A 438123-nucleotide genomic window follows, 5' to 3' on the forward strand; every position below is an offset into this window, starting at 1 on the left:
GAGGTGAGGCATGAGCCGCCAACTGACGGTCATCGGCACCGGCGTCATCGGCAACGGCTGGATCGCCCGGGCGCTGGCCCAGGGCTGGGACGTGGTCGCCTTCGACCCCGCGCCGAACGCCGCCGAACGCACCCGCGCCTTCGTCGACAATGCCTGGCCGTCGCTCGAGAAGCTCGGCCTGGCCGAGGGCGCGGCCCCCACGCGACTGACCTTCGTCGACAGCCTCGAGGAAGCCGTGGCCGGCGCCGACCTGATTCAGGAGAACGTGCCGGAGCGCCTCGAACTCAAGCGCGAGATCCTCGCCGCCATCGACGCCGCGGCGGCGCCCGGCGCGATCATCGGCTCCTCCACCTCGGGCTTCAAGCCCAGCGACCTGCAGCGTGACTGCGCCTGGGTGCCGGGCCGGGTGATCGTCGCTCATCCCTTCAACCCGGTCTATCTGCTACCGCTGGTGGAGCTGGTCGGCGGCGAAGCCACCGAGCCCCGCCAGATCGAGCAGGCCCAGGCGCTCTACCAGGCGCTGGCCATGCGGCCGCTGGTGGTGCGTCGCGAGATCGAAGGGCATATCGCCGACCGACTGATGGAGGCGCTGTGGCGCGAGGCCCTGCACCTGGTCAACGACGGCGTGGCCACCACCGAGGAAGTGGATGCCGCCGTGGTCTACGGCTGTGGCCTGCGCTGGTCGCTGATGGGCACCTTCCTGACCTTCCATCTGGCCGGGGGCGAACAGGGCATGCGTCACATGCTTGAGCAGTTCGGCCCGGCGCTGAAACTGCCCTGGACCAAGCTCGAGGCCCCGGAACTCACCGACGAGCTGATCGACAAGGTGGTCGAGGGCTGCGAGTTCCAGGCCGCCGAGCGCCCGGTCGCCGAGCTCGACCGTCGCCGCGACGACTTCCTGGTCGAGCTGCTCGACCTGGTGCAGAAGTACTGGCCCGAGGCCGAAGGCCTGGAAGGACGCATCTGATGGCACTGCTCGAGACCCGCGTCGTCCCGGAATGGGTCGACTACAACGGCCATATGAACGACGCCGAATACGCCCGGGTGTTCTCTCTGGGCGTGGAGGCGCTGATGGACGCCATCGGCCTCGACGAGGCCGGCCGTCGGCGCCATGGCTACACCGTCTATACCCTGGAGACCCATCTCTGCTATCGCCGCGAGGCCCATGAAGGTCAGCCGCTGGCGGTGGACGTGACCGTGCTCGACCGCGACGCCAAACGGCTTCACGTCTTCTTCGAGATGCGCGATACCGAGGGCACCCTGCTGGCCACCAGCGAGCAGATGCTGATGGGCATCGACAGTGAGGCCGGGCGCCCGGCGCCCTTCCCCGACCCCGTCGAGGCGGCCATCGGCGAGCTGCCAATCGCCGCAGCGGATGCCTGGCCGGACGCCGCCGGACGCCGCATCGGGCTGCCCGCCAAGCGCTGACGACGATCGAGCACATGACAACGCTTCTCCGCCCGGTCGATGCCGGGCGGATACGGGATCGCCGGCCCGCGGCCCGGCCCGAGAGGAGAAAAATTATCACCACGCCAACTCCCCCCACCCCACCGACTCGCCGTGCCAGTCATGAGGTGGAGACCTCCACCGACTACATGATCACCGAACTGTCGCAAAATGGTGTCTTCAGCGGCATGCACAAGGGCATGACCATCACCGCGGCCTTGCTGGTGCTGGCATTCGTGCTCTTCACCGGCATGATGCCGGACCTGGCCGGCGGCCTGTTCGGCACCACCCGTGCCTGGATCGAGAGCACCTTCAGCGGCTACTACCTGGTGACCGTGATGCTGCTGATGGCGGTGTGCGCCTTCATCGTGATCAGCCGCTACGGCAGCGTGCGCCTGGGCCCCGACGACAGCCGCCCCGACTTCAGCAACTTCGCCTGGTTCTCGATGCTGTTCTCGGCCGGCATCGGCATCGGCATCCTGTTCTTCGGCGTGGCCGAGCCGGTCTTCTACTTCGACAACGCCGGCGCCTTCGGCTACCCCAACAATCCCCATGCCGACATGGCCGGGGCCACCGCCATGAACCACGAGCGCGCCATCGATGCGCTGCGCGTCTCGGTGTTTCACTGGGGGCTGCACGGCTGGGCGATCTACGTGATCGTCGGCATGTCACTGGCCTACTTCGCCTACCGCAAGGGGCTTCCGCTGGCGCTGCGCTCGGCGCTCTATCCCTTCATCGGCGAACGCATCTTCGGACCGGTCGGCCACTTGGTGGACATCCTCGGCGTACTCGGCTGCGTGTTCGGCGTCGCCACCTCGCTGGGCCTGGGCGTCAGCCAGATGGCAGTGGGCCTGGAGCGTCTGGTCGGCATCGGCGCGGGCCTCGACACCCAGCTGACCCTGATCGCCGTGATCTCGTTGATTTCGATCCTCTCGGTGGTCTCGGGCGTGAAGAAAGGCATCAAGGTGATCTCCGAGCTCAACATCTGGGTCTCGGTGGTGGTCGTTGGTGCCTTCCTGATCGGCGGCCCGACCCTGTGGCTGGTGAGCGCCTTCGGCGAGACGGTGCTCGACTACGCCGTCAACTTCCTTCCCATGGGACTGTGGTTCGCCGACGAGCCCGGCACCACCGAGTGGCAACAGGGGTGGACCATCTTCTACTGGGGCTGGTGGCTGGCCTGGGCACCGTTCGTCGGCCTGTTCATCGCACGCATCTCCCGGGGCCGCACCCTGCGTGAGTTCGTGCTCGGCGTGCTGCTGGTGCCGACCCTGATCATCTTCGTATGGCTGATCATCTTCGGCGGCAACGCCCTCTACCAGGAGCTGCATGCCGCGGGCGGCCCGGGCAGCGGCGGGATCATCGAGCTGGTCAACGCCTGGAACCTGCCGGCCGCGCTGTTCGAGAGCGCCGACGGCATCGCCGGCACCGGCACCCTCGGCTGGGTGCTCTCGGCGTTGATGGTGTTCCTGCTGATGAGCTGGTTCGTCACCTCCTCGGACTCCGGTACCCTGGTGCTGACCACCATCCTGTCGCTGGGCAACGAGGAGCCGCCGCAGCGCTTCCGGGTCTTCTGGGGCGTGGTGATCGGGCTGGTGGCGGCAGCACTGCTGGTGGCCGGCGGCCTCAAGGCGCTGCAGACCGCGTTGATCGCCGCCGCACTGCCGCTGAGCGTGGTCATCCTGGTGATGACCGGCGGGGTGCTGCTCTCGCTGCTGCGCGAGTCGCGTCGCGCGCCTGCATCGGCGGCGAAACGCTAGCACGGTCCTATCGATCACCAGGGCAGGCAACAGGAAGGCCCGATCCGGCATCGCCGGATCGGGCCTTTCATCACGGGGCCAACGCCCCGACATATCTCGCTACGTTCAGTACTGGCCGAGAGTGGCCTCCAGCTTGAACAGGCTGGCGGACAGCTCGCCCGGCGTCATCACCGGCGAGGCGGGCGCCACCACGGACGGCCAGGCCTTCAGCGTGGCGTCATAGGCCGCCATCAGCTCGTCCCGTGTCTCGTCATCATACAGGTCGGCGTGCTGCTCGAGCTGCTCGCGGGCGATCTGCACGAAGCCGAAGCTGTCCTGATATTCCAGCACGTTGACGAACTCGCCGTCGTCGCCGATGGCTTCCTGGTACTCGTGCATGGCCTGGCTCAGCAGCGCCAGCTGGATGCGGCTCTGGAAGGCCACGTCGCCGCGCAGATCGGCGTCGACCGTCTCCAGCGCCCCATCGATGGCATCGAATGCCGCCTCATAGGCCTCGTCATGGCTGCCCCACTCGCCGCCCTCGCGGGTATCGGCGATCAGCGCCTCGAGAGCGGGCTCGACATCGTCGACGCCGCGTTCCTCGAAGGCCGGCGCCATGGGCTCGTAGAGTTCATGGATCGGATGACCGAAGTGCGGCTGGGCAGCGGTCTGCTCGCCTTCCTGGTAGAGCTCGCGCGCCACGGTCAGGTGGCCCTTCATCATGGCGAGGTTGGTGGCATAGACGCCGGGATTGGTGACGTTCATGACGTGGCCGGCTTCGCCGCCTTCACCACCTTCGCCGCCTTCACCACCTTCGCCACCTTCACCACCTTCGCCGCCGGCCGAAGCGTTCAGGTAAGCGAAGACGGCGTAGGGATCGGCCGAGGCACCGGCTTCACCGCCTTCACCGCCTTCACCGCCTTCACCGCCTTCACCGCCATGATGGCCGGATTCACCACCTTCGCCGCCGTGATGGCCGGATTCTCCACCCTCGCCACCTTCGCCGCCGTGATGGCCGGATTCACCACCCTCGCCGCCTTCACCGCCATGATGGCCGGATTCGCCACCCTCGCCGCCTTCGCCGCCGTCATGGTGACCGCTTTCGCCACCCTCGCCGCCTTCACCGCCATCGTGGTGACCGCTTTCGCCACCCTCGCCACCTTCGCCGCCGTGATGGCCGTATTCGCCGCCTTCATCGCCATGGTCGGCGTGTGCCAGCATCGGCTGGTCGGGGCCTTGGGTGAACGCCGCCGAAGCATCGGGCTCCGCCCCACTGGCGGTGCCGGCCCCCAGCAGGACAGTGGTACCAACGCCGACCCAGAGCTTGGTTCGAGTAGAGTGAGACATGGACGCTTCCTTTTGATGTTGTGATTGCCGGGACACGCGGCCCTGAGGCCGACTCAAGCGGCCATAGGGTGCTACCTCGGGAAGTGTAATGCAAACGATTCACAGTCGTTTATAATCCGCGACACATCCTCAGCTCCCGGAGCACCGACCGTGATCCTCTGCATCGACCAGACCATCCCTTCCGAGCTGCTGTCCCGCGTGTGCGCCACGCTGGCCGGCAGCGAATTCCGCGACGGACGCGAGACCGCCGGCTGGCACGCACGCACGGTCAAGCAGAACCAGCAGGCCGACGGCCGTCACCCCGACATCGCCGAACTGCGCCAGGAGGTCACCAAGGCCCTCCACGACCATCCGCTGTTCCAGATGGCGGCGCGCCCGAAGCAAATGAAGCCGCTGATGTTCAGCCGCTACCAGGAAGGCATGACCTACGGCAACCACGTCGACGATGCGGTGATGGCCACGCCCCAGGGCGCCATGCGCACCGACCTGTCGTTCACCCTCTTCCTCAACGATCCGGACAGCTATGACGGCGGCGAGCTGCTGATGGACACCCCCGCCGGCGAGCAGACCTACAAGCTGCCGGCCGGCGGACTGATCCTCTATCCCTCCTCGACCCTGCATCGCGTCGAACCGGTCACCCGCGGCGAGCGCCTTGCCGCGGTGGGCTGGGCCCAGAGCCAGGTCCGCGACCCGCAGCAGCGCGAGATCCTCTTCGACCTGGATACCACTCGCCGCCAGGAGTTCGACGCCAACGGCAAGACCCTGACCTTCGACATGCTGTCCAAGAGCCTGGCGAATCTGCTGAGAATGTGGGCGGAGGTGTAGTCGACCGCCTCAGCCTCGCCGCACCTCCCGCGGCGAGGCACCGAAGTGCTGGCGAAAGGCCCGCGAGAAGCTGGAACTCGAGGTGAAGCCACAGGCCAGGGCCACGCCGAGCACCTCGAGGTCCGTTTCCTCCAGCAGCTGACGCGCCCGGGCCAGGCGCAGCGCCAGGTACCAGTCACGGGGCGAGCGTCCCAGCTCGCGCTCGAACAGCCGCTGCAGCTGTCGTAGCGAGACGCCGCTGCGGCTCGCCACGTCCTCCAGCGTCAGCGGCGTTTCCAGGTGGCGCTCCATCAGTTCGACGGCCTCCGCCAGCCGTGGGCTATGCGTGGCCAGGCGCCGCGCCTGGGTCATGCGCTGTGAATCGTGACGGGTGCGCATGCGCTCGTGAATCAGCTGTTCGGACACGTCGACAGCCAGCCGCTGCCCGTGACGCCGGGCGATCACGTCCAGCGCCATGTCCATGGCCGCCGCCCCGCCGGCGCAGGAGAAGCGCCGCTCGCCCAGCTCGAACAGCTCGTCGGAGGTCTCGATCGCCGGGAAGCGCTCGCGGAAGGCCGGCAGGCTCTCCCAGTGCAGGGTCACCCGCTCGCCCTCCAGCAGCCCCGCCGCGGCCAGCAGGAAACCGCCGGTATCGAGCCCGCCCAACGCGCAGCCGGCCCCGTCCAGCCGATGCAGCCAGCGCATCAGCCCACGGCTCAGGTAACGCTCGGGATCGAAACCGCTGCAGACCGCCAGCGACGCGGGATGATAGCGCGCCTCGATGTCCTGATCGGCCAGCAGCGTCATGCCGTTGGAAGCCGTGACCGGCCCGCCGTCCTCACTGATCAGCGTCCACTCGAACAGCGGCCGACCGCTGATGCGATTGGCGATGCGCAGAGGCTCCACGGCCGAGAAGAAGGCCATCATCGAGAAACGGGGCAGCAGGAGGAACCCGATCGGCTCGGGCAGCGGGCCGGCATAGTCGAGGCGCATGGCAGCGGATGTACGGCAAGGAAAGGGCCGACATGATGACCGGCCCCAGGTGAAGGAACAAGCCTGCCGGGCGGTCACCGCTCGACATTGCATCCCCCGGCGCCGGCTCTACAATCGTGGTGCACCCTACCCCGCTGCCGCCACGAGGCCCATGAGACTGACGCCCAACGTCCCCGCACCGGAGCGGATCGACTTCCTGCTGCTGCCGCGCTTCGCCATGGTGGCGTTCTTCTCGGCGATCGAACCGCTGCGCATCGCCAATCGCATCAGCGGTCGGCCGCTGTTCGAGTGGCGGCTGATCGGCCGCGACGGCGAGCCGGTGGTCGCCTCCAACGGCATGACCCTGGCGGTCGATCACGCCCTGGATGAGGCCCCGCTCGCGCCCAGCCTGGCGGTGTGCGCCAGCTTCGAGCCGGAAGCCGCCATCGACCAGACGCTGGTCGACTGGCTGCGCGAGCGCGCCGCGGCGGGCTGCCGGCTTGGCGGCATGGACACGGGCTGCTTCGTGCTGGCCACCGCCGGCCTGCTCGACGACCAGACGGTGACGCTGCACTGGGAATCGCTGCCCGAGTTCCGTGCCCGCTTTCCCGGCATCGACGCGGTGGAGTCACTCTACGAGGTGACGCCGGAGGGTTTTTCCTGCGCCGGTGGCAGTTCGTCCATCGACATGAGTCTCGACCTGATCCGACGACGCCACGGCCGCGAGCTGGCCGAGCGGGTCCGCGACCAGCTGCTGCACGACCAGGGCCGACGCCCGGCCAGCCGCCAGCGTGACCCTGCCGCCCCCGAGGATCCGACACTCCACCGCGCCCTCGACCTGATGGACGCCAATCTGGACACGCCGCTGGAGATTCGCCGACTGGCCGACGAGCTCGACCTCTCCTGGCGGCGGCTGGATCGTCTGTTCGCCCGTCATCTGGGCACGTCGCCGCAGCGGGCCTACCTGGCGCGTCGGCTGGACCACGCCCGGCGGCTGCTGCAGGAGACCCGGCATTCCGTGATGGACGTCGCTCTGGCCAGCGGCTTCGCCTCCGCCTCCAGCTTCACCCGCGCCTTCCGCCAACGGCATGGCATGACGCCCAGCGAACTTCGACAGCGACGCTGAGCCCCGATACCCGGCCTCCGACACCTGAACTCCGATACCCCAGGACGTTCGCCGCGTTGACACACGGATGCCCATACGGTTTCACTTGAAACCAAATGAACCGTGATCAGAGGAACCCCATCATGACAGCCGCCTGGCAGCAGTACCGCAGCGCCCCACCCTTCGGCACCCGCGTCGCACCCGCCATCGATCTGCCCGAGCACGGACACCTGAGCCTGACCGTGGAGAGCGAGCGCGGCCGCTTTCCGCTGCTGGTGGTGCGCCTCGCCGACGATGCCCTGGTCGCCTACGTCAACGCCTGCCCGCACCAGTACCTGCCCCTCGACCAGCGCGGCAACCGCCTGCTCAGCGACGACGGCGAGACACTGCGCTGCACCAACCACGACGCCGCCTTCGCCACGCGCAGCGGCGAAGGCGTAGGCGGCCTGGGGACGGGCTGCGCCCTGGACCCGGTGCCGGTGCATGTGGAGGACGACTGGCTGGTCATCGGCAACGTTTCGTAAAACGCCTCGCCTAGCGCCTATCTGTCGAATCGTGCACAGTCGGCGTCGAATCATGACGCTAGCCCACGGGACTGCGCTGGCATCCTGAGCCGGAACATACATCGCTCGGGAGACTAGCCCATGACCGACGCCGCACTGCCCCTCACCCCCGACTACGACGCCTGGCCGATCGACGCCGACCTCGATGCCGTCTCCTTCACCTCGCGCCTGGTCACGGTGCGCTGGAGCGACGGCCGCGTCAGCCGCTATCACGGCATCTGGCTGCGCGAGAACGCCGCCGACGAGACCACCGTCAATCCCGCGACCCGCGAGCGCATCCTGGACCTCTCGGCCCTGCCGGCATGGCCGGAGATCGAAGGCGCCGACATCGATGCCGCCGGCGCGCTGTGCGTGACCTTCGCTCCCGAGGACCGTCGCCTGCGCTTCCACCCCGGCTGGCTGCGCGCCCACGACTACGACAACGCCGGCGATCCCGAGGCGCCGCTGGTCCCGGTGACCCTCTGGCACGGCAGCCCCGATGCCGGCCCCGACACCCTCGACGCCAGCGGCCTGCTCGATACCGCCCCCGCCAGCGAGGCCGAGGAGGCGATCCTCGCGCCGGCGCTCGAGAGCGTGCTCGGCAAGGGGCTGGTAAGACTGCGCGGCCTGCCCACCGAGCCCGGCTCGCTGGAGGCCATCGCCCATCGCATCGGCCCGATCCGCGATACCAATTTCGGCGGCCTGTTCAACGTCAAGGCCAAGCCGGACCCGGACTCCAACGCCTACACCTCCATCGCCCTGCCGCCCCACACCGACCTGCCGACCCGCGAGTACCATCCGGGCCTGCAGATGCTGCACTGCCTGGAAAACAGCGTGGAGGGCGGCCAGGCGGTGATGCTCGATGGCTTCGCGGTGGCCGAGGCACTGCGTGAGCGAAACCCCGAGGCCTGGGAGACCCTGACCCGGGTGCGCTGGTGCTACGCCAACACCGCCAGGACCACCGACCATGTGTGGTTCGAGCCGATGATCCGCCTCGACGCCCGCGGCGAGCTGCTCGAGGTACGCATCGCCGACTTCCTGCGCGGCCCGCTGCAGACCGCCTTCGAGGACGTGGAGCCGGCCTACGAGGCGCTGATGGCACTGCAGCGGCTGCTGCGCGACCCGGCCTTCGCCATTCGCTTCACCTACGCGCCCGGCGACCTGGTGATCTTCGACAACCGCCGCCTGCTGCACGCCCGCGACGCCTTCGAGGGCAGCACCGGCCATCGCTGGCTGCAGGGCTGCTACATGGAGCGCGACGAGATCCGCTCGCGCTATCGCATGGTGCAGCGCGCCCGCCGGCAGCGGCGCATCGGCGTCGAGGCCTGACCCGGGCCTCGTCTCCCTAGCCGGGGCCTCGGGCCGCCGTCTCTCTTGGCGCTTCCCCGAAGCGCGCCCGATAGGCCCGGGAGAAGTGCGCAAGATGGCTGAAACCGTTGGCCAGGGCGGCCTCGGTGACCGTGGCGTGGCTGGCCGAGAGCAATCGCTGCGCCCGGTCGAGCCGCATCCCCAGGTAGCACTGCTTGGGCGTCTCGCCGAAATGCGCCAGAAACAGCCGCGAAAGCTGCCGCTGGGACTGACCCGCCAGGCGGCAGATCTCGGGGATGGGCAGTGCTTTGGCCAGGTTGGCTTCCATCACCGCCAGACTCTTCACCACGCTACGCGGCAGGTTCGCGTAGTGTGATGGCGTCACCTCGCCGATCGCGTCTCCATCCTCGCCCTCCCCGCCGTCTGCACCGCTCGAGGCATCGTGGCGGTCATGGACCAGCTGACGGCTCACTGCATCGGCCAGCGCCGGCCCGTAATCCCGGGCGATGCGATCCAGCATCATGTCGATCCCGGTAGTGCCACCGGCGCCGGTCTGGCGCGTCGCATCGGACGAGAAGCGACGCCGACTGATCCTGAGAGCGGGAAACTCACGCCGGAAAGCCGGCACGCTCTCCCAGTGCATGGCCACGCGATGCCCCTCCAGCACTCCGGCCCGCGCCAGGATGAAGGGCGCCGTGTCCAGCCCACCCAGCCAGCCGCCATGCGCCGCGATCCGGCGCAGCACCGCACGGTCCTGGGCCATCACCGTGGCCTCCGCCTCGTAGGACGACACCACCATCAGGTGGGCATCGTCCGGCGCGTCGGCCAGCCGGCCATCCACCTCGATACACACGCCATTGCTGGCGACCACGCCCTCGCCATCCACCGAGCGCAGCCGCCAGGCGAACAGTTCCCGCCCGAAGCGATTGGCCACCCGCAGCGGCTCGAGCATGCAGAACAGCGTCAGCATCGAGAACTTGGGCAACAGCCAGACGTCCAGCGTCTGCTCGGCCTGCTCCGGCGACAGCAGTGGCGGTGAATCCGGCCGCGGATAGGGCCAGACGGCGGAAACCTCCTCGCCTACGTCCAAATTCATCAACCTTATGGCGGATTTTATCAAATTCTACCGCTGAACCGACGTTAGGGTACAGGGGTGTCACGTCACCGGCGCCGCTGACCACGACCGCTCAAGCCCTGATCATCCGGAGATTCATCGCCATGACCTCAAGCGCCAAGGTAGCGCTGTCCGACGACGGCAAGCGCCTGATCCTCGACCTCGACGGACGTTCTCGCGAGCTCGCGGCCATGTGGCTGCGGGAGCGCTCGCCCGACGCCGAGACCCTGGATCCGGGCACCGGCCAGCGACTGATCGAGGCCGCCGAGCTGCCGCTCGACCTCACCCTGCTGCACGCCGAATGCGACGGCGACGCCCTGGCCCTGCGCTTCAGCGACGGTCACGCGACGCGTTTTCCGCTCGCCGCCGTGGTTGCCGATGACACCGGGCCGAGCGATATCGTGCCGGGCCGCACCCTGTGGGACGCCGAGCTGTCTGGCCCGCCCCGAGCCGACTTCGCCGCCGCCGTCGCCGACGATGCCGCCCTGCTCGAGATGCTCGACGGCCTGCACCGCTATGGCGTCGCCCTGGTGTCCGGCGTGCCTGCGGACGAACACGGCATGCAGGCGCTGATCGACCGCATCGGCCCGCTGCGTCACACCAACTGGGGCGGCATCGCCGACGTCAAGTCGGTGGCCAACGCCTATGACCTGACCATGACCCAGCGCGGCCTGGAGCCGCACACCGACAACCCCTACCGCGATCCGATCCCCGGCTATATCTGGCTGCACTGCCTGACCAACGCCGCCGACGGGGGGGACAACACCCTGGTCGATGGCTACCGCGCGGCCCAGGTGCTGCGCGAACGCGACCCGGCGGCCTTCGACTGCCTGACCCGGGTGTCCCCGCGCTTCCGCTATCGCGACGAGAGCACCTGGCTGGAGAGCGAGGGTCCGCTGATCGAGCTGGACAGCCAGGGTCGGGTGAGCCGCGTGCGCTTCAACAACCGCACCGAGCAGGTCGACGCCCTGCCGGCCGATGAGCTCGAGCGCTACTACGCCGCACGTCACGCCTTCTATGCGCTGATCACCTCCGAGGAGCTCACCGTGCACCTCAAGCTGGACCCGGGCCAGATGCTGATCATGGACAACTATCGCCTGTTCCACGGCCGCCGCGCCTTTGAACTGGCCGGCGGCGTGCGCCACCTGCGCCAGGGCTACGTCGATCGCGACAGCACCGCCAGCCGCCGCCTGACCCTGCGCCACCAGTTGACCGACATCACCACCCCCGAGGAGGTCGCATGAACCAGGCCCGTTTCCGCCACTTCGGCGAGGCCAACCGCGACGAGTGGGCGCTGATCGACGACCGCTTCCGCGACTACGTCAACGACGCCCCCCGCCGCGTGCTCGAACACCTTCACCGCCTGGCCGGCGACACCCACGGCTATCCCGTGGATCGCTTCGAGCACTGCCTGCAGACCGCCACCCGCGCCCTGCGAGCCGGCGCCGATGAGGAAATGGTGGTCTGCGCCCTGCTGCACGACATCGGCGACGACCTGGCACCGGCCAACCACGCCGAGATCGCCGCGGGCATCCTCGAGCCGTTCATCGATCCGCTCAACGCCTGGATGATCCGTCATCACGAGCTCTTCCAGGGCTATCACTACCGCCACTACTTCGGCCTGGATCGCCACGCCCGGGAACAGTTCAGGGACCATCCGGCCTATGAGCGCACGGTGCGCTTCTGCGACGACTGGGATCAGGCCAGCTTCGACCCCGACTACGACACCCTGCCGCTCGAGCACTTCGTGCCGATGGTGGAACGGGTGCTGACGCGCGCGCCCTTCGGCGGTCTGCCGCCCATCGTCGAGGAGGAACCCCGTTCATGAACTGTGCCCAGCACCTCATCGCCCTGCTCGAGGCCCACGGCGTCGACACCGCCTTCGGCATCCCCGGCGTGCATACCATCGAGCTGTATCGTGCCCTCGGCGACAGTGGCCTGAGCCACGTCACCCCGCGCCACGAACAGGGCGCCGGCTTCATGGCCGACGGCTACGCCCGTGCCAGCGGTCAGCCCGCGGCCTGCTTCATCATCTCAGGCCCCGGCATGACCAATATCGCCACCGCCATGGGCCAGGCCCTGGCCGACTCGGTGCCGATGCTGGTGATCTCCAGCGTCAACCAGCGCGCCACCCTGGGCCGCGGCCAGGGCCGGCTGCACGAGATGCCGCACCAGGGCGAGACCCTCGCCGGCGTCAGCGTGTTCAGCCACACCCTGCATGACCCGGCGGCGCTGCCCGAAGTGCTAGCCCGCGCCTTTGCGGTGTTCGCGAGCGCCCGACCGGGCCCGGTCCACGTCGAGATTCCCCTCGACGTGATGACCGCGCCGGCCCCCGATACCGTGGCCACACCGACCTCGGTGTTTCCGCCGGCGCCGGCCCCCGCGGCACTGGCAAGGGCCGGAGACTGGCTGGTCGAGGCCAGGCGCCCGCTGGTGCTGCTCGGCGGCGGTACCACCGCCGTGCCGGAGCTCGCCCGGACTCTGGTCGATCGCCTCGATGCACCGACCTTCACCACCATCAACGCCAAGGGCGTGCTCGGCCGCGACCATCCGCTCGATCTCGGCGCCACCCAGAGCCTGCCCGCGGCACGCCGACTGGCCGCCGAGGCCGACGTGGTGCTGGCGATCGGCACCGAACTCGGGGAGACCGACTACGACCTGGTGTTCGACGGGGGCTTCCGGCTCGGCGGTCGGCTGATCCGCATCGACATCGATCCGCAGCAGCTGGGCCGCAACCAGACCGCGGATCTCGCCCTGCTCGCCGAGGCCGGCCAGGCGATGCGCGGGCTGCTCGATGTCCTGCCGGATGCCGCAGACCGCGACGGGGCCGCTCGCGCCGAGGCCGTGCGCGAGGCCCTGGCGCTGGGCGCGGACCCGGAGCTCGCCCCCTATGTACCGCTCTACGCCACCCTGCGCGAGGCGTTGCCCGAGGCGATCGTGGTCGGCGATTCCACCGGCCCGGTCTACGCCGGTAACTTCCTGGCCGCGATGCCGGCGCCAAGGCGCTGGTTCAACGCCGCCACCGGCTTCGGCACCCTCGGCTACGGCCTGCCCGCCGCCCTGGGCGCTGCCGTGGCCAGGCCCGACCAGCCGGTGGTCGCCCTGGTCGGCGACGGCGGCCTGCAGTTCGTGCTCGGCGAACTCGGCACTGCCCGCGACCTGGGCCGGCCGGTGGCGCTGGTGATCTGGAACAACGACGGCTATGACGAGATCCGCCGCTACATGTCGATGAGCGAGGTGCCGCATCTCGGCGTCGACCTGGCCGCCCCGGACTTCCGCGCCCTGGCCGAGGCCTACGACTGCCGCCATGTCGGCGTCACCGACCCGGCGAGCCTGCACGACGCCCTGGGCCGGCTCTGCGAGGCGGAAAGCCCGCTGATCATCGAGGTCGATGCCACCGCCTGGACGGCATCGCTCTGACACCTTGGGAAATCTCCCACCTCATGGCCGGCCGAGACCGGCCCACGACACAAGGAGACGTCCAGGAATGAAGACGCATACCAAGACCCTGACCCTGAGCCTGATCGCCGGCCTGAGCCTGGCCGGTCCGGCACTGGCCGCCGACCGCGACGACCGCCTGCGCCTGGTCGTGCCGCCCTGGCCCGGCGTGACCGTGAAGAGCGAGATCATGACCCAGCTCATCGAGCCGCTGGGCTACACCACCGAGACCCTGGAAATCAGCTCGACGGTGGGCTACAGCACGCTGCAGAGCGGCGACAGCGACGCCTTCCTGGCCGGCTGGATGCCCGCCCAGCAGGAGAGCTACGACGCCGCCATGGAGGCCGACGCCATCGTCGACCTGGGCAACAACGTCAACGGTGCCCGCATGGGCTTCGCGGTCCCCGACTACGTCTACGAGGCCGGCATCACCCGTGCCGAACAGCTCGCCGACCCGGAGGTCGCCGAACGCTTCGAGCGCACCATCTACAGCATCGAAAGCGGCTCCACGGTCACCGACATGATCGAGGGCGCCATCGACAGCAACACCCATGGGCTCGAAGGCTGGAAGCTGATGGCCTCATCGACCCCCGGCATGCTCAGCGAGGTGAACGGCGCCGTCGAGCAGGAGCGCTGGATCCTGTTCTACGGCTGGACCCCGCACTGGATGGTGCCCGAATACGACGCCCGCATCCTCGACGACTCGGCGAACATCTTCGGCGCCGACGGTGGCCGCAGCGACGTCAAGACCATCGTCGCCAAGGACTATGCCGAGGCCAATCCCAACCTGATCCGGCTGCTCGATCAATTCGAACTCTCCGCCGACGAGCAGAGCGAGTTCATCCTCGAATACAGCCTCAAGGAACGGGAGCTCGAGGACGTCGCCCATGAATGGCTGGTCGCCCATCCCCAGCGCGTGGCCAGCTTCCTCGAGGGCGTCACCACCCGCGAGGGCGACGACGCCCTGAGCGCCGTGGAGGCCAGCCTGTGACCCTTGCCCAGCACGAGCGCGAGATCCGCCGCGACCTGGCCGCCGCCTATCGGCTGATCGCCCTGGACGGCATGGACGACGGCATCTCCACCCATATCTCCGCGCGCCTGCCGGGCGAACGTTTCCTGCTCAACGCCTTCGGGCTGCGCTTCGAGGAAGTCCGCGAGGACAACCTGGTGATCGTGAATGCCGACGGCGAGGTGCTCGACGACCCCACCGGATTCGGCATCAATCCGGCCGGTTTCACCATCCACAGCGCCCTGCACGCGGCCCGTCCCGAGGTGGCCTGCGTGCTGCACACCCACACCGTGGCCGGGGTCGCGGTATCGAGCCTCGCCGAGGGACTGCTGCCGCTGAATCAGTGGGCGCTGCAGTTCCACGAGCGGCTCGCCTACCACGACTACGAGGGCATCGCCCTGGATCTCGACGAGCGCGAGCGCCTGGCCACCGACCTGGGTCCTCACTCGGCGATGATCCTGCGCCAGCACGGCCTGCTGACCTGCGGTACAAGCGTCGGTGAGGCCTTCCTGCGCATGCGCGATCTCGAGCGCAGCTGCCAGGCCCAGCTGGCCGCCCAGGCCACCGGCCGGCCGCTGCTCGAGGCATCGCCGGCCATGGCCGAGCACGTCGCCCGCCAGTACGAGGCCTGGGCCGAGAGTCCCGGCGGCACCGACCGGGCCTGGCAGGCCGAACGACGCCGCCTGACCGGTGACGCCCCCCGGGCTCAAACGACCCGCTGACACGACAGAGCGAGACAACGATGCGTTATTCCCGACTGACCCAGCGGATCGCCGGTGAGGGCGCCGCCGCCTGGGACATCCACAACCGCGCCCTGGCCCGCCGGGCCGCCGGCGAGGACATCACCGTGCTGTCGGTGGGCGACCCGGATTTCGACACCCCGGCGCCGATCGTCGAGGGCGCCGTAGCCAGCCTGCGCGCCGGTGCCACCCACTACCCCGACGTGCAGGGCAAGCGGGCCCTGCGGGAGGCCATCGCCGAGCGCTACCGCAAGCGCGGCATGGCCGTCACACCGGAGCACCTGATCGTGGTCGCCGGCGCCCAGTGCGGTCTCTACGCCGCCGCCCAGTGCCTGCTCGATCCGGACGACGAGGTGATCGTCCCCGAGCCGAGCTACGTCACCTACGAGGCGGTGCTGCAGTCCACCGGCGCTCGCATGGTGCATATCCCGCTGCGCGGCGACGCCGGCTTCCGCCTGGACGTGGCCGACCTGGAGGCGGCCATCACCCCGCGCACCAAGGCGATCCTGCTCAACAGTCCCCATAATCCCACTGGCCAGCTGATCGATGCCGCGGCCTGGGCGGCCATCGCCGCGCTGTGCCGACGCCACGACCTGTGGCTGATCTCCGACGAGGTCTACGCCGAGCTGATCTTCGAGGGCGATCACGTCTGCGCCGCGAGCCTGCCCGACATGGCCGAGCGCACCGTGGTGATCGACAGCCTCTCCAAGTCCCATGCCATGACCGGCTGGCGGCTGGGCTGGGTGCTGGGCCCGGAACCCCTGATCGAGCATCTGAGCCACCTCGCGCTGTGCATGCTCTACGGCTGCCCGGACTTCATCCAGGACGCCGCCCGCGACGCCCTGAGTGCCCCCCTGCCCGAGCTCGACGCCATGCGCGAAACCTACCGCGGCCGGCGCGACGCGGTGGTCGCTGCGCTCAGCGGCTGTCCGTCGGTGAAGGTCATCACGCCCGCCGCCGGCATGTTCCTGATGATCGATATCCGTGCCACCGGGCTGTCGTCCCAGCCCTTCGCCGACCGCCTGCTCGACGAGCAGGGCGTCTCGGTACTGTCCGGCGAGGCCTTCGGCCCCTCCGCCGCCGGTTTCGTGCGCCTGAGCCTCACCGTCGACGCGGCCCGTCTCGACGACGCCTGCCGCCGCCTGGCGCGCGTCGCCGAGCAGGCCCGTGCCGGCACCCTTTCCACCATCGAATGAGTCGCCTATGACGTCATCGCTACAAACTCCTTCCACTGACGCCTCGCACCGCCTGGCGGTGGAGGCCCGACACCTCGTCAAGCGCTACGGCGACCTCGAGGTGCTGCGCGACGTGTCTCTCGAGGTTCCCGAGGCCAGCGTTACCTCGATCATCGGCGCCAGCGGCTCGGGCAAGAGCACCCTGCTGCGCTGCCTCAACCTGCTGGAACGCCCCGACCAGGGCGATCTGGCGATTGCGGATGAGACGATTCGATTCGACCGCAATCCCCAGGGCGACATCGTCGGCCTCGACCGGCGCCAGCTGCAGCAGCTGCGCGCCAAGGTCAGCATGGTCTTCCAGCAGTTCAATCTCTGGCCCCACTTCACGGTGCTGGGCAACGTCACGGAGGCGCCGATGCGCGTGCAGGGCCTGTCGAAACGCCAGGCCATCGAGCGCGCCGAGTACTACCTGGAGCGCGTCGGCATGGCCGACAAGCGCGACGGCTACCCGGGGTTCCTGTCCGGCGGTCAGCAGCAGCGGGTCGCGATTGCCCGGGCGCTGGCCATGGAGCCGCGACTGCTGCTGTTCGACGAGCCCACCTCGGCGCTCGACCCGGAACGCGTCAGCGAGGTGCTCGGCGTGATCCGCGACCTGGCCGCCGAGGGTCGCACCATGGTGCTCGTGACCCACGAGATGGCCTTCGCCCGCGAAGTGTCCGACCAGGTGGTGTTCCTCGACCGCGGCTTCGTCGGCGAGGCCGGCTCGCCGCGCCAGATCTTCGAGGAGAGCCAGGATCCGCGCTGCCGGCGCTTCGTCGCGCCAGCGGCCTGAATGCCTCCCATCCCCTTTGGCTCTCCTGCCCGACGAGATGAGCACCGGGGACAAGGCGTAGCGAGGGTTTTTGCCATGGGCGAGGCGGAAGGAGAAGAACATTCGGTGAATGTTCTTCCCGCCGAGCGGGTTGGCCAAGGATGGTCAACCCCGGCCCTGCAAGCGGCGCAGGATGCAAGAGCGCCGCAGGGCAAAAGTAGCGCCCAGGGATGGGGTCACAGCGCCTCGCTATGGTCCGGCACCCCGGGGCTTGTCGCCGGAACAGCTCATCGCTTACACGAGCAGAGAGTCACTCACGCCCGACACGACAATACCAAGGAGAACTGCATGAACCGTCCCCTGATCGCCCTGACCGCCGCGGCCGCCCTCGGCCTCTCCGCCACCGCCCAGGCCGGCGAACCGCTGAAGATCGGCATCTCCGCCGAACCCTACCCGCCGTTCACCTACACCTCCTCCGAGGGCGAGTGGACCGGCTTCGAGGTCGAGCTGGGCATGGCCATCTGCGAGGCCATGGAACGTGACTGCGAGATCACCCCCACCGGCTGGAGCGGCATCATCCCCTCGCTCAAGGCCGGGCGTATCGACATGATCATGAACTCCATGTCGATCACCGCGGCCCGCCAGCGGGTCATCGACTTCAGCGAGCCCTACTACTTCACCCCGGGCGCCTTCGTGGCCGCCGAGGACCTGACGCTTGCCGGCCCGGACGACCTCGACGGCAAGGTGCTCGGCGTACAGGCCGCTACCACCAACGCGACCTACGCCCGCCGCGCCCTGCGCGACCAGGTCGGCGACATCCGCCTTTACGATCAGGCCGAACAGGTCAACCGCGACCTGCTGTCCGGCCGCCTGGACGTGATCCTGGCCGACAAGATCGCCATGACCGAACTCCTCGAGCGCGACGAGGCCGAGGGCTTCGAGATCAAGGCCACCGCGCCGCGCCACGAGGCCTACGGCGAGGGCGTCGGCATCGGCATCCGCCAGGACGACGACACCCTGGAGACCGACCTCAACGCCGCCATCGCCAAGGTGCGCGAGGACGGCACCTGCCGCGCCCTGTCCGAACAGTACTTCGACACCGACATCTGCACCTGATTCGTTCCTCGACGACGCTCGTCCGGCGGCCCTCGCGGCCGCCGGCCCCGCCCTGTCTCATCAAGGACACGATTTCCCCATGAACCACGTTTCCCAAGAGGGGCTGCTCGACTGGGCCGGCCCGATCCTTCAGGGGGCGCTCACGACCCTCGAGATCGCCGTGCTGGCCTATGCCATCGGCCTGGTGCTGGGGCTGATCGGCGCCAGCGCCCGGCTCAGCCCCTGGGCACCGCTGCGCGGCCTGGCCACGGCCTACTCCACCGCGGTACGGGCCGTCCCCGAGCTGTTGCTGATCATCCTGCTCTACTACGCCGGCTCCCAGGCGCTCACCGCCCTGACCAATGCCATGGGGCTGCCCGGCCAGGTCGCCATCAACGGCTTCGTCACCGCCGTGGGCGTGCTGGCCTTCGTCCAGGGCGCCTACATGACCGAGGTGATGCGCGGCGCCATCCAGGCGATACCCCGCGGTCAGCTCGAGGCCGCCGACGCCTTCGGCTTCTCCGCCTGGGACCGCTTCCACCGCATCGTCGTCCCGGCCATGCTGCCCCATGCCCTGCCCGGGATGTCCAACCTGTGGCTGATCCTGATCAAGGACACCGCGCTGATCAGCGTGATCGGCTTCAGCGAGCTGTTCTTCACCATCCAGCAGGCCGCCGCCAGCACCCGTGCGCACTTCCTGTTCTACGCCGCCGCCGGGGTCATCTACCTGGCCATGACGCTGAGCTCCACGGCGCTGTTCACGCGCCTCGAGCAGCGCGTGCGCCGCGGCCAGCCGACCGGCGAGGAGGCCTGACATGGACTTTTCCTGGCTTCAGGACCCGTTCTATCAGGAGTACCTGATCGAGGGCTTCGTCAACACCCTGTGGCTGCTGGCCGTCTCCGCCGTGGGCGGCCTGGCGCTGGCCGTGGCGGTGGCCATGGCGCGTCTCAAGGGCCCGCGCCCGCTGGCCATGCTGGCCAAGGGCTTCACCGTGGTGATGCGCGGCACGCCGCTGCTGGTGCAGCTGTTCTTCTTCTACTACGGCGTGGGACGGCTGCTGGAGGGCATTCCCGGCGTGCAGGACAGCATGATCTGGCCGCTGCTGCGCGATCCCTTCTTCTACGGCGCCCTGACCTTCACCCTCAGCGTCGGCGCCTACTCCGGCGAGGTGCTGCGCGGCGCCCTGGCCAGCGTGCCCCCGGGCGAGCGCGAGGCCGGCCGCGCCTTCGGCATGACGCCCTTCCAGGTGTTTGCCCGGCTGTGGCTGCCGCGCGCCATTCAGCGCTGTCTGCCGACCCTGACCGGCGAGATGATCCTGCTGCTCAAGTCGGTGCCGCTGGTCTCGACCATCGCCCTGATGGACCTGCTCCAGGCCGCCAACATCATTCGCGACGAGACCTTCCTGGTCTACGAGCCGCTGATGCTGATCGCCGGCATCTACCTGGCCATGACGGTGGTGCTGACCCTGGTGCTGCGCCAGGTCGAGCGCCACTTCCCCGGCATGCAGCCGACGCGCCGCCGCTTCCCCCTCCGCCGAGTCGAGAACGCCCCATGCAAGCACTGACCCAACACTTCATCGACGGCCGCTGGGTGGAAAACCGCGGCCACCGGCGCCTGCCGGTCAGCGACCCCTACCACGAGACGGTGATCGCCGAGGTCACCGCCGGTTCGCCGCAGGACGTCGACGCCGCGGTGAGCGCGGCCCGGCGCGCCCTGGCCGGCTGGCGCGCCCTCGGTGGTGCCGCGCGCGGCGACAGCCTGGACGCCCTGGCCGAGGCGCTGGTGGCGCGCCGCGACGAGCTCGCGGCGCTGTCCAGCCGCAACAACGGCAAGCCACTGGCCGAGGCCGAACAGGATCTGGCCGACGCCATCGCCTGCTACCGCTACTACGCCGGCGAGGCCCGCGCGCTGGATGAACGCCAGGGCGAGGCCGTGGACACCGGCGAGGCGGGGCTGGTATCGCGCCGCTACCGGGACCCGGCCGGCGTGGCCGGGCTGATCACGCCCTGGAACTTCCCGCTGGTCAGCAGCGCCTGGAAGCTGGCCCCGGCGCTGGCCGCCGGCTGCACGGTGGTGTTCAAGCCCTCCGAGGTCACCCCTTTGCCGGAGCAGGCGCTGGCCGAGATCGCCGAGGCCATCGACCTGCCGCCCGGCGTGCTCAACCTGGTGCACGGCGACGGCGGCAACGTCGGCGCGCCGATCGCCGCCCACCCGGGTATCGACAAGCTGTCCTTCACCGGCAGCAACCGGGTCGGCGAGGCGGTGATGGCCGCGGCGACCCGGGGCTCCCGCAACGTCTCGCTGGAACTCGGCGGCAAGTCGCCGATTCTCGTCACCGAGGACGCCGATCTGGATCACGCCGCCGCGCTGGTGCTGGCCGGTTTCTGCTACAACGCCGGCCAGATGTGCTCGGCCACCTCGCGGCTGCTGGTCCACGAACAGGTCGCCGACGCCCTGCATGCGCGGCTGGACGCCGCCGTGGCCGAACTCGTCGCCGGCGATCCGCATGACCCGGCGACCACCCTTGGGCCGCTGGTCAACGCCGGCCAGCGCCGCCGGGTGAGCGCCTACCTGGCGGAGGCCGAGGAAGAGGGGCTCACGCCGACCGCGACGCCGATCGCCGTGCCCGGGAACGGCCACTTCGTCGCCCCGCGGGTGTTCCGCGACGTGCCGACCGCGAGCCGGCTGTGGCGCGAGGAGGTGTTCGGGCCGGTGCTGTGCGCACGGACCTTCCAAAACGACGACGAGGCGGTGGCGCTGGCCAACGACAGCGCCTTCGGCCTGGCCGCCAGCGTGGTCGCCGGCAGCGATGCACGAGCCGAAATCCTGGCATCCCGCCTCGTCGCCGGCAACGTCTGGTGCAACACCGGCCAGATCGCCCCGCCCGGGCTCGGCTGGGGCGGCATGAAAGGCAGCGGCATCGGTCGCGAGCTCGGCCGCGAGGGGCTCGAGGCCTATCTGGAGACGCGCTACGTCACCCGGCCGGCCTGAACACCAGCTGACCTTTCCTCCTTCCCGCAACGCAACGGGGCCGCCCAGAAGGCGGCCCCGTCGTCGTCAGGATGGGTATGCTCTATGCCAACCGTGCCCCGTTGGGCACCCCCAGATCGGGCACGGCCAGCGCCACGGCGCCATCCTCGCAGTGAAAGCCGGTGACCAGGCACTCCGAGGTCATCGGGCCGATCTGTCTCGGCGGGAAGTTGACCACCGCGATCACCTGCTTGCCGACCAGCTCGTCCGGCGCGTACAGCTCGGTGATCTGGGCGCTGGACTTGCGTACCCCGATGGCCTCGCCGAAGTCGACCCGCAGCTTGTAGGCCGGCCGCCGCGCCTCGGCAAAGACCTCGGCCTCGACGATGGTGCCCACGCGCAGTTCGACCCTGGCGAAGTCCGCCCATGCGATCTGTTCCATGAGGGTGTTCTCCTTATCTCTTGAACGTGCCCAGCCACGCGGCGGGCGTTATCACCGCGACGAGTCTGTCGCCTCCGGCGATCGCCGGTCCTTGCGACCGCTCAACATGCCGCTACCGATCAGCGCCCCGCCGCAGATCAGCAGCGCGGCGAGCAACAGCGTCGGGCTGGGGGCGGCCAGGCCGGCGGCGATCAGCACCAGGGTCGAGCACAGCGGCGTGGCATAGGACATGAGCCCCAGCAGCCGCACGTGACCACGCTTCATGCCGAGATCCCAGGTGAAGAAGGCGCTGCCCACGGGGCCCAGCCCCAGAGCCAGGATCGCCCACAGGTTGGCGCCTTCCGGCCAGCCGCGCGGCTCCCAGGCCAGATGACAGGCGAGCGCCAGCACCGCGGCGCCGAGGCAATTCCAGGCCACCGCCGTGGTCGGAATCCGCGACAGCAGCCGCGAGGCCACGGAATAGCCGCTCCAGATGAAGGCCGCCAGCAGCGCCACCAGATAGCCCGGCGTGTATTCGCCGGACCAGTCGAAGCCGTCGGGTCCCACCAGCAGCCCCGCACCGATGAAGCCGCACACGCCGCCCACCAGGTGAATCCCGCGCAGGCGCTCGCCGGGCAGCAGCCAGCCGGCCAGGATCACGATCAGCAGCGGCCACAGATAGCTGATCAGCCCGGCGTTGGCCGCCGGCGCGTTCTGCTGGGCGATGAAGTAGCACAGGTGATAGCCAAACAGCCCGCCCACGCCCAGCAGCCAGCCCGCCGGCGGCTGGCGGAAGGCCTCGGCCAGGGCGCGCTTCTCGCCACGCAGCAGGAACACCAGCAGCGCCAGGCCGCCGGCCAGGCCGAAGCACAGCGCGGTCAGCAGGAAAGGCGGCACCGGGCCGGCCCATTGGGTGAACAGCGCCAGCGTCGCCCAGCTCAGGACGGTACTGGCGCCCCACAGGGTGGCGCGGCGCGCCTCGGCGGGGGAAACAGCCGACATGTCGATTCTCCACTCACGGGTCGGCTGGGCAGTATGGGGGACGAGAAAGACGAAGGCTTGTCGATTTCGGCCGTCACCGAACGCGACGAAACGCGCTCGGCGGCTGCCCGCGCCAGCGCCGGAAGTGGCGGCTGAACTGGGCGCCGTCGGCGAAGCCACAGGCCAGGGCAATCTCGGTAAGGGAGGCATCGCTGGTCATCAGCAGCCGCTCGGCCAGTGCCAGTCGCTGCCGCGTAAGCCACTGCCAGGGCGTCAGGCCGGTGATCTCGGTGAGACTGCGACGCAGCTGCCGTTCGGAGAGCCGTGACGCCTCGGCCAGCCGCGCCAGGCTCCAGGGCGTCGCCGGGTCGGCCTGGACCCGCCGGGTCAGGCTCGCCATGTTGAGCCGTGGTCCCCGCCACGCGGGCGCACCACCGAGCCGCGCCAGCAACCGCTCATCGTCCAGTCCGGCGGCCTCCTCCGGCGCCAGGCGCAGGAAGCGAATTCGCTCGAACAGCGTATCCACGGCCTCGCCCACGGGCAGATCCAGCACGCGGCAGCGATTGTCGGCATCGAGCCCCAGGTAGTGATGGGTCGCCGCGGCGGGAATCAGGCACACGCTCCCCGGGCCCATGGCGGCGCCACGCCCCTCGACCTCGACGTCCACGCGGCCGCCGAGCCCCACCAGCAGCTGGTGGTAGTCGTGGGTATCGCTCAGGCAGTCGAGCGGATAGGAGCGCTCGACGCTGCCGATCAGGGGAGAAAGATCACGGCTCATGGGCCAAGGATGCCGCCTGGGACGATGGGATGCCAATCCGTCGCCGCTGTCACAACCTCAGCCGCGGGCCGATGAAGTCGAGAAAGGCGCCGATCCGCGGCGACAGCGCGGTGTTGCGGTAGTAGACCGCCTGCACCCGCTCGCGCGGGTTGGGGCTGACGATATACGCGTCCAGCAGGCCGACCAGATCGCCCCGCGCCAGATCCTCTCGAATCATGAAGCGTGACAGGCATGCAATGCCGTGGCCCGCCAGGCACAGTTCGCGCATCACCTCGCCGCTGGAGGTCGTGAGCGAGGGACGGATATTGGGCCCCTGCGATGACAGGCCCGCCACCGGCCAGTAGTTCAGCGCCTCGGCGTTGATGAAGCCCAGCAGTCGATGCCCATGCAGGGCCTGCGGCACGTCGGGCGCGCCGTGCCGCTCGAGATACGATGGGCTCGCCACCAGCCGCAGCGGCGACTGACCCAGGCTGCGGGCATGCAGGGTGGAATCCTCGAGGCCGCCGATGCGGATCGCCACATCGGCACGCTGCTCGAGCAGGTTGATGATGTCGTCGGAAGCGCAGAGCTCCAGTTCGATGCCGGGATACGCCGCCTGGAACTCCCCGATCAGCGGCACCAGCTGATGCAGGATGAAGGGCGTGGCCGCGTCCACGCGCAGCGGGCCGCTGGGGCGCTCTCGGCCGATCCTCACCGCCTCTTCGGCTTCTTCCAGCACGCCGAGCCCCTCACGCACGCGTTCGGCGAAGCGCCGCCCCTCGCTGGTCAGGATGATGCTGCGGGTGGTGCGGTTGAGCAGCGGTGCATCGAGCCGCCGCTCCAGACGCTGGACGGCTCGGGACACCCGGGACACCGGCACGCCCAGTTGACGCGCCGCGGCACTGAAGCTTCCGCTGTCCACCACCGCCAGCAACAGGCTGAGTTCGTCCGTGCGGCTGTCCATGCGTGTCTCCTTAGGGCCATTCGTTCGCCGTCAGGATCCCAGCCTTTGCATCAAACGCAAAGGTGTTTTGCACCTTGTCGCGATTGAAGCCCGCCCATGACGTCCCCACTCTTGAGCGCACGACTGATTAGGAGATTAACGAAAGCCCATGAATATCCTGCTGCTCAACGGTGCCAAGGCCTACGCTCATTCCGGTGGCCGCTACAACGACACCCTGCACGAGACGGCGCGTGGCACCCTGGCCGAACGGGGCCACACCCTGCAGGAAACGCGTATCGACGATGGCTACTCGGCAGACGCCGAGGTCGAGAAATGGCGCTGGGCCGACGTCATCATCCTGCAGATGCCGGGCTGGTGGATGGGGGCGCCATGGACCGTCAAGCGCTATCTGGACGAAGTGCTGACCACCGGCCATGGCACGCTCTACGCCAGCGACGGGCGCTCGCGCCACGATCCGACCCGGCAGTACGGCAGCGGCGGCCTGCTGCAGGGCAAGCGCTACCTGCTGTCGCTGACCTGGAACGCGCCGCAGGAGGCCTTCGACGCGCCCGGCGACTTCTTCGAGGGCCGCGGCGTCGACGCCGTCTACTTTCCGCTGCACAAGGCGCTGGAATTCCTCGGCATGAGCGCCCTGCCAACCTTCCTGGCCAACGACGTGATCAAGTCACCGGCCATCGACGCCCATCGGGATGCGTACCAGGCCCACCTGATACGCGTCCTCGACGAACCCGCTGACGCCTGAACCCGACCCAAGGAGCTTTCATGACGACCCATACGCTGCCCACCCCAGGTTTCGGCACCTTCCGCCTCGAGGGCGACACCCTCAAGCAAAGCGTGCTGACCGCGCTCGAACTCGGCTATCGCCACATCGACACCGCGCAGTTCTATGGCAACGAGGCCGAGGTCGGCCAGGCCATCGCCGAGAGCGGCATTCCCCGCGAGGAGATCTTCCTGACCACCAAGGTCTGGCATGATCGCCTTTCGCCCGCCGACCTGGAGGCCAGCGCCGAGGAGAGCCTGAACAAGCTCGGCACCGACCACGTCGACCTGCTGCTGATCCACTGGCCCTCGCCCAACGACGAAGTGCCCATGGTCGACTACCTGACGGCGCTCAAGAAGGTGCAAGAGGCCGGCAAGACCCGCCATATCGGGGTCTCGAACTTCACCCGCGCCCAGCTCGACCGGGCCGTCGAGATCCTCGGCGAGGGCGCCCTGCTGACCAACCAGATCGAGGTGCATCCCTTCCTGCAGAACCGGGCGCTGATCGAGCACTGCGAACGCCACGGCATCGCGGTGACCGCCTTCATGCCGCTGGCCGTGGGCAAGGTGATGGACGACGAGACCCTGGCGCGCATCGCCGACGCCCATGACGCCAGCCCGGCGCAGATCGCCCTGGCCTGGCTGAACCGGCAGGGTATCGTGACCATTCCGTCCTCCACCAAGGCGAAGAACATCCGCAGCAACCTGGTCGCCCTCGAAATCACCCTCAGCGACGAGGAGATGCAGGCCATCGCCGCCCTCGATCGTGGCGAACGCATCGCCAACCCGGATTTCGCGCCGGCCTGGGACTGACGCCAGGCTTTACCAACGGCGACATCCGATCCACGCTGACATTCCCGACACATTCCGAAACGGGCCCGACATGCCGGGCCCGACACCCCAGGAGACGCTTCGATGACACCGCGCATTCTGATCGTGCTGACCTCTCACGACCGCCTCGGCGACACCGGCGAGAAGACCGGTTTCTGGCTCGAGGAACTGGCCGCCCCCTACTATGTGTTCCAGGACGCCGGCGCCGAACTCACCCTGGCCTCGCCCAAGGGCGGCCAGCCGCCCCTGGATCCCAAGAGCGATGCCGAGGAGAGCCAGACAGAGGCGACCCGCCGCTTCCAGCAGGACGCCGAGGCCAAGGCCCGGCTCGCCGCCACGCAGCGCCTGGCCGACGTCAAGGCCGACGACTATGACGCCATCTTCTATCCGGGCGGCCACGGCCCGCTATGGGACCTGGTCGACGACGCCGACTCGGTCCGCCTGATCGAGGCCTTCTGGGCCCAGGGCAAGCCGGTGTCCACGGTCTGCCACGCGCCCATTGTGCTGCTCAACGCCCGCGACGAGCACGGCAAGCCGCTGGTCGAGGGACGCGCGGTCACCGGCTTCACCAACGGCGAAGAGGACGCCGTGGGCCTGACCGAGATCGTGCCGCAGCTGGTCGAGGATGCCCTGATCGCCAAGGGCGGCCGGTATACCAAGGCCGACGACTTCGCGCCCTACACCCGCCAGGACGGCAACCTGATCACCGGTCAGAACCCGCCTTCCTCCGAGCCTGTCGCCCGCTGCCTGATGGACGCCCTGAAGGGCTGAGTCCGGCTCACGGGAGCCGCCACCACGGGCGGGGTCGGCCATGCCGGCCCCGCCCGTTGTCCATCAGCACCATCGATCCCCGCCGCCTCGACGCGCTATGCTGAGGCTCCTACCGATCTCATGACGCAAAGGAGCCTGCCATGAACCGTATCGCCTTCATCACCGGTGCCACCTCCGGATTCGGACGCGCCTGTGCCCACCGCTTCGCCGAGGCGGGCTGGTCGCTGGTGCTCTCCGGCCGCCGCGAGGAACGCCTCGCGGAGCTTCGCGAGGCGCTCGAGGACAAGGTCCCGGTCCACACGGCGGTACTCGACGTGCGCGACGACGCCGCAGTGAAGGCCATGGTCGAAGCCCTGCCCGACGAGTTCGCCGGAGTGACCTGCCTGATCAACAACGCCGGCCTGGCCCTGGCGCCCCAGCCGACGCAGCAGGTCGACCTCGCCGACTGGCACACCATGATCGATACCAACGTCCGCGGGCTGGCCAACGTCACTCATGCGCTGCTGCCGACGCTGATCGAACAGGGTGCCGGCACCAGCATCATCAATCTTGGCTCGGTAGCCGGCGATACACCCTACCCCGGCAGCCATGTCTATGGCGCCACCAAGGCCTTCGTCAAGCAGTTCAGCTACAACCTGCGCTGCGACCTGCTGGGCACCGGCGTACGCGTGACCGACGTGGCCCCCGGCCTGTCCGAGACCGAGTTCACCCTGGTGCGCACCGGCGGCAACCAGGACGCCCACGACGCTCTCTACCAGGGCACCACGCCGCTGTCCGCCGAGGACATCGCCGAACAGATCTTCTACGTCGCAACCCTCCCGGCGCACATCAACATCAACCGGATGGACGTGATGCCCGTGCGTCAGGCCTGGGCGCCCTTCGCCATCGACCGCGACTGAGCCGCGAAGACGACGAACGCCATCACTCGCCGGGCCAAGGCCCGGCGAGACGCCAGACACACAGGCAGCGCAAAATATGAAGTGCCAGGAAAGGAGGAAAGCCAGATAGCGAACAGGACGGGAAAAGCAGACACACAGACAAAAAGAAGCGGCCCGATGCATGGCATCGGGCCGCTTCTCGATATTCGATTGGTGGAGCCTAGCGGGATCGAACCGCTGACCTCAACACTGCCAGTGTTGCGCTCTCCCAGCTGAGCTAAGGCCCCACTGTTGCTCGCCGCTTCTGCCTTGCGAGAACGAGGCGAATACTACGCCGTCATGTCGGAGACGTCAAGCCCGGAACCCTCTTTTCAACACTGCACCGAGCATGGCCATGGCCGCAAACAGAGCCCATCGCAGACGGGCATGAAGCGATGATGTCGCGCGAGCCATGCTTGGACGCCGGCTTTTTGCCATTTAGCAAGCCTGGGCACCCTTGCCCACAAGAGAAGGCAAACGAGGGCCGAAGCCCCTCGGCGTTCGAGAGCCCATACTCGGCCAGGAACGCCTCCATCATGCTGGGCGAGGTCTACTCGCGCACCCGCGACACCACGTAGTCGGCGCCGACCTCGGCCACCTGGCGGCGCTGGTGCTGCGACAGCTCGATGCGCTCGACCAGCCCGCGCAGCACCTCCGCCTCGTCGACGCCGTAGTGGGCACGGATGCGCGCGCGGCTCGCTCACGGCATCGTGTGGATGACGGTTGGCTTCGTCCATGGTCGATCTCCTAGCGACGTCCAGCGCGTCGCCGATATTCAGGCTCGGATGGCGCCGTCGTTGTCGAAAGTTACACACATAGCGTAGGCCCCCTGCCATAGGGGCCCGAAGAGGCATGCGGCCGCGGCGGTGCCCTCAGGCTTTCCCGCAGCAGACTTCGCGCGGCGCACTCCTGCGCCCCGTGAAGCGGGTCACCCGAAAGGGCGCGAGGTCGAGGGCCGGAGGCTCGCCGGCCAGTCGGGCCACGAGCAGCTCGGCGGTGATCGCCGCCTGGGTCAGCCCCAGGTGCTGGTGGCCGAAGGCGAAGGCCACCGCCGGATGGCGCGGATGGACGTCGATCACCGGCAGCGAGTCCGGCAGCGTCGGGCGAAATCCCATCCACTCCTCGGCGCCGTCGTCGAGCCCGGCGGGATCGTGCAGCAGCGCCTCGGCATGCCGGCGAAGCGAGGCATAGCGGCGCGCCCGGGGCGGTAGCGCCAGCCCGCCAAGCTCGGTGAAGCCGACGATGCGCAGCCCGCAGCTCATGGGGGTCATCACGCAGCGGCGCTCCGCCGAGCCCACTGGCCGGCGCAGGGCCTGGCCGCGCCCGGGCAGCGTCAGGTGGTAGCCGCGCTCGGTCTCCAGCGGGATGCTCAGGCCAAGCCCGGCCGCCAGGCGATGGCTCCAGGCACCGGCGGCGACCACCGCGCGCTCGACGTCCCGCGTGCCATCGTCGGTGTGCAGCCGCACGCCCTCGCCCCGCGGTTCGAGGCGCGTCACGCCGTCCCGGTGCAGCTCGCCACCGCGGGCCTCGAAGGCCGCGGCCAGTCGGCGCACCAAGGCTTGGGGATCGCGCACCTGGTGCGCATCGCGGAAGTGGAGGCCGTGGCTGAGCGCGCCCGAGAGCCCCGGTTCCAGGGCGCGTAGCTCGTTCGCCTCGCACCACTCCACCGCGTGCCCCCAACGGCGAAGCTCGTCCATCCGCTTCCTCGCGGCGGCCCGTCCGCGCGGGGAGGCCCACACCTGCAGGTAGCCCGAGGCCACCAGCTCATGCTCGGCGCCGATGTCGGCCAGGCAGCGCCGCCAGGCGTCCACCGCGGCGCCGTTCAGGGCCGCCAGGGCCCGGCGCCCGCGTTCCACCTGGCCCGGCCGGGCGGCGGCCAGGAAGCGTGCCAGCCATGGGGCCAGCCGCGGCAGGTAGCGGGCCGGCAGCGCCAGGGCGCCGTGGGGATCGAACCACAGCCGCGGTGCCTGGCGCAGGCTCGCCGGGCTGGCCAGCGGGTCGATCAGCTCGGTGGCCAGGAAGCCGGCGTTGCCGTAGGAGGCGCCCTCCCCCGGCCCCTTGGGATCGAACACGCTCACCGCATGCCCCCGGCGCTGCAGGGCCAGGGCGGCGGTCATGCCGACCACCCCGGCACCGATTACCGCGATGCGGCTCATGCCCGCTCCCCTGCCGCCGCAGCGTCGTCCTCGGCGCGCCTGGAGAACCAGCCGAGCTGGGCATAGAGAATGCCGAACAGCGGCGACAGCCAGCAGGCGAAGGCCAGCGGGATGTACAGCAAGGCGCTGAAGTCGCCGGCGCTCACGGTCAGCCCCAGGGCACCGATCACGAAGGCGCCGCCCGCGTTCCAGGGCACCAGCGGCGAGACCAGGGTGCCGCCCTCCTCGATGGCCCGGGACAGGTTGAGGCGCGAATAGCCCAGCTCATCGTAGGCCGGCTTGTACATGCGTCCCGGCAGGGCGATCGACAGGTAGACGTCGCCGGACACCACGTTGGTGGCGATGGAGGTCAGGATGGCGCTGGTCTGCAGCCCGCGAAAGCCCTTGAGGCGCTTCATGATGGCGCCGACGATGGCCTCCAGGCAGCGGGTGCGCTCGAGCGCGCCGCCATAGGCCAGGGCGAACATCATCAGCGTCACCACCCAGGTCATCGAGGTCACGCCGCCGCGGTTGAGCAGACTGTCCAGGGTCTCGCTGCCGGTGACGACGCTGTAGCCGCTGTGGGCGAAGGTCAGGGCATCGTGCACGCTCGCGCCCTGGGTGAAGATGGCCACGCCGCCGCCCAGCATCACCCCGGTGAACAGCGCCGGAATCGGCGCCACCTTGAAGAACGCCAGGCCGATGACCACCACCAGCGGCAGCAGCTGCCAGGGGCCCATCACGAAGTTGTCGGCCAGGCCCTGCTTGATGGCGTCGATGCGCGTCAGGGTATCGGTCCCGCCGCCGCCGTCGGCCCCGCCGACCACGGCATATACTGCCAGCGCGATCAACATCGCCGGCACGGTGGTGGGCATCATGTTGCGGATATGGTCGAAGATGTTGGTCTCGGTGACCGCCGGCGACAGATTGGTGGTGTCGGAGAGCGGCGAGATCTTGTCGCCGAAGAAGGCGCCGGAGACCACCGCCCCGGCGGTCCAGTAGAGCGGCACGCCGAAAGCGTCGCCGATGCCCATCAGCGCCAGGCCCACGGTGCCGACGGTGGTCCAGGAGGAGCCGATCGACAGCGAGACCATCGAACACATCAGCATGGCCGCGGCCAGGAACCAGCTCGGGTCGATCAACTCCAGCCCCAGATAGATCAGCATCGGTACGGTGCCGCTGGCGATCCAGGTGCCCACCAGCATGCCGACGATGATCAGGGTGGCGATGGAGGGCATTGCCACGTGCAGCACCTGGAAGGCGCCGGACTCGATGTCCTTCCAGCGATAGCCCTGCAGCCAGCCGACCAGGGCGGTAATGCCGAAGCCGATGGCCAGCGGGATGTGCGGGGTGAAGTCGTCGTAGTAGAAGATCTGCACGCCCAGCAGGGCGATGGTCAACACCACCGGGATCAGCGCCAGCGGCAGGCGCGGCACCGGGATGGCCGGGGTCGAATAGTCTTGCATCTTGAAGGCTCCCCGGGCGGGACGCGCCCGCCCTTCTTTGTCGTTGTCATCGTGTCGCAGGAGGCGAAGCTTGTCGGGTCAGTCGCGGCAGCGCTCGTAGGCCAGGATGGCGGCGGCCAGGTCCTCCACCGAGGCGCCCACCGACTTGAAGACGGTGATCGCACGATCGGGGTCGGCCAGCGCCGCGCGGCCCGGATGTTTCCCGCCGCACAGGTCGGGGAAGTCGGCAAGGATGTCGGTCTCGCCGATCACGCCGCTGGCGATCGGGTCGATCAAGTCGCCGGTCTCGCTCAGCGCGCCCTCGCGGGTGTCGACGAACACCGCGCCGCGGCGCATCACCTCGTCGTCCGCCTCGCGCATGAAGGGCGTGAAACTGCCCACCAGGTCCAGATGGGTGCCCGGCGTCAGCCACTCGCCGTGGATCAACGGCTCGGGGCTCAGGGTGGCGCAGCTGATGATGTCGGCCCGCCCGGCGGCCTCGGCCAGGCCATCAGCCGGCACCGCCTGGGCGTCCAGGCCCTCGTCGCGCAGCTCCGCGGCCAATGCCTGGGCGCCGGTCTCGTGGATGTCCCAGATCCGCACCCGCTCGATGGGACGCACGGCGCGGTGCGCCGGGATCAGCCGGCGGCCCATGCGCCCCGCCCCTACCATCAGCAGCTCGCGGCTGTCTTCGCGGGCCAGGTAGCGGGCGGCCAGGGCGGATGCCGCCGCGGTGCGCCGGGCGGTCAGTTCGTTGGCCTCGAACTGGGCCAGGTGGTGTCCGGTGCGAGCGCAGCTCAGCAGGTAGTGGCCGGAGAGGCCCGGCTGGCCGCGGCCGCTGTTGCCGGGAAAGACGTTGACCTGCTTGACGCCGAGGTACTGGCCTTCGATCCAGGCCGGCATCAGCAGCAGGGTGGCGTCCGGGTCGCCCGGCACGTGCAGGTGATGATGATGGCGCACCGGCGAATGCACGGTGCGAGTGAAGATATCGTCCAGCGCTTCCACCAGCGCGCCCCAGGGCAAACTGATGGTGACTTGTTCGGCGTCGAGATACATGTCAGCCTCTTTTCAACGGTGCCCGAGCCAGTCTATGCCCCCCCGCCGACGGGCACTTTGCCCTGCCTCCGCAAGCGTTGATCCAGGCTCCGCAATCGCCGGTCCCGAGGAGGACGAGATGTCACAGACCCAGGCTCGCTGTAACCGCATCGCCCGTAGCGCCGGCGAGCACTGCCACGACTATCCCCAGTTGATGCTGGGCTGGCGCGGGGCGATGGACTACGAGTTCAGCCGCGGCAGCCAGCGCCTGGCGCTGGGCCAGGCGGCGATCCTCCCGGTGGGCGAGACGCACCATTACATGGGACGTGGCGACGACAGCGAAGTGTTGGTGATCGACCTCGACCGCGACGACCCCTGCCTGACCTCCCTGGAACAGAGTTGCGAGCTGGCGCTGCGGGAATCGCTGTTCGCCGAGCCCCGAGCGCTCACCCTGCCGCCGACGCTGATGCCGATGGTCGACTACACCACCGGCCAGCTTCGCGGCCGGCACACGCCGCAACAGGCGGCGCTGATCAACCACCAGCTGGCGCTGCTGTTCGTCAGCCAGTTCAGCCAGCTGCTCGGCGAGGAGGGCCCGGGCGCCCGGCGGCGCGAGCGCCTGCCCGCCGCGGCCCTGGACGCCTTCATCGACGAACGCCTGGACCTGCCGCCGGACAACCAGGCGCTGGCCGAGGCCATGAACCTCGGCCAGAGCCAGCTTCACCTGCTCTGCCAGCGCCAGTTCGGCGTGACACCCCAGCAATACGTGCTGCAGCGCCGCCTGCAGTGGGCACGCTACTGGCTATGCCAGACTACGCGCCCGGTCGGCGAGATCGCTCTCGACCTAGGTTTCGCCGACGTATCGACCTTCTCGCGAGCGTTCCGCCGCCGCACCGGCCGCTCGCCCAGTGAGGAACGACGCCAGGGCAGCACCGCCCGCATGTCCTGAACACAGGTGAAGCAACCTCCAGCATTGCGCCGTGTGAGGCGGACTCTATTCGGTAGATAAGATCTGTGGTCACAGCCGCAGCAGAGACAAGGAGTGCGGTTATCAGGTTTTAGCTTTAAGCACAGTATCTGAGGATCTAGGCATACGTGGTGGCCTCGATAAAGCCTTTCTAGGAAAGGCTTGGGGCACCTGCAGGGTGGTGGCAATGTCCGCCGCCTGATATGTCACCGAAAAATGCCCAATCGGACATCTTGCCGTTTCTCTATCCCGGCGTTATCTCACGACACTTGGACGGTCCATGTTAACGACGAAAAAAACAAAAAAAGCCGCCCGATGCATTGATTGCATCGGGCGGCTTCTCGAAATTCGTTGGTGGAGCCTAGCGGGATCGAACCGCTGACCTCAACACTGCCAGTGTTGCGCTCTCCCAGCTGAGCTAAGGCCCCACTGTTGCTCGCCGCTGTTGCCTTGCGAGAACGAGGCGAATATTACGGACATTCCCCACGCTCGTCAACACCTTGGCGGGAAAAATCAGACCTAGGGCTGACACCAATTCCCCTTAGGGAGATGTTGTGCCACGCTAGGGACTATCATGGCTGCTCTATATGCGCCCGACACACTTAACATCATCTTAGGAGCACCTGCCTTGATCAGGGTTCTCGTTGCCGACGACCACCACCTGGTAAGGACCAGTATCGCCCACCTGCTCGGTGCCGAGCAGGACATCACCATCGTGGGCGAGGCCGCAGATGGCGAAGATGCCATTCGCCTGGCCCGCGAACTCAAGCCCGATATCGTGCTGATGGATATCCGCATGCCGGGCATCGGCGGTCTGGAAGCCACGCGCAAGATCCATCGTTTTACCCAGGACATCCGTATCCTGGTGCTGACCGCCTTCATCGAGGACACCTTCGCCCAGCGCCTGCTCGATGCCGGTGCCCATGGCTTTATCAGCAAGGGCTCGCAGCACGACGAGATGGTGACCGCGGTGCGCAGCGTCTTCGCCGGGCAGCGCTACGTCAGCCCGGAGATCGCCCAGCGCCTGGTCCTGTCGCGCATCGACGCCAGCGACAACCCCTTCGACCAGCTGTCCCAGCGCGAACTGCAGGTGGCGATGATGATCGTCAACTGCCAGAAGGTGGCCGATATCGCTGACCGCATGTTCCTGAGCCCCAAGACCGTCAACACCTACCGCTACCGCATCTTCGAGAAGCTCGACGTGCATTCCGACGTCGAGCTGACCCACCTCGGGCTGCGTCACGGCCTGGTCGACGGCTTCAGCGAGGCGGAATGACTCGACCGGGAGACTCCCCGTAATCCCCGCCCCGGCGGCGCGTCTGATAGGATGAGCCTCCATCCACGCCAGACCGCCGCCCGATGAGTTTCGATTCGCGCCACTTCCTCGCCACCGTCACCGAAGCCCCCGGCGTCTACCGCATGCTCGACGAGAGCGGCGAGACGCTCTACGTCGGCAAGGCCCGCCGCCTCAAGCCACGCCTGGCCAGCTACTTCCGCGGCGCGCTTAACGCCAAGACCCAGGCGCTGGTGGCACGCATCGCCGACATCCAGGTCACGGTCACCAACAGCGAGACCGAGGCGCTGCTGCTCGAGCAGACGCTGATCAAGGAGCAGCGCCCGCCCTATAACATCCTGCTGCGCGACGACAAGTCCTATCCCTTCGTCTTCGTTACCGACCGCCATCCTTTCCCGGCGCTGGAGTACAAGCGGGCACGCACCCGCCATGACGACGGCCGCTACCTGGGCCCCTATCCCAGCAGCACCGCGGTGCGCGAGAGCCTGTCGCTGATGCAGAAGATCTTCCGCATCCGCAACTGCGAGGACAGCGTCTTCGCCCATCGCACCCGGCCCTGCCTGCAGTATCAGATCGATCGCTGCACGGCCCCCTGCGTGGATTACATCTCGGAGGCGGACTATCGGCGCGACCTGGAGCACGCCATTCAGTGCCTGGAAGGCAAGAGCGAGGCCGTGACCCGGGAGCTGACTCGCGACATGGAAGCGGCCAGCCAGGCCCTCGAGTTCGAGGAGGCCGCCCGACTGCGCGACCAGATCCAGCAGCTGCGCCAGCTGCAGCAACGCCAGTTCGTCGACACCGGCAGCGGCGACGCGGACGTCTTCGCCCTGGCCTCCCGCCCGGGGGCACTGTGCATATCGGTGCTCGCCATCCGGCAGGGGCGACTGCTGGGCGCCCGCCATCATCAGCCGACCAACGGCCTGGACCTGGGCCCGGAAGCCCTGCTTGGCGAGTTCGTCAGCCAGTTCTACCTCGGCCAGGCCCGCGAGATTCCCGGCGAGGTGATCACCAGCCATGCGCTGCCCGATGCCGAGCTGCTGGCACAGGCACTGAGCGAGCATGCCGGCAAGCGGATTCGCGTCACCGATCAGGTGCGCAGCCACCGCGCCCAGTGGCAGGAGCTGGCCCGCACCAACGCCGAACAGCAGCTGGCCGGCCAGCTGGCCAACCAGACCCAGCTCGCGAAGCGCTTCGAGGCGCTGCGCGAGGCACTCGGGCTCGAGCAGGCACCGGAACGCCTGGAATGCTTCGATATCAGCCACAGCCAGGGCGAGGCCACCGTGGCCTCCTGTGTGGTGTTCGATGCCGACGGCCCGCGCAAGTCCGACTATCGCCGTTTCAACATCGAGGGCATCGAGCCCGGCGACGACTACGCCGCCATGCGCCAGGCCCTGACCCGCCGTTTCAAGCGCCTCGCCCAAGGCGAAGGTTCACGACCGGACATTCTTGTCGTCGACGGCGGCAAGGGCCAGCTCAACATGGCCCGCGAGGTGTTCGCCGAGCTCGGGGTGACCGGCGTGATGCTGCTGGGCGTCGCCAAGGGCAGCACCCGCAAGGCGGGACTGGAGATCCTCTACCTGGAGACCGTCGACCGCACCCTCGACCTCGATGCCACCTCCCCGGCCCTGCATCTACTGCAGCATATCCGCGACGAATCGCACCGCTTCGCCATCACCGGCCACCGCACCCGGCGCGACAAGGCGAGGCGGACCTCGACCCTGGAAGACATTCCCGGCGTCGGCCCACGCCGCCGTCGCGAACTGCTGCGTTTCTTCGGCGGCCTGCAGGGCGTCCGCCAGGCCAACCGTGACGAACTCGCCCGGGTCCCAGGCATCAGCGCCACCCTCGCCGACACCATCCATCGCGCCCTGCATGGATGAATGCCGCCGGGCGAGAGCACGAAGACCCGCCACCGATACCCGGCATCAGCCGCTCTCCATCCTGGCCGCCGACACCATCCATCGGGCCCTGCATGGATAAACACCGCAGGGCGGGATCACGAAGACCCGCCACCGATACCCGGCATCAGCCGTTCTCCCCCTAACGTCCGGCTTGATTCGGCGTGCCTACATGGATGAGCGTCGCCGAGCGGGATAGAATGACCCGATATCCCGTGTTCCCCCTCAGGCAAGGACCGCAGCTTCGATGAACATCCCCAACCTCCTGACCCTGGCCAGAATCGTCTTCATCCCGCTGCTGGTCGTACTGTTCTATCTGCCCTTCTCATGGAGCATGCTGGCCACCGGCGCCCTGTTCGGCCTGGCCTCGATCACCGACTGGCTGGACGGCTACCTGGCTCGGCGCTGGAACCAGTCGACGCCCTTCGGCGCCTTCCTCGACCCGGTCGCCGACAAGCTGATGGTCGCCGTGGCCCTGGCGCTGCTGATAGAACGCTACGACGCCAGCTGGCTGACCCTGCCGGCACTGGTGATCATCGGTCGCGAGATCGTGATCTCGGCGCTGCGCGAGTGGATGGCCGAGATGGGCAAGCGCGGCACGGTGGCCGTCTCCTCGATCGGCAAGCTGAAGACCACCCTGCAGATGATCGCCCTGCTGCTGCTGCTGGGCTTCGCCCCGGGCACTTCCATCGCCACGCTCGGTGTCGTGACCCTCTATGCCGCGGCCCTGCTGACCCTGTGGTCGATGATCCAGTACCTGCGGGCCGCCTGGCCGCACCTCAGCGACTCGATGTAACGACAGCCGAGAAAAGCGTTTGACAGTCACCGACTTATCCGTATAATTCGTCCTCGAGTCAGGCGGGAATAGCTCAGTGGTAGAGCATCGCCTTGCCAAGGCGAGGGTCGCGAGTTCGAATCTCGTTTCCCGCTCCACTCTCTTCGACAGAAGAGAACTGACTCGAACGGATCAATGCGCAAGACGGGCCATCGTCTTCGCTCCATCCCCCACGGGTGGCACGATCCTTGAGGCTGGATGGCAGAGTGGTTATGCAGCGGACTGCAACTCCGTGTACGCCGGTTCGATTCCGACTCCAGCCTCCATCATTCCTATAGCTGTGCGCTCGAACCCCCCGCCCGGATGGCGAAATTGGTAGACGCAAGGGACTTAAAATCCCTCGGTGGCAACACCGTGCCGGTTCGAGCCCGGCTCCGGGCACCATGACTTCCCGACCCGCCATGGGCTGACCTGTCGACGGTACTCCTTTCCCCATGAAGCTGGTACGCCCGCTACGCGACCCCTACTTCACGAATCAGCATCGTCGCATTCTGCACGTGCTGCGCGTGGCGCTGGCTCTGACCGTCGCCTATGCCATCACCGAACCCTTCGATCTCCCGCATCGCGGCTGGGCGCTGGTCAGCACCGTGATGGTGATGGGCAACCTGCCCCACATCGGCGGCGTGCTCGACAAGGGGCGCCAGCGCCTGCTCGGATCGCTGCTGGGCGCCCTCTGGGGGCTGCTGCTGATCGTCATCACCCCCTTCTGGCCCCCGGTGCTGCATCTCGGCGCCCTGGCCGGCATCGCCGCGGTCACCTGGTACACCTTCAGCAAGCGTTTCGGCTACGGCGGCCTGATGTTCGCCATCAGCCTGCTGCTGGTCATCGGCGGCAGCACCCCCGAACTGGAAGCTGCCCTGTGGCGCAGTTTCAACGTGCTGCTGGGCACGCTGATCGGCATCGGCGTCACCGTGCTGGTGCTGCCCCACAAGGCTACCGACCTGCTGCGCTTCGCCCTCGCCGATCACCTGGATCACATGGCCCGGCTCTATCATGCTCATACGTCGGCCAGCGCGCCGCCCGACCTCGACACCCACGAGCTGCTCAAGGGCTGCAGCAAGCTGTTGGTCAAGCAGCGCGGGCTGGTGGATGCCATTCATCGCGAGAACCGGCTGACCCGCGTCGAGCTGGACGAGCTCATCTCCCTCCAGCGCCGCATGTTCTCGACCATCGAGCTGCTGCTCGAAACCCACTGGAACACCCGCGCCGGCCACGAGCGCATCGATGCCATGCACGGCCTTCGCGGCCAGCAGCACACCCTGGCCCGCGCCATCGGCACCCTGGCGTTCCAGGTACGCACCGGCCACCCCATCGACGTCGAACTCGCCCCCTTCGACCTGCAGCGCCATGCCGAGCTCGCGGGCGATGCCTACGCCGAAGACGGCCGCCGCCTGTTCAGCCCCAGCGGCTACCTGTGGCTCAATCGCGAGCTGGCCCGTCTGACCGGCGAACTGGTCGAACGGTTGGGCAGCCTGGAGCGCCTGCCCAGCCGCCGTCTGCGCAAGGGCGCGTCGCGCCACGGTCTGCTCGAGCCGGACGACACCGGCCAGGCACCGCAGTAACGCCGCCATGAAAGGAACCGTCCGATGCCCGACAGCCCCCACGAGACCCTGATCATCGGCGGCGGTATCGCCGGCCTGGTCCTGGCCCTGGAGATCGCCGAACACCGCCCCGTGACGCTGCTGCAACCGTCCCGCGAGGCCCTGGGCGCCAGCCGCTGGGCCCAGGGCGGCATCGCCGCCGTGCTGTCGCCGGACGACGATGTCGAGGCGCACGTCGCCGACACCCTGGTGGCCGGCGACGGCCTGTGCGACGAGGCCGCGGTGCGCTTCACCGTGGAGCAGGGGCCGGCCGCCATCGAGTGGCTGCTGTCGCTGGGCGTCCCCTTCACGCCGGATCCCGACCCCGAGGCCCGCTACCCGTATCACCTGACCCGGGAAGGCGGTCACGGGGCACGCCGAATCATCCACGCCGACGATGCCACCGGGCGCGCCGTGGTGGAGACCCTGCGACAGCACGTTGAACGCCACCCGGCCATCCGCCTGCGCACCGACCTGACCGCCATCGGCCTGATCGCTGACGTCGCCGGTCACTGCCGGGGCGCCCGCTGCCTCGACGAAAACGGCGGTCTGGTGGAACTGATGGCGGCGGACACCGTACTCGCCACCGGCGGTGCCAGTGGCCTGTTCCGCCACACCACCAGCCCCGACCCGGCCTGCGGCGAAGGCATGCTGATGGCGGCCGAGCTTGGTGCCGAGCTGATGAACCTGGAATTCCAGCAGTTCCACCCCACCTGCCTGTTCGACCCGGACGGCCCACCTTTTCTGATCAGCGAAGCGGTACGCGGCGAGGGCGGCCTCCTGCTCGACGCCGACGGACGCCGCTTCATGCCAGAGGTCGACCCTCGCGCCGAACTGGCCCCGCGCGACGTGGTCGCCCGCGCCATCGACGCCGAAATGCAGCGCAGCGGCCGCGACCATGTCTGGCTCGACGTGCGCCATCTGGGGGAAGATGCCATTCGCCACCACTTCCCCACCATCCACGCTTACTGCGCCTCACGCGGCATCGACATCGCCCGGGAGCCGATCCCGGTGGTTCCGGCCGCCCACTACAGCTGCGGCGGCGTGAGCACCGATCTCGAGGGCGTCACCACGGTGCCCCGCCTCCATGCCGTGGGGGAGGTGGCCGGCACCGGGCTGCACGGCGCCAATCGCATGGCCAGCAACTCATTGCTGGAGTGCCTGGCCTTTGCCCGCAGCTGCGCGCGTCGCCTGCGTGATGCCAGCACGCCCGGCGATGCCCCGCTGACGTCCTGGCAGCCCGGCACCACGCCAGTGCCGGATGCAGAATGCCAGGCGTTGCTGACCGAGGTGCGCACGATCATGAGCGAGAGCGTGGCCATCGTGCGCCATGATGCCGGGCTCGCGGCGGCCGAGGAACGCCTCGCCGAGCTCGCCGAGCGCCTGGCGCCGTGCATCGCCGAGGCGCGTCCCAGCGTTCCCCTCGCCCGGCTATGGCATGCCCTGCGCCTGGCACGACTCACCGTGGCCAGCGCCCGGACGCGCCGCGAATCCCGCGGCCTGCACTTCAACCCCGACTGCCCGCTGCATGGCGATCCCGCACCACAGCCATCACGCCTCCACCTCAGCGACCTGACATCCGCCAACCACTGAGGGATGCGGCCGCCCCGAGGCGCTCGTATAAAAGAGCGGAACAACACGGGCAGCCACCATGGAAGAGGCGCCCGGAGCGACACTTCATCGTCCGGCATCGGGGAAGGCGGAAAAGAGAAGCCGGCATCAAGGAAGAGAGAGCAGCGCCTTGCGCAGCCGACGCAGCGATTCGGCGTTGCCGCTATCGGGCCAGAGCCAGAGGCGCCTGCCGGGCAGGCGCAGCCCGATCAGCCAGGGTCCCAGGTAGTCGCACCGCAGCGGCACTTGCTGCCAGACCTCACTCCCCGCAGGACGCCAGGCCAGCAGTGGCGCCGCACCCTCTCGCGGCTGCAGGCGCAGCGCACCCCGCAGCCGCTGCCGGGCGACATCGATCAGCACGGCAGCCATCAGCGCCGCCGCTGGCAGGGCCGCCCACCAGGTCACGAACGTTCCCAGCCACCCCACCACGCCCAGGGCCATCAGGCCCTGGGCGAGCAACGACAGCCTAGAGGTTGCGATAGTGATCGTTATCGGTGCTCTCGGCATGCTCGACGATCATCTTGACGATGCGGCGACGCTCGGGCTCCTCGGGCCACTCACGGCGCATCAACCAGGCGAAGAGATCCTGATCCTCCTCGTCGATCAGGGTGCGATAGGCGGCCTGGTCGCGCTCGTCGAGGGTATCGTAGCGTTGCTCCAGGAAGGGAATCAGCAGCAGGTCGAGTTCCCACATGCCACGACGGGAATGCCAGTAGAGGCGCTTGCGAAGGGCGGCTGCCGCGGACGAATCGTCGTTCAAGATCGGCCTCGTTGATCCGATGAATGTGTCGACAGTATACCCGAGCCGTCCACCCCCGGCAGCCCGCCCCGATCCACCGTGCCCGCGGCCAAGGCGACTGGCCGAGCAGCGTCGAGCGCGGGTCCGGCAGCGGCACGCAACTTGCGTGTGAAGGCTAGTGCGTTGTTTTATCAAAAGTTGCGCAGTATGCTTTGAGGAACGATCGCCCTGTGCCCCACGGCCGGATCAGGACAGCACGGAGAGAGCCGATGACCAAGTCCGAACTGATCGAACAGATTGCCATGCGACAGCCCGAGCTGTCCGTCAAGGACGTCGAGGCCGCCGTGCGGCTGATCCTGGATGACATCACCGACACCCTCGCGGACGGCGGGCGGGTCGAGATCCGCGGCTTCGGCAGCTTCTCGCTGCACTATCGCGAACCGCGCGTCGGCCGCAACCCCAAGACCGGCGAGCCCGTCGATCTCGACGGCAAGTTCGTACCGCACTTCAAGCCCGGCAAGGAGCTGCGCGAGCAGGTGGACGCCAGTCGCGCCCTCGGTTACTGACGGGCGCGCCCGACCGCCCTTCCCACTCTCTTTCACACGACACGGGAATTCACACATGCGTTGGCTCAAAGGCCTGATCCTGGCCGTCATCCTGCTGGTGGTACTGCTGGTCGGCATTCTTTTCGCCGTCAACAACCAGCAAGCCCTGCCCCTCAACCTGATCTGGTTCGAGCTGCCGGCGGCGTCGCTCTCGGTGTGGCTGCTGGCCAGCCTGGTCGTCGGTGTACTGCTTGGCATGCTCGCCATGGGTGGCGTCTACCTGCGCCTGCGCACCCTGCTGACCCGGGCCCAGCGCCACAATCAGCAGCAGCGCAAGGAGCTGGACCAGCTGCGCGTCCAGGAGATGAAGGAACTGCCCTGAGCATGACCGATGTTCTGCTGCTGGCCCTGTTGTTGGCAGCGGTCGCCATCGGCTGGTGGCTCGGCCGCCGCGAACGCCGGAACACCGCCCCCGCGCCTCAGTCGCCGACGCTGGCCCGCGATTACTTCGTGGGCCTCAACTATCTGCTCAACGACCAGCAGGACCGCGCCATCGAGACCTTCATCGGCGCCCTGGAGGTCAACAGCGATACCATCGAGACGCACATCGCCCTGGGCAACCTGTTCCGCACCCGCGGCGAGGCCGACCGGGCGGTCAAGGTCCACCAGAACCTGCTGGCACGTCCGACGCTCAGCGCCCAACAGGGCGACCGCGTTCAGCTGGAGCTGTCACGCGACTTCCTGCAACTCGGCCTGCTGGACCGCGCCGAGCGACTGCTCTACTCGCTGATCAAGGACAGCCATAACGGCGAGCATCGCCATGCCGCCAGGCAACTGCTGGTCGACCTGCTGGAACGGGAAGGCGAGTACCAGCAGGCACTGGACGTGGCCCAGCCGGCGCTGATCAAGGAAAGCAACGACGTGCGGCGCGCCGCCGCCCACTGGCTGTGCGAGATCGCCGACCAGGAGCGCCAGTCGGCGAGCCCGGTGTTGGCGCGTCGCCATCTCAAGCAGGCGCTTTCCACCGATCGCCAGTGCGTTCGCGCCAATCTGATGCTGGCCGACATGGCACTGGAGACAGGCCAGTACCGCCAGGCGATCCGGCTGCTGCAGCGAATTCCCGACCAGGACAAGCACTTCATTCCGACCCTGCTAGAACCGCTGGGACGCGCCTATCGGCTGCTCGACGATGAAGAGGGACTGATTCGTCACCTCGAGTCGCTGCTCGAGACCGCGCCCTATACCAGCGTGATCATCATGCTGGCCGAGACCCTGCGCCGCCAGCATGGTGATACGGAGGCCGCCCAGGCGCTGCTGACCCGAGAGCTGGAGCGCTCGCCGAGCCTCGGCGCCGTCGACTACCTGATTCGGCTCTACCACCAGCAGGAAGGTGGCACGGGCAACCCGCGCATCGAACTGCTGCAGCGCCACACCCACACGCTGCTCCAGGCCCGCCCCCGCCATCGCTGCCAGCGCTGCGGCTTCAGCGGCGAACCGCTGCTGTGGCAGTGCCCCCGCTGTCGCAGCTGGGGCACCACCAAACCGATCACCGGGATCGAGGGCGAATAGCCAACCCTCAGCCCGTCGCCAGCTCCGCCTCGATGGCGGCCAGCGCCGCCATGGGATCCCCTGCCTGGGTGACCGGACGCCCCACCACCAGATGGGTACTGCCCGCCGCCATGGCCGTTGTCGGCGTCATCACGCGCCGCTGATCGCCGGCGTCCGCCGTGGCCGGACGAATGCCCGGCGTCACCTTGAGGAAGTCGTCGCCGCACAGGGTGCGCAGCCGCCCGGCTTCCTGGGCCGAACACACCACCCCGTCCATGCCGCTATCGCGCGCCAGGGTCGCCAACCGCTCGACCTGCTCCGCGGGCGTGGCCGTCACCCCCACCTCCGCCAGGTCCTCGGCCGCCATGCTGGTCAGCACCGTCACCGCGATCAGGTGAGTGGACAGGTCATGCTGGACCAGACGCTGCTTGGCCGCCTCCATCATCCGCCCGCCGCCACCGGCGTGCACGTTGACCATCCACACACCCTGTTCGGCGGCGGCCTGCACGGCACCGGCCACGGTATTGGGAATATCGTGGAACTTGAGGTCCAGGAACACCTCGAAGCCGCGCCCATGCAGGGCCTCGAGCACGTCGGGGCCGCTTCGCGTGAACAGCTCCTTGCCCACCTTGACCCGGCAACGGGCCGGATCGAGCCGGTCGGCCATGCACAGGGCGGCGTCCAGAGAGGCGTAATCGAGGGCGATGATCAGGGGAGACGCGGTGGGCACGGGCAGGGCTCCTGGTAGCTGATTGAACCTGCGCAGTATATCAGCCAACGCCCCAATCGCATGGGGAGATCACGACTCGCAGGCGTCGTCCATCGACGACAAAACACCGAGGCGATGGCTCGCACCCGAGTGCCTCCGATGCCACTAGCTTGAGACAGGTGCCGCCACGGCACCCGGGCTCACCCGTTCGCCCGCCCCCCCATCGAGAGAGGTCCCTGCCATGAAAACACGCTACACCACCGGTATCGCCGCCCTGGGCCTGACGCTGATGCTCGGCCTGGTATCACCGGCCATCGCACAGGACATGGCGCCGATCGACGTCAACACCGCCGATGTCACCCTGCTCGCCGAGCTGCCGGGCATCGGCGAGACTCGGGCCGCCGCCATCGTCGAAGACCGCGAGGCCAACGGCCCCTTCGAGAGCGCCGACGACCTTTCCCGGGTCAGCGGTATCGGTGAGATGACCGTACAGGGCCTCTCCGATCAAGTCACCTTCTGACCGCATCGACGGCGGACCCAGGCTGCACCGGCGCCCCGATGCAGGATGGCACCTTGCCGACCGCGCCTAGGTTTCGTGCGAAAAGTCGGCGAGCGATGGCCAGAAAAGGCAAAAATCGGTGAAAAGACGGAGTTTACGTGGTGTAAATGAGGACTTTTAGCCGATTTTTAACGCCGTAAGGGCGAGCGCAGACAGTTTTCGTACAGAACCTAGATCCTGAGCCCGCCGTCACACTCCAGCACCCGCCCGGTGAAATAGTCGTTGGCGAAGATGAAGGCCACGCTCTCGGCGATATCACCGGGCTGGCCCATGTGGAGCAACGGGATCTGCGACGCGATACGATCGCGGATGTCCTCGCGCAGCTCGGCCGTCATTTCGGTCTCGATGAAGCCCGGCGCCACCGCCCCCACCCGAATGCCGTACCGGGACAGCTCCTGAGCCCAGGTCACCGTCAGCGAGGCCACCCCGGCCTTGGCCGCCGCGTAGTTGCTCTGGCCGACATTGCCACCGCGCACCACGCTGGAGATATTGACGATCACGCCCTGGCGACCGGCCTCGATCATGCGGGTGGCGGCCTCACGCCCGCACAGGAAGACGCCGGTCAGGTTGACGTCGATCACCCGCTGCCAGTCGGACAGCGACAGACGCGTCGACACCTCGCCGTCACGTGCCTTGACCAGCAGGCCGTCGCGCACGATGCCGGCGTTGTTGACCAGCCCATCGAGAGGCCCCAGAGATTCGCCGACGGCCGTGAAGGCCTCCGCCACGGAGGCCTCGTCGGCCACGTCGACGACAAAGCCCCGCGCCATGATATTGGCCTCCGCCAGCCGACTCACGGCGGCATCCAGGCTGTCGCCGTCTCGGTCGAGCAGCGCCACGGTCGCGCCCTCCCGGCCGAGGCGCTCGGCCATCGCCAGCCCCAGGCCTCGGGCGCCACCGGTGATGGCGATGATGCGATCCTGCAGTGTCATGTCGAATCTCCCCACGCTGATGATCGTGCGTCGCTGCCGGAGCGCAGAAAGGCCGGCACCGACATCCGTCGTGCTTAGCTTATCCCGAATGTTGCGATGCAACACTCCGCCCTTCGCACGAGGCTTGATTTCCCACCACGACGCCCCCATTAAACCGGCATTCGTCAACGCGGAGTCATCATGCCCTTTCTCGCTTTCTTTACCGTCTTCGCCCTGCTCGACTTCGTCCTGCTGTTCACGGTCGGCAGCCACATCGGGCTGCTGACCACCCTGGCCCTGGTGCTGGGCACCGGCTTCCTGGGCCTGCACCTGATCCGTCGGGAAGGCGTCGCCACCTTCGCCCGCGCCCAGGAGCGCATGAACCGTGGCGAGCTGCCCTCCGGCGAGCTGCTGACCGGCGCCGCCCTGATCTTCGGTGGCGCCCTGCTGATGGCCCCGGGCTTCCTGTCCGATGCCCTGGGTTTCATGTGCCTGATTCCGGACGCGCGTCGCCTGCTCGGCCGACTGCTGGGCCGGGCAGGCATGCGCTTCCAGGGCGTCCACATGCAGGCCGGTGCCTATCAGGCCCGCCAGGGGCGCGACGCCGACTGGCAGCAGGCCGGCGAATCGCACGAGCCAGGCCAGCGCACCTCCTCTCGTGATGCTGACGGCGAGCCGCTGGAAGGCGACTTCATCGCCCACGACGAGCGGCGCGGCTGAACGGCAAAAAATTTTCGGACGGGGGCTTGAAAGCCCACTGGCCAGCCCCACCTATCCGACAGCAACGAGTTTCGATTCCGGCCCGCCGGAATCATCCCCACGGAAGGCAGGCGCCTTCACCCCGCAGCGAGACCTGCGGGTTGATGATGAAAACGCCGGGGCAGCGACGCTCCGGCACAGCAAACCATCAGGAGAACGTGAGCAATGAACATCCGTCCCTTGCACGATCGCGTCGTCATCCGTCGCGTCGAAGAAGAACAGAAAACCGCTGGCGGCATCGTGCTCCCGGGCAGCGCCCAGGAAAAGCCGACGCGTGGCGAAGTCCTCGCCGTCGGTAACGGCCGGATCCTGGACAGCGGCGACGTTCGCCCGCTCGACGTCAAGGTCGGCGACACCGTGATCTTCAAGGATGGCTTCGGCGTCGAGAAGCAGAAGATCGACGGTGAAGAAGTGCTGATCATGAGCGAGTCCGACATCCTGGCCGTCGTCGAAGGCTGAGCCTAGACCGCCACCCGCTCGAAACCGACGTTCACGAACTCACAGGAAACCTACGAAAATGGCAGCGAAACAAGTCAAGTTCTCCAGCGATGCCCGCACTCGCATGGCCAAGGGTGTCGACACCCTGGCCAACGCCGTCAAGGCCACCCTGGGCCCGAAGGGCCGCAACGTGGTCCTGGAAAAGTCCTTCGGCGCACCGACCGTGACCAAGGACGGCGTTTCCGTGGCCAAGGAAATCGAGCTCAAGGACAAGTTCGAGAACATGGGCGCGCAGATGGTCAAGGAAGTCGCTTCCAAGACCTCCGACGTCGCCGGTGACGGCACCACCACCGCCACCGTGCTGGCCCAGTCCATCGTCAACGAAGGCCTGAAGGGCGTCATCGCTGGCATGAACCCGATGGACCTGAAGCGTGGCATCGACCAGGCCATCCAGGCCGCGGTCAAGGAAGTCGGCGAGCTGGCCGTGCCGTGCACCGACTCCAACGCCATCGCCCAGGTCGGCACCATCTCCGCCAACGGCGACACCAACATCGGCCGCATCATCGCCGAGGCCATGGAGAAGGTCGGCAAGGAGGGCGTCATCACCGTCGACGAAGGCCGTGGCTTCGAAGACGAGCTGGACGTCGTGGAAGGCATGCAGTTCGATCGCGGCTACCTGTCGCCGTACTTCGTGACCAACCAGGACACCATGGCCGTGGAACTGGAAGATCCGTTCATCCTGCTGGTGGACAAGAAGATCTCCAACATCCGCGAGCTGCTGCCGACCCTCGAGGCCGTGGCCAAGGCCGGCAAGCCGCTGGTGATCATCGCCGAGGACATCGAAGGCGAAGCCCTGGCCACCCTGGTGGTCAACACCATGCGCGGCATCGTCAAGGTCGCGGCCGCCAAGGCGCCGGGCTTCGGCGACCGTCGCAAGGCCATGCTGCAGGACATCGCCATCCTGACCGGCGGTACCGTGATCTCCGAGGAAGTGGGTCTGGACCTCGAGCAGGCCAACCTGGACCACCTGGGCACCGCCAAGCGCGTGACCATGTCCAAGGAAAACACCACCATCATCGATGGTGCCGGCCAGGACGCTGACATCGAGGCTCGCGTCAACCAGATCCGCGCCCAGATCGAAGAGACGTCCTCCGACTACGATCGCGAGAAGCTCCAGGAGCGCGTCGCCAAGCTGGCCGGCGGTGTCGCCGTGATCCGCGTCGGTGCCGCGACCGAAGTGGAGATGAAGGAGAAGAAGGCTCGCGTCGAGGACGCCCTGCACTCCACTCGCGCCGCTGTCGAGGAAGGCGTGGTGCCTGGCGGTGGTACCGCCCTGATCCGCGTGCTGACCAAGGTCGCCGGCCTCAAGGGCGAGAACGAGGACCAGACCCACGGCATCGCCATCGCCGTGCGCGCCATGGAAGCTCCGCTGCGCCAGATCGTCACCAACGCCGGCCAGGAGGCTTCCGTCATCCTGAACCGCGTCAAGGACGGTGAAGGCAACTTCGGCTACAACGCCCAGACCGGCGAGTTCGGCGACCTGTTCGACATGGGCGTGCTGGACCCGGCCAAGGTGACCCGTAGCGCCCTGCAGTCCGCAGGTTCCGTCGCCGGCCTGATGATCACCACCGAGTGCATGATCGCCGACGACCCGGACGAGCAGGACGCTGCCGGTGGCGGCGACATGGGTGGCATGGGCGGCATGGGAGGCATGGGCGGCATGATGTAAGCCGGTCCCTTCTTCCAGGCCACGCCTGAGACAGACCCCCGCCGGGCAACCGGCGGGGGTCTTCTCGTTAAGGGGACTGGCGGCTTGGCGGCCTGGCGGCCTGGCGCGGTAAGATACTCGCTCCAAGTCTCCCATCTTCTGGCTGCCCTACTGTCCATGCTCTCCCATATCCGCATCGTCCTCGTCCAGACCTACCACCCCGGCAATATCGGCGCCTCGGCGCGGGCCATGAAGACCATGGGGCTCACCGACCTGGTGCTGGTCAACCCGCGCGACTTCCCTCACCCCGAGGCCAGCCGACTGGCCGCCGGCGCCGAGGACCTCGTCGACGCAGCCCGAGTGGTCGGCTCGCTGGAAGAGGCCGTGAGCGACTGCGTCCAGGTGATCGGCGCCAGCGCCCGACTGCGCAGCATGCCCCTGCCCCACTTCGACGAGCCCGCCGAGATGGCCGAGTCGCTGGTGGACCACGCCGCGGATGATCCCGTCGCCCTGGTGTTCGGCCGCGAGCGCTTCGGGCTGACCAACGACGAGATCCGCTGCTGCAGTCACCAGGTCAGCATTCCCGCCAACCCGGACTACGGCGTGCTCAACCTCTCCCAGGCCGTTCAGGTACTCGCCTACGAGACCTTTCGCGCCTGGCGACAGCGACCGGACAGCGGCTTCCAGGCCGCTCGGCCGGCCCAGGATCGCCAGCCGACCCGGGAACAGGTGGGCCACTTCCACGACCATTTGTCTCGCCTGATGCAGGCCAGCGGTTTTATCACTCAGCCCCATGCCCGCACCGAGGAACAGCTGCAGGCGCTGTTCGCTCGTGCCCAGCCCTCGCGCAAGGAGCTCTCGCTGTTGCGCGGGCTGTTGAGTTCGCTGGAGCCTGACGCGGAAGGCTGACACCCGAAGAGAGATACGGAAGCCAAAGCACGACCGACATCGAATCGTCATCGTCGATTCACTCCACCGTCATGCGCCTGACCGAGACTACAACGGCTCAAGACAGGAATCGGCAACGGACACTGCCACTCGCTTCGCCAGGGACGCACGGGGCAGGACGCCCCCAAGGGACGCCGATCTCGGCATCGGGACGATGCCCAGGGAGGAATGCAAGATCGCCACGACGCTCGCGTCGTGGCGTTTTTCTTGGTGGAAAGGATATTCCGGTGGCACAGTGAAGGTCTGGCGACCAGGAGGTCATGATGAGCGACGAACGTGACGAGCCACGGGTACCCCGCGACGATCCACCTCGGCTGCTCCACGACGAGCTCCCCGAGGAACACGAGGATCCGCTGATCGGCTGGCTTCACCGCATCATTCGCGTCGGTGTGAAGGCACTGGCCGTGCTGATGGTGTTCGTGATCCTGTGGGGCATCTTCGATGTCGTCTACGTGCTTTACCAGGAGCTCGCCTCACCTCCCTTCCTGCTGCTCGAGGTCGGCGACATCTTCCGGCTGTTCGGCGCCTTCATGGTGGTCCTGATCGCCATCGAGATCTTCATCAACATCCGCCTTTACCTGGGTACCAACGTTCTCCCCATCCAACTGGTCGTCGCCACGGCGCTGATGGCCATCGCCCGTAAGGTCATCGTGCTGGACATCTCGACCGTCTCCGCAGAATACGTGCTGTCCATCGCGGCCGTGGTACTGGCGCTGGGCGTGACCCACTGGCTGGTGGCCAGGAAACACTGAAGAGCACGCGCCTCCGTCTGGCCACGCCCTACTGGCAGGGCGACCCAAAGGGCCGGTAACCTCATACGATGAGCGAGCCCGCCTCCCAGGACAGGGCCCACATCCACCGTGCATCGAGAGAGGCCCCCCATGCCCCGCTTCGCCGACCACCTCTATTCGCCCGGTCCCGACAACCCCTTTCCCGGCCTCGCGGCGCTGCAGCGGCGTCTGGGCCACGCCATTCCGCACCGGCTGGGCTCCAACGAGGGGCTCGACATGCCCCATGCCGCGCTGCGTGAGCACTTCGGCGAGGCCATGGCCGAGCACGTCACCTGCTACGGCGACGCCGACGCCATGGCCCTGCGTGAGCGCCTGGCGCGTCGCCACGGTTTCGACGTCGACAGCCTGCTGGTGGATGCCGGCTGCGACAGCCTGTTGGCCCTGGCCCTTCGCACCGTGGCACCGACCGGCACCAACGTGATCGCCTCCGCCGGCACCTACCCGACCTTCGGCTACTTCGCCCGTGGCCAGGGCTGCCGCCTGGTGGAAGTCGACTATCGAGAGAATGAGGAAGGCCTGGCGCCGAACCTCGACGCCCTGGCCGAGGCCGCCCGACGGGAAAACGCCCGCCTGGTGTACCTGGCCAATCCGGATAACCCCACCGGCCACCGCCATGAGGTCGACGACGTCGCCCGGCTACGCGAGGCGCTTCCCGAGGACTGCTGGCTGCTGCTGGACGAGGCCTATCATGACTTCCGCGACGATGCCGACGCGCCCGGATTCACCCGCGCCCTGCCCGGCGTGATTCGCTGCCGCACGCTGTCGAAGGCCATGGGGCTGGCCGGATTGCGCGTCGGCTACGCGATCGTCGAGCCCGAGACCCGCGCGATGATGCAGAAGGTGCGCATCCACTATGCGGTGTCGTCGCTCAGCCTGGCGGCCGCCGAGGTGGTGCTGGATCAGCCCGACGAGATAGACCGTCATCTGCGCGACGTCATCGCGCGGCGCGAGCGGCTGACGGCGCATTTCCGTGCCCTGGGTGCCGACGTGCTGCCGAGCGCCACCAACTTCATCGCCCTTCGCCTGACCAGCGCCGAGCTGGCCGCACGCGTGCACGCCAGGTTGCTGGACGAGGGCAAGCTGACCGCCCGCGCGGCTCATCCGGCACTCGGCCACCTGCTGCGGATCACCGCCGTGGAGGATGCCCTGGTGCCGGGCCGGCTGGCGACGCTGGAAGCGGCACTCGTGGAAGGAAACGAAGGCGAGTAGGCAGGCGGCGCCGCTCAGCAGCGCCCCTGCATGGCCAACCCGGGCGGGCAGAAGCCACCGCGACGACGATGATCGCCGTAGTCACGATGGTGCCTGTGGTGGCGACGCTCACGGTAGTGATCGTCATGACGACGATAGTGGCGATACTCGCGCCGCTCGTGATGACGGCGGCCATCGTGATAGCCACCGATCTCCACCAGAGGGCCGGTGTCGATGCGCGCCGGCGTGTAGCTGCACCCCGTCATCAGCAGAACGGCCGCCACTGCCAGGCCTCCCATGACGCCGTGGCGACGTGAGACGGTCATCTCAGCAGCGCCCTTTCTTCGCCTGGCCCGGTGGGCAGAAGCCACCACCATGGCGGTGATAGTCGCGATCGTGGTGCCCACCGATCTCGAGCAGCGGTTCGGGATCGATACGGGCGGGCGTGTAGCTGCAGCCGGCCAGAAACAGGGCAGCAAGCAACAGGGTCGCAAGGGTCAACGGGCGAAATGACATGATGCCTCCTGGGCCTGATGAATGGCAGCCATTCTAGCGAAGCCCCGAGGCCTTACCCATGTGGCGCCGCGACGACACACCCTGTCTCAAGAAGGCAACATATTTAATGTGTTATCGTCATCAAGCCGCATCGTTGCGCGTCTTTTGCCCATTCATTTCGCGCCATTCCTGGCCAGATTCGAGCCGTTTATCCCCGAAATTTGCACACTGCAAGGAGGCGAAAAAGTCGCCATGAAATATCTGGAAGTGAGCGTCAGGACGGCGCACATCGTCCACGGATTCGATGAGGACAACCGCGAAATCCGAGAGCAAGGCCAGGACGACTTCACCACCAAGCTGGTGGCCATCGAGCGCATTCAGTCGATCAGCGAGCAGTACCTGCTGGTGACGGGATCGCACGGGCGCGTGATGTACTGGGAATACGAAGGCGGCCTGGCGCAGCTGCGCGACCGGCTGGACGCGTCGGGGCTGATGCTGCCCTGAACCGACGGGCATGATGAAATAACGACAACGCCTTTATCCACCCTCACAAGGACGCATCGTGATCTCCAGGCTGCCTCGCTGGGTCGAATACGGCGCCTTCGTGCTGGCCTTCATCGCCGGCTGCGTCAATGCGGTCGGGCTGCTGGGCTTCGAGCACAAGGCCATCTCTCATCTCTCGGGTACGGCTACCCTGATGGGCACGGGGCTCGCCAATGGCGAGATCACATCGGCCCTGCACCTGGCCGGTATCCTGGGCAGCTTCCTGATCGGCGCGGCACTGTCGGGCTTGGTGCTGCCCGACAGTTCACTCAGGCTCGGGCGCCACTACGAGACGCTGCTGATTCTCGAGGGGGTGCTGCTGCTGGCCGCCATCCACTTCCTCGACGACGGCGCCCGCCTGGGCCACTACCTGGCCTCCATGGCCTGCGGGCTGCAGAACGCCATGGCCACCACCTACAGCGGCTCGGTAGTCCGCACTACCCATCTCACCGGCACCATCACCGATATCGGGCTGATCCTCGGCAACGCCCTGCGCGGCAAGCCCTTCGACCGGCGGCGCGCCCAGCTGCTGACCATTCTCGTGGTCGGCTTCGTGGCCGGCGGCGGCACCGGCGCCTGGCTGTTCGCCTCCCTGCATTTCCTGGCACTGGCAATCCCCGCCACGCTCTGCTTCCTGCTGGCATTGGGCTATCGCCTGTTCAGCCATCGGCACGGAGAGGGGTGAAGGCGAGCGCCGAACACAACCAAAAAATCCCCCATCGCGTCGCCCGAAATCGAAAAAAACCGTGGATGGAGCGGCCTGGCGACTTTGCTATCGTCACGGGACACCCACCCGACACGAGGAGCGAGCCGATGGGCGCAGCGCCCCTGCCCGACACCGTCCCCGCCACCATGGCCGCCATGCGACTGGTCGGCCACGGCGACGTGGACCAGCTGGTCTATGACGAGACCGTGCCCACGCCACGCCCCGGCCCCGGCGAGGTGCTGGTCAAGGTCACCGCCACGGCCAAGAACAACACCGACCGCAAGGCCCGCGAGGGTCTCTACCCGACCAAGGACCAGGGCGACGTGACCTCGTTCGCCATGGGGGGCTCCCCGACCCTGACCTTCCCGCGCATCCAGGGCGCCGACGTCGTGGGCCGGGTGGTCGCCACTGGCGACGGCGTCGAGGCCTCGCGGCTGGGCGAGCGTGGCCTGCTCGACTTCAACCTCTACGCCGACGCCCGCCGTGACATCAACCTGACGCCGGACTACTACGGCCACGGCGCCGACGGCGGCTTCGCCGAGTACGTCGCCGTACCCTCGGACCAGTTCCATCATGTGCCCAACGCCGAGCTTGCCGACGCCGAGCTGGCGGCCATGGGCATGTGCTCCTATCAGACCGCCTATCACATGATGACGGCGGCCGGCGTGACGTCGGGCGAGCGCGTGCTCGTCACCGGCGCCAGCGGCGGCGTGGGCACCGCCCTGATCCAGCTGTGCCGCGTCGTCGGCGCCATTCCCTACGCCCTGAGCCAGCAGGACAAGGCCAACGCCCTGGTCGAACTCGGGGCCGAAGCGGTGCTCGACCGCTCCGACATGAGCGACTTCGAGGCGCAGGTGAAGGCGATGACCGGCGGCGCGCCGCTCGATGCGGTGATGGACCTGGTAGGCGGCGAGATGACCGACCGCTTCATCGACGCCATGATCTTCGACATGTCGGCCCGCTCGACCTACCCGCGGCTGTCCATCGCCGGCGCCAGCGGCGGCAACGTCAGCGAGATCATGTGGACCCGCATCTATCTTTACCAGGTGCAGATCTTCGGCGTCTCCCACGGCACCCGGGAGGAAGCCGAGCAGCTGATGGAATGGATTCGTGGCGGCCAGCTCAGGCCGGTGCTGCACGCGGCCTTCAGGCTCTCCGAACTGCATGCGGCGGAGCGCTACTTCGTCCATCGCGGCAGCCACTATCTCGGCAAGATCGTGATCGTCCCCGACGCAGAATGGGACGAGCACGGCGCGCCCTTCGCCCTCGAGGGAAAGCAATGAGCAAGCCCGAACTGACACTGCGGCTGATGGACACCCACGCCGGCGGCGACGTCAGCCGCATCGTGCTCGGCGGCGTCACGCCGCTGCCGGGCGCCACGGTGCGCGACCAGATGCACTATCTGCGCGACAGCGCCGACGGCCTGCGCACGCTGCTGCTCGACGAACCCTACGGCATCCCCGAGATGTCGGTCGATCTGATCGTGCCGCCCAGCGACCCGGAGGCCGCCGCCGGCTACATCATCATGGAGGTGATGGGCTACCCGATCTATTCCGGCTCCAACACCATCTGCACCGCCACCGCGGTGCTCGAGGCCGGGCTGGTGCCCAAGCGCGAGGGGCGCCAGCACTTCCTGCTGGAATCGCCCGCCGGGCGCGTGCAGATCGAGGCGCTGGTCGAGAACGACGTGGTCGAGGCCATCACCTGCGAGGGACTGCCGAGCTACATCGACACCTACCGCGAGACGATTCACGTCCCGGGCATCGGCGAGGTCACCTACAGCGTGGCCTACAGCGGCGGCTTCTACGCCCTGGTGGATGCCACCGAGCTCGGCTTCTCGCTGGTCCGCGAGGAGGAACGCGCGCTGTCCGACTGCGCCTACAAGATCGTCGAGGCGCTGCAGGCCGAGCGCGGCTTCACCCACTACACCCTGGGCGACGTGGGCCCGCTGCCCTTCCTGCACTTCATGGGCCCGGTGACAGAAGTGGCCGACGGCTTCTACCGCTCGCGCTCCACCACCTACGTGCATCCCGGCGTGATCTGTCGCAGCACCACCGGCACCGGCACCTCGGCACGCCTGGCGCTGATGCATCACGAGGGCCGCATCCGGCCGGGCGACCGGCTCGAGACCGTGTCGCTGCGCGAGACCGGCTTCATCGGCCAGTTCACCGGCACCCGCCAGGAGGGCGGCCAGACGGTGGTGGAGAACACCATCACCGGCAAGGCCTTCGTGCTGGCGCACTCCGATATCGTCGTCAATCCCGATGATCCCATGGTGCGCGACGGCAGCGTGTACCATATCCTCGGCTCGCGGCCAGACGCCGCGGACTGAAAGCCGGCGCGCCGTTCTGCGGCGCGCCGGCTCTTCCCACCTCGCCCACCGAGACCCCGCATGCCCACGGCACTGATCCTGCTCGACGTCCAGAACCTCTACTACACCAGCCGCCAGGCCCACGGGCGCAACGTCGACTACAACGCCCTCTGGGCCCGCGCCACCGAGGGCCGGCGGGTTAGCCGCGCCATCGCCTACGCCATCGACCGCGGCGACGAGAAACAGCGCCAGTTCCAGAACATCCTTCGCGCCATCGGCTTCGAGGTGAAGCTCAAGCCCTTCATCCGACGCGCCGACGGCTCGGCCAAGGGCGACTGGGACGTGGGCATCACCCTGGACGCCATCGACCATGCGGTTGATGCCGACGTGGTGGTGCTGATCTCCGGCGACGGCGACTTCGCGCCGCTGGTCGACAGGCTGCGCGAACGGTTCGGGATCGAGGTAGAAGTGTTCGGCGTGCCCGCCTATACCGCCGACGCCCTGATCCGCGCCGCCGACCGCTTCGTGCCCGTCGAGGGCGCGCTGCTGATGGGGTGCGCCAACCGCTAGCCGGCCCTGTGGCGGGGCCCATGTCGTATTGGCCTTGTATCATGACGCTGCGAGAACGCCCTGCCCCGGGCGTAACCGCATCATGAGGCAGCACAATTCGACAACACACGGTTCCCACCATGGTTTATACCAGCGCCATCCTGCTGAGCCTGATCGGCTACTTCGTCATCGGCCATCTGGCCGGACGACGGGTCAAGCACCTCGACGACTATCTGGTCGCCGGACGCAACGCCCCGACCTTCCTCATCCTCGGCACCCTGGTCGCCAGCTACCTGAGCACCAGCGCCTTTCTCGGCGAAACCGGCTTCGCCTATCAGGGCTATCCCTTCGTGATGCTGATCTTCGCTGCCATCAGCACCTCCGGTTGCCTGCTGGGCGCGCTGGCCTTCGGCCGCTATCTGCGCCGCAGCGGTGCCCTGACCGTGCCGGAGTTCTTCGGCAAGCGCTTCTCCTCCAAGCGCGTGCAGCGGATCGCCGGCCTGACCACGGTGCTCGGCCTGGGCGCCTACCTGCTGGGTGTGATGCAGGGCGCCGGCATCATGTTCCAGGAACTCACCGGCCTGCCCTACTGGGTCGGCCTGGTGCTGGTGTGGCTGACCTACACCGGCTTCATCCTCTACTCCGGCTCGCCGGGCGTGATGCTGACCGACACCATCATGTTCGTGATCTTCTCGGTGGCCGCCCTCGGCGGCTCGCTCTACATCATCCAGGACCTGGGCGGCTGGCACGGCGTGGTCGAGGGCCTGCTGACCCAGAGCGACAAGCCCGGCATCGCGCTCTGGCATGGCGTACTGCAGGGCGACGACGCGACCTTCGCCACGCCGGGCGAAGCGCTGACCTGGGGCCTGACCCTGGGCCTGGTGTGGGCCGCCGTACTGGCGGCGAGCCCCTGGCAGTCCAGCCGTTACCTGATGGCGCGCAACGAACACGTGGTCATGCGCTCGGCCATGCTCACCGCGGTATCGCTGGCAGTCTTCTATGCCCTGATGATGATGACCGGCGCGGCCATCAACCTCTACGACCCGACCCTGAACGGCGAACGCGCCATGGTCTGGGCCGCCCTCAACGTGCTGCCGACCTGGCTCGGCGTGGTGATCCTCACCGGCGTCTTCGCCGCCGGCCTGTCGTCCTGCTCCACCTTCCTGTCGATCATCGGCTTCAGCATCTCCAACGACATCATGCCGGCCAACAGCAGCGAGGCCGCGGCCATGCGTACCAGCCGGTTCGCGGTGCTGGGTGCCGGCCTGATCGCCTTGATCCTGGCGCTGTTCCAGCCGCCGGCGGTGATGGCCGTGGTGTGGTTCGCCGCGACCCTGTTCGCCTCGTCCTGGGGCCCGGTGGCGCTGATGAGCATCTGGAGCCGTCGCATCACCGCTGCCGGCGCCGGCTGGGGCCTGACGGTCGGCTTCATCGGCAACCTCATCCTGTCGCTGATGGTGCAGGCCGAATGGATCGCGCTGCCGACCTACCTGCACCCGGTGCTGCTCAGCACCCTGATGGCGCTGGTGGCAATCGCCGTGGCCTCGTCGATGACCCGGGTCAGCCAGGCCGAGAGCGACTATCGGGCCTTCCTGCATCGCGACGACGAGCACGAGCCCGCCGGCTGGGCCGCCGGCTCCCGCGGCGTCGCCGTGTTCACCATGCTGGCGGGCGTCGGCGTCGGCGCCTTCCTGTGGCGCCAGTACGCCGACACCCTGGCCGAGCTGGCCGGCCGCTTCGGCATCGCCGAGTCCGCGGTCACCGGCGCCTATGCCCTGGCCCTCGGCTGCGGCGGCATGCTGGTGATCGCCGGTGCCGTGGGCTATCGCGTGGTACGCAGTCGCCACGCAGCGGCCCGTCAGGCCAGCACCGCCAACGCCTGACCCTTCCGCCTTTCCGGCGCCGGGCCCCCTGCGGGGAGCGGCGCCGGCCCCTCCGTTCGAGCCCATCGCGCCCAAGGCCGATGGGCTCGCGTCATTATCGAGCACGGCCCTGTCGCTTGCGTCGACGGCAATCAACGCCATGGGGGACTACACTGCAGCGCAGCATGGCGACCGAGAACGGAGACGAGCCACATGACGAACGGCACCCCGACGGCAGCGCGCAAGCGCATCGACCTGGCGCTGCAGGGCGGCGGCTCCCACGGCGCCTTGACCTGGGGCGTGCTCGACCGCCTGCTGGAAGACGACCGGCTGGAAATCGATGCCATCAGCGGCACCAGCGCGGGGGCCATGAACGCCGTGATACTCGCCGACGGCCTGCACCGCAACGGCCGCGACGGTGCCCGCGAGGCACTGCGCGATTTCTGGCAGGCGGTGAGCCGGCTGTCGCGCTTCTCACCGCTACGCCGCACCTTCTGGGACCGGCTGGTAGGCAACGACAGCCTCGATCACTCACCGGGCTACCTGTTCATGGAGGGGCTGACCCGACTGGTCGACCCGGCACGCCTCAACCCGCTGGGCATCAACCCGCTGCGCGACCTGGTCAAGGAGCAGGTGGACTTCGAACGCGTCAACGCCTGCGGGCAGGTCAAGGTGTTCGTCAATGCCACCAACGTGCGCACCGGCCGCGCGACGATCTTCCGCCAACCCCACCTGTCGCTGGACACCCTGATGGCCTCGGCCTGCCTGCCCACCCTGTTCCCGGCCGTGGAGATCGACGGCGAGGCCTACTGGGACGGCGGCTACAGCGGCAATCCGGCGCTCTACCCGCTGGTCGACAACCGCGGCTGCAGCGACCTGGTGGTGGTGCAGGTCAATCCGCTGATGCGCCGCAAGCTTCCCGGCAGCGCCCGGGAGATCATCAACCGGGTCAACGAGATCACCTTCAACTCGAGCCTGATCAAGGAGCTGCGCAGCATCCAGCTGTTACAGCGGCTGATCGAGGTCGAGGGCCTGGAGCTCGAGCGTGTGCGCGCGATGCGCCTGCACCTGATCCATGCCGAGCAGGACGTCCAGGAGCTCAGTGCCTCAAGCAAGATGAACGCCGAGTGGGAATTCATCTCGCGGCTGCACGACCAGGGACGCGCCTGGGCCGAGCGCTGGCTCGACGCAAACTTCGATGCCCTCGGCCGGCACTCCTCCTTCGACCTCGATGCGGTCTTCGACGACACCTTCAGCCCGCTCACCTATCCCGGCGACGCCTGTCCCGACGCGTCGAAGCCCGATGGCGACGGGCGCGGCGACCGTCTCCAAGACTGATCCCACACCGCCACGCTGAAAGCCCAGCCCCGCGGCCAAATGCCGCGGGACACCGAGCGGCGCTCGCTTGCCCGTCTCCGGCCAGCGACATAGAATCGCCGGCATGACTCACAAGCGCCCTTTCATCTTCCTGCTGGCCATCCCGGTGGTTCTGATCCTGGCTCTCGCCGGCTTCATCTTCGGCGGCCAGGCGCTCTCCGACAGCGGCCTCGATCGCAAGATCCAGCAGGCCCTGGCCGACGAGCTCGGCACCAGCGGCGAGATCGAACTCAAGAACCTGCAGGAAGTCCAGTACGGCTACGGCATCTGCGGCCTGTATCGCACCGAGGACACGGAGCACGGCTACGCCTCCTTCTTCTACGATACCAACGCCGACCGCCTCACCCTGGACATCACCTCGCGCCGCTATCAGTCGCATTGCAGCCTGTCGGCCGTGTGCTGATTCCTCGGCCGCGTCCCGAACGGAGACACGACACCATGCCAAGCGCAAGACGCACCGCTCGCCAGTCCCGTCGAATGGCACTGGGCCTGCTGACGGCCCTGATGACGACCGCCACCGTGCAGGCCGCCGAGCTGGACGTCAGCGACGCCCGCCTGCGGCTGATGCCGGGCGACCTGCCCGCCGCCGGCTATTTCCGGCTGCATAACGCTGGCGACGAACGCGTCACCCTGACCGGCGCCGACAGCGACGCCTTCGAGCGCGTCATGCTGCACCGGACGGTGCAGGAAGACGGCATGTCGAGCATGCACGGCGTCTCCGAACTCGAGGTCGCGCCCGGCGACACCCTCGAGTTCGCGCCCAAGGGCTATCACCTGATGCTGATGCAGCGTAGCCAACCGCTGGCCGTAGGCGACGCACTCGAGGTCACGCTGGAGTTCGCCGACGCGCCGCCCCTGCCGGTGACCTTCGACGTGGTGTCTCCCGCCGCCCTGTAGTCGAGATACTGTCCGCCATGAGAGTGACCATGACCGCCACCCCGACCCGCCGGACGCTTGCTCGCTGGACTCTGCCGATGCTGGCAGCGCTGACGCTGGCCGGCTGCAGCGACCAGAACTGGCGCACCACCGACGTCTCCGAGATCATGCCGGCCCTCGACTTCACCCTGGTCGACGAGGACGGCGAAACGGTGCAGGCCGACGACTATCTCGGCAAGACCACGCTGCTGTACTTCGGCTACACCCACTGCCCGGACGTCTGCCCGACCACCCTGGCACGACTCTCGGCGGCTACCCACCAGCTCGACGAATCTCTCCGTGACGACGTTCAGGTGCTGTTCGTCTCGGTGGACCCGGCCCGCGACACCCCCGAGGTCATGGGCCGCTATGCCGATGCCTTCGGGCCCCAGTTCGTCGGCCTCACCGGCGAGACCGAACAGATCGATGCGCTGACCAACCGCTATCGCATCACCTATTCCTACGACGAGCCGGACGCCGACGGCCGCTACGACGTCACCCATTCCAGCGCGGTCTTCGCCTTCGACCCGCAGGGCGATGCCCAGCTGCTGATGCGCGACAGCGACCCGCTGGACAACATCGTTGCCGATATCGAGCGCCTGGCCACCCAGAGCTGACGCCCAACGCCGGGCCATGGCAAGGTCTCTCGAAGAGTGTGAGCCTCCCCGGGCCGCCGCTCGCTTCAGGCGCCGCGACCTCGCCGTGCCGCCTGAAGCGAGCGGCAGGCCCATTCCTGCGCCAGCTCGGGATCCTCGAACAGCGCTTCCGGCGCCTGACGGTAGGAAAGCCTCACCACCTTGCCACGGCGCAGGTACTCGAAGGCCGGCAGCCCCTCGCGCTCGAAATCCTCGACGTTCCCCCGCATCCGTCTTGAGGTACAGCGTCTCATCGACCACCAGGGCAAACATCACCCCATCGTGATAGACCCCGTGACCGCCGAACATGCGCCGCAGATCGATCGGCCCCAGCCGTACGAACACATCGCCCAGATACTCCGTATACTCGCTCATGACGATATCCTCCTCGCATTCCCCCGGGCTGGCATTATCGCTACTCATGCCATAACGTAACGCTATAAGAAGTAACATATTTATTCCGGGGTCATTTACAAACGCCACGAGTCTGCATAGGGTAGAAAAAATAACCAAATATTATCCATGAACTTGGCGTTGCATACTGGAGCACTTATGCACTATTGTTATCATCTCTACCAAAGTCAATGCTGGTTTAGAAACACATACTTAACTAACCAAAGCCATGAAGTCAGAAATGACAATAGCATCTATGAGTCGGGCTGCCATTTCACATGCATATCGATGATGCTTAACACAAATGCAGCCTTTCTCGCAAGTGAACTATCCAAGCAAGGATACTTCGATAGAGATGACCAGGGCATGGTATGGGATCAGAACAAACCCTTTTTAGTGGGCGATAGCATCAATATACCCTTTATCATTTCTCACTCTAAAATCGTCAACAACATCAAGATCCAGCTGTTTAAAAAAGAAATTATAAAAAATCCAATCGAGGCAGAGAAAGAAATTCATACTGCACACAGAAAGGGCTACCACATAATTTGCGGAAACTCATTTCACTCCTTGCTTACAGCCGGCCACAAAGATAAATCTTATTTTTTTTGGGACCCTGACACCAGCAATCATGAGAGCGAAACGGAGGCAATCAGAAAAAACTTGAACGGAGAGTACAACACTTTCTGGCTATTTGATAATTACGACGAGGGAAAAGGACTAGATTTCTGGACTTACCGCATTAAAGCTCATAACGAAGTAATCCAGCCCGGTTAAAAATCTTGACCTTGACCTTGACCACCACATATTAGAGCACGAAAATACGTTCGCGCTTAACTAAACCTCACTTTCCATTATCTTGACGCTGGCAAGCCACCCCGAATTTCGTAGTACACTACAGACCCGATAATCCACGAGAAGGAACCCGATGAGCACCGACGACCTGAAGGATTTCGAACGATCCATGCACGAGGAGATCGACGCCTTCCTCGAAGCCGAATCACAGCCCGCCAAACCGCAGAAGACGACCCGGCCCGCCGCCAAGAAGCCCCAGCCGCCCAGGGCCTCCGCCAGCGAGATGAAGACCGGCCATATCGTCAAGCTTGCCGTACGCACCAAGCAGCTGGAGATGGACACCGCCTTCGAGCACCACTCCACCAGCATCTCCAAGCTCGAGGCTCAGATGGAAGCAGAGAAGGCCGCCAACGAGGCAGGCTATCCGATCATCGGTTACGTGATCGATATCCAGCGGGTGTGATCGCGGCCACCACCGACGCGGCGCTCCTCGCCTCGATACCCGGTCCTTTTGCGGCACCCATCTACTGCCCTACTTCCCGGGACGGTTCCGCTTCCTCGAGCGGGGCCATGAAGGAGGTTGCCGATCGAGGCCCACCACCCTGCCGGCTCACGACGTCTGCAGTGCCCGCTCTTCCTTGCGATGCTGCAGCGGCGAGGTGCCGAAACAGCGCTTATAGTCGCGGCTGAACTGCGACACGCTGCGATAGCCCACCGCCTCCGCGGCCTGATTGACGTTGCAGGCTTCCTGCACCAGCAGCTGCTGGGCCTTGATCAGCCGCAGTCGCTTAAGGTACTGCAGCGGCGACGCCTGGGTGACCTGCTTGAAGTGCTGATGGAAGGTCGTGGGACTCATGCTGGCCTGGCGCGCCAGATCCTCGACCGACACGTCATCCGCATAATGGGCATGCAGCCACGACAGCACCTGCACGATGCGCGAATAGTACCCCTGATGATGCACCAGCGCTCGCAGCGCCCCACCCTGTCGACCGCGAAGCGCCTCGAAGACCACGTCGCGCACCCGCTGTGGCCCCATGGCCGCGATCTCGTCCGGGTCGTGCAGCGTACGCAGCAATCGCTCCACCGCGCCTTCCATGCCGGCCGACATCGAGACCGAGTCCATGGGCACCGGCGACGCCTCTCCCCCTGTCATTTCGGCCATGGCCGCCACCAGCTCGCCGAGCAGCGCCGGATCCAGGCGAACCGATACGCCCAGCAGCGGCGCCTCCAGCGAGGCATGGGTCTCGCACTCGAAGGGCAGCGGCAGCGTCTGCACCAGGTACTGGCCGGGGCCATAATGAATCTCGCGGTCGCCGAGATATCCGATCTTGTACCCCTGGGCGACGATGATCAGGCTGGGATCATAGATCAGCGGCGTGCGTGGCACCGGTCGGCGTGAGGCCATCAGCGTGACGCCCGGCAGCCGCGTCGGGGTATAGCCGTCACGCTCGACCAGCGGCGAAATCAGCTCGATCAGAGGGCAGGTACGGGGCACGGACTGGCGTCTCCTGTGAAGGTGATGGCGAGATGATCGTGACAATTTTACCCACTATCGCATCCACCGGTCGCCCCATACCGAAGGATTTGACAAAAATGACGGAGAAACGTCGACCCGATGCCGGCGCCTGGCATCCATAATGCTCGAGCGATTCGCCGAGGTGCCTTGGGCACCTCGAGCCCTCACTACCCGCCAGGAGGATGCTTCATGAGTCAGACCAACGCTTACGCGGCCTTCGCCGCCGACAAGCCGCTGGCCCCGTTCAGCGTCGAGCGTCGCCAGCCTCGCCCGGACGACGTCGCCATCGAGATCCTCTACTGCGGCGTCTGCCACAGTGACCTGCACTTCGCCCGCAATGACTGGGGCATGACCCGCTACCCGCTCGTGCCGGGTCACGAGATCGTCGGCCGCGTGACCGCCGTCGGCGACGAGGTCAGCCAACACCAGGTCGGCGATATCGTCGGCGTGGGCTGCATGGTCGATTCCTGCCGTCACTGTCAGCCCTGTGAGGACGGTAACGAGCAGTACTGCCTGAACGGTTTCACCATGACCTACGGCAGCGACGATCGCCACGACGGCAGCCTCACCCAGGGCGGTTACGCCGACCAGATCGTGGTCAGCGAGCACTTCGTGCTGCGCATGCCCGAGGGCATCGACCTGGCCTCCGCCGCACCGATCCTGTGCGCGGGCATCACCACCTACTCGCCGCTCAAGCACTACGGCGTCAAGCCGGGCCACAAGGTTGGCGTGATCGGCATGGGCGGCCTCGGGCACATGGGTGTCAAGCTCGCCAAGGCGCTGGGCGCCGAGGTCACGGTGTTCACCCGCTCCGAGGCCAAGGTCGAGGAGGCCCGCCGTCATGGCGCCCACCACGTGGTGGTCTCCACCGACGAGGAGCAGATGGCGGCGGTCGCCGAGACCTACGACTTCATGCTCGATACCGTACCGGTGCAGCACGACCTCAACCCTTACCTGGCGGCGCTGAAATACGACGGCACCCACATCCTGGTGGGCCTGCTCGACCCGATCGAGCCGGCGGTACAAGGCGCCAACCTGGTATTCAAGCGCCGCGTGCTGGCCGGCTCACTGATCGGTGGCATCGAGGAGACCCAGGAGCTGCTGGATTTCTGCGCCGAACACGACATCCGCTGCGATATCGAGACGGTGAACATCCAGGACATCAACACCGCCTTCGAGCGCATGGAGAAGGGCGACGTCCGCTACCGCTTCGTCATCGACATGGCCTCGCTCAAGGAATGAGGCACTGAGCGCTCACCCGCCGGCCGTCTCCCCGAGGCGGCCGTCTCCCCGAGGCGGCCGGCGACGTCGTGGCCGCGGCTCGCTGGCCGATGATCGTCGCCATGGCGTAGGCTTTGAACCGCACCGATCTCGCCATCCCCCACCAGGAGAGCACGACATGCAGTCACGCTACTTCACCATCCACGCCCACCCCGAAGGCACGCCGGAACGCGATCTCTTCGAGCTGGAAACCGCCGAACTGCCGGCGCTGGCCGAGGGCGAGGTCCGGGTGCGAAACACCTGGCTCTCGGTGGATCCTTACATGCGCGGACGCATGACCGGCGTGACCACCTATATCGCGCCTTTCACGCTGGGGGCGCCGCTGGAAGGCGCCGCCATCGGCGAGGTGATCGAGTCACGCGCCGAAGCCTTTCCCACAGGCACCAAGGTCCGCCACATAGGCGGCTGGCGCGACGTCGCCCAGCTGCCCGCCGAGGGGCTCGAACGCCTACCCGCCTTCGACGTGCCGGAACAGGCCTACCTCGGCGTGCTGGGCATGCCCGGCATGACCGCCTGGGCCGGCCTGAACCGCATCGCCGAGATGAACGAAGGCGACAACGTGTTGGTCAGCGGCGCCGCCGGCGCGGTGGGCTCGCTGGCCGTGCAGCTGGCCAAGGCCAGGGGCGGCACCGTGGTCGGCATCGCCGGCTCCCAAGACAAGCTCGACTGGCTCGAGGCTCACGGTGTCAAGGCGGTCAGCTACAAGGGCCGCGACGCCGCCCAGCTCACCGCGGCGCTCAACGAGGCCTGCCCCGAGGGCTTCGACGTCTACTACGAGAACGTCGGCGGCGTATGCCTCGAGGCAGCGTTGAACACGCTGCGCGTCGGCGCGCGCATCGCGGTGTGCGGGCTGATCACCGGCTACAACGAGGCCACACCGAGCCACGGCCCCAGCAACCTGGCGATGGTGCTGATTCGTCGTGCGCGCATGGAAGGCTTCATCGTCTTCGACCACTGGGCCCATTACCCGACGTTCCTCGAGGAAGTCGGCCCCCAGGTGGTCACCGGACGGCTCGACCACGAGGAAACCGTGGAAGACGGCCTGGAGCGCACCCCGGATGCCTTCCTCAAGCTGTTCGAGGGCGCCAACCGCGGCAAGATGCTGGTTAGGCTGTGAGACCTGAGCCGGTGGCGGTGATCCTGGCCGCCGGCGCTTCCCGGCGCTTCGGTGCCACGGACAAGCGTCTGGCCCGACTGCCCTCGGGCCGGACGCTGCTGGCCGCCACGCTCGCCACGGCGTCGGTGGTCTTTCCGCGTCTGTGGGTGGTGCTGCGCGAGGACGACGACCCCGTCGCCCTCGGCCTGGCGCCCGACACGCCGATCCTGCGCGCTCACCGTGCCGCGGACGGCCTCGGCGCCAGCCTGGCCGACGCCTTCGCCGCGCTGTGCTCCGACCCGAGCCTGTCCCGGGCGCCCGCCGCCGCGGTGCTGCTCGGCGACATGCCGGGCATCGCTCCCGAGACCCTCGCAGCGCTTCGCGACGCGGCCGGGCCCGGACGCATCGTCCGCCCCCGGCACGCCGGCCGACCGGGCCATCCGGTGCTGTTCGGCCGCGACGTCTGGGCAGAGCTTGCCGCCCTCGACGGGGACGAGGGCGCACGGCGCGCCATCGCCCACCATCGCGACTGCAGCCATGAGATCGGGGTCGACGATCCCGGCATCCATCTCGATATCGACGCGCCCGACGATCTCACCGCCCTGTGGCGCGAGGACCGTGTCTAGACTGACCGGACGCAGACGCGCCAACCAAGAACGACAAGAGGAGAACGACCCGTGACGACCCTCACCATCAACGGGCAGACCCACGAGGTGGATGCCCCGGCCGACATGCCCCTGCTGTGGGCGATTCGCGATCTCGTCGGCTTCACCGGCACCAAGTACGGCTGCGGTCGCGGCCTGTGCGGCGCCTGCACCGTTCATCTGGACGGCCAGGCCACCCGCAGCTGCATCACCCCGATTGCCGCGGTGGGCGATCGCGAGATCACCACCATCGAGGCCATCGGCGACGACCCGGCCGGGGCCAGCGTGCAGCAGGCCTGGCGCGAGCTCGACGTGGTCCAGTGCGGCTACTGCCAGTCCGGCCAGATCATGTCGGCGACCGCCCTGCTGCAGGGCAACCCCGCGCCGGACGACAGTGCCATCGACGGCGCCATGAGTGGCAACATCTGCCGCTGCGCCACCTATGCCCGCATTCGTGCCGCCATCCACGAGGCCGCGGCCTCCCTCGGCCAGGAGGTGTCCTGATGCACGTCTTGAAGCAGCAAGCACAGTCCCGCGCCGCGGCCGCCCTGTCGACGGTCAACGTCAGCCGCCGCGGCTTCATGAAGGGCGCCTCCGGGCTCGCCCTGGGGCTCTACATCGCCCCGCTGCTGGGCCGTAACGGCCAGGCCCGGGCCGCCGGCCAAACGGGAGAGCAGGGCGAGTTCGCGCCCAACGCCTTCGTCCGCGTGACGCCGGAAGGCGAAGTGGTGGTGATCGCCAAGCACATCGAGATGGGTCAGGGCACCTACACCGGGCTCGCCACCCTGGTCGCCGAGGAGCTCGACGCCGACTGGGCTTCGGTGCGCGTCGAGGGTGCCCCGGCCGATACCCAGCGCTACCAGAACCTCGCCTTCGGCATCCAGGGCACCGGCGGCAGCACCTCCATCGCCAACTCCTTCGAGCAGATGCGACAGGCCGGCGCCAAGGCCCGGGCCATGCTGGTGGGCGCCGCCGCCGAGCGGCTCGACGTCCCGCCGGGCAGCCTCAGCGTCAACCAGAGCAAGGTCATCCACGAGGCCTCCAGGCGCGAGCTCGGCTTCGGCGAGCTGGCCGAGGCCGCCGCCGACCAGCCGGTGCCCGACGAGGTCACGCTGAAGTCGCCCGAGCAGTTCACGCTGATCGGCAAGCAGCGGCTGATGCGCCAGGACAGCCCGGCCAAGACCGACGGCAGCGCCCGCTTCACCCAGGACGTCCAGCTCGACGGCATGCTGATCGCCGTGCCGGCGCATCCGCCGCGCTTCGGCAGCCGGCTGACCGGCGTCGACGACGCCGAGGCGCTCAAGGTGCCGGGCGTGGTGGCCAGCGTACGCTTCCCCTCCCCGACCCGCGACGGCGACCTGGTCGCGGTGCTGGCCACCAACACCTGGGCCGCCATCAAGGGCCGCGACGCCCTGACCCTCGAATGGGACGACAGCCAGGCGTTCACCCTGGGCAGCGAGGCGCTCGAGGCCGACTACCGCGAGCGCGCCGGCCAACCCGGCGACACGGTCACCGACCGAGGCGACGCCAGCGCGGCACTCAACGAGGCCGACCAGGTCATCGAGGCCGACTACGTGGTGCCCTACCTGGCCCACGCCGCCATGGAGCCGCTCAACTGCGTGGTCGATCTCAAGGACGATCACGTCAATATCCTCAACGGCGAGCAGTGGCAGACCCTCGATCAGCAACAGGTCGCCAAGCTGCTCGATCTGCCCCCGGAACAGGTGCGCATCCAGCAGCTGTTCGCCGGCGGCAGCTTCGGCCGCCGCGCCAACCCGGTCAGCGACTACGTGCTGGAGGCGGTGGCGATCGCCCTGGCCGCCCGTGACCAGGGCCAGGCCGTGCCGATCAAGATGGTCTGGACCCGCGAGGACGACACCCGCGGCGGCCACTATCGCCCCTTCAACTATCACCGCGCCCGCCTCGCCCTGGACGCCGACGGCAACCTGACCGCCTGGCACCAGCGCCTGGTCGGCCAGTCGATCATGACCGGCACGCCGATGGAATCGATGATGGTCAAGGACGGCATCGACCCCACCTCGGTGGAGGGCGTCGCCGAACTGGCCTACGGCGTGCCCTCGCTCAACGTCGAGCTGCACACGCCGAGCGATATCGGCGTGCCGGTGCAGTGGTGGCGCTCCGTGGGCCACACCCACACCGGCTTCTCCACCGAGAGCCTGATCGACGAGGCCGCCGCGGCGGCCGGCCAGGACCCTTACCGGTACCGCCGCGAGCGGCTCCATGAGCGCCCGCGCTGGCAGGGCGTACTCGACCTGGCGGCCGAGAAGGCCGGCTGGTCGACGCCGCTGGAAGGCGGCGCAGAAGGCATGAAGCGCGGCCGCGGCATCGCCGTCCACGAGTCCTTCGACAGCTACGTCGCCCAGGTCGCCGAGGTCACGGTCGATGCCGACGGCCAGCTCAAGGTCGACCGGGTGGTGTGCGCGGTGGACTGCGGGCTAGCGATCAACCCGGACATGGTCCGCGCCCAGATGGAAGGCGGCATCGGCTTCGCCCTGGCGGCGGCGCTGCACAGCGAGCTGACCCTCGACGACGGCCAGGTGCAGCAGTCGAACTTCCATGACTTCCAGGTGCTGCGCCTGAACGAGATGCCCCAGATCGAGGTGCATATCGTGCCGTCCGCCGAGGCGCCCACCGGGGTCGGCGAGCCCGGCGTGCCGCCGCTGGCACCGGCCGTGACCAACGCCATCTTCGCCGCCACCAGCCAGCGCATTCGTAGGCTGCCGATCGCCAACCAGCTGAAGGGCTGACCATGCGCGCACTGGATGTGGACGTGGTCGAGGCCGCGCGGCGCTGGCACGCCGAGGGTCATGACCTGTGGTGGTGCACGGTGCTCTCGACCTTCGGCTCAGCGCCGCGCGAACCGGGCGCCCTGCTGGTCGCCCGGGCCGACGGCCGCCATGTGGGCTCGCTGTCCGGCGGCTGCGTGGAGGAGGATTTCCTGGAACGGCTCGCGGCGGGCGACTTCCGCGCGCCGGCCCAGGTCATCGCCTACGGCAACGGCCCCGACGCGCTGCACGGCAGCCGGGTGAGCCTGCCCTGCGAGGGGCGGCTCGAGGTGCTGATCGAGCACTGGCCGGCCGGCGCCGCGTCGGTGGCGGTGGCCGACGAGCTCGAGGCCTACGGCGAGGCGCTGCAGGGCGGCCAGCTGCTGGAGCGCCGCGTGGCCCTCGACGGCGGCGAGAGCCACTGGCAGCTGGCGGCGGCCATGGGGCCGGGCGTGACGCGCGAGGCAGAAGCGGTAAGCATCCACGTCGGCCCCGCCGCGCGGCTGCTGGTCGCCGGCCTCTCGCCGGTCAGCCAGTTCTGCGTACAGTTCGGCCTGGCGCTGGGCTTCGAGGTGGTGGTGTGCGATCCGCGCCCCGAGGCCTGGGAAGGCATCGAGCTCGGCGATACCCAAGGCCACCGCGAGCTGCCGAGCGAGTTCCTGCGCCGCGAGGGGGCGCACCGCATGACGGCGGTGGTCGCCGTCACCCACGACCCGCGTCTGGACGACCTGACCATGCTCGAGGCCGTGCGCGGTGACGCCTTCTACATCGGCGTCATGGGCTCCCGGCGCACCTCGGAGAAGCGTGCCGAGCGTCTCAGGCGCAGCGGCGGCATCGACGAGGCGGCCCTCGAACGCATTCACATGCCGATCGGCCTGGATCTCGGCAGCAAGACGCCGGCCGAGATCGCCCTGGCGACGGTGAGCGACATCGTGCGGGTAATGCGCGGGAAGTGACGGACATTAAGTCCAACGAGCGCTCATCAACGAACGAGGCCCCGCTTGGCGGGGCCTTGTTCGTTCCGGCAAGAAGCCAGCGTGGCGGCGAGCACCTATCAGCTGGTGGCTTCCCGGGCCAGCGACAGAGCGTCGCCGGAAACATCGATGTGAGTCTCGGCGCTGTGGCTCAGCAGGCTGGCGCGAGCCTCCTTCATGGCCCAGCTGTCGCCATCGGCCTGGTCGACATCGACCTGCACATTCGAGGCCTGATGACTCGGCGCCGAGAGCGGCTGCTGGTTGAGTTGCAGGGCACGCTCGGAGGCGTTGTCGTGAGCCTGGGCGGCCAGCGGCAGGGCAGCGATCAGCAGAGCGGAAAGGGTCAGTTTGGTGTTCATGAAGCATCTCCTTCGAAAGGCAATGAATGTTGGATAACGGAGCGAACTCGGTCGCCTGGCGTCGTGTTAGCCAGTCGCCTGCTTGGCCAGGGTCAGCGGATCGCCGGAAACATCGATGTGAGTCTCGTCGCTGTGGCTCGGCAGGCTGGCGCGAGCCTCCTTCATGGCCCTGCTGTCGCCATTGGCCTGGTCGACATCGACCTGCACGTTCGAGGCCTGATGACTCGGCGCCGAGAGCGGCTGCTGGTTGAGTTGCAGGGCACGCTCGGAGGCGTTGTCGTGAGCCTGGGCGGCCAGCGGCAGTGCGGCGATCAGCAGGGCGGAAAGGGTCAGTTTGGTGTTCATGATGGGCCTCCTTCGGGCGCGGGATGAGGTGAAAGATGGCGTGTCCCGATGACTTGTTAGAAAGCTTACAGTTCAATATTTACGAACAAAAGCGGCTTAAATCGAAATATATTTTCGATTTAATAGAATAAAATAACGAGTGGCAGGTGCCGGCCCAGCGGGTCACGTGAACGCAGAGAGGCACGGGCGGTTACCCGTGCCTCTCTGGGTGGTGAACGGCGACGCGCCACCGCGCCATCGGAAGGTTCAGCCGTGGGACTTGCGGGCGACGATCGTCCAGGAACTCGACCCCATCACGATCCTGCCGCCCTGCTCGAAGGGCGTCAGCGCCTTGCGCAGCGCCGCCTCGATGTCGGGACGCTGCCGCTCGGCCTCCTCGCCGGCCTCGCGGAACACCTCTCCCGCCGGACCCAGCGCCAGCTGGAAACGCACCGCCTCCTCCACCGAGTCGCCCACCTCGACCGGGCCGTCGTTGCGGCCGAAACCGATGTCGGTAAAGCCGGCGATCTCGAGCTGCTGGCGGACCGTGTCGGGATCGGCCATCGAGAAGGGCCCGGGGCCACAGCTGCGCGCGTTGTCACCGGGAGGCGGCAGGAAGTCGAGCACCACCTCCTTCGGCAGCCCCAACCAGGGATTGTCGGCGATATCGCGCCAGACGATGAACACCAGCTCCCCGCCGGGCTTCAGGGCCTGGAAGACGTTGCGCATGGCGGGGACCGGATGCTCGAAGAACATCATGCCGAAGCGCGAGAAGCACAGGTCGAAGTGCGCGGCGAAGGCGTAGTGCTCGACGTCGGCGGCCTCGAAGCGCACGTTGCGAACACCGGCTTCCTCGGCGCGACGCCGTGCGTCCTCGAGAAAGGCGTCGACGCAGTCGATGCCCAGCACCTCGCCCTCGGGGCCGGTCATTCGCGCAAGCTGAATGGCGGTATCGCCCCAGCCGCAACCCACGTCGAGAACGCGCGAGCCGGGGGACAGCTCCAGCTCCTCGAGGGCCACCCGGCTGTGGTAGCTGAGGCCATTCATCAGGATGTGCTGGTAGCGGTTGAACTTGTCGGCCAGCGTATCGTTCCAGAAGGCGACGTAGTCGCTGGGCGAGGACATTCCGGCCGACGGCGGGGATGGGGAGGATGAGGAGGGAAAAGCGGAAGGCGTGCTCATGACGGTCTCCCTTGGCGTGCCGGGTGGCACGTCCGAAGAACAGGAACCGCATGTCGGCAGGAGACCGTCCCTATCGCCCCTGTCGGCATCGCGGGGCTCGTTCTCTTAGTTCTAGCAGGTGCGCGTTATATGAGCAGGCTCGGCGGTCGGCCCCGAGGCGAACGCCCGGTGACACACGCAAGCGCCCTCCCGGAATCGGGAGGACGCGGAGACCGTGCGCCGACGTTCAGCTCAGGTGGTGAACTTCCTGCAGGCCATAGACGGGCGTGGGGATGCCCTCCAGCCGGGCCTTGAGCTGCAGTGCCAGGTACTGGGAGTAGTGGCGGGACTGGTGCAGGTTGCCGCCGTGGAACCACAGCGCCTGCTGCTGGGTCGGCTTCCACATGTTGCGCAGTTCGCCCTCCCAGGGGCCCGGATCCTTGGGCGTGTCGGAGCCCATGCCCCAGCACTTGCCGACCTTGTCGGCGACGTCCTGGGAGATGATCCGCGCCGCCCAGCCGTTCATCGAGCCGTAGCCGGTGGCGTAGACGATCAGGTCCGCGGGCAGCTCCGAGCCGTCGGTCAGGGTCACCGAGTGCGGGTTGATGCGCTCGATGCTCACACCGCTGCGCAGCTTGATGTCGCCGTTGGCCACCAGATCACAGGCGCCCACGTCGATGTAGTAGCCGGAGCCGCGACGCAGATACTTCAGGAACAGGCCGGAGTCGTCGGCGCCGAAGTCGAGCAGGAAGCCGGCCGCCTCGAGCCGGCGATAGAAGTCGGCGTCGCGCTCGCGGATGGCGTCGAAGGCAGCGCGCTGGAAGTCCGGCAGCACCTTGTAGGGGATCGAGGCGAAGATCAGGTCGGCCTTGTGATGATCGATGCCGTTCTGCAGCGCCTGCTCGGAGTAGAGCGGCCCCAGCGCCTCCTCCATCAGCGAGTCGGACTTCACCACGTGGGTGGAGGAGCGCTGCAGCATGGTCACGTCGGCGTCGTGCTCCCACAGCGCCGCACAGATGTCATGGGCGGAGTTGTTGGAGCCCACCACCACGACCTTCTTGCCGCGATAGGCATCCGGCCCCGGGTGCTGGCTGGAATGCTGCTGCTCGCCCTCGAAGGTCTCGGCACCGGGGAACTGCGGCACGTTGGGCATGCCGGACATGCCGGTGGCCAGCACCAGCTGCTTCGGCCGCAGGGTCACCCGCTCGCCGTCGCGATTGACCTCGACCACCCACTCGCCGCTGGCCTCGTCGAAGCGCGCGCTCTCGCACTCGGTGGAACTCCAGTAGTTGAGCTCCATCACCTTGGTGTACATCTCCAGCCAGTCGCCGACCTTGTCCTTGGGCGCGAACACCGGCCAGTTGTCCGGGAAGGGAATATAGGGCATGTGGTCGTACCACACCGGGTCGTGCAGGCACAGCGACTTGTAGCGGTTGCGCCAGGAATCCCCCGCCCGCGGATTCTTCTCGATCACGATGGTCGGCACGTTCATCTGCCGCAGGCGCGCCGCCAGGCCGATGCCGCCCTGGCCGCCGCCGATGATCACGCAGTAGGGCTGACGCTGGTAGCCGAGCTCGGCCTCCTCGCGCTGGCGGGCCTCCAGCCAGGTCTCGCGCTGCTTGTTGGCACCGTGTTCGGCACCCTTGGGACGCTTGAGGCCGCTGGGCTCGGGAAAGTCCTTGAGTTCGCGCATGGCGGTCAGCAGCGTCCAGCAGCGGCCGTCCTTCAGGCGCAGCAGGCCCTTGCCCCGCGCCTCGGCGGTCTCGAAGGTGAACCAGGCCTCGACGACGCCAGCGGCCTCGCTGGCCTCGCCGTCCAGCTGCCAGTTCGAGGGCGCGACGCGATCCAGCGTCGCGTCGAGCATCGACTGGATCTCGTCCGGGCCTTCCAGCGTCTTGAGGTTCCAGGTGAAGGCGATCAGGTCGCGCCAGTAGCATTCCTCGCTGAACAGCGAGAGAACCCGCGCGATATCGCGTTGCGTCAGGGCGGCATCGAAGTCATCGAGCCATTGCCGGGCGATCTGAGTGGGCGTGCGTGCGGTCATGGCGTATCTCCGCTTGTTATTGGTGATGTGTGATCGTTATCGGGTCACGCCCCCAGTCACTGGCAGCATTCGTGCCAGATCGTCGGGCATCGACAACAAACCACTGATAAAGAAGATAAAACCTCAACCATCACGCGCCGGATCGATAGGCCAGTGCACGGCGCAATGTCACAGCTGTACCCCGTACGCCGTGACAGCCCGCGTTACACCTGTCACCCCCGACCAAGGGCGAAGTCCGTGCCGATTGACGCCCGCGCGCAGCGGCATAGGCTGAACGGAGCGCATCGACACATCACAACAACATCACAAGAGCCGCCATCAGGCGGCCCGAGCGGAGGCAGCCTTGGCTCTGCAACCCGAGAAACGCCAGCACATCCGGACCCTGATGCGGCTGGGCGAAGGCCGCGACGCCTGCCCTGCCGAACACCGCGACGTCATCCGCCGCTCCTGGCAGCGCTGCCTGGGCGAGTATCGGCTCGATCCCTGCCACCCGCGGCCGGTGCGCGTGCTCACCCAGCAGGCGCTGCGCGATCACCAGGAATCGGTCGACGAACTGCTGCACGTGGCCCGCGCCGGGGTCGATCGCCTCTACGGCCAGGTCGCCCGGCTCGGCTACGCGCTGTTGCTCACCGACCAGCGCGGCATCACCGTGGCCTTTCGCGGCCAGTCCGAGCAGGACCGGGCCCTGCGCCGCGCCGGGCTCTACCTGGGCGCCGACTGGAACGAACGCCACGCCGGCACCTGCGCGGTGGGCACCTGCCTGCATGACGGCCAGGCCATCACCTGCCACCAGGGCGAGCACTTCGACGCCACCCACATCGACCTGACCTGCACGGCGGCGCCGATCACCGATCCCCAGGGGCGGGTGATGGCGGTGCTGGACATCTCCGCGCTGCAGTCGCCGCGCTCCCACGAGAGCCAGACCTTCGCCCTGTCGCTGGTCAACCTGCACGCGCGGATGATCGAGGACGCCTACTTCCTGCACCGCTACCGGGACAGCCTGATCCTGCGCTTCGACAGTGCCCGGGAATTCGTGCATCTCAACGGCCGCGGGCTGATCGCCATCGAGGAGGACGGCAGCCTGATCGCCGCCAATCACGAAGGCCGCGCCCTGATCGACGCCCACCTGCGCCGCTGGCCGCCCTGGTCGGCGGCCTGCCTGCCCGGCGCCACCCAGCTGTTCGACGCCGAGCTCGGCGACCTCTTGGGCATTCCGGCCGCGGGCGAGGACCAGATCCGCGCGTTTCGCGCCCGGGCCAACGACGCGACCTGCTTCGTTACCCTGCTCGAGCCGCGCGGCCGCCCGCGGAAGGCCACCACCACGGCGGCCCCGCGCGATGCCTCGGTGCCGGCGCTGGATCGACTCGCCGGCGATGACCCGGCGATGCACCGCCTGCTCAAGCTGGCCCGGCGGCTGCGGAACGAGACCGTGAGCGTGCTGATTCACGGCGAGACGGGCACCGGCAAGGAGGTGCTGGCCCGCGCCCTGCACGACAGCGGCCCACGGGCCCAGGCCCCCTTCGTGGCGGTGAACTGCGCGGCCATTCCCGAAGCGCTGATCGAGAGCGAGCTGTTCGGCTATCTGCCCGGCGCCTTCACCGGCGGGCGGCCCAAGGGCATGCGCGGGCTGATCCAGCAGGCCGACGGCGGCACCCTGTTCCTCGACGAGATCGGCGACATGCCGCTGACGCTGCAGACCCGCCTGCTGCGAGTGCTGGCCGAGCGCGAGGTGATGCCGCTGGGCGCCGAGACGCCGGTGAAGGTCGACATCCGCGTGGTCACCGCCACCCACCGCGACGTGACCGAGCTGATCCGAGCCGGCGACTTCCGCGAGGACCTCTACTACCGCCTCAACGGCGCCGAGCTGCACCTGCCCGCGCTGCGCGAACGCGCCGACCGGCACTACGTGATCCGCCGCGTCCACGACGAGCTCCAGGCCGAACGCGGCCAGTCGCATCACCTGCGCGCCGACGCCATGAGCGCGCTGCTGGCCCACGACTGGCCGGGCAATATCCGCCAGCTCAGAAACGCGCTGGCCTTCGCCATGGCCACCGCGGAAGGCGACGAGATCACCCTTCACGACCTGCCCGAGACCTGCCACGGCGCCGCCGGGCCCACCACCCTCACGGCACCGGCGTCGCTTGGCTCGGCACCCGGTTCGGCCTCTCCTTCAACGTCGGCCGGCGCCCCACCCTCGGCAGACGGCCAGGCGCTGCTCGAGCTGCTCAGGCGCTCGGCCTGGAACATCAGCCAGGTCGCCCGCCAGCTCGGCGTCTCACGCCCCACCGTCTACCGCCGCATGCGTCGCCACGGCCTGGTGGCGCCGAATCACCAGCCCGTCTCGTAAGGCACCAGGGCGACGGCGGCCGCCCTGCTTCTGCCGCCTCCTGCTTGCGCGCCCCTCTCACTCTTCACTCTCACGCTGATCTCTTCCTGATGCCGTCCGGCTTCTATGCTCAAGACACGGCTCTTCACGATCACGGCTCTTCACTATCGCAATCCTGCACGATCACGACCTTGGTCTAGGCCTCAAAGCCTGCACTTTACGTTAACGTCAACCAACCCTAGGCTGGACCACAACAGCCGAGCACTCAAACGCTCCCGGACCGACCAACAACGAACGGAGATCGCCGCCATGCACGCCCCCTACACGCCCCTCGACTTCGGCCTCGACGACGAGCTCAACATGCTGCGCGATCACGTCAACGCCTTCGCCCGCGACGAGATCGCCCAGCGCGCCGCCGAGATCGACGCGAACAACGCATTTCCCGCCGACCTGTGGCGGAAGTTCGGCGACATGGGCCTGCTCGGCATCACCGTGCCCGAGGAGGACGGCGGCGCCGGCATGGGCTATCTCGCCCACTGCATCGCCATGGAGGAGATTTCCCGCGCCAGCGCCTCGGTGGGACTCTCCTTTGGGGCCCACTCCAACCTGTGCGTGAACCAGCTCAAGCTCAACGGCAATGCCGAGCAGAAGGCGAAGTACCTGCCGAAGCTGATCAGCGGCGAGCACGTGGGGGCGCTGGCCATGTCCGAGCCGGGCGCCGGCTCCGACGTGGTCTCCATGAAGCTGCGCGCCCGCCAGGAAGGCGACCGCTTCATCCTCGACGGCAACAAGATGTGGATCACCAACGGCCCCGACGCCGACGTGCTGGTGGTCTACGCCAAGACCGATCCCGACGCCGGCTCCAAGGGCATCACCGCCTTCATCATCGAGAAGGACATGCCCGGCTTCTCCACCGCCCAGAAGCTCGACAAGCTCGGCATGCGCGGCTCCAACACCTGCGAGCTGGTGTTCCAGGGCTGCGAGGTGCCGGCCGAGAACGTGCTCGGCGAGGTCAACAAGGGCGCGCGGGTGCTGATGAGCGGGCTCGACTTCGAGCGCACCGTGCTGGCCGCCGGCCCCATCGGCATCATGCAGGCCGCCATGGACGTGGTGGTGCCCTATATCCACGAGCGCAAGCAGTTCGACCAGGCCATCGGCGAGTTCCAGCTGGTGCAGGGCAAGGTGGCCGACATGCTCACCACCCTGAACGCCTGCCGCGCCTATCTCTACGCCGTGGCCGGCGCCTGCGACCGCGGCCATACCTCACGCAAGGACGCCGCCGGCGTGATCCTCTACTGCGCCGAGAAGGCCACCCAGGTGGCGCTGGACGCCATCCAGCTGCTCGGCGGCAACGGCTACATCAACGAGTACCCCACCGGGCGGCTGCTGCGCGACGCCAAGCTCTACGAGATCGGTGCCGGCACCAGCGAGATTCGCCGCATGTTGATCGGCCGCGAAGTCTTCAACGAGTCAAAATAAGCCAGAAGCGGGAAGCTTGAAGCTTGAAGGACTGCCACTTCTCTCTCGGGGTTTCTTCCAGCTTCCGGCTTCGAGCTTCCCGCTTTTATCCCGGAGGGATAAATGAGCGTTCTTACGACCCAGATCAATCCGCGCAGCGAGGGCTTCCAGGCCAACGACGCGGCGATGCGCGCCGAGGTCGGCAAGCTGCGCGAGCTGACCGCCGCCATCGCCCAGGGCGGCGGCGAGAAGGCGCGCAAGCGCCACGAGTCGCGCGGCAAGCTGTTCGTGCGCGATCGCATCGACCACCTGCTCGACGAGGGCTCGCCGTTCCTCGAGCTCTCGGCGCTGGCCGCTCACGAGGTCTACGACGACCCGGTCCCCGCCGCTGGCGTGGTCACCGGCATCGGCCGCGTCTCGGGCGTGGAGTGCGTGATCGTCGCCAACGACGCCACCGTCAAGGGCGGCACCTACTTCCCGCTGTCGGTGAAGAAGCACCTGCGCGCCCAGGAGGTCGCCCGCAAGCACCGCCTGCCGTGTCTCTACCTGGTGGACTCCGGCGGCGCCTTCCTGCCGCGTCAGGACGAGGTGTTCCCCGACCGCGACCACTTCGGCCGCATCTTCTACAACCAGGCCACGCTCTCCGCCGAGGGCATCCCGCAGATCGCCGTGGTGATGGGCTCCTGCACCGCCGGCGGCGCCTATGTGCCGGCCATGGCCGACGAATCGATCATCGTCCGCGATCAGGGCACCATCTTCCTCGGCGGCCCGCCGCTGGTGAAGGCCGCCACCGGCGAGTCGATCAGCGCCGAGGACCTGGGCGGCGCCGACGTGCACGCCCGCATCAGCGGCGTGGCGGACCACTATGCCGAGAACGACGCCCACGCCCTGCAGCTGGCCCGGCGCTGCGTGGCCCGGCTCAACTGGCAGAAGCGCGGTCAATTGGCCATGCAGGCCTCGAAGCCGCCGCGCCTCAACCCCGAGGAGCTCTACGGCATCGTCGGCACCGACCTGAAGAAGCCCTTCGACGCTCGCGAGGTGATCGCGCGGCTGGTCGACGACTCGGCCTTCGACGAGTTCAAGCGCGACTACGGAGACACCCTGGTCACCGGCTTCGCGCACCTGCACGGCCACCCGGTGGGCATCGTCGCCAACAACGGCGTGCTGTTCTCGGAGAGCGCGCTCAAGGGCGCGCACTTCATCGAGCTCTGCGCCCAGCGCAAGATCCCGCTGATCTTCCTGCAGAACATCACCGGTTTCATGGTCGGCTCGAAGTACGAGCACGAGGGCATCGCCAAGCACGGCGCCAAGCTGGTCACCGCCGTGGCCTGCGCCAGGGTGCCCAAGTTCACCGTGCTGATCGGCGGCAGCTTCGGCGCCGGCAACTACGGCATGTGCGGCCGCGCCTATGAGCCCAACCTGCTGTTCATGTGGCCCAACGCGCGCATCTCGGTGATGGGCGGCGAGCAGGCCGCCGGCGTGCTGGCCCAGGTCAAACGAGAGCAGTTCGAGCGCGACGGCAGCGAGTGGAGCGCCGACGACGAGGCCGCCTTCAAGCAGCCGATCCGCGACCAGTACGAGCACCAGGGCCATCCCACCTACGCCAGCGCCCGGCTGTGGGACGACGGCGTCATCGATCCGGCCCAGACCCGCGACGTGCTGGGTCTGTCGCTGGCCGCCGCCATGAACGCCGAGGTCGAGGAGACCCGGTTCGGCGTGTTCAGGATGTAGGCGCTTCGCGCCGGCGACGAGCCACGGGCGGCGGGCCACGAGCTGTCCCGAAGCCCGAAGCCCGAAGCCCGAAGCCCGAAGCCCGAAGCCCGAAGCCCGAAGCCCGAAGCCCGAAGCAAGCAGGGTACCGATATGACGACACAGACATATTCAAGACTCGAGATCGACGACCGCGGCGTGGCCCGGCTGACGCTCGACCGCCCCGAGGTCCACAACGCCTTCGACGATCACCTGATCGGCGAGCTCAACGACCACCTGCGCCGCGCCGGCGAGCTCGCCCACCGCGGCGAGGTGCGCCTGCTGGTGCTGGCCTCGAAAGGCAAGAACTTCTCCGCCGGCGCCGATCTGCACTGGATGAAGCGCATGGCCGACTACGACTTCGAGGACAACCTGGTCGACGCCCGCGAGCTCTCGGCGCTGATGCACGGCCTCGACACCCTGCCCTGCCCGACCGTGTGCCGCGTGCAGGGCGCGGCCTTCGGCGGCGCCGTCGGCCTGGCCGCCTGCTGCGACATCGTCGTCGCCTCCGAGAAGGCCCGCTTCTGCCTCTCCGAGGTCCGGATCGGCCTGTCGCCGGCGGTGATCAGCCCCTACGTGCAACGTGCGCTCGGCGAGCGGCAGCTGCGCCGCTACGCCCTGACCGCCGAGGTCATCGACGCGACCACCGCCCAGAAGCTCGACCTGGCCCACTGCGTGGTCGAGCCCGACGCCCTGGACGCCGCCGTCGATGCCATGATCGACACCCTGCTGGCCACCTCGCCCCAGGCCAGCCGCGCCACCAAGGCGCTGCTGGCCGAGGTCGCCCGCGACCCCGACAGTAACGCCACCCGCGACCACACCTGCCGCATCATCAGCGAGCTGCGGGTGAGCCACGAGGGCCAGGAAGGGCTCTCGAGCTTCTTCGAAAAACGCCGCCCCGCCTGGGCCCCGGATTCCGACACGGAGCGCCATTCATGAGCCCGACGACCCATTCCGCCCCGCGCTTCGACACCCTGCTGGTCGCCAACCGCGGCGAGATCGCCTGCCGCGTGATGCGCACCGCGCGGCGCATGGGGCTGCGCACGGTGGCGGTCTACTCCGACGCCGACGCCAACGCCCGCCACGTGCGCGAGGCCGACGAGGCCGTGCGCCTGGGCCCGGCCGCCGCCCGCGAGAGCTACCTGAACGTGGAGGCGGTGATCGAGGCCGCGCGGCGCACCGGCGCCGGCGCCATCCACCCCGGCTACGGCTTCCTCTCCGAGAACGGCGCCTTCGTCGAGGCCCTGGAGGCCGCCGGCATCGTCTTCGTCGGCCCGCCTGCCCCGGCCATCGCCGCCATGGGCGACAAGTCCGCCGCCAAGGCACGCATGCAGGACGCCGGCGTGCCGCTGGTGCCCGGCTACCACGGCGAGGGCCAGGACGACGCCCTGCTGTTTGAGGAGGCCGGGCGCATCGGCTATCCGGTGCTGCTCAAGGCCAGCGCCGGCGGCGGCGGCAAGGGCATGCGCGTGGTCGAGAACGACGGCGAGTTCCAGGCCGCGCTGGACGGCTGCCGCCGCGAGTCGAAGGCCGCCTTCGGCGACGACCGCATGCTGATCGAGAAGTACCTGGTGCAGCCCCGCCACGTGGAGGTCCAGGTGTTCTGCGACCGCCACGGCGACGGGGTCTACCTGTTCGAGCGCGACTGCAGCGTGCAGCGCCGCCACCAGAAGGTGCTCGAGGAGGCGCCCGCCCCGGGCATGACCGAAGCGCTGCGCCGCGAGATGGGCGAAGCCGCCGTGCGCGCCGCCCGCGAGATCGGCTACGTGGGCGCCGGCACCGTCGAATTCCTGCTGGATGCCGACCAGTCCTTCTACTTCATGGAGATGAACACCCGCCTGCAGGTGGAGCACCCGGTCACCGAGATGATCACCGGCCAGGACCTGGTCGAGTGGCAGCTGCGCGTGGCCATGGGCGAACGGCTGCCGCTGGCCCAGGACGAGCTGACCATCACCGGCCACAGCTTCGAGGCGCGCCTCTATGCCGAGGACCCCGAGCAGGACTTCCTGCCCGCCACCGGCACCCTGAGCCGCTTCGCCCTGGACCTCGCCGGCGCCGGCCTCGAGGCCGACAAGGTCAGACTGGACAGCGGCGTGGAGAGCGGCGATGCCGTGTCGATGCACTACGACCCGATGCTCGCCAAGCTGATCGTTCACGGCGACGACCGCGCCCAGGCGCTGGCCACCCTCAACCGCGCCCTGGCGGCGCTGGACGTGCGCGGCGTGGTCACCAACCGTGCCTTCCTGCAGCGGCTGGCCGGCCATCCGGCCTTCCGCGCCGCCGAGCTCGACACCCGCTTCATCGAGCGCCACGAGGCCACGCTGTTCGCCGAGCGCGAAACCGCGCCGGAAGTGTACGCCGCCGCGGCGCTGATCGGCCTGCATCAGCTGGCCCGGGAGTGCGAGAGCGACTCGCCCTGGGACCGCCACGACGGCTTCCGCCTGAACGCGGCGCACACCATCCGCATCGCCCTGTGCGCGCCCGAGCATGCGGCGGACGAGGACGACGCCGAGAGCGTGACGGTGGTCGAGGGCCGGCGCGAGCGCGAATCCGCGCCCTGGCAGCTGTCGCTCAAGGACCAGACGTTCTCCGCCACCCTCGAGCCGCTGGAAGGCGACGCCGTGGCAGTGACCATCGACGGCCACCGCCGCCGGCTCCAGGCGCGCCGAGACGATAATGTCGTGGTGATGGTCGATCCGATGCGCGAGACCCGGCTGTACTGGCGGCGCATCGACGCCATCGACCACGGCCAGCGCGAAACCGAGTCCACCCTCACCGCACCCATGCACGGCACCGTGGTAGCGCTGCTGACGGAAGCCGGCACGAGAGTCGAGAAAGGCATGCCGCTGATGGTGATGGAAGCCATGAAGATGGAACACACCCTCGCCGCCCCCGCCGACGGCCACGTGGAACGCTTCCACTTCGCCGCCGGCGATACCGTCGGGCAGGGCGACGTGCTGCTGGAATTCGCCCCGGAGGAGTAACCCATGACATTTCCCACTCACGTTCGCCTGGTCGAGGTCGGCCCCCGCGACGGGCTGCAGAACGAGCCCGAGGCGATCGACACCGGCACCAAGCTGGCCCTGATCGACCGCCTGGGCGCGGCGGGCCTCACTCACATCGAGGCGGCGAGCTTCGTCTCCCCCAAGTGGGTGCCGCAGATGGCCGACCACCGCGAGGTGATGCACGGCCTGCGCCGCCACGAGGGCGTGACCTACTCCGCCCTCACGCCCAATCTCAAGGGCCTGGAGGCCGCGCTGGAATGCGGCGTCGACGAGGTCGCGGTATTCGGCGCCGCCTCCGAGGCCTTCTCGCGGAAGAACATCAACTGCTCGGTGGCGGAATCGCTCGAGCGCTTCGCCCCGGTGCTGGAGCGCGCCCGCGAAGCCAACGTCCGCATACGCGGCTACGTCTCCTGCGTGCTCGGCTGCCCCTACGAGGGCGAGATCGCCCCCGCCAGGGTGGCCGAGGTCGCCAGGGCGCTGCATGAGATGGGCTGCTACGAGGTCTCGCTGGGCGACACCATCGGCACCGGCACCCCGCTCAAGGCCAAACGCATGCTGGAAGCCGTGGCCAGAGACGTGCCGATGGAGCGGCTCGGCGCCCACTTCCATGACACCTACGGCCAGGCGCTGGCCAACCTCTATGCCGTGCTCGAGGAAGGCATCGCGGTGATCGACAGCTCGGTGGCCGGGCTCGGCGGCTGCCCGTATGCCAAAGGCGCCTCGGGCAACGTGGCCAGCGAGGACGTGGTCTATCTGCTCGACGGCCTCGGCATCGCGCACGGCGTCGACCTGGAGAAGCTCGCCGCCGCCGGCAGCTGGGTCACCCGCGCCATCGGCCGGCCCAATCGCTCGAAGGCCGGCGTGGCATTGAGCAGCCGCTAGGCGGCTGCCCTCTTTCCATAGCCACCAAGGCGCCTCGGGCAACGTGGCCAGCGAAGACGTGGTCTATCTGCTCGACGGCCTCGGCATCGCGCACGGCGTCGACCTGGAGAAGCTCGCCGCCGCCGGCAGCTGGATCACCCGCGCCATCGGCCGGCCCAATCGCTCGAAGGCGGGCGTGGCGCTGGCCTCGCAGTAGGCTCTCTCCCAAGAAGCTCCCCGTCAGCCCGCGCCAGAACGCAGAAGCCCCGAACCGGCTGACCGGCTCGGGGCTTTATTCTGGCGCAGGCCTCACCACGGTCCGGCACCGGGACGCCGACGAACGCGGGTAGCGCTTCGGCGCGCGAGCCCGCTAGGACTCGCGCCACTCCCCCTTCCGGTATGCCAGGATCTCGCCGCTCCGGTCATCCAGCGAGAACAGGTGGAGCCAGCCGTTATCCACCAGCGACCCGAGCATCGCGTGACGCTCGACGATCGAGGCGATGGCCTTCGGAGGCGCCGCGAGGTAGGCGCTCAGACGCAAAGGCTCGTGGCGCCAGCGCTCGCCGTCGTGCAGCGACTGCAGTGGCAGGCCGATGCGCAGGTCGCCGCCGTTGCCCTCGAAGACGCCGATGTGCCCGCCGACCACGTTGTGCAGTACCTTGTTGCCGCTGCCGAACTTGCGATTGTCGGTGACGGAGGCGTTGTACTGCATGTTGATCCAGTGGGCGACCACCATGGGCGCGGTCATGATCAGCTCCAGCCGCGAGAAGTCGCTATCCGAGCGCCAGTCGTAGTCGTGCAGGAAGCTGCGCCCGCCGAGGTCGAGCGGCGCGGTGAGCCGCCGCGGCGCGGCGATGAAGCTGGCGTTGTTGGCCAGGCCCCACTCCGGGCGCGTCTGCGACCAGTCGGCGCCGCGGCGATCGAGGGTCTCCTCGAGCTCCGGTGCGTCGGCCGACAGGCCGAGCCTCGGAGCACGCTCGCGCCGGGCCTGGGCGCCGGCCCGTTCGAGCCAGGCACGCTCCTCCTCGCTCAGCGCGAAGGCATCCGTCTCCCCTTCCGGCAACTCGATGCGATCGGTGATGGTGTGATGCAGCGCCGGCACGAAGCGGGTCGTCTCCGGGATCACGAGGCCGCCCTCGGCCAGCGTCTCGCGCAGCGCGGGATCGTTGAGCAGCCTTGCCAGGGCTCTCACCGAGACCTCCCCCGACTGCCCGCCGCAGGCCCCGCACTCGAGCCCCGCGGCATGCGGGTTGTTGCTGCTGTGGCTGCCGTGCCCCACCAGCAGCACCCGAGGAGCGAGGTGCTCGGTGAGCCCCATGGCCCCCAGCACGGTCCGCGCGAGCGCCGCCTTGTCGGCCAGGGTCAACGCCTCGCCGCTGTCGCGCCAGTGCCAGCCGAGCGCGTCCATGGCCAGCGGCTCGCGCTTGGCCTTGGCCTCGAGCGAGCGGCGCAGCAGCTTGCCGGCATAGAGCAGGCCGCCCGCTTCCACCGCGGTGAAGCTGGCACTCGCCGTGCGGCTCCATTCCTGCAGGCGCGCCTTCCAGTTCAGCCGCTTCGCCGAACGAGCCTCGCCCTCGCAGGAACCGCTCCTGAGAGTCACCCGGGGCGCCAGCAGACCCGGCAGATGGGGCTGGGCCAGCGCGGTGCCATCCTGCTGGTGTTCCAGGGGCAGGCCGAAGAAGCCGGCGAAGCCCAGGGTCTGGATGGCCGGGCTCTGGCTTTCCAGCGCGCGGCGCAGCGGCTCGGAGCGCACGTCGATGCAGAACACCGCCTGCAGACGAGGCTCGCTCGGCGACGGGGCCGAGGCACGCACCGCCCCGCCCAGGGCACGGTGGAGCGGCTGCTGGTAGGCCAGCTCGCCGGCGAGCTGCCACACCCACAGGGGCCGCTGGGCGCGCCGATGGCGCTCGACCCGCTGCGGCATCTCCACCATTTCCGCGTGCCAAAGACGGGTCAGGCGGTCGCCCTGATCGGGATGCTCCGCCCGGATGTAACGCCACAGCGCCAGCTCCCACGCCAGGCGCATCGCCAGCAGGCTGCGCATGTCCGAGGCGGGCCCCGCCCTCTCTTCCTCCGGCGTGGCCAGCGCCTGCTGCCAGTCCTGGTAGGCGACCCAGGCGGCCCAGCCGTTGATGTCGAGCAGCAGCGCCTGGGCGTAGCTCTCGAGACGTTCGGCGTCCACCTCCAGTTCGGCGACGGCGGCCTGAAAGAGTCCGTCCTCGGTGTCCGGCAGGGTCTTGAAGTAGCGCCGCAGCGTCGGCTCGCCCATCAGGATGGCGATGCCGCGATCCTTCAGAGTCATCTCCCGCCAGTGCTGATAGAGCCGCTTGCCGCGGGGCGCCTGCAGACGCTCGGCGTTGAGCGGCCCATCCTCCTGGAAGTAGGCGGCACAGAACTGGCTGATCTGCTGGGTGATCTCGTCACGCCAGGCCATCTTGTGCTGGCGGTCGCGACGGGCATCGATCAGGTCGCTGATGTTGTGCCAGTGGGGCAGCCGGCCGAGTTCCTCGACGACGTCCAGCAGGTTGCGGTAGCCGCCACGGTAGTCGAGCCGCTCGGCCGCTTCCTCCAGGTGTTCCGACGTGATCTCGCCACGTTGCCAGGCACCCAGGTAATGGCTCGGCGGCATCAGGCAGTGGACGTTGCCCAGCGCCGAGAGCCGCGCCGACACGGTCGCGGCGTCCTCACCGCGCTGGGTCCAGTAGGGGCTCACCGCGATCAGCCGATCCAGCGGCCAGCTCGGGGCGATGCGTGCGCAGGCGCGATCCAGCGCCGCGTCCTGTTCGTCGGTCAGCGGCGCGACGTCGTTGGCGTCGGCCGGGCGCGCGATCCGGGGATGTTCGAGACTCGTCATTGGGCACTCCCGCGAAAGGCTGTGTGCAGCTGCTTGGCCCTGATCCGGCCGGGCAGGTCGTGGGGCCAGAGCCTGAGGGTGTTCCGGGTGACCCACTCGTCCAGGTAGAAACCGGCATAGCAGTAGCGGTTGAGCGTCTGCGACGCCGGGTAGTGAAGCCCATGGCGCTTCAGCCAGTAGCCCGCGAAGAGCAGCACGAACAGCGCACTCACCCACAGGTCGCCCCAGAGCGAGACGCGGTGGCCGGTCTCGGGCAGGAAGGCGGCGAACAGCGTCTTGAGCCCGACGTAGGCGAGCACCACCAGCGCGGCCAGGCCGACAAAACCGACGACGGAGCCCGCGGTACGCTCGCTGTTGCGCTCGGCCAGCAGCACGGTCAGGGCGAGGGCGAGCAGCACCCAGGGGCTGTTGGCGTCGAAGGCCGCCGCCTCGGTCAGACTGCGGGCCAGCGCCACCACCGCCGCCACCAGCGACACGCTGATCAGGCCGGCCACCAGCCACTGGCTTGGCGTGGGGCTGCGCCCGGGGGCCTGGCGGCGCAGCAGATCCTGTTCGACCGCCTCGCCCGAACTCAGGAAGGCGTAGGCCTTGTAGCAGGAGTGCGCCAGCAGGTGCAGCATCGCCAGCTCCGTCAGCCCCAGGGCGATCTCGACCAGCATCAGGCCCATCTGGGCACTGGTGGACCAGGCCAGGCGCACCTTGATGCTGACGCGGGTCATCATGACCAGCGCCGCCAGCACGCTGCCGAGGCCGGCCACCGTCAGGACCAGCGCCTGGGCCGGGGCCGACCGCAGCAGCAGCGGCGAGAACAGCAGCAGCAGGTAACCGCCGAGGTTGATCACGCCGCCGTGCAGCGTGGCCGACACCGGCGTGGGCGCCTCGACCACCTGAATCAGCCAGCCGTGCAGCGGCAGCTGGGCGCACTTGATCAGCGCCGCCAGCGCGAGCAGGCAGGCGGCCGCCTGTTCGCCCAGGGTCAGGGCGCCGTCGGCCGAGGCATAGTCGCTCACAATGACGCTGATCCGCCCGGTGTCATGGTGCAGGTAGAGCAACAGGAAGGCCGTCATGGCACAGAGCTCGGCGGCGCGGGCGAAGAGGAACTTCTTGTGCGCCGCCAGCGCCGCGCGGGGGCGGTCGGGATAGAACATCAGCAGCTGATGCATCGCCAGGCTGATGCCCAGCCAGGCGAACAGGAACGCGAGGAGATGGTCACTGAGCACCGCCACGCTCACCGCGGCAAACACCGCCTGAACGAGCGCAACGAAGCGCCTCTGGCGCGGCTCGCCCTGCAGGTAGGTGGTGCTGTAGCGCACCACCACGAAGGCGATGAAGTTGGCCAGCAGCAGCATGACCAGCTGCAACATGCCGCTATGCCACCAGCCGGCCACCGCCGGAAGCCCCGATGCCAGCCCCAGCACCAGCAACGATGCCGACAGCAGCAGGCCGCTCGTGGTCGTGATCCGGCCGATGCGCCAGGCACGCCCGCGGGGCCCGCGGGCGCTCGTCACTGCCCCCAGCGCCAGGATGGCCGGCACCAGGGTGAGCAGGAAGGTGAAGAACAGCGCATTTCCGTGCATGGAAGGCCTCCGGTGATCCATGGAGCGAGCAGTATCCGGCGAGCCACTTTTTAATTAAAATAGATATTTATTGATCTATCGTTCTATAAAAAAGAACCCAATGAGCCGACTCAACTACCATCACCTCTACTACTTCTGGCGCGTGGCCCGCGAAGGCAAGCTCACGCGGGTGGCGGAAACGCTGCACCTGTCGCAGAGCGCCCTCTCGGCACAGATCCGCAAGCTGGAAGACAGGATGGGCAAGCCGCTCTTCGAGCGACGCCACCGCGCCCTGGTGCTGACCGAGGCAGGGCGACGGGTGTTCAACTATGCCGAGGTGATCTTCACCAAGGGCGAGGAGCTGGAGTCGCTGATCAGCCGCGGTATCGAGCCGGAGTATCAGCGCCTGCGCATCGGCACGCTCTCCACCATGTCGCGCAACTTCATCGAGGGCTTCATCGCTCCCCTGCTCAACCAGAGCGGCCAGCGCGTCCACTTCAGCCTGCACGCCCGCGACATGGCCAACCTGCTCGATGGCCTGGCCCGCCACGAGCTCGACGTGGTGCTCACCAATACCCAGATGCCGCCATCCGATTCCCCGGACGCCTCCTGGCAGAGCCAGCTGCTGGCCCGGCAGCCGCTGTCAATCATCGGCCCGCCCGACTCGACGCCCGGCCGGCCCTTCCCCGAAGGCTTCGACGACATGCGCTGGGTGCTCCCCGGCGAGCATCACGAGATTCGTCGTGCCTTCGATGGCCACTGCAGCCTGTACCAATATCGGCCGAAAATCCTCGCCGAGGCCGACGACATGGCCATGTTGCGCCTGCTGGCACGGGACAGCGGCGCGCTGAGCGTGATGCCCGAGGTGGTGGTCAAGGACGAGCTACAGCAGGGGCGACTGACCCGCCTGGAGCAACTGCCCAACGTCTACGAGAACTTCTATGCCATCACCCTGCCCCGGGAGTTCATGCCGGGCATCGTCTCGGAGCTGCTGGCACGGCCTTTGAAGGACATGGCATAGGTCGGTCGCCCTGTAGCCCCAACGAAAAGCCCCGAGCCGGTCTCCCAGCTCGGGGCTTTGCTGTAACCATGCGCCACTTCAACACGCTCTACGGCATGCTGACGTGGCCGACGACTCAGGCGCTGGCCTTCTCGGCGGCCAGGGCGGCGCGATGCGCGTGCAGCTTCTTGTAGCTCTCGATCAGGCGCTGGTGACGCTCCAGGCCCTCGAGCTGCATGCCGACCGGCTCCAGGCCCGGGAAGCGGACCGTGCCGTTCACCGCGCCCACCACGGTCTGCATGGTCGCTTCGCCGAACATGCGCTTGAAGTTGTAGAGGAAGTCGTCGAGCTCCAGCTCGTCGTCCAGGGCGATCTCCAGCACCGCGTTCACGGCCTGGTAGAACAGCCCGCGCTCGACGGTGTTGTCGTTGAACTGCAGGAACATCTGCACCCGGTCCAGCGCGTCCTCGAACTGGCCCAGCGCCAGGTTGGCCATCAGCTTGAGCTCGAGGATGGTCAGCTGGCCCCAGACGGTGTTCTCGTCGAACTCGATGCCGATCAGGGTGGTGATGGTCTCGTGGTCGTCGATCTGGGTCTCTTCCAAGCGCTCCAGCAGCTCGGCCAAACGCTCGTCGTCGAGGTCGTGCAGGTGCAGGATGTCCTCGCGGAACAGCAGCGCCTTGTTGGTGTTGTCCCAGATCAGGTCCTCGACCGGATAGACCTCGGAGTAGCCCGGCACCAGGATCCGGCACACCGGCGCGCCCAGGTCCTCGTGCACGGCCTGGTAGGCCTCCAGCTCGAGCTCCTCGAGGATGCCGAACAGGCCCGCGGCCTCCTCTTCCGTACTGTTGGAGCCGCTGCCGGAGAAGTCCCACTCGACGAACGCGACGTCGGCCTTGGAGCTGAAGAAGCGCCAGGACACCACGCCCGAGGAGTCGATGAAGTGCTCGACGAAGTTGTTGGGCTCGGAGACCGCCAGCGAGTTGAAGGTGGGCGGCATGAAGTCGTTCAGGCCCTCGAAGCTGCGGCCCTGCATCAGCTCGGTCAGGCTGCGCTCCAGCGCCACCTCGAAGCTCGGATGCGCGCCGAAGGAGGCGAACACGCCGCCGGTCTTCGGGTTCATCAGGGTCACACACATCACCGGGAACTGGCCGCCGAGGGAGGCGTCCTTGACCAGCACCGGGAAGCCCTGGGCCTCCAGCGCCTCGACGCCCTCGAGGATGTGCGGGTACTTCTGCATCACCTCCAGCGGCACGTCGGGCAGCGTGATCTCCTCCTCGATGATCTGGCGCTTCACCGCCCGCTCGAAGATCTCCGACAGGCACTGCACCTGAGCCTCCGGCAGGGTGTTGCCGGCGCTCATGCCGTTGCTGAGGAACAGGTTCTCGACCAGGTTCGACGGGAAGTAGACCGTCTCGCCGTCCGACTGGCGCACGTAGGGCAGCGAGACGATGCCGCGCTCGGCGTTGCCGGAGTTGGTGTCGATCAGGTTGGAGCCGGCCAGCTCGCCCTCCGGGTCGTAGATCGCCCGGCAGTGATCGTCGAGGATGCCGTCCGGCAGCGAGTCGTGCGGCCCCGGCTGGAACCACTTCTCGTCCGGATAGTGGACGAAGTCGTGATGGGCGAGGTCCTGGCCGAAGAACTGGTCGTTGTAGAAGAAGTTGCAGCTCAGGCGCTCGATGAACTCGCCCAGCGCCGAGGCCAGTGCGCTCTCCTTGGTGGAACCCTTGCCGTTGGTGAAGCACATGTTGGAGTGGGCATCGCGGATGTGCAGCGACCACACGTGGGGCACGATGTTGCGCCAGGAGGCGATCTCGACCTTCATGCCGAGGCGCTCGAAGATCGCCGTCATGTTGGCGATGGTCTGCTCCAGCGGCAGGTCCTTGCCCTCGATCCAGGTGCTCTCGCCCTCTTCCGGCTTGGCCATCAGCAGGGCCTGGGCGTCCTCGTCGAGGTTGTCGACCGTCTCGATCTGGAACTCGGGGCCGGTCTGCACCACCTTCTTGACCGTGCAGCGCTCGATGGAGCGCAGGATGCCCTGGCGGTCCTTCTCGGAGAGGTCCTCCGGCAGCTCGACCTGGATCTTGAAGATCTGCTTGTAGCGGTTCTCCGGGTCGACGATGTTGTTCTGCGACAGGCGGATATTCTCGGTGGGAATATCACGCGCATTGCAGTAGACCTTGACGAAATAGGCCGCGCACATGGCCGACGACGCCAGGAAGTAGTCGAAGGGACCGGGGGCCGAGCCGTCGCCCTTGTAGCGGATCGGCTGGTCGGAGATGACGGTGAAATCGTCGAACTTGGCCTCCAGCCGGAGGTTGTCGAGATAGTTGACCTTGATTTCCATTGACAAAGCACCGGATTCGTGTATGGGGCGACCGTAGCGCGTAGCCGGCCATTATCCAGCTTTTGGCGGGCTTCGTCTTGGGCGGGTGATCAAAAATTCGCCGCGAGCGGGGCCACGGGATGCCTGCTGGGCCAGAGGGCATGGCGGGGCGAGGCGTCATGGTAATGAGGAAATTTGTAACGTTGCCGTCACCGGGGCCAGAAGTGGCGCGCCAGCGACGCTTATGGCCTCCGGTGCACGGCTTGGTTAGAGCACATGGCACGATTAAGGAAGCCCACTGTGTTTACCTCCCCTACAGAAACCAGGCTTAGCCCGCAGTTGTCGTGGGGGAATCGTGTTTTCGCTGGCAAAGCCAAAAGACCGTTTAACAGCTCGCGGATCATGTGCCCGTGAGTCACGACCAGGATTTTGGATGCAGATTGAGAGAAGATTACCTCTTGCGCCTGCATGACCCGTCTGAGAAACGCACCGGCTTGTTCGTTTATTGCTGGATGAAGATAACCGGATGCGTGCGGCGTGTAAACGGGCTCTTCGAGAGCGGCTGAGTTGTCAAGTATCAACTGGCCTTCAGCTAAACAGGGATGGACCACGACGGGGAGCGACGCGGCTTGCGCGAAAGGCCCAACCGTATCCAGAGCCCTAGAGTAAGGAGAGCAAAGAATCGTTTCTATTTCCAATTCCATCAGGTCGTCGACGATCGCTTGGGCTTGCCGATGCCCGTACTCTGTCAAAGCATCCTCACTCCCCGAAGCAAGTGAGCCAGCCCGGTTTGATTCTGTTTCAGCATGTCTCAACAGGAATATGTCCATATGTCTCATGCTCTAACGCCAGCCATCACGTGCTCGTCGCGTGCATGGCATTGTTGGGCTTCACTAGGCCAATTCCAGACATCTTCAATATCTCGTCGGTAGAGATGAGAACCAAGTCAGCGGCTGAATAACCGGAAGCAAGGATAGCCTGATCCGCAATGTACGTTCCCGCTCGATATCCAATCCAACGCCTCCCATCGGGGTGCTGAAACATCCACTGGTTATAAGGAGCAGAAACTGGAAGTTTTAGCAGCTCAGTCACCCAATTCTCGACGTCTTCAGGATATTCTCCCCAAGGTGTTTCCCGGCCGCCAAAATCACGCTCAAACACAGTCGCTAGGCCCTCACTCACGACCCCATCCATAAAGGAGTTGGGTGCTGCCCCACAATACATGACCCAGCCTCTTACCAAGTGGTGGAGTTCGTGGAACAAAGTGAAACGTAATTGGGTGCGAGCGATGGTAGCTACACCTCCCGGCAGCCTATAATCAACCGTCCATCCCACGCGGTTCGGCGCGATTGCCGTGCCCATCTCACCCGTTTCCGGGATGACGAAAGGACCCGTTTGACATGCCAAATCAATATTCTCAGGTAAGTCTCCAAGAAGAGATCGTATCTCTGGCTCAGCATCGGCACATACCTCACCGATGGCGCGGCGAGCATCATTTGAGAAATGCCGACAATCATTTGTATCAAGGAATAGAGGAACGATCATCCATGACTCCTGTCAGTGAGAACCTGTCAGCCCAACGCTCGCCATCACCGGTGCCAAAGCCGGCGCGAAGCATAGGTTTTGGCATCCGGTGCATGGCTTGGTTAGAAGTAATAATCTTCACCGCTCTAACTATCTCCGCCGTTTTTCTCGGACAGAATTTTGCTCTCAAATTGTCCAAATATTTTGGGTAAGAACCTTTCGCTCCATCCTGCTACCATGGAGATAACGTATATTAGGCCGCCTGCTTCTGAATCCACAAAACCAAGTAGAACTTTTGATTCCACTAAGAGAATTACTACCGAACCGGCTATGGCTCCAATAATAGTACGAGCCAGAATATCTATAACAACCTGATCCCACGAATACTCTGCCAAGTAATTCAATCTGGATATTGGCATCCACAATGCGAGTGCCGCGCCGACCATACCCCAGACAGGTGTTATAAACTTAGGATTATCAATTCCCAAAGTTAATAGAAGGACTGCCAATGTTAAGCCAATAATGCCAAATGATGTTAACATGGTGATCGCTTTTGCACGATTTAACGAGTTTTTAAAAGCTTTCGATTCCAGCTTTTGCAAAGTCTCGCTCGCATCATCAACCTTACCTTCTAAAGCATCTCTTAATACTGATGCCATGCCTCCAGAAATTCGTTTTCGGTCGCGCTCTGAATGCAAATACCGTGTTACCTTTTCTCGCTGCGGAGATAAGCGACTAATATCTCTAAGTACCGATCGTTCATCTTGAAATCTTTCTCGAAGTCGCATTTGTAAGGAGTAACAAACAGCCCCATCTTTTTCCTCCCAAACTAAATAATCAGGCGTCTGGTAGTGCACTTTACAGTCTTGCAATCTTCCTGAATAAGCGGCTTCTGGTGTTAAAAGTAATCGCGGAACTACAGCCGGCATGCTATCACCAGATGTATCATACACCCGGATCGCCATTCCTAACTGGGAAAACCCCTGGACCAAGCTCTTCTCATTAATCTGTATTTGATCAGCACCTATGAGGACCAAGCCACTGAAATGCATAGGGACTGATGCCAGCTTCTTTTTTGATATATCACTTGCTATTTTCTGACCCACGCGTCGAATGTGATCTGCATGTTCTTCAAATCCGTTTGACAGCTTGCTAGTTCCAATACCTAGGTGGTAGAACGCATGCCTATAGTCAGCAAAGACTTGGATGCTGTATTGGCATGATTCTTCATTTCCTTCGGAATCCACATAAGTAACGGCATTATCCCATCGCCCAATACTTTCTTGAATGCAGAGAGAAGCTCCCATTCGCAAGATAATTTCAGCATCTCTCGACATCAACTTCTCCTGATACTTCTAACGCCTTGCTAAGAGGCAAAAAAATTGCTGGCTAAAATAAGCGACGAAGGAGCAAAAGCCAACTGTTTTTTGTCCTTTTAAGCAACTTGTTAGCCTTGCTTTTGATAATTATAATTTTACAGAATTATGATCTAACTTTTCCGCTTCATCAAAGCAAAATGTCATCGGTAGCATTTTGTCTCTTACAATTTCACTGCTAGTTACATCTTCTTGGCCAAATATAACATCTCCATACTGCCAATCAAATTCAAATGGCAAGGGAAACCTAGTTAGCTGTATTGTTTTAGTACCTTCAGATATATCTACATCCGATGGTACAACTATTTGATACGCGATATTACCAAAGCAAATCAATAGATGACAATATGGGGAAATCTTAACTCCCGGCTTTCTTCTTAGCACTAATACAGTTACTCTTTTATTTGGTTTTGGCCCAGGAATGAACGCATTTAAAATGATTTGAGGTTTACAAATTGTCTTACTATGGTCTGGCTCCAATAACCAAGTAATTGCATTTTTAAATTGCAGTAACTCGGAGTCATCTATTACTGACAATGCTATTTTTACTAAGCATTTAAACACAGCACTAGGAATATGAGGTTCAAGATGAAAATTGGCTTCAATAGATTTATTTTCAATATCTAAATTAGTGAAATTGCTATCCTCCCTGTCGATAATCTTTGCCCCTTCAGAAGAAGTGAACTCATACCTAGATTTCTTATCTTTCGTTTTGTAGCTAGGGACTTTCTTTTTCCCTTTTATTTGAGCAGCTAATCGATAAGGCTTCGTGTACTTATCTAAATGGTCCTCTAGGTTCTCTGATACAAATTTATTACACGTATCACACTCATTTCGTAGAATAAGCTGATTGTTACCTAGAAATTCAGGAACTGCATGAGCTATATCTCTAAATGTTACGTCTGGTTCTCCTTTGCCACAAAAACGACAAACCTTATTATCATTTCCGATATATACTTTCCCACCTTTATCAAGATGATACTCCGCTATTGGCACATAGTTTTTTTCGTAAAACTCAAGCCGCTCTTGGATCGAAACTGACATAGGGAACTCCTTGTAAAGCTAACGCCCGGCTCACGCGCCGGTTTGGAGCCGCAAAGCGGCGGAAAATCGGTCGCCGTGCAGCCGATTGTTAGTTTTTCTACAGCGCCAAAGGCTGAACGCTCCACCCATCATGATGTCGCTGACGATAGCAGTCATAAACAAAGAGGTCTTTTCTAGTATCTGATGGGAGCGTAATTTTTGGCACATAGTAAGTCGATGGATCACTATTTTTGAGGCGAATATCGAAATGCTGATTCACCAGAGAAGATAGTGTATTGTTGTCATTAATTAGACTAAAGGGCCCAAACTTAGAACAGAATACCGCCACACATGCAGCGATCGCATCCATAACGTTCTCAAGAGTTGCAGCATTAAACGCGGCTGAACGGTCGTGCTTTGTTTGGTTGTAGGCATCATACCAGAAGAGTGACTTAGTCGGCTGCGAGGAATTCCAGTTAAAAAATGGCTGAAAACTACGAATGCCATCGTAATTTTTAAATGTTATTTCGAACTCATTAAGATACGCTTTAGACAGCAATTTTACGTAGTCTTGTGTTGTATAAGTCCTGCCGTTTTGAGGCCCGACTCCAGCCTTTTTAAATACTGAAACCCACAAATTCTCTACTTCAGTGCATGCGAGAATTAAAAGCTCACGGCACTTGTGTCCATATGCCTTCAGGCCGTTCTGATCTGGCTCTATATATAGAAGGATGTCATCGAGCTTTTCGATAAGCACTCTCAGAGCTTGCTCAGAACTCCGTTGCTCAAAAGGGTCTATTCTTAGGGCCGTTTTGATATCATCAGAAAAATAAAGTGAAGGTCGCCAGACGCTTTCAACAGTCTGGCCTATCGGTAATGCTAGATTATTGATGTCTTTAGCACCGAAAACGCGGCGTACCCAGTCGGTTAAAGTACCGCTTTTCTGCTCAACCGCCGTCAACCCCACAGATATTACGTTGAGACCACTGCCCCTTCCATATAAATGAACAAAGTGGGTGCCGGTGTCATATGCATAGCCTAGGGGTTGATCTTCATGGAGATTATCAACCCAGCCAGGAATCTTAGTATGGGTATTCTTATAAAATATGCCGTTCACTTATCCTCCAGACATGGATCAAACAACTAACAGTGATTAGGTGGAACGCTCTGATATTGGATGAACGCGCCGACCCGTTCAACATCGTTATCAAGCCAGCCATTTCACACCTAACTCATTGATATCACATAAAGCTAAGAAAAGCTCGGCCCCCTATGCAGGATTCGCGTGCTTGCGCGTTTTGCCGGCACCAATAATACTGTATAGGCATCCATGCCAAGAGAGGGCTACCATGGATACGCACAGCAAGCCGCCGAAGCTGATGAGTCGCGTGAAGGCCACCCTACGGGTGAAACGTTACAGCCTGCGAACCGAGAAGACCTACTGCTACTGGATTCGCTTCTTCATTCGTTTCCATGGGATACGACACCCATCAGGTATGGGAGCCTCCGAGGTTCACGCCTTCCTGGAGCACCTGGCCGTGGAGAGGCATGTGGCTGCGGCCACACAGAACCAGGCATTGAATGCCCTCGTCTTCCTGTATCGCCATGTGCTCGAACAGCCCTTGGGAGAGATCGGGGAGTTCTCACGCGCCAAGCGCCCTCGCCGGCTGCCGGTAGTGTTGTCGCACGACGAAGTGATGCGTGTACTGAGCCATCTTGCAGGCCCGATGCATCTGATGGCCGCGCTGATGTATGGGGCAGGCCTGCGCGTGACGGAGGCCTGTCGGTTGCGCGTGCGAGATATCGACTTCAATCGACAAGTGCTGACGGTGAGATCCGGCAAGGGCGACAAGGATCGCACCACGCTGCTGCCTCCCAGTTGCATCGTGCCAATACAACAGCGAATAACAGAGGCCCAGAACTTGCTGAACCGTCGCCTCGAAAATGGTCGGGTTCCTGTCACCCTGCCCCATGCCCTGGATCGTAAGTATCCCAATGCCGGCCTGTCGCTGGCGTGGCAATGGCTATTTCCCTCCAGCAAACCCTGCTTCGACCCTTTCGGGAAAGTGGTACTGCACCATATCCATACCTCCTCGGTGCAGAAATCGGTCAGACAGGCAATGCGTGCCGCGAATCTCCCGCGGCCGGGTTCGTGCCATACCCTGCGACACAGCTTCGCTACCCAGTTGCTGAGCCGAGGCACGGACATACGCACGGTTCAGGAGCTACTGGGCCACAAAAGCGTCGAAACCACCCAGATCTACACTCATGTGCTGGGAAGCGGCTTCGCGGGTGTAAGGAGCCCTCTGGACTAGCCGTGCCGTCGTGAATGCTCGGCCACGCTACCGCCTGACCGACCAGCATCAACCACGGCACTCCAGCCGTCTTCTGCGGTAGCCCCTGAGTCCCTTTTGTGGCCGTCTTCTGCAGCCTTATTAGCCGATCCTATTCGAAGGGGATATCGGCTGCAAAAGGCGCGTCTTGAACTGTTCCGAATGGCGCAGAAATGGGCGGGTTTGCAGCGGTTCGAGGCACAGGTAGGCTGGAAGCCACATCGCATGGTAGGAGACAAGGCATGGCAGGTTCGAGCGATCATCAGGAATCCGTCGACTCCAGGCCCGAACACGATGAGGCACAGAGCCGCCGGCTGAGGCTGGTCTACGACGGCGACTGCCCGATGTGTCGGCGCTACGTGCGCTGGCAGCGCATCCGGCGCGACGTCGGCGAGCTCGAGCTGATCGACGGGCGCCAGGACAGCGAGGCGCGCCGCGAGCTCAGCGCCAAGGGCATCGACCTGGACCAGGGCTTCGCCCTGCAGGTCGGCGAGCGCTGGTATCACGGCAGCGAGGCCCTGCACCGCCTTACCCTGCTCGGCACCCGCAGCGGCGTGTTCAACCGGCTGATGTATCGCCTGTTTGCCAGCCGCGGGCGAGCCGCCCGCCTCTACCCCTGGCTCAAGGCCTGTCGCAACGCCCTGCTGCGGCTGTGCCGCATCCCTCCCATCGACAATCTGCGCCGCTAGGCGACGGCGGTCGTGATGTCCCGCTACCGGGTTTCTCTCACCTCGGCGGTGGCGATCACATCTGCGATGCGTGCGGCCTCGGCCTGATGCTCTCCCCGATAGCCCTCGAGGGACGCCAGAAGCCGGGCTTTCAGATCGGCCAGATACTCGGCGTAGGCCGCGCGGCCGCTGTAATTCGTGAACAGGCTGTCGGGGACACTCGCCAGCCATGCGTCCAGCGCAGAGCGATGCGCGGCGAACCAGGCCAGCATGGAATCCGCTCGATACACCAGGGCCTCGGCGATGTAGGGGGATACCTCGCTACCCAGCGCGCCATCCCGCACCGCCCAGGTGTTGCCGAGCAGGTTGATGACCGGCACGACGGAGGTCTCGTTGTGCTGCAGAAGATCGACGATCTCCGCCTCATGCCGATGGAGCCACTCACCGTTGACCTCGGCCAGCTCGTCCGCCACGGCAGCGGTGCCGCACAGCATCAATGCCGGGATGAGACCTCGTTTCAAGATCACCCCGATGGAATACCCCCCAGATATCATTTCGGCTCCCTGGAAGCTTCGAGCTCCTGATCCATCCACCAAAAAGCCGCACATCATGATGCACGGCTTTCGTGGGTGCGTGGCACGCCATCTAGCTTAAGCGTTCTCCACCTTCGCGGCTTCCGGGCGGGCCAGTAGCACCTCGCGGAAAGAGAGGTAATAGGCCCCGTTAAAGATCAGGAAGAACCCCGAGATCACTACCACCATGACGACGACGATCAGGGCCATCGAGGTGGTGAGGGCGGCGCCGGCCATGGAAACCATCAGCAATAGAGCATAGAGCGTTGCGGCGTTAACGCCGAAGACCAGCAGCAGGAGAAGGTTCTTGAAGGTGGCCCGGAAGCTGTTCTTCAATGCGGAAAAAACGCTTTCGCCGGACACGATGATCTGCGGCACCGCGTAGAAGAGCAATGCCGTCACCATGAGGGCCCCGGCCAGGAAGAAGATGACCACCAGCGACGAACCGCCCATCATCTCCGCCATCATGCGGGTATAGGAGTAGCCATAAGGGCTGCCATACGAGTTCATGGCACCCATCATCGAGCTCCCCCCGAAGAGCTTCATCAGCAGGAACATCACCAGCGCGAAGACCGCGAAGATCACCAGCGCACTGACGAACAGCAGGAACATGCCCAGGAGGTTGCTTCCCTTGAAGCCACGAAACACGTCACTTACCCGGGGACGATTCTCGGCCGCCCCGTGGAAGACGGCCATCATGCCCGATTGCAACAAGGCGGCAAGGAAAGTCACCACCACCAGGACAACCATCGTTCCGATGCCGATATGGTACGGCTGAAGCGATCCGACAACGACTTGGAGCAGCGTGGAGACCACGACCACGATCAGGTAAGCGGGAATGATCGTCTTCCAGTGCGCACGAACCAGCCGAAACGCGTCCACGATCCAGCTCAACGGCGGGCCTGACTTGATCTTACGCACGCTGATCGCCGTCGACTCATGTGAAAAGGCATCGTATTGCTCGTTCATCCTTGAACTTCCTTTAACTCGATTCGAATAGATACCGCTTTGTCTTGGCTAAGCGGCCGGCCAAACTAACAGAAACTTCATCATTCTTAATGCGCTATCGCTGACAAGCCTGTAGGAAATCGACCACATGCAGGAAGCCCGAGGTCTCCAGCCGGTGGCGCGAGGTACCGATGCGTGCGGCGCACGAATGGCCGGTCGCACTGGTTCATGAAAATGCCGCCGGCCAGTCGGCCCGCGGCATGTTCTGCGGCTGATCAGGGCGACTCCTCCGGTTTAGAGGCCGTCCAGGTTGATCTCCACGCTATCCCCCAGCCAATAGGCATATGTCGTATGGTCCTCGTAATCGTCTCCCGTCAGCGCGTGAACGAGCACGCTCAGGTTGCCGCGGTGTTCATCCAGCCAGGGAATGAACGCGTCGAAGGACTTGTGGCTGAACGTGATCTGACAGCTCCATCTGGTGTGCGGCCCGACCAGTTTCTGGTGCACGCGCCCGACCTTCAGGCCGAATGTCTCCCCCGCTTCCGCGCAAAGGCGGGATGCGAAGTCCACCGTCTCTTCATCGAAGTAGACGTGAGCATGGTAGCCCTTGTGAATATTCACCGGGCGCTTCGGTTCGTTCATCTCAGCCTCGCTTATCGGCAATTTTTCTTTACATCTTAACGCTACCACTGATCCATGACGGCATGAAGCGGTGAGCCGCAGCCGACGTTGCCCCTCGTATGAACGGTAGGCGATGTTCCGTCATGCTGCCGGCCTGGAGACGCCAGCCAAGGCGGAGGGGCCGCGTGAGCAGGGCCTGATGGGAGCTCCCCCGGCCGGGGATGCCGCTGACGGCGACCGGGGGAAGATCGAGGGCGGGAAATGGATCAGAAGTCGTAGCGCACGCGGGCCAGGGTGGCGTCGGCCTGGTCATCCGAGGTATCGGCGAAGGTGTGTTCCAGATCGACCTGGAAGCCGTGCGGCAGCCGGGTCGAAACGCCCACGTACTGGTGATCGTAGTGATCGTCGCTGCCGTTGCGCATCTCCAGGCGGTCGCCGGCGACGTAGGGAGTCACTTCCTTCACCACGGCAGTGTCCAGCGGGATCGCGTACTTGGCGACATACTCCACACCGGCGGCATCGCCGCGGAAGAACCGGTCGGTATCGCCGGTCATGTACGGCACGAAGTTGCGATAGTAGCCGCCGCCCACCGAGAGATACCACTGTTTCGGCGTCCAGGTGATCGCGGCGCCGCTGTTTTCCTGACGATAGTGTTCGCTGCCCTGGCCATGCACCGTGGCGCCGGTGTTGCTGTAGGCCGCGCTGAGCACCAGGTCCGGTGTCAGCCGATAGTCGAGGCCCAGGGCGCCGCCGCCGTTGCGACGGTAGTCGATGCCGTTGCCGACGTGCAGGTCCTCGTCCTGGAACAGCGCGCCGACGTAGAGCGAGGCGGGGCCGACATCGTAGCGATACTTGGCGCTGCGACGCGCGCGATAGGAGCCATCGTAGTCGCCGTCCAGACCGACGCCCGGCGCCTGGGCCTGCATGTCGTTATCCCAGACGTCGGTCTTGGCGCCGACCACGTCGTAGTAGACGCTGTTCTGCTTACCCAGGGTCAGGGTGCCGTAACGCTGGCTCTCGACGCCGAAGTAGGCCTGACGCCGGGAAGTGCGGCGGCCGTCCCGGTCGTACTGGCCGTGCAGGCGCAGCACGTGCATCAGGTCGAAGCCCGGCTCGAAGTAGCCCAGCAGCGTCAGGTCGTCGTTGACGGCGTAGTCGGCCGAGAAACGCAGGCGACTGCCGCCGTCGTAGACGTTGTGCTTGTAGCTGCCGTCATCCTGGCTGCCCATCTCATTGAAGTACTGGGCGCGAATGCTGCCACCGATCTGAACCTCCAGCGGGTCCCAGAAGCCCGCGCCGTCGGGATTGGCCTCGACCAGCGTGACCTCGGCCTGGGCCAGCGAGGCGTGGCCGGCCATGACTCCAGCGAGCATGAGACCCGTGACGGCATGTTTACGCTTGAACGACATCATTCTGATCCTGTTGGTAACTGCGAGCCTGGGCTCGACATTGACGATTGAGAAAGCAAAACGCGGCGGATTCGGGATCGGTCACCACCACTGAGCGAAATTGGCATGAACGAATACGCCAGAACAGATAATAAAACCAGCAAATCTTTGTCATCCATAATGTAAGCAAGTTAATTTGTTTTGCGACATCGAATCACGCCAGTAGCATCGAGCACGACGTTGCGCCCCGCCAAAGTGGCCAGGGCAGGAAAAAGAAGCAAAATGAAGGAAAATGCCGCGAAAACGGCAGAAAAAAGAGAGCTGGAGGAGAGATGGAGGAAAGGCGCTAGATGTCAGGACAACGACACAGGCAGTCCGGGCCCCGCTGACGCGGGGCCGATGGCGCTCGATGGGCCGCTAGCCAAGGCCGGCCAGAAGGGTGCGGATCACCGCGTTCACCCGGGCCGGCGGCTCCAGCGCCGAGGGATGGCCGGCAGCGGGGATCATGACGAGATCTCTCGGCCGAGGACACGGCCGCCCTGCTCGCGACCGCCCAGCCGGGTCAGGCCGTTCGGCGCGGCGATGCGGAAGAAGCGCTCCACCACCTCGCTCGGGGCCGGCCGGGTAAGCAGCGACACCGCGACGAACGTCGGCAGATTGAGCATCAGCCCCCAGAAGCCGGCGTGGATGCCCAGCGGATGCTTCCACACGGTGGTGAAGGCCACGGTCACCAGGAAGCCGCTGACGATGCCCGCCATCACGCCCCACTTCGAGGCGCGCGGCCACAGGAACATGCCGATGAAGGCCGGCAGCACCTGGGTGGCGAAGCCCAGCCCCACCAGCAGGATCATCACCAGGCTGCCGGGTTCAGCGATCGCCAGCGGTGCGATCACCAGGGCCATCAGCGGCACGATCATCCAGCGCGCCAGCTTGCCGGTGAACGCATCGGAGAGCCCCAGCAGTGGCTGGAGCACGTCCTTGCTCCAGGAGAGCGCCACCGAGTGGATGAAGGGCTCGCTGGAGGACATCGACGCGGCCAGGGTGCCGGCACCGAGCAGCCCCACCAGCCATACCGGCAGGAACTGCATGGCATATTCGAGGACCACGGTGTCGCTACGCGCCAGGTCGGGCAGCGCGAAGATGCCGATGAAGCCCACCACCACCATCGGCAGGATCACCACGTAGTAGGTCGGCAGCCAGGTGGCACTGCGGCGGATGGTGCGTGCGGACGACGCGCTCATCCACTGGGTCCACACCGGCGGCATGAAGGAGAACATCGAGACGATGATCGAGGTGGTCCAGAAGCTGAAGCTCATGTCGCCACCGCCGCCGGGCAGGGTCAGGAAGTCGCCGTGCTCGGCCTGGAGCCGGCCGAACAGCGCACCGACGTCGAGCCCGCCGGTGGCACCGTGCAGCGCCCATAGCCCCACCGCCCAGGCCACCACCAGCATCAGCACGCCCTGGAAGGCGTTGGTACGGCCGATGGCACGCTGGCCACTGACGAACAGGTAGACGGCGATGCAGGCCAGCACCAGCGGCACCGCCAGCCATATCGGGATCGCCCCGCCGCTCATCACGTTGAGGATGTAGGCGGAACCGATGGTCTGCAGCACCGCGTAGGCCACCGAGCCGATCGACATCACCAGCGCCGCCAGCGCCCCCAGCAGCGGGCTCTGGTAGCGGTCGGCGATGGCGCTGGCCTGGGTGACATGGCCGAAGCGCTCACCGAACTGCCACACCTTGGGGCCGACGTACCAGGCGATCAGCGCCAGGTAGGCCAGATAGACGGCCACGTAGAACACCGGCACGCCCTTGGAATAGGCCCAGCCCGGCGCGCCCATGAAGGTGTAGGCGCTCACGCTGCCGGCGGCGATCAGCAGGTACAGCGTCACCGGGCCCATGCTGCGCCCGGCCACGCCCCATTCCTCGAGGCTGTTCATGCGTCGCCCGGCCCGGGCGCGCAGGCCGATGACCATGGCGATGGCCACGTAGGCCAGGGTGATGAGAAGCGGCCAGGGACTAGTCATGCTCCCCCTCCTTGCGCTCGAGCACGCGATTGGCGATCAGCATCACGGCGAAGCAGGCAAAGATCACCACATAGCTCCAGACCACCAGCAGCGGCAGGCCGAGGACCAGCACGGCACGATTCACCCAGCCGATCACCGGCCAGATGCCCGCGGCGACCAGGGCGACGAAAGCGATGAGCAGCCCCCAGCCGGCGCGGCTGGTGGGCAGGACGACGAGACGAGATGACATGACAAGAACTCTCCCACGATGACGATGTGAGGCAATGCCCGAACGATGGACGCGGACCTTACTGCGCCGCGGGGGGAGAAGGCCAGCTCGGCGCGAGCGCCAGACGGGTCTCCAGCACCTTGGCCAGCTTCAGCACGAAGTGGTCGGCCAGCCGCGGGCCGATCAGCTGCACGCCTAACGGCATGCCATCGCGGGAAAAACCGGCGTTGAGCGACAGCGCCGGCTGCTCCCCCATGTTCCACGGCACGGTATAGACGATGTGCTCGAAGGGGCGACGCGGATCGTTGGTGGGCGATGGCCAGTCCGCGGGGAAGGCGACGTTGGGCGTGGTCGGCGAGATCACCGCGTCGACGTCGTCGAACACCGCCTCGGTGGCACGGCGCATGGCCAGGGTCTGCTCGAAACCGCGCACCGCTTCCACGCCACCGATCCGCCCGCCGTCGTCGGCCCAGGCGAGGATCGCCGGCAGCACGCGTTCACGTTGCTCGTTCGACAGCGCCGACAGGGCATTCCACTGACGCACCCGCCAGAAGCGATCCAGGCCATCGAGCATCTCGCGCGTCATCACCGGCGCCATCGGCACCAGCGTGGCCCCTGCGGTCTCGAGCCGGGCGGCGGCGCTCTCCACGGCGGCGGCGATGTCGTCGTCCAGCGGCAGGCCGCAGCCGGCCTCCATCATCACGCCGATGCGCAGCCCCGACACGTCCAGATCGAGGTCGCTCCAGTCGATGTCCTCCGGCGGCAGGCGGGTAGCATCGCGGCGGTCGGTGCGTGACAGAGCGGTCATCATCAGCGCGGCGTCGTCGACGCTACGCGTCATCGGGCCGGCACAGCGGCCCACGTAGTAAGGATCGATGGGAATCCGCCCCAGCGTCGGCTTGAAGCCGACGGTGCCACACCAGGCCGCGGGCAGGCGTACCGAGCCACCGATGTCGGTGCCCACATGCAGCGGGCCGTAACCGGCGGCGGAGGCCGCTCCAGCGCCGGAGCTTGAACCGCCGGTATTGCACTCGAGCCGCCAGGGGTTGCGGGTCAGGCCATGGAACGACGACAGCCCCGAGGAGAGCATGCCGAAATCGGGACACGTCGTCTTGCCCAGCACGACCGCCCCGTCCTCGGCGAGGCGTGCCGCTGGCGGCGCATCGTCGGCGGCCGGAGACTGGTCGCCGAGCCCGGTGCCGCCGGGCACCGGCTGGCCACGGGTGGCAATCAGCTCCTTGAGCGTGACGGGCACGCCGTCCAGCGTGCCGAGCGGCTCGCCTCGCGCCCAGCGTTCGCTGGCGGCCTGCGCTGACGCCAGCAACGCCTGCGGACGGAAATCATAGAGCGCATTGAGGTGCGGCTCCCAGCGCTCGACGTGCTGGACCAGGGCCTCGGCGGCATCCAGCGGCGACAGGCGCTTGTCACGATAGGCGGCCAGCAGCTGGGTGGCGGTCATCTGATGGGGATCGGTCATGAGGGCTTTCCATGATTGTTGTTGATGTTGTGGATGTCCTCAGACTGGCGCGTTCCCGTGTCAACAGCCATCACAATGATGACGCCGGGGCGTCTACTTTTTGTGTGCACCCTGCCCGCCCCCAGGCCGGCCACTGCCCTCTTCAGCCTGCGACACGAATCAGTCCTGATCCCCCAGTCCCTGAAGCGCCGAGGCCAGCAGCCCCAGGCAGGCGTCGGTGGCGAAACTGCGCTGACGATGCCGATGGAGGCAAAGGTCGAGACGGGTGCGCGACAGTTCGCCCGGCGCCAGTGGCACGCTCGCCAGCCGACCGTCGCGGCATTCCCGCGCCACCGCCATGGGCGGAAGAATCAGCAGCGCGGCACCGGCCAGCGCCAGAGCCTTCTGAGTCTCCAGAGAGGCGGTATGGAAGGTAGGCATCAGCGTGACCCCCTGGTCGCGAGCCGCCTCGTCCAGGGCCTGACGCACGCCGTAGTGTTCGTCGGGCAACGCCAGCGGGTGCTCGGCAATCTCGGCCAGGCGCAGCTCCCCCCTGCCGGCAAGCGGATGGCTCGGTGCCATCACCACATGGTGCTCCAGACTGCTGCTGGCAAACGGCTGGATATCGTCATGATGCGGCAGGAAGAAGGCCAGCCCGATATCGGCATCACCGCTGCGCAGCGCTTCGACGATCTCGCCGGCGCTGGCGATCTGGATATCGAAGCGCAAGCGCGGGTAGTGCTGCCCCAGGTCGGCCAGCGTCGGCGCCAGCAGACCCGCCACCACGCCCTCGGCCACCCGCAGACTGACACGTCCGGTGCGCAGCCCCTTGAGATCGCCGATTTGTTCCTGGACCCGCTCCAGGTCTCGCAGAGTGCGTCTGGCCTGCACCGCCAGCAGTTCCCCGGCCGAGGTCAGGCGGATACCACCGGGGCCACGCTCGAGCAGCGGCGCTCCGAGCTGGTGCTCGAGCAGATCGATCTGACGGCTGATGGCGGTAGGCGCGATATGCAGCCGTGCCGAAGCCTCGCGCAGCGAGCGACAGCGGGCGACCGTGTCGAAGTAGTGAAGCGCTCTCCACTGCATGGCTCAGACCGGCCGCGCGGCAGCAGACGGCGCGGGGCCTCGCGGAGAGAGATCCCGCCGCATGATGGTCACGGTCTCGCCGTGGTACTCGCGATCCTCCACGTCTTCCCAGCCCAGGCGGCGATAGAGGGGCTGCTGGTCCGGCGTGTAGAGATAGAAGCGCTCGACGCCGTGCGCCTGCGCCTCGGCTTCCACGCGGCGCACCAGAGCGGAGGCGATGCCCTGCCCCCGCCACGCCGGCAGCACATAGACCGACGCCAGCCAGGGGGTCAGGTCGTGGCGGTCGTCCATGTCGTCGACGACCAGGCTGGCCATGCCCACCGGGCGCTCCCCGTCCATGGCGGCAAATACCGAGGGCACGCCTTCCGAGCCGCAGTCGGCGCGGAAGGTGGCGATGGCGGCGGCACGGCTGCGACCGGGGTGCAGGTGCCCCCACTCGTCGTGGGCCCAGCCGGCCAGGGTCGGCACATGAGGCGAATGAACGGTGATGCGAGCGAGTGACAAGCCTGAATCCATGGCGGGGGGCCTCCTTGGGGCGAGCGACGGGAAGAAACGACGAAACCGCTCAGTATCCCGATTCTGGCCCGGACTCGCCAGCGAACCGTGACGCCCGCCCGGAAAGATACGGCCCGGCGGCATCGCGATGCCGCCGGGCCTTGAAAGAGCTGCGAAGCGCCTTACGCCAGCACGGCGGGCTCGTCGTGGCGAGGTCGGAACGACAACCGCTCGGCGCCGGCGGCGTCGGCCACCCGGAAGCGCCCCACCAGCTCCGTCATCTCCTCGGCCTGATCGTCAAGCGACTTGCTGGCCGCAGCCGACTGTTCGACGAGGGCGGCGTTGCGCTGGGTGACCTCCTCGAGCTGGGAAATCGCCTGGTTGACCTGCTCGATGCCGGACGACTGCTCCTGAGACGCGCTGGCGATCTCCGACACGAACTGCGCGATCTGGCGCACGCCCTGGGCGATGACGCCGACCCGCTCGGTGGCGTCGCCCACCAGCTGCTCGCCGCGGTCGATGTTGGCCACGTTGGTATCGACCAGCCCTCGGATCTGGGTCGCCTGTTCGGCGCAGCGCTGGGCCAGCTTGCGCACCTCGTCGGCGACCACGGCGAAGCCGCGCCCGTGCTCGCCGGCCCGCGCCGCCTCCACCGAGGCGTTGAGCGCCAGCAGGTTGGTCTGGAAGGCGATTTGATCGATGGCCTCGACCATGGCGGTGACCTGCCGGTTGGAGTCCTTGATCTCGCCCATCGCGTCGCGGGTACGCCCAGCCACGTCACCCGCTTCCTGCGCCTCGCCTTCGAGCCGCTGGGTCAGGTCCCGCGCCTGGGCCGCCGAGTCCGCCGTCTGCCTCACGGTGGCGGTGATCTGCTCCATGCTCGAGGCGGTTTCGACGATCGACGCCGACTGCTCCTCGGTGCGCTGGGCGAGATCCTGATTGCCCTGGGCGATCTCGCCGCTGGCGGTACTGACGCCTTCGGCGCCGCGCTTGATGTTGACCACCATGCGCTCGATGTCGTCGGTGGAGGCGTTATAGGCCCGGTTGAGCTGCGCCAGCTCGTCGCTGCCCAGCACGTCCAGCCGCTGGGTCAGGTCGCCCTGGCTGCCGGCGATGGTGCTCAGGGTACGCTTGAGGGGCACCACGATGCTGCGCGTGACGAGAAGCGCCAGCCCGATGGCGATGCCCAGCCCCAGGGCTGCGCCGACCGCATAGCCGAAGAAGGCCCGGCGAGCCTCGCCCCCGAGCCCGTCCGCGAGCGTCACCAGATCGTCTGCACCGAGGCGCACGACCTCGTTGAGCAGGCCGATGCGTTCGGTCTGCCTGTCGAACCAGACCGTCGGCGACAGCCCGAAGCCGCCGTCGACGCCGCGCTGAACGGCGGCCTCGCGCATCGCCATCACCTCGGCCACCACGGGGCGTTCGTTGCGTGCGTCCAGCGCGGCGACCAGTTCGGGCGGCGCCAGGGCCCGAAAGGTCTCATCGAAGGCGCTCTCCTCGCCAAGCAAGTTCAGATAACGGCGATACAGCGCCGGCGTGAAGGCATCGGCGGCGAAGGCGTTGGACAGCAGCGCGCGCTCGATGCCGGCCCGCTCCTTGACCTCCTGCAACGCATAGAAGGCGCCCAGGCGCTGCACCAGCTCACCGTTGTCGGTGGTATTGGCGAGTGCCGCGACGCCGCCCAGCAGCTGGTCGTTGATCCCGGTGTAGTAGCCGAGGGCCGCGGCGGTGTCGACGCTCATGTCGGTGATCGACCGACGCTGGCGATCGAGCCGGCCCAACGCATCCCGCGCCTCACCGAAACGCCGGCCGATACGCTCGCCGAGGGTATCAGCATCGACCGAGGCGAAAGCCGCGCGAAAGGCCTCGAGGCGCTCATCGGTGGCCCGGCGCTGTTCGTGAAGGGCATCGCCGAAGCTCGCGCCTTCGCTGCCCAGATAGCCGGCGCTCATGCCGCGCTCGCGCTGCAGCTGATGCACCAGCGCCCCGGCGCGGCTGGCCAGCTCGGCGAGCGTCTCGAGGCGCGACATGTCGCTCATGGTGCGCTGACGCTCCAGCCCGCCCATCAGTGCGAACGTGGTCAGCACGACCAACGGCACGATGAGCGTCAGGGCGAACTTTCGACCCAGCGATAGACGATGCAACCATTTCATTCGTGATCCCTTCTTCTGTCATGACCCAGTCTCGCTCCCGGCCAGGCCACCGCCCACAGCGCCTGGCCTGCCACTTTCGTCTATCGACTCGACGGCCCTCGCCTTTATCGATTTATTCCCCGCTCCCATGACCGACATCAAAAAAGCCGCCGAGCGTACTCGGCGGCTTTCCCGTCATCGGGTGGTCGCTACTATTCGCGAATGAACACCGCGTTGCCTGCGATCGGCACGCTCAGGATGCCGTTGGCCCCCGGCCGTCAGCGGCCCGCTCCAGGTCGGCGATGACGAGCTTTTCCATCTGCATCATCGCCTCCATGGCCCGCCGGGCCCGTTCGGGGTCGGGATCGTGCAGCAGCTCGTGCATTCTGCGGGGCACCACCTGCCAGCGAAGCCCCCAGCGATCCTGAAGCCAGCCGCACTGGATCGCCAGGCCACCCTCGCTCAGGGCCTCCCAGTAGTAGTCCACCTCGGCCTGGTCGGCGCAGTCGACATGCAGCGACACCGCCTCGTTGAACGGTACGTCGGGCCCGCCGTTCAGCCCCAGGTAGCGCGAGCCGTCGAGGGTGAATGCCACCAGCAGCGCCGCGCCCGCCGGCACGCTCGGCGTATCGGCCGGCGCCTCGAGCACCCGCTCGATGCGGGAATCCGGAAACACCGAGACGTAGAAGCGCGCCGCCTCGATCGCCTGTCCGTCGAACCACAGGCAAGGAGTGATACGGCTCATGGGGCTACTCCTCGATCACCATCGCGAACCCGCCATGAATCAGCCGCTTGCCGTCGAAGGGCATGGGATTGACCTCAGGCGACAGGCGCGGGTCCTCCATGATCCGCGCCATGGCCTGGTCGCGCACCTCCCGCGACGGCCAGACCAGCCAGGAAAAGACCACGCTCTCGTCGGGCTGGCACTGTACCGCCATGGGGAAGGACGTCACCTCGCCTTCCGGTACGTCATCGCCCCAGCACTCCACCACCTTGAGTGCCCCATGCTCCTTGAACACCGCCGCCGCCTTGCGCGCATGCTCGATGAAAGCCTGCCGGTTGGCGGTGGGCACGGCGGCCACGATGCCATGCACGTAGCTCATGGTGTCTCTCCTGTCTCGTCTTTCGGGGGCAAGTCGCGCACCGGGCGCACCTCGATGGTGCCCAGGCGCGCCGGAGGAATGCGCCCGGCCAGGCACAGCGCTTCGTTGAGGTCACGGGCCTCGAGCAGATAGAAGCCGGCCAGCTGCTCCTTGGTCTCGGCGAAGGGGCCGTCGGAGACCAGGACCTCGCCGTCGCGCACTCTCACGCTGGTGGCGCTGCCTGTCGGCTGCAGCGCCTGGCCGGTCACGAAGTGGCCCTGCTCGCTCAGTCGCTCGACACCCTCGATGCATTCCTGGTTGAGGTCGTGCCACTCGCGCTCGGACATGGCCTCGATCAACCGCTCCTGGTAGTACACCAGCGCCACGTATTTCATGATCCTCTCCTCCCGTCAGGGGCATTGATCGCTCGGGGTGGCGACCATCCACTGCACGCCGAAACGGTCGCTGACCATGCCGAAGCCCCTGGCCCAGAAGGTGGCCTCGAACGGCATCAGCACCTGACCGCCCTCTGCCAGGCGCTGGAACACCTGAGCCGCCTGGTCGACGTCGTCGTAGTCGATAAACAGCTGGGCGCCCTGGGGCGGCCGGTCGCCATCGCCCTGCATATCAGCCCCCATCAGGCGATGACCGCGGACATTGAGCGAGGCATGGGCGATACGGTCGTGCCACTCGGGCGGCACGTCCTTGGCCGCTGGCGTCTCGCCGTAGGTCAGGGCCGCTTCCAGATGACCGCCGGTGACCTCGGCGTAGAAGGCCATGGCCTCGCGGCAGCTGCCCGGAAAGCTCAGGTGGACCTGGAGCCCCCGAGGCATGCGCGCCTGGGCAGCATGCCGCTGCAGCCCTGCTCCCGGCGCGAAGTCCTCGAAGGTGAAGTAGCGGCGCAGTTCCAGCGTGACGTCGCTGTCCTCCCGCGGCCAGTCCCTGGCCCACTCGACGGCCTCTTCCAGGGAATCCACCTCAAGCACGGTATAGCCTGCCAGCAGGTCGTCGGTGGCAGAAAAGGGGCCTTCGGTGACTCGCGGCTCGCCGTCGCGAAACGCGATGCGACAGCCCTCCCTACTGGGTCGCAGGCCGTCTCCGGTGACGAAGACGCCGGCCCGGATCATGCGCTCGTTGTAGTCTCCCATGGCCTGCAGCAGTTCCTGGCTGGGCAGCACGCCTTCCTCGGTGGCGGCATCGGCCTTGCGCATCAGCATGTATCGCATGACATCGCTCTTCTGGGGGATGGTAGTCATGAGTCGTGCGGCGCCGCCGAGAATCGACAGACCGGCGAAATTTTTTTCCGTCGCGTCACCCGCCGGCGCCGACGAGCGCCTCCAGTCGACGCGCCAGCAAGCGCCGCTCGGGCTCCTGCACGGCAAGCGCCAGGGCTTGCCGATAGGCCTGCCGGGCCGCCTCGAGATGGCCGGCGCGCCGATGCAAGTCCGCGCGGGCAGCGTGGAAAAGATGGTAGTGATCGAGACGATGACGCTGGGACAGGCGATCGAGCAGGACCAGTCCGACGTCGGGGGAATCGCGCATGGCCACGGCCACCGCCCGATTCAGCTCGATCACCGGCGAAGGCTGAATCCGCAGCAGGGCCTCGTAGAGACGCACGATTCGCCCCCAGTCGGTGGTCTCGACGCGAGGCGCTTCGGCATGCACGGCGGCGATGGAGGCCTGCAGGGTATAGGCACCGACAGGCGACAGCGCCAGGGCGCGCTCCAGCCAGGCATGCCCGATCTCGATCTCCCCAACATCCCAGCGGCGGCGATCCTGCGCCTCCAGCGGCACCAGCTCACCGTGGTCATCCTGGCGCGCCTCGCGTCGGGCATGATGGAGGTGCATCAGCGCCAGCAGCGCGAACACCTCGCCTCGGGGCAGCAAGCCGGCCAGGGACTCGCCGAGCCGGATCGCCTCATCGGCCAGCCGCACGTCGACGACTCGCTCACCGCGGCTGGACGAATAGCCCTCGTTGAAGATCAGGTAGATCACACCCAGCACGCCGGGAAGCCGCACCGGCAGATCGGCGGCCTCGGGCACGTCAAAGGGAATGCCGGCGGTGCGCAGCCGGCGCTTGGCGCGGACGATGCGCTGGGCCAGCGCGGCCGGCCGCTGCAGCAGCGCGCTGGCGACCTGCTCGGTGGTCAGCCCGGCCATCTCGCGCAGGGTCAGCGCCAGGCGATCCGGCATGGACAGGACGGGGTGGCAGCAGATGAACAGCAGCCGCAGCAGATCGTCCTGGATATCGCGGTTCCCCTCGACCTCACCTTGGTCGAGCACCAGCAAGTGAGCATGCTGGCGAGCCGTCTGCCGGCGCCGGATCTGGTCGATGCCGCGCCGTTGACCGACCCGAATCAGCCAGGCCACCGGCGCGTCGGGCATGCCCTCCTCCGGCCAGCGGGACACCGCCGCGGTGAAGGCGTCGTGCAGCGCCTCCTCGGCGGCATCGAAATCGCCGAGGTGACGAATCAGCGTCGCCAGCACGCGCGGGGCGTGCTGGCGATAGAGTGAGGCGATGGAGACATGGTCCGGCATGGCTGGTCGGCTCCGGGCGCCGCGGAGTAGTGACGCGCTCGACGTCAGCCACCAGCATAGCCGCCATCATGCCGAGAGGCGCGGGCAGCCCCGCCCTCAGCCAAGAATGAACACCACGCAGCCGGCGGTCAGCGCGCCCATGGTGCCGTTGAACGCTCGCCAGGCGCGCGGTCCCTTGAGCCAGCGGCCGATGGCCATGCCGAAGCCGGCCCACAGCGAGATGCAGGGGAAGGCGATCAGTTCGGAGACCCCGGCCAGCAGCAGTGCGTTGATCACGGTATTGCCGCCCTCGGGCAGGAAGCTCGCCATCAGCGTCAGGCCCATTACCCAGGCCTTGGGATTGGCGAACTGGAAGGCGGCCGCCTGCCAGAAGCTCAGCGGGCGGCCCTCGGTGTCGCCGAAGCTGGGCGGCGGCGCGGTGGCAATGCCCCAGGCCAGGTACAGCAGGTAGAGGCTGCCAACCACGCGTAGCGCCGTCTGCACCATCGGGAAGCGCTCGAAGACCAGTCCCAGGCCCAGCGCCACCGCCGTGAACAGTACGAAGCAGCCGCCCATGATGCCCAGCAGGTGCGGCAGGGTGCGCCGGTAGCCGTAGTTGGCCCCGGAGGCGGTCAGCATCATGTTGTTGGGCCCCGGCGTGATCGTCATGGAAATCATGAACAGGGCGGCGGGCCCCAGGGCGGCCAGAGTGTCCATCGAAATTGTACCCCTACATTTTTGAGTTAATTGGTTCCTTTCTGCCGGCTTTTCTGAGCATAATGGGCACAATTACACCGTCAAAGGTTTTATTGTCACCATGACAATCTGGGCACCCGCGCTGCCCGACGGCGGCCCGCGCTATCGCCGCATCGCCGAGGCCATGGCCGCGGCGATCGGCAACGGCGAGCTCGCCCCGGGCGAGAAGCTTCCGCCCCAGCGTCAGCTGGCCGATCGCCTCGGCGTGACCGTCGGCACCATCACCCGCGCCTATGCCGAGGCCCAACGCCAGGGCTGGGTGGAATCCCGGGTCGGCAGCGGCACCTACGTGCGCCGCGCCGCCGAGGAGGATCACCTGCCCTTCTTCCGCGCCGGCCAGCCGGCGGGCGACGGCGTGATCGACATCAGCATGAGTCTGCCGCCTCCGCACCCGCTGCGCGCCCGCGGCCTGCAGCGCGCCCTCGAGGGCATTACCGCGTCCCCCGAGGCCCTGCAGGCCGCCACCGAATATCAGCCCGAGGCCGGCAGCCAGGCCCAGCGGGCGCGCATCGCCGCCTGGCAGGGCCGTCTCGGCCTGCCCGACGACCCGGAGCGCCTGCTGATCACCCAGGGCGGCCAGCACGGCATCCACCTGCTGGTGCATCACCTCGCCCAGCCCGGCGACCTGGTGGCCGCCGACGCCCTCACCTACCCGGGCTTCGTGTGTGCCGCCCAGCAGGCTCACCTGCGCCCGATGGCGGTGCCGATGGACGCCGACGGCATGGACATGGACGCCCTGGCCCGGCTGTGCGCCCGCCAGCCGCCGCGCCTGATCTACACCACGCCGGATCTCAACAATCCGACCGGCGCGCGGCTCGGCGAGGCCCGACGCGAGCGCCTGGTCGCCCTGGCCCGGGAGCACGACATCTGGATCATCGAGGACGCCGTGCAGTACCTCCCCGAAGAGCAGCGCGGCACGCCGCTGATCGCCCTGGCGCCGGAGCGCACGCTGCACGTCTTCAGCACCTCCAAGGTGATGGCCGGCGGCCTGCGCATCGGCAGCCTCACGGTGCCCGAACGGCTGCAGGAGCGGCTGTGCTCGGCGCTGCGCTCCCAGAGCTGGATGGTACCGCCGCTGATGGTGGAGGCGGCCTGCCGCTGGATGGAGGATCCTGACAGTCGCGAGCTGCTGCGCTGGCAGGTCGAGGAACTTGCCGCGCGCCGCACGCTGGCCCTTGAACGCCTGGCCGACTACGGGCCGCAGAGCCGCGAGGGCTCGTCGCTGATCTGGCTGCCGCTGCCGGCGGGCCGCCGCAGCAGCGAGGTGCAGGCGTTGCTCGCCCGCCGCGGGGTCAAGGTGTCCACCCCCGAGCCGTTCTGCATGGGCAGCGAGCCAGCGCCTCAGGCCATCCGCCTGTGCCTGGGGCCGGCCGAGACCCGCGAGACGCTCGAACACGCGCTGACCATCGTCGACGAGCTGTTGAGCGAGCCACCCACCTCGCCCTGGCAGACGCTCTAGATGCTTCACGAAAACGGTCTGCGCTCGCCCATACGGCGTTAAAAATCGGCTCAAAGCCCTCATTTACACCGCGTAAACTCCGTCTTTTCACCGTTTTTTGCCTTGCGACCCACAGGGAGGTGGGAAGTGCGTTGGCCCGCCGGGAGCGGGCCTAGCCCTGGCCATCGCTCGCCGACTTTTCGCACCAAACCTGGCCGAACGCGGCCGTTGGCCGGAACGCACCATCCGGGTGAGCAGCCGCGGCAACGAGCACTCATTGGGTGCATCGGCATCATGATAGACCACAGGATGCCGCCCACCGGTGCCTTGAATTTCCTGTGAGCACGAAAAACGCGCCTTTCTGGAACACGTCTTGCATCTCTCCAGCGCATTCCGTTCCCTTCATGCATCAAGAGAGATCATCCCGTGGATATCACCAGTGCTGTCGAGTCGCTGACCCAGAGCGCCAACACGTTATTCCTGCTGATAGGCGCCATCATGGTGCTGGCCATGCACGCCGGCTTCGCCTTTCTCGAGGTCGGCACGGTGCGTCACAAGAACCAGGTCAACGCCCTGGTCAAGATCATGACCGACTTCGGCGTGTCGGCCCTGGTCTACTTCTTCGTGGGCTACCAGATCGCCTATGGCACCCACTTCTTCCAGGGTGCCGAGGCACTGACCGCCGGCAACGGCTACGATCTGGTCAAGTTCTTCTTCCTGATGACCTTCGCCGCGGCGATTCCGGCCATCGTCTCCGGCGGCATCGCCGAACGCGCCCGCTTCTAACCGATGCTGTTCGCCGCCGCGGCGATCGTCGGCGTGGTCTACCCCTTCTTCGAGGGCATCGTCTGGAACGGCAACTTCGGGCTGCAGGCCTGGCTGGCCGCGACCTTCGGCGCCGGCTTCCATGACTTCGCGGGCTCCGTCGTGGTGCATGCCTTCGGCGGCTGGGTGGCGCTGGTGGCGCTGCTGCTGCTGGGCGCCCGTCGCGGCCGCTATCGCGGCGGCAAGGTGGTGGCCTTCGCCCCCTCCAATATTCCCTTCCTGTCGCTGGGCGCCTGGATCCTGACCATCGGCTGGTTCGGCTTCAACGTGATGTCGGCCCAGACACTGGACGGCATCAGCGGCCTGGTGGCGGTCAACAGTCTGATGGTCATGGTCGGCGGCATCCTGGTGGCCATGGTGCTGGGCAGGAAGGACCCGGGCTTCATTCACAACGGTCCGCTGGCCGGCCTGGTAGCGGTATGCGCCGGTTCCGACCTGATGCACCCGATCGGTGCACTGATCACCGGCGGCGTCTCCGGCGCGCTGTTCGTGGTGCTCTTCGAGTGGGCGCAGAACCGCGTCGAGCGGCTCGACGACGTGCTGGGCGTGTGGCCGCTGCACGGGGTGTGCGGCGTGTGGGGCGGCATCGCCGCCGGTATCTTCGGACAATCGTGGCTGGGCGGCCTGGGCGGCGTCAGCCTGATGGCTCAGCTGATCGGCTCACTGGCCGGCGTGGCCGTCGCCGTGATCGGCGCCCTGGTGGTCTATGGCGCGATCGCCAAGGTGGCCGGCCTGCGCCTGAGCGAGGAAGAGGAATTCGACGGTGCCGACCTCAGCATTCACCGCATCGGCGCCACCTCGATGGACTGAGCCGGGCCCGACGCCTGTCCGATCACGACGCGGGGCCCATCGGGCCCCGCGTTCTTTTCAAGCCGTTCGGCCCGTCCTATTCCTCCAGCGTCTCCCCGGAACCGCCGAGCTCGGCCGGCACGTCCTTCATCTTGGGCAGCCCGTCGGGGATGCGCAGCACCGATTCCTGGTAGTGCACGTGCAGCTGAGGCGTGAAGTCCAGATCGGGCAGCAGCGCCGCATAGACGTCGACCAGCCCCATGCCGGGATGCTCGGTCAGCACGTGCCCGCCGCAGTGGCGGCACCAGCGGCGTCGGCTGGCGCGGGTCTTCTCGAAGCTCTCCAGGGCGTCTTCCCCCCGAGTGATGCGCACCGCCTCCGGCTTCCATAGCGTGAAGGCGTTGACCGGGCCCGCCGACCAGTGCCGGCAGGACTCGCAGTGGCAATAGCCCATGGCCTCCGGCTTGCCCTCGACCTCGACCTGGACGACGCCGCAGAAGCAGCCGCCCGTGTGATGTTCGCTCATTGCATGGCCCTCCGATGACGTCTCGCCTGGCTTCTTCAGTGTAGTGCCCCGTCGGCCGGCCCCTCCCCCAATGCCATGCCCAAACGCGCGGCGAGTGGACCATCCACGCCCCAGCGCCTACACCTTCAACATGACCCGAGCGGATACAGGGAAAGTCGAGGGCCGCGGCGCGCGGGGCGTGCTGCGCTTTCTGGGGCTGGTGGCGCTGGGCGGCGTGACCGGCGGCCTGGCGGCGCTGCTCGCCGTGGGCTTCGTCGGCGCCGTGGTATGGCTCAATGACCTGCTGCTGGTGTCGCCACGCGGGCGCATGATGTTCGCCCACCCCGAGTGGCTGGCCGTGGCCACGGTGCTGGTGCCGACGCTGGGCGGGCTGATCGTCGGCCAGCTGCATCGCGCCATTCCCGAGGGCCGCCCCCATACGCCCGCCGACGCCATCGCCGCCGTGCAGACCCGCCGCGGCCGCCTGCCGCCACGCGCCGGGGCACTGTCCGCGCTGTCGGGGTTGGTGTCGCTGGGCGCCGGCGCGTCGGTGGGCCAGTACGGGCCGCTGGTCCACATGGGCGCCAGCCTCGGCTCGGCGGGCGCCCGCCTGCTGCGGCTGGGCCGCTCCGAGGACAACATCACCATCGCCTGCGGCGTGGCCGCGGCCATCGCCACCGCCTTCAACGCCCCGCTCGCCGGCATCGTCTTCGCCCACGAGGTGGTACTGCGCCACTACGCCCTGCGCGCCTTCGCCCCGGTGGCGGCCGCCGCGCTGGTCGGCCATGTGATCGCCGCCGAGGTGCTGGACCGCGGCGCGCTCTTCCACGTCGAGCAGCTCGCCATCCCCCGCCCCTGGGAGTTCGGCGTGTTTCTCGTCATCGGCGGACTCGGTGCGCTGGTAGCCGGGGCTTACATGCACGCCATCCTCGGCGTCGGCCGGCTGGCCCGGCGCCTGCCGCTGGCCGCCCCGCTGCGCCCGGCGCTGGCCGGCGCCGGGCTCGGCGTGACCGCGCTGTGGGTGCCCGATATCCTCGGCATGGGCCAGGAGACGCTGCGCTTCGCCACCATCGCCGGCGCCTTCGGGAGCGTGGAGCTCGCGGTGGTGATGGGGCTCAAGCTGGCCGCCACGGCGCTGTGCCTGGGGATGGGCTTCGGCGGCGGCGTGTTCAGCCCGGCGCTGGTAATCGGCACCCTGTTCGGGGCGCTGTGCGGCACCCTGATAGGCCTGGCCGGAGCCGCCCAGGACACCTTCGTCTTCTATGCCATCTGCGGCATGGTGGCGGTCACCGCCCCGGTGATTGGCGCGCCGCTGACCAGCCTGCTGATCGTCTTCGAGCTCACCGGCAGCTACGCGCTGACCACCGCGGCGCTGGCCAGCGTGACCCTGGCCAGCCCCATCGCCGCCCAGCTGTTCGGCCGCTCGCTGTTCGACATCCAGCTGACGGCCCGGGGGCTGGACCTGTCCTCCGGCCGCGGCCGGGCGGTGCTGGAGGACGCCCGACTGGGCGACCTGCTCAGCCAGGAGGGCGTGACGCTGCGTCCCGAGACCACGGTCACGGCGGCCATTCACGCCCTGGGTCAGGCGGGCCACGGCGAGGCCTATCGGGTCGACGCCGACGGCCGCTACCGCGGCAGCCTGACGCTGGCCGACCTGGAGGTGATGCGCGAGCAGGACCGGAGCGACGCCCCCATCGCCGACTGCCCGGCCACGCCGCGTCCGGTGCTGGGGCCCGAGGCCTCGATCTGGGCCGCCATGCGTCAGCTGCAGGAGATGACCGGCGAGGCCATCGCCGTGGTCGACGAGGACGACGTCTTCCACGGCGTGGTCTATGAGTCGAGCATCGCCCGGGCCTTCCTGCGCTACAGCGACGAGCTACGAAAGGAGGAGCACGGTGCGGGCTAGACGAATACTGGCCGTGATGGCGCTGCTGTCCGGCCTCGCCGCAGGCGGCATGGCGCCGGGTCAGACAGGCCAGACGAGCCCTGCGACCGGCACCGGGCCGCTGACGGTGCTGAGCTGGGGCGGCGCCTACGAGCGCGCCCAGCGACGCGCGCTGTTCGCCCCCTTCACCGAGGCCACCGGCATCCCGGTCGCGGTGGAACGCTACGACGGCGGGCTGGCGGCGCTGCGCCGCGCGGTGGCCGAGCAGAACGTGCCCTGGGACGTCATCGACATGACCCGCAGCGAGGCCATGGCGGCCTGCGAGGCGGGGCTGCTCGAACCCCTGCCGGCCGATCTCGCCGCCCCGGCGCCGGACGGCACGCCCGTCGAGCGCGACTTCATCGACGGCGCCTTCGGCGACTGCAGCCTGACCCACTCGGTGTTCGCCACCGTGGTCGCCTACCGCACCGACGCCTTCCCCGGCCGGCGCCCCACCGAGATCGCCGACCTGTTCGACCAGCATCGTTTCCCCGGCCCTCGGGCGCTGCAGCGCACGCCCTCGGTCAATCTCGAATGGGCCCTGCTGTCCTACGGCGTGCCCCGCGAGGAGCTGTACCGGCTGCTCAGCACCCGCCGCGGCCTGTCGCTGGCCTTCGCCCGGCTGGCGGGGCTCGAGGAACGGCGCTGGTGGGAGACCGGCAGCACGCCGGTCGAGCTGCTGCTCGACGGCGAAGTGGCCATGGCCTCGGGCTACAACGGGCGCTTCTTCGATGCCATGGCCCATCGCGACGCGCCGATCGCCATCCTCTGGGACGGCCAGGTCCAGGAGCACGAGGTGTGGGCGATCCCGCGCCACGCCCCGCACCCCGAGGCGGCACGGCGCTTCATCCGCTTCGCCACCGCCAGCGAGCGCCAGGCGGCACTGACGCGCTACATTCCCTACGGCCCGTCACGCCACAGCGCCATGCAGGGGGTCACCACCCATGCCGACAGCGGCATCGACATGCGTTTGCACCTGCCCACCCATCCGCTCAACGCCGGCGGCGCGGTGATCAAGGACGAGGCCTGGTACGCCAGAAGCCGGACGCGCATCGGCGAGCTCTTCCGCGCGGCGCTGACGGCCGAGCCGCCGACGGACGACTAGCGCACTCCGCGGGCACGAACGCCGCATCGGTCACGAAGGCTGCAGCGCCGCCCTGGAAGGAAGATGGCGTCGTGCACCTCCGCGCTCTAGACTGGCCGGGTCGGTGTTCCTCAGGGAACCTAAGAGGGAATCCGCCGCGATACCCGCGCGAAACGGAACTGCCCCCGCAACTGTAGGCGGTTAGCGAGGCTCGATGACGCCACTGAACGCAGCGTTCGGGAAGGTGAGCTAGCGATGACCCGTCAGTCAGGAGACCTGCCGACCCCTATCGACTAACCGAGCGGGTCGGCTTGGGCGGTACCCGCACCAGGGGGATGGTCCGCCTGGTGGACGCCCCGGTCGTCCGCTCATCATGCACGGGAATGTACATGATGTTGAGAATGACCACGGCAATCGCCGCGAGCCTTTGCCTGGGGCAGACGGCCCTGGCCGCCACCGACTATCCCCTCACGCTATCGAGCTGCGGCCACGAAATCACCGTCGAACGGCCGCCCGAACGGGTCGTCAGCGTCGGCCAGGCCACCACCGAGATCCTCTACCTGCTGGGCCTTTCCGAGAAGGTCGTTGGCACGGCACTATGGGTCAACCCCGTACTCGACCGCTTCACCGAGGTCGATGCCGACGTGACGCGGCTGTCGAACAATGCGCCGAGCTATGAAAGCGTGGTCGGCCAGCACCCGGACCTGGTGGTGACGGCCTACCAGTGGATGATCGGCCCCCAGGGCGCCGTCGGCACCCCCGAGATGTTCGATGACATCGCCATTCCCAGCTGGGTCATGCCGACCGACTGTGTCGGCAAGCACAATCGGAACAGCCTCGACGGCACCCGCACGACCCCGTTCGACCCCGAGCTGCTCTATGACGGCATCGCGACGCTGGCCAGGATCTTCGACGTCTCGGCGCGCGGCGACGAGGTGATCGCCGATCTTCGCGCACGCGAGGAGGCCGCCAAGGAGCGGGCTCGGGCAATGGCGCTGCCGAAGGATATCCGCGGCGTGTTCTGGTACTCCTCCGCCGACCTGGCCATCGCCCCCTACGTCGCCGGGGCCAACGGCGTGCCGGGCTGGATGATGGCCACGCTCGGCATCACCAACGTCATCGCCTCCGAGGAGGAATGGCCCACCGTCGGCTGGGAGACCATCGCCCGCGGCCATCCCTCCTTCATCGCCGCGGCGCGGATGGATAGACGTCGCCTTCCAGCCGACGATATCACCGTCAAGCGTGAGTTCCTCGACACGGACCCGGTCACCCGTGAAATGCCGGCCGTGCGCAACGACCGCATCGTCGAGATCGATGCCCATGCCATGGATCCCTCGATCCGGGCGATCTTCGCCCTGGAGCGACTGACCGACCGACTGGCCGACTTCGAGCTCTCGCCGTGAACCGCCGCCCGCACCACCGATCCACTACGATATCGAGCAATACCATGCTGAAACGCCTGATCCTGCTGCTGAGCCTGCTGCCCTTCTCCGCGATGGCCGAGACGCACACCGTGAAGATGCTGAACCGCAACGCCACCGGGCCGATGCCCTTCGAGCCCGGCTACCTGCACGTGCAACCCGGCGACACTGTGACGTTCGTCGACGCCGCCCCGGGGCACAACGCGGCGACCATCGACGGCATGGTGCCCGAAGGCGGCCAGACCTTCATCGGCAATATCGACGAAGCCATCGAGGTCACACTGGAGGCCGAAGGCATCTGGGGGATCAAGTGCTCGCCGCACTACACCATGGGCATGGTCATGTTGATCCAGGTCGGCGACCGGCCGGCGACCGAGGCGGATCTGCCCGAGGCACTCCCGGCCACCGCGCGACAGCGCTTCCTCGACATCCTCTCACAACGCGTTACGGACATCTGACCGCCAGGTGCCGGGCCTTCCCCGCGACGGCGTATGCGCGCTGTCGCGGCTTTACCCTCCTCTCTTCCCCTTCCCTCTATTTTCCTCTCCTCCCTCCCCGTCATGCCCAGGATCGACGGGGCAAACCTCTGGCCGCGCTAAAGCCCGGCGGGCCGAGGCCGATAATGCCTGGTCATAACACGTCCAATAACCGCCCCTCTTCCTATCAATGATTATCGCAGGATAAGAAAGCTCCATGACGAGTCTGACCACAAGCGCTCGCCTCGACGCGAGCCAGGCCCCCGCCGTATCGCAGGGCGCCCGCACCTCCCAGGCACACCGGCCATGGCCCCTCAAGCGCAAGCTATGGCTGACGCTGGGACTGATGTGGCTGGTGATGATCGGCATCGTGATCAGCATGGCCTGGCAGAGCCGGACCACGATGTTCGAGGAACGCCAGCATTCCCTTTCCAACACCATCGGCATGGTGGATACCCTGCTCGAAGGCTACGCGACACGGGTCGAGACCGGCGAGCTGAGCGAGGATGAGGCGAAGACACGGGCCTACGCAGCGCTGGATGCGATCCGCTTCGGCGACGCCCGGGACAACTACGTCTTCGTCTTCGACGCGGATTCGCGCCTGATCTATCACCCTCGCCGTGATCCGGGTACGAACATGTCGTCCTACGAGGACCCCAACGGGGTCGGGGTGTACCGCGAGCTGGCGGCTCTCGCCCGCGACGGCGGCGGCTACCTGCCCTACGCCTCACGCGACGCCAGCAGCGATGCGCTGTTTCCCAAGCTGAGCTACGTCGAGCGCTTCGCGCCCTGGGGCTGGAACATCGCCGCCGGCGTCTATACCCACGACATCCAGGCGGCCTTCCTCGGCAAGCTGGGCCAGTATGCCCTGGTGCTGCTGATTGCCGGCGGCTTCCTGACCGCCGCCTTCCTGGTGGTCATCCGCAGCGTGTATCGCACCCTGGGCGGCGAGCCGAGCGAGGCCGAGCGCGTCGTGGAGCGCATCGCCGAGGGCGACCTGACGCACGCCACTCCCCTGCGCGATGACGACCGCCACAGTCTGATGTATGCCATCGAGCGCATGCGACTCGAGCTCGCCGCCACGATCACCCGCATCCGCCAGGCCGGGGAAGCCATCGACCAGGGCGCCAGCGAGATCGCCAGCGGCAACAACGACCTGTCATCGCGCACCGAGCAGCAGGCCGCCTCGCTGGCGGAAACCGCCTCCAGCATGGAGGAGCTGACCGCCACCGTGCGCCAGAACGCCGACAACGCCACCCAGGCCAATACCCTCTCGGACGAGACCACCAGCTCGGTGGAAAAGGGTCAGGACGTGATCGGCCGCGTGGTCACCACCATGGGCGAGATCCGCGACAGCTCGCGCAAGGTGGCCGACATCATCTCGATGATCGACGACATCGCCTTCCAGACCAACCTGCTGGCCCTCAACGCCTCCGTGGAGGCCGCCCGTGCCGGCGAACAGGGCCGCGGTTTCGCGGTGGTGGCCAGCGAGGTGCGCAATCTCGCCAGCCGCAGCGCCGAGGCGGCCAGCGAGATCAAGACGCTGATCGAAGGCTCGGTGGGCCACGTCAACGACGGCGCCGAACTGGTCGACCAGGCCGACCGCGCGATGGGCGAGATCCGCACCAGCGCACAGCGCGTCAACGACCTGATGGCCGAGATCTCCGCCGCCTCTCAGGAACAGTCGGCGGGCATCGAGCAGGTCAACCAGGCGGTGACCCAGATGGATCAGGTCACTCAGCAGAACGCCGCCCTGGTGCAGCAGGCGGCAGGGGCCGCCGGCTCCCTCGAGGGGCAGGCCAACGGGCTCTACCAGGCCGTGGTCGGCTTCCGCGTTCCCGAGAACGCCTGACGGCCACGCCGGTCACCGCCGCCAGCCTCACGGCGGTGACCGGCGCTCTCCCCGGGTATCATGGCGGAGGCGTCTCGCCTATGCTGACCGCCCTTTCGCCATCCAAGGGGAGACCGCCATGATCTGGGACCAGCACGAGATCCGCCTTGCCCCTCGCGCCCGAGGCTTTCACCTGATCACCGACGAGATCGCCCGTCAGCTGCCGGCACTGGCCGAGCTCGACGTCGGTCTGCTGCATCTGCAGCTGCTGCACACCTCGGCCTCGCTGACCCTCAACGAGAACGCCGATCCGGACGTGCGCCACGACCTGGACGCCTTCCTGCGCGACCTGGTACCGGGCGATCTGCCCTATTTCAGGCACACCATCGAGGGGCCGGACGACATGCCCGCCCACGTCGCCGCCAGCCTGCTCGGCACCCAGCTGACCCTGGCGGTACGCGACGGTCGACTGGCGCTGGGGGCCTGGCAGGGGCTCTATCTCGGCGAACACCGCGACCACGGTGGAAGCCGGCGCATCATCGCCACCCTCAACGGCCGCACCCGTTAGCCGCCCTCCGTGGGATGATCCAGACGCGACGGACTATGCTTGAAGTCAGGAAGACACGCCTGCCAGGCAGGGAGGCGCGGCAATCGATGGTTCGGCCCGCGAGGCCGAAGGAGAGCCCGTCATGGCCATGCCGATGACGATCAGGGAGTACCTCCGCGCCTGCGACATCGACTACGAGGAGGTCACTCACCCACACGCGGTTTCCACCAGCCGCATCGCCGAGATGTCCCACGTCGGCGGCCACCAGATGGCCAAGGCCGTCATGCTGCACGGCGACCAGGGATATCGCGTCGCCGTGGTGCCCAGCACCCGGGATGCGGACCTGCAGAAACTCTCACAGCTGTTCCATGAGCACTTCGAACTGGCTTCCGAGGAGGAGGTCCAGCGCGAGTTCGACGACTGTGACCCCGGCGCGACCATCGCCGTGGGCCAGGCCTATGGCCTGAAGGTCTATCTCGATGACCAGCTTCGCCACCAGCCCGATATCTACTTCGATGCCGGCGACCACGAGACGCTGGTGCACATGAGCGGCAACGAGTTCGAGCGCCTGATGACCGGCAGCCGGCACGGCGCCTTCAGTCGACCCCACTGAGTCGCCGTCACGCGACACGACAATCGGCCACGCCCCAAGAGGCGTGGCCGATTCATGTGGGCTCGAAACGGTGCTCGCTCAGGCGCTGCGCACGTACTTGATGAAGGGTGTCAGTGCCCCGACCCGGTCGTAGAGACGGCGCGCCGGCTCGTTGAACTCCTGGGTCATCCAGTAGATGTCCGTGACGCCGTCCTCACCGGCCTGGCCATGGACGCGCTCGATCAGCCGGCGCCCCAGCCCCTTGCCGCGATAGCGGGGATCGACGAACAGGTCCTGCAGGTAGCAGACCGGCCCCAGCTTCCAGCAGTGCGCGTGATAGAGGTAGTGGACGAGCCCCGCGAGGGCCGGCGTCTCCTGCCCGTCGGCCTCTCGCACGTCCACCACGAAACACCCGGGCTCGCTCTCGCCGACGGCCAGCAGCCGCTCGAAGGTGTGATCGTAGACGGCCTCGGGAAGCTCGGTGTCATAGAAGGCCAGGTAGTCCTGCCACAGGCGTGCCCATTCCGGCTTGTCGCTCATCTGGAGCGGGCGGATCAGGCAGGGGGAATCGGACATGAGCACTTCCTTGTCGGTCTTGTCTGTCTTGTCTGTCTTGTCGGGCGCGATGTTCTTCATGGCGGGTCGATGTCGTTATCGTTGTACACGCCCGAGGCGCGACGGCTCAGCGCGTCTCGAGCAGCAGATTGCGTGGCGTCAGTTCGCGTTCGCAGAAGGTACCGAGGCGCACCCGATAGCCGGCCTCGACCAGTCGCCAGGCTCGGTCCAGTACCAACCAGACCTCGAGCGGCCGACGAAACAGATGGCGCACCAGTTCGAGACGCTCCACCTCGGCCTGGCGCCGCCAGCCGGCGGTCTCGAAGGGGACCCAGTCTACCTCCTCGGGCAGTGTGACACCCTTGTTTTCGGCCGCCCAGCGGCAGAAGCCGGCGAAGTCGCCGGGAAGCCTGCCATAGGCGCAACTGGGCACGGGGAGGTATTCATCGCGGCCACGCACCTCACGCTGCAGGCGGTCGAAGCCCAACCGCCAGGCGTTGGCACGCCGACGATGACGCCGCACGCCCTGCGGTGCCGTGACCGTCTCCTGCACCGCCATGGCCAGGTCCTCACGCGATAGCGTCAGGCCGTGCTCGGCCATCAGTGCCCTGCCCCGGTTCGACAGCGCACGGTAGTCGACGGCCTCGGTGCGGTGATAGCAGCAGGGCGCCAGCGTCACCGCCGCGCCGCGCTCGGCGGCCAGCTCGAGCAGCCGGGCGTGCAGGTCGCCGCAGGCGTGCAGCGCCGCCACGCGCCGGCCCGGCGCCAGCCAGTCGCCGGCGCCTTCGGCCAGCACGTCCTGGCGGTAAAGTGTCACCGGCTGACCCTGGCGCTCGGCCAGGACCTGCCCCGCTTCGCACAGCGACGCCTGCCACTCCAGGCCGGTGACCGGACGGCCATCGCGCCGGGCCAGGGTCCGCGACAGGTGGCCCTTGCCGGCGCACCATTCCAGCAGCGCCTCGTCATCGTCCGATGCCACGCAGCCGGCGAAGGCCTGGATCTGACGCCACTTGCGCGCGCCGATGCCCTCGCCCCAGCTCGCCGGCAGCGCCTCTTCGCCAGAAACCAGATCCGGCAGGTCGACCGCCTCGGCCAGCACATCGACGGGTAACCATGCCGCCAGCGGCGAGGCGTCGAAGGGCCTGGCCTGGAGGCGCTCGGCCTCGTCGTCGGACAGTGCCAGCAGCGCCTCGGCGAGCCCCGGAGCACGCTCGCCCCAGGGCACGCCACGGTGCTGGAAGGGCAGCGGCCGCCATAGCGCCTGCCATTCGGCCAGACGCTCGGTCAGCGCGTGGAAGCGTGCCTCGAGGGCCGGCTCAGATGGCATTGCGCAGGCCGAGCTCGTAGGGATGCGGCTGCAGGTAGGACTGAGCGCGGATGTAGTCGGAACCGTGGCGCTGGATATAGTGATTGAGCAGCCGCATGGGCACTGCCAGCGGCACCTGCTGGAGGCGATATTCCTCCACCGCGGCCAGCAGATCCTGGCGGGTGTCGCCGTCCAGCGCGCGCTTGAGATAGCCCATCACGTGCATCAGCGCATTGGTATGGGACTTGCGCGTGGCCGGCCGCGACAGCGCCTCCATGAAGCGTCGCAGATAGTGAACCGCGGCCTCTTCCACCGGCACGTCATGGGCCTCGCCCAGATAGCGCCCCAGCTCACGATAGGTCTCGACCCGATGGGCCATCAGCAGAAACTTCTGGCGGCTGTGAAACTGGATCAGGGCATGACGGCTGGGCTCGGGCTCTACGTTGCGCTTCCAATCGTCCAGGGCATAGACCCGGGTGATGAAGTTCTCGCGCAGCACCGGATCGTTGAGCCGCGCCTCTTCCTCCAGCGGCAGCTCCGGATAGTCGCGACGCATGGCACGCACGAAGGCGCCGGAGTCGGCGTGGCTGGGCATGCCATTGGGGTGATAGACCTTGACCCGCTCGAGCCCGCAGGTCGGCGAGCCCTTCATCAGCACGAAGCCGCGCAGGTGACGATGCGCCTCGATGAAGGACTCGCTGACCTCTTCAAGGCGCTCGGTGACGTCAAGCGAGGCATCGACGGTGCCCTTGACCCGCGGCGTCTCGCCGACCTTGCCGACCAGGCGAATCGGTTCCCGGGGCACGCCCAGGCCGGCGGCCAGCTCCGGGCAGAAAGGCTCGAACGCGAAGCGCTCCGCGAGCACCTGCAGGCAGTAGCGGGACCGCTTGTGGCCACCGTTGTAGCGCACTTCCTGGCCGGTCAGGCAGGCGCTGATACCGACCGGAATGCCCTCTTGCGGATGCGACGTCATGACGAGCCTCCTTGGCCCTGGCGGGGATGCAAAGGTGAATGCGCACAGGATAACGCCGCGCTCCTCGCCTCGCGAGTGCGGCCGGGATGCCCTGAATCTCACGCCGTTAAGCCTTCCTTAAGCCTGGCGCGCCAGGCTGTCGCCCACCCGTGGGGCCGCCCCGTTGCGCGACGCGTCGCATTAGCCGAAAGTCGACACCATTAGCACGCTATGAGGGTCGGCCACGCATAGTGATAAAACGGCCCCTGTAGTAGAATTGCGCGCGTTTTTTCCCCCTCCCCCTCCAATCCCAGGATGCATTCGCCATGCCGACAAGATGTCGACCGCAATACTGGCCCCGGCAACACGCCCGGTGGCCAGGTTTTCTCGTGCTCGCGGCACTGCTGCTGTTCAGCCCTCAGGTACTGGCCGCCGGCGCCGGTGAGCTGGATCTGACCTATACGCTGAGCGGCTTCGTCGCCGTCACGCTGTTCATCCTCGCCTATGCGCTGGTCATGGCCGAGGAAAAGCTGCACATGCGCAAGTCGAAGCCCGTGCTGGTCGCGGCGGGCCTTATCTGGACGTTGATCGGCTGGGTCTACGTCCAGGAAGGCCTGCCGGATGCGGCCGAGCACGCCTTCAAGGCCACCCTGCTGGAATACACCGAACTGCTGCTGTTCCTGCTGGTGGCGATGACCTACGTCAACGCCATGGAGGAGCGCCGCGTGTTCGACAAGCTGCGCGCCTGGATGGTCGAGAAGGGCTTCAGCTATCGCGCCCTGTACTGGATCACCGGCCTGCTGGCCTTCTGGATCTCTACCGTGGCCAACAACCTGACCACCGCCATGCTGATGTGCGCGGTGGTGCTCAAAGTGGCCGAGGGCGACAAGCGCTTCATCAGCCTGTGCTGCGTCAACATCGTGGTGGCCTCCAACGCCGGCGGCGCCTTCAGCCCCTTCGGCGACATCACCACGCTGATGGTCTGGCAGGCCAAGCTGGTCGAGTTCCAGGAATTCTTCGAGCTGCTGGGGCCGTCGCTGGTCAACTACCTGGTGCCGGCGATCATCATGAGCCTGTTCATCCAGAACAAGAAGCCCGGCGCCCTCGAGGAGCACATCTGGCTCAAGCGCGGCGCGCGGCGCATCGTCTGCCTGTTCCTGCTGACCGTGGTGATCTCGGTGCTGTGCCACACGGTGCTGCACCTGCCGCCGGCGCTGGGCATGATGACCGGTCTCGGCTTCCTGCAGTTCTTCGGCTACTACCTGCGCCGCAGCCTGCCGCGCTCGCTGGAGCGCAAGCGCACCCGCTACAGCCAGCGCGGCGACTGGCGCAAGCTCGAGGCGCTGGGCAGCGTGGTGCCGTTCGACGTCTTTACCCGAATCGCCCGCTCGGAATGGGATACCCTGCTGTTCTTCTACGGCGTGGTGATGAGCGTCGGCGGCCTCGGCTTCATGGGCTACCTGGGCCTGCTCTCCGAAACGCTCTATGCCGGCTGGGATCCGACGCTGGCCAACGTGGTGCTGGGCGTGATCTCGGCGGTGGTCGACAACATCCCGGTGATGTTCGCGGTGATCTCCATGGATCCGGACATGTCGATGGGCAACTGGCTGCTGATCACCCTGACCGCCGGCGTGGGCGGCAGCCTGCTCTCGGTGGGCTCCGCCGCCGGCGTGGCACTGATGGGACAGGCCCGCGGCATCTACACCTTCGCCGCCCACATGCGCTGGGCGCCGGTCATCGCCCTGGGCTACGTGGCCAGCGTGCTGATGCACCTGTGGATCAACGCCGACAGCTTCAACGTCTTCCACTGAACAGCGCCTCGGCCCGTTCGGGCCTGAGACGTCCCATCGCGCGGCGGGCCTCGGCCCGCCGCGTGCCGTTTCGGTCGATGGCTAGCGCGCCAGGCTTATTCCTCCAGCCCCAGTCGCCGGTGCCAGTCGGCCAGGCTCTCGTCCGGATAGCCGTCGAAGCAGCGATCGTCGGGGCCGGCCTCGACGTCCACCCAGCTGGCCTTGCTGCCCAGCATCAGATGAACGCGTTCGGGCGGCACCGGCAGCTCGGAGTCGATCGCCGAGGCGAAGGGATGGACGAGCTCGGGCCAACGCGGATCGAACACCCACAGCGCGCTGCCGCATCGCGAGCAGAAGTGACGCTCGCCGGGGCTCGCCTGGCCATCGGTCACCGCCTGATAGATGGTCTCGTGCTCGGCGCCCTCGACCTTGAGCGTCTCGGCCAGGGCCCCGAGATTGATCGCATAGCCGCCGCCGCCCGCGGTCTTGCGGCAGATCGAGCAGTAGCAGCGATTGAACGGATAGGGGTGCGGCGCTTCCACGCGGAAGTGGATCGCCCCGCAGTGACAGGAACCCTCGAGTTGCATGGTGTCGCTCCTTTGGCATTCAGCTCTGGCATTCAGCTCTGGCATTCAACCCTGCCCTCCAGACTAGTCGACACCTGATCGAAGATGACGCCTGAAACGGCCATCGACCGGGCATGCCCGGCCGATGGGTTCCCGACGTCAGCCGACGCCGTGTCGCTTGCTATGCCTCGCGGTATCGATAGGACGACCATCCACGGTCCATACTGCTTCTCACCGCCCGGAGACGATGTTCAGGGCGCCGCACACCGCGACAGACCATCGGCCAGATCCTCGATGACCCCGGCATAGAGACCGGGGCCGGGCTCGTGGCCCACGCCCAGGGGATCGATCCTCATCGCGGTGTCGACGGGCATGTCGCCGAACACGCTCTGCACCAGATCGGCATTGAACTGCGGCTCGGTAAACACGCACCGAACATCGAGCGCCGAGACCTGGTCCTGCACCCGCTGGATCCGGGCCGGGCTCGGGTCGGAGGCATCTCCCAGCGAGATCGCCCCGGCCGCCGGCACCCCGAAGCGGCGTTCAAAGTACTGATAGGCATCATGAAAGACGATGAATCGCGGCTCACCGGCTTCCTCCAGGCGCCGCTGCACGTCGTCGATCAGGTCATCCAGGCTCGCCCGAGCCGCGCGGGCGTTGTCATGATAGGTCTCGGCGTGTTCAGGGTCCGCCTCGGCCAGGGTATCGGCCATGAGCGTCAACCACGCCTGGGCATTGCGGGGATCCAGCCAGGCATGGGGATCCAGCCCCTCGTGATGGTGATGATGTCCGGCCTCATGATGGGCCTCATCGTGGTCGTGGTCGTGGTCGTGGTCGTGGTCGTGGTCGTGGTCGTGGTCGTGGTCGTGGTCGTGGTCGTGAGCATGATCCTCGCCGTGGTCATGGGCGGCGAAGGTCGCCCCCTGGCGAAAGTCATGACGGACCAGCCCCGGCGCATCGAGCAGCTCGATCGTGGTCGCGTCGGCGGCCAGGGTGCTCAGCGATTTCGCCAGCCAGGGCGTCAACGCATCGCCGACCCAGAACACCACGTCGGCCCGGTCCAGCGTCGCGGCCTCCGAAGGGCGCATGGAATAGCCGTGAGGTGACGCACCGGGCTGGATGACCGGCATCGGCGTGCCGAGATCGCCCATGACCTGGGCGACCAGCGACTGGACGGGCGGAATGTCCACCGCGACGCGGGGAACATCGGCGGCCGCGAAGCCCGGGACGGCCAGCAACGAGAGAAGCCAGGGACGGCGATTCAGGGGCATGGGGATCTCCTTTCAGGTCTCTTTCAGGTCACGAATAAAATGTTATATCATAACGTTTTTAGCAAGTCCCCTGTCGAGGCTGCCCCTGGCGGAGCAACGACGACCTGATGGAGCCGCCATGCCCCTACTGAGCCTGAGCGACGTCGGCGTCACCCGACGTGGCCATACCATCCTGGACGGCATCGACCTGTCCCTGGAAAGGAACGAGATCGTCACCATCGTCGGGCCGAACGGGTCCGGCAAGACCACGCTGCTACGCGTGATCATCGGCGCCCTGGCACCGAGCCGGGGTCGGGTATCCCACGACGCCTCGCTGACCATCGGCTACGTGCCGCAGCGCCTGCACATCGATCCCACCCTGCCCATGACCGTGTCGCGCTTCATGGCCCTGCCCCGGCGCCACTCCAACGACGCCGTGCGGCGCGCGCTGGAACGGGCCGATGCGGCCGGGCTTGCCGACAGGCAGATGAGCGGCCTGTCGGGTGGTCAGTTCCAGCGCGTGCTGCTGGCTCGGGCTCTGCTGACCTCTCCGGACCTGCTGATCCTCGACGAGGCCAATCAGGGGCTCGATCACCGCGGCACCGCGGAGTTCTACCGCCAGCTCGCACGGGTGAAGCGGGAGCTGGGCTGCGGGGTGCTGATGGTCAGCCATGAGCTGCATGTGGTCATGCGTGCGTCGGATCGAGTGGTGTGCCTGAACGGGCGGATCTGCTGCCAGGGACCTCCCGACACGGTGGCCGGCTCATCGGCCTATCGCGATCTGCTCGGCGTCGACGAACGCGATGCCGTCGCCTTCTATCGCCACGATCACGCGCCCGAGGAGGCGCTTTCCTGATGCTCGATGACTTCCTCGTTCGCGCCGCGCTGGGCGGCACCGGCGTCGCCCTGGCGGCCGCACCGCTCGGCTGCTTCGTGGTGTGGCGGCGCATGGCCTATTTCGGCGATGCCACCGCCCACGCGGCCATCCTCGGCGTCGCCCTTTCCCTGGTCCTGTCCACCTCCCTGTTCGCCGGGGTGCTGGCGGTCTCGCTGCTGATGGCGCTGGCCGTGTCGCTGCTGAGTGGCCGGGGCTATGCCATGGATACGCTGCTCGGCGTCACTGCCCATGCGGCACTGGCCTTCGGGCTGGTGGCAGTGTCCTTCGTCTCCGGCGTGCGCATCGACCTGATGGGCTATCTGGTCGGCGACATCCTCGCCGTGAGCCGTCAGGATCTCGCCATTATCTGGGGCGGCGCGCTGATGGTGCTGGGACTGCTGAGCTGGCGCTGGCCGGCGCTGCTGACCTCGACCCTGAACCCGGACCTCGCCCATGCCGCCGGGATGGACCCGAAGCGCGAACAGCTGGTGCTGACGCTGTCACTGGCGCTGGTGGTGGCCGTCGCCATCAAGGTGGTGGGCGTGCTGCTGATCGCCGCGCTGCTGGTCATCCCCGCGGCCACTGCCCGGCCGTTCAGCCGCACGCCGGAGCGGATGGCGATCGCGGCGGCGGCGGTCGGCATCTTCTCGGCCAACGGCGGCCTCATGGCCGCCTATCGCTTCGACACCCCTACCGGCCCCACCATCGTCTGCGTCACCACGCTGCTGTTCCTGTGCGCGAGCCTGGCCAGTGCGTGTCGCTTCCGCTCCCGGTCGGCACGGTCCGACCACTAGGCCCGCACCCCGGGGAGGACCTCAGCCCTCGACCTCGGGCCAGTTCCACTGGCTGCGCGCCACGGCGTCGTGGGCATGCAGGCTCTCGGCGTGCACCACCCGCAGACGAAAGCCGGCCACGCCGGGCTGCTCGCGCAGGGTCCGATCCAGGCGCCGGGCGGCGTCCTCGCAGAACATCAGGTTCTGGCCGTTGGCCAGAGCGAAGGCCTGCTCGTCGACGCGCTTGACCGCCGTCTGCAGCGCGGTGCCGAGGCTGGCTTCCGCCCGTTCGATGACCTCGACCACCGGCAGGGCCTCGAGCCCGCCATCGAGGCGCAGCTCGAGATGCGCGCGGCTGCGCTGGCTGTGCGGCGTGGCGACGATGCCCTGTTCGCTGCCGAGCCAGCGGCGCACCGCCTCGTGGTCGAGCGCCGTCTCGTCCTCGAAGTCGCGGTCGAACCGCTCCTGGATCAGCTGTCGCGCCAGCCCCGCCGAGCAGGGGCAGGTCGAGGAATAGCCGATCTCGAGCGACAGCCTCAGCGCGAAGCCGTCGGGCCCGAGCCGGCCGCGCAGCGCGAAGGGATAAGCCTTCCACCCCGCCAGCGGGCTGACCAGCGCCGGTCGGCGCAGCATGGCCTCGCCCTCCAGGTCGAGGAAGGCCTCGCGCGAGAGGTCATGATGGCTGTCGAGGAAGTGTGCCAGCACCTCCTGAAGCCGCCCGGGGGTGATCTCCCGGTCGACCAGACGCTCGAGGGCCAGATAGAGCCGGGACATGTGAATGCCTCGCGCCTCGGCGGCGTCCAGGCTGACGCCGGCATGAGCGCGCGCCTGGACCGGCCGACCCGCCAGGGTCAGCGGCAGATCGATGCCCTCCATGCCGACCCAGGACAGCCGCCCCGGCTGATCGGCGGCGCCGTCGGCGATATCCATCAGCGGCGTTGTCATCAGGCCTCCTCGGCATCGAGCTCGGCGGGCGCGAAGTCGGCGAAGGGATCGGGCAGCGCGCGCCAGAACTCGTGCCCGGCCAGCAGGGTCTCGTCATCGAGCAGGCAGCCGTCCAGGGCCTCGCGCATGCGCGCCTCGTGCATGCCCTGGCCGATGAACACCAGCTCCTGGCGCATGTCGCCGAAGGGCTCCTCCCAGACCTGCTCGATCGCCTCGAGATAGCCGGGATCCGTCGGCCAGTCGACCTCGGGCACGGCCTTCCAGAACAGGCCCGCGAAGCCGTAGTGGGCGACGCCGCCGGCCTGGCTCCACTGCCCGGCGAGGCGCGGGCGCGAGGCCAGCCAGAAGAACCCCTTGGAGCGCAGCAGCCGTTCGCCGAACCAGTCGGCGTGCAGCAGCTCGAAGAACTTCTGCGGATGGAAAGGCCGCCGCGCCCGGTAGGTGAAGCTGGCGATGCCGTATTCCTCGGTCTCCGGCACGTGCTCGCCGCGCATCTCCCTGAGCCAGCCCGGTGCCCGCTGGGCCCGCTCGAAGCTGAAACGGCCGGTATCCAGCACCTCCTCCAACGGGACCGCCCCCTGGGCCATGGCCAGGATCCGCGCCTCGGGATTGAGGCTTCGCAGCACCGCCTCGAGCTCGGCGCGCTGGCGCTCGTCGATCAGATCGGCCTTGCTGATCAGCAGCACGTCGCAGAACTCGATCTGGTCGACCAGCAGGTCGGCGACGTTGCGCTCGTCGTCCTCGCCCAGGCTCTCTCCGGCCTCGGTCAACGACCGGGCCTCACGATACTGGGTGAGGAAGTTGGCACCGTCGACCACGGTGACCAGGGTATCCAGGCGCGCCAGCCGCGACAGGCTCTCGCCGTTGTCGTCCTCGAAGGTGAAGGTTTCGGCCACCGGCAGCGGCTCGGAGATGCCCGTGGACTCGATGACCAGCTGGTCGAAGCGTCCCTCGCGGGCCAGGCGGGCCACCTCGATCAGCAGATCCTCGCGCAGCGTGCAGCAGATGCAGCCGTTGCTCATCTCGACCAGGCGCTGCTCGGCGCGGTTGACCGCGACGTCGGGGACGGGACCGCCGTTGCCCTCGTCCTGCCGCAGCAGGGCCGCGTCGATGTTGACCTCGCTCATGTCGTTGACGATGACCGCCACCCGACGCCCCTCGCGATTGGCCAGGATATGGTTGAGCAGGGTCGTCTTGCCGGCGCCGAGAAACCCGGACAGCACGGTCACGGGCAGGGGATGAGGTTCACTCATCGGTCTCTCCTTGTTGCCTGTTGGTCACGGTCATCGCCCGCCCTCGAGAGAGCGTGGCTTTCAAGGGCAGAAAAGATACGTTATAACGTAACAAATTGGCAAGACACCCAAGCCCGCTAACCGCCTCATGACGGAGACTTCCATGCCGCACCCCACGCCCCTGCCCTGCCCCGACTTCGCCACCTCGGCACCACGTCCGCTCTCGACGCCTCACTGGGCGGAAGGCGGCGGCATCGAGGTACTGCCGCGCATCTTCGAGGACGCCATCACGCTGGCCGTGATGCGTCGCCCGGTCGGCAGCGACCTGCTGGCCGGTGCCCTGGCCCAGGTGGAAGCCGGGCGTCCGCTGTCGTTCAACTGGCGCGGTGCGCCCGGCGTCGAGCTGCGCACCGCGCTGTTCGAGACCCTGGCCGCGCCCGCGGCGTCCGTCGCCCTGGTGGAGGATGTCGTGATCCTGGCCGAGGCCATGGCCTTCCTGTTCGACACCGACACGGTGGGCCTGCGGCTGAGGCTGATGGACGCGCCCATGTGCCCGCGCTTCCACTGCGACAATCTGCCGGTGAGGATGATCACGACCTATCTGGGCCCGGGCAGCGAATGGCTGCCCGAAGCGGCGGTGAATCGCGCCGGACTCGGGGCACCGAGCGCCGCCAAGCCGGAGATCGTGCGCGACGACGGCGCCATCCGCCGGCTGGAGTCCGGCGATGTGGCGCTGCTCAAGGGCAGCGGCTGGATCGGCAACGAGTCGCACGGCCTGGTGCACCGCAGCCCGGCCCTGGCGGAGGGTCAGCCGCGGCTGCTGCTGACCATCGATCCCGGTTGAGGCGGATAAGAGGGCCTATTCGAACATCCAACGCGCCACCAGACGCACGACACGCGGCATGACCACGTAGATCACCAGTGCCACGACGGTGGCCGCGATGAGGCCATGCCGTATTCCCCAGGTAGCGAGCACAGGCTGAACGGCAAACAGCGGCTGCCAGAACAGCGGCACCAGCATGATGAGCGGCCAGATCACGGCAGTGGTCACCAGCCACTGCTTCCAGCGCACCGGCTGCTTGGCCTTCGAGGTCGACGGCGTGAACCAGTAGTCGATACCGCTGTGGATCTCGACCGTTTCCTTGCGCTGCAGGGAGGGCAGGATCTCGTCAAGCAGCCGGCGACGCTCGTCCGAGTGTCGCCAGTGATCGGCTTGCTCCTCGGAAGCGAAACGCACCGCGATCTCGTAGTCGCAGCCATCCGCCGTAGGCCTCAGCACGTGCACGCCCTGATGACCGCAGTATCGCCCGGCCACTTCGATGATGCGACGCAGCCAGCCCTCGTAGTGATCTCTCGCCTCCGGCCGCACGCGATGCTGAATGCGAATGGTGACGCTAGCGCCCGACGGGGTCTCGGTCATGGGACTGCCTTCTACTGAAGAGTGACACGGGGCCAATCAGGCCTTCCAGGGCAGCGGCGGCGGCATCAGCCGCTCACCATCGTAGTCGGGAATGCTGCCGAAACGCTCGCTGCCGGCCTCCCAGTCGCGCTGGGCCTCGGCGATCTCGGCCTTGCCGTGGCCGACGAAGTTCCACCAGATCAGGATCTCCTCGCCCAGCGGCTCGCCGCCGATCAGAATGGCTCGGCCGTCGGCGGGCAGCGTCAGGGTGACGGCGTCGCGCCCACGCCCCAGGTAGGCCAGCTCATTGGGCGCGAACGCCTCGCCCTCGATGTCGATCTCGCCTTCCAGGGACAGCACGCCGTACTCGAAGTCCTCACGCAACGGGAGTTCGACGGTATTCGCCTCTCGGCTGGCAAGGTCCAGTCCGACCAGTTCGGAAAAGGCCAGCGTCGGCGCGCGGCGGCCGGCGAACTCGCCAATGAGCAGCGTGAAGGCGACGCCCTGCGCTTCCCAGCCCGGCAGATCGGGATAGTGATCGAAGCGCGGATCGGTGCGCCGATCGGCCTCGGGCAGGGCGATCCACAGCTGGGCGGCATGCAGATGCGTCTCGCCGGGCACCGATTCCTCGGTGTGGCTGATGCCGCGGCCGGCGGTCATCAGGTTGACCTGGCCGGGGCGGATCACCTGTTGGTTGCCGAGGCTGTCCCGGTGCAGCACCTCGCCCTCGATCATCCAGGTGAAGGTCTGCAGGCCGATATGCGGATGAGGGCCGACCCGCAGTCCGCGGGCATCCCCCTTGAAGACGCTGGGTCCGGCATGGTCGAGGAAGCACCAGGCGCCCACCAGGCGACGATGGCGAGACGGCAGCACCCGGTTGACCGGAATGCCGCCGACGTCCGCGGTGCGGGGCGGCACGTGCTGGACCTGGCGCTTGCCGTCGACGATCGGGCAGTCGAGCGAGGACTGCGGTTCAGGATCCTGGATCAGGCTGCTCATGGGCGGTCTCTCCTGCGTGGATAGCGGAACGGCTCGGCCCCGAGGCCGAGCCGCACGACTCAGCTGCGTGCCTGCTGAGCATAGCTCTGCATCAGGTTCGAGTAGGCCGGCAGATGACCGGCCAGCAAGCCGCCGAAGCCTTCGATGTCGTTGCGCCAGTCGCGATGCAGCTCGCCACCGACGGCGAACCAGGTCATCAGCTGGGCGCCGGCCTGGGACATGCGATTCCAGGCGGCGTCACGGGTGATCGGGTTGAAGGTGCCCGACGCATCGGTGACCACGAACACCTCGAAGCCTTCCTCCAGGGCGGACAGCGCCGGAAAGGCCACACAGACCTCGGTGACCACGCCGGCGATCAGCAGCTGCTTCTTGCCGGTGGCCTTGACCGCGGCGACGAAGTCCTCGTTGTCCCAGGCATTGATCTGGCCGGGGCGCGCGAAGTACGGCGCATCCGGAAACGCCTCCTTGAGCTCCGGCACCATGGGCCCGTTGGGGCCATCCTCGAAGCTGGTGGTGAGGATGGTGGGAATGTCGAAGAACTTGGCGATGTCAGCCAGCGCCAGAACGTTGTTCTTGAAGTCATCCGGGCTGAAGTCACGCACCAGGGACAGCAGGCCGGCCTGGTGGTCGACCATCAGCAGCGCCACGTCGTCCTTGTCCAGGCGGTTATAGGTGAAGGACATGATCGCTCTCCTTTTGCATCAGGGGGAAATCCGGTGGCCTTGGCCACCGGGGACGAACGCCAGCGGATATCCGCCCGCTAGCCGTTCAAGGCGCCGTACTTCCCGTTCTGGAAGTCGACGAAAGCTTGCTGGAGCTCCTCTTCACGGTTCATCACGAAGGGGCCATATCCAGCCACCGGTTCGTCGATGGGCTCGCCGCTGAGCAGCAGCAGCTTGGCGTCGTTGTTGGCCTCCAGGTACAACTCCTGGCCTCGACGCTCGAAGGCCACCACGGCCTCATCGCGCACGATGGTCTCGCCATTGACCTGGACGGTGCCCTCCAGCACCGCCAGCAGAGTGGTATGACCGTCCGGCACCGGCAGCACCGCGTCCCCGCCCGAAGCGAGACGCACGTCCCACAGATTGATCGGCGTAAAGGTGCGAGCCGGTCCCTCGTGTCCAAGATAGCTGCCCGCCACGACCCGCACATGGCCTGCATTGTCGTCTAACGACACGATGGGAATATCCGCATTGAGTAGCGTCTGATAGGCGGCCGGAGTCTCCTTGTCATCAGCCGGCAGGTTGACCCACAGCTGCACCATTTCCAGACGACCACCCCGCTCGGTGAAGGCTCGAGAGTGGAACTCCTCGTGAACGATGCCGGCCCCGGCGGTCATCCATTGCACGTCTCCCTCACCGATCCTGCCGCCGCTGCCGGTGGAATCACGGTGCTCCAGCTCTCCTTCGTAGACCAGGGTCACCGTCTCGAAGCCACGGTGCGGATGCTGCCCCACGCCCCGTGGTTTTCGGGCCGGCTTGAAGGTATGGGGACCGGCGTGATCCAGCATCAGGAAAGGGCTGAGATGCTCGGCGCCCATGCGGTCGTAGGTGAACAGGGAACGTACCGGGAAGCCGTCGCCGACCCAGTGACCGTGGGGGGCACCGTATATGGCTTGGATCTGCTTCATCGTCAGGCTCCTGCTGGCAGGGAGGGCACGCTGGCCCCGTTGCAGAAAGCCTATGAGAGGAACGCTGGATCGGCTAGGTGGTAGAATCCGCACACTGCGTTCCCCATACAGGACGATAGAATGCGAGACCTCAATGACCTCTACTACTTCGTCCAGGTGGTGGACCACGCGGGATTCGCGCCCGCGGGCCGCGCCCTGGGCATTCCCAAGTCGAAGCTGAGCCGACGCATCGCTCAGCTGGAAGAACGCCTGGGAACGCGCCTGGTGAACCGCTCCACACGCCACTTCTCGGTGACCGAACTGGGCCAGGCCTACTACCGGCACTGCCTGGCCATGCTGGTGGAGGCCGAAGCCGCCGACGAGCTGATCGAGCGCCATCGCGCGGAACCCCAGGGCAACGTGCGCCTCAGCTGCTCCCCCAGCGTGCTGCACTACCTGATCACGCCGCTGCTGGTACGCTTCATGGCCCAGTGTCCCAAGGTCAACGTCCAGGTGGAGGCCACCAGCCGACGCGTCGACGTGGTCAAGGAGGGCTTCGACCTGGCTATCCGCGTTCGCTTCCCGCCGCTGGAGGACAGCGACCTGACCATGAAGGTCCTGGCCCAGAGTCCTCAGCGGCTGATGGCCGCCCCCGAGCTGTTCGAGACCCATCCCCGGCCGAGGGTGCCCGCCGACCTGCCCCGCCTGCCGAGCCTGGACTTCGAGCAGTACGCCGGGCAGCACTGCTGGGACCTGGTCGGCCCGGACGGGGCGAGCGCCCGGATCCAGCACCGCCCGCGCCTGGTGACCGACAGTGCCGAGACGCTGCACGAGGCGACCCTGGCGGGCATGGGCGTGGTCAAGCTGGCACTGCTGGTCGGCGGCTGCGACCTGGCCGATGGTCGGCTGATCGACGTGCTGCCGGGCTGGGCGCCGCGCGGCGGCATTCTCCACGCGGTTTTCCCCTCACGGCGCGGGCTGCTGCCCTCGGTGCGGGCCCTGCTGGACTTTCTCGATGCCAATATCGCCACGCAAGACGTGACGAATCGCTTCCCCGAGCTGAACGACGGGCGGCAGAACCGGACGCCCTGATGCCAGCCTTGTCGGCTCAGCCAAACGCGCGGATGTGCGCGGCCAGTTCGGCCAGCGCACTATCGTCGGCGCGTCGGTAATCGTGGGACGAGAGATATCCCTCGTAGCGGTCGAAGTACTTGTCGACCCGTGACTCCACGGGCTGGAAGGCCGAGTCACTGCCGGTGCCGTGCATGGGAAACAGCTTGGCATGCAGGTGATCGACGCCGTAGCCCTCGAAGAACATGCCGGTGCGGGCGACGCCCTCGAGCGAGGCATCCAGCAGCCGCGCGACCCGCTTGGTGGCCAGCATCAATCCGGTCAGCACCTCGTCCGGCTGGTCGAAGGCGTAGCTGGGGTGGTGGGCCTTGGGAATGACGACCGAAAAGCCCGGCGTGTTGGGAAAGATGGACAGAAACGCCAGGTGTGCCTCGTCCTCCCAGATGACATGGCACGGCGCCCGGCCGGCGACGATCTCGCAGAAGATGCAGCTCACGTTCGATGCCTCCCTGATGACGACGACGCGCCGGAAAACGCCGGCCGCAACGGTTCCTCGGCGCCGGCGGCGTGCTATTCTCCCCGCTCGTTCAGAGCCTATCCCATCCACGAAGGAGATTCCCATGACTCAGGCCACCGCTCGCCATATCCTCGTGCCCAGCGAAGAACAGTGCCTGGCCCTCAAGGCCGAGATCGAAGGCGGCCGCGACTTCGCCGAGGTCGCCCGCGAACACTCCCAGTGCCCGTCCGGCCGCCAGGGCGGCGAGCTCGGCAGCTTCGGCCCCGGCCAGATGGTGCCCGAGTTCGACAAGGTGGTGTTCTCCGCCGACCTGAACCAGGTCCAGGGCCCGGTGAAGACCCAGTTCGGCTACCACCTGCTGGAAGTCACCAGCCGCGGCTGAGTGGCTGCAGAGGTAGACAAGGGCCGCGTCGGATACCGACGCGGCCTTTTTCATGACATGCCCTGCTCGGCCATCGGCCCGGCGTCCCGCGCGTCGAACACCACCCGCACGCGATGGCCCGTCGCCTCGGGCAGGTTCTCGTAGGGCCAGCCCAGCCGCTGCGTCAGCTGCGCGGTGAGCCGCAGCCCCAGGCCGAAGCCGACCTCGCCCGGCGCCTCATCGGCCTCGGCCATCTTCGATGACGCCTGGTGGTTGTCGATGCGCACTTCCGAGCCGCGCTGGCGGATCACCACCCGCCCCTCCCAGGTATGCACGAAGGCGTTGCGAATCAGATTGCCCAGCACGATCCGGGTCGGCGCCTCCGGCAGGGTCAGGTGACACGGCGCGGTATCGAGCTCGACGTCGACCGCCTTGTCGCGCAGCAGGTAGCGCAGCTCGGCGACCTGGGCATCGAGCAAGGCCTCGAGATCGACGCGGACGCCAGGGGGCGCAGGGCCCTCCTCACGGCTCAGCCACAGCAGGGTCTCGGTCAGGTGCTTCATGGTGGTACCGGCCCGCTCCATGCGCGCGAATACCTGGCGATGACGCGGGCTCCAGGTCTCGTCATGCGCCTGCTGGAAGCGCCGCAGCAGCTCGAGATTGTGGCGCAGCACGGTGATCGGCGTACGCAGCTCGTGGCTGGCATGGGCCAGGAAGCGCTGCTCTCGCGCCAGGCCCTCATGGGCCGAGCACAGGCTCTCGCGCAGCAGGCCGGCCAGCTCGTTGAGCTCGGGATAGCCGAAATCCGGCGTCGGCTCGGCCAGGCGCTGCGCATCTAGGCCGCGTGCCCAGTCGCCCAGGGCATTCACCGGGCGTGAGACGTGGCGCAGCCACCACAGCAGTGCACCCAGCAGCCCCACGGCGATGATCATTCCCAGCCCGAGCAGCGTCATCAGGCTGTTCAGCGACTCGTTGGCCGGCGAGATGGCGGGAGGCGACGAGGCGATCACGTCGGCCACGAACAGCGATCCCTCAGGGGTCGGATGGCGCATGGCGACATAGAAGGTCTGCGGCCGCTGGAGCCCGTTGCCGTCGTCCTGCTTGTAGAGCCGCCCGGGCTCGCCGGGCGCATCGCGGAAGACACGTCGGACGGCCTCGGGCATGGCCTGCCAGTCACCGCTCAGATGGTAGCCGGCCACCTTGCGCAGGTCTTCCGGTAACGCGCCGCCCTGCCGGCCGGCGACGTCGTCGGCGACCCGGGCCATGAGCGCCCGCGTCATGTTGTCCATGCCGCGCAGGAAGTAGTGGGCGCTGAGCACGGAGTAGCCGACCGCCAGCAGCAGGCCTACCACCAATCCGCCCAGGATCAGCTGCCCCTTGAGGGTATCGGGTCGCCTCACGTCGCGGGCCTCAGCGCCACGCCATGGCCGGGCACGGTCTGCACGAGGGGGAACTCGAAAGGCACGTCCACGGCCTGGCGCAGGTGATAGAGATGGACCTTGAGGCTGTTGCTGTCGGGCACGTCCTCGCCCCACAGCGTGGTCTCCAGCGCCGCGCGCGACACCACGTTCGGCGAGGCTCGCAGCAGCGCCTCGAGCAGCCGCCAGCCGGTGGGCGAGAGATGGATCGGCCGCCCCGCACGCGTGACACGTCGCTCCCCCAGGTGCATCTCCAGGTCGGCACAGCCGAGGCGCTGGGACTGGCCGCTGCGGCGCCTGGCCAAGGCATGGACCCGCGCCGCCAGCTCGCGCAGCTCGAAGGGCTTGACCAGATAGTCGTCGGTGCCGGCCGCGAAGCCGGCCAGCTTGTCGTCCAGGGCATCACGGGCGGTGAGCATCAGCACCGGGATGTCGCGCCCGGCCTCGCGCAGGCGCTCGCAGACCCGCAGGCCGTCCAGCCGCGGCAGGTGCAGGTCGAGCAGCACCAGGTCGGGCGGCTGGCGCTCGACCAGCTCGAGGCCCGCCACGCCGTTGGCGGCGTGGTCGCAACGCATGCCCTCGAGCGCCAGATAGTCGATCAGCGTCTCGGCCAGGTCGATGTCGTCCTCGATCAGCAGCACGCTCAGCATCGGCTCTCCTCGCTCGATTCACGCCCGTGCCGTCGCAGCATGCCCCGGCATGGGTTCAGGAAAATGAGCAGAATATGATGCCACAACCCGGCGCGACCGAGTCGACCGACGACGACGCCCGGCCCCCCCCTCGACGCCCGGAACCATGGCGGCGGCGATGGGAGACAAGCACCACGCCCGGCGACGACCGGGACCATAAAAAAAACCGCCCGGTACGGGCGGTTTGAAGAAGAACAGGGAATATCGCCTCAGTGAGACCCAGGCAGCTTGTACCCGAAGGGGTTAGGGAAGCGTTAAGGTATGGCCTCAGAGACACCGACTCGACGAGGGGTGTCGCCGGCAGGCCAGCGGCAGGATCCGAACAGCCAGGGAGGTACGGGAAGGTGAGTGAACAAAGCGTGATCCGCGTCGAGGCGCTGTCGAAGACCTACGACAGCGGCTTCGAGGCCCTCAAGGGGGTGGACCTCGAGATCCGACGCGGCGAGATCTTCGCCCTGCTCGGCCCCAACGGCGCCGGCAAGACCACCCTGATCAGCGTGATCTGCGGGCTGGTCAACGCCTCCGCGGGTCGCGTGCTGGTGGCCGGTCACGACAATGTCATTGACTATCGCCAGGCGCGCCAGCTGATCGGCCTGGTGCCCCAGGAGCTGACCAGCGAGGCCTTCTCCACGGTGTGGGACACGGTGAGCTTCAGCCGCGGGCTGTTCGGCAAGCCGAAGGATCCGGCCCACATCGAGCGGGTGCTGAAATCGCTGTCGCTGTGGGACAAGCGCCGCAATCGCCTGATCACGCTATCCGGCGGCATGAAGCGCCGGGTGCTGATCGCCAAGGCGCTGGCTCACGAGCCTCAGATCCTGTTCCTCGACGAGCCCACCGCCGGCGTCGACGTGGCGCTGCGCCGCGACATGTGGGAGGTCGTGCGCCAGCTGCGCGACAGCGGCGTGACCATCATCCTCACCACCCACTACATCGAGGAGGCCGAGGAGATGGCCGACCGCATCGGCGTGATCCGCTCAGGCGAGCTGGTGCTGGTCGAGGACAAGCGCGAGCTGATGCGAAAGCTCGGCCGCAAGGAGCTGACCCTGCAGCTCCACGAGCCCCTCGAGCGCCTGCCCGGGGAACTGGACGCACATGGCCTGGAGATCGCCGAGGACGGCCAGGCACTGATCTACACCTACGACGGCCGCACCGACGGCGACGACTCGAGCGGCATCGCCGAGCTGCTCGCCGATCTGGACGCCGCCGGCATCCGCTTCAAGGACCTCCACACCCGACAGAGCTCGCTGGAGGACATCTTCGTCAGCCTCGTCAGGGAGGACGCATGAACCTCGAATCCGTGAAGACCCTCTACGTGGCCGAGATGTCGCGCAGCCTGCGCACCGTGTTGCAGAGCATCGTCTCACCGGTGATCTCCACCTCGCTCTACTTCGTGGTCTTCGGCGCCGCCATCGGCACCCGCATCAGCGAGGTCGAGGGCGTCAGCTACGGCGCCTTCATCGTGCCCGGGCTGATCATGCTGATGCTGCTGACCCAGAGCGTCTCCAACGCTTCCTTCGGCATCTTCTTCCCGCGCTTCTCGGGCTCGATCTACGAGATCCTCTCGGCGCCGGTCTCCTACTTCGAGGTGGTGCTGGGCTTCGTCGGCGCGGCGGCCACCAAATCGGTGATCCTGGGGCTGATCGTGCTCGGCACCGCGAGCCTGTTCGTGCCCTTCACCATCGCCCACCCGCTGGTGATGCTGCTGTTCCTGGTGCTCACCGCCCTGACCTTCAGCCTGCTCGGCTTCATCATCGGCATCTGGGCCGACGGCTTCGAGAAGCTGCAGCTGGTGCCGCTGCTGGTGATCACCCCGCTGACCTTCCTCGGTGGCACCTTCTATTCCATCGACATGCTGCCGCCACTGTGGCAGGCGGTGACGCTGGCCAACCCGGTGGTCTATCTGGTCAGCGGCTTCCGCTGGAGCTTCTACGGCCTGGGCGACGTCAGCATCTGGGCCAGCCTGGCGGTGATCGGGCTTTTCCTGGCGGTGGCGCTCGCCGTGGTCAGCTGGATCTTCCGCAGCGGCTACCGGCTCAAGCCCTGACCGTCCCGCCAGGATACCCGCCGCGCTATCGCCGCCGCGCCGCGGCGGGTATCATCGCCAGCCCCGATCACCGAGGCCGAGGGAGGTCCCCATGCCGATCCTGCACAGCATCATCCACCGCATCGACAAGGGCGACGGCGAGACCCCGGCCCGCCTGGTGCCCGCCGAGGCCCCGCTCGCGGCTTCCACGGCCCTCGACGACCTGGTCTCGGGGCTCAACGACGCCTATCACGGCAAGGCCAAGAACTGGGGCCGCTTCGCCGACGACGAACCGGCCGCCTTTCCCGCAGCGCTGAGCGCCTTCCTCGACGGCGAGCGCGACTTCCCCAGCCTGACCCGGGCGCTGGCCGAACAGATCGTGCCACTGGTCGACGACCACCTGCCCGTGGGCGGCCACCTGCTGGTCGTCGACCATCGCCAGGGCGAGGCCCGCTACCTGATTCTCGCGCTGCTGCATCACCGCGACGGCTTCGGCATCGACGATGCCCTCGGCGTGGTGCCCGCCCGCCAGCTCAATCTGGCCCAGATGACGCTGGCCGCGCGCCTCGACGTCAACCAGTGGCAGAACGGCTCGGCCTCGCATCCGTATCTCTCCTGGACCCGCGACCGCGGCGGCAAGAAGCTGTCCGAGGCCTTCGCCGAGGCGCTGGGCGCCCGCGAGCAGCGCGACGCCGGCGAGGAGACCCGCACCCTGCTCAAGGCCTTCAGCGACTTCGTCGAGAACGAGGACCTGCCGGAAGAAGCCAGCCGCGAGAAGACCGACGCCCTGGTCGACTACGCCAGCGACCAGGCCAAGCTCGGCGAGCCCATCACCCTCGAGGACCTCTCCGAGCTGGTCGACGAGGAGCGGCCCAAGGCCTTCTATGAACACATCCGCAACAGCGACTACGGGCTGAACCCCGAGATCCCGCCGGACAAGCGCACCCTCAACCAGTTCCGGCGCTTCACCGGCCGCGCCGCCGGCGTCTCGATCAGCTTCGACTCCCACCTGCTGGGCGCCGCCGTGGAGTACGACGAGGACGGCGACCGGCTGATCATCAAGAAGGTGCCGAACGGGCTGCGCGACCAGCTCAAGCAGCGCCAGGGCGACTGACCCCAGCCGCCCCGAGCGTCAACGTCTCTCAGCCCAGCTGCGCCGCTAGCCACTGGCGCAGCTGCGGCCCCTGCAGCAGCCCCGGCTGGCGGGCCGCCTCCTGGCCTTGCTTGAACAGGATCAGCGTCGGGATGCTGCGGATGCCAAAGCGGCCGGCCAGGCCCTGCTCGGCCTCGGTGTCCAGCTTGGCGAAGCGCAGACGCGGCTCCAGTTCGCGGGCCGCCTCGGCGAAGATCGGCGCCATCGCCTTGCACGGGCCGCACCAGCTGGCCCAGAAATCGACCACCACCGGCAGCGAACTGCGCGCCACCAGCGACGCGAAGTTGGCACCGGTCAACGTCAGCGGCTCACCGGTGAACATCGGCTGTTGGCACTTGCCGCAGCGCGGGCCGGCGGACAAGCGATCGGGGCGAACCCGGTTCATGGCATGACAGTGGGCACAGCCCAGCAGCAGGGCATCGGACATGATGGGACTCCAGAGGGGGGAAGACCCGAGAAACTATGTCGCCTGATGCCGGCGCCATCAAGCGCGCCGCGACGATCAGACACGGCGAAGAGAGTCGGGCTCAGAACAGCCCGAGCTGACGGTCGATCAGGGTCGCGAAGTCGTCTCCCACGAACGGCAGGATGGCATCCGCCACCGGCTGCAGCTGACGGGTCAGGTAGTGATCGGTGTCGATGGCCGAACACTGCTGTTCCAGCGGCTCCGGCCCCGCCACCGTCATCACGTAGCGAATCCATCCGCCGTGCCGATACCGGCGCGGCCGACCGAGCCGGTCGCTGGCCTCGTCGGCGAGCCGCGCCGCCCGCACATGGGGCGGCACGTTGCGCCGATAGTCGTCCAGGGAACGACGCAGCCGCTTGCGATACACCAGCCGATCATCGAAGTCGCCGGCCAGGGTGCGACGCACATAGTCGCGGATGAAATCCCGATAGGGGTCGCCGTTGAAGATGCGCCGATAGAGCTCCTGCTGGAAGTCCTTGGCCAGGTCCGTCCAGTCGCTGCGCACGCTCTCCAACCCCTTGAAGACCATCCGCTCGTCCCCGGACGCGTCGCGCACCAGTCCGGCATAGCGTTTCTTGCTGCCCGCTTCGGCCCCGCGAATGGTCGGCATCAGAAAGCGTCGGTAATGGGTCTCGAACTGCAGCTCCAGCGCGCTCGCGAGGCCATGTTCCCGGGCCAGGTGTTCACGCCACCAGGCATTGACGTGTGCCACCAGGCGCCGGCCGATCGCCTCCGCCTGCTGCTCGGGATGCTCGCGGCCGAGCCACACGAAGGTGGAGTCGGTGTCGCCGTAGATGACGGTATAGCCTTCGGCCTCGACCAGCTCGCGCGTGCGTCGCATGATCTCGTGCCCGCGCATGGTGATCGACGAGGCCAGGCGTGCATCGAAGAAGCGGCAGCCCTTCGATCCCAGCACGCCATAGAAGCTGTTCATGATGATCTTCAACGCCTGGGAAAGCGGCGCGTTGCCCGCGCGCTTGGCGGCCTCGCGCCCTTCCCAGACCCGCGCCACGATAGTCGGCAGCGCGTGCTGAGTCCGCGAGAAGCGGGCTCCGCGAAACCCCGGCACCGAGGCCGCGTCCGTGGGATCGGCGAGCCCCTCCACCAGGCCCGCCGGGTCGATCAGGAAGCTGCGGATGATCGAGGGATACAGGCTCTTGAAGTCCAGCACCAGCACCGAGTCGTAGAGGCCGGGGCGGGAATCCATCACGAAGCCGCCGGGGCTCTCGGCGGCTTCTGCCTCGCCGAGATTCGGCGCCACGAATCCCAGGCGGTGCAGGCGAGGCAGGTAGAGATGGGTGAAGGCCGCCACCGACCCGCCGCTGCGGTCGGCGGACAGCCCGGTCACCGTGGCCCGCTCCAGCAGAAAGCCGAGTAGCTCGGTCTCGGCGAAGATCCGCGTCACCAGCTCGCAGTCCTTGAGGTTGTAGCGCGCCAGCGCCGGCTTGTCCTCGGCGAACATGCGCAGGATGTCATCCAGCCGCTGGTAGGGGTTGTCGATGGCCTTGCCCTCGCCCAGCAGCGCCTGGGCCACGTGCTCCAGGGAAAAGGAAGAGAAGTGCCAGGTGGCCGAGCGCAGTGCCTCGATGCCGTCGATGATCAGCCGCCCCGCCGCCGAGGCGACGAAACGATTGGCCTGATGGCCATGGGCACGCCACTCCATCACGGCACCGCCGCGCCCCAGTCGCAGGGCAACGCCGAGCCGCCGCGCATGTTCGTGGAGGATGCGCAGGTCGAACTGCACGAGATTCCAGCCGATGATGGCATCCGGGTCGTGCTCGGCGAACCATCGGCTGAGCCGCTCCAGCAGGTCCGAGCGGCTATCGCAGTATTCGAGGGAGAAATCGAGCCCATCGGCCACACCGTTGGGCGGGCCCAGCATCAGTACCCGGCGTTCTTCCCCGCTTTCCAGGGCAATGGAATACAGCTCGCCGCTCCCGCTGGTCTCGATGTCCAGCGACACCACCTTGAGTCGTGGACGATAGTCCGGCGCCGGCCTGAGCCGCGTCGCCATCAAGCCGCCCGCGCCGTCGGGCTCTCCCTCGACGCTCACCGGCGCGGTGATGAAACGCTCCATCAGATAGCGTTCCGGCGGCCGGATATCGGCCTCGTAGACCTCCACGCCGGCGTGCGTCAGGCGCCGTTCCAGGGCCGTCAGGCGGTGATGCGGCCGACAGTAGAGTCCCAGCACGGGGCGTCGATGAAAGTCGCGCAGCGCCAGGGAGCGCAGCTCGACGTCGCGCTCGCCATGCAGCACGGCCTCGGCGTGTCGGCGCTGCTCCACCGGGATAAAGGCCACCGACGGCCGCGGCGGCACGCGCACTCGCAGCGCCCCCTCGTCCGTCGCCAGCCAGAACTCGCCCTGGGGGCCTTCGGACGTCTCCTGCCAATCTCGAGTCAGGATGAACCCCTGCCGCACCACTACCGTCGCTCCTCGCTTGCCCATGAGGCTCCATCATATCGCGGCGGCAAGACACTCACGGGTCACGGACATAAAAAAAGCCTCCCCGAAGGGAGGCCAGTTGGAGCACGCCAGCTCACTCGTCGGGTCGGTCGTCTCACTGCGACGCAATGACGACCGGCAGACAATCGGAGCAAAGCCCAGACAGGAAAGGCTCCGACCGCCGACACCCATATCAAAGCAATGTACAGGCCAAAAAATAAATAGCTCTTTAAAATCAATTAAATAATAAAATATAGCGCCGTGTCGGAACGAGACCGCGTGGAACGGCCACGCTGCGGCGCACCATCATGAACCGCCTAATGGATGCGATGCGTCACTTCGGAGCACCGGACGCCGGTCGCGACGCCCGGCGGCACTTGATGGAAATCCCTTCCATCGCGCATTCTGATGCTTATCTTCATTGCCACCGGAGCATCGCCATGCCCTCTCCCCGCCTCGGCTTCATCGGCATCGGCCTGATGGGCGACCCCATGACCCGCCGTCTGCTGGCGGCCGGCTTCGAGGTGACGGCCTGGAACCGCTCGCCGGACAAGACCGCCGGCGTGGCCGAGGCCGGTGCCCGCGTGGCCGGCTCGATCGGCGAGCTGGTCGCGGCCTCGGACGTCATCCTGCTGTGCCTGGCCAACACCGCCGTGGTCGAGGCCGTGGTGTTCGGCGAGGACGGCGTGGCTGCCCATGTGCGCCCCGGCCAGCGCCTGCTCGATCTCTCCAGCAGCGACCCCGACGCCACGCGCGACATGGCTGCGCGGCTCGCGGACGCCTGCGGCGTCGCCTGGGTCGATGCCCCGGTCTCCGGCGGCGTGGCCGGCGCCGAGGCCGGCGAGCTGGCGGTGATGTGCGGCGGCACCGACGCGGACGTCGACGCGCTGCGCCCGGTGCTCGCCCCGCTGGCCGCCCGGGTGACGCACATGGGTCCGGTGGGCAGCGGCCAGGTGACCAAGGTCTGCAACCAGATGATCGTCGGCTGCCAGGCGGCGGTGATCGCCGAGACGGTCGCCCTGGCGGAAGCCAGCGGCGTGGACGCCACCCGGCTGACCGAGGCGCTGGCCGGCGGCTTCGCCGACTCCAGGCCGTTTCGCATCCTCGCCCCGCGCATGGCCGAGCGCGACTTCGCCGCCCCGCCCTGGCACCTGCGCACCCTGCTCAAGGACCTGGACATGGCGGTGGCCCAGAGCGGCCGCGCCACCAGCGCCACGCCGATGAGCGCCCTGGCCGCCCAGCTGATGCGCGGTCATGCCGCTCGCGGGCACGGCGAGGCGGATCCGGCCACCCTGGTCGAGGCCTATCGCTCGCCGGGCTCGGGCGAGGCGTGAGGCGTGAGGCGTGAGGCGTGAGGCGCCCAGATATAGCCATATGAGGCTATTACATTGAAAAATAGCCTCGAGAATCTATCCTGAGGCATGACCGCCGTCCTCGGGAGCCCCCATGGCCACACGCCTTGCCGTCATCACCGGCGACATCATCGACTCGCGCCGCCTCGAGGAGGGCCAGCGCCTCCATCGGGTGCTCGAGACGACCCTGACGGGCCTCGCCGAGCGCCACGAGGGCGACTATCAGCGCTACCGCGGCGACGGCTTCCAGCTTGCCATCGCCCGGGCCGAGGCGGCCCTGGACGCGGCCGTGGCGCTGCGTGCCGCCCTGATCGCACACTCCGAGACCGGACACCGCTGGGACGCCCGGCTCGCCATCGCGGTGGGGCACGACGACTGGCGGCCCGGCGAGGCGCTGGCCTCCGCCGATGGCCCGGTCTTCGTCGCCTCCGGCCAGGCACTGGACGCGCTGAATGCGTCGGAGACGCACCTCGCCCTGCGGCATACCGACGTCGATGAGGCCCCCTGCGAGGCTCTGCTGATCCGCCATCTGGATGCCCTGCTGGCCGACTGGTCGCCCCGCGCCGCCGAGGCGGTCGGCCTGCGTCTGACCGAGGATCTCACCCAGCAGGCGCTGGCCGAGCGGCTGGGCATTCGCCAGCCCAGCGTCCACAAGCGCCTGCGCGCCGCCCGCTGGCCCCTGCTGGCCGACACCCTGACGCATGTCCGCGCCTCGCTCGCCGGCGAGGAGGCGACGCCATGACCGCCACGGCCCTGACGACGCTGTTCGCCCTGATCATCGCTCACCTGGTGGGCGACTTCCTGCTCCAGCCGCGACGCTGGGTCGAGGCACGCCAGCGCGACAAGGCCCGTGCCGGCGTGCTCTACCTGCATGCCGGGATCCATGGGCTGCTGGCCCTGGCGGTGCTGGTCGTCGCCGGCATCGATCCGCTCGCCGCCGCGGCCTGGTCGGTGACCATCGCCGCCAGCCACGCGCTGATCGACCTGGGCAAGGCGCATCTGGACCCGCGGCGGCTGTGCTGGTTTCTGCTCGATCAGGCCCTGCATCTGACCGTGCTGGTCGGCGTCTGGCTGGCCTCGCTGGCCTCGCTGGGCAGCCTGGCACCGCTCGCCGCGGCGGCCGACTGGCTGAGCCGCCCCGAGGTGATGGCGCACGCCCTCGCCTACCTGCTGGTCACCCGCCCCATGGCCATCGCCATCGCGCTGGCCATGCGCCCCTGGAGCGAGGAGGTCACCGACCCCGGCACCCTGGTCGCCGCCGGGGCTCGCATCGGCATGCTCGAACGGCTGCTGGTGCTGACCCTGGTGCTGCTCGACGAGCTGACCGCGGTGGGCTTTCTGCTCACCGCCAAGTCGGTGCTGCGCTTCGGCGATCTGCGCGCCCGCCGCGACCGCAAGCTCACCGAGTACGTGCTGCTGGGCACCCTGCTCAGCGTCACCGCCACCCTGGCGCTGGGTCTGGCGGTGCGCCAGCTGCCCTGGACGGCCTGAGCCATGCGATTCGGGAAACTGCCCTATCTAGTGCTCGCCCTGCTGCTGGGCGGCTGCGCCGGCGGCGAACGCCTCGTCGAGCCCACCGGCGTGGCGATCGACGACAGCCATTCGTCCCGCGCCCACTCCAGCCGGGTACGCTTTCTGGTGCTGCACTACACCGACGAGGACGAGGCGACCTCGCTCGAGATTCTCACCGGGCCCCGCGTCAGCGCCCACTATCTGGTGGCGCGCCATCCCGACCGGGAACTCGGCGCGCCGCGCGTCTATCGCCTGGTCGACGAATCGCGCCGCGCCTGGCACGCCGGTGCCAGCGCCTGGGCGGGCCGCACCCACCTCAACGACAGCTCGCTGGGCATCGAGCTGGTCAACGCCGGGCCGGATCGCCCGTCCATCGAGACCGCCTCGAAGGTGAGCTGGGCGCCCTTCCCCGACGACCAGATCACGGCGCTGATCGTCCTGCTCAAGGACCTGATCGCGCGCCACGACATCGCCCCCACCGATCTGCTCGGCCACGCCGAGATCGCGCCCACGCGCAAGATCGACCCGGGACCGGCCTTCCCCTGGCGGCGCCTGTATGCGGCCGGCATCGGCACCTGGCCGCTGGAAGCCGACCTGGCCCGCTACCGTCGGCTCTTCGCCGCGGGTCCGCCGCCGCTCGCCACCCTGCAGCGGGCGCTGGCGGCCTGGGGCTATGCGGTCACACCGAGCGGCAAACTCGATGGCGCGACCCGAGGCGCGCTGCGAGCCTTCCAGATGCGCTATCGGCCAGCCGACCATCGCGGCCGTCCGGACGCCGACACTGCCGCTCGGCTGTGGGCGCTGCTCGCTCGCTACCGCCCCGAGGCGCTGTCCGATCCCAAGCTGGCCTCGCCAATCCCGTCGCCCGGAGAGACACCAGAACCGCGGGGATAGTGGATGACGTCGTGGAAGCGCGCCGCCCCCTGGCCCGGGTTGCGATAGGCGTGGGGCCGATCGGCGGCGAAGCGCAGCCCCTCGCCCGCCGTCAGACGCCGCCAGACGCCGTCCACCCGCACCTCCAGCTCGCCCTCGACCACCACCAGATGCTCCACCACGCCCGGCGCGTGGGGCGCCGACTCGCTGACCGCGCCCGCGGCCAGGGTCACCACCAGCAGCTCGAAGCCGAGCGCGGGGTCGAAGGGAAACAGCGGCACGGCCGCCATGCCGGCGGCATCGCCCTCGGAGGCCGGCGCGGCCTGACGCGCGGCGCCGGTCGCGTCATCACCCTCGCCGACGGCCTCGGGTTCGAACAGGCTCGAGAACGGCACGCGGAAGCCGCTGGCGATCTTCCACAGCGTCGCCACCGTGGGGCTTGATTCACCGCGCTCGATCTGGCCCAGCATGGCCTTGCTGACGCCGGTCTCCCGAGCGGTGCGATCGAGGCTCCAGGCCTCGGCGCGGCGCAGCGTCCTGAGCCGCTCGGCGATATGCTGCGAGATCTCCTGCATCGGCCTCTCCCGGTCGCGTTCGGACAGTTCTAATAGATCGTTCTGATAGATCGTTCGAATGGATGGAAAGGCGCCATTGTAGCGCGGCCGCCGTGGCGTGCCTGCCCATTTGTGCGTTATAGCGCACGGTGCTAGGGTGACGCCATCGTACGTTATAGCGCACACGTTTCCGGAGCCCTCCCATGTCCACGTCAAGCCGGCCGACGCCGAGCCCCGCCACCGCCGAGCGTTCCTCGCTGTGGCGCGACAGCAGCCTGTCGACCCTCACCGCCGGCTTCATCGCCGTGCTGATCGGCTATTCCAGCTCGGCGGCGATCATCGTTCAGGCCGCCGAGGCGGCCGGCGCCAGCCAGGCCGAGATCGGCTCCTGGCTGTGGGCGCTGGGCATCGGCTCCGGCATCACCACCCTGGTCTTCTCGCTGCGCTACCGCATGCCGCTGCTTACCGCCTGGTCGACCCCGGGCGCGGCGCTGCTCGCCACCAGCCTGCCCGGCCTGCCGATGAGCGAGGCGATCGGGGCCTTCCTGTTCTCGTCGCTGCTGATCACCCTGTGCGGCGTGACCGGGCTGTTCGAACGCCTGATGCACCGCCTGCCGCGGGCACTGGCCTCGGCCATGCTGGCCGGCGTGCTGCTGCGCTTCGGGCTCGACCTGGTGATGACCGTGGAACACCGGCTGGTGCTGCCGCTGGCGATGGGGCTGACCTATCTGGTGGCCAAGCGGCTGTGGCCGCGCTATGCCATCCCGCTGGTGCTCGCGGTGGGCGGCCTGGTGGCCCAGGCCCAGGGCCTGCTGGATCTGGGCGCCATCACCCCGGCGCTGGCGGTGCCGGCGTATACGGCGCCGAGCTTCGACCTCGGCACGCTGATCGGCGTCGGCATCCCGCTGTTCGTGGTCACCATGGCCTCCCAGAACCTGCCCGGCGTGGCCGCCCTGCGCGCCGCCGGCTACCAGCCACCGATCTCGCCGCTGGTCGGCGGCACCGGGCTGGCCGGCCTGGCGCTGGCCCCCTTCGGCGGCTTCGCACTCAATCTGGCGGCGATCAGCGCCGCGGTCTGCCAGGGCCCGGAGGCGCATCACGACCCGCGGCGACGCTACGCCGCCGGGGTCGCGGCGGGCGGCTTCTACCTGCTGCTGGGGCTGTTTGGCGCCACCGTGAGCTCGCTGTTCGCCGCGCTGCCCGGCGAGCTGGTGGTCGCCATCGCCGGCCTGGCACTGCTGCCGACCCTCGGCGCGTCGCTGGCCGACGCCCTGGGCGATGTCAGCCAGCGCGATGCCGCCCTGCTCACCTTCCTGGTCACCGCCTCGGGTATCGCGCCGGGCGGCATCGGTTCGGCCTTCTGGGGGCTCGTGGCCGGCCTGGTCGCCCTGGCCATCGGTCGCTGGCGCGCCGCGGGCAACGTCGCCTGAGCCATGTCGCGCTCGGCACCGCTGGCGTCGCCGCCGCACTGCGTCAGCCCGGGCGCATCTGCTAGGGTGCCGCGACCCAATAACAATTTTCCTCCCTGGAGCAAGCCAATGGCGAACCCGACCCTATCCATCTGCCGGGGACGCGACATCACCCCGCACCTGCCGGCCCTGGCCCAGCTGCGCATCCGGGTCTTCCGTGACTTCCCCTATCTCTACGACGGCGACGAGGCCTACGAGGCCAGCTACCTCGAGCGCTACGCCGCCAATCCGGAAAGCTTCTTCGTGCTGGCCTTCGACGGCGACACCCTGGTCGGCGCGGCCACCGGCCAGCCGCTGGACGACGAGGTCGACGACTTCCGCGCACCCTTCGAAGCCGCCGGCTACCGCCCCGAAGGCGTCTTCTACTACGGCGAGTCGGTGCTGCTGCCCGAATACCGCGGCCGCGGCATCGGCAAGGCCTTCATGGAGGCCCGCGAGAGCCACGCCGAAAGCGAGGGCTTCGGCCATGCGGCCTTCTGTGCCGTGGAGCGTCCGGTCGACCATCCGCTCAAGCCGGACGACTATCGGCCGCTGCACGACTTCTGGAACGCCTGGGGCTATCGCCGCACGCCGTCGCTATCGACCACCTTCAGCTGGAAGGACATCGATGCAGACGAGGAGACCGCCAAGCCGATGATCTTCTGGCTCAAGGCCCTGGATTCATGAGCGAGAACCACCGCCCGACGGTGACCGTGGCAACCGCTCAGTACCCCATCGACCGCTTCGCCACCTTCGCCGATTTCCAGGCCAAGGCGGCACGCTGGGTGCATGACGCCGCCAGCCGCGGCGCCGAGCTGCTGGTGTTTCCCGAGTACGGCGCCATGGAGCTGGCCTCGCTGCTGCCCGAAACCGAGCAGGGCGACCTGGCGGCCCAGCTGCACGGCCTGCAGCCCTGGCGCTATGCCGTCGTCGAGACCTGGCGTGAGCTTGCCCGCGAGCATGGCGTGACCCTGCTCGCGCCCTCGCTGCCCTGGCGGCTCGATGACGGCCGCTTCGTCAATCGCGCCTGGCTGTGCGGCCCGGACGGCGACCTGGGCCATCAGGACAAGCAGGTGATGACGCGCTTCGAGAACGACGAATGGGGCGTCGAGGCCGGCCACGGCCTCAGGGTCTTCGACACCCCGGCCGGGCGGCTGGGCGTGCTGATCTGCTACGACAGCGAGTTCCCGCTGCTGGCCCGGGCGCTGGTGGACGCCGGCGCCGAGCTGCTGCTGGTACCGAGCTGCACCGACACCGAGGCCGGCTATCAGCGGGTGCGGCTCAGCGCCCAGGCCCGCGCCATCGAGCAGCAGGTGGCGATCGTGCAGTCACCCACGGTGGGCGAGGCGCTGTGGTCGCCGGCGGTGGACATCAACGTCGGTCGCGCTGGCATCTACACGCCCTGCGACCACGGCTTTCCGCCCGATGGCGTGCTGACCCGGGCCGCGGATGCCACCCCGGGCTGGCAGATCGCCCGCCTCGATCTGGCCGCGATCCGCGCCCTGCGCGACCACGGCCAGGTCAACAACCACGCCGACTGGTCCCTGCAGGACGCCTGCCTGGCCACGGGCGTCGCCCGTGAGTCTTTGGCCTAGCGTTTCATCCTCCCGCCCCTAGGCGCGGCGACAGCCGCTCGCGCCGCGACATCAGGTCGTCGACGAAGGCGGCGACCTTGGAGGAACGCAGCCGGTGCTCCGGCAAGATCAGGTGGATGGCATCGAGCCGCGGCCGATTGGCGACCTGCCAGTCGCGCATCACCGGCACCAGTTCCCCGCGCTCCAGCGCCTGCTGCAGCAGCCAGGTGGGGAACAGCACCAGGCCTTGGTCCTGGCACGCCGCCTCGCAGAGGCTCTCGGCGTTGTTGCTGCGCAGGTTGCCGTGGACCTCGACGGGCCGGAATGCTTCCCGCTCATGGCGCCGCACATACCACGCTTCCCGCCCCCGGGTTCCCTTGTAGATCAGACAGTTGTGGTGGAGTAGGTCGTCCGGATGCTCGGGCCGGCCGTGGCGCGCCAGATAGCCCGGCGAGGCGGCGATGGTGAAGTGCTGCGGCGCCAGCTCCCGGGCCACCAGACTGGAGTCCTCCAGCGCGCCGATCCGCACCACCAGATCGGCGCCCTCCTGTACCGGATCGACCAGGGCATCGGTCAGCGTCAGCTCCACCTCGAGCTCGGGGTAGCGGGACTGGAAACCCTCAAGCCAGGGGGCGATGTGCCGGCGACCGAAGGCCACCGGCGCATTGATGCGCAGCACGCCGCGGGGAGAACGGGTCGCTCCCGACACCTCCTCGGCGGCACCGTCCAATAGCGTCAGCGCCTCGCTCACCTGCTCCAGATAGCGCTGCCCGGCCTCGGTGAGACGCACCGCCCGTGAATGGCGATACAGCAGGCGCTGCCCGAGAGCGCGCTCGAGGGCGGCGATGCGCCGCGAGACCGACGACGTCGGCAGTTCGAAGGCGCGCGCCGCCTCAGTGAAGCTGCCGCCCTGGGCCACCCTGGCGAAGAGGCGCAGCGACAGCAGCTGAACATTATTGTCCATTCAGCAAAGAACCTTTGTCAGAACACCAGATTGTTCCCATTACAGCACATAAGTAGGGTAAGCCGCCTTTCCCCATCACGGAGGCGAACATGCCACCCCTCGCAATACTGCTGCTGGTGCTCGGCGCCGGCATGGGCCTGTCGGTGGAAGCCGGCCTGCTCGGCCCGCTCGGCGAACAGGTCGGCCATCTCTCGGCGACACTGTCGATCTTCATGGTTGGCGGCCTGTTGCTCTCGCTGGCCATGGTGTTCAGCCGTGGCGTCTCGCTGGACTCGCTGTTCCGTCAGCCGCGCTGGCAGCTGATCGGCGGCCTGCTGGGGCCGATCTACGTGGTGGTGCTGACCGTCACCACACCGCTGGTGGGCGTCGGCATCACCATGGTCGGCATCCTCTTCGGCCAGGTCGGTGCCAGTCTCATCATCGACCACTTCGGCTGGCTGGGCAGCGAACGCCGCGCCATCGACGGCTACCGGGTCGGCGCCCTGGTGCTGATTCTCGCCGCCCTTTGGCTCATCCACTGAGGAGATCCGACATGCTGCTGACCCTGATCTTTCCCCTGCTGCTCGCCGGCGGCGCCGTGCTGGCCGCCCAGTCGTCCGTGAACGGCCGCCTCGGCGCCACCGTCGGCGTGCTGCCGAGCGCCTGGCTGACCTTCGTCATGGGCGCCGTGGTGACCTTCCTGCTGATGTTCTTCTTCGAGCCGCCCCATGAGGCGACGCTGTTCAGCGTGCCCAAGTGGCAGCTGACCGGCGCGCTGTTCGGCGTGGTCTACATGCTGGCTATCGTCTTCGCGGTGCCACGGGTCGGCACCGCTGCCGCCACCGTGGCGGTGATTTCCGGTCAGCTGCTGATGAGCCTGTTGATCGACCACTTCGGCTGGCTGCACAACGACCGCCTGCCCTTCGACGCCTCGCGCCTGGCGGCGGTGGCGCTGCTGGCCGGCGCCCTGTGGCTGATCTACATGAGCAACGCCCGCCGGGAGCGCCGGCAAGCGTTGAACTAGGAGGCGGCGTCGGACTAACGCCGCCGAGGCGGGATTCGCGCGCGGCGTCAGGCCGAGCGCGGCTCGACCTGCTCGATCAGCGAGCGCATGTGGCCGTCACGCTGGGCGGCCACATGCCAGGACAGCGCCGATTCCAGGCAGTGCGGCGTGTGCCCGCCGCGCGCGCAGGCCCTGGCGAAGTAGTCCCGCAGTGCCGGGCGATAGCGGGGATCGGCGCAGCGCTCGATGATCACCTCGGCGCGCTCCCGCGGCGCCAGCCCCCTCAGGTCGGCCAGGCCGTGCTCGGAGACCAGGATATCGACGTCATGCTCGGTGTGGTCGACGTGGCTGGCGAAGGGCACGAAGCTCGACAGGTCCCCGCCCTTGGCCACCGACTTGGTGACGAACACCGACAGCTGGGCGTTGCGGGCGAAGTCGCCGGAGCCGCCGATGCCGTTCATCATCTTCGAGCCGTTCACGTGGGTGGAGTTGACGTTGCCGTAGATATCGGCCTCCAGCGCGGTGTTGACGGCGATCACCCCGAGCCGGCGCACGATGCCGGGATGGTTGGAGAGCTCCTGGGGCCGCAGCACCAGGCGGTCGCGGTACTCGGCCAGACGCGGCCAGACGCGCTCGCCGCAGGCCTCGGAGAGGGTGATCGAGCAGCCGGAGGCGAAATCGAGCTTGCCGGCGTCCAGCAGGTCGAAGGTGGAATCCTGGAGCACCTCGGAGTACATGGTCAGGTGCTCGAAGGGGCCCTCGGCCAGGCCGCACATCACCGCGTTGGCCATGCTGCCGATGCCGGCCTGCAGCGGCAGCAGCGAGGGCGTCAGGCGCCCCGCCTCGACCTCATCGGCGAAGAAGCCGATCAGGTGCTCGGCGATGCGCGCGGTATCGGCATCCGGCGGCAGCACGGTGGAGGGGCTGTCCTGGCCCTCGGTGACCACGATGGCGGCGATGCGTGACGGGTCGACGGGAATGGCCGTGGTGCCGATGCGCGAGTCCGGCGCCACCACCGGGATCGGCGGACGCGTCGGGCGCATGGCCGGCACGAAGATGTCGTGCATGCCCTCGAGCTCGGCGGGCGCGGCCAGGTTGAGCTCGACGATCACCCTGTCGGCCAGCAGCGCGTAGCTGGCCGAATTGCCCACCGAGGTGGTCGGCACGATGCCGCCGTCCTCGGTGATCGCGCAGGCCTCGACCACCGCCACGTCCAGATCGGCGAGCTGATGGTTGCGCAACAGCTCGACGGTCTCGGACAGATGCTGGTCCATGAACATCACCCTCCCGTCGTTGATCGCCCGGCGCAGGGTGGTGTCCACCTGGAACGGCATGCGCCGCGCCAGCACGTTGGCCTCGGTGAGCAGGCGATCCAGGTCGTTGCCGAGCGACGCCCCGGTCATCAGGGTGATCGACAGCGGATCGCGGGCGGCCCGCTCGGCCAGCGCCAGCGGCACCGCCTTGGCCTCGCCGGCCCGGGTGAAACCGCTCATCCCGACCGTCATGCCATCCTCGATCAGCGCCGCGGCCTGTTCGGCCGAACGGAGCCTGTCATGCCATTGCGGCCAGCGGCAGCGCTGCCGGATGCGATCGTCGTCGTACACGCCTGCAATCTCCTCGTCGGTGGGGAAGGAACCGTCGGAAGTGACCGGCGGCCTGCCTTAATCATTCCACGCTAATAGATTGCCAGCTACACATGTCCGCCCGCCTTCGACCAAAGGCGTAGCCGCGCCGGCGCCTCGCGTCGCTTTTGCCGCCACTCGCGCTTGGTCGTACAATGCCGTTCAATTCGGGCCGCTCATATCCGGTCGGCCCATCCCCTCTATACGACGCTTTCGAGGATATCCGCGACCCATGCGCGCCACGCAACTGTTGATCTCCACCCTCAAGGAAACGCCCGCCGACGCCGAAGTGGTCAGCCATCAGCTGATGCTGCGCGCGGGGATGATCCGCCGCCTGACCTCGGGGCTCTACACCTGGCTGCCGCTGGGCCTTCGCACCCTGCGCAAGGTCGAGCGGATCGTCCGCGAGGAGATGGATCGCGCCGGTGGCCAGGAAGTGCTGATGCCGGCCGTGCAGCCCGCCGAGCTGTGGCAGGAATCCGGCCGTTGGGACCAGTACGGGCCCGAGCTGCTGCGCCTCAAGGACCGCCACGAGCGCGACTACTGCGTCGGGCCGACCCACGAGGAAGTGATCACCGACCTGGTGCGCCGCGAGATCGCCAGCTACAAGCAGCTGCCGTCGAACTTCTATCAGATCCAGACCAAGTTCCGCGACGAGATCCGCCCGCGCTTCGGCGTGATGCGCTCCCGCGAGTTCGTGATGAAGGACGCCTACTCCTTCCACATCGACGAAGCCTCGCTGATGGACACCTATCAGGTGATGTACGACACCTATGTGCGCATCTTCACCCGCCTGGGGCTCGACTTCCGCCCGGTGATCGCCGACAACGGCTCCATCGGCGGCACCGGCTCCCACGAGTTCCACGTGCTGGCCGACTCCGGCGAGGACGACATCGTGTTCTCCACCGAGTCCGACTACGCCGCCAACATGGAGAAGGCCGAGGCGCTGGCGCCCCAGGGCGAGCGCGCCGCCCCCGCCGAGGAGCTGCGCCTGGTCGACACGCCGGACGCCAAGACCATCGCCGCGCTGGTCGAGCAGCACGGCCTGCCGATCGAGAAGACCATCAAGACGCTGATGGTGCACGCCACCGAGGGCGGCCTGATCGCGCTGCTGGTGCGCGGCGACCACGAGCTCAACGAGGTCAAGGCCGAGAACCTGCCCGAGGTGGCGAGCCCGCTGACCATGGGCACCGAGGAAGAGATCCGCGCGGCGGCCGGCGCCGGCCCCGGCTCGCTGGGCCCGGTGAACCTCGACATGCCGGTCGTGATCGACCGCAGCGTGGCGATGATGAGCGACTTCGGCGCCGGCGCCAACGTCGACGGCAAGCACTACTTCGGCATCAACTGGGAGCGCGACCTGCCGCTGCCCAAGGTCGCCGACCTGCGCAACGTGGTCGAGGGCGATCCTTCCCCGGACGGCCAGGGCACGCTGTCGATCAAGCGCGGCATCGAGGTCGGGCACGTCTTCCAGCTGGGCCAGAAGTACAGCGAAGCGATGAATGCCACCGTACTGGACGCCAACGGCAAGGCCGCGCACCCCTGGATGGGCTGTTACGGTATCGGGGTGAGCCGGGTCGTGGCCGCCGCCATCGAGCAGAACCATGACGACGGCGGCATCATCTGGCCGGACGCCATCGCGCCCTTCCACGTCACCGTGGTGCCGATGAACGCTCACAAGTCGCAGCGCGTGCGCGAGGAAAGCGAGCGTCTCTATCAGGAGCTCAGCGCCGCCGGCTTCGACGTACTGCTCGACGATCGCGACCTGCGCCCCGGCGTGCGTTTCGCCGACCAGGAACTGATGGGCATTCCCCATCGACTGGTGGTCGGCGACCGCGGGCTGGACAAGGGTGAACTGGAGTACAAGGGACGCCGTGACAGCGACGCCACCATGGTCCCCGCCGGGGACATCCTCGCCTTCCTGCGCGAGAAGATCGACGCCCGTTAAGCGGCATTTGACGGCCGCCCTGGCGGCGGCCGCCTCCCTGCTGCTGGCGACGCCGCTCGTCGCCCAGCCGCTCGAGGACCAAACGGGCAGCGACTTCCTCGATGCCCTCTCCGCGCGCCCGGTCCTGGACCGGGCGCCGGTGGTTCAGGCCCTGCCGCCGCCCCCCGCCACGCTGCGCCCGACCCTGGACGGCGCCCGGCAGACGCCGCGCTCGCCCGCCGAGGTGTGGGCGGCCCGCCAGTGGATCAACGACATGGCACCGCGCCTGGCGCGCTACGTGCCCGATGCCGATCGTCGCCAGACGCTGCTGGCCCGCATCCATCAGGAAGCGAGCCTGGCCGGCCTTCCACCTTCGCTGGTGCTGTCGGTCATTCAGGTCGAGAGCGCCTTCCGCGCCGAGGCGGTATCCTCGGCCGGCGCCGTGGGGCTGATGCAGATCATGCCGTTCTGGATCCGGGAGCTCGGGCTGCCCGCCGACGACCTCAAGGACCCCATCCGCAACCTGCGCTACGGCTGCACGATACTGGCCCACTACCTGGCGGTGGAGGACGGCGATCTCACCCGCGCCCTGGCCCGCTACAACGGCAGCCTGGGCAAGACCTGGTATCCCGAGCGAGTGATGCGCGCCCTGGCCCGACGCTGGACGCCCGCGGCGCCCGGCCTGCCGGAACGCCTGACCGCCGACCGTTGAGCAAGCCTCTCCCGGACGACGCACAAAAAAAAGCCGGCCCCGAAGGGTCGGCCTAGTGGGGGGAATCCCCCCTCCCCTGACGACGGTGGAACGGTGGATCAGCGCTTCTTGTTGCGACGATGGTGGTCGCGGATGACGAAGGCGATCCAGCCGCCCATGAAGGCGATCATCATGCCGACGGTGGCAAGCCCGAAGATCACGGCATCATCCCAGTACATGGTGCTTGCCTCCCGTCGCGATGTGATGACTCCACTCTAGCGACCCGACACGGGCGATACGCTGATCTGCGTCAAGTGCGCCGCCCGGTGCGCACCTGCCAGCCGCACGGGCTTGATCCAGGTCAGTTCCACGACCGCACGACGCACCCGAGGAAAGATCATCGGCCCCGGAAACGGTGCCGCATCGCGCTGAAGGGCAGCAAGAAGGGAGGACGGGAGGAAGGAAGACAGGAAGACAGGGCGGGAGAGAAAGAGAGGGCGGGAGAGAAAGAGGGGGACACGCGGCCACGCCGATGAGGACGCGGCCGGCGCTCTCGGGTCCAACGCTCAGATCACCTTCTTGTCTTCCACCTGGTCCGGCGTGGTGCCTGGCGGCAGCGGATGGCCCTTGGCCAGCTCGGCACGAGTGGCCTCGCGCACCTCCAGTACCTCAAGCCGATAGTGCAGGGTGCGTCCGGCCAGCGGATGATTGGTATCGATCCGCACGCCGTCGTCGCGCACCTCGAGCACGGTGACGATCTCCGGGCCGTCGTCGCCACGGGTCTGGAAGCGCATGCCCGGGGCAAGGTCGGGCACCGGGAAGGCATCGCGGCCGACCTCGCGCACCAGCGCCTCGTCGCGCCTACCGTAGGCCTCGTCGGGAGACAGCGTCACCTCGAGCTCGGCGCCGGCCTCGCTGCCGGCCAGGGCGCGCTCCAGCCCGGCCATCAGGTTATCGTGGCCGTGCAGGTATTCGAGCGGTTTCTGACGGGCACGGGAATCGTCGAGGATCTGGCCGTCCTCGTCGCTCAGCACGTAGTGCAGGATCACGACCCGCTGGGGGGCGATGGTCATGGGACCTCCGGTACGGGGAAATGAAAGGAAGGGGGAATCGTATCAGTCGCGGCGGCGCAGCCGGGAGACGGGCATTTCCAGGCGCTGCTGCTGATGCAGCATGTTGAGCAGCACGATGGCGCGCTCCTCGCCCTTGTGACTGGCGAAGACCGCCTGGAGGTCCTTGAACGGCCCCTCGGTGATCTCCACCGTCTCGCCGGCGCGGAAATAGACGTGAGCGACGTCGTCGTCATCCTGGCTGGCCTGGCGGCGCAGAGCCTCGATCAGCCCGTCACCGACCGCCACCGGCATCTCGCCGCCGAAGGTCACGAGCTTGAGCACGCCCCGCGTCGAGCGGATCGGTCGCCAGTTGCTGACCAGCCGGTCGAGGCGGATGAACAGGTAATAGGGGAAGAGCGGCTCGCTCACCCATTCGAGCTTGCCTCGGCGCTTCTTCTGCACTTCTAGAACAGGATGGAAGACCTCGTAGCCCTGGTTGCCCAGATGCTCGGCGGCCCGGAAGGACTCGCCGCCCTTGCACTGGATCGCATACCAGCGCGGCACCGCGTCCTCGGCGCCCTCGAGAGAAAGGTCGTCATCTCGCATGTCGTCGATCGTCTCTGGCTGGTGTCGGCGCCGGGGCTCTGCAACAATCGGCGGCGCGCGCCGCCGGCGTCACCGGGCCCCGTCGAGGGCGACATCTTAGCATCGATGGCCCGGCGCGTGACCTGACCCATCGCAAGGAGAGCCCCGCCATGCCGACCCCCACCGCGCACCGCAGCTGGCGTAGCGCCCTGTCGGTCTATCTGCGCGCCCCGGTACTGACCATGCTGTTCCTGGGCTTCTCGGCGGGCCTGCCCTTCCTGCTGGTGTTCTCCACCCTCTCGGCCTGGCTGCGCAGCGACGGCGTCGAGGTGGCGGCGATCGGCTTCTTCGCCTGGATCGGCATCCTTTACTCGATCAAGTTCTTCTGGGCGCCGGTGGTCGACCGCCTGGCGCTGCCCGGCCTGACCCGCTGGCTCGGCCAGCGCCGCGGCTGGATGCTGCTGGCCCAGGCGATGATCGCCATGGGCCTGGTGGGGCTTTCCAGTCTCGACCCGCCCAGCCAGCTGCCGCTGGTGGCGCTGTTCGCGCTGCTGGTAGCCTTCGGTTCGGCGACCCAGGACATCTCTATCGACGCCTTTCGCATCGAGTCGGCGCCGGAGGATCTGCAGGCGGCCATGGCCTCGACCTACATCATCGGCTATCGCGGCGGGCTGATCGCCGCCGGCGCCGGGGCGCTCTACCTGGCCTCGCTGGCGTCCTGGCACGTCGCTTACCTGGCGATGGCGGCGCTGATGGCAGTGGGCATGCTGACGGTGCTGGTGCGCCCGGAACCCGAGCGCCAGGCGCTCGCCACCCAGCTGATCCACGAGCCACGGGTACGGGCCTTCCTGCGTGCCAGCCGCGGCCGGCCGGCCTGGCTGCGCCGCCTGGGCGCCTGGGTGATCGGCGCGGTAGTCTGCCCGTTCACCGACTTCTTCGGCCGGCACGGGCTCAAGGCACTATGGCTGCTGGCCTTCGTGGCGGTGTTCCGGATCAGCGACCTGGCCATGGCCTCCATGGCCAACCCGCTCTACATCGATCTGGGCTTCAGCCTCGAGGCCATCGCCAACGTGACCAACGTGTTCGGCATCGCCATGAGCATCGGCGGCGGTCTGCTGGGCGGCCTGCTGGTGGCACGCTACGGCGTGGGGCCGATCCTGATCCTCGGCGCCACCGCCACCGCCCTGACCAACCTGCTGTTCGTGGCCCTCTCGCTGGCCGGCGACAGCCTGCCGATGCTGGTGGTCACCATCGTCGGCGACAACCTCTCCAACGGGCTGGCCAGCGCGGTGTTCATCGCCTTCCTCTCGGGACTGACCTCACGCGCCTACACCGCCACCCAGTACGCACTGTTCTCCTCGCTGATGACCCTGCCCGGCAAGTTCCTGAGCGGCTTCGGCGGCCTGGTGGTCGAAGCTCACGGCTATGCGGACTTCTTCCTGGCGGCCTCGGTGCTGGGTCTGCCGGCCATCGCGCTGGCGGTCTGGGTCAGCCGAGACCGTCGTCTGGCGCCGGCACCGACGACGGCCTGAGGCCGCCCCTCTCGGCCCCGCCGCTCAGTCCAGCCGACCGGCGAGCCATTCCAGCGCGCCCGGGGTGGCGCGCCACTGGTCACGCATCAGGGTACGGTACTGCCAGGCCTCGGCCCGCGAGCCGGGTGCCGCGGTGCCGTCGCCCGACGGGCTGGGCGGACGCGGGTTCTCGGCGCACAGCAGCGCCAGGGAGTGCCCGTTGTGGCGCTGCGCGACATCCAGGGCCTCGATGGCCTCGTCGACGCGATCCAGGCGGTACAATGCCAGCACGCGCCCCATCAGCAGCCCCAGCACCGCCTCGTCCTCGGACGGCTTGGCCAGCGCCGACTCGCTGAGCGCGAGGGCCTCGGTATCGCGATCCTCGCGCAGCAGCTGGTCGAGCACCAGTTCGCGCAGCCCCAGGCTGTCACGGTCGTCCAGCTCGAGCAGCCGCTCGGCCAGGTGCCGGGAGCGCTGCCGTGCACCGCGTTCCATGCCCACCACCAGCGCCAGGCCGGTGCGCAACAACACCGCGTTGTCGGCGGCGTCCCAGCCCAGTGCCGCCTCGCCGGCGGACTGCTGGCTCGCCTCTCGAGCCTGCTCCAGCCAGTCCTCCAGGCGCGCGGACAGCGGCTCGAACAGGCTCGGCGCCATCCAGGGCAGGCTGCCGAAGCGGCTCGTCATCGCCAGCGCCAGCGACTGCACCACCGCCGGCGAATCGAGCCACTCGGGATGGGCGCACAGCGCCGGCAGCCACTCTCCGGCGGCCTGCCAGGGATCGTCGTCGAAGCCCAGCGGCGCCTCGTTCTCGACCTCGGCGGGGAACACCGCGCGGAAGGCGGCATAAAGGGTGTCTTCCCGGGCACTGCGGTGATAGGCCAGCTGGCCCTCCTCGACGCGCAGGTCCAGCGTCGGCGCACCGTCCAGCGACTCGAGCAACGCCTGCAGCGCCACCAGCGGCTCGGCCAGGTCCTCTTCGGCGTTGAGCAGCTGCTCGGCCAGGGTGGCGCCGGGATTGTCGGCCAGGTCGGAGAGGAACTGCAGCTGGTCGGGGTCGAGCTCACCCTGGCGGGACAGGCGGCGGAACCAGAAGCTCGAACGTTCCCGGGCCTCTTCCTCGTGCCCTTCGTGCAGCAGCAGCATGGCCTCGATGTAGGCCAGGGTCGGCGAGTCCGGCAGCGCCTGCTGGGCGCGCACAAAGGCGGCCCGGGCGCTGTCCAGGTCGTCGTTGTCCAGATGCATCAGGCACAGTCGCTCCAGCGCCACGCCGCGCAGGAACAGCGGGCCGCGATCGAGCACCGCATCGAGCAGCGCCTCGCGCTTGCGATGGAAACCGCGTTCCTGATAGAGATCGACCAGGATCTCGAAGGCAGGCTCGGCCTGCTCCGGCAGGCGCGACCAGTCGGCGGTCTCGAACAGCGATTCGAGGATCTGCTGGGCGCGACCGCGCTGGCCGGATTCGGCGGCGATCAGCCCGGCCTCGAGCAGCGCCTGGGCGGGCGCCTTGCCGCTGGCCAAGGCGGCCTTGAGGGTATCGCCCTTCCACTCGCGCAGCGACAGCATCCACATCAGGTGATCGGGCACCTCGCCCGGCAGGCTGACGGCGCCGCAGCAGCGCTTGGTCTTGCGCCCTGAGTCGCACCAGCAGGGCTCGTTGCGCCCCGGGCGGGCCAGCGCCTCGCATTCGAAGTCCAGCCGCGCCAGCGGGGTCTGCGACCACAGCTCCGGAGCCAGCGCCTGGGCCATGGCCGGATCCCCGGTGAGCTTGGGACCTTCCTCGCGCGCCCAGGCCATCAGCGTCGGATAACGCTCGTCTTCGCGAATCGCCTTGAGGGCGCCCGAGGCGAACCCCAGCAGCTGTTCTACCCATACCGCCAGCATGGCCGTCTCCCCTGCCGAAAAACCGCACAGTCTACCAGCCGCGGGCCGGGCTGGCAGCCGCTCACCGCGACACCTGCGCGAAGAGGGGCCGTACCCGGGCATCCATGTCCAGCCGCGCGCCGAGGCGCACCAGGTTCCAGTAGTGGCCGTTCAGGGTGCGCGACAGCAGCAGGGTGTCCGCCGGCGGCTGCAGGCGATCCATGGCCGCCCACACCCGCGGGCTCAGCTCGCGCAGCCGGCGGTGCACGCGTACGTCGCCGAAGTCCTGGATGCCGGGGGCGAACAGCGGGCCCACGGCCTCGGCGGCCTCGCGGTAGAGCGCCAGGGGCGCGCCCTCCCCCTGGCGACCGCCCAGCTCGAGCATCGCCGCATCCATGGCCATGGGGTCCGCGGCCAGGGTGGCCTCGAGCAGACGCATCATCGCCGACAGCCGCTCACGGGGCACCGGGATGACGGCGCCGAAGTCATAGATCACCAGCCGACCCTCGTCATCGGCGGCGAAGTTGCCGGCATGAGGATCGGCGTGCAGTTCGCCGAAGGTGAACAGCTCCTCGGTCAGCCAGTCGGCCAGGGTCGTGGCCACCCGCTGACGCACGGCGTCGTCGGCATCCTCCAGCTCGCGCAGCGGCGTGCCCGCCACGTGGCGCATCGCCAGCACATGGGGCCCGCAGAGATCGGTCAGCGGCTCGGGGATCACCAGCGAGTCGAGATGCGCATAGCGCGCCCGGTAACCCGCCAGGTGCTCGGCCTCGGCCCGGTAGTCCAGCTCGTCGCGCAGGCCGGCGGCGAGCTCCTCGAACAGCGCATCGAGGCGCGCCTGGGGCACCTTGAACCAGCGTCCCAGACGCATCAGGCGACGCAGCTGGGCGAGATCGCCCTCCAGCACCTCGGCGAGGCCGGGGTACTGCACCTTGAGCACCACCGTCTCGCCATCTCGGGTCACCGCCCGGTGCACCTGGCCCATGGAGGCACTGGCGAAGGGCGCGGTCTCGACCTCGGCGAAGACCGCCTCCAGGTCGCCGTACTGCGCCTCGAGCGTGCCCTGAATGGACTCCCAGGGCATCGGCGTGGCCTGGCGCTGCAGCCGGGCCAGCTCGTCGGCCAGCTCCGGCGGCAGCAGATCATCCCACTGGGACATCACCTGGGCCAGCTTCATGGCCGGCCCCTTGAGCTCGGAGAGCCCCTCGAACAGCGCCTCGCCGAGGGCACGCCAGTCGGCCTGCCCGCTCAGTCGGGTACGCAGCAGTGCCCCGCCGGTACGAGTGCCCAGGCCCAGCAGGCGCCGTGTGCGGCCGCGTTCACGCATCTATCACGCCCTCCGATAAAGTGTGACAAGCATTGTACAGCGCCGCCCCATCTTACCCCTGGCGGCCCGTGGTAAATACTGTAAGAATTCCCATACTTTCTTCCATCGACCGTGATGCCGACGACGAGGACCCATGCGCCTGATCATCGCCGAGAAGCCGAGCCTGGCCCGGGCCATCGCCGACGCCCTGCCCGCCGCCGTTCGCCGCGAGGACGGCGCCCTGGTGGCCGGCGATACCACGGTCACCTGGTGCCTCGGCCACCTGCTGGAACAGGCCTCGCCCGAGGCCTACGATCCCGCCCTCAAGAGCTGGCGGCTCGATACCCTGCCGATCCTGCCCGAGCAGTGGAAGCTCGCCCCGCGGCCCAAGGCCAGGGGGCAGATCGCGGTGATCCGCCGGCTGCTCAAGCAGGCCGGCGAGGTCGTCCACGCCGGCGACCCCGACCGCGAGGGCCAGCTGCTGGTGCAGGAAGTGATCGAGCACCTGGGCTGGAAGGGGCCGGTGTCGCGGCTGCTGGTCAACGATCTCAACGCCCCGGCCGTGAAACGCGCGCTATCGCGGCTGGAGGACAACGCCCGCTACGCGCCGCTCTACCGCGCCGCCCAGGCCCGCTCCCGGGCCGACTGGCTGTACGGCATCAACCTGACCCGCGCCTGGACGCTGATCGGCCGACAGACGGGGCACGACGGCGTGCTCTCGGTGGGCCGGGTGCAGACGCCGGTGCTGGGCCTGGTGGTACGCCGCGACGCCGAGATCCGCGACTTCACGCCCAAGCCCTTCTACGTGCTGTGGGCCGATCTGGCGGTTACCCGCGGCAGTCTGAGGGCCTGGTGGGCGCCCGGCGAGGGACATCCGCTGGACGATCAGGGGCGGCTGCTAGAACGCGCCCCGGCGGCCGCGCTCGCCGAGCGCCTGCCGGGCGCCGAGGGCCGGCTGACCAAGCTCGAGCGCCGCGACAAGCGCCAGGCCGCGCCCCTGCCCTACTCGCTGTCGGCGCTGCAGGTCGACGCCGCCCGCCGCCACGGGCTCTCGGCCAAGGCGGTACTGGACATCTGTCAGCGCCTCTACGAACGCCACCAGCTGATCACCTATCCGCGCTCGGACTGCCGCTATCTGCCCGAGGAGCACTTCGCCGGGGCCCGCCGCACCCTCGAGGGCGCCTGCGCCGGCGACGACACCCTGCGCGGCTGGCTCCCCGGCGCCGACTTTGCGAAGCGCTCCAAGGCCTGGAACGACAAGCAGGTCGGCGCCCACCATGCCCTCGCACCCACCGGCAAGACCGCCGATCCGGCGAAGCTCTCGCGCCAGGAGGCCGACGTCTTCCGGCTGATCGCGCGCAACGTGCTGGCCCAGTTCTACCCTGCGCTCTCGACCCGCGAGGTGAAGGCCGAGTTCACCATCATCGGTGAGCTGTTCCGCGCCCGTGGCCAGGAGATTCTCGATCCCGGCTGGAAACCGCTGTTCACCACCCGCGACGAGGCCCCGCCGCTGCCGCCGCTCGCCGAGGGCGAGGCGTGCCGCGTCGAGGGCGCCGGCGTGGAGGACCGCGAGACCCGCCCGCCGGAGCCCTTCACCGACGCCAGCCTGATCAAGGCGATGATGAACATCGCCCGCTACGTGGACGACCCGGCGGTGCGCCGCACGCTCAGGGACGCCGACGGCCTGGGCACCGAGGCCACCCGCGCCGGCATCCTCGAGACCCTGGAGACCCGCGGCTATCTGGTACGCGAAGGCAAGGCCCTGCGCGCCACCCGCCTGGGCGATGCCCTGATCGCCTCGCTGCCCGAGGCCGTGAGCCGCCCGGAACGCACCGCCCTGTGGGAACAGCGGCTCTCCGCCATCGCCGAGGACGGCGACGCCCCGGCGCCCTTCCTCGACGCCCTCGTCACCGATCTGCGCGAGCTGCTCGGCCGCGCCGACGCCGGCCGCCTGCGGCAGTCTCTGGCCAATGCGCGAGGCGCCGAACCGGCGGCTCGCTCGGGCAAGTCGGGTGGCAAGACACGACGCGGCAGCGGAAGCCGAAGCGCCAGCAAGAGCGGTAGCAAGGGCACCGGCCGAGGCGGCGCCGGCAAGGCCGCAAAAGGCGCCAAGGCCGGCACCGCCCGACGCAGGCGGAGCACGTCCTCATGAACACGTTGATCCTCGGGCCTGGCGCCGTCGGGCGGCTGCTGGCGCTGCACCTGGCCGCCACGATGCCCGTCACCCTGATCGGCCGCCGCGAGCTGCCGCGCCGTCAGACCCTGACCACCCCGACCGGCGAAACGCGCTCGCACGAGCTCGACAGCGTCACGCCCGCGACGCTGCCCGACGGACTCGCCGGACGCGCCGATATCGTGCACCTGACCACCAAGGCCTACGCCGCCGAGGCCGCCTTCGAGGCGGTCGCTCCCCGGCTCGCCCCGGACACGCCGCTGGTGCTGTGGCAGAACGGCTACGGCGTTCAGCCGCGCCTGAGCGACCGCTGGACCGGCCCGGTGCTGTGCGCCAGCACCACCGAGGGCGCGTATCTGAATGGCGACGAGGGCGTGGTGCATGCCGGCCGCGGGCAGACCGTGATCGGCGATCTCGCCGGCCGCCACACCCGGCTGGCCGAAGACATCGCGGCAGGCCTCGGCACGGCGGGGCTGACCACCGTCGCGGTGGACGATATCCGCGTGAGGCTGTGGCACAAGCTCGCCGTCAATGCCGCCATCAACCCGCTGGTCGCCCGCTTCCGGATCCGCAACGGCCAGCTGCGTGATCGCCCCTTCCGGCCCATGGTCGAGGCCGTGATCGAGGAAGTCTCGGCGGTAATGGCCGCCGAGGCCATTCCGGCCCCGGCGGCCGGCTGGTCGGCGCAGGTGTGGTCGGTGGTGTCGTCGACCGCCAACAATCGCGCCTCGATGCTGCAGGACGTGCAGGCCGGCCGGCCCACCGAGCACGAGGCCATTCTCGGCCCGCTGCTGGCGGCCGGGCGCCACCACGGCCTGGCGACGCCGGCGCTGGCGGGACTCCACGCCCGGCTGGCCGAGACCGATTCCGTGTCCGGCTCCGTCGCCCGACAGTGACGCATCGCCTGGCCGTCTCGGGTGTCACCTGCTAGCCTCATTCTGGTAACGATACCCGACGGGCACCCTCTCCAGGCCTGAGCGATGAAGATCCCGAGTCCATGGCGGTCGATGCTGATCGCCCTGCTGCTGCTCCCCACCCTGAGCGCCACCCCTGCGCTGGCAGGCGCCGACGAGCCCGCCTACGCGGGTGACGACACCGCCCTCGCTCGCCTAGACAACGGGGTGCAGCTGCTGGGCGGCAACGTCCAGAGCCCCGATGGCGTGACATCGGGCTTCCGTCTCACCGCCGGCCTGTCGCCACACGACCTGCCGAGCTTCGACTTCGGCGCCGAGATCCGCTATCGGGAAAGCAACGACGTCCCCGTGACCAGTGCGACCCGCGACACCCTGCTCGATACCACCAGCCTCGGCGGCAGCCTGCTGGCCGGCGTGCGCTTCGGTGCCTTCGGTCTCTACGCCAAGTCGGGCCTCGCGGGCTGGCAGGGCAAGGCGGCCAGCGGCCACGCCCCCGAGCTCTCCCAGGGCGGCATGACGCGTGTCAACGGCTTCGGTGCACGGCTCGACTTCGACAACGACTGGGTCAGCCGCCTGGAGGTCGAGCGCGTCGACGACCCAGCGCTCGAACATCTCAACATGGTCACCGCCTCGGTGCATCTGCCCTTCTAGCCTGTTCCACCAGGCCTCCACGCCGCAGACCGGGCGCGCCTCACCGCTTGCATCAGACCAAAAACCCCGAAGGCCAAGGGCCTTCGGGGTTTTCTGCCGTTCGGCGCGCCTCGCACGGCGCCGGGGATCAGCCGGTGTTGCGCAGCCCGGCGGCGATGCCGGCCATGGTCACCATCAGCGCCCGGGACAGGTCGCCGCTGATCGCGCCATCGGCGTCGCGGTTACGCTGCAGGAGCTCGGCCTGAAGGCCGTGAAGCGGGTCGATGTAGGGGTTGCGCACCTCTACTGCCTGACGGATCAGCGGCGTGCTCTCGAGCAGCTCGTCCTGATCCAGGATCGAGAGCACCGCACCGTTGAGACGACCGAAGCGCTCGCGCAACCGCTCGCCGAGGGCCTGCAGGGCCGGCTCGTCGACCAGGCGCTGCTCATAGTAGGCCGCGATGCTGACGTCGGCCTTGGCCAGCAGCATCTCGAGCATGTCGAGGTAGGTGCCGAAGAACGGCCAGCGGTCGCGCATCTCGCGCAACACCTCGAGCCCGCCCGGCTCCTGGATGCGCTTGGCGAAGGCCTCGCCGCTGCCCAGCCAGGCCGGCAGCATCAGCCGCGTCTGGGTCCAGGCGAAGATCCAGGGAATGGCGCGCAGGGTCTCGACGCCGCCGTCCTGGCGCCGCTTGGCGGGGCGCGAACCCAGCGGCAGCCGACCCAGCGCCGTCTCCGGCGTCACCGAGCGGAAGTAGGGCACGAAGTCGGGGTCCTCGCGCACCACGCCCACGTAGGCCTGGTGGGCCACGCCGGCGAGGCGGTCCATCTCCTCGCGCCAGGCCGGTTCGGGGGCCGGCGGCGGCAGCAGCGAGGCCTCGAGCACCGCACAGGCGTAGATCTCCATGGAGCGCAGCGCGATGTCGGGCTGGCCGAACTTGAAGCGGATCATCTCGCCCTGCTCGGTCACCCTGAGGCTGCCGTTCACCGATCCCGGCGGCTGGGACAGGATGGCCGCATGGGCTGGACCGCCGCCGCGACCCACCGTGCCGCCGCGGCCGTGGAACAGCGTCAGGTCGACGTCGTGGCGCCGGCAGACCTCCACCAGGGTCTCCTGGGCCCGGTACTGGGCCCAGGCCGCGGCCAGCTGGCCGGCATCCTTGGCCGAGTCCGAGTAGCCGATCATCACTTCCTGACGATCCCCGATCAGCCGTCGATAGCCCGGCAGCGCCAGCAGCCGGTCGATGACGTCGCCGGCGCGGTTGAGGTCGTCCAGGGTCTCGAACAGCGGCGCGATCGGCAGCGTGGCCTCGCCGCCCACTTCCTTCATCAGCAGCGCCACCGCCAGCACGTCGGAGGGCTGGCCGGCCATGGAGATGATGTAGGTGCCCAGCGCCTCGACGTGCTCGGAGCCGATCACGCGGAAGGTATCGATCACCTCGCGGGTCTCGGCGGAGCACTCCCAGCGACGCGGAATCAGCGGCCGGCGGGAAGACAGCTCGTCGAGCAGGAATTCCTGGCGCTGCTCCTCGCTCCAGTCGCGATAGTGGCCGAGCCCCAGGCTGTCGGTGAGCTCTTCCATCACCTGCTCGTGGCGTGTGGATTCCTGACGCAGGTCGAGCTTGGTGAGGGTGACGCCGAACACCGAGACCCGGCGTAGGGTATCGAGCAGCACACCGTTGGCGATGGTGTCGAGGCCCACGTCGCACAGCGAGCGGTAGCAGGCCAGCAGCGGCGCATAGAGCTGGTCGCGGGTCTCGATGATCGGCCCGCCGTCGTAGTTGACGCCGTCGAGCTGGGCCTGGGCCCAGTCGCGGGTGGCCTCGACCTTGCTCAGCAGGCGCTTGATCAGCTCGCGATACGGCTCGGCGACGTCGCCCACCTCGGCCTTGAGCGCGCTGTTGGCCTTCCACATGGAGAGCTCGGCCTTGAGCTGCTCGAGGTCGCGCGAGTAGAGGTCCGCCGCCATCCAGCGGCCCAGCAGCAGCACCTCGCGGGTGACCTTGGCGGTGACATTGGGGTTGCCGTCGCGGTCGCCGCCCATCCAGGAGGCGAAGCGGATCGGCGCGGCGTCCAGCGGCAGACGCTCGCCCGCGGTGTCGAGCAGCAGGTTGTCGAGATCGCGATGGAAGTCCGGCACCGCCTGCCACAGCGAATTCTCGATCACCGCGAAGCCCCAGCGGGCCTCGTCCACCGGCGTCGGACGCTCGTGACGGATCTCGTCGGTGTGCCAGGCCTGGCTGATCAGCTCCTCGAGCCGGCCATGGGCGCGGGCGGCGCGCTCGGGGTAGTCGGCGGAGGACTCGATGATGGTCAGGCAGTCATCGATGGCGTCGTACTTCTGGATCAGCGTCCGGCGGATGACCTCGGTGGGATGAGCGGTCAGCACCAGCTCGACGCGCATGCCGGCCAGCGCCTCGACCAGCTTGCGCGGCGTGTGGCCCTCGCTGCGCGCGCGTTCGAGCAGCTCGCCGAGCACCGGCTGGGCGCCGGGCTTGTAGTCCTCGACTCGGCGGAAGCGGGCGCGATAGTGCTGCTCAGCCATGTTGGCCAGGTTGAGGAACTGGTTGAAGGCACGGGTCACCGGCAGCAGGTCGCTGTCCGGCAGGCCACGCAGGTAGTCGATCAGCTGGCGGTTGCTGTCGGCCTCGCGCTGGCGACCCTGCTTGGCGAGGCCGCGGATGGTCTCGATGCGATCGACGAAGTCCTTGCCGAGATCATCGGCAATGGTACGCCCCAGACTGTCGCCCAGGATGCGGACGTTGTCCCGCAGCGATTCGTGCAGGTCGTGGCTCATGTCCAGGATTCTCCTTCACTCGTGGGTGGGGGGAATATCGTTGTGGTTATCGTGTCGCTTCGCCGCCTGCCAGTGCCGCTCCATGCGCTCGAGCCCCGCCTCCGCCGGCGTCACGCCCTCTTCCTGAAGGGCGGCCTCCAGCCGGCGGAAACGGCGCTCGAACTTGCCGTTGGTGCCGCGCAGGCAGCGTTCCGGATCGGCGTCCAGGGTGCGCGCCAGGTTGACGGCGGCGAACAGCAGGTCGCCGACCTCCTCCCGAGCGTGGTCATGATCGCCCTCGGCCAGCGCCTCTTCCACTTCGGCGAGTTCCTCGCGCAGCTTGGCGATCACGCCGCGGCTGTCCGGCCAGTCGAAGCCGACCCGGGCGGCGCGCTTGGACAGCTTGGCCGCCCGGGACAGCGCCGGCAGGTTGCGCGGCACGTCGTCCAGCACCGAGGCCGTGGCCGCTTCCTCGGCCCGCGCGTCGCGTTCCTCGGCCTTGAGCGACTCCCAGCGCGAGTGTACCTGCTGCGTTTCCACCTCGGCGGCGCTCGCGTCCTCTCGTCGCGAGGCCAGGGTGCCGTCGGGAAAGACGTGCGGATGACGGTGCAGCATCTTGGCGGTCAGGACGTGGACCACCTCATGGAAGTCGAAGCGACCCTCCTCGGCGGCGAACTGACTGTAGTAGACCACCTGGAACAGCAGATCGCCCAGCTCGCCCGGCAGCTCGTCGTAGGCGCGACGCTCGATGGCGTCGGCGACCTCGTAGGCCTCCTCCAGGGTGTGGGGCACGATGCTGTCCCAGTCCTGCTTCACGTCCCAGGGGCAGCCCTGCTCGGGGTCGCGCAGCACCGCCATCAGCGTCAGCAGGTCGTCGAGATCGAAGCGGCGCTCGCTCATTTCTTCTTGCCCTTCTTCTTGTTCTTGCCCTTGCCGCCGGCCCGCAGGCGACGCACCTCGATGACGTTGGACAGCTGCTGGATGCGCGAGAACAGCCGGCCGAGGGTCTCCAGGCCGTCCACTTCCAGGGTGATCTGCATCCGCGCGATGCCGTCGTCGGTATCGGTGAGCGTGTTCACCGACAGCACGTTGACCTTCTCGTGGCTGAGTACGGCGGTCACGTCGCGCAGCAGCCCCGAGCGGTCCCAGGCCTGGATCTCGATGTCCACCGGATACTGGGTGCGGGCCCGCTCGCCCCACTCCACCTCGATCACCCGCTGGGGCTCGTCGAGGCGCAGCTGCAGGATGTTGGGGCAGTCCTCGCGATGCACGGTGACGCCGCGCCCCTGGGTGATGAAGCCGACGATCGACTCGCCGGGCACCGGATGGCAGCAGTTGGCCATGCTGGTCTTGAGGTTGCCGACCCCGAGCACAGTGATGCCGTCGCCCTCCGGCTTGTCGGCGGCCTTGCGCGGCTTGGCCAGCAGCTTGTCGAGCTGCTCCTGGTCGTCGCTCTCGCCGAACAGCTGCTGGGCCTGGTGCAGCACCTGGCCGATGCGCAGGTCGCCGGCCCCCAGCGCGGCGTACATGTCCTCGGGGCCGGCATAGTTGACCTGGTTGGCCAGCCGGGTGAGATCCATGTCGCCGACGTCCAGGCGTTTCATCTCGCGCTCGAAGAGGACGCGCCCCTCCTCGAGGTTGCGGTCCCGCGCCTGGTGCTTGAACCAGGATTGGATCTTGGCCCGCGCCCGGGAGGTGCAGACGTAACCGAGGTTGGGGTTGAGCCAGTCGCGGCTCGGCCCGCCCTTGCTGGCAGTGAGGATCTCGACCTGCTGGCCGGTGCCGAGCCGGTAGGTCAACGGCACGATGCGCCCGTTGACCTTGGCTCCGCGACAGCGGTGACCGACCTCGGTGTGCACCCGGTAGGCGAAGTCGATGGGCGTGGCTTCCCGCGGCAGATCGATGACGTGGCCGTCGGGGGTGAAGACGTAGATGCGGTCCGGCGCCACGTCGCTGGACAGGCCCTCGCGGATGTCGCCGAAGTCGCCGACTTCCTCCTGCCACTCGAGCACCTGGCGCAGCCAGGCGATCTTGTCCTCGTAGCTGGCGCTTCTGGCGTTGGTGTCGTGGCCCTTGTAGCGCCAGTGGGCGCAGACCCCGAGCTCGGCCTCCTCGTGCATCGAGAAGGTGCGGATCTGGATCTCCAGCACCTTGCCCTCGGGGCCGAACACCGCCGTGTGCAGGGACTGATAGCCGTTCTTCTTGGGGTTGGCGATGTAGTCGTCGAACTCCGTGGGCACGTGGTGCCAGCGCGAGTGGACGATGCCGAGCACGGTGTAGCAGTCGGTGATCTCGGGGACCAGGATTCGCACCGCGCGGATATCGTGGACCTGGGAGAAGTCGATGGCCTTGCGCTTCATCTTCCGCCAGATCGAATAGATGTGCTTGGCGCGGCCGTCCACCTGGTACTGATGGATGCCCTGGGCCTCCATCAACCCCTTGAGGGTGGCCACCACGTCCTCGATGTAGCGGTTGCGGTCGAGACGCTTCTCGGCCAGCTGGCGGGCGATGGTCTTGTAGTCCTCCTCGTGCAGGTAGCGGAAGGACAGGTCCTCCAGCTCCCACTTGAGGTGGCCGATGCCCAGCCGGTGAGCCAGCGGTGCGTAGATGTCGAACACCTCGCGGGCCACCTGCAGGCGCTTCTCGCGGGGCGCGTCGCGCACCTGGCGCAGCGCGCAGGTACGCTCGGCGATCTTGATCAGCGCCACCCGCACGTCGTCGATCATGTTGACCAGCATCTTGCGCAGATTGTCCTGCTGATCGTGCTGGCTCAGTCCTTGGCAGGGCATCTGGGACGTGCTGATGGCGGCCATCTGCAGCACGCCATCGATCAGCCCGGCCACCTCCCGGCCGAAGCGCTTGGTGACCTCGGCCAGGTCGATCAGCCCCTCGCGCACCGCGCGATAGAGCACCGCGGCCTCGAGGGCCGGCTGGTCCAGGCGCAGCTCGCCGAGGATATCGGCCATCTCCAGGCCCATGCGGAAGCTCGATCCGTCCTTGAGCCAGGCCTTGTGGGGCCGGTCGGACTCCTGCTCGAGACGCTCGGCCAGCTCGCAGGCCACGCGCATCTCCTCGGCATCGCGCAGCTTGACGTCGTCCTGCAGGCGCGCGACCCAACGGGGAATGTCCACCGTTCCCCGCTCGGTCAGGGGCTGATCTTCCCGCACTTTAACCATCGCTTGACGCTCCTTCGCCCCGCTGCCCGGCGTCCGGGTGCTCGAGCAGCAGCATGGATTCCAGATGAGCGGTGTGAGCGAACATGTCGGCCACCGCCCACCGCTGGATGACGTAGCCCGCCCGCACCAGATGCGCGGCATCCCGCGCCAGGGTCGCCGGATCGCAGGACACATAGAGCACCCGCGGCACCGGCCGCTCGGCCAGCGCTCGGCACACGGCCTCGGCGCCGTCGCGGGGCGGATCGAGCAGCACCTGGCGCAGCCCGGGCACATCGAGCAGCGTGCCCAGCGCCTCGGCGCGGCTGAGATCGGCCTGCCGGGCCGTCAGCTCGAGCGCGTTGCGCCGGGCGTTGTCGGCCAGCCGCTCGACCATCGCCGGACTGCCCTCCACCGCCGTCACCTCGGCGCCCAGGGCCGCCAGCGGCAGGCTGAAGTTGCCGACCCCGGCGAACAGGTCGAGCACCCGCTCGCCGGGCGCCAGGGGCGAGAGCCACGCCAGCGCCTCGGTCACCATGCGCTGGTTGACCGCCTCGTTGGCCTGGAGGAAATCGCCGGGGGCGAAACCCAGCCGCAGCGAGCGTTCATCGACCGCCAGATGGGCGTGAAGGTCCGGCGCCGGCGTCAGCCATTCGAAGGTCGGCGATTCGCGGCCCACCCAGCGTGCCAGATGCAAGCCCCGGGCCAGCGCGAACTCGCACCAGCGACGGGTATCGCCGTCGTGCTCGCGCAGCTGGCGGATCACCAGGGTCACGCCGGCATCGCTCGAGGACAGCTCCAGATGGCCGACCTGACGCGGCGCCTCCAGTTCGGCCAGATGTCGGTGCAGCGGCGCCAGCAGGGCGGCCAGTGCCGGCACCAGAATGGGGCAGTCGTCGAGGTCCACCAGCCGGTGGCTGTGCCGGGCGCGGAAGCCCAGGAGCACCCGGCCGTCGGCATCGACCTTGACGCCGAGGCGCGCCCGACGCCGATAGCCTTCGCCGGCCTCGGCCAGCAGCTCGGGCTCGCCGTCCGGGGCGATGCCCTGGCGGGCCAGCAGCTCGCGCAGCACCGCCTGCTTGTGGCGACGCTGTCCGTCCAGGCTCAGGTGCTGCAGGTCGCAGCCGCCGCAGGTGCCGTAGTGGGCACAGGGCGGCGTGACGCGCTCGGGCGAGGCCTCGACCACCTCGCGCACGTGGGCCTCGTCGAAGCGCTGGCGGGTCCGATGCACGGCGATCTCGACGCGCTCGCCCGGCAGGGCACCGTCGACGAACACCGTCTTGCCGTCGCCGAGGCGCCCCACGCCGCGGCCGTCATGGGCCAGGCCATCGATCGTCAGGATGGCGCCCTGATCGCCGCCGCCGTTGGCGGCCTTCTTGCCGCGTTTCGCCGTCTGCAGCCCCGAGACGCCGGCACTCTTGCGCGCGGGCCGTCGTTGTCCCAGCCCCACCTCAGGACTCCGGGACGAACAGGCCGGTGGACAGGTAGCGGTCGCCGCGGTCGCAGACGATGAACACGATCACCGCGTTCTCGACCTTCTCGGCGATGCGCAGGGCGCCGGCGAGCGCCCCGCCGGACGACACGCCGGACAGGATCCCCTCCTCCCGGGCCAGGCGACGCATGTGCTCCTCGGCCTCGGCCTGGCCGATGTCGAGCACCCGATCGACCCGGGCGGGCTCGAAGATGCCCGGCAGGTAGGCCTCGGGCCAGCGGCGAATGCCGGCGATGCTGGCGCCGTCTTCCGGCTGCAGGCCGACGATGCGTACCTCGGGGCTCTGCTCCTTGAGGTAGCGGGAGACGCCCATGATGGTGCCGGTGGTGCCCATGGAGCTGACGAAATGGGTGATGGTGCCGCCGGTCTGCTCCCACAGCTCGGGACCGGTGCCCCGATAGTGCGCCAGCGGATTGTCGGGGTTGGCGAACTGGTCGAGCGGCTTGCCCTCTCCCCGGGCGATCATGCTTTCGGCCAGGTCGCGGGCCGCCTCCATGCCACCCTCGCGGCTGACCTCGATCAGCTCGGCGCCGTAGGCGGCCATGGCCTGCTTGCGCTCGCTGGAGGCGTTCTCCGGCATGATCAGGATCAGTCGATAGCCCTTGATCGCCGCGGCCATGGCCAGGGCGATGCCGGTATTGCCCGAGGTCGCCTCGACGAGGGTGTCGCCCGGAGAGATGGTGCCCCGCGCCTCGGCCTGCTCGAGCATGGACAGCGCCGGACGGTCCTTGACCGACCCGGCAGGATTGTTGCCCTCGAGCTTGGCGAGCAGGGTGTTGTTGCGCCCGGCCGTGATGCGCTTCAGGCGGACCAGCGGCGTGTGGCCGATGGTCTCCTCCAGGGTGGGGAAATGCATGCAACCGTCCTTCTGGAAACGTCTTTTCGGCATTATATCCTCGGGCACCGACACTGGACAGGCATCCCGGCCGGCTGTGGCATACTGGGGCACGACACCCCAGCCGACGAGCCCTCCCGATGTCATTGAAGACCCGCCTGATGCTGGCCATCCTCGCCCTGCCCCTGGTGCTGATCGCCCTGCTGGTGGTGGCGGTCACGGAGCTGGACGATCGCCATCATCGGCTGCAGCTGCGCGAGCGCCTGACCCAGGCCACCGACCTGCTGACCCCCAGCCTGGGCCAGGCGCTGGCGGCCGGCGACGCGGCCGAACTGGAGGCCCTGGCCGGTCGCCTGCTCGAGCTGGAGGACGTGCGCGCCCTGCGAATCCTGGACGCCGACGGCGAACGTCGCCTGGAGCTCGGCCGACTGCGCCAGGCCAGCGATCTTGCACCCCCCCAGGGTCCGGCGCTGATCGAGGACGGTCGACATTGGCGGCTGCAGGCGGCGCTGCCCGGGGCGCCCGGCGCCTGGCTGACGCTGGACATCGACGCCTCGACGCTGCCCCTCACCTACTATCGTCACCTGGCCAGCGGCGGGCTGCTGCTGCTGATCGTGGGCCTGCTGCTGTTCCTGGTGGCCTACGGCCTGAGCCGGCGACTGACCCAGCCGCTGGAAGACGTCACCCGCTCGCTGGAATGGCTGACCGCCGGCGGCGCCCCGCAGCCGCTATCGGTGCCGAAGGAGGCCGAGCTGGCCCGCCTCGCCCAGCGGCTCAACGCCCTGGGCGAGCACCTGGCCTCGGCCCGCGACGACCTGCAGGCCCAGATCGAGCAGGCCACCGGCGAACTGCAGGAATCCATGGAGACCATCGAGGTCCAGAACATCGAGCTGGACCTGGCGCACCGCCGCGCCCTGGAAGCCAACCGCGCCAAGTCGGAATTCCTGGCCAACATGAGCCACGAGATCCGCACCCCGCTCAACGGCATCATCGGCTTCTGCCGCCTGCTGCATCGCACCGAGATGGCGCCCCGGCAGCGCGAATGGCTCGACCACGTGCAGCGCGCCTGCGACAACCTGCTGATGCTGGTCAACGACGTGCTCGACTTCTCCAAGATCGAGGCCGGTCGTCTGGAACTCGAACACACCGAGCTGGACATGGTGGCCCTGGTCGACGAGGTGCTCGGGCTGCAGGCGCCCCAGGCTCAGGCCAAGGGCATCCAGGTGCTCGGCCTGGTCTACGACGACGTGCCGGAGACCCTCAGCGGCGACCCGCTGCGCATCCGCCAGGTGCTGACCAACCTGGTCGGCAACGCCGTGAAGTTCACCGAGCACGGCGAGGTCATCGTACGGGTCATGGTCGAGCAACGTGCCGCCGGGCACGTGGTGCTGCGGGTGGCGGTCAGCGATACCGGCATCGGCATGAGCGACGAGGCCCAGCGCCGGCTGTTCCAGGCCTTCCGGCAGGCCGATGCCAGCCACCAGCGCGAGTTCGGCGGCACCGGCCTGGGGCTGGCGATCAGCCGCCAGCTGGTGGAACAGATGGGCGGCGAGATCAGCGTCGAGAGCACCCCGGACGAGGGTTCGACCTTCGCCTTCAGCCTGCCGCTGGCGTGCCCGCCGGAGACCCCGGAAGAGCGCGAACCCGAGATGACCCTCGACGGCAAGTGCGTGGTGCTGGAGGAGCCCCACGGCCCGACCCGCTCCGCCCTGCGTCACCTGCTGGGGCGCTGGGGAGCCCGCGTGATCGGAGAGCGGCAGGCGCTCGGCCACGAGACGGCGCTGGCCGTGTTCGGCCTGACCGACGCGGACCTGTCGCCGTCGGGGCAGACGGCCCTGCAGCAGCGCCTGGAGCGCCTGGAGTGTCCGGCGATGCTGCTGGTCAATGCCAGCCCGCCCGATCTGCCGGCGCTGCCGCTGCCCCAAGGCGGCGAGGTGCTGAGCAAGCCGCTGTCGCGGCGCACCCTGGTGGAATCGATCAGCCGCGCTCTGACGCGAGTCCGTCGCGACCGGCTGCCGGCCCGCCAGACGACGGCGCCCCGCGGCCCGCTGAGCCTGCTGGTGGTGGACGACACCGAATCCAACCGCCTGCTGCTCCAGGAGCTGATCAGCGGCCCGCAGCTGGAGGTGGGACTCGCCGCCAGCGGCGAGGAGGCCCTGGCCATGGCCCAGGAGAGACGCTTCGACGTGGTGCTGATGGACATCCGCATGCGCGGCATGGATGGCGTGGAAACGACCCGCGCGCTGCGCGAGCTGGGCGGGCACTGGCGCCATGTACCGATCGTCGCCGTCACCGCCCACGTGCAGAGCGAACAGCGGCGCCAGCTGCTGCAAAGCGGCCTCGACGGCGTGCTCGAGAAACCGCTGGACACCGCCCAGCTGTCGAGCCTGCTGCGTCATCACCTGGGCGTGGGCCTGGCGCTCGAGGAAGCCGGCGAGGCGCCGGAGGCCGACCCGGCCACCGATGGCGAGCTGGCCTCGGTGGACCTGGCCCTGGGCACCCAGCTGGCCGGCGGCCGCGAGGCGCTGGCCCGCAAGCTGCTGGGCCAGCTGATCGATTCGCTGGACGAGAGCGAAGCCCAGGTTCGCCAGGCCATGGAAGTCGGCGATGCCGAGGCGCTGCTCGACGCCATTCACGCCCTCAACGGCGCCTGCCGCTACTGCGGCGTGCCGCGCCTGGGGCTGCTGGCCGAGACCCTGGAAACCCGGCTGCGCTCCCGCGGGCTGGAAGCGGTGACACCGCTGCTGCCGGACCTCTACGCGGCCATGACCGCGCTGCGCGACTGGCAGGCGGCTCAGCCCGCCTCGACGTCGACGTCCGGCGCCTGATCCGATGAGGTGCCGGGACGCCCCGGCACCCCGCCTCAGGCCTCGAGCACCACGAAGGCCACGGCGAAGGCCGCCTCGTCGGACAGCGACAGGTGAAGGTTCCTGACGCCTTCGGCCTCGGCCAGCTCCCGGGCACGCCCGGACAGCACCAGCGCCGGACGCCCGAGGGCATCGTTGACCACCTGGATCTCGCTCCAGCGCATGCCGTGACGCAGCCCGGTGCCCAGCGCCTTGACGAAGGCCTCCTTGGCGGCGAAACGCTTGGCCAGGAAGGCGGCCGGCTGACCGCGCTCCCGATACCCTGCCAGCTCGTCGTCGCCCAGCACCCGCCGGGCGAAGCGCTCGCCGTGACGCGCCTGGGCGGTCTCGAAGCGCGCCACCCGGGCGATGTCGGTGCCGACCCCGAGGATCATCCGCAGCAGCTGCCGTCGGCCTGATGGTCGTGATCATGCTCGTGATCGTGCTCATCGAGCGCCGCCACGAATCCCGCCTCCTGGCCGGCGATGGCCAGGCGCTTCATCTCCGCCACCGCCTCCTTGAGACCGACGAACAGCGACCGCGCGATGATGGCGTGGCCGATGTTGAGTTCGTGCAGCCCCGGGATGGCGGCGATGGCCTCGACGTTATGGTAGTGCAGGCCGTGCCCGGCGTTGACGGTCAGCCCCAGCTCGCCGGCCATCTCCGCGGCGGCGACCAGACGGGCGTGCTCGGCGGCCGCCTCCGCGCCCTTGGCCTCGGCATAGGCCCCGGTGTGCAGCTCGATCACCGGCGCCCCGGCCTTGGCCGCCGCCTCGATCTGCGCCGGCTCCGGGTCAATGAACAGCGACACTTCCGAGCCCGCCGCGGCGAGACGGCGGCAGGCCGCCTCGATCGCCTCGAAGCCGCCGACCACATCCAGGCCACCCTCGGTGGTCAGTTCCTCGCGCTTCTCCGGCACCAGGCACACGTGGGCCGGGCGAATCTCCTCGGCCAGCGCCAGCATCGCCTCGGTGACCGCCATTTCCAGGTTCATGCGCGTGTTGAGCACCTCGGCCAGCAGCCGCACGTCACGCTCCTGGATGTGCCGGCGGTCCTCGCGCAGGTGGACGGTGATGCCGTCGGCCCCGGCCTCCTCGGCCAGCAGCGCCGCCTGGACGGGATCGGGATAGCGAGTGCCGCGCGCCTGACGCAGGGTGGCGATATGGTCGATGTTGACGCCGAGCAGGATGCGGGGAGGATGCATGGGAAACTCTCCAGGTCCGGAATACGAGGGAAACAGGGTCACAAGGATAAGGGTAAGCGGACGGTCGCCCAAGCGCCCTGGCCCGCCGTCCGGAACATACCGTTCAGGCCGGGCCGTTCAGCCGCGGGCGGCGCTCTCGCCGGTCCGGCGCCGCGCCACCAGCTGCTGCATCCACTCCCGGGAGCGCAGCGGCCGGCTGCCCAGCAACGGCGCCAGCGCCGCCCGGGTCACCGCCTTGGCCGGACCGGCGAGCCCCGGTTCGCGCCAGTCGCCGCCGGACAGCAGCTTGAGCGTACGCCCGTCGATGCCGGTCTCGGCGGGCAGGAAGGCGCGGGAATCGACGTCGAAGCGATAGCGCGTCTGGGGGTCGAGGGACTCGCCGCCCGGGGTGCAGAAGCGCGGCTCGGCGTCCAGCGCCTCGAGCAGCGACAGCTCCAGGCGACGCAGGGCCCCGGCCCGGCCGTCGGGGCGCGACAGCGCCTCCAGGGCGGCGGCGTAGAAGGCGAAGACATCAGCCACCGGCAGCTCCACCGGCAGCAGCCGGGTCAGCAGCTCGTTGGCGTAGAGGCCGCACAGCAGCCCCTCCCCCACCAGCATCGCCGCCGGCGCACGGCTCTCCATCAGCGACAGGCGCTTGAGCTCGCCCTGACCGCTCCAGGTGATGTGCAGCGGCGCGAAGGGCTGAAGGGTCGCCCGGGTACGACTGCCCGGGCGCTGCACGCCTCGTGCCACGGCCCGCACGCGCCCGTGATCGAGCGTCAGAAGCTCGACCAGGGCGCTGGTCTCGCGGTAGGGGCGCTTGTGCAGCAGATAGGCCGGCTGGGGGATCATAAGACGCCGTTCAAGAGAATCGAAGCTCGAAGCTCGAAGCTCGAAGCTCGAAGCTCGAAGCTCGAAATCAGTCTAAATCGTAGCCCAGGCTCTTCAAGGCCCGCTCGTCGTCGGACCAGCCGCTCTTGACCTTGACCCAGAGGTTGAGCATGACCTTGGCGTCCAGCGCCCGTTCCATGTCGAGGCGCGCCTCGCGGCCGATCTTCTTGATCCGCTCGCCGCGCTCGCCGATCAGGATCTTCTTCTGCCCGTGGCGCTCGACCATGATCAGGGCGCTGATGTGCACCACCCGACCCTCGTCGCGGAACTCCTCGATCTCGACGGTCATCTGGTAGGGCAGCTCGTCGCCGAGCTGGCGCATGACCTTTTCGCGCACCAGTTCCGCGGCCAGGAAACGCTGGCTCTTGTCGGTGACCTGATCCTCGGGGAAGTAGTGGATGCTCTCGGGGAGGTGCTTGGCGACCTCGGCCTCGAGCGCCTCCACGTGCGTGCCGTGCTTGGCGGCGATCGGCACGATGGCGGCGAAGTCCCGCCGCGCACCGACCGATTCCAGCCAGGGCAGCAGTTCCTTCTTGTCCTTGAGGCGATCGACCTTGTTGACCGCCAGGATCACCGGCACCTCGACCTTGGCCAGGCGGTCGAGCACCACCTGATCTTCCTGGGTCCAGCGCGTGCGGTCGATGATGAAGACCACTGCATCCACGTCACGCAGGGCCTGGGTGGCGGCCTGGTTCATGAAGCGATTGATGGCCTTGTCACGATCCTTCTCGAGGATGTGAATGCCCGGGGTGTCGACGTAGATGAACTGGTCGTCGCCCTCGGTCTTGATGCCCATCACCTGATGGCGCGTGGTCTGCGGGCGCCGCGAGGTGATGGAGATCTTCTGACCGAGAATGCGGTTCATCAACGTCGACTTGCCGACGTTGGGGCGGCCGACGATGGCCACGAAACCACAGCGTTGTGTCATGAGCGACCTCCATGGCCTTCGAGGCGGGACAGGGCCATCTCGGCGGCCTGCTGTTCGGCGTGGCGGCGGCTGGATCCGATCCCCCGGGTATGCTCCTCGAGCATCTCCACGTGGCATTCGACGGTGAAGGTCTGGGCATGGGCCTCGCCCTCCACCGAGATCACCTCGTAGCGCGGCAGCGCCGACTGACGCGACTGCAGGAACTCCTGCAGCCGGGTCTTGGGATCCTTCTGGGTGTCCTGCAGGTTGATGGCCTCCAGGCGCTCGGCGTACCAGGCCAGCACGCGGGCCCGGGCGGTTTCCATGCCGGCGTCCAGATAGATGGCACCGATCACCGCCTCGACCGCATCGGCGAGGATCGAGTCGCGGCGATGGCCGCCGCTCTTCATCTCGCCGGAGCCCAGCCGCAGGTGGCCACCGAACTCCATCTCACGGGCCAGCTCGGCCAGGGTCTGGCCCTTGACGAGGCGTGCACGCAGGCGCGACAGCTGTCCTTCCCGCGCCTGCGGGAAGCGCTGGAAGAGGTCCTCGGCGATGACGAAGTTGACGATGGAGTCGCCGAGGAACTCCAGGCGTTCGTTGTTGCGGCCGCCGTAGCTGCGGTGGGTCAGGGCCAGCTCGAGCAGGTCGGGCTGCGCGAAGTCATGGCCGATGCGGCGGCTGAATTGGGTCAGGGAATTGCTCACGAAGCTCCTGCTATGTCATGCAAGGAATGCCGCTCCCGGCATTCATTGGATACGGCGTACACTGGTAAAATTCGGCAGCCCGCCATTCCAGTGCATCCAGACGGCGAAGGCCTTGCCCACGATGTTCTGCTCCGGCACGAAGCCCCAGTAGCGGCTGTCGTTGGAGTGATCGCGGTTGTCCCCCATGGTGAAGTAGTGACCGGGGGGCACCGTGATCTCGCGCATCTGCGGGCCGGGATCGCGTGGATTATTGTAGATAGGGTGCGGCGCCTCGCCCAGCTGCTCTTCCAGCAGCCGTTCGCCGGGCGCCGACTCGGGGCCGTTCTCGAGCAGCGTCTTGGGCACCGGTTCGCCGTTGACGAACAGCTGCTTGCCCTCGTAGCGGATGCGGTCGCCCGGCAGGCCGACCACGCGCTTGATGAAGTCGACCGAGGGATCGTTGGGGAAGCGGAACACCATGACGTCGCCGCGCTCGGGCTCGCCCACGTCGACGACCTTGGTGTCCAGCACCGGCAGGCGCAGGCCATAGGCAAACTTGTTGACCAGGATGAAGTCCCCCACCTCGAGGGTCGGGCGCATCGAGCCCGACGGGATCTGGAAGGGCTCTACCACGAAACTGCGCAGCACCAGCACCACCAGCAGCACCGGGAAGAAGGAGCGTGCGTAGTCCACCGGCCAGGGCTCCTTGAGCGCCTTCTCGCGGGCGGCGGGGTCGGCGCCCTCGGTGGTGCCGGCCTCGACGCTGGCCGTCAGGCGGCCCCGGCGCGCCGGCCGCCACCAGATCAGCTCGAGCAGCCAGATCGCGCCGGTGACCAGCACGGCCACCGTCAGCAGGAGTGTGAAGTCCATCGGTCGTTGCCTTCCCTAGTCGTCGTTGACCTTGAGCACGGCGAGGAAGGCATCCTGGGGGATTTCCACCCGGCCGACCTGCTTCATGCGTTTCTTGCCCGCCTTCTGCTTCTCGAGCAGCTTCTTCTTGCGCGAGGCGTCGCCGCCGTAGCACTTGGCGGTCACGTTCTTGCGCATCGCCTTGACGGTGGAGCGTGCCACCACCTGGCCGCCGATCGCCGCCTGGATGGCCACGTCGAACATCTGGCGCGGGATCAGCTCCTTCATTTTCTCGACCAGCGCCCGGCCACGGGAATGGGCATGGTCGCGGTGGATGATGATGGCCAGGGCATCGACCCGGTCGCCGTTGATCAGCACGTCGAGACGCACCAGCTGGGCGGCCTCGAAACGCTCGAAGTTGTATTCAAGCGAGGCGTAGCCCTTGGAGATCGACTTCAGGCGATCGAAGAAGTCCATCACCACCTCGGCCATGGGCAGCTCGTAGGTGAGCTGGATCTGGCTGCCGAGGAACAGCATGTCGAGCTGGGTGCCGCGACGCTGCTCGCACTCGGCGATGACGTTGCCGACGAACTCCTGGGGCACCAGGATGCTGGCCCGCACCACCGGCTCGCGCATCTCCTCGACGTCGGCCATGTCCGGCAGCTTGGACGGGTTGGAGACGTAGCGGACCTCGCCGTCCTTCATCAGCAGCTCATAGATCACCGTCGGCGCGGTGGTCAGCAGGTCGAGATTGTACTCGCGCTCCAGCCGCTCCTGGATGATCTCCATGTGCAGGGTGCCGAGGAAGCCGACCCGGAAGCCGAAGCCCAGGGCGTCGGAGTTCTCCGGCTCGTAGTCCAGCGAGGCATCGTTGAGCGCCAGCTTCTCCAGGGCGTCGCGGAACTCCTCGTAGTCATCGGAGGAGACCGGGAACATGCCGGCATAGACCTGCGGCTTGACCTTCTGGAAGCCCGGCAGGCGCTTGACGTCCGGCGTCTTGGCATGGGTGATGGTGTCACCCACCGGCGCACCGTGGATGTCCTTGATACCGGCGACCACGAAACCGACCTCGCCGGCGCGCAGGACGCCGGTCTCGCGGCGCAGCGGCGTGAAGATGCCGACCTCGTTGGCCTGCCAGTCGCGGCCGGTGGAGGTCATGCGGATCTTATCGCCCTTCTTCAGCGTGCCGTCGAAGATCCGCACCAGCGACACCACGCCCAGGTAGTTATCGAACCAGGAGTCGATGATCAGCGCCTGCAGCGGCGCCTCGGGGTCGCCCTTGGGCGGCGGGATGTCGCGCACCAGGCGCTCGAGCAGCGCGTCGATGCCGAGCCCGCTCTTGGCCGAGACCTGGCAGGCGTCGGTGGCGTCCAGGCCGATGATCTCCTCGATCTCGGTGGACACCTTGTCCGGGTCGGCCTGGGGCAGGTCCATCTTGTTGAGCACCGGCAGCACCTCGAGACCCTGCTCGATGGCGGTGTAGCAGTTGGCCACCGACTGGGCCTCGACGCCCTGGCCGGCATCGACCACCAGCAGAGCACCCTCGCAGGCGTACAGCGAGCGCGAGACCTCGTAGGAGAAGTCCACGTGCCCCGGGGTGTCGATGAAGTTCAACTGATAGGTATTGCCGTCCGCGGCCTGATAATCCAGCGTCACCGACTGGGCCTTGATGGTGATGCCGCGCTCACGCTCCAGGTCCATGGAATCGAGGACCTGCTCCTTGAGCTCGCGTTCGGTGAGCCCGCCACAGGTCTGGATCAGGCGGTCGGCCAGGGTCGACTTGCCATGATCGATGTGGGCGATAATGGAGAAGTTCCGTATCCCATTGATTACTTTGCGGTTATCGCTTTCTGACATTCGAAAAGATCCGGTTCGTGTACACAACCCTATACTGACTACAGGCTTGCCGCCCTCTTCGGGTGCGTCGAGTGAGATGGCGGCATTGTAGCGGGATGCGCCTTCCAGATACAGCGACCCGACGGCGCGGGCCGTCGGGTCGCGGGTCACGACGAGAGCGGGTCAGGCTCAGTCGTCGGCCAGGCGCAGGGCCACGTAGTAGGAACGGCCGTCGCGATACAGCCGTACCGGCACCGCGCTGCCGGCCGGCAGCTCGGCGACCAGCTCGGCGAGCTGCGCGGGGCTCTCCACCGCCTGGTGGGCGATGCTGACCAGCACGTCGCCGGTACGGATGCCGGCAGCCGCGGCGATGCCGTCGGGATCGACCCGAGTGACCTGGACACCGTGATCGAGCTCCATCTTGCTGCGCTGGGTCTCGTCGAGGGACTGGACCACCACGCCGAGGCGGGCGGGCGAAGCATCGCCGTCGCTGCTGTCCCCGGCCTTCTGGCTGTCCGGCCACTCGCCGACCTCGACGTCCAGGGTCTGGCGCTCGCCGTCACGCAGCACCGTGATCGCCACATCGCCGCCCGGCGAGACGTGGCCGATCAGGCGCGGCAGCTTGCTGGAACGATCGACGGTTTCGCCGTCGACCGAGAGGATGACGTCGCCGGCCTGGAGCCCGCCCTGGGCCGCCGGCCCCTCGGGGTCGAGATCGGCGATCAGCGCGCCTTCCGGATTGTCCATGCCGAAGGATTCGGCCAGCTCCCGTGACACCGGCTGGATCATCACGCCGAGCCAGCCGCGCTCGACGGAGCCGCTGGACCTGAGCTGGTCGGCCACGTCCATCGCCACGTTGATGGGAATCGCGAAGGACAGCCCCATGAAGCCGCCGCTGCGGGTGAAGATCTGGGAGTTGATGCCGACCACTTCGCCGTCGAGGTTGAACAGCGGACCGCCGGAATTGCCGGGGTTGATGGCCACGTCGGTCTGGATGAAGGGCACGTAGGCATCCCGCGGCAGAGTACGGTTGATGGCGCTGACGATGCCGGAGGTCACCGAGTGGTCGAAGCCGAACGGCGAACCGATGGCCGCCACCCATTCGCCCACCTCGAGCCGGTCGGAGTCGCCGAGCTCCAGGGTCGGCAGGTCGCTGGCCTCGACCTTGAGCACCGCCACGTCGGTCTTCTCGTCGGCCCCCACCAGCTCGGCCTCGAGTTCGCGGCGGTCGTTGAGCCGCACCAGGATCTGATCGGCGCCATCGACCACGTGGGCATTGGTCATGATGTAGCCGTCTTCACTGATGATGAAGCCCGATCCCAGCGACTGGCGCTCCTCGCTGTGGCTGCGTCCCGGCCCTTGGCCACGCGGCATCGGCAGCTGGTCGCCGAAGAAGTGACGGAAGATCTCGGGGATCTCCTGATTGCCGAAGCCGCGGAAGGGCGAGTCGGGACGCTCGACCATGCGCGAGGTGGAGATATTGACGACCCCCGGGGCGGCATCCTTCACCAGCTCGGTGAAGTCCGGCAACTCGCGGGCCATGGCGGACTGCGCGGCGAACAGCCCCACGACCAGCAGCACCCAGAGGGATAGCGTGCGCGTCATGCGTGTCATGAATGACTCCTGTGACAAGGTGCAATGGATGGCAAGGACATCTGCCCTACCCCTTAACCCCGGAGCGGGCAAAAGGTTCAGCACGGCCGTTCGAGCCGGGGTGGCCCGATGCCGGGTTCGTTTCGGAGGAAGGGTGAATCTCAGCGCGCGTCATCGCCGTCCGGCTCCGCCTGCTCCGCCGTCGTCTCGTCGGGGGCATCGGCCATTTCGCCACCCTCGCTGTCCTCGACCCAGACCACGGACTCGACGACCCGACGCAGCACGTCGGCGGGCAGCTCCCCCATGGCGACGACCTGCCGCGGACGATCGCCCAGCTCCCGGTGCAGCACCGCCGCATGGGAGACGCCCAGGCGATGAAGACCGGGCATCAGGAGGTCGCGATCCTCGAGGGGCTCGACGAACAGGCTCAGGGTCGAGAGGCCGTCGCCATAGATACGGTGACGGGGGCTCGGGTGGCGCTCGCCCTGTGGCGCCACGGGCTGGGACACGAACCCCTCGGGTAACCAGCCAGGACGCCAGGGCACGTCGGGTGGCGGCGCGGCCGACACCAGCTCGATGCCTCCGCGATGGAGGCCGGGAGCATGCAGCTCGGTGATCTGGAAGGTCTCGAGCACCCGCCCCCGCTCGTCGAGCAGGATCTTCTTCAGCGGCAGGCCCGTGGCGGCATCGAGCCACAGGCGATGACCATAGCGATGATCATCGAGGGGTTCGATGTCCAGGCGCACGCTGGCGCGACCCGCGATGCGATCCGCGCCGGAAAGCTGGAGCCGATAGAGGCTGTCGAGGTGCTCGACGAGGGTATGGGGTGGAGCCGCCTGGGCCCGGGCGTCGGCGCTGGCCAGGCCACCGGGACGCGCGATGCGCCCCTCGCGCTCGAAGGCCACGGCCGGGCCATCCAGGAAACGGGCCCGCTCGCGCTCCACGCCGTCCTTGACCTCGTGAGACAGGGCCAGGGTGCGCACCCCGTCGCTGCCGATACGCACGGCCCTGGCCCGGAAGTCGTAGCAGTGGCTGGCCCAGAGACTGCGCTCGTACCAGGCCTGCGCCGATTCGGGTTCGTCCTGCTCGGCAAGCCGGGCACAGTCGATGCCGGTCGACGCCTGGGCGAAGGGAGCCAGGGCGGCGACCATGCAAGCGGCGCTGACCAGCCGCCACGCCCGCAGGCGCACCGACCGCCTTCGCCGGGACGCCATCAGCGCTGCCCCAGCGACTCGCTTCCCGAGGCCCGCAGCAGGGGCATCCAGGAATCGCCCCCGGTGGCCGCCGCACCCTCGGCATGACGATCCAGGTAGGACTGCAACAGCAGCGCCTGCTGGCGATCCATCCGCAGCGACTGACGCTGGGCGGGCGACAGCACCATGGGCGCGCCGGCACCGACGGTCATCAGCCCCTGTTCGCCGGCGCTGCCGCCCGGGAACATCGGCATGTCGACCAGCGACGCCCCCTGGCCGAAGGTCGCGTTACCGCCGCCCAGCGCCTCCAGCCCGGAAGAGGCGCGGGTCGCGGCGGCGGTGGCACCGGCGCCGGAAACCCCGGCGTTGGTCGCCACCGGCGCCTCGCCACCGCCCAGCGGGGAAGCGCCGTTGTAGAACTGCACCCCGGTGATCACCATCAGCGACACCGCCGCGGCGATGCCGGCGCTGCGCCCCAGCGGCAGGGAGCGACGCGCGGCCTTCGACGGCTCGGCTATGGGTGCCGGCTCGTCCTCCAGGGCAGCCATGACGCCCGCCGAGAGATCCACCGAGGTATCGGCCTCATTCTCGCGCTGCATCAGACTGCGCATCAGATGGTAGCGGCGCCAGGCATCCGCCGCATCGGGCTCGTCATCCAGCGACTTGAGAACGCGCCGCAGCTCCAGCTCGTCCCCCTCGTTGTCCATTAGCGCAGAAAGCGATTCCCGTGCGTTCTGACTCATGTCTCTACACCCTCACAATCGTCAAGGCGACACTGCCTTGCAGCCTGTTGGAAGCCCGGATTCCCGACCACACTGGCCGTCATGCCGGCCATGTCGAGAGGCCCCTGCCTCATCGTGTACGGATCGGTCACCGCATATGACGTCACTGTCGCCCGACAGTTCAGCCAATCGGCAAAAACGGTGAAAATTCGGCTCATTCGGTGACCGTTTCCTGGTTGCGCGACGTGGCGACCAGCGGCCGGATGTGCTGATCCACGGCCTCCCGGGCCCGAAAGATGCGCGAGCGCACCGTGCCGACGGGGCAATCCATGATGTTGGCGATGTCCTCGTAGGACAGCCCGTCGAGCTCGCGCAGGGTGATTGCCGTGCGCAGGTCATCGGGCAACGCCTCGATGGCCTCGAACACGGCCGTCTGCAGTTCGTCCCGCGCCATCGCCGCTTCCGGCGTCTCGATGTCGGCCAGCCGGCCGCTATGGTCGACCACCTCGGCATCGACGATGTCCATGTCGCTGCCCGGCGGACGGCGCCCCTTGGAGACCAGATGGTTCTTGGCGGTGTTGATGGCGATGCGGTACATCCAGGTATAGAAGGCACTCTCGGCGCGAAACTTGCCCAGCGCCCGGTAGGCCTTGATGAATGCCTCCTGGGCCACGTCCTGAACCTCGGCGTGGTCGTGCACGTAGCGACCGATCAGGCCGATGATCTTGTGCTGGTACTTCTTCACCAGCAGGTCGAAGGCGCGGGTATCTCCCTTCTGTGCGCGCTCGACGAGTTGCTGGTCGGTTTCCCGGTGGCTCATTCAGCGCCTCCCCGTGGCGGGAGCTTGCCGCGGCGCCTCGAGAGGGCGTCGCGATGAGACGGGTGTCGCTTCCATATGTATCAACCTAGACCCTGGGGTGAGCGTGCGCCGTTCTCGGCGGGAGACCAAGTGTTCCTGTTTCGCCGGTCGGCATCAAGCCTGGACGCCACCACAGGCGCCCGTCCGGGCGAGGCGACCCATGGGACCGCCAGCGGGGCGATGTGACAGCTCAAGCGCCCGGGGAGTTCCGTCTTCGATTGAATTTGGCCGTCACGCGGGCGATAGTAGTCGCTTGATACCGCATCAGCGCTGACACGATACAGGTAGCAGAATTCCATGTCCGAGCAACAGGTCAACAACCTCAACGTCCTGGCCGAGGACGTCCTCCTCCCGCCGGCCGACCTCAAGCGGGACATCCCGCTCTCCGAGGAGGCCGAGCGCACGGTGATCGAGGGCCGTCAGGTCATCCAGAACATCCTCGACGGCCGCGACCCCCGCCTGCTGATGGTGGTCGGCCCCTGCTCGATCCACGACGTCGATGCCGCCCTCGACTATGCGCGCCGCCTGCGCCGTCTGGCCGACGAGGTCAAGGACAGCCTCTATATCGTGATGCGCGTCTACTTCGAGAAGCCGCGCACCACCGTGGGCTGGAAGGGGCTGATCAACGACCCGCATCTCAACGGCTCGTTCGAGATCGAGGAAGGCCTGCACATCGCACGGCGCCTGCTGGTCGAACTCGCCGAGATGGGCCTGCCGCTGGCCACCGAGGCCCTGGACCCGATCTCTCCCCAGTACCTGCAGGATTGCATCAGCTGGTCGGCGATCGGTGCGCGCACCACCGAGTCCCAGACCCACCGCGAGATGGCCTCCGGCCTGTCCGGCCCCGTGGGCTTCAAGAACGGCACCGACGGCAGCCTCGACGTAGCCGTCAACGCCCTGCAGTCGGTCGCCCATCCGCACAATTTCCTGGGCATCGACCAGGCCGGCAAGGTGGCGATCATCCGCACCCGTGGCAACCGCTACGGCCACGTGGTGCTGCGCGGCGGCAACGGCAAGCCCAACTACGACAGCGTCAGCGTGGCGCTGGCCGAGCAGGAGCTGCAGAAGGCCGCGGTGACGCCCAACATCATGATCGACTGCTCCCACGCCAACTCCAACAAGGACCCGAGCCTGCAGCCGCTGGTGCTGGAGAACGTCACCAACCAGATCCTCGAAGGCAACCGTTCGATCATCGGCCTGATGGTCGAGTCCAACATCGGCTGGGGCAACCAGAAGGTCCCCGAGGACCTGAGCCAGCTGACCTACGGCGTCTCCATCACCGATGCCTGCATCGACTGGGACGCCACCGAACAGGCCTTCAAGACCATGAACGACAAGCTGGCCCCGGCGCTGGCCAAGCGCTGCCAGGCCGCCTGACCTGGGCCTGACACGACAAGGGCCCGCCATTCGGCGGGCCCTCTGCGTTGTATCACCCTGAACGGGCGCCCTGCTCCAGCGCACCGTGTTCGCGGATCAACTCCCGCGCCCAGGGGATCGCCTCGGGATACTGATCGGCGTCCAGCACGAACTCCTGCCCTCGCGCCACGGCCTGCAGCGCGACCTCGTCGCCGCGCCTTTCCCAGCGCCCGGGGTCGGCATGATAGGTCAGCGGCGCCCGCCCCTCGTCGGGATGCCACCAGCCCGGCAGGCGCCACTGCGATACCGTCTCGGCGTCCGGCGCGGTCAGCCGCTGCCGGGGCGTTTCCCCGGGAAAGATCCCTGCCCCCGGCAGTCCGCCGCCTTCACCGTCCGGCAGCGCCAGTGCGTGACGCGCGATATAGAGCGCATTGCGCGCCTCGCCGAGCCGCTGGCAGTGCGGATGCTCGCGCGCCCACTCGAGCCCCGCCGGCAGGTGGTCGCCCAACGTCAGCGCCTCGCCCACCTGCAGCCAGCCCCATAACAGGTGACGCGGCCACGCCTCGGGCACGAAGCGCCAGCCACCGTCGACGCGCTCGACGGGCCGAAACAGCCCGAAGAACAGGAACAGGTCGCCCGCCCCCACGCCCTGGTTGCGCAGATGGCTCTGGGCCGCGCCCCGCTGTCCGAACAGCGGCATCCAGCCTGCCGGGCGCGGATGCTGATCGGCCCGCAGATCGGGATCCAGATGCGCCCCGTCACCCGGCGAGACACGCCACCGGGTCAGATCCTGCACCAGCGGCCCGAGCGGCTCGCCCTGCTGCGTGATCGCCTCATAGGGCATCACCGACTGCGCATCGGGAATCGGCAGCGCCAGCAGCCGGCCGTCGGGCAGGATCGGATTGGGCACCCCGCCGGCGGAGGTATCGAAGCCCTTGCGGCTCAGGATCAGTTTCATCGGGTCTCCTGTCGGTAGGCGCGATCCACGAGCGCGGGATGGTGACCAACGCTGACACGGGTTTCAAGCGTCGACACGATCGTGGAGCGGCCCGTTTGCCGGCCCGGCATGCCTCGGCTAGCTTGAGGCGAAAGGCGCCGCCCGCCACGAGGAGCCCGGATGCCCGAGTCGACGGAACCTTCGATCCTCGCGACCGCGCTGCACTGGCTCGCGCCCTGGGAATTCGAGCCGCTATGGGGGCTGGCCTGCCTGGCGGCGCTCGGCCTCTACTGGCGCGGCGTGCGTCATCTGCGTGCGCTCGACCCGGACGTCTCGCCACTGGGGTGGCTGCGACCCGCGACCTTCCTGATCGGCCTGACGCTGATCTACGTCGTGAGCCAGACCCGCTACGACTACCTCGCCCAGTACATGTTCTTTCCCCACCGGGCTCAGCATCTGGTGCTGCACCACGCGGCGCCCTTCCTGCTGGTGCTGGCCGCGCCGCCCCGGGCGCTGGCCGCCGGACTGCCGGCCTGGGCGTCCTCGGCGCACCGCCTTGCCCGCCCGCTGCTGGATCGACTGCAGCATCCGCTCATCGCACCGCTGCTGTTCGTCGGTCTGATCTACTTCTGGCTGATCCCGTCGGTGCACTTCGACGCCATGCTCAGCCGTCATCTCTTCCAGCTGATGAACTGGAGCATGCTGCTCGACGGCCTGCTGTTCTGGTGGCTGGTGCTGACGCCTCATGGCCGACTAGGCCCCGGGAAGCGCATCCTGCTGCTGCTGGTGGTGATTCCGCCGCAGATCCTGCTCGGCGCCTATCTGACCTTCAGCCCCACGGTGCTGTTCGACGTCTACGAGGTGTGCGGGCGCGCCTGGCCGCTGGCGCCGCTGGTCGACCAGCAGATCGGCGGGCTGATCACCTGGATTCCGGCCACCATGATGAGCGTGATCGGCACCCTGATCGTGCTGCGACAGCTGCGCCGTGGCGACCAGGCGACAGGCCACACGCCATCGCCGACCCGGCCCCAGGCCCATTGAAAGGAGATGCCATGCCCCCCGCCCCGCCTCGTTGCTGCGCACCACTCCTCCTTCTCGCCCTGCTGGTCATGGCCGGCTGCGGCGAGCCGGAGTGGCGGACCAAGGACATCGCCTCGCTGATGCCGCCGCTCGCCTTCACGCTGGTCGACGAACGCGGCGAGACGGTCACGGCCGACCGCTATCGGGGTGGCGTCGCCCTGCTGTTCTTCGGCTACACGCACTGCCCCGACGTCTGCCCGATCACCCTGGCCCGGCTCGCCGGCCAGGTGCGAGACCTCCCCCACGAGGCCCGGGACGATATGCAGATCCTGTTCGTCTCGGTCGACCCGGCCAGGGACGACCCCGAGCGGCTGGCGGCCTACACCGAGGCCTTCGGGTCGGCCATCGTCGGGCTGACCGGCAGCCGGGCGCAGCTCGACGCCCTTACCAAGCGCTATCGGGTGACCTACGGCTATGGAGAGAAGGACGCCGCCGGCGGCTATGCCGTTTCCCATCCGAGCGGCGTCTTCGCCTTCGACCGGGACGGCGAGGCGCGGCTATTGATCCGCGACGGCGACGCCCCCGAGGCCGTGCGACACGACCTCGAGCGGCTGCTCGCCGAGGAAGGGTGATCTTACAAGAGTGTAAAAGCCGGCGAGCGAAGACACCCCGTTACTGGCCGTCGATTTCGCGCACGAAGGGCGGCAGCGCATCCAGCAGCGCGCGGCCGTAGCGGCGGGTCAGCACGCGGCGGTCGAGCAGCGTGATGCGGCCGCGATCGGCCTCCTTGCGGATCAGTCGACCGCAGGCCTGGACCAGCTTGATGGAGGCGTCGGGCACGCTGATGCGCATGAACGGGTTACCGCCCTGGCGCTCGATCCATTCGGCCAGCGTGGCGCCCACCGGGTCGTCGGGCACCGCGAACGGCAGCCGGGTGATGATCACATGGGTCAGATAGTCGCCGGGCAGATCGATGCCCTCGGCGAAACTCGCCAGGCCGAACAGGATGCTGCCCTCGCCCTTGTCGATCTTCGCCCGGTGACGCTCCACCAGCTCGCGCTTGGGCAGCCTGCCCTGGGCCAGCACCCGCTCCCGCGTGCCTTCCGAGAGCGCGCGTTCCACGGCACGCAGCTGGGCGCGGGAGGAAAACAGCGCCAGCACCGCCTCGTCTTTTCCGAGCGCCTCGACGAAGTCGACGATGGCGCGCTCGTGGCCCTCGCGGTCGGACGGGTCGGCCGCCTCGCGGGGCACGCTGAGCACCGCCCGGGAGTAGTCGAAGGGGCTCGGCAGGCTCTGGTAGCGATAGCGATTGGCCAGTCCGGCTCGCTCCTGCAGCCGCTCGAAACGGCCCAGGGCGGTGAGGGTCGCCGAGGTCACCACGGCGCCGAAGCAGCGCCCCCACAGCGACTTCGCCAGGGTATGGGCGGCGGACACCGGGCTCGCCGAGAAGGTCAGCTCCGGGTCGCCGCCGAAGCGCTCCAGCGTCAGCCAGCGGGCGCGGGGCGGCTCGCCTTCCGGATCGGTCTCGGCGAAGGCCTGCCACAGGGCATGCGCCTCCAGCGCGCGGCCGTGGAGCAGCGCCACCAGCGGCAGCCAGGGCTCGGCCTGCTCCTTGGGCAGTCCGGTGGACTTCTCCGGGTCCAGGCTCTCGCGCAGGATATCGGCCATCGACTCCAGGGTCCGCGACAGCTCGGCGAACATCGTCACCAGGCCGTCGGCCTGTTCGCGCAGCGCGTCGGGGGTTCGGCCCATCTCGAAGCGATGCTGGGCGCTGTCTTCGCCATCGCCCAGGCCTTCGGGACGCCCGGCCAGCTGATGGCCCAGCGAGAAGGCGTCGCCGAGGCGCGGCTCAAGCCCCTCGAACAGCGGCGGCAGGCTCGAGAGCAGGCGCGCCAGCGTGGGCTGCACGGCCAGCGCCTGGTTGAGCTCGGTGAGCGACTTCTTGAGCGTGCTCAGCCAGCGCAGGCCATGGCCCACGGCGAAGCGATGAGTGAAGTGGTTGAGCGCCTTGTCCGGCAGGTGGTGGCCCTCGTCGAAGACGTAGATGCAGTCGCCGGGGTCCGGCAGCACCACACCACCGCCCAGGGCCAGGTCGGCCAGCACCAGGTCGTGGTTGGCGACGATCACCTCGGCGCTGTCCAGCTCGCGCCGTGCGCGAAAGAAGGCACAGGCACCGTAGTGTCCGCAGCGGCGATTGGTGCACTGACGATGATCGACGGTCAGCTTGCGCCAGTGGGCGTCGTCGATGCCCTCCGGCCAGCTGTCGCGATCGCCGGCCCAGCGGCCGTTGCCGTAGGCCTCGCCGAGGGACTGGACGAGCTCTTGGAAATCGTCGCCGCCGCTGTCCAGGGCCTGCTCGAACAGCGACAGGGTGGGATTGTCGTCCTCGCCCCCGTCCATGGCCTGGTCGAGGCGCGCCACGCAGACGTAGCGACCGCGGCCCTTGGCCAGGGAGAAGTTGAAGGAGAGCCCGCTGTGGGCCTTGAGCGCCGGCAGGTCCTGGTGCAGCACCTGCTCCTGCAGGGCCACCGTGGCAGTGGCCACCACCAGCCGCTTGCCATGGGCCTTGGCCACCGGCAGCGCGGCGAGCAGATAGGCCAGGGTCTTGCCGGTGCCGGTGCCGGCCTCGAGCACGCAGACGTGCTCGTTGCTGGTGCGCTGGCCGGCGTCATCGGCCTCGATGCCGCCCAGGGTGCGGGCGATCTCGGCGATCATCAGCCGCTGGCCGTAGCGTGGGGTGAGGTCGAGGCCGTCGAGCACCTTGCGATAGGCGCCCTGGATCTCGCCCTTCAGGGCCTCGTCTAGCATAAAAATCCTAGCTGGAAGCCAGAAGCTGGAAGCTGGAAGTCACCCCAACGCAACTCGGAGAAAGCGCTGGCGCCCGGCACAGCCGGAGTGTTTCTCTTCCAGCTTCAAGCTTAAAGCTAAGAGCTTACAGCAGCCCTTCCGGCGGATGCTCGCAGGGCAGCTTGTCGTTGATGAAGCGCTCGATCTCCGGCAGCGAGAAGGCGTCTTCCTCGCCCACGAAGCTGATCGAGACACCCTTGGCGCCGGCGCGGCCGGTGCGGCCGATACGGTGGACGTAGTCCTCCGGATCTTCGGGCAGGGTGTAGTTGATGACGTGGCTGACGTCCTCGATGTGGATGCCACGGCCGGCCACGTCGGTGGCGACCAGCACCTGGATCTCGCCCTCGCGGAACTTCTCGAGGGTGCTGATGCGCTGGTTCTGGGGCACGTCGCCGGAGATCATGGCGGCATTGATGCCGGCGTCCTTGAGCAGGCCGTCAAGCTTGCGCACCAGGTCACGGCGGTTGCCGAACACCATCACCCGGTCGAAGCTCTCCTGCTGCAGCAGCTTCACCAGCAGCTTCGCCTTGTCCTCGTCGCCGACCAGATAGACGCGCTGATCGATATCGGCGGCGTTGTCGACGGTGACCGCGATGTCCACGTGGGCCGGATCGCGGGTCCACTGGCTGGCCAGATTGAGGATGTCCTCGGTGAAGGTCGCCGAGAACAGGAAGGTCTGGCGCTCCTCGGGCTTGGGCGTATGGCGGATGATGCGTTTCACGTCGGGGATGAAGCCCATGGAGAGCATCCGATCTGCCTCGTCGAGCACCAGCACCTCGACCTGGGTCAGATCGACGTCACGCTTCTGATGGAAGTCCAGCAGCCGGCCCGGGGTGGCCACCAGGATGTCGAGCTGCTGGCCGAGGCCCTCGAGCTGCTTCTGGTAGTCCATCCCGCCGACCACGCTGGCCACGTTGAGCTTGGTGAAGCGGGCCAGGGCCTTGGCGTCCTTCTCGATCTGCAGCGCCAGTTCGCGGGTCGGGGCCACGATCAGAGCCCGCGGCGCGCCCGGCTTCTGGCCGTCCGGGGCCTCTTCCTCGAGGAAGTAGGCGAGGATCGAGATCAGGAAGGCGGCGGTCTTGCCGGTGCCGGTCTGGGCCTTGCCGACCACGTCGCCACCGAGCAGCGTGTGGGTCAGCGCCTCGGCCTGGATCGGCGTGCAGTACTCGAAGCCCTGGGCATGGATGGCACGCATCAGCGGCAGCGGCAGGTCGAAATCGTGGAAGCGCCACTTGCCCGCCACGGCGGGGACCTGGAACTGGCGCAGATCCCAGTTCGACTGGCGGCGACGCGGCTTGCGGCGGCGACGCTTGGGCTTGCGGTTCTCGGTCTGGGCCGGTGCTGTGGTCTGTTCCGACTCGCTCATAGGCTGTGCTGTCTCGTCCATGTTCGTGGATGGAGGTGCATCGATCAGCGATGCGTGACGCAAACGCGCATTGTACCAGTCTCGGGCGCCGAGGGCGCGTCCGCTGTCGAAGGGAAGCGTCCGACTGCTAGAATGGCGCCCATCGAAAGAGGAGCCGTGTCATGACACGCAGGAAGAAGAGCCGTTCCATCGCCGACAAGGTGACCATCCGCACCGGTCGGCGCAAGGACTACAAGCAGTGGCGCCACGAGAACCCCGACGAGGTCACCTCGTCGCGGCGCTACACCGACAAGAAGCGCCAGCAGCGCAAGCTGCAGGCGGAGCGCAAGCTGGCCCGCCAGGAAAGCGGCCAGAAGATCGCCATCCATCCCGACAAGCCCGAGCAGAAGGACGACTGACCGATGCGCCTGGTGTCATTCAACATCAACGGCATTCGCGCCCGGCTGCATCAGCTGGAGGCGCTGGTCGCCGCACATCGTCCGGCGGTGATCGGCCTGCAGGAGACCAAGGTCCAGGACAGCGAGTTCCCGGTCGAGGCCGTCGAGGCGTTGGGCTACAGCGTTTACTTTCACGGCCAGAAGGGCCACTACGGCGTGGCGCTGATGATCTGCAACGAGCAGTGCCCGGACGGCCCGGAAGCGATCCATCGCGGCTTTCCCGATGACGGCGAACAGGCCCAGCGCCGGCTGATCGGCGCGCGACTGCGCATCGACGGCGGCGAGCCGCTGACGGTGTGGAACGGCTACTTTCCCCAGGGCGAAAGCGTCGACCATCCGGTGAAATTCCCGCACAAGCGTGAGTTCTACGCCCAGCTATCGCGCCTGCTCGACGAGCATCACGCCCCGGACGAGCGCCTGGCGATCATGGGCGACTTCAACATCTCGCCCGAGGATATCGACATCGGCATCGGCGAGCCCAACCGCAAGCGCTGGCTGCGCGAGGGCAAGACCAGCTTCCAGCCGGTGGAACGCGAGTGGCTCGAGGGCATCAAGGCCTGGGGCCTCGCCGACAGCTACCGGCTCTGCCATCCGCAGGTGGACGACCGCTTCAGCTGGTTCGACTACCGCTCCAAGGGCTTCGACCGCGACCCGAAGCGCGGCCTGCGCATCGACTACATCCTAGTGACGGAGCCGCTGGCCGGCCGGGTGCGCGACGCCGGCATCGACTACAAGCTGCGCGGCATGGAGAAGCCGTCCGACCACGCCCCCGTGTGGACCGAATTCGAGGCGTAATCATCTCGCGAAGCGCTTGCCCGGCGGCAAGCCCCGGGGTGCCGGACCATCACGAGACGCTGTAAACCCTTCCCTGGGCGCTACTTTTGCCCTTCAGCACTCTCGCATCCTGCTCCGCTTGAAGGACCGGTGCTGGCCATCCATGGCCAGCCCGTTCGGCGAGGATCGCCTCACCCTTGGCAGAAACCCTCGCTACGCCTTGCCCCCGGCATTCACCGCCTCATCCTCGGTCCCGCCTGTTGCCTCACCGCCTTCCTGCTCCGGCAGGCTCGACAGCCAGTCTTCCGCCTCGGACTCACCCAGATCACGCGCCTTCGCCAGCGCCTCGCCGGCGATGTCCCACTCGCCCCAGCCGTAGGCCAGCTCGCCCAGCCGCAGCCAGTCGTCGCCGGCCCCGCTGCGCTCGGCGACATCGCGCCAGGCAGCCAACGCCTCGTCGTGATCGCGCGCGGCCTGCCAGGCACGCGCCAGCAGGCGGCGATGCTCGAGATCGTCCGGCAGCGACTGCTCCTCGAGAGCAACAGTCAGCAGCTCGGCGGCCCGCGCCGGCGTGCCGCCGGCCAGGTGCAGACGGATGCGCTGGTGCAGGTCCTCGGCGCCGGACAGCACGCCGCGGCGCCAGCCGGCCTCCCAGATCGCCGCGGCCCGACCCGGATCGCCCAGGCGCTGGGCCAGGCTGGCCGCTCGACGCCAGGTCTCGGCATTACCGTCGGCACCCTGGAGACGCCGCTCGATCAGCGCCAGCGCGCCGCCCTCGTCGCCGGCACGCTGCAGCACGGTGGCGGCCAGCGTCGCATGCGCCTCGCTCGGCTCGCCGCCGCCACTCAGGGCGCGATTCACCCAGCGCGCCGCGTCGTCCCAGTCGGCCTCGGCGGCCAGCAGCTGGACCATCAGCCAGTGATCCTCGCGGGTGCCGGCGTGACGCTGGAACCAGTCGCCGAGCAGCGCCCTCGCCCGCTCGGGCTGATCGCCCCGCAGGCGCAGTCCCGCCTCCTGGCGCAGCCAGCGATCCGCCTGGGCGCGCTCGACGCCACGGATGCCACGCGCCTCGGCCAGATGACCGGCGGCGGCCAGCGGATCGTCGAGACGCGCCGCGGCGCTGGCGGCGAGCTGCAGGTAGAGGGCGCGGGCCCAGCGGTCCGAGGCATTGCCGCCCGCCAGGCGATCGGCCTGGCTCAGGGCGCGTTCGCGCACGGCGGCATACTCGGACTGCCCCAGGCGCTGCTCGAGGCCCTGAAGGTCGTCGATGCGCGCCCCGGACAGGGTCGGCGCCGCCAGGGCGGGCGAGGACAGCAGCAGCCAGGCGAGCAGGCACAGCGGGCGTGTCGGCGTCATGATCGTCATCTCAGCTGGAACTCCAGGCGCTGGCGGGCCCGACGGCGCTGATCGGCGGACGCGAACTGCCAGCCGGCGATGGCGCGGCGAGCGACGCGGTCGAAGACGCGACGCGGGCTGGCCTCCACCACCTGGATGCTGTCGCGTTCGACGCTGCCGTCGCGGCGAATGATGAACTGCACCACCACGTGGCCCTCGAGACCGCGACGGCGGGCCCGCGAGGGATACTCGGGCGGCACGCGACGCGTGGCCTGGGCGGAGGACCCGACGTCCACCGGCTCGTTGGAGGCCGCCTGACTCGCGGCCGGGGCCGACGACGACGTGCTCGCCGTGGCCTGGCTCGGAGCAGGGTCCGGTGCCGGCGCGGGTTCCGGCTGCGGTTCGGGTTGCGGTTCGGGCCGGGGCTCTGGCTTCGGTTCGGGTGGCGTCTCGGTGAGCTCCGGCAAGGCCTCGTCCACCGGCGTCTCCGGCGCTTCCATGGGCGGCAGCTCCGGCTCCGGCAGGGAAATGGCGCTGTCGACCTGGGGCGCCGGCGCCGGCTGTGGCGGCGGCGTCGGAGCACTGGGCGGCGGCGGTGGCGCCGCGCTGGCCGCCGTGGCCGGCTCGGGCGCCATCTCGGCCGGCGCTTCGGCCAGCGTCATCATGATCTCCTGCTGCGGCTCGGGCTCGGCCTCGGGCGGTGCCACCAGCAAGGCCAGCAGCGCGAACAGCGCCAGGGTCAGGGCCGCCCCGGCCAGCAGCGAAACCGGTAGCCGCATCAGTCACCGCTCCGCTGGGCGGCCACCGCCACGTTGTCGACGTCGGCCTCGCGCAGGCGATCCATGACCTCGATCAGCACGCCGGTGGTGGCATCGCGATCGGCCTGGATCACCACCGAGCCGTCGTCGCTGATCAGGCCGGCCACGCGCGGACCGACCCGGTGCAGGTCCACGGGCTCGCCGTCGACCCACACCGCGCCCTCGGGGGTGATCGCCACCAGCACCTGAACGTCCGGACGCGGCGAGGCCGCGCTGGACTCGGGCCGTTCGATCTCCACCCCGCTCTCCTTGATGAAGCTGGTGGTCACGATGAAGAAGATCAGCATGATGAAGACCACGTCCAGCATCGGGGTCAGGTTGACCTCGCTGCTCTCCTCAGCGGCCGCCGCCAGTCGACGTCTACGCATGTGCGTCCTCCGCGGCGCGTGCCAGGCGGTCGTGCAGCCGCTGATCCTCGCGCCGGATGATGTGTTCGAGACGAGCGATGAACAAGAGCCCCACCACCGAGACCGCCATGCCGCTCAGGGTCGGCAGGGTGGCGCGGGCCACGCCGTCGGCCATGGCACGAGCCTGATTGACCTCGCTCACCGACAGGCTGTCGAAGACGGTGATCATGCCGGTCACCGTGCCGAGCAGGCCGAACAGCGGGCAGATCACCACCAGCAGCTTGAGCCAGGGCAGCGGCGCGCGCAGCCGGGTGATCAGCTCGCGGGCCCAGATCTCGCGCAGGGTCAGCGCACTCCAGCTGGCGTGATCCTCGCGGGCCACCCAGCGCGCCACCAGGGCGTGGCGCGCCGGACGATAGTGGAAGCGGAAGAACCACCAGCGCTCCAGGCCCAGCGAGAACAGCAGCACCGCCACGCCGATGATGACCACCAGCACCGGGCCGCCGGCCTCGACCAGCCAGGCCAGGGGATCAAGCCAGAGCATCGGCATGGCGCGGCGTCACGCTCGGGGAAGCGGCGTCGCGGCCGGCTTCCAGGGTGTCGGCGAGCACGGCACTGGCGCGCCCTTCGAGGGTACCGATCAGCGAACGGCTGCGGCTGGAGAGCGCCGTCTGGGCGAACAGCAGCGGCACCGCGGTGATCAGGCCCAGCACCGTGGTCACCAGCGCCTGACTGATGCCGCCGGCCATCAGCTGCGGGTCGCCGGTGCCGAACACGGTGATCGACTGGAAGGTCACGATCATGCCGGTGACGGTGCCGAGCAGGCCCATCAGTGGCGCCACGGCGGCGAGCATCTTGACCAGCCCCTGGCCGCGCTCGAGCTTCGGCTGCTCGGCGAGCAGCGCCTCGTCGAGGCGGGCCTCCAGCGCCTCGGGCGCGTGGCCCGGGCCGAGGGCATGGAAACGCTTGAGCACGCGTCCCAGCGGATTGTCGTCGCGCAGCCGGTCGAGATCACCGAGCTGACGACGCAGCCGCACCGTCACCCGCGTCAGATAGAGGTACTGCACCAGCGCCACCAGCAGGCCGACGACGCCCAGCGCCACGACCACATAGCCCACGGCACCGCCCTGCTGGAAGCGCTCCCAGAGGCTCGGCGTCTGCGCCATGGCCGCGACGACCTGCCCGTCGGCCGGATCGAAGGCCAGGGTGTCGCCCTCGCCGTTGCGGAAGGCCGCCAAGGTGTCGGCGATCGCCCCGGGCGTCGTCGGCAGCACCGCCAGGCGCCCGTCCTCACCGGAACGCTCGAGCAGCTGACCGTCGTCGGTCGCCGCCAGCAGATCGCCCACGCGTAGCACCGAGCGCTCGGCCACCTCGCCATCGGCGCCAGCCACTGGCGCCTCGAACTCCGCCACCCGAGCGGTCTCGCGCGTCAGCGCCATCAGGCTGTCGGCGAGGCCGGCCACCTGATCGGCGCCGAGGATGCCGTCGGCCTCGAGGCGCGGCGGCAGCTCGGCCTGACCGCCGAGAGTCAGCCAGCTGGCGGCGAGATCGTCACGCAGCTCGCCGCTGACGCCGGCCACCTCATCGAACAGGGCCTGCAGATCACCGCCTTGTTCCTGGCGACGGGCGTTAAGCTCCTCGAGCGCCTCGCGCTGGGACTGCTCCCGGGCGTCGAGGGATTCGCGTCGCTCGCGAGCGGCGACCAGGGCGTCCTGAGCCTCGGTCAGCGCCTCATCCAGCGCCGCTTCGTCATCGACCAGCTCGGCCAGGCGAGCGTTGTCACGGGCCTCGGCGGCCTCGCGTTCGGCACGCAGGGTCGAGAGCGCGGCCTCGTCGTCCGGCGCGACCGCCGGCTGGGCCTGGCCCAGCAAGGGGAAGCCGGCCAGCCACAGGCCCATCAGCGCGGCGCGCATTGCCGTCGGCAGGTGCATCAGGCGTCCTCCCCGGCAGGTGTCTCTGACGCAGACAAGGGTTGAGAAACGGGCAGCTCCAGCAGCGCGGGGGCGCGCCGCTCTCGGGCGATGGCCAGCCCCTTGCGGACCTCGGTCAGAGCCGCGCCGTCCAGCGGCTGCCAGCCGCCCTGCTCGGCCTTCCACACGCCACCTCGATGGCCGTCGGGCGTCAAGTAGTACCAGCCGACCCGGCCCAAGCGCAGGAAATCCACCTCGCGCGGGACATCGCCGGCCAGTTCACCACGCCAGGCATCGATCTCCCGGCCGTAGTCGAGCTCGGCGCGCCAGGCGGCCAGCATCCGCGCCAGCTTCTCGTCGCGGCTCGTCTCGGGATCGGCCAGCAGGCGCTCGAGGTTCTCGACCCGGGCCAGACGCTCGTCCTCCAGGAAAGGCATGTCGCGCTCCACCCAGGCACGCAGACGCTCGACCATGTCACGCATCAGGCCTGGCAGGGCCTCGCGGGTCTCGGACAGGGTGGAAAGCGCTTCTTCACGGTGGGCCAGGGTATCGGCCTGACGCTCGACCAGCGGCGCCAGCTCGGCGTTGTAGTCGTTCAGACGCCGCGTTTCCTCGCGCGCCTGACGCAGTGCCTGGAGCTTGTCGCGCACGGCGTCGTCGGCGTTGTCGATACGCGCCTGGAGTTCGGCCTGGGTACGCTGGGCGTCCAGCGCCTCATCGCGCACCGTCGACTGGGCGGCCGCCGAACCGACCATGAGCAGGGCAACGCCTGCCACGGCGAGGCGGCGCCGGGATTGGTGGTAGGACACGCTTGTCTCCGAAAGGTCCGACATATCCCCTAAACCCTACTTTGAACAAGAATAATTATCAATGCCTGACGCAGCCGCAAACGAGACCCAGCACCGAGAGGTTGACAGCTCGCGGGCGCCCATAAAGAATGAGAATTACTATCAAAGGAGCCGCCACCCATGTCGGCCGACACATCACAGCTGCATTACACCTGCATCTTCCTTTCGGTCTCCTTCCGGGCGCTTCGCGATGACCTGGACAAGCCGTCGCGAGCCCCGTCCCACCCCTGCTGGCTGGACGCCGGCCTGGTCGAGATGCTCACCGGCGAACTGAGACGCTGCCGTGATGCCGCCGTTCGTCATCCGGCGGCCTGGCAGTCCCTCGATGCCGCCCTCGCCCACGCCAGCCTGCTGCTGGCCCAATGCCCCGGCGGCCTGGGTCGCGATCGCTGCGCGCGCCAGCTCGACGCCATCGTGTCGCCGCTGCAGGAGGCTGCCGCCTGGCTGGCCGGCCGTCGCCCCTCCGAAGCACAGGAAAGCCAGTGGCAGGCCATGGCCCGACGGCTGGGCGGCTGGCTTCGCCGCTGAAGTCCCCACCTCGCCACCTCTCCAGCATCGACGACGCACCAACGCAAACGGGCCGACCTCTCCGTGGAGAGGCCGGCCCGTTTTCTAGCTGACGGCAGAGAGCCTTACAGCTTGCTCTCGAGCTCCGGCAGGATCTCGAACAGGTCGCCGACAAGACCGCGGGTCATCGAGAGCGCCACCTGGAAGATCCCGATCTTCGCCTTACAGCTTGCTCTCGAGCTCCGGCAGGATCTCGAACAGATCCCCGACGAGACCACGGGTCATCGAGAGCGCCACCTGGAAGATCCCGATCTTCGCCTTACAGCTTGCTCTCGAGCTCCGGCAGGATCTCGAACAGATCCCCGACGAGACCATAGTCCGCGACCTGGAAGATCGGCGCCTCGTCGTCCTTGTTGATGGCGACGATCACCCGGGAATCCTTCATCCCTGCCAGGTGCTGGATGGCACCGCTGATGCCCACCGCGATGTACAGCTCCGGCGCCACGATCTTGCCGGTCTGGCCGACCTGCATGTCGTTGGGCACGTAGCCGGCGTCGACCGCCGCACGGGAGGCGCCGATGGCCGCGCCCAGCTTGTCGGCGATGCCGTCGAGCAGCTTGAAGTTTTCGCCACTGCCCATGCCGCGGCCGCCGGAGATCACCACCTTGGCGCCGCCGAGCTCGGGGCGGTCGCTCTGCTCGAGCCGCTCGTCGACGAACGAGGACAGGGCGTTGTCGATGCCGCTCTCGACGGCCTCGACGCTCGCGCTTCCGCTCTCACCGACGGCATCGAAGGCGGTGGGACGCACGGTGATCACCTTCAGTGCGTCCTCGCTCTGCACGGTGGCGATGGCGTTGCCGGCATAGATCGGGCGCTTGAAGGTATCGGCGCCGACCACCTCGATGATCTCGGAGATCTGGCTGACGTCCTTGAGCGCGGCGAGTCGCGGCAGCACGTTCTTGCCATTGGTGGTGGCGGCGGCCAGCACGTGGCCATAGTCGTCGGACAGCGCGACCAGCAGGTCACCGACCGGCTCGGCCAGCTGGTGGGCATAGACCGCGGCGTCGGCGACGCGCACCCGGCTCACGCCGTCGAGCTTGGCGGCGGCCTCGGCGACGGCACCGACGTTCTCGCCGGCAACCAGCACGTCAACGTCGCCACCGATTTTCCTTGCGGCGGCGACCACGTGCGCGGTGATCTCGGCCAGCTGGCCGTCGTGATGTTCGGCAAGGACCAGGATACTCATGAAATCACCTTCGCTTCATTCTTCAGCTTGTCGACCAGCTCGTCCACGGAGCCCACCTTGACGCCGCCCTGACGCTCGGCCGGCGGCTCGACGGAAACCAGCTTGAGGCCGGAGGCCACCGCGACGCCGAGCTCCTCGGGCGTCTTGGTGTCCAGCGGCTTCTTCTTGGCCTTCATGATGTCGGGCAGCTTGGCGTAACGCGGCTCGTTGAGGCGCAGGTCGGTGGTGACGATGGCCGGCAGCTGCAGGGCCACGGTCTGCAGGCCGCCGTCGATCTCGCGGGTGACCTTCAGGGTCTCGCCCTCGACGGCGACCTCGGAGGCGAAGGTGCCCTGGGGACGACCGGTCAGCGCGGCGAGCATCTGCCCCACCTGGTTGTTGTCGCTGTCGATGGCCTGCTTGCCGAGGATGGTCAGCTGCGGCTGCTCCTCCTCGACGACCCTGGCCAGCAGCTTGGCCGCGGCCAGCGACTCGACGGGCGCCTCGGTCTGCACGTGCACGGCGCGATCGGCGCCCAGCGCCAGCGCGGTGCGGAGCTGTTCCTGGGCGGCCTTGGGGCCCACGGTGACGGCGACCACTTCGGTGGCCACACCGGCCTCCTTGAGCCGCACCGCCTCTTCCACGGCAATCTCGCAGAAGGGATTCATGGCCATCTTGACGTTGGTGAGATCGACGTCGCTGTTGTCCGGCTTGACCCGAATCTTGACGTTGTAGTCGATGACGCGTTTGACCGCGACGAGTACCTTCATAATGTCCTCGCTGGGTTCTGTCTCGGAACCTGGGAAACGGAGCTCGGCGACTCGCTGAGGGAACGCGACACCGGCCCATAGAACTGGCCGATATGCTTTTATGCGTTTCAGACGAGCGTTTGATAGGCGCCTTGCCGAAAAACCCCCTAAATGTGCCACAGCCCGGTCCACTCCAACAATCCCCGGCATGCCGGGAATGGGGCTTTCCGGGGTTTGGCCATCGTAAGGGGGGGCCAATCCGGCTATCATGCGGACCATGGGACACCCCCGAAAGCAAACGACCGTTTTAACACCCTGACGATGCCGAGACCGCCTCGGCCAGGACGTCGTCGGGATGGGAGGAGAAGGATCCAATGACAGAACAGATCGAGCGCGACGCCATGGAGTTCGACGTGGTCATCGTCGGCGCCGGCCCCTCCGGCCTGGCCGCGGCCTGCCGCCTGATGCAGCAGGCCAACGAGGCCGAGCAGGAACTGTCGGTGTGCCTGGTCGAGAAAGGGTCCGAGGTCGGCGCTCACATCCTCTCCGGCGCCGTCTTCGAACCCCGCGCCCTGCAGGAACTGTTCCCCGACTGGCAGGAGCGCGGCGCGCCGCTGACCACGCCGGCGATTCGCGACGAGCTCTATCTGCTCAAGGACGCCGAGAAGGCCCAGAAGCTGCCCAATGCCCTGGTGCCGAAGACCATGCATAACACCGGCGGCGACCTCACCCGTTATGTGATCAGCGCCGGCAACCTGTGCCGCTGGCTGGCCGAACAGGCCGAGGAGCTCGGCGTCGAGGTGTTCCCGGGCTTCGCCGCCCAGGAGACCATCGTCGAGGACGGCGTGGTCAAGGGCATCCTGGTCGGCGACATGGGCGTGGACGCCGACGGCCAGCCCAAGGACGGCCACATGCCGGGCATGGAGCTGCGCGCCAAGTACACGCTGTTCGCCGAGGGCGCCCGCGGCCACCTGGGCAAGGGGCTGATCGAGCGCTTCGAGCTCGATGCCGGCAAGGATCCGCAGCACTACGGCATCGGCCTCAAGGAGCTGTGGGACGTGCCCGCCGACAGGCACGAACCGGGCCTGGTGCTGCACGGCTCCGGCTGGCCGCTGGACAAGTCGACCCACGGCGGCTGGTTCCTCTATCACGCCGAGAACCAGCAGGTGGTGGTCGGCCTGATCCTCGACCTGTCCTACCAGAATCCGTATCTGTCGCCCTTCGACGAGTTCCAGCGCATGAAGCACCACCCGGTGCTGAAGCAATACCTGGAGGGCGGCTCGCGGGTGGCCTACGGCGCCCGGGCCATCGCCAAGGGCGGTCTCAACTGCCTGCCGAAGATGACCTTCCCCGGCGGGCTCTTGATCGGCTGCGACGCCGGCACCCTGAACTTCGCCAAGATCAAGGGCCTGCACACCGCCATGAAGTCCGGCATGGTCGCCGCCGAGAGCGTCTTCGAGGCCATCGCGGCCGGTGGAGAGAGCGACGAGGGCGGCGCCGATCTCACCGCCTTCGAGGCCAAGTGGCAGGCCAGCTGGGCCTACCAGGAGCTCGACGAGAGCCGCAGCTTCGGCCCGGCGATCCACAAGTACGGCACCGTGGGCGGCGGCGCCTACAACTTCCTCGACCAGCTGCTGGGCGGCAAGCTGCCGACGGTCCACGACACCACCCCGGACCACGCCACCCTCAAGCCGGCGGCCGAGTGCGAGAAGATCGACTATCCCAAGCCGGACGGCGTGATCTCGTTCGACAAGTCCTCCTCGGTGTTCCTCTCGAACACCAACCACGAGGAAGACCAGCCCTGCCACCTGCGCCTCAAGGACCCGGAACTGCCGATCCGCGACAACCTGCCGACCTACGCCGAGCCCGCGCAGCGCTACTGCCCGGCCGGGGTCTACGAGGTGGTCGAGGACGACGACGGCAAGCCCGCGTTCCAGATCAACTTCCAGAACTGCGTGCACTGCAAGACCTGTGACATCAAGGACCCGGCCCAGAACATCACCTGGGTCGCGCCGGAAGGGGGAGGCGGGCCGAACTACCCCAACATGTAAGGGAGGCCTGAGTCAAAAAGGCAAAAAACGCCCCGCAGGCACACAGCCTGCGGGGCGTTTGTCTTCAGGCTTCCAGGCGCGAAGCGCCGCTCTTCCCTCTTACCTCTCCGGGCGCTGCCCAGGCTCAGTCGCCGGTGGCGATGGGCCGGTCGGCGTCGGTGATCCAGTCGCTCCAGGAGCCGACGTAGAGCCGCGGCAGCGGGCGGCCGGCGATCGCGTAGGCGAGGATGTCGTGGCAGGCGGTGACGCCGGAGCCGCAGTAGGCGATCACCGGGTCCGCGTCCGGCAGCTCGGCGTCGAGCGTCTCGGGGGACTTGAAGCGACCGTGCGCATCGAGGTTCTCGGCGCTCGGCCGCGAGCGTGCGCCGGGGATGTGCCCGGCCATGGCATCGACGGACTCGGCCTCGCCGCGGAAGCGCTCGGCGGGGCGCGCATCGAGCTTCAGCGCCCGGCCGGAGAACACCTCGTCGGCCTGTACCAGCACATCGTCGCGGTAGTCGGGCACCCAGTCGCTCGGCGCGGGCGCCGGCTCGCGCCCCAGCGGCAGCTCGCCGCCGGCGGCCTGCCAGGCGCCGAGTCCACCGTTCAGCAGCCGCACGTCGGGATGCCCGGCCCAGCGGGCGATCATCCACCAGGCCCGGGCCGCGGCCAGCTGACCGCCCACGTCGTCGTAGACCACCACCGGCCGCCCGGGGGTGACGCCGAGGCGGCGCAGCGTCGCCGTGAAGGCCTCGCGGCTCGGCAGCGGATGGCGGCCGCCCGCGCCGTTCTCACGGGCCGGGGCGGCCAGGTCGCGATCCATGTCCAGGTGCTGGCTGCCCGGCACATGGCCTTCGCGCCACAGCCGCTCGCCGGCCTCGGGATCGCCGAGCCGCGCCCGGCAGTCCAGCACCAGCGGCGGCATATCGCCCGCGAGCGCCTCGGCCAGCGCGGTGGCTTCGATCAACACGTTCATGCGCCTTCTCCTTCCAGCCATTCGATGGGGGCCCGCCGGGCAATCAGTCGCCTGCGGCCGGCCTGACGGAATCGCACCTCGATCACCGGATTCGCCGGATCGCCTTCCACCACGCTGATCTCGCCCTCGCCGAAGACGGCATGGTTGAGGCGCTGGCCGACCCGGTAGTCGGCCGCGCTATCGGCGACCTGCCCCGTCTGCGCCGCGGCGGCCTCGACGGGCAGCGGCCGGCCCAGGCGCTCGAGATAGCGCTGCACCAGCGCCGGTCGGGAGACCCGCAGCGGCGCCGGCGGTTCATCGATGCCCTCGGCGACCAGCCGCTCGGCCACCCGCTGGCCGTCCTGCCAGGCGGTCTCGCCGAGGAAGCGGCTGGGCCGGTGATCGCCGCCGTCGTGCAGCATCACCAACCGCTCGCAGGCGCGGGTGATCGCCACGTAGAACAGCCGCCGCTCCTCCTCGAGACGCGGCGGACTCAGCGGGTTGTCACGGGTGTAGTGCGGGAAGTCTTCCTCGTTGACGCCGCCGAGCATCACCAGCGGCCACTCCAGCCCCTTGGCACCGTGCACGGTGGTGATCAGCACGCCGTCATCGCGGTTCTCCACCGGGCGGCGCAGCAGCTCGATGAAGGCCGCGAGATCGGAGGCCTCCTTGGCCTGCTCCACCAGCACGTCGAGCAGGCGCACGTCCTCCTCGCCCTTGTCGCGGCGTGCCGCGGCGCGCTTGAGCACCTTCTCGGCCTCGACCTCCTCGACCACGTGCTCGAGCAGCTTGGCCGGCGACCAGCCGCCGCGTTTCGGCAGTTCGCAGAGCAGCGCCCAGCGACGCTTGAGGGTCCGCCGCTGGTGCGGCCTGAGCGAGGCCAGCAGCGGGTCCTGGCGCTCCGGCCAGCGCTGGGTCTCGGCCAGCCGGGCGGCCAGCGCCGAGAGGCGTTCGCGGGGCACGAAGGGCGTCGGCTGGGACAGCAGCAGCAGCAGGTGGCCGGGGTCGCGCAGCAGCTGGCCGTCGAGCGCCAGCGCCAGATAGCCGGCCAGCGCCTCGACCAGCGGCAGGCGGAACACGAAGCGGTCCTCCCGGGACAGACGGAAGGGCACGCCCTCGCGCAGCAGCGCCAGCTGCAGCGGCACCGACAGCGCCCAGCTGCGCACCAGCAGGCAGGCCTCGTCGAGACGGCGGCCGTCGCGCTGCCAGCCGGCCAGCTCGTCGAGCAACGCCTGGCTGCCCTGCCCCACCGCCAGCCGGGTGTCGGGATTGTCCGGCGCGGCCAGGCACAGCTGGTCCGGACGGCGCCGGTTGGCCTCGATGGCGTGGTTGGCGGCCAGCGCCAGGGCGTGGCCGTGGCGGAAGGTGGTGGAGAGCGGGTAGTCGCGGGCCTCGCCGAAGATGGCGGCGAAGTCCTCGAGCATGGTGTCGGGGTGGGCGCCACGCCATTCGTAGATGCACTGGTTGGCGTCACCCACCGCCATCACCGCCGCCTGGCGCCCGGCCAGCACCGCCAGCAGGCGCTGCTGGGTAGGATTGATGTCCTGGTACTCGTCGATGATCACCTGGTCGAGGAAGCCCTGGACCCGGGCGCGCAGCGCGGGATCGGCCTCCAGCGCCCGGACCGGCCGGTACAGCAGGTCGGCATAGGTCATCAGGCCCTGATCGGCGAGCAGTGTCTCGGCGTGTTCGAAAGCGGCGACGAAGTGATCGGTGTCCTCGCCGAAGTCGAGCCGGGCGTAGAGCTCGGCGGGCTCGGCCATCTCGGCCTTCACCAGGCCGCTGAAGTGGGCCAGAGCCTCGAGCTTCTCGGCTTCCAGGGCGCGCTCGCCGGCCTCGGGGAAGGCCTCCAGCGCCTGCTGGGTGGCCTGGCGCAGCAGCCGCTCGAGCTGCCAGTCGGCGGTCAGCAGCCGACGGTTCTCCAGCACGCCCCAGCGGGTCAGGCTCTGGGTCAGGCGATGACCCAGCGAGTGAAAGGTGCGCACGTCGGGCAGCGCCTGGCCGGCGGGTGCCGCCGCGGCCAGCCGGGCCTGGAAGTCCTCCCGGGCCGAGCGGTTGAACATCAGCACCAGGATGCGCCCGGGCGCCATGCCGCGCTCGAGCAGGTGCAGCACCCGCGCCACCAGGGTGGTGGTCTTGCCCGCCCCGGCCACGGCGGCGACCCGGGCATGGCCCTCGGGGTGGCCGACCACGGCGTGCTGTTCCGACGTCAGCCTCATGATGCCTCGTCGTCCCAGCGGCCCAGCGAGTGCCAGGCCCCGCCGCTCTCGAGCCCCAGCTCGTCGTCGCGGCACTCGGCGGCGTCGGCGAGGCGATAGAAGACGTTGCGCCCGAGGCGCGCGGCCAGCCCGAAGCGCACCGGCACCTCCGGCACGGCCTCGCCGCGGGGCGTATCGCTGACCGTCAGCCGGTGCGCGTCGTCGAGCCTCACGCGATCGCCGGCATTGGTGACGAGTTGCCAGTCGCCGGCGGCATCGCGTTCGGCATCGACGATCAGCAGCGGGCGATCCTCGACGCGGATACGCCATTTCTCGGCCGGCGCTACCAGGTAATACTCGCCGTCGTCCTCGCGGCGCAGCACGCTCGCCAGCAGCCGCACCAGCGCAGGACGCGCGATGACGCCCCCCTCGTGGAGCCAGCGACCGTCGGCGGCGATGGTCAGATCCATGTCGCCCCGGCACTCGGGATGCCAGCGCTCCAGCGGCGGGATCTCGCCCTCGGGCGGTATGCCGGCCAACCAGGTGTCCAGGTTCATGACGCCTCCTTTGCGCGCCGGATCAGACCACCAGGCCGGCGCTCGACAGCGCCTCGCGGACTTCCGCCGACGCCTCGGGCACGGCCGCCTTGAACAGCCGATAGAAGTTGGCAGTGGTCTGCATGGCCACCTCCTCGACGCTGATGCCGCGCTCCTCGGCGATGCACTCGGCGACCTCGACCACCCAAGCCGGCTCGTTGGGCTTGCCGCGATGCGGCACCGGCGCCAGGTAGGGGCTGTCGGTCTCGATCAGCAGGCGGTCCAGCGGCACCTTGCGGGCCAGCTCGCGCACCGATTCGGCGTTGCGGAAGGTGACGATACCCGACAGCGAGACCATGAACCCGTGGGCCACCGCCTCGCGGGCCATGTCCAGGTCCTCGGTGAAGCAGTGCAGCACGCCACCGACCCGCGGATCGACGTGCTCGCGGATCAGCGCCAGGGTGTCCTCGCGCGCGGCACGGGTGTGGATGATCACCGGCAGCTCGAGTTCGGTGGCGGCGATCAGGTGGCGGCGGAAGCGCTCGTGCTGCACCTCGCGGGAGACACCGTCGTAGTGATAGTCGAGGCCGGTCTCGCCGATCGCCACCGCCTCATGGCGCTCCGCGCATTCCTTGATGGCCTCGACGCTCGGCTCTTCCGGCACCTCATGCAGCGGATGCACGCCGGCGGAGATCACCACGTCGTCATGCTCGCGGGCGATGGCGGCGATACCGGGCACTTCTTCCAGGGTGACCGCGATGGCCAGGAACTGGCGCACGTCGCGGGCGCGGGCGGCGTCCAGGGCGGCGGCGACGTCGCCGTCGTGGGTACGGGGATCGAGGCGATCGAGATGGCAGTGGGAATCGACAAACATCGGCAGGTTCACACGAAAAAGGGATACGTTCGGAAGCTCGACGCGGGTCAGAGCGTGTAGGTCGGCGCGGCCTTGTCCAGCTGGCCCGCCAGCAGGGTCTCGATATGGTCGCGCACGGCCTGGTCCTCGAGGCCGAAGTGCACGCCGATGCCCGGCACGCGTCGCCCGGAGACGCCTTCGGGCGAGACCCAGACCACTCGGCCGGTGATCGGCAGGCGCTCGCTCTGCTCGGGCAGGGTCAGCAGCACGAAGACCTCCTGGCCGAGCTCGTAGCGCTCCCGGGTCGGCACGAAGATGCCACCCCGCTCCAGCGACGGCATGTAGGCCATGAGCAGCGTGGGGATATCCCGGATGGTCAGGGAGAGGGCCTTCTGGGCGGACATCGGCGAGCCTCCTCGGGCAGTGTCTTCAGGAGCGCAGCAGCGCGGACCAGCGCACCAGCCAGGCCTCCAGCACCAGCTGCGGGTTGGGATTGCCCCCCGCGCCGAGCAGGCGGCGCTGTTCGCGAGCATAGTCCAGCAGGCGGAACCAATCGCGCACCCGGCCGTTCTTCACCGCCTGGCGATAGAGCGGCAGCAGGTCGGGATTGCGCAGCGTCGCGCTCTCGCCGGACAGCCCCAGCCGGATCAGATCCTCGAGCCAGGCGATACCGTACCACAGGATGGCGTCGAGGGACTGGCGGTCCAGCCGCGCGGCCTCGGCCACCGGCTCGGCACCGCGCACCAGGGCGTCGAAGGTCTCGTGGAGCTGCTGACGCAGCGCCCGGGCGTCGGGCTCGGCGAGCTCGAGGGCCCGCAGCGGCAGTCCGCCGGCGGCCTGATACCAGAAGCGGGCATCCTCGCGGCCGCCGAGCCGTTCGGCCAGCCAGTCGAGGCAGTCGGCCTCGTCCGGCGCGGTCAGGCTCCAGTGCTGGCAGCGCGAGCGGATGGTCGGCAGCAGGTGAGAAGGGATGTCCGAGAGCAGCAGAAACAGGGTCCGGCCGCCGGGCTCCTCCAGGCTCTTGAGCAGGGCGTTGGAGGCGGCCACGTTCATCGCCTCGGCCGGGGAGATGACGATCACCCGGTAGCCGCCCTGCTGGGCGGTCTGGGAGACGAAGCCGTTGATCTCGCGGATGGCATCGATGCGAATCTGGCGCTTGCCCTCGTCCGGCGACACCCGCATCAGGTCCGGGTGATAGCCCGACGCCAGCATCTGGCAGGCGTGGCAGCGGCCACAGGCGACCTCCCCCGGCGCCTGGCACAGGGTGCGGGCGATCAGCGCCTCGGCCAGCGATGGCTTGCCGACACCGTGGGGACCGGAGAACAGCAGCGCATGGGGCAGACGGCCGGCCTCGGCCAGCGCGATCAGCTCCCGCCAGCGTGGCTCGAGCCAGGGCAGCGGCCGGACGGGCTCGCTCATGACGCCTCCAGGTGCGCGTCCAGCCGGCGGCCGAGCTCGGCCTGCACGTCCGCGAGGGCGCGGTCGGCGTCGACCACGGCGATGCGCTCGGGCGCCGCGGCGGCGCGGGCCAGATAGGCCTGACGCACGGCCTCGAAGAACTCGCCGCGCTCGCGCTCGAAACGGTCGCGCTGGCCACCGCTGTGCTCCAGACGCCCCTCGAGCCGGCGCTGGGCCGCGGCCATCGGCATGTCGAGCAGCAGCGTCAGGTCCGGCTGCAACCCCTGCTGGACGAAGGCCTCCAGCTCGGCGATGCGCTCGGCCGGAATCCCGCGCCCGCCGCCCTGGTAGGCGAAAGTGGCATCGGTGAAGCGGTCGCAGACCACCCAGGCGCCCCGTTCGAGGGCCGGCCGCACCACCCGTGCCAGGTGCTGTGCGCGAGCGGCGAACACCAGCAGCAGCTCGGCGTCGGCGTCCAGCGGCTCGTCGGACGCGGGGTCGAGCAGCAGGCCGCGGATCGCCTCGGCGCGCGGCGTGCCGCCCGGCTCGCGGGTGCGCACCACCTCGAGGCCGCGGGCCTCCAGATGCGCGGCGACCCAGGCCAGATTGGTGGACTTGCCCACCCCTTCGCCACCTTCCAGGGTGATGAAGCGTCCTCGGCGTTGCATGGCCCCTCCGATGCTCAGCGGTTGCGGATGTAGCGATTGACGGCGTTGTTGTGCTCGCGCAGCGAGCGCGAGAAGTGGTGGGTGCCGTCGCCCCGGGCCACGAAATAGAGCGCCTCGCCCTCGGCGGGCTGCACCGCCGCCTGCAGCGCCGCCCGTCCCGGCAGGGCGATGGGCGTCGGCGGCAGGCCGTCGATCACGTAGGTGTTGTAAGGCGTGGGCTCACGCAGGTCGGCGCGGGTGATGTTGCCGTCGTAGTCGTCGCCCATGCCGTAGATCACGGTGGGGTCGGTCTGCAGGCGCATGCCCCGCTCCAGGCGACGCACGAAGACGCCGGCGATGCGCTCACGCTCCTCGGGGGCACCGGTCTCGCGCTCGATCAACGAGGCCAGTATCAGCGCCTGATAGGGCGTATCGATGGGCAGATCGTCGTCGCGTGATGCCCAGGCCTCGGACAGCAGCTCGTCCATGCGTACCATCGACTGGCGCAGGATCTCCAGATCGCTGATGCCCTTGCGATAGCGGTAGGTGTCGGGGAAGAAGCGCCCCTCCGGCAGCTCGTCCTCGCGACCCAGCTCGGCCATGATCTCGGCGTCGGACCACTCGGCGGTGCGATGCTCGAGCTTGGGCGCGGCGTCCAGCGCGGCGCGCATCTGAGCGAAGGTCCAGCCCTCGGGGATCGTCAGCGGGTAGGTGACCACCTCGTGACGATCCAGCAGCCCGAGCAGCTCACGGCCGCTCATGCCGGGCGTCAGGCGATACTCGCCGGGGCGCAGGTCGGGCAGCGCCTCGGGCTCGAGACGGCTCAGCAGACGATAGGCCCAGCCGTCGGACAGGATGCCGCGCGCGTCGAGCTCACGGATCACCCGATGGAAGCCGGCGCCGGCCGGCACCTCGTAGAGCGTCGGCGTCTCGAGGGCCAGCGGGGCCTCGAGACGGCTCTGCCAGTAGCGATACCCCGCACCCAGCACCAGTGCCGCCAGGATCAGCAGCAGCGGCAACAGCTTGGCCACTCGCCTCATGGGAAGTCCTCGTTCAGTCGTGGGGATAGCCGAGCCGCGCATGGGCCTCGGCCTGCAGGGCGCGATGGTGATCGCCGATGTCCCAGCGCGCCTGACGGCGGCCGTCGGCGTCATCGAGCCGGGTCACCGGCCACAGGCCCTGCACGGAGTTGGCCAGGCATACCGCCTCGGCCGTCGCCAGCGCTTCGGGGGAGGTGTCGCCCTCATGGATCACGCCGTCGGCGAGCAGCGCCTGGCGCAGGGTGCCGGCCACGCCACAGCGGTCGAGCCGCGGCGTGTACCAGGCATCGTCCTGCCACCAGAAGAGATTCATGCAGGTGGCCTCGACCAGCCGCCCCTCGGCGTCGCCGAGCAGCCCCTCGGCGATCTCGGGATCGGACCATTCGGCCCGGGCCAGGACGTTCTCCAGGCGATTGAGGTGCTTGAGGCCGGCCAGCGCCGGCTGGATGCCCAGCCGCAGCCGGCAGTGGCGAACCCGCACGCCGTCGCGCCAGCGCGCCCGGGCCGGGGCGAAGGGCACGGCCTGCCAGCGCAGCCGCGGCTCGGGCTCGGCGGGCGCGAGGTAACCGCGCCCGCCGGAGCCGCGGGTCAGCATCAGCTTGAGCACCGCGAGCCCCTCGCCGGCCCGTGCCGGCAAGGCGTCGAGCGTGTCCCGACCCGGCAGCGGAATGCCGAGGGTCTCGGCACCACGGGCCAGCCGGCCCAGATGCTCGGCCCACAGCAGCGGCTCGCCGTCGCGCACCAGCACGGTCTCGAACAGGCCGTCGCCGTAGGCTAGGCCGCGGTCGTCGAAGGGCACGCCCTCCGGCGTCAGCCGGTCGGCGTCGCCCTCGCCTGCCGTGCCGCTCACACCTTGGAGAAGACCAGCGTGCCGTTGGTGCCGCCGAAGCCGAAGGAGTTCGACAGGCTGACGTCGATCTTCATCTCACGGGCGGTATGCGGCACGTAGTCCAGCTCGCAGCCTTCCTGGGGATTGTCGAGGTTGATGGTGGGCGGCGCGACCTGATCTCGGATCGCCAGCACCGAGAACACCGCCTCGACGGCGCCGGCGGCGCCCAGCAGGTGGCCGATCATCGACTTGGTGGAGCTGACCGCCACGTCCTTCGACGCCTCGCCGAGCACACGCTGCACGGCGCGGCTCTCGGCCAGGTCGCCAGCCGCGGTGGAGGTACCGTGGGCGTTGATGTAGTCCACCTCGGCCGGATCGATCTTGGCGTCGCGAATGGCGTTCGCCATCGACAGGGCCGCCCCGCTGCCGTCTTCGGGCGGCGCGGTCATGTGGTGGGCGTCGTCGCTCATGCCGAAGCCGGTCAGCTCGGCGTAGATGGTCGCGCCACGGGCCTTGGCGTGCTCGTATTCCTCGAGCACCATCACGCCGGCGCCATCGGACAGCACGAAGCCGTCGCGATCGCGATCCCAGGGGCGGCTGGCCGCGGCCGGGTCGTCGTTGCGGGTCGACAGCGCCCGGGCGGCGGAGAAGCCGCCCAGGCCCAGCGGCGTGGTGGCCATCTCGGCGCCGCCGCAGACCATCACGTCGGCGTCGCCGTAGGCGATGGTGCGGGCGCTGTAGCCGATGTTGTGGGTGCCGGTGGTGCAGGCGGTGGTGATGGCGATGTTGGGGCCGCGGAAACCGTGCTGGATCGCCAGGTTGCCGGAGATCATGTTGATGATCGAGCCCGGCACGAAGAACGGCGAGATGCGGCGAGCGCCGCCCTTCTGGAGGGCGTTGTGGTTATGCTCGATCATCGGCAGACCGCCGATGCCGGAACCGATCGCCACGCCGATGCGGTGGGCGTTTTCCTCGGTGCACTCGATGCCGGCGTCGCTGATCGCCTGCCCACCCGCGGCCACGCCATACTGGATGAACAGGTCCATCTTGCGGGCGTCCTTGGGGTTCAGGTACGGGCTGATGTCGAAGTCCTTGACCGACCCGCCGAACCGCGTGTTGAAGCCGCTGGCATCGAAGTGCTCGATGGGGGCGATACCGCTCTTGCCGGCCAGGATGTTGCCCCAGCTCTCGTCCACGGTATTGCCGACTGGCGTGACCAGGCCGAGCCCCGTCACCACAACCCTTCTACGAGCCATCCGCTCTCCTCCAGATCCAGATAGTGTCACGGCCCCGCAGGGCCGTCTTGGCGCGCATTATACCCGACTCCGCGTCCGCTGTGGTCGCGCACCGCCCCCAGACAGCACGAGAGCCGTCCTGCATGGCAGGACGGCTCTCTCACCAGGACGCGTTGTCCCGGGCACACCTCAGCAAGCGGTGTCCGACAACACCCTTACTGGTGGGCGTTGACGTAGTCGACGGCTTCCTGAACGGTGGTGATCTTCTCGGCTTCCTCGTCGGGAATCTCGGTGTCGAATTCCTCTTCGAGCGCCATCACCAGCTCGACGGTATCCAGGGAATCCGCGCCGAGGTCCTCGGTGAAAGAAGAAGAGTTCTGGATGTCCTCTTCCTTGACGTTCAGGCGCTCGGCCACAACCTTCTTCACGCGCTCTTCGATGGTGCTCATTATGAAGTACTCCAGTCGTTCACGTTAAGCGACTGCTAACCAGCCGTTTCAGATCCGCAAGCCAATAAGCTGCGGGGTAGTTTATAGACCGCTCAAGGACAACGCAACCGCCGCATGGCGCGGCTTCAGCGCATGTTCATGCCGCCGTTGACGTGCAGCGTCTCGCCGGTGATGTAGCCGGCCGGCTCGCTGGTCAGGAAACCCACCGCTGCCGCGATTTCCTCGGGCTGGCCGAGACGCGTCAGCGGAATCTGGCCCAGCAGCGCGTCCTTCTGCGCCTCGGGCAGGGCCTCGGTCATGTCGGTGGCGATGAAGCCAGGCGCCACGGCGTTGACGGTGATGGCGCGGGAGGCCACCTCACGGGCCAGCGCCCGGGTGAAACCTTCCATGCCGGCCTTGGCGGCAGCGTAGTTGGTCTGGCCGAGGTTGCCCATGGTGGCGACCACGGAGCTGACCGAGACGATGCGACCAAAACGCGCCTTGGTCATGCCGCGCAGACAGGCCTTGCTGACGCGATACACGGACTTGAGGTTGGCGTCGATCACCGCATCCCACTCATCTTCCTTCATCCGCATCAGCAGGTTGTCGCGGGTGATGCCGGCGTTGTTGACCAGGATGGTCGGCGCGCCGAACTCCTCGTTGATGGCCTGGATCAGGCCGTCGACGCTGGCCTGGTCGGTGACGTCGAGGCGGCGACCCGCACCCTCGAACCCGTGGGCCTTGAGGTCGGCATCGATGCGCTCGGCGCCGGCATCGCTGGTGGCGGTACCGATCACGATGCGGCCTTGGCGGCCGAGCTCGTGGGCGATGGCGCGGCCGATGCCGCGACTGGCCCCGGTGATCAGGGCAACTCTAGACTCGCTTGACATGGTCTCTTCCGTTCTCGTCCAGGAGAGGGGGTCAGCCGTTGGCCGACGGCGACTGGCTGGCCGCCTCGCGGGCCAGCTCGAGGGCCGCCGAAAGGCTGTCGGGATCGTTGACCGCCAGCCCGCGGCTGCCCCGTGCGATTCGCTTGTTCAGGCCGGTGAGCACCTTGCCCGGCCCGCATTCGATGAACACCTCAGCGCCCTGGCCGACCATGTTCTCGACACAGGAGGTCCAGCACACCGGCTGATAGAGCTGCTCGATCAGGCGCGTGCGCAGGGTCTCGACATCGGCATGCGCCTGGGCGTCGACGTTCTGCACCACGGTGTAACGCGGCGCGCGCAGCGAGATGTCATCCATCGCCGCGGCCAGGCGCTCGGCGGCCGGGCGCATCAGGTCGCAGTGCGACGGCACCGACACCGGCAGCGGCATGGCCCGCTTGGCACCGGCCTCCTGACAGGCGGCGATGGCACGTTCGACGGCACCCTTGGCGCCGGCGATGACCACCTGACCGGGTGCATTGTAGTTCACCGCGGACACCACTTCGCCCTCGGCGGCCTGGGCACAGGCCTGCTCGACGGCGGCGTCGTCCAGGCCGAGGATCGCGGCCATGGCGCCCTGCCCCATGGGCACGGCGTCCTGCATGGCCTCGCCGCGCAGCTTGACCAGCCGCACGCCATCGGCGAACGACAGCGCACCGGCACACACCATGGCGCTGTACTCGCCCAGGCTGTGGCCGGCCATGGCGCCCGGGCGCGGCCCTTCGAGCTCCTGCCAGACGCGCCAGATGGCGACGCTGGCGGTCAGCAGCGCCGGCTGCGTGCAGGCGGTGGCGTTGAGCGACTCGGCGGGCCCTTCCTGGACCACCTGCCAGAGATCATAGCCCAGCGCATCGGCGGCCTCCTCGAAGGTCGTGCGCACCACGCTGTAGCGCTCCGCCAGCTCGCGCAGCATGCCGATCTGCTGGGAGCCCTGCCCGGGAAAGATGAGGGCAAGGGGTTGTGTCATGTCGATCACCTTTGCACTTGTTGACGGATTCCGGCGCTGTCGCTATCCGTGGCGGCGACGCCGGAAGTCCTGGATCCGCTGTCGGTTCGGTCGCCGCCGGCGGCCGAATCGACGACAGACCGCCGAAGACCTAGTTCGTCGGCCAGCCGCTCGGGCAGGCCATGCTGCACTTCCTGCGCCGCACGGGCCACGGCGTAGTGGAAACCCGCGGCATCGGCACCGCCATGGCTCTTGATGACGATGCCGTTGAGGCCCAGCAGGCTGGCGCCATTGTAACGCACCGGATCCAGCTCACGGCGCAGGCGACCCAGCGCCGGTCGCGCCAGCACGCCTACCAGGCGGCTGGTCCAGTGCGCCTCGAAGGTCGCCTGGACCCGTCGCACCAGCATCTTGGCCAACCCCTCGCTGGCCTTGAGCACGGCGTTGCCGACGAAGCCATCACAGACCACCACGTCGGCCTCCCCGGCGAAGATGCCGTCACCCTCGACGAAGCCCACATAGTCGAGGTCGTCGCGCTCGCGCAGCAGCTCGTCGGCCCGCTGCACGCTCGCCGACCCCTTGGTGCCCTCGACGCCGACGTTGAGCAGCGCCACCCGCGGACGCGCAAGGCCATCCACATGGCGCGCCATGACGTCGCCCATCAGCGCGAAGTCGAGCAGTCGCTCGGCCTCGACGTCGACGTTGGCGCCGAGATCGAGCAGGTAGCAGCGCCCTTCCCGATCGATGGGAATCGCCGTGCTGATCGCCGGTCGCGCCACGCCGGCGACGGTACCGAGTGCGCGGCGCGACAGCGCCATCAGCGCCCCGGTGTTGCCGGCACTGACCCCGGCCTGCGCCTCGCCCCGAGCCAGACAGGCCAGCATGGCGGCCATGCTGGAACCCTGACCGCGGCGCAACGCCTCGGCGGGACGCTGATCCTGACGGATCTCCCCGGGGGCATTCTCGATCTCCAGATGCGACGACGCCGCGGCGAGAGGCCGCGGCAGCCGACGGAGCTCTTCCTCCAGCCGCGCGGCAGGGCCGAACAGCCGGATATCGAGCTCGGGATCGGCCATGACGGCGCTGGCGGCGCCTGCCACGGTAGCGCGGGGACCGAGATCCCCACCCATGGCATCGACGGCAATCCGCATGTCAGCGGGCGTCAGACGTCATGGCGATCGATAGGACGCGTCGCCTCAGGCGTCGACGACCTTGCGACCCTTGTAGAAGCCGTCCGGAGAGACGTGGTGACGCAGGTGCGTGGTACCGGTCTCCTTGTCCTGGGACAGGGCCTTGTTGTCAACCAGGGCGTCGTGGCTGCGACGCATGCCGCGCTTGGAACGGGTCTTGCGGTTCTGTTGAACTGCCATGAGATATCACTCCAGAGTGAATCGATGAGGTAATCAGGTTTTGCCTTTGAGCTGCTTGAGCACCTCAAAGGGATTCTCCGCGGGCGAGTCCGAGACCGACTCGGCGCTCTCCCCACTGCTCAGCTGGTCGCGCGAGACCGCGCAGTCGGCCTCGTCGTGGTAAACCACCTGGGGCAGACTGAGGATCAGCTCGTCCTCGATCATCGCCAGCAGGTTCAGCTGTTCGTCTTCCACCAGCACCGGCTCATGGGTGCTCGGCAGAGAGGCCGCCAGGGCGTCGCTGGAGACCATTCCCAGCAGGAACTCGCTCTCGACCGACTGCGGCATGGGCGAGAGGCAGCGCCGACACAGCAGCTGCAGCTCGGCCGTCAGACGACCGCGGATTTCTCGACGCCCCTGGGCGTCGATGGCGAAGTCCAGCCATACCTCGGCATCACCGTTTTGCACACCGGCTTCATCGGCGAGACGGGGCATATCGCCCAGCGCCACCAGGCCTTCGAGATGTTCGGCATGCGCGGCGAGCTTGTAAGGCTCGACCCTGCCAGGGAGTCTTGAGGTCAACATAGGCGCGCAATGATAGGCACTCCCCTCCCCCCTGTCAAAGCCCGCACGCTTCGGGGTTACAATGCCCGTCTGTTGCGGCAGAGACCGCCCCACCGTGTCACACGAGGACCCCACCATGCCACGTTTGGTACTCGCCTCGAGCTCTCGCTTTCGCCGCCAGCTGCTCGACCGCCTGGAACTTCCCTACGCCTGGGACAGCCCGGACATCGACGAGACACCCCGCCCCGGCGAATCGCCCCGCGCACTGGTGCATCGCCTGTCGCTGGCCAAGGCCGAGCGGCTGGCCGACGACTGGCCGGACCACCTGATCATCGGCTCCGATCAGATCGCGGTCTTCGAAGGCGAGGCACTGGGCAAGCCTGCCGACGAGGCCGCCGCACGCGCCCAGCTGGCCCGTTTCTCGGGCCATCGGGTGAGTTTCCTGACCGGACTGGCGCTGATCGACACCCGCCATGCCAGCCACCGGGTCTGCCACGAGCGCTACGACGTGGTGTTCCGCCAGCTCGGCGACACCGAGATCGCCCGCTACGTCGAGCGGGAGCGGCCACTGGACAGCGCCGGTAGCTTCCGCATGGAAGGCCTCGGCATCACCCTGTTCGAGCGCCTGGAGGGCGACGATCCCAACACCCTGATCGGGCTGCCGCTGATTCGCCTCTGCCAGCTGCTGCGCGAGGCAGGCATGGACCCACTGGGCAGCCCCTGAGCACCCTTCAACGCGAACCGCCCCGGCCGGGGCCACGGGGCGGCAGATGACGACGAATCGTCAGACGGGCAGGTGCCCGGGCACAGGACTAGGGCGCGAGCTGATAGCGTAGCGGCGAGGCCGCCTGGGGCACGCCCGCCCACTCGGCGGCGACCCGGCCGAAGCGCCGGGTCAGGCGCTCGAACGGATCCAGCGGCGGCGTGTAATCCCGGGTGCGCGGCGTCTCCAGCCGCTCCCGCGCGAGGGTGTCGATACTGCCCAGCTTATCCACCAGCCCCAGCTCCAGCGCCTGCTCGCCGGTCCAGATCAGGCCGCTGAACAGCCGCTCGTCGTCGGCCAGCCGATCACCACGCCCGGCCTTCACGTCGTCGATGAACTGGCGGTGAGTGGTGGAAAGCACCCGCTGCCAGAAGTCGCGCTGCTCCGGCGAGATATCCGAGAACGGATCGAGGAAGGCCTTGTTCTCACCGGCGGCGAACACCCGACGCTCGACGCCGAGACGCTCGATCGCCTCCTCGAAACCGAAGCCGGCGTTGATGACGCCGATCGAGCCCACCAGGCTGGCCGGCGCGGCCACGATCTCGCCGGCGCCCGAGGCGATATAGTAGGCGCCGCTGGCACCGATGTCCTCGACCACGGCGATGATCGGCTTGTCACCCTGCTCGCGCAGGCGCATCAGCTCGTCATGGATGCGCTGCGACTGCACCGGACTGCCACCGGGACTGTCGATATGCAGCACGACCGCCTCGGCGTCCGGCGCCTCCCAGGCCCGCTGCACGCCCTCGATGACACGCTCGGCGCTGGCCCGGGAGTCGCCATCGATCACGCCCTTCACCTCGACGACTCCCAGGTGCGGACCGGCCACATCGGTCGCTCCGGGCGCCACGAAGAGCCCATAGAGCGTGGTGGAAAGCGACGCCAGGATCAAAAAGGCGAACAGGAAGCGGAAGAACAGCTTCCAGCGCCGCGAGCGCCGCTGCTCGACCAGCACGCCATCGATCCAGCGATCGAGCATGTCCTGCTGGGCCAGGCGGCGACGCTCGCGAAGCGTCTCGGCATCCTCGCCATCCGCCACTGAAGACGCCTCGTCGGCGGCCTCGCGGCGCCGTTTCTCCTCGCGCGCCTGCTGGGCACTGAGCTCGGGACCCTGGGTCCAGTCGTCGCGTCGCTCGTCGTCCATAACGCCACCTCCTGTCTATCGAGGATAAAAGCCGTGATCAGGCGTGCAGCCAATCGATGAGTGCCGGGAAGACATCGGCGGTGTACACCGGACGACTGGCCGCCAGCCGTTCCGGCGCGTGCACGCCGTAGGTCACGGCGACACGATCCATACCCAGCGCCCGGGCCATCTCCAGGTCGTACTCGGTATCGCCGACCATCACCGCCTCCTCGACCGGCACCCCGAGCTCGTCGAGCAGCTCCTGCAGCATCCGCGGATGCGGCTTGGAAAGGGTCTCGTCGGCGGTGCGACTGGCATGAAACCAGTGGCCGCAATCGCTCTCGCGGAAGATGCGATCGAGCCCGCGGCGGCTCTTGCCGGTGGCCACCGCCAGCCGGCTGCCGTCGTCGGCACGCAGCCGCGCCAGTCCCTCGACCACGCCGGGATAGAAGGCCATCGGCGTGACGTCGCCTTCCACGAAATGGTAGGCATAGCGCTGGCGCAGGGCCTCGGCCTGTTCGGGACCGATCCCCGGGCACAGCTTGGCAATGGCCTCGGGCAACCCCAGGCCGATGATATCGCGAACCGCTTCCTCGGACAGCTCGCCCCAGCCGACGTCGCGCGAGGCCGCCTGCATGCAGGCCACGATGCGCGCCAGCGAGTCCATCAGGGTGCCGTCCCAGTCGAAGATCATCAGTCGGTAACGCATGCGGGCTCCGGATCAGCGGGCGTTGCGGGCGCTTTCCAGCACGCCGTCGAGGGTCTCGCCCAGCGGCGCGCGGATCTTCACCGGCTTGCCGCTGGTCGGTTCGGGGAAGGTCAGGGACGCCGCATGCAGAAACAGCCGCGACAGCCCCAGCCGGGCGGCGACGCGCCCCGCCTCGCGGGTGCCGTACTTGTCGTCGCCGAGCAGAGGATGGCCGGCATGGGCGGCGTGCACGCGAATCTGGTGGGTGCGCCCGGTGATCGGCTCGGCTTCGATCAGGGTGGCACGGGCGAAGGCCTCGCGCACCGCGAAGCGCGTACGCGCCACCTTGCCGCCGCTGTCCACGCGCACCCGGCGCTCGCCGTTGCCGGCGTCGAAGCGATCCAGGCGCGCGCTGACGAAGTCCCGGCGCGCCGGCCAGCGCCCGGCCACCAGCGCCAGATACTGCTTGTTCATCTCGTGCCGCTTGAGCGACTCGTTGAGGCTCAACAGCGCCGGGCGCGACTTGGCCAGCAGCAGGCATCCGGAGGTGTCACGGTCCAGGCGATGCACCAGTTCGAGGAAGTCGAGATCCTCTCGCACCTGGCGCAGGGCCTCGATCAGGCCGATCTTGACCCCGCTGCCGCCGTGCACGGCGAGCCCGGAGGGCTTGTTGAGCACCATCCAGTCCCGCCCTTCCAGCAGCACGCTGCCGGCCAGCAGGTTACGCAGGTTGTCGCTGACCTCGCGAACCGCCTCACGCGGCGCGAGCTTGAGCGGCGGAATGCGCACCACGTCGCCCAGCGCCAGGCGGGTATCGGCCTTGACGCGCTTCTTGTTCACCCGCACCTCGCCCTTGCGCACGATGCGATAGATGAGCGCCCGCGGCGCTCCCTTGATGCGCGTCATCAGGAAGTTGTCGACCCGCTGACCCACCTGGCCCTCGGTCACTTCCACCCACTGAACCTCGCGGCCGTCGGTCATCCCGCTCTCCACTTGCCACCGTCGTAAAGGCCGCATTCTACCGCACTGTGCGCCGTCCTGCCGCCAATTGCTGGGCACCCCCTTTACTGTTATATTGCCGAGGCGTTCCAATGGACAGAACCGTCCGCTTGGCGCCTGCACGACAGACACGCAGGCCGGAACGACGAAATCAGGCCGCGACGACGCTCCCCCATGAGGTCCCGCCGCCGACAGAAAGCGATATGACGCCACGCCCGCCCCGCCTCGCTCCCGACGAGCAAGCGGCGACCACGGGATACGTATAACACCGTGCCGGAGGCCGGCGTTGGCGAATCGATGAATGCCAGGTGTTGGCGGTGACCGCAGGACCGGATGGGCAATACGACGACCCGCCGAGAACATGTCCTGCCTCCGCCCCGTACTCAACATGATCCTGCCGTGCCGGCCCGCCACCGCTAACAGGCCCCGACACGGCCGGGCGCAGTTCCGCTTCCGCGACATGCGCTGAGCACAAGCACGCAGCACCCAGCGGTTCGCCTTCGTCGTTGCCCATGGGCGCCCACCGGCGCGTCCATTTTGCGAGACGACATGAAACGGATGCTCATCAACGCGACCCAGCCCGAAGAGCTGCGCGTCGCCCTGGTCGATGGACAACGCCTGTACGACCTGGACATCGAATCCGGTGCCCGGGAACAGAAGAAAGCCAACATCTACCGCGGCAAGATCACCCGCGTGGAACCCTCCCTCGAAGCCGCCTTCGTCGACTTCGGTGCCGAACGCCACGGCTTTTTGCCCCTCAAGGAAATCTCCCGCGAGTACTTCCTCAAGGAACCCTCGGGCCGCCCCAGCATCAAGGAAGTGCTCAAGGAAGGCCAGGAAGTCATCGTCCAGGTCGACAAGGAAGAGCGTGGCAACAAGGGCGCGGCCCTGACCACCTTCATCAGCCTGGCCGGCCGTTTCCTGGTACTGATGCCCAACAACCCCCGCGCCGGCGGCATCTCGCGGCGCATCGAGGGCGAGGAACGCGCACAGCTCAAGGAGGCCATGAGCCACCTGACCGTGCCCGACAAGATGGGCCTGATCGTGCGCACCGCCGGCATCGGCCGCAATCCCGAAGAGCTGCAGTGGGACCTCGACTACCTGACCCAGGTCTGGGAGTCGATCACCGAGGAAGCCGGCAAGCGCGCCGCGCCCTTCCTGATCTACCGCGAGTCCAACGTCATCATTCGCGCCATGCGCGACTACCTGCGCCAGGACATCGGCGAGGTGCTGATCGACAGCGAACAGGTCCACCAGGAGGCGCTGGGCTTCATCCGCCAGGTGATGCCTTCCTACCAGCAGAAGATCAAGCGCTACGCCGATGAAGTGCCGCTGTTCTCGCGCTTCCAGATCGAGTCCCAGATCGAGACCGCCTACGAGCGCGACGTGAAGCTGCCCTCAGGCGGCTCCATCGTGATCGACCACACCGAGGCGCTGGTCTCCATCGACATCAACTCGGCGCGCGCCACCCGCGGCAGCGACATCGAGGAAACGGCGCTGCAGACCAATCTCGAGGCCGCCGACGAGATCGCCCGCCAGCTGCGCCTGCGCGACATTGGCGGCCTGGTGGTCATCGACTTCATCGACATGTCGCCGGCGCGCAACCAGCGCGAGGTCGAGAACCGGGTCCGCGACGCCCTGAAGATCGACCGCGCCCGGGTACAGATCGGTCGCATCTCGCGCTTCGGCCTGATGGAAATGTCCCGCCAGCGCCTGCGCCCGTCCCTCGGCGAGACCAGCGGCGTGGTCTGCCCGCGCTGCGACGGCCAGGGCACCATCCGCGACGTGCGCTCCATCTCGCTGTCGATCATGCGCCTGATCGAGGAAGAGGCGATGAAGGAGCGCAGCGCCCAGATCCGCGCCATCCTGCCGGTCCCGGTCGCCACCTACCTGCTCAACGAGAAGCGGGCGATGCTGGCCGACATCGAGCGCCGCCAGGGCGTGCGCGTGGTGCTGCTGCCCAACCCCGAGATGGACACGCCCCACTACGACGTGCAGCGCCTGCGCGACGACCACGTCGACGAGGAAGGCACCTCTCACCTGCCCAGCCACGAGCTGCCCACCGAGACCGAGGTCGGCAAGGAGCCGGAGGCCGCCTTCGGCAAACCGGTCAAGCGCGACGAGGCCGCGGTCAAGACCGTAGTGCACCACGAGCCCGCCCCGGCCTCCCTGCAGGAAGAGCCCGCCGAACCGGCGAAGCCCAAGCCGAAGCCCGCCGAAAAGCCGACGCAGCAGCGGCCCGCCCAGAAGCCCGCCGCCAAACCGGCCCCGGCGGCAAAACCCGCTGCCGCTCCCGCCGCTCGCGATGGCGTGCTGAGCCGCCTGGTCAAGGGCTTCTCTCGCCTGCTGAGCGGTGAAGAGACCCCCCCGTCCAGCCAGCAGCGTCAGTCCGAGGGCAGTGGCCAGCGTCAGGCCGGCACCGCCCGCAACGACGAGCGCAGCCAGCAGCGTGGCGAAAGCGGCAAGAGCGGCGACAACCGCTCCGGTGGCGGTAACGGCCGCCAGCGCAACAATCGTCGCGGCGGCCAGCGCCAGGACCAGCGTCAGGAGCGCGGTGACAATCGCGACGAGACGCGCAGCGCCAAGCCGCAACGTCAGGGCGAGGACAAGGCCCGTAGCGACCGCTCCGAGAAAGGCGAGAAGGCCGACAAGAGCGGGAGCCAGAACCGCGGCGGTCGCGGTCGCAACCAGCGCCAGGACGACAACCGTCCACAGTCCGAGGGCCGCAAGTCTCAGGAAGGCAAGAGCCAGGACAACAAGGGACAGGAGCGCAAGGACAAGGACCAGGGCGGCCGCAAGCCCCAGGAACCCAAGTCCCAGGACGCCAAGTCTCAAGACACCAAGCGCCAGAGCGACAAGCCTCAGGACACCAAGCCCCAGAAGGCCAAGGGCGACGCCGAAGCGACGCCTGCCAAGGATGACGGCCAGGCCGAGGCGGACGGCAAGCCCAAGCGCACCCGCAACAACCCGCGCCAGCGTCGTCGCCAGCACGCCCTGAACCCGGAGTCCGTGGCCGAACAGCAGCGCCTGCAGGCCGAAGCCGCCAAGGCAGAAGCACAGCCGGAAGAGGCGAAGACCGAAGCCAAGGCCGAGCAGTCCAAGGCCGAAGAGCCGAAGGCCGACGCCAAGGCGGAACAGCCCAAGGCCGATGCCAAGGCGGAAGAGCCCAAGGCCGACGCCAAGGCGGAAGAGCCGAAGGCCGATGCCAAGGCGGAAGAGCCCAAGGCCGACGCCAAGGCGGAACAGCCCAAGGCCGAGACCAAGGCAGAACAGCCGAAGGCCGAGACCAAGCCCGAGCAGCCCAAGGCCGAGACCAAGGCTGAAGCGCCCAAGGCCGAGGCCAAGGCGGAAGAGCCGAAGGCCGAGACCAAGCCCGAGCAGCCCAAGGCCGAGACCAAGGCGGAACAGCCGAAGGCCGAAGCCAAGTCCGAAGAGCCGAAGGCCGGGACCAAGGCAGACGCCAAGGCCGAAACCAAGGCTGAAGCGCCCAAGGCCGACGCCAAGGCGGAAGAGCCGAAGGCCGAAACCAAGGCTGAAGCGCCCAAGGCCGACGCCAAGGCGGAAGAGCCGAAGGCCGACGCCAAGGCGGAAGAGCCGAAGGCCGACGCCAAGGCGGAAGAGCCGAAGGCCGAGACCAAGCCCGAGCAGCCCAAGGCCGAGACCAAGCCCGAGCAGCCCAAGGCCGAGACCAAGCCCGAGCAGCCCAAGGCCGAGACCAAGCCCGAGCAGCCCAAGGCCGAGACCAAGCCCGAGCAGCCCAAGGCCGACGCCAAGGCGGAACAGCCGAAGGCCGACGCCAAGGCGGAGCAGCCCAAGGCCGACGCCAAGGCGGAACAGCCCAAGGCCGAGATCAAGGCGGAAGCGCCGAAGGCCGAGATCAAGGCGGAAGAGCCCAAGGCAGACGCTAAAGCCGAAGCGCCCAAGGCCGACGCCAAGGCGGAAGAGCCCAAGGCAGACGCTAAAGCCGAAGCGCCCAAGGCGGACGCCAAGGCCGAGACGCCGCGTCGTCGCCGCCGCGCCCATAACGACCCGCGGGAAATCCGCCGTCGTGAACAGGAGGCCAAGCGCCAGGACAGCCAGCAAGGCTGATCCGACGCCCGCCCCTGAAAGACAACGCCCGTGGCCATTGGCCACGGGCGTTTTCGTTGGCGTCTACCGAAGGCGCCGGAAGCGCCGATGTCCCTATTCTGTCGCCAGCCGCGGCTCACGCTCCAGCGTCACGCCGAAGCGCCGCTCCACCGTCTCGGCGACCCGCGCGGCGAAGGCCAGCAGCCCGGGCGCATCGCCGCCGCCGTGGTGCACCAGCACCAGGGCCTGGCGGTCGTGGACGCCGAAGGGGCCATCGCGCCAGCCCTTGAGGCCGCAACGATCGATCAGCCAGCCGGCGGCCAGCTTGGTGCGGCCATCCGCCAGCGGAAAGCTCGGCATGTCGGGATACGCCTCGCGCAGCGACGCCGCGCATTCCGACGACACCACCGGGTTCTTGAAGAAGCTGCCGGCATTGCCGAGCACCGCCGGATCCGGCAGTTTCTCGCGCCGCACCGCACAGACGGCCTCGGCCACCTCCAGCGGCGTGGGGGTCTCCCCGACACGACTGGCCAGGTCGCCGTAGCCCAGGCGCGGCTCGGCCTTGCGCGAGACACGCAGCACCAGCCGGGTGATCGCCACCCGCCCCGCCAGGGCGCGCTTGAAGACGCTGTCTCGATAGCCAAAGGCGCACTCGTCGGGCCCCAGCACCGCTTCGCGGCCGTCGTCCAGATGCACCAGATGCACGGCCTCGAGGCGTTCGGCGAGCTCGACGCCGTAGGCGCCGATGTTCTGGATCGGCGCCGCCCCGCAGTGCCCGGGAATCAGCGCCAGGTTCTCGAGCCCCCAGAGGCCGCGGGCGGCCAGGGCCATGACCAGCTCGTGCCAGACCACGCCGGCCTCGGCGTGCACCCGCACGCTCCCGTCACCGGTCTCTTCCAGCCACCAGTCGTTCATGGCCATCCGGATGACCAGCCCCGGCTGAAAGGCGGGCAGAATCAGGTTGCTGCCGCCGCCCAGCACCAGGGTCGGCCAGCCGGCTTCCCGGGCCAGCGACAGCGCCCCGCCGAGCTCGGCGGCATTGTCCGGCGCGACGAAGCGCTCGGCGCGACAGCCAAGCCCCAGGGTATTGGCGGCGGTCAGGTCGTGGTCGGCGAGGATGTCCAGGCTCAAGCGCCCTCCTCCAGTCGCCGACGCACGTCCTCGACGAGACCGCGCGAGGCCGCCTCGACCAGGTCCAGCACCTCCTCGAAGCCGTCGTCGCCGCCGTAGTAGGGATCGGGCACGGCGCGATCGGGCAATCCGGCGAAGGACAGGAACAGGCCGACATGGGCATCACTGTCGGCCGGCCGCCGCGCTTCCAGCGCCGCCAGGTTGTCGTGGTCCATGGCCAGCAGGTAGTCGAAGCGGCCGAAGTCGTCGTCGTCGAGCTGACGGGCCCGTAGGCCGGAGAGATCGAGCCCGCGCGCGGCGGCCGCGGCCTGGGCGCGGGCGTCGGGCGCCTTGCCCGCGTGCCAGGGGCCGATGCCGCAGGAGTCGACCTCGACGCGGCCGGCGAGACCGGCCTCGTCGAGGTGGCGGCGGAACATGCCCTCGGCGGTGGGCGAACGGCAGATATTGCCCAGGCAGACGAACAGCACCCGCATCAGCGCTCCCCCTCGTCGTCGCGGCCTTCCTCCTGCCCCAGGATCTGTCGCACCCGGGCGAGATCCTCGGCGGTGTCCACGCCCGCCGGGTGCGGCTCGCGGGACAGCGCGACCTGGATGGCATGGCCGTGATGCAGCGCCCGCAGCTGCTCGAGCTGCTCGAGCTGCTCCAGCGGCGACGGCGTCCAGTGGCGATACTCGTCGAGGAAGCTCACCCGGTAAGCATAGAGGCCGATATGGCGCAGCCAGGCATCGGTCTCGAGCAGCTCGGGCCGCGCGGCGAAGGCCTCGCGATCCCAAGGAATCGGCGCACGGGAAAAGTAGAGGGCCCGCCCCGAGAGCGCACGCACCACCTTGACCACGTTGGGATTGAACAGCGTCTCGACGTCGCCGATCGGCTCGGCCAGCGTGGCGATGGAAGCGCCGGGATCGTCCATCAGGCGCACCGCCACCTGGTCGATCAGGGTCGCCGGCAGCAGCGGCTCGTCACCCTGCACGTTGACCAGCACGGCGTCATCGGCGAGGCCCAGCGTATCGGCCACCTCGGCCAGCCGATCGGTGCCGGAGGGATGATCGTCGCGGGTCATCACCACCTCGGCGCCCAGCGGCGCCATGGCGTCACGAATGCGCGCATCGTCGGTGGCGACCACCACCCGTCCGGCGGCGCTGGCCGAGGCCCGGCGCCAGACGTGGGCCACCATCGGCTCGCCGGCGATGTCGAGCAGCGGCTTGCCCGGCAGCCGGGTCGAGGCGAAGCGCGCCGGAATCACGGCGATGAAGTCCTGCATCTTGCCTCCTCAGCCCTCGGCGCCGGTCGACGGCGGCAGCTTCTCGTCCACGTCGATGGCCCGCGCCTCGTCGGGCAGCATCACCGGGATGCCGTCGCGCACGGGATAGGCCAGGCCGTCATAGCGGCACACCAGCTCGCCGGCCTCACGATCGAAGGCCAGCTTGCCCTTGCACAGCGGGCAGACCAGCATCGCCAGCAGTTGCTTGTCCATCTCTCACGCCTCCAGGGTCAGCATCGGCGACCGCACGCAGGCGGCCGCCAGGAATTCACAGGGTCGCCAGGCGTGCGTCCAGCCAGGCGACGAAATCGGGATCGGGGACGGCCTCCACCTCCAGTACCCAGGCATCGTCCGCGTCCAGACCGCGGCACTTCACCGCATCCTTGGCGGTCATCACCCGTGGGCGGCCGTCGGCGAAGGCCAGATCCTCGGCGGTGAAGCGGTGGTGATCGGCGAAGGGGTGCGTCCAGTGGGCGATACCCAGGCCTTCGAGGGTCTCGAAGAAGCGCGCCGGGCGACCGATACCGGCCACGGCATGCACCGGTTCGACGAAGGGCGCCGGCGCCACCGCCCGGCGCTGGCCGCCGCCCAGCGGGCGCCAGCCGGCGGGCGCCAGGGTCATGCGATAGTGATCGGCCAGCGCCGCGTCGCGTGGTTCGCCGTTGACCAGCACGGCATCCACGGTCTCGAGCCGCTCGGCAGGCTCGCGCAGCGGCCCGGCCGGCAGGCAGCGCCGATTGCCGAGCCCGCGATGGCCGTCCACCACCACCAGCTCCAGGTCGCGCCCCAGCGGCAGGTGCTGCAGGCCATCGTCGGCGAGCAGGATGTCGCAGCCTTCCTCCAGCAGCCGCCGGGCGCCTCGCGGGCGGTCCGGGTCGACCACCACCGGCACGCCGGTCTGGTCGGCCAGCATGCGAGGCTCGTCACCGCAGGCCGAGGCCGGAGTATCGGCCTCGACCCGCAACGGATAGCGATCGGCGCGGCCGCCGTAGCCACGGGACAGGATACCGGGCCGCCAGCCGGCCTCGCCCAGGTGGCGCGCCAGCCAGGCCACCAGCGGCGACTTGCCGGTACCGCCGAGGGTGATGTTGCCGACCACGACCACCGGCACCGGGGCCTGCCAGGCCTGGCGCCGCCCCTCGGCGAAGGCTCGGGCGCGGCGCGCGATCACCCGGCGGTAAAGCGCCTCGAGCGGGCGCAGCGGCCACAGCCACAGCGAACCGGCATAGGCCCCTTCGAGCCAGCGCTCGCCGACGCCACCGCTCATGCCGTCTCGGCGTCCTGGAACTGCAGGCGATGCAGGGCCGCATAGGCGCCCTCGCGGGCCAGCAGCTCGGCGTGGCTGCCCTGCTCGACGATCTCGCCGCCCTCCATCACCAGGATGCGGTCGGCGCGTTCGATGGTGGAGAGCCGGTGGGCGATGACGAAGGTCGTGCGATCGCGGCACACCTCTTCGAGCGCCGCCTGGATGTAGCGCTCGGACTCGGTGTCCAGCGCCGAGGTCGCCTCGTCGAGGATCAGCAGCGGCGCATCCTTGAAGATCGCCCGGGCGATGGCCAGGCGCTGGCGCTGACCACCGGAAAGCATCACCCCGTTCTCGCCGACCACGGTGGCGTAGCCGTCGGGCAGGCGCTCGATGAACTCGTGGGCATGGGCCGCCCGGGCCGCGGCCTCGACCGCCTGCGGATCGGGATCGTCGATGCCGTAGGCGATGTTGTCGGCGATGGTGGCGTTGAACAGCGTCACCTGCTGCGAGACCAGGGCGATGCTGCGCCGCAACGGCAGCAGCTTGAAATCTTCGAGCGGCACGCCATCGAGGCAGATCCGTCCCGCGGTGGGCCGGTAGAAGCGCGGCATCAGCCCCATCAGCGTCGACTTGCCGCTGCCGGAGCGGCCCACGATGGCGATCATCTCGCCGGGGGCCACGTCCAGGTCGATGCCCTTGAGCACCTCAGGCTGGTCGGGGCCGTAGGCGAAGCGCACGCTCTCCAGGGTCACGCGGCCCTCGAGACGGCCCGGTTCGCGGGTGCCGCTGTCCTCCTCGGGCGGCACGTCGAGCAGCCCGAACAGCTCGCCGGCGGCGGCGATGCCCTTCTGCACGGTGGCATTGATCTCGGTGAGCTGTCGCACCGGCTTGGCCATCAGCGAGGCCGCAGTGATGAAGGCCACGAACTCGCCGGGGGTCATGTCGTCCAGCATCGCCGGCGACATGGCGAGCCACACCAGCAGCGCCAGCGACAGCGCCACCAGCAGCTGGATCACCGGCGTGCTGGTGGCCTTGGTCAGCGCCTCCTTCATGCTCTGGCGCCGGTTGACCTCGCTGGCCTCGGCGAAACGGGCCTTTTCATATCCCTCGGCACCATGGGTACGCACCACCCGGTAGCCGGACAGCGCCTCGGAGGCCACATGGGTGACGTCGCCCATGGAATGCTGGATGCGCCTGGAGATGCGCCGGAAACGCTTGCTGGCGTAGCTGACCACGCCGCCGATCAGCGGCGTCACGGCCAGGAACAGCAGGGTCAGCATCCAGTTGGTCCACAGCAGGTAGACCACCAGCCCGATCACGAACAGCCCCTCGCGCAGCAGGATGGTGATCGCCTTGGTGCCGGCCCCGGTGACCTGCTCGACGTGGTAGGTGACCCGCGACACCATATGTCCCGAGGAATGCTCGTCGAAGAAGCGCCCCGGCAGGTGCAGCATGTGATTGAAGACATCGCAGCGCAGCGCGTGGACCAGGTTGCGGGCCACGTTGCTCATGAAATAGGTGCCGAGGAAGGTGCCCAGCCCGCGAGCGGCGAACATGCCCACCACGAACAGCGGCAGCATCAGGCGAAAGGCGGCATCCGGATTCTGGATGCCGTCGATCAGCCGCTTCATCATCTCGGCCAGCGCCGTGCTGGACGCCGCGTAGATGGCGTAGCCGACGACGGCCAGGGCGAAGGCCTTCCAATGGGGCTTCACATAGCCCAGCAGACGCTTGTAGAGGGTCCAGCCCGAGTGTTCGCTCACGGTGTCTCCGCTTCAGAATGTGTTGCCTTGGCGGTGGCGATGCGCACCCGCCGAATGTCCAGAGCGCCGGCCCGGTCGAGCACCCGCACCACGTCGGCGTGGGCGGCGCGGCCGTCGGCCTCGACCACCAGGCCGTGCTCGCGGGCGCGCGGCGCCGCCTGGGCCAGCGCCGCTTCGAGCGCGCCTGGCGCCAGGGCGCGATCGCCCAGGCGATACGCACCCTCGGGGGTGACCACCACGGTGACCGGCGAGGCCTCGGCGGCCACGCCGGTCTCGCTCTCGGGCAGCACCAGTTCGAGCGCCTGCCGGGGCTCGAAGGTCGTGGACACCATGAAGAAGATCAGCAGCAGGAACACCACGTCGATCAGCGGGGTCAGGTTGACTTCCACCGCCTCGCGTCGCCTGCGCGGTACCCTCATGGGCGCCCGGCTCCTGCCAGCGGATCCGGGTCCGCGGTCCGGGAGTCCGCCGTCGCCTCATGGCGCTCGGCCAGGGTCAGTTCGCCGTCGTGATGGGACAGGAACTCCACCACCTGGCCGGCCTGTTGCTCGATGCACACCGTGACGTCCTCGACCCGCCGCTGGAAGTAGCGGTGGAACATCAGCGCGGGAATCGCCACCGTCAGGCCCGCCGCGGTGGTCACCAGCGCCCGGGAGATGCCGCCGGCCAGATCCGCGGTGCGTTCGCCGCCATCGTTCGACACGAGCACCGCGAACACCTCGATCATGCCCACCACGGTGCCCAGCAGGCCGAGCAGCGGCGTGATCGACGCGATGGTGCCGAGCGGGCTGAGGAAGCGTTCCATGTCGTGGACCACCGCGGTGGCGGCCTCCTGGAAACGCGCCCGGACCTGCTCGTGGCCGAGCCGGGCGTTACGCAGCCCGGCCGCCAGTACGCCGCCCAGCGGCGAATGGCTCTCCAGCCAGTAGAGGTTGACCTGGCCGCGAGCCACCAGCGTGCAGACTTCCTCGCCGAGCCCCCTCGGCGCGATGCGCGAGGCGCGCAGCGCCCACAGGCGCTCGACGACGATCACCACCGCCACCAGCGAACAGCCGAGCAGCGGCAGCATCAGCCAGCCCCCGGCGATCAGGGCCTCCATCAGGGTCATGGGGTCACCTCCCTCGAGCAGTCACCGGCGCCTCCGGCGTCATTGCAGGCGATTCTAACGCAAGGCACCCGCGTCCGACACCGCCGCGCCGCCAGGCCGCCGGGCGCGCGGGCTCGACCCGCCCCTCCCCGCCCAGCCACAGGGTCACGGCACCGTCCTGGGCCGTGTTCCACAGACAGCTGCCGAGTCGCCGAAAGCGACGCACCACCGACGCCGCGGGGTGGCCGAAACGGTTGTCCCGGCCCGCGCTGAAGATCACCTGCCGTGGCCTGACGGCGGCCAGGAAACCGGGGCTGGAACTGGTCGCGCTGCCGTGATGCCCGGCCACCAGCGCCTCGATGGGCCCCTCGAGCCACGCCAAGAGCTCATGTTCCACCCGCACACCGGCATCGCCGGTGATCAACAGCCGCTGCTGGCCCGCGGTGATCAGCAGCACGCAGGAGCCATCGTTGGCGGACAGCCCCGCGGCCCCCGCGGGCGGCCAGAGCACGCGAAAATCCACCCCGTCACGCTGCCAGGCCAGCCCCGCCACGCAGGGCTCCGTCGCCACCGGCAGCGCGCTGCCCGGCGGCGCCAGGTAGCGCCCGACGGAATGCTCCATCATCAGCGCCTCGACGCCGCCGGCATGATCGAGATCGGCATGGCTGACGATGACATCGTCGAAGCGTTGCCCCTCGGGCCACAGCGTCGACAGGGGCATGAAGCCGGAGGGGAAGCGCGGCCCCGTGTCGATCAGCGCCCGGTAGCGGGCGGTGCGTAGGGCCACCAGCTGCCCCTGCCCCACGTCATGGACGCGCACCCGCACCTCACCGGGCGCTGGCGAGGATGGCGACAACCCGAGCGTACCGCAGGCCAGCAGCAGCGCGGTGCCGGCCAGGCGCAATCGCCCGGCGAGGCCCGGTAGCCCCCACAGCAGGCCGATCAGGACCAGCGCCACGCCCAACGCCTGAGCCACGGCCGGCGCCGGCTCCTGCAGCGGCGCGAGGCGTGCCGCTGTCTCGAGCCCGAGGGCTAGCCCCTCCGCCAGCGTGCCGAACGCGGACCAGGCGAGATCCGCCAGCGGCGGCACCCAGGCCAGGGCCCAGCCCGCCAGCCCCAGCGGTACCATGACGCTGCCGACGAGCGGCACGGCCACCAGGTTGACCAGCGGCGCCGCCGGCGCGAACCGGTCGAAGGCCAGCAACACCGCCCCCGCCATCACCGGCGCCAGCAGCAGCTGGCTGCGCACCAGGGCCCACAGCCAGCCGCGCCACCCTATGGGGCGAGGCCGCCCCTGCCAGATCAGGATCAGCCAGGCCACGGCGCCGAACGACAGCCAGCCGCCGGGGCGCCAGACCGCCAGCGGATCGAGGATCACTACCAGGGCCAGCGCCAGCCACCAGGCCTGCCAGGGCCCGGGCGCATGTCGCCCGCTGGCCACCCAGAGCCCGACCAGGGCCATGATCATCGCCCGCAGCGCGGGCGGCTCGAGCCCCGCCAGCCAGGCGTAGGCCGCCGCCGCCACCCCGGCGGCCCACCAGGGCCAGATCGCCATCCGCCAGCGACCCGGGGCGACGAGCCGCGACACCCCGCGCGACAGCCACAGGGCCACGCCGGCCACCAGGCCGACATGCAACCCGGAAATGACCATCAGATGGGTAGTGCCACTGGCATTGAGCAGCGCCCAGTCGTCATCGCTCAGCCGTTCGCCGACGCCCAGGGTCAGCGCCGCCAGCCAGCGCGTCGTGCGCGGGGAAAGATCACGCTCATCGAGCCGGGCGAGGGCCCATCGACGAATCGAGCCGTCGGCCGCCTCGAGACGCGCCGGTGGCGGCGCCTCGCGCACGTAGCCGGTGGCGTGGATACCCTCCCGGCGCAGCCAGGCGCGATAGTCGAAGGCATCCGGATTGGCGAAACCCGCGGGCGGACGCAGCCGGACGGTCAGGCGCCAACGCTCGCCGACGCTCATGACCGGCGCGTCGTAGGCATTGAGCCGCACCCGCGACAGCCGATCGCAGCGCGGCAGGCCCGCGGCCAGCGGCTCACAGTCGCTCACCGCCAGGGTCAGTCGCGTCAGGACACCCTCCCGGACCACCGACGTCAGTCGCCCCTCCACGGCCAGGTCCTGGCGTGTCAGCCCATCGGGCAGCTCGCCGCCGCGCAACACGCTCAGCTGGCCGGCGACCAGCGCGACCATCGACAGCAGCAGCACCAGGCGCCAGCGGCAAGCCGCCAGCCCGACCAGCAGCGACAGGCCCACGGCCTGAGGCCAGGCGGTGAAGGCGCCCTGGTCGGCGAGGGCACCGATCAGCGTGCCGAGGAGGGCCGCCAGCGCGAGCGGCAGGGCCAGTCCGGTTGCCATGGGCATCATCATCCCTGAGCGGAGCGCCCGCGACAGCATGACGGCCTGGCGTTGAGCGACGCCATGGCGAGGGAGCGGGCTTGTATGGATAATAGCGCGCATACCGAAGCCGCGAGCCCATCCCCATGCCGCGCCGTCTCCTGCAGCGCTACCTGCCCCATCCCGAGACCCTCAGGCGCCAGCGCTCACTGCGCTTCTTGAGCCACCTGATCGGTAACCCCTCGCTGTGGATGCTGTCGCGCCGCAGCGTGGCCAATGCGTTCTTCGTCGGGCTGTTCTGCGCGCTGCTGCCGATTCCCGGCCAGATGGTGCTGGCCGCCCTGGGCGCCTGGGCGCTGCGCGCCAACCTGCCCCTGTCGATCGGCCTGGTATGGATCACCAACCCCCTGACCATGCCGCTGATCTTCTACGGCAACTATCGGCTGGGCGCCTGGCTGCTGGACCTGCCCGCCCGGGAGGCCCCCACCCGCCTGTCCACCGAATGGATCGCCACTCAGATGATCGACGCCCTGCCGGCGCTGGCGGCGGGCTCGCTGGTGGCGGCCATCCTGGCCGGCCTCCTGGGTAGCGTGGCGATTCGCCTGGCGTGGCGCTGGCAGGTCTCGCGCAGCTGGAAGCGTCGAGCGCGGCGCCGCCGGGACCGGCTGGGCGACCGCGCTCGAGAAAGGTAATCGCGCCGGGAAAGGTCGACAGCCGGCCCGCCCGCGCTTCAGGCGGCGGGCGCGTCCTGGGTCAGGCGACCCGCGTCGAGGCGCAGCACCCGGTCCTGATGGGCGGCGAGGCTCGGATCGTGGGTCACGATCACGAAGGCACAGGCGGCGCTGGCGGACAGCTCATCCATCAGCCCCAGGATACTGGCGGCGGTGGTCTGATCGAGGTTGCCGGTGGGCTCGTCCATCAGCACCAGGCTCGGGTCGGTGACCAGCGCCCGGGCGATGGCCACCCGCTGCCGCTCGCCGCCGGAGAGCTCGCCGGGCTTGTGGTCGGCCCGCTCGGCCACGCCCACCCGCTCCAGCAGCGTAAGCGCCCTGGCCTCGGCGTCCTTCTTCCGATGGCCACGCACGATCAGCGGCAGCGCGGCGTTCTCCACGGCGGTGAACTCGGCCAGCAGGTGGTGAAACTGGTAGACGAAGCCGATGTGCCGATTGCGAAAGCGCCCCAGGGCGGCGTTGCCTAGCTCGTGCAGCGCCTGCCCGGCGATGCGCACCTCGCCGCGGCTGGGATGATCCAGCCCACCCAGCAGGTTGAGCAGCGTGGTCTTGCCGGAGCCGGAACTGCCGACCACCGCCACCCGTTCGCCGGCGCGCACCTCGAGCGCCAGCTCGTCGAGCACGGTGAGATCGCGCGGCCCCTCGCGATAGACGCGGGTCAGGCGGTCGCAGGCCAGCATCACCTCGCGCCCTGAGGCCGGACGGTCGATCTCCTGGGTCATGGCGGGATCATTCATAGCGAAGCACCTCGGCAGGCTGCACCCGGGCCGCGCGCCAGGCCGGGTAGAGGGTCGACAGGAAGGTCAGCACGAAGGCCGCGGAGACGATCTGGCCCACGTCGGACCACAGCAGCTGCGAGGGCAGCTCGCTGATGAAATAGACGCCGGCATCGAGGAAGTGGATGCCGAAGGCCGACTCGACGAAGGCCAGGATGTCGGAGACGGTCAGCGCCAGCAGCACGCCGAGCCCCACCCCGATCAGGATGCCGATCACCCCGATCGCCAGCCCCTGGACCATGAAGATGCCCATGATCGAGCGCGGCGTGGCGCCGATGGTGCGCAGGATGGCGATGTCGGCATGCTTGTCGGTGACCACCATCACCAGGGTCGAGACGATATTGAAGGCCGCCACGGCGATGATCACCGTCAGCAGCAGCGCGATCATGCGCTTCTCCATCTGGATCGCCTGGAACAGGTTGCCCCGGGTATAGGTCCAGTCCAGACCGCGATAGCCCGGCCCCAGGTCGTCGATGATCGCGCGGGTCACGCTGCCGGCCTGGAAGAGGTCGTCGAGCTCCAGGCGCAGCCCGCCCACGTCGCTGCCCATGCGCGCGAGGGTCTGCATGTCGGCGATGTTGGCGTAGGCGAGGCTGGCATCGAGGTCGGCGCCGACGCTGAAGATGCCGCTGACGGTGAAGCGCTTGAGGCGCGGGAAGACCCCGGCCGGCGTGATCGAGGCCTCGGGCACCAGCAGGGTCACCCGATCGCCCACCGTCACCCCGAGCTGGCGTGCCAGCATCGAGCCAAGCACCACGTTCCACTCGCCGGGCTGGAGGTCGTCGAGGCTTCCCCGCTCCATGTGCTCGTCGACGATCGAGACGCGCTTCTCCCACTCGGGCTCGATGCCGTTCACCATGGCGCCGTTGTTGCGACCGCCCACCGAGAACATGCCCTGCTGCTGGATATAGGGCGCCGCCCCGATGACGTGCTCGCGCTGCTGGAGGCGTTCGGCCAGCGGCTGCCAGTCGATGAGCCCGGAGGGCACCTCGATCCGAGTGTGCGGCACCATGCCCAGCACCCGCTCGCGCAGCTCGCGATCGAAGCCGTTCATCACGGACAGCACGAGAATCAACACCGCCACGCCCAGGGTCAGGCCCAGCATGGAGGTCAGGGAAATGAAGGAGATGAAGTGGTTGCGTCGCTTGGCCCGCACGTAGCGCAACCCGATCAGGAGAGGCAGACGATCCAGCATTTGAGCATTCCTTGTCGGCGGGCGCTCATGGTACGTGTTTTTGGCCGGCCCTGCATCGGGGAGGCAAGGCTTGCACGATGACTGCACCTTGCCGGCTCGACGACGCGGGAAAACGCCCGACAGAGGCATGGCCCCCGGGTTCGCCGACCGCGAAGCCGACGGCCTCGTCGGACTTGCATCCCGACGCACCGCCCCCTACATTGCGCCGGATTCCTTCATCGAGGAGGCCTGCCATGGCCGTCTGCCTGCTCCCCGAATGGCATCCCCAGGATGCCGTGCAACTGACCTGGCCGAGTCCCGACAGCGACTGGGCGCCGCTGCTGGCGAACATCGAGGCGACCCTCGAGACCCTGGCAGTGGCCATCGCCCGCTACCAGCCGGTACTGATCGCCGTGCCGGACGACGCCACCCGCACCCGGCTGGCCGAGGCCTTCTATCATCGCGGCGTCTCCGCCGAGCGCCTCATTCTCCAGGTCGCCGAGGCCGACGACACCTGGGCCCGGGACCACGGCCCGCTCACCGTCGAACGTGACGGCGAGCTCGTGCTGCTCGACTACGTCTTCACCGGCTGGGGCGGCAAGTTCCCGGCCAGCCGCGACGACAGCCTGACCCGCCGCCTCGCCGCGGCCGGCGTCTTCGCCGCGCCGCTGGTCTCCCACGACCTGGTGCTCGAAGGCGGTGCCCTGGAGAGCGACGGCCAGGGCACCCTGCTGACCACCGGGGCCTGCCTGCTCAACGACAACCGCAACCCGCACCTCGACCGGGCCGCCATCGAAGCGAGGCTGGCCGAGGAGCTGGGCGCCGAGCGGGTGCTGTGGCTCGCCCATGGCCATCTGGAAGGCGACGACACCGACAGCCACGTGGACACCCTGGCCCGGTTCTGCGACCCGCGGACCATCGCCTACGTGCGCTGCGACGACGACACCGACCCGCACCATCCTGCGCTGGCCGCCATGGAGGACGAGCTGCGCGCGCTGCGCCGCGCCGACGGCGAGCCCTACCGGCTGATCCCGCTGCCCTGGCCCACGCCCTGCTTCGACGCCGAGGACGGTCGCCGCCTGCCGGCCACCTACGCCAACTTCCTGATCATCAACGGCGCGGTGCTGGTGCCCACCTACGGCGACGCCGCCGATGCGCGCGCCCTCACCGCCCTGGCCGAGGCCTTCCCGGACCGCGACATCGTGCCCATCGACTGCGGCACCGTGATCCGCCAGCATGGCAGCCTGCACTGCCTGACCATGCAGCTGCCCCGCGGCACCCTGGCCGGGGCTCGCCGCCATGAAGGAGAGACATCATGACCCGCACCCTCAAGGTCGGCCTGGTCCAGCAGCCGGCCTGGCCCGACAAGGCCCGGAGCCTGGCCGAGAGCGAGGCCGGCATCCGCGAGCTGGCCGGCGCCGGCGCCCAGCTGGTGATGCTGCAGGAGCTGCACGCCACCCACTACTTCTGCCAGTTCGAGGACACCGCCCTGTTCGACCTGGCCGAGCCGCTGGACGGCCCCACCGGCCAGCGGCTGGCGGCGCTGGCCGCCGAGCTCGACATCGTGCTGGTGGGCTCGCTGTTCGAGCGCCGTGCCCCGGGCCTCTACCACAACACCGCCGTGGTCTATGACGGTGGCCACGGCCGGGTCGGCCAGTATCGCAAGATGCACATCCCCGACGATCCGGGCTTCTTTGAAAAGTTCTACTTCACCCCGGGCGATCATGACGCCGCTCGCGAGGAGGGCTTCACCCCCATCGACACCTCGCTGGGCCGCCTCGGCCTGCTGGTGTGCTGGGACCAGTGGTATCCGGAAGCCGCGCGCCTGATGGCCCTGGCCGGCGCCGACCTGCTGCTCTACCCCACCGCCATCGGCTGGGACCCGCAGGACGATGACGACGAGAAGGCACGCCAGAAGGACGCCTGGACGCTGATCCAGCGCAGCCATGCGGTGGCCAACGGCCTGCCGGTGGTGGTGGCCAACCGGGTCGGCCACGAGAGCGACCACTCCGGCATCGGCCCGGGCATCGACTTCTGGGGCGGCAGCTTCATCTGCGGCCCCCAGGGCGAACTGCTCGCCCACGCCGGCCAGCAGGCCGAGCGGCTGCTGGTGACCCTGGACATGGAGCGCGGCGAGGCAGTGCGACGCATCTGGCCCTATCTGCGCGACCGGCGTGTCGACGCCTATGGCGACCTGACCCGCCGTTATCGGGACTAGCGGCACGTCGAGCGCCTGAAATTGCCTGAAGCAAAAGAAAACCCCGAAGGACTGTCCTTCGGGGTTTTCTTGTCGCTCGGCGCCGATTACTTCCAGAAGTCGCGAATCGAGGCGATGCCCTGGGCGCCCACGGCGCGGGCATGATTGGCGTCGAAGCGGGTCATGCCACCCAGCGCGAACACCGGCATGCCGGCATGCTCGACCAGCTGCTGGAAATCGTGCCAGCCGATCGGCGCCACTTCCGGATGCGAAGGCGTGGTGCGCAGCGGCGACAGGGTCGCGAAGTCGCAGCCGACGCGATGGGCCTGGTCCAGCTGCTCGCGGTCGTGGGTCGAGGCCGAGAGCCACTTGCCCTCGGGCAGCGGACGACGATCCAGGCTCATCAGCCGCGCGCTGGTCAGATGGATGCCGTCAGCATCCACCTGGTCGAGCAGCTCGGGCTCGCCGTTGAGCATCAGCCGCGCACCGTGACGACGGCATACCGCCAGGGCCTGCTCGGCGCGAGCCAGGTAGCCCTCGCGGTCCAGATCCTTGGCCCGCAGCTGCACCATGCGCACGCCATCCTCGACCAGCGCCCGCTCCAGCCGTGACAGGAACACTGACTCGTCCTCTTCCTCGGCGGTGATCAGGTACTCGGTGGGCAGCATCACCGCGCGAAGGATCGGCACGTTGGCCGCCGGGAAGGGATAGTTGAACAGCTCCTCCATCGGCACCCAGCGCACCGCCTGCCCCTCGCGCCCGAAGGGCTCGCCGGCGAAGTCGTGAACCTGCCAGACGTCGAGCAGAATGTGCTTGTCGGTGTACTCGTGGTGGATGCGGATCAGCGGCTGGGCGCGATGAATCTCCACCCCCAGCTCCTCGTGCAACTCGCGCTTGAGAGCCTCGAGGCCCGTTTCATAGGGCGCCAGCTTGCCACCGGGGAACTCCCAGAGGCCGCCTTGATCGACGTTGGACGGGCGCCGGGCGAGCAGCACCTCACGACCATCGGCGCTGATGATGGCGGCGGCCGCCACATGCACCCTTCTCTTGACCATTGCGTTCATTCACCTTATCCCACTTGTCCCCGCGCCGACGCGCGGGGGATTGCTCTCTTGATGCGAACCGGGAACGCCGGGCCCCGCGCTCAGCTGCGGTAATCGGCGTTGATGGCGACGTATTCCCGGGTCAGATCCGTGGTCCAGACGGTGGCGCTGCGCTCGCCGCGCCCCAGGTCGATGCGGATCGCGATCTCCTCGCGGGCCATGACCTCGCTGCCGGCCTCCTCGGTGTAACCGGCGGCCCGGCCGCCGTTCTCCACCAGGCGCACCTCGCCGAGGTCGATCACCACGCGCTCGACGTCGAAGTCCTCCAGCGGCGCCCGCCCCACGGCGGCGAGGATCCGGCCCCAGTTGGCGTCGCTGGCGGCCAGTGCGGTCTTGACCAGCGGCGAGTGAGCCACGGTGAAGGCCACGTCCAATGCCTCCTGACGCGTCACCGCGCCATCGACCTGCAGGCCGACGAACTTGGTGGCGCCCTCGCCGTCACGCACGATGGCCTGGGCAAGCTCGATCATCAGCCGGTCGAGCGCCTCGCGGAACACCGCCAGGCGTCGGTCATCGTCGATGGCCGCGCCGCGGCCGGTGGCGATCAGCATGCAGGCATCGTTGGTCGAGGTATCGCCGTCCACCGTGATGCAGTTGAAGGAGCGCTCCACGGCCTCGCGCAGCAGCTCATCCAGCAGCGCCGGGGCGATGGCCGCATCGGTGGCCACGAAGGCCAGCATGGTGGCCATGTTGGGCTTGATCATCCCCGAGCCCTTGCTGATGCCGTTGAGGGTGACGGTCTCGTCACCCAGCGGCACGGTCACGCTGGCCCCCTTGGGCCGGGTGTCGGTGGTGAGGATGCCCTCGCCGGCCGCGGCCCAGCCCGCTGCGCTCTCGTCGAGGCAGCGCAGCGCCTCGGGCAGGCCGCCCAGCAGCCGCTCCATGGGCAGCGTCTCGCCGATCACGCCGGTGGAGAACGGCAGCACGCGGGAGGCCTCCACCCCGGCCAGGCCACCCAGCTCGGCGCAGGTGGCCCGCGCGTCACGCAGCCCGGTCTCGCCGGTGCCGGCGTTGGCGTTGCCGGTGTTGATCACCAGGTAGCGCGGCGCCTCGCCGTGCAGGGTGCAGGCCGCCAGGTGCTCTCGGGCCACGGTCACCGGGGCCGCACAGAAGGCATTGCGCGTGAAGCTGCCCGCCACGGCGGCGCCCTCGGGCACCTCGATCACCACCAGGTCACGGCGATCGGCGGCCTTGATCCCGGCCCGGGCCGTGCCCAGGCGCACCCCATCGATCACCGGCATCTCGGGAAAGCTTGCAGGGCCCACTGCCATCGTCTGTCTCCTGTATGAATTCGCTTGGCGGGGCCGGCGCGGCACGCTCGCCCGGCCCCCGACCGATCAGCTCAGCTTGCCGCAGCACTGCTTGAACTTCTTGCCCGAACCGCAGGGGCACGGGTCGTTGCGTCCGACCTTGGGGCCCTCGCGGCGCTGGGGGCGGGCCTCTCCGGCCGGCGCCGCGGCGGCGGCCTGCTCGGTGTCCGCCTCGGCCCCCTCGGGCGCGTCGTGGCGGCTGGCCGCGGCCGCCTTCTCGCGCTCCAGCGACTCGCGCCGCTGGCGTTCCAGGGCCTCGACCTCTTCCGGCTGACGCACCTTGACGTGACTGAGGATACGCGTGACGTCGGACTTGATGTTGGTCAGCAGCGTCTGGAACAGCTCGAAGGACTCGCGCTTGTACTCCTGCTTGGGGTTCTTCTGGGCGTAGCCACGCAGGTGGATGCCCCGGCGCAGGTGGTCCATGGACTGCAGGTGTTCCTTCCAGCGGGTGTCCAGCACCTGCAGCATGACCTGCTTCTCGAAGCGACGCATCAGCTCGGCACCGGCGATCTCGACCTTCTCGTCGTAGGCCTGGCGATGCATCTCGTGGAGACGCTCACGCAGCTGCTCCTCATGGAAGCGCTGGTCTTCCTCGGCCCACTGCTGCACCGGCGCCTCGAGGTTGAACTCGGTCTTGAGGTGATCTTCCAGGCCGGCCAGGTCCCACTGCTCGGGCAGGCTCTGCGGCGGCACGAACTCGCTGATCGCCTCGTCGAGCACCTCGGCGCGGATGCCGATGACGTTCTCGGAGACGTCGTCGGCGGCCAGGATCTCGTTGCGCTGCTCGTAGATGACCCGGCGCTGATCGTTGGCCACGTCATCGTACTCGAGCAGCTGCTTGCGAATGTCGAAGTTGCGACCCTCGACCTTCTTCTGGGCGCGCTCCACGGCGTTGGAGACCATCTTGTGCTCGATCGCCTCGCCGCGCTCCAGGCCCAGGGCCTGCATCAGCTTCTGCACGCGCTCGGAGCCGAACAGCCGCATCAGGTTGTCTTCCAGCGACAGGAAGAAGCGCGTCGAGCCCGGGTCGCCCTGGCGGCCGGAACGGCCGCGCAGCTGGTTGTCGATGCGCCGCGACTCGTGACGCTCGGAGCCGATCACGTGCAGGCCGCCGGCCGCGAGCACCGCCTCGTGGCGCTCCTGCCATTCGGCCTTGAGGCGCTCGATCTGGTCCTCGCTCGGCGACTCGAGCTGTGCGGCCTCGGCCTCCCAGTTGCCGCCCAGCACGATGTCGGTACCACGGCCGGCCATGTTGGTGGCGATGGTGATGGCCCCGGGACGCCCGGCCTGGGCGATGATCTGCGCCTCGCTCTGGTGCTGCTTGGCGTTGAGCACGTTGAAGCGGATACCCGCCCGCTTCATCAGCTCGGCCAGGTACTCGGAGGTCTCGATGGAGGCGGTACCCACCAGCACCGGACGACCGGCCTCGGTCTGGACCTTGACGTCCTCGATGATGGCCTCGAACTTCTCCTCGGCGCTGAGATACACCAGGTCGTTCTGGTCCTTGCGCGCCAGCGGCCGGTTGGTGGGAATCACCACCACGTCCAGGCCATAGATCTGGCGGAACTCGAAGGCCTCGGTATCGGCGGTACCGGTCATGCCGGACAGCTTGTCGTAGAGGCGGAAGTAGTTCTGGAAGGTCGTGGAGGCCAGCGTCTGGCTCTCGCGCTGGACGGTCACTCCCTCCTTGGCCTCGACCGCCTGGTGCAGGCCCTCGGACCAGCGCCGACCCGGCATGGAGCGACCGGTATGCTCGTCGACGATGACCACCTGGCCGTCGCTGATGATGTAGTCGACGTCACGCTGGTAGAGATGGCGGGCGCGTAGCGCCGAATGCATGTGCTGGAGCAGGTTGAGGTTCTGAGCGGCGTAGAGGGAATCCTCCTCGCCGAGCAGGCCCTCGTCGCGCATCAGCTGCTCGACCTTGTGATGGCCACCCTCGGTGAGCTCGACCTGCTTCTGCTTCTCGTCGAGGGTGAAGTCACCGCTCTCCGGGTCCTCTTCATCGGTGCAGGGCGCCAGGTGGATCGCCAGCCGGTCGACGACCTTGTACAGCTCGGTGTTCTCGTCCACGGCACCGGAGATGATCAGCGGCGTGCGCGCCTCGTCGATCAGGATGGAATCCACCTCGTCGACGATGGCGTAGTGCAGCCCGCGCTGAACCTTGTCCTCCAGCGAGAAGGCCATGTTGTCGCGCAGGTAGTCGAAGCCGAACTCGTTGTTGGTGCCGTAGGTGATGTCGCAGCCGTAGGCCTCGCGCTTCTCCTCGGGGGTCTGGCCGGCATAGATGGTGCCGACGGTCAGGCCCAGGAATTCGTAGAGGGGGCGCATCCAGTCGGCGTCGCGGCGTGCCAGGTAGTCGTTGACCGTGACCACGTGCACGCCCTTGCCGGGCAGGGCGTTGAGGTAGACGGCCAGGGTCGCGACCAGGGTCTTGCCCTCGCCGGTCTTCATCTCGGCGATGCGACCGCCGTTCAGGGTGATGCCGCCGATCATCTGGACGTCGAAGTGACGCATGCCCATCACCCGCTTGCTGGCCTCGCGCACGGTGGCGAAGGCCTCGGGCATCAGGCTGTCGACGGACTCGCCGCCGTCCAGGCGCTCGCGGAAATCGGCGGTGCGCGCCTGGAGCGCGGCGTCGTCGAGGGTCTCGAGATCCTTCTCGAGGGCATTGATGCGGGCCACGGTGCGGCCCATGCGCTTGACTTCGCGGTCGTTCTTGGAACCGACGACCTTGCGTAACAGGTTGTTGATCATGAAGGGTCCATCGCTGGGGTGCTCAAGGCCGGGACGCACTCCCGGCCGCTCGTCGTTCAGGCGAGAAGCACCCGCGGCGGCCCGCGGCGGGTCAGGACATCATGCGCCGCCACGGCCCGCTGCCGAGGCGCGACGCTGGGCAGGCGCAGCGCGAGCCGGCCGGCACGGCGAGGAAGGGGGCGGACCGGCCAGCGGCGCCGGGCGCGCCGGCGTGCCTGGAGGCGAGAGCTGGCCCGGATCAGCGCCGGCGCCAGAATGCAGACCTGGATCACGCGCTCGACCGGCGTCGCCGCCCCTAGCGGCGACAGCCCCGCCGGCAGCAGGCAACCGACCAGCAGGCCGGCCAGCCACCAGCGCGGCGTCCGGCGGCCCGATGGACGGCGCTCCACCGAGGCATGCTCGGCGGGCGCTGACGGACCTGTCTCCGCGGTAAGGCTGTCCATGCTGTCGAGGGACTCCCGTGCCTGTGCTAGGCTCATGCGTTCCAAGGCCGTCGACGACACGGTCGACGATTCCCCACCCGGGCCGGACCCGAGAATCAAGCTGATGAGTATAAAGGTTAAGCGGTGGCGAGCCCAGCCCATGTCCCAGGTGCTGAACGGTCGCGGTGAGCTGGGTAACCTGATGCGGCGGGCCCGACTGATCGAACAGGCCCAGCAGCATCTGCGCGACCACCTGCCGAGCGAGCTCGGCGAGCATCTGTTCGTGGGCGGCTTCCACCAGGGGCGATTGACGGTCATCACCGACCGCGCCGTGTGGCTGACCCGGCTGCGCTACGAGCAGTCGCGCCTGCTGTCGCTGCTTCACGAACTCCCGGGCTTCGCCGCGGTGACCGGCTTCGACTTCAAGGTCCGCCCGGTACGCCCGGCCAAGGTGCCGCCACGCCAGACACGCCACCTGCCTGCGCACGCCGCCGACGAGCTCTCGAGCTGCGCCGCCGACGTCGAGGACCCGACGCTCAAGCGCGCCCTGGAACGCCTCGCCTCCCACGCGGAACGCGACCCCTGACGCACCACATCCTCCCGGCCACGAGAAAGGCCCGCCAGGAACTGGCGGGCCTTTCTTCTACCGAGCTTGTGATCGAGCCTCAACCATCGAGCCCCTCACCATCGAGCGGGCATATCGGGCTCATGCGACCTCGTCGACCGTGGAGAGGCGTCAGGCCATGGCCGGGGCGGCATAGGAAATCGGCGCCTTGGCAGTCTCTTCCTCGAAGGTGACGATCTCCCAGGCCTCCTGGTTTTCCATCAGCGCGCGGCACAGCTGGTTGTTCAACGCGTGGCCGGACTTCACACCGCGAAACTCGCCGATCAGGCTGTGGCCCAGCTGGTAGAGGTCACCGATGGCGTCCAGCACCTTGTGCTTGACGAACTCGTCGTCGTAGCGCAGACCACCCTCGTTCACGATCCGGTAGTCGTCGACCACGATGGCGTTGTCGAGACTGCCGCCCAGGGCCAGGTTGTTGGAGCGCAGGTACTCGAGATCGCGCATGAAGCCGAAGGTGCGCGCCCGGGACACTTCCTTGACGAAGGAAGTGGTCGAGAAGTCGACCTCGGCGCTCTGCTTCTGGGCCTCGAACACCGGATGATCGAAGTCGATGGCAAAGGAAACCTTGAACCCCTGGTGAGGCAGGAAGATCGCCTCCTTCTCGCCGTCGCGCACCACCACTTCACGCTTGATGCGGATGAACTTCTTGGCGGCGTTCTGCTCGGCGATGCCGGCGGACTGGATCAGGAACACGAAGGGGCCGGCGCTGCCGTCCATGATCGGCACTTCGGGGGCGCTGACATCCACGTAGGCATTGTCGATGCCGAGGCCGGCCAGGGCCGACATCAGGTGCTCGACGGTGGCGACCTTGACGCCGTCCTTGGACAGGGCGGTGCACAGCGTGGTGTCGGTCACGCTGTCGGCGCTGGCCGGAATCTGGACCTCGGGGTCCAGGTCGGTGCGCACGAACACGATCCCGGTATCGACCGGCGCCGGCCGCAGGGTCAGGTAGACCTTCTTGCCGGAGTGGAGGCCGACGCCAGTGGCGCGGATGACATTCTTGAGTGTGCGTTGTCTGATCATGGGCAGTCGCCAGGCTCGGTGGTTATCAAACACCGTTCACTATAACACCAAACGCACGTTTCAACAAAAACAACGTGCGTTTGGCGTGTCTATGCAAACGATAGCGGCGCTCAATCGGCCTGGCGACGCAGGAAGGCCGGGATGTCCAGGTAGTCGTCGAGCTCCTGGGACTTGCGCGGCTCCTGCTGAGGACGTGACGCCTCCTGGGACTCGGGCTTGGATGCCGCGGCGGCGGAGCCACGGCCCGGGGCCGGGGCCTGCTGCTGAGGACGGCTGGCGGCTGCCGGCTGACGCTGGCGATAGTCGCCACCGCCGGCCGCCTCGCGACGCGCGCCCTGGCTGGCCGCCGCCGGCTGACGCTGGCCGTCGAGACCGGCGGCCACCACGGTCACGCGCAGCTCGTCGGTCATCTCCATGTCGATGGAAGTGCCCACCACGATGGTGGCGTCCTGGGAGGCGAACTCCTGGACGGTGGCACCGACGTCGTTGAACTCGCCGATCGACAGGTCCGGGCCGGCGGTGATGTTGACCAGGATGCCACGCGCACCGTGCAGGTCGATGTCCTCGAGCAGCGGGCTGCGGATCGCCTTCTCGGCGGCCTCGCGGGCGCGATTCTCGCCGGTGGCCCCACCGGTGCCCATCATCGCCATGCCCATCTCGGACATCACGGTGCGCACGTCGGCGAAGTCGACGTTGATGATGCCGGGGCTGGTGATCAGCTCGGCGATGCCCTGCACCGCCCCCAGCAGCACGTCATTGGCGGCGCTGAAGGCGGTGAGCAGGCTGGCGCTCTTGCCGAGCACCGAGAGCAGCTTCTCGTTGGGAATGGTGATCAACGAGTCGACGTGCTCGGAGAGCTCCTTCATGCCCTCCTCGGCCGAGCGCATGCGCTTGGGGCCCTCGAAGGGGAAGGGACGCGTGACCACGGCCACGGTCAGGATGCCGAGCTCCTTGGCCACCTGCGCGACCACCGGCGCACCGCCGGTACCGGTACCACCGCCCATGCCGGCGGTGATGAAGACCATGTCGGCACCGTGGAGAAGCTCGGCGATGCGCTCGCGATCCTCCATGGCGGCCTGACGGCCCACTTCCGGATTGGCGCCGGCGCCCAGCCCCTTGGTGATCTCGCTGCCGAGCTGGAGAACGGTCTTGGCCGCCACCCGCTTGAGCGCCTGGGCATCGGTATTGGCGCAGATGAACTCGACACCTTCGATGCTGCTTTCGACCATGTGGTTGACGGCATTGCCGCCCCCACCGCCGACACCGATGACCTTGATGACTGCACTGCTTGAGGGTGCACTGTCTACCAGTTCGAACATTAGCCCCGTCTCCTGGACCGCGATCGCGGCCCTGTCAGAAATTTCCTTTGAACCAGCCCTTGAGCTTTACCAGCGCCGGAATCCCTTCCCCTGCTCCGCGCCGGGAGGCGTCTCCGCGCCTCGGCTGCGCCGACATGCCACTGCCCGACGTCTCTTGTTGGCCGTGCCCCTGACGGGCCTCGTTTAGAGCGTAATGTAGCAAACCGACCCCCGTCGAATAAATCGGATTGCGTACCACATCGGCAAGCCCCCGCACGTTCTGCGGACAGGCGATTCTCACCGGCATGTGAAAGATTTCCTCGGCCAGCTCGACCACCCCTTCCATGCGCGAGGTGCCGCCGGTCAGCACGATGCCGGCGGCGACCAGATCCTCGAAGCCGCTGCGTCGCAGTTCGTCGCGCACCAGAGTGAACAGTTCCTCGTAGCGCGGCTCGACCACCTCGGCCAGCGACTGGCGGGACAGATCCCGGGCCGGCCGATCGCCGACGCTAGGCACCTTGATCATCTCGTCGCTGGCGGCCATCTGGGTCAGCGCACAGGCATACTTGACCTTGATTTCCTCGGCGTGCTGGGTCGGCGTGCGCAGCGCCATGGCGATGTCGTTGGTGACCTGATCGCCGGCGATGGGAATCACCGCGGTATGGCGGATGGCCCCCTCGGTGAACACCGCGATATCCGTCGTGCCACCACCGATGTCGACCATGCAGACACCGAGCTCGCGCTCGTCCTCGGTGAGCACCGCATGGCTGGAGGCCAGCTGCTCGAGGATGATCGCGTCCACGTCGAGGCCGCAGCGACGCACGCACTTCTCGATGTTCTGCACCGCATTGAGTGCCGCCGTCACCAGGTGTACCCGGGCTTCCAGGCGCACCCCGGACATGCCGAGGGGTTCGCGAATGCCGCCCTGAGTGTCGATGGCGAACTCCTGGGGCAGCACATGCAGCACACGCTGGCCTTCGGAGATGGCGCGGGCGCGTGCCGAATCGATGACGCGCTCGATATCGGCAGGCGCGACCTCACGCTCCTTGATGGCGACCACGCCATCGGAGTTCATCGAGCTGATATGACTGCCGGCGATCCCCACGTAAACGGAGTGGATGTCGCAGCCGGCCATCAACTCGGCCTCTTCCACGGCGCGCTGGATGGATTGCACCGTGGACTCGATGTTGATCACCACGCCCTTCTTCATCCCGCGAGAGGGATGCGAGCCGATGCCGGCAATCTCGATGCCGCCATCGTCGGTGGGTTGACCCACGATCGCCACGACCTTGGACGTTCCGATATCCAGCCCGACTACCATATTGGACGCATTGGATGGACCTGACATGAGTCGGGGAATCTCCTCGAGCTGACCCGCTTGGGGAAATTAAGCATTAACAATAGAAAAACCTGGGCCAATTATAGGAACAACTTCCCGTGCTCCACCAGCCCAGAGCGAAAAACATCCGTCACGATACGGCGATTTTTCCTCAAAAGGAACACCCGAGAGGCCCTTCCATTCATCGCGTGTGTTTCGCGAATCGCCTTCAACTTTCCTTAGCGCCGTGTTCCTCGTCCGGCTCGCTTTCACCGTGCCAGGCGACCGAGACGCCATTCGGATAGCGCAAGTCGATGTAGCGGATATGCGACGCCAGGCCATCGAGCTCCCGATCCCAGGCCGCCAGGAAGCGCGCCAGACGCGCCTCGCGATTGCTGCGGCCCAGCATCACCCAGATGCCGTCGTCGGTCTGCAGCCGCCAGGCGCCACGATCCTCGAGCCGCAGCTGGCGCAGCCCCAGCCCATGCTCGGCCAGGCGGGCGCCCAGGGCGTCGTGATAGGCCAGCACCTCCGGCCCGCTGCCGGCCGGACCGGCCAGGTTCACCAGCCCCTCCGGCGCCGCCAGCGGAGCGAAGGCGAAGGGATCCCCGGCCGGGTTGAGCAGCCGATCGTCGTTCCAGCGCGCCACCGGCACCTGTTCGACCAGCTCGAACACCAGGGCGTAGGGCCATTCGCGACGAATGCGCACCTCGCTCAGCCAGCCGATGTCACGAGCCTGCTCGCGAAGCTCGCCGATATCCGCCGACAGCCAGGTCTGGCCGCGCACCAGTGGCGCCAGCTTGCTCCTCAGATAGTCGGCGCTGGCGTACTCCAGGTCGCCGCGGATCGAGACACGCTCCACGGGCCGGTCGAGCCACAGCCACAGCGCGCGGCCGCCGGCGCCCAGCACCAGCAGCAGCAGCAGAACGCCGATCAGGCCTCCGCGACGCGCCATGGCCTCAGGTCCGCCCGGCGGTGTCGAGGATGCGCCGCACCAGCGCATCGAAGTCGATGCCCGCGTGAGCGGCGGCCTGAGGCACCAGGCTGTGATCGGTCATGCCCGGCACGGTGTTGACCTCGAGCAACCAGAAACGCCCTTCGGCGTCGCGCATCACGTCGACGCGCCCCCACCCCGCACAACCGATGGCGGCGAAGGCATCGCGGCTCAGCTCGGCGAGCCGCGCCTCGTCGCCGGCCGGCAGGCCGCAGGGCAGGTGGTAGAGCGTCTCGTCGGAAAGGTACTTGGCCTCGTAGTCGTAGAAGCCGTTCGGCACCTCGACGCGGATCGCCGGCAGCGCACTGTCGCCCAGCAGCGTCACCGTGTACTCCTCGCCGCGCACGAAGCGCTCCGCCATCACCCGGGCATCGAAGCGCGCGGCGTCGCGATAGGCCGCCTCCAGGGCCTCGGGACTCTCGACGATGGTGATGCCCAGCGTCGAGCCCTCGTGAACCGGCTTGACGATCAGCGGCAGCCCCAGACGCTCCGCCACCGCCGCCCAGTCGGCGTCGGGACCGAGCATCTCGCTCTGCGGCGTCGGCAGCCCCAGGGCCTGCCAGACCAGCTTGGTGCGCTGCTTGTCCATCCCCAGCGCCGAAGCCATCACCCCGCTGCCGGTGTAGGGGATGCCCAGCAGCTCGAGGGCGCCCTGCAGGGTGCCGTCCTCGCCGCCGCGCCCGTGCAGGGCGATGAAGACGACGTCCGGCCTCAGCGCCTCGAGCCCGGCCAGCCCCCCCTCCTCGGCGGGATCGAAGCCGACCGCCTGGACGCCGCTGCGTTCGAGCGAGGCCAGCACCGCCGCACCGCTCTTCAGCGACACCTCGCGCTCGGCGGAGTCCCCGCCATAGAGCACCACCACCCGGCCCGGGCCGGTCACGTCGGTCGTCATAGCGTCACCTCGTCGAGCGCCAGACGGGCGTCGGCCAATCGCTGGGCGATGCCGCCCACGTCACCGGCGCCCTGGGTGATCAGGATGTCGCCGGGGCGCAGCACCTTGGCCAGCAGCCCCGGCAGTTCGGCCTTGTCCTGGACGAAGATCGGATCGACCTCGCCGCGCTGGCGGATCGAACCCGCCAGGCTGCGCCCGTCGGCGCCGGGCAGCGGCGTCTCGCCGGCCGCGTAGACGTCGAGCAACAGCAGCGTATCGACCCCCGCCAGCACGCGCACGAAGTCCTCGTAGAGGTCCCGGGTACGCGAGTAGCGGTGCGGCTGGTAGGCCATCACCAGGCGGCGGTCGGGCCAGCCGTCGCGCACCGCCTGGATGACCATCTCCACCTCGCGGGGATGGTGGCCGTAGTCGTCAACCAGCATCACCTCGCCGTCACCGGCCGGGGCCGGGAAATGGCCGTGCACCTGGAAGCGCCGACCAACCCCGGCGAAACTCGCCAGCCCGCGCAGGATGGCGTCGTCGTCGACGCCGGCGTCGCTGGCCACGGCAATGGCGGCCAGGGCGTTCAGGGCGTTATGGCGCCCCGGCATGGCCAGGCGCACCGGCAGCGGCGCCAGCCCGTCGGGCCGCCGGGCGGTGAAGCGCACCTCGCCGGCCGACTGAGCGAAGTCCTCGATGCCGTAGTCGGCGTCGTCGCTGAAGCCGTAGGTCACGAACTGGCGACTGACCCGCTCGAGCAGTCCACGCACGTTGGCGTCATCGATGCACAGCACGGCCAGCCCGTAGAACGGCAGGTTGTGCAGGAACTCGACGAAGGTGTCCTTGAGGCGCTCGAAGTCGCCGCCGTAGGTCGCCATGTGGTCGGCGTCGACATTGGTGACGATGGCCACCATCGGCTGCAGGTGCAGGAAGGAGGCATCGGACTCGTCGGCCTCGGCCACCAGGTAGTCCCCCTCCCCCAGCCGCGCGTTGGTGCCGGCGCTGGTGAGCTTGCCGCCGATCACGAAGGTCGGGTCCAGCCCGCCCTCGCCCAGCAGGGTGGCGGTGAGGCTGGTGGTGGTGGTCTTGCCATGGGTGCCCGCCACGGCGATGCCATGACGGAAGCGCATCAGCTCGGCCAGCATCTCGGCCCGGCGCACCACCGGCACGCGATGCTCCTGGGCCCAGCGCACCTCGGGATTGGCCGGATCCACCGCCGTGGAGACGACCACCACGTCGGCATCGCGCGCATTGTCCTCGGCATGGCCGATCGCCACGCGCACGCCACAGGCCTGCAGGCGATTGACCACCGGCGAGACCCGGAGGTCGCTGCCGCTGACGTCGTAGCCCTCGTTGGCCAGCACCTCGGCGATGCCGCACATGCCCGCACCGCCGATGCCGACGAAGTGGATGCGCCGGATACGGCGCATGCCCAGCCCGCGCCCGAGGCGCGGGGGCGTGGCTTGGCCGGGTACCGGCCCTAGGGTCTGGTCACTCAAAAGCAGTCTCCATGCAACCGGCCACCAGCCGTTCCACGGCGTCGAGATGGGCACAGCCTCGCGCCTCGGCGGCCATGGTGGCAAGCGTGTCGGGGTCGAGCAGCGCCGCCAGCCGGTCGGCCAGCGTCGCCGCAGTCATCTCGGATTGGGGCATCAGGGCGGCGGCCCCCTGGGCCACCAGGGCCGCGGCGTTGGCGGTCTGGTGGTCGTCCACCGCGTGCGGGAAGGGCACGAACAGCGCCGGCTTGGCCGCCGCCGCCAGCTCCGCCACGGTCAGGGCCCCGGCCCGGCAGACCACCAGATCGGCCCAGTCGTAGGCCTCGGCCATGTCATCGATAAAGGCGGTCACCTCGGCGGCCACGCCCTGCCCCGCATACGCCTCGCGGGTCGCCGCGTCCTTGTCGCGGCCGGCCTGATGCCGCACCTCGGGGCGCTCGGCCTCGGGCAGCCGGGCCAGCGCCTCGGGCATGCCCCGGTTGAGCGCCAGCGCGCCCAGCGAGCCGCCCACCACCAGCAGACGCAGCGGACGGGCGCGCATCGTCTCGGCGTCGCGGGGCGTCTCGCCGATGGCGGCGATGTCGCTGCGCACCGGGTTGCCGACTACCTCGGCGCGGCCCGGGAAGGCCTGGGGGAAGGCCGCATAGACCCCGCGCGCCAGCCTTGCCAGGACGCGGTTGGTGAGCCCGGCCACGGCGTTCTGTTCGTGGATCACCAGCGGCCGGCGCGCCACCCAGGCGGCCAGGCCGCCGGGGCCGCTGGCGAAACCGCCGAGCCCCACCACCAGCTGGGGATCGAAGGTGCGGATCACCCGGCCGGCCTGGCGCACCGCGCCGATCAGCCGCCAGGGCGCCATCGCCCAGCCGGCCAGGCCATTGCCTCGCAGCCCGCTCACGGCGATGCGATGCAGCGGCAGGCCGGCCTCGGGCACCAGACGGTTCTCGATGCCGCGCGGGCTGCCCAGCCACTCGACCTCGACCCCGCGGGCCTGCAGCGCGCGGGCCAGGGACAGGGCCGGAATGACGTGGCCGCCGGTGCCGCCGGCCATGATCAGGGCGCGTCGCCCCTCGCGTCGACTCATGCTTGCGTTCCTTTGCTCTTGCCAGGGTCACTCTTGGCGGCCGCGCGCTTGCCGGCACCGCGGGTCCCGGACGCCGTGTCCCGAGCCGCGGTCGGCGAGGCCCGGCGCACGGCCTGGCGGGTCTCGATGTCGGCCCGCAGCAGCATCGCCACCATGATGCAGCTCACCACCAGGCTCGAGCCGCCGTAGCTCAGCAGCGGCAGGGTCAGTCCCTTGGTGGGCAGCATCCCGCTGCTCACGGCGATGTTGATGAAGGCCTGGGCGCCGATCACCAGGGCGATGCCATAGCTGGCATAAGCGGCGAAGGCCAGGCCGGCCAGCTCGGCGCGCCGCCCGACCGCCATGGCACGCCACACCAGCAGCGCGAACAGGCCGATCACGGCGATCGCCCCCACCAGCCCCAGCTCCTCGGCGAGCACGGCGAACACGAAGTCGGTATGCGCCTCGGGCAGGTAGAACAGCTTCTGCACGCTGTTGCCGAGCCCGGTGCCCAGCCACTGCCCGCGCCCGAAGGCGATCAGCGCCTGGGTCAGCTGGTAGCCACTGGCGAACTGGTCGGCCCAGGGGTCGACGAAGCTGGTCAGGCGCGCCATGCGATAGGGCTCGGCGATCGCCACCACGACGCCCAGCACGGCCACCAGCGCCATCAGCAGCAGGAAGCGGATCCAGGGCGCGCCGGCCATCAGCAGCATGCCCATCACGCAACCGGTCATCACCACCACGGCGCCATAGTCCGGCTCGAAGATCAGCAGGCCGCCGAACAGACCCAGCACCACCAGGGGCCGCAGGAAGGCCCCCCACTCTCGGCGCACCTGGGGCAGGAAACGCTCCAGATAGCCGGCCAGATAGGCGATCAGACACAGTTTGGCGATCTCGGAAGCCTGGAGATTGAACGGCACGCCGGGCAGCGACAGCCAGCGCTTGCTGCCGTTGACCTCGCGGCCGACCACCAGCACCAGCACCAGCAGGACGATGCCGACCAGCAGCAGCAAGGGCCCGTTGGCCTTCCACCAGGCCAGCGGCACCCGCAGCGCCAGGGCCGCGATCGCTATCGACAGCAGCAGGAAGGCGCCATGACGCAGGCTGAAGTACCAGGCATTGCCGGTCAGGCTCGAAGCCACCTCGCTGGAGGCCGAGGTCACCATCACCCAGCCGATCAGCAGCAGTGCCAGAGCGGCGATCACCAGCCAGCCGTCGAAGGGCTGGTCGGCGGTGGAGAGCCGTTCGCGAAGACGGGCCAGGCGGCTCATGAGCGCTCCTCCTCGGCCAGGCGCTCGACGCCGGCCCGGAAGGCCTCGCCTCGGGCCTGATAATTCGGGAACTGGTCGAGACTGGCGCAGGCCGGGGACAGCAGCACGCAGTCGCCGGGAGCGGCGATCTCGGCGGCCCTGGCCATGGCCGCCTCGAGGTCATCGACTCGGGTCGAGGCCACGGCGCCGTCCAACGCGGCGGCGAGGCGCTCGGCGTCGCGGCCGAACAGGATCGCCTCGCGCCCGTGACGGGCCAGCGGCGTGGCCAGCGGCGTGAAGTCGGCGCCCTTCCCTTCCCCGCCGGCGAGCAGGATCAGGCGGCCGGACAGCGTCGGGCCGAGCCCGGCGATGGCGGCTAGGGTCGCGCCCACGTTGGTGCCCTTGGAGTCGTTGATCCAGCGCACCCCGCCGACCTCGGCGATCAGCTCGCCGCGATGCGGCAGGCCGGCGAAGCGCTCGAGCACGCGGCGCATGGCGGCCATCCCCAGGCCGAGGCGATGCCCCATGGCCAGGGCCGCCAGGGCGTTGGCCTGGTTGTGGCGTCCCGGCAGGCGCACCGCCGAGGCCGGCATCAACGGCGCGGTGCCGTGCATCAGCCAGTCGCGTGGACCGCTGCCGTCGTCGTGGACGGCGATGCCCCACGCCTCGCCCTCGGGCGACGCCGTGGTGAAACGATCGAGGGCCGGCGGCGGCGCGTCCGGCCAGGTGGCCGGGTCCTCGGCGTTGATCACGCCGTGGCGCGCGCCGCGGAAGATCGCCTGCTTGGCGGCGCGATACCCGGCGAGGTCGCCGTGGCGGTCCAGATGATCCTCCGACAGATTGAGGAAGGCGGCGGTCTCGGCGCCGAGCCGCGGCGTGGTCTCGAGCTGGAAGCTGGACAGCTCGAGCACGTAGAGCTCGGCATCGGGCCGCTCGACGAGCAGGTCCAGCGCCGGCGTGCCGAGGTTGCCGCCCACCGCCACGCGCCGGCCGGCCTCTGCGGCCATCTCGCCGAGCAGCGTGGTCACGGTGGACTTGGCGTTGGCGCCGGTGATGGCAGCGATGGGCGCGCGGGCCGCGCGCACGAACAGCGCGATCTCGCCGACGACGAGCGGCTCGCCGGATTCGCCGAGGCGACCGGCCAGGGCACCGAGTCCGGGGCTTGCCGGATCGACGCCGGGACTGACCACGATCTCGCGGGCCGCCTCCATGTCCAGCTCGGTCAGCGCCCCGCAGTGTATCGCCACGCCCGGATGGGCGGCATGGAAGTCATCCAGCCCCGGGGGCGCGGCGCGGGTGTCGGCGACCATGAAGGGTCGCCCGAGGCGTTGCAGGTGGCGGCAGATGGCGCGCCCGGAGACCCCGAGCCCGACCACCAGCGTGACGCCCTTGGGCACCTTGACCATCAGCGGCTCCTCAGCGATGCGGCATCAGCGGATCTTCAGGGTGGCCAGGCCCAGCAGCACCAGCACCACGGTGATGATCCAGAAGCGCACGATGACCCGCGGCTCCGGCCAGCCCTTGAGTTCGAAGTGATGGTGCAGGGGCGCCATGCGGAAGATGCGACGCCCGGTGAGCTTGTAGGAGCCCACCTGCAGGATCACCGAGACGGTCTCCATCACGAAGATGCCGCCCATGATGAACAGCACGATCTCCTGGCGCACGATCACCGCCACCACGCCCAGGGCCGCGCCCAGGGCCAGCGCCCCCACGTCGCCCATGAACACCTGTGCCGGGTAGGTGTTGAACCACAGGAAGCCCAGGCCCGCCCCGGCGATGGTGGCGCAGAACACCGCCAGCTCGCCGGCGCCGGGAATCATCGGGATCTGCAGGTACTCGGCGAACACCGTGTTGCCGCTGGCATAGGCGAACACCGCCAGGCCCATGGCCACCAGCACGGTGGGCATGATGGCCAGACCGTCCAGGCCGTCGGTGAGGTTCACCGCGTTGGAGCTGCCGACGATCACCAGATAGGTGAGCACCACGTAGAACAGCCCGAGCTGCAGCACGAAGTCCTTGAACAGCGGCAGGATCAGGCTGGTCTCCACCGGCGAGGCAGCCGTCACGTAGAGGATCACCGCGGCGGCCAGACCGATCACCGACTGCCAGAAGTACTTCCAGCGCGCCGGCAGGCCACGGGGATTCTTCTCCACCACCTTGCGATAATCGTCGACCCAGCCGATGGCGCCGAAGCCCAGGGTCACGGCCAGCACCACCCACACGTAGTGGTTGCGCAGATCGCCCCACAGCAGGGTGCTGACGGCGATCGCCATCAGGATCATGGCGCCGCCCATGGTCGGCGTGCCGGCCTTCGAGAGATGCGACTGGGGACCGTCGTCACGCACCGCCTGGCCGATCTGGCGCTCCACCAGTCGGCGGATCACCTTCGGGCCGAGCCACAGGCACAGCACCAGGGCGGTGAGGGTGCCCAGGATCATGCGCAGGGTCAGATAGTTGAAGACGTGAAAGGCGCTCTGGAATTGCGCCAGCAGTTCAGCCAGAAAGAGCAGCATGTAATGCCTTACCTTGATGCATCCGGACACAGCGCCGACACCACGGCCTCCATGCCGGCACTGCGCGAGCCCTTGACCAGCACGCTGGCCCCTGGCGGCAGATGTTGGAGGACGTGGCGCGTCAGCGCCTCCCGATCGTCGAAATGACACCCCGCCTCGCCGAAGGCGCGGCTGGCCGGCCGCGCCGCCTCGCCGAGGGTGCCGAGAAAGTCGATGCCAAGCTCGCGCGCGTGATGGCCAACCTCTTCGTGAAGCCGCGCCGAGGCCTCGCCCAGCTCACCCATGGCGCCCAGCAGGCACCAGTGCGGTCCCGGCAGGCTGGCCAGCAGGTCGAGGGCGGCCTTCACCGCGCCGGGGTTGGCGTTGTAGGTATCGTCGAGCAAGCGCGAGCCATTGACACCCTCCACCACGCTGAGCCGGCCCGGCATCGGCGCGACGGCCTCGAGCCCGGCCAGCACGTCGTCCGGGGCCAGGCCCATGGCCAGCGCCGCGCCCGCCGCCGCCAGGGCATTGGCCACGTTGTGGCGGCCGAGCAGCGCAAGCTGCACGCGCCCCAGTTCGCGATCATCGTGAAACAGCGTGAAAGCATAGCGTCCGAGCGGATCGCAAACCAGTGTCTCGGCGCGCAGACGCGCCGGTCCTTCCACGGCGAAATCCAGCACCTCTCGCGGGGCCGCCAGGCTCGCCCAGCTGGCGAAGTAGCGGTCGTCGCGATTGAGCACCGCCACCCCGTCGCCGGGAAGCGACGCCAGGATCTCGGCCTTGGCCTGAGCGATGCGGCCCGGGCCGCCGAACTCGCCCACGTGGGCGCCGGTGACGTTGGTGATCACCGCCACCTGCGGTTCGGCCAGACCGGCCGTCCAGGCGATCTCGCCCAGGTGGTTCGCGCCGAGCTCGACCACCGCCTGGCGGTGCTCGGCAGCCAGCTCGAGCAGCGTCAGCGGCGCGCCGATGTCGTTGTTGAGGTTGCCCCGGGTGGCCAGGGTCTCGCCGCGGCGGGCCAGCAGCGTGGCCAGCATCTGCTTGACCGTGGTCTTGCCGCTGTTGCCGGTCACCGCGACCAGCGGGCCGCCCCAGGCGCGGCGCCGGGCGCGACCCAGCAGGCCCAGGGCCAGGCGAGCGTCGGCCACTTCGAGCTGTGGCAGCGGATCGTCGACGCGACGCTCGACCACCGCGGCCACCGCCCCCGCCTCGCGGGCGGCGGCGATGAAGTCATGGCCATCGAAGCGTTCGCCGGTCAGCGCCACGAACAGCGCCCCCGGGCCCAGGCGGCGAGTATCGGTGACGATCTCGCCCACCGACAGCTCGGCGCCCACACCGGCGTCGGGCACGTCGAGGCCGAGCGCCGCTGCGACCTCGGCCAGGGTCTCGAGACCGACGCCGCTCATGCCTCGCCCTCCCGGCGGGCGGCCAGCGCCGCCTCGGCCTCGGCGAGATCAGAGAAGGCATGGCGGACGCCGTCGATCTCCTGATAGGCCTCGTGACCCTTGCCGGCGATCAGGATCACATCCTCGGCGGCGGCCTCGCGGATGACGTCGCGGATCGCCCGGGCGCGGCCGTCGACCACCTCGGCGGCCTCGCGGCCGGCCTCGGACAGCCCCTCGAGCATCGCCTCGCGGATCGCCGCCGGCGCCTCGGAGCGGGGATTGTCGTCGGTGATCACCAGCCGGTCGGCGTGGCGCTCGGCGGCGGCGGCCATCAGCGGGCGCTTGCCGGCATCGCGGTCACCGCCGCAGCCGAACAGGCACCACAGCCGGCCGCTGTCGGGCAGATGGGCACGCAGCGCCTGCAGGGCATTCTCCAGGGCGTCCGGGGTGTGGGCGTAGTCGATCACCACCGTCGGCGCGCCCTCGCCGACCAGCGCCTGCATGCGACCGGGCACCGGCGCGAGCCCGGCGGCGGCCTCGAACAGGTCATCGATCGCCTCCCCCAGGCCGTGCAGCGTGGCGATGGCCAGCAGCACGTTGGTCAGGTTGAAGCGTCCCATCAGCGGCAGCGTCAACACGCGCTCGCCGTCGGGCGTGGCGACCAGCGCGCGCTGGCCTTCGCCATGGGGCACCCAGTCCACCACGCGCAGGGTCACGGCCTCGTCCTTGCCTACCGCCAGCACCCGCACGTCCTCACCCAGCCCGGCCAGCATCAGCCGCGCCAGCGGGTCGTCGGCGTTGACCACCGCCAGCGCGAGCTCGCTGCGACGAAACAGCCGCGCCTTGGCCGCGGCGTAGGCGGCCATGCTGCCGTGATAGTCGAGATGGTCACGACTCAGGTTGGTGAACACCGCGGCGCGGAAGCGGCAGGCATCGAGACGCCGCTGCTCCAGAGCATGGGACGAGACCTCCATGGCCACCCGCTCCAGGCCCGAGCCGGCGAGCTCGCCGAGGGCGGCCTGCAGCGCCAGCGGCCCCGGCGTGGTCAACCGCCCCTCGACCAGCGCGCCGGGGCGCCCGTGGCCCAGGGTGCCGATCATGCCGGCCGGTCGACCGAGGCGTTCGCTCAGGGCGGCAATGTAGTGAGTCACCGAACTCTTGCCGTTGGTGCCGGTGACGCCGATCAGCTCCAGCGCCTCGGGCACGTCGAAGAGGTCGCGCCCCAGCTCGCCGAGCCGGGTGCGCAGATGTGGCAGCGCCACCACCCGTGGGTCGTCCGGCAGCGTCGAGGCGTCGTCGTCATGGGCCAGCACCAGGGCGGCGCCGGCCTCCAGGGCGGCGGCGATGTAGTCGCGGCCGTCGACGGATACCCCGGGCACGGCGAGGAAGACGTCGCCGGCGGCGAGCTCCCGGCTGTCCAGGATCAACCGCGGCCGGGCGGGCAGCGCGAGCCCGGCCAGCGCCTCGCGCCGGCGGGGCCAGTGGGCGCTCAGGGCCTCGATCAGGCGCTCGGCGGTCACGTCCATGGGCTCTCCTTTCGGTAGACGGTCAGGCGATAGACGATCGGGCTATGAACGATCGCATGGCGAACGGCGAACGGTGCGGCGCTCATGAATCCTCGTCCAGCAGGTCGGGGGGCACGTCCAGCAGCCGCAGGGCGCTGCCGGCCACCCGTGAGAACACCGGTGCCGCCACCGCGCCGCCGTAGAAGGCGTCGCCCCGGGGGTGGTCGATCATCACCACGGTGATCAGGCGCGGATCGGAGACCGGCGCGATACCCACGAACAGCGAGCGATAGGCGTTCTCCTCGTAGCCACCCCCGCCGCTCTTGCGCACCGTGCCGGTCTTGCCGGCCACGCTGTAGCCCGGCACCAGGGCACGCCGGGCACCGGTGCCCGGCTCCACCACCCGGTCCATCATGCCCAGCACGCGGTCGGCGACGTCGGGCTCGATCACCGGCTCGCCGGCCGGCGGCCGATTGAGACGCAACAGCGACGGCGGCAGGCGCTCGCCGTGGTTGGCGATGGCGGTGTAGGCCCCGGCCAGCTGCAGCGCGGACACCGACAGGCCGTAGCCATAGGACAGCGCCGCCCACTGGCTGCTGGACCAGACCTGGGGCGCCGGCACGCTGCCCCCCGCCTCGCCGGGAAAGCCGGTGCCCGGCACCTGATCGAAGCCCAGCGCCCGATAGCGCTCGGGCACCACGGGGTCGTCAAGCTGCAGGGTCAGCTTGGACATGCCGATGTTCGAGGACTTCTCGAGGATGCCGGACAGGGTCAGCTCGCCGTAGTTGGCGACGTCCTTGATGGTGTAACCGTCGATGACCATCCAGCCCGGCGAGGTGTCGACCACGGTATCGGGCGGGAACCGGCCGGTCTCGAGCAGCGCCGACATGGCCAGCGGCTTCATCACCGAGCCGGGCTCGAAGACGTCGACGATGGCGCGGTTGCGCAACCCGCCGGGATCGAGGCCGGCACGATTGTTGGGGTTGTAGGACGGCTGGTTGGCCATGGCCAGCACTTCGCCGGTATCGGCGTCGAGCATCACCAGCACGCCGCCGTCGGCGTCGTTCTCGTCCACCGCCGACTTGAGCTCGCGATAGGCCATGTACTGCAGGCGCTGGTCGATGGCCAGCGTCAGGTCGCCGCCGGGCTCGGCCTCCTGGAGCACCTCCAGGTCGCGGACCAGTCGTCCGCGCCGATCCTTGAGCACCCGGCGACGCCCCGGCTCCCCGGAGAGGTAGGACTGATAGGCGAGCTCCAGCCCCTCCTGCCCCTGATCGTCGATGTTGGTCACGCCGATCAGCTGGGCGATCACCTCACCGGCAGGATAGTAGCGCTTGTACTCGGCCCGCTTGTGCACCCCTGGGATGCGCAGGTCGAGCACCTCCTGGGCGTCCACCGGCGTCATGCGGCGGCGCAGGTACATGAACTCGCGATCGGCATAGCGCTCGATGCGCGCGTTCAGGGCCTCGGGCTCCTGCCCCAGGGCCTGGGCCAGGCGCAGCCGCTGGATGCGATCGTCGGGCAGATCCTGGGGGTTGGCCCACAGCGTCACCACCGGGGTGGAGATCGCCAGCGGCTCGCCGTGGCGATCGGTGATCATGCCGCGGTGGGCGGGAATGGGATCGACGCGCAGGGTCCGGGCATCGCCCTGCCCCTGCAGGAAGGTGCGGTCGAAGACGTGCAGGTCGACGATGCGTCCGGCCAGCAACGCCAGGCCGATCAGCACCAGCCCCAGCATCACCCGGTAGCGGGCCTGCCCCATGGGCGACGGGGCATGACGCGTCTTGCCGCGACGAGGCGTGGCACTCATGGCCGGATGACCTCGACTTCGTCGATGCCGGGCAGGCGCATCTCGAGCCGGTCGCTGGCCAGCCGCTCGATGCGCGACGGCGAGGACCAGGCGCTCTCCTCGAGCAGCAGCTGGCTCCACTCGGTCTGCAGCTGCTGGTGCTCACGCTCGAGCGCCTGCAGCTGCGCGTATTGCACCCGGGTCTGATGGCTGGTGGCGATCACGGCCAGGGCCGCGCCCAGGCAGGCCGCCAGCAGCACGGCATTGAGCGCCAGCCCCAGGGTCGGGCGCAGGCGCAGCGGCCAGGCGAAGGAAGAGGGAGTGGCGTCGCGTCCTTGAGCCATGCCGTACCTCAGTATCGCTTGCGCGCCACGCGCATCACCGCACTGCGGGCGCGGGGGTTGGCCTCGACCTCCTCCGGCCCCGGACGGCGCGCCTTGCCGACGGACTCCAGGCGCCGCTGGATCTGGTCGTCGCGCAGCGGGATGCCCTTGGGCAGATGGGTGTCGCCGCGCACGTGATCCCGGATGAAGCGCTTGACCCGACGATCCTCCAGAGAATGGAAGCTGATCACCACCAGGTGCCCGCCGGGGGCCAGCGCCTCGAGGGCGGCCTCGAGGGCGGCATCGAGCTGGTCGAGCTCGCCGTTGACCTGGATGCGCAGCGCCTGGAAGGCGCGGGTGGCCGGGTGCTTGCCCTTCTCCCAGGCGGGGTGGGCGGTCTTGATCACCTCGGCCAGATCGCCGGTGCGGGTGAAGGGCGTCTCGACGCGGCGGGCCACGATCGCCTTGGCCAGCCGGCGGGCGAAGCGCTCCTCGCCGTAGGTCTTGAACACCCGGGCGATCTCGTCCTCGGCGGCATGGGCCAGCCAGTCCGCGGCGCTCTCGCCACGGGTCGGGTCCATGCGCATGTCGAGCGGGCCGTCACGCAGGAAGCTGAAGCCCCGCTCCGGATCGTCGAGCTGGGGCGAGGAGACGCCGACATCGAGCAGCACGCCGGACAGCCGGCCGTGCAGGCCGCGCGCCTCGGCAAACTCGCCCAGGCGGGCGAACTCGCCCTGATCGATGGCGAAGCGCTCGTCGTCGATGTTCGCCGCTTCGGCGATGGCCTGGGGATCGCGGTCGATGGCCAGCAGCCGCCCCTCGGGAGCGAGCCGCTCGAGGATCGCCCGGGAGTGGCCGCCGCGGCCGAAGGTGCCGTCCAGATAATGGCCCGCCGGATCATGGATCAGGGCGTCGACCGCCCCGTCGAGCAGCACGCTGGCATGGCGAAAGCCGCGGGGGGCGTGTTCGGGGGCGGATGACGTCATGCGCTTCTCTTGGCGGCTGGTCTTGCAAATGGCGGGGCGCCGCCGGACGGCGGCGCGCAAGGAATTCGTGGGGAGTCGGCCGATAAGCCGGGTTCTGTCGGGGACAGCCATTCCTCTAGGGGCGACGTCACCGTCGCCCTCAAGCAACCTACCCGAACCCAACGCGGGCCACGCCAACGGGTTCCTATTTGGTCTTGCTCCGAGTGGGGTTTACCGTGCCACGCACTGTTACCAGGCGCGCGGTGCGCTCTTACCGCACCCTTTCACCCTTACCGGCCTCCCGAAGGAGACGTAGGCGGTCTGCTCTCTGCTGCACTTTCCGTCGGCTCGCGCCGCCCAGGCGTTACCTGGCACTCTGCCCTGTGGAGCCCGGACTTTCCTCCCCCGGATCGCTCCGGCGGCGGCTGTCTGGCCAACTCCCGCGGCAAGCATACCAGCGCCCCGCCACCCCCTCAATCCCCGTCCTTGAGCGCCTGCGCCCTGGCGTACCACTGTTTCTTGGCGCCCCCCAGGGTCCGAGCGGTCACTGCCGCGGCCTGCTTGACCCCCACGCCCTCGGCGAGCATGGCGGAAAGCAGCGCATCGGCATCGACGCTGGCGGCCTCGTCGGCCGACTTCGGCGCGGCGCCGGCCACCATCACCACGAACTCGCCACGGGCCTGGTCGGGGTCGTCCGCCATCCGCGCCAGCAGGGCCTCGGGGGTGCCCTCGAGAAAGGTCTCGAAGGTCTTGGTCAGCTCCCGGGCGAGCACCACCTGACGCTCGCCGAGCACCGTACCGAGATCGGCCAGGGTGTCACGGATGCGATGCGGCGACTCGTAGAACACCAGGGTCTCCTCGCGCTCGGCCAGCGCCTCGAGCCGTCCTCGCCGGGTGCCCCCCTTGGCCGGCAGGAAGCCCTGGAACAGGAAACGATCGGTGGGCAGGCCCGCCGCCGAGAGCGCCGCCACCAGGGCGCACGCCCCGGGCACCGGCACGATGCGGCGCCCGCGGGCGCGCAGCTCGCGTACCAGCACGAAACCGGGATCGCTGATCAGGGGCGTGCCGGCATCGCTGACCAGCGCCACGGCCTCCCCGGCGGCCAGCCGGGCGTCGATCTGCTCGACCCGCGCGGCCTCGTTGTGCTCGTGCAGCGACAGCAGCGGCGGCGCCACGCCCAGGTGGCGCAGCAGGCGCGAGGTGTGCCGGGTATCCTCGGCGGCCACCAGGTCGACCTCGCCCAGCAGCCGTGCGGCACGGGGGGCAAGGTCGTCCAGATTCCCAATCGGCGTGGCGACCACGTACAATACCCCTGTTATGGCGTCTGTCATTTCGGCTCCCGGGAAGCTCTCCGCACGTGAGGACAAGGAAGGATTCATGAAGATTTCGTCTCGCGGCCCGCTGGCCGCCGCCTTCGTGGCAATGTGGCTGGCCGGCTGTGCCTTCCAGCCCGGCATCACCGAACGGCAGCCCGTCGGCGATCCTGACCAGCTGCTGGCCCAGGCCGAGCAGCAGGCACCCGAGCAGGCCGCGCAGTCGCGGCTTCAGGCGGCCGACATCCTAGCACGCCAGGGCAGCCGCCCCCAGGCGCTGGACATCGCCAAGGGCATCGACGACAGCCGGCTGCCCCCCGAGGATCGCGGTCGCTGGGCGATGCTGCTGTCCGACCTCGGCGAGACCGAGGGAGACCCCTCGGCGGTGATCCAGGCCGCCCAGCAGCTCGACGGGCTGCAGCTGTCCCGCGACCAGGCCGCGCTGCTGCGCGAACGCCAGGCCCGCGCCCTCGGCCAGATCGGCGAGACGCGCGCCGCCGCCCAGGCGCTGCTTCGCCTGCAGGCCGATACCGGTCGCATCGATCTCAACGACCCGATCTGGGAGCAGCTCTCGCGCCTGACGCCGGGCGCAATCGACGAGCTGCGTGACGGCGCCAGCGACCCGACCCGGGCCTGGCTCGATCTCGCCGAGCTGGTGCGCGCCAGCGGCGGCGACATCGAACGCCTGTTCGCCCGCCTCGACGACTGGCGCGGTCGCTATCCGGATCATCCCGCGGCCCGGCAGCTGCCCGCCGACATCCTGGCGCTGCGCGACCTGCGCGGCCAGGACGTGCGCCACATCGCCGTCTTCCTGCCCGAGTCCGGCCCGCTGGCCGGGGTCGCCGACGCCCTCGAGGAAGGCCTGCGCGCCCACCACATGAACGAGGTGAACGGCGGTGGCCGCGGCATCCAGCTGACCTTCATCGATTCCTCCGGCGGCAACTTCGACGCCCTCTATCAGGAGGCCCGTCAGCGCGGCGCCCAGGTGGTCATCGGGCCGCTGGACAAGGATGCCGTCACCGCCCTGGAGCGCCGCGACCGGGTGCCGATGCCGACGCTGGCCCTCAACTACGGCGAGGACGAGCGCAACAGCGCCGAAGGGCTCTTCCAGTACGGCCTCTCGGCCGAGGACGAGGCTCGCTCGGTGGCGGCTCGCGGCCGCCAGGACGGCCATCGCAGCGCCTCGCTGCTGGTACCGGACAACGCCTGGGGACGCCGGGTCGGCGAGGCGTTCGCCGACGCCTGGCGCGATCGCGACGGCCGGATCGCCAACGCCGTACGCTACAACCCCGGCCGGCCGGCCACCGAGAGCACGCGCCGCGCGCTGGGCTCGAGCCGCCCCGACATGCTGTTCCTGCTGGCCCTGCCCGACTACGCTCGCCAGGTGCCACCGACCATCGACTACTACGCCTACAAGCAGGAGCTGTCGGTCTACGCCACCTCGCACCTCTACGAGGGGCGCCCGCAGCCGCGCCTGGACAAGGACCTGAACGGCGTGATGTTCCTCGACATCCCCTGGCAGATTCCCGACGCCGCCGTGGGCGGCGAAGAGGCCCTGCCCTTCCTCGACAGCTATCGCCAGCTGCGCGAGGAGTCCGACCCCAACATGTTCCGCCTGATGGCCATGGGCGTGGACGCCTACGAGCTGGCCCGGCGTCTGCCCCAGTTCCAGGCCATCCCCGGCAGCGAGCTGTTCGGCGCCACCGGCACCCTGAGCGCCGACCAGGACGGCCGCATCCACCGCGAGCTGCCCTGGGCCCGCTTCGAGGACGGCGTGCCCCAGCCGGCGCTGGACATGAGCCACTTCACCGATGACGCATCCCGCTGACGCCCGCGCCCGCGGCGCTCGCATCGAGCGCCTCGCCGCGGACTGGCTGGCGGCCCGCGGCCTCGCCCTCGTGGCCGCCAACCAACACGCCCGGGGCGGCGAGATCGACCTGGTGATGCGCGATGGCGATGTGCTGGTATTCGTCGAGGTTCGCCACCGCCGCGACACCCGCCACGGCCATCCGCTCGAGACCGTCAACGCCACCAAGCAGCGCCGCCTGATCCAGGCGGCGCGTTTTTATCTGCAACGCAACCGGCTATCATGTGCCTGCCGCTTCGATGTGCTGGCCGCCACCGGCACGCCGCCGGACCTCGATTTCACCTGGGTCCGAAACGCCTTCGAAGCGTTCTGATCGCCCAAGGACCAGGAAGCCACGATGGATTTCCAGAACCGCATTCTCGGACACTTCAACGCCAGCATCGACACCAAGACCTACGCCAGCGAGGTGCTGCCGCCCTTCATCGAGGTCGCCAGCCAGATGATGGTCCAGGCCCTGGTCAACGAAGGGAAGATCCTGGCCTGTGGCAACGGCGGCAGCGCCGGCGACAGCCAACACTTCTCGTCCGAGCTGCTCAACCGCTTCGAGCGCGAGCGCCCCAGCCTGCCGGCCCTGGCGCTGACCACCGACACCTCGACGCTGACCTCGATCGCCAACGACTACAGCTACAACGAGGTGTATTCCAAGCAGATTCGTGCCCTGGGCCAGCCCGGCGACGTGCTGCTGGCGATTTCCACCAGCGGCAATTCCGGCAACGTGGTGCAGGCCATCCAGGCCGCCCACGACCGCGAGATGACCGTGGTCGCCCTGACCGGCCGCGACGGCGGCAACATGGCCTCGCTGCTCGGCCAGGACGACTGCGAGATCCGCGTGCCGGCCACCTCGACCGCCCGCATCCAGGAGGTTCACCTGCTGGTGATCCACTGCCTGTGCGACCTCATCGACGAACAACTCTTCGGCGCAAGCGAGTGATGCCCATGATCGACAAGTCCCGCCTCCTGGGCCTTTCCCTGGCCCTGCTGCTGGCCCTGTCCGGCTGCACCACCATGACCGCGGCCACCACCTCCGGCCCCATCAACGAGAACTACAGCGAGCGTACCGTCGGCACCAAGGTCGAGGACGACAGCATCGAGACCAAGGTCGCCCACAACCTCGGCACCACCGACGCCCGCCTTGGCGACGCCCGCATCAACGTCGACAGCTACAACGGCGTGGTGCTGCTCACCGGCCAGGTACCGAGCCAGGAACTCAAGAACATGGCCGAGCGCATCGCCGGCGAGGTGCGCAACGTGCGCCGCGTCCACAACCAGCTGAGCGTGGCCGCCAACCTGCCGACCAGCCAGCGTCTCACCGACACCTGGCTCAAGACCCGCATCCGCACCGCGCTGGTCGCCAACGAGGCCATCGACTCCAGCAAACTGCGCATCGTCACCGAGAACGACAGCGTCTTCCTGATGGGCATCGTGCGCCGCCAGGAGGCCGAGCGCATCGTCGCCGCGGTCCGCAACGTCGGCGGCATGCAGCGCATCGTCAAGGTCTTCGACTACCTCGACTGACGCCCTCGCGCCCCGCCATCCGGCGGCACGGAACGAAGAACGGCAGGCCCGAGGGCCTGCCGTTCTTCTGTCAGGTTCCGCGCATGGCGGCGGGAACGACGCGCTACTTGACCACGCGCAGCGAGGGACGCCCCTTCTTCGGCGCCTGCTCCGGCTCGCCGCCGGCATCGCCATCGTCGCTGTCGACGCTGGACAGCCCCGGCGCCTCGTCCTCCGACGCCTCCTCGACCACGTCATTGGCATCATCGGCCGGCATCACCGGCTCATGACCGAACACCATGCCGACGCCGTTCTCGCGGGCATAGATCGCGATCAGCGCCTCGATCGGCACCATGATCTGGGTCGGCTTGCCGCCGAAGCGTGCCGAGAAGGCGATGGCCTCGTTGGTCATCGACAGGTCGCGGATCGCGCTGACGCCGAGGTTGAGCACGATCTGGCCGTTCTGCACGAACTGGCGCGGCACCTCGACGCCCGCCTGCTCGGCATCGACCACGATGTAGGGCGTCAGCTCGTTGTCCAGCAGCCACTCGTACAGGGCCCGCGCGATATAGGGACGACTCGATTGCATCGATTGGCCCTCCAGAAAAGCGGCCCCGGCGCGACGCCGGGGCGTGAAAGAACGATCAGGGACGCATCTCGCGCTCGGCTTCGCTCAGCGAGGCCCGGAAGCCGTCGCGATCGAAGACGCGCTCCATGTAGCCCATCAGCGGCTTGATCTGCTTCTCCGGCATCTCGATGCCGAGCGCCGGCAGACGCCACAGGATCGGTGCCAGGCAGCAGTCCACCAGGGTGAACTCCTCGCTCATGAAGAACGGCATGTCCTCGAAGATCGGCGAGATGCCGACCAGGCTCTCGCGCAACTCCTTGCGCGCCTTCTCGGCTTCCTTCTTGGTGCCGTTCTGGATCTGCTCGACCAGCGGGCACCACTCGCGCTCGATGCGATGCATCCACAGCCGGCTCTGGGCCCGGGCGACCGGATAGACCGGCAGCAGCGGCGGATGCGGGAACCGCTCGTCGAGGTACTCCATCATCACCTTGGACTCGTAGAGCACCAGGTCCCGGTCAAGCAGCGTGGGCACGCTGTTGTAGGGGTTGAGATCGGCGAGCTCCTCGGGGTGGCTCTCCTCGGTGACCTCGACGATATCCACCGCCACCCCTTTCTCGGCGAGCACGATACGTACCCGATGACTGTAATGATCATCGCCCCCGGAATAGAAGATCATCGACGACCGCTTGGCCACTACACCCATGAAACAATCCTCGCATCAGTTCGTGGCGGGATGATAACACGACGCACCCCATCTCGGGGCGTCGTGTGGCGTCCCGCTATCGCCACGGCACACGACGCGGGCGCATGGCCGAAGCCATGCGCCCGCGCGGCCGGATTCGTCAGTGAATGTCGCGCCAGTACTCGCGCTTGAGCAGATAGGCAATGATGCCGAAGACGAAGATGAAGATCAGCACCTTGGGCGCCAGCGCCTCGGCCTTGAGCCGCGACGGCTCGCCGACATAGGCCAGGAAGTTGGTCAGGTCATAGACCGCCTCCTCGAACTCGCCGGACTCCATGGCGCCGGGCTGGGTCACCTGCAGCACCTCACAGGACTGATACTTGCCGGTCAGCGGATCAAGCTCGGCCCCCTCGACGGGATGCTCGCTGGCGGCGCAGACCTTCTCCTGCACGCCCTGCAGCGGCTCGAGCACGTTGGGCATCGCCACCAGCGGAAAGACCTGGTTGTTGACGCCGGTGGGCCGTGACGGATCGCGATAGAAGCCGAGCAGATAGGAGTAGATCCAGTCGGTGCCGCGCAGCCGCGCCTCCAGGGTCAGATCCGGCGGCGCCGCGCCGAACCAGTCCTCGCCATCCTCCGCCGACATCGCATTGTGCATCTGGTCGTTGAAGCCCACCGACTCGGCGAAGATCAGGTTGTCCTCCACCAGCCCCTGAGGCATGCCCAGATCCTCCGCCGCGCGGGAGAAGCGCTGATACTGCAGGGAGTGACACCCCATGCAGTAGTTGACGAACAGCTTCATGCCACGCTGCAGCGATGCTCGATCGTGCAGGTCGGGGGTCATCTCCTGCAGATGGGCGCCACCTACGGCGGCGAACCCGAGCATCGGAAGCAGGGCCAGGATCAGAGCCAGCAGTCCCTTTTTCATCAGCCAGTCACCCTTTCCGGAACGGGTTTGGTCTTCTCCCAGCGGCTGTAGAACGGCATCAGCAGGAAGAAGGCGAAGTAGAGCACGGTACACAGCTGGGCCAGCGCCGTGCGCGCAGCGGTCGGCGGCAGCACCCCGAGCACCCCGAGCACGATGAAGCTCACCGCGAACAGCGCCAGCATCAGCTTCGAGATCCAGCCCTTGTAGCGAATCGAACGCACCGGGCTGCGGTCCAGCCAGGGCAGCACGAACAGCACCGCGATGGCCGCGCCCATGCACACCACGCCGAGGAACTTGGCGTCGAGGCCGAACAGCGAGAAATTGATCGCGCGCAGGATTGCGTAGAAGGGCGTGAAGTACCACACCGGCGCGATGTGATCCGGCGTCTTCAACGGATTCGCCGGCTCGAAGTTCGGCTTCTCGAGGAAGTACCCGCCGCCTTCCGGGAAGTAGAAGATCACCGCACAGAACACGAACAGGAAGACCGCCACGCCGACGATGTCCTTGACGGTGTAGTAGGGATGAAAGGGAATCCCGTCCAGCGGCTTGCCGCTCTCGTCCTTCTTGGCCTTGATGTCGATGCCGTCGGGATTGTTCGAGCCGACCTCGTGCAGGGCGATGATGTGCAGCACCACCAGCGCCAGGATCACGATCGGCAGCGCCACCACGTGCAGGGCGAAGAAGCGGTTCAGGGTGATGCCGGAGATCAGGTAGTCGCCGCGTACCCACTGGGCCAGGTCCGGCCCGATGGCAGGAATGGCCGAGAACAGCGAGATGATCACCTGGGCGCCCCAGTAGGACATCTGCCCCCAGGGCAACAGGTAGCCCATGAAGGCCTCGGCCATCAGCGCCAGGTAGATCGCCATGCCGAAGATCCACACCAGCTCCCGGGGCGCCTTGTAGGAGCCGTAGAGCAGGCCGCGGAACATGTGCAGGTAGACCACGACGAAGAACGCCGAGGCGCCGGTGGAGTGCATGTAGCGGATCAGCCAGCCCCACTCCACGTCGCGCATGATGTATTCCACCGAGGCAAAGGCGCCCTCGGCGGAAGGATTGAAGCTCATGGTCAACCAGACGCCGGTGAGGATCTGGTTGACCAGCACCAGCAGCGCCAGCGAGCCGAAGAAGTACCAGAAGTTGAAGTTCTTCGGCGCGTAGTACTTCGACAGGTGCTCCTGCCACATCTGGGTGGCGGGAAAGCGATCGTCGACCCAGCGCATGACGCCGCGCTCCGCCTTGGGCTTATCGGGGTTCGCCATCAGGCCGTCTCCTCATCCTCACCGACGACGATGACGTCGTCACTCTCGAAGCGATACGGGGGCACCTCCAGATTCAGCGGTGCCGGCACGTTGGCGAATACGCGACCCGCCAGATCGAAGCGCGACCCGTGACAGGGGCAGAAGAAACCGCCCGGCCAGTCGGCGACGCCGACATCGTCGGCCCCGGGGTCCGGCTTGAACAGCGGCGAGCAGCCCAGATGGGTGCAGATACCGACCAGCACCCCGATCTCGGGGCGAATGGACCGCATCGTGCCATCGGCATAGCCGGGTTGCTGGGGCTCCTCGGAGCCGGGGTCGGCCAGCAGATCACCGCCGAGCGCCTCGGTGCGCTCGATCATTTCGGGCGTCCGGTAGAGTACCCACACCGGGCGCCCACGCCATTCGACGGTCATGCGCTGACCGGGCTCGAGCTTGGAGATATCCGCCTTGACCGGCGCACCGGCGGCACGCGCCCGGGCACTCGGTTGCCAGGAGGACAAGAAGGGAACCGCGACCCCGACCGCGCCCGCCGCACCCACGACGGAGGTAGCGCCCACGAGGAAACGGCGTCGCCCCTTGTTCACGCCGCTGTCTGCCATTGTTGGTATTCTCCCATCAGCGATTTGCCCGCCATTGCTGCGCGAGCCACCAGAGCCGCGACCACAGGGGGTGAGGAATGCTAACCATGGTAGGTAAAGGGGCCACCCTTCACAACACGCCGCGGCCGACCGGCAGCGGCAAGACGCCAATCTCTTGACCTCGCACAAAAAAAACGCCCGGGTCCTGAGGACCCGGGCGTTCTTGACGAGGCTCGTCGCAGATCAGCGCTTGGAGAACTGCGGACGACGACGGGCCTTGCGCAGACCGATCTTCTTACGCTCGACTTCACGGGCGTCACGGGTGACGTAACCGGCTTCACGCAGCGGCTTGCGGAAGTCTTCGTTGTACTGCATCAGGGCGCGAGTGAGGCCGTGACGAATGGCGCCGGCCTGGGCGCTGCCACCGCCGCCCTTGACGGTCACGTAGACGTCGAACTGGCCGAGGGTCTCGGTCAGCTCGAGCGGCTGACGGACGACCATGCGACCGGTGACACGGCCGAAGAACTCGTCCAGATCACGGTTGTTGACGGTGATCTTGCCAGTGCCCGGCTTCAGGAAGACGCGGGCGGTAGAGGTCTTGCGGCGACCGGTACCGTAATACTGCTGTGTCATGGCGAAAGCTCCCTCAGATGTTCAGTTCTTGCGGCTGCTGCGCGGCGTGCGGATGCTCGGTGCCGGCGTAGACCTTGAGCTTGGAGTACATGGCACGACCCAGCGGGCCTTTCGGGAGCATGCCCTTGACCGCGGACTCGATGACGCGCTCCGGTGCGTGAGCGATCATCTTCTCGAAGTTCATGGAGCGCAGGCCACCCGGGTAACCGGTGTGACGATAGTAGTTCTTGGCGCTCGCCTTGTTGCCGGTGACATGCACCTTCTCGGCGTTGATCACGACGATGTAGTCGCCAGTGTCAACGTGCGGGGTGTATTCCGGCTTGTGCTTGCCACGCAGGCGGCGAGCGATCTCGGTGGCCAGACGGCCCAGAGTCTTGTCCGCAGCGTCGACGACGTACCAGTCGCGCTGGACGGACTGCGGCTTGGCAGTGAACGTCTTCATGGGTGAATCACCAAATCGATGTATTGGGTCCTGCCCCGGCTCGGCGGTTCGGACCATCCCTATTTTTCTTGGTTGCCGTCCGCGGACGACAACGGTCAAGCGCGCGAATTCTACACGCCCCAGACCGGCAAGGCAATGACGCACAAGCTGGAAAACAGCATGCCCCCTTCGTCACGGAGGAAAGAAAGGGGGGGCTTCCGGCTTCAAGCTCAAGGCTTACAGCTCCCGGCCAGAGGCCGGGTCAGGGCTTGTGCGGCAGGGCCAGATACTCCCTCGACTGCATCTCCTGGAGGCGCGAGAGGGTCCGCTCGAACTCGAACTCCAGCTTGCCGTCGCGATAGAGCCGCTCGGCCGGCGCTTCGGCGGACATCAGCAGCTTGACGCCGCGGTCGTAGAACTCGTCGACCATGTTGATGAAGCGCCGGGCCTGGTCGTCGCTGGCGCCGTCCATGCACGGCACGCTGGAGACCAGCACGGTGTGGTACTCGCGAGCCAGCTCGATGTAGTCGTTCTGACTGCGCGGGCCGTCGCAGAGCTCGTCGAACGCGAACCACACCACGTCGTCATGCAGCCGCCGGCTGTGCAGCACCCGATGATTGATCTCGATCGGCGCCCCGTCCTCGCCCTCGTGGCCGGCGATCTCGCGGAAGCTGCGTGACAGCTCGGCCTCGGCGGCCTCGTCCAGCGGCGAATGAAAGATCTCGGCGCGTTCCAGGGCGCGCAGTCGGTAGTCGATGCCGGAGTCGACGTTGACCACCTCGCAGTGACGCTCCAGCAGGTCAATCGCCGGCAGGAAGCGCGCGCGCTGCAGGCCATCCTTGTAGAGGTCGGCCGGCACGATGTTGGAGGTCGCCACCAGCACCACCCCGCGGGCGAACAGCGCCTCGAGCAGGTTGGCCAGGATCATGGCGTCGGTGATGTCCTTGACGAAGAACTCGTCGAAACAGATCACCCGCGCCTCGGCGGCGAACTTGTCGGCCACGAGGGTCAGCGGGTTCTTCTCGCCCTTGTAGTGCTCGAGTTCGTTGTGCACCCGCTGCATGAAACGGTGAAAGTGGGTGCGCATCTTCTCGGGAAAGGGCAGCGCCTCGAAGAAGGTGTCCACCAGGTAGGTCTTGCCCCGCCCGACACCGCCCCAGAAATAGAGCCCGGTCACCTCCGGCAGTGCCGGTGCCTCGGGCTCGCCGCGGCGGCCGAACAGCCCGGCCATCCGCGACTTCAGCCCCTTGCCCGCCGACGCCGGCCGAGCATACTCGCGCGGCTTGGCCAGCAGGTCGTCAAACAGGCGCTGCAGGTGCGTCACGGCCTGTTCCTGGGCGGGATCGAAGGCGAAATCGGCGCGCTCGAGATCGGCGCGATAGCGGCCCATCGGGGTGTTCGGCTCGGCGGCGGTCGGCATCCTGTGACGCTCGCTCATGGACATGGGGGCGACGGTCCTCGGCATCCGGTGAAAGAGGGGCATTATACCCACCGGGGCGTCGCTTGGCATCGCCGGCCGGCCGTTGACCCCGGCATCTGCCTCGGCCCTATAATGGGCCGCCGGCCCGCCCGGCGCTGGAGCCGGCCGCCGATGCCGAGCCGAGAGACCGCTCAGGAGAACGATGTGGAATTAAGCAATATCAACTGGATGCTGGGCGCCGCTTGCCTGCTGGCCGGGATCGGCCTCGGCGTGATGGGCTACCACCTGATGAATGCGGGCGCACGCAACGTGCAGATGTTGCGCCAGCGCCTCGCCGAACGCGACCGCCAGCTGGCCGAACTTCGCGACGGCGTCGGCGATCACGTCGAGCGTCTCGGCAGCCTCGCCGCCGCGCTGAACAAGGAAGTGAGCGAGGCCAGCAGCCGGCTGGGGGCCGAAGCCCCGCAGCGCGCCGACCTGGCCGCCGCCACGCCCACGACGCCCGAGGTCGAAAGCGACGACGATGTCGCCGCCCCCCGCGACTACGCCGATGGCAACCGCGGCACCCTCTCGGAGGACTTCGGCCTCAAGCAGAACGACGCCGACGCGCCCCAGCCACCCCGCTACTGAGGCCCTCCCGGCGCCCGATCCGGGAACCCGCCACGAACACGAAGACGCCGCCCATGGCTCGAGCTCCATGGGCGGCGTCTTCGCGTCCACGCCCCGCCGCCGTCAGGCGGGGTTGTCGATATCCACGAAGCGATGCTCGATGCCGAACTCCGCGGCGAGGCGTTCGCCCAATGCCTGGACGCCGTAGCGCTCGGTGGCGTGATGCCCCGCCGCCAGGTAGTGGATGCCCAGCTCCCGCGCCAGGTGCGTGGTGCGCTCCGAGATCTCGCCGGAGATGAAGGCATCGGCCCCGGCCGCCGCGGCCTCGGCGATCATGTCCTGGGCCCCACCGGTGCACCAGGCCACGCGCCGGACCTCGCCGCCGCCGGGCGCCTCGACCAGCAGCGGCTCGCGACCCAGCCGCTCACCGACATGCTCGGCCAGCGCCGCCGCGCTCATCGGCACGGAAGGCCGCCCCCGCCAGATCAGCCCCTCGCCGAGCTCGCCGTCGGCGCAGCCTTCCGCCACGAAGCCCAGCCGCTCGCCCAAGCGGGCGTTGTTGCCGAGCTCGGCATGGGCGTCCAGCGGCAGGTGATAGGCCAGCAGGCCGATGTCATGAGCCAGCAGGGTCGCCAGCCGGCGACGCTTCATGCCGGTGACCGCCACCGGCTCGTTCTTCCAGAAATAGCCATGGTGCACCAGCAGCAGATCGGCGTCCCAGGCCACCGCCTGGTCGAGCAGTGCCTGGCAGGCGGTGACGCCGCTCATCACCCGAGCGACCCGCTCGCGGCCTTCGACCTGCAGGCCGTTGAGGGTGTAGTCCTTGAATCGCGCCGGTGACAGCAGCCGATCGCAGGCCGCCACCAGTTCCGTGGATGTCGTCATGAAGCCTCCGGACGGTTCACGCATGCAATGTTACAATTCGAGCCATTCTAAACCGCCGCCCCGCCACCCTGCGACCACGCACCAGAAGGAAGCCCGCCGCATGCGACGCGCCCTCCCCTATGTCTGGCCCATCCTGATCGGCCTGCTGCTGGCCATCGTGCTGCTCAACGCCTTCCCGCGACTGGTGGGTCGCCAGGCCACGCCGCCCGTCGCCACCTCGCCGCCCCCGCTGCAGACCGCCGACGAGGTCGAGCGGCCGGCCCCCAGCCTGCGCGAAGCCCCGCCCATGGAACGCGGCGAAGGCCCGGCCAGCTACGCAAGCGCCGTGGCACAGGCCGCCCCGGCGGTGGTCAACGTCTATTCCTCGCGGGTGGTGGAGCGCGACAGTCATCCGCTGATGTCCGATCCCTTCTTCCGCCAGTTCTTCGGCGATGACGCTCCGCGCCGCCAGCGCATGCTGTCGAGCCTGGGCTCGGGGGTGATCGTCAGCGCCGACGGCTATGTGCTGACCAACCACCACGTGATCCGCGGCGCCGACCAGATCCAGGTGGCACTGCGCGACGGCCGCGAGACCCTGGCCGAGGTCATCGGCACCGACCCCGAGAGCGACCTGGCGGTGCTGCGCATCGACCTCGACGACCTGCCGGTCATCGAGCTGTCCGACTCGGACCAGGCGGCGATCGGCGACGTGGCGCTGGCCATCGGCAATCCCTTCGGCGTCGGCCAGACCGTGACCATGGGTATCGTCAGCGCCACCGGCCGCAGCCACCTGGGGCTCAACGCCTACGAGGACTTCATCCAGACCGATGCCGCCATCAACCCGGGCAACTCCGGCGGCGCCCTGATCAATCCGGACGGCGCACTGGTCGGCATCAACACCGCCATCTTCTCGCGCTCCGGCGGCTCCCAGGGCATCGGCTTCGCCATCCCCGCCAACCTGGCACGCAGCATCCTCGAGCAGATCGTCACCCAGGGCCGGGTGGTGCGCGGCTGGCTGGGCGTCGAGGCCCAGGAGCTCAACCCGGAGCTGGCCGCCTCCTTCGGCCTGGCGGCACCCACCGGCGTGATCATCGCCGGCGTAGTGCCCGACGGCCCGGCGGACGATGCCGGCCTGCAGCCCGGCGACGTGCTGCTCAAGGTGGATGGCAACCCGATTCTCGATCCGCGCCAGACCATGAGCGACATCGCCGACATCGCCCCCGGCACCGATCTGCCGGTGACGGTGGTGCGCGGCGGCGAGCCCCTGGAGATCACCCTCGAGGTCGCCGAGCGTCCCACGCCGTCGCGCCCGCTGTCCCTCGAGAAGCCCGACTCGCCCTGAGCGACACCCTTCCGCCGAAACGACCGCGGCCCCGTCGCTGACGGGGCCGCGGTCGTTGTTGCCTGGCAAGGCCCGAAGGGCCCTCAGTCGCGGATGCGGTACTCGGCGCTGCGGGCATGGGCGGTCAGCGACTCGCCGCGGGCCAGCACCGAGGCCGTGCGGCCCAGGGTCGAGGCGCCCTCGGCGGAGCAGCCGATCAGCGAGGAACGCTTCTGGAAGTCGTAGACGCCCAGCGGCGAGGAGAAGCGCGCCGTGCCGGAGGTCGGCAGCACGTGGTTGGGGCCGGCACAGTAGTCGCCCAGCGCCTCGGCGGTGTAGCGACCCATGAAGATGGCGCCGGCGTGGCGCACCTCGGGCAGCCAGTCCTGCGGGGCTTCCACCGACAGCTCCAGGTGCTCCGGGGCGATACGGTTGATCAGCGCCACCGCCTCGTCGCGGTCGCGGCAGTGGATCAGCGCGCCGCGCTCGGCCAGCGAGGTGCGGATGATCGCCTCGCGCTCCATGGTCGGCAGCAGCCGGGCCATGGCCTCGCCGACTGCCTCCAGGTGATCGCCGTCCCAGCTGACCAGGATCGACTGGGCGTCCTCGTCGTGCTCGGCCTGGGAGAACAGGTCCATGGCCAGCCAGTCGGCGTCGGTGCCGCCATCGGAGACCGCCAGGATCTCCGAGGGACCGGCGATCATGTCGATGCCGACCTGGCCGAACACCGCTCGCTTGGCGGTGGCCACGTAGATGTTGCCGGGGCCGACGATCTTGTCGACCCGCGGCACCGTCTCGGTGCCGTAGGCCAGCGCGGCCACGGCCTGAGCGCCGCCGATGGTGAAGACATGATCGACGCCCGCCAGGTGGGCGGCGGCCAGCACCAGCTCGTTGAGCACGCCATCCGGGGTCGGCACCACCATGACGATCTCGCCGACGCCGGCCACGTGAGCCGGCAGCGCGTTCATCAGCACCGAGGACGGATAGGCGGCCTTGCCGCCGGGCACGTAGATGCCGGCGCGGTCCAGCGGCATGACCTGCTGGCCGAGCACCGTGCCGTCATCTTCGGTGTACTGCCAGGATTCGGGCTTCTGGTGCTCGTGGTAGCGGCGCACCCGGTCGGCGGCGGTGGCCAGCGCCTCGCGCTGCGCCTCGGGCAGGCCATCGAAGGCCTGGCGCAGGCGATCCGGCCCCAGGGTCAGATCGGCCATGCTCGACGCCGAGAGGCGATCGAAGCGGTTGCTGGTCTCGACCACGGCAGCATCACCGCGGGTCTTCACGGCCTCGAGGATGTCGGCGACGCGGCGCTGGACCTCGTCATCGGACACGCCTTCCCAGGCCAGCAGGGCATCGAGGCGTGTCTCGAAGTCGGCGTCGGCGGTGGACAGACGCGCGATCTCGAGGCGGCCGGCGGACACTTCACTCATGACGATTGCTCTCCTCTCGGGGATGACCGGCCGCTCAGGCCGGCGCCTCGGCGCTGCGCCGCTCGACCGCCTCGCGCAGGCGGGCGATCAGCGGCTTGAGGCGGTCGTGCTTCATGGTCATGGCCGCCTTGTTGACCACCAGACGGGTGGAGATCGGCGCGATCAGCTCGCGCGGCTCCATGCCGTTGGCCCGCAGGGTGTTGCCGGTATCGACGATGTCGACGATCTCGTCGGCCAGGTTCATCAGCGGCGCCAGCTCCATGGCGCCGTAGAGCTTGATCACCTCGGCCTGGATGCCCTGCTCGGCGTAGTAGCGCTTGGCCACGTTGACGAACTTGGTGGCCACCCGACGCCGGGCGTGGGACGGCTCGGCACCGCTGACCCCCGCGGTCATCAGCTTGCAGCCGGCGATCTCGAGGTCCAGAGGCTCGTAGAGGCCCTCGGCCCCGTGCTCGAGCAGCACGTCCTTGCCCGCCACGCCCACGTCGGCGGCGCCGAGCTGGACGTAGGTGGGCACGTCGGTGGCGCGGATCACCACCAGCTTGACGTCCGGCAGGTTAGTGTCGAACAAGAGCTTGCGGCTGGCCCCCAGGTCCTCGGCGGGCGTGATGCCGGCCTCGGCCAGCAGCGGCAGGGTCTCGTCGAGAATGCGGCCCTTGGACAGGGCCAGAATCAGTTGCTTGCTCATGGTCTCGCCTGTTGTCGGCTCAGCCCGGAATGCGCCGGATCTTGGCGCCCAGCAGCTGCAGTTTTTCCTCGATGCACTCGTAGCCACGATCGATGTGGTAGATGCGGTCGACCAGCGTCTCGCCCTCGGCCATCATCGCCGCGATCACCAGCGACGCCGAGGCGCGCAGGTCGGTGGCCATGACCGGCGCACCGGACAGGCTCTCGACGCCGGTGATCACCGCGGTATTGCCCTCGAGCGCGATGCTCGCGCCCATGCGGTTGAGCTCCTGGACGTGCATGAAGCGGTTCTCGAAGATGGTCTCGACCACCCGGGCGGTGCCTTCGGCCACCGCGTTCAGGGCCACGAACTGGGCCTGCATGTCGGTGGGAAAGGCCGGATAGGGCGCGGTGCGCACGTTGACCGCCCTGGGCCGCTTGCCGTGCATGTCCAGCGCGATCCAGCCCTCGCCGGTGGTCACGGTGGCACCGGCCTCCTCGAGCTTGGCCAGCACCGCCTCGAGGATGTCGGCGCGGGTGTTGCGCACCTTCACCCTGCCCCGCGACAGCGCCGCGGCGACCAGGAAGGTGCCGGTCTCGATGCGGTCCGGCATCACGTCGTGCTCGGCGCCGTGCAGCCGCTCGACGCCCTCGACGACGATGGTGTCGGTGCCGTGGCCGCGAATGTTCGCGCCCATCTTGATCAGGCATTCGGCCAGGTCGGTGACCTCCGGCTCGCGGGCGGCGTTCTCGAGCACCGTGGTGCCCTCGGCCAGCACCGCGGCCATCAGCAGGTTCTCGGTGCCGGTGACGGTGACGGTGTCGAAGAAGATGGTCGCCCCCTTGAGGCGACCGTCGACCCGCGCGCGGATGTAGCCACCCTCGACGCGGATGTCGGCGCCCATGGCCTCGAGGCCGCGGATATGCAGATCGACCGGCCGGGAGCCGATGGCGCAACCGCCGGGCAGCGACACGTCGGCCTGGCCGAAGTGGGCCAGCAGCGGTCCGAGCACCAGGATCGAGGCGCGCATCTTCTTGACCAGCTCGTAGGGCGCGTGACAGTCGGTCACCTGGGCGCCGTCGAGCTGGATGCTCATGCGCTCGCCCATCACCGGCTGCACGCCCATGTGGCCGAGCAGCTCGAGGGTGGTGGTGATGTCCTGCAGGTGCGGCAGGTTCCCGATGGTCACCGGCTCGTCGGCCAGCAGGGTCGCGCAGAGAATCGGCAGGGCGGCGTTCTTGGCACCGCTGGCCCAGACCTCGCCATCGACGGGGCCGTTGCCGGTAATGATCAGCTTGTCCATGTCACCTCGAGCCTCAGGCCCCCTTGTTCTCGGCGGCACCCTGCCACTGCTCGGGCGTGTAGGTCTTGATGGTCACGGCATGCAGGGCGCCGGAGGCGATCTCGTCGGACAGCGCGCCGTAGATCAGCTGCTGTCGCTTGACCCGGGACAGCCCTTCGAACACCTCGCCGACGGCGACCACCTGGAAGTCGCAGCCCTCGCCCTGGATATGAAATTCGCAGCCATCGAGCCGGCTCTCGAGCAGCGCCTTGACCTCAGTGGGAAGCATCGAACCCTCGCTAGAAAATGGTTGATCCGTGAAAGCGCCACCGCGATGCGATGACGGGACGAACAGGCCGACCATGGTAATGAAAAGCGACGCCGTTGGCGACGTGCGCGTATGGCGACATGCGCGCCAGCCGACGAGTCTCGACACGATACGCCTGGTCATGACGAGCCTCGAAACACGAAGGGGCCGGGGCGACGCCCGTCGCTCCCGGCCCCTTGCCGTCATGGTGCCGCTCACGCTTCGGTGGCGTCGACGCTCGCCTCCACCGGCAGCAGGGTATCGACTCCGGCGACCTCGGTCAGCCGGGCCAGCGGCGGCGACAGCCGCACCGCCTCGAGAGTGAGGCCACCGGCCCGACTCTGGCGCGTCCACTCCAGCAGCACGCTGACCGCCGCACTGCTGACGCGCCCCACCCCGCCGAGATCGAAGACCACGCGGCTACCCTCGCTCTGGCTGGCAAGCCAGCGCTGGCCGGCGGCGGCAATCTCCGCGGCCCCGTCGAAGTCGACCTCGCCGGACACCGACAGCACCTCGCCATCGACCTCGAGGCGATTGGCACCGTTCTCCAGCAGCACGCTCATCCTGCCTCGCCCTGCTCCAGCTCGTCGACGGCGAGCTCCGGCGCCCAGCCATCGATCACGGCGTCGTAGTCGCGATTCTGGTCGCGCATCGCCTGATCGAACTGGTTGCGGAAGGTCAGCCCCAGGTTGATGCCGTTGACGATCACGTTGACCACCTTCCACTGGCCGTCATCCTGACGCAGCGAATAGCTCACCGGGTAGACGGTACCGTCACTGGCCACCACTTCCATCTCGACGCTGGCCTGGTCCTCGTAGCGGCCGGCATCCTGGTTGTCGAGCACGCGGATGTCCTGGTAATCGAAGGTCACCAGTCCCTTGGCATAGGTATCGATCAGCGTCTGACGGAAGGTGTCGACGAAGCGCGAGCGCTGCGACGGGGTGGCGTTGCGGAAATAGCGGCCCATGACGCTGGCGCCGATATAGCGGAAATCGGCCACCTGCTCGAGGCTGTCGTCGACCACGACCTCGAGCTCGTCGGGATGCTCGCGGTAGTAGTCCCGACGCCCCTCGATATCGCCCATCAGCTCGTCGATGCTGTCGCGGATCAACTGTTCCGGGGTGTTGGCCTGGGCGACCGCCGGCAGCGCCATCAGGCACATCACCAGGATCGTCATGGCGCCGACCAGGCGCCGGGAAAGGCTCGTTGCGTTCATCGGGTTCACTCCTTGGCCATGTTGGACACGAACTGCTGGATGAGCTCTTCCAGCACCAGGGCGGACTGGGTATCGCGCAGGCGATCGCCGTCCGCCAGCGTCTCGGGGGCGCCGCCCACCGACAGTCCCACGTACTGCTCGCCGAGCAGCCCCGAGGTAAGAATCGCGGCGGTGGTATCCTCGGGCAGCGCCCCTTCCAGCTCGTCGTCGAGCGTCAGCACCACCCGCGCGTCGTACCACTCCGTGTCGAGGTCGATGCTCTCGACCCGCCCCACCGTGACACCGGCCATGGTGACCCGGGCACGCGGCTTGAGACCGCCGACGTTGGCGAAGTTGGCCTCCAGGCGGAAGTCGTCGCCCGGGGGCGCGAGGCTCAGGCCGCTGACCCTCAGGGCGAGGAACAGGAGCCCCAGGATGCCGGCCAGCATGAACAGGCCGACTCCGAGTTCCATCGTCTTGCTGCGCTTCATTCCATGTCTCCACAAATCCGCGGCGGCCGACAGCCGCCATCATGCTTCCGCCTCAGGCGAGCCCGCCGAACATCAGGGCGGTCAGGACGAAATCCAGCCCCAGCACGGCCAGCGAGGCATAGACCACGGTGCGCGTGGTGGCGCGGGCGATGCCCTCCGACGTCGGCACCAGGGCGTAGCCCTGATAGACCGCAATCCAGGTCACCACCAGGGCGAACACCAGGCTCTTGATCAGGCCGTTGAGGATGTCATCGACGAATTCGACGCTGGCCTGCATGTTGCCCCAATAGGAGCCCTCGAAGACGCCCAGCCACTTCACGCCGACCAGCTCGCCGCCCCAGATGCCGATCACGCCGAAGCCGATGGTCAACAGCGGCAAGGCGACGAAACCGGCCCACAGGCGCGGGGCAACGACCCGGCGCAGCGGGTCGACGCCGATCATCTCCATGCTGGTGAGCTGCTCGGTGGCCTTCATCAGGCCGATCTCGGCGGTCAGCGCCGAGCCGGCACGGCCGGCGAACAGCAGCGCCGCCACCACCGGCGCCAGCTCGCGCAGCAGCGACAGCGCCACCATCTGGCCGAGCGCATCCTCGGCGCCGAAGTCGACCAGGATGGTGTAGCCCTGCAGGCCCAGCACCATGCCGATGAACAACCCCGACACCATCACGATGGCCAGCGACAGCACGCCCACGAAGTACATCTGGCGCAGCCACAGACGGATCCCTTCGCCGGAGGGCACGCCCACCGCCGACTGGACGAGCAGCAGCGTCGCCTGGCCGAGTCCCTCGGCGACGCCGAAGCCCAGGCGTCCCAGACGTTGAATCATCGCCATCATCTCGCGCCTCCCGTCCCCAGCAGGTCCTCATGGAAATCCCTGGCGGGATAGTGGAACGGCACCGGGCCGTCCGGCTCGCCGTGAACGAACTGGCTGACCCTGGGGTCGCGATCCACGTCGAGGCTCTGTGGCGTGCCCTGGGCCATCACCTGGCCGTCGGCGATCACGTAGACGTAGTCGGCGATGGACAGGGTCTCCTTGATATCGTGGGACACCACCACCGCGGTCAGCCCCAGGGCATCGTTGAGCCGGCGAATCAGCTGCACCAGCACGCCCATGGAGATGGGGTCCTGGCCGACGAAGGGCTCGTCGTAGAGGATCAGGTCCGGGTCCAGGGCGATCGCCCGGGCCAGCGCCACGCGCCGCGCCATGCCGCCGGAAAGCTCCGACGGCATCAGCGTTCGGGCGCCGCGCAGGCCCACCGCCTGAAGTTTCATCAGCACCAGGTCGCGGACCATCGATTCGGGAAGGTCGGTGTGCACGCGCAGCGGAAAGGCCACGTTCTCGAACACGTCGAGATCGGAGAACAGCGCCCCGCTCTGGAACAGCATGCCCATGCGCCGACGCATCCGGAACAGCGCCTTGCGCGACAGGGCGTGCACGTCCTCGCCGCCGATCATCACCCGACCGGCGTCAGGGGCGAGCTGGCCGCCGATCAGCTTGAGCAGGGTGGTCTTGCCGGTGCCGCTGGGTCCCATGATCGCGGTGATCTTGCCGCGTGGCACCGCCATGTCGAGGCCGCGGAAGATCTCCGTCTCTCCGCGAGAGAAGCGCAGGCCCTCCACCTCGATGAGGGGAGAATCGGTCATCCAATGAATTCCCTGATAGATTATCGAACATCGTATCCTAACCATCGACCGGGGCGCCAGCGCCGTCATGTGCCGGCTTGCGCAGCACGGCCTCAGCGGGTTCAATGAGCGCCCTCTTGCGTGGCCCGCCGGCGCCGAATCGGCCGTCCGCCCTTGAGCCCAACCCCGCGACAGGCAACAATCCTCCCATGACAGACGACACCTCCTCCCTCACCGGCCTGCTGGCCAGCGCCGAACGCACCCTGCGGCTGGAGCAGCAGGCCATCGGCGCCCTCGTCGCGCGCCTGGACGGCGACTTCGAGCGCGCCTGCGAGCTGATCCTGGCCTGTCGCGGCCGCGTGGTGGTCACCGGCATGGGCAAGTCCGGCCACATCGGCAGCAAGATCGCCGCCACCCTGGCCAGTACCGGTACCCCGTCCTTCTTCGTGCATCCGGGCGAAGCCAGCCACGGCGACCTGGGCATGATCACGCCGGGCGACGTGGTGCTGGCGCTGTCGAATTCCGGCGAGACCGCCGAGGTCACCGCCCTGCTGCCGCTGCTCAAGCGCCTCGGCACCCCGCTGATCAGCATGACCGGGCGCCCCGGCTCGACCCTGGCTCGCCACGCCGAGGCCCACCTGGATGCCGGCGTCGAGCGCGAGGCCTGCCCGCTGGATCTGGCGCCCACCTCTTCGACCACCGCCGCCCTGGCACTGGGCGATGCCCTGGCCGTGGCGCTGCTCGAGAGCCGCGGCTTCACCGCCGAGGATTTCGCCCTCTCGCATCCCGGCGGCAGCCTCGGCAAGCGGCTGCTGCTCAAGGTCTCGGACCTGATGCATCAGGGCGCCCGCCTGCCGCAGGTCGCGCTGGGCAGCCCGCTGCGCGATGCGCTGCTGGAGATCACCCGCCAGGGCCTGGGCTTCACCTGCGTCATCGACCCCGAGGGCAGGCTGGCCGGGGTCTACACCGACGGCGACCTGCGCCGCACCCTGGATCAGTTCAGCGACCTGTCGTCGCTGACCGTGGATCAGGTGATGACGACCCCCGGCAAACGGACCTCGCCCGACACCCTGGCCGCCGAGGCCGTGCGGCTGATGGAGGACAACCGCATCACCGCCCTGGCCGTGGTCGACGATGACGGCCGCCCGGTGGGCGCGCTACACATGCATGACCTGCTGGCCAGCGGCGTCATCTGACCCAAGGAGATTCCATGCCCTTCGACGCCCCCCTGCTGAACCCGGACCTGGTCCAGCGCCTGCGACAGGTGCGCCTGCTGGCCCTGGACGTGGACGGCGTGTTGACCGACGGCCGCCTCTACTTCGATGCCGACGGCGACAGCCTCAAGGCCTTTCATACCCTCGACGGTCACGGCATCAAGCTGGTGCAGCGCGCCGGCATCCAGGTGGCGCTGATCACCGGCCGCGACTCGCCGATGGTCACTCGCCGCGCCAGCGCGCTCGGCATCCGGCATCTGCATCAGGGCATCGAGAAGAAGCTGCCGACGCTGCGCCAGCTGTGCCAAGACCTCGAACTCGACCTCTCCCAGGTCGCCTACTGCGGTGACGACCTGCCCGACCTGGCCCCGATCCATCGGGCCGGCGTCGGCATCAGCGTCCCCGGCGCGCCGAGCTACATCCGTCGGCACGCCGACTGGGTCACCGAACGCAAGGGCGGTCATGGCGCGGTTCGCGAGATCTGCGACACCCTGCTCCAGGCCCAGGACAGCCTGGACGCCGTGCTCGACACCTATCTGAACGGCCAGGACTGACGCCATGCGCCTCCCTCGTCCCGGCTTTCGCACCTGGCTGTTCCTGCTGCTGCTCGCCCTGGGCGGCGGCCTGGCGCTGCTCGACCAGCGCCCCGAGGCACCGCCGGGCCCCGCGCCCCAGGGCGAGACGGGAGAGCCCGACTACTACCTGGAGGACGCGCACCTGACGCGATTCGACGCCCAGGGCGCGCCTCACCAGCGCCTCACCACGCCGCGCCTGGAGCACACGCCCGTCGACGACGTCACCCGGCTGACCACGCCCCACGCCCAGCTTCGCGACAGCGAAGGCCGGCAATGGCTGGCCGACGCCGAGCGCGGACGCCTGGAAGACGGCCAGCGCCTGCTCACCCTCGAGGGGCAGGCGGTGCTGACCGCCCCCGAGGAACGCTGGCGGCTCGAGACCGAACGCCTGTACTACGACAGCATCGCCGGTCACGCCTGGAGCGACACGCCGGCACGACTGAGCCAGCCGCCGCAGTGGATGCGCGGCGAGCGCTTCGACGCCTGGCTCGATGACAACCGCGCCCGACTGACCGACAATGTGCGCGGCCACCACCCGCCGGCCCCCCAGGAGGACCCCGAGTCATGACGCGATCCCTCGCTTCACTGCTCAGCGCAGCGCTGCTCGCCAGCGCGCTGGCTGCCCCCGCCGCCCTGGCGCTGGAAGGCGACGCCAGCGCGCCCATCCAGGTCGAGGCCGACCGCCTGGACCTCGACGACCGCGCCGGCACCGCCGTCTATCAGGGCGACGTGCAGATCCAGCAGGGCAGCATGCAGCTGACCGGCGACCGCGTGGAGATCCAGCGCAACGAGGCCGGCCAGCTGACCACCGCCACCGCCACCGGCCAGCGCGCCTACCTGGAGCAGAAGCCCGCCCCCGATCAACCCCTGGTCCGCGCCTGGGGCCGCACCGTGGTCTACCACGTGGCCGAGCGGCGCATCGAGCTCGTCGACCAGGCCGAGCTGCACCAGGGCGGCGACACCTTCGACGGCGGCTACCTCGAATACTTCCTCGACCGCCGGGTGGTGCAGGCCCGCTCCGACGCCGAGGGCATCGGCGAGCGCCAGCGCGTGCGCATGACCCTGGAGCCGGAACAGCAGGACGGCCCATGAAGACCCTGAGTGCCCAGAACCTCGCCAAGAGCTACAAGCGCCGTCGCGTCGTTCACGACATCAGCCTGGAGATCCAGCAGGGCCGCATCGTCGGCCTGCTGGGCCCCAACGGCGCCGGCAAGACCACCTCCTTCTACATGATCGTCGGCCTGGTTCGGGCCGACGCCGGCCGCGTCGCCATCGACGACCGCGACCTCTCCGGCGCCGCCATGCACCAACGCGCCCAGGCCGGCATCGGCTACCTGCCCCAGGAAGCCTCGATCTTCCGCAAGCTGTCGGTGGCCGACAACATCATGGCCATTCTCGAGACCCGCCGCGACCTCGACCGTGCCGGCCGCAAGGCGCGCCTGGAGGCACTGCTGGAGGAGTTCCACATCACCCACATCCGCGACAACCTGGGCATGAGCCTGTCCGGCGGCGAGCGCCGGCGGGTCGAGATCGCCCGGGCGCTGGCCACCGAACCCGATTTCATCCTGCTCGACGAGCCCTTCGCCGGCGTCGACCCGATCTCGGTAGGCGACATCAAGGGCATCATCCGCCAGCTCAAGGCCCGCGAGATCGGCGTGCTGATCACCGACCACAACGTGCGCGAGACGCTGGACATCTGCGACGGCGCCTACATCGTCGGCGACGGCCAGATCATCGCCGAAGGCGACGCCGAGGCCATCCTCGCCAACCAGCGGGTACGCGACGTCTACCTGGGCCAGGACTTCCGACTCTGAGCCTATTGGCTTCGCAAGTCACTGATATATTGTCGCCATGCACAGACAGGCATGGCAATTGCCATTGGCATGCTAATTGCTGAGCAAAGGCTTGCACGGCGGGCACACCCACACTAGGGTGGAAGGCCTCTTTGCCGCAGGACCGGAACGCTTGCCATGGCCATGAAGGCATCCCTCCAACTGCGTGTCGGCACCCAGCTGACCATGACGCCCCAGCTGCAGCAGGCCATCGGCCTGCTGCAGCTCTCGACCCTTGATCTGCGCCAGGAGATCCAGCAGGCCCTGGAAGCCAATCCCATGCTGGAGCTGGAGGACGACTTCGGCGAGCAGGCCGCCGGGGAGACGCCGGACGACGACTGGTCCGACGAGATTCCGGAAGAACTCAGCGTCGACAGCGACTGGTCGGACACCTTCCAGGACGCCGGCGGCAGCGGCGAGGCTCCCGACTTCGAGCGCCAGGCCGCCGGCCAGAGCCTGCAGAGCCACCTCGTCTGGCAGCTGGCCATGAGCGAGCTCGACGAACGCGAGACCCGCATCGCCGAGAGCCTGATCGATGCCGTGACGCCGGACGGCTATCTGGATCAACCGCTCGACGAGCTGCGCGACGGCCTGCGCGCCCAGGGCCTCGACGGGCTCGCCACCCGCGAGGTCGAAGCGGTGCTGCTGCGCCTGCAGCAGTTCGAGCCCACCGGCGTGTTCGCCCGCGATCTGCGCGAGTGCCTGCTGCTGCAGCTGGCCACCCTGCCCGACGACACCCCGCTGCTGCCCCAGGCGCGCCGCCTGGTACGCCAGTTCCTCGAGGCCCTGGCCGGCAACGACCGGCGGCTGCTCAAGCGGCGCCTGGGGCTCGACGACGAGACCCTCGACGAGGTCATCGGCCTGATCCGCGGCCTCGACCCGCGCCCGGGCAGCGAATTCGCCAGCGGCGACAGCGACTACGTGATTCCCGACCTGATCGCCCGCTACACGCCCCAGGGCTGGCGCGTCGAGCTCAACCCCGAGGCGATGCCGCGGCTGCGCATCCAGCCCGACTACGCGGCGCTGATCAAGCGCGCCGACAAGAGCGACGACAACCAGTTCCTCAAGGACCACCTGCAGGAGGCGCGCTGGCTGATCAAGAGCCTGGCCAGCCGCAACGACACCCTGCTGCGCGTCGGCCACGAGGTGATGACCCGCCAGATCGAGTTCCTCGAGCACGGCGAAGAGGCCATGAAGCCGCTGATCCTGGCCGACATCGCCCAGACGGTGGAGATGCACGAGTCGACCATTTCTCGGGTCACGACCCAGAAGTTCATCCACACCCCCCGCGGCGTCTTCGAGCTCAAGTACTTCTTCTCGAGCCAGGTCGGCGACGGCGAGGATGCCCACTCCAGCACCGCGATCCGCGCCCGCATCCGCAAGCTGATCGAGGGCGAACCGCCGCGCAAGCCGCTGTCCGACAGCAAGCTGGTCACCCTGCTCGCCGAGGAGGGCATCGAGGTGGCCCGACGCACCGTCGCCAAGTATCGCGAAGCGATGCACATCCCCTCCTCCAGCCAGCGCAAGCGCCTCGGCTGAGGCCCTCCCGACGGGGGGTTCCAGAGTATGAAAACGCGTCTGGCACGGGGGGTTTGCAAGGCACCAAAAAGGGTTACAATCGAGTCACCACCCAAGGAGCAAGGAGCGTGTCATGCAAGTCAACCTCACCGGCCATCACGTGGAATTGACCGAGCCCCTGCGTGACTACGTGCAGGAGAAACTCTCCCGCCTGGAACGCCATTACGACAACATCACCACCGTTCAGGTGACGCTCTCCGTCGAGAAGGAACGCCAACAGGCCGCCTGCACGCTGCACGCCGCCGGTGCCGATCTGCACGCCGAAGCGATGGACGCCGACATGTACGCCGCCATCGACGCCCTTGCCGACAAGCTGGACCGCCAGCTCGTCAAGCACAAGGAAAAGACTCAGGCCCGCGCCCAGGGCGCCGCAAGCGTCCGCTGAGTCATGTCACTCGAAGCCATCCTGCCCCCCGAGCGCACCCTCTTCGGTGTGCCCGGGGGGAGCAAGAAACGTGTGCTGGAGTTCTTCAGCACCTTCATCGCCCAGAACATTCCCAGCCTCGACAGCCAGGAGGTCTTCAGCCGGCTGATCGGGCGGGAGCGCCTGGGCAGCACCGGCATCGGGCACGGGGTCGCCATCCCCCATTCCCGCAACCCTCACTGCAAGGCCCCTATCGCCGGCTTTCTCAAGCTCGACGAACCGGTCGACTTCGACGCCATCGACGGTGAACCCGTCGACCTGGTGTTCGTGCTGCTGGTCCCCGAGGAAGCCGACGACGCGCATCTCGCCCTGCTCGGCCAGGTCGCCGGCGTGATGAACGACGCCGCGACCCGCAGCGCCCTGCGTCGGGCCGGCAGCCAGCGCGAGCTGCACGACAGCCTCCTCGACGCCATCCGACGACAGGCACCGGCCGCCAGCGGACGCAGCTGAGGGCCGCCCCCGACCAGGAGACCCGATCCGTCATGCAGCTCGTCATCATCAGCGGACGCTCCGGCTCCGGCAAGTCGATCGCCCTGCAGGCCCTCGAGGACCTCGGCTACTACGCCATCGACAACCTCCCGGCGATGCTCCTCGGACCGCTGGTCGACGAGCTGCGCAGCGGCCAGTCCCTGCGCAGCGCCGTCGCGGTCAGCATCGACGCCCGCAACCTGCCCCATGCCCTGGAACGCTTCCCGACGCTGCTCGAGGACGTGCGTGCCCGCGACATCCAGTGCCAGGTGATCTACCTGACCACCGATGCACGCATCCTGCTGGAGCGCTACTCCGCGACCCGGCGCCGACACCCCCTGACCCGCGATACCGAGATGACGCTGGCCGAGGCGATCGATCGCGAGGAAGACGCCCTGTCGGAGATTCGCGACCTCGCCGATCTGCTGATCGATACCTCGCGGCTCTCGGTGCACGACCTGCGTGGTCGCATCACCGACCAGGTCGCCGGGCACGGCCGCGAAGGGCTGACGCTGACCCTCGAGTCGTTCGGCTTCAAGCGCGGCGTGCCTCTGGACGCCGATATCGTGTTCGACGCCCGCTGCCTGCCCAACCCCTACTGGGACCCGCGGCTGCGTGATGCCACCGGCCGCGACGACAGCGTGATCGCCTTCCTCGAGGGCTACCCGGTGGTCGACGAGATGGCCGACGACATCCTGGCCTGGATCGAACGCTGGCTGCCCCGCTACCGCGCCAGCCAGCGCAGCTACCTGACCGTGGCGATCGGCTGCACCGGCGGCCAGCACCGCTCCACCTACCTGGCCGAGCGACTGTCCCGGCGTCTTGCCGAGACCCACGCCGGCGTGCGCCTGCGCCATCGCGAGCTCGGCCTGCAACTCACGCTTCCCGACCCGAACGACGCCAAGGACCGCTAGTCACGTGCCCAGCCGCAAGCTCACCCTGACCAACAAGCGCGGCCTGCACGCCCGGGCCGCCACCCGCCTGGTGCAGTGCTGCCAACCCTACGCCTCCCGCGTCACCGTCTGCCATGGCGACCAGCAGGCCGATGCCACCAACATCATGGCGCTGCTGATGCTGGCCGCACCCTGCGGCACCGAACTGATCCTCGAGGCCGACGGCGACGACGGCGAGGCGGTGCTGGATGCGCTGGAAGCCCTCTTCGCGGCCCGCTTCGACGAAGAAGCCTGACCAGAGGCCGTCTCGACGGCGCCATCACTCCCCCTCTACCGAGCAGGACCATGCAGCTGATCCAGACCGGCAAGTACTCCAGAGTCCACTTCGATCCCGAGCGCGACCACTTCATCAAGACCTTCCAGCCAAAGACCGTCGACCGGCTGCGCTACCTGGCGCGCATCCGGCCCTACCCCGGGCGCAACTTCGCCCTCATTGCTTCGCGGCTCGAAACCCTCGGCATCGCCACGCCGACCATCGTCGAGGCGCGCCCCTATCGGCTGGTCACGGAGAACATCCATGGCGTACCGCTCAAGCAACTGATCCTCGACTCCCCCGACCTGCAGGAACAGTATCTGGACGCGCTGGTCGCCTTCGACCGCGACGGCATTCACTGCCGCGGCCTGCACACCGACAACTTCCTGGTTCGCGACGGTCGCCTGTTCGCCATCGACCTCGATGCCTACAAGGCACCGCGCTGGCGGCGCTATCCGCGCCGCGAGTACCTGGACTGCCTGAGCCGCTCGCTCAAGGGCAACGAGGCCTTCCTGTTCACTCGCCTGCTCGAGCGACTGGGCGTGGACGAACACTACCGCCCGAAACGCTGAGCACCGGCACCCGGACCACGACAACATCGTACAAAAAAGCCCGCGAGCGTCTCGCGGGCTTTTTGTCGTCACCAGGGCCGGCTCAGCTGCCGGCCACGGTCATCTCGTCGATCAGCCAGCTGCCGGTATGGATGCTGCCGCGGGTGTCGATGTCGTCGCCGACGCCGACCAGTCCCCGGAACATCGTCGCCAGGTTGCCGGCGATGGTGAATTCCTCCACCGGGTGCTGGATGCGGCCGTTCTCGACCCAGAAGCCCGCGGCGCCGCGGGAGTAGTCGCCGGTAACGCCGTTGACGCCCTGACCCATCAGCTCGGTGACCAGCACCCCGCGATCCATGCGCGCGAGCAGCGCCTCCTGGGACTCGAGCGGCGCGCTGAGGCGCAGGTTGCGGGCGCCGCCGGCGTTGCCGGTGGTCTCCATCCCCAGTCGCCGCGCGCTGTAGGCGGACAGCATGTAGCTGGCCAGCCGTCCCTGATCGATGAAGACGTTGTCGCGGGTCGCCACGCCGTCACCGTCGAAGGCGCTGCTGGCCATGCCGCGCACCAGGCGCGGCTTCTCCTGCAGCGAGAACCATTCGGGGAAGAGCGCATCGCCGAGGCGGTCGCACAGGAAGGAGGATTGGCGATAGAGGGCGCCGCCGGCGATGGCACTCAAGAAGCTGCCGACCAGCCCCGACGCCAGGTTCGGATCGAACAGCACCGGCATCCGCCCGGTGGCCGGGCGCTGGCCGCCGAGCCGGCGCAGGGTGCGCCGCGCGGCGCTCTCGCCCACGGCCTCGGGCGCCAGTAGCTCGCGAGGGTCGCGGGCGCTGGTGTAGTCGTAGTCGCGCTGCATGCCGTGCTCGTCCTCGGCGATCAGCATGCAGGACAGCGAGTGGCGGCTGCCGCGCTGACTGCCCAGGAAGCCGTGGCTGTTGGCGTAGACGCGCACGCCCTCGCCGCTGGACAGCCCCGCGCCGTCGGAGCTCCTGATGCCCGCCTGGCCGCGGCCGGCGTTCTCGCAGGCCAGCGCCAGCTCGACCGCCTCCTCGGTGGACAACGCCCAGGGGTGATGAACGTCGAGATCCGGCAGCTCCCGGGCCATCAGCTCGGCCGGAGCCAGCCCCGAGGCCGGATCCTCGCCGGTGTAGCGGGCGATGGCCATGGCCTTCTCGACCACGTCCTGGATCGACGCCTCGGAGGCGTCGGTGGACGAGGCGCTGCCCTTGCGTTGGCCGACATAGACGGTCACCGCGATGCCCTGATCGCGGGACAGCTCGACGGTCTCGACCTCGCCCTCGCGCACGTTGACGCCCACGCCCTGGTCGACGCTGGCGCCCACCTCGCAGGCATCGGCGCCGAGCCGGCGGGCCAGCGCCAGGGCCGCCTCGGCACGGGTTTCCAGCAGCGACTGCTGGGCGACGGCATCGAAAGCCTGTGTCATCGTCTTGACTCCTCACTCGACCGGCCAGGCGGCCGATACACAACATGGTCGTTTGGCCAGCCCGACGCGGCGGGCTGGTATACTGGGCCGATGCCTAACGCCCCTCTCATGAATCAGGACGCCGCATGACCCAGGATGATTTCTCTTCGGCCGACGAACGGCCCAGCAAGTCGCAGCTCAAGCGCGAGATGCATGCCCTCCAGGAGCTCGGCGAACGGCTGATCGCCATGCGCGAGGCCGAACGCGACCGCTTCCCGCTGTCCGACGACCTGCTGGCGGCCATCGAGGAGACCGGCCGCATCCGCGCCCGTGAGGCCCGCCGCCGGCACATGCAGTACGTCGGCAAGCTGATGCGCCGCGAGGACCTCGACGGCATCCAGGCGGTGTTCGACGAGATGGACCGCGAGCAGCTGCGCCGCGACCACGCCTTCCACCGCCTGGAGCAGTGGCGCGACCGCCTCATCGAGGACGACGACGCCCTCGAGGCCTTCATCGCCGACTACCCCGACGTCGACCGCCAGGCCCTGCGCCAGCTGATCCGCAACGCCCGCCGCGAACGCGATCAGGGCAAGCCGCCGACCAACGCCCGGCGGCTGTTCAAGCTGATCCGCGAGACCGCCGAGCTGTAAAGCCGGAAGCTTGAAGCCTGAAGCTGGAAGTCCTCCCGTCAGGCCATGGGTTTCTCTTCCAGCTTCCAGCCGCGAAGCGGCGCTCTTACAGCTTCAAGCTTTAGGACTGCGTTCCACCGACGGTCAGCTCGTCCAGCTTCAGCGTCGGCTGGCCGACGCCCACCGGCACACCCTGCCCTTCCTTGCCGCATACGCCGATGCCGGTATCCAGCTCCAGGTCGTGGCCGATCATCGACACATGCCCCATGGCCTCCGGACCGTTGCCGATCAGGGTCGCACCCTTGACCGGCGCGGTGATGCGGCCGTCCTCGATCAGATAGGCCTCGCTGGCCGAGAACACGAACTTGCCGGAGGTGATGTCCACCTGGCCGCCGCCGAAGCTCACGGCATAAATGCCGCGAGAGACGCTCTTGATGATGTCGGCGGGGTCGTCCTGGCCGGCGCGCATGTAGGTGTTGGTCATGCGCGGCATCGGCATGTGGGCGAAGGACTCGCGGCGGGCGTTGCCGGTGGGCGCCATGCCCATCAGTCGAGCGTTGAGCTTGTCCTGCATGTAGCCGGTGAGGATGCCGTCCTCGATCAGCGTGGTGCACTGGGTGGCCGTGCCCTCGTCGTCGACGGACAGCGAACCGCGGCGGTCGGCCAGGGTGCCGTCATCGACCACGGTCACGCCGGGCGCGGCCACGCGCTCGCCCATGCGGCCGGCGAAGGCCGAGCTGCCCTTGCGATTGAAGTCGCCTTCCAGGCCATGGCCCACGGCCTCGTGGAGCAGGATGCCCGGCCAGCCGGCGCCTAGCACCACCGGCATCTGGCCGGCCGGGGCGTCCACGGCGTCGAGGTTGACCAGCGCCTGGCGCACCGCCTCCTTGGCGAAGCGCTCGGCGACGTTCTCGTCGCGTAGCCGGGACATCGGGTAGCGGCCACCGCCGCCGGCACTGCCGCGCTCGCGGCGGCCGTCGCGTACCGTGATCACGCTGACGTTGAAACGCACCAGCGGGCGCACGTCGGCGGCCAGGGTGCCGTCGCTGGCACGCACCAGCACCACCTCGTAGACGCCGGTCAGCGAGGCGCTGACCTGGCTCACCGACGGGTCGGCGGCCCGGGCGACGCGATCGGCCTCCTTGAGCATAGCGACCTTCTCGTCGGCGGAGAGTCCGGCCAGCGGATCGATGCCGGCATAGCGAGCGGCCGGCGCCGTCACCACCCGCGGGGCGGCGCTCAGGCGCTGGCCGCTGCGCACGATGCCGGCGGCGGTGCGCCCGGTCTCGGCCAGGGCCTCCATGGAGATCTGGTTGGAGTAGGCGAAACCGGTCTTCTCCCCGGCCAGGGAGCGCACGCCGACGCCCCCGTCGATGTTGTAGCTGGCCTCCTTGACCTCACCGTCCTCCAGCACCCAGCCCTCGTGCCAGCTGCGCTGGAAGTACAGATCGGCGTAGTCGATGCCGGCGCCCATGGCGTGGCCGAGGCCGGTGTCGAGGGCATCGAGATCGAGCCCGCCGGGGGTCAGCAGCGCCTCGGCGGCCTGGTCGAGCAGGGGTTGCGTGTGTGATGTCATTCGGCACTTTCCAGAGCGATGCGCGGCGAGGTCCAGGGCCCCTCCACGCGATAGTGAATTCGGGTCACGCGGTCGAGGGCGTCGCCGAACAGCTTGTCGGCGATGAACAGCGCCCCTCCGACCACCGGCGCCCCGGCGATCACCGCCGCCAGGGGCAGGTTGCTGCTCACCGGCAGGGTAATGCCCAGGCGCTGGTCGAGTTCCCGCCGCGCCAGATCGACGCTGCCGTCGAGGGTGAAGCGGGTGGCCGGACCGTCGATCTCGACCGGACCGCGGGTCTCCAGCACCCCACCATACAGGGTCGCATCGCCGCTGACACGATCGAAGGCGGTGCCCCGCCCTGTGACGTCGGAGAAGTCCAGGGTCAGCCGGCGCAGCAGGTTGTCCACGTTGAGCAGGCCGACCAGCCGCGCCGAGGGCGATTCCAGGTTGACGAAACGACCGTCGCGCAGCTCGACCGCCAGGTTGCCCCGGGAGCGCGCCAGGGCGAACTGCCAGGGCGCACCGGGCCAGGCCAGCTGTCCGTCGACGCGGGTCTCGGCGTTGCGGATCGCCACCGGCTGGCCCAGCGCCTCCAGGGCCGACCCCAGGTCGCCGCCATCGATGTCCAGCCGTGCCCGGGTCAGGCTCGCCTCGGGGCCGGCGGCCTCCCAGGTCAGGTTGCCCCGGGCATCGATCTCGCCCAGCGTCAGCGCCAGCGGATCGATCACCAGGCGATCCGGCTCGGCCCGCCACTGGGCGTTCAGCGGCCCGAACCGTCGACCCTGATAGCTCAGTTCGTCGATGCCCAGCCGACCCGCCGGCAGCGCTTCGAGAGACGCCGGCATGGCGACCGGCGTCGGTGGCACCTCCAGCTCCTCGAGCAGGCGGCCGCCTCCCGCGGAGACCGGTGCCGCCTCGGCCGGCAGCAGGCCGTCGAGGCGCAGCCGCGACAGCGAGACGTCGAGCGGCTGCGAAAGCCCCGGCCGATAGGCTAGCCGGCCGGTCAGCAGGCTGCCATCCAGGGCCAGGTCCCAGCCGCCGGCCGTCGGGGCTCCCTCGACGATCATCGAGCCCAGGCAGCGCCGCTCGACGCTCAGGCAATCGGTATCCAGCATCAGGTGCGAGATGGCGCCACTGCCCGCCAGCCCCCCGCCGGCACCGTCCACGCCGGCGGACAACGGCGCCAGGGCGGTGCCCCAGGCCTCGGCATCGACGCGCGGCAGATAGGCCTGCAGCGACCAGCCGGATTCACTGGGCCAGGTCGCCGGTGCCTCGCGGCCCAGCCAGGCCTGCCCCTGGCCGCCGCGCCCGGGGCGCCAGCGCCAGCCGAGGCGCGCACCCAGCCGGCCCGACCAGGGCCCGGACTCGGCCAGGGCGAAGGTCAGGCGCAGGTCCCGCGGCGTGCCGGCCGGCTTGCCCAGCGGCGCCGGCAGGTCGATGACCAGGTCGCGCAGTTCGCTCGACAGGTTCAGGATCGGCGTCTCGGCGTCGAGAGCCACGTCGCCCTGCCAGGCCAGCGGGCCGGACAGCATGCCGCCGATGCCGGCCGGCGCGCCCAGCTCGGTCAGCGCCCCGGCGCGGGCAGTGCCCGACAGCGCGACACGTCCCTCGCCGGTGGCCAGCGTGGCGCTGACCGGCCCGCCCAGCAGCCGGCCGCTCAATCGACCGTCGAGGGAGCCGGCCTCGCCGCGCTGGCGCCAGGCCAGCGGCCCGCTGATGTCGCGGAACGAAAGCCCGCTCGCCGCATGGGTCAGGCGCGGCAGGTCGGCGTCGCCGGCGATGTCGAGCTGCAGCGCCTGGGGCTCGTCCAACGCCATCTCGAGGTCCAGGCCGGCCTCGACGCTCCCCTCGGCCTGCCAGTCGGTGACCGCCTCGATGCCATCGACGGGCATCGCGGCAAGATAGCCCGAGAGTGCCGGGGCGTCGGCGACGAGCGGCCCGCTGACCGAGAGCCGATCGTCCTCGAGGCGCACCTCGGCGTCGCGGGTGCGGATGCCCAGGCTCTCGGCGGCGTCCACCTCGGCCTCGAGGGTCTCGCCGCGCAGGCGCAGGCGGCCGGCCACGTCATCCAGCGCCGGCCAGCCGTCGGCGAACGGCAGCCGCCCGGCCTCGACCTCGAGATCCAGGTTCAGGGTCGGCTCGATGGTGGAAAGCCCGGTCTGCTCGTCGCGCAGCGGCACGTGCAGGCGCAGCGCCCCCGCAGGCACCCGCCCGGCCAGGCCGCCGGATAGCCAGTCGGCGAGCTCCGGGGCTTCCTCGCGCAGCACCACCATCGGCAGCCAGTCGGTCAACGGCCGCGAGCGAGCGTCCACGTCACGGAAATCCAGCGCCAGGCCGAAGCCGCCGCGGCCGGGGCCACCGGTGGCCAGGCCGAAGTCGCCGCTCACCTCGGCGCCGCGCCAGCCCGCCGAGAGGTGCCGCCCGCTGACGAAGCCGCGCTCGCCGTCGTAGCGCCAGCTCACCTCGCCGCTGGCATGATCGAGCGACATCGGCGCCTCGAAGACCTCGGGAAAGGCCAGCGTGCTGCCCTCGCCGCCGGCGAAGCGCACGCTGCCGTGATTCCCGTCGGCCTCCAGCCACAGCGCCAGCGGACCGCCGCCCGGGGCTTCGTTCCAGGGCGCCACGCTCACCTCGCTGGCACTGACCCGGGCCTGCCAGACGCCATCCTTCACACCGGCGCCGAGGGCCTCGATGCGCCCGCGCGGGGCCAGCGCGGCCACGCCGCGGTCCAGCGCCTCCGGCAGCGGCAGCCGGGAGCGCCAGGCGGCCAGGGCCTCGAGATCGAACGGGCCGGTGGTGAGCCACCAGTCGCTGTCGTCGCCCTGAAGATACCAGTCCCGAGGCAGCGCTCGCGCCTCGGCCGAGGCCTCGGGGCCGGCGACCTGCTCGGCGTCGGCCTGCACCCAGGCCTGCCAGTCCTCGGCGCCGGCCGTGCGCCGCCATTGGCCCCGCAGCATGGCGTTGTCGAGCACGATATCCGACGCCTCGGCGTCGTCTACCGTCGTGCCCAGCACCAGGCGTGGCGCGGTGACGTCGAGGCGCGCGTCGGCCAGGCGCCCGTGGGTCCAGCGCCCCCACAGCCGGGCCTCGCCCGCCAGGTCGTCGAAGTCCGGCAGCCCCTCGACGCCGAACAGCGACGACAGCCCGGTCAGGCTGTCGAGGCTCATGTCGGCCTGCAGGGCCGCGCCGAAATCGTCCAGCCCCTCGCCCGGCACCAGCTCCATGACCACGCTCGCGGCCTCCCCCGGTCGGCCCCGCAGCCGCACCCGCCCCTCCAGATGCGTGCGTCGGGCATCGCCGACCATCAGCAGCCGCGGCGCCTCGAGCACCGCCTCGTGCTCGCGGCCGTGCAGCACCAGCTCGATGTCCTCGGCCCAGGCGCGCTGGCGCAGCAGCACGCCGACCCAGAAGTCCAGGCGCTCGAGATCGAACTCGCTATCGGGAATCAGCTCGGGGGGCACGTCGGCCGGCTCCGGCCAGTGCCATCGGCCGTCTTCGGCCTGATAGAGATGCAGGGTGAGATCGGACAGCCGCGCATCGGACACCACCGGCATCCCATCGCGCAGGCTGGCACCGGCATCGAGCCGCAGGCGAGCGTCGCCGAGCTCGAGCAGGGGCCGGTCGCCGCCGGCCGCACGCAGCGAGAGTCCACGCAGCTCGAGCTCGGGATCGAATCCGGCCAGCCCACCCTCGATCGCCTCCAGGCTCACTGCAGCCTCGAAGCGGGCCGAAAGCAGCGCCTCCAGGCGCGGGGTGAGCTGATCGACCTGACCGAGCAGCAGGCGCAGCACCAGGGTGAGCACCGCCACCAGGGTGAGCGCCGCCGCCAGCAGCGTCAGGGTCCAGCGAATGGCCAGGCGAGTCCTCGACATGGGCTCACATCAGCACGATATCGTACTGCTCCTGGGAGTAGTGGGCCTCGACCTGGAAGCGGATGGTCTTGCCGATGAACTCCTCCAGGTCGGCCACCGCCGCGGACTCCTCGTCGAGCAGGCGATCGACCACCGGCTGGGAGGCCAGCACCGTATAGGTCTCGGCGCTGTAGGCCCGCTCCTCGCGCAGGATCTCGCGGAAGATCTCGTAGCACACCGATTCCGGGGTCTTGAGGGTGCCGCGACCGTGGCAGGACGGGCAGGCCTCGCACAGGGTCTGCTCGAGGCTCTCGCGGGTGCGCTTGCGCGTCACCTGCACCAGCCCCAGCTCGGTGACGCCGGTGCACTTGGTCTTGGCGTGATCGCGCTCGAGCGACTTCTCCAGCACGCGGAGCACCTGGCGCTGATGCTCCGGCTCCTCCATGTCGATGAAGTCGATGATGATGATGCCACCCAGATTGCGCAGCCGCAGCTGGCGGGCGATGGCGGTAGCGGCCTCGAGGTTGGTCTTGAAGATGGTCTCCTCGAGGTTGCGATGTCCCACGAAGCCACCGGTGTTGACGTCGATGGTGGTCATGGCCTCGGTGGGATCGATCACCAGGTAGCCGCCGGACTTGAGCTGGACCTTGCGTCCCAGCGCCTTCTGGATCTCGTCCTCGACGCTGAACAGGTCGAAGATCGGCCGCTCGCCAGCGTAGTGCTCGATGCGCTCCACCGCCGAGGGCATGAATTCCTCGGCGAACTCCAGCAGCTTGACGTGATTCTCCCGGGAATCGATGCGCACCTTCTCGATGTCGTCGCGCATCACGTCGCGCAGGGTGCGCATGAACAGCGGCAGGTCATCGTAGATGACGCTGGGGGCCGAGGCGGTGACCTTGCGCTCGCTGACCTTGCGCCACAGGCGCAGCAGGAAGTGCATGTCGCCGGCCATTTCCTCCTGCGTGACGCCCTCGGCGGCGGTGCGCACGATGAAGCCGCCCGTCACCTCCAGCGTCTGTTCCGCCTGGGCGGCCTCGACCAGCTCGCGCAGCCGCTCCCGCTCGCGCTCGTCCTCGATGCGCTGGGAGACGCCGTTGTGCGGCGAGTCCGGCATGTAGACCAGGTAGCGCGACGGCACCGAGAGATGCGTGGTCAGGCGCGCGCCCTTGGAGGCGATGGGGTCCTTGGTGACCTGCACCACCAGCGACTGTCCCTCGTGGAGCAGGTGGCCGATGGAGGCCTGCTCGTCGGCCGGGGTCCCGGAGGGCATCACCTCATGCGCGTGGATGAAGGCGGCCCGCTCGAGGCCGATGTCGACGAAGGCTGCCTGCATGCCCGGCAGTACACGCACCACCTTGCCCTTGTAGATGTTGCCGACGATGCCGCGGCGCCGGGCCCGCTCGATGAAGGCTTCCTGGAGCACGCCGTTCTCCACCACGGCGACCCGGGTCTCCATCGGGGTCAGGTTGATCAGTACTTCACCGCTCATGCGGAAATCCTTGTCCAGAGGAAACTCGAGGCATTATGACATAGCGCGGTTCCACAGCGGCACGCCCTGTCGGGCCAGCAATTCAGCGGTCTCGAACAGCGGCAGGCCGACCACCGCGGAATGGCTGCCCTCGAGACGCGACACGAACAGCGCCGCCCGGCCCTGAATGGCATAGCCGCCGGCCTTGTCGGCGGGCTCGCCGGTGGCCCAGTAGGCGGCGGCCTCGGCCTCGGTGATCTCGCGTAGCGTCACTCGCGTGGTCACGCAGGCGCTCAGCAGGCCCGCCGGGCCGGTCACCGCCACCGCGGTCAGCACCCGATGGGTGCGCCCGGACAGCGAGCGCAGCATGGCGGCGGCGTGCTCGCGGTCGCGCGGCTTGCCGAGGATGGCGTCGTCACACACCACCGCGGTGTCGGAGCCGAGCGTGGGCAGCGTGCTGCCCAGCGCCCCAGCCCGGGCCTTGTCCTCGGCCAGGCGTCGAACATAGGCCTCGGGGGCTTCGCCGGGCCGCGGTGTCTCGTCGAGGTCGACCGGATGCACCTCGACCGGCACGTCGATGCTGGCCAGCAGCTCCCGGCGGCGCGGCGAGGCGGAGGCCAGCCGGATCAGCGGCGGCTCGGGAGCATCGGTGGCGGCATCGGACATCGTCATCCGGCTCACTCCTCGCTGCCACGGCGCCGGAAGACGCGGAACAGCGTGGTCAGCCAGGGCCACAGCAGCGCCCCGATCACCGAGGGCAGCAGGAAGGACAGGTGAATCGCGAAGGGGCCCAGCAGGGTCCGCAGCCACTGCTCCACCAGCTGCACCGTGCCCAGCAGCACCAGGATCAGCACCGCCTGCTGGAGCAGCGAGTAGGCCCGGAAACGCGGATAGACCAGGGCACACAGGAAGGCCAGCAGCGACAGCAGCAGAGCGTTCTGTCCCAGCGGCGCGCCCTGAATCAGGTCCACCAGGATGCCCAGCGCGAAGCCGTGGAAGACCCCGACCTTCTGCGGCGCCTTCATGCACCAGTAGATCAGCATCAGTCCCAGCCAGTCCGGGCGCCAGATCTGCCAGCCATCGGCCAGCGGCATCACCTGAAAGCACAGCGCCAGCAGCAGGGTCAGCCAGATCCAGGGCAGGCTCGCCGTCGCGCGTGCGGCCATTATTCGTCCTCCTCGACGGGACCGATCATTTCCAGCGCCGCCTGGACGGCGGCCTGGTCGAGCGCGACCGTCCAGCCCCCGCGGCCCGGCGCCTCGGGGGGCTCCGGCGGAAACAGCAACAGGAAATGGCGGGCGCGCTGCAGCTGGGCCACCGGGCGGGCCTCGACCCGGGCGAAGGGCTCGCCGGGATCGTGGACCACCGAGGTGACCCGCGCCACCGGATAGCCGGGCGGAAAGCGCCCGGCCAGCCCCGAGGTCATCAGCAGGTCGCCCTCGCGGATATCCGCGGTGTCCGGCACGTGCAGCACGCCGAGGGCGTCGTACTGGCCGGTGCCCTGAAGGATGAAGCGCAGGCCGTTGCGGTTGACCTGGACCGGCAGCGAGTGACTGGCGTCGGACACCATCAGCACCCGGCTGGCGTAGGCCGACACCGAGGTCACCTGCCCCACCAGCCCGGCGGCATCCATCACCGGCTGGCCGACGAAGACGCCGTCGCGCTGCCCGCGGTCGATGACCATGCGGTGGCTGAAGGGATCCGGGTCCAGCGACAGCAGCTCGGTGGTGATGAAGGGAATGTCATGCTCGCGGGTGGCATCCAGCAGCTCGCGCAGCCGCACGTTCTCGGCGGTCAGGCTGGCCATGCGCTGGACGCGATGCGAGAGGGTCAGGATCTGCTCGCGCAGCTGGCGATTCTCGTCGAGCAGCTCGCGCTGGTCGGAAAACGCCAGCGACGCCCAGTTGAGGGCGTCGCTGGGCAGGCTGACCAGCCACTGGACCGGCGCCACCAGGGTCGACAGCTGGGCCCGCACGGGCTCCATGCGCGTGAAACGCAGATCGGCGAACATCAGGGCCACGGCGAGGAGCGCGCAGAGCAGCATGCGATACCCCGGCACCGAGCCGTGCGAGAACAGCGGTTTGATGGCGTCCTCTCCCTATTCTCCTTGGCGGCGTCGGGCCTCTTGCCGCGACGCCTAGGCGAGGCCGTCGAGAGGCCACCCGCCCCTGGTGCTTCTAGCTTCCGCGGGAGAGCGCTGATTTATGTCGCGAGCGACGAGAGGCGGGGGCGCCTAGCCTGGCCGCCGCCGGAGCACAGCGCCCGCAGTGTAGCCTGCTACATGAGAGCCGACCGGGCCGGCGTACCGGCACCGCCGGTGGCCAGGATATCGAGCGCAGCAATAAATCAGCGCTTTCCAACGTCAGTCGCTGGAGAGCAGTTCAAACGTATGCTGATCGATCATCTCGAGGGCCTTGCCGCCGCCGCGGGCCACGCAGGTCAGCGGGTCCTCGGCGACGACCACCGGCAGGCCGCTCTCCTCGGCGATCAGCTTGTCGAGATCGCGCAGCAGCGCACCGCCGCCGGTCAGCACCAGGCCGCGCTCGGCGATGTCGGAGGCCAGCTCGGGGGGCGACTGTTCCAGCGCGCTCTTCACCGCCGCGACGATGGAGCCCAGGGTCTCCTGCAGGGCGTCGAGGATCTCGTGGGAATTCAGGGTGAAGCTGCGCGGAATGCCCTCGGCCAGGTTGCGGCCGCGCACGTCGATCTCGCGCAGCTCGCCGCCGGGGTAGGCGCAGCCGATCTCTTCCTTGATCCGCTCGGCGGTGGACTCGCCGATCAGGCTGCCGTAGTGGCGACGCACGTAGGCGATGATCGCCTCGTCGAAACGGTCGCCACCGACGCGGATGGACTCGGAATAGACCACGCCGTTGAGCGAGATGATGGCGATCTCGCTGGTGCCACCGCCGATGTCGACAACCATCGAGCCCTGGGCTTCCTCGACCGGCAGACCGGCGCCGATGGCCGCGGCCATGGGCTCCTCGATCAGGAACACCTCACGGGCGCCGGCGCCCTCGGCGGATTCCTTGATGGCGCGGCGCTCGACCTGGGTCGACATGCAGGGCACGCAGACCAATACCCGCGGGCTCGGCGTCAGGAAGGTGCTCTGATGGACCTTGCGGATGAAGTACTGCAGCATCTGCTCGGTCACGGTGAAGTCGGCGATGACGCCGTCCTTCATCGGGCGGATGGCGGTGATGTTGCCCGGTGTGCGGCCCAGCATGCGCTTGGCGTCGGCACCCACGGCGGCCACGCTGCGCATGTTGCCGGACTGGCGGATCGCCACCACCGACGGCTCGTCGAGCACGATGCCGCGCCCGCGGACGTAAATCAGCGTATTGGCCGTCCCCAGGTCGATCGACAGATCGCTGGAAAACAGCCCCCTCAAACGTTTGAACATGAAGTCGTTACCTAGTGCAGACCGGGGACCCTGTGCGGGGGCAAACCGTATCACTGCACCCCCCCAGCGGCAAGCGCCACGCCCCTGGCCCCTGCCCGCCGTGACGCGAATGTGATAACTTCTGCGGTCTTTTCTGCCACCCTTTCGAGGACACCCGATCATGGCGCTTGAACACGCAGACGTTCTCCGGGCCGCCCACCTGGCCCGTCTCGGCCTGGACGAGGGTGAGGCCGACCGCTACCTCGACGACCTGGGCCGCATCCTGGAGATGGCCGACCAGCTGCAGTCGATCGACACCGACGGCGTCGCCCCGCTGGCCCACCCGCTGGACGCCACCCAGCGCCTGCGCGCCGACGAGGTCACCGAGGCCGACCAGCGCGAGACCTTCCAGCGCTGCGCCCCCGCGGTGGAGAACGGCCTCTATCTGGTGCCGCGAGTCGTCGAATGACCGCCTCCCTCTTTCGTCGTCAATGACATGTCATCACGGAGCCCCGGCCCCATGCACGACCAGACACTGACCGGACTCGCCGCCGCCCTGGCGGCCGGCGAGTTCTCCAGCCGCGAGCTGACCGAACATCTGCTCGCGCGCATCGAGCGCCATGACGGCGCGCTCAACAGCTTTATCACCGTTACTGGCGATGCCGCGCTCGAAGCAGCGGATCGCGCCGATGCCGCCCGCGCGCTCGGTGAGGCCGGCCCGCTGACCGGCCTCCCGCTGGCACTGAAGGACATCTTCTGCACTCGGGGCGTCAAGACCAGCTGCGGCTCGAAGATGCTCGACAACTTCGACGCGCCCTACGACGCCACCGTGGTCGAGAAACTGGCCGCGGCCGGCACCCTGAGTCTCGGCAAGACCAACATGGACGAGTTCGCCATGGGCTCGTCCAACGAGAACAGCTTCTATGGCGCGGTGAAGAACCCCTGGGACCTCGGCGCCGTGCCCGGCGGCAGCTCCGGCGGCAGCGCCGCCGCGGTGGCCGCGGGCCTGGTGCCGGCGGCGCTCGGCACCGACACCGGCGGCTCGATCCGTCAGCCGGCGGCCTTCTGCGGCATCACCGGCCTGAAGCCGACCTACGGTCGCGTGTCGCGCTACGGCATGATCGCCTACGCCTCGAGCCTCGACCAGGCCGGCCCCATGGCCCGCACCGCCGAGGACTGCGCCCACCTGCTCGGCGCCATCGCCGGCCACGACCTGCGCGACTCCACCAGCGTGGCGCGCGGCGTGCCGGACTACACCGAGGGCCTCGACGCCCCGCTGTCCGGCCTCAAGATCGGCCTGCCCAAGGAGTACTTCGGCGACGGCCTTTCCGCCGAGGTCGAGAGCGCGGTGCGCGAGGCGATCGCGGTCTACGAATCGCTCGGCGCCACGGTGCGCGAGGTCAGCCTGCCGCATACCCACTATGCGATCCCGGCCTACTACGTGATCGCGCCGGCCGAGGCCTCCTCCAATCTGTCGCGCTTCGACGGCGTGCGCTTCGGCCACCGCTGCGAGAACCCGACCGACCTGATCGACCTCTACAAGCGCTCCCGGGGCGAGGGCTTCGGCGAGGAGGTCAAGCGGCGCATCCTGATCGGCACCCACACCCTCTCCGAGGGCTTCTTCGACGCCTACTACAAGCAGGCGCAGAAGGTCCGCCGCCTGATCCGCCAGGACTTCCTCGACGCCTTCGAGGAGGTCGACGTGCTGATGGGCCCGGCCTCGCCGACCCCGGCCTTCGACCTGGGCGCCAACAAGGACCCGGTGTCGATGTACCTGCAGGACATCTACACCATCGCCGTCAACCTGGCCGGCATCCCCGGCATCAGCGTGCCGGCCGGCTTCGCCGGCGGCCGCCCCGTGGGCCTGCAGATCCTCGGCACCCACTTCGCCGAGGCCCAGCTGCTCAACGTCGCCCACCAGTTCCAGCAGGCCACCGACTGGCACCTGCGCCGTCCCGACCTCGCCGAGGAGACCGCCTGATGCAATGGGAAACCGTGATCGGGCTGGAGGTCCACGTCCAGCTCGCCACCCGCTCCAAGATCTTCTCCGGCGCCTCCACCGCGTTCGGCGCCGAGCCCAACACCCAGGCCTGCGCCGTCGACCTGGGCCTGCCGGGCGTGCTGCCGGTGCTCAACGAGCAGGCAGTGGCCATGGCCGTGCAGTTCGGCCTCGGCATCCACGCCGAGATCCCCGAGGTCTCGGTGTTCGACCGCAAGAACTACTTCTACCCGGACCTGCCCAAGGGCTACCAGACCAGCCAGATGTATGAGCCGATCGTCGGCCCGGGCGAGGTCGAGATCCTGCTCGACGACGGCGAGAGCAAGCGCATCCGCGTGCATCACGCCCACCTCGAGGAGGACGCCGGCAAGTCGCTCCACGAGGACTTCCACGGCATGACCGGCATCGACCTCAACCGCGCCGGCACGCCGCTGCTGGAGATCGTCTCCGAGCCGGACATGCGCTCGGCCAAGGAGGCCGCGGCCTACCTCAAGGCGATCCATTCCATCGTGACCTATCTGGGCATCAGCGACGGCAACATGGCCGAGGGTTCGATGCGCTGCGACGTCAACGTCTCGGTGCGCCCCAAGGGCCAGGAAGCCTTCGGTACCCGCGCCGAGATCAAGAACGTCAACTCCTTCCGCTTCGTCGAGCGTGCCATCGAGTTCGAGGTCGAGCGCCAGATCGAGCTGCTCGAGGACGGCGGCACGGTGGTCCAGGAGACCCGTCTCTACGACCCCGAGGCCGACGAGACCCGCAGCATGCGCACCAAGGAGGAGGCCAACGACTACCGTTACTTCCCCTGCCCCGACCTGCTGCCGGTGGTGCTCGACCAGGCCTACGTCGACCACCTGCGCGGCCAGCTGCCGGAACTGCCGGCCGCCAAGCGCGAGCGCTTCCAGGGCGAGCTCGGCCTCTCCGCCTACGACGCCGGCGTGCTCTCGGCGAGCCGTGCCATGGCCGAGTACTTCGAGCGCGTTCATGCGGTCTGTGGCGACGCCAAGCAGGCCGCCAACTGGGTCCAGGGCGAGCTGTCCGGCGCCCTGAACCGCGAGGGCCTGGCGATCGTCGACAGCCCGGTCTCCGCCGACCAGCTCGGCGGCCTGATCGTCCGGGTGCTGGACGACACCATCAACGGCAAGGCCGCCAAGCAGGTGTTCCAGGCGCTGTGGCACGGCGAAGGCGGGGGAGAAAACAACAGCGCCGACGCCATCATCGAGGCCAAGGGGCTGAAGCAGGTCACCGACACCGGCGCCATCGAGGCCATGATCGATCAGGTGATCGCGGACAGTCCGGCCCAGGTCGCCCAGTACCGCGACGCCGAGCCGGACAAGCGCGGCAAGATGATCGGCTACTTCGTCGGCCAGGTGATGAAGGCCTCCCGCGGCACCGCCAACCCCCAGCAGGTCAACGCCCTGCTCAAGGAAAAGCTCGACGCCCTGTGCTGAGCCCCGAGGGGCGGGCCTGACCGGCCCGCCCCGTCGACTTCAGAGGATGAACCATGGCAGAAGACGTCGGCGCGCGATTGCGTGCCCTGCGTAAACTGAGAGGCATCTCCCAGCGCGAACTGGCCAAGCGCTGTGGCGTCACCCACTCCAGCCTGTCGCTCATCGAGCAGGGCAAGGTCAGCCCCTCGGTGAGCTCACTGAAGAAGATCCTCGATGCCATCCCCATGAGCGTCGGCGACTTCTTCACCATGGACCTGGAGAGCCGCGACCAGGTGTTCTATTCGGCCGACGAGCTGGCCGACGTGGGCAGCGGCGACGTCATCTACAAGCTGGTCGGCGGCAATCGCACCGCCCGCGCGCTGAACTTCATGGTCGAGACCTATCCCCCGGGGGCCGACACCGGCCGCGAGATGATCGCCCACCAGGGCGAGGAAGCCGGCGTAGTGCTGGAGGGCGAGATCGAGATCACCATCGGCGCCGAGACCCGCGTGCTGACCTCCGGCGAGGCCTACTACTTCGACACCAACGTCCCCCATCGCTTTCGCAACGTCGGCGAGGTCGCCTGCCGACTGGTCAGCTGCGCCACCCCGGCCCGCAGCTTCTGAACGTGGCGACGCCCCGGCACCACCGCCGGACATCGCCCCCCACCCCGGGAGATCCCCATGCCGAACGTCAACATCCAGCTGATCGAAGGCCGCAGCGCCGAGCAGAAGGAAGCCCTGATCGAGAAGATCACCGCGGCCTGCGTCGAGGCCATCGACTGCACCCCGGAGAGCGTGCGCATCGTGCTCTCCGACATCGCGCCCCAGGACTTCGGCCTGAGCGGCGAGTCGGTCGCCAAGCGCCGCGCCGATCAGGACACGACGGCCTAATCCTCCCCCCTTTCCCGGATGAGGCGTGGGGCGGACGACTCCACGCACCGCGCCTCGATCGGGTCATTCGCCAGGCCAGCCGGCCACCGCCGCTTTCAGCTCTTCTGCCGCTCAATCTCCGCCCGCAGCGCCTCGGCCTGCTCGGTCAGCACCGCATTGGACCGCATGTCACCGTTGCGTGCAGCCGTCATGGCCTCCTCCAGCTTCTGCTCGTACTGCCGCTGGAGCTTCTTAAGCGGGTCTCGCTTGAGCCAGTTCAACATGCCATTTCCTCCGCAAGAGCCAGAATTTCGTACAACTTAGAAACAACCATTGTACAAGAAAATTCCGCTCCCGGCGCTCATTCGACGCCCCCATAACGAGCCGGCCGACGATCGCCTGACGAGGTGACGGGTGTGCCACGCGGCGAACAGCGCCGCAATCCTTCCCCCCCCTGGCCGCCGCCCAGGACGCCGTTTCCTGACCGAGCCCGCGGCACGAAAAAAGCCGGCCGCGGCGAACCGCGGCCGGCAAGTCGAGGGTTCCCCTCCCCCATCAGTGCTCCAGGCTCCGCCCCTCAGGGCGCCAGCGTCATCCACACGCTCTTGAGATCGGAGTACTCTTCCAGCGAGTGATGCGACTTGTCGCGCCCGTTGCCCGACTGCTTGACCCCGCCGAAGGGCACCGTCTGGTCCATGTCCGCCCAGTTGTTGACGAACACCTGGCCCGAGCGCAGCCGGCGCGTGACGCGCATGATGCGATCGATGTCCTGGCTCCACAGCCCGGCCGCCAGGCCGTAGTCGCTGTCGTTGGCGAGCCGCACCGCCTCGTCCTCGCTGTCGAAGCCGAACACCGACAGCACCGGGCCGAAGATCTCCTCGCGGCCGATGGCCATGGTCTCGGTGACGCCGTCGAACACCGTCGGCGGGATAAACAGCCCCTTGCCCTCGATGGCGGTGGCCTCGCCACCGGCGCGCAGGGTCGCGCCCTCCGCCACGCCGCGGCGGATATAGTCGAGCACCCGCTCGTACTGGGCCTGGTCGACCATCGCACCCATGAAGCTGTCCGGGTCCAGCGGGTCGCCGGGCTGCATGCGCTCGGCGGCGGCCAGCACCTTGTCGACGAAGGCCTCGCGAATGCTGTTTTCGACCAGCAGCCGCGAGCCGGCGATGCACACCTCGCCCTGGTTGTGGAAGATCGCCCCGGCGGCGTGCTCGGCGACCCTGTCGAGATCCTTGCAGTCGGCAAACACCAGGTTCGGGCTCTTGCCGCCGCACTCCAGGAACACCTTCTTGAGATTGGACTGGCCGGCGTACTGCATCAGCTGCTTGCCGACCCCGGTCGAGCCGGTGAAGGCCAGGCAGTCGACGTCCATCGACAGCGCCAGCGCCTTGCCCACGGTATGGCCGAAGCCCGGCAGCACCTGGAACACGCCGCGCGGCAGGCCCGCCTCGCGGGCCAGGCTGGCCAGGCGCAGCGCCGACAGCGGCGACTTCTCCGAGGGCTTCAAGATTACGCTGTTGCCGGCGGCGAGCGCCGGGCCGATCTTCCAGGCGGTCATCATCAGCGGGAAGTTCCACGGCACGATGGAGGCCACCACCCCCAGCGGTTCGCGCAGCACCAGCCCCAGGCTCTCCTCGCCGGTGGGCGCGACTTCGCCGTAGAGCTTGTCGATGGACTCGGCATGGTGACGAATGCAGCCGATGGCGCCGGCCATGTCGCCGAGCGAACTTCCGACCGGCTTGCCCATGTCCAGGGTGTCGAGCAGCGCCAGCTCGTGCCGATGGGCCTCCATCAGTTCGGCCAGGCGCAGCAGCACGGCCTTGCGCTGGCCCGGGGCCAGGCGCGACCACTCGCCGGCGTCGAAGGCGCGCCGGGCGGCCGATACCGCCCGTTCGGCGTCGGCGGCGTCGCAGCTCGCCACCTCGGCCAGCGCCTCGCCGGTGGCCGGGTTGACGGTGGTCAGGGTCGCGCCGTCGACGGCGTCGACGAAGGCATCGTCGACGTAGGCGCGGGTCTCGAAGCCTTGCTCGACCAGCGAGGCGGCCAGCGCCTTCCAGTCGTCACGGGTCGTCGGGGCGGGGCTCATGCGCGGGTCTCCTCTCGCGGGGCGTTGTCGGTCACCGAATGCTCGGCCAGGCGAGCCGCGGTCTCGTCGAGCGCCTGGCGGGCCAGGCGCACCAGTTCATCGATCTCGTCGCGGGTGATCACCAGGGGCGGCGAGATGATCATGGTATCGCCCACCGAGCGCATCACCAGCCCCGCCTCGAAGCACAGATCGCGGCACAGGTTGCCGGCGCCCAGCGACTTGTCGAAGCGCGTACCCGAGGCCTTGTCGGCGACCAGCTCCAGGGCGCCCATCAGCCCCAGCGAGCGCGCCTCGCCGACGATGGGATGCTCGCCCAGCTCGGCCCAGCGCCGGGCCAGATAGGGCCCCAGATCATCGCGCACGCGATCGACCACGCCCTCGGCCTCCAGCAGCTCCAGGTTCTTCAGCGCCACGGCGGCGCAGGTGGGATGCCCCGAGTAGGTGAAACCGTGGAAGAACTCGCCCCCCTCCTCGATCAGGGCCTCGGCCACCCGATCGCCGACCAGCACGCCGCCGATCGGCAGGTAGCCCGAGGAAAGCCCCTTGGCGATCGGCATCAGGTCCGGCTCGAGGCCGAAGTGCTGACTGCCGAACCACTCGCCGAGGCGACCGAAGCCACAGATCACCTCATCGGCGACCAGCAGGATGTCGTACTTGGCCAGCACGGCCTTCACCGCCGGCCAGTAGCTCGCCGGCGGCATGATGGCGCCGCCGGCCCCCTGGACCGGCTCGGCGATGAAGGCGGCGACGTTCTCCTCGCCGAGCTCGAGGATCTTGTCCTCCAGCGCCTCGGCGCAGCGGCGCCCGAAGGCCTCCGGCGACAGGTCACGGCCCTCGCCAAACCAATAGGGCTGCGCGACATGGGCGATCTCCGGCACGCAGGGCCCACCCTGGTCGTGCATGGGCGCCATGCCGCCGAGGCTCATGCCGGCCAGGGTGGAACCGTGATAGCCGTTCTCGCGGCCGATGACCCAGCGCTTGCCGGGGCGCCCCTTCAGCGCCCAGTAGCGGCGCACCATGCGCAGCACGGTGTCGTTGGCCTCGGAACCCGAGCCGGTGAAGAAGACATGATTGACGTGTGCCGGGGCGAGCTCACAGAGCTTCCCGGCCAGCTGCAGGGCCGGCGGATGCGTGGTCTTGAAGAAGGTGTTGTAGTAGGGCAGCCGCTCGAGCTGAGCGGTCGCCGCCTCGACCAGCTCGCGACGGCCGTAACCCAGGTTCACGCACCACAGTCCCGCCATGCCGTCGAGGATACGGTGCCCCTCGCTGTCGTGGATGTAGACGCCCTCGGCATGGGTCACGACGCGGCTGCCCTCCTCGCCCAGCGCCTTGAAATCGGTGAACGGATGAAGATGATGCGCGCGGTCGCGGGCCTGATATTGCGATGTCTGCATGATGATTCTCCTTGATGACACTCGCGGCCGATCAGGCCGGGGTCGCGACCGGGGCGGCGACGCGAGCATGGTCGCCACAGGCCTCGGCGAAGCCGCGGAAGATGGCGTCGTAGAGCGGATGCTCCCGAGGCTTCCATTCGGGATGCCACTGCACGGCCAGGGTGAAGCCCGGCGCATCGGTCACCGAGATGGCCTCGACCAGGCCGTCCGGCGCCTGGGCCTCGGCGGTCAGGCCCTCGCCGAGGCGGTCGATGCCCTGCTGGTGCAGGGAGTTGACCCGAGAGCGAGGCTCGGGATACAGCGCCGCCAGGCGTCCGCCCGGGCGAATCGAAAGCTCGTGGGCCGGCGCATACTGGGCCGCCCGCTCGCCCGCCCGCTCGCGATGATCGAGCATGCCGGGCACGGTCTGAACCGCCTGGTGAAGACTGCCGCCGAAGGCCACGTTGAGTTCCTGGAAACCGCGGCAGATCCCCAGCAGCGGCAGACCGAGGTCCAGCGCCGCCGGCACCCAGGCCATGGCCGCGGCGTCGCGATGACGATCGTCACGGGTGTTCTCGGGCGCCCGCTCGGCGCCGTAGCGGGCTGGCTCGACGTTGGTGTAACTCCCGGTCAGCAGCAGGCCGTCCAGCCGTGACAGCAGCGGTGTCACAGCGGCGGCATCGCCCCCCTCCCAGACCGGCAGTATCACCGGCTCGAGCCCGTAGTCGCGCAGCGCGCTCAGGTACTTGTCGGTCACCATATGGGCGGGATGCCCTTCCACCTCACGGCGACAGGCGATCACTCCCACCAGGGGTCGGCTCTGCATGGCAGCCTCCTCGAAACGACAGGACAGAAAGTTGTTATGGTTTGCTCAACATATCTTGGTTGCTTAATCTTGCCAACCCGACGAAAGCGACAGCATCAGAAAATAAATCACAACACACTGATATTATTGAGATAACAATCAAAAATACGGAAATCACCACATTGTCAAAAGCGCCATAAACGTAAAAAATTTGACAACAAAAGCGAAGAACACCAATGATGACGACCATGCCAACATCCTAAAAACAGGTGTCATCATGCCCTCTCACCCCGTCGACGAAGCCCGCGACTTCCTGGCCCGCCACCCCGAGGTCACCAGCATCGATCTGCTGATCAGCGACCTCAACGGCGTGATGCGCGGCAAGCGCATCCCCCGCGACAACCTGGAGAAGGCCTTCGAGCACGGCATCAACCTGCCGGCCTCGGTCTTCGCTCTGGACATTCTCGGCAACACGGTGGAAGCCACGGGGCTGGGACTGGACACCGGCGACGGCGACCGCGTCTGCCGCCCCGTGCCGGGCACCCTGATGCCGACGCCCTGGCTGCGCGATGGCCGCCAGGCGCAGCTGCTGATGACCATGGAAGACAGCAACGGCGGCCCGTACCCCGTCGACCCGCGTCAGCTGCTCGCCGGCGTGCTCGAACGGCTGAAGCGGGAAGGCCTCACCCCGGTGGTGGCGGTGGAAATGGAGTTCTACCTGGTGGATCGCAGCCGAAACGAACTGGGCATGGTGCAGCCGCCCTGTTCACCGGCGACGGGCGAGCGCGCCACGCATAGCCAGCTCTACTCGATCAGCGAGCTCGACGAATACGCGGACTTCCTGGAGGAGGTGCACACCGCCGCCGAGACCCAGGCCCTCCCGCTGGATACCGCCCTGAAGGAATGCGCCCCCGGTCAATTCGAGATCAACCTGATTCACTGCGACGATGCCCTGGCGGCCTGCGACAGCGCCGTGCTGCTCAAGCGCCTGATCAAGGGCATCGCCCTGCGGCACGGCTTCGAGGCCACCTTCATGGCCAAGCCATACGGGGACGAGGCCGGCAACGGCACCCACGTGCATATCAGCCTGCTCGACGAGAGCGGGCACAACGTCTTTGCCGCCGAAGACGGCGACCCGCTGGGCACCCCCCGGCTCAAGCAGGCGGTGGCCGGGCTGCTGGCGATGATGCCCGCCTCGATGGCCCTGTTCGCGCCCAACCTCAACTCCTTCCGCCGTTTCCAGCCCGGCCTCTACGTGCCCATGGCGCCGACCTGGGGCTTCGACAACCGCTCGGTGGCGGTGCGCATTCCTTCCGGCCCCAACGCCGCACGGCGCCTGGAGCACCGCGTGGCCGGCGCCGACGCCAACCCCTACCTGCTGGTCGCCACCCTGCTGGCGGCCATCGAACACGGCCTGCACCAGCAAATGACGCCTCCGCCGGCGATCACCGGCAATGCCTACGACCAGGTCGCCCCCAGCCTGACCAACAGCTGGAGCCAGGCCCTGGACCTGCTCAAGGAGAGCAAGGCGCTCACCGAAGCCCTGGGACCACAGTTCCTGCGCGTTTTCCTCGCCAACCGCCGTGCCGAGCGCGACCAGGCCATGCAGGCGGTCAGCAAGCTGGAATACGACTGGTACCTGCGCCACGTCTGAGCAGGAAAGCCATCCTTCCACCTTCGACCGTGGGCGGCATCACCGCCCGCGGGGACGCGGCACGGTCGCGCCGGCAACGATCACAACGACCCAAGGCTCGCCTCGCGCCTGCCGAACCTCACAACACCACAAGATGGAGGTCGTCATGAGCACCACCCACCCCTTCTCACCCTCGCTGCCGGCCCGGGACGGTACCGGCCGCACCCTGCTGCTGGTGCTGGCCGTGCTGGGCACGGTCACCGCGCTGACGCTGACCCACGACCCCGGCAGCGACTACGGCTGGGCCAGCCTGGTCCCCTCGCTGATCGTGCTGGTGGTGGCCATTGCCACGCACCGCACCCTCGAGGCGCTGGCCATCGGCGCGCTGTCCGGCCTGATCATGCTGCAGCCGGAGGACTTCATCGGCGAGCTGGCCGACATCTCGCTGTCGGTGATGATGAACGAGACCATCGCCTGGCTGATCCTGGTCTGCGGCCTGATGGGCGGCTTCATCGCCATGCTCGAGAAGTCCGGCTGCACCCTGAGTTTCAGTCACGTCATGACCCGACTGGTCAAGACGCGCCGTCAGTCGATGCTCAGCACCGCGCTGCTGGGCGTGCTGATCTTCATCGACGACTACTTGAACGCCCTGGCGACCTCGGCGGCCATGAAGCGTCTCACCGATCGCTTCGGCGTCTCCCGCGAGAAGCTGGCCTATATCGTCGACTCCACGGCGGCGCCGATCTGCATCCTGGTGCCGATCTCCACCTGGGCGGTGTACTTCGCCGAACTGCTGAAAACCAACGGCGCCACCGACGGCCCCGGCATGGGACTCTACATCGCATCGATCCCGTTCATGCTCTACGGCTGGGTGGCCATGGGCCTGGTGGTGCTGGTGGCCAGCGGCAAGCTGCCCGACATCGGCCCGATGAAGGCCGCCGAAGCCCGGGCCCGGGCCGGCCAGCCGATCCCCGACGGCGCCCCGGACGAAGCCCTGGGGGAGACGACGCCCAACCAGTCGCCGTGGCGCGGCGTGTTCAACTTCCTCGCCCCCATGGCGGTACTGATCGGTGCCAGCGCCTACTTCGAGATCGACCTGCTCAAGGGCGTGATGGTCGCCACCCTGTTCACCCTGGTGCTTTACCTCATCCAGCGCCTGGCGACCTTCGCCAGCCTGATGGACGGCATCATGGACGGCTTCCGTACCATGATGCTGCCGCTGGCCATCGTCGCCGTGGGCTTCGTGCTGCGCGAGGTCAACGACCAGCTGGGCATGACCCAGTTCATGATCGATGCCCTCGCCCCCTATCTGACGCCGGCACTGCTGCCCGTCCTGGTGTTCGTGTCCATGGCGGTGGTGGTGTTCGCCACGGGCTCTTCCTGGGGCGTGTTCGTGATCTCGATCCCCATCGTGGTCCCCATGGCCCAGCACATGGATGCCCCGATGCCGCTGGTGGTGGGTGCCCTGCTGTCGGCCTCGAGCTTCGGCAGCCACGCCTGCTTCTTCTCCGACTCCTCGGTGCTGTCCTCACAGGGCAGCGGCTGCCTGCCGATGCAGCACGGCCTGACCCAGTTCCCCTACGCGCTGATCGGCGCCCTGATCACCGCCGGCGGCTTCCTGGCGCTGGGTCATGTCCTGACCTGAGCCTGACCTGAACCAGGCCTGTCACGCGGCGCCGCCCGGCGCCGCGTGCGTCAATCCGGCAGCAGCGACTCGATGCCCTCCACCTGGCCGCAGCGATCCGGCCGATAGCCCGGCAGCTCCGCCACCGCCGCCTGAAACGCCTCGCCGGCGATCACCTGACACAGCGACTGCAGCTTGGGCTCCGCCAGGCTGCGCCGATGACCGACCAGCAGATAGTCCTCCAGCGCCAGCGGCACGAAGTCGAGACCGAAGCGCCGCGCCGCCGCCTCCACCCCGAAACCGACCTCTGCCATGCCGGCAGCGACATAGGCCGCCACCGCCGAGTGGGTGTATTCCTCGAGTTCATAGCCGCGGATGCGCCGCGTCGCGAGCCCTTCGCCCTCGAGGAGGCCGTCCAGCAGCGCCCGGGTGCCCGACCCCACCTGGCGATTGATGAAGCGCACCTCGCCCTTGGCCAGATCGTTCAACCCTTTGACACCCAATGGATTTCCCGGCGCCACGATCAACCCCTGGCGTCGGGTGATGAAGCGGATGACGCGATAGCTGCGCGGCTTGAGCAGGTCTCGATAGCCGCGGCTCACCCGCTTGCCGACCTCCCCCCGCGGCAGGTGGAAACCGGCCAGATCGCAGGCCCCGCGATGCAGCGCCGAGAGGGCCTCACGGGAACTACAATATTGGAGATCGAGGCGCAGCTCATCGAGATAGGCCGGGAGCAGCTCCACGGCATAGCCGTGGGTGGCATAGAGCCGCAGCACCGGCTTGACGCCCTCGAGGGTCTGCTGGATGGCGAGGTTGAGCTCGGAGCCCAGGCTCTCCAACTGCGGCCCCAGTCGGGCAATCACCCGCTGCTCGGCCCACAGCAGCTTCTCGCCCAGTGGCGACAGTCGTGCACCCTTGCCACGCTCGAGGTCGACCAGGGCGATGCCGAAGAACTCGCCCCACTTGTTGAGCAGGTTCCAGGCATGGCGATAGGAGATACCGACAGCCTCGGCGGCCTGGGTGAGCTTGCCGTGGCGATGCACCGCCTCGAGCAGGCCGAACAGCTTGGGATCGAGCTGGTTACCGGCCTCGTCGCTGAAGTACCAGGCCGGCGTGATGCGGATACGCTTCATGTGAAGTAAGTTTCATATTTCGCCATGGAAACACCAATGCTAGCTTTACCGCGACCGTGACGCACGCCCCGCCCAAAATATGAAGAAGCGTGCATATTTAAAAGCCAGCTACAATGATAACCAGGGGTACTCGATGAACGATTCCCGAGAGTGGACGCCCCAGGCGGTCCAGGCCGAGATCGACGCCCTGAAGCACAAGCCCGGCGCCCTGCTGCCGATCCTGCACGCCCTTCAGGACCGCTTCGACCATGTGCCCGAAGGCGCGGTGCCGATCATCGCCGAATCGCTGGGCCTCACCCGCGCCGAGGTGCACGGGGTGATCAGCTTCTACCACCATTTCCGCACCTCGCCGCCGGGGCGCCATGTGGTCCAGGTGTGCCGCGCCGAGGCCTGTCAGGCCCGCGGTGCCCGCACCCTGGAAGCCCATGCCAAGGCCACCCTCGGCGTCGGCTACCACCAGACCACCGCCGACCGCGAGATCACCCTCGAGGCCGTCTACTGCCTGGGCAACTGCGCCTGCGGCCCCTCGGTCCGCGTCGACGACCAGATCCTCGGCCGCGTGACGCCCGAGAGCTTCGATGCCCTGGTCGATGAACTCCGCACCCAGCCGCTGGAGGTGCTCGGATGAGCGTCCGCGTCTTCGTTCCCCGTGATACCACCGCCCTCTCGCTGGGCGCCGACGCCGTCGCCACGGGCCTGGAGCGCGAGGCCGAACGGCGTGGCCTCGAGCTGACCGTGGTGCGCAACGGCTCCCGCGGCCTGGCCTGGCTCGAGCCGCTGGTCGAGGTCGAGACCCCCGCCGGCCGCGTCGCCTATGGCCCGGTGACGCCCGCCGACGTGCCGTCGCTGCTCGATGAGGGCCTGCTCGAGGGTCGTGACGGCCACGCGCTGGCCCAGGGGCCGACCGAGTCGATCCCCTATCTCGCCCGCCAGCAGCGCCTGACCTTCGCCCGCATCGGCGTGACCGATCCGCTGTCGGTCGATGACTACAAGGCCCACGACGGCTTCCGCGGCCTCGAGGCCGCGCTGGCGCTCGAGCCCCAGGACATCGTCGAGGAGGTCAAGGCCTCCGGCCTGCGCGGCCGCGGCGGCGCGGCCTTCCCCACCGGCATCAAGTGGCAGACGGTGCTCGACACCCCGGCGGACCAGAAGTACATCGTCTGCAACGCCGACGAGGGCGACTCCGGCACCTTCGCCGACCGCCTGATCATGGAGTGCGACCCCTACGTGCTGATCGAGGGCATGGCCATCGCCGGGCTCGCCGTGAACGCCACCCAGGGCTACATCTACCTGCGCTCCGAGTACCCGCTGGCCAAGGAGATCCTCGACGACGCCATCGCGCGCGCCGAGGCCGCCGGCTACCTGGGCGACGACCTCCAGGGCAGCGGCCGCGCCTTCCATCTGGAAGTGCGCCTGGGCGCCGGCGCCTACATCTGCGGCGAGGAGACCTCGCTGCTGGAGAGCCTCGAAGGCAAGCGCGGCCTGGTCCGCTTCAAGCCGCCGCTGCCGGCCATCGAGGGCCTGTTCGGCCGCCCCACCGTGGTCAACAACGTGCTGTCGCTGGCCGCCGTGCCCTTCATCCTCGCCGAGGGCGCACAGGCCTACGCCAACCACGGCATGGGCCGCTCCCGCGGCACCCTGGCGCTGCAGCTGGCCGGCAACGTCCAGCGCGGCGGTCTGGTCGAGCTGGCCTTCGGCACCACCCTGCGCACCCTGATGGAAGAGTTCGGCGGTGGCACCGCCAGCGGTCGCCCGCTGCGCGCGGTGCAGGTCGGCGGCCCGCTGTGCGCCTACCTGCCCGAGAACCAGTGGGACATGCCGCTGGACTACGAGACCTTCGCCGAGGTCGGCGCGGGCGTCGGCCACGGCGGCGTGGTGATGTTCGACGACAGCGTGGACATGGCCGAGCAGGCCCGCTTCTCGATGGAGTTCTGCAAGGTCGAATCCTGCGGCAAGTGCACGCCCTGCCGCATCGGCTCGACCCGCGGCGTGGAGGTCATCGACCGCATCCGTGCCAACGAGAACCGCGACGCCAACCTCGAGCTCCTCGGCGAGCTCTGCGAGACCATGGAAGACGGGTCACTGTGCGCCATGGGCGGCATGACGCCCTTCCCGGTGCAGAGCGCCCTGAAATACTTCCCCGACGACTTCCAGCGCGCGCCGGAAGGAGACCGCTCATGATTCAGCACTTCGACCCCAGCCAGCACGAAAAGGACCTCGGCACGCCGGCCCCCGCCGCCGACGCGGCCCCGGTGAGCCTCGAGATCGACGGCGTCGAGATCACCGTGCCCGAGGGCACCTCGGTGCTGCGCGCCGCGGCCCTGGCCGATATCAACATTCCCAAGCTGTGCGCCACCGACAGCCTGGAAGCCTTCGGCTCCTGCCGGCTGTGCGCCGTCCAGGTCGAGGGCAAGCGCGGCACGCCGGCGGCCTGCACCACCCCGGTCGCCGCGGGCATGAAGGTCACCACCCAGAACGACCGGCTGGCCAAGCTACGGCGCAACATCATGGAGCTCTACATCTCCGACCACCCGCTGGACTGCCTGACCTGTCCGGCCAACGGCGACTGCGAGCTGCAGGACATGGCCGGCGCGGTGGGCCTGCGCGAGGTGCGCTACGGCTTCGAAGGCGAGAACCACCTGGCCGCCGAGACCGACCACTCCAACCCCTACTTCAGCTTCGATCCCAGCAAGTGCATCGTCTGCTCGCGCTGCGTGCGGGCCTGCGAGGAGGTGCAGGGCACCTTCGCGCTGACCATCGACGGCCGCGGCTTCGACTCGACGGTGGCCGCCGGCCAGGACGAGGCCTTCATGGACTCCGAGTGCGTGTCCTGCGGCGCCTGCGTCCAGGCCTGCCCGACCTCGACGCTGATGGAGAAGAGCGTCATCGACGCCGGCCAGCCCGAGCACAGCGTGATCACCACCTGTGCCTACTGCGGGGTCGGCTGCTCCTTCGAGGCCCAGATGAAGGGCGACCAGCTGGTGCGCATGGTGCCCTACAAGGGCGGCGACGCGAACCACGGCCACTCCTGCGTCAAGGGCCGCTTCGCCTTCGGCTACGCGACCCATCCGGACCGCATCACCTCGCCGATGATCCGCGATGCCATCGACCAGCCCTGGCGCCCGGTCGAATGGGACGAGGCGATCTCCTTCGCCGCCAAGCGCCTCACGGCGATCCAGGACGCGCACGGCCGCGAGAGCATCGGCGGCATCACGTCCTCGCGCTGCACCAACGAGGAAACCTACCTGGTGCAGAAGCTGATCCGCGCGGCCTTCGGCAACAACAACACCGACACCTGCGCCCGGGTCTGCCACTCGCCCACCGGCTACGGCCTGAAGACCACCCTGGGCGAGTCCGCCGGCACCCAGACCTTCGACTCGGTGATGGAAGCCGACGCCATCATCGTGATCGGCGCCAACCCCACCGACGCCCACCCGGTGTTCGGCTCGCTGATGCGAAAGCGCCTGCGCCAGGGCGCCTCGCTGATCGTCGCCGACCCGCGGCGCATCGACCTGCTCAAGACGCCTCACCTCGAGGATGCCCAGCACCTGCCGCTGCGCCCGGGCACCAACGTGGCGCTGGTCAACGCCCTGGCCCACGTGGTCGTCACCGAGGGCCTCGAGGATCACGACTTCATCGCCAAGCGCTGCGACACCGAGGCGTATCGCGCCTGGCGTGATTTCATCAGCGAGGAGCGCCACTCCCCGGAGGCCACCGAGGCGATCACCGGCGTGTCCGCCGAGGCCGTGCGCCACGCCGCGCGCACCTACGCCACCGCCGGCAACGGCGCCATCTACTACGGCCTGGGCGTCACCGAGCACAGCCAGGGCTCGACCATGGTGATGGGCATCGCCAACCTGGCGCTGGCCACCGGCAACATCGGCCGCGAGGGCGTGGGCGTGAACCCGCTGCGCGGCCAGAACAACGTCCAGGGCTCCTGCGACATGGGCTCCTTCCCCCATGAGCTGCCGGGCTACCAGCACGTCGCCGACGTCGCGGCGCGCGGCCGCTTCGAGGATGCCTGGGGCGTCAAGCTCGATGACGAGCCGGGCCTGCGCATCCCCAACATGTTCGACGCCGCCATCGAGGGCAGCTTCAAGGCGCTCTACGTGCAGGGCGAGGACATCGCCCAGTCGGACCCCGACACCCAGCACGTGGAGGCGGCGCTGCGCTCGCTGGACTGCCTGATCGTCCAGGACATCTTCCTCAACGAGACCGCCAAGTACGCCCACGTGCTGCTGCCGGGCTCGAGCTTCCTGGAGAAGGACGGCACCTTCACCAACGCCGAGCGCCGCATCAATCGCGTGCGCAAGGTGATGCCGCCGGTGGCCGGCAAGGCCGACTGGGAGGTCACCGTCGACCTGGCGCGTGCACTCGGCTACCCGATGGAGTACACGCATCCGTCCGAGATCATGGACGAGATCGCGCGGCTCACGCCGACCTTCTCCGGGGTCAGCTACGACAAGCTCGACGAGCTCGGCAGCCTGCAGTGGCCGTGCAACGAAGAGCATCCCGAGGGCACCCCGACCATGCACGAGGTGGACTTCCCGATCGGCCGCGGCCGCTTCGCGATCACCGAGTACGTGGCCACCGAGGAGCGCGCCAATCGCCGCTTCCCGCTGCTGCTGACCACCGGGCGGATCCTGTCCCAGTACAACGTCGGCGCCCAGACCCGGCGCACCGACAACCAGGTGTGGCATGACGAGGACGTGCTGGAGCTGCACCCCTCCGACGCCGAGGTGCGCGGCATCCAGGACGGCGACTGGCTGGGCATCACCAGCCGCTCCGGCCAGACGGTGCTGCGGGCGCGGCTCAGCGAGCGCATGCAGCCGGGCGTGGTCTACACCACCTTCCACCACCCGGGCAGCGGCGCCAACGTGATCACCACCAGCAGCTCCGACTGGGCCACCAACTGCCCCGAGTACAAGGTGACCGCGGTGCAGGTCGAGAAGGTCAGCCAGCCGTCGCAGTGGCAGCGCCGCTTCGATGAGGTCGACCGTCAGCAGCGCGAATACCTGGCCACGGCCAGGGACGCCGCCTCATGAGCCGTCGAGGGACGCCATCGCCCGGCGACGGCGCCCCTCCCCTGACGCACAGGCGCGTGGAGGTCCACCGCGGTGCGTCGGGCCGGGACGCCGACGCGGTCGACGACGCCCTGGCACTGGAGGTGCCGGTGGCGCTGGTCTACAACGGCATCTCCCACGCGGTAATGATGGCCAGCCCCGCCGACCTCGAGGAGTTCGCGCTGGGCTTCAGCCTCACCGAGGGCATCCTCTCACACCCCCACGAGTGCTACGACCTGGAGGTACACGAGGAGCCCGGCGGGCTGACGGTACAGCTGAGCATCGCCAGCCAGCGGCTGGCGGAGCTCAAGGAGCGCCGTCGCAGCCTGGCCGGCCGCACCGGCTGCGGTCTGTGCGGCACCGAGGCGCTGGATCAGGCGATCCGCCCGATTCCGCGGGTCCGGGCCCCGGCGCTCGACGACGACGCCATCCAGCAGGCCCTCGGGGCCCTCGCCGATCACCAGGTGCTGCAGGCGGCCACCGGGGCCACCCATGCCGCCGCCTGGTGCGAGGCCGACGGCCGCGTGCGGCTGGCGCGCGAGGACGTGGGACGCCACAACGCCCTCGACAAGCTGATCGGCGCCCTGGCCCGGGAGGGCGGCCCCAGCGACGGCGGCTTCGCCCTGGTCTCGAGTCGCGCCAGCTACGAGATGGTGCACAAGAGCGCCAGCGCCGGCATCGGCGCTCTGGTGGCCGTCTCGGCGGCCACCTCGCTGGCGGTGGAACAGGCCGAGCAGGCCGGGCTGCTGCTGGTCGGCTTCGCCCGTCCCGGCCGCCATCTGATCTATCATCGCCCCGTCGACGCCTCGTCGGCGCGGGCCCAAGGTTGTTGAGGAGCAGAGCATGTCGCACGATCAAGGCGAGACCCTGGTGCATATGGTCAATCAGATTGCCACCAACCTGAGCGGCGGCCGCGAGGAAGCCGAGGCCGTGGAAGGCGTCTGCAGCCACCTGGAGAAGTTCTGGGCCCGAGCCATGAAGCAGCGCATCGTCGCCTGCCTCGACGAGCCCGACGCCGGCGGCCTGGAACCGGTGGCCCGCCAGGCCGTGGAGCGGCTGGCCGAGCAACAGGCCCGCAAGGCGGGCTGACACGGGTCGCCCCGCTCCGCGGAGCAGGCACAACGCAGAAGGGCCGCCCCAATGGGACGGCCCTTCTGTCTGTTGTTTCCTGCCGTTCCTGACTTAGTGCCGGCACCTGCCGCACGTCGGAGACCCATCAGCTCTGGCTGCGGGGCTCGCCCCACTGCGGCTCGCCGTTCACGACGCGCACCGTCTCGCCCTGGGGGCGCTGGTCCAGCCGGCTGGTGTGCGACTGGCCGTCATAGCGCCAGCTGACCTCGTAACCGGTGGTCTCCTGGTGGGAATCGGTGACGGTGTGGCAGCGCTGCTCGGTGGTGGAGACGGTCTGGCCGGCCTCGACCCGCTGCTGAACCTCGCGGCCGGCGAGGCCACCGCCGATGGCACCGGCCACGGTGGCGATCTTCTTGCCGCTGCCGCCGCCGACCTGATTGCCCAGCAGCCCGCCGACGATGGCGCCGGCCGCCGTGCCGACCACGCTGTGCGGATCGCGGGTCGGCGCCTGGCGCTGCACCACCACGTTCTCGCACACCTCGCGCGGGGTCTCCACGGTGCGGGTCAGGGGTTCCACGCCGGTGATATCGGCGAACTGGGGCTGACGGCTTTCCTGGACCTGCCAGGCGCCGAAGGCCATGCCGCCGAGGCCCAGTACCGCCAGGACGCTGCCCACCACGATCGACTTGCTCATGTTCGTTACCTCTCGTCGGGCGCTCGTCACGCCGCTCGCTGGAATCCTGGAACACTGCTCCAGCGGTTGCGATGGCGGGCGGGGCTTCCCGCCCCGCACCGGTGCCCGACAGTATCGACCGTCCGCGTCTGCGGCTCCAGACCGGTCGAAGAGGTTTCACACTTGCTGCGCCACCGTCGGCGAGCGGCGACAGCGGGCTGGGTAGCATGCCTGCCATGGCGTCATCGCGACGCAGGTGCCCCCTCAGATGCCCAGGCGATCGCGCGTCTCGTAGTACCAGGCGCCCATGGCCGAAAGCGGCACGCGCAGCATCCGCCCGCCCGGGAACGGCAGGTGCGGCAGTCCGGCGAAGGCATCGAAGCGCTCCTCGCGTCCGGTCATGGCCTCGGCGATCAGACGACCGGCCAGGTGGGTGCAGGTCACGCCGTGGCCCGAATAGCCCTGGGCGTAATAGACGTTGTCGTTGATCACGCCGAACTGCGGCAGCCGGTTGAGCGTCATCAGGAAGGTGCCGCTCCAGGCATAGTCGACGCTCACGTCCGCCAGGCCCGGGAAGGTCTTGAGCATCTTGGGCCGGATCACCGCCTCGATGTCGGCCGGGTCCTGGCCACCGTAATTGACGCCGCCACCGTAGATCAGCCGGTTATCGGCGGTCAGGCGGAAATAGTCGAGCAGGTAGTTGCAGTCCTCGACCGCCAGGTTATTGGGCAGCAGCGCCCGGGCGCGCGCCTCGTCCAGCGGCTCGGTGGTGATGATCTGGGTACCGCAGGGCATCGACTTGCCCTCCAGCGCCGGCATGATGCCCTGGTGATAGGCATTGCCGGCCATCACCACGCGCTCGGCGATGACCGTGCCGCTGGGTGTGGCCAGGCGCACCGGCTGGCCATGCTCGATGGCCGTCACCGGCGTCTGCTCGTGGATCACGCCGCCCAGGGACTCGATGGCGGCGGCCTGGCCAAGCACCAGGTTGAGCGGATGGAGGTGCCCGCCGGAGTGATCGACCAGCGCGCCCACATAGCGCTCGGTGCCCACCTCGCGCTTCACGTCTTGACCGTCGAGCAGTTCCAGCTCGCGATGGCCGTAGCGCTCCCACAGCGCCTTGTGCTCCACCAGCCCCTTCATCTGCTTGGCATTGCAGGCGGCGAAGAGGTTACCGTCGCGCAGGTCGCAGTCGATGCCGTAGCGCGCGATCCGCTCGCGGATGATGCGATTGCCCTCGAAGGCCATGTCGCCCAGCGCCCGTGCCGTCCCGTCGCCGTACTTCTCCTCGATGACGTCCATGTCGCGGCTGTAGCTGTTGACGATCTGGCCGCCGTTGCGCCCGGAGGCGCCAAAGCCGACCCGAGCGGCTTCCAGTACCACCACCTTGAGGCCCTTCTCGGCCAGGTGAAGGGCCGCGGAGATGCCGGAGAAGCCCGCGCCCACCACGCAGACGTCACAGCTCGTTTCCCCCTCCAGGGCGGGTCGCTCAGGGGCCGAATTGGCGGTGGCGGCGTACCAGGAGCCGACGTGTTCGGTTTCGTTCGAGACGCGCATAGAGCCTCCAGATGGTTATTTTATTTAACACACTGGAGCCAATATTACGGCGCAATCGCGTAAAATTCCAATCACAAGCCATGCTTTTCTTTCCACCTGACCCTCTAGAATGCAAGAAGGCGCCGGCATGACCGGCGCCTGGACGCACACGAGGGACGCCACGACGTCAGCGGCTGCGGGCATCGCTCCACAGCTGCTGAAGCAGTTGCAGCTGCTCGCCGCTCACCGAGGGAGTGAAGGACAGGTGCTGTCGCGTCTCGGCCGCGGGCATGACCGGTGGCTCGCGCAAGGCCGGATCCACCAGAGGCAGCGCCGCCTCGTTGGGTGTGGTGTAGAAGTTGTGGTTGGACAGGCGAGCCGCCACCTCGGGGCGCAGCAGATACTCGATGAAGGCCCTGGCCGCATGAGGGTTGGGGGCATGCGCCGGCACGGCCATCACGTCCACCCATCGCTGGGAGCCCTCTTCGGGCACGAAGAAGCCGAGATGGCCATAGAGCTCGGGATCCGCCGCACGCTTGGCCGCGACATCGCCGTTATAGGCAACGCCGGCATGGATCACGCCGGAGGCCACCTGCTCGATGGCCGCCGTCGCATCGACGAAGCCGACGAAGTTGTCCCGTCGGCGGGTCTCGATCAGGCCATGTGCCGCCGCCACCCAGGGCGCCTCGCCCACGCAGTCGAAGCCCGCCCCCTGGAAAGCGCAGAGGGTGCCGAAGGTAAACTGGGCGTCGCCCTTGAGCAGGGCGAAGGGATAGGCGTCGTTGACCTCCGGATCATAGAGCAGCGACCAGCTGGGCGCGGGGTCGGGGAAGGTCTCGGCGTTGTAGACCACCCCCGTCACCCCCCACTGATAAGGCACGGTGAAGCGCCCTTCGGGGTCGAAAGACGGGGTACGGAACTCCTCCAGGATGTTGTCGCGGCCCTCCAGGGCCTCCCCTTCCGGCACCAGTGGCTGGATGAGGCCGGCATCGATGAGCCGGGGCACGAAATAGTCCGAGGGCACGACCAGGTCATACTGGGCATCTCCCCCGGCGGTCAGCTTCGATAACAGCTCGGCATTCGAGTTGTAGTAGTTCTGGACGACCTCGATGCCCGTTTCGGCTTCGAACCCCTCGATGATCGAGGGCGCCATGTAGTCCGTCCAGTTGAAGAGGCGAAGCTTGCCCTCCTCGGCGACGGCCAGAGGGCCGGCAGCCAGCAGACCGAGGCCGGTCACGCCGGCCAGAATGAAGTGCCTCATGAATCGCCTCCTTGCCATAGGATCGGGCGGGCCTGTCACCCGCCCTTCTTGTGGTAACCCCTAGACGCGCAACAGCAGATGCTCACGCTCCCAGGAACTGATCACCTGGAAGTATTCCCGATGCTCGGCCCGCTTGACGGCCAGATAGCTGTGGGTGAAACGCTCGCCGAGCATCTCGGCCAGCTCGGGGCAGTCATGCAGCAGGTCCAGCGCCGGCCCGATGTCGTCGGGCAGCTTGTGCCCGCCGGCCCAGGCCGAACCCACCACGGCCGGGCGAGGCTCGAGCTGGTTGAGCATGCCGAGATAGCCGCAGGCCAGCGACGCCGCCATCACCAGGTAGGGATTGGCGTCGGCCCCGGCCAGGCGGTTCTCGACGCGAGTCGCCTCGGGCGGCGAGACCGGCACCCGCAGGCCCACGGTGCGGTTGTCGGTGCCCCACTCGACGTTGATCGGCGCCGAGCCGCTGGTCTCGGTGCGCATCAGCCGGCGGTAGGAGTTGACGTTGGGCGCCATCAGCGGCATCGCCGCCGGCAGGTAGCGCTGCAGGCCGCCGATGAACTGCTGGAACAGCCGGCTGGGCCTGCCGTCTTCCCCGGCGAACAGGTTGTCGCCCTCGATGCCCACCAGACTCTGGTGCAGGTGCATCGAGCTGCCCGGCTCATTGGCCATCGGCTTGGCCATGAAGGTCGCGTACATGCCGTGGCGCAGGGCGGTCTCGCGCAGGGTGCGCTTGAACATCACCACCTGGTCGGCCAGCTTCAGCGGGTCGCCGTGCTGGAAGTTGACCTCCATCTGGCCGGCCCCCTCCTCGTGGATCAGGGTGTCCAGGTCGAGGTCCATGGCATCACAGTAGTCGTACATCTCCTCGAACAGCGGGTCGAACTCGTTGACCGCATCGATGGAGAACGACTGGCGGCTGCTCTCCTGGCGACCGTTGCGACCCACCGGCGGCTCCAGCGGATAGTCGGAGTCGGTATTGGTCTTGACCAGGAAGAACTCGACCTCTGGCGCCACCACCGGTTTCCAGCCCCGGTCCTCGTAGAGCGACAGCACCCGCTTGAGCACATGACGCGGCGACAGTTCCACCGGCTCGCCGGTCAGATAGTAGCAGTCATGGATGATCTGGGCCGTCGCATCGTCTGCCCAGGGGACCATGTAGATGGCGCCGGGGTCGGGCACCAGCTCCATGTCCCGTTCGGCGGGATTCCAGAAGTGGCTGTCCTCGTCGTCGGGATAGCCACCGGTGACGGTCTGGATGAAGATCGAGTCCGGCAATCGCGGGCGACCGCCGCCCAGGTACTTGCCGGCGGGCATGATCTTGCCCTTGAGGATACCGGTGAGGTCGGAGACCAGGCATTCGACCTCGGTAATGCCGCGGGTCTGGAACCAGTCGTTGAAATTGGGGTGTTCCTGACGGTTACTCATGGGGTTTCCTTGCTCTGGAGCTGGGACCCCGGCCACCCGGCCGGGGTCCGTCGTCTCACCGCGCCTTGACCTCGGACCACAGCTGCTGGAAGGTCTGCAGCTGCTCGCCCTCGAGACTCGGCGTGAACAGCAGTCGATCCATGTCCTCGTCGGACGGCATGATCGGCGGCTGGGTCAACACGCTGTCGAGATAGGGCTCGGCCGCGGCATTGGGGCTCGCGTAGTAGTTGTAGTTGGAGAGCTGGGCACCGATCTCGGCATCGAGGATGAAGTCGATGAACTTGTGGGCCAGATCCGGGTTGGGAGCTCCGGACGGGATCATCATGGCGTCGACCCACATCTCGGCGCCCTCGTCGGGAATCATGAACTCGAGGTGTTCGAAGGCCTCGGGGTTCTCGCTCTTGTAGAAGAAGTAGTCCCCGTTGTAGGACATGCCGGCATGGATCACGCCACGGGACAGCTGCTGCAGCGCCGGGGTGCCATCGGAGAAGCCGCTGAAGGTGTTGCGACCCTTGGTCTCGATCATCAGCTGCGCCGCCTCGCGCCAGGCGTCCAGGCCGGTGCAGTCGTAGCCGTGACCCAGGAAGGCGCAGGCGCCGCCCATGCCGACCTGGCCGTCGCCGATCAGGGCGAAGGGATAGTCACCGTTGACCTCGGGGTCGAACAGCAGCGACCAGCTCTTGGGCGCGTCCGGGAAGGTCTCGGCGTTGTAGATGATACCGGTGGTGCCCCACTGGTAGGGCGCCGAGTACCGGCTACCGGGATCGTAGGACGGGTCCTGGAACTGCGACATGACGTTGTCGAGGTGGGACAGTTTCGACGTGTCGAGCTCCTGGACCAGACCGGTCTTGATCAGGCGCGGAATGTAGTAGTTGGACGGCACGATGATGTCGTACTGCGAGGCCCCGCCAGCGTTGAGCTTGGCGAACATTTCCGGCAACGAGTTGAAGTAGTTCTGCACCACTTCGACGTCGTACTCGTCCTCGAACGCCTCGATGATGGCCGGGTCCATGTACTCGGTCCAGTTGAAGAGGTAGAGCTTGCCCTCCTCGGCCTGGGCTTGGCCGGCGAGCGCGAGCCCGCCCAGTGACAGGGCCATGGCGATCTTGTTGAACTTCATGGGTGGCTCTCCTTCGTTCCCTAGGTAATGATGCCGGCTCAGGACGGCCGACGACGGCTGAATGCCAGACTCAGGATGGCGGCCGCGGCCACGGCAAAGATCATCAACGCGGCGATGGCGTTGATCTCCGGCGAGACCCCCTTCTTGATCGCGCCCCAGATATAGATCGGCAGGGTCGCGCTCTCCGGGCCGGCGGTGAAGAAACTGATGACGAAGTCATCCACCGACAGCGTAAACGACAGGAAGAAGGCGGATATCAACGCCGGCTTGAGGGTCGGCAGCATGAAGTGCACCACCCGCTTGACCGGCGTCGCATAGAGGTCCTTGGCGGCCTCGAACAGCGTCGGATCCAGCCCCACGAAGCGCGAATACACGATCAGTGCCACGAAGGGAATCTGGAAGGTCACGTGGGCGATGATCATGGTGCCGAGCCCCGGCGACAGCAGCCCGGTCCATTCGTGGATCTGCACGAAGAAGGCCATCTCGGAGATGCCGAAGACGATGTCGGGCAGCACGATGGGCAGGTAGATCAGCACGATCAGCCAGCCGAGCTTGCGATGACGGTGACGGTACATGCCGTAGCCGAACACGCAGCCGATCCCCAGGGCGATCACCGAGGAGCAGATGGCCAGCACCAGGCTGTTACCGAAGGCCGACAGGATCTCCTCGTTGCCCAGCAGCTGGAAATACCAGCGCAGCGAGAAGTCGGCGAAGTTGGCCGAGCTGTTGGCGGAGTTGAAGGAGAACAGTACCACGACCGCCAGCGGCAGATAGAGAAAGGCCAGGGTCAGCCACCAGAAACCGGTCAGGCCACGATGCAGGGTCCGCTTTCTCATATCACCACCTCCTCGCCGCCGCCCAGACGCTTGCCGAGACGACGCATGACGTAGAGCCCGATGAAGGTCGCCAGCAGCATCAGGATCGCGCCGGCCGCGCCCAGCGGCCAGTTGGCCCCGCCCGAGAACTGGTTGGCCACCAGGTTGCCGAGCATCATGCCCTTGCCACCGCCCAGCAGCTCGGGGATCACGTACATGCCGAAGGCCGGAATGGCCACCAGCACGATGCCCGCGAGCAGCCCCGGCAGGGTCTGCGGGAAGACGGCGTGCCAGAAGGCGCGCACCGGGCTGGCGTAGAGGTCCTGGGCGGCCTCCACCTGGGCGGTATCCAGCTTCTCGAAGGCGCCGTAGAGCGGCAGCACCATGAAGGGCAGGAAGTTGTAGACCAGCCCCAGGGTGACCGCGAAGTTGGAGGGATACAGGCCCATGTTGGGAGCGACCAGCCCCAGCCCCTCGGCCAGCTCGGACAGGGGAGTCCCCGGCGCCAGCAGGTTCATCCAGCCGAAGGTGCGGATCACCTGGTTGGTCCAGGACGGCACCACCACGGCGAGCAGCAGGATCGGCCGCCACTTCTCGCGGCAGGTGGTGATGTAGTAAGCGATGGGATAGGCCACCACCACCACCAGGGCGGTGGACACCAGGGTCTGCCACAGCGAGCGCAGCAGGGTATAGAGGTTGCCCGGGCTCCAGCCCAGGAAGCCGAACCCCGCCAGGCGCTCGAAGGACGCCAGCGACAGCGGCATCTGCGGCAGGCCATACGGCCCGTTGGTCATGAAGGCCACGCCCATCAGATAGGCACTCGGCAGTACCAGGAACAGCAGGATCCAGAACGCCCCCGGGGTCACCGTGAACAGCAGGTGGCGGGTCTCGCGGACCATGGCCCGGCTGCGCGCCGAGGGCATTACGCCGGAATAGGACATATCCACCTCCTCACTCGCTCAGGGTGACCAGGTCTTCCGGCGCCACCGTTACCGTCACCGTATCGCCCACTTCGGGCAGGTGACGGCCGCGGTTGCTGACCGTGGCCTGCAGGGAGGTGTCGCCGATCTCCAGACGGAACTCGGCGTGGCTGCCGCGATAGAGCCGCTCGGCCACCGTCGCCGTCAGGTGGTTGTCGCCCGCGGCTTCGCCGGGCAACAGATCGAGCGTCTCGGGGCGGATCAACAGCAGATCGCCGTCACCGGCGTCCTCGACGGTGAGCGTCCCCAGCGCCGTGGTCAGGCGTTCCCCCTCGCGGGCGCTGATCGGGTAGAGATTGTCATGTCCCATGAACCGGGCCACGAAGGCGTTCACCGGTCGTTCGTAGACGTCACGCGGCGCCCCGACCTGCTGGATGTTGCCACCGTTGAGCACGGCGATGCGGTCGGACATGACCATCGCTTCATCCTGGTCGTGGGTGACGAACACGAAGGTCATGCCGAGACGCTTCTGCACCCGCAGCAACTCCACCTGCAGCTGGCTGCGCAGGCCGGCGTCCAGCGCCGAAAGCGGCTCGTCGAGCAGCAGCACATCGGGCTCGCAGACCAGCGCCCGGGCCAGGGCGATGCGCTGGCGCTGGCCCCCGGAGAGCTGATCGACACGCCGCTCGACCAGGTCGCCGAGCTTGATGAAGCGGGCGATCTCGTCGACCTTGGCGTTGCGCTCATGGGCCGACAGGCCGCGCATCTTCAGCCCGAAGGCCAGGTTCTCGCGCACCGAAAGATGCGGAAACAACGCGTAGGACTGAAAGACAGTGTTGACGCTGCGCCGGTGGGGCGGCACCTCGGTGACGTTCTTGCCGCCCACGACCAGTGAGCCGTCATCCGGCTCCTCGAGGCCGGCGAGGATCCGCAGCAGGGTCGTCTTGCCGCAGCCGGACGGCCCCAGCAGGGTGAAGAACTCGCCGGCCTGGATGTCCAGGTCGACGCCGTCGAGGGCCACGGTATCGCGCCCGAAGCGCTTGTGCAGGCCCTGCATCTCGATCGAGGACGCCTTGCGGCTCCCCCGATCCCGTTCCTCGACGACCGGGCGCAGCCCCGGCTCGTCGGCGATCTCCGCCGTGATGGTCTCGCTCATGGGGATACCCTCTTCACTTGTCGGCGGCCCCTCAGAGCCGGTCGCGCAGTTTGTAGAAATTAGTGGCCAGCACCAGCAGCGGCTTTCGCAGGGCTCGCCCGCCCGGGAACTGGCGGTGCGGCATGGCGGCGAAGACATCGAAACGCTCGCTCTGGCCGCGGATCGCCTCGGCCATCAGCTTGCCGGCCAGTCCCGCCAGGGCCATGCCATGGCCGGAATAGCCCTGGGCATAGTAGAGATTGTCGCCCAGGCGACCGAAATCCGGGGCCCGGTTCAGGGTGATCGCCACGTCGCCGCCCCAGCGATATTCGATCGGCACGCCCTCGAGCACCGGGAACAGCCGGGCGATCTTGGCGTCCATGCGCGATTGGAGCCGCGGAGGTTCGCGACCGTCGTAGCTGACCTCACCGCCGTAAATCAGGCGACGGTCCGCGCTGAGCCGATAGTAGTCGAGCACGAAGTTGGCGTCGGACAGGGCATCGTTTCTGGGCAGCACCTGCGCCGCCTGCGCCTCGCTCAGCGGAGCGGTGGCGATCATGTAGTTCGCGGCGCGCATGATGCGCCCGGAAAGCTCCGGCACCAGGTCGCGGTGGTAGGCATTGGCCGCCAGCACCACGAAGTCCGCGCTCACGCGACCATGCTCGGTGAGGACGGTGGCCGGCCGGCCACGCCGGATCTCGACGGCGGCACTGCGGGGATGGAGACGCACTCCCGCGCGCTGCGCGGCCCGGGCCAGTCCCAGGGTGTAGTTGAGAGGGTGAAGGTGGCCGCCCTCGCAGTCATGAAGGGCGGCCGGATAGGCATCGGTGACCACGTGCTCGCGCAGGGCATCGCCCTCGAGCCATTCGAGGGCCTCGTAGCCGTAGTCCCGAGACAGCTGTTCACGGAAGGCCTCGAGCTCACGAACATGTCGCGGCTTCACCGCGGCATGCAGATACCCCCAGGCCAGCTCGCAGGGAATGGCGTGGCGCTCGACCAGCTCGGCGGTGAGACGCACCGCCTCGCGGCTCATTTCCCACACCTCCCGCGCGCGGGTCAGGCCCATGGCTTGCTGGACGGTGGTGATATCGGTGCCCAATCCCGGCAGGATCTGCCCGCCGCTACGGCCAGAAGCGCCATGACCGACGTCGCCGGCCTCCAGAAGCACCACCGAGTAGCCCTGTTCGGCCAGGTGCAGAGCGGTCGAACAGCCGGTGACACCGCCACCGATCACGCACACGTCCGCCCGTGCCTCCCCTTCCAGCGGTCGACAGGGCTCGAGCTCGACGGCGACCGAGGCGCGATACCACGAGGCCGGGCCGTCGGAGACGGAACTGCTCATACTTTGCATCCTGTTATTGTTGTTGAATACTTCATACCTAAAGGTCGCTCACGCTTCAGGAGACGTCGCATGACCCATGGCATCCATTCTGACGTCATCGGCCACATGAATGTCAAGTATTCAACAACGATATATTAAACGCTGAAAATAATATTAATAAAATCAATATTTTAAAAAAAACAGGATGGAATTTCGTCAAGAAAATAACGCCGCCAAAATCCCCCCGCCCGCGCATGCACACTTTATTTCCGGCGCCTCCACGGCGTTAAAATAAGTCGACCAACGCTACCATTCCCCTGTGACACCATCCGGCATGATACCCAAAGCCTTGTTGCACTTCGAAAAAACGGGTGGCGGAAAGATTTTCCGCGGTGAAGGGCGTGGCGGCAAGCGCCACGAAAAAAGACCTCCGACGACGCGGAGGCCGGGCAAGCCGAGCGCCTCCGCTTCCGGGGAGGCGCCTGGAGGCGAGGCGGATCAGGCCATCGGAGCGGCATCTTCCAGGCGGGCCTTGACCCGCCCGAAGGCGGCCAGGGCGGCGTCCAGGTCCTCGCGGGTCAGCGCCGCCGAAACCTGGGTGCGGATGCGGGCGCGGCCCTTGGGCACCACCGGGTAGGAAAAGGCGATCACGTAGATGCCTTCCTTCAGCATCTCGTCGGCGAAGCGCGCCGCCAGGGCCGCATCGTGCAGCATCACCGGCACGATGGGATGCTCACCCGGGAGCAGCTCGAAGCCCAGGTCCTCGAGCCCGCGACGGAAGTAGGCGGTGTTGTCGCTCAGCCGGTCGCGCAGCTCGCGGGACTCACCGGCCAGCTCCAGCGCCTTGAGCGCGCCGGCCACCACCGGCGGCGCCACGGTATTGGAGAACAGGTAGGGCCGCGAGCGCTGACGCAGCAGTTCGACGATCTCGCGCCGGGCGCTGGTGTAGCCGCCGCTGGCCCCGCCCAGGGCCTTGCCCAGGGTGCCGGTGAGAATATCGATCCGCCCCAGGCAGCCGCGGTACTCGTGGCTGCCGCGACCGCCCTCCCCCAGGAAGCCGGTGGCGTGGCAGTCGTCGACGTGGACCAGGGCCCCGTAGCGCTCGGCCAGATCGCAGATCTCGTCGAGCTTGGCGATGTAGCCATCCATGGAGAAGACGCCGTCGGTGGTGATCAGCTTGAAACGCGTGCCGGCGGCGTCGGCGGCCTGGAGCTGGGCCTCCAGATCGGCCATGTCGCTGTTGCGGTAGCGATAGCGGCTCGCCTTGCACAGCCGCACGCCGTCGATGATGCTGGCATGGTTGAGCTCGTCGGAGATCACCGCGTCCTCGGGGCCCAGCAGGGCCTCGAACAGCCCGCCATTGGCGTCGAAGCAGGACGGATAGAGGATGGTGTCCTCGGTGCCCAGGAACTCGCTGAGCCTCGCCTCCAGGGTCTTGTGCAGGGTCTGGGTGCCGCAGATGAAGCGCACCGAGGCCAGGCCGTAGCCCCACTCGTCCAACCCCTGCCTGGCGGCCGCCTGGACCTCGGGATGCTGGGCCAGCCCCAGGTAGTTGTTGGCGCAGAGGTTGAGCACCTCGCCGTCGTTCGCCACGCCCACATGGGCGCCCTGGGGGGTCGCCAGCTCGCGTTCGTGCTTGGTCAGGCCGGCCTGCTCGATGGCCGCGAGCTCGTCGCGCAGATGCCGCTGAAAGTCGCCGTACATGGTGTCTTTCCCTTCATTTTACGCTGAGTGTTACCAGTGCCCGAAGCGTCGGCACGCGATGTGCGCCCGGACTCGGGCGCGCATCGCTGCCGGGCATTCTCACTCCCAGTCCAGAATCACCTTGCTGGCCTCGCCGGCCAGCATGGCCTGGAAGCCCTGCTCGAAGTCGGTATAGGGCAGACGGTGGGTGATCACCGGCGAGATATCCATCCCCGATTCCACCAGCACCGACATCTTGTACCAGGTCTCGTACATCTCCCGACCGTAGACGCCCTTGATGGTCAGCATGTTGAAGATCACCGTGTTCCAGTCGATGGCCGTCTCCTCGGTGGGAATCCCGAGCATCGCCACCTTGCCGCCGTGGCACATGCTGGCCAGCAGATCCTTGAAGGCCGCCGGACTGCCGGACATCTCCAGCCCCACGTCGAAGCCCTCGGCCATGCCGAGCTCGGCCTGCACGTCGGCCAGGCTTTCCTCCGCAGCGTTGACGGTACGCGTCGCGCCCAGCGTCTCCGCCAGCGCGAGCCGGTTCGGATTGAGGTCGGTGACCACCACGTGGCGCGCCCCGGCATGGCGACACACTGCCGCGGCCATGGCGCCGATCGGGCCGGCGCCGGTGATCAGCACGTCCTCGCCCAGCACGTCGAACTGCAGCGCGGTGTGCACGGCGTTGCCCAGCGGGTCGAACAGTGCCGCCACGTCCAGGTCGATGCCCGGGCGATGCTCCCAGACGTTGGACATCGGCAGCGCCACGTACTCGGCGAAGGCGCCGGGTCGATTCACCCCGATGCCGCGGGTATGGGCGCACAGGTGGCGGCGCCCCGCCAGGCAGTTGCGGCAGCGCCCGCACACCACGTGCCCCTCGCCGGAGACGATCTGGCCGGGATGGAAGTCGTTGACGTTGTCGCCCACCGCGACGATCTCGCCGACGAACTCGTGGCCGACCACCATCGGCACCGGGATGGTCTGCTGCGCCCAGGCATCCCAGTTGTAGATATGCAGATCGGTGCCGCAGATGGCGGTGCGCTTGACCCGCACCAGCACGTCGTTGATGCCGACCTCCGGCTCGGGCACGTCCTCGAGCCAGAGCCCGGGGGCCGCCTCTCGCTTGACCAGCGCCTTCATGAGCGTCTCCTGCTTGAGATGAATGGCTTCCCTGAATGACCTCCATGCTGGCAATCCCTGACGGGATGATTACCATGAAGGAATTAATTCCAGCATAGTGGACAAAATCCTCTATGCAAGAATAAATTCCACCATATTGAAAACAGGAGTGCCCGGTGACCACCACGCCCCCCGATGCGCCGACGCCAGCGCCCTCCCAGGGCGGCCAGCTGCTCTGCGACCGCGTCATCGAGCTGCGCAAGCGACGCGGCCTGACGCTGGACCAGCTCGCTTCGGCCTGCGGCGTCAGCCGCTCGATGCTGAGCCAGATCGAGCGCGGCCGCGCCAACCCGACCCTGGCGGTGACGCTGCGCATCGCCCAGGCCTTCGGGCTCAGCATCGGCGATCTCGTCGATCAGCCCTGGACCGCCTCCACCATCGAGGTGGTGCGCGGCGACGACGCCACGCACCTGTTCCGCGACGATCGGGAATGCCGCATCCGCACCCTCTCGCCGCTGCACCTCGAGAAGCACGTGGAGTTCTACGAGCTGCGCATCGCACCGCGGGCGAGCCTGCGCAGCGCGCCGCACTTCGAGGGCACACGGGAATTATTGACCATCACGAGTGGCAGCGCCCGGGTAGTAGCGGGCGACAGCGACTGCCGGCTGGCGGTGGGGGATTCGGCGCACTATCACGCCGATCAGGATCACGTCATCGAGAACGAGAGCGACGACGAGCTGCTGGCCTTTCTGGTGGTGACCTACGAGTAACCTGGAGCATCGACAGGCAGGAGGCGCCCGATGCGGCGCCTCGCGGGGAGATCGAGATCAGCCGCCGCAGACCGGGCAGGCGGAGTCGCGGGGCACGCGGAAATGACGCCACTGGCCGCTGAGGCCGTCGAAGGTGGAGAGTCCCCGGTGCACCTGCCCGGCGTGGGCGACCAGCTTGATCGCCTCGAGCGCCTGGAAACAGCCGATCAGCCCGACAAGAGGCGCCACCACACCGCTCTCGGCGCAGCTCAACGCCTCGTCGCCGCCGTCGTCCGGCGGATAGAGGCAGGCGTAGCAGGGACTCTCGGCATCGCGCGGATCGAACACCGCCAGCTGGCCGGAGAAGCGGATCGCCGCCCCGGAGACCAGCGGCACGCCGGCGACGCGGCAGGCGGCGTTGATGGCGTAGCGGCTCGAGAACCGGTCGGTGCAGTCGAGCACCACGTCGGCTTCGGCCACCGCCGCGGCCAGCGCCTCGCCCTCGAGGCGCTCGGTGATGGCGCGGATCTCGGCCTCGGGATTAAGCGCCAGCGCCGCCTCCCGCGCGGACTCGGCCTTGGCACGCCCCAGGTCAGCGGTGCCGTGGGCGATCTGGCGCTGCAGGTTGGAGAGTTCCACCGCGTCGTCGTCGGCCAGCGTCAGCCGCCCCATGCCGGCCGCGGCCAGATACAGCGCCACCGGCGAACCCAGCCCGCCGGCGCCGATCACCAGGGCATGGCCGGCGAGCAGGCGCTCCTGGCCGGCGATGTCGACCTGCTCGAGCATGATCTGGCGGCTGTAGCGCAGCAGCGCGTCGTCGTTCATGGCGCTCACTTGTCCTCGAATTCCTCGATGTCGGGCACGTGGAGGGAGAACTCCTCCTTGACCTCTTCCATCACCACGTAGCTCTTGGACTCCTTGACCCCGGGCAGGGTCAGCACCACTTCGCCGAGCAGCTGGCGGTAGGCCGACATCTCGGGAATCCGGCACTTGAGGATGTAGTCGAACTGCCCCGACACCAGATGACATTCCTGGATCTGCGGCAGCTTGGCCACCGCCCGGCGAAACTCGTCGAACACCGAGGGCGACTGGGTCTCCAGACTGATCTCGACGAACACCAGCAGGTTGGCCTTCAGCGCCCGCGGGTCGAGCAGGGCCTTGTAGCCGCGGATCACCCCGGCGCGCTCGAGGCGCTTGACGCGCTCCAGGCAGGGCGTGGTGGACAAGCCGACCTGGGCGGCCAGGTCGACGTAGGAGATGCGGGCATTGTCCTGCAGGCAGCGCAGGATCTTGAGGTCGATGCGGTCGAGCGAACGGGTCTTGGTTTTCATTGTGGTCCTGGCACGTCGAACGGGCCACCGCCGAATCTTCTACTGAAAACCACCGTCAAACGGCGCGCTTTCGGGATTCACACATGAATAACCGGCGGTGAGTGGCGTTTTTTTCTGCTTCAACGTGTACCACAAGGCCCGGTATCGGCTCCAGTCCTGGCGGCGGAAAGATGCCCCGGGATGTCGCTCACGGGCGGCCGACCGGCGCCGCCACGCAAGCCCGGGAAGCCAGCCCGGAGGGCGCTCAGCGCCGCCCCAGACTGATCCGCTCGTGCCCGCCGAGATCGCGGCGGCTCGACACCTCGCGATAGCCGGCCGCGGCGAGGGCCTCGCATACCGCCGCGGCCTGGCCGGCACCGTGTTCCAGCATCAGCCAGCCGTCGGCAACCAGATGATCCCGCGCCGTCGCCACCAGATGGCGCAGGTCGGCCAGGCCGTCATCGGCGGCCACCAGGGCGCTGCGCGGCTCGAAGCGCACGTCGCCGCGGGCGAGGTGCGGATCGTCGTCGGCGATGTAGGGCGGGTTGGAGACGATCAGCTCGAAGCGGGCGTCACCGCCCTCCTCGTCCAGCGCCGTAAACCAGTCGCTGACCAGGAAGCGGGCGTTGCCGAGGCCGTGGCGGGCGGCGTTGTCCCGCGCCAGGGCCACTGCCTCGGGGCGCAGGTCGACGCCGGTCACCGCCCAGCCCGGCCGCTCGCTGGCGAAGGCCAGCGCCAACGCGCCGGTGCCGGTGCCCAGGTCGAGCAGCCGCCCCGTCTCGCCGGCCGCGGCCAGCGCCGCCTCCACCAGGGTCTCGGTGTCCGGGCGCGGAATCAGGGTGGCCGGCGAGGTGGCGAGCCGCAGGCCCCAGAACTCGCGCTCGCCGGTCAGATGCGCGACCGGATGACCGGCCTCGCGCTCGACGACCAGCGCCTCGAAACGCGCCTCGGCCTCGGCGTCGGCCTCGCGGTCGCCCCAGGTGTAGAGCCAGGTGCGATCGACCTCGAGCACGTGGCACAGCAGCACCTCGGCGTCGAGCCTTGCGCTCGGCGAGCCGGCATTCAGCAGCCGCTGGGCGGCCCGGGCCAGCAGCAGGTCGAGGCGCATCAGGCCTCCTGCTGCAGGGCGGCGAGCTGGTCGGCCTGGTGCTCCTGGATCAGCGGCTCGATCACCTCGTCGAGCTGCTCGCCGCCGATCACCTCGCCGAGCTTGTAGAGGGTCAGGTTGATGCGGTGGTCGGTCACCCGGCCCTGGGGGAAGTTGTAGGTGCGGATGCGCTCGCTGCGATCACCCGAGCCCACCAGCGAACGGCGCTCGTCGGCCTGCTGCTGGCGCTGGCTGTCCTGGGCGGCCTGCTTGAGGCGGGCGGCCAGCAGCGACATGGCCTTGGCGCGGTTCTTGTGCTGGCTGCGCTCCTCCTGACATTCCACCACCACCCCGGTGGGCAGGTGGGTGATGCGGATCGCGGAGTCGGTGGTGTTGACGTGCTGGCCGCCGGCGCCGCTGGAGCGGAAGGTGTCGACGCGCAGATCGTTCTGGTTGATGTCGACGTCACCGACCTCATCGGCCTCGGGCATCACCGCCACGGTGCAGGCCGAGGTGTGGATGCGGCCCTGGGACTCGGTGGCCGGCACACGCTGCACACGGTGGGCGCCGGACTCGAACTTGAGCCGCCCGTAGACGCCCTCGCCCTTGATGCGCGAGATGATCTCCTTGTAGCCGCCCATGTCACCGTGGCTGGCGCTGACCACCTCGACCTTCCAGCCGTGCTGCTCGGCGTAGCGCGAGTACATGCGGAACAGGTCGCCGGCGAACAGCGCCGCCTCGTCGCCGCCGGTGCCGGCGCGAACCTCGAGGAAGACGTTGCCGGCATCGTCCGGGTCGCGGGGGATCAGCAGCTGCTTGAGGCGCGCCTCGAGCTCGACCAGCCGCTCCCGGCCTTCCTCGCGCTCCATCTCGGCCAGCTCGCGCATCTCGGCGTCGGCGTCGTCGGCCATGGCCTCGGCGGCCGCGATGTCGCCTTCCACGCCGCGATGCTCGCGCCAGGCTTCCACCAGGGGCTCGAGCTCGGTGTATTCGCGGGAGTAGTCGCGGAAGCGGGCCTGGTCGGTGATCACCTCGGGGTCCGCCAGCAGGGCGGCGAGCTCCTCGAAGCGCTCGGCAAAGGCGTCGAGACGCTGACGCAGGGAAGCTTTCATCAAGGATGTCCTATCGGGAAGTGTCGGAAGGATCGTCGAGCAGCAGTGACGCAGCCGCTTCAAGCAGCTCGCGCTGTTCGTCGGCAGCCGCCTCGCGCAAGGCCACGGTGGGACGATGCAGCAGGCGGTTGGTGAGCTGGTGGGCCAGCCTCGCCACCACCTCCTCGGGGTTCTCGCCGCGGGCCAGCCGCGCCATGGCCTGGTCGCGGGCCTCGTCGCGCAGGGCCTCGCCCCGGGCGCGCACGTCGCGGATCAGCTCGCCGCCGCTGCGCAGCCGGCGGTCGTGCTGCCAGCAGCCCACGCCGTGCTCGATCAGCGATTCGGCCTCGTCGGCGGCCACCTGGCGGTGGCGACGATTTTCCTCGATCACCTCCTCCAGGTCGTCGACGGTATAGAGGAAGACGTCGGAGAGCTCGCCGACCTCGGGCTCGATGTCGCGGGGCACGGCGATGTCGACCATGAACACCGGCCGGTGGCGGCGCTTCTTGAGCGCCCGCTCCATCATGCCCTTGCCGAGGATCGGCAGCGGCGCGGCGGTGGAGGAGATCACGATGTCCGCCTCGATCAGCGCCTCGGGAATCTCGTCGAGGGTGATGGCCTGACCGCACAGCGGCGCGGCCAGCTGCTCGGCCCGTTCGCGGGTGCGGTTGGCCACCGTGAGATGGCGCACGCCGGCCTCGTGGAGATGGCGCGCCACCAGCTCGATGGTCTCGCCGGCGCCGATCAGCAGCGCCGGCGAGCGCGAGAAGTCGTCGAAGATGCGGCTGGCCAGGCTGACCGCGGCATAGGCCACGGAGACCGGGTTGCGGCCGATGCCGGTCTCGGTGCGGACCCGCTTGGCCACCGCGAAGGTCTGCTGGAAGAGGCTCTCCAGCTCGCCGCCCATGCCGCGGGCCTGACGCGCGGCCTGGTAGGCGTCCTTGAGCTGGCCCAGGATCTGCGGCTCGCCGAGCACCATCGAATCCAGCCCCACCGCCACCCGCATCAGGTGGCGTGCGGCCTCGTCGTTCCTGTAGTGGTAGGCGCAGCGGGTCAGCTCTTCCACGGCGAGGCCGTGGAAGCGGCCTAGCCAGTCGAGGACCGCGCGCTCCCCCGACTCGCCGGTGACGCAGTACAGCTCGGTGCGATTGCAGGTGGACAGCACGGCGGCTTCCTGCACTTCCGGCAGGCCACGCAGCTCGGCCAACGCGGTCTCGAGCTGCGCGGGCGTGAAGGCGACCTGCTCGCGCACCTCGACGGCGGCGGTCCGATGGTTGATTCCCAGGGCAAGAAGCGTCATGCGTGTCGGCGTCTTCGCGATCGAGTTTCGGCGGTATCGAGGGCGGCGCGGCGAGCGCGCGCCTGCCACTCCACGGCGCCACATTCTATCACAGCCCATGGCGACGAGGCGCCCGCCGAGACTATCGGGGGCATCGACCCAGGCCATCGTCCAGGCGCTCATTGCGTCTTTGCCCCGCGCGGTCGAGCCGTTATGCTGGCGACTCGCCCGACATCACGAGACCGGCATGCCCCGAGGATTCCCCACCACGCCGTTCCGTCGACGCCCCCTCGCCGTACTCGGCCTGGCCCTGGCGCTCGGCGGCTGCCAGAGCCTGTCCGCCGTGTCGGCCCCGCCGCCGCAGGATCCATTGGCCGATGCCCCACCGGTCACCCGGGGTCTCGACGCCGAAGGCCTGTCGACGCTGCTGGTGGCGGAGATCGCCGGCCAGCGCGGCGACTATCGTCGCGCCACCCGCGGCTACCTGGCCACCGCCGAACGCTATCAGGCTCCCGAGCTCGCCGAGCGCGCCACCCTGGCGGCTCGCTTCGACGAAGATCCGGCGCTGCTCGAGGAAGCCGCCCGCCGCTGGCGCTCGCTGGATCCCGCGAGCGACGCCCCGGCCCGGCTGCTCTCCAGCTTGGCCGTGCAGAGGGGCGACTGGACCAGCGCCCTGGAACAACGCCTGGCGCTGCTGGACGGGAATGAGGACGCCGAACTGCTGAGTTTCGTGGAAGGCGCCCTGGACGCCGGCACACCGGCCGAGCCGCTGCTGCAACGCCTACGACAAGACAGCGCAGCGACGGGCGCCTCGGTCGACCGCGCACTGAGCCTGGCGCTGCTGGAGGCCAGCGCGGGCCAGACGGTCTCGGCCCGGCACCGTCTCGATCGGCTGAGCGCCGAATATCCGCAGGAGTCTGCCGTCCATCGCATCGATGCCGCCCTGGCACTGGAGATGGACGCCCCCGAACGCGCCGCGGCCGCCGCCCGGCGCGGCCTCGAGATATCACCGGACGACGCACGCCTGCAGCTGCTGCTGGCCCGGGCCCAGATCCGCCTCGGCCGGCTCGACGCCGCCGAGGCCAGCACCGATGCGCTGCTCGAGGGCCGCGGCGATCGGCCATCGCTGCGCCTGGCCCTGGCGCGCCTCTATCTCGAGGAGGCGCATCCGCAGCCGGCCCGCCGCCTGCTGCTGCCGATGCTCGAGGACGACGACACGCCCGTGCTGGCCTTCCTGCTGCTCGGCAGCATTGCCGAACAGCAGGGCGAGGTGGACAACGCCCTCCTCTATTACCGCCAGGTCCCCGAGGGCGACAGCTTCCTGCTCGCCCGGCTCAGCGCCGCCCGCATGCTGATCGAGGACGACCGGCTGGTCGACGCGCGCACCTTCCTGCGCAACGAACGCCTGGCGCATCCCGGCGAGGCCTCACCACTCACCGGCCTGGAGGTCGGGCTGCTCGACGAGGCCGGTGCCCACGCCCAGGCCGACGCCCTGCTCGACAGCTACCTCGCGAGCCATCCCGACGACGCCCGGCTGCGCTACCAGCGTGCCATGCGGGCCTATGCCGACGGCGACCTGGCGGCCATGGAACGCGACCTGCGCACCATCTTCGAGCGCGACCCGGACAACGCCAACGCCCTCAACGCCCTGGGCTACACCCTGGCCGACGAGAATATAGAAGGACGACTGGAGGAGGCCCGCCGGCTGATCGATCGCGCCCTGGAGCTCGAGCCGAACAATCCGGCGATCCTCGACAGCCGCGGCTGGGTCGCCTATCGCCTCGGCAACATCGAGGCCGCCCTGCCGTGGCTGGAACGCGCCTGGGCCGCCATGCCCGACCAGGAGATCGCCGCCCACCTGATCGAGGTGCTGTGGATGGCCGGCGAACGCGAGCGGGCCCGGGCACTGACCGCCACCGCCGTGGAACGCTTCTCGCCACGCCCCCGAATCGACGAGCTGCTCGAGCGCCTGCCCGCGCTCGCCCCCTGACGCCCCGCGACGGAGAAGGAATCCCGATCATGCGACGCCCCATCCGCCCCCTGCTGCCAAGCCTGGCCCTCGCCCTGCTGCTGATCGGGGGCTGCGCCACCCGAGGCCAGGCGCCCGAGGCGCCTCGCGCCGCCGACGACTGGCAGGCCCAGAAAGTGCGCCTCGAGGCCATGCAGACCTGGGAGCTGACCGGCAAGGCCGGCCTGCGCACCCCCGAGGACAGCACCAGCGCCAATCTCGACTGGAACCAGACCCCCTACCATTTCCGCATGCTGCTCAGCGGCCCCTTCGGCAGCGGCCGCAGCGTGCTGGAAGGCCGCGAGGGTCGCGTCTCGTTGACCACCGGCGAAGGCCGCTTCGAGGCCGAGAGCCCCGAGGCGCTGATGAACCAGCAGCTCGGCTGGTCGCTGCCGGTGGCCGCGCTCGGCGACTGGGTGCGTGGCCTGCCCGCCGACGACAGCCCCCATCGGATGAGCCGCGATGCGCGCGGCTTTCCGGAGCGTCTGGAGCAGGACGGCTGGACCATCGATTACCAGGACTGGATGCGCGTCGAGGACCTGTGGCTGCCGCGCCGCATGAAGATGCAGTACGGCGACCTGAACGTCACCCTGGTGGTGACTCGCTGGCAGCCGGAGACCACCGATGTCTGATGCCGGCCGCCTGATCCTGCCGGCGCCGGCCAAGCTCAACCGGCTGCTGCATATCACCGGCCGGCGCCCCGATGGCTACCACGAGCTGCAGACCCTGTTCCAGTTCCTCGACCACGGCGACACCCTGACTCTCGCTCCGCGCGACGACGGCGAACTTCGCCTGACGCCGACGCTGTCCGGCGTCGCGCCGGCGGACAACCTGATCCTGCGCGCCGCCACGGCGCTGCGCGAGGCCACCGGCAGCCGCCAGGGCGCCGACATCCACCTCGACAAGCGCCTGCCCATGGGCGGCGGCCTCGGAGGCGGCAGCAGCGATGCCGCCGCCGCCCTGCTCGGTCTGAACCGTCTCTGGGGGCTCCACCTCTCTATAGAGGTACTGGCCGAACTGGGCCTGCGCCTGGGCGCCGATGTCCCGGTGTTCGTGCGCGGCCATGCCGCCTGGGCCGAGGGCATCGGCGAACGCCTGACGCCGGTGGCGCTCGACACCCCCTGGTTCGTGGTCGTCCATCCCGGCGTGAGCGTCTCCACGCCGGCGGTGTTCCAGGCGCCGGAATTGACACGAGACACGCCTCCCATTACTATGGCGCGCGCACTTCAGGGGGGAACGGCGAGCTGGCGCAACGACTGCGAGCTCACGGTCCGGGAATTGTATCCCGAGGTCGCGGGTGCGCTCGACTGGTTGAGCGACAGGGCACCGGCCATGCTGACCGGCACCGGCGCCTGTGTATTCGCCCGTTTGGACCATGAAGCCGATGCCACGGCGCTGCTGGACGACATCTCCGGCCGCTGGACATCCTTCAAGGCCCAAGGGCTGAATCGCTCTCCTCTCCATGATGCACTGGATCGATGATCGCCAGGCCATGGCAGCATCATGCATCGATCCGGTACGGCAAAGGTTGCTGGGGTATAGCCAAGCGGTAAGGCACCGGTTTTTGGTATCGGCATGCGCAGGTTCGAATCCTGCTACCCCAGCCATATCCCTTCCCGAACATCCGACCCAAACCCTGATGACCCAACACTGCAAAGGTGGCTGCGCGTGTCTAAATTGATGGTTTTCGCCGGGAACGCCAATCCCGAACTCGCCCAGAAGGTTGCCGAGAGCCTGGATACCCGGCTCGGCAACGCAACGGTCGGCCAGTTCAGTGACGGCGAAGTTGCGGTCGAGATCAACGAGAACGTGCGCGGCAAGGACGTTTTCGTCCTGCAGCCCACCTGTGCCCCGACCAACGACAACCTGATGGAAATGGTGCTGATGGTGGACGCCCTGCGCCGGGCCTCCGCCACGCGTGTCACCGCCGTGGTGCCCTACTTCGGCTATGCCCGTCAGGACCGTCGCGTCCGCTCCGCCCGCGTGCCGATCTCGGCCAAGCTGGTCGCCGACATCATGGTCAAGGCCGGCGTCGACCGCGTCATGACCATGGATCTCCATGCCGACCAGATCCAGGGCTTCTTCGACGTGCCGGTGGACAACGTCTACGGCTCGCCGATCCTGCTCGACGACATCGAGCGCCAGAACTACGACGACCTGGTGGTGGTCTCGCCCGACGTGGGCGGCGTGGTTCGCGCCCGTGCCATCGCCAAGCAGCTCAACGCCGACCTGGCGATCATCGACAAGCGTCGCCCCCAGGCCAACCAGGCCCAGGTGATGCACATCATCGGCGATATCCAGGACCGCACCTGCGTGGTGGTCGACGACATGATCGATACCGCCGGCACCCTGTGCAAGGCCGGCGAGGCGCTCAAGGAACACGGCGCCCGCCGCGTGGTGGCCTACGCCACTCACCCGATCCTGTCCGGCCCGGCCGTCGACAACATCACCGGCTCGGTGCTCGATGAACTGGTCGTCACCGACACCATCCCGCTGACCGAAACCGCCCGCCGCAGCGGCAAGATCCGCCAGCTGAGCGTGGCCGGCCTCATCGCCGAGGCGATCCGCCGGGTCAGCAACGAGGAATCCGTCAGCGCCATGTTCCACTGACGACACCGTCGTCAGCGCATCGCGCGGATAACGCTCCCCGGTTCGCCGGGGCGATGGGAACCACCGTCAGCCTGGTCGCGGGCACCGGTGGTTTCCTCACTTTCTATCAAGAGGCAACATCATGTCCGAATACACTCTCACAGCCAACGTCCGCAACGACCTGGGGAAAGGTGCGAGCCGCCGCCTGCGTCGTGCGAACGAGCAGGTGCCGGCCATCATCTACGGTGGTGAGCAGGCCCCGCAGCCGATCGCCGTCGACAAGACCGCCTTCTACAAGGCGCTCGAGGACGAGGCGTTCTTCGCGTCCGTGATCAACCTCGAGCTGGACGGCAAGCCGCACCAGGTCGTGGTCCGCGACCTGCAGCGTCACCCGTACAAGCCGCTGGTGACCCACGCTGACTTCATGCGCGTCGACGCGACTCACGCCATCACCATGCGCGTACCGCTGCACGTGGTGAACGCCGAGACCGCGCCGAGCATCAAGGACCAGGACGGCGAACTGCACGTCCTGGCCAACGAGGTCGAAGTGAGCTGCCTGCCGAAGGACCTGCCGGACTACCTGGAAATCGACGTCGCCGACGTCGCCCTGGGTACCACCCTGCACCTCTCCGACCTGAACCTGCCTGCCGGCGTCACCTCGGTCGAGCTGTCTCACGGCGAAGACCATGACCAGGCCATCCTGAGCATCACCGCCGCCAAGGTCAGCAGCGAGGCCGAAGAAGGCGAAGAGGCCGAAGAAGGCCAAGCCGACAAGGGCGAGTCCGCCGAAGGCGAGGACAGCGCCGAGTAAGTCCGGCACTGTTCAGGGCCGCGCCATCGGCGCGGCCCGCGTCCTTCCGATCAAGCGCTCCGGCGCTTGATTTTTTTTGTGGCCCGCCAGCCGCTGCAAGCCCCACGCGGAGCCGCGCCACACCGTTCCGGATGACTGTTTGGAGGCAGTGAAGATGAGTCAGGTCAAAGCCATCATCGGACTGGCCAACCCCGGCGCCGAGTACGAGGCCACCCGCCACAACGCCGGGGCCTGGCTGCTGGAGGCCCTGCTGCGACGGGCCGGCGGCGAACTGCGCGCGGAGAAGAAGTTCCTCGGCCGCTACGCCCGCATCCATCTCGACGGGCAAGAGCTACACCTGCTCGAGCCCACCACCTTCATGAATCGCAGCGGCGGCGCCGTGGCGGCGATGGCGAAGTTCTTCAAGCTCGCCCCCGACGAGCTGCTGGTGGCCCACGACGAGCTCGACCTGGATCCCGGCACCGCCCGCTACAAGACCGGCGGCGGCCACGGCGGCCACAACGGCCTGCGCGACATCATCCAGGCCCTGGGCAACGACAAGGGCTTCCATCGCCTGCGCATCGGCATCGGCCACCCCGGCGACGCCCGCCAGGTGACCAACTACGTGCTGGGGCGCCCCGGCAAGGCCGAGCGCGGCGCCATCGATGCCGCCATCGACGAGTGCCTGGCCACCCTGCCCCAGGCCGTGAGCGGCGACTGGACGAAGGCCATGCAGCGGCTGCACAGCTTCAAGCCCTAGGCATTGCCCGAAGGGTGCCGGCTTACAGCCGCGCCGTTATCTCGTAGAATACCGGCCAATCACACGCCTCGAACTCTCTTTCCAGGAAGATCCCATGGGTTTCAACTGCGGTATCGTCGGCCTGCCCAACGTCGGCAAGTCCACCCTCTTCAATGCCCTGACCAAGTCGGGCATCGACGCCGAGAACTTCCCCTTCTGCACCATCGAGCCCAACGTCGGCATCGTGCCGATGCCGGACCCTCGCCTCGACCGGCTGGCCGAGATCGTGAAGCCCGAAAAGACCATCCCCACCACCATGGAGTTCGTCGACATCGCCGGACTGGTGGCGGGCGCTTCCAAGGGCGAGGGCCTCGGCAACCAGTTCCTGGCCAACATCCGCGAGACCCAGGCCATCGCCCACGTGGTGCGCTGCTTCGATAACGACAACGTCATCCACGTGGCCAACGAGGTCGATCCGCGCGCCGACATCGAGACCATCAACCTCGAGCTGGCCCTGGCCGACCTGGACACCGTCGACCGCGCCATCCAGCGCCTGGTGCGCGTGGTCAAGGGCGGCGACAAGGAAGCCATCGCCACCAAGGCGATCCTCGACCGCATCCAGCCGCACCTGGCCGAGGGCCAGCCGCTGCGCAGTTTCGGCCTCGACGACGACGAGAAGCAGCAGCTCAAGAGCTTCGGCTTCCTGACCCTCAAGCCGACCATGTACATCGCCAACGTCAACGAGGACGGCTTCGACGACAACCCCTACCTCGAGGTGGTCAAGCAGATCGCCGCCGAGGAAGGCGCCGTCGTGGTCCCGGTGTGCAACCAGATCGAGGCCGAGATCGCCGAGCTCGACGACGAGGAGCGCGCCATGTTCCTCGACGAGATGGGCATGCAAGAGCCCGGCCTGGACCGCGTGATCCGCGCCGGGTACGAACTGCTGGGCCTGCAGACCTACTTCACCGCCGGAGTGAAGGAAGTCCGCGCCTGGACCGTCAAGATCGGCGCCACCGCCCCGGAGGGCGCCGGCGTGATCCACACAGACTTCCAGAAGGGCTTCATCCGCGCCGAAGTGATCGCCTACGACGACTTCGTCTCGCTGGGCGGCGAACAGGGCGCCAAGGACGCCGGCAAGTGGCGCCTGGAAGGCAAGGACTACGTGCTCAAGGACGGCGACGTGGTGCACTTCCGCTTCAACGTCTGAGGCAAAAAATAGTTGACGAAACGAGGCCTTATCCGTAGTATGCGCCCTCGTTGTCCGGCTACGTAGCTCAGTTGGTTAGAGCACATCACTCATAATGATGGGGTCCCCTGTTCGAGTCAGGGCGTAGCCACCAGATATCGAAAAGCCCGCCTGGTTCGCCAGGCGGGCTTTTTTCGTTGATGAGCCGGCTTGGCCGGTCACCCTCCCACCGGCGCCCGAAGGCGCCGGCGGTGTAACCGCGCGGCAGATTTGGCATCCCCTAGCGCAATCTTTGGCACTACCACACCATCCCACAGCCATGCAGGCATTGCAGCGGGTTTGGCACAGCTCCTAACAGCTTCGCTGAAGCCAGAGTGATTGCTTGAGGCTACCTGCATAAGCGTTGTCACGAATCTCTCTGGCGACTCCCTCGTAGCCCGGGAACATAGTCGAGCCTTTGACACCAAGCTCGGCGCATAAGGCGAGAAGCTTTGGTGCCTGGTGCTGCGGGAGAGTTAGCTTCCAGAACACCGTGGGATCATCAACACTATCTCCCCGCATCCCAACGAGCTCCTCTAAGGCCGTGGCCTCCAGCTCCCCTCTCGTATGGGCCTCACGGGTAGAGACAGTAAACACACCATCCTGTGCGGCAAGGTTCACGCTAGTAGCTCCTGGCAGCTCGATGTAGCCGACACCATCCCATGTCCACCACTGGTTGGTGTCGAGCACCCATATAGCTAGCTGATCCGATCCGGGGCAGTCAGCCAAAGCAGAAGATGCGGCAAAGTAGGCCGCTACATACGAGCGGCGGCTCCAATCCAGAAGGCAAGTAGGCACTCCATGGTGCTGTGCTGCGGCAAGCAAGGGGTAGAAGTCATAGGGTGGCCACGTTTGCCCCGTGGTCAAATTCTCGATCTCCCACATAGGTCCATTCACCTCATTACGGACCTGACGATCCCCACCAGGCACTTTGATGCCTGACGCATCACAGCCATTCAAGAATGCTCTAAGCAACTGAACTTCATAAAAAACCTGACGAGTCTCTCCACTAGCATTTCGAGGCTCGAGAACGCTCGACGCCGCCATCCGTCCACTTTCGCGAAGGGAGGATGGCACTAGGCCATAGGTAGAGCACGGTTGCCCACGGAAAACATACCTTCCTCCTCGCGACCAGCGGTTCGTATGTAGAGGAGAAAGGTAATCGAGAAGCTCGTACGCACTCTGGAAGTCCTTTTGCTCGTACATCCCTGACTCCTTTGTGATGGTAACGAGGGTGACTAGAACAGCCCCGCCGGCTCGGCTTCGACATCCCAGCTGAAGATCAGCACCTCGCTGGCCTCAGCACCCTTGCCGCCGCCGACGGTGTAGCGGATGTCGGTGGTCTCGATGTGGTAGCCGGCGAAGATCCGGCGGATGTCGGGGTGGTCATTGAGGCTGATGATTGCCTTGCCCTTGAGCCGCCCCAGGATCTCGGCCATCTCTTCGTACTGCTCGATGCCAAAGCCGACGCCATAGCCCTCAGTTTGCCAGTACGGCGGGTCCATGTAGAACAGCGTGTGCGGACGGTCGTAGCGCCGGATGCATTCCTGCCAGGCCAGATGCTCGATGTAGGTGCTGGCCAGGCGTAGGTGGGCCGCCGAGAGCGTCTCCTCGAGGCGCAGCAGGTTGAGTCCCGGCGGCGTGGTGGTGGCGGTGCCGAAGCTCTGACCTTCGATCCGGGCGCCGAAGGCGGACTGCTGAAGGTAGTAGAACCTGGCAGCACGCTGGATGTCGGTGAGCGTCTCCGGGCGGGTCATCTTCTGCCACTCGAACACCTGGCGGCTGGAGAGCGCCCACTTGAACTGCCTGACGAACTCCTCCAGATGGTGCTGGACGACCCGATAGAGGTTCACCAGGTCGCCGTTGACGTCGTTGAGGACTTCCACCTCGGCCGGCACCGGGCGCAGGAAGTAGAGCGCGGCGCCGCCGGCGAAGGGCTCGACGTAGCATTGGTGGGCCGGCATCAGCGGGAATATCTTGTCAGCGAGACGGCGCTTGCCGCCCATCCAGGGAATGATCGGGGTAGCCACGAGGCGCCTCCTTTGGCACTGGTCTGGAGCTCGTGGCTCTCTGGTTGAGGTGCCCACAGCGCGGGCACTTGATCTCGATTCGGTCGTAACGGCTGGCTCGGGCCAGCTTGCGGTTGCACTGCGTGCAGCGGATCTCATCCATCGCCATGTCAAGCCTTCTAACGTTCTAACGTTTGGCCTAGACTCGATCCCGCCTCGCGCGAGGTGGGGAGCCTTGGCCGGCTTGCAGGCATGCTCTGCTAGTTGGCGGCCGCCCTGGGTGTTGGCCCACCCTGGACGGTCGCTCCTCTTTCTACCCCTGATTCGTCAGCAGCCAGCCGATGAAAGGCACCGGCTCGAGGTCATCGAGGACGGCCAGGCGGTGCTAGTGATCGAGGTGCGCAGCAAGTTTTTACTCGCCCTGCGCTGTAAACCCAGACTGGTTGTAGATCAGCACCTGCCCGTGGCCTTCGTTCACACCAGGCTCGTTGATCTGGTCGGAGCCTCCGTTATAAGAGCCGCCGCCACCGCTGCCATATCGGGCGCAGTCCACGATACCTCGGCTGCCCCCGCAGCCGCCGGTGCTCGCCCCCCCGCCTGCACCGGCCGAAAATTGGAGTTGGACAGACCGATAGGCGTAGTCCCGCCGCCGCCGAGACCGCCTTCTTCGGCAGCGTTGCCTCCCTTGGCCCCTTGTCCTCCGTTAAGGAAGCCCTGACTGTTTGTAACCGTGCTGCCGTTCGGGTGCGGTTGTCCGTCCGAGTAAAATCCACCGCCACCGCCGTTGTCGATTCCAGCCACCTCGCCAGCGTACCCGCCGTTCTTCGAGGGCATGGGCCGCGCACCGAGGACGTCCACCGCGCCCACGTGCTGGCCATGCTCGGCGACTCGGTGACCACCGACCACATCTCGCCGGCCGGTGCCATCAAGCCCGACAGGGCGCTAGCTGCAGGAGCGCGGCGTCAAGCCGGTGGAATTCTGTAGCGCGTCGCATAACTTGCGACAGCGGTTCGCGTAGTTTGCCCCTGCTCGGCGCAGCCTGTAACAGGGGCTTGAAGGGCTATGCAATCCGCCGCCCGCCATTGGCGCCGGTTGAGACTTAAACCGCCACCCTGCGAACGGGACGCACCCGAAGATTCGCGAAGTCATTGCCGTTCTTGCTGGTGCTGATCGCATTGCCGTCGGAGAACCTCCGGACTTGGGAGAAGCTCGAAGAGTCCTCCGTACTCGCCCAGCGGTACTCGGAGAGCGCCGTACTGAACTCGGCGTGGGACATATCGAGCAAGACGTCGACTTTGGCGAGCTCATTCTTGGCGGGCATGTAGTAGTCATCATTGCCGGCGCCGTCCACATAGTCGCGGCAGTGATAGAAGGCGTCGCTGTCGCCGTTGTCGAAACTGGCCAGGATCAGATCCTGGTTGGCCTTGCCGTCGTCGGGATCGGCGGCGCCGGTGGTCGTGCCGTAGTTGCCCCACTGCAGGCCGGTGGCCTCGCTGCCCTGCTTGCCGAACACCAGGTGGAACTCGCGAGCATCGGCGTAGGTGATGGTGCCAGCGTAGATGCCGCCGCCGATCTCGTCGCCGACCTGGGCGTTGGTGAAGTCGTCGCCGCCCCCGCCGCCACTCCCGGGTGCGAAGTGAAACTCCTGGCCGGCGACCTCAGCGGCCCCTTTCAGCGCGGTCACGATGACATACTGGTCGACCGTCTCGTCCACGTCGGCGGTGTACTCGACGGTATCCGGGTTAGTGAAGACCGGCGTCGGCACATCGCTGGGCCAGGTCATGGGGGTGTCGCGCACATAGACGTTGTAGCCGTCCTCGGCGTTGTTGGTGTCGGTCCAGGTGATATATAGGGCCATGGTCAAGCCTCCGTGGCAGTCACATCGGTAGGGGCGTTGAGGTTGACCGCCGAGGCCGTGAGGTCGGTCACCGACTTCAGGTCCACGGCCAACGCGTTGACGTCGGTCGGCGGGTTGAGCAAACGCACACGGTGGCGAACGGCCTGCCAGCTCGCCAGGCCATCACGGCGTGCGCGGACCTCGGCGAGCAGAAAGACGGTCCCGGCCGGGGGTGGCGTCACGGTCAGGTCGATTTCGTAGCTGGTGGCGGTGCCGACGTCCTCGACGTGGAAGCTGGTCAGGCCCCCCTGGGAGTCCTCGCCCAGCAGTTCCACCTCGAAGGTGGCACCGTCCTCGGGGGTCACATGGCCGTCGTCCCAGGCGTTGACCACCGCCGTCTCGCTGAGCCGGTCGCGACCCGCCCAGGCGAGCATCGCCGGGAACGCCTGCACGGCGTCCGGGTCAGGCCACAGCACGCCGTCGAAGGTGACGTTGGCCGGCCGGTAGGGCCGATGCAGCCGGCCGCTCATGGTCGCGCTGACGTCGGCGGCGTCGGCGATCGCCAGGCGGCCGTTGGTGGTGCGGGTTAGAAGACGAACGGCGGCGGTCTCGCTGAGCGTGCGCTCGATGCCGGTCGAGCTCAGCACGCCGGCGTGCAACCCCCACACTGGCGTGCCGGCGGGCCACTGCTGGGGCACCGTGTCGAGCATGCCGCGCTGCACGGTGTAGCCGCTGCCGTCGACGGTGGTGATCAGGCCCAGCTCGCCGGTCGGGTCGACCGGGCCGATCCACACCAGGGTGCCCTCCACCAGGTGTTCGCCGTGAGCCAGGCTGTCGAGGCTGAGGATGACGGACGCCACTTCGCGGGGCAGCTCGGCCGGCAGCAGCCCATGGGCCGCCGGCTGGGCGCTGCCGCGGCGGGTCCATTGCAGAGTTCCGGTGGTGCCGGGCAGCTGGGTCATGACGTCATAGCCGTGGATGCCAATTGCCGCGTGGGTGCCGAACACCAAGTCGTAGTCCGAAGTGTCGGCCACCGCCTCGGCGGTGGCCTCACCCACCTGCTGCACTAAGGCGAAGTACGGCGCCGAGGTGATGTACTCATCGGTCAGTGGCAGCGGGTCGATGGCCGGATTGACCCAGGCCGAACCGTCGGACTCGACATAGCTCTGCTGGGGCATGCCGAAGACGTCCTCGAGCAGCGACAGCGTGATGGTGCTGTCGCCAGGTTTGCCGTAGTCGACGCCGCTGACACGCATGGGAATCTCATCAAAGCCATAGATCGGCCACTCCAGGACGATGACGTCACCGGGGAGGATCTTCCAGGCCTCACGGTTGACCTCGAGCTCGGCGCTGGCCAGGGCCGAGGAGGCGGCGAGCAGGTCGCGGGTGGCCACCCTCAGCGCCAGATTCGCGGTGCGGATGCCGGGGTAGTCACGTGTCTCGCTGACCATGGTGCCGCCCTGGAGGGCGATGTTGGCGGTGTCGTGGACGGTGACGGTTTCGCGCTTCTCGTTGGCGGGATTGGTCCACTTGACGGTGATCTCGTTGAGGGTCTCGCCCCAGCCCTTGCGATCGAACGCCCGTAGGGTGGCGTTGTGGGGGCCGAACACCGGCAGGGTCTCGACGGCGTAGTCGTCTCGCACCAGCTTGAGGCGGAAGCGCCCGGTGAACGGGTCCAGCGCCAGCGAGGCCTCGATATGGTCGAGAATCGAGCCGATGAACTCCTCGATGCTTTCCTGCCGATGCCAGAGGAGCGCCAGGCCAAAGCCTTCGGACGCCAAGGTAGCGGCGGCATCGATGAACGACGCATCGTCGATATTGGCCGCCGGGCCCGCCATGCCCCAGGTGGTGTTCGTGAGGCACTCGTAGATGATGGCCGCCGGATTGGCGAGTCGCATGCCGTCGACGAGAATCACGGGGTCGAAGGGGCAGCCCTCGGGCGCGCGGCGGATCTTGGCCCAGAGCGCCTTGATGACTGCGGTGTTGGAGCCGATGTTGGCCCCGGCTCGCCCGGAGACGCTGCCGCCGTGGAGGAACAGCGAGACGATACCGCGGTAACCCGGCAGGCGATTGGCGTCGCCCTTGCTGGAGGCGCCGTTACGCTGGAGACTGGCGGCCAGTGCCGAACTAGCCAACTGGCCAGCGCCCCCGAGCATGACGTCGATCGCACCCTGGAAACCGCCCTCAGTCTTCTCGCCGCCGAACAGATCAGGCCGGTCGATCTCTACCGTCTGGTTGGCGGTGATGGTCTGACTCAGCAGGGTCTTCTCGCCATACTTGAGCTCGAGCAGCTCCGCCGGCCCGTGGCATACGCCAAGCTGCTCCGAGACGTAGAACGCCGTGACCGGCATCTGCGGATCACCGCCCTTACTCCCCATCGTTCATCTCCTTGCGCTTGGCATCGACGATCTGGCGGGCCCGCAGGTCGCCGGAGGCGATGAAGGCCTCGGCGTCGATACCTTCTTTCAAGAAGCGCCTGAAATCGAGTCCGTGCTGCTCGAACCAGCGCTTGGCCCCGCGGGCACAGTGGTGGCGCCGGATGTCGTCGATGGTGATCCTCATGCATCCACCTCGTAGTCCTGCTTACTGACGTCGCCGTAGTAAAGGACGTTCGGCGAGGTGACCCACATCTCACCGAACACCACCGGCACCGGCTTGCCGGCCTCGGCGGAGGGCTCGCGCAGGTCCTGGCTCTGACGGCTTGTCGAACGATCGGGCCGCGGTGTCAGCATATAGCTGACGACGCTGAGCACGACGGCGATAGCGAGCTGAATCCAGAAACCCATACGGTGACATCCTCAGTTGTAAATGGCCGTGGTGCCGTGGGGAGATTCGGTGGGGATGTACGGCATCCCCCCGAAGTTGGGGGCGTTGCCGAACACGCCGTCGCAGTCCGTCAGGGTGTGGCGGCAGCCCTTGGCCAGTTCGGCGGCCATGCCCGCCTCGAGCCGGCGAATGCCGCCGGCCAGCGTCAGCGTCGTGGTGCCGAACTGGGTGTCCTGGTCGATGCGCAGGATCGTTCGCCGCTCCACCGGCTGACCCACCGGCGACCAGCTGAACATGCCGCCGCGGTACTGATCGGCGATCAGCCCCGGCACGGTGACGGTGCGGGCGTCGAACGCCGAGACGCTGGTGGCCACGCTGTGCACGACCCGGTTGACGCCGCAGGCGGTGCCGTAGAGCACGTGGGGGCACATGTACTGCCAGTGACGGCGCAGGCCGACCCGGCGCAGCGAGGTCACCGCCGGCTCGCACTTGAGGGTGGTCAGGTAGCCGCTGCGCGCGCCGGACAGCACCCGCCCCACCCAGATCGCCGTGGGGATGGTCAGCGCACTGCCGTCCCAGTGGCCGCGCAGGATCGTTAGGCCGACGACGTCAGACGGCGGGTAGTCGCGGAACAGGCGCGAGATCTCGCAGGCCTCGTCGATCTCGACCTCGAGCTGGGATTCGTCCAGCGAGTTGGAGGCGTTGATCGGGTTGCGATCGAGGCCATCCACCGGCTGATAGATCACGCCGTCGTGGGTGATCGCGAAGCCGGCATCGGTGTAGGCCAGCACGGTGCCGGCACCCGGGCCGTAGGCGAAGCGGTAGAGCTCGATAGGCTCGCCCTGGGCGGCGCTGGCTTCCTGGGTATCGGTGGTCATAGATCCCCCTCCTCGACGTCCTCGAGCACCTGAAACGCCAGGGTGATCTCCGCCACCTCGCTGGTGACCCACTGCACGGTCATCTGATCGCTGCCGAAGCGGCAACGCGGCATCCAGTGTATGGCGACGATCTCGTGGGCCTCGATGTTGCGCGGCCAGGGCGCATCCACCACCAGCACGGGATCCTCGTTGTTGAAGCCGCCAGCGACGACATGGCGATACAGCTGGGTGCCGTCGGTCAGCCGCACGCACACGTTGCGGTAGACTCGCTCAGTGGTCATCCGCGAGGCGTCATCCGGGGTGCGAATAGGTAGCTGGGTGGTGCCGTCGATGAACAATGCCCCCTCGCGGAGCTCGAGGTCGGCGTCCCAGGTGGGCACGAATAGCTCGCCGCGCTGCCCCTTGGCACGCAGGAAAGTGTCGCGCAGCTCGGCGACGTCGGCACGGCTGGCCAGCGTGAAGGTGAACCGCCGGACGTCCTTGGGGGCATCATGGGGCGTGCGGTAGTCGAAGGCGCCGCGGTCGGCGTCCAGCCAATCGAATGCCCAGGCCGGCTGCAGCCCAGGCGACTCCCGCCAGTTGGGGTGGCGGGTCAGCACCTCCAGCCCGCGCCAGATTGTCGTCGCCGCCGGTACCTGGAGTGCCGACGCGATGTGCATCTCGCGGAAGTCGGCGGACAGCTGCCCCACCTGGGCCGTCCGGCGCTGCCCACGGAGCTGGGGTTCGGCGTGGACGATCAGCCCGCGGTAGGCGCGCGTGCCCACAGGGAAGCACTCGGCGACCGGGCTGTTGAGGGTGACGAGATCCCCGTTGAGGGCCTGCACCTCGAGGGCCTGGCTGCGGTCGCCATGGCGCAGCACGATCAGGCCGCCGACCTCGAGATCCTCGATGGGCGCCTGCAGCAGCACCGATTGGCCGCCCGTAGGGACGCCGCTGGTGCCGACCCCGCGCGGCCAGTCGGCCATGGCATAGGTGCGGTTCTGCCAGGTGCTCAGCAGCCGGCGCATTTCCCTGTCGCGATCCCCGTCCGCCAGGATGTCGAAGGCGAACTCCCGACGCGGCCGGTGGCGCAGGGCGATGCGCTGCTCGGTGCCATCGAAGGCGGTCAGCACCTCGGTCTTGAAGCGATAGGTCTCCTTGACTCGCCCTTGCCAGTTGGGGGCCAGGGTCCACTCGATGAGGCGCGTGCCGACGACCGCCCAATGCGGATCACGCTCCTGGGTACTGAACACCAGGTCGTAGCGGGCATCGATCGTCGCCGGCCCCTCCGGCGTCACGGCCAGGGTGAAGACGGTGGATTCCAGCGGCCCGAAGGTAAACGGCAGCCCCGGGCCACTCAGGTTGATGCCGTCCCCGGCGGTGATGTCGAGCTGCTCGAGGGTGCGATCGGCATCGCGGTAGGCGCTCCAGACCTCCACCTCCCGGGATACCGACGAGGTCAGCCGCCCGACATCGACCAGTGCTGGCCGCACATGGATGGTCTCGTAGTAGTCGTCCAGGGTGGCATGCCCGGCGGTAGCGCCGATCGAGGCGCGCGGTTCCAGGGTGACGGGCAGGTTGTCGGTCGGGCCGGCCTGCCCGGGCGCCTCGGCGGCACGCACCTTGGGCACGGCATCCGGCGCCGTGGGGGCCAGCAGGGCCACCCCCAGCCCCAGGAAATCGACGTCCGCCGCGATCACATGCGCCATGGCTACGCCTCCTGGAGCACGGCGATGCCGAGATCCGCGGTACCGAAGTCATCGGTGGCATCGGCCTTGCGGCACAGGGGGAAGATCTTCCAGGTCAGCCCGGCATAGGTGTAGGCCTGCTCGGGGTCGAGATTGGCCACATTGACCATCCGCAGGCCCGGCACATGACCGATCGGCGTCCAGGTGTCGTTGCGCAGCATGTCGGCGAACAGGGTGATCGGTACCAGCGCCGCCTCTCCCGAGAGCGGCATCACACCTGGGTCACGGACGCGCTCGGCATAGTCGTCTCGGTAGCCACCTCCTGCCCGGGGGTGGGTGGCGTCGTAGTCGTGGCCGCCGGAGGTGTAGGTACTGGCGCTAGCGAACAGCGCCCGAGGGCGGTCGCCGTGCACCCCGTCGAGCAACACCCCGCCCGTCTTGCCGAGCTCGTTGTTGATGGCGCCGTAACTGGAGACAAATGAAAACAGCAGCCGGTTACTGGCATTGGTATACGTGGCGGGGGTGCTGGTGGTTCGGTGTGACCAATTGATCGCCGAGCACACCGCACCACCTGCCCAGGTGCCATACTTGGCCAGGTAGCCGACGAAGGCGTGGCGGTAGACCCCAGGCTCGGTCAGCACGGTGATCAGCAGCCAGGGTTCAGTGGTGTTGCCACCGTAGAGCCAGGCCAGCGAGGTGGAGCTGATATGGCTCATGGCCGCCGCGACCTGGTTGGTGGCGTCGTTAGGATCTCGCATATCGATGTAGATCCACTGGCCGTTGTCGGCCGCCCCATAGCCCGCCGCCTCGTAGAGGTCGAACTCGGTGCCGCTAGCGATCGGTGTCAACGTCAGCACACCACCGGAATAGCTGGAGCCCCAGCCGAGTTGGCCAGAGGCGAAGCTGTCGATCTGCGACAGCAGCTCGTCGATGTCGACAGGGGCGAAACTGGTATAGGCCATCGGTCACATCACTCCAGGGCAAGCGCCCAATAGTCGGTGAAGCCGGTACGAAACAGGTTCTGGACGACCAGGTGATCCACCCCGCCGATGGTCAGCAGGTTCTCGGCGGCGTTGCCGAAGCCGGTGCAGTGGAAGACTCCCTCGAAGACCCCGAGAGTGCCCAGCAGACGCGAGCCGGTGGATACCAGGGTCGCCGGGTAGAGCATATGGTCCCCGCCGAACAGGGTGCGCTGGCCATAGACGAAGTCGACATCCTCGCCCGGCGACGCCCAGGGGAATACCCGGTAGCTGTCACGCGAATTGTTGAACATCACCCACTCGCCGGAGGGGCTCAGCACCCTCAGCAAGCCATCGTTTTGCGGATTGCCATCGTACTCCTCGTAGTCGAGGTTCGACTGCTGCGTATCGAAGCGTGAGATGTTGGGCATGCAGAAGTGCGTGTGCCCGGGGTTCTCGTCAGACCAGCGTTTGGCTTGCCGGGAGCAGCCGCTGGAGACCATCGGGTAGGGCCACTCCTGGGGGGTGGCGTAGGGCAGCAGGAAGCCTTGGTAGCAGGCCACAAAGGTGGTGGAAATCTTGACCACCACCACGAAGCGCCTGCCGTTTGCTACGAACCAGTATGGGCTCGTCTGATCGAACAGCGGGATATGCATGCGAGGCGCCGAGTTCACGTGCTCCCATGCGTACTCGGCAGAGGACACTATGCCTTGGGCCCCGGCGAACCAGATACCAAATAGGTCGGAGTCCGGATCGTGCTCCAGGCGCATGCCCACCAGGATGGTGTCGTTGCCGGCCGAGCCCGGGCCCTGCAGCAGGATGTCCGAGCCGGTGGAGCTGCCGGCGGTATCCGAGGTGTACGGTGGCGCGGCACCCCAGGCCCGGGTCCACTCCTGACCCGCGGCGACCAGGTCGGCGTTCGAGGTCAGGAACGTATACAGCTTGTTGTAGAGGTCGACGTGATCCACCGCCGTCCCGATCTCGACTGCCATCAGCCTTTCCTTCCCAATGTGCGGTTGATCTTGCCGGAGTTGCGGCCGATCCAGTTGTAGAGGACCTTCTGCCCGGCGGGCGTAGCGAGCCCGCGGCTGACCATTTCCCCCGGATCGATGGTGTTGATGATGGTGGTGCCCTGGTCAGCGCCGCTGCCCCCGCCCTGGTTGTAGCGGTGGCGGGGATCGTCGGTGGTGAGGACCTCTTCGCCTTTGCGGAAAACGGCCGGGACCTCGTCACGGGCCAGGCCGGCGACGCCGTAGGAGCCGCCGTCGATCACCCCGCCGCCGTGGTAGGTGCCCAGGTTGGCGTAGACCCCGCCACCTCCACCGCCACCACCCGCGACGGCGCCGATGGCGCTGGAGATGAAGCCGCCTACACCGCCGCCGGAAGCGCCTTGCAGGGCGTTGAAGATGGTCTGCTGGATGATCATCTGCGCGATCTGGCGCAGAAAATCCGCCGCGAACTGGGCGAAGGCGTCGCCCAGGCTGTCGATGGCATCCTCGCCGCTGGCCAGGTCGGAGGCGAAGGTGCCGAAGGCGTCGGCGGCGCCGTAAGCGAATTCGTAGTTGATCTGGCGCGCGCTGACCAGGCCCTGATTGACGTCCTCGATACGCTGGCGCACCTGCGCGGCCGCCTCGTCCAGGCTGGCGGCGTACTCGGGGAACTGTTGCTTGAGCTGCTCGATCAGCTGCAGCTGTCGCTCCAGGCTGCGCGTCGGGTCGGCCTGATCGAGGATCCGCTGGAGATCCTCCTGGGCGCGCTGCTGGGCCTCCTGACGGGCTCGCTCGGCCTGGGCACGCTGCTCCTCGGCCTGGGTGAGCGTCTCGACCTCCCGGGCCTGCTGGACGATCGAGGCGGCCAGCGCCTCGCCCTCGGCGCCCAGGCGGTCGACGTCGTCGGCCAGATCGCCGACGGTGAGGCGGTACTCCAGCACCGCGGCCTGGCCCTCGCCGAAGGTGGCGATCTGCTGCTGGAGGCCTTGGTCGAGGTTGAGCAGCGTGGTCAGGGCGCTTTCCATCGCCTTCTGGGCGGCGCTGGTCCCGCTGCCGCCGCCCAGATTGATCGGTGTGTTGGAGGAGCCCTCGCTGTCGTCTTCGGTGGACGCTGAGGATGCTCCCGGCGTATCGACACCCGGGCCACCATCGAACCGAGCCCAGTAGTCGGAGATCTGGCTCTGGAGGCGCTGCATCTCGGAGCGCAGTTCGTCGTCGTCCCAGTACTCGATCAGTCCGGTAGGCCCGAACAGGCGGATCCGCTTGCCCTGACCCACGAGAGAACGGCTCGGGGTATCGAGCAGTTCCTGGATCTCCTGGACGCGGGCATTGAGGCGCGGCAGGTCGTCGGCCGCCACCCCGTTCAGGCGGGCCGCGGCTTCCTCACCCAGCCACTCGGTGAACTGGACGCCGTTGCTGGTGGCCTGGGCCAAATAGCCCGCGAGGTCGGCCACCGCCGTGCCCAGCGTGACCATGCTGCTGGCGAACTGCGGATCGGTGACGATGTCGCGCAGCTCGTCGATGGCGTCGACGAAGCCCTGGGTTTCGCTGGGCCCGAAGGTCTGGATCAGGTCGTTGCGCAGCTGGGTCAGCGCCTGGCCCACGGTGCGCTGCATGTCCTGAAAGTCGCGCTCGATGCCGTCGGCGGTGCTGAGCAGTGCCCGGGTCACGGCCTCGCCGGTCAGGCGGCCCTCTTCGCCCAGCTTGCGCAGCTCGCCGATCGACACGCCCAGGCCGTCGGCCAGCGCACGGGCCAGGCGCGGGCTGTTCTCCAGCACCGAGTTGAGCTCTTCGCCACGCAGCGTGCCCGAGGCGATGCCCTGACTGAGCTGGAGGATGGAGGCCGCGGACTCGGACGCACTGGCGCCGGAGACGATGAACGACTGGTTGATCGCCCGGGTCAGGGTGAGCAGGTCGTCGTTGGAGAGGTTGAGCTCCTCGGTGGCCCGCGCCAGCCGGGCGTAGAGGTTGACCGTCGCCTCGAGGCGCTGGCGGGTGTTGTTGGCCAGCTCGTAGGTGGCCTGTTGCACCTCGTTCAGTTCCTGCTGGCTGTCGGTGACCAGCCGGATCTGGCTCTCCAGGCTGGTGTAGGTATCGGTAGCCCGCACGAACTGGCGCAGCACCAGCCCGGCCCCGACCGCCGCGATGGCGCGGCGCAGGGTGCTGGCGGCATCCGACACGCCCTTGAGGCGCCGCTCGGTGCGGTCGGCTTCACTGCCCAGCCGGCGCATGCTGCGCTGGGAGCGATCGGCGCCCCCGGCCATCTGCTCGAGGTCGCGCTCGACGCCGCCGATCTGCCGCCGAGCCTGCTGGAGGTCGGCGCGCATGCGCAGGGCAAGTTCGAGGTTGCGGTCAGCCATCAGGGCTCCTCACGCAGTTGGCGGATGATCTTGGCGGGCTCGCCGCCCCAGGCCACCGCCGCGGCTTCGATCAGGTCGGATCGGTGAATGTCGCGCTGCCTTTGGCACAGCGCGTAGAAGCGCCGGATCTGGCGCAGGGTCAGCTGTCGGCCGATGTCGTCGGGGCTTCGGCCGTATCCGGCGGTGATGAGGACGGCGAAGACTTCCGCGAGGGGCACAGGTTGGCCACTCCCCGAATCGAGTCGGCCAGCCCTCCCGCGAGAACCAGCCGCCTCATGAAAAAAGCGCCGTTGACCCTCCAGAACACCATGGACAGCGACTGGCCATCGGCATCCGGCAGGCTGCGCACCCAGGCAACGTCCTTGTCGGTGCTCATGGCGATCAGCGCCAGCCAGGCATCGAGGTGGTCGGCCAGCACATGGTCGACGAGCTCCGGGTCGTCTTCGCCCTCGGGGATCTCGCGCAGCGCGGACAGGATCGGCCGCGCCAGGGCGATGGCCCGCAGCCCCTCGGCGAAGCGGAACTCGTGCACGCGGATCTCCTCTCCGCAAATGCACAGCGTCTCGTCGGGGAAGAGGATCTCGGGATCCTGCTCGGCCTGCTGTTCGCTCATGCGTCGCTGCCCTCCTGGTTAGCCGGCGGCGCGGCCGTCGACGTAGACCTGCTCGAAGCCGTCGCGCTTCTGCACCGAGATCGCGAAGGCCATCTCCACCGGGTTGTCGCGGCCCTTAAGGGCCAGCTCACCGTCCGGGGTGAGGCGCACCGCGGGGATGAACACGTCGGAGGCATCACCGTCGGTGTTGTCGGCGAAGAAGCGCAGCTCGCCCTCGCGCGGCGCGTCGTTGTGGCTGGCCACCCGGGAACGGGTCTCCGAGGCCGGGGTATAGTCGACGTGAAGGGTCTCCTCGCTGATGGTGCCGCCCTCGAGGATCTCCAGCAGGCCGATCTCGGCATGCACCACGTAGTCGCTGCCCTCGACGTAGGTGGTGGTATCGGTCTCGTCCTGGACGTCCACCGCCGAGACGTTGCGCACCCCGCCAGGATTGGCTGCCGAGGCGCCCAGCTGATAGAAGCGCCCGGGCTGCACGGCGATGGCCTCGTCGGCCACCGGTGTGCCGTCCTGGGTCACGTCGCTGACGCCGCCGACGATGAACAGCGCCACGTTGTCGGGGCTGATGTCGCGGCCGGTCATGCGGCCCGAGCGGGTCACGCGGATCGGGATGTCGCGAATGCGCTCGGCGATCGCCCCGTCGCTGTCGTCGACGGTAAGGTTCTCGCTGCTGGCGGTGATGGCGAAGCCGGTGGTCTGGGCGAAGTAGCGCAGGCCCTCGTAGTCGCCGCTGCCGTCGGTCTTCTTCGGGTTGAAGTAGACCCGGCCGGCGGGGATGACGATGTTGGCGTCTTTGGCCATGACTTAGCCCTCCGACTTGGCGGCAGCCTTGCCGCCGGTGGCTGGGGTGCTGGCGATATGGCCGCTCTGGGTCAGCCGCTCGATCTGGCGCTCGGTCAGCCGGGGCTTCTCGTCGCCATCCGGCTTGAAACGCTTGCCACCCTGGATCAGCGGCTTGGCAAGCCGGACCTCGCGGCGCTTGGCGGGGGTGGGTGTCTTGGTGCTCACGGTCGTTCTCCTCAGTCCACGGACTGGTTGGTCAGCAGGTCGATGCCCCACTGCAGCGGGAAATAGCCATAGCCCCCTCGAGTGAAGGCCGGCCGCGGCGCGCTCTCGCGCACCATCCGGCCGAGACCCTTGGCGGGCCGCCAACCGCCCAGGGCCTGGATCACCTGGGTGAGCAGCGGCCCGGCGGCCTCACGCACGCCTTCGCCGCTGCGCTGGCCCCGGGCCGAACGCACCGAGACGACGGTCATCCAGCGCTGGCGAATGCGGTGGTAGTCGCCCTGATCGACGGCATCGCCCCCGGGCACCTGGTCGCCGGCGTAGAGCACGATCACCGCCGGGGTGACCTGCCGGTCCTCGACCACACCGGCCAGATCCGGCGCCGACTGGATGGCCACCTCGGGCAGCCGGGCCGTCAGGCGGTCGATGATCGCCTGCTCGGCGGCCAGGTAGTCGCTGATCATCAGAAGCCCCCTCCCGGCATCACCCGGCCGCCGGCCTGGAACTCGACGCTGCCGGCGGTGGGCTCGTCACCGTCGCCGCCGATCCCCAGCAGCACCTCGCCCCGGGCCACCGCGCGCAGGAACTTGATGGCGTCCTCGTAGCGCTTGGTGACCTGCTCGGTGGCGGCATCGTCGTAGAGCCGGTAGCGGGCGATGTCGCAGGCGTAGGCCTGGACGATCCGCGGCACCGGCGAGAGCGGTACCGCATAGCCGCCCGCCGCCACCCGGCCGTCGATCTCGCCGTCGGCATCGGCGATGGCGCGGTCGATCTCGTCGCTGTCGATCACCATGCCGGTCTCGTCCGAGGCGAGGTCGAGCAGCTCGTCCTCGCCGAAGCGGCTCACCAGGTCATCGAGGGTGATGTAGGGCATCGGTTAGGCCTCCGGCTCGCCGTCTTCCTCGGCCGGGAAGGTGCACTCCTCGACCTCCAGGGCGGGGTCGGCATGCAGCGCCTCGAGCTGCTCGTCGGAGAGCGCCGAGAGCGCGATGCCGAGCCCCTCCTGGGTGAAGCGGAAGCCGGCCCGTCGGCGCGAGCCGTAGCGCTTGCGGGTGCGCACGAACACGGCGGGGATCTCGCCGCCCTCCCGGGGCTTCGCGTTCGCTTTGGCCTCCTTCGCCTCGGGGACGGCGCCCTGAGGTTCGCTGGCCTCGCCCCGGCCCGCCTCGGGCGTCTGCAAGCTGTCATCGGCGTTGGGCTGGGTCGCGTCTGCCGGCTTGGCCTGAGCCTGTTCCTCGGCGGCCCGGGGCTTCTCCTGGGCCGCCTTGGAGGTCTTGCGGGTGGTGGTCTTCGCGGTCGCCATGATGGCCTCCTGGTCAGGCCGCCGCCCGGACAGGCGGCGGCGCGGGCTCTCGGTCAGCCGCCCCTATCAGGCGCTGGCCAGCCAGGGGTTGAGGATCAGCTGCGAGGTGTTCTGCCAAGGGTTGGTGGCGCCGGCGGCATCGTTCTGGTTCATGAGGATGACGCGGGCCTCGCCCTCCAGGTGGTTGGGCACCATGGTGTGGGTGTGGCGCAGCCCCAACGGGCGGCCGTGGTCGCCCGTGAGCGTGGTCAAGCGCTGGCGGGCGGCCTTGTAGTTGGCGGCGTTGAACTCCTGGTGGGAACGCACCACCAGCTGCCACAGGCCCGGGCCGGCGTTGACCCGTGCGTCCGTGCCGAACATGAAGTCGTCGGTCATGAAGACGCGATCGCTCATCAGGTCGGTCAGGGCGCGGAAGTCGTAGTCGCGACGGCGCTGGAAGACCATCGGCTTGATGGCCCGCGAGAGGTCCATCACGTACCAGGCCGGGCCGCTGCCGCCCATGTCGTTGGAGACCGAGGTCTCGGCGCCGCTGGCATCGAGCACCGGGTGGTCGGTGTCGAACAGGTTCTGGCCGTCGTAGCACAGCGGGTTGGCCTCCAGCACCTCCACGGCGAGCTCGTTGGGGTGCTCGCGGGAGCTGCGGCCGAACTCCTGGAAGGTCGGGCCGTAGACGCCATAGGTGTCGTCCTCGATGGCATCGCGGGGCACGCCGGCGGTCAACTCGAACTTGCGGTTGCGGATCGAGAAGTCGCTGCTCTCAAGGCCATGGATCACCCGGTCGCCCAGCCACTCGCGCATGCGCGGCAGGGACTTCAGCCAGGGGTAGACCTCCACGGCGGTGGTGCTAGGCACCGTGGTGCAGAACAGCTCATAGAGCGCTCCCTGCTCGCCCAGCGAGTTGAAGCCCTGCTGGAAGTTGGTCTTGTAGGCCTTGTACAGGGCCTGGAGATTGGCGGACGTGAGGTTCATGTCAGGCTCCTATCAGGCGGTGGGATCGATCAGGACCCAGACCCCGTTGTCGTCGACGTCGTCGATGACGCCGGCGGCCGAGCGAGTGCCGGTGCCATCGGTGGCGGCCACGGTCTGGTTGTCGACCAGGTAGCAGGGCGTGCCGATCATGGTGCGATCGATCGGGTCTCCGCCGTCGTTGGCGAAGTGGAAGCAGCCGCGCTCGATCTGGGCGAGCTCGTCACCGTCGGCGCCGCTGGTGTTGTCGACCTGCTCGTAGAACACGCCCAGGGCGGTGAGGCCGGTGGCGGTGCTGGCCGGCGCGGCATAGCCCGCGGCGTTCATCACCGCGATGGCGCCGGCGTAGCACAGGGACCCAGCGGCGACGGGATGGCTGCGCCGAGTGCCGGCGCGGGTCGGGGTGTTGCGGTTCTTGGTAGCGGCGACCATGGTGGCGCTCCTCCTGGTTTACTCGGCGTCGTCGACCGGGTTGGCCTTGCGGTAGTCCTCGGGCGAGATGTCCGTGGCCTTGCACACCGCCAGCTCCTCGTCAGAGAGGCCGTGCGGGCCCTTGCCGCCCTCGCCGTCGCCCTGAGGCGCCTTGCCAGCGGTCTGGGTGCTGCCCTTGAGCGCGGCGATGCTCGGCGCGTCCTCCAGGTGGGCCTTGAGCGCGGCCAACCCCTGGGCCTTCAGCCAGTCGGCGGTGGCCTTGCCGGCGATGCGGCCGTCCTTCATGCCCTCGTCGATCAGGCGCTCCATCTCCTGGTCCTCGCCCACCCTGGCGGCGGAGAGCGCGGCCACGGCCTCGTCATAGACGGCCTTGGGCACGAACTTGGCGGGGTCCGGCTCGGCCCCGGCGGCCGGCTTGGCGTCGGCCTTGGCCTTGAGCGCGGCGACCGCCTCGGCGGGTGTGTCGTCGTCCTTCAGGCTCAGCGCCTTGCGTACGCCGTCGGCCTCGCCGGCCTTGGCCTTCAGCGCCGCGATGGCGCCATCGATCTGCTCGTCGGTGGCGTCGGCCTTGAGGCCCAGCGCCTTGATCAGCTGTTCGCGGTTCACGGTGGAATCCTCGTCTTGCGGTGCGGCGGTGCTGGGCGCCCGGCGCGCGGCCGCCAGCTCGGCGATGCCATCGTCGATGGCGGGGGTGTTGGTCAGGGCGAGATGCAGCAGGTCGTTCACGGCCCCGGTGTTGGGGTCGTAGGGGAAAACGGGGCTGAGGTAGCGGTACTCGCCGGCGGCGATCATCTGCTCGGCACGCTCGGTCCACTGGATACGCCCGTAGAGGCCGTCGTCACGCCACTCGAGCGAGCGCGGATCGACCCAGCCGGACGCCGGCGCCGGCTGGCCGTTCTGGTCGGCCAGCAGGATCTGGTGCTCGTAGTCGATGGCGATATCGGTGGTGCGGGCGGCGGCGCGCTGGATCACGTGGGCCGCCCCGGCGGCGTCCAGGTGCCAGGGGCCCTGGCCCTCCAGGGAGCCGCGCGGGGCATCGAAGGTGCCGCCGGGGATCAGCCGGGTCTTGTCGTCGCCGGTGGTGACGGCCAGGGCACACACCGCCACCGGATGCTCCGGACGGGATGCCGACAGGACGGCCAGGGGTGAGGTGGTGCGAGAAATGATCATGCCCGCAGCTTGGCGGGCATGAGGGTGAGGCTGGATTTAAAGCGTCTTGGTAGTTTCAAAGGCGGGACGCTGGGGAAAACTGACTAGTTGCTGCTCGTTCCTGGCCCCTCACCAGTCTCTTTTTCACGCCGTCGGCGAATCTGGTGCTCCATGGCACTGACGTGCTTTCGACTTAGGACCTCGGGTAGCTGGAAGGAGTGCACAATCCCGAGAGTGGTGAAAAAGAGCAGCGCATGCTCGGTCACCTGTTGTGCAAGCGATGGCCATGACGAGTCCAAGGTCGTCAGGAATGCCAATACCAGCACCATCAGGTAGATATAAAACGTCAACTTGTGACGGAGTAGCTCATTACGAATTAGTCTGAGGTAGTAAGTATCCTGGCGCCAGTTCCGCCCTCTCAGGACACGGTCATTTGCCACAATGGCCATCACTGCGGCCAGGAAGCCGGCTAAGATGGAAAATACCGTGACCAGCACAATTACGGCATTTTCACTATTGTGGTACCAAGGTTGCAGAAACCAAGAAGCCACTCCGGCCAGCGCAACGCTGGCCAGAGCTATAATTATCTTCTGCTGGCTTATCCTTGGCCGATCAACGCTCATCGTTGCCATGCGCCTCGTTGTCTAAGCTCCTCGCGGAAGGTATCCAGCTCCTGCCAGACGTCCAGCGGATCCAGGTCGTTCTGGCGCTCCTTGCGACGGAGTCTGATGAGCTTAGTTAGGATGACGTCTCCTGATTTGATGAGGTTACCTGAGCGAGTTCTGATGTGAACCTCAGAATCATCAGGTACTTCATCAATCATATCCTCTCCGGCAGCATCCACCGTTGAGAGCACAACTGGTGTTGCGGTTTTACCACCGGCTGGAGAGATGGTTGTAACGACGTTGATATCCCCCCAGTGACGAGCCAGAATCTCCCTCTGTTCTTCGTCCGGGGCATCTTCGGAGAAGAGCTCCTGCAGGGTGTGCTTGAGCTGCCGCACGGCACCACTCACACGACCACCTGCGTCTGGCTCCAGTTCTTGGGTAGCAGCGTACATCGTTCCCTTGATGGTCAGTTCGCCGACCCCTTCCTGCTCCAAGGTCCGACGCTTGTCCTGATTGGATGCGGGCTCGAAGTCAAAGGCCTGCGCCGCCGGCGCAAGATTGGCCAAGTCGAAGAGAGCCCGGAAGTACCGGCTTACCGTTCCGTAGCCTCTCATCCCGCCATCGGTGCAGATCAGGAGTTCATCTTGGTCAATGAGGACAAAGGCATCGGCCAGCTTGAACGCGCGCCGAGCAGGTGGTGCTGTTGGGGCGTCCTCATCTTGATCCGCCTCCACGTCGGCCCCGAATGTGCCCATGGCTTCTCCAGGGGCTCCGGCGCCGAGCGCGAGCTTCAGTGGCCGCCCGGGTTCATTCCACTCATGGTGGCGTTGGCGCACTCCAACCAGGCCCAGTGTCGACATCTGAACTTTCGTTTCGCTAACAGTAGACCTCAGCTGTAGCGCTTGACGGACCAGTTCTTGAAAGCTCACTCCCGGGCGAGTGTTTGGGTTGTAGAGGGCGCGGACGTAGTGGATCTTCTTATAGGCCGGACGGCGAGCCATGATATCTTCCCTGTCGTAGTACTGAGCCCCCCTTTGTAGCCGACCCCCCCGCCCAGCGTCCAGCAATGGCCCAAAATCAAAATCTAACGCGCCTCTAACCCGCCTCCCCGCTGTTACATGGCCGCTGGCCCCCAGCTTCACCCATATCATCCCTCACAGCCCCCACAGTCGCTTCGCCTCATCGCCCCATCAGATACCGCTCAAGGATCTCCAGCACCGGCTGCTCGTCCTCGTCGGCCAGGCCCAGCCAGGGGCGCGCCGGGATATCGCCCCAGGGGATCGGCGTGCCGTTGCTGGCCTGGCCGAACGCCCCCCGCTCGGCGCCGAACTGGTGGACCGCGCCGTACTTGCGGTCGGTACCGAACAGCAGCGCCTCTAGGGAGACGTCGTAGCGCAGCAGGTCGCGCAGGTAACCGTCGCGCACCAGGATCTTGTCGCGGTTCTTCTTCTTGCGGGCCTGGGTGGCCTCGGAGAGCGGCGCCCAGGGCGTGCCGTCCGGGGCCTTCTGGGCGTCCCAGCGATCGCGGTGAGCCATGTCGAGATACTCGCCGATCTCGCGGAAGGCCGGGCGCGGGTCCTCGACCCGGTCGAGCAGCTCGCCCAGGGCCACCAGGACCGGGCGGGCCGCGATGTCGAACTGGATGCGGGCACCGGCCATGTCAGTCCTCCTCTTCGCCGCGTCTATATAGCCGCACGCCGCGGCGCCATTGCGTCACGCGCTCGTCCTCGGCGCTGCCGATCCAGGCCGCCCAGCCGGCGCGGCCCCACTCCATCATCACCGCCCCGGCTTCCCTCAGCCATGCCAGGTAGCGGCGGCGCAGGCGCCAGTGCCCGGCGGCCTCGTCGAAGACCAGCGCCGTCCAGATCTCGTCCGGGGCGTCGATCGCCTCGGCCAGCAGGGTGAGATGCCCCGCGAGCTGCCCCAGGGCCAGCTCCCCGGCCTCGTCGACGAACAGCTGGCGAGAGAGCGGCAGGATCTCGCCCAGGGCATCGGGCCGGAAGGCCACGCTGTCAGCATCGGCCCCGAACCGGCCCAGGAACGCCTCGACCTCTGCCTCCGCTCCTTGTACCGCCGGCCGTTCCGGGGCCGGGCGCGGTACCGGCGGCGAGTCAACCGCTGGTCGTGCCGGGGCGGTGCGCGCCGCCGGTACCGGCTCACGCAGCGGCCCCGGGGTGATACCACGAAGCCGGGCCACGCCGGGGCGATGCTCGAAACCGGGGTCGATGCCCACCGGCACGCGCACGGTGCGCGGGTTTGGCCCGTTGGCCCCCACCACGCGCTCCTCGTACTCGATAGGATCGGGTCGTGTCACGGCCAGGCCCAGCCGTTCGACGTCGGCCTCGCTCAGGGTGTACTTCTTGCAGCTGCAGCCCCAACCGTTCTGTGGTGTCCAGGTGTCCCACCAGGGATCGTCCAGCGGCACCACCAAGCCATCCTTGGCCAGGTGGTGCGGCCGGGGATGCTCGCTGCCGCCGTGGCGGTAGAGGCCATAGGGCCGCGCCCTGCGCAGCTCGGGGTCGGCCATCTGCGCCTCGCGGCCGGCGGCGTAGCTCTGGCGCAGGTTGGTGTCGTAGATCACCCGCGAGCGCCAGCCCCGGCTGCCGTTATAGCTCCAGCCGTGGCGGGCGACGATGGTGTCGAAGTCGCGCCGGAAGTCGTCCAGGGTGCGGCCCTCGGCGATGGCACGGCCCACGGCATCGGCGAAGTCCTCGACGATCGCCTGTCGCGTGGCGCCGGCCACGGCGAAGGCCTGGTCGTTCTCCCGGCCGTAGACGTCGTCCCAGGCCAGGGTGGGGATCGGCACCCGCTCCCGGAAGACCGAGATCTGCTCGCGGAACGGCAGCGAGCCATAGCGGGCGGCGACCATCAGGCGCCCTCCAGGATGTCGTAGCGGCCAGCCAAGTGGGCGGCGGCCAGGGCCTCGGTCATCACCGCGGCGAAGTCGTCCAGGGGCAGCGCGTCACCGAGCGCGGCCAGCCGATCACGCAGGTCCTCGAGGTCGGCGGCGGCCTCCACCTGGGCGCGAACCTGCTTGACCCAGGGCTCCAGGGCCGCGTCGCCCTCGGCCTGCAGGCGCTCGTGCTGGGCCTCGGAGACGTCGCGCACCGGCGGCAGCGCCTCGCGGGCGGCGGCCAGGCGCTGCGTTGTGGCTGCCTGGGGCTGAGGCTGTGGCTGAGCCAGCGCGGCGTCCTTGGGCTGGAGGATCTCCTCGCGCTCGCCCGCCTCGGGAATGCGGGTCTTCTCGTGCAGCCACCAGCGCGGCACCCGGGCGCCCATGTCGACGAAGACCGGCAGGGTATCGGCCAGCACCTTGAAGTCCTCGGTCTCGCCGAGGTCGAGGTAGAAGCGTGGGGCACGGCGGCGGTCCTCGATGCCGAAGTTTAGGGCGGCCATGGGCCACAGCACGAAGCGCTGGATGCTGCCGGCGTACTGACGCACATCGGAGCGGATCAGCGACTGCTGACCGCGCTCATGGACGTTGCCCAGGGCGTTGGTGTTGGTACCCTCGCCGGTGCCGGAGGTGAGCGTGCCGCCGAGAATCGCCTTGGCCTTGGCCCGCTCGCACCAGTCCATCATCACCTTGTAGACGTCCGCCGAGCTGCTCTTGCCGGCGGCCTCCATGAACTCCAGCGACATGCCGTCGGGGATGATGCCGGCGGCGTCCTTGCCCATGGCCACCACCGCCTTGAGCAGCGTGGCCTTCTCGCGGTCGGTGGCGTTCTTCGGGTACTTGCCGACCCGCGCCGGCATGCCGTAGATCTCCAGCAGCTTGGAGAGATCGCCCAGGGCGTAGTTCTGGAACAGGTAGGGCCAGGCCAGCATGCGGTGAATGCCCATACGCGCCACGTAGCCCGGCTTGGCGCGGTGGCGGTGCTCGATCCAGCCCAGCGGCCACAGCGCGGCGCCGGTGGCGGACTGGTCGCGCAGGGTGATGACGTCCTGGTCGTCCGGGTGCAGGCGGAACCAGGAGTGAGGGCGCAGGATCGGCTGCTCGACATGGCGCATCGCGCCGTCGCGCGCCCAAGGCAGCTCCAGGTTGGCCCAGCCATGGCCGATGCCGGTGCCGAGATCGAGGATCATGTCCTCGACCTCGAACCCGCTGAACACCTCGGCGGCCTGGTCGGCGGCCTGGCGCTCGGCGGCGCTGGCATTGTCCGGTGGCACGATCTGCCACTCCAGCTCGGCGGCGAGCTGACGCCGCTTGCCGAGGTCCGCGCCGATCTGCGAGTCCTTCTCCTCCATGTCCTCGAACAGCTCGCTCTGGGCCTTGAGGTGGCCCTGCTCGGCCTCCTCGAGGATGCGGTAGAGCCGCGCCGGCGTCAGTCCCTTGCTCGGGTGTTCGGAGAATTCGCGCTTCAGTTGGCCCACCCGGGCCTCGCCGATGCCGTCCTCTTCGTCGGTCTGCTGGCTGTCGAGCGCCTCGCGGCCGCCGCCGAACAGGCGGTTCACCAGCCCCTTGATGGCTACCATGCGCCACCTCCCCAGTCATCGGTGAAATCGTCGTGGTCGTCGTCTGGATCGAGCGTCGCAGGGCCGCCGCGTGGCACGCGGATGAAGTCGATCTCGGTGGCATCCAGATCGGCCGCGTGATCGGCCAGCACGCAGGCCATCGCCCCGTCCCCGTGGCGCTGGCCGCTAGTCTTGCCTTCGGGCAGCCGGGCCACGCCGCGCACCAGCTTGAAGGCCCGGTGATCCTCCACCAGGTCGTCGTTCTGGGGCAGCGTGATGGTGCCGTCTTCGAAACGCGCTTTATAGCGAGGCATGCGCTCCCGGTACCAGCTCTCGGTGGCCTGCACCTGGTCGACGATGGCGCCCCACTCGTCGTGGGCCGTCTCGCCGATGTAGGCGCCGTTGCCGCGGCTGTCGATGGCCACGCCGCTGAGCCGCGGCAGGCCGTTGCCAATGGCGAACAGCACCTGCTCCTGCTGCTTGAACGGGACGTTGTGCATCTCCATCAGGAACGGCACAGACCGGTGCAGGGTCTCGCCGATCTCCAAGGGAGCGATCACCGAAAGGTCACCGGAGCGGGCAAAGTCCTGGCCCAGGGCGTGGCGGCGTTGGGGGTTGAGCTTGGCCAGCAGCGGCTTGAGGTTCTCGCGGATCCAGTCGTCCATTTCGGCGGCGCGGGCCGGCTCCGGCAGCGCGTTGTAGGCCTTGGTGCCATCGAAGCGCAGCACCGGCGCCGGCGACATGCAGGCCTCGATCATCACGCGGGTGAGGTAGGCACCGCCGCCCTGGGCCGGGATGCAGAACAGCTCCTCGTCCTGGTTGGGCTTGTAGCGGTTGATCATCTGCTGCCGCCACTGCGCCTCGCCCTCGCGGCTCCATACCTGGCCGGTGACCTGGCAGATGCGCTGGTAGAGGCCATCGGCCAGGGCCTCGTCGAAGTCGACGCGGTGCAGGCTGTAGTCGTAGCGCTCGGCGCGGATGTCGTTGATCAGCTCGTTGAACGGGTTGTCCTCGCCGTTGTGCGTACTGATGATGCGGATCTGCCCGCCCCAGATGGTCATGGCCATGGCGGCCTTGAGCAGTTCCTGGATGTCGTCGACGAAGGCGGCCTCGTCGATCACCAACCGCTCGCCGGGGCGGCCCTTGGAGCGCAAGTTGCGCGGGTTAGAGGTGAAGGCCTGGATCTGGTGGCCGGAGTCGAACTTGATGGTGTAGGTCAGCACCTGACGCTCGTCGACCTCGATCACCGACTCGTCGATCTGGCTGGCTGCCATCTGGTAGGCCTTGGCCCAGCCGGCGCAGTCCTGGATGAACCCCTGAGTCATCTCCTTGTTGTAGGAGATGTAGTAGACGTTGGCGCCCAGCTCGGAGGCGGCATAGAGCACATCGTCCGCCGCCTCGGCGTAGGACAGGCCGATCCGGCGGCTCTTCTCGATCATCTTAACCGGGCTGGGATCGGCCACCCAACGCCGCTGGTAGCCCAGCAGTACGCTCTGGTCGCTGTTCACGCTCACGCCAGGCCCTCCAGGATTGCCGCACGCAACGCCGCGACGCCATCGTTGGAAAGGCCCTGGGCACGCCCTGCGGCTTCCGCCTTGTCGGCCGCCTCCTGGGCGGCTTCGACGCGTAGCTCCCGGGCCCACTTCTTCTGCCCCAGCGAGACGCGGCCGATCTCGGCCAGCGCGCGTGTCACGCTGCCCAGTTGCTTGGCGGCCTTGGCCGGATCCTGCTCGGCCTTGCGCATGGCGATAGTGATGCGCAGCAGCTGGTCCTGGACCATACGTGCAGTAGCGTCGATCAGGTGGCCGCTCTCGTCCTCCTGGTCGGTGGCCATGGCCTTGGCCAGCTCGGTGGTCTTGCGCACGTCGCCCATGGCCTCCTCGAACTCTTCCTGGAGGTCCTGGCCATAGCGGTGCACCGAGCTGCGCGAGACATTGAAGCCGCGCTCCGCCAGCCACTCGGCGAGCGAGGAATAGCCCTGGAAGCCGGTGCTGACCAGCCGCTCGTTGAGCTCGTCGCGGATCTCGGCCGGCAGGTCGTAGACCTTGTTGCGTGGCGGCATGGGAATCTCCTCAGGCATCGCCGGGACGCGGCTTGGCCACTCCAGGCACCTGGGCGGTGCCATTGGCGACGTCGGCACCACGGCCGGTCAGGGTGACCACCCAGCCGGCGCGGGGCTGCTGGCAGATCAACAGCCCCTGCTCCTCCAGCCAAGCTAGGTCGCCGTGCAGGCGATCGCGGCTGACATGATGGGCATAGGCGCCCTTGAGCTCGTCGTTGAGGCTGTACTCGTTGGTGGTGTATTGGTTGCGCCGGCTGAGGATGCGCAGGATCCCCAGGCGGCGCCCTTCGGTCTCGAAGTCCTGGTAGCTCATGATTTCCCCCGTTCCGTGAGCAGGTACTCGTGCAGGCGATTGAGCAGCGAGTTGCTCGATTGCATCTGGGCCGCCAGCTCGGCCACGCCGCGGTTCATGGTGGCCATCTCGGTGCGCAGCTGTTCGATCTCGCTGTAGCCCGGTCGGTTGTCGAGCGTCTGCTCGATCCGGGAGACGTGCTTGTCGAGGTCGTCGATGCGTCCGTTGACCTCCGCGATCGCCTTGCCAGTGGCCCGATGCTTGTTGGTCCACCAGACGTAGAAGGCTACCCCGGCCATGAACAGCGCCTGAGCGACGTCGAACAGCACCTTGGCGGCGGTCCAGTTGATCCCTTCCATCACTCCCTCGGCTCGTCGGATGTGTGATCATCGATGCACCGCGAGGCGTGACGCCTGACGGCGGCCAGCGCCTTCCAGCCCCGCTTGCCCCAGCCGTGCAGCTCAGAGAGGTAGAGCGCGACATCGCGCTGCATGTACTCGCCTTGGGGGCGGTCCGGTTCAGGCGCCTGCCCCGTCATACCGACCGGGGCCGCGCAGACGATCGGCGCGGGCGGCGTCGCCGGGCGTTCCGGGGTGGCGTTGCAGCCGGCCATGGCCAGCACCATCCCGATCAGCACCAGCAGGACCAGCCACCGCAGGCGCCGATCGTTCAGGCACAGCGCCAGCATGACGATGCCGAAAACGCCGATACCGATGGCCAGTTGGTCCAGGGGCCCGTTCACGGCAGATCCTCTAGGGCCTGGCGCAGCACCGGCGCCACGGGGCCGTCGTCCTCGGCCGGGGCTTGGCGGATGCGCTCACGCAGCTGCCAGTAGTCGGTAGCATCGGCGGCGAGCTCGTCCTGAAGCGCGGCCACAGCGGCCTCGGCCTCGCGGCGGCGCTGCCGGGCGTCGTCCCGGTCGGCCTCGGCCTGGTGGGCCCGGTCGCGCCAGCTGTCGCGCTTATCGATCATCATCGCCAACTCGGTCTGGGCGGCGTCGCGCTCGGCGGCCAGACGAACGCGGTCGAGCCACAGCCAGCCGCCCACGATCACTACCAGGGCGACGGCGGCGAGGAACGCCCACACGCGGCCCGGCAGCAGCCCAGTGATCATCCGCCACATGGCGCACCTCCCGCCCAGCCGGCGCGCACATAGCGCGGGGTCAGGGTCAGCAGGATGCGTCGCACATAGGCGCGGTTCTCGCGCTCGGCCCAGCCGGCGCGACGGGTGTATTCCTCAACGGAGCCGAACCACACGCCCGGGTTGTCGCCGGCGGCGCGGGCCAGCTTCTGGTCGCGGTAGACCCAGCCGAGACCGCCGTTATAGGCAGAGAGCGTCATGGCCCAGTGCTGGCACTGGTCGGCGGCGTCGATGCGCCGCCAGTGGAAGCGGTTGTAGCGGGTCTGGGCGCGCATGGCCCAGCCGGGGGAATACGGCGCCGCGGCGCCGAGATCCGGGTAGAGCTCGGCGATCCAGCTCGACGTCGACGGCATGAACTGGGACAGCCCCTGTGCGCCCACGGGGCTGTCGACATGAGGCCGCCAGGCGCTTTCCTGGTGGATCTGGGCGCCGTGCAGCGCGACTCGACCGTCGAGCCCCCATTCCTGCTGGACCACCCGTGTCAGTTCGCGGTGATAGCGCTCGGCGGCGCTAGGGATCGGCTGGGCGACGGCGGGATGACAGCTGGCCATCAGCAGGGTCAGCAGCAACAGCGCGATACCGGTGCGGGTGCGCAGCCCGCAGAACAGCACCCAGCCGAGGGCGAACATCACGGCTCCGCCGATCGTCACGCCCTGGGCGAAGTCCTCGAGCAGGCGTTCTCTGGCTCGGTTCATGCGCCACCTCCCGGGGTGTGCTCGATCAACTTCGTGACGAGGCGATGCAGGCGGGCGATCTCGGTCAGGTTCTCGGTGAGGAGAGCTTCGCCCAGGCATTCACCGACCAGCTCGCCGAGCTCGCACAGCAGGCCATGTAGCTCCGGCTGACGTTCGGGGTCGACCCGCTCGGGATCGGCCGGTGGCGCTGGCGGTGCGGGAGGCGGCGGCGGTGTCGAAGCGGGCGCGGCAGGTGTCGGCGCCGTCTTGGCCTTCGGCGCCTGCGGCTGGGGCGTTGGCGCCGGCTTTGTCACCGGGCACGCCTTGGCCGGCTTGCCCCGGTTGAGCGCGCGCAGGGCCTGACGGCCGGCATCGGTCAGCATCACGCCCGAGCCGGTGCCGCCGTCGCGCTGGTAGTCGATCAGCCCCTCGGCACGCAGGGCGCCAAGCTCGGCATCGGCCGCGTTGCTGGCCGCCTTGTCCTTGGCATTGACGGCCACCGGCACCAGCCACGCCGGCATCGGCCCGGAGCGGTCGGCCGTCTCGGCAGCGATGGCAGCGAGGATGGCCCGGCGATCGATGGCCATGTCACACCCCCAGGCCCAGGGCGATCAGTGCCGCGGCGATGATGATGGCGCGGCGAAGCATCGAGACGGTGAAGCAGCGCGCCGTGTTGTCGATGTTGCTGCTGTTGCTGAACCGATGCGGACGGGCGTAGGGGAACAGCGTGCGGTCGATCCAGTAGCCCAGGTAGGCGCCCAGGCTCAGCTTGGTCAGGCTCCAGAGGAGCACGCCGAGCTGGTGGGGATACAGCAGGCCGACGATGGTGGCCATAATCAGCGCGGCCACCAGCCAGGGGCCGACGCGGAACTTGTCGCGGAGAGTCTGGGGAAGCATGGTGCCCTCGCCTGAAGAGGAAGGAAGTGGCTCAACGGGTGTCGTGAGCCTTCAGGCTAGGGAGTAAGTGGGACGGCTCGGGATTCAAGGCCCTTACGAAAAACGCCTCGCACGATGCGAGGCGTTTTCGGAATGAACAGGCATTCAAACCTGTTACGCAATGGCCGTAAAGGCCTCTTACCAGTGGCAAGCCTCTCTCAGCGGCTCGATAGCCTCCTCAAGCCCAGTGATGGGAAACTGGGTGGTGATGGGCGACTGACTGAAAGGCGTCGCGCGCACCGTCAGGGTGTCATGACCGAACATCTGGCGAATCACTGGAATGGAACTACCGCCATTCCATAGCCCGAGCGACTTGTTATTCGTGGACTCGTTCATCCGCATCGTTCGAGCCTGCTGATCATCGATACGTAGTGTGACCTGTCCATACTGGTTCAGGCTCGCCATGTGATGGCCACCGAACTGCAACACCATGGACGTCTTGTTTTCCATACAGCGAACCCACAGTGCAGCATCGACATCACGCCCCAATCGATCCTGGACCGGCTCTTTGGATGTGACTCTCAAGTACACAGACTTCGAATCGTCAATGGGTGACGTACTCTCGTTCACCATCCAGCTCGATTCCTGAGACACCTCTTGAGCAGGACGGTACTCGGCGTCGTAACAGGCCAGTCGTCTCTGATCGTTCGAAATGTCGGTGCAACCCTCTGAGGCCTGGGCCGCGCCCAGCGAGGAAGCCATAGCGGTAAAAAGGACTGCTGCGGTTGTCTTCTTCATTATCCATCCCTTATACGATCCCTACGAAACTGAGCTTATCAGAAGATTCCGAATAGTACTTAGCCTCGATCAACTCCGGGACTTTCGAGATGGTTGCTCCGTGCAGGCCCAAACCAGGGCGACGATCCAGCCAACAAACGTCCATCCGGCCACCAGGTTCAGCACGCTGATCGCTACCGCATTCGGCATGTCGCGCAGGGCGGCGATGATCAGCGGCAGGAAGTAGATCGCGACGGAAAAGGCGAGGACCAGCAGACCGAGGATCGGCTTGGTGGTGAGGTACTCTGCATAGAGCTTGAGGGTGGCGACATCCGGCATGACGCTCACCTACTTCTTGAATCTGGCCACGACCACCAGGACGGCGCCGATCGCGGCCGGCAGCAGCGGCGCCAGCTCGCCGAGGCCATAACCGCCCAGCATCGGATCCTGCTCGGGCTGACCTAAGGCCAGCAGCAGCACCACGCTCAGCAGAATCAGCACGATGCCAATAATATCCAGCCCCTTGATGCCCTGACGGCGCTCTTCATTGCTGTGACTCATGGCGATGCTCCCTGGTCCGTTTGTGCGGCGTTCCTACTTGAGCGTATCAGAACAGTTCGGACTGCACCCTGGCCAGGGCCAGCTTGCGCTGCTCGGCGAGGATGGCGTAGATCTGCACCTCGGTGAGGCCGTGGCGAATTGCCAACGCCGTGATATTGGCGCCGTCGAAGGCTTCCCAGATGGCCCGATCGCGCAACGCCCGATTCAGCGCCTCCCCCTTGGGCACGTAGAGGCTACGACCACCGGCATACTGGGCCAGCGCGCGCACCGCTCGAAAGGCGCGTTCACGGGCGGTGGCTTCGTCGTCGCCGGCACGACATAGTGCCGCGCTGATCACCGTCACCATGTCACTCAGGCCCTGCGGCCACTTGCGCAGGATCTCGGGATCCTGGAGGCGCTCCAGGGCGTCTTCGGGGATCTCGAAGCCCATGTCCAGGTTATCGTCTGCCATCAGCCGTCACCTCCATGCCGCTTGTTGTCGATGATCAGCGCCTGCATCAGGCGCTGGAGCTGGTCGTCGTCGAGCCAGTCGACCCGCTCGACCTGGAACATGCGCTGGGCCATGCCGTCGGCGTAGGCCCAGGGCCGGCCGGCGTGAGCGAGCAGCGCCTCGACCTTGCCCATCACCACCTTTCGGGTGGCCGGCGGCCTGGGCGACTTGCGGCCCGCCTTTTTCGCCGGCTCGGGCTGCCAGCCCAGCCGCCGGAACTCATGCAGCACGTTGCCCACGTTGCGGTTGGTGAGTTCTTTGGCACTGCTGACCCCGGCGGTACGCGCCAGGATCGCCAGGTACTCGTCGTCGCTGAGACCGAGTTGGCTCTTGGCGATATGGATCTGGGCGAGCTTGCCGCGGGAGATCATGAACGGGCTCCCTGCGCCGCCAGGCGACGCTGCTTCTTGGCGATCACCGACGGCAGCTGCTCATAGCAGGCCTTGCACGGCTGGCGGCTCTTGCCGCGGCTCTGGTAGTAGAACTCGGCATCGTCGGGCCACCAGTCGCCGCACTTGCTGCAGCAGCGCTCGGGGCCCAGCTCGGTGAATCGAATCCACTTGCTCATCACACCACCTCATCGCGGGGCAGCAGCTCGAGATCCGGGAAGTGCTTCTTCAGGTGACTGATCAGCGGGCGCGGGCTGTTCCAGTAGGGGCTGACGATCATGGTGCGAAGCGCCGTCATCTCGTCGGCCTTCTTCTTACCGAAAACCCGCTTAAGCCTGGAGTACTCCTTCAGGGGCCACGCGCGGCGATTGCGCGGGCGATAGAAGCGCCCCTCCGGGTGCTCAGGGCGCCCGTGCTCGTCGACGCTCGTCCACTTGCCCTTGATCCAACCATCGACATAGGTCTCGATCACCAGCCGCTCGCCGTCGACACGCTTGTAAAACGCCACCTCATGGCCATCGGCGATCACGGTGATGGTGCCGAAAGCACCCTTGAGCGATCCCGCTATCTGCTGCCACTTGTCCATCATGTACCTCGTTGGCTGCTCATCAGGCCCGGCGCACCACCGCCGGACGACGCCCCCCTCAGGGGCGTTTCGCTCACACCCCCGCGATGTCGAGGCTGATGGACTGGTACTGGTCGCTGTCGCCGACCCGTTCGTAGAGGCGGATGTAGCTCTTGGAGCCGGTGACCTGGACCGCGTCGGAGATGGCATCCATGGCCTTGCGCCAGCGGTCGTCCTGGATGTCGAGCCGGCGCAGGCTGAGCACCTGGCCGGTGCGGATGTTGCCGGCCTGGTCGACCCGGAAGGCGTCCTGGACGATGGTCGCGATCTCGGGCCGGGCATCGGCGGTCCACTCGCGCAGGCAGTCGTCGATCAGCTCCTTGGCGGCCTGCAGGCGCTCGTCGAAGGTGATGTTCTCCTGGATGGCGCGCACGACCTTGTAGCGGCCATTGAAGGAGACGAGCTGGACGTTGCCCTTCTTGCCGCCGAGCTGGACGTCGTACTCCTGGGCGGACTGGTCGATGAGGCCCTGGATCTCGCTGAAGGCGTCGGCCTTGAAGGCCTTGAGCTGCTCGCGCAGCTGGCGACCACGCTCGGCCAGCGACAGCACCAGGTCGTCACGCAGCTGGTCGACGGGCTTGATCTGGTCCTCCGGCACCAGGCGGCCCTGGTGGTCCTGGCGGTAGCCTTCGGGGATTCGGGTGGGCGCGTTCATTGGGCGTCTCCATAGCGTTGTTCGAGTTGGATGTCGCGGCGCACCTGTTCGATGGCATTCAGGTAGCGCTGGGTATGCGGCCCGTGCAGGCAGACGAAGGCCGCGTGGGGCTGAAACTGATGGCTGCTGACGATGGCCACGGCGATCTGTTCGCGCTGTTCGGCGCCCAGGTCTCGCAGCAGCTGGCTGACGGGGGCGTCACCGATCTCGGCGGCATCGATCAGGCGCAGAGCGGGATTGGGGGATGTCATGTCAGGCACCTCGCTTGGCGAAATTGGCCGCATTGCTGCGGGCGGGATGTCGGTGGTGATGCAGCGGCTCGATGATGGCGCCGTTGCGCCGAGGCAGATGGGTCAACGGGCGTTGCGCCTTCTCGGCGTCGGCACGCCACTGGGCCTGCAGTTCATCGAGGTCGATCAGCTCGCCTCGCTCGATGGCGGGTGTGTTGCCCTGGCCACCCACGCCCAGGCCGGTATCCCAACGTTGCCAGATACGCAGGGCGGCGGCCTGCTGGGCGGGCAGCAGCGGCTCGTTGGTCAGCGCCAACAGCTCGTAGCGGAAGACATTGGCCAGGTACTGCTCGAGGTTGATGCCGTAGCGCGCCAGGCGCAGCAGCATGAAGCGGTCGGCATAGTGCTCGAGCTCGGCGTCGCTATAGGTGCGCATCGTGGGCCTCCATCAGTTCCCGCAGGGCGATGACGGTGTGGGCACAGCCGCACTCGTCGAGGATCTTCTCCAGGTCCGGGCGCGGCAGCGTCAGGCTGTCGTGGCGCTCGCCGAGCCGCCGGATGGCGAGGATCGGCCGCCGGCAGTGGGCGCAGCGGTGGTCGCTGTCGACCTCCCGGTGGCCCAGCGGGCCATGCTTCGGGCAGGCGTAGCGGGGCCGCGGGTCGGCCGGCTGTGGCGGACGATAGGGGCTGCGAATGATCGGGGCGGTCTCGGTGCTCATGATTCCGGCTCCTGTTCTTGCGGGCGCGGCGCGCCTTCCAGCAGTTGGCCCAGACGCTTGGGGCCTCCCGGTTGCGGCTGGGGCCTAGCTTCCCCCTGGCTGGCCAGGCGGCGATGCTCGGCCAGGACGTCTTCGGTGGAGCGCTCGCCGCGGCTGGGGGCCGGGGCGCGATTCGCGCCCGCTTTGGCACCGCTGCGTGCCGCTTCCTCGCGCTTGCGTTCAGCGGCGGCGTCGGCCTTGTCCGCCACCCCGGCGACCACCTCGAACAGGTAGCCGTGGCTCTGCAGCGGCAGTTTGGTCGGCGGGCGTTCAAGCAGCTTGTCCAGGGCGGTGGCCCAGACATGGACCGGCGCCGGGCGGCTGACGCCGCTGCGCTGGATATGGCCCTCGGCAATGGCGTCGCGCAGCTCGGTGAGCAGGCGCAGCGCCTTGGCGCCAGCCAGGGCCTTGCGCTGGGGCCGGAACAGGCCGAGGTAGCGCACCACCCGCGGGCCGAGGGTCGACGGGATCTCGAGCGCGGCGGCCAGTGCCTGGTTGTGCTCGCCCTGGGCGACGAAGGCCGCCATGTCGCCGGCGAAGCCGCACTCGGGGCAGATACCGCGGATACTCATTGCTCACCTCCACACGGGCAGTCGGGGTTGTGCGGGCACGCCTGGCAGATGCGCCAGTTGCGCATGGCCATGGGGTTGTGCGTCGGCACCGGACGCTCGCGGAATGCCCGGCATTGCTGGCTGCTGATCGTCTTGCCCTGGGCGGGACATTCGAGACCGTCCAGGGCGGCCAGCACGCGGCGCTCGACGCCGGCGGTGCTGGGGCTGGGGTAGCGGTTGGCCAGCGCCAGGGCGACGGTAGAGCGCGACATGCCAATGCGCTGGCCGGCCAGCTGGCGGTTGCTGGCTTCCACCTCGGCCGCCAGCAGCCGGATCCAGCGCGGCGGCTCGTCACCCCAGGCGGAGATGTCGACGGGCCGGGTGCGTCGTGCGCTCATGCCTCACCTCCTTCCGTGTGGGTGACGTGCTGATACACGACCTCACCCCGATTGGGGTCGAAGAGGTTCTTGGTGCGCTGGATCATCGGCGCCTTGGGCCCGCTCCAGCGGCTGGGGATCAGCCGGTAGCGGGTGGCGATACCGGGGCTGCCCTCGCGAGTGATGCCCAGATACCCGGCCTGCTTCAGGTAGTGGCAATACTCTTCGGCCGTGGTGCGCTTGATCGGCGAGGCCGGCGTGCTGGCGGCATCGGCCAGCTCGGCGGCGGTGAAGTCGCCGAGGATCTTGAGCGTGCGCCACAGCTGTTCGCGGCCGGGTGGCGGCAGCTCGGTGCCGTTGCGGCGAACCCGGGGCGCTTCGACGCCGATGTCGCGGGCCAGGTGGAACATCACCGGCTGGCCGGACTTGCGCGGGGCATCGCTGCGCTTGATGTAGCCGGCGCGCTCCAGGCCTTCCATGTAGTCGCGCGGGCGGCTGATCGGGGCCTCCGGCCCCATCACCAGCCACACATCGCGCACGGTGAACTCGCCCTCGGCGTTGAGCCGACGCATGGTTTCCCACATGGCCTGGCGATCGCTCTTGGGCCCAGCGGCGGCAAGGTGTACAGGCTTGCGGCTCATCATCACCCCCGACGCGCCGGTGCTTGGCCGGTGTGGATCTCGCGATCCCCCCACTCCTTGAGCCCGACCAGGGTCCAGCCGTTGGCCAGGGCCTCGGAGTGGATCTGGTAGAGGTTGACCGCGACCCGGCGCAGGCAGCCGCCGACACGGGTGTTGACCATCTCCAGCAGGTCGTCGTCGATCTCGATCTCGGGGTAGCTCTTGGCGGCCAGCAGGCTGACGTCGTCCAGGCTGGCGGGCTGAGCGGGCACCCATTCCAGCACCCGGTTGTGCAGCCGCTCGAGGCGGCGGCTCATGGCGGTGGGCACGTGCTCCTCGCCGATCAGGATCAGCGTGCCCTGGCTGGCCTCGTAGAGGTCGGTGATGAGGTTGGCGGCAGCCTTCTCCAGGATGTACTGGACGTCGTCGATGATCAGCGGGCGGCCCGAGCGGCTGAGCTGCTCGGCGACCTGGTCGATCATGTCGTTCAACGTCTTGGTGGGCGTGATGCCCATCTCGCGCAGCATGGCCTGCACGAACGCCTTCTTGGTGAAGGACTCGCGGCACTGCAGGTAATAGGCGCGGTGCAGGTTGGCGGTATAGGCCGCGGCCAGGCTCTTGCCGTAGCCGCTGAACCCGTACATCACCGCGATGCCCGGCAACTCCGGCGGGCGGTTGGTGACGTTCTCCACGGCGCTGGCCAGGAGGCCGACATTGGTCAGTGGTACAATGGCGTTGACGCTCATCTCATCTCCTATGGGACTTTCGGGTGTCACGGGCCATGCGCTCACATGGCCCTTCGGGTGCCGGGGGATGGCTGTCCCTCGGCATCCATCACGCGCTGAATGGCGCGGAATCCTGTCGTTTTCGGGTAGCTCTGCCACCACGCTTTTTCCTGCTCGCCGAGCGGTTCGCCCTGGGCCTGGCGGGCGTCGAGCCGTTGCCAGAGGCGATAGCGCTGGGTGGGGTCGCGGGGAATCTCGAAACGGTCTTCCTGGGGCGCGGCGAGTTCGCGGGCCTTGGCCCGGGCGGCCTCGAGCTTCTGCTCGCTGTAGTTCGCTCGCGGGGCCGGCTCGACGGTGCGGATCTCGACCTCTTGCCCGGTGATGGTCTTGGCCTTCTTCTGCAGGCGGTTCAGCTGGCCGCGCTCACGCTTCTCGGCGGCGCGCTGGATCATGGTCTGCGGCATGGCGTCGGTGGCATTGCCGTCCAGCACGGCCTCGCCGATCCATTCGCCCTCGAGGGTGTAGACGCCCACCGCACTGGCGTCGCGATAGTCCCAGGCCACCTTCACTTCCTCGCCGTGGAAGTCGTTCAGCTCGCGCAGGAAGTAGAGGTTGCCGGCGTAGCGAACCTCGCCGCGGTGGGTCTTGCGGGTCTCCTGCGGTCGCATCAGGGTGGCGATCACCTCGGCCGGCGCGGTCAGCGCCTCGAAGCCCTCGGCTTCGGCCGACTTCCATGCCTCCATGGGGCTGCGATGCCGCATCCGGCCCGTCTCCAGGTCGCGGATCTTCGGCAGGCCCTTGTGGGGGCGATGGTTGTAGGCGTCCAGCGCCTCGTTGAGGCGGTCGAAGAATTCCTGGAAGGTCGGCAGCTGCGCCGGCTTGAGACCCTGGGCGATGTCGCGGCGCGACAGCTTGTGGGCGCGGCCGGCGGCTTCGGGGTCCATGTCGGCGCCGATATAGCTGGGCATCGTCTTGGCCAGCCGCACCAGGGTGGACTGGTGCGCGCGCTCGATGACGCCGCGGGCCTGGGAGTTGTAGGGCAGCGAGTGGGTGATGGTGCCACCCAGGCGATCGACCACTTCGTAGATGGACTCATTGGCGAAGCCGGAGCCGTTGTCGACGTAGAAGAGGTTGAACATGCCGGCGCGGCTGACGGCGTCGCGCAGGGCGTCCAGCGTGGCCAGCGTGCTCTCCGCTAGGTTGATGGCGAAGCCGACGATCCGGCGCGTGCCCCAGTCGATGATCAGCGTGACTTCGGGGCGGAAGGCCTGGCCGGTCAGCGGATTGATCACCTCGGCGTCGAAGGTGTGGCCGTCGGCGACCCAGACGTCGTTGGGGAACAGTCCATCCGACTTGCGCCGCTTGAACGGCTGCAGCGCCTTGAGCTCGCGCGGCCCCATGCGGCCACGCTCGCGGGCTTCCGGCGTCAGCTTGGCCAGGAAGCGACGCACCTGGTGGATGCTGGGATGCGGCGGCTCGGTCTGCTCGACCAGCTGCTGATAGGCGGCCTCGACGCTGGGCTTCTGCGGGCGCTGGTAGCGCTTGAGGAAGTCACCAGCCCAGGGCGGCATGCTCATGTCGGCCTTGCGGCGCTTCGGCGCCAGCCCGGCCTCGCCATGTTTCTTGAAGGCGGAGACCCAGCGCTTGAGGGTGCGCTCGCTGAGCGTGCGGGTCTCGGTCTTGCGATCGTTGGCAATCGAGGCGCGCTCGGCCAGATACGGCGTGAGGTCGCCTTCCTCGGCCAGGGCGACGAGGGTCTGGATGGCACGCTGCTGGCTGACCATCTGGCTCATGCGCTGGATCTCGCGCACGAAGGCCACGCGGGCGGCCATCACCCGGCGCTGGGTGTCGGTGAGGCGACGCGTCTCGGTGGTCTCGGCCTGGGGCTCGGGCGCCGGTTCGGCTTCAACCGTATGCGGTTCCGGCTCGCCGACGGCTTGGGCTATCAGGGCGTTCTGGGTTTCGGCCGGGAGCACCGCGAAGGCGAACTCATAGCCACCACCGCGGCCCATGCGTTTCTGGGCTTCCCAGGATTGAGCCTTGGCGCGGGCATTCACCCCTTGCACCGTACCCGGCATCCCGGGCAGCCCGGCGAGCTCCTTGGCGGTAAACCAGCTGCGGGTCATGGGCGAGGTCTTGGCGTTCATTCAGCGTCCCCCATCAGCCGCTTCAACTCGCGCATATCGCTCTGGATCTTGTCGCGCATCCGCTGCAGCTTGCCGTACTGCGCGTCCAAGGCTTCACGTCCGTAGGCCACTCGACCGCCGCGCAGATGCACCAGCCAGTCGGTAAAGGCATGGCTGTGGCACACCTCCTCGAGCAGCGGCACGCGATAGAGCGGAATGTTGTGGTCGGCGCGGGCCGGGGAGCTCCAGGCGTCGAGCATGTTCTTGGAGACGTCATCACCGGAAAGCCGGCTCATCTGCGCGGCCACCTCGTAGCGATCCATCTCGGCGTGTTTGAGCACGCCGCCCACCAGCTCGCTGACCTGGGCGGCATAGTTGCCACTGCCCGGCGCGGGCACGACGGGCTGGGGAACTTCAAAGAGATCAATCGTGGCGCCATCGCGAACGCGCTTCATGGTCATGCCTCCTGCGCCAGTTGACGGTGCGCGATAGCGTTAGAGTCGCTAACATGGGTACTTGATGTTGATGCGCTCTTTTCCGCTCTTTTGGGACGCTGGCGCGATGGCGTGCCATCTGCGTTCCAGCGCTCAGGCCAGACCTGGCCGGGGTGCAAGTCGAGCTGCTGAGCAATGGCCCGCTCGATGCGCGGATACGGCAAGTACTTGGCATTGAGGACCGCGGCGCGGCTGACTTTCAGCTGGTTGGCCACCTTGGCAAGCGAACTGCCACGAATGCGCAACTGATACTTCAGCCACTCCCAGCGCTGCTCGGGGTTCAGCGGAATGTCCATGCTCATGGCGTTACCTCGTGGGCGGTTATCCGCGCTGTCTATCGTGAACATGGTCATAAACATAGCGCGTTAGAGCTAGAAAGATCAAGCTCAAAAGCGCTTTCATGTTCCCAAAAGAGCTACATGCGCCCGCAATTGCGCCAAATCAAAACGGAATCAGTCACTTATGGCGAACTTGAAAGAGCTAGACGAAGGCGAAGACAGGCTTTCAAGTTCTCGAAAGGAACTTGAAACTAGCTTTATCGCGCGAATGGAGTTCTGCGCGAGGAGCGTGGGTAGCGTTTCCGCGCTTGCGAAGGCAGCCGGGATTTCTCAGAGCGGGATCCGGCGATACTTCACCGGCGGCGAACCCTCGCGGCCCCAGCTCATCGCCATCGCCAAGGCGGCCGGTGTCGGCGTGGCGTGGCTGGCAGTGGGCGAAGAGGAAGAGCAACAAGCTGGGACGGACTATCCCAAGGACGAGCCTCTCGAGACTCAGGAGGCGGGGGAGCAACTGCCCGGCGTGCTAGAAGACTATGCCTTCGTCCCCCTCTATGACGCGCAGTGCAGCGCTGGTGGCGGTGCCTGGAACGAGAACTGCCGGGTACTGACGCATCTGTCGTTCACCCGCTACAGCCTGCGCAAACAGGGCCTCACGCCCGAGCACCTGTCAGCGATCCGGGTGGATGGCGACTCAATGGAGCCGGTACTGCACAGCGGCGACACCGTGCTGATCGACCACACCAGGACCACGATCGAGGGTGAAGGGATATACGTCATCCGCCTGGACGACCATCTCTACGCCAAGCGGCTGCAGCGCCACTTCGACGGCTTGGCCATCATCAGCGAGAACCACGCGTATGAGCGGATCACCGTTCCACGTGACCGCCTCGAGGAGCTCGAGGTCATCGGCCGCGCTGTCTGGGCAGCCGGCTGGCTATAAAGGAAGAAGGCATGGAAGGCAAGATTGTGGGCATCAACTACCGCAGGGGACTCATCGCGATCCGCACCGAGCAGGCGGATGTGACGGTGGCTGAGCTTCTGGGCGGGTATACAGTCGAGCTGAAGGATGAGATTCAGGGAAACCTCTACTCCCTCGGCGGAGAAACCTTCTACAACAGCACCAAGCTTGAAGAGATGGATGTCTTTGTCGAGGGCGTCCACTGCTCTTTCGAGGATGCGAAGCTCATGATCAGCTAGCACCAGTGCCAAACACCCAACGAAAAGGGCCGCCTCTGCCCGAGACGGCCCTTTTGCAGATTTGCAGCGATTTGGCACCGCTTCACGCTTCTTATCGCTCTGAAATCCGCGTCACGCTGGGCTTTATCCCATCATCCCCCGTTTAATCCCATAACTTCCCGCTCGGGCCATATCTACCGCTAACTCACAGGCGGTCACGGGGCCTCAGGGCAGCTCGCGGCGATCGACGAAGGCCGTGAGCACTCGGGTCAGGTGCGCCACGTCCTTGGCACCCGCGGTCTCGCGGATCGAGTGCATGGCCCACTGGGGCACGCCCACGTCCAGGGTCGGCACGCCGAGCTCGGTAGCGGTGATCGGGCCGATGGTGCTGCCGCAGCCCATGTCGGCACGGGTCACGAAGGTCTGCACCGGTACCTCGGCCTCCTGGCACAGCGTGCGGAACAGCGCCGCGGTAGCGCTGTTGGTGGCGTAGCGTTGATTGGCGTTGACCTTGATCACCGGCCCCTCGTTGAGCGCCGGACCGTGAGCGGCGTCGTGCTTGTCGAGGAAGTTCGGGTGCAAGGCGTGGGCATTGTCGCAGGAGATCATCCGCGAGGCCTGAATCAGACGGATGAATTCTTCCTCGCTGCCGTCACCCAGCTGGGCACTGACCCGCCGCAGCACGTCGCCCAGGAAGGGCCCCTGGGCGCCGCAGGCGCTGGCGCTGCCCACCTCCTCGTGATCGTTGGCCACCAGCACCGCCCCTTGCGTCCCGTCTGAATCGAGGAGGGCCTCAAGGCCGATGAAGCACGACAGCAGGTTGTCGAGCCGCGCCGAGGCGATCAGCTCGCCCTCCACGCCGACCCGGGCCGGCGGCTGCATGTCGTGGAAGCCGAGCTCGAAGTCGACGATCTCCACATCGCCGAGGTCATGTTCGGCCGCCAGCCAGGTTCGCAGCAGACGATCCAGATCGGCCGACTCGCCGCCCTGAAGGAAGACCGGCGCCATCTGGGTCTGGGCATTGATCGCCCGGCCGCTGTTGGCCTCGCGGTCGAGATGGATCGCCAGGCTCGGAATGATCGCCACGGCGCGGTCGACGTTGAGCAGCATGCCTTCCAGGCGGCCGTCGGGATGACGCACGTGAACCCGGCCGGCGAGCCCCAGATCGCGGTCGTACCAGGGCGCCAGCAGCGCCCCGCCGTACACCTCGACGCCGAGCTGCAGCCAGCCGGCGGCGGTCTGCGGCGCATGAGGCTTGAGGCGCAGTCCGGGACTGTCGGTGTGGGCGCCGATCATGCGCAGCGCCGAGAGCGGTTCGCTCGGCAGCTGCAGGGCAATGATCGAGGAATCGTTGCGCGTCACGTAGACCCGCTCGCCGGGCGTCAGCTGCCAGGGCTGTGTCTCGTCGAGGCGCCGGAAGCCTTCGGCCTCGAGGCGCTCGGCCATGTTGGCCGTGGCGTGCCAGGGCGTGGGCGAACGGCGCAGGAAGTCGAGCAGTCGCTCGAGCGGGGCATCCTGGGGCATGGGACTCCTCTCGGTGTCGCATCTTGGGGGCATGGGACTCGACCGAGCTGCTACAATGGCGGTTCTGTCCGTGCAACTCGTGAGCCGAATCACGGTCTGGACGCTAGAGTGTACATGAATCCGGGAGTGCTTCATCGATGAGCCTGTTTGTGACCCTGGGTCGTGCCGCGGCCCTGGCCCTGCTGCTGGGCAGCGTCCCGGCCCAGGCGGCGATCACCGCCACCGACGCCCAGCGCGAGGCCGCCGTGGAGGTGGCCGAATCGCTGCGCTACGGCCACTACGCGGATATCCGCTTCGACGACGAGTGGTCGAAGCAGGCCTTCGAGCGCTATCTGGAACTGCTCGACGGCCAGCGGGCCTACCTGCTCGCCGATGACGTCGACGAGTTCGCGGACCTGTCGACCGCCATGGACGATGCCGTCCTCGACGGCGATCTCGACCGCCCCTACGCGCTCTACCAGCGCTACCACGAGCGCGCCGAAGCACGCCTGGAGTGGCTGCTCGAGCGCGTCGATGCAGGCCTCGACTTCGACTTCGACGGCAACCAGCGGATGGTCCTGGATCGCAAGGACGCCCCCTGGCCCCGCCGCACCGCATCGCTGGACGAGCTGTGGCAGAAGCGCCTGCAGAACGCCGCCCTGACGCTGTCGCTCAGCGACCAGACCCCGGAAGAGGTCGAAGAAACCCTCCACGATCGCTACGAGAACCAGCTGAACCGCCTCCGCCAGGCCAACGCCGAGGACGTCTTCGGCCTGATGATGGCCGCCGTGACCGGCAGCATCGACCCTCACAGCGAGTACCTGTCGCCGCGCCAGAGCGAGTCCTTCGACATCCAGATGCGCCTGTCCCTGGAGGGCATCGGCGCCCTGCTCCAGGCCGATGGCGAGTACGTCAAGGTCGCGAGCCTGGTGCCCGGCGGCCCCGCCGAGAAAGCCGGCGTGCTCAAGCCCGCCGATCGCATCATCGGCGTCGGCCAGGAAGACGAGGAGGTGGTCAACGTGGTCGGCATGCGCCTCGACGACGTGGTCGACATGATCCGCGGCCCCAAGGGCTCGGTGGTGCGCCTCGACGTGGTGCCCGCCCAGGCCGTCGATACCACCCGCTCCAAGGTCGTCGAGATCACCCGCGACACCGTCAAGCTCGAGGACCAGGCCGCCCAGAGCGAGGTCATCGAGGTCGAGCGCGAGGACGGCATGCATCGCCTGGGCGTCATCGAGGTGCCGGCCTTCTACGTCGACTTCGATGCCTGGCAGGCCGGCGAGCCGGACTACCGCAGCACCACCCGCGACGTGGCCAAGGAAGTCGAACGGCTCAAGGACGAGAACGTGGAAGGCATCGTGCTCGACCTGCGCAACAACGGCGGAGGCGCCCTTCAGGAAGCCAACTCGCTGATCGGCCTGTTCATCGATCGCGGCCCCACCGTTCAGGTGCGCGACGCCCAGGGCCGCATCAGCCTCTACGGCGATACAGACAGCGGCACACTCTACGACGGTCCGCTGGCGGTGCTGGTCAACCGGCTCTCGGCCTCGGCCTCGGAAATCTTCGCCGGCGCCATTCAGGATTACGGGCGCGGCCTGGTGGTCGGCGGCGACACCTTCGGCAAGGGCACCGTGCAGACCCTCGACGAGCTCAACCACGGCCAGCTCAAGCTGACCCGCGCCAAGTTCTACCGCATCTCCGGCGAGAGCACCCAGCATCGCGGCGTCACGCCCGACATCAGCTTCCCGAGCCTGATCGACCCGGAGCTCATCGGCGAGAGCAGCCTCGACAACGCCCTGGCCTGGGATCAGGTGCGCAAGGTCCAGTACCGCCGCTACGGCCAGCCGGAGCGCTATCTGGAGACCCTTCGCCAACGGCATCAACAGCGTGCCGACCTGCACCCCAACTTCCACTACCTGGAGCGCGAGGCCGAGCTCGCCGAGCGGCTACGCGAGCAGCACACCAGCGTCAGCCTCAATCGCGAACAGCGTCAGCGCGAGGCCGAGGCCCAGGAGGCCGAACAGCTGGCCCTGGAGAACCAGCGCCGCGAGGCCCTGGGCCTGGAGCCGCTGGAGGAGTGGACGGACGCCCGCGACGAGGATACCGAACAGGCCGAGCCGATCGATCGCGCCCAGGTGATGGAGAGCGCCGAGATCCTGCTCGACTACGCCCGTCTCGACCACGGCCTGCGACTCGCCGACTACGACGACTGAGCCCTTCCCACCCTCGCCATACACGACGCCGGGCCCTGCGCCCGGCGTCGCCGTATTGCACGGAGCAAAACGCGGACGAAACGCACGGACACGACGAATGCCGGCGGAAAGCCGGTAGCATCACGATATAATCGGGAAAGACGCGAGAGCGGAGAATTCAGGGAATCAGCGCAGAAACGGCTGAAGAACAAGCATTGGCTCCCCGAACAGGACTCGAACCTGTGACCCAATGATTAACAGTCATTTGCTCTACCAACTGAGCTATCGGGGAACGACTTGTATGCCCGGACGGGCTGACCTCAGAGGCCTGATGGCCGGAACCTGACGGTCTGGAAGAGGTAAAAGGTGGCTCCCCGAACAGGACTCGAACCTGTGACCCAATGATTAACAGTCATTTGCTCTACCAACTGAGCTATCGGGGAATGACCTTTTTTACCGTTCGACACCTTTCAGTGCCGCTGTGCTCGTTGCTCTGGGACGAAGCTGGCTCCCCGAACAGGACTCGAACCTGTGACCCAATGATTAACAGTCATTTGCTCTACCAACTGAGCTATCGGGGAATGGCCTCGAGCACGGTGCGTAGTATACGGATCCGCTTGTGAACGTCAAGGGCCAAAACCGTCACTCGCCGCTCACGCCTCCGGAAAGCAAGACGCCCGCCGGGCGATGTGCCGGGCGGGCGTCTCATGCTGTCCTGGTGGCTACGCCCTGATTCGAACAGGGGACCCCATCATTATGAGTGATGTGCTCTAACCAGCTGAGCTACGTAGCCATTTTGCGTCCTGGGAGAGATGTCCCCGACGACGGATGCAGATTATGCACGGCGGCCCGCCCCAAGGCAAGCCCGCCATGCGACAGGCGGCATCAGAGGGACAGCGCCTCCTTGACCGCGGGCAGCCCCGGCTCGCCGTCGGCGGTGGTCACGCCGTCGAGCCAGCCCTCGAGCACGTCGGGATGCGCCTGGAGATAGCTCCGGGCGGCATCGCGCGGATCGGTGCCCTCGTCCATGATCTCGCCCATCAGCTGATTCTCCATCTCCAGGGTGAAGGAGAGGTTGTTCAGCAGCGATCCGACGTTGGGACAGGCCTCGGCGTAGCCGGCACGGGTATTGGTGTAGACGGTGGCACCGCCCAGGTTCGGGCCGAAGTAGTCGTCGGCGCCCTCCAGATAGGCGATATCGAAGTTGGTGTTCATGGGATGCGGCTCCCAGCCGAGGAACACCATCCACTGCTCGTTCGGCTCGCGGGCGTTGAGCTCGGCCAGCATGCCCGCCTCGCTGGAGTCCACCAGCCGCCAGTCGCCCAGGCCGAAGGCGTCGTCGTCGATCATGTCCTGGATCAGCAGGTTGCCGTCGTTGCCGGCCTCGATGCCGTGCAGCGTGGACTCGAAGCGGTCGGCGTGGGCGTCCAGATCGGCCACCGAGGTGACGCCGGCGTCATACACGTACTGAGGCACCGCCAGGGTGTACTTGGCGCCCTCCAGGTTGGCGCCCAGGCGGTCCACCTGCCCCCGCTCGACGTAGGGGTCGCTGATCGACGCCATGGACGGCATCCAGTTGCCGAGGAAGACATCGAAGTCGCCGTTCTTCATGCCGGAATAGGCGATGGGCACCGAGACGGTATCGATCCGGGTGTCGTAGCCGAGCGTTTCGAGCACCTCGGTGGTCAGGGCGGTGGTCGCGGTGATGTCGGTCCAGCCCACTTCGGCGAAGCGGACGGGCTGACAGCCCTCTTCGGCGGCCATCAGCGGCGAGGCGGAAAGCGCCAGCGCGGTGGTGGCCAGGCCCATGGTCATCTTGTTCATTGCATCGCTCCCTTGCGTGGATCACGCGTATGATTCGAGGAAACATCGTGCCTGCCGATTTTTATTGATTGAACGTTCAATAAAAAAATGGCAAGCTGTCGCTATCTTAACCATGTCGGATGGCATGGTAGCAAGATGCTCTCGGGAGAGGAGTCAACGCAGTGCCCAAGGTCGGAATGGAACCCATTCGTCGCCAGCAGCTGATCACGGCCACCATGGCGGCCATCGACGAAGTCGGCCTGGCCGACGCCACCGTGGCGCGCATCGCCCGCCACGCCGGCGTCTCGGCCGGCATCATCAGTCACTACTTCGGCGGCAAGGACGGCCTGCTCGAAGCGACCATGCGCCAGATCCTCAACGATCTGGGCGAGGCGGTCTCACGCCGACGCAAGGCGCTGACCACCGATGCCCCGGAGGCCCACCTGGCGGCGATCATCGACGGCAACTTCGATCGCACCCAGGTCTCCGGCCCGGTGGCCAAGACCTGGCTGGCCTTCTGGGCCAGCAGCATGCACCGCCCTGCCCTGGCACGGCTGCAGACGGTCAACGACCGGCGCCTGTACGCCAACCTCAGCCACGAGTTCCGGCGCCTGCTGCCCAAGCACAAGGCCCGCGACGCAGCCCGCGCCCTGGCCGCCATGATCGACGGCCTGTGGCTGCGCGGGGCCCTCGCCCCCGAGGGGCTGGACAGCGACCACGCCCGGCGCCTGGCCCGCGACTACCTGGAGCAGCTGCTCAAGGCCTACGGCCTCGGCGCTCGCTCTTCCGAATCCCTGTCACTTGAGTCCTGACTGGAGGCTTCCATGACCCACGCAATCGAATCCCTGTACATCGACGGCCGCCGGGTGGATGCCACCTCCGGCGAGACCTTCCCGGTCATCAATCCCTATGACGGCAGCGTCCTGGCCGAGGTCCAGCAGGCCAGCGAGGCCGACGTGGACGCCGCCGTCGCCGCCGCCCGCCGCGGACAGCGCGACTGGGCCGCCATGAGCGGCATGGAACGCGGCCGGGTGATGCAGCGCGCCGTGGCGCTGCTTCGCGAGCGCAACGACGAGATCGCCGAGCTGGAGAGCCGCAACACCGGCAAGCCGGTCAGCGAGACCCGCGAGGTCGACATCGTTACCGGCGCCGACGCGCTCGAGTACTACGCCGGCCTGGCCCCGGCCATCGAGGGCAGCCAGATCCCGCTGCGCGAGACCTCCTTCGTCTATACCCGTCGCGAGCCGCTGGGCGTGATCGGCAGCATCGGCGCCTGGAACTACCCGATCCAGATCGCCTGCTGGAAGTCCGCCCCGGCGCTGGCCGCCGGCAACGCCGTGGTCTTCAAGCCCAGCGAGGTCACCCCGCTGACCGCCATGGTGCTGGCCGAGATCTTCACCGAGGCCGGCCTGCCCGACGGCGTGTTCAACGTGGTCCACGGCGACGCCCGGGTCGGCCAGCTGATCACCGGCCACGGCGACATCGACAAGGTCTCCTTCACCGGCGAAGTGGGCACCGGCAAGAAGGTGATGTCCGCCTCCGCCGCGTCCAGCCTCAAGGACGTGACCATGGAGCTGGGCGGCAAGTCGCCACTGATCGTGTTCGACGACGCCGACCTGGATCGCGCCGCCGACGCCGCCATGATGGCCAACTTCTACTCCAGCGGGCAGGTCTGCACCAACGGCACCCGGGTGTTCGTGGCCAGCGCCGTCAAGGAAGCCTTCGAGGGCAAGATCGCCGAACGCGTGGCCCGTATCAAGGCCGGCGACCCGCAGGACCCGACGGTGAACTTCGGCCCGCTGGTGAGCTTCGAGCACCAGGAGAAGGTGCTGTCCTACATCGCGCTGGGCAAGCAGGAAGGCGCCCGCGTACTGGCCGGCGGCGAGGCCTGGAGCCAGGGCGACTGGGCGAAGGGTGCCTGGGCCGCGCCCACGGTGTTCACCGACTGCCACGACGAGATGCGCATCGTCCGCGAGGAGATCTTCGGCCCGGTGATGTCGATCCTCGCCTTCGACGACGAGGAAGAGGTGATCCGCCGCGCCAACGACACCGACTACGGCCTGGCCGCCGGCGTGTTCACCGAGGGGCTGAACCGCGCCCATCGGGTCATCCATCGACTGGAAGCCGGCATCTGCTGGGTGAACACCTGGGGCGACTCCCCCGCCGAGATGCCGGTGGGTGGCTACAAGCAGTCCGGCGTCGGCCGCGAGAACGGCGTCGAGACCCTGGCCCACTACACCCAGACCAAGTCGGTGCAGGTCGAGATGGGCGCCTTCGAATCGGTGTTCTAAGGCCTGCTCTGGACCGCCGAGCGAGATGAGCTGATTCGGCGACGAGCCTGCGCGAGGGCGCTGTGAACCCATCCATGGGCGCTACTTTTGCCGTCCATGGTCAAAAGACCCTCGCTACGCCTCATCCCCGACGCTCTTCTCGCCGGTGCCGCTGCACGACCGCTTTCTCAGGCGCGCCCTCTCTACACGCGCCTGGCCTGATCGGCGAGACCCGACGCCTCGCCACGAGACCCTTTTGACTGTTTCAGGGAGGCTCCATGTCGCAGTCCCGTGAGTTCGATTACGTCATCATCGGCGCCGGCTCGGCCGGCAACGTCCTGGCCACCCGCCTGACCGAAGACCCGAACGTCAGCGTGCTGCTGCTCGAGGCCGGCGGCAAGGACCACCGCTTCGACTTCCGCACCCAGATGCCGGCGGCGCTGGCCTATCCGCTGCAGGGCAAGCGCTACAACTGGGCCTTCGAGACCGACCCCGAACCGCACATGGACGGCCGACGCATGGAGTGCGGCCGCGGCAAGGGCCTGGGCGGCTCCTCGCTGATCAACGGCATGTGCTACATCCGCGGCAACGCCCTGGACTACGACAACTGGGCCAAGCGCGCCGGCCTGGAGGACTGGACCTACGCCGACTGCCTGCCCTACTTCCGCAAGGCCGAGACCCGCGACATCGGTCCCGACGACTACCACGGCGGCGACGGCCCGGTCAGCGTGACCACGCCGAAGGACGGCAACAACCCGCTGTATCATGCCTTCATAGAGGCGGGCCAGCAGGCCGGCTATCCGGCCACCGAGGACGTCAACGGCTACCAGCAGGAAGGCTTCGGCCCCATGGACCGCTTCGTCACGCCGAACGGGCGCCGCGCCTCCACCGCCCGGGGCTACCTCGATCTGGCCAAGCCGCGCCCCAACCTGACCATCGAGACCCGCGCCACCACCGACGTCATCACCTTCGACGGCAAGCGCGCCACCGGCGTGCGCTACGAGCGCGGCGGCCAGTCCCGGGAGGTCAAGGCGCGTCGCGAGGTGCTGCTGTGCGCCGGCGCCATCGCCTCGCCGCAGATCCTGCAGCGCTCCGGCATCGGCCCCAAGGACCTGCTCGATGAACTCGGCATCACCCCGGTGCAGGTCAACGAGAACGTCGGCCAGCACCTCCAGGACCACCTGGAGATGTACATTCAGTACGAGTGCAAGAAGCCGATTTCGCTGTATCCGGCGCTGAAGTGGTACAACCAGCCTAAGATCGGCGCCGAGTGGATGCTGTTCGGCACCGGCGTGGGCGCCAGCAACCAGTTCGAGGCCGCCGGCTTCATCCGCACCCGCGACGAGGAGGAGTGGCCGAACCTGCAGTACCACTTCCTGCCGATCGCCATCAGCTACAACGGCAAGAGCGCGGTGCAGGCCCACGGCTTCCAGGCCCACGTCGGCTCCATGCGCTCCGAGAGCGAGGGCCGGGTGCGCCTGACCTCGCTGGATCCCAAGGCCGCGCCCTCGATCCTGTTCAACTACATGTCCACCGAGAAGGACTGGCAGGAGTTCCGCGACGCCATCCGCCTGACCCGCGAGATCATCGAGCAGCCGGCCATGGACGAATACCGCGGCCGCGAGATCTCCCCGGGGCCGGAGGTGAAGACCGACGCCGAGCTCGACGCCTTCGTCCGCGAGCACGCCGAGACCGCCTACCACCCCTGCGGCAGCTGCCGCATGGGCGACGGTGACGACGCGGTGGTCGATGGCGCCGGTCGGGTCCACGGCGTGGAGGCCCTGCGGGTGGTCGACGCCTCGCTGTTCCCGGTCATCCCCACCGGCAACCTCAACGCGCCGACGATCATGCTGGCCGAGAAGATGGCCGACAAGATCCGCGGCCGAGAGGCCCTGCCGAAGAGCGACGCGCCCTACTACGTCGCCAACGGCGCCCCCGCCCAGCAGGAACCGCAGCGCCGCACGGCCTGATCGCGCCACCGGCAGCACCGAGACGCCCCGCCTTCGAGCGGGGCGTCTTGCGTTGGCAATCACAAAAAATAGGGCAGCCCTCTGCTGCCGGGCTCATCGGCGACAAGCCGCGAGGAGACGCATGAATACTTCCCTGTAGCTCCCGACGCCCTGCGGCGCTCTCGCGTCCCGCTCCGCTGGCAGGTCCGGTGCTGGCCATCCTTGGCCAGCCCGTTCGGAGGCATGCTCCTCACCCATGGCGTAGGAACGCCTCGTCGGCTTGCCTCCGTAGCCCTGGATCGAGCGAGTCCTGCGTTGAGCGATAGGGTATTGGCTGCGAGGCATCTGATGGGCTAGGCTGAAGGCATTCAAACAAGTGTTTAAATGTCACGGAGCCGCCCACCATGCTGACCCTGATCCTGCTGCTGCTGGCCGTTGCCGGCCTGCTCATCGTGATGCGCCGGGAGGCCGGCGCCCTGCCCGCCCTCGGCGTCACCGGCCTACTCGGCCTCGTCGGCCTGGCCACCGGCGCCACGGTGATCGGCGTGCTGCTGCTGGTCGCCACCACGGCGATCGCCGCCTGCGGCCTGCCGGCGCTTCGCCGCCGCTGGCTGACGCCGAAGCTGTTCGCCATGTTCAAGCGCGTCGCGCCGAAGGTCTCGGCCACCGAGCGCACCGCCCTGGAGGCCGGCAGCGTGGCCTGGGACGGCGAGCTGTTCACCGGCCGCCCCGACTGGCAGCGGCTGCTCGACTATCGCGACGACGGCCTGTCCGACTCGGAACGCGCCTTCCTCGATCACCAGTGCGGCGTCGCCGCCGGCATGTGCAACGACTGGGACATCGCCCGCGAGCGCGCCGACCTGCCCCAGGAGCTGTGGGACTACCTCAAGCGCGAGCGCTTCTTCGGCATGATCATCCCGCAGGAATACGGCGGCCTCGGCTTCTCCGCCAAGGCCCAGTCGATGGTGCTGCAGAAACTCTCGGTCAACGAGACGCTGATGGTCACCGTCGGCGTACCCAACTCCCTCGGCCCGGGCGAGCTGCTGCTCAAGTACGGCACCGAGGAGCAGAAGAATCACTACCTGCCGCGGCTGGCCGACGGTCGCGAGATCCCCTGCTTCGGCCTGACCGGCCCGCGCGCCGGCAGTGATGCCACCTCGCTGCCCGACGTCGGCACCGTGGTGCGCCGCGAGATCGACGGCGAGACGGTGCTGGGCCTGGAGCTGACCTTCGAGAAGCGCTGGATCACCCTGGCGCCGATCGCCAGCGTGGTCGGCCTGGCCTTCCGCCTGTTCGATCCCGACCACCTGCTCGGCGAGGAGGAAGACCGCGGCATCACCCTGGCGCTGGTGCCGCGCGATACCGAAGGCATGCAGATCGGCCGCCGCCACCATCCCATCGGCAGTCCCTTCCTCAACGGCCCGATCAAGGGCGAGAACGTCTTCGTGCCGCTGTCCACCATCATCGGCGGCGAGGCCATGATCGGCCAGGGCTGGCGCATGCTGGTCGAGTGCCTGTCGGTGGGCCGCTGCATCACCCTGCCCTCCGGCGCCACCGGCACCGCCCGCTACGCCCTGGGCTGGAGCGGCGGCTTCGCCCGCATCCGCCGCCAGTTCAACGTCCCGGTGGCCGAAATGGAGGGCGTCCAGGAGCCACTGGCCCGCATGGCGGCGCTCGGCTACATCGCCCAGGCCGCGGTCTACCAGACCGCCAACACCATCGACCACGGCGAGAAGCCGGCGGTGCCCTCGGCGATCCTCAAGAGCCAGCTCACCGAGTTCCAGCGCGTGATCCTGGCCGACGCCATGGACATCCATGGCGGCAAGGCGGTGACCCTCGGGCCGCGCAACTACCTCGGCATCGGCTACAGCGCCAACCCGGTGGCGATCACCGTCGAGGGCGCCAACATCATGACCCGCAACCTGATGATCTTCGGCCAGGGGGCGATCCGCTGCCATCCCTACGTGCTGGAGGAGCTGGCCGCCAAGGACGCCGACGACGTCAAGGCCTTCGATACGGCCTTCTTCGGCCATGCCGGCCTGATCCTCGGCAACGCCGCCCGCGCCCTGACCCAGGGTCTGGGCATCGGCCAGCAGAGCGTCCCCTTCGACGAGGTCGCCGCCCCCTACGCCAAGGAGATCGCACGGCTCTCCGCCGGCTTCTCGCTGACCGCCGATGCCGCCATGGCGAGTCTCGGCTCGAAGCTCAAGCAGCGCGAGATGCTCTCCGCGCGCCTCGGCGACGTGCTATCCAACCTCTATCTGGCCAGCCTGATGCTCAAGCAGTGGCACGAGGGCGAAAAGGTCGAGCAGGAAGATGCCCTGCTCCACTACGCCGCCCGCTTCCTGCTGGGCCGCGCCGAGCAGGCCTTCGATGAGCTGTTCGACAACCTGCCGAACCGCGCCTTGGGCCGCATGCTGCGCATCGTGGTGATGCCCCGCGGCCGCCGCTGGGCACGCCCGACCGACGACCTGACGCGCACCATCGCCCAGGCCGTGACCCGCGACAGCGTCCTGCGCCAGCGACTGCTGACCAACACCTGGGACGCCGACGACGGTCCCCAGGACAACCCGCTGGCCCGCTACAACGCCCTGCTGGCCACCCAGGAGCGCGCCGAGGCGCTGTATCGCACCGTCGGCAAGGCCCACGCCAAGGGCGAGATCCCGGCCGAGGCGCTGCACCCCGAGCAGCAGGTCGACGCCGCCCTCGCCGCCGGCCTGATCAGCGAGGACGATGCCACCTTCATGCGCCAGCGCGAGGCCGAGGTGCTGGACATGCTCACCGTCGACGACTTCGACTACGACGCCTTCGTCACCGACAAGAGCAAGGTGCTGCGACACCATCCGGCCTGACGCCTCACTTATCACGCCCACGACCACGCCCCGGCCCGCCGCCGGGGCGTCCTTTTTGCCCCCCTGCAAGGACCGGCGCAGCCGCTACGGCGGCCAGACGACCAGGATCAACGGGATCGCCACCGCCATCACCGCCAGCGACAGCGGAAGGCCCAGCCGCCAGTAGTCGCCGAAGCGATAGCCGCCGGGGCCCATCACCAGGGTGTTGGACTGATGCCCGATCGGCGTCAGGAAGGCACAGGAGACGCTAACCGCCACCGCCATCAGGAAGGGATCCACCGAGGCCTCGAAGCCTTCGGCCAGGCTCGCCGCGATGGGCGCCATCAGCAGCGCCGCCGCGGCGTTGTTGATCACGTTGGAGAGCAGCAGGCCGAGCGCGAACAGCCCCGCCAGCGTGAGTGCCACCGGCCAGTCGCCGCCCAGCGCCAGCAGCGTCTCGGCGATGAGCGCCGCCCCGCCGCTGGTCTCCAGCGCCTGGCCCACCGGGATCATCGCGCCGAGCAGCACGATCACAGGCCCGTCGATGGCCTGATAGGCCTCGCGCAGGCTCAGCACACCGGCCAGCAGCGAGGCCAGGGCGGCGCCGCTCAACGCCACCGCGGCGGGCAGCCAGTCGAACAGCATCGCCACGATCGCCGCGGCGAAGATCGCCACCGACAGCGCCAGCCGACGCGGCTGGCCCAGGGCCAGGTCGCGGCTGGCAAGAGGCAGGCAGCCCAGGGTCGTCAGGCTCTCGCCGATTTCCTCCTCGCCACCCTGCAGCAGCAGCACGTCGCCGGCGCGGAAGCGGATGTCCCGCAGCCGCTGCCTGAGCCGGCCGCCGTCACGGGCCACCGCCACCAGATGCAGGCCGAACTGGTTGAGCAGGCGCAGCTGGCCGACCGTGCGGCCCTGCATCAGCGAGTCGTTGCGTACCACCGCCTCCACCAGCTGCAGGCCCTCGGTGTCGGTCGTGGCCTTGTCATGCGTCTTGCTCTTGCCACCCTTTCCGTCCTCGCCGTTCCCTCCTTCCTCGCCTTCCCTGTCGGCTCGACCGGTCTCCTCGGCGTCTTCAGCCTCCCGCTCCGCTTCGGCGCCCACCGCCAGTCCGGCCTTGTCCTCGAGCAGCGCCATCTCCTCGGGGCCGGCCTCCACCAGCAGGATGTCATGTTCACGAAGCGCGCCGAGGAAGGTATGGCCGGGATGGCGCCGCTCGTCGCGCACCACCGCCAGCACCGGGATCGGCTCTTCGACGGCCTGGTGAAGGTCGCGCAGCGACCAGCCCACCGCCTTGCCGTCCTCCGGCACGCGCAGCTCGACCAGGTAGTGGGCGGTGTCGAACATCGCGTCCATCGACGCCTGGCCGGCCCGCTGGGGCACCAGGTAGCGGCCGGCCAGCACGATCACGACGAGACCCGCCAGCGCCACGCTGGCGCCCACCGGGAAGAAGTCGAACATGCCGAAGCCCTCGCCGGTCAGCGAGCGGCGGTAGGCGGAGATGATGATGTTGGGCGGCGTGCCGATCAGGGTGGTCAGCCCGCCGAGCAACGAGCCGAAGGCCAGCGGCATCAGCAGCAGCGATGGAGGGGTATCGTGCTCACGGGCCAGACGCAACGCCACCGGCAGCATCAGCGCCAGGGCGCCGACGTTGTTCATGATGCCGGAGAGCACCAGCACGGTGCCGGAGAGCACCAGGGTCTGCAGCATGATCCGGTCGCCGACGCGCAGCGCCTGCTCGGCGATCAGGTCGACCAGCCCCGAGCGTTCGAAGCCGCGGCTGAGCACCAGCACCGCGGCCACGGTGATCACCGCCGGATGGCCGAAGCCGGCGAAGGCGCCCTCGGCGGGCACCAGGCCCAGCCCCACCGCCGCCAGCAGCGCCGCCAGCGCCACCAGGTCGTAGCGGAAGCGGCCCCAGACGAAGGCCGCCAGGGTCGCGCCGAGCAGAAGAAAGACCTGGGTGCTGTCGGCCATGACGGCTCACCTCCCTGTGCTGGAACAGGCGCGTCGAGGCTCGCAACGCGCTGTCTTCAGCATCGTCGCTAACGCGTGCGGATACCAGCGAGCGGTGAGCCGCCGCTTCAGCCCGGCGTCGGCGGCTCGGTAAACGGCAGTGGCCCGTCGCCGCGGCGCACCTCGAAGACGTTGAGGGTCATGGCCACCAGGGCGTAGTAGCCGAACACGCCGATCAGCTCGACCACCGCCGGCTCGCCGAAGGCCTCCACCGCCTCAGCGTAGAGCGCCTCACTGACGCGCCGGGTGGTGTAGAGCGAGCGCCCCAGGCGCACCACCAGCGCCTCGTCGTCGCGCTCGCAGTCCGGTTCCTGATCTTCTGTCAGGCCTTCCTGCAACGCCTCGATCAGCGACGCCGAGACGCCGGCCTCCCGGGCGATGGGTTCATGGATCTGCCATTCCGCCTGGGACTGCCACCAGGACGCGGTGAACAGGATCGCCAGCTCGGTGAGCCGCAGCTCGAGCCGCGTGCCGTAGCGACAGAAGGCGCCCAGGCGCTGGGCGTGGTCGGCCAGTTCCGGGCTGTGAATCCAGGCCAGGAAGGGGCCGTCGAGGTTGCCGCGGGGGCCGCGGAGGATGGCGTCCAGCACGCGGCGCTGCTCGGGCGAGGCGGTGGCGTCATCGAGCGCCGGCAGACGCGAAGTGATCGACATGTCGAGCTCCTGTTTCATGAGGTCCTGATCAAGAGGGTCCAAGGACGGACCGGAGGGTCGCGTCGAGCTTGTCGACGATCTCGTCGAGCTGGCCGTCCTCGAGGATGAAGGGCGGCGCCAGCAGGATATGGTCGCCCCGGCGGCCGTCGAGGGTGCCGCCCATCGGATAGCACATCAGGCCGTGATCCATGGCCGTGCGCTTGATGGCGGCGTGCAGCTTGCGCTCGGGATCGAACGGCGCCCTGGACTCGCGCTCGGCCACCAGCTCGAGGCCGCGGAACAGCCCCCGGCCGCGGATATCGCCGACGTGGGGATGGTCGCCGAAGCGGTCCTCGAGCCGTTGCTGGAGGCCGTCACCCAATTGCCGCACGCGGGGCAGCAGGTCGCGGGACTCGATGGCGCGCTGCACAGCCAGGGCCGCGGCGCAGGCGGTGGCATGGCCGATATAGGTGTGGCCGTGCTGGAAGAAGCCCGAGCCCCCAGCGATGGTCGCACGAATGCGCTCGCCGACCAGGGTCGCGCCGATCGGCTGGTAGCCGGCCCCGAGCCCCTTGGCGATGGTCGCCAGGTCCGGCGCCACGCCCTCCTGCTCGGCGGCGAACAGGCTGCCGGTGCGGCCCATGCCGCACATCACCTCGTCGAGGATCAAGAGGATGCCGTGGCGGTCGCAGATCTCGCGCACGCGCTTGAAATAGCCCGGCACGGCGGGTACCGCGCCCAAGGTCGCGCCCACCACCGGCTCGGCGACGAAGGCCATCACCGTCTCCGGCCCCAGGCGCTGGATCTCGTCCTCCAGCTCCCGCGCCAGCCGCTCGCCGTAGGCCTCCGGCGTCTCGCCCTCGGCCTGGCCGCGGTAGGCGTAGCAGGGACTGACGTGGCTGACCTCCACCAGCAGCGGCTCGAACTGGCGCCGCCGCCAGGCATTGCCGCCGGTGGCCAGCGCGCCGAGGGTATTGCCGTGGTAGCTCTGGCGCCGCGCGATCAGGTGCCGGCGCTCGGGCTCACCGCGCTCGATGAAGTACTGACGAGCCAGCTTCAGCGCCGCCTCCACCGCCTCGGAGCCGCCCGAGACGAAATACACCGAGGAGAGCCCCTCCGGCGCACGCTCGATCAGGAAGTCGGCCAGCGCCTCCATCGGCTCGGTAGTGAAGAAGGCGCTGTGGGCGTAGGCCAGCTTGCCGACCTGCTCGCGCACGGCCTCGATCACCTCGGCGTCGCTGTGCCCCAGGCAGGAGACCGCGGCGCCGCCGCAGGCATCCAGATAGCGCCGCCCCTCGGCGTCGATCAGATAGGCGCCGTCGCCGCCGACGGCGGTGGGGTAAGTGTGAGACAGGTGACGATGGAAGACGTGGCTCATGCGACCCTCCTCGGGCCATTTTGCAAACACATTTGCCATTTTGTTTAATCGCAAAGATATTTGCAATAAGTGCCATACCACCCTGACGCCAGTTGCCGCGGCCGCTACAATGCCCTGCCCTTACTCGCCAGCGAACCGGAGCCCACGCCCTTCATGACCGCCGCCTCGCCTTCTCGACCGGACGCACGCCTCGATACCCTCGCCGACCTCGAGCGCCTGCTCGCCGACCTCGAGGCGGGAGACGCCGAGCTGCGCCTGGGCAAGCGATCGCGGCAGGTGCTCTCGGCGCTGGTCGGCATGCCCCAGCAGGCCGCGGTGTCGTCGATCAGCGATCTGGCGGAGCGCCTCGGCGTCAGCCCCTCGACGCTCTCGCGGCTGGCCCAGCGGCTGGACTTCGAGGGCTTCGCCGGCCTGCAGGCGGTGTTCCGCCGCCACGTCACCGAAAGAACGCACTTCTACAGCGATCAGGTCTCGCGGCTGCTGGAGGGCGAACAGGACGACGACGCCCTCGGCCGGCTGACCCGGCTGGGCCGCCAGGAGAGCGCCAACCTCGGCGACCTGGTGGCGGGAATGGACGGCGAGGCCTTCACCCGTGCCGCACGGCGGCTGGCGGAGGCCCGGCGGGTGCGGATTCACGGCCGTCGCCAGTTCGCCTCGTTGGCCTCGTTCATGGCCTACGGACTCGGCATGCTGCGCCCCGACGCCGCTGCGCTGGACGCCGCCGGCCACGGCATCGCGGACGCCCTGGCCCGGCTCGACGACAACGACGTGCTGGTGGTGATCAGCGCCTTCCCCTATACGCCGAGCGTGCTGACCTCGGCCCGGGTGGCGGCCCGCCAGGGCGTGCCGGTGATCGCGCTGACCGATGCCGCCAGCTCGCCGCTGGCCCGCGCCGCCAGTGAGCGCTTCGCGGTGCCCAATCAAAGCCTGTTCTTCAGCAACGCCATGTGCGCCTTCATGCTGCTGGCCGAGGGGCTGCTGAGCGAGGCGGCACGCCTGCTGGGTGAAGACGGGCTGGCCTCGCTCGAGCGCCGCGAGCGGATGATCGACGAGCTCGGCGACGCGCTGTAGCGCTCTCTTCGCACGCTCTCCCCGCACGTTCTCCCCACACGCTCTCCCCAGAACGACGACGGCCCCGCGTCTCTCCGGACGCGGGGCCGTCGTCAGAAGCGCAGACGCCTACGGGATAAGCACGGTCGAGCCGGTGGTCTTGCGGCCTGCCAGCGCCTCCTGGGCCTCGGCGGCCTCGGCGAGCGGATAGCGTTGACCGATGTCGATGCTGACCTCGCCGCTTTCGATCCGAGCGAACAGGTCGGCGGCCATCGCTTCCAGTCGCTCGCGGGTATCGGCATAGCCGTTGAGGCTCGGGCGGGTCACGAACAGCGACCCCTTCTGGTTGAGAATGCCGATGTTGACGCCCTCCACCGGGCCCGAGGCATTGCCGAAGCTGACCATCAGGCCACGCTTCTTCAGACAGTCCAGCGAGGTCTCCCAAGTGTCCTTGCCCACCGAATCATAGACCACGTCGCACATGGCGCCCCCGGTCAGCTCGCGAACCCGCTCCACCACGTCCTCGCGGGTGGTGTCGATGGTCGCCCAGGCGCCGTTCTTCTCGGCCAGCGCCGCCTTCTCCGGCGAGCTCACCGTACCGATCAGCTTCACGCCCAGTGCCTTCGCCCACTGGCAGGCAATGGAGCCGACGCCGCCGGCCGCGGCGTGGAAGAGAATCGTCTCGCCCCCCTGGAGCGGATAGGTCTGGCGCAGCAGGTACTGCACGGTCAGGCCCTTGAGCATGGCCGCCGCCGCGGTCTCGGCATCGATGCCGTCGGGCAGCGTCACTACCTTCTCCGCCGGCAGCACGTGGCTCTCGGCGTAGGCGCCCAGCGGGCCCTGGGCATAGGCCACGCGATCGCCCACCGCCAGGTGCTCGACGCCTTCGCCCACCGCCTCGACGACGCCCGCGCCCTCGGTACCGAGCCCCGACGGCAACGCCGGCGCCGGATACAGCCCGGTGCGGAAATAGATGTCGATGAAGTTCAGGCCCACCGCCTGATGGCGGACCCGCACCTCGCCGGGGCCCGGCTCGGCGGGCGTGACATCGACGAGCTCGAGGACCTCGGGCCCGCCGGTGCGGGCGAACTGGATGCGCTTGGCCATGTTGGATACCCTTAAACCGCTAATGAAGGAACCGTCAGTCAAACGCTACCTTACCGTGCGGTCAAGCGTCCCCGCGACCGACAGGGCTTGACAGCCCTGGAAGGCTCGGCGAAGAATGCAAAAGTGTATACAGAAACATCACCAAAGTGACGACAGGAAGAATGCCGCTATGAAAGCTACCAACGCTACCTGGTTGCTCGCCGCCACCGCCCTGGCCGCGACCCTGACCGCCGCCCCCGCCATGGCCCAGGACGGCGAACAGTGCCAGCTGACCATCGAGGGCAACGACCAGATGCAGTTCAACCAGGACGCCATGAGCGTGCCGGCCAGCTGCGACGAGGTCACCGTGACGCTGGAGCACACCGGCCAGATGCAGGCCAACGTGATGGGCCACAACTGGGTGCTCACCGAGACGTCCGACGTTCAGGGCGTGGCCCAGGCCGGCATGGGCACCGGCCTCGAGAGCGACTATCTGCCGGCGGACGACGACCGCGTGCTGGCCGCCACCGACGTCATCGGCGGCGGCGAAAGCACCAGCGTCACCTTCTCTACCGAGGGCCTGGCCGGTCGCGACCTGACCTTCTTCTGCTCCTTCCCCGGCCATTCCAGCCTGATGAAGGGCACCTTCTCCGTCGAAGGGTGATCCTGCCGCGCGCCGCCGCCCGGCGGCGCGCTTCTCGCCTCAGTGACGCGCCGACAGGGTGGCGGGAAAGCTCTCGAGCCCCTTCACGAAGCGCTGTTTGTAGTCGTCGAACTGCGCCCGGTCGCGCTTGAACGACTGCACCACGCCCTGCTCGTCCACCGTCAGCGTGCGCGGAAGGTCATCGAGCCCGGTGGCCGGATGACGCTTCGACAGCCCGATGCGTACGCCCGCCTTGCCGCTGAACCAGCGCTCGATGCCGGCCTCGCGGAAGCGGGCTTCCTGCGTCTCGTCGGTGGCGTCCACGCGCAGCGGCGCGCGCATCGCCAGCTCGCCCACCAGCCGCATCGACGGCGCCTTCACCGTCTCGGTGTCGAGATCCGCCAGCTGCATGACGGTCATGCCCTCACCGGATTCGTCCAGCGCCAGCAGCGCCAGCGCCAGCGGCTTCCCTTGATCGTCGGCCAGCGCCAGCAGACGTGCGGCCTCCTGCGGAAACAGCACGCCCGTCACCCCGGCGAAGGTCACCAGCGGGGCGATGCCGGCGTCCTGGCCATAGGCCTCGGCGCACAGCCGCGCCAGACAGGCCTCACGCTGGGCCGCGTTCTTGATATGCACCACTTTCATCGCTTCCGGCTCTCCTTCATGGCTGCCTTCGATGCCCGGCCCGACCGAGCCTGAAAGCGCGCAGCCTAGCATAGACGCGCCCTTCGCTCTCGCCCCGCTCGACCTCGGGCAGGCAAACGGTCACGGGGCTGTCATCGAGTTTTCCTAATGTATTTGTCGCTCGCAGGCCGTCGGCGCATGCACGGCCCGGGCCTTCTCTCAGCCAAGACTCGATGGACAAGGAGATTCCGATGCCACGCCTGTACGCTGGAGCACTGACCCTGGGAATGGCCGCCGCCGGCCTGTCGCTGTCCGCCCACGGGGCCACCGAGATCGCCTGGTGGCACGCCATGGGCGGCGAACTGGGCAACAAGGTCGACGAGATCGCCGCCGACTTCAACGCCTCCCAGGACGACTATGTGGTCGAGCCGTCCTTCCGTGGCAACTACTCGGAGACCATGACCGGCGCCATCGCCGCCTTCCGCGCCGGCGAGGCGCCGGCCATCGTGCAGATCTACGAGGTCGGCACCGCCACCATGATGAACGCCGAGGGCGCCATCGTGCCGGTCCACGAGCTGATGAGCGAGTCGGGCCAGGACGTCGACCCCGGCGCCTTTCTGCCCGCCGTGACCGGCTACTACACCGACGCCGACGGCCGCATGCTGTCCATGCCCTTCAATTCCTCGACGCCGGTGGTCTACGTCAACCGCGACATCCTCGACGAGGCCGGCGTGGACGCGGTGCCGACCACCTGGCAGGGGCTCGGCGAGACCCTGGGCCGAATCGTCGACTCCGGCGCCGCCGAGTGCGGCATGACCACCACCTGGCCGTCCTGGATCCAGCTCGAGAACTTCTCGGCGCGCAACGACCTGCCCTTCGCCACCGAGCAGAACGGCTTCGGCGGGCTCGAGGCCCGCCTGAGCATCGACGACACCGCCGCCGTCGATCACATCCAGCGCCTGGCCGACTGGCAGCAGGACGGCCGCTTCGACTACGGCGGCCGCTTCGACGATGCCGCCCCGGCCTTCTACACCGGCCGCTGCGCCATGCTGATGGCGTCCTCCGCCTCGCTGGCAGGCGTGCGCGCCAACGCCGAGGACTTCGACTTCTCCGTCGCCCCGCTGCCCTACGACAGCGACCTGGTCGACACGCCGCAGAACAGCATCATCGGCGGCGCCTCGCTTTGGGTGCTGGCCGGCAAGAGCGACGAGGTCTATCAGGGCGTGGCGCGCTTCTTCGACTATCTCTCTTCCGCCGAGGTCCAGGCCGACTGGCACCAGTTCTCCGGCTATCTGCCGATCACCCAGGCGGCCTACGAGCTCGGCCAGCAGCAGGGCTTCTACGAGCAGAACCCGGGCAGCGCCGTGGCCATCGAGCAGATGACCGGCGTCACGCCCACGGCCAACTCCAAGGGCCTGCGCCTGGGCAACATGCCGCAGATCCGCGACGTCATCGAGGAGCAGCTGGAGCGCATCTTCAACGGCGACGTGAGCGCCCAGGACGGCCTGAGCGAGGCCGTGCGCCGCGGCAACGCGCTGCTGGAGCGCTTCCAGCAGGCCAACGGCTGATCCGCCCTCCGCCTCCGCCCCGTGCCGGCACGCCGCCCTGGCGTGCCGGCCCTTTTCCTCTCCAGCGATAAACGACCATGGCGACCTTCCAGCGACACCGCGTCACGCCCTGGCTGCTGCTCGCCCCGCAGCTGGCCGTCGTGGCGATCTTCTTCTTCTGGCCCGCCGCCCAGGCCATGCTTCAGGCCTTCTACGTCGAGGATCCCTTCGGCCTCGGCCGCACCTTCGTCGCCTTCGAGAACTTCGCGCGGGTGCTGGCCTCGGCGGAGTACTACCGGGCGCTGGGCATCACCGTGACCTTCAGTGCCGGCGTGGCGCTGGGCGCCATGGCGCTGGCGCTGCTGCTGGCGGTGCTCGCCGACCGGGTGATCAAGGGGGCCGGCGCCTACAAGGCGCTGCTGATCTGGCCCTATGCGGTGGCGCCCGCGGTGGCCGGCGTGCTGTGGGGCTTCATGCTCGACCCGGAGCTCGGCCTGATCAGCGCCGGGCTCGGCGCGCTCGACATCGACTGGAACCACCAGCTCAACGGCGGCCAGGCCATGGCGCTGGTGGTGATGGCCTCGATCTGGAAGCAGATGAGCTACAACTTCGTGTTCTTCCTGGCCGGCCTGCAGGCGATTCCCAGGAGCCTGCTGGAGGCCGCCGCCATCGACGGCGCCGGCCCCTGGCGGCGCTTCTGGACCATCACCTTCCCGCTGCTGTCGCCGACCAGCTTCTTCCTGCTGGTGATGAACAGCGTCTACGCCTTCTTCGAGACCTTCGGCACCATCGACGCCACCACCGCCGGCGGCCCCGGCGGTGCTACGCGCACCCTGGTCTACAAGGTCTTCGAGGACGGCTTCATCGGCTACGACCTGGGCTCCAGTGCCGCCCAGTCGGTGCTGCTGATGGGGCTGGTGGGCCTGCTCACCCTGCTGCAGTTCCGCTACCTCGAGCGCAGGGTTCAGTACTGACACCGGAGAGACGCCCATGCGCTACCGCCGCCGCGGCCTGGACATCGCCAGCCACGCGCTGCTGATCCTGGCCCTGATCGCCTTCTGCCTGCCGGTGTGGCTGGCCATCACCGCAGCCACCCACGACCAGGCCTCGCTGTATACCGGCACCGCGCCGCTGTGGTTCGGCTCCGAGGGCCTCGACAACTTCCGCGCCGTGCTCACCGAGCCGGTCGGCCGGCTGGGTACCGACGTCACTCGGCTGCTGCTCAATTCCACGGTCATGGCGCTGGGCATCGCCCTCGGCAAGATCGCCATCGCCATCCTGGCCGCCTACGCCATCGTGTTCTTCCGCTTTCCGCTGCGTCGGCTGTGCTTCTGGCTGATCTTCATCACCCTGATGCTGCCGGTGGAGGTGCGCATCATGCCCACCTACAAGGTGGCGGCCGATCTGGGACTGCTGAACTCCTACGTGGGGCTGATCCTGCCGCTGATCGCCAGCGCCACGGCGACCTTCCTGTTCCGGCAGTTCTACCTCACCGTGCCGCCGGAGCTGCTCGAGGCCGCCCGGGTCGACGGCGCCGGCCCCTGGCGCTTCCTCAAGGACATCCTGCTGCCACTGTCGACGACCAACATCGCCGCCCTGTTCGTGATCATGTTCCTCTATGGCTGGAACCAGTATCTCTGGCCGCTGCTGATCACCACCGAATCCGATCACATGACCATCGTGGTCAGCCTCAAGCGCCTGCTCTCCTCGGCCGACAACCTGGTGCCCTGGCAGACGGTCATGGCCACCGCCCTGCTGGCCATGCTGCCGCCGGTGGCGGTGATCGTGCTGATGCAGCGCTACTTCGTGAAGGGCCTGGTCGACGCCGAGAAATGACACACTCCAACGGACACGAGAGACGCCTATGGCCACGCTTCGCCTGAGCGCCCTGCGCAAGACCTACCCCAACGGTTTCACGGCCCTGCACGGCGCCGACCTCGAGATCGTCGACGGCGAGCTGATCGTGGTGGTCGGCCCCTCGGGCTGCGGCAAGTCCACCCTGCTGCGGATGCTCGCCGGGCTGGAATCGATCAGCGACGGCGAGCTCGTCATCGACGACCGCCGGGTGAACGACCTGGAGCCCGCCCAGCGCGACATCGCCATGGTGTTCCAGAACTACGCCCTCTACCCGCACATGAGCGTGGCCGACAACATGGCCTACGCGCTGAAGAACCGCGGCGTACCCAAGGCCGAGCGCCGCCGCAAGGTGGAGGAAACGGCGCGCCTGATCGGTCTCGAGGACCTGCTCGACCGGCGCCCGAAACAGCTTTCCGGCGGCCAGCGCCAGCGGGTGGCCATGGGCCGCGCCATCGTCCGCGAGCCCCGGGTGTTCCTGTTCGACGAGCCGCTGTCGAACCTCGACGCCAAGCTGCGCGTGCAAATGCGCCTCGAGATCCGCCGCCTGCAGAAGCGCCTCGGCGTCACCGCGGTCTACGTCACCCACGATCAGGTCGAGGCCATGACCCTGGCCGACCGGCTGGTGGTGATGAACGGCGGGCGCATCGAGCAGGTCGGCACCCCGATGCATCTCTACGAGCGCCCCGCCAGCCGCTTCGTAGCCGGCTTCATCGGCTCGCCGGCGATGAACTTTCTCGACGCCCGTCTCGATGCCCGCCTTCAGGGCGACACCCTGACGCTGCCCTGCTGCACCCGGCTGGCCTCACCCGTGTCGGCATCCGGCGAGGCGAAGCCGGTGTGCCTGGGCATCCGCCCGGAGCACCTGACCGTGGTGCCCGAAGGCGACGTTATCGACGGCGATCTGTCCGCCCGGGTCGAGCTGGTCGAGCCGCTGGGCGCCGACACCCTCGTCCATGCCCGGCTCGAAGGGCAGGACGATCTGGTGGTGGCGCGCGTCGACGGTATCCGCGCGGTGGCCGAAGGCGATAGGCTGGCCCTGCGGCCGGATGCCGGCCGCCTGCATCTCTTCGCCCCCGACACAGGGCAGCGCCTGGACCCCCTGGAGCCCGAATGCCAGCACTCGACCTCCCCCGCCTGATCGCCCATCGCGGCCTCTCCGCCCGCGCCCCCGAGAACACCCTGGCGGCGGTGCGCGCGGCCCATGCGGCCGGCATCATCTGGGTCGAGCTCGACGTGCAGCTGCTCGGCGACGGCACGCCGGTGATCTGGCACGACCGCGACGTGTCGCGCTGCTCGGACGGCCGCGGCCGGCTGGCGGCCATGGACCTGGCCGCGGCCCGACGGCTGGACACGGGTGCCTGGTTCGCCCCCGCCTTCGCCGGCGAGCGGATGGCCACCCTCGACGCAATGCTCGCGCTGCTCGCCGAACTCGGCATGGGCGTGAATCTGGAGCTCAAGGTCAACCGCGGCCACGACCCGGTGGCGCTGGCCGAAGCCGCGGTGCCCGCGCTGATGGAGGCACTGCCCTACGAGCGGCGGCTGGTGTCGTCCTTCGACGAGCGGGCGCTGAGGGTCAGTCGCGCGCTGGCCGGCCCCGAACGGTTGGCCCTGGGGGCGTTGTTCGACCGCGTGCCCCGGGACTGGCAGTCGCGCGCCGAGGCGCTGCAGGCCGTCAGCGTGCACGCCAACTGGAAACCGTTGAAGGCGGAGCGGGCCCGCGCCATCAAGGCCGCCGGCCATGCGCTGATCTGCTACACCGCCAACGACCCGGCCGCCTTCGCCCCACGCTGGGACTGGGGCGTCGATACGGTGATCAGCGACGACCCCACGCGTTTTCGCTGAGTCAGACGACGAGACCATCGGCGACGCTCAGCCGCCGATCAGCGCCTCGATGGCGGCCGGATCGAGATGTTCCTCCAGGGTATCGGCCAGCCGGTCGAGCTGACGCTCGCGGTGGGCGGCCAGATCCACGGCCGCACCCTCGCCAGCAAGTCCCAGCATGGCCAGCAGTGCGGCGGCCGCCGGCGCCTCGTCGAACAGGCCGTGCAGGTAGGTGCCCATCACCTGGCCGTCCTCGCTCACCGCGCCGTCCGGGCGGCCGTCCAGGTCGAGCAGCGGCCGCGCCAGCGCCGGGCCCTCGCTGACGCCGTTGTGAATCTCGTAGCCACTCACCGCCACGCCTTCGCCGGCCGGGGTGCCCGCATGAAGGGCAGTGAGCGTGCCGCTCACGTTGCGCAGCTGCTTGCCGGTCACCATGCGGGTGCGCATGGCCAGGAGCCCCAGCCCCGGCACGCTGCCGGCCTCGCCCTCCAGGCCGTCCGGGTCGTCGATGGCCTCGCCGAGCATCTGGAAGCCGCCGCAGATGCCGAGCACCCGGCCGCCGTAGCGCAGGTGACGGCGGATCGCCGGCTCCCAGCCCTCGCGGCGCAGCCAGCCCAGGTCGCTGGCGGTGCTCTTGCTGCCGGGCAGCAGGATGACGTCGGCGGGCGGCATGGCCTGCCCCGGCCCCACCAGCGTCAGCTCGACCCGCGGATGCAGGCGCAGCGCATCGAGATCGGTGTGGTTGCTGATCCGCGGCAACGCCGGCACCGCCACGCGCAGTCCCGGCGCTTCGGCGGCGCTCGCGGTCAGGCCCAAGCCGTCCTCGGCGTCCAGCAGCAGGCCGTTCAGGTGCGGCAGCACGCCGGTCACCGGCTTGCCGGTGCGCTCGGTAAGCCAGTCGAGGCCCGGCTCGAGCAGCGCGATGTCGCCGCGGAAGCGATTGATCACGAGCCCGGTGGTACGCGCGCGCTCGCTCTCGCTCAGCAGCTCCAGGGTGCCCACCAGCTGGGCGAAGACGCCGCCGCGGTCGATGTCGGCCACCAGCCACACCGGGCAGTCCACCGCCTCGGCGAAGCCCATGTTGGCGATGTCGTTCTTGCGCAGATTGACCTCGGCCGGACTGCCCGCGCCCTCGGCGATCACCAGATCGAAGCGACTTGTCAGTCGCTCCCAGGCTGCCAGCACGGTCTCGCGGGCCTGGCGCTTGAAGGCGTGGTAATCCAGCGCGTCCATGTGACCGTGGACCCGACCGTCGAGGATCACCTGGGCGCCGCGGTCGGTCTCAGGCTTGAGCAGCACCGGATTCATGTCGGCATGGGGCGCCAGCCCGCAGGCCACCGCCTGCAGCGCCGTGGAACGGCCGATCTCGCCGCCCTCCGGCGTCACGGCGCTGTTCAGCGCCATGTTCTGGGGCTTGAAGGGCGCCACCGACACCCCGCGCCGCGCCAGCAGACGGCACAGCCCCGCCACCACCGTGCTCTTGCCGGCGTCCGAGGTGGTGCCCTGAATCATCAGTGTCGCCATGCCAAATGCCTCGCCTTAACCGGGTCGCCCTCAAAGATGGCGAGACTCTACCGAGCCGCCCCACGGGCCGCAATTGCCAACGATGTCCCTCGCTATCCCGGCCCCTTCAAGGCATGGCATCATTCCTTGGTCACGATGGTGGGAAATGACATGGAACCGGTCATTCAGGAAGAAGCTTCGGGCTGTGGAATTGCCGCAAGCGCGGCTCTCGCGGGCGTGCCCTACGCAGACGCCAGACGCGTCGCCAACGGCCTGGGAATCCATGCCGAGGACCAGACCCCGTGGTCTGATACCCGGCATGTCCGCACCCTCCTCTCGGCCTTTCACATCACCACATCACCGATGGAGACGCCCTTCACGTCTTGGGAGGCATTGCCTGACAAGGCCCTGCTCGCCATCAAGTGGCGTCGTGAAGGTGAACTCCCCTTCTGGCACTGGGTCGTGTTCGTCAGACAAGGCGGTCACGCCTACGTGCTGGATTCCAGGAAGCCGCTACGTTCGCACCTTCGACGTGACTTCGGACGCATGAAGCCTCGGTGGTTCATCGAGGTGTATGACTGAGACAGCACACAAAAGGGACGACATGTCAGATCCACATTTCTCTCTTCTCGTCCTGCGCTGCCAGGCGCTGGAGGCCAGCAAGCGATTCTATGAGCGGTTAGGTTTTCGCTTCGTGGAGGAGCAGCATGGCGACGGCCCGCTCCACTATGCCTCAGAGGAGGCGGGCATGGTCTTCGAGCTGTATCCCTCGCGCGAGGAGGACGTCGCGGACCGCACACGGCTCGGCTTTCGCGTGACGAACCTCGAGGAGATCGTGGCGCACCTCGAGACGGTGAATCGCCATGTCATCGCCGATGACGTGGTCTATATCGCCCAGGACCCCGACGGCAGAAGAGTCGAGCTGAGGGAGCGGACGACATGACGCCGCGTCGCGGCGAGCGACGTCGGCCGTCTCGAGAAGATTCACAGCCTGGACGCCAGTCCGGAACATCCTAGGGAGAGGAACATGCAAGGAAGCTGTCTGTGTGGCGTCGTGACCTATGAGGTCGATCGGCTCGATATGCCGATCGCGCACTGCCACTGTCGCACCTGCCAGAAGGCCCATGCCGCGGCCTTCGCCACCACCGCCGGTGTCGAGCGCCGCCATTTCCGCTGGACCGCGGGTGAGGAAACGCGCTCGCACTTCGTATCGTCACCGGGCAAGCGACGCTGGTTCTGCTCAGCGTGCGGGACGCATCTGATGGCGGAGCGGACGGGGCAGCCCCACGTCATCCTGCGCGTGGCCACCCTGGACGAGGATCCGGGAGAGCGTCCCGCCCAGCATACCTGGCGCTCCCATGACGTGCCCTGGCTGGCCTACGATGACGACCGTCCGTCCCATGACGCATGGCCGCCGGGGCGCTAGCTAGCCTTCCGGTCGCCGGCCCTCATCCCTCGCCGACTCCCTGGGCTTAATGCGCCGAAGGGCGCCTTGGACCATCGGCGCCTTCATCGCTCGCCTTCCCGGGCCGCAAGCGCCTCGAACAGCGCCGGCGCTTCCGCCACCTGGCCCCAGCCGTTGCCGTGCACCCGCTCGGCGAGCGGCAGGCGCTGGCGCCAGCCGGCGCGGGCCAGCTCGGGGCGGTCGAGGAACTCGTCGACGTAGCCCAGGCACAGGTAGGCGAGCGGGTAGACGTTCTCCGGCAGGCCCAGCACCTCGGCCAGCTCGTCCTGATCGAGGATACTGACCCAGCCTACGCCGATGCCCTCGGCCCGGGCCGCCAGCCACAGGTTCTGGACCGCCAGGCAGGTGCTGAACAGGTCCATCTCGACGATGCTCTGGCGGCCCAGCACATGCTCGCCGCCGCGGCTGCGGTCGCAGGTGATGCACAGGTTGAGCGGGCTCTCGAGGATGCCCTCCAGCTTGAGCCGGCGATACAGCGCGCCGCGCTCGCCGATGTGGGCCTCGGCCGCCTTGGCGTTCTCGCGCTCGAAGATGGCGTGCACGCGCCCACGCACCGCGCGGTCGTCGATCAGCAGGAAGTCCCAGGGCTGCATGAAGCCCACCGAGGGCGCGTGGTGGGCGGCCTCGAGCAGCCGCGCCAGCACCGCGGGCGGAATCGGGTCCGGGCGGAACTGGGCGCGCACGTCGCGACGCTCGAAGATGGCCCGGTAGAGGCCCTCGCGCTGCGCCTCGGGGAAGGCGTGATCGGGTCGCCCGGTGGGGTCTGCCATGCGGCGGTCTCCTGGAGTTCGTGATGGTGGGACGGCGCTAATGTCACAGGATGATGAGCTTGACCGGCGCCAAGCCGGCACGAGGGCGCTGTGAACCCATCCCTGGGCGCTAACTTTTGCCCTGCGGCGCTCTCGCATCCTGCTCCGCTTGCAGGACCGGTGTTGGCCATCCTTGGCCAACCCGTTCGGCGGGGATCGCCTCACCCATGGCAAAAACCCCTCGCGCCGTCTCGTCCCCGGCGCTCATCCGGCGACAACAGAGCCGAGACGACTACAGCTCGACGCCTTTTTGCGCCTTTATCCCCTGGTCCTTGAAGGCGTGCTTGACCACCTTCATCTCGGTCACGGTGTCGGCCAGCTCGATCAGCGCCTCGGGGGCGTGACGGCCGGTGACCACGGCATGCTGCATGGCCGGGCGGCCCTGGAGGTCGTCGAGCACCCGGTCGAGCTCCAGGTAGCCGTGGCGCAGGGCGATATTGAGCTCGTCGAACAGCACCAGGGCGTATTCCGGGTCGGCCAGCATGCGCCGGGCCTCGGCCCAGGCCGCCTCGGCGGCGCGCACGTCGCGCTCGCGATCCTGGGTGTCCCAGGTGTAGCCCTCGCCCATGACGTGGTAGTCCACGCCCGGCAGCGAGCGATAGAAGGCCTCCTCGCCGGTCTGGAACTTGCCCTTGATGAACTGCACCACGCCGACCTTCATGCCGTGGCCCAGGGCGCGTGCGACCATGCCGAAGCCGGAGCTGCTCTTGCCCTTGCCGGGGCCGGTGAGCACCAGCAGCACGCCCTGCTCCTTGTCGGCGGCGGCAATCCGCTCGTTCATGATCTTCTGCTTGTGGGCCATGCGCACCGCATGGCGCTCGGGGTCGACGTGCTTCATCGGGATCTCCAGCGATCGAGGGAATAGCGTGGTGGTTCTCATGCCATACCGGGGACAAGTCGCAGCGGAGCTCCTACGCCAGGGATGGCGTCGGGAGCTACAAGGATGTATTTATCGCGTCTCCGCGCAGGCTTGTCCCCGGTATCCATCATTCGAGCAGCGGCTGACGCGCCAGCAGATAGACGTCCATGATCCAGCCATGGCGCTCACGCAGCGCGGCACGGCGCTCGACGATGGCGGGGCCGACCTCGGCCAGCGGGCCGTCGATCAGGCACTGCTTGTCCATGCCGAGATAGGCGCCCCACCAGATATGCAGGCCCTTCGGGGCCAGCGTCTGGAAGGCGCCGCCGGCGTCCAGCATCACCGCCAGGCTGGCGGCGTCGCCCGGCCAGCCGCGCTCGCGCAGGCGCCGCCCGGTGGTGATCTGCACCGGCTCGGCCAGGGCATTCAAGGGGATGCGATGCTCGGCGGTCAGCACCTGCAGGCTGGTGATGCCCGGCACCACCTCCACCTCGAGCGTCATGCCGCTTTCTTGCTCAAGCCCAGTCCCCTTCAAGCGCGCGGCGATGCGCAGGCTGCTGTCGTAGAGCGAGGGATCGCCCCAGATCAGCATCGCGACCCGCCCGCCCTCGGGCAGACGCTGGGTCATGTGCTCGCGCCAGGTCGCGGCGATGGCTGCGTGCCAGTCGTCCACCGCGCCCAGATAGTCGTCTCGGCCGTCGCGACGCGGCAGGTCGAACTCCACCACCCGCGATTGTGCGGCCTCGTCGAGCAGTTGGCGGCACAGCAGCCGACGCAGGTCGACCAGGTCCGAGCGGGCCTCGCCCTTGCGCGGCAACAGGATCAGCTCCGCCTCGCGCAGCGCGCGCACGCCGGCCAGGGTGATGTGATCGGGATTGCCGGTGCCGATGCCGATCAGCGACAGATGAATCATGCGCCGCCCTCTCGTTGCTCGCTCTCGCCCATCCAGGCGCCACCCTCGGCGAAGGGCGAGTCCGCCGACTGCGGCCGGAAGCGGCGGTCGTAGCCGATGGCGTAGAGGCAGCTGTCGTCGAAGGTTTCGCTTGCCAGCGCCGGGCCGACCAGGATCAGGGCGGTGCGGTTCATGGCCGGATCGAGGCGCGCGGCGATGGTGTCGAGCCGCCCGCGGATCACCTTCTGGTCGGGCCAGCTGGCGCGCCAGACGATGGCCACCGGGCAGTCGTCGCCGTAGCGGGGTGCGAGCTCCGCCACCACCTGCTCCAGATTGTGAATCGACAGATGGATCGCCAGCGTCGCCCCGGTGCGCGCGAAGTTGGCCAGGGTCTCACCGTCCGGCATGGCACTGGCGCGGCCCGGCGTGCGGGTCAGCACCACCGACTGCGCCACTCCCGGCAGGGTCAGCTCCTGGCCGAGGGTGGCGGCGGCCGCGGCGAAGGCCGGCACCCCGGGCGTGATGGCGTAGGGAATGCCCAGCGCACGCAGCCGGCGCAGCTGCTCACCCATGGCCGACCACACCGACAGGTCGCCGGAGTGCAGCCGGGCCACGTCCTGGCCCGCGGCGTGGGCCGTGGCGATCTCGTCGACGATCTCGTCGAGGGACAGCGGCGCGGTATTGATGATCCGGGCATCCGCCGGGCAGTGATCGAGGATCGCCTCGGGCACCAGCGAGCCGGCGTAGAGGCACACCGGACTGGCGGCGATCAGGTCGCGCCCGCGCAGGGTCAGCAGGTCCGGCGCGCCGGGACCGGCACCGATGAAGTGAACGGTCATGTCGTGTCTCCTGCCGGGATGTCTTGCGCCGCAGCGGCGACGGCCATGGCGGCGGTGGCGCATCGGTCCTTGGAAATCAGCCGCGGGCCGAGCAGCGTCGCGCCCGGCCCGGCCGCCAGTACCGCCACGGCCTCGGCGACGCTGCCGGTGCCGCGGGCCCGCCGGCTGCGTGGGGAATGCGTCAGCGTCTCGGCCGAGGCCAGCGCCTCGTCGGGCACGGCGAGCGTCTCGAGGCCCCGCGCCTCGCCCAGGGCCTGCACTCGCACGCGCATGCTCTCGGCCACGGCCAGCCGATCGGCCGGGCCGTATTGCGCCTCTAGCCGCTCCAGCGCCACGGCGAGAGAGCCGAGCGTGGCCGAGCCGCGCATGCCGAAACCCGCCACCCTAATCTCACCGCTCATATCGCGATTCATTTCACTATCCGCCACTGCACGATGGGATAGGCGGCCTTCCAGCCGCGGCGAGTGCCGAGGGCGGTCGCCGACGACAGCTCCAGGCGTACCAGCTCGCCGCCCCACTCGCGCTGCCGCTGGGCCAGCAGCGCCTCGGATTCAAGCGTCACCGCGTTGGCCACCAGCCGCGTGCCCGCCGGCAGGCACGGCCACAGCGCGTCGAGCAGCGCCTCGGAGAGCCCGCCGCCGATGAAGACGGCATCCGGCGGCGGCGCGTCGGCAAGCTCATCCGCCAGCAGCGCCGCGGCGTCGCCCTCGACCACCTCGAGCCAGTCGACGCCGAGTTCCCGGGCGTTGCGGCGGGCGCGCTCGGCGCGCTCAGGGGCGCGCTCGAGGCCCAGGGCGCGGTTGTCCGGATGGGCCAGCAGCCACTCGATGGCCACCGAGCCGGAGCCGGTACCGATGTCCCACAGCCGCTCGCCCGGCATCGGGGCCAGGGCGGCGAGCGTGGCGGCGCGCACCGCCGGCTTGGTGATCTGGCCGTCGTGAGAAAACCAGCCATCCGGCCGCCCCGGCGTCAGCGGCAGCGCCGGCCCGTCGCCGGCAACCTCGAGCCCCACCGCCACCGGATGGGCGATGTCGTCCGGCAGCTTGGCGTCGGCACGCAGGCAGCGCACGCGCTCTTCATCGCCACCCAGGGCCTCCAGCACGTGAAGTTGGCTGGCGCCGAAGCCGACGCGCCCGAGCCAGCCGGCCAGCGCCGCCACCGCCGGGCCGTCGCGCAGCAGCACCAGCAGCTGGCGACCGCGATGCAGGTTCGGACGCAGGCGCGTCAGCGGCCGGGCATGCAGGCCGAGGCAGGTCACCCCCTCCAGCGACCAGCCAAGCCGTGAGGCCGCCAGGCTGAAGGTCGAGGGCGACGGCAGCGAGCGCCATTCGCCCGGCGCGAGATGCCGCGCCAGGGTGCCACCGGCGCCGAACCAGAAGGGATCGCCGGAGGCCAGCATCACCGTGCGCCGGCCGCGCTCGGCCAGCAGTTCGGGGATGCCGTCGGCGAAGGGCACCGGCCACTCGCGCACCTCGGCGGGGAGCGGAGGCAGCAGGCGCAGATGGCGCCGGGCGCCGAACACCACCTCGGCGGCCTGAAGCGCCTCGCGGCTTGCCGGCGTGAGCCCGGCCGTGCCACCCTCGCCCCAGCCCACCACCGTCAGCCAGGGAGCGTCGTCCGCGTCAGTCATCATGAAGGTCCTGATTCTGGGAGGCACCACCGAGGCCAGCGCCCTGGCCCGCGCGCTCGCCGAGCGCGAGATCCCCGCGCTGTTCAGCTACGCCGGCCGCGTCGCCGCGCCGAAGCCCCAGCCGCTGCCGACCCGGGTGGGCGGCTTCGGCGGCACGGACGGGCTGGCCGCCTTCCTCGAGGCGGAGCGCATCACCCATCTGGTCGACGCCACCCATCCCTTCGCCGAGCGGATGAGCCGCAACGCCGTGGCCGCCACCGAACGAACCGGCACCGCGCTGATCGCCCTGACCCGGCCGCCGTGGGCGCCGCAAGATGGAGACCGCTGGCACCGCGTCGCGAGCATCGAGGCGGCGGTGGACGCGCTCGCCGGCCCGCCCGAGCGGGTGCTGCTGGCGATCGGCCGCATGCATCTGGCCGCCTTCGCCGTCCGGCCCGAGCACCACTACGTGCTGCGGCTGGTCGATCTGCCCGAGGAGACGCCGCCGCTGCCGCGCCACACCCTGACCGTCGACCGCGGCCCCTTCACCCGGGAGGGCGACCTGGCCCTGCTGCGCGAACACGGCGTCGAGCGCCTGGTGTGCAAGAACGCCGGCGGCGCGGGGGCCGCGGCCAAGCTCGAGGCCGCCCGCGCACTGGGGATTCCGGTGCTGATGATCGACCGCCCGGCGCTGCCGCCCCGCCGCGAGGCCCATAGCCCCGATGCGGTGCTGGACTGGCTGGGTCATCGATCCACCTCGGATGACAGCACCGACCGCGGCGTATAGACCCACTCGCTCCCTTCCCGGCCGGCCGGAATGCGCCGCGTTAGGCTCGAGCCCACCATCACCAGGGTGCGCATGTCGGCCATCTCGGGGGTCGCCTCGCCGAGGGTGACGACCCGCAGGCGCTCCTCCGGCGTGGAGACCGCGCGAGCGAACATGATCGGGCGATCAAGGCCGCAGGCCTCGCGCAGCACGTCCAGGGCGCGGGCGAAGCCCTCCGGCCGCGAGCGGGAACGCGGGTTATAGAAGGCCATGGCGAAGTCGGCCTCGGCGGCCAGCCGCAGACGCTTCTCGATCAGCGCCCAGGGCTTGAGGTTGTCGGAGAGGTTGATGCAGCAGAAGTCGTGGCCCAGCGGCGCGCCGAGGCGCGCGCTGGCGGCCAGCATCGCCGAGACCCCCGGCAGCACCTGGATGTCCAGCGCCCGCCAGGCCGGCTCGCCCGCCTCCAGCGCCTCGAATACGGCCGCGCCCATGGCGAACACGCCGGGATCGCCCGAGGACACGACCGCCACCCGACGGCCCGCGGCGGCCATCTCGAGCGCCTGCTCGGCGCGGCGGATCTCCTCGCGGTTGTCCGAGCCGTGGCGGGTCAGCCCCGGGCGCGGCGCGACCCGCTCGACGTAGGGCACGTAGCCCACCACGTCGGTGGCCTCGCTCAGCGCGTTCGACGCCTCGGGGGTAATCAGCGCCTCATTGCCCGGGCCAAGACCGACAATCTTCACCCAGCCTTCACGGCCGGCTGCGCGTTGGCCATACGGCGTTGCCATCGTCTTCGAAATGCTCATTTAGCCCCTCTAAACTGCGCTGTCTCAGACGATGCCGCCTTGTCTGTCGCTAGCTCGCCAGGCCGTGATTCGACGTTTTCTTCGCTCATGGCCGCCTCCCGTTGCCGTGAATCACCAGGATCGAGAAATAGGGCACCTGCTCGCCGACCTCGGCCAGCGGCACCACCCGCTGCCGGCCCATGGAGGCGTACTCGATCAGCCAGGCCTCGTCTTCGCGGCCGGCGCTTGCCAGCGCGCGACGCAGCTTGTCGAGGTGGCGGCCGATCTTCATCACCACCAGGGCATCGGTGCGCGCGATGCGCTCGGCCAGCCGGTCCTCGGGCTGGGTCGCGGTCAGCACGGTCAGCACGTCGTCGCCCCAGGTGATGGGCCGGCCCGTGGCCGTCCAGGCGGCAGACATGCCGGTGATGCCGGGCACCACTTCCACGGCCACCCTGCCCTGCAAACGGGTATAAAGGTGCATAAAGGAGCCGTAGAAGAAGGGATCGCCCTCGCACAGCACCGCCACGTCGTGTCCCGCCCCGGCGATCTCGGCGAGCTTTGCCACCTGGCGCTCGTAGAAGGCCGCCAGCCACGCGTTGTAGCGCGGATCGTCGAAGGGGATCTCGGTGGTGACCGGATACTCCATGGCCAGCTCCACGGCGCCGGGCGCCAGCATGCCCTCGACGATGGTGCGGGCGTGGCCGGTGCGGCCCTTCTTGCGGAAGTAGGCCACGTGGCTGGCGCCGCGGATCAGCCGGTCGGCGCGCACGCTCATCAGGTCCTGGCTGCCGGGGCCGAGGCCGACGCCGTGAATCGTGCCGGGGACAGCGCGGGAGAGAGACTCGGGCATCGTCATTCGCTGCGATCCGCCATGGCATTGATGGCGGCCACCGTCACCGCGCTGCCGCCGAGCCGGCCCTCGACGATGGCGCAGGGCGCCGCCCCGCTCTCCCACAGCGCCTGCTTGGACTCCGCCGCGCCGACGAAGCCCACCGGGCAGCCGACGATCGCCGCCGGGCGCGGGCAGTCCGGGTCCTCGAGCATGTTGAGCAGGTGAAACAGCGCGGTCGGGGCGTTGCCGATCGCCACCACCGCGCCCTCGAGCCGGGGCCGCCACAGCTCCAGCGCCGCCGCCGAGCGGGTGTTGCCCATCTCGCGCGCCAGCCCCGGCACCCGCTCGTCGTGCAGGGTGCAGATCACGGCGTTGTCCGCCGGCAGGCGCTTGCGGGTGATGCCTTCGGCGACCATGCGCGCGTCGCACAGGATCGGCGCCCCGGCCTCCAGCGCCGTCCGGGCGCGGGCCACCGCGTCGTCGCGGAAGTGGACATGGGGCGCCAGCGCCACCAGGCCGGCGGCGTGAATCATGCGCACGGCGACGGGCTCCTCCTCGGGCGAGAAGCGTGAAAGCTCGGCCTCGCGCCGTATGATGGCGAAGGACTCTCGATAGATCGCCGGTCCGTCGGTTTCATAGACGTAAGGCATCACGTGTCTCCAAGTATTCGATGGCGTCGGATTCGCCGAGGCCGGTCGCGACCGGCGTGTCGTCGGCGCGTCCGCCCAGGATCAGGTCATAGCGGCCGTCGCGCCCCGTCAGGCAGACCTCGGCCGGGCCGCTGCGGGCGCAGCCCTTGGCGCAGCCGGAAATATGCAGCCGGCCCGCGGCTGATTCGCCCGGGCCCTCGCTGCGCCGCTCGGCCAGCGCCTGAGCCAGGCCTTGGGTCGCCACGCTGGCCTGGGCACAGAACGGCGCGCCGGGGCAGGCGTCCATGGCCAGGCGCGGATCGCAGGCGTCATGGATCAGCCCGTCGTCCGGCGCGGCGTCGCGCGTGCTCGCGTGCTCGCCTTCCAGCAGCAGGCGCCGCCAGGGCGTCACGCGCACGCCGGTGATGTCGTCGTGGAGGACAGCGCGCAGCGAAGCGGCCGTGGCTCGGCCGAAGGCCAGCCCGACCACCCGGCCGGCGGGATGCGACCCGGGCGTCAGGCCCGGCGTGTCATCGGACGACTCGGCCCACGCGGCCGTCGCCGCCGCCCAGCCCGGCAGCGGCGCCGTGACGCGACGCATCCGCCCTGCCGCGAGGCCGCCGCTGTCGACGAACCAGTGCGCCAGCCGCGTCATCAGCGCGACCGCGGCCTCGACGTCGGCGACCGGCGTGGCGAGATCGCGCCCGTCGGCCCGCACCACCAGGCCGCCCTCGATCGAGCGCTCCAGGCGCAGGTCGGCGGGCACGTCGCCCAGCACCGGCGCCGGGCCGGCGTCCAGCGCCAGCCCCCACTTGTCCGGCAGCGCCGGCCAGTCCGCCAGTCGGCGCTCCAGCAGGCGCGCCGCCTCGTACGTCGCGTCGCCCTCTCGCCACTCCGGGGCCAGCAGCAGCGCCGGGCGGCGCTCAGCCGCGGCGTCCGGGGCCGCCAGGCCGTGCTCGACCAGAAACGCCATCAGCTCGGGCCAGCCGGCCTCGTTCACGCCGCGCAGCTGCAGGTTGGCGCGACGGGTCAGCTCGATCAGGCCGCTGCCCCAGGTCTCGGCGGCCTCGCACAGCGACAGCATCCGCGCCCGGGTGAGCCGGCCCAGCGGCGGGCGCACGCGCACCAGCAGGCCGTCGCCGGTGGCCATGGGCCGCCAGGCGCCGGGGCACCAGCCGCGGACCTGTGGCGTGGCGCTCGAGCGCTTTTCCTTCACGCCCTGTTCTTTCAAGACATGCCCTCCCGTCGCTCGTCGAACTCGAGCAGCAGGTCTTGCAGGGCCTCGGCGCGCTCGCCGGCGTCTTCCCACAGGCCGCGCTGGACGGCCTCGAGCAGCCGCTCGGCCATCTCCTCCAGCGCCGCGGCGTTGTGCTCGCGCAGGAAGCGCTGGTTGGCGTCGTCGAACACCAGGGCATCGCTCACCTGGGCGTACTGGTGGTCGGGCACCAGGTCGGTGGTGGCGTCATAGGCGAACAGGGTGTCCACGGTGGCGGCCATCTCGAAGGCGCCCTTGTAACCGTGCTCGCGCATGGCCTCGATCCACTTGGGATTGAGCACCCGGGAGCGCACCACCCGGGTGATCTCCTCCTGCAGGGTGCGGATGCGCGGCCGCGCCGGGTTGGCATGGTCGGCGTGGTAGACGGCCGGCGCCTCGCCGCCCAGGGCGCGGCCGGCGTTGGCCATGCCGCCCTGGAAGGCGTAATAGGTGCTGGAGTCGAGGATGTCGTGCTCGCGGTTGTCCTGGTTGTGCAGCACCGCCTGCAGCCCCTCGAGCCGATGCGTGAAGGCGCGGCGCGCGGCGGCGCCGGACTCGGGGAACTGGCCGTAGGCATAGGCGCCGGCCGCGACGTAGGCCTCGGCCAGCTCGTCGGCGTCGTCCCAGGCGCGAGTGTCGACCAGCCGATCCAGGCCGGTGCCGTACTCGCCGGGCCTGCTGCCGAACACCCGGAACCCCGCCTCCTGCTCGGCCGCCTCGGGCGAGAGCCCGGCGGCCTCGAGCTCACCGCGGCGCGCCTCGACCGCGGCGCGGATGGTGTTGCCGTCGCCCGGCTCGTGGTAATCGGCCACCGCCCTCACCGCGGCGTCGAACAGCCGGATGACGTGGGGGAAGGCGTCGCGGAAGAAGCCGGACACCCGCAGGGTGACGTCCACCCGCGGCCGGCCCAGCAGCATGCTGGGGATCACCTCCACGTCGATCACCCGCTGCGAGCCCAGCGACCAGATCGGCCGCACGCCCATCAGCGCCAGGGCCTGGGCGATGTCGTCGCCGCCGGTGCGCATGGTGGCGGTGCCCCAGATCGACAGGCCCAGCCGGCGCGGATAATCGCCATGGTCCTGCAGGTAGCGCTCGACGAACGCCTGGGCCGAGGCCTCGCCCAGCGACCAGGCGGCGGGCGACGGCACGGCGCGGTTGTCGACGCTGAAGAAGTTGCGTCCGGTGGGCAGCACGTCGAGCCGGCCGCGGCTGGGCGCCCCGCTCGGCCCCGGCGGCACGGCGAGGCCGTCGAGCCCGTCGAGCAGCGCGCCGATCTCGCGCTCGGCACCGTGGCGCATGGCGGCCCAGAGGCCGTCGCGGGCATGGCGACAGAGCGCCGCGGTGGCCGGCCAGTCGCGGGCCAGTCCCTCGAGATCCCCCGGCGCCAGTACGTAGCCTTCGACCAGCCGCTCGGCCAGCGTCTCGAGGCGCTCGCGGGTGTCGGCGGCGCTGCGCCAGGGTGCATCATCCAGCTCGGCCAGCTCACTCAAGGCCGCCGGCCGCGGCCCTTGCCAGGGCTCGGCGCCGGCCGTCAGCGGATCGAAGCATTTGTCTTGACCATCCGCCTCGCGCAGTCCCAGGTCGTCGGCCAGGGCGTGCAGCAGGCCCTGGCGCTCGAGGCCCTCGCCTCGCGGCAGGCGCAGGATGGCGACCAGGGTCGCGGCCCGCTTGTCCGCCGGCGGCAGGGTGCCGAGCACATGCAGGCCGTGGCGGATCTGGGCCTCCTTGATATCGCACAGGAAGGTGTCGAGCTCGTTGAGCAGGCGCTCGTCGTCGCCCTGGCAGGCATCCTCTCCCTCGCCCGCCGACGGATTCAGCTCGGCGTCGATGCCGGTGCGCTTCAGGTGCTCGAGGATGCGCTCGCGCAGCAGCGCCTCGCGGCGCGGGTCCATGCCCAGCGCCTGGTAGTACTCGTCGGTCAGCGACTCGAGCTCGGCCAGCTCGCCGTAGAGCTCGGCCCGGGCCAGCGGCGGCATCAGGTGGTCGATGATCACCGCCTGGCTGCGTCGCTTGGCCTGGGCACCCTCGCCCGGGTCGTTGACGATGAAGG

The 438123-nt window shown here is 68.3% G+C and carries 438 protein-coding genes, 11 tRNA genes, 2 other RNA genes, 2 pseudogenes and 1 riboswitch (2 of these 454 cut by a window edge); of the genes and pseudogenes, 176 read left to right on the top strand and 277 right to left on the bottom strand.

The annotated features are described in order from the left end of the window. The 4 genes from QWG60_RS09570 to QWG60_RS09585 all read left to right on the top strand — a co-directional run. Nucleotides 1–14, top strand: partial view of a BKACE family enzyme gene (locus QWG60_RS09570; RefSeq protein ID WP_146908985.1) — the 3' portion only. Its footprint begins 907 nt before the window's first position; 14 of the gene's 921 nt are visible here — the last part of the coding sequence; its start codon lies beyond the left edge, outside the window; its stop codon occupies nt 12–14. After that, the gene (locus tag QWG60_RS09575) at nt 11–967 is read left to right on the top strand and encodes an L-carnitine dehydrogenase (RefSeq protein ID WP_046078070.1); all 957 of its coding nucleotides are present in this window, start codon (nt 11–13) and stop codon (nt 965–967) included. The genes QWG60_RS09570 and QWG60_RS09575 overlap by 4 nt, the downstream gene beginning before the upstream one ends. Then, nucleotides 967–1428, top strand: coding sequence for a thioesterase family protein (locus QWG60_RS09580; protein ID WP_107181474.1), 462 nt, complete (start codon nt 967–969; stop codon nt 1426–1428). Before QWG60_RS09575 ends, QWG60_RS09580 begins: the two co-directional genes overlap by 1 nt. A 167-nt stretch (nt 1429–1595) precedes the next feature. After that, nucleotides 1596–3203 (top strand): BCCT family transporter, encoded by a 1608-nt coding sequence (locus tag QWG60_RS09585; RefSeq protein WP_046078080.1) that lies wholly within the window; start codon nt 1596–1598, stop codon nt 3201–3203. Between the two features lie 105 nt (nt 3204–3308). Here QWG60_RS09585 and QWG60_RS09590 read toward each other — a convergent pair whose 3' ends face one another. After that, nucleotides 3309–3947, bottom strand: a complete 639-nt coding sequence (locus QWG60_RS09590; RefSeq protein ID WP_186810075.1) for a hypothetical protein — start codon at nt 3945–3947, stop codon at nt 3309–3311. A 3-nt stretch (nt 3948–3950) separates the two neighbouring features. Here QWG60_RS09590 and QWG60_RS09595 point away from each other — a divergent pair, with 3 nt between their 5' ends. Both QWG60_RS09595 and QWG60_RS09600 read left to right on the top strand, forming a co-directional pair. After that, nucleotides 3951–4553 (top strand): hypothetical protein, encoded by a 603-nt coding sequence (locus QWG60_RS09595; RefSeq protein ID WP_186810074.1) that lies wholly within the window; start codon nt 3951–3953, stop codon nt 4551–4553. Between the two features lie 126 nt (nt 4554–4679). Next, nucleotides 4680–5354, top strand: a complete 675-nt coding sequence (locus tag QWG60_RS09600) for a Fe2+-dependent dioxygenase (protein ID WP_146908982.1) — start codon at nt 4680–4682, stop codon at nt 5352–5354. A gap of 9 nt (nt 5355–5363) precedes the next feature. Here the strand turns inward: QWG60_RS09600 and QWG60_RS09605 are convergent, their stop codons facing one another. Then, complete coding sequence (locus QWG60_RS09605) at nt 5364–6326, bottom strand: GlxA family transcriptional regulator (RefSeq protein WP_107181476.1); 963 nt, start codon at nt 6324–6326, stop codon at nt 5364–5366. 151 nt (nt 6327–6477) lie between these two features. Here QWG60_RS09605 and QWG60_RS09610 point away from each other — a divergent pair, with 151 nt between their 5' ends. From QWG60_RS09610 to QWG60_RS09620, 3 genes are all read left to right on the top strand, one after another. After that, nucleotides 6478–7431 (top strand): GlxA family transcriptional regulator, encoded by a 954-nt coding sequence (locus tag QWG60_RS09610; protein WP_046078066.1) that lies wholly within the window; start codon nt 6478–6480, stop codon nt 7429–7431. A gap of 122 nt (nt 7432–7553) precedes the next feature. Then, entirely contained in the window at nt 7554–7934 is a 381-nt protein-coding gene (locus QWG60_RS09615) for a Rieske (2Fe-2S) protein (protein WP_046078065.1), read from the top strand. A gap of 120 nt (nt 7935–8054) precedes the next feature. Further along, nucleotides 8055–9281 (top strand): TauD/TfdA family dioxygenase, encoded by a 1227-nt coding sequence (locus tag QWG60_RS09620; RefSeq protein WP_046078064.1) that lies wholly within the window; start codon nt 8055–8057, stop codon nt 9279–9281. Between the two features lie 16 nt (nt 9282–9297). Here the strand turns inward: QWG60_RS09620 and QWG60_RS09625 are convergent, their stop codons facing one another. Beyond that, entirely contained in the window at nt 9298–10356 is a 1059-nt protein-coding gene (locus QWG60_RS09625; RefSeq protein WP_046078063.1) for a GlxA family transcriptional regulator, read from the bottom strand. Between the two features lie 122 nt (nt 10357–10478). Here QWG60_RS09625 and tmpA point away from each other — a divergent pair, with 122 nt between their 5' ends. The 11 genes from tmpA (at nt 10479) to QWG60_RS09680 (ending at nt 21634) form a co-directional block, all read left to right on the top strand. Then, on the top strand, nt 10479–11618 hold the full coding sequence (tmpA, locus tag QWG60_RS09630) for a 2-trimethylaminoethylphosphonate dioxygenase (protein WP_146908980.1): 1140 nt from the start codon (nt 10479–10481) through the stop codon (nt 11616–11618). Then, a complete protein-coding gene (locus QWG60_RS09635) occupies nt 11615–12202 on the top strand; it encodes an HD domain-containing protein (protein ID WP_035598260.1) in 588 nt (195 codons plus the stop codon). Before tmpA ends, QWG60_RS09635 begins: the two co-directional genes overlap by 4 nt. Next, a complete protein-coding gene (locus QWG60_RS09640) occupies nt 12199–13794 on the top strand; it encodes a 5-guanidino-2-oxopentanoate decarboxylase (RefSeq protein WP_046078062.1) in 1596 nt (531 codons plus the stop codon). Before QWG60_RS09635 ends, QWG60_RS09640 begins: the two co-directional genes overlap by 4 nt. Before the next feature lie 67 nt (nt 13795–13861). Then, complete coding sequence (locus tag QWG60_RS09645; protein ID WP_046078061.1) at nt 13862–14803, top strand: ABC transporter substrate-binding protein; 942 nt, start codon at nt 13862–13864, stop codon at nt 14801–14803. Next, the gene (locus tag QWG60_RS09650; RefSeq protein ID WP_046078060.1) at nt 14800–15543 is read left to right on the top strand and encodes a class II aldolase/adducin family protein; all 744 of its coding nucleotides are present in this window, start codon (nt 14800–14802) and stop codon (nt 15541–15543) included. The genes QWG60_RS09645 and QWG60_RS09650 overlap by 4 nt, the downstream gene beginning before the upstream one ends. 20 nt (nt 15544–15563) lie before the next feature. After that, a complete protein-coding gene (locus QWG60_RS09655) occupies nt 15564–16757 on the top strand; it encodes a pyridoxal phosphate-dependent aminotransferase (RefSeq protein ID WP_146908978.1) in 1194 nt (397 codons plus the stop codon). 7 nt (nt 16758–16764) lie between these two features. Then, entirely contained in the window at nt 16765–17568 is an 804-nt protein-coding gene (locus QWG60_RS09660) for an ATP-binding cassette domain-containing protein (RefSeq protein ID WP_046078058.1), read from the top strand. A 327-nt stretch (nt 17569–17895) separates the two neighbouring features. Beyond that, a complete protein-coding gene (locus tag QWG60_RS09665) occupies nt 17896–18663 on the top strand; it encodes a transporter substrate-binding domain-containing protein (protein ID WP_046078057.1) in 768 nt (255 codons plus the stop codon). Between the two features lie 79 nt (nt 18664–18742). Beyond that, nucleotides 18743–19456 carry an ABC transporter permease gene (locus QWG60_RS09670; protein WP_035598240.1) on the top strand — a complete coding sequence of 238 codons (714 nt, stop codon included), beginning with the start codon at nt 18743–18745 and terminating at the stop codon, nt 19454–19456. Between the two features lies 1 nt (nt 19457). Continuing rightward, a complete protein-coding gene (locus QWG60_RS09675) occupies nt 19458–20207 on the top strand; it encodes an ABC transporter permease (protein WP_046078056.1) in 750 nt (249 codons plus the stop codon). Continuing rightward, complete coding sequence (locus QWG60_RS09680) at nt 20195–21634, top strand: aldehyde dehydrogenase family protein (RefSeq protein WP_146908976.1); 1440 nt, start codon at nt 20195–20197, stop codon at nt 21632–21634. Before QWG60_RS09675 ends, QWG60_RS09680 begins: the two co-directional genes overlap by 13 nt. 82 nt (nt 21635–21716) lie before the next feature. Here the strand turns inward: QWG60_RS09680 and QWG60_RS09685 are convergent, their stop codons facing one another. The 4 genes from QWG60_RS09685 to QWG60_RS09700 form a co-directional block, all read right to left on the bottom strand. Beyond that, complete coding sequence (locus QWG60_RS09685) at nt 21717–22055, bottom strand: tRNA-binding protein (protein ID WP_146908974.1); 339 nt, start codon at nt 22053–22055, stop codon at nt 21717–21719. A 51-nt stretch (nt 22056–22106) separates the two neighbouring features. After that, nucleotides 22107–23036, bottom strand: a complete 930-nt coding sequence (yddG, locus tag QWG60_RS09690) for an aromatic amino acid exporter YddG (protein WP_146908972.1) — start codon at nt 23034–23036, stop codon at nt 22107–22109. Nucleotides 23037–23109: 73 nt separating this feature from the next. After that, nucleotides 23110–23793, bottom strand: coding sequence for a helix-turn-helix transcriptional regulator (locus tag QWG60_RS09695; protein ID WP_146908969.1), 684 nt, complete (start codon nt 23791–23793; stop codon nt 23110–23112). A gap of 49 nt (nt 23794–23842) precedes the next feature. After that, nucleotides 23843–24736: a LysR family transcriptional regulator gene (locus tag QWG60_RS09700; protein ID WP_146908966.1), complete on the bottom strand. Its 894-nt coding sequence runs from the start codon at nt 24734–24736 to the stop codon at nt 23843–23845. 148 nt (nt 24737–24884) lie between these two features. On the opposite strand from QWG60_RS09700, the gene QWG60_RS09705 reads away from it, so the two are divergent. The 4 genes from QWG60_RS09705 (at nt 24885) to QWG60_RS09720 (ending at nt 27996) form a co-directional block, all read left to right on the top strand. Then, nucleotides 24885–25478 (top strand): NAD(P)H-dependent oxidoreductase, encoded by a 594-nt coding sequence (locus QWG60_RS09705; RefSeq protein WP_107181489.1) that lies wholly within the window; start codon nt 24885–24887, stop codon nt 25476–25478. 20 nt (nt 25479–25498) lie between these two features. Continuing rightward, on the top strand, nt 25499–26308 hold the full coding sequence (dkgB, locus tag QWG60_RS09710; RefSeq protein WP_146908964.1) for a 2,5-didehydrogluconate reductase DkgB: 810 nt from the start codon (nt 25499–25501) through the stop codon (nt 26306–26308). A 102-nt stretch (nt 26309–26410) separates the two neighbouring features. Then, nucleotides 26411–27097: a type 1 glutamine amidotransferase domain-containing protein gene (locus tag QWG60_RS09715; protein ID WP_146908962.1), complete on the top strand. Its 687-nt coding sequence runs from the start codon at nt 26411–26413 to the stop codon at nt 27095–27097. 140 nt (nt 27098–27237) lie between these two features. Further along, the gene (locus tag QWG60_RS09720; RefSeq protein ID WP_146908959.1) at nt 27238–27996 is read left to right on the top strand and encodes an SDR family NAD(P)-dependent oxidoreductase; all 759 of its coding nucleotides are present in this window, start codon (nt 27238–27240) and stop codon (nt 27994–27996) included. 190 nt (nt 27997–28186) lie between these two features. On the opposite strand, the gene QWG60_RS09725 is transcribed toward QWG60_RS09720, so the two are convergent. The 5 genes from QWG60_RS09725 to lhpI all read right to left on the bottom strand — a co-directional run bounded on the left by QWG60_RS09725 (nt 28187) and on the right by lhpI (nt 32650). Continuing rightward, nucleotides 28187–28262: transfer RNA gene (locus QWG60_RS09725), tRNA-Ala, on the bottom strand. Between the two features lie 302 nt (nt 28263–28564). Next, nucleotides 28565–28666, bottom strand: coding sequence for a hypothetical protein (locus tag QWG60_RS09730; protein WP_290130897.1), 102 nt, complete (start codon nt 28664–28666; stop codon nt 28565–28567). Between the two features lie 220 nt (nt 28667–28886). Beyond that, nucleotides 28887–30170, bottom strand: coding sequence for an FAD-dependent oxidoreductase (locus QWG60_RS09735; protein WP_146910362.1), 1284 nt, complete (start codon nt 30168–30170; stop codon nt 28887–28889). Beyond that, nucleotides 30167–31615, bottom strand: coding sequence for a Na+/H+ antiporter NhaC (gene nhaC, locus QWG60_RS09740; RefSeq protein WP_146910364.1), 1449 nt, complete (start codon nt 31613–31615; stop codon nt 30167–30169). The genes QWG60_RS09735 and nhaC overlap by 4 nt, the downstream gene beginning before the upstream one ends. 78 nt (nt 31616–31693) lie before the next feature. Beyond that, nucleotides 31694–32650, bottom strand: a complete 957-nt coding sequence (lhpI, locus tag QWG60_RS09745) for a bifunctional Delta(1)-pyrroline-2-carboxylate/Delta(1)-piperideine-2-carboxylate reductase (RefSeq protein ID WP_046078029.1) — start codon at nt 32648–32650, stop codon at nt 31694–31696. Nucleotides 32651–32768: 118 nt separating this feature from the next. Between lhpI and QWG60_RS09750 the strand changes: the two genes are divergently transcribed. After that, nucleotides 32769–33578, top strand: coding sequence for a helix-turn-helix transcriptional regulator (locus QWG60_RS09750; RefSeq protein WP_146910366.1), 810 nt, complete (start codon nt 32769–32771; stop codon nt 33576–33578). 370 nt (nt 33579–33948) lie between these two features. Here the strand turns inward: QWG60_RS09750 and QWG60_RS09755 are convergent. Next, nucleotides 33949–34024 (bottom strand) — tRNA-Ala (locus QWG60_RS09755). Nucleotides 34025–34224: 200 nt separating this feature from the next. Between QWG60_RS09755 and uvrY the strand changes: the two genes are divergently transcribed. The 8 genes from uvrY to nadB all read left to right on the top strand — a co-directional run bounded on the left by uvrY (nt 34225) and on the right by nadB (nt 40796). Continuing rightward, entirely contained in the window at nt 34225–34872 is a 648-nt protein-coding gene (uvrY, locus tag QWG60_RS09760; RefSeq protein ID WP_035595545.1) for a UvrY/SirA/GacA family response regulator transcription factor, read from the top strand. A gap of 83 nt (nt 34873–34955) precedes the next feature. Next, nucleotides 34956–36770 (top strand): excinuclease ABC subunit UvrC, encoded by a 1815-nt coding sequence (uvrC, locus tag QWG60_RS09765; protein ID WP_146909995.1) that lies wholly within the window; start codon nt 34956–34958, stop codon nt 36768–36770. A gap of 265 nt (nt 36771–37035) precedes the next feature. Beyond that, nucleotides 37036–37584 carry a CDP-diacylglycerol--glycerol-3-phosphate 3-phosphatidyltransferase gene (pgsA, locus tag QWG60_RS09770; RefSeq protein ID WP_035595551.1) on the top strand — a complete coding sequence of 183 codons (549 nt, stop codon included), beginning with the start codon at nt 37036–37038 and terminating at the stop codon, nt 37582–37584. Nucleotides 37585–37646: 62 nt separating this feature from the next. Further along, nucleotides 37647–37721 (top strand) — tRNA-Gly (locus tag QWG60_RS09775). Between the two features lie 94 nt (nt 37722–37815). Next, nucleotides 37816–37889: transfer RNA gene (locus QWG60_RS09780), tRNA-Cys, on the top strand. A gap of 31 nt (nt 37890–37920) precedes the next feature. Continuing rightward, nucleotides 37921–38007 (top strand) — tRNA-Leu (locus QWG60_RS09785). Nucleotides 38008–38057: 50 nt separating this feature from the next. Beyond that, entirely contained in the window at nt 38058–39185 is a 1128-nt protein-coding gene (locus QWG60_RS09790) for an FUSC family protein (RefSeq protein ID WP_046078026.1), read from the top strand. A 24-nt stretch (nt 39186–39209) separates the two neighbouring features. After that, nucleotides 39210–40796 carry an L-aspartate oxidase gene (gene nadB / locus QWG60_RS09795; RefSeq protein WP_146909997.1) on the top strand — a complete coding sequence of 529 codons (1587 nt, stop codon included), beginning with the start codon at nt 39210–39212 and terminating at the stop codon, nt 40794–40796. A 126-nt stretch (nt 40797–40922) separates the two neighbouring features. Here the strand turns inward: nadB and QWG60_RS09800 are convergent, their stop codons facing one another. Further along, complete coding sequence (locus QWG60_RS09800) at nt 40923–41273, bottom strand: hypothetical protein (protein WP_052719258.1); 351 nt, start codon at nt 41271–41273, stop codon at nt 40923–40925. A gap of 7 nt (nt 41274–41280) precedes the next feature. Further along, nucleotides 41281–41574: an FAD assembly factor SdhE gene (locus QWG60_RS09805; protein ID WP_035595558.1), complete on the bottom strand. Its 294-nt coding sequence runs from the start codon at nt 41572–41574 to the stop codon at nt 41281–41283. Between the two features lie 224 nt (nt 41575–41798). On the opposite strand from QWG60_RS09805, the gene QWG60_RS09810 reads away from it, so the two are divergent. Genes QWG60_RS09810 through lapB form a run of 3 tightly spaced genes read left to right on the top strand, consistent with a single transcriptional unit; the run spans nt 41799 to nt 43667 of the window. After that, a complete protein-coding gene (locus QWG60_RS09810; RefSeq protein ID WP_258393819.1) occupies nt 41799–42119 on the top strand; it encodes an integration host factor subunit beta in 321 nt (106 codons plus the stop codon). 55 nt (nt 42120–42174) lie between these two features. Further along, on the top strand, nt 42175–42480 hold the full coding sequence (locus QWG60_RS09815; RefSeq protein ID WP_035595562.1) for a lipopolysaccharide assembly protein LapA domain-containing protein: 306 nt from the start codon (nt 42175–42177) through the stop codon (nt 42478–42480). Between the two features lie 2 nt (nt 42481–42482). Next, a complete protein-coding gene (gene lapB / locus QWG60_RS09820; RefSeq protein ID WP_046078024.1) occupies nt 42483–43667 on the top strand; it encodes a lipopolysaccharide assembly protein LapB in 1185 nt (394 codons plus the stop codon). A gap of 7 nt (nt 43668–43674) precedes the next feature. Here the strand turns inward: lapB and pyrF are convergent, their stop codons facing one another. Continuing rightward, on the bottom strand, nt 43675–44376 hold the full coding sequence (gene pyrF / locus QWG60_RS09825) for an orotidine-5'-phosphate decarboxylase (RefSeq protein ID WP_046078023.1): 702 nt from the start codon (nt 44374–44376) through the stop codon (nt 43675–43677). A gap of 220 nt (nt 44377–44596) precedes the next feature. On the opposite strand from pyrF, the gene QWG60_RS09830 reads away from it, so the two are divergent. Next, the gene (locus QWG60_RS09830) at nt 44597–44875 is read left to right on the top strand and encodes a ComEA family DNA-binding protein (RefSeq protein WP_046078022.1); all 279 of its coding nucleotides are present in this window, start codon (nt 44597–44599) and stop codon (nt 44873–44875) included. A 209-nt stretch (nt 44876–45084) separates the two neighbouring features. Here the strand turns inward: QWG60_RS09830 and QWG60_RS09835 are convergent, their stop codons facing one another. Continuing rightward, the gene (locus QWG60_RS09835) at nt 45085–45846 is read right to left on the bottom strand and encodes an SDR family NAD(P)-dependent oxidoreductase (RefSeq protein ID WP_146909999.1); all 762 of its coding nucleotides are present in this window, start codon (nt 45844–45846) and stop codon (nt 45085–45087) included. Nucleotides 45847–46026: 180 nt separating this feature from the next. Here QWG60_RS09835 and QWG60_RS09840 point away from each other — a divergent pair, with 180 nt between their 5' ends. The 6 genes from QWG60_RS09840 (at nt 46027) to QWG60_RS09865 (ending at nt 51678) form a co-directional block, all read left to right on the top strand. Further along, on the top strand, nt 46027–46545 hold the full coding sequence (locus QWG60_RS09840; RefSeq protein WP_046078020.1) for an FxsA family protein: 519 nt from the start codon (nt 46027–46029) through the stop codon (nt 46543–46545). 204 nt (nt 46546–46749) lie between these two features. Then, nucleotides 46750–47043: a co-chaperone GroES gene (locus tag QWG60_RS09845; RefSeq protein WP_035595572.1), complete on the top strand. Its 294-nt coding sequence runs from the start codon at nt 46750–46752 to the stop codon at nt 47041–47043. 58 nt (nt 47044–47101) lie between these two features. Next, nucleotides 47102–48751, top strand: a complete 1650-nt coding sequence (groL, locus tag QWG60_RS09850) for a chaperonin GroEL (RefSeq protein WP_046078019.1) — start codon at nt 47102–47104, stop codon at nt 48749–48751. 156 nt (nt 48752–48907) lie between these two features. Next, nucleotides 48908–49639, top strand: coding sequence for an RNA methyltransferase (locus QWG60_RS09855; RefSeq protein ID WP_146910001.1), 732 nt, complete (start codon nt 48908–48910; stop codon nt 49637–49639). 302 nt (nt 49640–49941) lie between these two features. After that, the gene (locus tag QWG60_RS09860) at nt 49942–50430 is read left to right on the top strand and encodes a phosphate-starvation-inducible PsiE family protein (RefSeq protein WP_046078017.1); all 489 of its coding nucleotides are present in this window, start codon (nt 49942–49944) and stop codon (nt 50428–50430) included. Between the two features lie 129 nt (nt 50431–50559). Continuing rightward, the gene (locus QWG60_RS09865) at nt 50560–51678 is read left to right on the top strand and encodes a pyridoxal phosphate-dependent aminotransferase (RefSeq protein WP_146910003.1); all 1119 of its coding nucleotides are present in this window, start codon (nt 50560–50562) and stop codon (nt 51676–51678) included. A 14-nt stretch (nt 51679–51692) separates the two neighbouring features. On the opposite strand, the gene QWG60_RS09870 is transcribed toward QWG60_RS09865, so the two are convergent. Together QWG60_RS09870 and QWG60_RS09875 are read right to left on the bottom strand one after the other, a co-directional pair. Beyond that, the gene (locus QWG60_RS09870) at nt 51693–51941 is read right to left on the bottom strand and encodes a hypothetical protein (protein WP_246124744.1); all 249 of its coding nucleotides are present in this window, start codon (nt 51939–51941) and stop codon (nt 51693–51695) included. Nucleotides 51942–51984: 43 nt separating this feature from the next. Then, nucleotides 51985–52173, bottom strand: a complete 189-nt coding sequence (locus tag QWG60_RS09875) for a hypothetical protein (protein ID WP_046078015.1) — start codon at nt 52171–52173, stop codon at nt 51985–51987. 231 nt (nt 52174–52404) lie between these two features. Between QWG60_RS09875 and QWG60_RS09880 the strand changes: the two genes are divergently transcribed. The 10 genes from QWG60_RS09880 to QWG60_RS09925 all read left to right on the top strand — a co-directional run bounded on the left by QWG60_RS09880 (nt 52405) and on the right by QWG60_RS09925 (nt 61032). Next, entirely contained in the window at nt 52405–52656 is a 252-nt protein-coding gene (locus QWG60_RS09880; RefSeq protein WP_046078014.1) for a hypothetical protein, read from the top strand. Between the two features lie 58 nt (nt 52657–52714). Then, nucleotides 52715–53380 carry a YoaK family protein gene (locus QWG60_RS09885; protein ID WP_107181503.1) on the top strand — a complete coding sequence of 222 codons (666 nt, stop codon included), beginning with the start codon at nt 52715–52717 and terminating at the stop codon, nt 53378–53380. A gap of 128 nt (nt 53381–53508) precedes the next feature. Next, entirely contained in the window at nt 53509–54684 is a 1176-nt protein-coding gene (locus QWG60_RS09890; RefSeq protein ID WP_146910006.1) for a zinc-binding dehydrogenase, read from the top strand. Then, a complete protein-coding gene (locus QWG60_RS09895) occupies nt 54681–55733 on the top strand; it encodes a proline racemase family protein (protein WP_146910008.1) in 1053 nt (350 codons plus the stop codon). The genes QWG60_RS09890 and QWG60_RS09895 overlap by 4 nt, the downstream gene beginning before the upstream one ends. Before the next feature lie 60 nt (nt 55734–55793). After that, on the top strand, nt 55794–56282 hold the full coding sequence (locus QWG60_RS09900; RefSeq protein ID WP_146910010.1) for a LabA-like NYN domain-containing protein: 489 nt from the start codon (nt 55794–55796) through the stop codon (nt 56280–56282). Nucleotides 56283–56401: 119 nt separating this feature from the next. Then, complete coding sequence (locus QWG60_RS09905) at nt 56402–58144, top strand: sodium:solute symporter family protein (RefSeq protein WP_146910013.1); 1743 nt, start codon at nt 56402–56404, stop codon at nt 58142–58144. A gap of 192 nt (nt 58145–58336) precedes the next feature. Then, nucleotides 58337–59461: a patatin-like phospholipase family protein gene (locus QWG60_RS09910; RefSeq protein ID WP_146910015.1), complete on the top strand. Its 1125-nt coding sequence runs from the start codon at nt 58337–58339 to the stop codon at nt 59459–59461. Between the two features lie 103 nt (nt 59462–59564). Continuing rightward, on the top strand, nt 59565–59903 hold the full coding sequence (locus QWG60_RS09915; RefSeq protein WP_046078008.1) for a hypothetical protein: 339 nt from the start codon (nt 59565–59567) through the stop codon (nt 59901–59903). Between the two features lie 35 nt (nt 59904–59938). Further along, the gene (locus QWG60_RS09920) at nt 59939–60397 is read left to right on the top strand and encodes a copper chaperone PCu(A)C (protein WP_046078007.1); all 459 of its coding nucleotides are present in this window, start codon (nt 59939–59941) and stop codon (nt 60395–60397) included. Between the two features lie 29 nt (nt 60398–60426). Continuing rightward, nucleotides 60427–61032 (top strand): SCO family protein, encoded by a 606-nt coding sequence (locus QWG60_RS09925; protein WP_052052450.1) that lies wholly within the window; start codon nt 60427–60429, stop codon nt 61030–61032. 65 nt (nt 61033–61097) lie between these two features. On the opposite strand, the gene QWG60_RS09930 is transcribed toward QWG60_RS09925, so the two are convergent. Beyond that, complete coding sequence (locus tag QWG60_RS09930) at nt 61098–61304, bottom strand: TfoX/Sxy family protein (protein ID WP_307725215.1); 207 nt, start codon at nt 61302–61304, stop codon at nt 61098–61100. After that, nucleotides 61297–61503 (bottom strand): annotated as a pseudogene (locus tag QWG60_RS16810) (TfoX/Sxy family protein); the annotation flags it as partial. The pseudogene QWG60_RS16810 and the gene QWG60_RS09930, both read right to left, overlap by 8 nt. Nucleotides 61504–61731: 228 nt before the next feature. Here QWG60_RS16810 and QWG60_RS09940 point away from each other — a divergent pair. Next, nucleotides 61732–62220, top strand: a complete 489-nt coding sequence (locus tag QWG60_RS09940) for a hypothetical protein (RefSeq protein WP_146910017.1) — start codon at nt 61732–61734, stop codon at nt 62218–62220. Between the two features lie 151 nt (nt 62221–62371). Continuing rightward, entirely contained in the window at nt 62372–62701 is a 330-nt protein-coding gene (locus tag QWG60_RS09945) for a hypothetical protein (protein WP_146910020.1), read from the top strand. A 147-nt stretch (nt 62702–62848) separates the two neighbouring features. Here the strand turns inward: QWG60_RS09945 and QWG60_RS09950 are convergent, their stop codons facing one another. Further along, on the bottom strand, nt 62849–63733 hold the full coding sequence (locus tag QWG60_RS09950; protein WP_046078004.1) for an AraC family transcriptional regulator: 885 nt from the start codon (nt 63731–63733) through the stop codon (nt 62849–62851). Between the two features lie 210 nt (nt 63734–63943). On the opposite strand from QWG60_RS09950, the gene QWG60_RS09955 reads away from it, so the two are divergent. From QWG60_RS09955 to QWG60_RS09980, 6 genes are all read left to right on the top strand, one after another. Continuing rightward, nucleotides 63944–64996 carry an NAD(P)-dependent alcohol dehydrogenase gene (locus QWG60_RS09955; protein WP_035595605.1) on the top strand — a complete coding sequence of 351 codons (1053 nt, stop codon included), beginning with the start codon at nt 63944–63946 and terminating at the stop codon, nt 64994–64996. Nucleotides 64997–65153: 157 nt separating this feature from the next. Continuing rightward, nucleotides 65154–66152, top strand: a complete 999-nt coding sequence (locus QWG60_RS09960) for an NADP-dependent oxidoreductase (RefSeq protein ID WP_146910022.1) — start codon at nt 65154–65156, stop codon at nt 66150–66152. Further along, a complete protein-coding gene (locus QWG60_RS09965; RefSeq protein ID WP_146910024.1) occupies nt 66149–66757 on the top strand; it encodes a nucleotidyltransferase family protein in 609 nt (202 codons plus the stop codon). Before QWG60_RS09960 ends, QWG60_RS09965 begins: the two co-directional genes overlap by 4 nt. 51 nt (nt 66758–66808) lie before the next feature. Beyond that, nucleotides 66809–67279, top strand: coding sequence for a (2Fe-2S)-binding protein (locus QWG60_RS09970; RefSeq protein WP_035595611.1), 471 nt, complete (start codon nt 66809–66811; stop codon nt 67277–67279). Further along, nucleotides 67279–69543, top strand: coding sequence for a xanthine dehydrogenase family protein molybdopterin-binding subunit (locus QWG60_RS09975; protein ID WP_146910027.1), 2265 nt, complete (start codon nt 67279–67281; stop codon nt 69541–69543). Before QWG60_RS09970 ends, QWG60_RS09975 begins: the two co-directional genes overlap by 1 nt. Before the next feature lie 2 nt (nt 69544–69545). Continuing rightward, complete coding sequence (locus QWG60_RS09980) at nt 69546–70517, top strand: XdhC family protein (RefSeq protein WP_107181510.1); 972 nt, start codon at nt 69546–69548, stop codon at nt 70515–70517. A 98-nt stretch (nt 70518–70615) separates the two neighbouring features. Here the strand turns inward: QWG60_RS09980 and QWG60_RS09985 are convergent, their stop codons facing one another. The 4 genes from QWG60_RS09985 to QWG60_RS10000 form a co-directional block, all read right to left on the bottom strand. Beyond that, a complete protein-coding gene (locus QWG60_RS09985) occupies nt 70616–70894 on the bottom strand; it encodes a hypothetical protein (RefSeq protein ID WP_107181511.1) in 279 nt (92 codons plus the stop codon). 66 nt (nt 70895–70960) lie between these two features. Continuing rightward, nucleotides 70961–71239: a hypothetical protein gene (locus tag QWG60_RS09990; protein ID WP_107181512.1), complete on the bottom strand. Its 279-nt coding sequence runs from the start codon at nt 71237–71239 to the stop codon at nt 70961–70963. Nucleotides 71240–71485: 246 nt separating this feature from the next. After that, nucleotides 71486–72343 (bottom strand): class I SAM-dependent methyltransferase, encoded by an 858-nt coding sequence (locus tag QWG60_RS09995; protein ID WP_222593882.1) that lies wholly within the window; start codon nt 72341–72343, stop codon nt 71486–71488. 283 nt (nt 72344–72626) lie between these two features. Next, nucleotides 72627–74423 carry an NAD(P)/FAD-dependent oxidoreductase gene (locus QWG60_RS10000; protein ID WP_146910277.1) on the bottom strand — a complete coding sequence of 599 codons (1797 nt, stop codon included), beginning with the start codon at nt 74421–74423 and terminating at the stop codon, nt 72627–72629. 385 nt (nt 74424–74808) lie between these two features. Between QWG60_RS10000 and QWG60_RS10005 the strand changes: the two genes are divergently transcribed. The 7 genes from QWG60_RS10005 to QWG60_RS10035 all read left to right on the top strand — a co-directional run bounded on the left by QWG60_RS10005 (nt 74809) and on the right by QWG60_RS10035 (nt 84039). Next, a complete protein-coding gene (locus tag QWG60_RS10005; RefSeq protein ID WP_082090807.1) occupies nt 74809–76770 on the top strand; it encodes a sigma-54-dependent Fis family transcriptional regulator in 1962 nt (653 codons plus the stop codon). 288 nt (nt 76771–77058) lie between these two features. Continuing rightward, entirely contained in the window at nt 77059–78228 is a 1170-nt protein-coding gene (locus QWG60_RS10010) for an isovaleryl-CoA dehydrogenase (protein WP_146910275.1), read from the top strand. A gap of 102 nt (nt 78229–78330) precedes the next feature. Continuing rightward, nucleotides 78331–79938, top strand: coding sequence for a carboxyl transferase domain-containing protein (locus QWG60_RS10015; protein WP_046077993.1), 1608 nt, complete (start codon nt 78331–78333; stop codon nt 79936–79938). 132 nt (nt 79939–80070) lie between these two features. Continuing rightward, the gene (locus QWG60_RS10020; RefSeq protein ID WP_146910273.1) at nt 80071–80895 is read left to right on the top strand and encodes an enoyl-CoA hydratase-related protein; all 825 of its coding nucleotides are present in this window, start codon (nt 80071–80073) and stop codon (nt 80893–80895) included. Continuing rightward, on the top strand, nt 80892–82940 hold the full coding sequence (locus QWG60_RS10025; protein WP_146910271.1) for an acetyl/propionyl/methylcrotonyl-CoA carboxylase subunit alpha: 2049 nt from the start codon (nt 80892–80894) through the stop codon (nt 82938–82940). Before QWG60_RS10020 ends, QWG60_RS10025 begins: the two co-directional genes overlap by 4 nt. Nucleotides 82941–82943: 3 nt before the next feature. After that, on the top strand, nt 82944–83843 hold the full coding sequence (locus QWG60_RS10030) for a hydroxymethylglutaryl-CoA lyase (RefSeq protein ID WP_290130898.1): 900 nt from the start codon (nt 82944–82946) through the stop codon (nt 83841–83843). A 43-nt stretch (nt 83844–83886) separates the two neighbouring features. Next, a complete protein-coding gene (locus QWG60_RS10035; RefSeq protein WP_379825221.1) occupies nt 83887–84039 on the top strand; it encodes a hypothetical protein in 153 nt (50 codons plus the stop codon). Nucleotides 84040–84192: 153 nt separating this feature from the next. Here the strand turns inward: QWG60_RS10035 and QWG60_RS10040 are convergent, their stop codons facing one another. Together QWG60_RS10040 and QWG60_RS10045 are read right to left on the bottom strand one after the other, a co-directional pair. Then, on the bottom strand, nt 84193–86676 hold the full coding sequence (locus tag QWG60_RS10040) for a YbcC family protein (protein ID WP_146910313.1): 2484 nt from the start codon (nt 86674–86676) through the stop codon (nt 84193–84195). After that, the gene (locus QWG60_RS10045; RefSeq protein WP_146910311.1) at nt 86673–88253 is read right to left on the bottom strand and encodes an NADH-quinone oxidoreductase subunit L; all 1581 of its coding nucleotides are present in this window, start codon (nt 88251–88253) and stop codon (nt 86673–86675) included. The genes QWG60_RS10040 and QWG60_RS10045 overlap by 4 nt, the downstream gene beginning before the upstream one ends. A 100-nt stretch (nt 88254–88353) precedes the next feature. On the opposite strand from QWG60_RS10045, the gene QWG60_RS10050 reads away from it, so the two are divergent. Then, nucleotides 88354–89253 carry a LysR family transcriptional regulator gene (locus QWG60_RS10050; protein ID WP_035595638.1) on the top strand — a complete coding sequence of 300 codons (900 nt, stop codon included), beginning with the start codon at nt 88354–88356 and terminating at the stop codon, nt 89251–89253. Nucleotides 89254–89368: 115 nt separating this feature from the next. Here QWG60_RS10050 and QWG60_RS10055 read toward each other — a convergent pair whose 3' ends face one another. The 6 genes from QWG60_RS10055 to QWG60_RS10080 form a co-directional block, all read right to left on the bottom strand. Beyond that, a complete protein-coding gene (locus QWG60_RS10055; protein ID WP_146910309.1) occupies nt 89369–91579 on the bottom strand; it encodes an OsmC domain/YcaO domain-containing protein in 2211 nt (736 codons plus the stop codon). A 221-nt stretch (nt 91580–91800) separates the two neighbouring features. Then, complete coding sequence (locus QWG60_RS10060; protein WP_186810099.1) at nt 91801–92388, bottom strand: histidine phosphatase family protein; 588 nt, start codon at nt 92386–92388, stop codon at nt 91801–91803. Between the two features lie 25 nt (nt 92389–92413). Further along, nucleotides 92414–93103 (bottom strand): DUF2268 domain-containing putative Zn-dependent protease, encoded by a 690-nt coding sequence (locus tag QWG60_RS10065; RefSeq protein ID WP_146910411.1) that lies wholly within the window; start codon nt 93101–93103, stop codon nt 92414–92416. Between the two features lie 125 nt (nt 93104–93228). Continuing rightward, nucleotides 93229–94419, bottom strand: a complete 1191-nt coding sequence (locus QWG60_RS10070) for a hypothetical protein (protein WP_146910172.1) — start codon at nt 94417–94419, stop codon at nt 93229–93231. A gap of 129 nt (nt 94420–94548) precedes the next feature. Further along, nucleotides 94549–95502: an HNH endonuclease gene (locus QWG60_RS10075; RefSeq protein ID WP_146910170.1), complete on the bottom strand. Its 954-nt coding sequence runs from the start codon at nt 95500–95502 to the stop codon at nt 94549–94551. A gap of 97 nt (nt 95503–95599) precedes the next feature. Further along, entirely contained in the window at nt 95600–96598 is a 999-nt protein-coding gene (locus QWG60_RS10080) for a hypothetical protein (protein WP_146910167.1), read from the bottom strand. Nucleotides 96599–96830: 232 nt separating this feature from the next. Between QWG60_RS10080 and QWG60_RS10085 the strand changes: the two genes are divergently transcribed. Both QWG60_RS10085 and QWG60_RS10090 read left to right on the top strand, forming a co-directional pair. Further along, nucleotides 96831–97796: an integron integrase gene (locus tag QWG60_RS10085; RefSeq protein WP_146910165.1), complete on the top strand. Its 966-nt coding sequence runs from the start codon at nt 96831–96833 to the stop codon at nt 97794–97796. Between the two features lie 260 nt (nt 97797–98056). Beyond that, nucleotides 98057–98503, top strand: a complete 447-nt coding sequence (locus tag QWG60_RS10090) for a DCC1-like thiol-disulfide oxidoreductase family protein (protein ID WP_146910163.1) — start codon at nt 98057–98059, stop codon at nt 98501–98503. A 23-nt stretch (nt 98504–98526) separates the two neighbouring features. On the opposite strand, the gene QWG60_RS10095 is transcribed toward QWG60_RS10090, so the two are convergent. The 16 genes from QWG60_RS10095 to QWG60_RS10170 form a co-directional block, all read right to left on the bottom strand. After that, nucleotides 98527–99003: a hypothetical protein gene (locus tag QWG60_RS10095; RefSeq protein WP_290130899.1), complete on the bottom strand. Its 477-nt coding sequence runs from the start codon at nt 99001–99003 to the stop codon at nt 98527–98529. A gap of 129 nt (nt 99004–99132) precedes the next feature. Beyond that, on the bottom strand, nt 99133–100023 hold the full coding sequence (locus QWG60_RS10100) for a hypothetical protein (protein WP_146910158.1): 891 nt from the start codon (nt 100021–100023) through the stop codon (nt 99133–99135). Between the two features lie 273 nt (nt 100024–100296). After that, nucleotides 100297–100644, bottom strand: coding sequence for a DOPA 4,5-dioxygenase family protein (locus tag QWG60_RS10105; protein ID WP_035595651.1), 348 nt, complete (start codon nt 100642–100644; stop codon nt 100297–100299). Between the two features lie 245 nt (nt 100645–100889). Then, a complete protein-coding gene (locus tag QWG60_RS10110) occupies nt 100890–101996 on the bottom strand; it encodes a porin (protein ID WP_146910156.1) in 1107 nt (368 codons plus the stop codon). 518 nt (nt 101997–102514) lie between these two features. Next, nucleotides 102515–104038 carry a sodium:solute symporter family protein gene (locus QWG60_RS10115; protein ID WP_146910154.1) on the bottom strand — a complete coding sequence of 508 codons (1524 nt, stop codon included), beginning with the start codon at nt 104036–104038 and terminating at the stop codon, nt 102515–102517. Further along, the gene (locus QWG60_RS10120; RefSeq protein ID WP_035595660.1) at nt 104031–104267 is read right to left on the bottom strand and encodes a hypothetical protein; all 237 of its coding nucleotides are present in this window, start codon (nt 104265–104267) and stop codon (nt 104031–104033) included. The genes QWG60_RS10115 and QWG60_RS10120 overlap by 8 nt, the downstream gene beginning before the upstream one ends. A 58-nt stretch (nt 104268–104325) precedes the next feature. Then, the gene (locus QWG60_RS10125) at nt 104326–105723 is read right to left on the bottom strand and encodes an amidase (protein ID WP_146910152.1); all 1398 of its coding nucleotides are present in this window, start codon (nt 105721–105723) and stop codon (nt 104326–104328) included. 159 nt (nt 105724–105882) lie between these two features. Further along, the gene (locus tag QWG60_RS10130) at nt 105883–106788 is read right to left on the bottom strand and encodes a LysR family transcriptional regulator (protein WP_107182326.1); all 906 of its coding nucleotides are present in this window, start codon (nt 106786–106788) and stop codon (nt 105883–105885) included. Nucleotides 106789–106791: 3 nt separating this feature from the next. Continuing rightward, nucleotides 106792–107304: a GNAT family N-acetyltransferase gene (locus tag QWG60_RS10135; protein WP_046079591.1), complete on the bottom strand. Its 513-nt coding sequence runs from the start codon at nt 107302–107304 to the stop codon at nt 106792–106794. A 161-nt stretch (nt 107305–107465) separates the two neighbouring features. Beyond that, on the bottom strand, nt 107466–109436 hold the full coding sequence (locus tag QWG60_RS10140; protein WP_186810095.1) for a methyl-accepting chemotaxis protein: 1971 nt from the start codon (nt 109434–109436) through the stop codon (nt 107466–107468). A gap of 232 nt (nt 109437–109668) precedes the next feature. Beyond that, nucleotides 109669–110160, bottom strand: a complete 492-nt coding sequence (locus tag QWG60_RS10145) for a VOC family protein (protein ID WP_146910150.1) — start codon at nt 110158–110160, stop codon at nt 109669–109671. Between the two features lie 4 nt (nt 110161–110164). Continuing rightward, complete coding sequence (locus tag QWG60_RS10150) at nt 110165–110518, bottom strand: DUF1428 domain-containing protein (RefSeq protein WP_146910148.1); 354 nt, start codon at nt 110516–110518, stop codon at nt 110165–110167. Next, nucleotides 110515–110892 carry a YciI family protein gene (locus tag QWG60_RS10155; protein ID WP_146910146.1) on the bottom strand — a complete coding sequence of 126 codons (378 nt, stop codon included), beginning with the start codon at nt 110890–110892 and terminating at the stop codon, nt 110515–110517. Before QWG60_RS10155 ends, QWG60_RS10150 begins: the two co-directional genes overlap by 4 nt. A gap of 15 nt (nt 110893–110907) precedes the next feature. Further along, a complete protein-coding gene (locus QWG60_RS10160) occupies nt 110908–111723 on the bottom strand; it encodes a YciI family protein (protein ID WP_046079596.1) in 816 nt (271 codons plus the stop codon). Nucleotides 111724–111808: 85 nt separating this feature from the next. Next, complete coding sequence (locus tag QWG60_RS10165; protein ID WP_146910144.1) at nt 111809–113035, bottom strand: RNA polymerase sigma factor; 1227 nt, start codon at nt 113033–113035, stop codon at nt 111809–111811. A gap of 96 nt (nt 113036–113131) precedes the next feature. Further along, nucleotides 113132–113731 (bottom strand): LysE family translocator, encoded by a 600-nt coding sequence (locus QWG60_RS10170; protein ID WP_173834974.1) that lies wholly within the window; start codon nt 113729–113731, stop codon nt 113132–113134. Between the two features lie 100 nt (nt 113732–113831). Here QWG60_RS10170 and QWG60_RS10175 point away from each other — a divergent pair, with 100 nt between their 5' ends. Then, the gene (locus QWG60_RS10175) at nt 113832–115229 is read left to right on the top strand and encodes an aminotransferase-like domain-containing protein (RefSeq protein WP_107182330.1); all 1398 of its coding nucleotides are present in this window, start codon (nt 113832–113834) and stop codon (nt 115227–115229) included. Nucleotides 115230–115634: 405 nt separating this feature from the next. Beyond that, a pseudogene (locus tag QWG60_RS10180) lies at nt 115635–116843 on the top strand (ammonium transporter). A 76-nt stretch (nt 116844–116919) separates the two neighbouring features. On the opposite strand, the gene QWG60_RS10185 reads toward QWG60_RS10180, so the two are convergent. Further along, on the bottom strand, nt 116920–117348 hold the full coding sequence (locus tag QWG60_RS10185; protein WP_046079600.1) for a GFA family protein: 429 nt from the start codon (nt 117346–117348) through the stop codon (nt 116920–116922). A gap of 94 nt (nt 117349–117442) precedes the next feature. Between QWG60_RS10185 and QWG60_RS10190 the strand changes: the two genes are divergently transcribed. The 7 genes from QWG60_RS10190 to QWG60_RS10220 all read left to right on the top strand — a co-directional run bounded on the left by QWG60_RS10190 (nt 117443) and on the right by QWG60_RS10220 (nt 125223). After that, entirely contained in the window at nt 117443–119233 is a 1791-nt protein-coding gene (locus tag QWG60_RS10190) for a chloride channel protein (RefSeq protein ID WP_290130900.1), read from the top strand. After that, on the top strand, nt 119223–120356 hold the full coding sequence (locus QWG60_RS10195) for an ABC transporter substrate-binding protein (RefSeq protein WP_246124643.1): 1134 nt from the start codon (nt 119223–119225) through the stop codon (nt 120354–120356). Before QWG60_RS10190 ends, QWG60_RS10195 begins: the two co-directional genes overlap by 11 nt. 84 nt (nt 120357–120440) lie before the next feature. Further along, nucleotides 120441–120633, top strand: a riboswitch (cobalamin riboswitch). A 103-nt stretch (nt 120634–120736) separates the two neighbouring features. Beyond that, nucleotides 120737–121738: an ABC transporter substrate-binding protein gene (locus QWG60_RS10200; RefSeq protein ID WP_246124642.1), complete on the top strand. Its 1002-nt coding sequence runs from the start codon at nt 120737–120739 to the stop codon at nt 121736–121738. A 44-nt stretch (nt 121739–121782) separates the two neighbouring features. Continuing rightward, nucleotides 121783–122214 carry a pseudoazurin gene (locus tag QWG60_RS10205; RefSeq protein ID WP_146908094.1) on the top strand — a complete coding sequence of 144 codons (432 nt, stop codon included), beginning with the start codon at nt 121783–121785 and terminating at the stop codon, nt 122212–122214. 235 nt (nt 122215–122449) lie between these two features. Further along, on the top strand, nt 122450–124084 hold the full coding sequence (locus QWG60_RS10210) for a methyl-accepting chemotaxis protein (RefSeq protein ID WP_146908092.1): 1635 nt from the start codon (nt 122450–122452) through the stop codon (nt 124082–124084). A gap of 121 nt (nt 124085–124205) precedes the next feature. Continuing rightward, a complete protein-coding gene (locus tag QWG60_RS10215; RefSeq protein ID WP_379826010.1) occupies nt 124206–124631 on the top strand; it encodes a secondary thiamine-phosphate synthase enzyme YjbQ in 426 nt (141 codons plus the stop codon). A gap of 121 nt (nt 124632–124752) precedes the next feature. Next, entirely contained in the window at nt 124753–125223 is a 471-nt protein-coding gene (locus QWG60_RS10220) for an aminoacyl-tRNA deacylase (RefSeq protein WP_107182337.1), read from the top strand. Between the two features lie 78 nt (nt 125224–125301). Here QWG60_RS10220 and QWG60_RS10225 read toward each other — a convergent pair whose 3' ends face one another. The 3 genes from QWG60_RS10225 to QWG60_RS10235 all read right to left on the bottom strand — a co-directional run bounded on the left by QWG60_RS10225 (nt 125302) and on the right by QWG60_RS10235 (nt 128036). Further along, nucleotides 125302–125778 carry a GNAT family N-acetyltransferase gene (locus QWG60_RS10225; RefSeq protein ID WP_035599963.1) on the bottom strand — a complete coding sequence of 159 codons (477 nt, stop codon included), beginning with the start codon at nt 125776–125778 and terminating at the stop codon, nt 125302–125304. 106 nt (nt 125779–125884) lie between these two features. Continuing rightward, complete coding sequence (locus QWG60_RS10230) at nt 125885–127084, bottom strand: methyltransferase (RefSeq protein ID WP_146908085.1); 1200 nt, start codon at nt 127082–127084, stop codon at nt 125885–125887. Beyond that, nucleotides 127074–128036 (bottom strand): YbgA family protein, encoded by a 963-nt coding sequence (locus tag QWG60_RS10235; RefSeq protein WP_146908083.1) that lies wholly within the window; start codon nt 128034–128036, stop codon nt 127074–127076. Before QWG60_RS10235 ends, QWG60_RS10230 begins: the two co-directional genes overlap by 11 nt. A 305-nt stretch (nt 128037–128341) precedes the next feature. Here QWG60_RS10235 and nhaD point away from each other — a divergent pair, with 305 nt between their 5' ends. Then, nucleotides 128342–129826 carry a sodium:proton antiporter NhaD gene (nhaD, locus tag QWG60_RS10240; protein ID WP_046079608.1) on the top strand — a complete coding sequence of 495 codons (1485 nt, stop codon included), beginning with the start codon at nt 128342–128344 and terminating at the stop codon, nt 129824–129826. 95 nt (nt 129827–129921) lie between these two features. On the opposite strand, the gene QWG60_RS10245 is transcribed toward nhaD, so the two are convergent. Beyond that, nucleotides 129922–130392: a GFA family protein gene (locus QWG60_RS10245; protein WP_046079609.1), complete on the bottom strand. Its 471-nt coding sequence runs from the start codon at nt 130390–130392 to the stop codon at nt 129922–129924. Nucleotides 130393–130622: 230 nt separating this feature from the next. Then, nucleotides 130623–131642, bottom strand: coding sequence for a zinc ABC transporter substrate-binding protein (locus QWG60_RS10250; protein ID WP_146908081.1), 1020 nt, complete (start codon nt 131640–131642; stop codon nt 130623–130625). Nucleotides 131643–131760: 118 nt separating this feature from the next. Here QWG60_RS10250 and QWG60_RS10255 point away from each other — a divergent pair, with 118 nt between their 5' ends. Next, nucleotides 131761–132477 carry a metal ABC transporter ATP-binding protein gene (locus QWG60_RS10255; protein WP_046079611.1) on the top strand — a complete coding sequence of 239 codons (717 nt, stop codon included), beginning with the start codon at nt 131761–131763 and terminating at the stop codon, nt 132475–132477. After that, the gene (locus tag QWG60_RS10260) at nt 132477–133292 is read left to right on the top strand and encodes a metal ABC transporter permease (protein ID WP_146908079.1); all 816 of its coding nucleotides are present in this window, start codon (nt 132477–132479) and stop codon (nt 133290–133292) included. The genes QWG60_RS10255 and QWG60_RS10260 overlap by 1 nt, the downstream gene beginning before the upstream one ends. 21 nt (nt 133293–133313) lie before the next feature. On the opposite strand, the gene folE2 is transcribed toward QWG60_RS10260, so the two are convergent. Beyond that, a complete protein-coding gene (folE2, locus tag QWG60_RS10265) occupies nt 133314–134216 on the bottom strand; it encodes a GTP cyclohydrolase FolE2 (RefSeq protein WP_146908077.1) in 903 nt (300 codons plus the stop codon). After that, the gene (gene zigA, locus QWG60_RS10270) at nt 134216–135469 is read right to left on the bottom strand and encodes a zinc metallochaperone GTPase ZigA (protein ID WP_107182343.1); all 1254 of its coding nucleotides are present in this window, start codon (nt 135467–135469) and stop codon (nt 134216–134218) included. The genes folE2 and zigA overlap by 1 nt, the downstream gene beginning before the upstream one ends. 142 nt (nt 135470–135611) lie before the next feature. Here zigA and QWG60_RS10275 point away from each other — a divergent pair, with 142 nt between their 5' ends. Then, nucleotides 135612–136292, top strand: a complete 681-nt coding sequence (locus tag QWG60_RS10275) for a DUF1826 domain-containing protein (protein WP_246124640.1) — start codon at nt 135612–135614, stop codon at nt 136290–136292. A 15-nt stretch (nt 136293–136307) separates the two neighbouring features. Here QWG60_RS10275 and QWG60_RS10280 read toward each other — a convergent pair whose 3' ends face one another. The 4 genes from QWG60_RS10280 to QWG60_RS10295 form a co-directional block, all read right to left on the bottom strand. Continuing rightward, nucleotides 136308–136868: an antibiotic biosynthesis monooxygenase gene (locus tag QWG60_RS10280; protein WP_146908073.1), complete on the bottom strand. Its 561-nt coding sequence runs from the start codon at nt 136866–136868 to the stop codon at nt 136308–136310. 36 nt (nt 136869–136904) lie between these two features. Then, nucleotides 136905–137846: a pirin family protein gene (locus tag QWG60_RS10285; protein WP_146908071.1), complete on the bottom strand. Its 942-nt coding sequence runs from the start codon at nt 137844–137846 to the stop codon at nt 136905–136907. Between the two features lie 59 nt (nt 137847–137905). Beyond that, complete coding sequence (gene ycaC, locus QWG60_RS10290) at nt 137906–138529, bottom strand: isochorismate family cysteine hydrolase YcaC (protein WP_046079617.1); 624 nt, start codon at nt 138527–138529, stop codon at nt 137906–137908. A 77-nt stretch (nt 138530–138606) separates the two neighbouring features. Beyond that, entirely contained in the window at nt 138607–139476 is an 870-nt protein-coding gene (locus QWG60_RS10295) for a pirin family protein (protein ID WP_046079618.1), read from the bottom strand. Between the two features lie 120 nt (nt 139477–139596). Between QWG60_RS10295 and QWG60_RS10300 the strand changes: the two genes are divergently transcribed. Continuing rightward, entirely contained in the window at nt 139597–140547 is a 951-nt protein-coding gene (locus QWG60_RS10300; RefSeq protein ID WP_046079619.1) for a LysR substrate-binding domain-containing protein, read from the top strand. Between the two features lie 16 nt (nt 140548–140563). On the opposite strand, the gene QWG60_RS10305 is transcribed toward QWG60_RS10300, so the two are convergent. Further along, entirely contained in the window at nt 140564–141022 is a 459-nt protein-coding gene (locus QWG60_RS10305; RefSeq protein ID WP_046079620.1) for an HIT family protein, read from the bottom strand. Nucleotides 141023–141146: 124 nt separating this feature from the next. On the opposite strand from QWG60_RS10305, the gene QWG60_RS10310 reads away from it, so the two are divergent. Continuing rightward, nucleotides 141147–141425: a peptidylprolyl isomerase gene (locus QWG60_RS10310; RefSeq protein ID WP_016855385.1), complete on the top strand. Its 279-nt coding sequence runs from the start codon at nt 141147–141149 to the stop codon at nt 141423–141425. Between the two features lie 50 nt (nt 141426–141475). On the opposite strand, the gene QWG60_RS10315 is transcribed toward QWG60_RS10310, so the two are convergent. After that, entirely contained in the window at nt 141476–142804 is a 1329-nt protein-coding gene (locus QWG60_RS10315) for a sensor histidine kinase (RefSeq protein WP_146908067.1), read from the bottom strand. Next, nucleotides 142801–143472 carry a response regulator transcription factor gene (locus QWG60_RS10320; RefSeq protein WP_046079622.1) on the bottom strand — a complete coding sequence of 224 codons (672 nt, stop codon included), beginning with the start codon at nt 143470–143472 and terminating at the stop codon, nt 142801–142803. Before QWG60_RS10320 ends, QWG60_RS10315 begins: the two co-directional genes overlap by 4 nt. Nucleotides 143473–143855: 383 nt before the next feature. Here QWG60_RS10320 and QWG60_RS10325 point away from each other — a divergent pair, with 383 nt between their 5' ends. The 3 genes from QWG60_RS10325 (at nt 143856) to QWG60_RS10335 (ending at nt 146648) form a co-directional block, all read left to right on the top strand. Further along, nucleotides 143856–144797: an ABC transporter ATP-binding protein gene (locus QWG60_RS10325; protein ID WP_046079623.1), complete on the top strand. Its 942-nt coding sequence runs from the start codon at nt 143856–143858 to the stop codon at nt 144795–144797. Beyond that, nucleotides 144794–145555 carry an ABC transporter permease gene (locus QWG60_RS10330; protein ID WP_046079624.1) on the top strand — a complete coding sequence of 254 codons (762 nt, stop codon included), beginning with the start codon at nt 144794–144796 and terminating at the stop codon, nt 145553–145555. Before QWG60_RS10325 ends, QWG60_RS10330 begins: the two co-directional genes overlap by 4 nt. Nucleotides 145556–145646: 91 nt before the next feature. After that, nucleotides 145647–146648 carry a nucleoid-associated protein gene (locus QWG60_RS10335; protein ID WP_146908065.1) on the top strand — a complete coding sequence of 334 codons (1002 nt, stop codon included), beginning with the start codon at nt 145647–145649 and terminating at the stop codon, nt 146646–146648. Nucleotides 146649–146676: 28 nt separating this feature from the next. Here the strand turns inward: QWG60_RS10335 and trxC are convergent, their stop codons facing one another. Continuing rightward, nucleotides 146677–147114 carry a thioredoxin TrxC gene (trxC, locus tag QWG60_RS10340; protein WP_046079626.1) on the bottom strand — a complete coding sequence of 146 codons (438 nt, stop codon included), beginning with the start codon at nt 147112–147114 and terminating at the stop codon, nt 146677–146679. Nucleotides 147115–147214: 100 nt separating this feature from the next. After that, nucleotides 147215–149599: a DNA polymerase II gene (locus tag QWG60_RS10345; RefSeq protein WP_146908063.1), complete on the bottom strand. Its 2385-nt coding sequence runs from the start codon at nt 149597–149599 to the stop codon at nt 147215–147217. A gap of 437 nt (nt 149600–150036) precedes the next feature. Here QWG60_RS10345 and QWG60_RS10350 point away from each other — a divergent pair, with 437 nt between their 5' ends. The 4 genes from QWG60_RS10350 (at nt 150037) to QWG60_RS10365 (ending at nt 153354) form a co-directional block, all read left to right on the top strand. Beyond that, complete coding sequence (locus QWG60_RS10350; RefSeq protein WP_107182352.1) at nt 150037–150930, top strand: NAD(P)-dependent oxidoreductase; 894 nt, start codon at nt 150037–150039, stop codon at nt 150928–150930. Between the two features lie 112 nt (nt 150931–151042). After that, nucleotides 151043–151690 carry a hypothetical protein gene (locus QWG60_RS10355; RefSeq protein ID WP_146908061.1) on the top strand — a complete coding sequence of 216 codons (648 nt, stop codon included), beginning with the start codon at nt 151043–151045 and terminating at the stop codon, nt 151688–151690. Further along, on the top strand, nt 151687–152439 hold the full coding sequence (locus QWG60_RS10360) for a DUF3307 domain-containing protein (RefSeq protein WP_146908059.1): 753 nt from the start codon (nt 151687–151689) through the stop codon (nt 152437–152439). Before QWG60_RS10355 ends, QWG60_RS10360 begins: the two co-directional genes overlap by 4 nt. A gap of 3 nt (nt 152440–152442) precedes the next feature. Next, complete coding sequence (locus QWG60_RS10365; protein ID WP_186810052.1) at nt 152443–153354, top strand: N-acetylmuramoyl-L-alanine amidase; 912 nt, start codon at nt 152443–152445, stop codon at nt 153352–153354. On the opposite strand, the gene QWG60_RS10370 is transcribed toward QWG60_RS10365, so the two are convergent. After that, a complete protein-coding gene (locus tag QWG60_RS10370; protein WP_146908057.1) occupies nt 153273–153908 on the bottom strand; it encodes a helix-turn-helix domain-containing protein in 636 nt (211 codons plus the stop codon). The two genes, QWG60_RS10365 and QWG60_RS10370, sit on opposite strands and share 82 nt — an antisense overlap. A gap of 182 nt (nt 153909–154090) precedes the next feature. On the opposite strand from QWG60_RS10370, the gene QWG60_RS10375 reads away from it, so the two are divergent. From QWG60_RS10375 to QWG60_RS10385, 3 genes are all read left to right on the top strand, one after another. Then, on the top strand, nt 154091–155317 hold the full coding sequence (locus QWG60_RS10375; protein ID WP_146908055.1) for a benzoate/H(+) symporter BenE family transporter: 1227 nt from the start codon (nt 154091–154093) through the stop codon (nt 155315–155317). A gap of 108 nt (nt 155318–155425) precedes the next feature. Then, complete coding sequence (locus QWG60_RS10380) at nt 155426–156022, top strand: GNAT family N-acetyltransferase (protein ID WP_046079680.1); 597 nt, start codon at nt 155426–155428, stop codon at nt 156020–156022. Further along, the gene (locus tag QWG60_RS10385) at nt 156019–156930 is read left to right on the top strand and encodes a carbon-nitrogen hydrolase family protein (RefSeq protein WP_146908053.1); all 912 of its coding nucleotides are present in this window, start codon (nt 156019–156021) and stop codon (nt 156928–156930) included. The genes QWG60_RS10380 and QWG60_RS10385 overlap by 4 nt, the downstream gene beginning before the upstream one ends. A gap of 4 nt (nt 156931–156934) precedes the next feature. On the opposite strand, the gene QWG60_RS10390 is transcribed toward QWG60_RS10385, so the two are convergent. Continuing rightward, on the bottom strand, nt 156935–157873 hold the full coding sequence (locus QWG60_RS10390) for a LysR family transcriptional regulator (RefSeq protein ID WP_146908051.1): 939 nt from the start codon (nt 157871–157873) through the stop codon (nt 156935–156937). Nucleotides 157874–157962: 89 nt separating this feature from the next. Between QWG60_RS10390 and QWG60_RS10395 the strand changes: the two genes are divergently transcribed. After that, nucleotides 157963–158394 carry a DMT family transporter gene (locus QWG60_RS10395; RefSeq protein ID WP_146908049.1) on the top strand — a complete coding sequence of 144 codons (432 nt, stop codon included), beginning with the start codon at nt 157963–157965 and terminating at the stop codon, nt 158392–158394. An 11-nt stretch (nt 158395–158405) separates the two neighbouring features. Then, nucleotides 158406–158876, top strand: a complete 471-nt coding sequence (locus QWG60_RS10400) for a DMT family transporter (protein WP_186810051.1) — start codon at nt 158406–158408, stop codon at nt 158874–158876. Between the two features lie 47 nt (nt 158877–158923). Here QWG60_RS10400 and QWG60_RS10405 read toward each other — a convergent pair whose 3' ends face one another. Next, nucleotides 158924–160459, bottom strand: coding sequence for an acetyl-CoA hydrolase/transferase family protein (locus QWG60_RS10405; protein WP_186810050.1), 1536 nt, complete (start codon nt 160457–160459; stop codon nt 158924–158926). 250 nt (nt 160460–160709) lie between these two features. On the opposite strand from QWG60_RS10405, the gene QWG60_RS10410 reads away from it, so the two are divergent. After that, complete coding sequence (locus QWG60_RS10410) at nt 160710–162422, top strand: proline--tRNA ligase (protein ID WP_046079681.1); 1713 nt, start codon at nt 160710–160712, stop codon at nt 162420–162422. Between the two features lie 139 nt (nt 162423–162561). Beyond that, nucleotides 162562–163113 (top strand): lytic transglycosylase domain-containing protein, encoded by a 552-nt coding sequence (locus tag QWG60_RS10415; RefSeq protein ID WP_035596797.1) that lies wholly within the window; start codon nt 162562–162564, stop codon nt 163111–163113. A 98-nt stretch (nt 163114–163211) separates the two neighbouring features. Here the strand turns inward: QWG60_RS10415 and ccoM are convergent, their stop codons facing one another. From ccoM to rfaH, 3 genes are all read right to left on the bottom strand, one after another. Further along, the gene (ccoM, locus tag QWG60_RS10420; RefSeq protein WP_281288357.1) at nt 163212–163331 is read right to left on the bottom strand and encodes a cytochrome c oxidase subunit CcoM; all 120 of its coding nucleotides are present in this window, start codon (nt 163329–163331) and stop codon (nt 163212–163214) included. Nucleotides 163332–163658: 327 nt separating this feature from the next. Then, nucleotides 163659–164165, bottom strand: a complete 507-nt coding sequence (locus tag QWG60_RS10425) for an FKBP-type peptidyl-prolyl cis-trans isomerase (protein ID WP_107182360.1) — start codon at nt 164163–164165, stop codon at nt 163659–163661. Between the two features lie 42 nt (nt 164166–164207). Next, nucleotides 164208–164750, bottom strand: a complete 543-nt coding sequence (rfaH, locus tag QWG60_RS10430) for a transcription/translation regulatory transformer protein RfaH (RefSeq protein ID WP_035596791.1) — start codon at nt 164748–164750, stop codon at nt 164208–164210. A gap of 149 nt (nt 164751–164899) precedes the next feature. On the opposite strand from rfaH, the gene QWG60_RS10435 reads away from it, so the two are divergent. Continuing rightward, nucleotides 164900–166261 (top strand): AmpG family muropeptide MFS transporter, encoded by a 1362-nt coding sequence (locus QWG60_RS10435; RefSeq protein WP_035596787.1) that lies wholly within the window; start codon nt 164900–164902, stop codon nt 166259–166261. Nucleotides 166262–166285: 24 nt separating this feature from the next. Here QWG60_RS10435 and QWG60_RS10440 read toward each other — a convergent pair whose 3' ends face one another. Together QWG60_RS10440 and QWG60_RS10445 are read right to left on the bottom strand one after the other, a co-directional pair. Further along, a complete protein-coding gene (locus QWG60_RS10440; protein WP_146908046.1) occupies nt 166286–168121 on the bottom strand; it encodes an SEC-C domain-containing protein in 1836 nt (611 codons plus the stop codon). 61 nt (nt 168122–168182) lie between these two features. Then, a complete protein-coding gene (locus QWG60_RS10445) occupies nt 168183–169427 on the bottom strand; it encodes an ABC1 kinase family protein (RefSeq protein WP_146908044.1) in 1245 nt (414 codons plus the stop codon). Between the two features lie 133 nt (nt 169428–169560). Here QWG60_RS10445 and QWG60_RS10450 point away from each other — a divergent pair, with 133 nt between their 5' ends. From QWG60_RS10450 to QWG60_RS10460, 3 genes are all read left to right on the top strand, one after another. Then, nucleotides 169561–171558 (top strand): DNA topoisomerase III, encoded by a 1998-nt coding sequence (locus QWG60_RS10450; RefSeq protein WP_146908042.1) that lies wholly within the window; start codon nt 169561–169563, stop codon nt 171556–171558. After that, nucleotides 171555–172475, top strand: a complete 921-nt coding sequence (locus tag QWG60_RS10455; RefSeq protein ID WP_146908039.1) for a ketopantoate reductase family protein — start codon at nt 171555–171557, stop codon at nt 172473–172475. Before QWG60_RS10450 ends, QWG60_RS10455 begins: the two co-directional genes overlap by 4 nt. A 111-nt stretch (nt 172476–172586) precedes the next feature. Further along, nucleotides 172587–173144: a hypothetical protein gene (locus tag QWG60_RS10460; protein WP_237022368.1), complete on the top strand. Its 558-nt coding sequence runs from the start codon at nt 172587–172589 to the stop codon at nt 173142–173144. 127 nt (nt 173145–173271) lie between these two features. Here QWG60_RS10460 and ppc read toward each other — a convergent pair whose 3' ends face one another. From ppc to cysM, 5 genes are read right to left on the bottom strand one after another with little or no spacing between them, the layout of a single operon-like run. Beyond that, the gene (gene ppc, locus QWG60_RS10465) at nt 173272–175920 is read right to left on the bottom strand and encodes a phosphoenolpyruvate carboxylase (protein ID WP_146908037.1); all 2649 of its coding nucleotides are present in this window, start codon (nt 175918–175920) and stop codon (nt 173272–173274) included. A gap of 15 nt (nt 175921–175935) precedes the next feature. After that, complete coding sequence (mazG, locus tag QWG60_RS10470; protein ID WP_146908034.1) at nt 175936–176799, bottom strand: nucleoside triphosphate pyrophosphohydrolase; 864 nt, start codon at nt 176797–176799, stop codon at nt 175936–175938. Further along, nucleotides 176796–179075, bottom strand: coding sequence for a GTP diphosphokinase (gene relA / locus QWG60_RS10475; RefSeq protein WP_046079692.1), 2280 nt, complete (start codon nt 179073–179075; stop codon nt 176796–176798). The genes mazG and relA overlap by 4 nt, the downstream gene beginning before the upstream one ends. Beyond that, nucleotides 179068–180501 (bottom strand): TRAM domain-containing protein, encoded by a 1434-nt coding sequence (locus tag QWG60_RS10480; RefSeq protein WP_146908032.1) that lies wholly within the window; start codon nt 180499–180501, stop codon nt 179068–179070. Before QWG60_RS10480 ends, relA begins: the two co-directional genes overlap by 8 nt. A 1-nt stretch (nt 180502) precedes the next feature. After that, complete coding sequence (gene cysM / locus QWG60_RS10485; RefSeq protein WP_146908030.1) at nt 180503–181399, bottom strand: cysteine synthase CysM; 897 nt, start codon at nt 181397–181399, stop codon at nt 180503–180505. A 119-nt stretch (nt 181400–181518) separates the two neighbouring features. Here cysM and QWG60_RS10490 point away from each other — a divergent pair, with 119 nt between their 5' ends. Beyond that, nucleotides 181519–184206 carry an ATP-binding protein gene (locus tag QWG60_RS10490; protein ID WP_146908028.1) on the top strand — a complete coding sequence of 896 codons (2688 nt, stop codon included), beginning with the start codon at nt 181519–181521 and terminating at the stop codon, nt 184204–184206. A gap of 35 nt (nt 184207–184241) precedes the next feature. Here QWG60_RS10490 and acpS read toward each other — a convergent pair whose 3' ends face one another. The 11 genes from acpS to rpoE all read right to left on the bottom strand — a co-directional run bounded on the left by acpS (nt 184242) and on the right by rpoE (nt 194904). Further along, a complete protein-coding gene (gene acpS / locus QWG60_RS10495; RefSeq protein ID WP_046079695.1) occupies nt 184242–184619 on the bottom strand; it encodes a holo-ACP synthase in 378 nt (125 codons plus the stop codon). After that, nucleotides 184616–185428 (bottom strand): pyridoxine 5'-phosphate synthase, encoded by an 813-nt coding sequence (gene pdxJ / locus QWG60_RS10500; protein WP_046079696.1) that lies wholly within the window; start codon nt 185426–185428, stop codon nt 184616–184618. The genes acpS and pdxJ overlap by 4 nt, the downstream gene beginning before the upstream one ends. Nucleotides 185429–185545: 117 nt before the next feature. Further along, nucleotides 185546–186259 carry a DNA repair protein RecO gene (recO, locus tag QWG60_RS10505; RefSeq protein WP_111382313.1) on the bottom strand — a complete coding sequence of 238 codons (714 nt, stop codon included), beginning with the start codon at nt 186257–186259 and terminating at the stop codon, nt 185546–185548. Nucleotides 186260–186326: 67 nt separating this feature from the next. After that, nucleotides 186327–187226, bottom strand: a complete 900-nt coding sequence (era, locus tag QWG60_RS10510) for a GTPase Era (protein ID WP_035596747.1) — start codon at nt 187224–187226, stop codon at nt 186327–186329. After that, nucleotides 187223–187912, bottom strand: coding sequence for a ribonuclease III (gene rnc / locus QWG60_RS10515; RefSeq protein WP_046079698.1), 690 nt, complete (start codon nt 187910–187912; stop codon nt 187223–187225). The genes era and rnc overlap by 4 nt, the downstream gene beginning before the upstream one ends. Nucleotides 187913–187954: 42 nt before the next feature. Further along, on the bottom strand, nt 187955–188761 hold the full coding sequence (gene lepB / locus QWG60_RS10520; protein ID WP_046079699.1) for a signal peptidase I: 807 nt from the start codon (nt 188759–188761) through the stop codon (nt 187955–187957). Nucleotides 188762–188776: 15 nt separating this feature from the next. Then, nucleotides 188777–190597 (bottom strand): translation elongation factor 4, encoded by a 1821-nt coding sequence (gene lepA, locus QWG60_RS10525; protein ID WP_046079700.1) that lies wholly within the window; start codon nt 190595–190597, stop codon nt 188777–188779. Nucleotides 190598–190765: 168 nt separating this feature from the next. Beyond that, nucleotides 190766–192190: a DegQ family serine endoprotease gene (locus QWG60_RS10530; RefSeq protein ID WP_046079701.1), complete on the bottom strand. Its 1425-nt coding sequence runs from the start codon at nt 192188–192190 to the stop codon at nt 190766–190768. Nucleotides 192191–192330: 140 nt separating this feature from the next. Beyond that, complete coding sequence (locus tag QWG60_RS10535) at nt 192331–193359, bottom strand: MucB/RseB C-terminal domain-containing protein (RefSeq protein ID WP_146908026.1); 1029 nt, start codon at nt 193357–193359, stop codon at nt 192331–192333. Between the two features lie 23 nt (nt 193360–193382). Continuing rightward, nucleotides 193383–194105 carry a sigma-E factor negative regulatory protein gene (locus QWG60_RS10540; RefSeq protein WP_146908024.1) on the bottom strand — a complete coding sequence of 241 codons (723 nt, stop codon included), beginning with the start codon at nt 194103–194105 and terminating at the stop codon, nt 193383–193385. Nucleotides 194106–194298: 193 nt separating this feature from the next. Then, the gene (rpoE, locus tag QWG60_RS10545; RefSeq protein WP_035596730.1) at nt 194299–194904 is read right to left on the bottom strand and encodes an RNA polymerase sigma factor RpoE; all 606 of its coding nucleotides are present in this window, start codon (nt 194902–194904) and stop codon (nt 194299–194301) included. 336 nt (nt 194905–195240) lie between these two features. Between rpoE and QWG60_RS10550 the strand changes: the two genes are divergently transcribed. Further along, nucleotides 195241–196320, top strand: coding sequence for a 3-deoxy-7-phosphoheptulonate synthase (locus QWG60_RS10550; protein WP_046079704.1), 1080 nt, complete (start codon nt 195241–195243; stop codon nt 196318–196320). A 52-nt stretch (nt 196321–196372) separates the two neighbouring features. Here the strand turns inward: QWG60_RS10550 and QWG60_RS10555 are convergent, their stop codons facing one another. After that, on the bottom strand, nt 196373–197257 hold the full coding sequence (locus QWG60_RS10555) for an Nmad3 family putative nucleotide modification protein (RefSeq protein ID WP_046079705.1): 885 nt from the start codon (nt 197255–197257) through the stop codon (nt 196373–196375). Between the two features lie 159 nt (nt 197258–197416). On the opposite strand from QWG60_RS10555, the gene QWG60_RS10560 reads away from it, so the two are divergent. Further along, complete coding sequence (locus tag QWG60_RS10560) at nt 197417–198277, top strand: cytochrome c oxidase assembly protein (RefSeq protein ID WP_146908022.1); 861 nt, start codon at nt 197417–197419, stop codon at nt 198275–198277. A gap of 11 nt (nt 198278–198288) precedes the next feature. Beyond that, nucleotides 198289–198888, top strand: a complete 600-nt coding sequence (locus tag QWG60_RS10565) for an SCO family protein (RefSeq protein ID WP_146908020.1) — start codon at nt 198289–198291, stop codon at nt 198886–198888. A 40-nt stretch (nt 198889–198928) separates the two neighbouring features. Here QWG60_RS10565 and dinG read toward each other — a convergent pair whose 3' ends face one another. Both dinG and QWG60_RS10575 read right to left on the bottom strand, forming a co-directional pair. Next, nucleotides 198929–201064, bottom strand: a complete 2136-nt coding sequence (gene dinG, locus QWG60_RS10570) for an ATP-dependent DNA helicase DinG (RefSeq protein WP_146908018.1) — start codon at nt 201062–201064, stop codon at nt 198929–198931. 124 nt (nt 201065–201188) lie between these two features. Beyond that, a complete protein-coding gene (locus QWG60_RS10575; protein ID WP_046079709.1) occupies nt 201189–202469 on the bottom strand; it encodes a DEAD/DEAH box helicase in 1281 nt (426 codons plus the stop codon). Nucleotides 202470–202630: 161 nt separating this feature from the next. Between QWG60_RS10575 and QWG60_RS10580 the strand changes: the two genes are divergently transcribed. Together QWG60_RS10580 and xthA are read left to right on the top strand one after the other, a co-directional pair. Then, nucleotides 202631–202867 carry a hypothetical protein gene (locus QWG60_RS10580; RefSeq protein ID WP_035596714.1) on the top strand — a complete coding sequence of 79 codons (237 nt, stop codon included), beginning with the start codon at nt 202631–202633 and terminating at the stop codon, nt 202865–202867. 3 nt (nt 202868–202870) lie between these two features. Beyond that, on the top strand, nt 202871–203701 hold the full coding sequence (gene xthA / locus QWG60_RS10585) for an exodeoxyribonuclease III (RefSeq protein WP_146908016.1): 831 nt from the start codon (nt 202871–202873) through the stop codon (nt 203699–203701). 192 nt (nt 203702–203893) lie between these two features. On the opposite strand, the gene QWG60_RS10590 is transcribed toward xthA, so the two are convergent. Genes QWG60_RS10590 through QWG60_RS10615 form a run of 6 tightly spaced genes read right to left on the bottom strand, consistent with a single transcriptional unit; the run spans nt 203894 to nt 208899 of the window. Then, entirely contained in the window at nt 203894–205036 is a 1143-nt protein-coding gene (locus QWG60_RS10590; RefSeq protein WP_246124639.1) for a hypothetical protein, read from the bottom strand. A gap of 5 nt (nt 205037–205041) precedes the next feature. Beyond that, on the bottom strand, nt 205042–205794 hold the full coding sequence (locus QWG60_RS10595) for an energy transducer TonB (protein ID WP_146908012.1): 753 nt from the start codon (nt 205792–205794) through the stop codon (nt 205042–205044). Then, nucleotides 205794–206201 (bottom strand): ExbD/TolR family protein, encoded by a 408-nt coding sequence (locus QWG60_RS10600; RefSeq protein WP_046079713.1) that lies wholly within the window; start codon nt 206199–206201, stop codon nt 205794–205796. The genes QWG60_RS10595 and QWG60_RS10600 overlap by 1 nt, the downstream gene beginning before the upstream one ends. Further along, nucleotides 206194–206730, bottom strand: coding sequence for a MotA/TolQ/ExbB proton channel family protein (locus QWG60_RS10605; protein WP_046079714.1), 537 nt, complete (start codon nt 206728–206730; stop codon nt 206194–206196). The genes QWG60_RS10600 and QWG60_RS10605 overlap by 8 nt, the downstream gene beginning before the upstream one ends. Next, entirely contained in the window at nt 206711–208111 is a 1401-nt protein-coding gene (locus QWG60_RS10610; protein WP_246124638.1) for a MotA/TolQ/ExbB proton channel family protein, read from the bottom strand. The genes QWG60_RS10605 and QWG60_RS10610 overlap by 20 nt, the downstream gene beginning before the upstream one ends. Continuing rightward, on the bottom strand, nt 208111–208899 hold the full coding sequence (locus QWG60_RS10615; RefSeq protein ID WP_146908010.1) for a DUF3450 domain-containing protein: 789 nt from the start codon (nt 208897–208899) through the stop codon (nt 208111–208113). Before QWG60_RS10615 ends, QWG60_RS10610 begins: the two co-directional genes overlap by 1 nt. 159 nt (nt 208900–209058) lie before the next feature. On the opposite strand from QWG60_RS10615, the gene QWG60_RS10620 reads away from it, so the two are divergent. After that, complete coding sequence (locus QWG60_RS10620; protein ID WP_046079715.1) at nt 209059–209466, top strand: hypothetical protein; 408 nt, start codon at nt 209059–209061, stop codon at nt 209464–209466. Between the two features lie 298 nt (nt 209467–209764). Here QWG60_RS10620 and QWG60_RS10625 read toward each other — a convergent pair whose 3' ends face one another. Together QWG60_RS10625 and QWG60_RS10630 are read right to left on the bottom strand one after the other, a co-directional pair. Continuing rightward, on the bottom strand, nt 209765–210691 hold the full coding sequence (locus QWG60_RS10625; RefSeq protein ID WP_046079716.1) for an electron transfer flavoprotein subunit alpha/FixB family protein: 927 nt from the start codon (nt 210689–210691) through the stop codon (nt 209765–209767). After that, nucleotides 210688–211440 (bottom strand): electron transfer flavoprotein subunit beta/FixA family protein, encoded by a 753-nt coding sequence (locus QWG60_RS10630; protein ID WP_146908008.1) that lies wholly within the window; start codon nt 211438–211440, stop codon nt 210688–210690. Before QWG60_RS10630 ends, QWG60_RS10625 begins: the two co-directional genes overlap by 4 nt. A gap of 353 nt (nt 211441–211793) precedes the next feature. Here QWG60_RS10630 and QWG60_RS10635 point away from each other — a divergent pair, with 353 nt between their 5' ends. Further along, nucleotides 211794–213470 carry an electron transfer flavoprotein-ubiquinone oxidoreductase gene (locus tag QWG60_RS10635; RefSeq protein ID WP_146908006.1) on the top strand — a complete coding sequence of 559 codons (1677 nt, stop codon included), beginning with the start codon at nt 211794–211796 and terminating at the stop codon, nt 213468–213470. Between the two features lie 124 nt (nt 213471–213594). On the opposite strand, the gene QWG60_RS10640 is transcribed toward QWG60_RS10635, so the two are convergent. From QWG60_RS10640 to QWG60_RS10715, 16 genes are all read right to left on the bottom strand, one after another. After that, a complete protein-coding gene (locus QWG60_RS10640; protein WP_046079718.1) occupies nt 213595–214425 on the bottom strand; it encodes a sulfurtransferase in 831 nt (276 codons plus the stop codon). Further along, nucleotides 214422–216623: an ATP-dependent helicase gene (locus tag QWG60_RS10645; protein WP_146908004.1), complete on the bottom strand. Its 2202-nt coding sequence runs from the start codon at nt 216621–216623 to the stop codon at nt 214422–214424. The genes QWG60_RS10640 and QWG60_RS10645 overlap by 4 nt, the downstream gene beginning before the upstream one ends. Continuing rightward, complete coding sequence (locus QWG60_RS10650; protein ID WP_107182383.1) at nt 216620–217159, bottom strand: DUF1285 domain-containing protein; 540 nt, start codon at nt 217157–217159, stop codon at nt 216620–216622. Before QWG60_RS10650 ends, QWG60_RS10645 begins: the two co-directional genes overlap by 4 nt. A gap of 22 nt (nt 217160–217181) precedes the next feature. Beyond that, nucleotides 217182–218012, bottom strand: coding sequence for a TatD family hydrolase (locus tag QWG60_RS10655; RefSeq protein WP_035599039.1), 831 nt, complete (start codon nt 218010–218012; stop codon nt 217182–217184). Between the two features lie 47 nt (nt 218013–218059). Next, complete coding sequence (locus QWG60_RS10660) at nt 218060–218395, bottom strand: PilZ domain-containing protein (protein WP_046079721.1); 336 nt, start codon at nt 218393–218395, stop codon at nt 218060–218062. Nucleotides 218396–218420: 25 nt separating this feature from the next. Further along, nucleotides 218421–219410 carry a DNA polymerase III subunit delta' gene (locus tag QWG60_RS10665; protein WP_046079722.1) on the bottom strand — a complete coding sequence of 330 codons (990 nt, stop codon included), beginning with the start codon at nt 219408–219410 and terminating at the stop codon, nt 218421–218423. Then, entirely contained in the window at nt 219407–220057 is a 651-nt protein-coding gene (gene tmk, locus QWG60_RS10670) for a dTMP kinase (protein ID WP_146908002.1), read from the bottom strand. The genes QWG60_RS10665 and tmk overlap by 4 nt, the downstream gene beginning before the upstream one ends. A gap of 14 nt (nt 220058–220071) precedes the next feature. After that, nucleotides 220072–221076 carry an endolytic transglycosylase MltG gene (gene mltG / locus QWG60_RS10675; RefSeq protein ID WP_146908000.1) on the bottom strand — a complete coding sequence of 335 codons (1005 nt, stop codon included), beginning with the start codon at nt 221074–221076 and terminating at the stop codon, nt 220072–220074. A 13-nt stretch (nt 221077–221089) separates the two neighbouring features. Further along, a complete protein-coding gene (gene pabC, locus QWG60_RS10680; RefSeq protein WP_246124637.1) occupies nt 221090–221926 on the bottom strand; it encodes an aminodeoxychorismate lyase in 837 nt (278 codons plus the stop codon). Then, nucleotides 221923–223161, bottom strand: a complete 1239-nt coding sequence (fabF, locus tag QWG60_RS10685) for a beta-ketoacyl-ACP synthase II (protein ID WP_035599054.1) — start codon at nt 223159–223161, stop codon at nt 221923–221925. Before fabF ends, pabC begins: the two co-directional genes overlap by 4 nt. Nucleotides 223162–223355: 194 nt before the next feature. Further along, nucleotides 223356–223589 carry an acyl carrier protein gene (gene acpP / locus QWG60_RS10690; protein WP_016854353.1) on the bottom strand — a complete coding sequence of 78 codons (234 nt, stop codon included), beginning with the start codon at nt 223587–223589 and terminating at the stop codon, nt 223356–223358. A 125-nt stretch (nt 223590–223714) separates the two neighbouring features. Further along, a complete protein-coding gene (gene fabG / locus QWG60_RS10695; protein ID WP_046079726.1) occupies nt 223715–224458 on the bottom strand; it encodes a 3-oxoacyl-ACP reductase FabG in 744 nt (247 codons plus the stop codon). Nucleotides 224459–224489: 31 nt separating this feature from the next. Continuing rightward, complete coding sequence (gene fabD, locus QWG60_RS10700) at nt 224490–225461, bottom strand: ACP S-malonyltransferase (RefSeq protein ID WP_146907997.1); 972 nt, start codon at nt 225459–225461, stop codon at nt 224490–224492. A gap of 5 nt (nt 225462–225466) precedes the next feature. After that, nucleotides 225467–226591: a phosphate acyltransferase PlsX gene (gene plsX / locus QWG60_RS10705; RefSeq protein ID WP_107182387.1), complete on the bottom strand. Its 1125-nt coding sequence runs from the start codon at nt 226589–226591 to the stop codon at nt 225467–225469. Nucleotides 226592–226636: 45 nt separating this feature from the next. Beyond that, on the bottom strand, nt 226637–226810 hold the full coding sequence (gene rpmF, locus QWG60_RS10710; RefSeq protein WP_035599067.1) for a 50S ribosomal protein L32: 174 nt from the start codon (nt 226808–226810) through the stop codon (nt 226637–226639). A gap of 33 nt (nt 226811–226843) precedes the next feature. Then, nucleotides 226844–227374: a YceD family protein gene (locus QWG60_RS10715; RefSeq protein ID WP_035599068.1), complete on the bottom strand. Its 531-nt coding sequence runs from the start codon at nt 227372–227374 to the stop codon at nt 226844–226846. Between the two features lie 115 nt (nt 227375–227489). On the opposite strand from QWG60_RS10715, the gene QWG60_RS10720 reads away from it, so the two are divergent. Then, a complete protein-coding gene (locus QWG60_RS10720; protein WP_146907995.1) occupies nt 227490–228077 on the top strand; it encodes a Maf family protein in 588 nt (195 codons plus the stop codon). An 88-nt stretch (nt 228078–228165) separates the two neighbouring features. On the opposite strand, the gene sppA is transcribed toward QWG60_RS10720, so the two are convergent. From sppA to QWG60_RS10735, 3 genes are read right to left on the bottom strand one after another with little or no spacing between them, the layout of a single operon-like run. Continuing rightward, nucleotides 228166–229257, bottom strand: a complete 1092-nt coding sequence (sppA, locus tag QWG60_RS10725; protein WP_107182388.1) for a signal peptide peptidase SppA — start codon at nt 229255–229257, stop codon at nt 228166–228168. Between the two features lie 37 nt (nt 229258–229294). Beyond that, on the bottom strand, nt 229295–229945 hold the full coding sequence (locus tag QWG60_RS10730) for an HAD family hydrolase (protein WP_146907993.1): 651 nt from the start codon (nt 229943–229945) through the stop codon (nt 229295–229297). Between the two features lie 12 nt (nt 229946–229957). Beyond that, nucleotides 229958–230905: an RluA family pseudouridine synthase gene (locus QWG60_RS10735; RefSeq protein ID WP_107182390.1), complete on the bottom strand. Its 948-nt coding sequence runs from the start codon at nt 230903–230905 to the stop codon at nt 229958–229960. A 567-nt stretch (nt 230906–231472) separates the two neighbouring features. On the opposite strand from QWG60_RS10735, the gene rne reads away from it, so the two are divergent. Beyond that, entirely contained in the window at nt 231473–235012 is a 3540-nt protein-coding gene (gene rne, locus QWG60_RS10740) for a ribonuclease E (RefSeq protein WP_290130901.1), read from the top strand. Between the two features lie 93 nt (nt 235013–235105). Here rne and murB read toward each other — a convergent pair whose 3' ends face one another. From murB to QWG60_RS10785, 9 genes are read right to left on the bottom strand one after another with little or no spacing between them, the layout of a single operon-like run. Further along, nucleotides 235106–236122 carry a UDP-N-acetylmuramate dehydrogenase gene (gene murB / locus QWG60_RS10745; protein WP_107182392.1) on the bottom strand — a complete coding sequence of 339 codons (1017 nt, stop codon included), beginning with the start codon at nt 236120–236122 and terminating at the stop codon, nt 235106–235108. Beyond that, nucleotides 236119–236595 (bottom strand): low molecular weight protein-tyrosine-phosphatase, encoded by a 477-nt coding sequence (locus tag QWG60_RS10750; RefSeq protein ID WP_046079735.1) that lies wholly within the window; start codon nt 236593–236595, stop codon nt 236119–236121. Before QWG60_RS10750 ends, murB begins: the two co-directional genes overlap by 4 nt. Beyond that, entirely contained in the window at nt 236595–237383 is a 789-nt protein-coding gene (kdsB, locus tag QWG60_RS10755; protein ID WP_146907380.1) for a 3-deoxy-manno-octulosonate cytidylyltransferase, read from the bottom strand. Before kdsB ends, QWG60_RS10750 begins: the two co-directional genes overlap by 1 nt. A 9-nt stretch (nt 237384–237392) precedes the next feature. Beyond that, on the bottom strand, nt 237393–237596 hold the full coding sequence (locus QWG60_RS10760) for a Trm112 family protein (RefSeq protein ID WP_016854367.1): 204 nt from the start codon (nt 237594–237596) through the stop codon (nt 237393–237395). A 55-nt stretch (nt 237597–237651) separates the two neighbouring features. After that, nucleotides 237652–238650, bottom strand: a complete 999-nt coding sequence (gene lpxK, locus QWG60_RS10765) for a tetraacyldisaccharide 4'-kinase (protein ID WP_107182394.1) — start codon at nt 238648–238650, stop codon at nt 237652–237654. Next, nucleotides 238647–240392 carry a lipid A export permease/ATP-binding protein MsbA gene (gene msbA, locus QWG60_RS10770; RefSeq protein ID WP_107182395.1) on the bottom strand — a complete coding sequence of 582 codons (1746 nt, stop codon included), beginning with the start codon at nt 240390–240392 and terminating at the stop codon, nt 238647–238649. Before msbA ends, lpxK begins: the two co-directional genes overlap by 4 nt. Further along, nucleotides 240389–240811 (bottom strand): ExbD/TolR family protein, encoded by a 423-nt coding sequence (locus tag QWG60_RS10775; protein ID WP_146907377.1) that lies wholly within the window; start codon nt 240809–240811, stop codon nt 240389–240391. The genes msbA and QWG60_RS10775 overlap by 4 nt, the downstream gene beginning before the upstream one ends. Then, nucleotides 240808–241500 carry a MotA/TolQ/ExbB proton channel family protein gene (locus tag QWG60_RS10780; RefSeq protein WP_146907375.1) on the bottom strand — a complete coding sequence of 231 codons (693 nt, stop codon included), beginning with the start codon at nt 241498–241500 and terminating at the stop codon, nt 240808–240810. The genes QWG60_RS10775 and QWG60_RS10780 overlap by 4 nt, the downstream gene beginning before the upstream one ends. 4 nt (nt 241501–241504) lie before the next feature. Further along, nucleotides 241505–243841 (bottom strand): DNA internalization-related competence protein ComEC/Rec2, encoded by a 2337-nt coding sequence (locus tag QWG60_RS10785; protein WP_146907372.1) that lies wholly within the window; start codon nt 243839–243841, stop codon nt 241505–241507. A gap of 125 nt (nt 243842–243966) precedes the next feature. On the opposite strand from QWG60_RS10785, the gene QWG60_RS10790 reads away from it, so the two are divergent. Next, the gene (locus QWG60_RS10790; RefSeq protein WP_035599421.1) at nt 243967–244512 is read left to right on the top strand and encodes a DUF2062 domain-containing protein; all 546 of its coding nucleotides are present in this window, start codon (nt 243967–243969) and stop codon (nt 244510–244512) included. A gap of 38 nt (nt 244513–244550) precedes the next feature. Here QWG60_RS10790 and QWG60_RS10795 read toward each other — a convergent pair whose 3' ends face one another. Both QWG60_RS10795 and QWG60_RS10800 read right to left on the bottom strand, forming a co-directional pair. Then, entirely contained in the window at nt 244551–245288 is a 738-nt protein-coding gene (locus QWG60_RS10795) for an ABC transporter ATP-binding protein (protein WP_046079738.1), read from the bottom strand. Next, complete coding sequence (locus tag QWG60_RS10800; protein WP_146907369.1) at nt 245281–246522, bottom strand: lipoprotein-releasing ABC transporter permease subunit; 1242 nt, start codon at nt 246520–246522, stop codon at nt 245281–245283. Before QWG60_RS10800 ends, QWG60_RS10795 begins: the two co-directional genes overlap by 8 nt. A gap of 233 nt (nt 246523–246755) precedes the next feature. Between QWG60_RS10800 and QWG60_RS10805 the strand changes: the two genes are divergently transcribed. Further along, nucleotides 246756–247820: an agmatine deiminase family protein gene (locus QWG60_RS10805; RefSeq protein WP_146907367.1), complete on the top strand. Its 1065-nt coding sequence runs from the start codon at nt 246756–246758 to the stop codon at nt 247818–247820. Then, a complete protein-coding gene (locus QWG60_RS10810) occupies nt 247817–248719 on the top strand; it encodes a carbon-nitrogen hydrolase (protein WP_146907365.1) in 903 nt (300 codons plus the stop codon). The genes QWG60_RS10805 and QWG60_RS10810 overlap by 4 nt, the downstream gene beginning before the upstream one ends. 86 nt (nt 248720–248805) lie before the next feature. Here QWG60_RS10810 and QWG60_RS10815 read toward each other — a convergent pair whose 3' ends face one another. The 4 genes from QWG60_RS10815 to QWG60_RS10830 form a co-directional block, all read right to left on the bottom strand. After that, nucleotides 248806–249753 (bottom strand): Nudix family hydrolase, encoded by a 948-nt coding sequence (locus QWG60_RS10815; RefSeq protein ID WP_035599407.1) that lies wholly within the window; start codon nt 249751–249753, stop codon nt 248806–248808. Nucleotides 249754–249842: 89 nt separating this feature from the next. Further along, a complete protein-coding gene (gene argJ / locus QWG60_RS10820) occupies nt 249843–251072 on the bottom strand; it encodes a bifunctional glutamate N-acetyltransferase/amino-acid acetyltransferase ArgJ (protein WP_106488760.1) in 1230 nt (409 codons plus the stop codon). 66 nt (nt 251073–251138) lie between these two features. Further along, nucleotides 251139–253871, bottom strand: a complete 2733-nt coding sequence (gene secA / locus QWG60_RS10825) for a preprotein translocase subunit SecA (RefSeq protein ID WP_106488759.1) — start codon at nt 253869–253871, stop codon at nt 251139–251141. A 56-nt stretch (nt 253872–253927) separates the two neighbouring features. Then, nucleotides 253928–254350 (bottom strand): hypothetical protein, encoded by a 423-nt coding sequence (locus QWG60_RS10830; protein ID WP_237022364.1) that lies wholly within the window; start codon nt 254348–254350, stop codon nt 253928–253930. Nucleotides 254351–254453: 103 nt separating this feature from the next. Between QWG60_RS10830 and QWG60_RS10835 the strand changes: the two genes are divergently transcribed. Beyond that, nucleotides 254454–254879 (top strand): DUF721 domain-containing protein, encoded by a 426-nt coding sequence (locus tag QWG60_RS10835; protein ID WP_081945697.1) that lies wholly within the window; start codon nt 254454–254456, stop codon nt 254877–254879. A 150-nt stretch (nt 254880–255029) separates the two neighbouring features. On the opposite strand, the gene lpxC is transcribed toward QWG60_RS10835, so the two are convergent. From lpxC to rsmI, 17 genes are all read right to left on the bottom strand, one after another. Beyond that, on the bottom strand, nt 255030–255941 hold the full coding sequence (gene lpxC / locus QWG60_RS10840; RefSeq protein ID WP_106488757.1) for a UDP-3-O-acyl-N-acetylglucosamine deacetylase: 912 nt from the start codon (nt 255939–255941) through the stop codon (nt 255030–255032). A gap of 110 nt (nt 255942–256051) precedes the next feature. After that, the gene (ftsZ, locus tag QWG60_RS10845) at nt 256052–257260 is read right to left on the bottom strand and encodes a cell division protein FtsZ (RefSeq protein WP_035592495.1); all 1209 of its coding nucleotides are present in this window, start codon (nt 257258–257260) and stop codon (nt 256052–256054) included. A 34-nt stretch (nt 257261–257294) separates the two neighbouring features. After that, nucleotides 257295–258587, bottom strand: a complete 1293-nt coding sequence (gene ftsA, locus QWG60_RS10850; RefSeq protein WP_035592493.1) for a cell division protein FtsA — start codon at nt 258585–258587, stop codon at nt 257295–257297. A gap of 199 nt (nt 258588–258786) precedes the next feature. After that, nucleotides 258787–259512 carry a cell division protein FtsQ/DivIB gene (locus tag QWG60_RS10855; RefSeq protein WP_035592490.1) on the bottom strand — a complete coding sequence of 242 codons (726 nt, stop codon included), beginning with the start codon at nt 259510–259512 and terminating at the stop codon, nt 258787–258789. A gap of 4 nt (nt 259513–259516) precedes the next feature. Then, the gene (locus QWG60_RS10860; RefSeq protein ID WP_035592488.1) at nt 259517–260443 is read right to left on the bottom strand and encodes a D-alanine--D-alanine ligase; all 927 of its coding nucleotides are present in this window, start codon (nt 260441–260443) and stop codon (nt 259517–259519) included. Further along, nucleotides 260440–261852: a UDP-N-acetylmuramate--L-alanine ligase gene (murC, locus tag QWG60_RS10865; protein WP_046079747.1), complete on the bottom strand. Its 1413-nt coding sequence runs from the start codon at nt 261850–261852 to the stop codon at nt 260440–260442. Before murC ends, QWG60_RS10860 begins: the two co-directional genes overlap by 4 nt. Nucleotides 261853–261913: 61 nt before the next feature. After that, nucleotides 261914–262999 carry an undecaprenyldiphospho-muramoylpentapeptide beta-N-acetylglucosaminyltransferase gene (murG, locus tag QWG60_RS10870; RefSeq protein ID WP_106488756.1) on the bottom strand — a complete coding sequence of 362 codons (1086 nt, stop codon included), beginning with the start codon at nt 262997–262999 and terminating at the stop codon, nt 261914–261916. Further along, nucleotides 262996–264249, bottom strand: a complete 1254-nt coding sequence (gene ftsW / locus QWG60_RS10875) for a putative lipid II flippase FtsW (protein WP_035592480.1) — start codon at nt 264247–264249, stop codon at nt 262996–262998. The genes murG and ftsW overlap by 4 nt, the downstream gene beginning before the upstream one ends. Then, nucleotides 264246–265634: a UDP-N-acetylmuramoyl-L-alanine--D-glutamate ligase gene (murD, locus tag QWG60_RS10880; protein WP_146907362.1), complete on the bottom strand. Its 1389-nt coding sequence runs from the start codon at nt 265632–265634 to the stop codon at nt 264246–264248. The genes ftsW and murD overlap by 4 nt, the downstream gene beginning before the upstream one ends. Nucleotides 265635–265658: 24 nt before the next feature. Then, entirely contained in the window at nt 265659–266741 is a 1083-nt protein-coding gene (gene mraY / locus QWG60_RS10885) for a phospho-N-acetylmuramoyl-pentapeptide-transferase (RefSeq protein ID WP_035592476.1), read from the bottom strand. 8 nt (nt 266742–266749) lie between these two features. Then, complete coding sequence (locus QWG60_RS10890; protein WP_146907360.1) at nt 266750–268129, bottom strand: UDP-N-acetylmuramoyl-tripeptide--D-alanyl-D-alanine ligase; 1380 nt, start codon at nt 268127–268129, stop codon at nt 266750–266752. Then, nucleotides 268126–269634: a UDP-N-acetylmuramoyl-L-alanyl-D-glutamate--2,6-diaminopimelate ligase gene (locus QWG60_RS10895; protein ID WP_035592469.1), complete on the bottom strand. Its 1509-nt coding sequence runs from the start codon at nt 269632–269634 to the stop codon at nt 268126–268128. The genes QWG60_RS10890 and QWG60_RS10895 overlap by 4 nt, the downstream gene beginning before the upstream one ends. An 82-nt stretch (nt 269635–269716) precedes the next feature. After that, nucleotides 269717–271423, bottom strand: a complete 1707-nt coding sequence (locus QWG60_RS10900; protein ID WP_146907358.1) for a peptidoglycan D,D-transpeptidase FtsI family protein — start codon at nt 271421–271423, stop codon at nt 269717–269719. Then, nucleotides 271420–271746 carry a cell division protein FtsL gene (gene ftsL, locus QWG60_RS10905; RefSeq protein ID WP_035592464.1) on the bottom strand — a complete coding sequence of 109 codons (327 nt, stop codon included), beginning with the start codon at nt 271744–271746 and terminating at the stop codon, nt 271420–271422. Before ftsL ends, QWG60_RS10900 begins: the two co-directional genes overlap by 4 nt. Nucleotides 271747–271754: 8 nt before the next feature. Further along, the gene (rsmH, locus tag QWG60_RS10910; protein ID WP_146907356.1) at nt 271755–272711 is read right to left on the bottom strand and encodes a 16S rRNA (cytosine(1402)-N(4))-methyltransferase RsmH; all 957 of its coding nucleotides are present in this window, start codon (nt 272709–272711) and stop codon (nt 271755–271757) included. Nucleotides 272712–272778: 67 nt separating this feature from the next. After that, nucleotides 272779–273131, bottom strand: an RNA gene (rnpB, locus tag QWG60_RS10915) — RNase P RNA component class A. A 32-nt stretch (nt 273132–273163) separates the two neighbouring features. Next, on the bottom strand, nt 273164–274021 hold the full coding sequence (gene rsmI / locus QWG60_RS10920) for a 16S rRNA (cytidine(1402)-2'-O)-methyltransferase (RefSeq protein ID WP_035592455.1): 858 nt from the start codon (nt 274019–274021) through the stop codon (nt 273164–273166). 46 nt (nt 274022–274067) lie between these two features. Here rsmI and QWG60_RS10925 point away from each other — a divergent pair, with 46 nt between their 5' ends. The 4 genes from QWG60_RS10925 to QWG60_RS10940 are packed head-to-tail and all read left to right on the top strand — an operon-like array spanning nt 274068 to nt 277385. Continuing rightward, the gene (locus tag QWG60_RS10925; RefSeq protein WP_146907354.1) at nt 274068–275831 is read left to right on the top strand and encodes a penicillin-binding protein activator; all 1764 of its coding nucleotides are present in this window, start codon (nt 274068–274070) and stop codon (nt 275829–275831) included. Further along, complete coding sequence (locus QWG60_RS10930) at nt 275815–276183, top strand: YraN family protein (RefSeq protein WP_046079760.1); 369 nt, start codon at nt 275815–275817, stop codon at nt 276181–276183. The genes QWG60_RS10925 and QWG60_RS10930 overlap by 17 nt, the downstream gene beginning before the upstream one ends. A 24-nt stretch (nt 276184–276207) precedes the next feature. Further along, entirely contained in the window at nt 276208–276801 is a 594-nt protein-coding gene (locus tag QWG60_RS10935) for a phosphoheptose isomerase (protein ID WP_016854401.1), read from the top strand. 5 nt (nt 276802–276806) lie between these two features. Continuing rightward, complete coding sequence (locus QWG60_RS10940) at nt 276807–277385, top strand: BON domain-containing protein (RefSeq protein ID WP_035592448.1); 579 nt, start codon at nt 276807–276809, stop codon at nt 277383–277385. Nucleotides 277386–277488: 103 nt separating this feature from the next. Here the strand turns inward: QWG60_RS10940 and QWG60_RS10945 are convergent, their stop codons facing one another. The 8 genes from QWG60_RS10945 to zapE form a co-directional block, all read right to left on the bottom strand. Then, on the bottom strand, nt 277489–277953 hold the full coding sequence (locus QWG60_RS10945) for a ClpXP protease specificity-enhancing factor (RefSeq protein ID WP_107182410.1): 465 nt from the start codon (nt 277951–277953) through the stop codon (nt 277489–277491). Between the two features lie 55 nt (nt 277954–278008). Beyond that, on the bottom strand, nt 278009–278635 hold the full coding sequence (sspA, locus tag QWG60_RS10950; RefSeq protein ID WP_035592439.1) for a stringent starvation protein SspA: 627 nt from the start codon (nt 278633–278635) through the stop codon (nt 278009–278011). 139 nt (nt 278636–278774) lie between these two features. Next, on the bottom strand, nt 278775–279542 hold the full coding sequence (locus QWG60_RS10955) for a cytochrome c1 (protein ID WP_146907352.1): 768 nt from the start codon (nt 279540–279542) through the stop codon (nt 278775–278777). Continuing rightward, a complete protein-coding gene (locus QWG60_RS10960) occupies nt 279542–280801 on the bottom strand; it encodes a cytochrome b (RefSeq protein ID WP_035592434.1) in 1260 nt (419 codons plus the stop codon). The genes QWG60_RS10955 and QWG60_RS10960 overlap by 1 nt, the downstream gene beginning before the upstream one ends. After that, on the bottom strand, nt 280801–281400 hold the full coding sequence (gene petA, locus QWG60_RS10965; RefSeq protein ID WP_046079764.1) for a ubiquinol-cytochrome c reductase iron-sulfur subunit: 600 nt from the start codon (nt 281398–281400) through the stop codon (nt 280801–280803). Before petA ends, QWG60_RS10960 begins: the two co-directional genes overlap by 1 nt. Before the next feature lie 222 nt (nt 281401–281622). Continuing rightward, a complete protein-coding gene (rpsI, locus tag QWG60_RS10970) occupies nt 281623–282012 on the bottom strand; it encodes a 30S ribosomal protein S9 (protein WP_035592430.1) in 390 nt (129 codons plus the stop codon). Between the two features lie 13 nt (nt 282013–282025). After that, the gene (gene rplM / locus QWG60_RS10975) at nt 282026–282454 is read right to left on the bottom strand and encodes a 50S ribosomal protein L13 (RefSeq protein ID WP_016854409.1); all 429 of its coding nucleotides are present in this window, start codon (nt 282452–282454) and stop codon (nt 282026–282028) included. 241 nt (nt 282455–282695) lie between these two features. Further along, the gene (gene zapE, locus QWG60_RS10980) at nt 282696–283853 is read right to left on the bottom strand and encodes a cell division protein ZapE (RefSeq protein ID WP_246124611.1); all 1158 of its coding nucleotides are present in this window, start codon (nt 283851–283853) and stop codon (nt 282696–282698) included. Between the two features lie 204 nt (nt 283854–284057). On the opposite strand from zapE, the gene QWG60_RS10985 reads away from it, so the two are divergent. After that, complete coding sequence (locus QWG60_RS10985; RefSeq protein ID WP_160174894.1) at nt 284058–284483, top strand: YhcB family protein; 426 nt, start codon at nt 284058–284060, stop codon at nt 284481–284483. Nucleotides 284484–284585: 102 nt separating this feature from the next. Here QWG60_RS10985 and QWG60_RS10990 read toward each other — a convergent pair whose 3' ends face one another. Next, nucleotides 284586–285347 (bottom strand): Nif3-like dinuclear metal center hexameric protein, encoded by a 762-nt coding sequence (locus tag QWG60_RS10990; protein ID WP_035592426.1) that lies wholly within the window; start codon nt 285345–285347, stop codon nt 284586–284588. 100 nt (nt 285348–285447) lie between these two features. Between QWG60_RS10990 and QWG60_RS10995 the strand changes: the two genes are divergently transcribed. After that, nucleotides 285448–286668 carry a S1C family serine protease gene (locus tag QWG60_RS10995; RefSeq protein ID WP_046079767.1) on the top strand — a complete coding sequence of 407 codons (1221 nt, stop codon included), beginning with the start codon at nt 285448–285450 and terminating at the stop codon, nt 286666–286668. An 83-nt stretch (nt 286669–286751) separates the two neighbouring features. On the opposite strand, the gene hisD is transcribed toward QWG60_RS10995, so the two are convergent. From hisD to QWG60_RS11040, 9 genes are all read right to left on the bottom strand, one after another. Further along, nucleotides 286752–288074 carry a histidinol dehydrogenase gene (hisD, locus tag QWG60_RS11000; RefSeq protein WP_046079768.1) on the bottom strand — a complete coding sequence of 441 codons (1323 nt, stop codon included), beginning with the start codon at nt 288072–288074 and terminating at the stop codon, nt 286752–286754. Nucleotides 288075–288108: 34 nt separating this feature from the next. After that, complete coding sequence (hisG, locus tag QWG60_RS11005; protein ID WP_035592422.1) at nt 288109–288762, bottom strand: ATP phosphoribosyltransferase; 654 nt, start codon at nt 288760–288762, stop codon at nt 288109–288111. A gap of 19 nt (nt 288763–288781) precedes the next feature. Next, on the bottom strand, nt 288782–290044 hold the full coding sequence (murA, locus tag QWG60_RS11010) for a UDP-N-acetylglucosamine 1-carboxyvinyltransferase (protein WP_046079769.1): 1263 nt from the start codon (nt 290042–290044) through the stop codon (nt 288782–288784). A 13-nt stretch (nt 290045–290057) separates the two neighbouring features. Continuing rightward, nucleotides 290058–290312: a BolA family protein gene (locus QWG60_RS11015; protein ID WP_016854417.1), complete on the bottom strand. Its 255-nt coding sequence runs from the start codon at nt 290310–290312 to the stop codon at nt 290058–290060. A gap of 233 nt (nt 290313–290545) precedes the next feature. Next, a complete protein-coding gene (locus tag QWG60_RS11020; protein ID WP_046079770.1) occupies nt 290546–290893 on the bottom strand; it encodes an STAS domain-containing protein in 348 nt (115 codons plus the stop codon). After that, on the bottom strand, nt 290890–291546 hold the full coding sequence (locus QWG60_RS11025; RefSeq protein ID WP_046079771.1) for an MlaC/ttg2D family ABC transporter substrate-binding protein: 657 nt from the start codon (nt 291544–291546) through the stop codon (nt 290890–290892). The genes QWG60_RS11020 and QWG60_RS11025 overlap by 4 nt, the downstream gene beginning before the upstream one ends. Nucleotides 291547–291551: 5 nt before the next feature. After that, nucleotides 291552–292016: an outer membrane lipid asymmetry maintenance protein MlaD gene (gene mlaD / locus QWG60_RS11030; protein ID WP_035592413.1), complete on the bottom strand. Its 465-nt coding sequence runs from the start codon at nt 292014–292016 to the stop codon at nt 291552–291554. 52 nt (nt 292017–292068) lie between these two features. Further along, a complete protein-coding gene (gene mlaE / locus QWG60_RS11035) occupies nt 292069–292851 on the bottom strand; it encodes a lipid asymmetry maintenance ABC transporter permease subunit MlaE (RefSeq protein ID WP_035592411.1) in 783 nt (260 codons plus the stop codon). Continuing rightward, nucleotides 292848–293660 (bottom strand): ATP-binding cassette domain-containing protein, encoded by an 813-nt coding sequence (locus tag QWG60_RS11040; RefSeq protein WP_046079772.1) that lies wholly within the window; start codon nt 293658–293660, stop codon nt 292848–292850. The genes mlaE and QWG60_RS11040 overlap by 4 nt, the downstream gene beginning before the upstream one ends. Nucleotides 293661–293848: 188 nt before the next feature. On the opposite strand from QWG60_RS11040, the gene QWG60_RS11045 reads away from it, so the two are divergent. The 11 genes from QWG60_RS11045 to QWG60_RS11095 all read left to right on the top strand — a co-directional run bounded on the left by QWG60_RS11045 (nt 293849) and on the right by QWG60_RS11095 (nt 301508). Continuing rightward, the gene (locus QWG60_RS11045; RefSeq protein WP_035592405.1) at nt 293849–294835 is read left to right on the top strand and encodes a KpsF/GutQ family sugar-phosphate isomerase; all 987 of its coding nucleotides are present in this window, start codon (nt 293849–293851) and stop codon (nt 294833–294835) included. 14 nt (nt 294836–294849) lie between these two features. After that, complete coding sequence (locus QWG60_RS11050) at nt 294850–295407, top strand: KdsC family phosphatase (protein ID WP_146907350.1); 558 nt, start codon at nt 294850–294852, stop codon at nt 295405–295407. A gap of 4 nt (nt 295408–295411) precedes the next feature. Beyond that, the gene (gene lptC, locus QWG60_RS11055; RefSeq protein WP_146907348.1) at nt 295412–295996 is read left to right on the top strand and encodes an LPS export ABC transporter periplasmic protein LptC; all 585 of its coding nucleotides are present in this window, start codon (nt 295412–295414) and stop codon (nt 295994–295996) included. Further along, nucleotides 295993–296520, top strand: a complete 528-nt coding sequence (gene lptA / locus QWG60_RS11060) for a lipopolysaccharide transport periplasmic protein LptA (protein ID WP_107180757.1) — start codon at nt 295993–295995, stop codon at nt 296518–296520. The genes lptC and lptA overlap by 4 nt, the downstream gene beginning before the upstream one ends. Next, entirely contained in the window at nt 296517–297242 is a 726-nt protein-coding gene (gene lptB / locus QWG60_RS11065; protein ID WP_035592394.1) for an LPS export ABC transporter ATP-binding protein, read from the top strand. Before lptA ends, lptB begins: the two co-directional genes overlap by 4 nt. A 156-nt stretch (nt 297243–297398) precedes the next feature. Beyond that, a complete protein-coding gene (locus QWG60_RS11070; RefSeq protein WP_107180758.1) occupies nt 297399–298799 on the top strand; it encodes an RNA polymerase factor sigma-54 in 1401 nt (466 codons plus the stop codon). Nucleotides 298800–298911: 112 nt separating this feature from the next. After that, a complete protein-coding gene (gene hpf / locus QWG60_RS11075) occupies nt 298912–299223 on the top strand; it encodes a ribosome hibernation-promoting factor, HPF/YfiA family (protein WP_016854429.1) in 312 nt (103 codons plus the stop codon). Nucleotides 299224–299226: 3 nt separating this feature from the next. Then, on the top strand, nt 299227–299712 hold the full coding sequence (locus tag QWG60_RS11080) for a PTS sugar transporter subunit IIA (protein WP_107180759.1): 486 nt from the start codon (nt 299227–299229) through the stop codon (nt 299710–299712). Nucleotides 299713–299744: 32 nt separating this feature from the next. Continuing rightward, complete coding sequence (gene rapZ, locus QWG60_RS11085) at nt 299745–300644, top strand: RNase adapter RapZ (RefSeq protein WP_107180760.1); 900 nt, start codon at nt 299745–299747, stop codon at nt 300642–300644. A gap of 4 nt (nt 300645–300648) precedes the next feature. Then, complete coding sequence (locus QWG60_RS11090; RefSeq protein WP_107180761.1) at nt 300649–300918, top strand: HPr family phosphocarrier protein; 270 nt, start codon at nt 300649–300651, stop codon at nt 300916–300918. Between the two features lie 50 nt (nt 300919–300968). After that, nucleotides 300969–301508: a BUD32 family EKC/KEOPS complex subunit gene (locus tag QWG60_RS11095; protein WP_046079779.1), complete on the top strand. Its 540-nt coding sequence runs from the start codon at nt 300969–300971 to the stop codon at nt 301506–301508. Nucleotides 301509–301590: 82 nt separating this feature from the next. Here QWG60_RS11095 and pmbA read toward each other — a convergent pair whose 3' ends face one another. After that, on the bottom strand, nt 301591–302931 hold the full coding sequence (gene pmbA / locus QWG60_RS11100; protein WP_146907346.1) for a metalloprotease PmbA: 1341 nt from the start codon (nt 302929–302931) through the stop codon (nt 301591–301593). Between the two features lie 125 nt (nt 302932–303056). On the opposite strand from pmbA, the gene yjgA reads away from it, so the two are divergent. Then, the gene (yjgA, locus tag QWG60_RS11105; RefSeq protein WP_107180763.1) at nt 303057–303560 is read left to right on the top strand and encodes a ribosome biogenesis factor YjgA; all 504 of its coding nucleotides are present in this window, start codon (nt 303057–303059) and stop codon (nt 303558–303560) included. 100 nt (nt 303561–303660) lie between these two features. Here yjgA and tldD read toward each other — a convergent pair whose 3' ends face one another. From tldD to QWG60_RS11140, 7 genes are all read right to left on the bottom strand, one after another. Next, nucleotides 303661–305115, bottom strand: a complete 1455-nt coding sequence (tldD, locus tag QWG60_RS11110; protein WP_035592371.1) for a metalloprotease TldD — start codon at nt 305113–305115, stop codon at nt 303661–303663. Then, nucleotides 305112–308969, bottom strand: coding sequence for a YhdP family phospholipid transporter (locus tag QWG60_RS11115; protein WP_146907344.1), 3858 nt, complete (start codon nt 308967–308969; stop codon nt 305112–305114). Before QWG60_RS11115 ends, tldD begins: the two co-directional genes overlap by 4 nt. Nucleotides 308970–308973: 4 nt before the next feature. Beyond that, nucleotides 308974–310437: a ribonuclease G gene (rng, locus tag QWG60_RS11120; RefSeq protein ID WP_046079784.1), complete on the bottom strand. Its 1464-nt coding sequence runs from the start codon at nt 310435–310437 to the stop codon at nt 308974–308976. A gap of 33 nt (nt 310438–310470) precedes the next feature. Further along, complete coding sequence (locus tag QWG60_RS11125; protein ID WP_106488740.1) at nt 310471–311088, bottom strand: Maf family protein; 618 nt, start codon at nt 311086–311088, stop codon at nt 310471–310473. A gap of 5 nt (nt 311089–311093) precedes the next feature. After that, the gene (gene mreD, locus QWG60_RS11130) at nt 311094–311582 is read right to left on the bottom strand and encodes a rod shape-determining protein MreD (protein ID WP_146907342.1); all 489 of its coding nucleotides are present in this window, start codon (nt 311580–311582) and stop codon (nt 311094–311096) included. Then, on the bottom strand, nt 311582–312460 hold the full coding sequence (mreC, locus tag QWG60_RS11135) for a rod shape-determining protein MreC (protein ID WP_146907340.1): 879 nt from the start codon (nt 312458–312460) through the stop codon (nt 311582–311584). The genes mreD and mreC overlap by 1 nt, the downstream gene beginning before the upstream one ends. A 318-nt stretch (nt 312461–312778) precedes the next feature. Next, nucleotides 312779–313816, bottom strand: a complete 1038-nt coding sequence (locus tag QWG60_RS11140) for a rod shape-determining protein (protein WP_035598417.1) — start codon at nt 313814–313816, stop codon at nt 312779–312781. A 160-nt stretch (nt 313817–313976) separates the two neighbouring features. On the opposite strand from QWG60_RS11140, the gene gatC reads away from it, so the two are divergent. The 5 genes from gatC to QWG60_RS11165 are packed head-to-tail and all read left to right on the top strand — an operon-like array spanning nt 313977 to nt 318114. Beyond that, nucleotides 313977–314264 (top strand): Asp-tRNA(Asn)/Glu-tRNA(Gln) amidotransferase subunit GatC, encoded by a 288-nt coding sequence (gatC, locus tag QWG60_RS11145; RefSeq protein WP_035598414.1) that lies wholly within the window; start codon nt 313977–313979, stop codon nt 314262–314264. Between the two features lie 51 nt (nt 314265–314315). After that, nucleotides 314316–315776, top strand: coding sequence for an Asp-tRNA(Asn)/Glu-tRNA(Gln) amidotransferase subunit GatA (gene gatA, locus QWG60_RS11150; protein ID WP_046079788.1), 1461 nt, complete (start codon nt 314316–314318; stop codon nt 315774–315776). Next, nucleotides 315776–317242, top strand: coding sequence for an Asp-tRNA(Asn)/Glu-tRNA(Gln) amidotransferase subunit GatB (gene gatB, locus QWG60_RS11155; RefSeq protein ID WP_046079789.1), 1467 nt, complete (start codon nt 315776–315778; stop codon nt 317240–317242). The genes gatA and gatB overlap by 1 nt, the downstream gene beginning before the upstream one ends. A gap of 53 nt (nt 317243–317295) precedes the next feature. Continuing rightward, nucleotides 317296–317847, top strand: a complete 552-nt coding sequence (locus tag QWG60_RS11160; RefSeq protein ID WP_035598406.1) for a cupin domain-containing protein — start codon at nt 317296–317298, stop codon at nt 317845–317847. A gap of 57 nt (nt 317848–317904) precedes the next feature. Beyond that, on the top strand, nt 317905–318114 hold the full coding sequence (locus tag QWG60_RS11165) for a tautomerase family protein (RefSeq protein WP_035598404.1): 210 nt from the start codon (nt 317905–317907) through the stop codon (nt 318112–318114). A 95-nt stretch (nt 318115–318209) separates the two neighbouring features. Here QWG60_RS11165 and QWG60_RS11170 read toward each other — a convergent pair whose 3' ends face one another. From QWG60_RS11170 to QWG60_RS11185, 4 genes are all read right to left on the bottom strand, one after another. After that, nucleotides 318210–318377: a DUF6435 family protein gene (locus QWG60_RS11170; RefSeq protein ID WP_107180767.1), complete on the bottom strand. Its 168-nt coding sequence runs from the start codon at nt 318375–318377 to the stop codon at nt 318210–318212. Between the two features lie 293 nt (nt 318378–318670). Beyond that, on the bottom strand, nt 318671–320182 hold the full coding sequence (locus QWG60_RS11175) for an aldehyde dehydrogenase (protein ID WP_146907338.1): 1512 nt from the start codon (nt 320180–320182) through the stop codon (nt 318671–318673). Then, nucleotides 320179–321576: an aspartate aminotransferase family protein gene (locus QWG60_RS11180; protein ID WP_146907336.1), complete on the bottom strand. Its 1398-nt coding sequence runs from the start codon at nt 321574–321576 to the stop codon at nt 320179–320181. Before QWG60_RS11180 ends, QWG60_RS11175 begins: the two co-directional genes overlap by 4 nt. 31 nt (nt 321577–321607) lie before the next feature. Further along, complete coding sequence (locus QWG60_RS11185) at nt 321608–322381, bottom strand: gamma-glutamyl-gamma-aminobutyrate hydrolase family protein (RefSeq protein WP_146907333.1); 774 nt, start codon at nt 322379–322381, stop codon at nt 321608–321610. Between the two features lie 256 nt (nt 322382–322637). Between QWG60_RS11185 and QWG60_RS11190 the strand changes: the two genes are divergently transcribed. Next, on the top strand, nt 322638–324014 hold the full coding sequence (locus tag QWG60_RS11190; RefSeq protein WP_146907331.1) for a glutamine synthetase family protein: 1377 nt from the start codon (nt 322638–322640) through the stop codon (nt 324012–324014). Between the two features lie 145 nt (nt 324015–324159). Beyond that, nucleotides 324160–325638, top strand: coding sequence for a Na+/H+ antiporter NhaC family protein (locus QWG60_RS11195; RefSeq protein ID WP_107180771.1), 1479 nt, complete (start codon nt 324160–324162; stop codon nt 325636–325638). A 50-nt stretch (nt 325639–325688) separates the two neighbouring features. On the opposite strand, the gene QWG60_RS11200 is transcribed toward QWG60_RS11195, so the two are convergent. After that, entirely contained in the window at nt 325689–326750 is a 1062-nt protein-coding gene (locus QWG60_RS11200) for a substrate-binding domain-containing protein (protein ID WP_035597874.1), read from the bottom strand. A 133-nt stretch (nt 326751–326883) separates the two neighbouring features. Between QWG60_RS11200 and QWG60_RS11205 the strand changes: the two genes are divergently transcribed. Genes QWG60_RS11205 through QWG60_RS11225 form a run of 5 tightly spaced genes read left to right on the top strand, consistent with a single transcriptional unit; the run spans nt 326884 to nt 332902 of the window. Next, the gene (locus tag QWG60_RS11205; RefSeq protein WP_046079802.1) at nt 326884–327378 is read left to right on the top strand and encodes a formate dehydrogenase subunit gamma; all 495 of its coding nucleotides are present in this window, start codon (nt 326884–326886) and stop codon (nt 327376–327378) included. Then, complete coding sequence (locus QWG60_RS11210) at nt 327375–328931, top strand: formate dehydrogenase beta subunit (RefSeq protein WP_146907329.1); 1557 nt, start codon at nt 327375–327377, stop codon at nt 328929–328931. Before QWG60_RS11205 ends, QWG60_RS11210 begins: the two co-directional genes overlap by 4 nt. Beyond that, nucleotides 328928–331795, top strand: coding sequence for a formate dehydrogenase subunit alpha (gene fdhF, locus QWG60_RS11215; protein ID WP_046079804.1), 2868 nt, complete (start codon nt 328928–328930; stop codon nt 331793–331795). The genes QWG60_RS11210 and fdhF overlap by 4 nt, the downstream gene beginning before the upstream one ends. Next, nucleotides 331792–332646, top strand: coding sequence for a formate dehydrogenase accessory sulfurtransferase FdhD (fdhD, locus tag QWG60_RS11220; RefSeq protein WP_046079805.1), 855 nt, complete (start codon nt 331792–331794; stop codon nt 332644–332646). Before fdhF ends, fdhD begins: the two co-directional genes overlap by 4 nt. Nucleotides 332647–332656: 10 nt before the next feature. After that, entirely contained in the window at nt 332657–332902 is a 246-nt protein-coding gene (locus QWG60_RS11225; protein WP_035597861.1) for a formate dehydrogenase subunit delta, read from the top strand. A 127-nt stretch (nt 332903–333029) separates the two neighbouring features. Here QWG60_RS11225 and QWG60_RS11230 read toward each other — a convergent pair whose 3' ends face one another. From QWG60_RS11230 to tdh, 11 genes are all read right to left on the bottom strand, one after another. Continuing rightward, nucleotides 333030–333578 (bottom strand): glycine zipper 2TM domain-containing protein, encoded by a 549-nt coding sequence (locus QWG60_RS11230; RefSeq protein ID WP_035597858.1) that lies wholly within the window; start codon nt 333576–333578, stop codon nt 333030–333032. 243 nt (nt 333579–333821) lie between these two features. Continuing rightward, nucleotides 333822–335114 (bottom strand): NAD(P)/FAD-dependent oxidoreductase, encoded by a 1293-nt coding sequence (locus tag QWG60_RS11235; RefSeq protein ID WP_046079806.1) that lies wholly within the window; start codon nt 335112–335114, stop codon nt 333822–333824. A gap of 166 nt (nt 335115–335280) precedes the next feature. Then, nucleotides 335281–336354 carry an ABC transporter substrate-binding protein gene (locus QWG60_RS11240; RefSeq protein WP_146907327.1) on the bottom strand — a complete coding sequence of 358 codons (1074 nt, stop codon included), beginning with the start codon at nt 336352–336354 and terminating at the stop codon, nt 335281–335283. 60 nt (nt 336355–336414) lie between these two features. Then, nucleotides 336415–337779, bottom strand: coding sequence for a glutamine synthetase family protein (locus QWG60_RS11245; RefSeq protein WP_035597851.1), 1365 nt, complete (start codon nt 337777–337779; stop codon nt 336415–336417). A gap of 55 nt (nt 337780–337834) precedes the next feature. Next, entirely contained in the window at nt 337835–338899 is a 1065-nt protein-coding gene (locus tag QWG60_RS11250) for an ABC transporter substrate-binding protein (RefSeq protein WP_035597848.1), read from the bottom strand. A 38-nt stretch (nt 338900–338937) separates the two neighbouring features. Continuing rightward, entirely contained in the window at nt 338938–339735 is a 798-nt protein-coding gene (locus tag QWG60_RS11255) for an ABC transporter permease (RefSeq protein ID WP_035597845.1), read from the bottom strand. Then, nucleotides 339732–340655, bottom strand: coding sequence for an ABC transporter permease (locus QWG60_RS11260; protein ID WP_035597840.1), 924 nt, complete (start codon nt 340653–340655; stop codon nt 339732–339734). Before QWG60_RS11260 ends, QWG60_RS11255 begins: the two co-directional genes overlap by 4 nt. Before the next feature lie 10 nt (nt 340656–340665). Next, nucleotides 340666–341790 carry an ABC transporter ATP-binding protein gene (locus QWG60_RS11265; protein WP_107180775.1) on the bottom strand — a complete coding sequence of 375 codons (1125 nt, stop codon included), beginning with the start codon at nt 341788–341790 and terminating at the stop codon, nt 340666–340668. 31 nt (nt 341791–341821) lie between these two features. Beyond that, nucleotides 341822–343111 carry an NAD(P)/FAD-dependent oxidoreductase gene (locus tag QWG60_RS11270; RefSeq protein ID WP_146907325.1) on the bottom strand — a complete coding sequence of 430 codons (1290 nt, stop codon included), beginning with the start codon at nt 343109–343111 and terminating at the stop codon, nt 341822–341824. A 477-nt stretch (nt 343112–343588) separates the two neighbouring features. Further along, complete coding sequence (gene kbl / locus QWG60_RS11275) at nt 343589–344794, bottom strand: glycine C-acetyltransferase (protein ID WP_146907323.1); 1206 nt, start codon at nt 344792–344794, stop codon at nt 343589–343591. 99 nt (nt 344795–344893) lie between these two features. Beyond that, on the bottom strand, nt 344894–345919 hold the full coding sequence (gene tdh / locus QWG60_RS11280; protein ID WP_106488831.1) for an L-threonine 3-dehydrogenase: 1026 nt from the start codon (nt 345917–345919) through the stop codon (nt 344894–344896). 155 nt (nt 345920–346074) lie between these two features. On the opposite strand from tdh, the gene QWG60_RS11285 reads away from it, so the two are divergent. Beyond that, nucleotides 346075–346668: a helix-turn-helix domain-containing protein gene (locus QWG60_RS11285; protein WP_246124610.1), complete on the top strand. Its 594-nt coding sequence runs from the start codon at nt 346075–346077 to the stop codon at nt 346666–346668. Nucleotides 346669–346725: 57 nt separating this feature from the next. On the opposite strand, the gene QWG60_RS11290 is transcribed toward QWG60_RS11285, so the two are convergent. The 5 genes from QWG60_RS11290 to hemA all read right to left on the bottom strand — a co-directional run bounded on the left by QWG60_RS11290 (nt 346726) and on the right by hemA (nt 351435). Then, nucleotides 346726–347472 (bottom strand): HesA/MoeB/ThiF family protein, encoded by a 747-nt coding sequence (locus QWG60_RS11290; protein WP_046079812.1) that lies wholly within the window; start codon nt 347470–347472, stop codon nt 346726–346728. Nucleotides 347473–347477: 5 nt separating this feature from the next. Continuing rightward, a complete protein-coding gene (locus QWG60_RS11295; RefSeq protein ID WP_046079813.1) occupies nt 347478–347978 on the bottom strand; it encodes an Lrp/AsnC ligand binding domain-containing protein in 501 nt (166 codons plus the stop codon). A gap of 244 nt (nt 347979–348222) precedes the next feature. Further along, nucleotides 348223–349065, bottom strand: coding sequence for a peptide chain release factor N(5)-glutamine methyltransferase (gene prmC / locus QWG60_RS11300; RefSeq protein ID WP_146907321.1), 843 nt, complete (start codon nt 349063–349065; stop codon nt 348223–348225). After that, complete coding sequence (prfA, locus tag QWG60_RS11305) at nt 349065–350156, bottom strand: peptide chain release factor 1 (protein WP_035597824.1); 1092 nt, start codon at nt 350154–350156, stop codon at nt 349065–349067. Before prfA ends, prmC begins: the two co-directional genes overlap by 1 nt. Nucleotides 350157–350166: 10 nt before the next feature. Next, on the bottom strand, nt 350167–351435 hold the full coding sequence (gene hemA, locus QWG60_RS11310; RefSeq protein ID WP_146907319.1) for a glutamyl-tRNA reductase: 1269 nt from the start codon (nt 351433–351435) through the stop codon (nt 350167–350169). Between the two features lie 226 nt (nt 351436–351661). Here hemA and QWG60_RS11315 point away from each other — a divergent pair, with 226 nt between their 5' ends. From QWG60_RS11315 to QWG60_RS11355, 9 genes are all read left to right on the top strand, one after another. After that, nucleotides 351662–353404: a tetratricopeptide repeat protein gene (locus QWG60_RS11315; protein WP_146907316.1), complete on the top strand. Its 1743-nt coding sequence runs from the start codon at nt 351662–351664 to the stop codon at nt 353402–353404. A 29-nt stretch (nt 353405–353433) separates the two neighbouring features. Beyond that, on the top strand, nt 353434–354054 hold the full coding sequence (lolB, locus tag QWG60_RS11320; protein WP_046079817.1) for a lipoprotein insertase outer membrane protein LolB: 621 nt from the start codon (nt 353434–353436) through the stop codon (nt 354052–354054). Continuing rightward, complete coding sequence (gene ispE / locus QWG60_RS11325) at nt 354047–354904, top strand: 4-(cytidine 5'-diphospho)-2-C-methyl-D-erythritol kinase (RefSeq protein ID WP_046079818.1); 858 nt, start codon at nt 354047–354049, stop codon at nt 354902–354904. Before lolB ends, ispE begins: the two co-directional genes overlap by 8 nt. Nucleotides 354905–354954: 50 nt before the next feature. Next, nucleotides 354955–355029 (top strand) — tRNA-Gln (locus QWG60_RS11330). A gap of 61 nt (nt 355030–355090) precedes the next feature. Further along, nucleotides 355091–356032 (top strand): ribose-phosphate pyrophosphokinase, encoded by a 942-nt coding sequence (locus QWG60_RS11335; protein WP_173834965.1) that lies wholly within the window; start codon nt 355091–355093, stop codon nt 356030–356032. A gap of 121 nt (nt 356033–356153) precedes the next feature. Further along, nucleotides 356154–356822 carry a 50S ribosomal protein L25/general stress protein Ctc gene (locus QWG60_RS11340; RefSeq protein ID WP_046079819.1) on the top strand — a complete coding sequence of 223 codons (669 nt, stop codon included), beginning with the start codon at nt 356154–356156 and terminating at the stop codon, nt 356820–356822. 154 nt (nt 356823–356976) lie between these two features. After that, nucleotides 356977–357561 carry an aminoacyl-tRNA hydrolase gene (gene pth / locus QWG60_RS11345; protein ID WP_035597805.1) on the top strand — a complete coding sequence of 195 codons (585 nt, stop codon included), beginning with the start codon at nt 356977–356979 and terminating at the stop codon, nt 357559–357561. 94 nt (nt 357562–357655) lie between these two features. Beyond that, nucleotides 357656–358747, top strand: a complete 1092-nt coding sequence (gene ychF / locus QWG60_RS11350; RefSeq protein WP_046079820.1) for a redox-regulated ATPase YchF — start codon at nt 357656–357658, stop codon at nt 358745–358747. A 56-nt stretch (nt 358748–358803) separates the two neighbouring features. After that, nucleotides 358804–358880 (top strand) — tRNA-Met (locus tag QWG60_RS11355). 197 nt (nt 358881–359077) lie between these two features. Here the strand turns inward: QWG60_RS11355 and QWG60_RS16825 are convergent. From QWG60_RS16825 to QWG60_RS11615, 54 genes are all read right to left on the bottom strand, one after another. Next, on the bottom strand, nt 359078–359971 hold the full coding sequence (locus QWG60_RS16825; RefSeq protein WP_146907314.1) for an FRG domain-containing protein: 894 nt from the start codon (nt 359969–359971) through the stop codon (nt 359078–359080). A 32-nt stretch (nt 359972–360003) separates the two neighbouring features. Continuing rightward, complete coding sequence (locus QWG60_RS11360) at nt 360004–360795, bottom strand: DNA adenine methylase (protein ID WP_035597794.1); 792 nt, start codon at nt 360793–360795, stop codon at nt 360004–360006. Beyond that, nucleotides 360746–360943, bottom strand: a complete 198-nt coding sequence (locus QWG60_RS16830) for a Com family DNA-binding transcriptional regulator (RefSeq protein ID WP_222593850.1) — start codon at nt 360941–360943, stop codon at nt 360746–360748. Before QWG60_RS16830 ends, QWG60_RS11360 begins: the two co-directional genes overlap by 50 nt. 930 nt (nt 360944–361873) lie before the next feature. Continuing rightward, a complete protein-coding gene (locus tag QWG60_RS11365; protein ID WP_146907312.1) occupies nt 361874–362632 on the bottom strand; it encodes a hypothetical protein in 759 nt (252 codons plus the stop codon). 2 nt (nt 362633–362634) lie between these two features. Next, nucleotides 362635–364989, bottom strand: coding sequence for a phage tail protein (locus tag QWG60_RS11370; protein ID WP_146907310.1), 2355 nt, complete (start codon nt 364987–364989; stop codon nt 362635–362637). Then, complete coding sequence (locus QWG60_RS11375; protein ID WP_146907308.1) at nt 364979–365173, bottom strand: thioredoxin domain-containing protein; 195 nt, start codon at nt 365171–365173, stop codon at nt 364979–364981. Before QWG60_RS11375 ends, QWG60_RS11370 begins: the two co-directional genes overlap by 11 nt. Beyond that, the gene (locus QWG60_RS11380; RefSeq protein WP_146907306.1) at nt 365170–365397 is read right to left on the bottom strand and encodes a tail assembly protein; all 228 of its coding nucleotides are present in this window, start codon (nt 365395–365397) and stop codon (nt 365170–365172) included. The genes QWG60_RS11375 and QWG60_RS11380 overlap by 4 nt, the downstream gene beginning before the upstream one ends. Before the next feature lie 12 nt (nt 365398–365409). Next, on the bottom strand, nt 365410–366255 hold the full coding sequence (locus tag QWG60_RS11385) for a phage BR0599 family protein (RefSeq protein WP_146907304.1): 846 nt from the start codon (nt 366253–366255) through the stop codon (nt 365410–365412). Next, nucleotides 366252–367943 carry a hypothetical protein gene (locus QWG60_RS11390; protein WP_146907302.1) on the bottom strand — a complete coding sequence of 564 codons (1692 nt, stop codon included), beginning with the start codon at nt 367941–367943 and terminating at the stop codon, nt 366252–366254. Before QWG60_RS11390 ends, QWG60_RS11385 begins: the two co-directional genes overlap by 4 nt. Before the next feature lie 2 nt (nt 367944–367945). After that, on the bottom strand, nt 367946–368884 hold the full coding sequence (locus QWG60_RS11395; protein ID WP_146907300.1) for a hypothetical protein: 939 nt from the start codon (nt 368882–368884) through the stop codon (nt 367946–367948). 8 nt (nt 368885–368892) lie between these two features. Then, a complete protein-coding gene (locus QWG60_RS11400) occupies nt 368893–369873 on the bottom strand; it encodes a hypothetical protein (RefSeq protein ID WP_146907298.1) in 981 nt (326 codons plus the stop codon). After that, nucleotides 369873–372230 (bottom strand): tape measure protein, encoded by a 2358-nt coding sequence (locus QWG60_RS11405; RefSeq protein WP_146907296.1) that lies wholly within the window; start codon nt 372228–372230, stop codon nt 369873–369875. Before QWG60_RS11405 ends, QWG60_RS11400 begins: the two co-directional genes overlap by 1 nt. A 139-nt stretch (nt 372231–372369) precedes the next feature. Next, nucleotides 372370–372843 (bottom strand): DUF6631 family protein, encoded by a 474-nt coding sequence (locus tag QWG60_RS11410; protein WP_146907294.1) that lies wholly within the window; start codon nt 372841–372843, stop codon nt 372370–372372. Between the two features lie 18 nt (nt 372844–372861). Then, entirely contained in the window at nt 372862–373641 is a 780-nt protein-coding gene (locus tag QWG60_RS11415; RefSeq protein ID WP_146907292.1) for a phage tail tube protein, read from the bottom strand. Nucleotides 373642–373644: 3 nt separating this feature from the next. Continuing rightward, on the bottom strand, nt 373645–373848 hold the full coding sequence (locus QWG60_RS11420; RefSeq protein WP_146907290.1) for a hypothetical protein: 204 nt from the start codon (nt 373846–373848) through the stop codon (nt 373645–373647). A gap of 11 nt (nt 373849–373859) precedes the next feature. Continuing rightward, on the bottom strand, nt 373860–374309 hold the full coding sequence (locus QWG60_RS11425) for a phage tail terminator protein (protein WP_146907288.1): 450 nt from the start codon (nt 374307–374309) through the stop codon (nt 373860–373862). Next, a complete protein-coding gene (locus QWG60_RS11430; RefSeq protein ID WP_146907286.1) occupies nt 374309–374719 on the bottom strand; it encodes a gp436 family protein in 411 nt (136 codons plus the stop codon). The genes QWG60_RS11425 and QWG60_RS11430 overlap by 1 nt, the downstream gene beginning before the upstream one ends. A gap of 3 nt (nt 374720–374722) precedes the next feature. Continuing rightward, on the bottom strand, nt 374723–375148 hold the full coding sequence (locus QWG60_RS11435) for a hypothetical protein (protein ID WP_186810037.1): 426 nt from the start codon (nt 375146–375148) through the stop codon (nt 374723–374725). A 66-nt stretch (nt 375149–375214) separates the two neighbouring features. Then, on the bottom strand, nt 375215–376117 hold the full coding sequence (locus QWG60_RS11440) for a Mu-like prophage major head subunit gpT family protein (RefSeq protein ID WP_146907284.1): 903 nt from the start codon (nt 376115–376117) through the stop codon (nt 375215–375217). 12 nt (nt 376118–376129) lie between these two features. Next, nucleotides 376130–376546: a hypothetical protein gene (locus tag QWG60_RS11445; protein ID WP_146907282.1), complete on the bottom strand. Its 417-nt coding sequence runs from the start codon at nt 376544–376546 to the stop codon at nt 376130–376132. 18 nt (nt 376547–376564) lie between these two features. Continuing rightward, entirely contained in the window at nt 376565–377716 is a 1152-nt protein-coding gene (locus tag QWG60_RS11450; protein WP_146907279.1) for a phage protease, read from the bottom strand. An 83-nt stretch (nt 377717–377799) separates the two neighbouring features. Further along, nucleotides 377800–378327 (bottom strand): hypothetical protein, encoded by a 528-nt coding sequence (locus tag QWG60_RS11455; protein WP_146907277.1) that lies wholly within the window; start codon nt 378325–378327, stop codon nt 377800–377802. After that, on the bottom strand, nt 378315–379163 hold the full coding sequence (locus tag QWG60_RS11460; protein WP_146907275.1) for a hypothetical protein: 849 nt from the start codon (nt 379161–379163) through the stop codon (nt 378315–378317). Before QWG60_RS11460 ends, QWG60_RS11455 begins: the two co-directional genes overlap by 13 nt. 319 nt (nt 379164–379482) lie before the next feature. Beyond that, nucleotides 379483–379962, bottom strand: a complete 480-nt coding sequence (locus QWG60_RS11465) for a phage virion morphogenesis protein (RefSeq protein ID WP_146907273.1) — start codon at nt 379960–379962, stop codon at nt 379483–379485. Nucleotide 379963: 1 nt separating this feature from the next. After that, nucleotides 379964–381172, bottom strand: a complete 1209-nt coding sequence (locus QWG60_RS11470; protein WP_146907271.1) for a PBECR2 nuclease fold domain-containing protein — start codon at nt 381170–381172, stop codon at nt 379964–379966. Beyond that, a complete protein-coding gene (locus tag QWG60_RS11475) occupies nt 381172–382776 on the bottom strand; it encodes a DUF935 domain-containing protein (protein ID WP_146907269.1) in 1605 nt (534 codons plus the stop codon). Before QWG60_RS11475 ends, QWG60_RS11470 begins: the two co-directional genes overlap by 1 nt. After that, nucleotides 382770–384269: a terminase large subunit domain-containing protein gene (locus QWG60_RS11480; protein WP_222593849.1), complete on the bottom strand. Its 1500-nt coding sequence runs from the start codon at nt 384267–384269 to the stop codon at nt 382770–382772. Before QWG60_RS11480 ends, QWG60_RS11475 begins: the two co-directional genes overlap by 7 nt. Then, nucleotides 384266–384817, bottom strand: coding sequence for a DUF3486 family protein (locus QWG60_RS11485; protein ID WP_146907267.1), 552 nt, complete (start codon nt 384815–384817; stop codon nt 384266–384268). Before QWG60_RS11485 ends, QWG60_RS11480 begins: the two co-directional genes overlap by 4 nt. A 10-nt stretch (nt 384818–384827) precedes the next feature. After that, nucleotides 384828–385130 carry a VpaChn25_0724 family phage protein gene (locus QWG60_RS11490; RefSeq protein ID WP_146907265.1) on the bottom strand — a complete coding sequence of 101 codons (303 nt, stop codon included), beginning with the start codon at nt 385128–385130 and terminating at the stop codon, nt 384828–384830. Beyond that, nucleotides 385127–385468 (bottom strand): DUF2730 family protein, encoded by a 342-nt coding sequence (locus tag QWG60_RS11495; RefSeq protein ID WP_146907263.1) that lies wholly within the window; start codon nt 385466–385468, stop codon nt 385127–385129. Before QWG60_RS11495 ends, QWG60_RS11490 begins: the two co-directional genes overlap by 4 nt. Next, complete coding sequence (locus QWG60_RS11500; protein ID WP_146907261.1) at nt 385468–385851, bottom strand: hypothetical protein; 384 nt, start codon at nt 385849–385851, stop codon at nt 385468–385470. The genes QWG60_RS11495 and QWG60_RS11500 overlap by 1 nt, the downstream gene beginning before the upstream one ends. Next, the gene (locus tag QWG60_RS11505) at nt 385848–386231 is read right to left on the bottom strand and encodes a hypothetical protein (RefSeq protein WP_146907259.1); all 384 of its coding nucleotides are present in this window, start codon (nt 386229–386231) and stop codon (nt 385848–385850) included. Before QWG60_RS11505 ends, QWG60_RS11500 begins: the two co-directional genes overlap by 4 nt. Next, a complete protein-coding gene (locus QWG60_RS11510; RefSeq protein WP_222593848.1) occupies nt 386219–386944 on the bottom strand; it encodes a transglycosylase SLT domain-containing protein in 726 nt (241 codons plus the stop codon). Before QWG60_RS11510 ends, QWG60_RS11505 begins: the two co-directional genes overlap by 13 nt. Then, a complete protein-coding gene (locus QWG60_RS11515) occupies nt 386941–387510 on the bottom strand; it encodes a hypothetical protein (protein WP_146907257.1) in 570 nt (189 codons plus the stop codon). The genes QWG60_RS11510 and QWG60_RS11515 overlap by 4 nt, the downstream gene beginning before the upstream one ends. A 1-nt stretch (nt 387511) precedes the next feature. Then, nucleotides 387512–387820 (bottom strand): putative holin, encoded by a 309-nt coding sequence (locus QWG60_RS11520; RefSeq protein ID WP_146907255.1) that lies wholly within the window; start codon nt 387818–387820, stop codon nt 387512–387514. A gap of 177 nt (nt 387821–387997) precedes the next feature. Continuing rightward, nucleotides 387998–388597, bottom strand: coding sequence for a type VI secretion system-associated protein TagO (locus QWG60_RS11525; RefSeq protein ID WP_146907254.1), 600 nt, complete (start codon nt 388595–388597; stop codon nt 387998–388000). Nucleotides 388598–388666: 69 nt separating this feature from the next. Then, the gene (locus QWG60_RS11530; RefSeq protein ID WP_146907251.1) at nt 388667–388915 is read right to left on the bottom strand and encodes a superinfection immunity protein; all 249 of its coding nucleotides are present in this window, start codon (nt 388913–388915) and stop codon (nt 388667–388669) included. Between the two features lie 9 nt (nt 388916–388924). Then, entirely contained in the window at nt 388925–389137 is a 213-nt protein-coding gene (locus QWG60_RS11535) for a hypothetical protein (protein WP_146907249.1), read from the bottom strand. Nucleotides 389138–389183: 46 nt separating this feature from the next. Next, the gene (locus QWG60_RS11540; protein WP_146907247.1) at nt 389184–389588 is read right to left on the bottom strand and encodes a Mor transcription activator family protein; all 405 of its coding nucleotides are present in this window, start codon (nt 389586–389588) and stop codon (nt 389184–389186) included. Beyond that, on the bottom strand, nt 389588–389998 hold the full coding sequence (locus QWG60_RS11545) for a gp16 family protein (RefSeq protein ID WP_146907245.1): 411 nt from the start codon (nt 389996–389998) through the stop codon (nt 389588–389590). Before QWG60_RS11545 ends, QWG60_RS11540 begins: the two co-directional genes overlap by 1 nt. Next, complete coding sequence (locus tag QWG60_RS11550) at nt 389995–390195, bottom strand: hypothetical protein (protein ID WP_146907243.1); 201 nt, start codon at nt 390193–390195, stop codon at nt 389995–389997. Before QWG60_RS11550 ends, QWG60_RS11545 begins: the two co-directional genes overlap by 4 nt. Further along, nucleotides 390195–390605 carry a hypothetical protein gene (locus QWG60_RS11555; protein WP_146907241.1) on the bottom strand — a complete coding sequence of 137 codons (411 nt, stop codon included), beginning with the start codon at nt 390603–390605 and terminating at the stop codon, nt 390195–390197. The genes QWG60_RS11550 and QWG60_RS11555 overlap by 1 nt, the downstream gene beginning before the upstream one ends. Before the next feature lie 6 nt (nt 390606–390611). Then, nucleotides 390612–390677, bottom strand: an RNA gene (locus QWG60_RS11560) — hammerhead ribozyme type II. Beyond that, nucleotides 390676–391296, bottom strand: coding sequence for a DUF3164 family protein (locus QWG60_RS11565; RefSeq protein WP_146907240.1), 621 nt, complete (start codon nt 391294–391296; stop codon nt 390676–390678). Before QWG60_RS11565 ends, QWG60_RS11560 begins: the two co-directional genes overlap by 2 nt. Continuing rightward, nucleotides 391293–391547, bottom strand: a complete 255-nt coding sequence (locus QWG60_RS11570) for a hypothetical protein (protein ID WP_146907238.1) — start codon at nt 391545–391547, stop codon at nt 391293–391295. Before QWG60_RS11570 ends, QWG60_RS11565 begins: the two co-directional genes overlap by 4 nt. Before the next feature lies 1 nt (nt 391548). Next, the gene (locus QWG60_RS11575) at nt 391549–391962 is read right to left on the bottom strand and encodes a hypothetical protein (RefSeq protein WP_146907236.1); all 414 of its coding nucleotides are present in this window, start codon (nt 391960–391962) and stop codon (nt 391549–391551) included. Beyond that, nucleotides 391949–392245, bottom strand: a complete 297-nt coding sequence (locus tag QWG60_RS11580; protein WP_146907234.1) for a hypothetical protein — start codon at nt 392243–392245, stop codon at nt 391949–391951. The genes QWG60_RS11575 and QWG60_RS11580 overlap by 14 nt, the downstream gene beginning before the upstream one ends. After that, nucleotides 392242–392856: a hypothetical protein gene (locus tag QWG60_RS11585; RefSeq protein ID WP_146907232.1), complete on the bottom strand. Its 615-nt coding sequence runs from the start codon at nt 392854–392856 to the stop codon at nt 392242–392244. Before QWG60_RS11585 ends, QWG60_RS11580 begins: the two co-directional genes overlap by 4 nt. Continuing rightward, nucleotides 392853–393233, bottom strand: coding sequence for a hypothetical protein (locus tag QWG60_RS11590; protein ID WP_146907230.1), 381 nt, complete (start codon nt 393231–393233; stop codon nt 392853–392855). The genes QWG60_RS11585 and QWG60_RS11590 overlap by 4 nt, the downstream gene beginning before the upstream one ends. Next, nucleotides 393230–393853, bottom strand: coding sequence for a hypothetical protein (locus tag QWG60_RS11595; protein WP_146907228.1), 624 nt, complete (start codon nt 393851–393853; stop codon nt 393230–393232). Before QWG60_RS11595 ends, QWG60_RS11590 begins: the two co-directional genes overlap by 4 nt. A 2-nt stretch (nt 393854–393855) precedes the next feature. Beyond that, nucleotides 393856–394578 (bottom strand): AAA family ATPase, encoded by a 723-nt coding sequence (locus QWG60_RS11600; protein ID WP_146907226.1) that lies wholly within the window; start codon nt 394576–394578, stop codon nt 393856–393858. A gap of 41 nt (nt 394579–394619) precedes the next feature. Beyond that, the gene (locus QWG60_RS11605) at nt 394620–396704 is read right to left on the bottom strand and encodes a DNA-binding protein (RefSeq protein WP_186810036.1); all 2085 of its coding nucleotides are present in this window, start codon (nt 396702–396704) and stop codon (nt 394620–394622) included. Further along, nucleotides 396701–397138 (bottom strand): hypothetical protein, encoded by a 438-nt coding sequence (locus QWG60_RS11610; RefSeq protein WP_035597067.1) that lies wholly within the window; start codon nt 397136–397138, stop codon nt 396701–396703. Before QWG60_RS11610 ends, QWG60_RS11605 begins: the two co-directional genes overlap by 4 nt. A 2-nt stretch (nt 397139–397140) precedes the next feature. After that, the gene (locus QWG60_RS11615) at nt 397141–397479 is read right to left on the bottom strand and encodes a helix-turn-helix domain-containing protein (RefSeq protein ID WP_146907224.1); all 339 of its coding nucleotides are present in this window, start codon (nt 397477–397479) and stop codon (nt 397141–397143) included. 160 nt (nt 397480–397639) lie between these two features. Between QWG60_RS11615 and QWG60_RS11620 the strand changes: the two genes are divergently transcribed. Further along, nucleotides 397640–398395, top strand: a complete 756-nt coding sequence (locus QWG60_RS11620; RefSeq protein ID WP_186810035.1) for an XRE family transcriptional regulator — start codon at nt 397640–397642, stop codon at nt 398393–398395. An 11-nt stretch (nt 398396–398406) separates the two neighbouring features. Then, nucleotides 398407–398652: a hypothetical protein gene (locus QWG60_RS11625; RefSeq protein WP_146907222.1), complete on the top strand. Its 246-nt coding sequence runs from the start codon at nt 398407–398409 to the stop codon at nt 398650–398652. Between the two features lie 204 nt (nt 398653–398856). Here the strand turns inward: QWG60_RS11625 and QWG60_RS11630 are convergent, their stop codons facing one another. Next, nucleotides 398857–400155: a M18 family aminopeptidase gene (locus QWG60_RS11630; RefSeq protein ID WP_046079821.1), complete on the bottom strand. Its 1299-nt coding sequence runs from the start codon at nt 400153–400155 to the stop codon at nt 398857–398859. A 137-nt stretch (nt 400156–400292) separates the two neighbouring features. Here QWG60_RS11630 and QWG60_RS11635 point away from each other — a divergent pair, with 137 nt between their 5' ends. Then, the gene (locus QWG60_RS11635; protein ID WP_107181237.1) at nt 400293–402347 is read left to right on the top strand and encodes a carboxy terminal-processing peptidase; all 2055 of its coding nucleotides are present in this window, start codon (nt 400293–400295) and stop codon (nt 402345–402347) included. A gap of 195 nt (nt 402348–402542) precedes the next feature. Here QWG60_RS11635 and QWG60_RS11640 read toward each other — a convergent pair. The 5 genes from QWG60_RS11640 to QWG60_RS11660 all read right to left on the bottom strand — a co-directional run bounded on the left by QWG60_RS11640 (nt 402543) and on the right by QWG60_RS11660 (nt 404150). Beyond that, nucleotides 402543–402618: transfer RNA gene (locus QWG60_RS11640), tRNA-Asn, on the bottom strand. A 75-nt stretch (nt 402619–402693) separates the two neighbouring features. Continuing rightward, nucleotides 402694–402769 (bottom strand) — tRNA-Asn (locus QWG60_RS11645). A 62-nt stretch (nt 402770–402831) separates the two neighbouring features. Then, nucleotides 402832–402907: transfer RNA gene (locus QWG60_RS11650), tRNA-Asn, on the bottom strand. Between the two features lie 135 nt (nt 402908–403042). Then, nucleotides 403043–403119, bottom strand: a tRNA-Met gene (locus tag QWG60_RS11655). A gap of 92 nt (nt 403120–403211) precedes the next feature. Further along, complete coding sequence (locus QWG60_RS11660; protein WP_046079823.1) at nt 403212–404150, bottom strand: choline ABC transporter substrate-binding protein; 939 nt, start codon at nt 404148–404150, stop codon at nt 403212–403214. Nucleotides 404151–404311: 161 nt separating this feature from the next. Here QWG60_RS11660 and betI point away from each other — a divergent pair, with 161 nt between their 5' ends. The 4 genes from betI (at nt 404312) to QWG60_RS11680 (ending at nt 411200) form a co-directional block, all read left to right on the top strand. Then, complete coding sequence (betI, locus tag QWG60_RS11665; protein ID WP_173834964.1) at nt 404312–404941, top strand: transcriptional regulator BetI; 630 nt, start codon at nt 404312–404314, stop codon at nt 404939–404941. Nucleotides 404942–404953: 12 nt separating this feature from the next. Beyond that, nucleotides 404954–406420: a betaine-aldehyde dehydrogenase gene (gene betB, locus QWG60_RS11670; RefSeq protein ID WP_046079825.1), complete on the top strand. Its 1467-nt coding sequence runs from the start codon at nt 404954–404956 to the stop codon at nt 406418–406420. A 257-nt stretch (nt 406421–406677) separates the two neighbouring features. Beyond that, nucleotides 406678–408369: a choline dehydrogenase gene (gene betA, locus QWG60_RS11675; RefSeq protein ID WP_046079826.1), complete on the top strand. Its 1692-nt coding sequence runs from the start codon at nt 406678–406680 to the stop codon at nt 408367–408369. 383 nt (nt 408370–408752) lie between these two features. Beyond that, nucleotides 408753–411200 carry an acyl-CoA dehydrogenase gene (locus QWG60_RS11680; protein ID WP_146907220.1) on the top strand — a complete coding sequence of 816 codons (2448 nt, stop codon included), beginning with the start codon at nt 408753–408755 and terminating at the stop codon, nt 411198–411200. An 84-nt stretch (nt 411201–411284) separates the two neighbouring features. Here QWG60_RS11680 and QWG60_RS11685 read toward each other — a convergent pair whose 3' ends face one another. From QWG60_RS11685 to QWG60_RS11695, 3 genes are all read right to left on the bottom strand, one after another. Continuing rightward, on the bottom strand, nt 411285–413153 hold the full coding sequence (locus tag QWG60_RS11685; RefSeq protein WP_146907218.1) for an SLC13 family permease: 1869 nt from the start codon (nt 413151–413153) through the stop codon (nt 411285–411287). A gap of 107 nt (nt 413154–413260) precedes the next feature. Further along, nucleotides 413261–413845, bottom strand: coding sequence for a carboxymuconolactone decarboxylase family protein (locus QWG60_RS11690; protein WP_046079829.1), 585 nt, complete (start codon nt 413843–413845; stop codon nt 413261–413263). Between the two features lie 28 nt (nt 413846–413873). Beyond that, on the bottom strand, nt 413874–415202 hold the full coding sequence (locus QWG60_RS11695; protein WP_146907216.1) for an aspartate aminotransferase family protein: 1329 nt from the start codon (nt 415200–415202) through the stop codon (nt 413874–413876). Between the two features lie 153 nt (nt 415203–415355). Here QWG60_RS11695 and QWG60_RS11700 point away from each other — a divergent pair, with 153 nt between their 5' ends. Next, nucleotides 415356–416273, top strand: a complete 918-nt coding sequence (locus QWG60_RS11700) for a MurR/RpiR family transcriptional regulator (protein WP_146907214.1) — start codon at nt 415356–415358, stop codon at nt 416271–416273. 108 nt (nt 416274–416381) lie between these two features. Here the strand turns inward: QWG60_RS11700 and QWG60_RS11705 are convergent, their stop codons facing one another. Next, complete coding sequence (locus QWG60_RS11705; protein ID WP_146907212.1) at nt 416382–417359, bottom strand: NADPH:quinone reductase; 978 nt, start codon at nt 417357–417359, stop codon at nt 416382–416384. A gap of 169 nt (nt 417360–417528) precedes the next feature. Here QWG60_RS11705 and azu point away from each other — a divergent pair, with 169 nt between their 5' ends. Further along, nucleotides 417529–418002: an azurin gene (azu, locus tag QWG60_RS11710; RefSeq protein WP_046079833.1), complete on the top strand. Its 474-nt coding sequence runs from the start codon at nt 417529–417531 to the stop codon at nt 418000–418002. Nucleotides 418003–418041: 39 nt separating this feature from the next. Here the strand turns inward: azu and QWG60_RS11715 are convergent, their stop codons facing one another. Further along, entirely contained in the window at nt 418042–418626 is a 585-nt protein-coding gene (locus QWG60_RS11715; RefSeq protein WP_107181230.1) for a hypothetical protein, read from the bottom strand. 230 nt (nt 418627–418856) lie between these two features. Between QWG60_RS11715 and ugpB the strand changes: the two genes are divergently transcribed. The 5 genes from ugpB (at nt 418857) to QWG60_RS11740 (ending at nt 423851) form a co-directional block, all read left to right on the top strand. Continuing rightward, a complete protein-coding gene (gene ugpB / locus QWG60_RS11720) occupies nt 418857–420173 on the top strand; it encodes a sn-glycerol-3-phosphate ABC transporter substrate-binding protein UgpB (protein WP_146907210.1) in 1317 nt (438 codons plus the stop codon). Between the two features lie 77 nt (nt 420174–420250). Continuing rightward, on the top strand, nt 420251–421126 hold the full coding sequence (gene ugpA, locus QWG60_RS11725) for a sn-glycerol-3-phosphate ABC transporter permease UgpA (protein ID WP_046079836.1): 876 nt from the start codon (nt 420251–420253) through the stop codon (nt 421124–421126). A gap of 16 nt (nt 421127–421142) precedes the next feature. Next, nucleotides 421143–421988 (top strand): sn-glycerol-3-phosphate ABC transporter permease UgpE, encoded by an 846-nt coding sequence (gene ugpE / locus QWG60_RS11730; RefSeq protein ID WP_046079837.1) that lies wholly within the window; start codon nt 421143–421145, stop codon nt 421986–421988. A 28-nt stretch (nt 421989–422016) separates the two neighbouring features. Beyond that, nucleotides 422017–423147 carry a sn-glycerol-3-phosphate import ATP-binding protein UgpC gene (locus QWG60_RS11735; RefSeq protein ID WP_146907208.1) on the top strand — a complete coding sequence of 377 codons (1131 nt, stop codon included), beginning with the start codon at nt 422017–422019 and terminating at the stop codon, nt 423145–423147. After that, nucleotides 423120–423851, top strand: a complete 732-nt coding sequence (locus tag QWG60_RS11740) for a glycerophosphodiester phosphodiesterase family protein (RefSeq protein ID WP_046079839.1) — start codon at nt 423120–423122, stop codon at nt 423849–423851. Before QWG60_RS11735 ends, QWG60_RS11740 begins: the two co-directional genes overlap by 28 nt. A 27-nt stretch (nt 423852–423878) precedes the next feature. On the opposite strand, the gene QWG60_RS11745 is transcribed toward QWG60_RS11740, so the two are convergent. Next, nucleotides 423879–425354 (bottom strand): cobyric acid synthase, encoded by a 1476-nt coding sequence (locus tag QWG60_RS11745; RefSeq protein WP_146907206.1) that lies wholly within the window; start codon nt 425352–425354, stop codon nt 423879–423881. Nucleotides 425355–425504: 150 nt separating this feature from the next. On the opposite strand from QWG60_RS11745, the gene QWG60_RS11750 reads away from it, so the two are divergent. From QWG60_RS11750 to QWG60_RS11760, 3 genes are all read left to right on the top strand, one after another. Beyond that, nucleotides 425505–425915: a hypothetical protein gene (locus tag QWG60_RS11750; protein WP_146907204.1), complete on the top strand. Its 411-nt coding sequence runs from the start codon at nt 425505–425507 to the stop codon at nt 425913–425915. Nucleotides 425916–425937: 22 nt separating this feature from the next. After that, the gene (locus QWG60_RS11755) at nt 425938–426276 is read left to right on the top strand and encodes a VOC family protein (protein WP_146907202.1); all 339 of its coding nucleotides are present in this window, start codon (nt 425938–425940) and stop codon (nt 426274–426276) included. A gap of 84 nt (nt 426277–426360) precedes the next feature. After that, nucleotides 426361–426759: a GFA family protein gene (locus QWG60_RS11760; RefSeq protein ID WP_146907200.1), complete on the top strand. Its 399-nt coding sequence runs from the start codon at nt 426361–426363 to the stop codon at nt 426757–426759. Between the two features lie 83 nt (nt 426760–426842). On the opposite strand, the gene bluB is transcribed toward QWG60_RS11760, so the two are convergent. The 6 genes from bluB to cbiE all read right to left on the bottom strand — a co-directional run bounded on the left by bluB (nt 426843) and on the right by cbiE (nt 431830). Beyond that, the gene (gene bluB, locus QWG60_RS11765) at nt 426843–427568 is read right to left on the bottom strand and encodes a 5,6-dimethylbenzimidazole synthase (protein ID WP_146907198.1); all 726 of its coding nucleotides are present in this window, start codon (nt 427566–427568) and stop codon (nt 426843–426845) included. A 271-nt stretch (nt 427569–427839) separates the two neighbouring features. Continuing rightward, on the bottom strand, nt 427840–428445 hold the full coding sequence (gene cobO, locus QWG60_RS11770) for a cob(I)yrinic acid a,c-diamide adenosyltransferase (protein WP_107181221.1): 606 nt from the start codon (nt 428443–428445) through the stop codon (nt 427840–427842). Between the two features lie 148 nt (nt 428446–428593). Then, on the bottom strand, nt 428594–429379 hold the full coding sequence (gene cobF, locus QWG60_RS11775) for a precorrin-6A synthase (deacetylating) (RefSeq protein ID WP_107181220.1): 786 nt from the start codon (nt 429377–429379) through the stop codon (nt 428594–428596). Beyond that, on the bottom strand, nt 429376–430197 hold the full coding sequence (cobM, locus tag QWG60_RS11780; protein ID WP_146907196.1) for a precorrin-4 C(11)-methyltransferase: 822 nt from the start codon (nt 430195–430197) through the stop codon (nt 429376–429378). The genes cobF and cobM overlap by 4 nt, the downstream gene beginning before the upstream one ends. Continuing rightward, the gene (locus tag QWG60_RS11785; protein ID WP_146907194.1) at nt 430194–430598 is read right to left on the bottom strand and encodes a cobalamin biosynthesis protein; all 405 of its coding nucleotides are present in this window, start codon (nt 430596–430598) and stop codon (nt 430194–430196) included. Before QWG60_RS11785 ends, cobM begins: the two co-directional genes overlap by 4 nt. 8 nt (nt 430599–430606) lie before the next feature. Then, on the bottom strand, nt 430607–431830 hold the full coding sequence (cbiE, locus tag QWG60_RS11790; RefSeq protein ID WP_146907192.1) for a precorrin-6y C5,15-methyltransferase (decarboxylating) subunit CbiE: 1224 nt from the start codon (nt 431828–431830) through the stop codon (nt 430607–430609). Between cbiE and QWG60_RS11795 the strand changes: the two genes are divergently transcribed. Continuing rightward, nucleotides 431829–432593: a cobalt-precorrin-6A reductase gene (locus QWG60_RS11795; RefSeq protein WP_186810034.1), complete on the top strand. Its 765-nt coding sequence runs from the start codon at nt 431829–431831 to the stop codon at nt 432591–432593. The genes cbiE and QWG60_RS11795 overlap by 2 nt on opposite strands. On the opposite strand, the gene cobJ is transcribed toward QWG60_RS11795, so the two are convergent. From cobJ to cobN, 5 genes are all read right to left on the bottom strand, one after another. Further along, nucleotides 432551–433357 (bottom strand): precorrin-3B C(17)-methyltransferase, encoded by an 807-nt coding sequence (gene cobJ / locus QWG60_RS11800; protein ID WP_146907394.1) that lies wholly within the window; start codon nt 433355–433357, stop codon nt 432551–432553. The genes QWG60_RS11795 and cobJ overlap by 43 nt on opposite strands. A 103-nt stretch (nt 433358–433460) precedes the next feature. Then, entirely contained in the window at nt 433461–434213 is a 753-nt protein-coding gene (cobI, locus tag QWG60_RS11805) for a precorrin-2 C(20)-methyltransferase (RefSeq protein ID WP_186810032.1), read from the bottom strand. Next, nucleotides 434210–434839 (bottom strand): precorrin-8X methylmutase, encoded by a 630-nt coding sequence (locus QWG60_RS11810; protein WP_046079848.1) that lies wholly within the window; start codon nt 434837–434839, stop codon nt 434210–434212. The genes cobI and QWG60_RS11810 overlap by 4 nt, the downstream gene beginning before the upstream one ends. Next, entirely contained in the window at nt 434823–436049 is a 1227-nt protein-coding gene (locus tag QWG60_RS11815) for a cobalamin biosynthesis protein CobG (protein WP_307725192.1), read from the bottom strand. Before QWG60_RS11815 ends, QWG60_RS11810 begins: the two co-directional genes overlap by 17 nt. Further along, nucleotides 436046–438123: the 3' portion of a cobaltochelatase subunit CobN gene (gene cobN / locus QWG60_RS11820; protein WP_146907188.1), read on the bottom strand. It continues 1888 nt past the right edge of the window; 2078 of the gene's 3966 nt are visible here — the last part of the coding sequence; its start codon lies beyond the right edge, outside the window; its stop codon occupies nt 436046–436048. Before cobN ends, QWG60_RS11815 begins: the two co-directional genes overlap by 4 nt.

This window comes from Halomonas halophila, assembly GCF_030406665.1.
GTDB classification, from domain to species: domain Bacteria; phylum Pseudomonadota; class Gammaproteobacteria; order Pseudomonadales; family Halomonadaceae; genus Halomonas; species Halomonas halophila.

What these genes read in the sequence shown, in the direction of transcription:
- QWG60_RS09575 (WP_046078070.1), top strand. Translation starts at nt 11, where the DNA reads ATGAGCCGCCAACTGACGGTCATCGGCACCGGCGTCATCGGCAACGGC.
- QWG60_RS09580 (WP_107181474.1), top strand. Translation starts at nt 967, where the DNA reads ATGGCACTGCTCGAGACCCGCGTCGTCCCGGAATGGGTCGACTACAAC.
- QWG60_RS09585 (WP_046078080.1), top strand. Translation starts at nt 1,596, where the DNA reads ATGATCACCGAACTGTCGCAAAATGGTGTCTTCAGCGGCATGCACAAG.
- QWG60_RS09590 (WP_186810075.1), bottom strand. Translation starts at nt 3,947, where the DNA reads ATGAACGTCACCAATCCCGGCGTCTATGCCACCAACCTCGCCATGATG.
- QWG60_RS09605 (WP_107181476.1), bottom strand. Translation starts at nt 6,326, where the DNA reads ATGCGCCTCGACTATGCCGGCCCGCTGCCCGAGCCGATCGGGTTCCTC.
- QWG60_RS09610 (WP_046078066.1), top strand. Translation starts at nt 6,478, where the DNA reads ATGAGACTGACGCCCAACGTCCCCGCACCGGAGCGGATCGACTTCCTG.
- QWG60_RS09615 (WP_046078065.1), top strand. Translation starts at nt 7,554, where the DNA reads ATGACAGCCGCCTGGCAGCAGTACCGCAGCGCCCCACCCTTCGGCACC.
- QWG60_RS09620 (WP_046078064.1), top strand. Translation starts at nt 8,055, where the DNA reads ATGACCGACGCCGCACTGCCCCTCACCCCCGACTACGACGCCTGGCCG.
- QWG60_RS09625 (WP_046078063.1), bottom strand. Translation starts at nt 10,356, where the DNA reads ATGAATTTGGACGTAGGCGAGGAGGTTTCCGCCGTCTGGCCCTATCCG.
- tmpA (WP_146908980.1), top strand. Translation starts at nt 10,479, where the DNA reads ATGACCTCAAGCGCCAAGGTAGCGCTGTCCGACGACGGCAAGCGCCTG.
- QWG60_RS09635 (WP_035598260.1), top strand. Translation starts at nt 11,615, where the DNA reads ATGAACCAGGCCCGTTTCCGCCACTTCGGCGAGGCCAACCGCGACGAG.
- QWG60_RS09640 (WP_046078062.1), top strand. Translation starts at nt 12,199, where the DNA reads ATGAACTGTGCCCAGCACCTCATCGCCCTGCTCGAGGCCCACGGCGTC.
- QWG60_RS09645 (WP_046078061.1), top strand. Translation starts at nt 13,862, where the DNA reads ATGAAGACGCATACCAAGACCCTGACCCTGAGCCTGATCGCCGGCCTG.
- QWG60_RS09655 (WP_146908978.1), top strand. Translation starts at nt 15,564, where the DNA reads ATGCGTTATTCCCGACTGACCCAGCGGATCGCCGGTGAGGGCGCCGCC.
- QWG60_RS09660 (WP_046078058.1), top strand. Translation starts at nt 16,765, where the DNA reads ATGACGTCATCGCTACAAACTCCTTCCACTGACGCCTCGCACCGCCTG.
- QWG60_RS09665 (WP_046078057.1), top strand. Translation starts at nt 17,896, where the DNA reads ATGAACCGTCCCCTGATCGCCCTGACCGCCGCGGCCGCCCTCGGCCTC.
- QWG60_RS09670 (WP_035598240.1), top strand. Translation starts at nt 18,743, where the DNA reads ATGAACCACGTTTCCCAAGAGGGGCTGCTCGACTGGGCCGGCCCGATC.
- QWG60_RS09675 (WP_046078056.1), top strand. Translation starts at nt 19,458, where the DNA reads ATGGACTTTTCCTGGCTTCAGGACCCGTTCTATCAGGAGTACCTGATC.
- QWG60_RS09680 (WP_146908976.1), top strand. Translation starts at nt 20,195, where the DNA reads ATGCAAGCACTGACCCAACACTTCATCGACGGCCGCTGGGTGGAAAAC.
- QWG60_RS09685 (WP_146908974.1), bottom strand. Translation starts at nt 22,055, where the DNA reads ATGGAACAGATCGCATGGGCGGACTTCGCCAGGGTCGAACTGCGCGTG.
- yddG (WP_146908972.1), bottom strand. Translation starts at nt 23,036, where the DNA reads ATGTCGGCTGTTTCCCCCGCCGAGGCGCGCCGCGCCACCCTGTGGGGC.
- QWG60_RS09695 (WP_146908969.1), bottom strand. Translation starts at nt 23,793, where the DNA reads ATGAGCCGTGATCTTTCTCCCCTGATCGGCAGCGTCGAGCGCTCCTAT.
- QWG60_RS09700 (WP_146908966.1), bottom strand. Translation starts at nt 24,736, where the DNA reads ATGGACAGCCGCACGGACGAACTCAGCCTGTTGCTGGCGGTGGTGGAC.
- QWG60_RS09705 (WP_107181489.1), top strand. Translation starts at nt 24,885, where the DNA reads ATGAATATCCTGCTGCTCAACGGTGCCAAGGCCTACGCTCATTCCGGT.
- dkgB (WP_146908964.1), top strand. Translation starts at nt 25,499, where the DNA reads ATGACGACCCATACGCTGCCCACCCCAGGTTTCGGCACCTTCCGCCTC.
- QWG60_RS09715 (WP_146908962.1), top strand. Translation starts at nt 26,411, where the DNA reads ATGACACCGCGCATTCTGATCGTGCTGACCTCTCACGACCGCCTCGGC.
- QWG60_RS09720 (WP_146908959.1), top strand. Translation starts at nt 27,238, where the DNA reads ATGAACCGTATCGCCTTCATCACCGGTGCCACCTCCGGATTCGGACGC.
- QWG60_RS09735 (WP_146910362.1), bottom strand. Translation starts at nt 30,170, where the DNA reads ATGAGCCGCATCGCGGTAATCGGTGCCGGGGTGGTCGGCATGACCGCC.
- nhaC (WP_146910364.1), bottom strand. Translation starts at nt 31,615, where the DNA reads ATGCAAGACTATTCGACCCCGGCCATCCCGGTGCCGCGCCTGCCGCTG.
- lhpI (WP_046078029.1), bottom strand. Translation starts at nt 32,650, where the DNA reads ATGTATCTCGACGCCGAACAAGTCACCATCAGTTTGCCCTGGGGCGCG.
- QWG60_RS09750 (WP_146910366.1), top strand. Translation starts at nt 32,769, where the DNA reads ATGTCACAGACCCAGGCTCGCTGTAACCGCATCGCCCGTAGCGCCGGC.
- uvrC (WP_146909995.1), top strand. Translation starts at nt 34,956, where the DNA reads ATGAGTTTCGATTCGCGCCACTTCCTCGCCACCGTCACCGAAGCCCCC.
- pgsA (WP_035595551.1), top strand. Translation starts at nt 37,036, where the DNA reads ATGAACATCCCCAACCTCCTGACCCTGGCCAGAATCGTCTTCATCCCG.
- QWG60_RS09790 (WP_046078026.1), top strand. Translation starts at nt 38,058, where the DNA reads ATGAAGCTGGTACGCCCGCTACGCGACCCCTACTTCACGAATCAGCAT.
- nadB (WP_146909997.1), top strand. Translation starts at nt 39,210, where the DNA reads ATGCCCGACAGCCCCCACGAGACCCTGATCATCGGCGGCGGTATCGCC.
- QWG60_RS09815 (WP_035595562.1), top strand. Translation starts at nt 42,175, where the DNA reads ATGCGTTGGCTCAAAGGCCTGATCCTGGCCGTCATCCTGCTGGTGGTA.
- lapB (WP_046078024.1), top strand. Translation starts at nt 42,483, where the DNA reads ATGACCGATGTTCTGCTGCTGGCCCTGTTGTTGGCAGCGGTCGCCATC.
- QWG60_RS09830 (WP_046078022.1), top strand. Translation starts at nt 44,597, where the DNA reads ATGAAAACACGCTACACCACCGGTATCGCCGCCCTGGGCCTGACGCTG.
- QWG60_RS09835 (WP_146909999.1), bottom strand. Translation starts at nt 45,846, where the DNA reads ATGACACTGCAGGATCGCATCATCGCCATCACCGGTGGCGCCCGAGGC.
- QWG60_RS09840 (WP_046078020.1), top strand. Translation starts at nt 46,027, where the DNA reads ATGCCCTTTCTCGCTTTCTTTACCGTCTTCGCCCTGCTCGACTTCGTC.
- QWG60_RS09845 (WP_035595572.1), top strand. Translation starts at nt 46,750, where the DNA reads ATGAACATCCGTCCCTTGCACGATCGCGTCGTCATCCGTCGCGTCGAA.
- groL (WP_046078019.1), top strand. Translation starts at nt 47,102, where the DNA reads ATGGCAGCGAAACAAGTCAAGTTCTCCAGCGATGCCCGCACTCGCATG.
- QWG60_RS09855 (WP_146910001.1), top strand. Translation starts at nt 48,908, where the DNA reads ATGCTCTCCCATATCCGCATCGTCCTCGTCCAGACCTACCACCCCGGC.
- QWG60_RS09860 (WP_046078017.1), top strand. Translation starts at nt 49,942, where the DNA reads ATGAGCGACGAACGTGACGAGCCACGGGTACCCCGCGACGATCCACCT.
- QWG60_RS09865 (WP_146910003.1), top strand. Translation starts at nt 50,560, where the DNA reads ATGCCCCGCTTCGCCGACCACCTCTATTCGCCCGGTCCCGACAACCCC.
- QWG60_RS09875 (WP_046078015.1), bottom strand. Translation starts at nt 52,173, where the DNA reads ATGTCATTTCGCCCGTTGACCCTTGCGACCCTGTTGCTTGCTGCCCTG.
- QWG60_RS09880 (WP_046078014.1), top strand. Translation starts at nt 52,405, where the DNA reads ATGAAATATCTGGAAGTGAGCGTCAGGACGGCGCACATCGTCCACGGA.
- QWG60_RS09890 (WP_146910006.1), top strand. Translation starts at nt 53,509, where the DNA reads ATGGGCGCAGCGCCCCTGCCCGACACCGTCCCCGCCACCATGGCCGCC.
- QWG60_RS09895 (WP_146910008.1), top strand. Translation starts at nt 54,681, where the DNA reads ATGAGCAAGCCCGAACTGACACTGCGGCTGATGGACACCCACGCCGGC.
- QWG60_RS09900 (WP_146910010.1), top strand. Translation starts at nt 55,794, where the DNA reads ATGCCCACGGCACTGATCCTGCTCGACGTCCAGAACCTCTACTACACC.
- QWG60_RS09905 (WP_146910013.1), top strand. Translation starts at nt 56,402, where the DNA reads ATGGTTTATACCAGCGCCATCCTGCTGAGCCTGATCGGCTACTTCGTC.
- QWG60_RS09910 (WP_146910015.1), top strand. Translation starts at nt 58,337, where the DNA reads ATGACGAACGGCACCCCGACGGCAGCGCGCAAGCGCATCGACCTGGCG.
- QWG60_RS09915 (WP_046078008.1), top strand. Translation starts at nt 59,565, where the DNA reads ATGACTCACAAGCGCCCTTTCATCTTCCTGCTGGCCATCCCGGTGGTT.
- QWG60_RS09920 (WP_046078007.1), top strand. Translation starts at nt 59,939, where the DNA reads ATGCCAAGCGCAAGACGCACCGCTCGCCAGTCCCGTCGAATGGCACTG.
- QWG60_RS09925 (WP_052052450.1), top strand. Translation starts at nt 60,427, where the DNA reads ATGACCGCCACCCCGACCCGCCGGACGCTTGCTCGCTGGACTCTGCCG.
- QWG60_RS09930 (WP_307725215.1), bottom strand. Translation starts at nt 61,304, where the DNA reads ATGAGACGCTGTACCTCAAGACGGATGCGGGGGAACGTCGAGGATTTC.
- QWG60_RS09940 (WP_146910017.1), top strand. Translation starts at nt 61,732, where the DNA reads ATGATGCTTAACACAAATGCAGCCTTTCTCGCAAGTGAACTATCCAAG.
- QWG60_RS09945 (WP_146910020.1), top strand. Translation starts at nt 62,372, where the DNA reads ATGAGCACCGACGACCTGAAGGATTTCGAACGATCCATGCACGAGGAG.
- QWG60_RS09955 (WP_035595605.1), top strand. Translation starts at nt 63,944, where the DNA reads ATGAGTCAGACCAACGCTTACGCGGCCTTCGCCGCCGACAAGCCGCTG.
- QWG60_RS09960 (WP_146910022.1), top strand. Translation starts at nt 65,154, where the DNA reads ATGCAGTCACGCTACTTCACCATCCACGCCCACCCCGAAGGCACGCCG.
- QWG60_RS09975 (WP_146910027.1), top strand. Translation starts at nt 67,279, where the DNA reads ATGCACGTCTTGAAGCAGCAAGCACAGTCCCGCGCCGCGGCCGCCCTG.
- QWG60_RS09980 (WP_107181510.1), top strand. Translation starts at nt 69,546, where the DNA reads ATGCGCGCACTGGATGTGGACGTGGTCGAGGCCGCGCGGCGCTGGCAC.
- QWG60_RS09985 (WP_107181511.1), bottom strand. Translation starts at nt 70,894, where the DNA reads ATGAACACCAAACTGACCCTTTCCGCTCTGCTGATCGCTGCCCTGCCG.
- QWG60_RS09990 (WP_107181512.1), bottom strand. Translation starts at nt 71,239, where the DNA reads ATGAACACCAAACTGACCCTTTCCGCCCTGCTGATCGCCGCACTGCCG.
- QWG60_RS09995 (WP_222593882.1), bottom strand. Translation starts at nt 72,343, where the DNA reads ATGTCCTCGCCCAGCGACTACGTCGCCTTCTGGAACGATACGCTGGCC.
- QWG60_RS10000 (WP_146910277.1), bottom strand. Translation starts at nt 74,423, where the DNA reads ATGACCGCACGCACGCCCACTCAGATCGCCCGGCAATGGCTCGATGAC.
- QWG60_RS10005 (WP_082090807.1), top strand. Translation starts at nt 74,809, where the DNA reads ATGCGGCTGGGCGAAGGCCGCGACGCCTGCCCTGCCGAACACCGCGAC.
- QWG60_RS10010 (WP_146910275.1), top strand. Translation starts at nt 77,059, where the DNA reads ATGCACGCCCCCTACACGCCCCTCGACTTCGGCCTCGACGACGAGCTC.
- QWG60_RS10015 (WP_046077993.1), top strand. Translation starts at nt 78,331, where the DNA reads ATGAGCGTTCTTACGACCCAGATCAATCCGCGCAGCGAGGGCTTCCAG.
- QWG60_RS10020 (WP_146910273.1), top strand. Translation starts at nt 80,071, where the DNA reads ATGACGACACAGACATATTCAAGACTCGAGATCGACGACCGCGGCGTG.
- QWG60_RS10025 (WP_146910271.1), top strand. Translation starts at nt 80,892, where the DNA reads ATGAGCCCGACGACCCATTCCGCCCCGCGCTTCGACACCCTGCTGGTC.
- QWG60_RS10030 (WP_290130898.1), top strand. Translation starts at nt 82,944, where the DNA reads ATGACATTTCCCACTCACGTTCGCCTGGTCGAGGTCGGCCCCCGCGAC.
- QWG60_RS10040 (WP_146910313.1), bottom strand. Translation starts at nt 86,676, where the DNA reads ATGACGAGTCTCGAACATCCCCGGATCGCGCGCCCGGCCGACGCCAAC.
- QWG60_RS10045 (WP_146910311.1), bottom strand. Translation starts at nt 88,253, where the DNA reads ATGCACGGAAATGCGCTGTTCTTCACCTTCCTGCTCACCCTGGTGCCG.
- QWG60_RS10050 (WP_035595638.1), top strand. Translation starts at nt 88,354, where the DNA reads ATGAGCCGACTCAACTACCATCACCTCTACTACTTCTGGCGCGTGGCC.
- QWG60_RS10055 (WP_146910309.1), bottom strand. Translation starts at nt 91,579, where the DNA reads ATGGAAATCAAGGTCAACTATCTCGACAACCTCCGGCTGGAGGCCAAG.
- QWG60_RS10060 (WP_186810099.1), bottom strand. Translation starts at nt 92,388, where the DNA reads ATGGACATATTCCTGTTGAGACATGCTGAAACAGAATCAAACCGGGCT.
- QWG60_RS10065 (WP_146910411.1), bottom strand. Translation starts at nt 93,103, where the DNA reads ATGATCGTTCCTCTATTCCTTGATACAAATGATTGTCGGCATTTCTCA.
- QWG60_RS10070 (WP_146910172.1), bottom strand. Translation starts at nt 94,419, where the DNA reads ATGTCGAGAGATGCTGAAATTATCTTGCGAATGGGAGCTTCTCTCTGC.
- QWG60_RS10075 (WP_146910170.1), bottom strand. Translation starts at nt 95,502, where the DNA reads ATGTCAGTTTCGATCCAAGAGCGGCTTGAGTTTTACGAAAAAAACTAT.
- QWG60_RS10085 (WP_146910165.1), top strand. Translation starts at nt 96,831, where the DNA reads ATGGATACGCACAGCAAGCCGCCGAAGCTGATGAGTCGCGTGAAGGCC.
- QWG60_RS10090 (WP_146910163.1), top strand. Translation starts at nt 98,057, where the DNA reads ATGGCAGGTTCGAGCGATCATCAGGAATCCGTCGACTCCAGGCCCGAA.
- QWG60_RS10100 (WP_146910158.1), bottom strand. Translation starts at nt 100,023, where the DNA reads ATGAACGAGCAATACGATGCCTTTTCACATGAGTCGACGGCGATCAGC.
- QWG60_RS10105 (WP_035595651.1), bottom strand. Translation starts at nt 100,644, where the DNA reads ATGAACGAACCGAAGCGCCCGGTGAATATTCACAAGGGCTACCATGCT.
- QWG60_RS10110 (WP_146910156.1), bottom strand. Translation starts at nt 101,996, where the DNA reads ATGCTCGCTGGAGTCATGGCCGGCCACGCCTCGCTGGCCCAGGCCGAG.
- QWG60_RS10115 (WP_146910154.1), bottom strand. Translation starts at nt 104,038, where the DNA reads ATGACTAGTCCCTGGCCGCTTCTCATCACCCTGGCCTACGTGGCCATC.
- QWG60_RS10120 (WP_035595660.1), bottom strand. Translation starts at nt 104,267, where the DNA reads ATGTCATCTCGTCTCGTCGTCCTGCCCACCAGCCGCGCCGGCTGGGGG.
- QWG60_RS10125 (WP_146910152.1), bottom strand. Translation starts at nt 105,723, where the DNA reads ATGACCGATCCCCATCAGATGACCGCCACCCAGCTGCTGGCCGCCTAT.
- QWG60_RS10130 (WP_107182326.1), bottom strand. Translation starts at nt 106,788, where the DNA reads ATGCAGTGGAGAGCGCTTCACTACTTCGACACGGTCGCCCGCTGTCGC.
- QWG60_RS10135 (WP_046079591.1), bottom strand. Translation starts at nt 107,304, where the DNA reads ATGGATTCAGGCTTGTCACTCGCTCGCATCACCGTTCATTCGCCTCAT.
- QWG60_RS10140 (WP_186810095.1), bottom strand. Translation starts at nt 109,436, where the DNA reads ATGAAATGGTTGCATCGTCTATCGCTGGGTCGAAAGTTCGCCCTGACG.
- QWG60_RS10145 (WP_146910150.1), bottom strand. Translation starts at nt 110,160, where the DNA reads ATGAGCCGTATCACTCCTTGCCTGTGGTTCGACGGACAGGCGATCGAG.
- QWG60_RS10150 (WP_146910148.1), bottom strand. Translation starts at nt 110,518, where the DNA reads ATGAGCTACGTGCATGGCATCGTGGCCGCCGTGCCCACCGCCAACCGG.
- QWG60_RS10155 (WP_146910146.1), bottom strand. Translation starts at nt 110,892, where the DNA reads ATGAAATACGTGGCGCTGGTGTACTACCAGGAGCGGTTGATCGAGGCC.
- QWG60_RS10160 (WP_046079596.1), bottom strand. Translation starts at nt 111,723, where the DNA reads ATGCGATACATGCTGATGCGCAAGGCCGATGCCGCCACCGAGGAAGGC.
- QWG60_RS10165 (WP_146910144.1), bottom strand. Translation starts at nt 113,035, where the DNA reads ATGCCGGACCATGTCTCCATCGCCTCACTCTATCGCCAGCACGCCCCG.
- QWG60_RS10170 (WP_173834974.1), bottom strand. Translation starts at nt 113,731, where the DNA reads ATGGACACTCTGGCCGCCCTGGGGCCCGCCGCCCTGTTCATGATTTCC.
- QWG60_RS10175 (WP_107182330.1), top strand. Translation starts at nt 113,832, where the DNA reads ATGACAATCTGGGCACCCGCGCTGCCCGACGGCGGCCCGCGCTATCGC.
- QWG60_RS10185 (WP_046079600.1), bottom strand. Translation starts at nt 117,348, where the DNA reads ATGAGCGAACATCACACGGGCGGCTGCTTCTGCGGCGTCGTCCAGGTC.
- QWG60_RS10200 (WP_246124642.1), top strand. Translation starts at nt 120,737, where the DNA reads ATGACCACGGCAATCGCCGCGAGCCTTTGCCTGGGGCAGACGGCCCTG.
- QWG60_RS10205 (WP_146908094.1), top strand. Translation starts at nt 121,783, where the DNA reads ATGCTGAAACGCCTGATCCTGCTGCTGAGCCTGCTGCCCTTCTCCGCG.
- QWG60_RS10210 (WP_146908092.1), top strand. Translation starts at nt 122,450, where the DNA reads ATGACGAGTCTGACCACAAGCGCTCGCCTCGACGCGAGCCAGGCCCCC.
- QWG60_RS10220 (WP_107182337.1), top strand. Translation starts at nt 124,753, where the DNA reads ATGGCCATGCCGATGACGATCAGGGAGTACCTCCGCGCCTGCGACATC.
- QWG60_RS10225 (WP_035599963.1), bottom strand. Translation starts at nt 125,778, where the DNA reads ATGTCCGATTCCCCCTGCCTGATCCGCCCGCTCCAGATGAGCGACAAG.
- QWG60_RS10230 (WP_146908085.1), bottom strand. Translation starts at nt 127,084, where the DNA reads ATGCCATCTGAGCCGGCCCTCGAGGCACGCTTCCACGCGCTGACCGAG.
- QWG60_RS10235 (WP_146908083.1), bottom strand. Translation starts at nt 128,036, where the DNA reads ATGACGTCGCATCCGCAAGAGGGCATTCCGGTCGGTATCAGCGCCTGC.
- nhaD (WP_046079608.1), top strand. Translation starts at nt 128,342, where the DNA reads ATGCCGACAAGATGTCGACCGCAATACTGGCCCCGGCAACACGCCCGG.
- QWG60_RS10245 (WP_046079609.1), bottom strand. Translation starts at nt 130,392, where the DNA reads ATGCAACTCGAGGGTTCCTGTCACTGCGGGGCGATCCACTTCCGCGTG.
- QWG60_RS10250 (WP_146908081.1), bottom strand. Translation starts at nt 131,642, where the DNA reads ATGCCCCTGAATCGCCGTCCCTGGCTTCTCTCGTTGCTGGCCGTCCCG.
- QWG60_RS10255 (WP_046079611.1), top strand. Translation starts at nt 131,761, where the DNA reads ATGCCCCTACTGAGCCTGAGCGACGTCGGCGTCACCCGACGTGGCCAT.
- QWG60_RS10260 (WP_146908079.1), top strand. Translation starts at nt 132,477, where the DNA reads ATGCTCGATGACTTCCTCGTTCGCGCCGCGCTGGGCGGCACCGGCGTC.
- folE2 (WP_146908077.1), bottom strand. Translation starts at nt 134,216, where the DNA reads ATGACAACGCCGCTGATGGATATCGCCGACGGCGCCGCCGATCAGCCG.
- zigA (WP_107182343.1), bottom strand. Translation starts at nt 135,469, where the DNA reads ATGAGTGAACCTCATCCCCTGCCCGTGACCGTGCTGTCCGGGTTTCTC.
- QWG60_RS10275 (WP_246124640.1), top strand. Translation starts at nt 135,612, where the DNA reads ATGCCGCACCCCACGCCCCTGCCCTGCCCCGACTTCGCCACCTCGGCA.
- QWG60_RS10280 (WP_146908073.1), bottom strand. Translation starts at nt 136,868, where the DNA reads ATGACCGAGACCCCGTCGGGCGCTAGCGTCACCATTCGCATTCAGCAT.
- QWG60_RS10285 (WP_146908071.1), bottom strand. Translation starts at nt 137,846, where the DNA reads ATGAGCAGCCTGATCCAGGATCCTGAACCGCAGTCCTCGCTCGACTGC.
- ycaC (WP_046079617.1), bottom strand. Translation starts at nt 138,529, where the DNA reads ATGTCCTTCACCTATAACCGCCTGGACAAGGACGACGTGGCGCTGCTG.
- QWG60_RS10295 (WP_046079618.1), bottom strand. Translation starts at nt 139,476, where the DNA reads ATGAAGCAGATCCAAGCCATATACGGTGCCCCCCACGGTCACTGGGTC.
- QWG60_RS10300 (WP_046079619.1), top strand. Translation starts at nt 139,597, where the DNA reads ATGCGAGACCTCAATGACCTCTACTACTTCGTCCAGGTGGTGGACCAC.
- QWG60_RS10310 (WP_016855385.1), top strand. Translation starts at nt 141,147, where the DNA reads ATGACTCAGGCCACCGCTCGCCATATCCTCGTGCCCAGCGAAGAACAG.
- QWG60_RS10320 (WP_046079622.1), bottom strand. Translation starts at nt 143,472, where the DNA reads ATGCTGAGCGTGCTGCTGATCGAGGACGACATCGACCTGGCCGAGACG.
- QWG60_RS10330 (WP_046079624.1), top strand. Translation starts at nt 144,794, where the DNA reads ATGAACCTCGAATCCGTGAAGACCCTCTACGTGGCCGAGATGTCGCGC.
- QWG60_RS10335 (WP_146908065.1), top strand. Translation starts at nt 145,647, where the DNA reads ATGCCGATCCTGCACAGCATCATCCACCGCATCGACAAGGGCGACGGC.
- trxC (WP_046079626.1), bottom strand. Translation starts at nt 147,114, where the DNA reads ATGTCCGATGCCCTGCTGCTGGGCTGTGCCCACTGTCATGCCATGAAC.
- QWG60_RS10345 (WP_146908063.1), bottom strand. Translation starts at nt 149,599, where the DNA reads ATGGGCAAGCGAGGAGCGACGGTAGTGGTGCGGCAGGGGTTCATCCTG.
- QWG60_RS10350 (WP_107182352.1), top strand. Translation starts at nt 150,037, where the DNA reads ATGCCCTCTCCCCGCCTCGGCTTCATCGGCATCGGCCTGATGGGCGAC.
- QWG60_RS10355 (WP_146908061.1), top strand. Translation starts at nt 151,043, where the DNA reads ATGGCCACACGCCTTGCCGTCATCACCGGCGACATCATCGACTCGCGC.
- QWG60_RS10360 (WP_146908059.1), top strand. Translation starts at nt 151,687, where the DNA reads ATGACCGCCACGGCCCTGACGACGCTGTTCGCCCTGATCATCGCTCAC.
- QWG60_RS10365 (WP_186810052.1), top strand. Translation starts at nt 152,443, where the DNA reads ATGCGATTCGGGAAACTGCCCTATCTAGTGCTCGCCCTGCTGCTGGGC.
- QWG60_RS10370 (WP_146908057.1), bottom strand. Translation starts at nt 153,908, where the DNA reads ATGCAGGAGATCTCGCAGCATATCGCCGAGCGGCTCAGGACGCTGCGC.
- QWG60_RS10375 (WP_146908055.1), top strand. Translation starts at nt 154,091, where the DNA reads ATGTCCACGTCAAGCCGGCCGACGCCGAGCCCCGCCACCGCCGAGCGT.
- QWG60_RS10380 (WP_046079680.1), top strand. Translation starts at nt 155,426, where the DNA reads ATGGCGAACCCGACCCTATCCATCTGCCGGGGACGCGACATCACCCCG.
- QWG60_RS10385 (WP_146908053.1), top strand. Translation starts at nt 156,019, where the DNA reads ATGAGCGAGAACCACCGCCCGACGGTGACCGTGGCAACCGCTCAGTAC.
- QWG60_RS10390 (WP_146908051.1), bottom strand. Translation starts at nt 157,873, where the DNA reads ATGGACAATAATGTTCAGCTGCTGTCGCTGCGCCTCTTCGCCAGGGTG.
- QWG60_RS10395 (WP_146908049.1), top strand. Translation starts at nt 157,963, where the DNA reads ATGCCACCCCTCGCAATACTGCTGCTGGTGCTCGGCGCCGGCATGGGC.
- QWG60_RS10400 (WP_186810051.1), top strand. Translation starts at nt 158,406, where the DNA reads ATGCTGCTGACCCTGATCTTTCCCCTGCTGCTCGCCGGCGGCGCCGTG.
- QWG60_RS10410 (WP_046079681.1), top strand. Translation starts at nt 160,710, where the DNA reads ATGCGCGCCACGCAACTGTTGATCTCCACCCTCAAGGAAACGCCCGCC.
- ccoM (WP_281288357.1), bottom strand. Translation starts at nt 163,331, where the DNA reads ATGTACTGGGATGATGCCGTGATCTTCGGGCTTGCCACCGTCGGCATG.
- QWG60_RS10425 (WP_107182360.1), bottom strand. Translation starts at nt 164,165, where the DNA reads ATGACCATCGCCCCCCAGCGGGTCGTGATCCTGCACTACGTGCTGAGC.
- rfaH (WP_035596791.1), bottom strand. Translation starts at nt 164,750, where the DNA reads ATGCGAGATGACGACCTTTCTCTCGAGGGCGCCGAGGACGCGGTGCCG.
- QWG60_RS10435 (WP_035596787.1), top strand. Translation starts at nt 164,900, where the DNA reads ATGCCGACCCCCACCGCGCACCGCAGCTGGCGTAGCGCCCTGTCGGTC.
- QWG60_RS10440 (WP_146908046.1), bottom strand. Translation starts at nt 168,121, where the DNA reads ATGCTGGCGGTATGGGTAGAACAGCTGCTGGGGTTCGCCTCGGGCGCC.
- QWG60_RS10445 (WP_146908044.1), bottom strand. Translation starts at nt 169,427, where the DNA reads ATGCGTGAACGCGGCCGCACACGGCGCCTGCTGGGCCTGGGCACTCGT.
- QWG60_RS10450 (WP_146908042.1), top strand. Translation starts at nt 169,561, where the DNA reads ATGCGCCTGATCATCGCCGAGAAGCCGAGCCTGGCCCGGGCCATCGCC.
- QWG60_RS10455 (WP_146908039.1), top strand. Translation starts at nt 171,555, where the DNA reads ATGAACACGTTGATCCTCGGGCCTGGCGCCGTCGGGCGGCTGCTGGCG.
- QWG60_RS10460 (WP_237022368.1), top strand. Translation starts at nt 172,587, where the DNA reads ATGCTGATCGCCCTGCTGCTGCTCCCCACCCTGAGCGCCACCCCTGCG.
- ppc (WP_146908037.1), bottom strand. Translation starts at nt 175,920, where the DNA reads ATGAGCCACGACCTGCACGAATCGCTGCGGGACAACGTCCGCATCCTG.
- mazG (WP_146908034.1), bottom strand. Translation starts at nt 176,799, where the DNA reads ATGAGCGAGCGCCGCTTCGATCTCGACGACCTGCTGACGCTGATGGCG.
- relA (WP_046079692.1), bottom strand. Translation starts at nt 179,075, where the DNA reads ATGGTTAAAGTGCGGGAAGATCAGCCCCTGACCGAGCGGGGAACGGTG.
- cysM (WP_146908030.1), bottom strand. Translation starts at nt 181,399, where the DNA reads ATGCATTTCCCCACCCTGGAGGAGACCATCGGCCACACGCCGCTGGTC.
- QWG60_RS10490 (WP_146908028.1), top strand. Translation starts at nt 181,519, where the DNA reads ATGTCATTGAAGACCCGCCTGATGCTGGCCATCCTCGCCCTGCCCCTG.
- acpS (WP_046079695.1), bottom strand. Translation starts at nt 184,619, where the DNA reads ATGATCCTCGGGGTCGGCACCGACATCGCCCGGGTGGCGCGCTTCGAG.
- pdxJ (WP_046079696.1), bottom strand. Translation starts at nt 185,428, where the DNA reads ATGCATCCTCCCCGCATCCTGCTCGGCGTCAACATCGACCATATCGCC.
- recO (WP_111382313.1), bottom strand. Translation starts at nt 186,259, where the DNA reads ATGATCCCCCAGCCGGCCTATCTGCTGCACAAGCGCCCCTACCGCGAG.
- era (WP_035596747.1), bottom strand. Translation starts at nt 187,226, where the DNA reads ATGACACAACGCTGTGGTTTCGTGGCCATCGTCGGCCGCCCCAACGTC.
- lepB (WP_046079699.1), bottom strand. Translation starts at nt 188,761, where the DNA reads ATGGACTTCACACTCCTGCTGACGGTGGCCGTGCTGGTCACCGGCGCG.
- lepA (WP_046079700.1), bottom strand. Translation starts at nt 190,597, where the DNA reads ATGTCAGAAAGCGATAACCGCAAAGTAATCAATGGGATACGGAACTTC.
- QWG60_RS10530 (WP_046079701.1), bottom strand. Translation starts at nt 192,190, where the DNA reads ATGACACGCATGACGCGCACGCTATCCCTCTGGGTGCTGCTGGTCGTG.
- QWG60_RS10540 (WP_146908024.1), bottom strand. Translation starts at nt 194,105, where the DNA reads ATGAGTCAGAACGCACGGGAATCGCTTTCTGCGCTAATGGACAACGAG.
- rpoE (WP_035596730.1), bottom strand. Translation starts at nt 194,904, where the DNA reads ATGAGCCACCGGGAAACCGACCAGCAACTCGTCGAGCGCGCACAGAAG.
- QWG60_RS10550 (WP_046079704.1), top strand. Translation starts at nt 195,241, where the DNA reads ATGTCCGAGCAACAGGTCAACAACCTCAACGTCCTGGCCGAGGACGTC.
- QWG60_RS10555 (WP_046079705.1), bottom strand. Translation starts at nt 197,257, where the DNA reads ATGAAACTGATCCTGAGCCGCAAGGGCTTCGATACCTCCGCCGGCGGG.
- QWG60_RS10560 (WP_146908022.1), top strand. Translation starts at nt 197,417, where the DNA reads ATGCCCGAGTCGACGGAACCTTCGATCCTCGCGACCGCGCTGCACTGG.
- QWG60_RS10565 (WP_146908020.1), top strand. Translation starts at nt 198,289, where the DNA reads ATGCCCCCCGCCCCGCCTCGTTGCTGCGCACCACTCCTCCTTCTCGCC.
- dinG (WP_146908018.1), bottom strand. Translation starts at nt 201,064, where the DNA reads ATGCTAGACGAGGCCCTGAAGGGCGAGATCCAGGGCGCCTATCGCAAG.
- QWG60_RS10575 (WP_046079709.1), bottom strand. Translation starts at nt 202,469, where the DNA reads ATGAGCGAGTCGGAACAGACCACAGCACCGGCCCAGACCGAGAACCGC.
- QWG60_RS10580 (WP_035596714.1), top strand. Translation starts at nt 202,631, where the DNA reads ATGACACGCAGGAAGAAGAGCCGTTCCATCGCCGACAAGGTGACCATC.
- xthA (WP_146908016.1), top strand. Translation starts at nt 202,871, where the DNA reads ATGCGCCTGGTGTCATTCAACATCAACGGCATTCGCGCCCGGCTGCAT.
- QWG60_RS10590 (WP_246124639.1), bottom strand. Translation starts at nt 205,036, where the DNA reads ATGACGCCGACACGCCCGCTGTGCCTGCTCGCCTGGCTGCTGCTGTCC.
- QWG60_RS10595 (WP_146908012.1), bottom strand. Translation starts at nt 205,794, where the DNA reads ATGCGGCTACCGGTTTCGCTGCTGGCCGGGGCGGCCCTGACCCTGGCG.
- QWG60_RS10600 (WP_046079713.1), bottom strand. Translation starts at nt 206,201, where the DNA reads ATGCGTAGACGTCGACTGGCGGCGGCCGCTGAGGAGAGCAGCGAGGTC.
- QWG60_RS10605 (WP_046079714.1), bottom strand. Translation starts at nt 206,730, where the DNA reads ATGCCGATGCTCTGGCTTGATCCCCTGGCCTGGCTGGTCGAGGCCGGC.
- QWG60_RS10610 (WP_246124638.1), bottom strand. Translation starts at nt 208,111, where the DNA reads ATGCACCTGCCGACGGCAATGCGCGCCGCGCTGATGGGCCTGTGGCTG.
- QWG60_RS10620 (WP_046079715.1), top strand. Translation starts at nt 209,059, where the DNA reads ATGTCGGCCGACACATCACAGCTGCATTACACCTGCATCTTCCTTTCG.
- QWG60_RS10625 (WP_046079716.1), bottom strand. Translation starts at nt 210,691, where the DNA reads ATGAGTATCCTGGTCCTTGCCGAACATCACGACGGCCAGCTGGCCGAG.
- QWG60_RS10630 (WP_146908008.1), bottom strand. Translation starts at nt 211,440, where the DNA reads ATGAAGGTACTCGTCGCGGTCAAACGCGTCATCGACTACAACGTCAAG.
- QWG60_RS10635 (WP_146908006.1), top strand. Translation starts at nt 211,794, where the DNA reads ATGACAGAACAGATCGAGCGCGACGCCATGGAGTTCGACGTGGTCATC.
- QWG60_RS10640 (WP_046079718.1), bottom strand. Translation starts at nt 214,425, where the DNA reads ATGAACGTGTTGATCGAAGCCACCGCGCTGGCCGAGGCGCTCGCGGGC.
- QWG60_RS10645 (WP_146908004.1), bottom strand. Translation starts at nt 216,623, where the DNA reads ATGAGGCTGACGTCGGAACAGCACGCCGTGGTCGGCCACCCCGAGGGC.
- QWG60_RS10650 (WP_107182383.1), bottom strand. Translation starts at nt 217,159, where the DNA reads ATGAACCTGGACACCTGGTTGGCCGGCATACCGCCCGAGGGCGAGATC.
- QWG60_RS10655 (WP_035599039.1), bottom strand. Translation starts at nt 218,012, where the DNA reads ATGTTTGTCGATTCCCACTGCCATCTCGATCGCCTCGATCCCCGTACC.
- QWG60_RS10660 (WP_046079721.1), bottom strand. Translation starts at nt 218,395, where the DNA reads ATGTCCGCCCAGAAGGCCCTCTCCCTGACCATCCGGGATATCCCCACG.
- QWG60_RS10665 (WP_046079722.1), bottom strand. Translation starts at nt 219,410, where the DNA reads ATGAGCGAGCCCGTCCGGCCGCTGCCCTGGCTCGAGCCACGCTGGCGG.
- tmk (WP_146908002.1), bottom strand. Translation starts at nt 220,057, where the DNA reads ATGCAACGCCGAGGACGCTTCATCACCCTGGAAGGTGGCGAAGGGGTG.
- mltG (WP_146908000.1), bottom strand. Translation starts at nt 221,076, where the DNA reads ATGAGGCGAGTGGCCAAGCTGTTGCCGCTGCTGCTGATCCTGGCGGCA.
- fabF (WP_035599054.1), bottom strand. Translation starts at nt 223,161, where the DNA reads ATGGCTCGTAGAAGGGTTGTGGTGACGGGGCTCGGCCTGGTCACGCCA.
- acpP (WP_016854353.1), bottom strand. Translation starts at nt 223,589, where the DNA reads ATGAGCACCATCGAAGAGCGCGTGAAGAAGGTTGTGGCCGAGCGCCTG.
- fabG (WP_046079726.1), bottom strand. Translation starts at nt 224,458, where the DNA reads ATGTCAAGCGAGTCTAGAGTTGCCCTGATCACCGGGGCCAGTCGCGGC.
- fabD (WP_146907997.1), bottom strand. Translation starts at nt 225,461, where the DNA reads ATGACACAACCCCTTGCCCTCATCTTTCCCGGGCAGGGCTCCCAGCAG.
- plsX (WP_107182387.1), bottom strand. Translation starts at nt 226,591, where the DNA reads ATGCGGATTGCCGTCGATGCCATGGGTGGGGATCTCGGTCCCCGCGCT.
- rpmF (WP_035599067.1), bottom strand. Translation starts at nt 226,810, where the DNA reads ATGGCAGTTCAACAGAACCGCAAGACCCGTTCCAAGCGCGGCATGCGT.
- QWG60_RS10715 (WP_035599068.1), bottom strand. Translation starts at nt 227,374, where the DNA reads ATGTTGACCTCAAGACTCCCTGGCAGGGTCGAGCCTTACAAGCTCGCC.
- QWG60_RS10720 (WP_146907995.1), top strand. Translation starts at nt 227,490, where the DNA reads ATGCCACGTTTGGTACTCGCCTCGAGCTCTCGCTTTCGCCGCCAGCTG.
- sppA (WP_107182388.1), bottom strand. Translation starts at nt 229,257, where the DNA reads ATGGACGACGAGCGACGCGACGACTGGACCCAGGGTCCCGAGCTCAGT.
- QWG60_RS10730 (WP_146907993.1), bottom strand. Translation starts at nt 229,945, where the DNA reads ATGCGTTACCGACTGATGATCTTCGACTGGGACGGCACCCTGATGGAC.
- QWG60_RS10735 (WP_107182390.1), bottom strand. Translation starts at nt 230,905, where the DNA reads ATGACCGACGGCCGCGAGGTTCAGTGGGTGGAAGTGACCGAGGGCCAG.
- rne (WP_290130901.1), top strand. Translation starts at nt 231,473, where the DNA reads ATGAAACGGATGCTCATCAACGCGACCCAGCCCGAAGAGCTGCGCGTC.
- QWG60_RS10750 (WP_046079735.1), bottom strand. Translation starts at nt 236,595, where the DNA reads ATGCGGGTGCTGTTCGTCTGCCTGGGCAATATCTGCCGTTCGCCCACC.
- kdsB (WP_146907380.1), bottom strand. Translation starts at nt 237,383, where the DNA reads ATGCAGGACTTCATCGCCGTGATTCCGGCGCGCTTCGCCTCGACCCGG.
- QWG60_RS10760 (WP_016854367.1), bottom strand. Translation starts at nt 237,596, where the DNA reads ATGGACAAGCAACTGCTGGCGATGCTGGTCTGCCCGCTGTGCAAGGGC.
- lpxK (WP_107182394.1), bottom strand. Translation starts at nt 238,650, where the DNA reads ATGAGCGGTGGCGTCGGCGAGCGCTGGCTCGAAGGGGCCTATGCCGGT.
- QWG60_RS10775 (WP_146907377.1), bottom strand. Translation starts at nt 240,811, where the DNA reads ATGAGGGTACCGCGCAGGCGACGCGAGGCGGTGGAAGTCAACCTGACC.
- QWG60_RS10780 (WP_146907375.1), bottom strand. Translation starts at nt 241,500, where the DNA reads ATGACCCTGATGGAGGCCCTGATCGCCGGGGGCTGGCTGATGCTGCCG.
- QWG60_RS10785 (WP_146907372.1), bottom strand. Translation starts at nt 243,841, where the DNA reads ATGGCAACCGGACTGGCCCTGCCGCTCGCGCTGGCGGCCCTCCTCGGC.
- QWG60_RS10790 (WP_035599421.1), top strand. Translation starts at nt 243,967, where the DNA reads ATGCCGCGCCGTCTCCTGCAGCGCTACCTGCCCCATCCCGAGACCCTC.
- QWG60_RS10795 (WP_046079738.1), bottom strand. Translation starts at nt 245,288, where the DNA reads ATGAATGATCCCGCCATGACCCAGGAGATCGACCGTCCGGCCTCAGGG.
- QWG60_RS10800 (WP_146907369.1), bottom strand. Translation starts at nt 246,522, where the DNA reads ATGCTGGATCGTCTGCCTCTCCTGATCGGGTTGCGCTACGTGCGGGCC.
- QWG60_RS10805 (WP_146907367.1), top strand. Translation starts at nt 246,756, where the DNA reads ATGGCCGTCTGCCTGCTCCCCGAATGGCATCCCCAGGATGCCGTGCAA.
- QWG60_RS10810 (WP_146907365.1), top strand. Translation starts at nt 247,817, where the DNA reads ATGACCCGCACCCTCAAGGTCGGCCTGGTCCAGCAGCCGGCCTGGCCC.
- QWG60_RS10815 (WP_035599407.1), bottom strand. Translation starts at nt 249,753, where the DNA reads ATGGTCAAGAGAAGGGTGCATGTGGCGGCCGCCGCCATCATCAGCGCC.
- argJ (WP_106488760.1), bottom strand. Translation starts at nt 251,072, where the DNA reads ATGGCAGTGGGCCCTGCAAGCTTTCCCGAGATGCCGGTGATCGATGGG.
- secA (WP_106488759.1), bottom strand. Translation starts at nt 253,871, where the DNA reads ATGATCAACAACCTGTTACGCAAGGTCGTCGGTTCCAAGAACGACCGC.
- QWG60_RS10830 (WP_237022364.1), bottom strand. Translation starts at nt 254,350, where the DNA reads ATGAGCCTAGCACAGGCACGGGAGTCCCTCGACAGCATGGACAGCCTT.
- QWG60_RS10835 (WP_081945697.1), top strand. Translation starts at nt 254,454, where the DNA reads ATGTCCCAGGTGCTGAACGGTCGCGGTGAGCTGGGTAACCTGATGCGG.
- lpxC (WP_106488757.1), bottom strand. Translation starts at nt 255,941, where the DNA reads ATGATCAGACAACGCACACTCAAGAATGTCATCCGCGCCACTGGCGTC.
- ftsZ (WP_035592495.1), bottom strand. Translation starts at nt 257,260, where the DNA reads ATGTTCGAACTGGTAGACAGTGCACCCTCAAGCAGTGCAGTCATCAAG.
- ftsA (WP_035592493.1), bottom strand. Translation starts at nt 258,587, where the DNA reads ATGTCAGGTCCATCCAATGCGTCCAATATGGTAGTCGGGCTGGATATC.
- QWG60_RS10855 (WP_035592490.1), bottom strand. Translation starts at nt 259,512, where the DNA reads ATGGCGCGTCGCGGAGGCCTGATCGGCGTTCTGCTGCTGCTGCTGGTG.
- QWG60_RS10860 (WP_035592488.1), bottom strand. Translation starts at nt 260,443, where the DNA reads ATGACGACCGACGTGACCGGCCCGGGCCGGGTGGTGGTGCTCTATGGC.
- murC (WP_046079747.1), bottom strand. Translation starts at nt 261,852, where the DNA reads ATGCGCCGTATCCGGCGCATCCACTTCGTCGGCATCGGCGGTGCGGGC.
- murG (WP_106488756.1), bottom strand. Translation starts at nt 262,999, where the DNA reads ATGAGTCGACGCGAGGGGCGACGCGCCCTGATCATGGCCGGCGGCACC.
- ftsW (WP_035592480.1), bottom strand. Translation starts at nt 264,249, where the DNA reads ATGAGCCGCCTGGCCCGTCTTCGCGAACGGCTCTCCACCGCCGACCAG.
- murD (WP_146907362.1), bottom strand. Translation starts at nt 265,634, where the DNA reads ATGGTCAAGGTGCCCAAGGGCGTCACGCTGGTGGTCGGGCTCGGGGTC.
- mraY (WP_035592476.1), bottom strand. Translation starts at nt 266,741, where the DNA reads ATGCTGCTCTTTCTGGCTGAACTGCTGGCGCAATTCCAGAGCGCCTTT.
- QWG60_RS10890 (WP_146907360.1), bottom strand. Translation starts at nt 268,129, where the DNA reads ATGAGCGGCGTCGGTCTCGAGACCCTGGCCGAGGTCGCAGCGGCGCTC.
- QWG60_RS10895 (WP_035592469.1), bottom strand. Translation starts at nt 269,634, where the DNA reads ATGGACGTGACCGCCGAGCGCCTGATCGAGGCCCTGAGCGCCCACTGG.
- QWG60_RS10900 (WP_146907358.1), bottom strand. Translation starts at nt 271,423, where the DNA reads ATGAGTGCCACGCCTCGTCGCGGCAAGACGCGTCATGCCCCGTCGCCC.
- ftsL (WP_035592464.1), bottom strand. Translation starts at nt 271,746, where the DNA reads ATGGCTCAAGGACGCGACGCCACTCCCTCTTCCTTCGCCTGGCCGCTG.
- rsmH (WP_146907356.1), bottom strand. Translation starts at nt 272,711, where the DNA reads ATGACGTCATCCGCCCCCGAACACGCCCCCCGCGGCTTTCGCCATGCC.
- rsmI (WP_035592455.1), bottom strand. Translation starts at nt 274,021, where the DNA reads ATGACAGACGCCATAACAGGGGTATTGTACGTGGTCGCCACGCCGATT.
- QWG60_RS10925 (WP_146907354.1), top strand. Translation starts at nt 274,068, where the DNA reads ATGAAGATTTCGTCTCGCGGCCCGCTGGCCGCCGCCTTCGTGGCAATG.
- QWG60_RS10930 (WP_046079760.1), top strand. Translation starts at nt 275,815, where the DNA reads ATGACGCATCCCGCTGACGCCCGCGCCCGCGGCGCTCGCATCGAGCGC.
- QWG60_RS10935 (WP_016854401.1), top strand. Translation starts at nt 276,208, where the DNA reads ATGGATTTCCAGAACCGCATTCTCGGACACTTCAACGCCAGCATCGAC.
- QWG60_RS10940 (WP_035592448.1), top strand. Translation starts at nt 276,807, where the DNA reads ATGATCGACAAGTCCCGCCTCCTGGGCCTTTCCCTGGCCCTGCTGCTG.
- QWG60_RS10945 (WP_107182410.1), bottom strand. Translation starts at nt 277,953, where the DNA reads ATGCAATCGAGTCGTCCCTATATCGCGCGGGCCCTGTACGAGTGGCTG.
- sspA (WP_035592439.1), bottom strand. Translation starts at nt 278,635, where the DNA reads ATGGGTGTAGTGGCCAAGCGGTCGTCGATGATCTTCTATTCCGGGGGC.
- QWG60_RS10955 (WP_146907352.1), bottom strand. Translation starts at nt 279,542, where the DNA reads ATGAAAAAGGGACTGCTGGCTCTGATCCTGGCCCTGCTTCCGATGCTC.
- QWG60_RS10960 (WP_035592434.1), bottom strand. Translation starts at nt 280,801, where the DNA reads ATGGCGAACCCCGATAAGCCCAAGGCGGAGCGCGGCGTCATGCGCTGG.
- petA (WP_046079764.1), bottom strand. Translation starts at nt 281,400, where the DNA reads ATGGCAGACAGCGGCGTGAACAAGGGGCGACGCCGTTTCCTCGTGGGC.
- rpsI (WP_035592430.1), bottom strand. Translation starts at nt 282,012, where the DNA reads ATGACACAGCAGTATTACGGTACCGGTCGCCGCAAGACCTCTACCGCC.
- rplM (WP_016854409.1), bottom strand. Translation starts at nt 282,454, where the DNA reads ATGAAGACGTTCACTGCCAAGCCGCAGTCCGTCCAGCGCGACTGGTAC.
- zapE (WP_246124611.1), bottom strand. Translation starts at nt 283,853, where the DNA reads ATGCCGACCGCCGCCGAGCCGAACACCCCGATGGGCCGCTATCGCGCC.
- QWG60_RS10990 (WP_035592426.1), bottom strand. Translation starts at nt 285,347, where the DNA reads ATGACGACATCCACGGAACTGGTGGCGGCCTGCGATCGGCTGCTGTCA.
- QWG60_RS10995 (WP_046079767.1), top strand. Translation starts at nt 285,448, where the DNA reads ATGCGACGCGCCCTCCCCTATGTCTGGCCCATCCTGATCGGCCTGCTG.
- hisD (WP_046079768.1), bottom strand. Translation starts at nt 288,074, where the DNA reads ATGAGTGAAGTGTCCGCCGGCCGCCTCGAGATCGCGCGTCTGTCCACC.
- hisG (WP_035592422.1), bottom strand. Translation starts at nt 288,762, where the DNA reads ATGAGCAAGCAACTGATTCTGGCCCTGTCCAAGGGCCGCATTCTCGAC.
- murA (WP_046079769.1), bottom strand. Translation starts at nt 290,044, where the DNA reads ATGGACAAGCTGATCATTACCGGCAACGGCCCCGTCGATGGCGAGGTC.
- QWG60_RS11015 (WP_016854417.1), bottom strand. Translation starts at nt 290,312, where the DNA reads ATGCTTCCCACTGAGGTCAAGGCGCTGCTCGAGAGCCGGCTCGATGGC.
- QWG60_RS11020 (WP_046079770.1), bottom strand. Translation starts at nt 290,893, where the DNA reads ATGAGCGTGCTGCTGGAGAACGGTGCCAATCGCCTCGAGGTCGATGGC.
- QWG60_RS11025 (WP_046079771.1), bottom strand. Translation starts at nt 291,546, where the DNA reads ATGAACGCAACGAGCCTTTCCCGGCGCCTGGTCGGCGCCATGACGATC.
- mlaD (WP_035592413.1), bottom strand. Translation starts at nt 292,016, where the DNA reads ATGAAGCGCAGCAAGACGATGGAACTCGGAGTCGGCCTGTTCATGCTG.
- mlaE (WP_035592411.1), bottom strand. Translation starts at nt 292,851, where the DNA reads ATGATGGCGATGATTCAACGTCTGGGACGCCTGGGCTTCGGCGTCGCC.
- QWG60_RS11040 (WP_046079772.1), bottom strand. Translation starts at nt 293,660, where the DNA reads ATGACCGATTCTCCCCTCATCGAGGTGGAGGGCCTGCGCTTCTCTCGC.
- QWG60_RS11045 (WP_035592405.1), top strand. Translation starts at nt 293,849, where the DNA reads ATGACAGACGACACCTCCTCCCTCACCGGCCTGCTGGCCAGCGCCGAA.
- QWG60_RS11050 (WP_146907350.1), top strand. Translation starts at nt 294,850, where the DNA reads ATGCCCTTCGACGCCCCCCTGCTGAACCCGGACCTGGTCCAGCGCCTG.
- lptC (WP_146907348.1), top strand. Translation starts at nt 295,412, where the DNA reads ATGCGCCTCCCTCGTCCCGGCTTTCGCACCTGGCTGTTCCTGCTGCTG.
- lptA (WP_107180757.1), top strand. Translation starts at nt 295,993, where the DNA reads ATGACGCGATCCCTCGCTTCACTGCTCAGCGCAGCGCTGCTCGCCAGC.
- lptB (WP_035592394.1), top strand. Translation starts at nt 296,517, where the DNA reads ATGAAGACCCTGAGTGCCCAGAACCTCGCCAAGAGCTACAAGCGCCGT.
- QWG60_RS11070 (WP_107180758.1), top strand. Translation starts at nt 297,399, where the DNA reads ATGGCCATGAAGGCATCCCTCCAACTGCGTGTCGGCACCCAGCTGACC.
- hpf (WP_016854429.1), top strand. Translation starts at nt 298,912, where the DNA reads ATGCAAGTCAACCTCACCGGCCATCACGTGGAATTGACCGAGCCCCTG.
- QWG60_RS11080 (WP_107180759.1), top strand. Translation starts at nt 299,227, where the DNA reads ATGTCACTCGAAGCCATCCTGCCCCCCGAGCGCACCCTCTTCGGTGTG.
- rapZ (WP_107180760.1), top strand. Translation starts at nt 299,745, where the DNA reads ATGCAGCTCGTCATCATCAGCGGACGCTCCGGCTCCGGCAAGTCGATC.
- QWG60_RS11095 (WP_046079779.1), top strand. Translation starts at nt 300,969, where the DNA reads ATGCAGCTGATCCAGACCGGCAAGTACTCCAGAGTCCACTTCGATCCC.
- pmbA (WP_146907346.1), bottom strand. Translation starts at nt 302,931, where the DNA reads ATGACACAGGCTTTCGATGCCGTCGCCCAGCAGTCGCTGCTGGAAACC.
- yjgA (WP_107180763.1), top strand. Translation starts at nt 303,057, where the DNA reads ATGACCCAGGATGATTTCTCTTCGGCCGACGAACGGCCCAGCAAGTCG.
- tldD (WP_035592371.1), bottom strand. Translation starts at nt 305,115, where the DNA reads ATGACATCACACACGCAACCCCTGCTCGACCAGGCCGCCGAGGCGCTG.
- QWG60_RS11115 (WP_146907344.1), bottom strand. Translation starts at nt 308,969, where the DNA reads ATGTCGAGGACTCGCCTGGCCATTCGCTGGACCCTGACGCTGCTGGCG.
- rng (WP_046079784.1), bottom strand. Translation starts at nt 310,437, where the DNA reads ATGAGCGGTGAAGTACTGATCAACCTGACCCCGATGGAGACCCGGGTC.
- QWG60_RS11125 (WP_106488740.1), bottom strand. Translation starts at nt 311,088, where the DNA reads ATGACGATGTCCGATGCCGCCACCGATGCTCCCGAGCCGCCGCTGATC.
- mreD (WP_146907342.1), bottom strand. Translation starts at nt 311,582, where the DNA reads ATGGCCGCACGCGCGACGGCGAGCCTGCCCTGGATCTGGCTGACCCTG.
- mreC (WP_146907340.1), bottom strand. Translation starts at nt 312,460, where the DNA reads ATGCTGCTCTGCGCGCTCCTCGCCGTGGCCCTGATGTTCGCCGATCTG.
- QWG60_RS11140 (WP_035598417.1), bottom strand. Translation starts at nt 313,816, where the DNA reads ATGTTCAAACGTTTGAGGGGGCTGTTTTCCAGCGATCTGTCGATCGAC.
- gatC (WP_035598414.1), top strand. Translation starts at nt 313,977, where the DNA reads ATGGCGCTTGAACACGCAGACGTTCTCCGGGCCGCCCACCTGGCCCGT.
- gatA (WP_046079788.1), top strand. Translation starts at nt 314,316, where the DNA reads ATGCACGACCAGACACTGACCGGACTCGCCGCCGCCCTGGCGGCCGGC.
- gatB (WP_046079789.1), top strand. Translation starts at nt 315,776, where the DNA reads ATGCAATGGGAAACCGTGATCGGGCTGGAGGTCCACGTCCAGCTCGCC.
- QWG60_RS11160 (WP_035598406.1), top strand. Translation starts at nt 317,296, where the DNA reads ATGGCAGAAGACGTCGGCGCGCGATTGCGTGCCCTGCGTAAACTGAGA.
- QWG60_RS11165 (WP_035598404.1), top strand. Translation starts at nt 317,905, where the DNA reads ATGCCGAACGTCAACATCCAGCTGATCGAAGGCCGCAGCGCCGAGCAG.
- QWG60_RS11170 (WP_107180767.1), bottom strand. Translation starts at nt 318,377, where the DNA reads ATGTTGAACTGGCTCAAGCGAGACCCGCTTAAGAAGCTCCAGCGGCAG.
- QWG60_RS11175 (WP_146907338.1), bottom strand. Translation starts at nt 320,182, where the DNA reads ATGAGCCCCGCCCCGACGACCCGTGACGACTGGAAGGCGCTGGCCGCC.
- QWG60_RS11180 (WP_146907336.1), bottom strand. Translation starts at nt 321,576, where the DNA reads ATGCAGACATCGCAATATCAGGCCCGCGACCGCGCGCATCATCTTCAT.
- QWG60_RS11185 (WP_146907333.1), bottom strand. Translation starts at nt 322,381, where the DNA reads ATGCAGAGCCGACCCCTGGTGGGAGTGATCGCCTGTCGCCGTGAGGTG.
- QWG60_RS11190 (WP_146907331.1), top strand. Translation starts at nt 322,638, where the DNA reads ATGCCCTCTCACCCCGTCGACGAAGCCCGCGACTTCCTGGCCCGCCAC.
- QWG60_RS11195 (WP_107180771.1), top strand. Translation starts at nt 324,160, where the DNA reads ATGAGCACCACCCACCCCTTCTCACCCTCGCTGCCGGCCCGGGACGGT.
- QWG60_RS11200 (WP_035597874.1), bottom strand. Translation starts at nt 326,750, where the DNA reads ATGAAGCGTATCCGCATCACGCCGGCCTGGTACTTCAGCGACGAGGCC.
- QWG60_RS11205 (WP_046079802.1), top strand. Translation starts at nt 326,884, where the DNA reads ATGAACGATTCCCGAGAGTGGACGCCCCAGGCGGTCCAGGCCGAGATC.
- QWG60_RS11210 (WP_146907329.1), top strand. Translation starts at nt 327,375, where the DNA reads ATGAGCGTCCGCGTCTTCGTTCCCCGTGATACCACCGCCCTCTCGCTG.
- fdhF (WP_046079804.1), top strand. Translation starts at nt 328,928, where the DNA reads ATGATTCAGCACTTCGACCCCAGCCAGCACGAAAAGGACCTCGGCACG.
- fdhD (WP_046079805.1), top strand. Translation starts at nt 331,792, where the DNA reads ATGAGCCGTCGAGGGACGCCATCGCCCGGCGACGGCGCCCCTCCCCTG.
- QWG60_RS11225 (WP_035597861.1), top strand. Translation starts at nt 332,657, where the DNA reads ATGTCGCACGATCAAGGCGAGACCCTGGTGCATATGGTCAATCAGATT.
- QWG60_RS11230 (WP_035597858.1), bottom strand. Translation starts at nt 333,578, where the DNA reads ATGAGCAAGTCGATCGTGGTGGGCAGCGTCCTGGCGGTACTGGGCCTC.
- QWG60_RS11235 (WP_046079806.1), bottom strand. Translation starts at nt 335,114, where the DNA reads ATGCGCGTCTCGAACGAAACCGAACACGTCGGCTCCTGGTACGCCGCC.
- QWG60_RS11240 (WP_146907327.1), bottom strand. Translation starts at nt 336,354, where the DNA reads ATGAGGCACTTCATTCTGGCCGGCGTGACCGGCCTCGGTCTGCTGGCT.
- QWG60_RS11245 (WP_035597851.1), bottom strand. Translation starts at nt 337,779, where the DNA reads ATGAGTAACCGTCAGGAACACCCCAATTTCAACGACTGGTTCCAGACC.
- QWG60_RS11250 (WP_035597848.1), bottom strand. Translation starts at nt 338,899, where the DNA reads ATGAAGTTCAACAAGATCGCCATGGCCCTGTCACTGGGCGGGCTCGCG.
- QWG60_RS11255 (WP_035597845.1), bottom strand. Translation starts at nt 339,735, where the DNA reads ATGAGAAAGCGGACCCTGCATCGTGGCCTGACCGGTTTCTGGTGGCTG.
- QWG60_RS11260 (WP_035597840.1), bottom strand. Translation starts at nt 340,655, where the DNA reads ATGTCCTATTCCGGCGTAATGCCCTCGGCGCGCAGCCGGGCCATGGTC.
- QWG60_RS11265 (WP_107180775.1), bottom strand. Translation starts at nt 341,790, where the DNA reads ATGAGCGAGACCATCACGGCGGAGATCGCCGACGAGCCGGGGCTGCGC.
- QWG60_RS11270 (WP_146907325.1), bottom strand. Translation starts at nt 343,111, where the DNA reads ATGAGCAGTTCCGTCTCCGACGGCCCGGCCTCGTGGTATCGCGCCTCG.
- kbl (WP_146907323.1), bottom strand. Translation starts at nt 344,794, where the DNA reads ATGTACGGCGACTTTCAGCGGCATCTGCGCGACGAGCTCGCGGCCATC.
- tdh (WP_106488831.1), bottom strand. Translation starts at nt 345,919, where the DNA reads ATGAAGGCGCTGGTCAAGCGAGAGGCGGCCCCCGGGCTCTGGCTCGAG.
- QWG60_RS11290 (WP_046079812.1), bottom strand. Translation starts at nt 347,472, where the DNA reads ATGAACGACGACGCGCTGCTGCGCTACAGCCGCCAGATCATGCTCGAG.
- QWG60_RS11295 (WP_046079813.1), bottom strand. Translation starts at nt 347,978, where the DNA reads ATGAAAACCAAGACCCGTTCGCTCGACCGCATCGACCTCAAGATCCTG.
- prmC (WP_146907321.1), bottom strand. Translation starts at nt 349,065, where the DNA reads ATGCGCCTCGACCTGCTGCTGGCCCGGGCCGCCCAGCGGCTGCTGAAT.
- prfA (WP_035597824.1), bottom strand. Translation starts at nt 350,156, where the DNA reads ATGAAAGCTTCCCTGCGTCAGCGTCTCGACGCCTTTGCCGAGCGCTTC.
- hemA (WP_146907319.1), bottom strand. Translation starts at nt 351,435, where the DNA reads ATGACGCTTCTTGCCCTGGGAATCAACCATCGGACCGCCGCCGTCGAG.
- QWG60_RS11315 (WP_146907316.1), top strand. Translation starts at nt 351,662, where the DNA reads ATGCCCCGAGGATTCCCCACCACGCCGTTCCGTCGACGCCCCCTCGCC.
- lolB (WP_046079817.1), top strand. Translation starts at nt 353,434, where the DNA reads ATGCGACGCCCCATCCGCCCCCTGCTGCCAAGCCTGGCCCTCGCCCTG.
- ispE (WP_046079818.1), top strand. Translation starts at nt 354,047, where the DNA reads ATGTCTGATGCCGGCCGCCTGATCCTGCCGGCGCCGGCCAAGCTCAAC.
- QWG60_RS11340 (WP_046079819.1), top strand. Translation starts at nt 356,154, where the DNA reads ATGTCCGAATACACTCTCACAGCCAACGTCCGCAACGACCTGGGGAAA.
- pth (WP_035597805.1), top strand. Translation starts at nt 356,977, where the DNA reads ATGAGTCAGGTCAAAGCCATCATCGGACTGGCCAACCCCGGCGCCGAG.
- ychF (WP_046079820.1), top strand. Translation starts at nt 357,656, where the DNA reads ATGGGTTTCAACTGCGGTATCGTCGGCCTGCCCAACGTCGGCAAGTCC.
- QWG60_RS16825 (WP_146907314.1), bottom strand. Translation starts at nt 359,971, where the DNA reads ATGTACGAGCAAAAGGACTTCCAGAGTGCGTACGAGCTTCTCGATTAC.
- QWG60_RS16830 (WP_222593850.1), bottom strand. Translation starts at nt 360,943, where the DNA reads ATGGCGATGGATGAGATCCGCTGCACGCAGTGCAACCGCAAGCTGGCC.
- QWG60_RS11365 (WP_146907312.1), bottom strand. Translation starts at nt 362,632, where the DNA reads ATGGCCCTATATATCACCTGGACCGACACCAACAACGCCGAGGACGGC.
- QWG60_RS11370 (WP_146907310.1), bottom strand. Translation starts at nt 364,989, where the DNA reads ATGGGGAGTAAGGGCGGTGATCCGCAGATGCCGGTCACGGCGTTCTAC.
- QWG60_RS11375 (WP_146907308.1), bottom strand. Translation starts at nt 365,173, where the DNA reads ATGAGGATCACCATCGACGACATCCGGCGCCACCACTGTGCCCGCGGG.
- QWG60_RS11380 (WP_146907306.1), bottom strand. Translation starts at nt 365,397, where the DNA reads ATGGGTTTCTGGATTCAGCTCGCTATCGCCGTCGTGCTCAGCGTCGTC.
- QWG60_RS11385 (WP_146907304.1), bottom strand. Translation starts at nt 366,255, where the DNA reads ATGACCACCGATACCCAGGAAGCCAGCGCCGCCCAGGGCGAGCCTATC.
- QWG60_RS11390 (WP_146907302.1), bottom strand. Translation starts at nt 367,943, where the DNA reads ATGGCGCATGTGATCGCGGCGGACGTCGATTTCCTGGGGCTGGGGGTG.
- QWG60_RS11395 (WP_146907300.1), bottom strand. Translation starts at nt 368,884, where the DNA reads ATGGCCTATACCAGTTTCGCCCCTGTCGACATCGACGAGCTGCTGTCG.
- QWG60_RS11400 (WP_146907298.1), bottom strand. Translation starts at nt 369,873, where the DNA reads ATGGCAGTCGAGATCGGGACGGCGGTGGATCACGTCGACCTCTACAAC.
- QWG60_RS11405 (WP_146907296.1), bottom strand. Translation starts at nt 372,230, where the DNA reads ATGGCTGACCGCAACCTCGAACTTGCCCTGCGCATGCGCGCCGACCTC.
- QWG60_RS11410 (WP_146907294.1), bottom strand. Translation starts at nt 372,843, where the DNA reads ATGAGCGAACAGCAGGCCGAGCAGGATCCCGAGATCCTCTTCCCCGAC.
- QWG60_RS11415 (WP_146907292.1), bottom strand. Translation starts at nt 373,641, where the DNA reads ATGGCCAAAGACGCCAACATCGTCATCCCCGCCGGCCGGGTCTACTTC.
- QWG60_RS11425 (WP_146907288.1), bottom strand. Translation starts at nt 374,309, where the DNA reads ATGATCAGCGACTACCTGGCCGCCGAGCAGGCGATCATCGACCGCCTG.
- QWG60_RS11430 (WP_146907286.1), bottom strand. Translation starts at nt 374,719, where the DNA reads ATGCCCTACATCACCCTCGATGACCTGGTGAGCCGCTTCGGCGAGGAC.
- QWG60_RS11435 (WP_186810037.1), bottom strand. Translation starts at nt 375,148, where the DNA reads ATGGCGACCGCGAAGACCACCACCCGCAAGACCTCCAAGGCGGCCCAG.
- QWG60_RS11440 (WP_146907284.1), bottom strand. Translation starts at nt 376,117, where the DNA reads ATGAACCTCACGTCCGCCAATCTCCAGGCCCTGTACAAGGCCTACAAG.
- QWG60_RS11445 (WP_146907282.1), bottom strand. Translation starts at nt 376,546, where the DNA reads ATGGTCGCCGCTACCAAGAACCGCAACACCCCGACCCGCGCCGGCACT.
- QWG60_RS11450 (WP_146907279.1), bottom strand. Translation starts at nt 377,716, where the DNA reads ATGATCATTTCTCGCACCACCTCACCCCTGGCCGTCCTGTCGGCATCC.
- QWG60_RS11455 (WP_146907277.1), bottom strand. Translation starts at nt 378,327, where the DNA reads ATGGCAACGATGAGCGTTGATCGGCCAAGGATAAGCCAGCAGAAGATA.
- QWG60_RS11460 (WP_146907275.1), bottom strand. Translation starts at nt 379,163, where the DNA reads ATGTCGACACTGGGCCTGGTTGGAGTGCGCCAACGCCACCATGAGTGG.
- QWG60_RS11465 (WP_146907273.1), bottom strand. Translation starts at nt 379,962, where the DNA reads ATGGCCGGTGCCCGCATCCAGTTCGACATCGCGGCCCGCCCGGTCCTG.
- QWG60_RS11470 (WP_146907271.1), bottom strand. Translation starts at nt 381,172, where the DNA reads ATGGTCGCCGCCCGCTATGGCTCGCTGCCGTTCCGCGAGCAGATCTCG.
- QWG60_RS11475 (WP_146907269.1), bottom strand. Translation starts at nt 382,776, where the DNA reads ATGGTAGCCATCAAGGGGCTGGTGAACCGCCTGTTCGGCGGCGGCCGC.
- QWG60_RS11485 (WP_146907267.1), bottom strand. Translation starts at nt 384,817, where the DNA reads ATGCCGCCACGCAACAAGGTCTACGACCTGCCGGCCGAGATCCGCGAC.
- QWG60_RS11490 (WP_146907265.1), bottom strand. Translation starts at nt 385,130, where the DNA reads ATGAGCTACCAGGACTTCGAGACCGAAGGGCGCCGCCTGGGGATCCTG.
- QWG60_RS11495 (WP_146907263.1), bottom strand. Translation starts at nt 385,468, where the DNA reads ATGGAAGGGATCAACTGGACCGCCGCCAAGGTGCTGTTCGACGTCGCT.
- QWG60_RS11505 (WP_146907259.1), bottom strand. Translation starts at nt 386,231, where the DNA reads ATGTGGCGGATGATCACTGGGCTGCTGCCGGGCCGCGTGTGGGCGTTC.
- QWG60_RS11510 (WP_222593848.1), bottom strand. Translation starts at nt 386,944, where the DNA reads ATGAACCGAGCCAGAGAACGCCTGCTCGAGGACTTCGCCCAGGGCGTG.
- QWG60_RS11515 (WP_146907257.1), bottom strand. Translation starts at nt 387,510, where the DNA reads ATGGCCATCGATCGCCGGGCCATCCTCGCTGCCATCGCTGCCGAGACG.
- QWG60_RS11520 (WP_146907255.1), bottom strand. Translation starts at nt 387,820, where the DNA reads ATGCTTCCCCAGACTCTCCGCGACAAGTTCCGCGTCGGCCCCTGGCTG.
- QWG60_RS11525 (WP_146907254.1), bottom strand. Translation starts at nt 388,597, where the DNA reads ATGAAGAAGACAACCGCAGCAGTCCTTTTTACCGCTATGGCTTCCTCG.
- QWG60_RS11530 (WP_146907251.1), bottom strand. Translation starts at nt 388,915, where the DNA reads ATGCCGGATGTCGCCACCCTCAAGCTCTATGCAGAGTACCTCACCACC.
- QWG60_RS11535 (WP_146907249.1), bottom strand. Translation starts at nt 389,137, where the DNA reads ATGAGTCACAGCAATGAAGAGCGCCGTCAGGGCATCAAGGGGCTGGAT.
- QWG60_RS11540 (WP_146907247.1), bottom strand. Translation starts at nt 389,588, where the DNA reads ATGGCAGACGATAACCTGGACATGGGCTTCGAGATCCCCGAAGACGCC.
- QWG60_RS11545 (WP_146907245.1), bottom strand. Translation starts at nt 389,998, where the DNA reads ATGATCTCCCGCGGCAAGCTCGCCCAGATCCATATCGCCAAGAGCCAA.
- QWG60_RS11550 (WP_146907243.1), bottom strand. Translation starts at nt 390,195, where the DNA reads ATGAGCAAGTGGATTCGATTCACCGAGCTGGGCCCCGAGCGCTGCTGC.
- QWG60_RS11555 (WP_146907241.1), bottom strand. Translation starts at nt 390,605, where the DNA reads ATGATGGACAAGTGGCAGCAGATAGCGGGATCGCTCAAGGGTGCTTTC.
- QWG60_RS11565 (WP_146907240.1), bottom strand. Translation starts at nt 391,296, where the DNA reads ATGAACGCGCCCACCCGAATCCCCGAAGGCTACCGCCAGGACCACCAG.
- QWG60_RS11570 (WP_146907238.1), bottom strand. Translation starts at nt 391,547, where the DNA reads ATGACATCCCCCAATCCCGCTCTGCGCCTGATCGATGCCGCCGAGATC.
- QWG60_RS11575 (WP_146907236.1), bottom strand. Translation starts at nt 391,962, where the DNA reads ATGCGCACCTATAGCGACGCCGAGCTCGAGCACTATGCCGACCGCTTC.
- QWG60_RS11580 (WP_146907234.1), bottom strand. Translation starts at nt 392,245, where the DNA reads ATGAGCACCGAGACCGCCCCGATCATTCGCAGCCCCTATCGTCCGCCA.
- QWG60_RS11585 (WP_146907232.1), bottom strand. Translation starts at nt 392,856, where the DNA reads ATGAGTATCCGCGGTATCTGCCCCGAGTGCGGCTTCGCCGGCGACATG.
- QWG60_RS11590 (WP_146907230.1), bottom strand. Translation starts at nt 393,233, where the DNA reads ATGAGCGCACGACGCACCCGGCCCGTCGACATCTCCGCCTGGGGTGAC.
- QWG60_RS11595 (WP_146907228.1), bottom strand. Translation starts at nt 393,853, where the DNA reads ATGAGCCGCAAGCCTGTACACCTTGCCGCCGCTGGGCCCAAGAGCGAT.
- QWG60_RS11600 (WP_146907226.1), bottom strand. Translation starts at nt 394,578, where the DNA reads ATGAGCGTCAACGCCATTGTACCACTGACCAATGTCGGCCTCCTGGCC.
- QWG60_RS11605 (WP_186810036.1), bottom strand. Translation starts at nt 396,704, where the DNA reads ATGAACGCCAAGACCTCGCCCATGACCCGCAGCTGGTTTACCGCCAAG.
- QWG60_RS11610 (WP_035597067.1), bottom strand. Translation starts at nt 397,138, where the DNA reads ATGAAGCGCGTTCGCGATGGCGCCACGATTGATCTCTTTGAAGTTCCC.
- QWG60_RS11615 (WP_146907224.1), bottom strand. Translation starts at nt 397,479, where the DNA reads ATGAGCATGGACATTCCGCTGAACCCCGAGCAGCGCTGGGAGTGGCTG.
- QWG60_RS11620 (WP_186810035.1), top strand. Translation starts at nt 397,640, where the DNA reads ATGGCGAACTTGAAAGAGCTAGACGAAGGCGAAGACAGGCTTTCAAGT.
- QWG60_RS11625 (WP_146907222.1), top strand. Translation starts at nt 398,407, where the DNA reads ATGGAAGGCAAGATTGTGGGCATCAACTACCGCAGGGGACTCATCGCG.
- QWG60_RS11630 (WP_046079821.1), bottom strand. Translation starts at nt 400,155, where the DNA reads ATGCCCCAGGATGCCCCGCTCGAGCGACTGCTCGACTTCCTGCGCCGT.
- QWG60_RS11635 (WP_107181237.1), top strand. Translation starts at nt 400,293, where the DNA reads ATGAGCCTGTTTGTGACCCTGGGTCGTGCCGCGGCCCTGGCCCTGCTG.
- QWG60_RS11660 (WP_046079823.1), bottom strand. Translation starts at nt 404,150, where the DNA reads ATGAACAAGATGACCATGGGCCTGGCCACCACCGCGCTGGCGCTTTCC.
- betB (WP_046079825.1), top strand. Translation starts at nt 404,954, where the DNA reads ATGACCCACGCAATCGAATCCCTGTACATCGACGGCCGCCGGGTGGAT.
- betA (WP_046079826.1), top strand. Translation starts at nt 406,678, where the DNA reads ATGTCGCAGTCCCGTGAGTTCGATTACGTCATCATCGGCGCCGGCTCG.
- QWG60_RS11680 (WP_146907220.1), top strand. Translation starts at nt 408,753, where the DNA reads ATGCTGACCCTGATCCTGCTGCTGCTGGCCGTTGCCGGCCTGCTCATC.
- QWG60_RS11685 (WP_146907218.1), bottom strand. Translation starts at nt 413,153, where the DNA reads ATGGCCGACAGCACCCAGGTCTTTCTTCTGCTCGGCGCGACCCTGGCG.
- QWG60_RS11690 (WP_046079829.1), bottom strand. Translation starts at nt 413,845, where the DNA reads ATGTCGATCACTTCGCGTCTGCCGGCGCTCGATGACGCCACCGCCTCG.
- QWG60_RS11695 (WP_146907216.1), bottom strand. Translation starts at nt 415,202, where the DNA reads ATGAGCCACGTCTTCCATCGTCACCTGTCTCACACTTACCCCACCGCC.
- QWG60_RS11700 (WP_146907214.1), top strand. Translation starts at nt 415,356, where the DNA reads ATGACCGCCGCCTCGCCTTCTCGACCGGACGCACGCCTCGATACCCTC.
- QWG60_RS11705 (WP_146907212.1), bottom strand. Translation starts at nt 417,359, where the DNA reads ATGGCCAAGCGCATCCAGTTCGCCCGCACCGGCGGGCCCGAGGTCCTC.
- azu (WP_046079833.1), top strand. Translation starts at nt 417,529, where the DNA reads ATGAAAGCTACCAACGCTACCTGGTTGCTCGCCGCCACCGCCCTGGCC.
- QWG60_RS11715 (WP_107181230.1), bottom strand. Translation starts at nt 418,626, where the DNA reads ATGAAAGTGGTGCATATCAAGAACGCGGCCCAGCGTGAGGCCTGTCTG.
- ugpB (WP_146907210.1), top strand. Translation starts at nt 418,857, where the DNA reads ATGCCACGCCTGTACGCTGGAGCACTGACCCTGGGAATGGCCGCCGCC.
- ugpA (WP_046079836.1), top strand. Translation starts at nt 420,251, where the DNA reads ATGGCGACCTTCCAGCGACACCGCGTCACGCCCTGGCTGCTGCTCGCC.
- ugpE (WP_046079837.1), top strand. Translation starts at nt 421,143, where the DNA reads ATGCGCTACCGCCGCCGCGGCCTGGACATCGCCAGCCACGCGCTGCTG.
- QWG60_RS11735 (WP_146907208.1), top strand. Translation starts at nt 422,017, where the DNA reads ATGGCCACGCTTCGCCTGAGCGCCCTGCGCAAGACCTACCCCAACGGT.
- QWG60_RS11740 (WP_046079839.1), top strand. Translation starts at nt 423,120, where the DNA reads ATGCCAGCACTCGACCTCCCCCGCCTGATCGCCCATCGCGGCCTCTCC.
- QWG60_RS11745 (WP_146907206.1), bottom strand. Translation starts at nt 425,354, where the DNA reads ATGGCGACACTGATGATTCAGGGCACCACCTCGGACGCCGGCAAGAGC.
- QWG60_RS11750 (WP_146907204.1), top strand. Translation starts at nt 425,505, where the DNA reads ATGGAACCGGTCATTCAGGAAGAAGCTTCGGGCTGTGGAATTGCCGCA.
- QWG60_RS11755 (WP_146907202.1), top strand. Translation starts at nt 425,938, where the DNA reads ATGTCAGATCCACATTTCTCTCTTCTCGTCCTGCGCTGCCAGGCGCTG.
- QWG60_RS11760 (WP_146907200.1), top strand. Translation starts at nt 426,361, where the DNA reads ATGCAAGGAAGCTGTCTGTGTGGCGTCGTGACCTATGAGGTCGATCGG.
- bluB (WP_146907198.1), bottom strand. Translation starts at nt 427,568, where the DNA reads ATGGCAGACCCCACCGGGCGACCCGATCACGCCTTCCCCGAGGCGCAG.
- cobO (WP_107181221.1), bottom strand. Translation starts at nt 428,445, where the DNA reads ATGAAGCACGTCGACCCCGAGCGCCATGCGGTGCGCATGGCCCACAAG.
- cobF (WP_107181220.1), bottom strand. Translation starts at nt 429,379, where the DNA reads ATGATTCATCTGTCGCTGATCGGCATCGGCACCGGCAATCCCGATCAC.
- cobM (WP_146907196.1), bottom strand. Translation starts at nt 430,197, where the DNA reads ATGACCGTTCACTTCATCGGTGCCGGTCCCGGCGCGCCGGACCTGCTG.
- QWG60_RS11785 (WP_146907194.1), bottom strand. Translation starts at nt 430,598, where the DNA reads ATGAGCGGTGAGATTAGGGTGGCGGGTTTCGGCATGCGCGGCTCGGCC.
- QWG60_RS11795 (WP_186810034.1), top strand. Translation starts at nt 431,829, where the DNA reads ATGAAGGTCCTGATTCTGGGAGGCACCACCGAGGCCAGCGCCCTGGCC.
- cbiE (WP_146907192.1), bottom strand. Translation starts at nt 431,830, where the DNA reads ATGATGACTGACGCGGACGACGCTCCCTGGCTGACGGTGGTGGGCTGG.
- cobJ (WP_146907394.1), bottom strand. Translation starts at nt 433,357, where the DNA reads ATGGCAACGCCGTATGGCCAACGCGCAGCCGGCCGTGAAGGCTGGGTG.
- cobI (WP_186810032.1), bottom strand. Translation starts at nt 434,213, where the DNA reads ATGACGATGCCCGAGTCTCTCTCCCGCGCTGTCCCCGGCACGATTCAC.
- QWG60_RS11810 (WP_046079848.1), bottom strand. Translation starts at nt 434,839, where the DNA reads ATGCCTTACGTCTATGAAACCGACGGACCGGCGATCTATCGAGAGTCC.